Source organism: Sphingobium sp. LB126 (assembly GCF_002795205.1).
GTDB classification, from domain to species: domain Bacteria; phylum Pseudomonadota; class Alphaproteobacteria; order Sphingomonadales; family Sphingomonadaceae; genus Sphingobium; species Sphingobium chungbukense.
Map to the genome: position 1 here is coordinate 1485001 of NZ_NETV01000001.1, position 453842 is coordinate 1938842.

419 protein-coding genes, 6 tRNA genes, 7 pseudogenes and 1 riboswitch (2 of these 433 only partly in view) are annotated in these 453842 nt (G+C 64.3%); of the genes and pseudogenes, 206 read left to right on the top strand and 226 right to left on the bottom strand.

Translation table 11 applies throughout. The features are described from left to right. Positions 1 to 347: the 3' portion of a hotdog domain-containing protein gene (locus CAF53_RS07280; RefSeq protein ID WP_232307421.1), read on the top strand. It extends 34 nt beyond the left edge of the window; only the last 347 of its 381 coding nucleotides appear in the window; the start codon falls outside the window, past its left edge; the stop codon is at positions 345 to 347. An 88-nt stretch (positions 348 to 435) separates the two neighbouring features. Here CAF53_RS07280 and CAF53_RS07285 read toward each other — a convergent pair whose 3' ends face one another. From CAF53_RS07285 to hisS, 4 genes are all read right to left on the bottom strand, one after another. Next, entirely contained in the window at positions 436 to 1242 is an 807-nt protein-coding gene (locus tag CAF53_RS07285; RefSeq protein WP_046762029.1) for a DUF4167 domain-containing protein, read from the bottom strand. 308 nt (positions 1243 to 1550) lie between these two features. Next, positions 1551 to 2381, bottom strand: coding sequence for a peptide chain release factor N(5)-glutamine methyltransferase (gene prmC / locus CAF53_RS07290; protein WP_100238729.1), 831 nt, complete (start codon positions 2379 to 2381; stop codon positions 1551 to 1553). A 79-nt stretch (positions 2382 to 2460) separates the two neighbouring features. After that, the gene (prfA, locus tag CAF53_RS07295; RefSeq protein WP_197707445.1) at positions 2461 to 3555 is read right to left on the bottom strand and encodes a peptide chain release factor 1; all 1095 of its coding nucleotides are present in this window, start codon (positions 3553 to 3555) and stop codon (positions 2461 to 2463) included. Then, complete coding sequence (gene hisS / locus CAF53_RS07300; protein WP_100237704.1) at positions 3552 to 4814, bottom strand: histidine--tRNA ligase; 1263 nt, start codon at positions 4812 to 4814, stop codon at positions 3552 to 3554. Before hisS ends, prfA begins: the two co-directional genes overlap by 4 nt. Positions 4815 to 4968: 154 nt before the next feature. Here hisS and CAF53_RS07305 point away from each other — a divergent pair, with 154 nt between their 5' ends. Next, positions 4969 to 6888: a M61 family metallopeptidase gene (locus tag CAF53_RS07305; RefSeq protein ID WP_100237705.1), complete on the top strand. Its 1920-nt coding sequence runs from the start codon at positions 4969 to 4971 to the stop codon at positions 6886 to 6888. Positions 6889 to 6930: 42 nt separating this feature from the next. Beyond that, complete coding sequence (gene ppa / locus CAF53_RS07310) at positions 6931 to 7464, top strand: inorganic diphosphatase (protein ID WP_046762033.1); 534 nt, start codon at positions 6931 to 6933, stop codon at positions 7462 to 7464. Positions 7465 to 7740: 276 nt separating this feature from the next. On the opposite strand, the gene CAF53_RS07315 is transcribed toward ppa, so the two are convergent. Continuing rightward, complete coding sequence (locus tag CAF53_RS07315; RefSeq protein ID WP_100237706.1) at positions 7741 to 9204, bottom strand: PLP-dependent aminotransferase family protein; 1464 nt, start codon at positions 9202 to 9204, stop codon at positions 7741 to 7743. Positions 9205 to 9293: 89 nt separating this feature from the next. Between CAF53_RS07315 and CAF53_RS07320 the strand changes: the two genes are divergently transcribed. Continuing rightward, complete coding sequence (locus CAF53_RS07320; protein WP_046762035.1) at positions 9294 to 9896, top strand: membrane protein; 603 nt, start codon at positions 9294 to 9296, stop codon at positions 9894 to 9896. Positions 9897 to 10018: 122 nt separating this feature from the next. Then, positions 10019 to 10525 carry a DUF1993 domain-containing protein gene (locus CAF53_RS07325; RefSeq protein ID WP_100237707.1) on the top strand — a complete coding sequence of 169 codons (507 nt, stop codon included), beginning with the start codon at positions 10019 to 10021 and terminating at the stop codon, positions 10523 to 10525. Here CAF53_RS07325 and CAF53_RS07330 read toward each other — a convergent pair. Beyond that, positions 10522 to 11004 (bottom strand): hypothetical protein, encoded by a 483-nt coding sequence (locus CAF53_RS07330; protein WP_046762037.1) that lies wholly within the window; start codon positions 11002 to 11004, stop codon positions 10522 to 10524. The two genes, CAF53_RS07325 and CAF53_RS07330, sit on opposite strands and share 4 nt — an antisense overlap. Before the next feature lie 86 nt (positions 11005 to 11090). On the opposite strand from CAF53_RS07330, the gene gyrB reads away from it, so the two are divergent. From gyrB to CAF53_RS07345, 3 genes are read left to right on the top strand one after another with little or no spacing between them, the layout of a single operon-like run. After that, complete coding sequence (gene gyrB / locus CAF53_RS07335) at positions 11091 to 13598, top strand: DNA topoisomerase (ATP-hydrolyzing) subunit B (protein WP_046762038.1); 2508 nt, start codon at positions 11091 to 11093, stop codon at positions 13596 to 13598. Between the two features lie 4 nt (positions 13599 to 13602). Then, positions 13603 to 14163 carry a DNA-3-methyladenine glycosylase I gene (locus CAF53_RS07340; protein WP_100237708.1) on the top strand — a complete coding sequence of 187 codons (561 nt, stop codon included), beginning with the start codon at positions 13603 to 13605 and terminating at the stop codon, positions 14161 to 14163. Positions 14164 to 14201: 38 nt separating this feature from the next. Beyond that, a complete protein-coding gene (locus CAF53_RS07345; RefSeq protein WP_100238730.1) occupies positions 14202 to 14684 on the top strand; it encodes a membrane-like protein in 483 nt (160 codons plus the stop codon). Between the two features lie 254 nt (positions 14685 to 14938). On the opposite strand, the gene CAF53_RS07350 is transcribed toward CAF53_RS07345, so the two are convergent. Continuing rightward, a complete protein-coding gene (locus tag CAF53_RS07350; RefSeq protein ID WP_100237709.1) occupies positions 14939 to 17365 on the bottom strand; it encodes a ligase-associated DNA damage response DEXH box helicase in 2427 nt (808 codons plus the stop codon). 264 nt (positions 17366 to 17629) lie between these two features. Between CAF53_RS07350 and CAF53_RS07355 the strand changes: the two genes are divergently transcribed. Both CAF53_RS07355 and CAF53_RS07360 read left to right on the top strand, forming a co-directional pair. Beyond that, positions 17630 to 18955, top strand: coding sequence for a cystathionine gamma-synthase family protein (locus CAF53_RS07355; RefSeq protein WP_046762041.1), 1326 nt, complete (start codon positions 17630 to 17632; stop codon positions 18953 to 18955). Next, positions 18952 to 19881, top strand: a complete 930-nt coding sequence (locus CAF53_RS07360) for a 2-hydroxyacid dehydrogenase (RefSeq protein WP_100237710.1) — start codon at positions 18952 to 18954, stop codon at positions 19879 to 19881. The genes CAF53_RS07355 and CAF53_RS07360 overlap by 4 nt, the downstream gene beginning before the upstream one ends. An 88-nt stretch (positions 19882 to 19969) precedes the next feature. Here CAF53_RS07360 and CAF53_RS07365 read toward each other — a convergent pair whose 3' ends face one another. Continuing rightward, positions 19970 to 20644: an HAD-IB family hydrolase gene (locus tag CAF53_RS07365; RefSeq protein WP_100237711.1), complete on the bottom strand. Its 675-nt coding sequence runs from the start codon at positions 20642 to 20644 to the stop codon at positions 19970 to 19972. Positions 20645 to 20743: 99 nt separating this feature from the next. Between CAF53_RS07365 and CAF53_RS07370 the strand changes: the two genes are divergently transcribed. The 4 genes from CAF53_RS07370 to CAF53_RS07385 are packed head-to-tail and all read left to right on the top strand — an operon-like array spanning position 20744 to position 24283. Continuing rightward, a complete protein-coding gene (locus CAF53_RS07370) occupies positions 20744 to 21853 on the top strand; it encodes an MlaE family lipid ABC transporter permease subunit (RefSeq protein ID WP_046762585.1) in 1110 nt (369 codons plus the stop codon). After that, on the top strand, positions 21853 to 22701 hold the full coding sequence (locus tag CAF53_RS07375; protein ID WP_100237712.1) for an ABC transporter ATP-binding protein: 849 nt from the start codon (positions 21853 to 21855) through the stop codon (positions 22699 to 22701). The genes CAF53_RS07370 and CAF53_RS07375 overlap by 1 nt, the downstream gene beginning before the upstream one ends. A 3-nt stretch (positions 22702 to 22704) precedes the next feature. Continuing rightward, positions 22705 to 23667, top strand: coding sequence for an MlaD family protein (locus CAF53_RS07380; RefSeq protein ID WP_100237713.1), 963 nt, complete (start codon positions 22705 to 22707; stop codon positions 23665 to 23667). A gap of 13 nt (positions 23668 to 23680) precedes the next feature. Further along, positions 23681 to 24283 (top strand): ABC-type transport auxiliary lipoprotein family protein, encoded by a 603-nt coding sequence (locus tag CAF53_RS07385; RefSeq protein WP_046762586.1) that lies wholly within the window; start codon positions 23681 to 23683, stop codon positions 24281 to 24283. A gap of 61 nt (positions 24284 to 24344) precedes the next feature. On the opposite strand, the gene pepN is transcribed toward CAF53_RS07385, so the two are convergent. The 7 genes from pepN to CAF53_RS07420 form a co-directional block, all read right to left on the bottom strand. Beyond that, positions 24345 to 26942, bottom strand: coding sequence for an aminopeptidase N (pepN, locus tag CAF53_RS07390; RefSeq protein ID WP_100237714.1), 2598 nt, complete (start codon positions 26940 to 26942; stop codon positions 24345 to 24347). 137 nt (positions 26943 to 27079) lie between these two features. After that, complete coding sequence (locus CAF53_RS07395; protein WP_100237715.1) at positions 27080 to 27982, bottom strand: ParB/RepB/Spo0J family partition protein; 903 nt, start codon at positions 27980 to 27982, stop codon at positions 27080 to 27082. Positions 27983 to 27996: 14 nt separating this feature from the next. Continuing rightward, on the bottom strand, positions 27997 to 28779 hold the full coding sequence (locus CAF53_RS07400) for a ParA family protein (protein WP_046762048.1): 783 nt from the start codon (positions 28777 to 28779) through the stop codon (positions 27997 to 27999). After that, the gene (gene rsmG, locus CAF53_RS07405) at positions 28776 to 29414 is read right to left on the bottom strand and encodes a 16S rRNA (guanine(527)-N(7))-methyltransferase RsmG (RefSeq protein WP_100237716.1); all 639 of its coding nucleotides are present in this window, start codon (positions 29412 to 29414) and stop codon (positions 28776 to 28778) included. Before rsmG ends, CAF53_RS07400 begins: the two co-directional genes overlap by 4 nt. Continuing rightward, a complete protein-coding gene (gene mnmG, locus CAF53_RS07410) occupies positions 29411 to 31261 on the bottom strand; it encodes a tRNA uridine-5-carboxymethylaminomethyl(34) synthesis enzyme MnmG (RefSeq protein ID WP_100237717.1) in 1851 nt (616 codons plus the stop codon). Before mnmG ends, rsmG begins: the two co-directional genes overlap by 4 nt. Positions 31262 to 31323: 62 nt before the next feature. Further along, the gene (mnmE, locus tag CAF53_RS07415) at positions 31324 to 32607 is read right to left on the bottom strand and encodes a tRNA uridine-5-carboxymethylaminomethyl(34) synthesis GTPase MnmE (RefSeq protein ID WP_100237718.1); all 1284 of its coding nucleotides are present in this window, start codon (positions 32605 to 32607) and stop codon (positions 31324 to 31326) included. Positions 32608 to 32638: 31 nt separating this feature from the next. Then, complete coding sequence (locus CAF53_RS07420; RefSeq protein WP_046762052.1) at positions 32639 to 32899, bottom strand: DUF6489 family protein; 261 nt, start codon at positions 32897 to 32899, stop codon at positions 32639 to 32641. 160 nt (positions 32900 to 33059) lie between these two features. Between CAF53_RS07420 and CAF53_RS07425 the strand changes: the two genes are divergently transcribed. Together CAF53_RS07425 and CAF53_RS07430 are read left to right on the top strand one after the other, a co-directional pair. After that, complete coding sequence (locus CAF53_RS07425; protein WP_046762053.1) at positions 33060 to 33758, top strand: dienelactone hydrolase family protein; 699 nt, start codon at positions 33060 to 33062, stop codon at positions 33756 to 33758. 18 nt (positions 33759 to 33776) lie between these two features. Next, positions 33777 to 34748: a quinone oxidoreductase gene (locus CAF53_RS07430; RefSeq protein ID WP_232307422.1), complete on the top strand. Its 972-nt coding sequence runs from the start codon at positions 33777 to 33779 to the stop codon at positions 34746 to 34748. 63 nt (positions 34749 to 34811) lie between these two features. Here CAF53_RS07430 and CAF53_RS07435 read toward each other — a convergent pair whose 3' ends face one another. Together CAF53_RS07435 and rho are read right to left on the bottom strand one after the other, a co-directional pair. Beyond that, on the bottom strand, positions 34812 to 35537 hold the full coding sequence (locus CAF53_RS07435; protein WP_046762054.1) for a YjbE family putative metal transport protein: 726 nt from the start codon (positions 35535 to 35537) through the stop codon (positions 34812 to 34814). A 123-nt stretch (positions 35538 to 35660) separates the two neighbouring features. Continuing rightward, entirely contained in the window at positions 35661 to 36917 is a 1257-nt protein-coding gene (gene rho / locus CAF53_RS07440) for a transcription termination factor Rho (RefSeq protein ID WP_007689303.1), read from the bottom strand. Positions 36918 to 37178: 261 nt separating this feature from the next. On the opposite strand from rho, the gene CAF53_RS07445 reads away from it, so the two are divergent. Continuing rightward, positions 37179 to 38135: a retroviral-like aspartic protease family protein gene (locus CAF53_RS07445; protein ID WP_046762055.1), complete on the top strand. Its 957-nt coding sequence runs from the start codon at positions 37179 to 37181 to the stop codon at positions 38133 to 38135. A 61-nt stretch (positions 38136 to 38196) separates the two neighbouring features. Here CAF53_RS07445 and CAF53_RS07450 read toward each other — a convergent pair whose 3' ends face one another. The 6 genes from CAF53_RS07450 to CAF53_RS07475 form a co-directional block, all read right to left on the bottom strand. Then, positions 38197 to 40275, bottom strand: a complete 2079-nt coding sequence (locus tag CAF53_RS07450; protein WP_046762056.1) for a PBP1A family penicillin-binding protein — start codon at positions 40273 to 40275, stop codon at positions 38197 to 38199. A 110-nt stretch (positions 40276 to 40385) separates the two neighbouring features. After that, positions 40386 to 40790 (bottom strand): peptide-methionine (R)-S-oxide reductase MsrB, encoded by a 405-nt coding sequence (gene msrB, locus CAF53_RS07455; RefSeq protein ID WP_100238731.1) that lies wholly within the window; start codon positions 40788 to 40790, stop codon positions 40386 to 40388. Positions 40791 to 40836: 46 nt separating this feature from the next. Beyond that, a complete protein-coding gene (gene holA, locus CAF53_RS07460; RefSeq protein ID WP_100237719.1) occupies positions 40837 to 41874 on the bottom strand; it encodes a DNA polymerase III subunit delta in 1038 nt (345 codons plus the stop codon). Continuing rightward, the gene (gene lptE / locus CAF53_RS07465; protein ID WP_046762059.1) at positions 41871 to 42380 is read right to left on the bottom strand and encodes an LPS assembly lipoprotein LptE; all 510 of its coding nucleotides are present in this window, start codon (positions 42378 to 42380) and stop codon (positions 41871 to 41873) included. Before lptE ends, holA begins: the two co-directional genes overlap by 4 nt. 59 nt (positions 42381 to 42439) lie before the next feature. Next, entirely contained in the window at positions 42440 to 44956 is a 2517-nt protein-coding gene (gene leuS, locus CAF53_RS07470; RefSeq protein WP_100237720.1) for a leucine--tRNA ligase, read from the bottom strand. A gap of 83 nt (positions 44957 to 45039) precedes the next feature. Then, positions 45040 to 45489 carry a DUF3576 domain-containing protein gene (locus CAF53_RS07475; protein ID WP_100238732.1) on the bottom strand — a complete coding sequence of 150 codons (450 nt, stop codon included), beginning with the start codon at positions 45487 to 45489 and terminating at the stop codon, positions 45040 to 45042. Between the two features lie 239 nt (positions 45490 to 45728). Here CAF53_RS07475 and CAF53_RS07480 point away from each other — a divergent pair, with 239 nt between their 5' ends. Continuing rightward, the gene (locus tag CAF53_RS07480) at positions 45729 to 46460 is read left to right on the top strand and encodes a hypothetical protein (protein ID WP_046762061.1); all 732 of its coding nucleotides are present in this window, start codon (positions 45729 to 45731) and stop codon (positions 46458 to 46460) included. 181 nt (positions 46461 to 46641) lie between these two features. Here the strand turns inward: CAF53_RS07480 and CAF53_RS07485 are convergent, their stop codons facing one another. After that, on the bottom strand, positions 46642 to 47205 hold the full coding sequence (locus CAF53_RS07485; protein ID WP_100237721.1) for a thiamine phosphate synthase: 564 nt from the start codon (positions 47203 to 47205) through the stop codon (positions 46642 to 46644). Positions 47206 to 47227: 22 nt separating this feature from the next. Here CAF53_RS07485 and CAF53_RS07490 point away from each other — a divergent pair, with 22 nt between their 5' ends. Continuing rightward, complete coding sequence (locus CAF53_RS07490) at positions 47228 to 47962, top strand: YggS family pyridoxal phosphate-dependent enzyme (protein WP_046762589.1); 735 nt, start codon at positions 47228 to 47230, stop codon at positions 47960 to 47962. On the opposite strand, the gene CAF53_RS07495 is transcribed toward CAF53_RS07490, so the two are convergent. Together CAF53_RS07495 and pdeM are read right to left on the bottom strand one after the other, a co-directional pair. Continuing rightward, positions 47940 to 50717, bottom strand: coding sequence for a TonB-dependent receptor (locus CAF53_RS07495; RefSeq protein WP_100237722.1), 2778 nt, complete (start codon positions 50715 to 50717; stop codon positions 47940 to 47942). The genes CAF53_RS07490 and CAF53_RS07495 overlap by 23 nt on opposite strands. A gap of 181 nt (positions 50718 to 50898) precedes the next feature. Next, positions 50899 to 51564, bottom strand: coding sequence for a ligase-associated DNA damage response endonuclease PdeM (pdeM, locus tag CAF53_RS07500; RefSeq protein ID WP_100237723.1), 666 nt, complete (start codon positions 51562 to 51564; stop codon positions 50899 to 50901). Between the two features lie 64 nt (positions 51565 to 51628). Between pdeM and CAF53_RS07505 the strand changes: the two genes are divergently transcribed. After that, positions 51629 to 52468 carry a rhodanese-related sulfurtransferase gene (locus tag CAF53_RS07505; RefSeq protein WP_100237724.1) on the top strand — a complete coding sequence of 280 codons (840 nt, stop codon included), beginning with the start codon at positions 51629 to 51631 and terminating at the stop codon, positions 52466 to 52468. Here the strand turns inward: CAF53_RS07505 and CAF53_RS07510 are convergent. Genes CAF53_RS07510 through CAF53_RS07525 form a run of 4 tightly spaced genes read right to left on the bottom strand, consistent with a single transcriptional unit; the run spans position 52465 to position 54505 of the window. Next, a complete protein-coding gene (locus tag CAF53_RS07510; protein WP_046762065.1) occupies positions 52465 to 52725 on the bottom strand; it encodes a hypothetical protein in 261 nt (86 codons plus the stop codon). The two genes, CAF53_RS07505 and CAF53_RS07510, sit on opposite strands and share 4 nt — an antisense overlap. A gap of 3 nt (positions 52726 to 52728) precedes the next feature. Beyond that, entirely contained in the window at positions 52729 to 53439 is a 711-nt protein-coding gene (locus CAF53_RS07515) for a YgjP-like metallopeptidase domain-containing protein (protein ID WP_100237725.1), read from the bottom strand. Continuing rightward, positions 53420 to 53845, bottom strand: a complete 426-nt coding sequence (locus CAF53_RS07520; protein WP_046762067.1) for a YcgN family cysteine cluster protein — start codon at positions 53843 to 53845, stop codon at positions 53420 to 53422. The genes CAF53_RS07515 and CAF53_RS07520 overlap by 20 nt, the downstream gene beginning before the upstream one ends. A 3-nt stretch (positions 53846 to 53848) precedes the next feature. Beyond that, a complete protein-coding gene (locus tag CAF53_RS07525) occupies positions 53849 to 54505 on the bottom strand; it encodes an SCO family protein (protein WP_197707378.1) in 657 nt (218 codons plus the stop codon). Between the two features lie 71 nt (positions 54506 to 54576). On the opposite strand from CAF53_RS07525, the gene CAF53_RS07530 reads away from it, so the two are divergent. Continuing rightward, entirely contained in the window at positions 54577 to 55176 is a 600-nt protein-coding gene (locus CAF53_RS07530; RefSeq protein WP_100237726.1) for an ankyrin repeat domain-containing protein, read from the top strand. 87 nt (positions 55177 to 55263) lie between these two features. On the opposite strand, the gene CAF53_RS07535 is transcribed toward CAF53_RS07530, so the two are convergent. From CAF53_RS07535 to CAF53_RS07585, 11 genes are all read right to left on the bottom strand, one after another. Then, positions 55264 to 55758, bottom strand: a complete 495-nt coding sequence (locus tag CAF53_RS07535; protein WP_046762068.1) for an MmcB family DNA repair protein — start codon at positions 55756 to 55758, stop codon at positions 55264 to 55266. Between the two features lie 102 nt (positions 55759 to 55860). Next, positions 55861 to 56508, bottom strand: a complete 648-nt coding sequence (locus CAF53_RS07540; protein WP_046762069.1) for a cell wall hydrolase — start codon at positions 56506 to 56508, stop codon at positions 55861 to 55863. Positions 56509 to 56686: 178 nt separating this feature from the next. Further along, entirely contained in the window at positions 56687 to 57040 is a 354-nt protein-coding gene (locus CAF53_RS07545; RefSeq protein WP_046762070.1) for a DUF1491 family protein, read from the bottom strand. After that, a complete protein-coding gene (locus CAF53_RS07550; RefSeq protein ID WP_046762071.1) occupies positions 57030 to 57539 on the bottom strand; it encodes a PaaI family thioesterase in 510 nt (169 codons plus the stop codon). The genes CAF53_RS07545 and CAF53_RS07550 overlap by 11 nt, the downstream gene beginning before the upstream one ends. Beyond that, a complete protein-coding gene (locus tag CAF53_RS07555; RefSeq protein WP_046762072.1) occupies positions 57499 to 57966 on the bottom strand; it encodes a PTS sugar transporter subunit IIA in 468 nt (155 codons plus the stop codon). The genes CAF53_RS07550 and CAF53_RS07555 overlap by 41 nt, the downstream gene beginning before the upstream one ends. A 118-nt stretch (positions 57967 to 58084) precedes the next feature. Then, positions 58085 to 58681: a ribosome-associated translation inhibitor RaiA gene (gene raiA, locus CAF53_RS07560; RefSeq protein WP_046762073.1), complete on the bottom strand. Its 597-nt coding sequence runs from the start codon at positions 58679 to 58681 to the stop codon at positions 58085 to 58087. A gap of 94 nt (positions 58682 to 58775) precedes the next feature. Beyond that, positions 58776 to 59468 carry a DNA polymerase III subunit epsilon gene (gene dnaQ / locus CAF53_RS07565; protein WP_100237727.1) on the bottom strand — a complete coding sequence of 231 codons (693 nt, stop codon included), beginning with the start codon at positions 59466 to 59468 and terminating at the stop codon, positions 58776 to 58778. Positions 59469 to 59513: 45 nt separating this feature from the next. Further along, a complete protein-coding gene (coaE, locus tag CAF53_RS07570; RefSeq protein WP_046762075.1) occupies positions 59514 to 60107 on the bottom strand; it encodes a dephospho-CoA kinase in 594 nt (197 codons plus the stop codon). Positions 60108 to 60126: 19 nt separating this feature from the next. Next, entirely contained in the window at positions 60127 to 60948 is an 822-nt protein-coding gene (gene aroE / locus CAF53_RS07575) for a shikimate dehydrogenase (protein WP_100237728.1), read from the bottom strand. Then, positions 60945 to 61538 carry a nucleoside triphosphate pyrophosphatase gene (locus CAF53_RS07580; protein WP_046762077.1) on the bottom strand — a complete coding sequence of 198 codons (594 nt, stop codon included), beginning with the start codon at positions 61536 to 61538 and terminating at the stop codon, positions 60945 to 60947. The genes aroE and CAF53_RS07580 overlap by 4 nt, the downstream gene beginning before the upstream one ends. Positions 61539 to 61542: 4 nt before the next feature. Continuing rightward, positions 61543 to 62364 (bottom strand): pyruvate, water dikinase regulatory protein, encoded by an 822-nt coding sequence (locus CAF53_RS07585; RefSeq protein ID WP_046762078.1) that lies wholly within the window; start codon positions 62362 to 62364, stop codon positions 61543 to 61545. A 288-nt stretch (positions 62365 to 62652) separates the two neighbouring features. Between CAF53_RS07585 and hemE the strand changes: the two genes are divergently transcribed. Next, complete coding sequence (gene hemE / locus CAF53_RS07590) at positions 62653 to 63714, top strand: uroporphyrinogen decarboxylase (protein WP_100237729.1); 1062 nt, start codon at positions 62653 to 62655, stop codon at positions 63712 to 63714. Positions 63715 to 63728: 14 nt separating this feature from the next. Beyond that, on the top strand, positions 63729 to 64169 hold the full coding sequence (locus tag CAF53_RS07595) for a CopD family protein (RefSeq protein WP_046762080.1): 441 nt from the start codon (positions 63729 to 63731) through the stop codon (positions 64167 to 64169). 39 nt (positions 64170 to 64208) lie between these two features. Here CAF53_RS07595 and panC read toward each other — a convergent pair whose 3' ends face one another. Further along, the gene (panC, locus tag CAF53_RS07600) at positions 64209 to 65054 is read right to left on the bottom strand and encodes a pantoate--beta-alanine ligase (protein WP_046762081.1); all 846 of its coding nucleotides are present in this window, start codon (positions 65052 to 65054) and stop codon (positions 64209 to 64211) included. 109 nt (positions 65055 to 65163) lie between these two features. On the opposite strand from panC, the gene CAF53_RS07605 reads away from it, so the two are divergent. The 12 genes from CAF53_RS07605 to CAF53_RS07660 all read left to right on the top strand — a co-directional run bounded on the left by CAF53_RS07605 (position 65164) and on the right by CAF53_RS07660 (position 78746). Then, on the top strand, positions 65164 to 65970 hold the full coding sequence (locus CAF53_RS07605) for a division plane positioning ATPase MipZ (protein WP_046762082.1): 807 nt from the start codon (positions 65164 to 65166) through the stop codon (positions 65968 to 65970). Continuing rightward, positions 65970 to 66407, top strand: coding sequence for a molecular chaperone DnaJ (locus CAF53_RS07610; RefSeq protein ID WP_100237730.1), 438 nt, complete (start codon positions 65970 to 65972; stop codon positions 66405 to 66407). Before CAF53_RS07605 ends, CAF53_RS07610 begins: the two co-directional genes overlap by 1 nt. 21 nt (positions 66408 to 66428) lie before the next feature. Continuing rightward, the gene (locus CAF53_RS07615) at positions 66429 to 67865 is read left to right on the top strand and encodes a phosphomannomutase/phosphoglucomutase (RefSeq protein WP_100237731.1); all 1437 of its coding nucleotides are present in this window, start codon (positions 66429 to 66431) and stop codon (positions 67863 to 67865) included. Between the two features lie 366 nt (positions 67866 to 68231). Then, on the top strand, positions 68232 to 69536 hold the full coding sequence (locus CAF53_RS07620) for an outer membrane protein transport protein (protein ID WP_100237732.1): 1305 nt from the start codon (positions 68232 to 68234) through the stop codon (positions 69534 to 69536). A 111-nt stretch (positions 69537 to 69647) separates the two neighbouring features. Next, the gene (ispG, locus tag CAF53_RS07625; RefSeq protein WP_046762086.1) at positions 69648 to 70808 is read left to right on the top strand and encodes a flavodoxin-dependent (E)-4-hydroxy-3-methylbut-2-enyl-diphosphate synthase; all 1161 of its coding nucleotides are present in this window, start codon (positions 69648 to 69650) and stop codon (positions 70806 to 70808) included. 16 nt (positions 70809 to 70824) lie between these two features. Next, positions 70825 to 71733: a DMT family transporter gene (locus tag CAF53_RS07630; RefSeq protein WP_046762087.1), complete on the top strand. Its 909-nt coding sequence runs from the start codon at positions 70825 to 70827 to the stop codon at positions 71731 to 71733. A gap of 10 nt (positions 71734 to 71743) precedes the next feature. Next, entirely contained in the window at positions 71744 to 72235 is a 492-nt protein-coding gene (locus tag CAF53_RS07635; protein WP_046762088.1) for a GNAT family N-acetyltransferase, read from the top strand. Between the two features lie 231 nt (positions 72236 to 72466). Beyond that, positions 72467 to 74788, top strand: a complete 2322-nt coding sequence (locus CAF53_RS07640) for a DNA translocase FtsK 4TM domain-containing protein (protein WP_100237733.1) — start codon at positions 72467 to 72469, stop codon at positions 74786 to 74788. 520 nt (positions 74789 to 75308) lie between these two features. Next, entirely contained in the window at positions 75309 to 75962 is a 654-nt protein-coding gene (locus tag CAF53_RS07645) for an outer membrane lipoprotein carrier protein LolA (protein ID WP_100237734.1), read from the top strand. Between the two features lie 431 nt (positions 75963 to 76393). After that, positions 76394 to 77191: an exodeoxyribonuclease III gene (gene xth / locus CAF53_RS07650; protein WP_046762091.1), complete on the top strand. Its 798-nt coding sequence runs from the start codon at positions 76394 to 76396 to the stop codon at positions 77189 to 77191. Continuing rightward, positions 77191 to 78249: a GTP cyclohydrolase II gene (gene ribA / locus CAF53_RS07655; protein WP_100237735.1), complete on the top strand. Its 1059-nt coding sequence runs from the start codon at positions 77191 to 77193 to the stop codon at positions 78247 to 78249. Before xth ends, ribA begins: the two co-directional genes overlap by 1 nt. Beyond that, positions 78246 to 78746, top strand: a complete 501-nt coding sequence (locus CAF53_RS07660) for a L,D-transpeptidase family protein (RefSeq protein ID WP_100237736.1) — start codon at positions 78246 to 78248, stop codon at positions 78744 to 78746. Before ribA ends, CAF53_RS07660 begins: the two co-directional genes overlap by 4 nt. Positions 78747 to 78759: 13 nt before the next feature. Here the strand turns inward: CAF53_RS07660 and CAF53_RS07665 are convergent, their stop codons facing one another. Both CAF53_RS07665 and mutS read right to left on the bottom strand, forming a co-directional pair. Next, entirely contained in the window at positions 78760 to 81519 is a 2760-nt protein-coding gene (locus tag CAF53_RS07665) for a [protein-PII] uridylyltransferase (RefSeq protein WP_100237737.1), read from the bottom strand. Between the two features lie 9 nt (positions 81520 to 81528). Then, positions 81529 to 84180, bottom strand: coding sequence for a DNA mismatch repair protein MutS (mutS, locus tag CAF53_RS07670; RefSeq protein ID WP_100237738.1), 2652 nt, complete (start codon positions 84178 to 84180; stop codon positions 81529 to 81531). 137 nt (positions 84181 to 84317) lie between these two features. Here mutS and CAF53_RS07675 point away from each other — a divergent pair, with 137 nt between their 5' ends. Beyond that, positions 84318 to 86579: an NADP-dependent malic enzyme gene (locus CAF53_RS07675; RefSeq protein ID WP_100237739.1), complete on the top strand. Its 2262-nt coding sequence runs from the start codon at positions 84318 to 84320 to the stop codon at positions 86577 to 86579. 165 nt (positions 86580 to 86744) lie between these two features. Further along, a complete protein-coding gene (locus CAF53_RS07680) occupies positions 86745 to 87245 on the top strand; it encodes a flavin reductase family protein (protein ID WP_046762097.1) in 501 nt (166 codons plus the stop codon). A 3-nt stretch (positions 87246 to 87248) separates the two neighbouring features. Here CAF53_RS07680 and CAF53_RS07685 read toward each other — a convergent pair whose 3' ends face one another. The 4 genes from CAF53_RS07685 to CAF53_RS07700 form a co-directional block, all read right to left on the bottom strand. After that, complete coding sequence (locus CAF53_RS07685; RefSeq protein WP_100237740.1) at positions 87249 to 90986, bottom strand: calcium-binding protein; 3738 nt, start codon at positions 90984 to 90986, stop codon at positions 87249 to 87251. Between the two features lie 192 nt (positions 90987 to 91178). Continuing rightward, positions 91179 to 92345, bottom strand: a complete 1167-nt coding sequence (locus tag CAF53_RS07690) for a glycosyltransferase family 4 protein (RefSeq protein ID WP_100237741.1) — start codon at positions 92343 to 92345, stop codon at positions 91179 to 91181. Beyond that, positions 92342 to 93676, bottom strand: coding sequence for a pectate lyase (locus CAF53_RS07695; RefSeq protein ID WP_100237742.1), 1335 nt, complete (start codon positions 93674 to 93676; stop codon positions 92342 to 92344). The genes CAF53_RS07690 and CAF53_RS07695 overlap by 4 nt, the downstream gene beginning before the upstream one ends. Next, the gene (locus CAF53_RS07700; protein ID WP_100238733.1) at positions 93673 to 94677 is read right to left on the bottom strand and encodes a sulfotransferase; all 1005 of its coding nucleotides are present in this window, start codon (positions 94675 to 94677) and stop codon (positions 93673 to 93675) included. Before CAF53_RS07700 ends, CAF53_RS07695 begins: the two co-directional genes overlap by 4 nt. 193 nt (positions 94678 to 94870) lie before the next feature. Between CAF53_RS07700 and CAF53_RS07705 the strand changes: the two genes are divergently transcribed. After that, positions 94871 to 96205 (top strand): O-antigen ligase family protein, encoded by a 1335-nt coding sequence (locus CAF53_RS07705; RefSeq protein WP_242443400.1) that lies wholly within the window; start codon positions 94871 to 94873, stop codon positions 96203 to 96205. A 3-nt stretch (positions 96206 to 96208) separates the two neighbouring features. On the opposite strand, the gene CAF53_RS07710 is transcribed toward CAF53_RS07705, so the two are convergent. Further along, positions 96209 to 97189, bottom strand: coding sequence for a 2OG-Fe(II) oxygenase family protein (locus CAF53_RS07710; RefSeq protein WP_100237744.1), 981 nt, complete (start codon positions 97187 to 97189; stop codon positions 96209 to 96211). Positions 97190 to 97495: 306 nt separating this feature from the next. On the opposite strand from CAF53_RS07710, the gene CAF53_RS07715 reads away from it, so the two are divergent. Both CAF53_RS07715 and CAF53_RS07720 read left to right on the top strand, forming a co-directional pair. Then, positions 97496 to 99769, top strand: coding sequence for a Wzz/FepE/Etk N-terminal domain-containing protein (locus tag CAF53_RS07715; protein ID WP_100238734.1), 2274 nt, complete (start codon positions 97496 to 97498; stop codon positions 99767 to 99769). Between the two features lie 59 nt (positions 99770 to 99828). Next, positions 99829 to 100509, top strand: a complete 681-nt coding sequence (locus tag CAF53_RS07720; RefSeq protein ID WP_100237745.1) for a response regulator transcription factor — start codon at positions 99829 to 99831, stop codon at positions 100507 to 100509. Between the two features lie 47 nt (positions 100510 to 100556). Here the strand turns inward: CAF53_RS07720 and CAF53_RS07725 are convergent, their stop codons facing one another. From CAF53_RS07725 to CAF53_RS07750, 6 genes are all read right to left on the bottom strand, one after another. Continuing rightward, entirely contained in the window at positions 100557 to 101939 is a 1383-nt protein-coding gene (locus CAF53_RS07725) for a lipopolysaccharide biosynthesis protein (RefSeq protein WP_046762104.1), read from the bottom strand. Positions 101940 to 101967: 28 nt separating this feature from the next. After that, positions 101968 to 102528, bottom strand: a complete 561-nt coding sequence (locus tag CAF53_RS07730; RefSeq protein WP_242443401.1) for a response regulator transcription factor — start codon at positions 102526 to 102528, stop codon at positions 101968 to 101970. 536 nt (positions 102529 to 103064) lie between these two features. Further along, positions 103065 to 103748: a PIG-L deacetylase family protein gene (locus CAF53_RS07735; protein WP_100237746.1), complete on the bottom strand. Its 684-nt coding sequence runs from the start codon at positions 103746 to 103748 to the stop codon at positions 103065 to 103067. Between the two features lie 3 nt (positions 103749 to 103751). Next, positions 103752 to 104666 carry a formyltransferase family protein gene (locus tag CAF53_RS07740; protein WP_046762107.1) on the bottom strand — a complete coding sequence of 305 codons (915 nt, stop codon included), beginning with the start codon at positions 104664 to 104666 and terminating at the stop codon, positions 103752 to 103754. Continuing rightward, positions 104629 to 105225 carry a sugar transferase gene (locus CAF53_RS07745; RefSeq protein ID WP_100237747.1) on the bottom strand — a complete coding sequence of 199 codons (597 nt, stop codon included), beginning with the start codon at positions 105223 to 105225 and terminating at the stop codon, positions 104629 to 104631. Before CAF53_RS07745 ends, CAF53_RS07740 begins: the two co-directional genes overlap by 38 nt. Beyond that, positions 105222 to 106406: a glycosyltransferase family 4 protein gene (locus CAF53_RS07750; RefSeq protein WP_100237748.1), complete on the bottom strand. Its 1185-nt coding sequence runs from the start codon at positions 106404 to 106406 to the stop codon at positions 105222 to 105224. The genes CAF53_RS07745 and CAF53_RS07750 overlap by 4 nt, the downstream gene beginning before the upstream one ends. A gap of 318 nt (positions 106407 to 106724) precedes the next feature. Here CAF53_RS07750 and CAF53_RS07755 point away from each other — a divergent pair, with 318 nt between their 5' ends. The 11 genes from CAF53_RS07755 (at position 106725) to CAF53_RS07805 (ending at position 118865) form a co-directional block, all read left to right on the top strand. Beyond that, on the top strand, positions 106725 to 108875 hold the full coding sequence (locus CAF53_RS07755; RefSeq protein WP_100237749.1) for a nucleoside-diphosphate sugar epimerase/dehydratase: 2151 nt from the start codon (positions 106725 to 106727) through the stop codon (positions 108873 to 108875). A 12-nt stretch (positions 108876 to 108887) separates the two neighbouring features. Further along, the gene (locus CAF53_RS07760; RefSeq protein ID WP_100237750.1) at positions 108888 to 110111 is read left to right on the top strand and encodes a DegT/DnrJ/EryC1/StrS family aminotransferase; all 1224 of its coding nucleotides are present in this window, start codon (positions 108888 to 108890) and stop codon (positions 110109 to 110111) included. 19 nt (positions 110112 to 110130) lie between these two features. Further along, positions 110131 to 110970: a sulfotransferase gene (locus CAF53_RS07765; protein ID WP_242443402.1), complete on the top strand. Its 840-nt coding sequence runs from the start codon at positions 110131 to 110133 to the stop codon at positions 110968 to 110970. A gap of 160 nt (positions 110971 to 111130) precedes the next feature. Continuing rightward, positions 111131 to 111706: a polysaccharide biosynthesis/export family protein gene (locus CAF53_RS07770; protein ID WP_046762113.1), complete on the top strand. Its 576-nt coding sequence runs from the start codon at positions 111131 to 111133 to the stop codon at positions 111704 to 111706. After that, a complete protein-coding gene (locus tag CAF53_RS07775) occupies positions 111706 to 112932 on the top strand; it encodes an outer membrane beta-barrel protein (protein ID WP_100237751.1) in 1227 nt (408 codons plus the stop codon). Before CAF53_RS07770 ends, CAF53_RS07775 begins: the two co-directional genes overlap by 1 nt. Before the next feature lie 109 nt (positions 112933 to 113041). Next, entirely contained in the window at positions 113042 to 114202 is a 1161-nt protein-coding gene (locus CAF53_RS07780) for a glycosyltransferase family 4 protein (RefSeq protein WP_242443403.1), read from the top strand. Then, the gene (locus CAF53_RS07785; protein ID WP_100237752.1) at positions 114199 to 115062 is read left to right on the top strand and encodes a sulfotransferase domain-containing protein; all 864 of its coding nucleotides are present in this window, start codon (positions 114199 to 114201) and stop codon (positions 115060 to 115062) included. The genes CAF53_RS07780 and CAF53_RS07785 overlap by 4 nt, the downstream gene beginning before the upstream one ends. Before the next feature lies 1 nt (position 115063). Beyond that, complete coding sequence (locus CAF53_RS07790; protein WP_046762117.1) at positions 115064 to 116197, top strand: glycosyltransferase family 4 protein; 1134 nt, start codon at positions 115064 to 115066, stop codon at positions 116195 to 116197. A gap of 63 nt (positions 116198 to 116260) precedes the next feature. Beyond that, positions 116261 to 116977 carry a metallophosphoesterase gene (locus CAF53_RS07795; RefSeq protein WP_100237753.1) on the top strand — a complete coding sequence of 239 codons (717 nt, stop codon included), beginning with the start codon at positions 116261 to 116263 and terminating at the stop codon, positions 116975 to 116977. Continuing rightward, entirely contained in the window at positions 116959 to 117957 is a 999-nt protein-coding gene (locus CAF53_RS07800) for an ATP-grasp domain-containing protein (protein ID WP_242443404.1), read from the top strand. Before CAF53_RS07795 ends, CAF53_RS07800 begins: the two co-directional genes overlap by 19 nt. Beyond that, positions 117954 to 118865: an NAD(P)-dependent oxidoreductase gene (locus tag CAF53_RS07805; protein ID WP_100237755.1), complete on the top strand. Its 912-nt coding sequence runs from the start codon at positions 117954 to 117956 to the stop codon at positions 118863 to 118865. Before CAF53_RS07800 ends, CAF53_RS07805 begins: the two co-directional genes overlap by 4 nt. Here the strand turns inward: CAF53_RS07805 and bamE are convergent. Continuing rightward, complete coding sequence (bamE, locus tag CAF53_RS07810; protein ID WP_046762120.1) at positions 118852 to 119367, bottom strand: outer membrane protein assembly factor BamE; 516 nt, start codon at positions 119365 to 119367, stop codon at positions 118852 to 118854. The two genes, CAF53_RS07805 and bamE, sit on opposite strands and share 14 nt — an antisense overlap. A gap of 140 nt (positions 119368 to 119507) precedes the next feature. On the opposite strand from bamE, the gene CAF53_RS07815 reads away from it, so the two are divergent. From CAF53_RS07815 to dinB, 3 genes are all read left to right on the top strand, one after another. Next, the gene (locus CAF53_RS07815; RefSeq protein WP_100237756.1) at positions 119508 to 120023 is read left to right on the top strand and encodes a ubiquinol-cytochrome C chaperone family protein; all 516 of its coding nucleotides are present in this window, start codon (positions 119508 to 119510) and stop codon (positions 120021 to 120023) included. Further along, on the top strand, positions 120020 to 120544 hold the full coding sequence (locus CAF53_RS07820) for a DUF177 domain-containing protein (RefSeq protein WP_046762122.1): 525 nt from the start codon (positions 120020 to 120022) through the stop codon (positions 120542 to 120544). Before CAF53_RS07815 ends, CAF53_RS07820 begins: the two co-directional genes overlap by 4 nt. A gap of 65 nt (positions 120545 to 120609) precedes the next feature. Further along, positions 120610 to 121692 carry a DNA polymerase IV gene (dinB, locus tag CAF53_RS07825; RefSeq protein WP_100237757.1) on the top strand — a complete coding sequence of 361 codons (1083 nt, stop codon included), beginning with the start codon at positions 120610 to 120612 and terminating at the stop codon, positions 121690 to 121692. 6 nt (positions 121693 to 121698) lie between these two features. On the opposite strand, the gene CAF53_RS07830 is transcribed toward dinB, so the two are convergent. Next, complete coding sequence (locus CAF53_RS07830; RefSeq protein WP_046762124.1) at positions 121699 to 122511, bottom strand: DUF1134 domain-containing protein; 813 nt, start codon at positions 122509 to 122511, stop codon at positions 121699 to 121701. Positions 122512 to 122740: 229 nt separating this feature from the next. On the opposite strand from CAF53_RS07830, the gene CAF53_RS07835 reads away from it, so the two are divergent. Continuing rightward, positions 122741 to 122832: transfer RNA gene (locus tag CAF53_RS07835), tRNA-Ser, on the top strand. Between the two features lie 140 nt (positions 122833 to 122972). Here CAF53_RS07835 and CAF53_RS07840 read toward each other — a convergent pair. The 5 genes from CAF53_RS07840 to CAF53_RS07865 form a co-directional block, all read right to left on the bottom strand. Beyond that, positions 122973 to 124151: an acyl-CoA dehydrogenase gene (locus tag CAF53_RS07840; protein WP_046762596.1), complete on the bottom strand. Its 1179-nt coding sequence runs from the start codon at positions 124149 to 124151 to the stop codon at positions 122973 to 122975. A 10-nt stretch (positions 124152 to 124161) separates the two neighbouring features. Further along, positions 124162 to 125817 carry a thiamine pyrophosphate-binding protein gene (locus CAF53_RS07845; RefSeq protein ID WP_100237758.1) on the bottom strand — a complete coding sequence of 552 codons (1656 nt, stop codon included), beginning with the start codon at positions 125815 to 125817 and terminating at the stop codon, positions 124162 to 124164. 453 nt (positions 125818 to 126270) lie between these two features. Then, positions 126271 to 126687 (bottom strand): hypothetical protein, encoded by a 417-nt coding sequence (locus tag CAF53_RS07855; RefSeq protein ID WP_100237760.1) that lies wholly within the window; start codon positions 126685 to 126687, stop codon positions 126271 to 126273. 55 nt (positions 126688 to 126742) lie between these two features. Next, on the bottom strand, positions 126743 to 127477 hold the full coding sequence (gloB, locus tag CAF53_RS07860; protein ID WP_100237761.1) for a hydroxyacylglutathione hydrolase: 735 nt from the start codon (positions 127475 to 127477) through the stop codon (positions 126743 to 126745). 4 nt (positions 127478 to 127481) lie between these two features. Continuing rightward, the gene (locus tag CAF53_RS07865) at positions 127482 to 127916 is read right to left on the bottom strand and encodes a VOC family protein (RefSeq protein ID WP_046762129.1); all 435 of its coding nucleotides are present in this window, start codon (positions 127914 to 127916) and stop codon (positions 127482 to 127484) included. Positions 127917 to 128019: 103 nt separating this feature from the next. Here CAF53_RS07865 and CAF53_RS07870 point away from each other — a divergent pair, with 103 nt between their 5' ends. Beyond that, positions 128020 to 128724, top strand: a complete 705-nt coding sequence (locus CAF53_RS07870) for an SIMPL domain-containing protein (protein ID WP_100237762.1) — start codon at positions 128020 to 128022, stop codon at positions 128722 to 128724. 83 nt (positions 128725 to 128807) lie between these two features. On the opposite strand, the gene CAF53_RS07875 is transcribed toward CAF53_RS07870, so the two are convergent. Both CAF53_RS07875 and CAF53_RS07880 read right to left on the bottom strand, forming a co-directional pair. After that, the gene (locus tag CAF53_RS07875) at positions 128808 to 129677 is read right to left on the bottom strand and encodes a tetratricopeptide repeat protein (protein WP_100237763.1); all 870 of its coding nucleotides are present in this window, start codon (positions 129675 to 129677) and stop codon (positions 128808 to 128810) included. Further along, a complete protein-coding gene (locus CAF53_RS07880) occupies positions 129677 to 130432 on the bottom strand; it encodes an alpha/beta hydrolase (RefSeq protein WP_100237764.1) in 756 nt (251 codons plus the stop codon). The genes CAF53_RS07875 and CAF53_RS07880 overlap by 1 nt, the downstream gene beginning before the upstream one ends. 138 nt (positions 130433 to 130570) lie before the next feature. On the opposite strand from CAF53_RS07880, the gene CAF53_RS07885 reads away from it, so the two are divergent. Both CAF53_RS07885 and CAF53_RS07890 read left to right on the top strand, forming a co-directional pair. Next, positions 130571 to 130657: transfer RNA gene (locus CAF53_RS07885), tRNA-Leu, on the top strand. A gap of 179 nt (positions 130658 to 130836) precedes the next feature. After that, a complete protein-coding gene (locus tag CAF53_RS07890; RefSeq protein ID WP_100237765.1) occupies positions 130837 to 132219 on the top strand; it encodes a DUF6538 domain-containing protein in 1383 nt (460 codons plus the stop codon). Between the two features lie 369 nt (positions 132220 to 132588). On the opposite strand, the gene CAF53_RS07895 is transcribed toward CAF53_RS07890, so the two are convergent. Beyond that, on the bottom strand, positions 132589 to 134001 hold the full coding sequence (locus CAF53_RS07895; protein WP_100238666.1) for an IS4 family transposase: 1413 nt from the start codon (positions 133999 to 134001) through the stop codon (positions 132589 to 132591). Positions 134002 to 134548: 547 nt separating this feature from the next. Then, positions 134549 to 134752, bottom strand: a complete 204-nt coding sequence (locus CAF53_RS07900) for a hypothetical protein (protein ID WP_100237766.1) — start codon at positions 134750 to 134752, stop codon at positions 134549 to 134551. Positions 134753 to 134899: 147 nt separating this feature from the next. On the opposite strand from CAF53_RS07900, the gene CAF53_RS07905 reads away from it, so the two are divergent. Both CAF53_RS07905 and CAF53_RS07910 read left to right on the top strand, forming a co-directional pair. Further along, positions 134900 to 135925, top strand: a complete 1026-nt coding sequence (locus CAF53_RS07905) for a DUF4238 domain-containing protein (RefSeq protein ID WP_157801230.1) — start codon at positions 134900 to 134902, stop codon at positions 135923 to 135925. Next, complete coding sequence (locus tag CAF53_RS07910) at positions 135922 to 136626, top strand: DUF4238 domain-containing protein (RefSeq protein WP_100237768.1); 705 nt, start codon at positions 135922 to 135924, stop codon at positions 136624 to 136626. Before CAF53_RS07905 ends, CAF53_RS07910 begins: the two co-directional genes overlap by 4 nt. Before the next feature lie 36 nt (positions 136627 to 136662). Here the strand turns inward: CAF53_RS07910 and CAF53_RS07915 are convergent, their stop codons facing one another. From CAF53_RS07915 to CAF53_RS07925, 3 genes are all read right to left on the bottom strand, one after another. After that, on the bottom strand, positions 136663 to 141297 hold the full coding sequence (locus CAF53_RS07915; RefSeq protein WP_100237769.1) for an NACHT domain-containing protein: 4635 nt from the start codon (positions 141295 to 141297) through the stop codon (positions 136663 to 136665). A 5-nt stretch (positions 141298 to 141302) separates the two neighbouring features. Next, positions 141303 to 141965 (bottom strand): hypothetical protein, encoded by a 663-nt coding sequence (locus CAF53_RS07920; RefSeq protein WP_100237770.1) that lies wholly within the window; start codon positions 141963 to 141965, stop codon positions 141303 to 141305. A 439-nt stretch (positions 141966 to 142404) separates the two neighbouring features. Beyond that, positions 142405 to 143370 (bottom strand): DUF2971 domain-containing protein, encoded by a 966-nt coding sequence (locus tag CAF53_RS07925; protein ID WP_100237771.1) that lies wholly within the window; start codon positions 143368 to 143370, stop codon positions 142405 to 142407. A gap of 138 nt (positions 143371 to 143508) precedes the next feature. Between CAF53_RS07925 and CAF53_RS07930 the strand changes: the two genes are divergently transcribed. Next, positions 143509 to 145668 (top strand): P-loop NTPase fold protein, encoded by a 2160-nt coding sequence (locus tag CAF53_RS07930; protein ID WP_157801232.1) that lies wholly within the window; start codon positions 143509 to 143511, stop codon positions 145666 to 145668. A gap of 503 nt (positions 145669 to 146171) precedes the next feature. Here CAF53_RS07930 and CAF53_RS07935 read toward each other — a convergent pair. The 3 genes and pseudogenes from CAF53_RS07935 to CAF53_RS27500 form a co-directional block, all read right to left on the bottom strand. Next, a complete protein-coding gene (locus CAF53_RS07935; RefSeq protein ID WP_100237773.1) occupies positions 146172 to 146420 on the bottom strand; it encodes a helix-turn-helix domain-containing protein in 249 nt (82 codons plus the stop codon). 251 nt (positions 146421 to 146671) lie between these two features. After that, positions 146672 to 147205, bottom strand: a pseudogene (locus tag CAF53_RS07940) (type IV secretion system DNA-binding domain-containing protein); the annotation flags it as partial. A 439-nt stretch (positions 147206 to 147644) separates the two neighbouring features. Further along, positions 147645 to 148436 carry a hypothetical protein gene (locus CAF53_RS27500; protein ID WP_197707379.1) on the bottom strand — a complete coding sequence of 264 codons (792 nt, stop codon included), beginning with the start codon at positions 148434 to 148436 and terminating at the stop codon, positions 147645 to 147647. A 253-nt stretch (positions 148437 to 148689) separates the two neighbouring features. Between CAF53_RS27500 and CAF53_RS07955 the strand changes: the two genes are divergently transcribed. The 3 genes from CAF53_RS07955 to CAF53_RS07965 are packed head-to-tail and all read left to right on the top strand — an operon-like array spanning position 148690 to position 151325. Continuing rightward, positions 148690 to 149502 (top strand): hypothetical protein, encoded by an 813-nt coding sequence (locus CAF53_RS07955; RefSeq protein ID WP_100237774.1) that lies wholly within the window; start codon positions 148690 to 148692, stop codon positions 149500 to 149502. Beyond that, positions 149492 to 150166, top strand: a complete 675-nt coding sequence (locus tag CAF53_RS07960) for an AraC family transcriptional regulator (RefSeq protein WP_157801233.1) — start codon at positions 149492 to 149494, stop codon at positions 150164 to 150166. Before CAF53_RS07955 ends, CAF53_RS07960 begins: the two co-directional genes overlap by 11 nt. A gap of 40 nt (positions 150167 to 150206) precedes the next feature. Then, the gene (locus tag CAF53_RS07965; RefSeq protein WP_242443405.1) at positions 150207 to 151325 is read left to right on the top strand and encodes a GGDEF domain-containing protein; all 1119 of its coding nucleotides are present in this window, start codon (positions 150207 to 150209) and stop codon (positions 151323 to 151325) included. A 196-nt stretch (positions 151326 to 151521) separates the two neighbouring features. Here the strand turns inward: CAF53_RS07965 and CAF53_RS07970 are convergent, their stop codons facing one another. The 3 genes from CAF53_RS07970 to ruvA form a co-directional block, all read right to left on the bottom strand. Next, positions 151522 to 153264, bottom strand: coding sequence for an AMP-dependent synthetase/ligase (locus CAF53_RS07970; RefSeq protein WP_100238738.1), 1743 nt, complete (start codon positions 153262 to 153264; stop codon positions 151522 to 151524). A gap of 144 nt (positions 153265 to 153408) precedes the next feature. Continuing rightward, positions 153409 to 154428 (bottom strand): Holliday junction branch migration DNA helicase RuvB, encoded by a 1020-nt coding sequence (gene ruvB, locus CAF53_RS07975; protein WP_046762140.1) that lies wholly within the window; start codon positions 154426 to 154428, stop codon positions 153409 to 153411. After that, entirely contained in the window at positions 154425 to 155033 is a 609-nt protein-coding gene (ruvA, locus tag CAF53_RS07980) for a Holliday junction branch migration protein RuvA (RefSeq protein WP_046762141.1), read from the bottom strand. Before ruvA ends, ruvB begins: the two co-directional genes overlap by 4 nt. A gap of 138 nt (positions 155034 to 155171) precedes the next feature. Here ruvA and CAF53_RS07985 point away from each other — a divergent pair, with 138 nt between their 5' ends. Continuing rightward, complete coding sequence (locus CAF53_RS07985) at positions 155172 to 155747, top strand: hypothetical protein (RefSeq protein ID WP_046762142.1); 576 nt, start codon at positions 155172 to 155174, stop codon at positions 155745 to 155747. A 41-nt stretch (positions 155748 to 155788) separates the two neighbouring features. After that, entirely contained in the window at positions 155789 to 156415 is a 627-nt protein-coding gene (locus CAF53_RS07990) for a DUF1345 domain-containing protein (protein WP_100237776.1), read from the top strand. 4 nt (positions 156416 to 156419) lie between these two features. On the opposite strand, the gene pgeF is transcribed toward CAF53_RS07990, so the two are convergent. After that, positions 156420 to 157175 (bottom strand): peptidoglycan editing factor PgeF, encoded by a 756-nt coding sequence (gene pgeF, locus CAF53_RS07995; protein WP_100237777.1) that lies wholly within the window; start codon positions 157173 to 157175, stop codon positions 156420 to 156422. A gap of 164 nt (positions 157176 to 157339) precedes the next feature. On the opposite strand from pgeF, the gene CAF53_RS08000 reads away from it, so the two are divergent. Beyond that, on the top strand, positions 157340 to 158956 hold the full coding sequence (locus CAF53_RS08000; protein WP_100237778.1) for an amino acid permease: 1617 nt from the start codon (positions 157340 to 157342) through the stop codon (positions 158954 to 158956). Between the two features lie 39 nt (positions 158957 to 158995). Here the strand turns inward: CAF53_RS08000 and CAF53_RS08005 are convergent, their stop codons facing one another. Further along, positions 158996 to 160270, bottom strand: coding sequence for a multidrug effflux MFS transporter (locus tag CAF53_RS08005; RefSeq protein ID WP_100237779.1), 1275 nt, complete (start codon positions 160268 to 160270; stop codon positions 158996 to 158998). A gap of 199 nt (positions 160271 to 160469) precedes the next feature. Here CAF53_RS08005 and CAF53_RS08010 point away from each other — a divergent pair, with 199 nt between their 5' ends. Further along, positions 160470 to 160766, top strand: a complete 297-nt coding sequence (locus tag CAF53_RS08010) for an SEL1-like repeat protein (protein ID WP_046762147.1) — start codon at positions 160470 to 160472, stop codon at positions 160764 to 160766. A 6-nt stretch (positions 160767 to 160772) separates the two neighbouring features. Here CAF53_RS08010 and CAF53_RS08015 read toward each other — a convergent pair whose 3' ends face one another. The 5 genes and pseudogenes from CAF53_RS08015 to CAF53_RS08035 all read right to left on the bottom strand — a co-directional run bounded on the left by CAF53_RS08015 (position 160773) and on the right by CAF53_RS08035 (position 164027). Further along, positions 160773 to 161918, bottom strand: coding sequence for a GNAT family N-acetyltransferase (locus CAF53_RS08015; protein WP_100237780.1), 1146 nt, complete (start codon positions 161916 to 161918; stop codon positions 160773 to 160775). Beyond that, positions 161915 to 162637 (bottom strand): glycerophosphodiester phosphodiesterase family protein, encoded by a 723-nt coding sequence (locus CAF53_RS08020; RefSeq protein WP_100237781.1) that lies wholly within the window; start codon positions 162635 to 162637, stop codon positions 161915 to 161917. Before CAF53_RS08020 ends, CAF53_RS08015 begins: the two co-directional genes overlap by 4 nt. Then, on the bottom strand, positions 162621 to 163082 hold the full coding sequence (locus tag CAF53_RS08025) for a RidA family protein (RefSeq protein WP_100237782.1): 462 nt from the start codon (positions 163080 to 163082) through the stop codon (positions 162621 to 162623). Before CAF53_RS08025 ends, CAF53_RS08020 begins: the two co-directional genes overlap by 17 nt. Continuing rightward, positions 163079 to 163734: pseudogene (locus CAF53_RS08030) on the bottom strand (HAD family hydrolase). Before CAF53_RS08030 ends, CAF53_RS08025 begins: the two are co-directional and overlap by 4 nt. Then, positions 163731 to 164027 (bottom strand): DUF3572 domain-containing protein, encoded by a 297-nt coding sequence (locus CAF53_RS08035; RefSeq protein WP_100237783.1) that lies wholly within the window; start codon positions 164025 to 164027, stop codon positions 163731 to 163733. Before CAF53_RS08035 ends, CAF53_RS08030 begins: the two are co-directional and overlap by 4 nt. 78 nt (positions 164028 to 164105) lie before the next feature. Here CAF53_RS08035 and CAF53_RS08040 point away from each other — a divergent pair, with 78 nt between their 5' ends. Together CAF53_RS08040 and CAF53_RS08045 are read left to right on the top strand one after the other, a co-directional pair. Continuing rightward, positions 164106 to 164468, top strand: coding sequence for a response regulator (locus CAF53_RS08040; RefSeq protein WP_197707380.1), 363 nt, complete (start codon positions 164106 to 164108; stop codon positions 164466 to 164468). Positions 164469 to 164712: 244 nt separating this feature from the next. Further along, on the top strand, positions 164713 to 166587 hold the full coding sequence (locus CAF53_RS08045; protein WP_100237784.1) for a PhoX family phosphatase: 1875 nt from the start codon (positions 164713 to 164715) through the stop codon (positions 166585 to 166587). A 136-nt stretch (positions 166588 to 166723) separates the two neighbouring features. Here CAF53_RS08045 and rpmG read toward each other — a convergent pair whose 3' ends face one another. Beyond that, the gene (gene rpmG, locus CAF53_RS08050; protein WP_007687342.1) at positions 166724 to 166891 is read right to left on the bottom strand and encodes a 50S ribosomal protein L33; all 168 of its coding nucleotides are present in this window, start codon (positions 166889 to 166891) and stop codon (positions 166724 to 166726) included. Between the two features lie 218 nt (positions 166892 to 167109). Between rpmG and CAF53_RS08055 the strand changes: the two genes are divergently transcribed. From CAF53_RS08055 to CAF53_RS08065, 3 genes are all read left to right on the top strand, one after another. Then, entirely contained in the window at positions 167110 to 167427 is a 318-nt protein-coding gene (locus tag CAF53_RS08055; protein ID WP_046762155.1) for a hypothetical protein, read from the top strand. A gap of 22 nt (positions 167428 to 167449) precedes the next feature. Beyond that, positions 167450 to 168016 carry a TMEM165/GDT1 family protein gene (locus CAF53_RS08060; RefSeq protein WP_100237785.1) on the top strand — a complete coding sequence of 189 codons (567 nt, stop codon included), beginning with the start codon at positions 167450 to 167452 and terminating at the stop codon, positions 168014 to 168016. A gap of 118 nt (positions 168017 to 168134) precedes the next feature. Continuing rightward, complete coding sequence (locus CAF53_RS08065; RefSeq protein ID WP_046762157.1) at positions 168135 to 168626, top strand: DNA starvation/stationary phase protection protein; 492 nt, start codon at positions 168135 to 168137, stop codon at positions 168624 to 168626. A 55-nt stretch (positions 168627 to 168681) separates the two neighbouring features. Here CAF53_RS08065 and CAF53_RS08070 read toward each other — a convergent pair whose 3' ends face one another. The 6 genes from CAF53_RS08070 to CAF53_RS08095 form a co-directional block, all read right to left on the bottom strand. Then, positions 168682 to 169152, bottom strand: a complete 471-nt coding sequence (locus CAF53_RS08070) for a GreA/GreB family elongation factor (RefSeq protein WP_100237786.1) — start codon at positions 169150 to 169152, stop codon at positions 168682 to 168684. A gap of 114 nt (positions 169153 to 169266) precedes the next feature. After that, on the bottom strand, positions 169267 to 171093 hold the full coding sequence (cobT, locus tag CAF53_RS08075; protein WP_100237787.1) for a cobaltochelatase subunit CobT: 1827 nt from the start codon (positions 171091 to 171093) through the stop codon (positions 169267 to 169269). Between the two features lies 1 nt (position 171094). After that, complete coding sequence (locus tag CAF53_RS08080) at positions 171095 to 171880, bottom strand: tyrosine-protein phosphatase (RefSeq protein ID WP_100237788.1); 786 nt, start codon at positions 171878 to 171880, stop codon at positions 171095 to 171097. Then, positions 171877 to 172299, bottom strand: a complete 423-nt coding sequence (locus CAF53_RS08085) for an OsmC family protein (RefSeq protein ID WP_100237789.1) — start codon at positions 172297 to 172299, stop codon at positions 171877 to 171879. Before CAF53_RS08085 ends, CAF53_RS08080 begins: the two co-directional genes overlap by 4 nt. 22 nt (positions 172300 to 172321) lie before the next feature. Beyond that, positions 172322 to 173329: a cobaltochelatase subunit CobS gene (cobS, locus tag CAF53_RS08090; protein ID WP_046762162.1), complete on the bottom strand. Its 1008-nt coding sequence runs from the start codon at positions 173327 to 173329 to the stop codon at positions 172322 to 172324. Between the two features lie 89 nt (positions 173330 to 173418). Next, complete coding sequence (locus CAF53_RS08095; RefSeq protein WP_100237790.1) at positions 173419 to 174708, bottom strand: Hsp70 family protein; 1290 nt, start codon at positions 174706 to 174708, stop codon at positions 173419 to 173421. A gap of 65 nt (positions 174709 to 174773) precedes the next feature. Between CAF53_RS08095 and CAF53_RS08100 the strand changes: the two genes are divergently transcribed. Continuing rightward, positions 174774 to 175085, top strand: a complete 312-nt coding sequence (locus CAF53_RS08100) for a DUF1294 domain-containing protein (protein ID WP_242443406.1) — start codon at positions 174774 to 174776, stop codon at positions 175083 to 175085. A gap of 4 nt (positions 175086 to 175089) precedes the next feature. Here the strand turns inward: CAF53_RS08100 and CAF53_RS08105 are convergent, their stop codons facing one another. Next, complete coding sequence (locus CAF53_RS08105; protein ID WP_100237791.1) at positions 175090 to 175707, bottom strand: J domain-containing protein; 618 nt, start codon at positions 175705 to 175707, stop codon at positions 175090 to 175092. Positions 175708 to 175751: 44 nt separating this feature from the next. On the opposite strand from CAF53_RS08105, the gene CAF53_RS08110 reads away from it, so the two are divergent. From CAF53_RS08110 to CAF53_RS08120, 3 genes are read left to right on the top strand one after another with little or no spacing between them, the layout of a single operon-like run. After that, entirely contained in the window at positions 175752 to 176039 is a 288-nt protein-coding gene (locus tag CAF53_RS08110; RefSeq protein ID WP_100237792.1) for a BolA family protein, read from the top strand. 50 nt (positions 176040 to 176089) lie between these two features. Beyond that, the gene (locus CAF53_RS08115; RefSeq protein WP_046762166.1) at positions 176090 to 176797 is read left to right on the top strand and encodes a glutathione S-transferase; all 708 of its coding nucleotides are present in this window, start codon (positions 176090 to 176092) and stop codon (positions 176795 to 176797) included. Beyond that, positions 176794 to 177699: a pirin family protein gene (locus CAF53_RS08120; RefSeq protein WP_100237793.1), complete on the top strand. Its 906-nt coding sequence runs from the start codon at positions 176794 to 176796 to the stop codon at positions 177697 to 177699. The genes CAF53_RS08115 and CAF53_RS08120 overlap by 4 nt, the downstream gene beginning before the upstream one ends. 79 nt (positions 177700 to 177778) lie before the next feature. On the opposite strand, the gene CAF53_RS08125 is transcribed toward CAF53_RS08120, so the two are convergent. Continuing rightward, a complete protein-coding gene (locus tag CAF53_RS08125; protein WP_100237794.1) occupies positions 177779 to 178609 on the bottom strand; it encodes an MJ0042-type zinc finger domain-containing protein in 831 nt (276 codons plus the stop codon). A gap of 167 nt (positions 178610 to 178776) precedes the next feature. On the opposite strand from CAF53_RS08125, the gene ftsE reads away from it, so the two are divergent. From ftsE to CAF53_RS08145, 4 genes are read left to right on the top strand one after another with little or no spacing between them, the layout of a single operon-like run. Further along, a complete protein-coding gene (gene ftsE, locus CAF53_RS08130) occupies positions 178777 to 179487 on the top strand; it encodes a cell division ATP-binding protein FtsE (protein ID WP_046762169.1) in 711 nt (236 codons plus the stop codon). Continuing rightward, positions 179487 to 180389: an FtsX-like permease family protein gene (locus CAF53_RS08135; protein ID WP_046762170.1), complete on the top strand. Its 903-nt coding sequence runs from the start codon at positions 179487 to 179489 to the stop codon at positions 180387 to 180389. The genes ftsE and CAF53_RS08135 overlap by 1 nt, the downstream gene beginning before the upstream one ends. Beyond that, positions 180386 to 180916: a YdcF family protein gene (locus CAF53_RS08140; RefSeq protein ID WP_046762171.1), complete on the top strand. Its 531-nt coding sequence runs from the start codon at positions 180386 to 180388 to the stop codon at positions 180914 to 180916. The genes CAF53_RS08135 and CAF53_RS08140 overlap by 4 nt, the downstream gene beginning before the upstream one ends. 12 nt (positions 180917 to 180928) lie before the next feature. Beyond that, the gene (locus CAF53_RS08145; RefSeq protein ID WP_046762172.1) at positions 180929 to 181624 is read left to right on the top strand and encodes a lysophospholipid acyltransferase family protein; all 696 of its coding nucleotides are present in this window, start codon (positions 180929 to 180931) and stop codon (positions 181622 to 181624) included. On the opposite strand, the gene CAF53_RS08150 is transcribed toward CAF53_RS08145, so the two are convergent. Genes CAF53_RS08150 through CAF53_RS08160 form a run of 3 tightly spaced genes read right to left on the bottom strand, consistent with a single transcriptional unit; the run spans position 181616 to position 184619 of the window. Next, positions 181616 to 182521 carry a prephenate/arogenate dehydrogenase family protein gene (locus CAF53_RS08150; RefSeq protein ID WP_046762173.1) on the bottom strand — a complete coding sequence of 302 codons (906 nt, stop codon included), beginning with the start codon at positions 182519 to 182521 and terminating at the stop codon, positions 181616 to 181618. The two genes, CAF53_RS08145 and CAF53_RS08150, sit on opposite strands and share 9 nt — an antisense overlap. Beyond that, positions 182521 to 183618, bottom strand: a complete 1098-nt coding sequence (gene hisC / locus CAF53_RS08155) for a histidinol-phosphate transaminase (RefSeq protein ID WP_100237795.1) — start codon at positions 183616 to 183618, stop codon at positions 182521 to 182523. The genes CAF53_RS08150 and hisC overlap by 1 nt, the downstream gene beginning before the upstream one ends. A gap of 50 nt (positions 183619 to 183668) precedes the next feature. Continuing rightward, a complete protein-coding gene (locus CAF53_RS08160) occupies positions 183669 to 184619 on the bottom strand; it encodes a 2-hydroxyacid dehydrogenase (RefSeq protein WP_100237796.1) in 951 nt (316 codons plus the stop codon). Positions 184620 to 184686: 67 nt separating this feature from the next. On the opposite strand from CAF53_RS08160, the gene CAF53_RS08165 reads away from it, so the two are divergent. After that, on the top strand, positions 184687 to 185823 hold the full coding sequence (locus tag CAF53_RS08165) for a homoserine O-acetyltransferase (RefSeq protein WP_100237797.1): 1137 nt from the start codon (positions 184687 to 184689) through the stop codon (positions 185821 to 185823). Next, positions 185820 to 186407 (top strand): methionine biosynthesis protein MetW, encoded by a 588-nt coding sequence (metW, locus tag CAF53_RS08170; protein WP_100237798.1) that lies wholly within the window; start codon positions 185820 to 185822, stop codon positions 186405 to 186407. The genes CAF53_RS08165 and metW overlap by 4 nt, the downstream gene beginning before the upstream one ends. 12 nt (positions 186408 to 186419) lie before the next feature. On the opposite strand, the pseudogene CAF53_RS08175 reads toward metW, so the two are convergent. The 9 genes and pseudogenes from CAF53_RS08175 to rpmI all read right to left on the bottom strand — a co-directional run. Continuing rightward, positions 186420 to 187028: pseudogene (locus CAF53_RS08175) on the bottom strand (glutathione S-transferase); the annotation flags it as partial. Continuing rightward, complete coding sequence (locus CAF53_RS08180) at positions 187025 to 188602, bottom strand: peptide chain release factor 3 (protein WP_046762177.1); 1578 nt, start codon at positions 188600 to 188602, stop codon at positions 187025 to 187027. The gene CAF53_RS08180 and the pseudogene CAF53_RS08175, both read right to left, overlap by 4 nt. A 44-nt stretch (positions 188603 to 188646) precedes the next feature. After that, the gene (locus CAF53_RS08185) at positions 188647 to 189528 is read right to left on the bottom strand and encodes an aldose 1-epimerase family protein (RefSeq protein WP_100237799.1); all 882 of its coding nucleotides are present in this window, start codon (positions 189526 to 189528) and stop codon (positions 188647 to 188649) included. Between the two features lie 37 nt (positions 189529 to 189565). After that, on the bottom strand, positions 189566 to 190279 hold the full coding sequence (locus tag CAF53_RS08190; protein WP_100237800.1) for a DUF4386 domain-containing protein: 714 nt from the start codon (positions 190277 to 190279) through the stop codon (positions 189566 to 189568). Between the two features lie 21 nt (positions 190280 to 190300). After that, entirely contained in the window at positions 190301 to 192715 is a 2415-nt protein-coding gene (gene pheT / locus CAF53_RS08195) for a phenylalanine--tRNA ligase subunit beta (protein ID WP_100237801.1), read from the bottom strand. After that, positions 192712 to 193803: a phenylalanine--tRNA ligase subunit alpha gene (pheS, locus tag CAF53_RS08200; RefSeq protein ID WP_100237802.1), complete on the bottom strand. Its 1092-nt coding sequence runs from the start codon at positions 193801 to 193803 to the stop codon at positions 192712 to 192714. Before pheS ends, pheT begins: the two co-directional genes overlap by 4 nt. Positions 193804 to 193884: 81 nt before the next feature. After that, positions 193885 to 194505 (bottom strand): LysE family translocator, encoded by a 621-nt coding sequence (locus CAF53_RS08205; RefSeq protein WP_100237803.1) that lies wholly within the window; start codon positions 194503 to 194505, stop codon positions 193885 to 193887. 93 nt (positions 194506 to 194598) lie between these two features. After that, the gene (gene rplT, locus CAF53_RS08210) at positions 194599 to 194961 is read right to left on the bottom strand and encodes a 50S ribosomal protein L20 (RefSeq protein WP_007689504.1); all 363 of its coding nucleotides are present in this window, start codon (positions 194959 to 194961) and stop codon (positions 194599 to 194601) included. 13 nt (positions 194962 to 194974) lie between these two features. Continuing rightward, positions 194975 to 195178: a 50S ribosomal protein L35 gene (gene rpmI, locus CAF53_RS08215; protein WP_007689506.1), complete on the bottom strand. Its 204-nt coding sequence runs from the start codon at positions 195176 to 195178 to the stop codon at positions 194975 to 194977. A 157-nt stretch (positions 195179 to 195335) separates the two neighbouring features. Here rpmI and CAF53_RS08220 point away from each other — a divergent pair, with 157 nt between their 5' ends. Genes CAF53_RS08220 through CAF53_RS08230 form a run of 3 tightly spaced genes read left to right on the top strand, consistent with a single transcriptional unit; the run spans position 195336 to position 198503 of the window. Beyond that, complete coding sequence (locus CAF53_RS08220; RefSeq protein WP_100237804.1) at positions 195336 to 197504, top strand: AsmA family protein; 2169 nt, start codon at positions 195336 to 195338, stop codon at positions 197502 to 197504. Between the two features lie 51 nt (positions 197505 to 197555). Further along, positions 197556 to 197969 (top strand): VOC family protein, encoded by a 414-nt coding sequence (locus tag CAF53_RS08225; RefSeq protein WP_100237805.1) that lies wholly within the window; start codon positions 197556 to 197558, stop codon positions 197967 to 197969. A gap of 3 nt (positions 197970 to 197972) precedes the next feature. Further along, positions 197973 to 198503, top strand: a complete 531-nt coding sequence (locus CAF53_RS08230; protein ID WP_046762185.1) for an O-acetyl-ADP-ribose deacetylase — start codon at positions 197973 to 197975, stop codon at positions 198501 to 198503. 12 nt (positions 198504 to 198515) lie between these two features. On the opposite strand, the gene hisN is transcribed toward CAF53_RS08230, so the two are convergent. Beyond that, positions 198516 to 199322 carry a histidinol-phosphatase gene (hisN, locus tag CAF53_RS08235; protein ID WP_100237806.1) on the bottom strand — a complete coding sequence of 269 codons (807 nt, stop codon included), beginning with the start codon at positions 199320 to 199322 and terminating at the stop codon, positions 198516 to 198518. A gap of 77 nt (positions 199323 to 199399) precedes the next feature. Here hisN and CAF53_RS08240 point away from each other — a divergent pair, with 77 nt between their 5' ends. After that, complete coding sequence (locus tag CAF53_RS08240; RefSeq protein WP_100238740.1) at positions 199400 to 199822, top strand: VOC family protein; 423 nt, start codon at positions 199400 to 199402, stop codon at positions 199820 to 199822. A gap of 51 nt (positions 199823 to 199873) precedes the next feature. Then, positions 199874 to 200110 carry a hypothetical protein gene (locus CAF53_RS08245; RefSeq protein WP_046762187.1) on the top strand — a complete coding sequence of 79 codons (237 nt, stop codon included), beginning with the start codon at positions 199874 to 199876 and terminating at the stop codon, positions 200108 to 200110. Between the two features lie 90 nt (positions 200111 to 200200). Here the strand turns inward: CAF53_RS08245 and CAF53_RS08250 are convergent, their stop codons facing one another. After that, complete coding sequence (locus tag CAF53_RS08250; RefSeq protein WP_046762188.1) at positions 200201 to 201136, bottom strand: ribose-phosphate pyrophosphokinase; 936 nt, start codon at positions 201134 to 201136, stop codon at positions 200201 to 200203. 210 nt (positions 201137 to 201346) lie between these two features. Between CAF53_RS08250 and CAF53_RS08255 the strand changes: the two genes are divergently transcribed. After that, entirely contained in the window at positions 201347 to 203008 is a 1662-nt protein-coding gene (locus CAF53_RS08255) for an NAD+ synthase (protein ID WP_100237807.1), read from the top strand. Then, a complete protein-coding gene (gene gltX / locus CAF53_RS08260) occupies positions 203005 to 204333 on the top strand; it encodes a glutamate--tRNA ligase (RefSeq protein ID WP_100237808.1) in 1329 nt (442 codons plus the stop codon). Before CAF53_RS08255 ends, gltX begins: the two co-directional genes overlap by 4 nt. A gap of 46 nt (positions 204334 to 204379) precedes the next feature. Here gltX and CAF53_RS08265 read toward each other — a convergent pair whose 3' ends face one another. The 4 genes from CAF53_RS08265 to hemC all read right to left on the bottom strand — a co-directional run bounded on the left by CAF53_RS08265 (position 204380) and on the right by hemC (position 207758). Next, a complete protein-coding gene (locus tag CAF53_RS08265; RefSeq protein WP_046762191.1) occupies positions 204380 to 205141 on the bottom strand; it encodes an alpha/beta fold hydrolase in 762 nt (253 codons plus the stop codon). A 127-nt stretch (positions 205142 to 205268) separates the two neighbouring features. Beyond that, on the bottom strand, positions 205269 to 206156 hold the full coding sequence (locus CAF53_RS08270; protein WP_100237809.1) for a hypothetical protein: 888 nt from the start codon (positions 206154 to 206156) through the stop codon (positions 205269 to 205271). A 10-nt stretch (positions 206157 to 206166) separates the two neighbouring features. Then, on the bottom strand, positions 206167 to 206835 hold the full coding sequence (locus tag CAF53_RS08275; RefSeq protein ID WP_100237810.1) for a uroporphyrinogen-III synthase: 669 nt from the start codon (positions 206833 to 206835) through the stop codon (positions 206167 to 206169). Next, positions 206832 to 207758 (bottom strand): hydroxymethylbilane synthase, encoded by a 927-nt coding sequence (gene hemC / locus CAF53_RS08280; RefSeq protein ID WP_100238741.1) that lies wholly within the window; start codon positions 207756 to 207758, stop codon positions 206832 to 206834. Before hemC ends, CAF53_RS08275 begins: the two co-directional genes overlap by 4 nt. Positions 207759 to 207803: 45 nt before the next feature. Between hemC and tsaD the strand changes: the two are divergent. From tsaD to CAF53_RS08295, 3 genes and pseudogenes are all read left to right on the top strand, one after another. Next, positions 207804 to 208837 (top strand): annotated as a pseudogene (gene tsaD, locus CAF53_RS08285) (tRNA (adenosine(37)-N6)-threonylcarbamoyltransferase complex transferase subunit TsaD). Further along, positions 208834 to 209820 (top strand): NAD(P)H-dependent glycerol-3-phosphate dehydrogenase, encoded by a 987-nt coding sequence (locus tag CAF53_RS08290; RefSeq protein ID WP_046762195.1) that lies wholly within the window; start codon positions 208834 to 208836, stop codon positions 209818 to 209820. Before tsaD ends, CAF53_RS08290 begins: the two are co-directional and overlap by 4 nt. A 62-nt stretch (positions 209821 to 209882) precedes the next feature. Further along, the gene (locus CAF53_RS08295) at positions 209883 to 211403 is read left to right on the top strand and encodes a lipopolysaccharide biosynthesis protein (protein ID WP_100237811.1); all 1521 of its coding nucleotides are present in this window, start codon (positions 209883 to 209885) and stop codon (positions 211401 to 211403) included. Positions 211404 to 211440: 37 nt separating this feature from the next. Here the strand turns inward: CAF53_RS08295 and CAF53_RS08300 are convergent, their stop codons facing one another. After that, complete coding sequence (locus CAF53_RS08300; protein WP_100237812.1) at positions 211441 to 212442, bottom strand: adenosine kinase; 1002 nt, start codon at positions 212440 to 212442, stop codon at positions 211441 to 211443. Between the two features lie 112 nt (positions 212443 to 212554). Here CAF53_RS08300 and CAF53_RS08305 point away from each other — a divergent pair, with 112 nt between their 5' ends. Both CAF53_RS08305 and CAF53_RS08310 read left to right on the top strand, forming a co-directional pair. Then, positions 212555 to 213229, top strand: coding sequence for an EI24 domain-containing protein (locus tag CAF53_RS08305; RefSeq protein ID WP_100237813.1), 675 nt, complete (start codon positions 212555 to 212557; stop codon positions 213227 to 213229). Further along, entirely contained in the window at positions 213226 to 213600 is a 375-nt protein-coding gene (locus tag CAF53_RS08310) for a hypothetical protein (protein WP_100237814.1), read from the top strand. The genes CAF53_RS08305 and CAF53_RS08310 overlap by 4 nt, the downstream gene beginning before the upstream one ends. 13 nt (positions 213601 to 213613) lie before the next feature. Here the strand turns inward: CAF53_RS08310 and queG are convergent, their stop codons facing one another. Beyond that, complete coding sequence (gene queG, locus CAF53_RS08315) at positions 213614 to 214657, bottom strand: tRNA epoxyqueuosine(34) reductase QueG (RefSeq protein ID WP_197707381.1); 1044 nt, start codon at positions 214655 to 214657, stop codon at positions 213614 to 213616. A gap of 22 nt (positions 214658 to 214679) precedes the next feature. On the opposite strand from queG, the gene CAF53_RS08320 reads away from it, so the two are divergent. Genes CAF53_RS08320 through msrB (CAF53_RS08330) form a run of 3 tightly spaced genes read left to right on the top strand, consistent with a single transcriptional unit; the run spans position 214680 to position 217322 of the window. Next, the gene (locus CAF53_RS08320; RefSeq protein ID WP_100237815.1) at positions 214680 to 215639 is read left to right on the top strand and encodes an ATP-binding cassette domain-containing protein; all 960 of its coding nucleotides are present in this window, start codon (positions 214680 to 214682) and stop codon (positions 215637 to 215639) included. Continuing rightward, positions 215636 to 216826: an ABC transporter permease gene (locus CAF53_RS08325; RefSeq protein ID WP_100237816.1), complete on the top strand. Its 1191-nt coding sequence runs from the start codon at positions 215636 to 215638 to the stop codon at positions 216824 to 216826. Before CAF53_RS08320 ends, CAF53_RS08325 begins: the two co-directional genes overlap by 4 nt. 19 nt (positions 216827 to 216845) lie before the next feature. Next, positions 216846 to 217322: a peptide-methionine (R)-S-oxide reductase MsrB gene (gene msrB / locus CAF53_RS08330; RefSeq protein ID WP_046762202.1), complete on the top strand. Its 477-nt coding sequence runs from the start codon at positions 216846 to 216848 to the stop codon at positions 217320 to 217322. Here msrB (CAF53_RS08330) and CAF53_RS08335 read toward each other — a convergent pair. The 9 genes from CAF53_RS08335 to CAF53_RS08375 form a co-directional block, all read right to left on the bottom strand. After that, the gene (locus CAF53_RS08335) at positions 217280 to 219127 is read right to left on the bottom strand and encodes a hypothetical protein (protein ID WP_100237817.1); all 1848 of its coding nucleotides are present in this window, start codon (positions 219125 to 219127) and stop codon (positions 217280 to 217282) included. The genes msrB (CAF53_RS08330) and CAF53_RS08335 overlap by 43 nt on opposite strands. After that, positions 219105 to 219524 carry a GtrA family protein gene (locus CAF53_RS08340; RefSeq protein ID WP_100237818.1) on the bottom strand — a complete coding sequence of 140 codons (420 nt, stop codon included), beginning with the start codon at positions 219522 to 219524 and terminating at the stop codon, positions 219105 to 219107. Before CAF53_RS08340 ends, CAF53_RS08335 begins: the two co-directional genes overlap by 23 nt. Positions 219525 to 219529: 5 nt before the next feature. Next, positions 219530 to 221056 carry an NAD(P)/FAD-dependent oxidoreductase gene (locus tag CAF53_RS08345; RefSeq protein WP_100237819.1) on the bottom strand — a complete coding sequence of 509 codons (1527 nt, stop codon included), beginning with the start codon at positions 221054 to 221056 and terminating at the stop codon, positions 219530 to 219532. Between the two features lie 139 nt (positions 221057 to 221195). Beyond that, complete coding sequence (locus tag CAF53_RS08350) at positions 221196 to 221537, bottom strand: UrcA family protein (protein ID WP_046762206.1); 342 nt, start codon at positions 221535 to 221537, stop codon at positions 221196 to 221198. A gap of 180 nt (positions 221538 to 221717) precedes the next feature. Next, complete coding sequence (purH, locus tag CAF53_RS08355) at positions 221718 to 223307, bottom strand: bifunctional phosphoribosylaminoimidazolecarboxamide formyltransferase/IMP cyclohydrolase (protein ID WP_100237820.1); 1590 nt, start codon at positions 223305 to 223307, stop codon at positions 221718 to 221720. Between the two features lie 202 nt (positions 223308 to 223509). Further along, positions 223510 to 224082: a single-stranded DNA-binding protein gene (gene ssb / locus CAF53_RS08360; protein ID WP_046762208.1), complete on the bottom strand. Its 573-nt coding sequence runs from the start codon at positions 224080 to 224082 to the stop codon at positions 223510 to 223512. 26 nt (positions 224083 to 224108) lie between these two features. Further along, positions 224109 to 225983, bottom strand: coding sequence for a ferrous iron transporter B (locus CAF53_RS08365; protein ID WP_100237821.1), 1875 nt, complete (start codon positions 225981 to 225983; stop codon positions 224109 to 224111). Next, complete coding sequence (locus CAF53_RS08370; protein ID WP_046762210.1) at positions 225980 to 226252, bottom strand: FeoA family protein; 273 nt, start codon at positions 226250 to 226252, stop codon at positions 225980 to 225982. Before CAF53_RS08370 ends, CAF53_RS08365 begins: the two co-directional genes overlap by 4 nt. An 88-nt stretch (positions 226253 to 226340) precedes the next feature. Further along, complete coding sequence (locus CAF53_RS08375; protein WP_100237822.1) at positions 226341 to 227006, bottom strand: COQ9 family protein; 666 nt, start codon at positions 227004 to 227006, stop codon at positions 226341 to 226343. Between the two features lie 212 nt (positions 227007 to 227218). Between CAF53_RS08375 and CAF53_RS08380 the strand changes: the two genes are divergently transcribed. Continuing rightward, positions 227219 to 228301, top strand: a complete 1083-nt coding sequence (locus CAF53_RS08380) for an alkene reductase (protein WP_100237823.1) — start codon at positions 227219 to 227221, stop codon at positions 228299 to 228301. A gap of 54 nt (positions 228302 to 228355) precedes the next feature. On the opposite strand, the gene ribH is transcribed toward CAF53_RS08380, so the two are convergent. The 9 genes from ribH to CAF53_RS08425 form a co-directional block, all read right to left on the bottom strand. Continuing rightward, entirely contained in the window at positions 228356 to 228778 is a 423-nt protein-coding gene (gene ribH / locus CAF53_RS08385; protein ID WP_046762213.1) for a 6,7-dimethyl-8-ribityllumazine synthase, read from the bottom strand. Between the two features lie 11 nt (positions 228779 to 228789). Then, positions 228790 to 230073: a 3,4-dihydroxy-2-butanone-4-phosphate synthase gene (ribB, locus tag CAF53_RS08390; protein ID WP_100237824.1), complete on the bottom strand. Its 1284-nt coding sequence runs from the start codon at positions 230071 to 230073 to the stop codon at positions 228790 to 228792. Positions 230074 to 230176: 103 nt separating this feature from the next. Continuing rightward, positions 230177 to 230791: a riboflavin synthase gene (locus tag CAF53_RS08395; protein WP_100237825.1), complete on the bottom strand. Its 615-nt coding sequence runs from the start codon at positions 230789 to 230791 to the stop codon at positions 230177 to 230179. 106 nt (positions 230792 to 230897) lie between these two features. Beyond that, on the bottom strand, positions 230898 to 231911 hold the full coding sequence (ribD, locus tag CAF53_RS08400; protein ID WP_269748615.1) for a bifunctional diaminohydroxyphosphoribosylaminopyrimidine deaminase/5-amino-6-(5-phosphoribosylamino)uracil reductase RibD: 1014 nt from the start codon (positions 231909 to 231911) through the stop codon (positions 230898 to 230900). Next, positions 231908 to 232423: a hypothetical protein gene (locus tag CAF53_RS08405; protein WP_100237826.1), complete on the bottom strand. Its 516-nt coding sequence runs from the start codon at positions 232421 to 232423 to the stop codon at positions 231908 to 231910. The genes ribD and CAF53_RS08405 overlap by 4 nt, the downstream gene beginning before the upstream one ends. A 23-nt stretch (positions 232424 to 232446) precedes the next feature. Continuing rightward, complete coding sequence (locus CAF53_RS08410; protein ID WP_242443407.1) at positions 232447 to 233145, bottom strand: energy transducer TonB; 699 nt, start codon at positions 233143 to 233145, stop codon at positions 232447 to 232449. A 116-nt stretch (positions 233146 to 233261) separates the two neighbouring features. Next, complete coding sequence (locus CAF53_RS08415) at positions 233262 to 234527, bottom strand: DUF445 domain-containing protein (RefSeq protein WP_100237827.1); 1266 nt, start codon at positions 234525 to 234527, stop codon at positions 233262 to 233264. Positions 234528 to 234590: 63 nt separating this feature from the next. Next, the gene (locus CAF53_RS08420; protein WP_046762220.1) at positions 234591 to 237749 is read right to left on the bottom strand and encodes an efflux RND transporter permease subunit; all 3159 of its coding nucleotides are present in this window, start codon (positions 237747 to 237749) and stop codon (positions 234591 to 234593) included. A 109-nt stretch (positions 237750 to 237858) separates the two neighbouring features. Next, complete coding sequence (locus CAF53_RS08425; RefSeq protein ID WP_100237828.1) at positions 237859 to 239031, bottom strand: efflux RND transporter periplasmic adaptor subunit; 1173 nt, start codon at positions 239029 to 239031, stop codon at positions 237859 to 237861. A 294-nt stretch (positions 239032 to 239325) separates the two neighbouring features. Between CAF53_RS08425 and CAF53_RS08430 the strand changes: the two genes are divergently transcribed. Next, the gene (locus CAF53_RS08430; RefSeq protein WP_046762222.1) at positions 239326 to 239574 is read left to right on the top strand and encodes a GlsB/YeaQ/YmgE family stress response membrane protein; all 249 of its coding nucleotides are present in this window, start codon (positions 239326 to 239328) and stop codon (positions 239572 to 239574) included. Positions 239575 to 239633: 59 nt separating this feature from the next. Here CAF53_RS08430 and CAF53_RS08435 read toward each other — a convergent pair whose 3' ends face one another. The 3 genes from CAF53_RS08435 to CAF53_RS08445 form a co-directional block, all read right to left on the bottom strand. Then, entirely contained in the window at positions 239634 to 239888 is a 255-nt protein-coding gene (locus CAF53_RS08435; RefSeq protein WP_046762223.1) for a GlsB/YeaQ/YmgE family stress response membrane protein, read from the bottom strand. 158 nt (positions 239889 to 240046) lie between these two features. Continuing rightward, a complete protein-coding gene (locus tag CAF53_RS08440) occupies positions 240047 to 240346 on the bottom strand; it encodes a DUF1153 domain-containing protein (RefSeq protein WP_007687284.1) in 300 nt (99 codons plus the stop codon). A gap of 109 nt (positions 240347 to 240455) precedes the next feature. Beyond that, positions 240456 to 240752 carry a hypothetical protein gene (locus tag CAF53_RS08445; RefSeq protein ID WP_046762224.1) on the bottom strand — a complete coding sequence of 99 codons (297 nt, stop codon included), beginning with the start codon at positions 240750 to 240752 and terminating at the stop codon, positions 240456 to 240458. 124 nt (positions 240753 to 240876) lie between these two features. Between CAF53_RS08445 and mnmA the strand changes: the two genes are divergently transcribed. From mnmA to CAF53_RS08535, 18 genes are all read left to right on the top strand, one after another. Continuing rightward, positions 240877 to 241983, top strand: coding sequence for a tRNA 2-thiouridine(34) synthase MnmA (gene mnmA, locus CAF53_RS08450; protein WP_100237829.1), 1107 nt, complete (start codon positions 240877 to 240879; stop codon positions 241981 to 241983). A gap of 41 nt (positions 241984 to 242024) precedes the next feature. After that, positions 242025 to 242687 (top strand): ATP phosphoribosyltransferase, encoded by a 663-nt coding sequence (hisG, locus tag CAF53_RS08455; RefSeq protein WP_100237830.1) that lies wholly within the window; start codon positions 242025 to 242027, stop codon positions 242685 to 242687. Continuing rightward, complete coding sequence (hisD, locus tag CAF53_RS08460; RefSeq protein ID WP_100237831.1) at positions 242677 to 243966, top strand: histidinol dehydrogenase; 1290 nt, start codon at positions 242677 to 242679, stop codon at positions 243964 to 243966. Before hisG ends, hisD begins: the two co-directional genes overlap by 11 nt. A 49-nt stretch (positions 243967 to 244015) precedes the next feature. Next, a complete protein-coding gene (gene nusB, locus CAF53_RS08465) occupies positions 244016 to 244462 on the top strand; it encodes a transcription antitermination factor NusB (protein WP_046762228.1) in 447 nt (148 codons plus the stop codon). Positions 244463 to 244489: 27 nt separating this feature from the next. Beyond that, on the top strand, positions 244490 to 245404 hold the full coding sequence (gene thiL, locus CAF53_RS08470; RefSeq protein ID WP_100237832.1) for a thiamine-phosphate kinase: 915 nt from the start codon (positions 244490 to 244492) through the stop codon (positions 245402 to 245404). Between the two features lie 227 nt (positions 245405 to 245631). After that, positions 245632 to 247755, top strand: coding sequence for a sodium-translocating pyrophosphatase (locus tag CAF53_RS08475; RefSeq protein ID WP_100237833.1), 2124 nt, complete (start codon positions 245632 to 245634; stop codon positions 247753 to 247755). Positions 247756 to 247834: 79 nt separating this feature from the next. Continuing rightward, positions 247835 to 249784, top strand: a complete 1950-nt coding sequence (locus CAF53_RS08480; RefSeq protein ID WP_100237834.1) for an alpha/beta fold hydrolase — start codon at positions 247835 to 247837, stop codon at positions 249782 to 249784. A 124-nt stretch (positions 249785 to 249908) separates the two neighbouring features. Then, positions 249909 to 250589, top strand: a complete 681-nt coding sequence (locus tag CAF53_RS08485) for a DUF2490 domain-containing protein (protein WP_100237835.1) — start codon at positions 249909 to 249911, stop codon at positions 250587 to 250589. A 275-nt stretch (positions 250590 to 250864) separates the two neighbouring features. Beyond that, positions 250865 to 251989, top strand: coding sequence for an 8-amino-7-oxononanoate synthase (locus CAF53_RS08490; protein WP_100237836.1), 1125 nt, complete (start codon positions 250865 to 250867; stop codon positions 251987 to 251989). Continuing rightward, entirely contained in the window at positions 251986 to 252600 is a 615-nt protein-coding gene (gene bioD, locus CAF53_RS08495; RefSeq protein ID WP_100237837.1) for a dethiobiotin synthase, read from the top strand. Before CAF53_RS08490 ends, bioD begins: the two co-directional genes overlap by 4 nt. A 140-nt stretch (positions 252601 to 252740) precedes the next feature. Then, positions 252741 to 254786 (top strand): M13-type metalloendopeptidase, encoded by a 2046-nt coding sequence (locus tag CAF53_RS08500; RefSeq protein ID WP_100237838.1) that lies wholly within the window; start codon positions 252741 to 252743, stop codon positions 254784 to 254786. 218 nt (positions 254787 to 255004) lie between these two features. Further along, on the top strand, positions 255005 to 255418 hold the full coding sequence (locus CAF53_RS08505) for a DUF4168 domain-containing protein (RefSeq protein ID WP_100237839.1): 414 nt from the start codon (positions 255005 to 255007) through the stop codon (positions 255416 to 255418). A 262-nt stretch (positions 255419 to 255680) separates the two neighbouring features. After that, a complete protein-coding gene (locus CAF53_RS08510; protein WP_100237840.1) occupies positions 255681 to 256970 on the top strand; it encodes an adenosylmethionine--8-amino-7-oxononanoate transaminase in 1290 nt (429 codons plus the stop codon). Between the two features lie 59 nt (positions 256971 to 257029). Beyond that, a complete protein-coding gene (gene infA / locus CAF53_RS08515; protein ID WP_003049127.1) occupies positions 257030 to 257248 on the top strand; it encodes a translation initiation factor IF-1 in 219 nt (72 codons plus the stop codon). A 12-nt stretch (positions 257249 to 257260) separates the two neighbouring features. Then, on the top strand, positions 257261 to 257833 hold the full coding sequence (locus tag CAF53_RS08520) for a nucleoside triphosphate pyrophosphatase (RefSeq protein ID WP_100237841.1): 573 nt from the start codon (positions 257261 to 257263) through the stop codon (positions 257831 to 257833). A gap of 64 nt (positions 257834 to 257897) precedes the next feature. Beyond that, the gene (locus CAF53_RS08525; RefSeq protein ID WP_100237842.1) at positions 257898 to 258887 is read left to right on the top strand and encodes a ribonuclease; all 990 of its coding nucleotides are present in this window, start codon (positions 257898 to 257900) and stop codon (positions 258885 to 258887) included. Continuing rightward, positions 258877 to 259071 carry a DNA gyrase inhibitor YacG gene (yacG, locus tag CAF53_RS08530; protein ID WP_100237843.1) on the top strand — a complete coding sequence of 65 codons (195 nt, stop codon included), beginning with the start codon at positions 258877 to 258879 and terminating at the stop codon, positions 259069 to 259071. The genes CAF53_RS08525 and yacG overlap by 11 nt, the downstream gene beginning before the upstream one ends. A gap of 51 nt (positions 259072 to 259122) precedes the next feature. Beyond that, positions 259123 to 259198: transfer RNA gene (locus CAF53_RS08535), tRNA-Phe, on the top strand. Between the two features lie 124 nt (positions 259199 to 259322). Here CAF53_RS08535 and CAF53_RS08540 read toward each other — a convergent pair. Further along, positions 259323 to 259781, bottom strand: coding sequence for a low molecular weight protein-tyrosine-phosphatase (locus tag CAF53_RS08540; protein WP_046762249.1), 459 nt, complete (start codon positions 259779 to 259781; stop codon positions 259323 to 259325). Beyond that, positions 259778 to 261231 (bottom strand): annotated as a pseudogene (locus tag CAF53_RS08545) (ATP-binding protein). Before CAF53_RS08545 ends, CAF53_RS08540 begins: the two are co-directional and overlap by 4 nt. Before the next feature lie 114 nt (positions 261232 to 261345). On the opposite strand from CAF53_RS08545, the gene ppc reads away from it, so the two are divergent. Continuing rightward, positions 261346 to 264042, top strand: coding sequence for a phosphoenolpyruvate carboxylase (gene ppc, locus CAF53_RS08550; RefSeq protein ID WP_100237844.1), 2697 nt, complete (start codon positions 261346 to 261348; stop codon positions 264040 to 264042). Positions 264043 to 264225: 183 nt separating this feature from the next. Here the strand turns inward: ppc and CAF53_RS08555 are convergent, their stop codons facing one another. Further along, positions 264226 to 264786 carry an outer membrane beta-barrel protein gene (locus CAF53_RS08555; RefSeq protein WP_100237845.1) on the bottom strand — a complete coding sequence of 187 codons (561 nt, stop codon included), beginning with the start codon at positions 264784 to 264786 and terminating at the stop codon, positions 264226 to 264228. A 310-nt stretch (positions 264787 to 265096) separates the two neighbouring features. On the opposite strand from CAF53_RS08555, the gene CAF53_RS08560 reads away from it, so the two are divergent. Continuing rightward, a complete protein-coding gene (locus CAF53_RS08560; protein ID WP_100237846.1) occupies positions 265097 to 265648 on the top strand; it encodes a hypothetical protein in 552 nt (183 codons plus the stop codon). Further along, the gene (locus CAF53_RS08565; RefSeq protein ID WP_100237847.1) at positions 265648 to 266319 is read left to right on the top strand and encodes a hypothetical protein; all 672 of its coding nucleotides are present in this window, start codon (positions 265648 to 265650) and stop codon (positions 266317 to 266319) included. The genes CAF53_RS08560 and CAF53_RS08565 overlap by 1 nt, the downstream gene beginning before the upstream one ends. On the opposite strand, the gene CAF53_RS08570 is transcribed toward CAF53_RS08565, so the two are convergent. After that, positions 266306 to 266758, bottom strand: coding sequence for a peptidylprolyl isomerase (locus tag CAF53_RS08570; RefSeq protein WP_046762255.1), 453 nt, complete (start codon positions 266756 to 266758; stop codon positions 266306 to 266308). The genes CAF53_RS08565 and CAF53_RS08570 overlap by 14 nt on opposite strands. Positions 266759 to 266914: 156 nt before the next feature. Between CAF53_RS08570 and mgtE the strand changes: the two genes are divergently transcribed. Further along, entirely contained in the window at positions 266915 to 268342 is a 1428-nt protein-coding gene (mgtE, locus tag CAF53_RS08575) for a magnesium transporter (RefSeq protein ID WP_100237848.1), read from the top strand. 42 nt (positions 268343 to 268384) lie between these two features. Then, entirely contained in the window at positions 268385 to 268783 is a 399-nt protein-coding gene (locus CAF53_RS08580) for a DUF1489 domain-containing protein (protein ID WP_046762257.1), read from the top strand. A gap of 6 nt (positions 268784 to 268789) precedes the next feature. Here the strand turns inward: CAF53_RS08580 and CAF53_RS08585 are convergent, their stop codons facing one another. From CAF53_RS08585 to CAF53_RS08610, 6 genes are all read right to left on the bottom strand, one after another. Beyond that, positions 268790 to 270196 carry a UdgX family uracil-DNA binding protein gene (locus tag CAF53_RS08585; RefSeq protein WP_100237849.1) on the bottom strand — a complete coding sequence of 469 codons (1407 nt, stop codon included), beginning with the start codon at positions 270194 to 270196 and terminating at the stop codon, positions 268790 to 268792. Positions 270197 to 270201: 5 nt separating this feature from the next. Then, positions 270202 to 270666, bottom strand: coding sequence for a hemerythrin domain-containing protein (locus CAF53_RS08590; protein WP_100237850.1), 465 nt, complete (start codon positions 270664 to 270666; stop codon positions 270202 to 270204). A 53-nt stretch (positions 270667 to 270719) separates the two neighbouring features. Next, positions 270720 to 271016 carry a hypothetical protein gene (locus CAF53_RS08595; RefSeq protein ID WP_100238744.1) on the bottom strand — a complete coding sequence of 99 codons (297 nt, stop codon included), beginning with the start codon at positions 271014 to 271016 and terminating at the stop codon, positions 270720 to 270722. Positions 271017 to 271145: 129 nt separating this feature from the next. Beyond that, positions 271146 to 272396, bottom strand: coding sequence for a putative DNA modification/repair radical SAM protein (locus tag CAF53_RS08600; RefSeq protein ID WP_046762260.1), 1251 nt, complete (start codon positions 272394 to 272396; stop codon positions 271146 to 271148). 44 nt (positions 272397 to 272440) lie between these two features. Continuing rightward, positions 272441 to 274303: a CHASE3 domain-containing protein gene (locus CAF53_RS08605; protein ID WP_100237851.1), complete on the bottom strand. Its 1863-nt coding sequence runs from the start codon at positions 274301 to 274303 to the stop codon at positions 272441 to 272443. A 72-nt stretch (positions 274304 to 274375) separates the two neighbouring features. Further along, positions 274376 to 275134: a class II aldolase/adducin family protein gene (locus tag CAF53_RS08610; RefSeq protein ID WP_046762262.1), complete on the bottom strand. Its 759-nt coding sequence runs from the start codon at positions 275132 to 275134 to the stop codon at positions 274376 to 274378. Positions 275135 to 275358: 224 nt separating this feature from the next. Here CAF53_RS08610 and rpsU point away from each other — a divergent pair, with 224 nt between their 5' ends. After that, a complete protein-coding gene (rpsU, locus tag CAF53_RS08615) occupies positions 275359 to 275565 on the top strand; it encodes a 30S ribosomal protein S21 (protein WP_004208618.1) in 207 nt (68 codons plus the stop codon). A gap of 84 nt (positions 275566 to 275649) precedes the next feature. Then, complete coding sequence (locus CAF53_RS08620) at positions 275650 to 276207, top strand: FKBP-type peptidyl-prolyl cis-trans isomerase (RefSeq protein ID WP_100237852.1); 558 nt, start codon at positions 275650 to 275652, stop codon at positions 276205 to 276207. Between the two features lie 54 nt (positions 276208 to 276261). Here the strand turns inward: CAF53_RS08620 and CAF53_RS08625 are convergent, their stop codons facing one another. Genes CAF53_RS08625 through pyrE form a run of 5 tightly spaced genes read right to left on the bottom strand, consistent with a single transcriptional unit; the run spans position 276262 to position 280030 of the window. Continuing rightward, positions 276262 to 277344 (bottom strand): AI-2E family transporter, encoded by a 1083-nt coding sequence (locus CAF53_RS08625; RefSeq protein ID WP_197707383.1) that lies wholly within the window; start codon positions 277342 to 277344, stop codon positions 276262 to 276264. A 22-nt stretch (positions 277345 to 277366) separates the two neighbouring features. Next, positions 277367 to 278257 carry a signal peptidase I gene (gene lepB / locus CAF53_RS08630; protein ID WP_046762265.1) on the bottom strand — a complete coding sequence of 297 codons (891 nt, stop codon included), beginning with the start codon at positions 278255 to 278257 and terminating at the stop codon, positions 277367 to 277369. A gap of 31 nt (positions 278258 to 278288) precedes the next feature. After that, positions 278289 to 278690: a holo-ACP synthase gene (gene acpS, locus CAF53_RS08635; RefSeq protein WP_100237853.1), complete on the bottom strand. Its 402-nt coding sequence runs from the start codon at positions 278688 to 278690 to the stop codon at positions 278289 to 278291. Positions 278691 to 278703: 13 nt separating this feature from the next. Beyond that, complete coding sequence (locus tag CAF53_RS08640) at positions 278704 to 279441, bottom strand: pyridoxine 5'-phosphate synthase (protein WP_100237854.1); 738 nt, start codon at positions 279439 to 279441, stop codon at positions 278704 to 278706. A 7-nt stretch (positions 279442 to 279448) separates the two neighbouring features. After that, positions 279449 to 280030 carry an orotate phosphoribosyltransferase gene (gene pyrE, locus CAF53_RS08645; RefSeq protein ID WP_100237855.1) on the bottom strand — a complete coding sequence of 194 codons (582 nt, stop codon included), beginning with the start codon at positions 280028 to 280030 and terminating at the stop codon, positions 279449 to 279451. Positions 280031 to 280308: 278 nt separating this feature from the next. Between pyrE and coxB the strand changes: the two genes are divergently transcribed. The 10 genes from coxB (at position 280309) to CAF53_RS08690 (ending at position 289068) form a co-directional block, all read left to right on the top strand. Continuing rightward, positions 280309 to 281316 (top strand): cytochrome c oxidase subunit II, encoded by a 1008-nt coding sequence (gene coxB, locus CAF53_RS08650; RefSeq protein ID WP_046762269.1) that lies wholly within the window; start codon positions 280309 to 280311, stop codon positions 281314 to 281316. A gap of 18 nt (positions 281317 to 281334) precedes the next feature. After that, positions 281335 to 283002 (top strand): cytochrome c oxidase subunit I, encoded by a 1668-nt coding sequence (ctaD, locus tag CAF53_RS08655; RefSeq protein ID WP_100237856.1) that lies wholly within the window; start codon positions 281335 to 281337, stop codon positions 283000 to 283002. Between the two features lie 120 nt (positions 283003 to 283122). Next, positions 283123 to 284043, top strand: a complete 921-nt coding sequence (locus tag CAF53_RS08660; protein WP_100237857.1) for a heme o synthase — start codon at positions 283123 to 283125, stop codon at positions 284041 to 284043. Beyond that, positions 284040 to 284171 (top strand): hypothetical protein, encoded by a 132-nt coding sequence (locus CAF53_RS29020; protein WP_269748609.1) that lies wholly within the window; start codon positions 284040 to 284042, stop codon positions 284169 to 284171. The genes CAF53_RS08660 and CAF53_RS29020 overlap by 4 nt, the downstream gene beginning before the upstream one ends. Continuing rightward, positions 284171 to 284746, top strand: a complete 576-nt coding sequence (locus tag CAF53_RS08665; RefSeq protein WP_100237858.1) for a cytochrome c oxidase assembly protein — start codon at positions 284171 to 284173, stop codon at positions 284744 to 284746. Before CAF53_RS29020 ends, CAF53_RS08665 begins: the two co-directional genes overlap by 1 nt. 35 nt (positions 284747 to 284781) lie before the next feature. Further along, complete coding sequence (locus tag CAF53_RS08670) at positions 284782 to 285612, top strand: cytochrome c oxidase subunit 3 (RefSeq protein WP_046762273.1); 831 nt, start codon at positions 284782 to 284784, stop codon at positions 285610 to 285612. Positions 285613 to 285683: 71 nt separating this feature from the next. Next, complete coding sequence (locus CAF53_RS08675) at positions 285684 to 286094, top strand: DUF983 domain-containing protein (protein WP_100237859.1); 411 nt, start codon at positions 285684 to 285686, stop codon at positions 286092 to 286094. Continuing rightward, the gene (locus CAF53_RS08680) at positions 286091 to 286726 is read left to right on the top strand and encodes an SURF1 family protein (RefSeq protein ID WP_100237860.1); all 636 of its coding nucleotides are present in this window, start codon (positions 286091 to 286093) and stop codon (positions 286724 to 286726) included. The genes CAF53_RS08675 and CAF53_RS08680 overlap by 4 nt, the downstream gene beginning before the upstream one ends. 56 nt (positions 286727 to 286782) lie before the next feature. Continuing rightward, entirely contained in the window at positions 286783 to 288183 is a 1401-nt protein-coding gene (gene thrC / locus CAF53_RS08685) for a threonine synthase (RefSeq protein WP_046762275.1), read from the top strand. Between the two features lie 3 nt (positions 288184 to 288186). Continuing rightward, positions 288187 to 289068: a class I SAM-dependent methyltransferase gene (locus CAF53_RS08690; RefSeq protein ID WP_100237861.1), complete on the top strand. Its 882-nt coding sequence runs from the start codon at positions 288187 to 288189 to the stop codon at positions 289066 to 289068. Between the two features lie 290 nt (positions 289069 to 289358). Here the strand turns inward: CAF53_RS08690 and CAF53_RS08695 are convergent, their stop codons facing one another. The 6 genes from CAF53_RS08695 to CAF53_RS08720 form a co-directional block, all read right to left on the bottom strand. Beyond that, entirely contained in the window at positions 289359 to 289868 is a 510-nt protein-coding gene (locus CAF53_RS08695; RefSeq protein ID WP_100238746.1) for a beta-carotene hydroxylase, read from the bottom strand. Positions 289869 to 289972: 104 nt separating this feature from the next. Next, positions 289973 to 290743, bottom strand: a complete 771-nt coding sequence (locus tag CAF53_RS08700; protein WP_100237862.1) for a TorF family putative porin — start codon at positions 290741 to 290743, stop codon at positions 289973 to 289975. Between the two features lie 256 nt (positions 290744 to 290999). Continuing rightward, complete coding sequence (locus CAF53_RS08705) at positions 291000 to 292256, bottom strand: mechanosensitive ion channel domain-containing protein (protein WP_046762278.1); 1257 nt, start codon at positions 292254 to 292256, stop codon at positions 291000 to 291002. Continuing rightward, positions 292253 to 293476, bottom strand: coding sequence for a cystathionine beta-lyase (gene metC / locus CAF53_RS08710; protein ID WP_100237863.1), 1224 nt, complete (start codon positions 293474 to 293476; stop codon positions 292253 to 292255). Before metC ends, CAF53_RS08705 begins: the two co-directional genes overlap by 4 nt. Then, positions 293473 to 294333, bottom strand: coding sequence for a sulfurtransferase (locus CAF53_RS08715; RefSeq protein ID WP_046762280.1), 861 nt, complete (start codon positions 294331 to 294333; stop codon positions 293473 to 293475). The genes metC and CAF53_RS08715 overlap by 4 nt, the downstream gene beginning before the upstream one ends. A 63-nt stretch (positions 294334 to 294396) precedes the next feature. After that, on the bottom strand, positions 294397 to 295665 hold the full coding sequence (locus CAF53_RS08720) for a hypothetical protein (protein WP_100238747.1): 1269 nt from the start codon (positions 295663 to 295665) through the stop codon (positions 294397 to 294399). Between the two features lie 102 nt (positions 295666 to 295767). Between CAF53_RS08720 and queF the strand changes: the two genes are divergently transcribed. The 3 genes from queF to CAF53_RS08735 all read left to right on the top strand — a co-directional run bounded on the left by queF (position 295768) and on the right by CAF53_RS08735 (position 299433). Beyond that, positions 295768 to 296226, top strand: a complete 459-nt coding sequence (queF, locus tag CAF53_RS08725) for a preQ(1) synthase (RefSeq protein WP_046762613.1) — start codon at positions 295768 to 295770, stop codon at positions 296224 to 296226. 57 nt (positions 296227 to 296283) lie between these two features. Then, a complete protein-coding gene (locus tag CAF53_RS08730; RefSeq protein ID WP_277949197.1) occupies positions 296284 to 296577 on the top strand; it encodes a GIY-YIG nuclease family protein in 294 nt (97 codons plus the stop codon). 192 nt (positions 296578 to 296769) lie between these two features. After that, on the top strand, positions 296770 to 299433 hold the full coding sequence (locus CAF53_RS08735; protein WP_100237864.1) for a M1 family metallopeptidase: 2664 nt from the start codon (positions 296770 to 296772) through the stop codon (positions 299431 to 299433). Between the two features lie 323 nt (positions 299434 to 299756). On the opposite strand, the gene CAF53_RS08740 is transcribed toward CAF53_RS08735, so the two are convergent. Both CAF53_RS08740 and CAF53_RS08745 read right to left on the bottom strand, forming a co-directional pair. Beyond that, positions 299757 to 301073, bottom strand: a complete 1317-nt coding sequence (locus CAF53_RS08740) for an acetyl-CoA hydrolase/transferase C-terminal domain-containing protein (protein ID WP_100237865.1) — start codon at positions 301071 to 301073, stop codon at positions 299757 to 299759. Between the two features lie 80 nt (positions 301074 to 301153). Continuing rightward, complete coding sequence (locus tag CAF53_RS08745) at positions 301154 to 302227, bottom strand: phytase (RefSeq protein WP_100237866.1); 1074 nt, start codon at positions 302225 to 302227, stop codon at positions 301154 to 301156. 181 nt (positions 302228 to 302408) lie between these two features. Between CAF53_RS08745 and CAF53_RS08750 the strand changes: the two genes are divergently transcribed. Then, entirely contained in the window at positions 302409 to 305189 is a 2781-nt protein-coding gene (locus CAF53_RS08750) for a TonB-dependent receptor (RefSeq protein WP_100237867.1), read from the top strand. Between the two features lie 226 nt (positions 305190 to 305415). Here the strand turns inward: CAF53_RS08750 and CAF53_RS08755 are convergent, their stop codons facing one another. From CAF53_RS08755 to hspQ, 3 genes are all read right to left on the bottom strand, one after another. Beyond that, positions 305416 to 307383 (bottom strand): oligopeptide transporter, OPT family, encoded by a 1968-nt coding sequence (locus CAF53_RS08755; RefSeq protein WP_100237868.1) that lies wholly within the window; start codon positions 307381 to 307383, stop codon positions 305416 to 305418. Between the two features lie 90 nt (positions 307384 to 307473). Continuing rightward, on the bottom strand, positions 307474 to 308238 hold the full coding sequence (locus tag CAF53_RS08760) for a GDSL-type esterase/lipase family protein (protein ID WP_100237869.1): 765 nt from the start codon (positions 308236 to 308238) through the stop codon (positions 307474 to 307476). Beyond that, on the bottom strand, positions 308195 to 308566 hold the full coding sequence (gene hspQ / locus CAF53_RS08765) for a heat shock protein HspQ (RefSeq protein WP_046762287.1): 372 nt from the start codon (positions 308564 to 308566) through the stop codon (positions 308195 to 308197). Before hspQ ends, CAF53_RS08760 begins: the two co-directional genes overlap by 44 nt. Positions 308567 to 308687: 121 nt before the next feature. Here hspQ and CAF53_RS08770 point away from each other — a divergent pair. Continuing rightward, positions 308688 to 308777, top strand: a tRNA-Ser gene (locus tag CAF53_RS08770). Positions 308778 to 309023: 246 nt separating this feature from the next. Further along, positions 309024 to 310163 (top strand): hypothetical protein, encoded by a 1140-nt coding sequence (locus tag CAF53_RS08775; RefSeq protein WP_100237870.1) that lies wholly within the window; start codon positions 309024 to 309026, stop codon positions 310161 to 310163. Between the two features lie 238 nt (positions 310164 to 310401). Here CAF53_RS08775 and CAF53_RS08780 read toward each other — a convergent pair whose 3' ends face one another. Beyond that, positions 310402 to 311073 carry a hypothetical protein gene (locus tag CAF53_RS08780; protein WP_157801234.1) on the bottom strand — a complete coding sequence of 224 codons (672 nt, stop codon included), beginning with the start codon at positions 311071 to 311073 and terminating at the stop codon, positions 310402 to 310404. 203 nt (positions 311074 to 311276) lie between these two features. Between CAF53_RS08780 and CAF53_RS27030 the strand changes: the two genes are divergently transcribed. After that, positions 311277 to 311831 carry a thermonuclease family protein gene (locus tag CAF53_RS27030; protein WP_242443408.1) on the top strand — a complete coding sequence of 185 codons (555 nt, stop codon included), beginning with the start codon at positions 311277 to 311279 and terminating at the stop codon, positions 311829 to 311831. Positions 311832 to 311873: 42 nt separating this feature from the next. Here CAF53_RS27030 and CAF53_RS08790 read toward each other — a convergent pair whose 3' ends face one another. Beyond that, positions 311874 to 312476 carry a hypothetical protein gene (locus CAF53_RS08790; RefSeq protein ID WP_157801235.1) on the bottom strand — a complete coding sequence of 201 codons (603 nt, stop codon included), beginning with the start codon at positions 312474 to 312476 and terminating at the stop codon, positions 311874 to 311876. Between the two features lie 133 nt (positions 312477 to 312609). Here CAF53_RS08790 and CAF53_RS27035 point away from each other — a divergent pair, with 133 nt between their 5' ends. Next, a complete protein-coding gene (locus CAF53_RS27035) occupies positions 312610 to 312888 on the top strand; it encodes a hypothetical protein (RefSeq protein ID WP_157801236.1) in 279 nt (92 codons plus the stop codon). A gap of 412 nt (positions 312889 to 313300) precedes the next feature. On the opposite strand, the gene CAF53_RS08795 is transcribed toward CAF53_RS27035, so the two are convergent. The 11 genes from CAF53_RS08795 to CAF53_RS08845 form a co-directional block, all read right to left on the bottom strand. Next, positions 313301 to 314047 (bottom strand): hypothetical protein, encoded by a 747-nt coding sequence (locus CAF53_RS08795; RefSeq protein ID WP_100237873.1) that lies wholly within the window; start codon positions 314045 to 314047, stop codon positions 313301 to 313303. Positions 314048 to 314057: 10 nt separating this feature from the next. Beyond that, positions 314058 to 314921: a hypothetical protein gene (locus tag CAF53_RS27040; RefSeq protein ID WP_157801237.1), complete on the bottom strand. Its 864-nt coding sequence runs from the start codon at positions 314919 to 314921 to the stop codon at positions 314058 to 314060. Next, on the bottom strand, positions 314909 to 316045 hold the full coding sequence (locus tag CAF53_RS08805; protein ID WP_100237875.1) for an AAA family ATPase: 1137 nt from the start codon (positions 316043 to 316045) through the stop codon (positions 314909 to 314911). The genes CAF53_RS27040 and CAF53_RS08805 overlap by 13 nt, the downstream gene beginning before the upstream one ends. Next, complete coding sequence (locus tag CAF53_RS08810) at positions 316035 to 316589, bottom strand: hypothetical protein (protein WP_100237876.1); 555 nt, start codon at positions 316587 to 316589, stop codon at positions 316035 to 316037. The genes CAF53_RS08805 and CAF53_RS08810 overlap by 11 nt, the downstream gene beginning before the upstream one ends. Then, complete coding sequence (locus CAF53_RS08815; RefSeq protein WP_100237877.1) at positions 316579 to 316854, bottom strand: hypothetical protein; 276 nt, start codon at positions 316852 to 316854, stop codon at positions 316579 to 316581. Before CAF53_RS08815 ends, CAF53_RS08810 begins: the two co-directional genes overlap by 11 nt. 1 nt (position 316855) lies before the next feature. After that, complete coding sequence (locus CAF53_RS08820; protein ID WP_100237878.1) at positions 316856 to 317074, bottom strand: helix-turn-helix domain-containing protein; 219 nt, start codon at positions 317072 to 317074, stop codon at positions 316856 to 316858. Positions 317075 to 317145: 71 nt separating this feature from the next. Further along, positions 317146 to 317907, bottom strand: a complete 762-nt coding sequence (locus CAF53_RS08825) for a hypothetical protein (protein WP_157801238.1) — start codon at positions 317905 to 317907, stop codon at positions 317146 to 317148. A gap of 232 nt (positions 317908 to 318139) precedes the next feature. Next, the gene (locus CAF53_RS08830; protein ID WP_100237880.1) at positions 318140 to 318364 is read right to left on the bottom strand and encodes a hypothetical protein; all 225 of its coding nucleotides are present in this window, start codon (positions 318362 to 318364) and stop codon (positions 318140 to 318142) included. A 2-nt stretch (positions 318365 to 318366) separates the two neighbouring features. Beyond that, entirely contained in the window at positions 318367 to 318783 is a 417-nt protein-coding gene (locus CAF53_RS27045) for a hypothetical protein (RefSeq protein WP_157801239.1), read from the bottom strand. A 79-nt stretch (positions 318784 to 318862) separates the two neighbouring features. Beyond that, positions 318863 to 320092 carry a site-specific integrase gene (locus CAF53_RS08840; RefSeq protein ID WP_100237882.1) on the bottom strand — a complete coding sequence of 410 codons (1230 nt, stop codon included), beginning with the start codon at positions 320090 to 320092 and terminating at the stop codon, positions 318863 to 318865. Between the two features lie 466 nt (positions 320093 to 320558). Beyond that, positions 320559 to 321215 (bottom strand): NAD(P)H-dependent oxidoreductase, encoded by a 657-nt coding sequence (locus tag CAF53_RS08845; protein WP_100237883.1) that lies wholly within the window; start codon positions 321213 to 321215, stop codon positions 320559 to 320561. A gap of 106 nt (positions 321216 to 321321) precedes the next feature. On the opposite strand from CAF53_RS08845, the gene CAF53_RS08850 reads away from it, so the two are divergent. The 5 genes from CAF53_RS08850 (at position 321322) to CAF53_RS08870 (ending at position 325243) form a co-directional block, all read left to right on the top strand. Beyond that, entirely contained in the window at positions 321322 to 322023 is a 702-nt protein-coding gene (locus CAF53_RS08850; RefSeq protein ID WP_100237884.1) for a VIT family protein, read from the top strand. 73 nt (positions 322024 to 322096) lie between these two features. After that, a complete protein-coding gene (locus CAF53_RS08855) occupies positions 322097 to 322645 on the top strand; it encodes a cytochrome b (RefSeq protein ID WP_100237885.1) in 549 nt (182 codons plus the stop codon). A gap of 74 nt (positions 322646 to 322719) precedes the next feature. Next, positions 322720 to 323298, top strand: coding sequence for a hypothetical protein (locus CAF53_RS08860; protein WP_100237886.1), 579 nt, complete (start codon positions 322720 to 322722; stop codon positions 323296 to 323298). Beyond that, positions 323295 to 324014 carry a cytochrome c3 family protein gene (locus tag CAF53_RS08865; RefSeq protein ID WP_100238750.1) on the top strand — a complete coding sequence of 240 codons (720 nt, stop codon included), beginning with the start codon at positions 323295 to 323297 and terminating at the stop codon, positions 324012 to 324014. Before CAF53_RS08860 ends, CAF53_RS08865 begins: the two co-directional genes overlap by 4 nt. Before the next feature lie 122 nt (positions 324015 to 324136). Next, positions 324137 to 325243, top strand: coding sequence for a cytochrome-c peroxidase (locus CAF53_RS08870; RefSeq protein ID WP_197707384.1), 1107 nt, complete (start codon positions 324137 to 324139; stop codon positions 325241 to 325243). Between the two features lie 104 nt (positions 325244 to 325347). Here the strand turns inward: CAF53_RS08870 and CAF53_RS08875 are convergent, their stop codons facing one another. From CAF53_RS08875 to CAF53_RS08885, 3 genes are read right to left on the bottom strand one after another with little or no spacing between them, the layout of a single operon-like run. Further along, positions 325348 to 325725, bottom strand: coding sequence for a hypothetical protein (locus tag CAF53_RS08875; protein WP_100237888.1), 378 nt, complete (start codon positions 325723 to 325725; stop codon positions 325348 to 325350). After that, positions 325722 to 327041: a recombinase family protein gene (locus CAF53_RS08880; protein WP_100237889.1), complete on the bottom strand. Its 1320-nt coding sequence runs from the start codon at positions 327039 to 327041 to the stop codon at positions 325722 to 325724. The genes CAF53_RS08875 and CAF53_RS08880 overlap by 4 nt, the downstream gene beginning before the upstream one ends. After that, positions 327038 to 327421, bottom strand: a complete 384-nt coding sequence (locus CAF53_RS08885) for a DUF2924 domain-containing protein (RefSeq protein WP_242443409.1) — start codon at positions 327419 to 327421, stop codon at positions 327038 to 327040. The genes CAF53_RS08880 and CAF53_RS08885 overlap by 4 nt, the downstream gene beginning before the upstream one ends. A gap of 30 nt (positions 327422 to 327451) precedes the next feature. Here CAF53_RS08885 and istA point away from each other — a divergent pair, with 30 nt between their 5' ends. Both istA and istB read left to right on the top strand, forming a co-directional pair. Beyond that, a complete protein-coding gene (gene istA / locus CAF53_RS08890; RefSeq protein ID WP_100236964.1) occupies positions 327452 to 328975 on the top strand; it encodes an IS21 family transposase in 1524 nt (507 codons plus the stop codon). Next, complete coding sequence (gene istB, locus CAF53_RS08895) at positions 328965 to 329747, top strand: IS21-like element helper ATPase IstB (protein WP_100236963.1); 783 nt, start codon at positions 328965 to 328967, stop codon at positions 329745 to 329747. The genes istA and istB overlap by 11 nt, the downstream gene beginning before the upstream one ends. Positions 329748 to 329824: 77 nt before the next feature. Here istB and CAF53_RS08900 read toward each other — a convergent pair whose 3' ends face one another. The 3 genes from CAF53_RS08900 to CAF53_RS08910 are packed head-to-tail and all read right to left on the bottom strand — an operon-like array spanning position 329825 to position 332899. Then, a complete protein-coding gene (locus CAF53_RS08900) occupies positions 329825 to 330490 on the bottom strand; it encodes a plasmid partitioning protein RepB C-terminal domain-containing protein (protein ID WP_100237891.1) in 666 nt (221 codons plus the stop codon). After that, on the bottom strand, positions 330483 to 331382 hold the full coding sequence (locus CAF53_RS08905; RefSeq protein WP_100237892.1) for a plasmid partitioning protein RepB C-terminal domain-containing protein: 900 nt from the start codon (positions 331380 to 331382) through the stop codon (positions 330483 to 330485). The genes CAF53_RS08900 and CAF53_RS08905 overlap by 8 nt, the downstream gene beginning before the upstream one ends. Continuing rightward, on the bottom strand, positions 331382 to 332899 hold the full coding sequence (locus CAF53_RS08910) for a recombinase family protein (RefSeq protein ID WP_347337864.1): 1518 nt from the start codon (positions 332897 to 332899) through the stop codon (positions 331382 to 331384). The genes CAF53_RS08905 and CAF53_RS08910 overlap by 1 nt, the downstream gene beginning before the upstream one ends. Positions 332900 to 333076: 177 nt before the next feature. Here CAF53_RS08910 and CAF53_RS08915 point away from each other — a divergent pair, with 177 nt between their 5' ends. The 3 genes from CAF53_RS08915 to CAF53_RS08925 all read left to right on the top strand — a co-directional run bounded on the left by CAF53_RS08915 (position 333077) and on the right by CAF53_RS08925 (position 334518). Beyond that, positions 333077 to 333712 (top strand): DeoR family transcriptional regulator, encoded by a 636-nt coding sequence (locus tag CAF53_RS08915; RefSeq protein WP_100237893.1) that lies wholly within the window; start codon positions 333077 to 333079, stop codon positions 333710 to 333712. Between the two features lie 73 nt (positions 333713 to 333785). Continuing rightward, entirely contained in the window at positions 333786 to 334103 is a 318-nt protein-coding gene (locus CAF53_RS08920) for a type II toxin-antitoxin system MqsR family toxin (RefSeq protein WP_100237894.1), read from the top strand. Continuing rightward, positions 334096 to 334518, top strand: a complete 423-nt coding sequence (locus CAF53_RS08925; RefSeq protein WP_100237895.1) for a type II toxin-antitoxin system MqsA family antitoxin — start codon at positions 334096 to 334098, stop codon at positions 334516 to 334518. Before CAF53_RS08920 ends, CAF53_RS08925 begins: the two co-directional genes overlap by 8 nt. Positions 334519 to 334827: 309 nt before the next feature. Here CAF53_RS08925 and CAF53_RS08930 read toward each other — a convergent pair whose 3' ends face one another. From CAF53_RS08930 to araD1, 7 genes are all read right to left on the bottom strand, one after another. Beyond that, complete coding sequence (locus CAF53_RS08930; RefSeq protein WP_100237896.1) at positions 334828 to 336858, bottom strand: glycosyl hydrolase family 65 protein; 2031 nt, start codon at positions 336856 to 336858, stop codon at positions 334828 to 334830. A 115-nt stretch (positions 336859 to 336973) separates the two neighbouring features. Continuing rightward, a complete protein-coding gene (locus tag CAF53_RS08935; RefSeq protein ID WP_100237897.1) occupies positions 336974 to 339811 on the bottom strand; it encodes a TonB-dependent receptor in 2838 nt (945 codons plus the stop codon). A gap of 251 nt (positions 339812 to 340062) precedes the next feature. Then, on the bottom strand, positions 340063 to 341484 hold the full coding sequence (locus CAF53_RS08940) for a glycoside hydrolase family 43 protein (protein ID WP_100237898.1): 1422 nt from the start codon (positions 341482 to 341484) through the stop codon (positions 340063 to 340065). A gap of 93 nt (positions 341485 to 341577) precedes the next feature. Next, positions 341578 to 342576: an arabinan endo-1,5-alpha-L-arabinosidase gene (locus tag CAF53_RS08945; RefSeq protein WP_197707448.1), complete on the bottom strand. Its 999-nt coding sequence runs from the start codon at positions 342574 to 342576 to the stop codon at positions 341578 to 341580. 181 nt (positions 342577 to 342757) lie between these two features. Beyond that, complete coding sequence (locus CAF53_RS08950; RefSeq protein ID WP_046762344.1) at positions 342758 to 344332, bottom strand: alpha-L-arabinofuranosidase C-terminal domain-containing protein; 1575 nt, start codon at positions 344330 to 344332, stop codon at positions 342758 to 342760. A 19-nt stretch (positions 344333 to 344351) separates the two neighbouring features. Beyond that, positions 344352 to 345278, bottom strand: coding sequence for a Gfo/Idh/MocA family oxidoreductase (locus tag CAF53_RS08955; protein WP_100237900.1), 927 nt, complete (start codon positions 345276 to 345278; stop codon positions 344352 to 344354). 4 nt (positions 345279 to 345282) lie between these two features. Further along, positions 345283 to 346275 carry an AraD1 family protein gene (gene araD1, locus CAF53_RS08960; protein WP_100237901.1) on the bottom strand — a complete coding sequence of 331 codons (993 nt, stop codon included), beginning with the start codon at positions 346273 to 346275 and terminating at the stop codon, positions 345283 to 345285. Between the two features lie 246 nt (positions 346276 to 346521). Between araD1 and CAF53_RS08965 the strand changes: the two genes are divergently transcribed. Further along, entirely contained in the window at positions 346522 to 347286 is a 765-nt protein-coding gene (locus CAF53_RS08965; RefSeq protein ID WP_197707449.1) for a FadR/GntR family transcriptional regulator, read from the top strand. 69 nt (positions 347287 to 347355) lie between these two features. On the opposite strand, the gene CAF53_RS08970 is transcribed toward CAF53_RS08965, so the two are convergent. Then, positions 347356 to 348660, bottom strand: a complete 1305-nt coding sequence (locus CAF53_RS08970; protein WP_046762347.1) for a sugar MFS transporter — start codon at positions 348658 to 348660, stop codon at positions 347356 to 347358. A gap of 190 nt (positions 348661 to 348850) precedes the next feature. On the opposite strand from CAF53_RS08970, the gene CAF53_RS08980 reads away from it, so the two are divergent. Both CAF53_RS08980 and CAF53_RS08985 read left to right on the top strand, forming a co-directional pair. After that, positions 348851 to 349948 (top strand): aldose epimerase family protein, encoded by a 1098-nt coding sequence (locus tag CAF53_RS08980; protein WP_100237902.1) that lies wholly within the window; start codon positions 348851 to 348853, stop codon positions 349946 to 349948. Positions 349949 to 349957: 9 nt separating this feature from the next. Beyond that, positions 349958 to 350815, top strand: coding sequence for an SMP-30/gluconolactonase/LRE family protein (locus CAF53_RS08985; RefSeq protein ID WP_100237903.1), 858 nt, complete (start codon positions 349958 to 349960; stop codon positions 350813 to 350815). A gap of 107 nt (positions 350816 to 350922) precedes the next feature. On the opposite strand, the gene CAF53_RS08990 is transcribed toward CAF53_RS08985, so the two are convergent. From CAF53_RS08990 to CAF53_RS09015, 6 genes are all read right to left on the bottom strand, one after another. Next, complete coding sequence (locus CAF53_RS08990; protein WP_046762351.1) at positions 350923 to 351912, bottom strand: LacI family DNA-binding transcriptional regulator; 990 nt, start codon at positions 351910 to 351912, stop codon at positions 350923 to 350925. A gap of 417 nt (positions 351913 to 352329) precedes the next feature. Beyond that, on the bottom strand, positions 352330 to 353622 hold the full coding sequence (locus CAF53_RS08995; protein ID WP_046762632.1) for a HAMP domain-containing sensor histidine kinase: 1293 nt from the start codon (positions 353620 to 353622) through the stop codon (positions 352330 to 352332). A 79-nt stretch (positions 353623 to 353701) separates the two neighbouring features. Further along, a complete protein-coding gene (locus CAF53_RS09000; RefSeq protein ID WP_046762352.1) occupies positions 353702 to 354400 on the bottom strand; it encodes a response regulator transcription factor in 699 nt (232 codons plus the stop codon). Beyond that, positions 354397 to 354813 carry a PDZ domain-containing protein gene (locus tag CAF53_RS09005; protein WP_046762353.1) on the bottom strand — a complete coding sequence of 139 codons (417 nt, stop codon included), beginning with the start codon at positions 354811 to 354813 and terminating at the stop codon, positions 354397 to 354399. Before CAF53_RS09005 ends, CAF53_RS09000 begins: the two co-directional genes overlap by 4 nt. Positions 354814 to 354885: 72 nt before the next feature. Beyond that, positions 354886 to 355164, bottom strand: a complete 279-nt coding sequence (locus tag CAF53_RS09010) for a hypothetical protein (protein WP_100237904.1) — start codon at positions 355162 to 355164, stop codon at positions 354886 to 354888. A 106-nt stretch (positions 355165 to 355270) separates the two neighbouring features. Continuing rightward, entirely contained in the window at positions 355271 to 358615 is a 3345-nt protein-coding gene (locus CAF53_RS09015; protein WP_100237905.1) for a glycosyltransferase, read from the bottom strand. Positions 358616 to 359096: 481 nt separating this feature from the next. Between CAF53_RS09015 and CAF53_RS09020 the strand changes: the two genes are divergently transcribed. Beyond that, positions 359097 to 359690: a nitroreductase family protein gene (locus CAF53_RS09020; protein WP_100237906.1), complete on the top strand. Its 594-nt coding sequence runs from the start codon at positions 359097 to 359099 to the stop codon at positions 359688 to 359690. Between the two features lie 35 nt (positions 359691 to 359725). Here the strand turns inward: CAF53_RS09020 and CAF53_RS09025 are convergent, their stop codons facing one another. Genes CAF53_RS09025 through CAF53_RS09035 form a run of 3 tightly spaced genes read right to left on the bottom strand, consistent with a single transcriptional unit; the run spans position 359726 to position 362226 of the window. Then, positions 359726 to 360445, bottom strand: coding sequence for an anti-sigma factor (locus CAF53_RS09025; protein ID WP_100237907.1), 720 nt, complete (start codon positions 360443 to 360445; stop codon positions 359726 to 359728). After that, a complete protein-coding gene (locus CAF53_RS09030) occupies positions 360438 to 360962 on the bottom strand; it encodes a sigma-70 family RNA polymerase sigma factor (protein WP_052757293.1) in 525 nt (174 codons plus the stop codon). The genes CAF53_RS09025 and CAF53_RS09030 overlap by 8 nt, the downstream gene beginning before the upstream one ends. A gap of 7 nt (positions 360963 to 360969) precedes the next feature. Further along, positions 360970 to 362226 (bottom strand): glycosyltransferase family 1 protein, encoded by a 1257-nt coding sequence (locus CAF53_RS09035; RefSeq protein WP_046762358.1) that lies wholly within the window; start codon positions 362224 to 362226, stop codon positions 360970 to 360972. A 103-nt stretch (positions 362227 to 362329) separates the two neighbouring features. On the opposite strand from CAF53_RS09035, the gene CAF53_RS09040 reads away from it, so the two are divergent. The 4 genes from CAF53_RS09040 to mprF are packed head-to-tail and all read left to right on the top strand — an operon-like array spanning position 362330 to position 367652. Beyond that, complete coding sequence (locus tag CAF53_RS09040; protein ID WP_046762359.1) at positions 362330 to 363079, top strand: AcvB/VirJ family lysyl-phosphatidylglycerol hydrolase; 750 nt, start codon at positions 362330 to 362332, stop codon at positions 363077 to 363079. A 60-nt stretch (positions 363080 to 363139) separates the two neighbouring features. After that, positions 363140 to 363550, top strand: coding sequence for a DUF2147 domain-containing protein (locus CAF53_RS09045; protein WP_232307442.1), 411 nt, complete (start codon positions 363140 to 363142; stop codon positions 363548 to 363550). Between the two features lie 11 nt (positions 363551 to 363561). Further along, positions 363562 to 365007 (top strand): AcvB/VirJ family lysyl-phosphatidylglycerol hydrolase, encoded by a 1446-nt coding sequence (locus CAF53_RS09050; protein WP_242443410.1) that lies wholly within the window; start codon positions 363562 to 363564, stop codon positions 365005 to 365007. Further along, on the top strand, positions 365004 to 367652 hold the full coding sequence (gene mprF, locus CAF53_RS09055) for a bifunctional lysylphosphatidylglycerol flippase/synthetase MprF (protein WP_242443411.1): 2649 nt from the start codon (positions 365004 to 365006) through the stop codon (positions 367650 to 367652). Before CAF53_RS09050 ends, mprF begins: the two co-directional genes overlap by 4 nt. A gap of 141 nt (positions 367653 to 367793) precedes the next feature. Here mprF and rpoZ read toward each other — a convergent pair whose 3' ends face one another. Beyond that, positions 367794 to 368138 (bottom strand): DNA-directed RNA polymerase subunit omega, encoded by a 345-nt coding sequence (rpoZ, locus tag CAF53_RS09060; protein ID WP_007688625.1) that lies wholly within the window; start codon positions 368136 to 368138, stop codon positions 367794 to 367796. A gap of 120 nt (positions 368139 to 368258) precedes the next feature. Between rpoZ and CAF53_RS09065 the strand changes: the two genes are divergently transcribed. Beyond that, on the top strand, positions 368259 to 369461 hold the full coding sequence (locus CAF53_RS09065; protein ID WP_100237908.1) for a phosphatidylserine/phosphatidylglycerophosphate/cardiolipin synthase family protein: 1203 nt from the start codon (positions 368259 to 368261) through the stop codon (positions 369459 to 369461). Positions 369462 to 369714: 253 nt separating this feature from the next. Here CAF53_RS09065 and CAF53_RS09070 read toward each other — a convergent pair whose 3' ends face one another. Further along, positions 369715 to 370806 (bottom strand): FAD-dependent oxidoreductase, encoded by a 1092-nt coding sequence (locus CAF53_RS09070; protein WP_157801241.1) that lies wholly within the window; start codon positions 370804 to 370806, stop codon positions 369715 to 369717. Positions 370807 to 371202: 396 nt separating this feature from the next. Between CAF53_RS09070 and CAF53_RS09075 the strand changes: the two genes are divergently transcribed. From CAF53_RS09075 to CAF53_RS09100, 6 genes are all read left to right on the top strand, one after another. Then, entirely contained in the window at positions 371203 to 371817 is a 615-nt protein-coding gene (locus tag CAF53_RS09075) for an NAD(P)H-dependent oxidoreductase (RefSeq protein WP_197707385.1), read from the top strand. 273 nt (positions 371818 to 372090) lie between these two features. Beyond that, on the top strand, positions 372091 to 372705 hold the full coding sequence (locus CAF53_RS09080) for a VOC family protein (protein ID WP_157801243.1): 615 nt from the start codon (positions 372091 to 372093) through the stop codon (positions 372703 to 372705). A 3-nt stretch (positions 372706 to 372708) separates the two neighbouring features. Further along, a complete protein-coding gene (locus tag CAF53_RS09085; protein WP_100237911.1) occupies positions 372709 to 374619 on the top strand; it encodes an alpha/beta hydrolase domain-containing protein in 1911 nt (636 codons plus the stop codon). A gap of 25 nt (positions 374620 to 374644) precedes the next feature. Beyond that, positions 374645 to 375634 (top strand): fumarylacetoacetate hydrolase family protein, encoded by a 990-nt coding sequence (locus CAF53_RS09090; RefSeq protein ID WP_100237912.1) that lies wholly within the window; start codon positions 374645 to 374647, stop codon positions 375632 to 375634. Between the two features lie 52 nt (positions 375635 to 375686). Beyond that, positions 375687 to 376817 carry an NADH oxidase gene (locus CAF53_RS09095; protein WP_100237913.1) on the top strand — a complete coding sequence of 377 codons (1131 nt, stop codon included), beginning with the start codon at positions 375687 to 375689 and terminating at the stop codon, positions 376815 to 376817. Between the two features lie 82 nt (positions 376818 to 376899). Next, complete coding sequence (locus CAF53_RS09100) at positions 376900 to 377808, top strand: SDR family NAD(P)-dependent oxidoreductase (protein WP_100237914.1); 909 nt, start codon at positions 376900 to 376902, stop codon at positions 377806 to 377808. Between the two features lie 383 nt (positions 377809 to 378191). Here CAF53_RS09100 and CAF53_RS09105 read toward each other — a convergent pair whose 3' ends face one another. Then, positions 378192 to 378596 carry a helix-turn-helix domain-containing protein gene (locus tag CAF53_RS09105; RefSeq protein WP_100237915.1) on the bottom strand — a complete coding sequence of 135 codons (405 nt, stop codon included), beginning with the start codon at positions 378594 to 378596 and terminating at the stop codon, positions 378192 to 378194. Positions 378597 to 379022: 426 nt separating this feature from the next. On the opposite strand from CAF53_RS09105, the gene CAF53_RS09110 reads away from it, so the two are divergent. The 8 genes from CAF53_RS09110 to CAF53_RS09145 all read left to right on the top strand — a co-directional run bounded on the left by CAF53_RS09110 (position 379023) and on the right by CAF53_RS09145 (position 388991). Then, positions 379023 to 379412, top strand: coding sequence for a nuclear transport factor 2 family protein (locus tag CAF53_RS09110; RefSeq protein WP_100237916.1), 390 nt, complete (start codon positions 379023 to 379025; stop codon positions 379410 to 379412). 313 nt (positions 379413 to 379725) lie between these two features. Continuing rightward, positions 379726 to 380877 carry an amidohydrolase family protein gene (locus CAF53_RS09115; RefSeq protein ID WP_157801244.1) on the top strand — a complete coding sequence of 384 codons (1152 nt, stop codon included), beginning with the start codon at positions 379726 to 379728 and terminating at the stop codon, positions 380875 to 380877. Positions 380878 to 381013: 136 nt separating this feature from the next. Then, positions 381014 to 381544 carry a nuclear transport factor 2 family protein gene (locus CAF53_RS09120; RefSeq protein ID WP_100237918.1) on the top strand — a complete coding sequence of 177 codons (531 nt, stop codon included), beginning with the start codon at positions 381014 to 381016 and terminating at the stop codon, positions 381542 to 381544. Between the two features lie 207 nt (positions 381545 to 381751). After that, entirely contained in the window at positions 381752 to 382546 is a 795-nt protein-coding gene (locus tag CAF53_RS09125; protein ID WP_100237919.1) for an SDR family NAD(P)-dependent oxidoreductase, read from the top strand. Between the two features lie 208 nt (positions 382547 to 382754). Next, a complete protein-coding gene (locus CAF53_RS09130) occupies positions 382755 to 385115 on the top strand; it encodes a TonB-dependent receptor (RefSeq protein ID WP_100237920.1) in 2361 nt (786 codons plus the stop codon). A gap of 38 nt (positions 385116 to 385153) precedes the next feature. Beyond that, complete coding sequence (locus CAF53_RS09135; protein ID WP_100237921.1) at positions 385154 to 385567, top strand: nuclear transport factor 2 family protein; 414 nt, start codon at positions 385154 to 385156, stop codon at positions 385565 to 385567. A 72-nt stretch (positions 385568 to 385639) separates the two neighbouring features. Continuing rightward, entirely contained in the window at positions 385640 to 387253 is a 1614-nt protein-coding gene (locus CAF53_RS09140; RefSeq protein ID WP_100237922.1) for a thiamine pyrophosphate-binding protein, read from the top strand. 127 nt (positions 387254 to 387380) lie between these two features. Next, on the top strand, positions 387381 to 388991 hold the full coding sequence (locus CAF53_RS09145) for a GMC family oxidoreductase N-terminal domain-containing protein (protein WP_100237923.1): 1611 nt from the start codon (positions 387381 to 387383) through the stop codon (positions 388989 to 388991). 17 nt (positions 388992 to 389008) lie between these two features. On the opposite strand, the gene CAF53_RS09150 is transcribed toward CAF53_RS09145, so the two are convergent. The 3 genes from CAF53_RS09150 to CAF53_RS09160 all read right to left on the bottom strand — a co-directional run bounded on the left by CAF53_RS09150 (position 389009) and on the right by CAF53_RS09160 (position 392696). Continuing rightward, positions 389009 to 389776 (bottom strand): FCD domain-containing protein, encoded by a 768-nt coding sequence (locus CAF53_RS09150; RefSeq protein WP_046762367.1) that lies wholly within the window; start codon positions 389774 to 389776, stop codon positions 389009 to 389011. A gap of 411 nt (positions 389777 to 390187) precedes the next feature. After that, a complete protein-coding gene (locus CAF53_RS09155; RefSeq protein ID WP_100237924.1) occupies positions 390188 to 390958 on the bottom strand; it encodes an SDR family oxidoreductase in 771 nt (256 codons plus the stop codon). Positions 390959 to 391169: 211 nt separating this feature from the next. Further along, the gene (locus CAF53_RS09160; protein WP_206780920.1) at positions 391170 to 392696 is read right to left on the bottom strand and encodes a fatty acid--CoA ligase family protein; all 1527 of its coding nucleotides are present in this window, start codon (positions 392694 to 392696) and stop codon (positions 391170 to 391172) included. A gap of 260 nt (positions 392697 to 392956) precedes the next feature. Here CAF53_RS09160 and CAF53_RS09165 point away from each other — a divergent pair, with 260 nt between their 5' ends. Further along, positions 392957 to 393424, top strand: a complete 468-nt coding sequence (locus tag CAF53_RS09165; RefSeq protein WP_100237925.1) for a thioesterase family protein — start codon at positions 392957 to 392959, stop codon at positions 393422 to 393424. A 21-nt stretch (positions 393425 to 393445) separates the two neighbouring features. Continuing rightward, positions 393446 to 394189, top strand: coding sequence for a 2-oxo acid dehydrogenase subunit E2 (locus tag CAF53_RS09170; RefSeq protein WP_242443413.1), 744 nt, complete (start codon positions 393446 to 393448; stop codon positions 394187 to 394189). Between the two features lie 26 nt (positions 394190 to 394215). Here CAF53_RS09170 and CAF53_RS09175 read toward each other — a convergent pair whose 3' ends face one another. From CAF53_RS09175 to CAF53_RS09185, 3 genes are read right to left on the bottom strand one after another with little or no spacing between them, the layout of a single operon-like run. Beyond that, on the bottom strand, positions 394216 to 395025 hold the full coding sequence (locus CAF53_RS09175; RefSeq protein ID WP_100237927.1) for an enoyl-CoA hydratase/isomerase family protein: 810 nt from the start codon (positions 395023 to 395025) through the stop codon (positions 394216 to 394218). Positions 395026 to 395028: 3 nt separating this feature from the next. After that, positions 395029 to 396270: a CaiB/BaiF CoA-transferase family protein gene (locus CAF53_RS09180; protein ID WP_242443414.1), complete on the bottom strand. Its 1242-nt coding sequence runs from the start codon at positions 396268 to 396270 to the stop codon at positions 395029 to 395031. 24 nt (positions 396271 to 396294) lie between these two features. After that, positions 396295 to 397656 (bottom strand): aromatic ring-hydroxylating dioxygenase subunit alpha, encoded by a 1362-nt coding sequence (locus tag CAF53_RS09185; RefSeq protein ID WP_197707386.1) that lies wholly within the window; start codon positions 397654 to 397656, stop codon positions 396295 to 396297. Between the two features lie 153 nt (positions 397657 to 397809). On the opposite strand from CAF53_RS09185, the gene CAF53_RS09190 reads away from it, so the two are divergent. Continuing rightward, positions 397810 to 398622 carry an enoyl-CoA hydratase/isomerase family protein gene (locus CAF53_RS09190; RefSeq protein WP_100237929.1) on the top strand — a complete coding sequence of 271 codons (813 nt, stop codon included), beginning with the start codon at positions 397810 to 397812 and terminating at the stop codon, positions 398620 to 398622. A gap of 54 nt (positions 398623 to 398676) precedes the next feature. On the opposite strand, the gene CAF53_RS09195 is transcribed toward CAF53_RS09190, so the two are convergent. Both CAF53_RS09195 and CAF53_RS09200 read right to left on the bottom strand, forming a co-directional pair. Continuing rightward, a complete protein-coding gene (locus CAF53_RS09195) occupies positions 398677 to 399852 on the bottom strand; it encodes an acyl-CoA dehydrogenase family protein (protein ID WP_100237930.1) in 1176 nt (391 codons plus the stop codon). A gap of 9 nt (positions 399853 to 399861) precedes the next feature. Then, a complete protein-coding gene (locus CAF53_RS09200; RefSeq protein ID WP_100237931.1) occupies positions 399862 to 400848 on the bottom strand; it encodes an acyl-CoA dehydrogenase in 987 nt (328 codons plus the stop codon). Positions 400849 to 401054: 206 nt separating this feature from the next. Between CAF53_RS09200 and CAF53_RS27050 the strand changes: the two genes are divergently transcribed. The 6 genes and pseudogenes from CAF53_RS27050 (at position 401055) to CAF53_RS09225 (ending at position 404388) form a co-directional block, all read left to right on the top strand. Beyond that, entirely contained in the window at positions 401055 to 401303 is a 249-nt protein-coding gene (locus CAF53_RS27050; protein WP_157801246.1) for a hypothetical protein, read from the top strand. Between the two features lie 102 nt (positions 401304 to 401405). After that, positions 401406 to 401990 (top strand): NAD(P)H-dependent oxidoreductase, encoded by a 585-nt coding sequence (locus tag CAF53_RS09205; protein ID WP_100237932.1) that lies wholly within the window; start codon positions 401406 to 401408, stop codon positions 401988 to 401990. 84 nt (positions 401991 to 402074) lie between these two features. Beyond that, complete coding sequence (locus CAF53_RS09210) at positions 402075 to 402359, top strand: DUF1330 domain-containing protein (protein ID WP_100237933.1); 285 nt, start codon at positions 402075 to 402077, stop codon at positions 402357 to 402359. Between the two features lie 54 nt (positions 402360 to 402413). Then, the gene (locus CAF53_RS09215) at positions 402414 to 403193 is read left to right on the top strand and encodes an SDR family oxidoreductase (RefSeq protein ID WP_100237934.1); all 780 of its coding nucleotides are present in this window, start codon (positions 402414 to 402416) and stop codon (positions 403191 to 403193) included. A gap of 413 nt (positions 403194 to 403606) precedes the next feature. After that, positions 403607 to 403852: pseudogene (locus CAF53_RS09220) on the top strand (phosphoadenosine phosphosulfate reductase family protein); the annotation flags it as partial. Between the two features lie 14 nt (positions 403853 to 403866). After that, positions 403867 to 404388: an RNA polymerase sigma factor gene (locus CAF53_RS09225; protein ID WP_046762638.1), complete on the top strand. Its 522-nt coding sequence runs from the start codon at positions 403867 to 403869 to the stop codon at positions 404386 to 404388. A 143-nt stretch (positions 404389 to 404531) separates the two neighbouring features. On the opposite strand, the gene CAF53_RS09230 is transcribed toward CAF53_RS09225, so the two are convergent. After that, positions 404532 to 404622, bottom strand: a tRNA-Ser gene (locus tag CAF53_RS09230). 91 nt (positions 404623 to 404713) lie between these two features. Between CAF53_RS09230 and CAF53_RS09235 the strand changes: the two genes are divergently transcribed. From CAF53_RS09235 to CAF53_RS09255, 5 genes are all read left to right on the top strand, one after another. Continuing rightward, entirely contained in the window at positions 404714 to 405616 is a 903-nt protein-coding gene (locus CAF53_RS09235) for a peptidylprolyl isomerase (protein WP_197707387.1), read from the top strand. Between the two features lie 90 nt (positions 405617 to 405706). Next, positions 405707 to 406822, top strand: a complete 1116-nt coding sequence (gene ald, locus CAF53_RS09240; RefSeq protein WP_046762651.1) for an alanine dehydrogenase — start codon at positions 405707 to 405709, stop codon at positions 406820 to 406822. Between the two features lie 287 nt (positions 406823 to 407109). Continuing rightward, positions 407110 to 407940, top strand: a complete 831-nt coding sequence (locus tag CAF53_RS09245) for a sulfite exporter TauE/SafE family protein (RefSeq protein ID WP_046762412.1) — start codon at positions 407110 to 407112, stop codon at positions 407938 to 407940. Between the two features lie 142 nt (positions 407941 to 408082). Then, positions 408083 to 409840: a sulfotransferase gene (locus CAF53_RS09250; protein ID WP_100237936.1), complete on the top strand. Its 1758-nt coding sequence runs from the start codon at positions 408083 to 408085 to the stop codon at positions 409838 to 409840. Positions 409841 to 409992: 152 nt separating this feature from the next. Beyond that, positions 409993 to 412374 (top strand): TonB-dependent receptor, encoded by a 2382-nt coding sequence (locus tag CAF53_RS09255; RefSeq protein ID WP_242443415.1) that lies wholly within the window; start codon positions 409993 to 409995, stop codon positions 412372 to 412374. 89 nt (positions 412375 to 412463) lie between these two features. On the opposite strand, the gene CAF53_RS09260 is transcribed toward CAF53_RS09255, so the two are convergent. The 8 genes from CAF53_RS09260 to CAF53_RS09295 form a co-directional block, all read right to left on the bottom strand. Next, a complete protein-coding gene (locus CAF53_RS09260; protein ID WP_100237938.1) occupies positions 412464 to 413354 on the bottom strand; it encodes a transglutaminase family protein in 891 nt (296 codons plus the stop codon). Continuing rightward, positions 413351 to 415828 carry a circularly permuted type 2 ATP-grasp protein gene (locus CAF53_RS09265; protein WP_100237939.1) on the bottom strand — a complete coding sequence of 826 codons (2478 nt, stop codon included), beginning with the start codon at positions 415826 to 415828 and terminating at the stop codon, positions 413351 to 413353. The genes CAF53_RS09260 and CAF53_RS09265 overlap by 4 nt, the downstream gene beginning before the upstream one ends. Continuing rightward, positions 415825 to 419154 carry a transglutaminase family protein gene (locus CAF53_RS09270; RefSeq protein ID WP_100237940.1) on the bottom strand — a complete coding sequence of 1110 codons (3330 nt, stop codon included), beginning with the start codon at positions 419152 to 419154 and terminating at the stop codon, positions 415825 to 415827. The genes CAF53_RS09265 and CAF53_RS09270 overlap by 4 nt, the downstream gene beginning before the upstream one ends. Positions 419155 to 419200: 46 nt before the next feature. Then, complete coding sequence (locus CAF53_RS09275) at positions 419201 to 419650, bottom strand: DUF488 domain-containing protein (RefSeq protein ID WP_046762417.1); 450 nt, start codon at positions 419648 to 419650, stop codon at positions 419201 to 419203. Then, positions 419647 to 421020: an efflux transporter outer membrane subunit gene (locus tag CAF53_RS09280; protein WP_100237941.1), complete on the bottom strand. Its 1374-nt coding sequence runs from the start codon at positions 421018 to 421020 to the stop codon at positions 419647 to 419649. The genes CAF53_RS09275 and CAF53_RS09280 overlap by 4 nt, the downstream gene beginning before the upstream one ends. Next, positions 421017 to 422162, bottom strand: a complete 1146-nt coding sequence (locus CAF53_RS09285; RefSeq protein WP_100237942.1) for an HlyD family secretion protein — start codon at positions 422160 to 422162, stop codon at positions 421017 to 421019. The genes CAF53_RS09280 and CAF53_RS09285 overlap by 4 nt, the downstream gene beginning before the upstream one ends. Further along, on the bottom strand, positions 422159 to 423832 hold the full coding sequence (locus CAF53_RS09290; protein ID WP_046762419.1) for an MFS transporter: 1674 nt from the start codon (positions 423830 to 423832) through the stop codon (positions 422159 to 422161). Before CAF53_RS09290 ends, CAF53_RS09285 begins: the two co-directional genes overlap by 4 nt. 67 nt (positions 423833 to 423899) lie before the next feature. Then, positions 423900 to 424166, bottom strand: a complete 267-nt coding sequence (locus tag CAF53_RS09295; protein WP_100237943.1) for a hypothetical protein — start codon at positions 424164 to 424166, stop codon at positions 423900 to 423902. A gap of 46 nt (positions 424167 to 424212) precedes the next feature. Continuing rightward, a riboswitch (cobalamin riboswitch) is annotated at positions 424213 to 424439 on the top strand. Between the two features lie 238 nt (positions 424440 to 424677). Between CAF53_RS09295 and CAF53_RS09300 the strand changes: the two genes are divergently transcribed. Then, complete coding sequence (locus CAF53_RS09300) at positions 424678 to 426621, top strand: TonB-dependent receptor (RefSeq protein WP_242443477.1); 1944 nt, start codon at positions 424678 to 424680, stop codon at positions 426619 to 426621. A gap of 51 nt (positions 426622 to 426672) precedes the next feature. On the opposite strand, the gene ung is transcribed toward CAF53_RS09300, so the two are convergent. Continuing rightward, the gene (ung, locus tag CAF53_RS09305) at positions 426673 to 427365 is read right to left on the bottom strand and encodes a uracil-DNA glycosylase (RefSeq protein ID WP_100237944.1); all 693 of its coding nucleotides are present in this window, start codon (positions 427363 to 427365) and stop codon (positions 426673 to 426675) included. A gap of 78 nt (positions 427366 to 427443) precedes the next feature. On the opposite strand from ung, the gene CAF53_RS09310 reads away from it, so the two are divergent. From CAF53_RS09310 to CAF53_RS09320, 3 genes are all read left to right on the top strand, one after another. Further along, positions 427444 to 428421 carry a serine hydrolase gene (locus CAF53_RS09310; RefSeq protein WP_046762422.1) on the top strand — a complete coding sequence of 326 codons (978 nt, stop codon included), beginning with the start codon at positions 427444 to 427446 and terminating at the stop codon, positions 428419 to 428421. 63 nt (positions 428422 to 428484) lie between these two features. Further along, positions 428485 to 428850, top strand: a complete 366-nt coding sequence (locus CAF53_RS09315) for a DUF962 domain-containing protein (protein WP_046762423.1) — start codon at positions 428485 to 428487, stop codon at positions 428848 to 428850. A gap of 57 nt (positions 428851 to 428907) precedes the next feature. Next, on the top strand, positions 428908 to 429966 hold the full coding sequence (locus CAF53_RS09320) for a GNAT family N-acetyltransferase (RefSeq protein ID WP_100237945.1): 1059 nt from the start codon (positions 428908 to 428910) through the stop codon (positions 429964 to 429966). Here CAF53_RS09320 and CAF53_RS09325 read toward each other — a convergent pair. Further along, positions 429944 to 430804 (bottom strand): cupin-like domain-containing protein, encoded by an 861-nt coding sequence (locus CAF53_RS09325; protein ID WP_100237946.1) that lies wholly within the window; start codon positions 430802 to 430804, stop codon positions 429944 to 429946. The two genes, CAF53_RS09320 and CAF53_RS09325, sit on opposite strands and share 23 nt — an antisense overlap. Positions 430805 to 430814: 10 nt before the next feature. Then, a complete protein-coding gene (locus CAF53_RS09330) occupies positions 430815 to 431930 on the bottom strand; it encodes a GNAT family N-acetyltransferase (protein WP_046762654.1) in 1116 nt (371 codons plus the stop codon). A 226-nt stretch (positions 431931 to 432156) separates the two neighbouring features. Between CAF53_RS09330 and CAF53_RS09335 the strand changes: the two genes are divergently transcribed. From CAF53_RS09335 to CAF53_RS09350, 4 genes are all read left to right on the top strand, one after another. Further along, positions 432157 to 433152 (top strand): NAD-dependent epimerase/dehydratase family protein, encoded by a 996-nt coding sequence (locus tag CAF53_RS09335; protein ID WP_100237947.1) that lies wholly within the window; start codon positions 432157 to 432159, stop codon positions 433150 to 433152. A gap of 300 nt (positions 433153 to 433452) precedes the next feature. After that, a complete protein-coding gene (locus tag CAF53_RS09340; protein ID WP_046762427.1) occupies positions 433453 to 434460 on the top strand; it encodes a KpsF/GutQ family sugar-phosphate isomerase in 1008 nt (335 codons plus the stop codon). Continuing rightward, the gene (locus CAF53_RS09345; RefSeq protein WP_197707451.1) at positions 434457 to 435275 is read left to right on the top strand and encodes a manno-octulosonate cytidylyltransferase; all 819 of its coding nucleotides are present in this window, start codon (positions 434457 to 434459) and stop codon (positions 435273 to 435275) included. Before CAF53_RS09340 ends, CAF53_RS09345 begins: the two co-directional genes overlap by 4 nt. Positions 435276 to 435277: 2 nt before the next feature. Then, on the top strand, positions 435278 to 435871 hold the full coding sequence (locus CAF53_RS09350) for a histidine phosphatase family protein (RefSeq protein WP_100237949.1): 594 nt from the start codon (positions 435278 to 435280) through the stop codon (positions 435869 to 435871). Positions 435872 to 435912: 41 nt separating this feature from the next. On the opposite strand, the gene CAF53_RS09355 is transcribed toward CAF53_RS09350, so the two are convergent. The 7 genes and pseudogenes from CAF53_RS09355 to CAF53_RS09385 form a co-directional block, all read right to left on the bottom strand. Beyond that, a complete protein-coding gene (locus tag CAF53_RS09355) occupies positions 435913 to 437265 on the bottom strand; it encodes an ATP-binding protein (protein ID WP_100238758.1) in 1353 nt (450 codons plus the stop codon). 11 nt (positions 437266 to 437276) lie between these two features. Further along, positions 437277 to 437995 (bottom strand): annotated as a pseudogene (locus CAF53_RS09360) (response regulator). 124 nt (positions 437996 to 438119) lie between these two features. Next, positions 438120 to 438749: an EF-hand domain-containing protein gene (locus CAF53_RS09365; RefSeq protein ID WP_100237950.1), complete on the bottom strand. Its 630-nt coding sequence runs from the start codon at positions 438747 to 438749 to the stop codon at positions 438120 to 438122. Between the two features lie 140 nt (positions 438750 to 438889). Next, on the bottom strand, positions 438890 to 440107 hold the full coding sequence (locus tag CAF53_RS09370) for an argininosuccinate synthase (RefSeq protein WP_100237951.1): 1218 nt from the start codon (positions 440105 to 440107) through the stop codon (positions 438890 to 438892). Positions 440108 to 440293: 186 nt separating this feature from the next. After that, complete coding sequence (locus CAF53_RS28040; protein WP_242443416.1) at positions 440294 to 440761, bottom strand: hypothetical protein; 468 nt, start codon at positions 440759 to 440761, stop codon at positions 440294 to 440296. Between the two features lie 672 nt (positions 440762 to 441433). Then, complete coding sequence (locus CAF53_RS09380; protein WP_100237953.1) at positions 441434 to 441628, bottom strand: DUF4169 family protein; 195 nt, start codon at positions 441626 to 441628, stop codon at positions 441434 to 441436. A gap of 27 nt (positions 441629 to 441655) precedes the next feature. After that, positions 441656 to 441729: transfer RNA gene (locus tag CAF53_RS09385), tRNA-Gly, on the bottom strand. Positions 441730 to 441839: 110 nt separating this feature from the next. Here CAF53_RS09385 and CAF53_RS09390 point away from each other — a divergent pair. The 4 genes from CAF53_RS09390 to CAF53_RS09405 all read left to right on the top strand — a co-directional run bounded on the left by CAF53_RS09390 (position 441840) and on the right by CAF53_RS09405 (position 447311). Then, positions 441840 to 442760: a LysR family transcriptional regulator gene (locus CAF53_RS09390; RefSeq protein ID WP_100237954.1), complete on the top strand. Its 921-nt coding sequence runs from the start codon at positions 441840 to 441842 to the stop codon at positions 442758 to 442760. 194 nt (positions 442761 to 442954) lie between these two features. Continuing rightward, the gene (locus CAF53_RS09395) at positions 442955 to 445072 is read left to right on the top strand and encodes a TonB-dependent receptor (RefSeq protein WP_100237955.1); all 2118 of its coding nucleotides are present in this window, start codon (positions 442955 to 442957) and stop codon (positions 445070 to 445072) included. Between the two features lie 103 nt (positions 445073 to 445175). Further along, the gene (locus tag CAF53_RS09400) at positions 445176 to 446291 is read left to right on the top strand and encodes a DUF47 family protein (RefSeq protein WP_100237956.1); all 1116 of its coding nucleotides are present in this window, start codon (positions 445176 to 445178) and stop codon (positions 446289 to 446291) included. 18 nt (positions 446292 to 446309) lie between these two features. Then, on the top strand, positions 446310 to 447311 hold the full coding sequence (locus CAF53_RS09405) for an inorganic phosphate transporter (protein ID WP_100237957.1): 1002 nt from the start codon (positions 446310 to 446312) through the stop codon (positions 447309 to 447311). A gap of 163 nt (positions 447312 to 447474) precedes the next feature. On the opposite strand, the gene CAF53_RS27505 is transcribed toward CAF53_RS09405, so the two are convergent. Then, positions 447475 to 447642, bottom strand: a complete 168-nt coding sequence (locus tag CAF53_RS27505; protein ID WP_197707461.1) for a hypothetical protein — start codon at positions 447640 to 447642, stop codon at positions 447475 to 447477. A 144-nt stretch (positions 447643 to 447786) separates the two neighbouring features. Here CAF53_RS27505 and CAF53_RS09410 point away from each other — a divergent pair, with 144 nt between their 5' ends. After that, entirely contained in the window at positions 447787 to 449190 is a 1404-nt protein-coding gene (locus CAF53_RS09410) for an XRE family transcriptional regulator (RefSeq protein ID WP_100237958.1), read from the top strand. Positions 449191 to 449464: 274 nt separating this feature from the next. Here the strand turns inward: CAF53_RS09410 and CAF53_RS09415 are convergent, their stop codons facing one another. Continuing rightward, positions 449465 to 450517 carry an aldo/keto reductase gene (locus tag CAF53_RS09415; protein ID WP_046762440.1) on the bottom strand — a complete coding sequence of 351 codons (1053 nt, stop codon included), beginning with the start codon at positions 450515 to 450517 and terminating at the stop codon, positions 449465 to 449467. A gap of 452 nt (positions 450518 to 450969) precedes the next feature. On the opposite strand from CAF53_RS09415, the gene CAF53_RS09420 reads away from it, so the two are divergent. From CAF53_RS09420 to CAF53_RS09430, 3 genes are all read left to right on the top strand, one after another. Further along, positions 450970 to 452238: an integrase family protein gene (locus CAF53_RS09420; protein ID WP_012049936.1), complete on the top strand. Its 1269-nt coding sequence runs from the start codon at positions 450970 to 450972 to the stop codon at positions 452236 to 452238. 145 nt (positions 452239 to 452383) lie between these two features. Next, positions 452384 to 452782 (top strand): hypothetical protein, encoded by a 399-nt coding sequence (locus CAF53_RS09425; protein WP_226948734.1) that lies wholly within the window; start codon positions 452384 to 452386, stop codon positions 452780 to 452782. A gap of 65 nt (positions 452783 to 452847) precedes the next feature. Continuing rightward, on the top strand, positions 452848 to 453842 hold the 5' end (the start) of the coding sequence (locus CAF53_RS09430) for a TonB-dependent receptor (protein ID WP_012049934.1). It continues 1231 nt past the right edge of the window; 995 of the gene's 2226 nt are visible here — the first part of the coding sequence; the start codon lies at positions 452848 to 452850; its stop codon lies off the right edge, out of view.

A 453842-nucleotide genomic window follows, 5' to 3' on the forward strand; every position in this document is an offset into this window, starting at 1 on the left:
GCGTCGTGCCGCACCTGACCGACATCAACGCCAACGGGCATATTTTCGGCGGCTGGGTGCTGAGCCAGATGGATATTGCCGGCGGTATCATCGCCGCACGGGTCGCGCGGGGCGCCGTCGCGACCGTGGCAATCGAGAGCATGACGTTCATCGCCCCGATCCTGCTGGGCGACATCGTGTCGGTCTATGCCCATGAGGAACGGCGCGGCCGTACTTCGGTCGCGATCCGGATCAACGTGATCGCGACGCGGGGAGTGAAGGAAGAACGGATCGAACTGACGAGCGGACTGTTCACCTTCGTCGCGCTGGATGAAAATCACCGGCCGCGTCCGTTGCCGGACGCCTGATCGGCAAAAGGGGCAAGATAGCAAAAGGGGGACGGCGCCATCGGCACCGTCCCCCTTTTTTGTTGTCCTCACCCTGGGTAGGGGAACGTCACTCGGCCGCTTCGGCCGCGGGGCGCGCCCGGCGTGTACGCTTGCGCGGAGCGGGTTCCTCGGCCGGTTCGGCGTCATTGTCGGCGCGAGCGATCGACGGCGGCAGCACGGTCAGGTCCAGCCCTTCCTGCGCATCGTCCTTGGCAGCGGCGGCCTTGCGCGGGCGACCACGGCGCGCACGGGGCGCATCGGCCGTGGGCTGCGGTTCAGGCGCCGCTTCGACGACGGGCGCCGGCTCGGCAACGACTTCAGCCTGGGGCCGTTCGGCCTCTTCCTTCGCCGCCGGGCGTTCGCGGCGACGGTCGTCACGATCATTCCGGTCTCCGCGATCGTTCCGCTCATTGCGATCACGGCGATTGCGGTCCCCGCGTTCACCACGGCCTTCGCGATAATCGCGCTGGTCGTCGCGGCGGCGCTCATTGCCATAGGGACGTTCGAAAGCCTGTTCGGCACCGGATTCCTCGCCGCCGTCCTCGCCAGCGTCGAAATCGTCGAAACCGTCGTCGAAGCTCTCATCGCGGGGACGGAAGCGCTGTTGCTGCTCCTCCTGCCGGGCGCGGTTGTCGGCCAGCACGCGGAAATAATGGTCGGCGAATTGCAGATAATATTCCGCATTCACCCGATCGCCGGCCATCTGCGCGTCGCGGGCCATATTCTTGTATTTTTCAAGAAGCTGGGCCGCGTTGCCGCGTGCGCGGCTGTCGATCCGGTTGCCATTGTCACCACCGCCCCGATTGCCACCATTGGGACGACCATTATTGTTCCGGCCGCGATTGCGACGACCGGCCTGCCTGTTGTTGATCAAGAGCTGATCCTTGCGTTCACTTTGCCATCATTCACTGAAAACACCGTTCAGTCCTCAAACTCAGCCCACACATCAGGCCGGGTAAGGCTCCGCCGGACAGGAGCCGATAGGCCCATGCCCTTGACCTGCCAGAGGGCGCCTGCGCAGCAGCGCCGTCATGACGTTGAAGGAGCGGGAAGACGGCCTTTTCTCGGCTAAGCCCCATGGGGCAGATCCTCAGGATAATGCCGTCCCTGAGCCCCATGTAGTGGCTTCGATGCCATAAACCAAGCAATTTTCGCTTGTGTGTACGCAAATCCTGTCCACGGTCAGGCAGCGGCATCCGGAGTCGCGATCAGGCAGCGGTCATGCCCGGCGAGGTCCTGGCGCACCCGGACGCTAAGCCCTTGATCCGCAAGCAGGGCGGAGACGCTGGCGCGCTGATCATAGCCGATCTCGATCGCCGCCATGCCGTCCGGCGCGAGCAGGGCTGGAAGCACCGGGGCGATCCGGCGATAGTCGTCCAGCCCCTCTGCACCTGCAAAGAGCGCGCCTTGCGGTTCGTGCAGGACATCCCCCGACAGCGTGACGTTCCGTGCGATATAGGGCGGGTTGATGAGGATGAGATCAAACGGGCCTGCCAGCCCGTCCGCCCAGTTTCCGAGCCGGAAGTCGGCACGCAGGGCCAGCCCGAGGCGATCGGCATTGCCCCGCGCGACCGCGAGCGCGGCGGGGGAAATGTCGACTCCGGCCCCCCTCGCCTTCGGCCATTGGCTGAGCGCGGCGAGCAGCAGCGCGCCGGAACCGGTGCCGAGGTCGAGGATGCGGGCGGGCGCTCTTGTGCCGAAATGGTCGAGGGCGGCTTCGATCAGGGTTTCCGTGTCCGGGCGGGGGATGAGGACGTCGGGCGTGACATGCAGGCTGATCGTCCAGAAATCGCGGGTGCCGGTGATATAGGCGATGGGTTCGCCGGTCAGGCGGCGTTCGATGAGGGATGCAAAACCGGGCGGGACGGCAAGGTCGCGCTGGCGCATCAGCAGGGCGTTGCGGTCGATCCGCAGCGCGTGGGCGAGGAGCAGTTCGGCGTCGAGGCGCGGGGTGGCGCTGATGGCGGCGAGGCGTTCGGTGGCGGCGCGGAGGGTTTCGGGGATTGTTTTCATATTGCGCTGTCCCGAAGGCTCGCTGCGCTCGCGGCCCACCCCCGGCCCCTCCCGCCCGCGGGAGGGAAGAAAGGAGGGTTCACGCCACGCCGTCCAACTGGGCGAGGCGGGCGGCTTCATCCTCCGCCACCAGCGCATCGATGACTTCGGACAGGCCCGGCCCTTCCAGGATTTCGGGCAGGCGGTGGAGGGTCAGGTTGATGCGGTGATCCGTCACCCGGCCCTGCGGGAAATTATAGGTGCGGATGCGTTCGGACCGGTCGCCCGAACCCACCATCGCCTTGCGCGCGCCGGCCTGTTCGTTCTGGGCGCGCTCGCGTTCCACTTCATAGATGCGGGCGCGCAGCACCTGCATCGCCTTCGCCTTGTTCTTGTGCTGGGATCGTTCGTCCTGCTGCGTCACGACGATGCCGGAAGGGAGGTGCGTGATGCGCACGGCGGAATCCGTGGTGTTGACGTGCTGACCGCCCGCGCCCGAAGCGCGATAGATGTCGATCTTGAGGTCGCTGTCGGCGATCTGGACGTCGACCTCCTCCGGTTCCGGCAGCACCGCAACAGTCGCCGCCGAAGTGTGGATTCGCCCACCGCTTTCGGTGGCGGGAACGCGCTGGACACGATGGACGCCGCTTTCGAACTTCAGCTTGGCGAACACGCCGATGCCGGTGACGCTGGCGACCACTTCCTTATAGCCCCCGACTTCAGAGGCGTTGGCGGAGATGAGTTCCATCTTCCAGCCCTGCGCGTCGGCATAGCGCTGATACATGCGGAACAGGTCGCCCGCGAACAAGGCGGCCTCGTCACCGCCCGTACCTGCGCGGATTTCCAGCATGGCCGGGCGGGCGTCGGCGGCATCCTTGGGCAGAAGCTGGAGCGCGAGGGCGCGTTCGGCGTCGGGAAGCTTGCCCTTGATGAGCTGCATCTCCTCCTGCGCCATTTCGCGCATCAACGGATCGGAATCCGCATCCTCGCCGCCCGCCATATATTCGAGTGCGCCCAGTTCCTGACGGAGACGGCGGACTTCATGGGCGGCCTTGGCTACCGGCTCGATCTCCGCATATTCCTTGGACAGCCGCACAAATTCTTCCGGCGCAAGGTCGGCGCGCGTCATCGACGCCTGCACCTCGTCCCGGCGCGCCTCGATCTGCGCGATGCGTTCGGCGGAGATGTGCATCAGAGAGCCGTCAGCTTCCCGATCAAAGCGTCCAGGGAGACGGCTTCCTGCTCGCCTGTGCCGAGATTGCGGATGGCCGCTTCGCCCCGTGCCAGTTCGTCATCGCCCAGGATCACGGCCCAGGCCGCGCCCGATGCGTTGGCCCGCTGCATCCGCTTCTTCATATTGCCGCGATAGCCCATATCGCAGGCGACACCAGCGCGGCGAAGATCGGCGATGATGCCCGTTGCCCTGGTTTCGGCTGCTTCGCCCATGGGAATGACGGCCACGGTTGGACGCTCGATTACGGGCATATCGATCAGCATCGCCAGCCGCTCTATCCCCGCCGCCCAGCCGACCGCCGGGGTCGAGGGGCCGCCGAGATTCTCGATCAGCCCGTCATAGCGCCCGCCGCCCACGACCGTGCCCTGCGCGCCAAGGCGGTCGGTGATGAATTCGAATGCGGTGTGGCGATAATAATCGAGGCCGCGCACCAGACGGGCGTTGCGTTCCCAGGCCACGCCCGCCGCGTCGAGGCCCGCCGTCACCTTTTCGAAGAAGGTCCGCGCCTCGTCGGTCAGATAGGCGTCGATGTCCGGCGCGCTGTCCGCCACCGGGCGATCGCGCGGATCCTTGCTGTCGAGGATACGCAGCGGATTGCGTTGCAGGCGATCCAGGCTCTCTTCCGAAAGCTGATCGCGATGCGCCTCGAAATGCGCGATCAGCGCGGCGCGCCAGGCGTCGCGGCTCGGCCCGTCGCCCAGCGTGTTGAGGTTGAGCGTCACGCCTTCCGACACGCCCAATTCGCGCAGCAACTGGTCGGCCAGCACCAGCAGTTCCACGTCCGCGCCCGGCTCGCCCGCGCCGATGATCTCTGCGTCGAGCTGGTGGAACTGGCGGAAGCGGCCCTTTTGCGGGCGCTCGTAACGGAAGAGCGGGCCGTGGGTCGCGACCTTGAGCGGCGCATATTGCTGCCAGCCCTCGGTGATATAGGCGCGGGAAATGCCGGCGGTGAATTCCGGTCGCAGGGTGATGCTGTCGCCGCCGCGATCCTCGAACGTGTACATCTCCTTCGAGACGACGTCCGTGCTTTCGCCCAGCGAGCGGGCGAACACCGCCGTCGATTCGAAGACGGGCACCTCCACGCGTTGGAATCCGTAAAGTTTCCGAACCCGGTCGAAGGTCGCGACGACATGCGCGAAACGTTCCTGGAACGCTTCGCTCGTACCGCCCAGCATGTCCTGCGTGCCGCGTACCGGGCGCGGCGTTTCGATCTTGGCCATGGGGGAGCGCCTTTAACGATAAAGACGGCGCATGGAAACGCGGTTTTTTTGGTTCATATTGACGCCCATATCTTCGGGGGTGGACGCGAGGGTCATGGGTCGCCATGCTGTTGTTATACGGTCGTCCGGCCGCACATCATTTTCGGAGATGTTCATGATCCGCAGCCTTGCTGCCGCCCTTCTGCTTTCCACGGCCGTTGCCGGGCCACTGATCGCGCAGGATGCGATCCGCTCCAGGCCGACGGCGCTGCCGGTCGACAATGCCGCGCCCGGCCCCAAGGATATTCCCTATCCCGGCGGCACCATCAGGCTGGAGGTCGATGCCACCGACACGGTGCAGCGCATCTTCCGCGTCAGGGAAACCATCCCGGTCGCCGCCGGCGGCCCAATGACGCTGCTGATGCCGCAATGGCTGCCGGGCAATCATGCGCCGCGGGGACAGATCGAGAAGTTGACCGGCCTCACCTTCACCGCCGACGGCAAGCCGCTGGCGTGGAAGCGCGATCCGCTCAACGTCTATGGCTTTGTGATCGACGTGCCGCAGGGGACGAAACAGGTGGTCGCGACCTTCCAGTTCCTGTCCGCCACCCAGCCCAATCAGGGCCGCGTCGTGGTGACGCCCAAGATGCTGAACATCCAGTGGGAGTCGGTGTCGCTCTATCCGGCGGGCTATTATACGCGGCAGATTCCGATCCAGGCGACCGTCACCTATCCGGACGGCTGGCAGGCCGCGACCGCGTTGCGGGGCAAGAAGACCGGATCGACCGTCGCCTATGAGACGATCGATTATGAAGCCTTGCAGGATTCGCCGGTTTTCGCGGGGCTTCATTTCAAGCCGGTCGACTTGGGGCATAATGTGACGCTCAACATCGTCGCGGACGATGCCGACGAACTGGACGCCAAGCCCGAGCAGATCGCCAAGCACAAGAAGCTGGTCGATGAGGCGGGCGCTCTGTTCGGCACCTATCATTTCAACCATTATGACTTCCTGTTCGCCATCACCGACGAGATGGGCGGCATCGGGCTGGAGCATCACCGCAGTTCCGAAAATCAGGTCGAGCCGGGCTATTTCAAGAAATGGGGCGATGGCGACGCGCTGCTGGACCGCAACCTGCTGCCGCATGAGTTCACCCATAGCTGGGACGGCAAGTTCCGCCGTCCGGACCTGCTGTGGACGCCCGATTTCAACGTGCCGATGCAGGATAATCTGCTGTGGGTCTATGAGGGGCAGACGCAATTCTGGGGCTATGTGCTGGGTGCCCGCTCGGGCCTGTTCACCAAGCAGGAGACGCTGGACGCCTATGCCCATATCGCCGCCAAGCTCGACACCACGCGCGGCCGCGAATGGCGGCCGATGGAGGACACCACCCACGACCCGATCATCTCCGCCCGCCGCCCCAAGGGCTGGTCGAGCTGGCAGCGGTCCGAGGATTATTACAATGAAGGCCTGATGATCTGGCTGGAGGCGGACGCGATCATCCGCCAGCAGACCAAAGGCGCCAAGGGGCTGGATGATTTCGCCCAGGCTTTCTTCGGCATCAATCCGGGCGATTGGGGTCAGGTCGTCTATAATCGCGGCGACGTGATCAAGACGCTGAACGCCGTCGCGCCCTATGACTGGGCGGGCTTCTTCCAGAAATATGTCGACAGCACGACGAAGGAGACGCCCAAGGGCGGCTTCGCGCTGGGCGGCTACAAGCTGGTCTATGGCGACACGCCCGGCGCCATCACCAAGGCGGCCGAGGGGTCAGGCAAGTTCACCGACCAGAGCTTCGGCATCGGCATGATCGTCAAGAATGACGGCGAGATCAGCAACGTCGTCTGGGACAGCCCGGCCTTCAAGGCGGGTCTCGCCACGGGTTCCAAGATCGTCGCGATCAATGGCGACGAATATTCGGGCGATGTGTTCAAGGCCGCGATCAAGTCCGGCAAACCGCTCCAGATCATACTCAAGCAGGACAAATATTATCGCACTTTGAGCCTCGCTTATTCCGGCGGCCTGCGCTATCCGCGCCTCGAAAAAATGGGAGAGGGTGAAGGCAGTCTCGATCGGCTGCTGAAACCGAAAACATAACCGCCCGCAAAGACCAACGCGTTTACAAAGGCTTGTAGTCTCATGAATATCGAACTGATCCCCGTTGGCGACGATCCGCCCAACAGCCTGAATGTCATCATCGAGGTTCCGGTCGGCGGCGAGCCGGTCAAATATGAGTTCGACAAGGCTTCGGGCGCGCTGTTCGTGGACCGCATCCTGCACACGCCGATGCGCTATCCGGCGAATTACGGCTTCGTGCCGCACACGCTGTCGCCCGATGGCGATCCGCTGGACGCGCTGGTCATCGCCCGATCGCCCTTCGTGCCCGGTTCGGTGGTGCGCGCCCGTCCGATCGCCGTGCTGAATCTGGAAGACGAAGCCGGCGGCGACGAGAAGCTGGTCTGCGTGCCCGACAACAAGACCTTCCCTTATTATAGCGAGGTCGATGAAAAGGATGATCTGCCCGGCATCGTGATGGAGCAGATCGAACATTTCTTCACCCACTATAAGGATCTGGAAAAGACCAAGTGGGTGCGCATCGGCACCTGGGGCGGCGCGGAAGATGCCCGCCGCATCACGCTGGAAGCGATCGAGCGTTACAAGGCGGCGAAATAAGCCGCCTGAGCTGCCAGGCTTGAGAAAAAAAGGCCGCGTGGATTTTTCACGCGGCCTTTTTTTTGCATATATCCCATAGCGCCGCTGTTTCGGGTGGGAAGCGGACCGCCTGCTTTCCTTGAAATACACCGTGCTCCTGCGAAGGCAGGAGCCCAGTCCCGCCGTCTGTGGATCATCGCACCGTTTGAACTGGGCTCCTGCCTTCGCAGGAGCACGATGCGCTTAACGGCTGAGAATGACCGCAACTGGCCAAAACCGGCCGGAAAAGCGTTCGCATCAGATCAACCGGTCCGCCTCCAGCGCCGCGGCGAGCGAATCGCGGCCTCGCGGCATGCGGGCGTGCAGCCGCGCATCGGCTTCGGCCAAGCGCTCGACCCCCGCCGTCAACTGCTCCTCGGATAAAGTGAAGGGCAGCCGCAGGAAGCGTTCGAATGCGCCGCTGACGCCGAAACGCGGCCCCGGCGCGACGCGCACGCCATGGCTTTCGGCGATGGCGGCCAACGCCGTCGCTTCGCCCCGCGGCAGTTCCGCCCAGAGCGACAGGCCGCCAGCGGGGGACTCCACGCGCCAGTGCGGCAAATGCCGTTCGATCAGCCCCAGAAGATGATCGCGACGCCCGCGCAGCATCTCCGCCCGCGCGCCCAGCCCTTCGTCGCCGTCGATCAGATGTGCCACGGCAAGCTGCTCCACCACGGGGCTCGCCATGTCCATCGTCGTGCGCAGGCGTCCCAGCGCAGCAACGGTCTGCGGATCGGCACGAATCCAGCCGACGCGCAGGCCGCCCCAGAAGATCTTGCTGGCCGAACCCAAGGTGATCACCTGCCGTCCCGAGGGATCGTGTACCGCGACCGGCGGCGGTGGCATATTGTCCAGCCCCATCGCCGCCATCGTCTCGTCGATGATCAGCGGCGTGTGCGATCGGGCGGCGGCGGCCACCAATGCGCGGCGGGTGGCCGGGTCCATGCTGCGCCCGGTGGGATTGTGGAAATCGGCGATGATATAGGCGAAGCGCGGGCTGGTCTGGCGGAAAGCCGCCTCCATCGCGTCGATGTCCCATCCCTGCGTCGGCAGACCGACCGGCACCGGCACGACATGGGCACGTTGCAACGCCTGGATCGCATTATGATAGGTCGGATGGTCGATCACCGCCCGGTCCCCCGGCCCCGCCAGCCATTGCAGCAGCAGGGAAAATCCCTGCTGCGCGCCGTTGGTGACGATGATCTGGTCCGGGCTCGTCGGACATCCGCGCCGTTCGTAATGGGCCGCGATCGCCCGGCGCAGCGGCGGCAGGCCGAGCGGGTCGTAACCGAGTTCGCCCAGAAAGGCGGGCAACGCCTCCATCGCCGCCTGATAGGCCCGACCGACACCCGGGGCGGCCGGCAGCGCGGCATGGGTCCAGTTGAGGATATTGCCTCCGTTCGCCGTATCGATCTCCGGCAAGCTCTGGTCCATCCGGCCGGGCGGGAGGCGCGTGACACTGCCCGAACCCTGACGGCTTTCGAGAAAACCTTCGTCGCGCAGCCGGTCGAAGGCCGCGGCGATGGTCGTGCGGCTGAGACCCAGCGCGGCGGCCAGTTCCCGTTCCCCCGGCAGGCGCACATTAAGGCCGATGCGCCCGTCCAGCACCAGCATCCGCAGCGCCTGCGCCAGTTGGCGATAGGCAGGCTCGGCGCTGTCCTCGGCGCGCCAGGCACCCAGCAGGCGAAGCAAGGAAGGAGGCCGCAAGAGGGAAGTGGACATGATCACCTATTCCAATTCAGAGAATGGGAAGGCCACTTATGCAATAATGGCCGTTTTGTAAAAGGCCATTTTGGGTGATTTCAGCCGCCATGATGATGCACCGCCGCCTGTTTCAGCTTTTCTGGGGCCTTGGCCTCTATGGTTTTTCCATGGCGTTGATGCTGCGCGCCAATCTCGGGCTCGACCCATGGGATGTGCTGCATCAGGGATTGGCGCCGCGCCTGGGGCTGAGCTTCGGCATGACGGTCAATCTGATCGGTGCGATCGTGCTGCTGCTTTGGTGGCCGCTGCGCCAGCGGCCCGGCATCGGTACGGTCTTCAACATAGTGGTGATCGGGACCGCGGTGGACCTGAGCCTGATGATCCTGCCGACGCCGGAAGGCCTGTGGGTGCGCTTTGCCTGGCTGGCGGCGGGGGTCATCCTCAACGGCATTGCGGGCGGCGCCTATATCGGCGCGGGCCTGGGGCCAGGGCCGCGCGATGGGTTGATGACGGGATTCTGCCGCCGCACCGGATGGCCGGTCAAATGGGTGCGAACCGGAATCGAGATCGGCGTGCTGACGATCGGCTGGCTGCTGGGCGGTTCGGTCGGGCTCGGCACCGTCCTTTATGCGGCGACGATCGGCTGGATCGTCCACCATGCCCTGCCCTTCTTCACCATCGCCCCGCGCGAACGTCCCGCCCTCACCTGAACCGGTTGCCCCCTGACCGGCCGACATGGAGTCCGTCGGCCGGTCCTTTTATTTCGCCTGGGTATCGACAAGCGCCTATGGCGTCATATCTTCGGCCCCTCACGATCATGAGGAGAGCCCTGGTGGCGACCGACCTGTACGACCTGACCGTTCCCGCCTTCATTCGGGGCCTGCGCAGCCTGTCCGCGATCCTGGACAAGGGCGCCGCCTATGCCGCCGAAAAGGGCATCAATCCGCTGACCCTGACGCAGGCACGGCTGATCGAGGACATGGCGCCCCTTACCGCACAGGTACAATATGCCAGCAACAGCGCCAAGGGTGCGATGATCCGTATCGGCGCGCTCGATCCGGCGCCGATGCCCGATACCGAGCAGAGCTTCGCCGAATTGCAGGAACGCATCGCCAGGACCATCGCCTTCCTCCAGTCCGTGCCCCGCGCGCGGATCGACGGGCGGGAGGATGCGGAGGTGATCCTCAAGACCCCAGGTGGCGATTTTCCCTTTACCGGACGCAGCCATGCGTTGGGCTTTGCCCTGCCCAATTTCTATTTCCATGTGGCGACCGCCTATGCGCTGCTGCGGCAGGCGGGCGTGCCGTTGGGCAAGCTGGATTATCTGGGCGGCATCTAACCGGCGATCAGGCGGATCGCGGCGCTCGAAACCCAGCCGCTGAGGCAGGGGCCGGGATAGGCTTGCTTGCGATCCACCGGTTCGGCCACGCCGCAATCGGCCGGCTCGGTTGCGTTGCCCTCGACCGGGGGCGGCGCGATCACCACACCCAGCCATTTCTGGTCGAGGCTGCGGGTACAGACCCAGGCGCGATCCCCCTCCCCCATGCGGGCGGTTTCCTTCGCATCGGCAAAGGGCGCGGCACGGACGGCCAGCCCCTTGGCACCGACGCGGACAGCCTGCCCCATGGCGCCGCAGGCGTCGAGACGGGGACCATCCTCGCCGATGATCACCGGGCGGATGAGGCTCGATTCCAGCCGGGTTTCCGGCACATCCTCCCGCGGGGCGCCCGCCAGCGAACTGTTGGGCAAATCCTCCAGCACATCACTGCTTTTCGAGCAGGCGGCGAGCATCAGGGCAAGGGCGAGAATGGCGCGCATGACAGCCTGATAGACCGTGCCGTGAGCGCGTGGAAGCCGCCATGTTTCGCTTTAGTTTCGGGCAGCCATTCCCTATATGCTCGTGTATGAGCGAGGAAAATCAGAACAACCCCAACAGCAACAGCTATGGCGCCGACAGCATCAAGGTCCTGAAAGGTCTGGATGCCGTGCGCAAGCGGCCCGGCATGTATATCGGCGACACCGACGATGGTTCGGGCCTGCATCATATGGTGTTCGAGGTCAGCGACAACGCCATCGACGAGGCGCTGGCCGGTCATTGCGACCGTATCCTGATCACGCTCAATCCCGACGGATCGGTCAGTGTCGAGGATAATGGCCGCGGCATTCCCACCGGCATCCACAAGGAAGAAGGCGTGTCGGCGGCCGAGGTCATCATGACCCAGCTTCATGCCGGGGGTAAGTTCGAGAACACCAGCGACGACAATGCCTATAAGGTGTCGGGCGGCCTGCACGGCGTGGGCGTGTCGGTGGTGAACGCGCTCAGCGAGTTTCTCGACCTCCACATCTGGCGGGACGGCAAGGAGCATTATATGCGCTTTGCCTATGGCGACGCCGTGGCCCCGCTCCAAGTCACGGGCGATGCGCCTGCGGGCAAGAAGGGCACCCGCGTCACCTTCCTCCCCTCCACCGAGAAGGTGCCCGGCGACGGCGGCACCTTCAAGAATCACACCGAGTTCGATTTCGAGAAACTGGAGCATCGCTATCGCGAGCTGGCGTTCCTGAACTCCGGCGTGCGGCTGTTCCTGGCGGATGCGCGGCATGAGGAAAGGAAGGAAGTCGAGCTATTCTATGAGGGCGGCATCGCGGCCTTCGTGAAATATCTCGACCGCAACAAGACGCCGCTGATGCCCGATCCGATCGCGATTTCGGGCAGCCGCGACGATGTGACCATCGACGTCGCACTGGAGTGGAACGACAGCTATTATGAAAATGTGCTGTGTTTCACGAACAACATCCCGCAGCGGGACGGCGGCACGCACCTCGCCGCCTTCCGCGCGGCGCTGACCCGGACGCTCAACAACTATGCCGACAAGTCCGGCATGTTGAAGAAGGAGAAGGTGTCGCTGACCGGCGAGGATATGCGCGAGGGGCTGACCGCGATCGTGTCGGTGAAACTGCCCGATCCCAAATTCTCCTCGCAGACCAAGGACAAGCTGGTTTCGTCCGAAGTGCGTCAGCCGCTGGAAAGCCTGATGGCCGACAAGATGGCGGAGTGGCTCGAGGAAAACCCCCAGCACGGCAAGATGATCGTTCAGAAGGTGATCGACGCCGCCGCTGCCCGCGAGGCCGCGAAGAAGGCGCGCGAACTGACCCGGCGCAAGGGCGTGATGGACATCGCCTCCCTTCCGGGCAAGCTGGCCGATTGCCAGGAGCGCGACCCCGCCAAGTCCGAACTCTTCCTGGTCGAGGGTGACTCGGCCGGCGGTTCGGCCAAGCAGGGGCGCAACCGGCACAATCAGGCGATCCTGCCGCTCAAGGGCAAGATCCTGAACGTCGAGCGCGCGCGGTTCGACCGGATGCTCTCGTCCAAGGAAGTCGGCACGCTCATTCAGGCGATGGGCACCGGCATCCGCGACGATTTCAACCTCGACAAGCTGCGCTACCACAAGATCGTCATCATGACCGACGCCGACGTCGACGGCGCGCATATCCGCACGCTGCTGCTGACCTTCTTCTACCGTCAGATGCCACGGATCATCGAGGCGGGGCACCTCTACATCGCCCAGCCGCCGCTCTACAAGGCGACGCGGGGCCGGTCCGAAGTGTATCTCAAGAACGAAGCGGCGCTGGAGCAATATCTGGTCGACAATGGCGTCGAATCGATGGCGCTGGAAACGACCGGCGGCATGCGTTCGGGCGAGGATTTGCGCCATCTGATCGAACATGGACGCCGGATGCGGGCGGTGATGCGCTATGTGCCGCGCCGCTATAATCCCGCGATCATCGAAGCGCTGGCGATCAACGGCGCGCTCGATCCCGAGCTTGGCCATGAGGCGCAGGCAACGCGGCTGGCCGCTACCGTCCAGTGGATGGATGCGCAGGATGGGGAAGGCCGCTGGAGCGGCCGGATCGCCGAAGAAGGCGGCTTCCATTTCGAGCGGCTGTGGCGCGGCGTCACCGACCATCACATGATCGAGGCGGGCTTCATCGGATCGGCCGAGGCGCGTAAGCTGCACGCCATCGCCGCCGAGGAGGCTGACAGCTATCGCACCGCCAGCCGGCTGGTGACCGCCAAGGCGGCGGCAGCGGCCGAGGAAGCGGGCGACGACGATCTGCCGGTCGTGTCCAAGGGCACGGTCACGGTCACGCGTCCCAGCGAATTGCTGGAAGCGATCCTGGCGGCAGGGCGCAAGGGGCTGGCGATCCAGCGCTACAAGGGCCTTGGCGAGATGAACGCGGAACAGCTTTGGGAAACCACGCTGGACCCGGACAATCGCTCGATGCTGCGGGTCGAGGTCGAGCAGGCGGACGTCGCCGACGAGATCTTCACCAAGTTGATGGGCGATGTCGTCGAACCGCGGCGCGAATTCATCCAGGACAATGCGCTGAACGTCGCCAATCTGGATGTCTGAGGACATGGAGCGGATCCGTTGCGGCTGGGCCGGGACCGACCCGCTCTATTGCGCCTATCATGATGAGGAATGGGGCGTGCCGGAGCGCGATTCGCGCATGCTCTGGGAAACGCTGATGCTGGAGGGGTTCCAGGCGGGGCTCAGCTGGATCACGATTTTGCGCAAGCGCGAAGCCTTCCGTGCCGCCTTCGCGGGGTTCGATCCGGACAAGGTGGCGGGTTTTGGCGGGGCCGATGTCGAGCGGCTGATGGGCGATCCCGGCATCGTCCGGGCGCGGGCCAAGATCGAAGCGACGATCCGGGGCGCGCAGATTTTTTGCGACATGCGCGACCGGGGCGAGGATTTTTCCGCCACTGTCTGGCGCTTCGTCGAGGACAAGCCGATCCGGAATGACGGCCTGACCTTTCCGGCGAAGACGATATTGTCGGAAGCGATTTCCAGCGACCTGAAAAAGCGCGGCTTCAAATTTGTGGGGCCGACCATCGTCTATGCCTGGATGCAGGCGGTCGGAATGGTGAACGATCATGCCGCGACCTGCTTTCGCCGGGACGAGATCGTGGCGTGAGACATGGCGTGAGCGTGGGGCCGCTCGGCTTGGCCCTGATGATAACGGCCTGTGGCGGCGAGAAGGAAGTCCCTGTCGCCAATATCGCCGCCAATATCGCGCAGGCCCGGGCCTCGGCCCCGATCATCGTCCAGAACCCGGTCGCGAACCAAGATAGCGAAAATGTTTCGGAGGCGGTTTCACGTGGAACAGGGGTGAACGCCGCCGCACCCTCCCCTGATCATGGTTCCGACTCTCGCTATCGGGCGATCGGGACGGAACCCTTCTGGGCCGTGACGGTGAAAGGATCGACCGCCACCTTGGAGCGGCCGGACAGGATGCCGATCCGCTATGCGGTGTCGCGGAATGATGATGAGCGGGCGATCCGTTATCTGGGCGACGGCTTTGCCATGACCGTGACCGAAGGGCCGTGCAGCGACGGGATGAGCGATGCCGTCTGGTCGGATCGGGTCGCGGTGGCCTTCGGGGAAGGAACGCTGAACGGGTGCGGTGGGATGCGCGACGATCAGGAAACGCCTTGACGGTGGGCAAATGGTCATGGGTGGACGCCAACAACATCCGTCATCCCATAGAAAGCGGGGTCCGGTGAGGCTAGAGCGCGCTGCGTTAAATCGTACGCAAGTCGCGTGCTCTAAGCTTTTGTTGTCGCATCGCTTTAAGCGCAAAACCGGTTCCCACTTTTGCGCACGATGCTCTAAGGTTGCGCTCTCTCGCCTGAGATCCCCGCTTCGTTCGGAGATGACAGGCTGAAGGCAACAATAGACCCATAGCGGCTTCAATCCGTGCGCATGGCCTCCGCGACCAGCGCCTCGGCTTCGATCAGCAGCGCATCCTCCACCTCATGCTGGGCGACCTGCTCGCGGCCGATGAGGATCAACACGGGAACCGCGAGCGGGCTGACCCGGTCGAGGTCGATATGCAGCATGGTTTCGCTGGCGCGGTCGATCAGGTCGCCGAGACGGCCGACATCGGTCATCCTTGCGCGGGCGTCCGCCCAGGCGGCCTTCAGCAGCAGATGATCGGGCTGATATTTGCGCAGCACGTCGTAGATGAGGTCGGTCGAGAAAGTGACCTGCCGTCCGGTCTTGCGCTTGCCGGGATGCTGCCGCTCGATCAGGCCGGAGATCACCGCGACATCGCGGAAGGCGCGTTTGAGCAGGCTCGACTGTTCGACCCATTCGATGAATTCATGGTCGAGAATGTCGGCGGAGAAGAGGCTTTTCGGATCGCCGATCGGCTTCAACCCATAAACGGCCAGTGCATAGTCGTTGGAAACGAAGCCCATCGGCATCAGCCCCTGGGCGTCCATACGCCGGGTGAGCAGCATGCCCAGCGACTGGTGCGCATTCCAGCCCTCGAAACTGTAGCAGACCAGATAATGGCGTCCCTCATGCGGGAAGGTCTCGATCAGGAGCTGCCCCGGTTCGGGCAGGGCGGATCGATATTTCTGCACCTCCAGCCAGTCGCGAACATCCTCCGGGAAGCGGCTCCATTGGTCGGGTTCGGCCAGGAAATGGCGCACGCGTTCGGCCAGGCGGGTGGACATGGCCATGCGGGTGCCGCCCCAGGTGGGAATGCGCGCCGGTTTCGACGTGGCGCGAACGACGAGGTCGGTCGTGTCCATCCGTACCACCTCCAGCGCGGTGCCGGAGAAGAAGAAGCAGTCGCCGGGGCTGAGGGTGGCGGCGAACCCCTCCTCCACCGTGCCGAGCTTGCGGCCGTTGGCGAAGCGGACGGCCAGCGCGGGCTGGTCGACGATGATGCCGGCGTTAAGGCGATGCTGCGCGATGAATTTGGGATGGGAGACGCGCCAAAGCCCTTTTGAGTCGGGGCCATCCGGATCATGGGTCAGCCGCTTGAAGCGATCATAGGCGCGCAGGGCATAGCCGCCGCCTTCGATGAAATGGAGGACGTTGGCAAAGGCCTCATCCGTCAGCGCGCTGTAGGGGGTGGCGGAGCGGATTTCGGCCAGCAGTTCTTCTTGGCGAAAGGGTGCGGCGCAGGCGAGCCCCATGACATGCTGAGCCAGCACGTCGAGGCTGCCGGGGCGGAAATCGTCGGCGTCGCGCTCGCCCGCCTCCACCGCGTCGAGCGCGGCGCGGGCTTCGAGATATTCGAAGCGGTTGCCGGGGATGAGGATGGCTTCGCTGGGCATGTCCAGCCGATGATTGGCGCGGCCGATGCGCTGGAGCAGGCGGGACGACCCCTTGGGTGCGCCCATCTGGATCACGCAGTCGACATTGCCCCAGTCGACGCCCAGATCGAGCGACGCAGTGGCGACCAGGGCGCGGAGTTTTCCGGCAGCCATGGCGGCCTCGACCTTCCGGCGGGCCTCGATCGACAGGCTGCCATGGTGGATGGCGATGGGCAGGTTGGCGTCGTTGACCGACCAGAGCGACTGGAAGATGAGTTCGGCCAGGCCCCGCGTGTTGCAGAAGACCAGTGTGGTGGCGCGGCGTTCGATCTCGGCCATCACCTGGGCAGCGGCATATTTGCCGGAGTGGCCCGACCAGGGGACCCGGCCTTCGGGGATCAGGATGGCGACGTTCGGGTCGGCGCCCGATTCGCCGATCACCGGAATGACCGCGTTGATGTCGCCATCCGGGGCAAGCCAGGCACGATAGGCATCGACATCGGCCACGGTCGCGGACAGCGCGACGCGGCGCAACGCAGGATTGATGGTCTGGAGACGGGACAGCGAAAGGTTGAGCAGGTCGCCGCGTTTCTGGGACGCGAAGGCGTGGACTTCATCGACTATCACTGTCCGGAGATGGGCGAACATCAGGAAGCTGTCGGGATAGCTCAGCAGCAGGGACAGGGATTCCGGGGTGGTCAGCAGGATTTGCGGCGGGCGCGCGCGCTGACGGGCCTTGCGGTCGGAGGGCGTGTCGCCGGTGCGGGTTTCGACCCGGATCGGCAGGTCCATTTCCTCGATCGGGGTGAGGAGGTTGCGGCGGACGTCGACGGCCAGCGCCTTCAGGGGCGAGACATAGAGGGTGTGCAGCCCCTCGGTCGGGCTTTCGATCAGATCGGTCAGCGTCGGCAGGAAGCCCGCCAGCGTCTTGCCCGCGCCCGTCGGGGCGACGAGCAGCGCATGATTGCCGGAACGGGCGGCGGTCAGCATGTCGCGCTGGTGGCAGCGCGGTGTCCAGCCGCGCGAGGTGAACCATTGCTCCAGTGGTTCGGGTAGGCGTTGGTTCATGAGGATGATGTAAGATAGCTGGCAGGAAAGGTCATCCTGTTCAACGCTTCGATAGGTTGAAACGCCTCGTGCTCCTGCACAGGTGGGAGAGGAGCCTGATTCCGCTCGCTGAACCGGCTCATGCTTCCGTAGAAGGACGGTAATAATGATCCACCGGTTCGGAATAAAATTACGCGACCCTCTGGCTCCTTCCCCCCGAAAGGCGTTACACTCCTCCCCATCCGAGCGGCGCAACAGATGCCGCAGACATGTAGGAGATACGCGATGACCGGCGAAACCGAAGCCGACCTCACGGGCGCGGAACCCACGCGCAACCGCCGCCGCCCCAAGCAATCGATCATGGAGATCGAAGGCCGCAAGCTGAAACCCGCGACTTTGATGATGGGTCATGGCTATGACCCGACCCTGTCCGAAGGATCGCTGAAGCCGCCGATCTTCCTGACTTCCACCTTTGCCTTCGAAAGCGCGGCGGCGGGCAAGCGGCATTTCGAGGGTGTGACCGGCATCCGGCCCGGCGGCGCGGAGGGGCTGGTCTATTCCCGCTTCAACGGCCCCAATCAGGAGATTGCCGAGGACCGGCTGTCGATCTGGGAGGAGGCGGAGGACGCGCTGCTCTTTTCCAGCGGCATGTCGGCCATTGCCACCACCCTGCTCGCCCTGGTGCAACCGGGCGATGTGATCGTGCATTCGGCGCCCCTCTATGCCGCGACCGAATCGCTCATCGGCCGCATCCTGGGCAAGTTCGGGGTGCAATGGCTCGATTTCCCGGCAGGGGCGACCGAGGAGGAGATCGGCGCGGTGATCGAGAAGGCCAGGGGGCTGGGCCGCGTGGCGCTGATCTATCTGGAGAGCCCGGCCAATCCCACCAATGTGCTGGTCGATCTGGAGGCGGTAGTCGCGCGGCGCGACTTTTTGTTCGGCAACGAAGAATATCGGCCGCCGATCGCGATCGACAATACGTTCCTGGGCCCGCTCTGGCATCATCCGCTCAGCCATGGGGCCGACCTCGTCATCTACAGCCTCACCAAATATGCGGGCGGGCACAGCGATCTGGTCGCGGGCGGCGTGCTAGGCTCCAATATGCTGATCAACACGATCCGGCTGATGCGCAACACCATCGGCACGATCCTCGATCCGCATTCGGCCTGGATGCTGCTGCGGTCGCTGGAAACGCTGGAACTGCGGATGAGCCGGGCGGGCGAGAATGCGGCCAGGGTCTGCGCCTGGCTGAAGGACCAGCCCCAGGTGGAGAAGGTCGTCTATCTGGGCTTTCCGGAAACGGAGCGGCAGGCGGACATCTACCGCCGCCATTGCACCGGCGCGGGATCGACCTTCTCGCTCTACCTCAAGGGCGGTGAGGCGGAGGCCTTTGCCTTTCTGGATGCGCTGAAGATCGCCAAGCTGGCGGTGAGCCTGGGCGGAACCGAGACATTGGCGAGCCATCCGGCAGCAATGACCCATCTGTCGGTCCCGGCGGAGCGGAAGAAGGCGCTGGCGATCAGCGACAATATGGTGCGCATCTCCATCGGCTGCGAGGATGCGGACGATCTGATCGCGGACTTCGCCCAGGCGTTGCGGGCGGCCGGATGAGCGACCGCCCGCTGATCCTCGTGGCGCAGCCGCATCTGGCGCCGCTGCTGGGCCTGCTCTCTCCCGAATATGACGTCATGGCCTTGTGGGAGGAGAATGGGCGCGCGCGGATGGCGGAGGCCGAAGCGCTGGTGACGGCGGGCGAGTTCCGGCTCGACCCGGCTATGCTGGAGAAGATGGAGAAGCTTCGGCTGATCGCCTGCTTCACGGTGGGCTATGATGGTGTCGACCTCGACTGGGCACGCTCGCGAGGCGTGGCCGTGACGCATGCAGGGGATGCCAATGCGGAGGATGTGGCCGACCATGCGCTGGGCCTCATCCTCGCGCATCGGCGGCGGATCGTCGTGGGCGACCGGCAGGTGCGCGAGGGCCAATGGACGGCGGGCGCGAAGATGCTGACGCGATCGATGGCGGGTGCGCGGATTGGGATCGTCGGCATGGGGAGCATCGGCGCGGCGCTGGCCGAGCGGGCCGAGATCATGCGCATGCACGTAGGATGGTGGGGACCGCGGGAGAAGCCGGAGCTGCGCTGGCCAAGGGCCGAAAGCCTGGAAGCACTGGCCAGGGACAGTGACGTCATGGTGGTCGCGGCCAAGGCCACCGAAGAGAATCGCGGGATGATCGATGCCTCGATGATGGACGCTCTGGGCGTAGCGGGCCTGCTGGTGAATGTCGCGCGGGGACAGTTGGTGGATGAGGATGCGCTGATCGCCGCGTTGCGCGAAGGGCGTCTCGGCGGAGCGGCGCTGGATGTGTTCGAGAGCGAGCCTACGCCCGTGGCACGCTGGGCCGATGTGCCCAATGTGGTGCTGACGCCGCATACGGGCGGCGCGACCTATGAAGCGGTGGGACGGATGCGGGATATGCTGGTGGCGAACCTAGGGGCCTTTTTCGCGGGAGGAGCGCTGGTTTCACCCATTATCTGACCCCCCCCTCCCCATGCATTGACATCGACTGGGATGGTCCGGCCGACGGCCTGGATCGGGGCCACCCCGCTCCAGAAAGGGCCGTGCCTCAGTTCCAATCCACCCGCGTCCACCCGCGTTCCGTCGCCAGCTTCGCCAGCGGCTTGTGCGGGTTGGAAGCGAAGGGAATGTCCGCGAACTCCAGCATGGGCGCGTCGGACACATGGTCCGAATAAGCACGGATATGCGCCTGGCTGCGGTCGATCGCCTCGGCCGCCATCCACGCCTTGATCATCCGCAGCTTGCCGGTGTCGTAGCAGTTCTCGCCCGCGATCTTCGCGCGGACATAGCGCAGGTCCTGCGAAAGATGGTCGGTCGCGATCACGGCATCGAAGCCCAGCCGCCGGGCGATCGGCTCGACATAGAGGCGGTAGGAGGCGGTGGCGAGCACCAGCCTGTAGCCGTCCGCCTTGTCCCGCGCGATCTGCGCCAGCGCGCCGGCGCGGACATTGCGCTCCACCACCTTCGCCGCATAGCTTTCCACATGCGGCATCAGCTTCGCGCGTTCGACATTGGAACCGATCATCAGCGCCTGGTTCAGTTCCTTGAGCCGCTGGCGACTGATCAGCTTCAGCACATAGGCCAGCATCAGCAGGATCACACCCGGAAACAGCGCCAGCCGCCACGGCGCCATGCGTTTCGCGACGTGAATGAGAAAGCCGGTATAGGTGCCGCTGAACGTCACCGTGCGGTCCATGTCGTAGATTGCGAGTCTGTGCGTCATGCCATGTCCGAAACTTTTTGGGGCGCCCCTTCGTTTGACCGTGCGGATGGGCCGTTTCGGCTTGCCGTGCAACCGATAATGGACCACACCACCGCCTTGATGAACAAAGCCGCTGATCTTGCTCAGGAAGTCCGCGAAGGCAGGACGGTCATTCGGCTTTCGGGTAATCTTTCCATTGCTTGCCTCAACGACCTGCCCGATCGGCTGGATGCCGTGGAAGGGCCGGTCGACACGATCGACCTGTCGGACGTGGACTATATGGACACGATCGGCGCCTGGGTGCTGCATCGTACGATCAAGCGGCTGGGCGCCCGCATCGAAAGCGACAAATGCGATGCCGAACGGCTGATCGCGGCGGTCGGCCGCGTCGATGAGCCGGTCAACATCCGCCCGGACTATATCCCCCCCTGGCAGCGCGTCGTCGGCCAGATCGGCGAGGCGGTGGTCAATTCGGGTACGACGCTGCTGGGCCTGCTGGGTTTCTTCGGCGGTACGCTGGTGGCGACGTGGAACGTCATCCGCCACCCCGGTCGCTTCCGCATCAATGCGGTGGTGCAGCGGTTCGAGGTGGTCGGCGTATCGGCGCTGGGCATTATCGGCCTGATGAGCTTCCTGATCGGCATCGTCATCGCGCAGCAGGGTTCGGTGCAGCTCCGCCAGTTCGGCATGGAGATGCTGACGATCAACCTGGTCGGCCGCCTCACCTTTCGCGAACTCGGCGTGCTGATGACCGCGATCATGGTCGCGGGCCGGTCCGGCTCCGCCTTCGCCGCGCAACTGGGGACGATGAAGCTGACCGAGGAGGTCGACGCCATGCGCACCATCGGCGTGTCGCCGATGGAGGCGCTGGTGCTGCCGCGCACGCTGGCGGTGGTGGTGATGATGCCGCTGCTCAGCTTCTATGCCTCGATCGTCGCGATCATCGGCGGCGGGTTCCTTTGCGCGGTGTCGCTCGACATTCCGCCCATCACCTTCGTCCAGCGGTTGCGCGAGGTGGTGCCGATCCATGACCTGTGGGTGGGGCTGATCAAGGCGCCGGTCTTCGGCGTCATCATCGCGCTGGCCGGCTGCTTCCAGGGCATGCAGGTCAAGGCCAATGCGGAGGAAGTCGGGCTGCGCACCACGTCCGCGGTGGTGCAGGCGATCTTCCTCGTCATCGTGCTCGACGCCTTTTTCGCGGTCTTCTTCACCTGGGTGGGCTGGAACTGATGGCGCCCGAAGAGGAAATCGCCGAGGAGGAAGCGCGGGTCGAAAAGGCGGTCGAGCGTGACGGCATCGCTATATCGGTCCGCAACCTCAAGAACAGCTTCGGCGAGCAGGTGGTGCATGAGGGGCTGAACCTCGACGTGCGCAAGGGCGAGATTTTGGGCGTGGTCGGCGGATCGGGCACCGGCAAGTCGGTCCTGATGCGGTCGATCATCGGCCTCCAGACCCCGGATGAGGGCGAGATCCACGTCTTCGGGGAATCGATGATCGGCCGTCTGGATGACGAAGCGCTGGCGATCCGCAAGCGCTGGGGCGTGCTGTTCCAGGGAGGCGCGCTGTTTTCGACGCTGACGGTGGCCGAGAATGTCGAGGTGCCGATCCGCGAATATTATCCCAATATCGGCCCCAAGCTGCGCGACGAGATCGCCGCCTACAAGATCCGCATGACCGGCCTGCCCGCCGAGGCCGGTCCCAAATATCCCGCCGAACTGTCCGGCGGCATGAAGAAGCGGGCGGGACTGGCGCGGGCGCTGGCGCTCGATCCCGACCTGCTGTTCCTGGACGAACCCACGGCCGGGCTGGACCCGATCGGCGCGGCGGCCTTCGACGACCAGACGCGCAAATTGCAACAGACCCTGGGGCTGACCGTCTTCCTCATCACCCATGACCTCGACACGCTCTATTCCATCTGCGACCGGGTGGCGGTGCTGGCGGACAGGAAGGTGACGGCGGTCGGCACCATCGATGAGCTGCTGGCGACCGATCATCCGTGGATTCAGGAATATTTCAACGGCCCGCGCGGGCGCGCCGCGACGGCGGCGGTCGCTCGCGAGAAGGACAAGAGGCGATAGACTATGGAAACCCGCTCCAACCATGTGCTGGTGGGCACGGTCACGCTGCTGTTGCTGGCGGCGATCATGATCGCGGCTTTCTGGTTCTCGCGCCTCTCCCAGGGCGACAATATGGAATATGACATCTTCTTCAAACAGTCGGTCAACGGCCTCGCCAAGGGATCGAGCGTCAATTATTCGGGCGTCCCCTCTGGCCAGGTGGAGAAGATCGAACTGTGGAAGCGCGACCCGGGCTTCGTGAAGGTGCGCATTTCAGTGAAGGAAGGCACGCCGGTCCTGCAAGGGACGACCGCGACCATCGCGGGAGTGGGCTTTACCGGCGTGTCGGAAATCGTGCTGGACGGCGCGGTCAAGGGTGCGCCGCCGATCACCTGCCCGGCGGAAAACCCCCTCGCCTCCTGCCCCGACGGCGTGCCGGTGATCCCGACCAAGCCGGGTGCGCTCGGCGAACTGCTCAACAACGCCCCGCAATTGCTGGAACGGCTGTCGACGCTGACCGAGCGGTTGACCGAGTTGCTCAACGACAAGAATCAGCAATCGATCGCCGGCATCCTCGCCAATGTGGAGCGGATTTCCGGCTCGCTGGCCGACCGCAGCCCGGAAATCGCCGCAACCTTGGCTGAGGCCCGCATCGCCGTGCAACGGACCGGCATCGCGGCCGAGCAGATCGGCAAGCTGGCCGCCTCCACCGACGCCATGGTCAATGATGAGGGCCGGCCGCTGCTGGCCGACCTGCGCAAGAGCATCCAGTCGGCCACCCGCAGCATCGACACGCTCGACAAGACCATCGCGGAAGCACAGCCGGGCGTCCACGCCTTCAGCAACCAGACCATGCCGGAGGTCAACCAGTTGGTCCGCGACCTGCGCGAAATGTCGCGCTCCTTCCGCGGTGTCGCCGAAAAACTCGATCAGCAGGGCGCGGGGTCGATCGTCGGATCGCCCAAATTGCCCGATTACAAGCGATAAGAGGACAGCGATGATGTTCCACAAGAAACTTGGCTCCGCGCTTGCCATCACCTTCCTGCTGGCGGGTTGCGTGTCCTTCGGGGGCAAGCCGCCCGAGCGGCTGCTGTCGCTGAACGCCGCGCAGAAGGTCGCGCCGGGCACGCTGCGCAGTGCCTCCTCCGGCACGGCCATCACCGTGGCCGATCCCGAGGCGCCCAAGATGCTCGATACCGTGCGGGTGCCGGTGATCACGTCGCCCACTTCGGTCGCCTATGTGACCAAGGTGCAGTGGGCCGACACGCCGCGTCACCTGTTCCAGAAGCTGCTCGCGGAGACCGTCGCCGCCACCAGCAACCGCATCGTGCTCGATCCGGGCCAATATTCGGCCGATGCGGGGCAGCGGCTGATGGGCGAACTGGTCGATTTCGGTTTGGACGAGGCGAGCAACAGCGCGGTCGTGACCTATGACGCCATGCTTGCCGGGCCGGGCGGTACGGCGATCGCCAAGCAGCGCTTCACCGCCAGCGTACCGGTCGGCGGCAAGATCGACGCGAACAGCGTGGGTGCGCCGCTCAATGCCGCGGCGAACAAGGTGGCGGCGGATGTCGCCGCCTGGCTGGCGACGCCGGGGCGGTAAATGCTCTCCCTCTTCCCGCCGTCACTCCAGCGGAAGCCGGGGTGACGGTCTTCAGGGATGTCTACTCCAGGCTCTTGCTCACCTGTTCCGTGACATCCTTCGACAGCCCCGGCACGGCGAGGATACGCTGCAATTCCGCCTTCATCAGCGCCGCTCGCCCCTCATCGAAGCGTTTCCAGCGGCCGAGCGGCGGCACAAGCCGGGCGGCGGTCTGCGGATTGAGCTTGTCGAGCGCGATGATGCAGTCGGCCACCAGCCGATAGCCCTTGCCCGACCTGTGGTGGAACGCCCATTGGTTGCCCGCGAACGCGCCATAAAGCGACCGTACCCGGTTGGGATTGGCCAGGGTGAAGTCCTTGTGCCTGCCCAGGTCCTCGACCAGATCGACCGTGTCCGGGTGGAAGGCGAATGCCTGGGTCTGGAACCATTTGTCCAGCGTCAGCGCATCGTCCCGATAACGGTTGTAGAAGATGTCGAGCGCCGCCTCCCGTTCGGCGCTGGTGCCGTTCGCGAGGGTCGCGAGCGCCGCCTGCCGTTCGGTCATATTGTCGGCCTCGCTGAACTGGCCGAAGGCGACCGCCGGACCATCGCCCGCGCCCGACGCCGCCAGATAATGCAGGGCCGTGTTGCGCAATTTCCGCGCGCCCTTGGCCGCGGACGACAGGGCAAAGGCATTGGATCTGGTTTTCGCATGAATATCGCGCCAGAGCGGCTCGAGTTCGGAACCAATCCGGCGTTGCAGCGCATCTCGAGCGGCGTGGATCGCATCGGGATCGACCACCGCCATCTGATCGCCCAGATACGCCTCACTCGGCAAGCGGATCGCTTCAGCGACGAAGGCGGGATCGAGCAGCGGATCGGTGGCGGTGTTGCGGATCGCGGCGATCACCGCTTCCTCATCGACCACCTGGCCGCCGATGCGGCCCACCAGCACATTGACCATGAGCTGCTGCATCGCCTCATAACGGGCAAAGGGATCGTCGTCATGCGCCGACAGGAAAGCGAGATCGGCCTGGCTACGGTTGGTTTCGACGATGACGGGAGCGGAAAAGCCCCGATTGATCGACAGCACCGGCGCTTCGGACAGATTGTCGAAGGTGAAGCGCTGCTTCGCTTCGGTCAGCATCAGCAGTTCGTCTCCCCGCCCCTGGCCGGATGCGCGATCGAACAAGGCCATGCGCAGCGGGATCGCCATGGGCTGCTTTTCGGGCTGGCCGGGTGTCGGCGGAACGGCCTGTTCCAGATGGAGCGTGGCGGTCCGGCTCACCGGATCATGGGTCAGCAGCGCGCGGACATGGGGCGTGCCGGCCTGCTCATACCAGCGGCGGAACTGGCCGAGGTCGATTTCTCCTCCCTCCTCCATCGCACGGACGAAATCCTCGCAGGTGGCCGCTTCCCCGTCGTGCCGGTCGAAATAGAGGTCCGTCCCGGCGCGGAAGCGCTCCGGCCCCAGCATCAGCGCCATCATGCGGATGACCTCCGCGCCCTTATTGTAGATGGTCGCGGTGTAGAAGTTACTGATTTCCATGTAGGATTCAGGGCGGATCGGATGAGCGAGCGGGCCGCTATCCTCCTGGAACTGGGCCGCGCGCAGGATGCGGACATCCTCGATCCGCTTCACCGCATGCGACCCCATGTCGGCGGAAAAATTCTGGTCGCGGAAGACGGTGAAGCCTTCCTTGAGGCTGAGCTGGAACCAGTCGCGACAGGTGACACGATTGCCCGACCAGTTGTGGAAATATTCATGCGCCACCACGCCTTCGACGCCGTCATAATCAATGTCGGTGGCGGTTTCGGGATCGGCCAATATGTAACGCGAATTGAAGATGTTGAGGCCCTTATTCTCCATCGCGCCAAAGTTGAAATCGGCCACGGCGACGATGTTGAACACGTTCAGGTCATATTCGCGGCCATAGACGCGCTCATCCCAGGCCATGCTGTTCTTGAGCGCCTGCATCGCGTGGGCGGTGCGGGGAAGGTCCGTTTCCTTGACCCAGATGCCGAGCCGGACTTCGCGACCGCTCATCGTCTCGAAACGGTCGGCGTTACAGGCCAGATCGCCCGCGACCAGCGCGAACAGATAGCAGGGCTTGGGGAAAGGATCATTCCAGCGCGCCCAGTGACGCCCGTTCGGCAGATCGCCCTGCTCGACGGGGTCGCCATTGGCGAGAAGCACGGGATAACGCGCCTTGTCCGCCGCCATGCGTACCGAATAGCGCGACAGCACGTCCGGACGATCGGGGAAAAAGGTGATGCGGCGGAATCCCTCCGCCTCACACTGGGTACAGAGCAGGTCGCCGCTGGCATAGAGACCCATCAGCTTGCTGTTCGTCTGCGGCGCGATCTGCACCAGCGTCTCGACGCTATGTGCTGCGCCGGAGAGCGGGATCACCAAAGTCCCCGCGTCCACCGTCCATTGCTCCGGACCAACCCGCTCGCCGTCAACCTTGATCTCCAGCGGCAGCAGGCCGTCGCCATCGAGTTTCAGGGGCCGATCATGCTCACCATTGCGGACCACGGAGAGGATGGCCCGAACCTGCGTTGCCGCCGCATCGAGGTCGAAATCAAGTGTGATGTCGGGCACCAGCCAATCGGGCGGACGATAATCCTGGCGGCGGATCACGGTAGGGGCGGCGGGGGAGGATTGCATGTCGGCCATCCCCGCAGCCTAGAGCGATTTCGAGTGAAATGGAACATTTCACGACTGGGAAATCACGGAAATAAAGACGCTTTCGGCCGGAAAAGACCAGCGGCAGCGCGCGGAAAGACGCGCTGCCCGATGGGCGTATCAGCTATTCAAATGCGCTCCCCCGAGAGCCGCTGGCATAGCATGTCGAGCTGATCCAGCGTCGAATAGTGGAGCGAAAGGACGCCATGGCCGCCCGCGCCATAGCTGATGTCGACCTTCACGCCCAATATATCGGCCAGATGCTGCTCCAGCGCGACAATGTCGGGGTCATTTTCCTTGGGTGTGGCGCCACGCTGGCGATTGGGAGTGGCCGCCCCGGTCTTGGTGCGACGGACGAGCTGCTCGGTATCACGGACCGACAGGCCCTTACTCTCCACGGTGCGTGCCAGCGCTTCGCAATCGGGCGCACCGATCAGCGCGCGGGCATGGCCCATGCTGAGTTTCTGTTCGATCACCTGCTGCTGCACCACCGCAGGCAAATCGAGCAGACGCATCAGATTGGCCACATGACTGCGCGACTTGCCGACCAAGCGCCCGAGCGCCTCCTGGCTGTGATGGAATTCCGCGATCAGCTTACGATAGGCTTCCGCTTCTTCGATCGGGTTCAGATCCTCGCGCTGGATATTTTCAATCAGCGCGATTTCCAGCGTTTCGGCTTCGTCGAAATCACGAACGATGGCCGGGATGCGATGCAGTTGCGCCCTCTGGGCGGCACGCCAGCGGCGTTCGCCCGCAACGATCTGGAAGCCGCCGCCGTGGGGGCGCACGATGATCGGCTGGATAACGCCCCGCTTGGCGATGCTGTCGGCCAATTCCTGCAACGCGCCATCGTCGAAATGACGGCGGGGCTGCTCCGGATGCGGTTGAATCAGAGCGACTTCGATGCTCTGGATCGCCTTGGTCGAAGGAGAGGTCGGCGCATTCGGCGTGAGCGGTTCTTCGCGGGCAACGTCACCCAACAGTGCGGACAGGCCACGACCCAAGCCTTGCGGACGCTTCGCAGACTTCATCACATTCTCTTCACTCAAGCAGCGACCTCCTGACGGGGCAGGCGCGCGATCAGTTCACGCGCCAGACGCATATAGGCTTCCGACCCCGAGCAACGGAAATCGTAGATGAGGGCGGGAACACCGTGACTCGGCGCTTCCGACAGCCGCACATTGCGGGGAATGACCGTGGAAAAGACGAGGTCGCCCAGACAGGCGCGCACATCGTCGGCCACCTGATCGGTAAGCCGGTTGCGACGGTCGTACATGGTGAGCGCTACGCCCATGATCGACAAGCCAGGATTGAATCGGCCGCGAATGCGTTCGACCGTCTGGAGCAGTTGCGACAATCCCTCCAACGCGAAAAATTCGCACTGTAGCGGCACCAGCAGCGATTGGGCCGCAACCAGTGCATTGATCGTCAGCAGACCGAGCGAAGGAGGACAGTCGATCAGGCAAATGTCCCACCGGCCCGAAGGCGCTTCGGCCAGCACGCGTTCGAGGCGATGGGTCCGCTCCTCATATTCGATCAGCTCGATCTCCGCGCCGGAGAGATCCTGCGTGGCGGGCACGATATCCAACTTGGGAACACGTGTGGTAATGATGGCGTCTTCCAGCGCGCAATTGCCGACCAGCAGGTCATAGCTGGATTGAGCGCGATCGGACTGATTGACACCGAGACCGGTCGACGCATTGCCCTGCGGATCAAGATCGACCAGCAGCACCCGCAGACCCGTGGCCGCAAGCCCAGTAGCCAGGTTGATCGCGGTGGTGGTCTTTCCGACGCCGCCTTTCTGGTTGGCAATGGCGATCTGGATCATCCTCGAACTTTCCTCCTGGATCGAACGGCTTGCGCGACGATGATGGCACTATCGGCATCGGTCACACTGTGTTCCACGTGGAACGTACCTTGCCATGTCCGAGTCGCCACCTCCAGTTCATTCTGCGCATTTCGTCCTTTTGGCAGCACCCAGATGGTCTTTTCCGTGGATAAATGGATGGCGGAGTCGAGCAAGCGCGGCAGTGGCGCATAAGCCCGTGCGCTGATAATCGCCGCTTTTGCGGCTGGAACGGTCTCTACACGTCCGCCGAAGACGCTTGCCCCTGCCAGTCCCAGTTCGTCAATGACGCCGTTCAGGAAGTCGATCCTCTTACGCCGCGATTCTACCATCTGAATTGGGCGGTCAGTGAGGATGGCGACAACAATTCCGGGCAGGCCCGCGCCGGAACCCAAGTCGATCCACTGCCCCTCTCCGGCCGCGCTTGCCAAGGCGATGAGTTGGGCAGAATCGACAATATGTCGCGCCCAGATATGCGGACGGGTCGATTCAGCAATCAGATTTTGCCGCTCCATTTCGGCCAGGAGAATGGCCACATAGCCCTCAAGCCGATCCCATGTTCCACGTGAAACATCGAACCGCTCTTGCAGCCATTGCCGTGCCTCGTCCTCGGTCACGCAGCGCGGCGCCGAATGTGGACCAGCAATGCGGCGAGTGCGGCCGGGGTAATTCCACGTATGCGGCTGGCAGCCGCCAATGTGTCGGGCCTCGCCCTGTCGAGCCGCTCGATCATTTCGGTGGACAGTCCCCCGATGGTGGCAAAATCAAAGTCAGCCGGAATGATCACCCGCTCATTTCTACGGAGTTCGGCAATCTCTGCCTCCTGCCGTTCGAGATAGGGTGCATAATGGGCGTCCTCCAATATCTCGGCACGCAGATCCTCTCCGATCCGAGCGAGCGATGGAGCGAGGTCGCACAGCAACGCCCGGTCCACCTCCGGGAAGCGCGCCCAATCGAACAGCGACCGGCGAGCGCCGTCCTGACGAACTGACGCGCCGGCCCTGGCCATTTCGGTAGCCGAAAGAGACCGCCCCAACTCCGCTTCGACGGTCCGTCGTTCGGCATCGCGCGCTTCATAATGAGCGGCACGCTCCGCCCCGAGCAAACCATGTCGACGGGCGATGGGGCCAAGGCGTGTTCCGGTATTATCGGCCCGCAGCCGCAGCCGATATTCGGCGCGCGCGGTCAGCATCCGATACGGTTCCGTGACGCCCTGCAACACCAGATCATCGATCATCACGCCAATATAGCTGCTGGCGCGATCGAGGATCAGCGACTCCTCTCCCCGCGCGCGAGCAGCCGCATTGGCACCAGCCACGAGCCCCTGGGCAGCAGCCTCTTCATACCCCGTGGTGCCGTTGATCTGCCCGGCGCAGAACAGGCCGGGAATGACGCGAACTTCCAATGTGGAGTCCAGCGCTCGCGGATCGATATGGTCATATTCGACCGCATAGCCGGGAACGATAATTTCCGCCTTTTCCAACCCCGTCATGGAGCGGACCATCCGCAACTGGACATCCGCGGGGAGAGAAGTGCTGATACCGTTAGGATAGACCAGATGATCGTCCAGGCCCTCCGGCTCCAGGAATATCTGATGGCCGTCGCGATCGCCGAAACGAAGAACCTTGTCCTCGATCGACGGGCAATAACGTGGCCCCCGCCCCTCGATCGCGCCGCTGAACAGAGGCGAACGGCCCAGCCCATCCCGGATGATCGCGTGGGTCCGGTCATTGGTGCGGGTGATCGCGCAATGCAATTGCGGTAGGGCGCGGCCGGGTGAAAGCGCCGACATGGTCCAAGCCGACGCGTCGGACGGCTGTGCCTCCAGACGTGCCCAATCGATGGTTCGGCCATCGATGCGCGGCGGCGTCCCGGTCTTGAGACGCGCGATCGGCAAATCCAATGCCCGGAGCTGAACACCGAGGGCCGTCGCGGCGCGTTCGCCGGTGCGGCCACCCGCCATCATTTCCTCCCCGCGGAAGAGCTTGCCGCCGAGGAAGGTTCCCGTCGCCAGCACGATGGCGGGTGCCGTGAGGCATCGGCCATCCGCCAGACGCAACCCGTTTGCCGCTCCATCAACGAGTAGCAGTTCGACCGCCTCGCCTTCGACGATCGTCAATCCCCGCTGCGCATCAAGCAGCCGGTGGATTTCAGCACGATAGCGCTTTCGGTCGGCTTGCACGCGGGGCCCCTGTACCGCTGCACCCTTGCTGCTGTTGAGCATCCGATAGTGTATCGCTGCGGCGTCGGCGGCACGGGCGATCAGCCCGTCCATGGCATCGACTTCGCGTACCAGATGCCCCTTGCCCAACCCCCCAATAGCGGGGTTGCAGGACATGGCGCCGACCGTCTCCTTTTCAAAGGTCAACAGCGCCACCGCAGCGCCCTTACGCGCCGCCGCCGAGGCCGCCTCGCAGCCCGCATGGCCGCCACCGACCACGATCACATCATAGCGTGTTTGCATGGGATGGCCCCTTATCAGATTTGGGCCATGCGGGTCAAAACCGTTCCACGTGGAACAATGCGCTATTTGCCGATGCAGAAACCGGCGAACAGACGGTCGAGCATGTCCTCCGTCCCCGCCCGCCCGGTGAGGGCATCGATGGCGTTGCGCGCCTGCCGCAACTCCTCCGCCCCGATCAATAAATCGCGCGCATTCGCCGCCGCCTGTACGTGGGCGTGCAACTTCGCAACACCTTCTTGCTGACGGCGATGCAGGGCATAATCCCCGTCCCCCGGCAGCAGCACCGCAGCGCGCTCCAGCAGAGCCTCGACCAAGGCCTCGACCCCCTCGCCCGTTCGAGCGGAAAGATGCAGGCCGGGTCGCACATCATCGGGCCAACGGTCGCATTGAGCGGCAATCAGCAGCGCATCCTCGCGCGGTATCTCTCCCGCGTCCCCGAGCCAAATGATGATATCCGCCGCTTCCAGTGCCAACCGCGCACGGTCCATGCCAATCGCCTCGATCGCATCCCCTGCGTCGGCGCGCAGGCCCGCCGTATCGGTGAAGAGAAAGGCCACCCCGCCCAGCGCGGCCGGGACCTCGATCCGATCCCGCGTGGTCCCCGCGATGTCGGATACGATGGCGGCATCCCGACCGACCAGGCGATTGAGCAAGGTGGATTTGCCTGCATTGGGCGGCCCTGCCAACACCACCCTGATGCCGTCGCGCAATCGCTCGGCAGACGGTGCTGACAATATAGCGCCGACATCCTGGCCCAAGGAGCTTATATCGCCCCTGATCCGTGCCTCGATGTCGGAATCAGGTACGTCATCTTCATCGGAAAAGTCCAGCGCGGCTTCGGTCAGCGCCGACAGCTGGAGCACCGCATGGCGCCACCCTTCGATGCGGCGGGAAAAGTGGCCCTCCGCCATCAGAAGAGCGCTTCGGCGCTGCTGCTGCGTTTCCGCCGCAAGCAGGTCGGACAATCCTTCCACCGCATTCAGGTCCATGCGTCCGTTGGCGAAGGCGCGGCGGGTGAATTCCCCTGGTTCGGCGCGGCGCAATCCAGGCAGGGCAGCCAATACCCCCTCAATGGCCGCGATCACGGCCCGTCCGCCATGGCAATGCAGTTCGGCCAGATCTTCCCCCGTTGCGGTGCCAGGTCCGGGGAACCAGAGGATGAGTGCGCGATCCAGGGCCATTCCATCGCGGGGGTCGGCAAGCAATGCCAGCCGCGCCCGGCGTGCCACCGGCAGCTTTCCCGCCAGCGCCTGCAAAGCCATGCCCGCCTGGGGGCCACTAACCCGGATAACGCCGATCCCCGCCGGCGGCGCACCGCTGGACAGCGCAAAAATAGTGTCTGTCACAAGCGTCGATCAATCCGAAGAGGCGACGGGATCACCCCTGCCCCTTGTCATCATTCTTGCCCTGCATACCGGACAGGCCGATATCCATCATCTGCCTGAACAGACGCATACCTGCATCGCCCAAGGGAGAGAAACTCTTGAACAGCGTTTCCATCTGCTCGACATTGGCAACACCATCGAAGCTGTCGAGCATCGTCTTCACATATTTGTCGTGAATCGGCGTCACATCCGGCAAGCCGAGGAACGCCCGCGCTTCGGCAGGTGTGCAATCCACATCCACGCTGACCTTCATATCATGCTACCTTTTAATAGGGGCGTCCATCGAGCCCTCCTCATGCCGCAACATGGGCGGCCAAGGCAAATTTTTTGACGGTGGACCGGCTTGCACTTGGCCCATCAAGCGCCATTATGCGGCCCATCACGGCTTTGTCGGAAAAGGAAAGGATCTCTCCATGGCAGCATTTGCACCCGTCTCCACTCTGGAAGGCGACGCCCGGTTCGACGTCTATATCGCCCGGCCAGAAGGGACGCCCAAGGCGGCCATCATCGTGATCCAGGAAATTTTCGGCGTGAATGAGGGCATCCGCCGCAAATGCGACAATTGGGCCAAGGCGGGCTATCTGGCGCTGGCACCCGATCTGTTCTGGCGGATCGAACCCCATATCGAGCTGGACGCGGACGTGCCCGAGCAACTGCAGCAGGCCTTCGGCCTTTTCGGCCAGTTCGATCAGGATCTGGGAATCCAGGATATCGAAGCGACGATCAAGGCTGCGCGCGCCGAACTGGGCGATGGCGGCAAGGTTGGTCTTACGGGCTATTGCCTGGGCGGACGGCTCGCCTTCATGTCGGCCTGCCGTACCGATGGCGATGCCTTTGTCGGCTATTATGGTGTCGGCATTGACGGGCTGCTGGGTGAACAGCATGCGATCGGCAAGCCGGTGATGCTGCACATCCCGACCGCCGACGGCTTCGTCTCGGCCGAGGTGCAACAGAAGATGCATGAGGGGCTGAAGGATAATCGCCACGTCACCCTGCATGACTATGAGGGGCTGGACCATGGTTTCGCCGCAGAAATGGGCAATCGCCGCAACGAGGAAGCTGCGCAACTGGCCGACCGGCGCACCGCTGATTTCTTCGCGGCCCATCTTTAGAACAAGGAAAATATCGCGATGACAGAGGCCTGGCGGATGGTGGCCCGGTCCCATGGCGGACCGGGGGTGATCACATGCGAGAATTTCGATCCGGGTGATCCGGGCGAAGGCGAGGTGCTGATCGAACAGCATGCCGTCGGCCTGAACTTCATCGACACCTATTATCGCAGCGGCCTCTATCACGCACCCTTGCCGATCCTGCTGGGGTCCGAGGGTGCAGGCCATGTCGTCGCCGTGGGACCGGGTGTGAGCCGCTTTGCCGTGGGTGACAAGGTCGGCTGTGTCAGCGGACTCGGCGCCTATGCCACGCATCGCATCGTGCCAGCTGACAAGGCCGTGAAGATTCCCGACGCCGTCAGCCTGGACGATGCCGCGGCCATCATGCTGAAGGGCATGACCGCCTGCTATCTTGCCGAGGACAGCATCGCATTGCAGGCGGGGCAGGTCGCGCTGGTGCATGCTGCGGCTGGCGGCGTCGGATCTGTGCTGGTCCCCTGGCTACGCGACAAGGGCGTTGTGGTGATCGCCCATTGTGGATCGGCGGAAAAGGCGGCCCTGGTCGAAGCAGATCATAGTCTGCATGGGCCGTTCGACAATTTGGCCGCAACCGTCCGGGAACTGACCGGCGGCAAGGGTGTGGATGTCGTCTATGACGGTGTGGGAAAGGATAGCTGGAGCGCATCGCTCGACTCGCTCAAGCGGCGCGGGCTGATGGTAAGCTATGGCAATGCGTCGGGTGCGGTGCCGCCGGTCAGCCTGCTCGACCTCAGCCGGGGCGGTTCGCTTTACGTCACGCGCCCCACCCTGTTCGACTATATCGCTACGCCAAGCGAACTCGATCATACGGCGGGACGATTGTTCGATCGCATGGCGCAGGGCGTGGTGAAGGCGGTGATCGGTCAGCGCTTTCCCCTGGCCGACGCAGGCCAAGCGCATCGGGCGCTGGAAGACCGGCAAACGGTGGGGACGACCCTGCTCATTCCGTCATGAAGCTGCCGTCCGCCTAACATGGAAAAGCGCGGCGGATGGCCGATCCGCCGCGCATCCGACGATTCAGACGAACAAGGTCAATATGCCGACCTGGTGATCGACAATGCCATCGTAGATCATCTTCACCGCCACATAGATGATGACCGCAAGGCCGAGATAGGCGATCCAGCGGAAGCGCTCGATATATTTGGCGATGATGTTCGCAGCGATGCCCATAAGGGCCACCGATAGAATAAGCCCGATGATGAGGATGCCCGGATGGTCCCGCGCCGCGCCGGCCACCGCCAGCACATTGTCGAGGCTCATCGACACGTCCGCCACCGCCACGGCCCAGGCCGCGCCCGCAAAGCTCTTGGCCGGGCGCAGGCCGGATATGTCGTCGTCGCTGGCATCGTCGGGCGTGTCCCCACCCCGCTTCGGATGCAATTCGCGCCACATCTTGAAGGCGACCCAGAGGAGCAGCAATCCGCCCGCCAGGATCAGGCCGACAATCTGCATCAATTGTGTCACCACCAGCGCGAAGGCGATACGCAGCACCAGCGCGGCGATGATGCCGATCATGATGACCTTCTTGCGCTGCTCCGCCGGCAATCCCGCTGCCAGCGCACCGACGACGATGGCATTGTCGCCGGCCAGCAGCACGTCGATCATCAAGACCTGACCGAAGGCGGCCAGCGCCGCAGGCGTCCCGATATTGCTGAAATCATTGACGATATGCGCCCAGATATCGCTGAGCGATCCGGGTCCCTGAATGGCCGCTGCGGCGGCGGTTGCGATGAGGTCGAGCATCACGGCCTGTTATTCCCCTGAACAATAATGGCCGCCAGACCGAAGTCTGACGGCCCGAAAAATCGTGGCGCTTGATGGTGCAGACCGGCTTGCGCCCTTTCAAGGCACAAACCGCTGCGCCGCTTACTGGTTCATCGAGTCGAAGAAATCCTCGTTGGTCTTGGAATCCTTCATCTTGTCGAGCAGGAATTCCATCGCGTCGACCGTGCCCATCTGCATCAGGATACGACGCAGCACCCACATCTTGGAAAGCTTGGCCTTGTCGACCAGCAATTCTTCCTTGCGGGTCCCGGACTTGCCGACGTCCAGCGCCGGGAAGATGCGCTTGTCCGCCACCTTGCGGTCCAGCACGATTTCCGAGTTGCCGGTGCCCTTGAACTCTTCGAAGATGACTTCATCCATGCGGCTGCCGGTGTCGATGAGCGCGGTCGCGATGATGGAGAGCGAACCGCCCTCCTCGATGTTGCGCGCCGCGCCGAAGAAGCGCTTCGGCCGCTGGAGCGCGTTGGCGTCGACACCGCCGGTCAGCACCTTGCCCGACGACGGAACAACGGTGTTGTAGGCACGGCCGAGGCGCGTGATCGAATCGAGCAGGATCACCACATCCTTCTTGTGTTCCACGAGGCGCTTGGCCTTCTCGATCACCATTTCGGCAACCTGGACGTGGCGCTGCGCCGGTTCGTCGAAGGTCGAGGAAACGACCTCACCCTTCACGCTGCGCTGCATGTCGGTGACCTCTTCCGGGCGCTCGTCGATCAGCAGGACGATCAGGAAGACTTCGGGATGATTGTCCGTGATCGCCTTGGCGATATTCTGGAGCAGCACGGTCTTGCCGGTACGCGGCGGCGCGACGATCAGCGCGCGCTGGCCCTTGCCCTGCGGCGAGACGATGTCGATGACGCGGGCCGACTTGTCCTTGACCGTGGGGTCGGTCGCATCGAGCGTCAGCTTCTGCGTCGGATAGAGCGGCGTCAGATTGTCGAAATTGACGCGGTGACGGACGACTTCCGGGTCATCGAAATTGACCGAGATGAGCTTGGTGAGCGCGAAATAGCGCTCGCCGTCCTTGGGCGCGCGGATTTCGCCTTCCACCGTGTCGCCGGTGCGCAGGCCGAATTTGCGGACCTGGTTGGGCGAGACGTAGATGTCGTCGGGACCGGCCAGGAAATTCGCTTCCGGGCTGCGCAGGAAGCCGAAGCCATCGGGCAGCACCTCGATCGTGCCCTCGCCCATGATCTGCTCGCCATTGTCGGCCTCGACCTTGAGGATCGCGAACATCAGATCCTGCTTGCGCAGGGTCGATGCGCCTTCGACGCCCAGTTCTTCCGCCATGGTCACGAGTTCGGCGGGCGCTTTTTTCTTGAGATCCTTAAGGTGCATTCGTGTGGATTCCGATGGAATGAGAGACGAGAGAAGGGAGAGGTGGGAAGGCTGACCCGGCAAAAGACTCGGGAAGAACCCGCGCCGGACGGGCGGGATAGAATGTCTGGCGTTTAGCGATCTGCCCTAGCCCAAGTCAAGGTGGCTAAGCCATTTGGACCGACAGAAAATTGCCGATATGCGCCCTGTCGCGAATGAAATGGGATGGGCGGAAAGCGGAGGCCCATGCTATAGTGGGGCAGAATAAGGAAGGAAGAGGAGATGGGACGCTTACGCGCCGCTCTGGGCATCGCCGTCGCGATCGCCAGCCCTCCGCTCGCTGCGCAGGATCGCCCGGCGCCCGATTCCGATGAGCCGCCCGCAGTCGTCCGTACCGTCCCCAGTTCCGATACGCGCATCACCATTCCGATCCGGATCGACGGCAAGGGGCCGTGGAACTTCGTGGTCGACACCGGGTCGCAGCGGACCGTCATCGCCCGCGACCTCGCCGAACGGCTCGCGCTGCCGGTACGCGCGCGGGTGACCGTCATCAGCATGACCGGTCAGGCGGAGGTGAATACGGTCGCGGTGCCGCGTCTCGGCTTCGGCAAGACCGTGGTGGACGATATCGAGGCCCCCGTGCTGGAGGGCGAGAATATCGGTGCGCCGGGGCTGTTGGGACTGGACGGGTTGCACGCCAAGCGGCTGCTGCTCAATTTTCGGACGGGGCGAATGGAGATCAGCAACAGCAAACAGAGCTGGCGCGATCCCAACGCCATCATCGTCGAAGCACGGCGGCGCAAGGGTCAGTTGATCCTGCTCGATTCCGACGTGAACGGGACGAAGGTCAGCATCATACTCGATACCGGCACGTCGATCAGCGTCGGCAACATGGCGCTGATGAACAAGCTGGTGCGCAAGAGGAAGGCTCCGGCGCTGAACCTCGTGGCGCTGACCAGCGTGACGGGCGAGACGCTGGCCGGCCAACTCGGCCTGATCGACCGGGTGCGCATGGGCGGGGTGACGCTGAAGAACACGCCGGTGATGTTCGCCGATGCGCGGCCCTTCGCGGAACTGGACCTTCAGGACAAGCCAGCGCTGCTGCTCGGCATCGACGCGCTCAAGATCTTCGACCGGGTGGCCATCGATTTCGGGCGGGGGAAGGTCGACTTCCTGTTGCCCGATACCGGCCTACTCGACCGCACACGCTTTGCCGCGACGCGGCGGCAGGCAGGTTAGCACCGGACATTCTGCTTCATGATATTGCATGCTCCTGCGGAGGCAGAAGCATGTTCCATTCCTAACGTTGCGGCGCCGGCTGCTGCCGGTTCCGGCCCAGCACATTGTCGATCCACTGCTGGTCCAGGCGCGGCGGTTGCGGCCGTTCGGCGGAACCGGGCGCCGTTTGTGCGCTGTCGTCCGGCTGCTGCTGATCGTCGCCGCTCTGCTGCGGCTGGCCACGCTCGATCGGCAGGCCGTTCTCATCGACCATCATGCCGCCATCGGCGCCACTGTCGGGCTGGCCGTAATAGGCCTCCTCATCCGGTTCCAATTGCCATTCGGGCAACGTGACCTGGGTCTCGAACTGCTCGACCGGCCGGCTGGCGACGGCCACCTTCATATAGTCGGCAAAGGCATGAGCGGGCGCCCGCCCCCCCTGCAATACGCCCACCGCACGGGCATCGTCACGTCCCATCCAGACGCCGGTGGTGATGCCGCTGGAGAAACCCAGGAACCAGCCGTCCTTGTTGCTGCTGGTGGTGCCGGTCTTGCCCGCAACGGGGCGGCCGATCTGCGCCGCCCTGCCGGTGCCGGTGCTGACGGCGGTCTGCATCAGGTCGGTCATGCCCGCCGCGACCCAGGGCGCGACCAGCACGCGGCTGGTGTCATCCTGATGTTCGTAAAGGACGCGGCCGTCCGCGGTCGTGACCTTGGTGATGCCATAGGGCGTCACCGCCACGCCCTTGCGCGCGATTGAAGCGAAGGCACGGGTCATGTCGAGCAGCCGCACGTCGGACGTGCCGAGCACCATCGAGGGGTGGGTGTTGATCGGCGTGGTGATGCCGAAGCGCCGCGCCATGTCCGCCACAGTCGGGAAACCGACCTCCACCCCCAGTTTCGCCGCCACGGTGTTGACCGAATAGGCGAAGGCGGTGCGGATATCGATGTCGCCGGAAAAGCGCCCATTGCTGTTGCGCGGTTTCCAGCCGTTGATGTCGACCGCACTGTCGGTGACGCCGGTATCGGGGGTATAGCCCGCCTCCAGCGCCGCCATATAGACGAAGATCTTCCACGAAGACCCCGGCTGGCGCGTCGCCGTGGTGGCGCGATTGTAGTTGGAGGTCACATAGTCCAGCCCGCCGACCATCGCCCGCACCGCGCCGTCGCGGTCGAGCGACACCAGCGCGCCCTGCGTGCCCTTGGGCACATTGGCCTGGATCGCCGCGGTCGCCGCCTTCTGCATGGCGAGGTCGATGGTGGTGTAGACGTCCAGCGGCTCATTGGGTTCGTCGACCAGCGTATCGAGCTGCGGCAGCGCCCAGTCGGTGAAATAGCGCACGCTGTTCTGCGGCGGCTCGGGCGCCATCTTCACGTCCTGAAGATTCGTGCCGGCACGCTCCGCCGCGCTGATCGCGCCATTTTCCTGCATCAATTCCAGCACCACGCCCGCACGGCCAATGGCCGCTTCCTTGTCGGCGGTGGGTGAATAGCTGGACGGCGCCTTCACCAGCCCCGCGATGATCGCGGCTTCGGGAAGATTGAGGCTGGTCGCGGGGTGGCCGAAGAATTTGCGGCTGGCGGCATCGATGCCATAGGCGCCACCGCCGAAATAAACCTTGTTCAAATAGAGTTCGAGGATCTGCCGCTTGGAGAATTTGCGTTCCAGCGCCAGCGCCAGCACCATTTCCCGAACCTTGCGGCCCCAGCTATAGCTGTTGTTGAGGAAGATGTTGCGCGTCACCTGCTGGGTGATGGTGGAGGCGCCCTGCCACCGACGGCCGGTGCCGCGCCGTTCCAGCGCCACCCAGGCGGCACGCGCCATGCCGACCGGATCGACGCCGGGATGCAGATAATAGCGCTTGTCCTCGGTCGAGACCATGGCGTCGACCATGACGGTCGGAATCTGCTCATAGCGCATCCACAGGCCATAACTCGGCCCCAGCGTGACGATGACGCTTCCGTCCGCCGCATGGACCCGGATCATCTGCCCATTGGGCGAGGATTTCAGCGATTCATAGTCAGGCAGCGACTGATAAGCGATGACCACCGCCACCACGAGCGCGATGACGGCGCTGACGATGCCGACCAGACCGATCTTGAGGCCCCGTATCAGCCACTTCTTCACCCTGCCTCGCGGTTCGCTGCCTGATCGTGCCATGGTTCGCCCGGATATGCGCTATGTTGAATGGCGGCCAGTGGAAAAGCAGTGCAGGCCGCACAAAAAGGAAGGCCTCTCAAGAGAAGCCACGCTTTACAGGCGATGAACGATTATTCAACGTCGTCGCGCGATTTGAAATCGAGCGACGCACTGTTCATGCAATAGCGCAGGCCGTTGACCCCCGGCCCATCGGGAAAGACATGCCCCAGATGCCCGCCGCAATTCGAACAGCGCACTTCGGTACGGATCATGCCATGGCTGGTGTCGCGGATTTCGTCGACCGCATCGATGTCGACCGGTGCGGTGAAGCTGGGCCAGCCCGATCCGCTGTCATATTTCTCTTCCGCGTCGAACAGCTCCGTGCCGCAACCCGCGCAGAAATACAGGCCGTCCGCCTTGTTGCTGTTATATTTGCCGGTGAACGCCCGCTCCGTGCCGCCCTCCCGCAGGACATGATATTGTTCGGGGGAAAGGCGATCGCGCCATTCGGCATCGGTCAGGGTGAGCTTGTCCATGGGCAGCAATATGGCGACGGCTTGTCGTGCGATCAAGCGATTAGGCTTATCGCTCCCGCGCCGCCTGCCGGGCAATGGCCAGCAATTCGTGGCGGACCATCAGGTCGCCCAGCCCCCGGCCCGATCGGCTGGCGCGCTCCGCCTGGGCGAGCCGCTGGATGACGCGGGCGATGCCGATGGCGTCCCATATGCGGACCTGACGGGTGACGACGCCCTTCTCCTTCCAGAAGACCGCCTTGCCCGCTGCCTCGACCGCGCCCTCCAGCCGTCCACTGTCATCGAAATCGGCGCGGATATTGGCGAGCAGCATAGCGCGGGTCAGCAATGGACGCAGGACCGCCGCCATCGCCGTCCCCGCCTCCGCCAGGCGGCCCAGTTCCCGGTGCATGCCGCGCAGATCGCCGCCCAGCACCGCGTTTACCAGCGGCGCGGCATCGGAATCGGGATTGTCGGCGGACAGGGCGTCCAGCGCTTCCTCGGTCGCCTCGCGCGGCCGGTCGGGGGCGGCGTCGAGATAGAGGATCAGCTTCTCCACCTCCCCCGCCATCAGCGTGCGGTCGCCATTGGTGAGGTCGGCGATGCGCCGCCCAAGGTCGGACGACAGGCGCAGGCCCCCTTCCCGCGCGATCGCGACGGCGATCTGCTCTGCCTCCCGCGCATCGGGCTGGTAGGAGGCGAAGGCCATCGCCTGCTTGTGGTCGAGCGCAAGTTTCAGCAGCTTGGACGTGCCCTTGAGCGCCCCGGCGATGGCGATGACGGGATTACCCGCCACCTCCGCCTCCAGCAGCGCGGTCACGGCGGGGAGAGATTCCTCGCCCATGCCGTTGATGCGAATCCACCGCTTGTCCCCGAACATGGAAAAGGATGCGGCCTCGTCCGCCAGCCGCGCCGGATCGTCGCGCAGCGTCGGCGGGTCAAGGTCGATCCGCTCCGCCTCCGGCCCCATGGCACGCTCCAGGCGCTTGGCAAGTGTGGCGCTGCCCGCTTCGTCGGGGCCGTAAAGCAGGAAGAAACGGCAATCGGCGGCCGATCCCTGGCCCGCTGCGTCGAGCGCCTTTTCGATCTGGCCGCGATTGGCCTTCAACGCGCCTTTTCCCGCGTCTGTTGCCCTTGGGCGAACAGCGCCAGCCGGTTGACGATCTGATCCGCGACCGTTTGCGACAGACGTTCGAGCGCCGTATCTTCCGCGGCGATGGTCGCATATTCGCTGGAGACGACGTCGATGCCGACATCCGATCCGGCGGTGTCGTCCAATATCTGTGCGCCGGTGGTGGAATCGATCAATTGATAACGGGCGCGCAAAGTCCGCCGCTCGCGGGTGACGGCGGCGTCGGAACGCAGACCGAAGCCGCTGATATTGTCGTCCAGCTTCACCACCAGCTTATAGCCCGGCCCATTGCCGCTCATCGCCGACAGCCGGTCATTCAACGCATTGCGCACCAGCCAGCCGCCCTTGCCCTCGATCGGTTGCACCTCGACAGCGCCCAGTGCGCGCGCGACGGCGCCATGGCTGCCCCCGCCATAGACGGGGCGGAGGCCGCAGGCGGAGAGGGACAGGGCGACGAGGAACAGGGGGACAGCGCGTTTCATCGACCAACCTCTAGCCGTTCGGGCCGCCCTTCGACAAGCTCAGGGCGAACGGTTCCTCGCTAGATGACAAGATTCACCAGACGATCCGGCACCACAATGATCTTTTTCGGCGTGGCCCCGTCCAGCGTCCGCACCACATTGGGCGCGGCGAGGGCAAGGCGTTCCAGTTCGTCCTTGGCCGTGCCCTTGGGAACGGTGATGGTGTCGCGCAGCTTGCCCATGACCTGGCAGGCGATGGTCACTTCATCCTCCACCAGCAAGGCCGGGTCGACGTCAGGCCAGGCGGCTTCCGCGACCAGGCCCTGCTCACCCATGTCCGCCCAGGCCTCTTCGGCCAGATGCGGGGTCATCGGCGCGACCAGCAGCGCCAGCGCCCGGACCGCCGCACTGCGGCTGGCCGATGGCTTGGCCTTTTCGACCGCGTTGGTGAGTTCGTAGATCTTCGCCACCGCCTTGTTGAAGGACAGCGCCTCTATGTCCCTGGCGACGCCGTCGATGGTCTGGTGCAGCTTGCGGTCGAGGCTTTTGTCCTGCCCTTCCGCGGCCTTGTCGGCCTCGCCGAACAGCCTCCACAGGCGGTTGACGAAACGCCAGGAGCCTTCGATGCCAGCTTCGGTCCAGGGCAGGTCGCGTTCCGGCGGGCTATCCGACAGCATGAACCAGCGTACCGCGTCCGCGCCATATTGGGCGATGATGTCATCGGGATCGACGACATTCTTCTTGGACTTGGACATTTTCTCGACCCGGCCGACCGTCACCGGCGCGCCGGTTCCGATCATCACCACCTTGTCACCCTGGCGCTCCACATCCTGCGGGGCGAGCCAGGCGTCCTCGGGCGACTTATAGGTTTCGTGCGTCACCATGCCCTGGGTGAACAGGCCGGTGAAGGGTTCTGCAAAGCCGATCTGACCCATATGCTGGAGCGCGCGGGTCCAGAAACGGGCATAGAGGAGATGCAGGATCGCATGTTCCACGCCGCCGATATACTGGCCGACAGGCAGCCATTTCTCGACCGTCTCGCGGTCGAAAGGCTTGTCCTTGGGCTGGCTGGCGAAGCGGATGAAATACCAGCTTGAATCCGCGAAGGTGTCCAAAGTGTCGGTTTCGCGCTGCGCCGCCTTGCCGCATTTCGGACAATCGACCTGCTTCCACGTCGGATGGCGGTCCAGCGGATTGCCGGGAATGTCGAAACTGACATCTTCCGGCAGCACGACGGGAAGCTGCTCCTTGGGCACGCCCACGGCGCCGCAATCGTCGCAGTGGATGACCGGGATCGGCGTGCCCCAATAGCGTTGGCGCGACACGCCCCAGTCGCGCAGGCGGAAGACGGTGCTGCCGGTGCCCCAACCGCCGGTTTCGGCACGACGGATGACTTCGGCCTTGGCCTCTTCCACGCCAAGCCCGTCGAGAAAGTCCGAATTCACCAGCTTGCCGGGGCCGGTATAGGCCTCCTCGCCGATACCCTTGTCCTCGTCGCCCTCGGCAGCGACGACCCGCTCCACGGCAAGCATATATTTGCGCGCGAAGTCGAGGTCGCGCTGGTCATGGCCCGGAACCGCCATGACGGCGCCGGTGCCATAGTCCATCAGCACGAAATTGGCGACGAACAGCGGCAGCTTGCGTCCGGTGAAAGGATGGATCACCGACAGGCCGGTGTCGTAGCCCTTCTTCTCCTGCGTCTCGATCTCGGCCGCGGCGGTGCCGGTCTGGCGGCACTCGTCGGAGAAGGCGTGCAGTGCAGCATCCTTTTCGGCCAGCGCCAGCGCGATCGGATGATCCGCCGCGATCGCCGCGAAGCTCGCACCGAAAATCGTATCGGGACGGGTGGAGAAAACTTCCAGTTCGCCGATCTCGCCGACCGGCGTGTCCAGCGTGAAACGGAATTGCAGGCCGACCGACTTGCCGATCCAGTTTTCCTGCATCAGCTTCACCTTGTCGGGCCACTGGTCGAGCGTCTTGAGGCCGCCCAGCAGGTCGTCGGCGAACTGGGTGATCTTGAGGAACCACTGGCTGAGCTTGCGCTTCTCGACCAGCGCTCCGGACCGCCAGCCCCGGCCGTCAATCACCTGCTCGTTCGCCAGCACGGTCATGTCGACCGGGTCCCAGTTGACCGCCGATTCCTTGCGGTAGACGAGGCCCGCTTCCAGCATGTCAAGGAACAGCGCCTGCTCATGGCCGTAATAATCCGGCTCGCAGGTTGCCAGCTCACGGCTCCAGTCGAGCGCGAACCCCAGTTTCTTGAGCTGCGCCCGCATGGTCGCGATATTGGAACGGGTCCAGCCGCCCGGATGCACATTCTTTTCCATCGCGGCATTTTCCGCCGGCATGCCGAATGCGTCCCAGCCCATCGGGTGAAGCACTTCATGTCCCGTCATCCGGCGGAAACGCGCCAGCACGTCGCCCATCGAATAGTTGCGCACATGGCCGATATGGATGCGTCCGGACGGATAGGGGAACATCTCCAGCACATAGCTGCGTGGGCGGTCGCTGCTATCGGACGCCTTGAACGTCTGCTTCTCGTCCCAGACGGCCTGCCAGCGGGCATCGGCCTCAAGTGGGTTGAAGCGCCTTTGCATGGATTGGTCCTCAAAAATGCATTCGGGCCGAGCTTTTGTGAAGCCCAGCCCCGTTGTTTCAACAAAATCGACGGAAAGGGGCTTTAGCCTGCAATCGCCATGCGGCGCAGATCGCGGGCCTTGGTCAGGATGATCTCTTCCAGCTTCTGCACGGTCGCGGCCTGCACCGGGGCGTCGACCCACTGGCCACCCTGGCTGACCTGACGGCTGGCGGCGACACGCAACGCATCGGCGCGCAGGTCCTGATCGAGGATCGAGACGGTCAGCTTCATCCGTTCGTTCGGGCTGTTCGGATTGGCGTACCAGTCGGTGACGATCACGCCGCCGTTCGAATCCGTCTGCACCATCGGCATGAAGGACAGGGTGTCGAGGCTCGCCCGCCACAGATAGGCGTTGACGCCGATGGTCGTGACCTTGGACGCGGCGAGATCCGCCTTGGGACGTTCCTTGGCCCCGCCACCGCAGGCGGCGAGCGGCAAAACAGCAGCCAGCAGCAGACCGGCGGAAAGGGGCGTGGAAAGGCGGCGGACCATCATGACTGTCCCATCAAACAAGAAAAACGCCTCGCTTCTATAGAGCAGCCGCGCCAATCGGCAAGGGGGAGTCGGGCGCACGCCAAGGAAGGCCCGTCACGGTTCGTCGCGGCGGCGAACGGGTCCTGTGTGTTCCGTGCAACAGCTCAGACAAAATAGTGGCGGCACTCTACCAATTTCAGAGTCTTGGATGTAGAAGAAACCACAGAAAACTAGTCGGTGGGGAAGAGACTCGTAACATGCGCCTGAAAAGGGGACATATAGCATTGGTGGGCTCGGCCGTCGCCGTCGCCGGCTTCGTGCTGTCTCCTGCCATCGGCGCGGCGACCGATCTCGTCCGGATGCGCGCTGACATTCCCGTTTCGCTCGGCGCGCTGGGCAGCATCTCCTCCTTCACGCCCACGACCAAGGATCCCCGCCTGGCTGCTGCCTATGCGAAGATCGTAGCGTCGGCGGGGCGCCAGAATTTCCGGTTCACCCCAACCAGCGGTTCGCTGAGCGGCCAGCGCTCCGTCACCGTGATGGTCCGCGCGGCCGATCTCAATGATCGCGTCGCTGTCACCCGGACGCTGGACCCGCTGAATATCGCGCCGGTCGCCTTCAGCCTGAACAGCGCGCATAACTGGCGCAAATTCGCATTGCCCGAGGCCGTCGGCCGCAAGGAACTGGACCCGGTTCCGGTCGAAATGGCGGGCGCCAGGAATTTCTCGCTGGATCAGGACAGCAAGAAGGACCGCTTCAGCACCAAGGTGCTGATCGAAAGCCGTCGCGAACCGGCTGCTACCCTTCGCAATCCCAATGCGGACAAGGATTATTCGCTGGATCTGGCCAGTTCCTATTCGCTGACGCGTAACCTGAACGTCACCGCCGGCATCCGCTATAATAACAGCTTCGCTGGCCGACTGACGCCAATGACCGACGACCGCCAGGATGCGCAGGCCGTCTATCTCGGCACGATCTTCAAATTCTAGGGAATTGAGGACCGTCAGGGTTCCGTTCGCTGGCCGGATTTAGTCTGGCCAGGAAACTGCGCTGTTCCCGTCACCCCGGTCCCGCTTTCTTCCGAAGCAGCGCCAGACCAAGGCAGCGGGACGCCGGATCAAGTCCGGGGCGACGAAAGGAAAGGGTCCGCTTCCCACCTAGACCCTACTATCATCGCGATTCGATCGACAGGCCATCGATTGCGGCCCAGCCGAAGGCGCCAATGCCCTTCAGCATCTGCCGATGCGTCGCGCGAACACCGCCCAACGCCATGACCGGCACAGGCGACAGCCGCGCCAGCGCCGCGAATCCCGCCTGCCCCAGCCATTTCTTCCCCGGATGCGAGCGCGTCGGAAATAACGGCGAGACAAAGATGAAATCCGCGCCGCCCTGCAAAGCTGCCTGCAATTCCCGCCTGTCATGCACCGGCATGCTGCGGAGGAGCGGGCGCGGACTCCTGCGCCTGTCGCGTCCATGCCAGCCGTCCGCCCGCAAGGCAGCCGCTTCCGCTGCGGTTCCGCCCAGCATCAATGTCAGACGGCGGCGGCGGGCGATGGAAGCCAGGCGATCGAACAAGGCCCTCCGTCCGACCCCGTCCGTGCCATAGTGGCGCAGCACTATTCCCGCCCGGCCCTTCGGCAAGCGCCGCGCCGCGGCCAACAGCGCCTCCTCCCCCACACGCTCATCGGTCATCAACCAGATGGTCGGCAATTTTTTGCGGTGGCGGGCCTTCATGAGCCTGCCTATAGCAGCCGCCATGACGACCGACACCATCGAAGCTGCCGAACGGCTGGCCGTTGTGCGCGAGACCATGAACCGCGCCGCGCGCCTGACCGGCCGCACCGCCGACGACATCATCCTGATCGCCGTGTCCAAGACGCAGGACGTCGACGCCATCCGGCCGCTGATCGCGGCGGGTCAGCGCGTCTTCGGGGAAAACCGCGTGCAGGAAGCGCAAGGCAAATGGCCCGCCATGCGCGAAGAATCCGCCGATCTGTCGCTGCATCTGGTCGGCCAGCTCCAGTCCAACAAGGCGGCCGACGCCGTCGCCCTGTTCGACGTCATCCATTCGCTCGACCGACCGTCGCTGCTGACCGCGCTCGCTCGGGCGATGGATGCGGCCGGACGCCGTATCCCCTGCTATATCCAGGTCAATATCGGCGCGGAGGAGCAGAAAGGCGGTTGCGCCATTGCCGACACGCCCGCCCTTATCCAGGCGGCCCGCGACGCCGATATCCCGCTGCTCGGCCTGATGTGCGTGCCGCCGGCCGGGATCGAGCCCGCGCCCTTCTTCGCGCTGCTTGCGAAAATGGCGCGTGAGGAAGGGCTTGCGCGCCTCTCCATGGGCATGTCGGGCGATTATGAAACCGCCATCATGCTCGGCGCGACCGACATTCGCGTCGGCACCGCCCTGTTCGGCGAACGCCCGGCCGCCGCTCGCCCGGTTCCGGCGAGCGGCAGGGGCATGATCAGAAACTCCCGCGCAACGTGATGCCGTAGGTGCGGGGATCACCCAGATAGGCGGAGATCAACTGGTTCGCCATGACATTGCCCGGCCGCCCGAACTGACCGATGGAGGATTGGTCGGGGCTGCTCGACTGAAGCGGGCTGCTGAAGGCGACCTGGGTATAATCCTGGTTGAAGATATTCTGGCCCCAGAATTCGACTGCCCAGCGCTGCTGCGGCCCACGGATGCCGACGCGGGCGTTGAACACCGCATAGCCGTCCTGCCGCTTTTCCGGGAACAGGTCGGAGCCGGTGTTGAAGTCGCTGCTCATGCGCCCGTCGACATAGAAGAGCGCCGACAGGCCGTTGCTGCCCAATGACGGCGTCCAGGATGCGCTGACCGTCGTCACGACCTCCGGCGCCTGGGAGTTGATCGATCCCGGCAGCAGGAACAGCGCCGGATCGAGCGGCACCGCCCCATTGCCGCTGCCGACCAGCCGGTTGGCGAATTTGGCGCGGGCATAGGTGAAGCCCCCGGCGAAACGGACGTTGCGCACCGGGGTTGCCGACAGTTCCAGCTCCACGCCCTGGCTGATCAGGCCCGGCCCCACGTCGCCGCTGGCGCAGGTCCGCGCCGTCGTCAGCGCGCTGTCGCAGCCGTTGATGTTCTGGACGACGAAGCTTGTGCCGTTGAAGGTGTTCAACTGGAAATCCTTGAACTCCTGCCGGAAGACGGCGATGTTCGCGCTCCATTTGGGCTGCGCATATTTCAAGCCCACTTCGAACGCGTCGACCTTCTCCGCGGCGAAGCGCAGGCTGGTCACGTCGGCATCGCTGCGCGGCGCGAACACGGCGGGCACCGGATTGAGGCCGGTCGATCCCAGTTGGAAGCGGTCCAGATTATAGCCGCCCGCCTTATAGCCCTTCGAATAGCTGCCATAGACCATCAGTTCGTCGACCGGCTTCCACGACAGGACGGCGGTGCCGGAGAATTGGCCGTCGCTCATCTTGTCGTTCAGATTGAGCGCACTGAGCCCCGTCGAGCCGTTGCCAAGGCAACCCAGAGTCAGAATGCCCCCTGCCAGCGCCGCCGCCCGTCCGAACAAGGGCTGGCCCGTCGCGGGATTGATGGTCGTCGCGATCTCGTACAGGTCGTTCGTCGCGCCGGGGGTTCTGGCCTGAAGCAGCGGGCAGATGCTGTTGTCGTTGTTGAGGTCCGCGCTGAACCGCTTGGTCTCATGCGTGTAGCGCAGGCCCAGCGTCAGATCGAGCCTGCTGGTCAGATGGACGATATTATGGGTGAACAGCGCCCAGTTCTCGCTCTTCTGGAAATAGCGGCTGTCGACATCGCCCACCGTGCCGGCGCTGCCAATGCTCGCCAACCGGGTGAGATTTCCCGTCAGGATCGGCACGAGCGGCGCGGGAAGGCCGCCATTGACAAGCGCCTGGCCAAGGCCGGCCAATCCCAGCGGCGAGGCGCAATTGGGCGCCAGCGCCAACAGCGCCGAGGGTTGGGCGTCCGCGCCCGCCATCAAGCGGCACGCCGCGAACCGGCCATAATCGGCGCCGAAGCGGATATTATCCTCCAGCGTCAGCTTCTCATGCGCATAATAGCCACCGACCAGCCAGTCGAGCACGCCGTTGAAGGCCGAACCCTGCGCCCTCAATTCCTGAGTGAAGGTCCTGAACTGGCGATAGGTATTGGGATCGCGATAGAGCAGGTCTGCGCCGCTATAGTCGTAATCGCCGTAATCCTGGCTCTTATAATCACGATAGGCGGTGATGCTGGTCAGCTTGGCGCCGCCCAGATCATAGTTGATCTCGCCCGAAACGCCCCAATCCTTGAGCTTGCTCACATAATCGCGGCCGGGCGTGATGGTGAGGTCGCGGTCATAGGGATCGGCGGCGAAGACGCTGCCCTGCCGGGACAGGATGGTGACGATGCGGTTGGACGGCGCGGTCCTGTAGCCCCCGCCCGCCAGCGGCAGCCGTTCGCGCGTCTCGATATAGGCGGCACCGCAGCAGCTTTCGTCGCGATGGGTATAATCCCCGATCAGGCGGATGGAGAGCGCGTCATTCGGCTCGAACAGCGCCTGGCCGCGCAGGAAATAACGGTCGCGGTCATTGGTGTCCCCAACCTTCTTTCCGGTCGTATCGATCAGGTCATAGAAGCCGTCCCGCTTCGACCAGACGCCGTCCAGGCTGAGCGCCAACTGGTCGCTGACCGGCCCGGTGATGCGGCCCGCCAGACGCCAATAATCATAATTGCCATAGGTGATCTCGGCCTTGCCCGCGAGCTTGAACTCCGGCGCCTTGCTGATGATGTTGATGAGGCCGGCCGAAGCGTTGCGGCCGAACAGCGTGCCCTGCGGCCCGCGCAGTACCTCGACCCGCTCGATCTCGCCCAGTTCGTTGAGGCCTGCGCCGGTGCGTGAGCGGTAAACCCCGTCGATGAACACCGCGACCGAGCTTTCCAGCCCCGGATTGTCGCCCACCGTGCCGATGCCGCGAATACGCGCCGATGCGTTGGCTTCCGTGCCCGTCGAGGACAGCAGAAGCGATGGCGCCAGTTGGTTCAGCGACCGGATGTCGGTGGCGCCGCTATTCTGCATCGCCTGCGCGGTGACCGCGGACACGGCGATCGGCACGTCCGACAAGGGACTGGCTCGCCGGGTGGCGGTGACGATGATCGTGGCGTTGTCCGGTTCAACAGCGGCGCCGCTGTCCTGCGCCCATGCAGCCGGAATGTTGCCCAATGCGACCATGCCGGCGGATATCAGCCAAAAGCTCTTCCCCTTCATATTATGCTCCTCTCCTCATCCGCACGATTTTCTCCACGCGTCGGACATGGGCGAATAATGCGGATATGGCATCACGAAGGCAAGATAGTCCTGTATTTTCGGATGTTTAACCGCCAATCGTGCCACGATTCTCATGACCTGTTACCTAGCAGCAACAGCTTAAATTAGCGTTTCCGTAGGGTCATTTCGGATTCAGTGGAAAACGCAGCAGCCGGTCCGCAACCGGCACCATCGCCATGGCGTCAGGACCCATGACCCGCCTGATTTCCCCATGCCCAGCATCAAGCCCGCCCGTCAGTGCGCCGAGTGCCGGCAGGATAAGCTTGGTTCGCGATCCCACGAAGCAACGCCGCGACACATGCCGCCCCCGCAGAGACAGGCGGAATTTGGGATGGAAATGGCCCGAAATCTCTGGGCGGGGATCGGTCGGATCAGCCTCATGCCGCAACCGGATGCCCTCCACCTGCATGTCCGTGCAGCGCCTGCCGCCCGGGGTTTCCGCCAGGGCCACGTCATGATTGCCGGTGATCCACACCCAGTCCAGCCGGCCGGTCAATATCCCAAGGCGCGCGCGCGCCTCCGCATCGAGCCGAGCCGCGCCATCGGCGTCATGGAAACTGTCCCCGAGCGACCAGACCGCCCGCGCGCCGGTCCGGTCGACCAATGCCTCGATCATGTCCATCGTTGCGTGGCTGTCGAGCGGTGGCAGGAACTGGCCGAAACGCGCGAACCAGCTCGCCTTTTCGAAATGCAGGTCCGCCACCAGCAACGCGCCTTGCGCCGGCCAGAACAGCGCGGCTTCGGGCAAAGCCAGAAACTCATGACCGGCGAACGAAAGGGGAACCATCGCCCGGCTATGCCCCCTTGGCTCCCCGCTTTCAAGAGGGCAGGCAAAGCGCTATGGGGCAGGCATGGCCGTTCCCTTCACCATTGCTGCGCTTTACCGCTTTGCTTCCTTTCCTGATCCGGACGCGATCGCGCGCGATCTGCGCCTGCTCTGTGCGGAGCTGCAAACCCGCGGCACGCTGATCGTCGCGGGCGAAGGAATCAACGGCACTGTCGCCGGAAGCGAAGCGGGCATCGCGGCGCTGGTGACGCATATCCGCGCCTTGCCGGGCTGCGCAGATCTCGACGTCAAATATGCCGTTAGCGAAGAGGCGCCCTTCGCCCGGATGAAGGTGAAGGTGAAGGCGGAGATCGTGACCCTGGGCGCGGGCGATCTCGATCCCGCCAACCGGGCGGGCACCTATCTCGATCCGGCGGACTGGAACGACCTGATAGCGGACCCCGACACGGTGATCATCGACACCCGCAACGCCTATGAAGTGTCGGTCGGCAGTTTCGAAGGCGCGATCGATCCAGAAACGCGGTCGTTCCGCGATTTCCCTGCCTGGTTCGACGATTTTGCCGAAAAACTGCGCGAGGAGGGCCGCGAACCTCGCATCGCCATGTTCTGCACCGGCGGCATACGCTGCGAAAAATCGACCGCGCTGGTGCGTGCCCGCGGCTTTGACGAGGTCTATCATCTGCGCGGCGGCATATTGCGCTATCTGGAGGAAATGCCCGAAACAGACAGCCGATGGCAGGGCGATTGCTATGTCTTCGACGAGCGGGTGGCGGTGGGCCATGGGTTGAAACCGGGCGATTACCTCACTTGCCGCGCCTGTGGCCTGCCCCATGCCCGCACGGTCGCGCATGATTGTCCCGCAGGAGCGACGGGCGCCTGGCCGCACAGGGGCCGGGAAGATTAGAGCGGGGTCTCGACCAGTTCCGCTATCTCGAACGCATAGCTTTTCCATCCGCGCATCCGGGCGCCCTCCGCCGCCGCGCCTCGTTTCCTTTTCGCCTCGGCCAGCGAACGGGTATGGCCCCAGAAGACCTCCGTCCTGCCATTTTCCAGTTCGGCAACGATCCGCCAATAATGGGTGAAGGGGTCGGCCGTCGGTCCGATGGTCTTCACATAACCGTCCGACATGGTGGCCGTCAGATAGCGCCTCTTCCTGCCCATGGCTCAGCCCGCAAAACGATGCAACGCCGTTCCATGGGCGCGCAGCCAGGCCCGCGCCGGACGCGGGTCCGCGCCCAAAATCCGCTTGTGCGCCGCATGAAAGGCGGGGCTGTGATCCATATGCAGCAGATGCGCCAGTTCATGCGCGACGGTCGCCCGGCGGACCTCCGGCGGGCAGAGGATCAGCCGCCAGCTATAACGGATCACGCCGCTGGAAGCGCAGCTAGCCCAGCGGCTGCGCGGATCACCGATACCGACCGATGCCACGGTCAGCCCATTGTCGCGTGCCATGGCATGGCTTTCTGTTTCCAGCACCGCCTTCGCCCGCATCCGGAGCCAGCGCAGCACGCGCGGTGCCACTGATTCCACCGCCCCGCCCAGCAGCAGCCGATCTTCCTCCAACCGGATCGTGCGGGACGCTCCTTCGATCCAACCGATGCGCACTTCCCTTCCCTCCAGCGGGAAGACGGCGCCGTCGCCCAGCATCACGCGCGCCGGTTGCCGCGCCAATTGCGATCGGACCCAGCCTTCATGCTCCTGCGCCCAGCCGAGCGCCCGCTGCAAATTCGCCCGTGTCGGCAACGACAGCCTGAGTTCCCCGCGCGCATGGTCGAGCGACAGCCGATAGGCCTTCGCCCGCGCCGACCGGCAGACCCGCACCGGGACGGCAACGCCGTCGATCAGGATCTCCGGGTCAAAGTTCTCGATCGACAAGGTGATTTTCCCAATCCCCCGCATCCGCCTCGGCAATGGTCCAGCCGCGCACGGACTCCCTGGCTCGATGCACCGCTTCCCGGTCGCCGCAGATCAGATAATGCCATTCCGGCAGCGGCTTGCCCTCACCCCGCAGCCGATAGGCGCAGGTACGCGGCAACCAGCTTATCGTCCTCACCTTGGCTGGCGTCAGGCGCACGCAGTCAGGCACGAAGCGGCGCCGTTCCTTGTAATTGGTGCATTGCCCGCTGTGCCGGTCAAGCAGCCGACAGGCGACATTGGTGGGATAGATGCGCCCCGTATCCTCATCTTCGGCCTTGTGCAGGCAACATTTGCCGCAGCCGTCGCACAGCGCTTCCCATTCGGCGCGGTCAAGCTTGTCGAGGGGCTTTTCCCAGAAGTCCAACCGTCACTTCACCCATTTTTCGAGGAAGGCCGTCACCTTGGCGGGATCGCCCTCATCGGCATCCGGCGTCCCCGGATCATCCACCGGCACCAGCGCGACCGGCGCGCCGTCGGCATCGAACAGATAAGGCGTACGGCTGTGACTGACCAGATAGCCGCTCGCCCCTTCCGCCTTTTCCTTGTTGTAGAGCACGACGAAATCCTTCGCCACCTTGGCGATCTCGTCAGGCGTGCCGGTCAGGCCGATCAGGCGAGGGTGGAACGCCGCGACATAGGTCTTGAGGACGGCGGGCGTGTCGCGCTCCGGATCGACGCTGATGAAGATCGGCTGGACCTTGGCGGCCAGGGCCGGCTTATCCTTCTCGAACTTCGCAAAACCCTGCGCGATGCGTTGCAGATCGACGGGGCAGACATCCGGGCAATAGGTATAGCCGAAATAGACGAGCCGGTATTTGCCCTTGAAATCCTCCCATCGGACCTTCTTTCCGTCCTGATCGGTCAGGGTGAAGGGCGCGCCGATGCTTGCCCCGTGCAGATCGCCCTGAACGCTCCCTTCCCCGCTTGATGCATTGCCGCCCGGCCCCATATTACAGGCGGCCAGCAGGGCGATCAGCGGCAGGACGAGCGAAATCAGAGCTTTGTTCATGGCGCCGCCAGCCATGCCCTGCTATGGCCCGATTTGCAAATCCCAACGGGGCTATGGACAAAATGACAGGATGTTTTCCGGCTTGGATGGGCGTTGGCCGCGCCGCCGCTCTGGCCCTGGCGCTGCTGTCGCCGGTCGCGGCCCAGGCGCAGTTTTCGGACAATTACAATTTTCTGAAGTCGGTCAAGGATGCCGACGGGCAGAAGGTGACCGACCTCATCCAGAAGCCCGGCTCCACCGTCATCAACAGCCGCGACGTCACCACGGGCGACACCGCGCTGCACCTGGTCGTCGCCCGGCGCGACAATACATGGCTGACCTTTTTGCTGGCCAAGGGCGCCAATCCGAACCTGACCGACAATAATGGCAATACCCCACTGATGGATGCGGTGCAGGCCCGTTTCGAGGAAGGAGCGCGCAGCCTGCTCACCTATAATGCCCAGGTCGACAAGGCCAATGGCAGCGGTGAAACCCCGCTGATCCGCGCGGTGCAGCTCCGCGATGTCGGGCTCGTCCGGCTGCTGGTGGCGCAGGGCGCCAATCCCGACAAACGCGATTCGATCGCCGGTATGTCGGCACGGGACTATGCAGAGCGCGATTCCCGCACGCCGGGGCTGGTGGAGGCGCTGAGCGCGGCCAAGACCGTGACTGCGCCCAAGGGCCCGGTACAGGGGCCAATATTCTGATTTCGGCCCGTTTCTGACCTTGCCAATCGCGTCACTCCGGATCAAGTCGGGGGTGACGTGCAATGGAAATGCCCGCCCTCACCCGCGCTACCAGCCCAGTTCCGCCGCATGATCCGGGTCTGTTATCGCCGTCAGCCGCCGCGCCGCGCGCCTGGCGAAGCGCAGCGTTTCCGCCTTGCGCCGCGCGGCGGCCAACGGTTCCATGGGCGCCGGCCGTACCAGTTCGGCGTCATATTGATCCGCGACGATCAACCCCGTCCGTCCCGGCCATAGCGCTTCGCTTTCAAACAGCGACAGGTCGAAACCCGACGGCACTGCCCAGAAATAGCGGTCGCAATAGTCGAAATAATCCGGCCATTTCATATCGCCGAGCAGGTCGGCGCGGCTGCACTTGATTTCCACGATGGTGATCCGCCCCGCCCCATCCAGCGCCATGATGTCGGCACGCCGGCCATTGGGCAGAGGCACTTCCAAAATCCCGCTCATGTCGTGCCGGAAGAACAGGCGCAGCGTGCCTCGCGCCACGGCCAGCGCCGTGCCGTCGGTCAAGGGTGAGCAACTGTCGGAAAGATCGGATTCCATTCCCGGTTCTTAGAACAGGAAGGGAACAAAAGAAAAGGGCCGATTCGGCAGACAACCGAACCGGCCCTTCTTCACCCCCTTCGCGCCTGGCGCGAAAGCGCGTCAGCGATAGAAGATATGATTGTCGATCGCGGCGAGCTGGCGCTTGCCCCAGCCCGGCGAAACGCGCCGCGCGTGGAAATAGAGCGCGCCCTCAGCCTTGCTGTCCCAGCTATCGTCCATCGCGATCTGGGCGATGGCGACGGCTTCGCGCCAGCTTTCGCTACCCAGCCGGATCGACGGCATACCATTGCCGCGCACGAAGCTGAACTGACCCGGCTGGTAGACGACGCCGCACAGGCTGTCGGCGAAGCGGCCGGATTTGGCACGATTGATGATGACGCGGGCAACGGCCAACTGGCCTTCAAGGCTTTCGCCCTTGGATTCGAAATAAACGGCGCCGGCCAGGCACTTCATGTCGCCTGCGACATCCTCAGGGGCGCCTTGCGCATCCACGAGGGCGGCGAGATTGTCGGCCTTCACATCGTCGCTGTTGGAAAGAGGGGCCAGCGGCTGCGCGATCTCGCGCGGCGCGGCAAAAGTGACGGCAGGCTTGACGCCGGCCGGAGCTGCATTGAGCTCAGTGATCCCCGGAAGGGACGTGACCGATGGAGCAGCTTCTGAAGCGCTCGACATGTCGGCCGCAGTGACCGCCGCGGTGGCGGAAAGGGCAAATGCCGCGATGATCGCAGCCTTGAGACGGAAACTCATTATAACTCAAAATCGTGCGGTTCTTGGCCGGGGACGTCAAAAAACCCCAAAATACACCGACGCCCGGCCGCCCCCCGTCTGCGTGTTTACCCGCATCCGCCCCCCATGGACGAAATCGGCAACCTGCGCGTTGAAAGCGTCGGAGGCCTGTGCCCGCGCGCGGAAAGTGAGTCAACGGTTAACAGATCGTTTCAGCGGCGAACCGTTCCGCATCCGCGATATCAAGCTCTATGACCCACAGATCGGGGTCCGAACGTCGCCGGCGCGCAAGATATTGCGCCATGGCCTCAGCGCCCTTTTCCGGCTCCGGACCGCAACGGGTGAGGCTATAGCCGCCCGCAAAGTCAGAAACGCGCTCGAAGAGGCCGAGTTCCCGTCCTTTTTCAAGCGCTTGAATCAGGATCGAACCGCTGATTTCATCGCCCTTGACGAGTATCGTGATAAAGCCGCCCTCCGCAGCGCTGCGCCGCAGCAGAATGCCGACCAGCATCGCGCTGGTCAGCCGAGCGCCGGTCGGTCGGTCAGGCGGCATAGCCCGGCAGCGAAGAGAGCGGGAATTGCGACCGCATGAAAGTACCAGTGCCGCGCCCGACCTCCTCGCCATCCGCAGCGATCAGGCTGGCTTCGGCCACATAGACCCGCCGCTTGCCGCTGATCCATCGCCCTTCGGCCCGGATGCGACCGGGTCCGATCGGCCGGGTGAACAGCAGGTTGAAGCTGGTCGTCAATAGGAACCGGTCGCTGACCAGACTGTTGGCGGCATAGAAGGCCGCATCGTCCAGCATCTTGAAATAAACGGTGCCATGTACCGCGCCGGCAGCATGAAATTGCGTTTCATCCACGTCGAAATGGATGACCGATCGACCTTCTTCCGGAATGGTCAGTTCCGACCGGAACAGCAGGTTGATCGGCGCCGATCGATAGAGTTTCTCCAACGCCCGGAAATGCGCCGCCTCACCGCTGGGCGAGGAGCCACCGTCAGGCCCGGGATCAAGCTGCGTCACGCGCCTCGCCACCCGCCAGCAAGGCATGGAGCGCCGCGGTCGACTTGGCACCGCGCAGACGCGCCACCTGGCCTTCGTCGCGCAGATAGCGGGACACGCGAGCCAGGGTCTTCAAATGCTCCGCCCCGGAGTCGATCGGCGAAAGCAGGGCGAAGACGATATCCACCGGCGTTTCGTCGACTGCGTCGAAGGCCACTGCCGGATCAAGCAGTACGACCACGCCGCACATCTTCTGGAGATCGGGAATCTTGGCATGGGGAATCGCGACACCGCCGCCGAATCCCGTCGAACCCAGCTTTTCGCGATCGGTCAGCGCCTCTGCGACCAGATCGGCGTCAAGGCCGTAGGCTTTCGCCGCAAGCGCCGCAACCTTCTGAAACAATTGCTTCTTGCCGTTCACGGAAAGGGCCGTGCCCAATGCATCCGGTGCGACGATATCGTTGAAATGAACCATGCCGTATCCCAGCCGAGCCGCGCCCAGCTTCGGAAAATGACGCAATGCCCGGATCTTTAAAGTCCGGCCCCATAGGCCGCCAGCCGATCAAGGTCAACCAGCGGCCAAGGGAACGCTATCAGCCCAGGCGGGGTTCCACCCAGCCAATGGTGCCGTCATGCCGGCGATAGACCATGTTGTAGGCGGCTGTCCCGGCGTTGACGAACAGCAGCGCGTTCGTGTTGCGCAGGTCCAGCATCATGACCGCGTCCGACACGCTGGCTTCGGGAATGTCGACACGGGTTTCCGCCACGATCAGGGGCGCATCGGCCGGTTCCTCTTCATCGGCCAGGGAAGCGAAAATCGTATAGCCCGCGCCATCCAGCTCTTCGGGGCCAAAACCGTTGGAACGACCGGATTCGGCAGCGGCGGCCTGCACGCTGCGATCCTTCAGGCGGCGCAGATAGCGGCGCAACTGCTTCTCGATGCGCTCGGCGGCCTGTTCGAAGGCGGGATGGGCTTCCTGCGCCTCGCCCGCCCCTTTCAGGATCAGGCCGGTCATGACATGGCAGACGATGTCGCAATGGAAGGCGCCGTGCGGGGCCGGCCGGAATGTCACCTGGGCGGAAAGCGCGCGGGAAAAATATTTCTCGGCCATGGCCTCCAGACGGGTCCAGACATGCTCCTTGAGCGCGTCACCCGTATCGACCTGATGCCCGGAAACACGAATATCCATATGCCTTCTCCTTATTCTTGCCGGACCGCCCGGGATGGCGCCCCGGTCGGCATGGAGGCTTGAAGGCAGTGCATCCCCGAAAGGATGGCTGTAATCAGGCCTCCTCCAGCCAGAGCGGCTTGTCCAGCGTCGCGACGAACGCAGCGTGCCTCTCCAGCTCCTCCGCGCTGGCCGTAAAGACGCGCACGGGACGAACAGGGCGAACCGCGGCTTCCGCCGCAAGTTCCATATTACCAACGAGTTTCTCTTCCTCCTGTGCAAGACCAAGGCCGATCTGACGGCCGCCGGTCAGTTCGATGTAAAGCTGGGCCAGCAATTCGGCGTCGAGCAGCGCGCCATGCTTGATGCGATGGCTGCGGTCGATGCCATAGCGGGTGCAGAGCGCGTCCAGGCTGTGCTTGGCGCCGGGGTGAAGCTGCCGGGCGATGGCGACGGTGTCGATCATCCGGTCCATCGACACTTCGGGCAGGTTGCACAGCTTCAACTCATGATTGAGGAAGCCGAAGTCGAAACGCGCATTATGTGCGACCAGATGGCTGTCCTCCAGAAAGTCCAGCAATTCCTGGACGCCATGTGAAAACAGCGGCTTGTCCCTCAGGAACCCGTCGGACAGCCCATGCACGGCCTCTGCCGCCGCGGGCATCGCCCTTTGCGGATTATAATAAGCGTGGAAGGTACGGCCCGTTAGCACCCGGTTGAGGAGTTCAATGCACCCTATTTCGACCAGGCGATCGCCTGAGGCAGGGTCGAAACCAGTCGTTTCGGTGTCGAAAATAATCTCGCGCATCGCCCTCTTCAACGACTCTTTCCGGCCAACCTCACCGGACCTCCCTTATCGGACTCTCTTTGCGCCAAGGCAAGCGACCAAGCGGCGTACCTGGAAACGCGTCTCGGCGAAGGTCGTCCCCGTGTGGATGATATAGTCCGCCCGCCGCCGCTTTTCAGCATCGGGTATTTGCAGATGGACAATCCGCCTGAATTTTGCCGCGGTCATGCCCGGCCGGGCCAGGACTCGCTTGCGCTGCTTCCAGGCGGGCGCCGTCACCACGATGACGCCCGCCAGCTTGCGATAGCCATGGGTCTCGAACAGCAGCGGAATGTCCAGCACGACGAATTTTCGCGACCGATGACGGCGCAGAAATGCCTTGCGGCTCTGTTGCACGGCGGGATGAACGATGGCTTCGAGAGCCTTCAGTTCCTGCGGATGACCGAAGACCGCCGCGCCCAGCTTCCCACGGTCGACACCCTTGGGGCCGGTGGTGCCGGGAAAGCGGGCCTCTATGGCGGGCAGCAGCGCCCCGCCCGGCCCCTGCAACCGGTGCACTTCGGCATCGGCGTCGAACAAAGGCACGCCCTCGCGCCGCAACATGGCGGCCACGGCCGATTTGCCCATGCCGATGGAGCCGGTGAGGCCGTAGATCTTCATGCCATAATCTTCATGGATATCAGGCGGCGAGCAGCAAGGCGCGCAATTCTTCGTCCCGTTCGCGCGGCGCCTCGGCATCGAAGAAGATGTCGAAGGCCAGGGCAGCCTGCCCGATCAGCATTTCCAGCCCATCGAGGGTCCTGAGACCCCTTGTCCGCGCCGTCTTGAGCAATTGCGTCTCCAGCGGCGCATAGACGATGTCATAGACGGTCGCGTCATCAGCCAGCGGTTTGAGGTCCAGGTCCAGCAGCGGTTGCCCCACCATGCCGAGCGAACTCGTGTTGACCAGCAGGTCGGCTTTGGGCAGCGCATCCGTCATGCCGATCACCCGGCCCTTGACCCCTGCGCGGTCGAGCAACGCCTGCCCTCGCCCCGCGTCGCGGGCCATGACGGTGATGTCGGGCACGCCCAGACTGGTCAACGCGAACAGGATCGCCCGCGCCGCACCGCCCGCGCCGACCAGCACCGCGCTCTGCCCCTTCCACTTGTCGCGCAGCAGCGGCTGGAGGAATCCGCCCGCATCGGTGTTGGTGCCGATCAGCGGTCCGCCCGTTTCGCTCGCGATGGTGTTCATCGCCCCGATCCGCTCGCGCACGCCGCCAGGATCGTCGGTATAGTCCATCACCGCAATCTTATGCGGAATGGTGACATTGCAACCCAGCCAGTCGGGATCGGCCCGCCGGGCGAGGAAATAGACGGGCAGGCCTTCGCTGGTCACATGGGTCTTCTTATATTCCGCCTCTATCCCCAGCGCATCGAGCCAGAAATTGTGGATCATCGGCGATTTGCTGTGTTCGATCGGATCACCGATCACTTCGGCATAAGGGAGCTTGTCGGTCATGACGCCAGAACGCCCCGGACGCGCAGAAAGTCAAGCAAAGGCAGCAGCGGAAGGCCCTGAATCGCGAACTGACTGCCTTCCACCTTCGCGAAGAGCTGCGCGCCTACCCCCTCGATCCGGTAACAGCCGACGCACCAGCGGCATTCTTCCCAATCCGCGTCGAGATAGGAGGCGATGAAAGCGTCCGACAAAGGCCGCACCGTCATGCGAACGCGCTCGATATGCCGCCAGATCGGCTCGCCATTCAATGCGATCACTGCCGCGCTGTGCAGATGATGCACCCCGCCCGAGAGCAGTTTCAATATCCGCTCGGCATCGGCGCGGTCGAGCGCCTTGTCGATCATCGTCCCGTCCTCCAGGCTCAGAGTCTGGTCGCAACCCAGCACCAGCCCGCCCGGCACCCGTCGCGACACGCGCAACGCCTTCAGCTCGGCCAGCGCATCGGCCAGTTGCCGGGCATTCAATCCATCGGCACGCAGCGCTTCCTTGGCCGCTTCCTCGTCGACGCCGGGCGACAGCGCCTCGAACGGCACCTGCGCCGCCTCCAGCAGCGCCCGGCGGCTCGCGCTTTGCGATGCCAGCACGATCATGATTTCAGGCTCCTTCCGCCAGCACGCGGTCGTTGAACAGGTTGATGATGGCCGCCGCCGCTTCCTCGATCGAGCGGCGGGTCATGTCGATCACCGGCCAGCCATTGTCCGCGAACATGCGCCGGGCGAAGGCCAGTTCCTCCTGCACCTTCTCCAGATCGACATAGCTGGTCTCCGGCGCCTGATTCAAGGACAGCAGCCGGTTGCGGCGGATCTGCACCAGCCGTTCCGGGCTGACGGTCAGGCCCACCACCATCGGATGCTTCAGCGAATAGAGGGCGCGCGGCGGCGGCGACTGGATCACCAGCGGGATATTGGCGGTCTTGTACCCGCGATTGGCGAGGTAGATGGAGGTCGGCGTCTTGGACGCGCGCGACACGCCCGCCAGGACGATATCGGCCTCCTCCCAATTTTCATGGCCCACGCCATCGTCATGGGCGATGGTGAACTGGATCGCCTCGATCCGGGCGAAATAGGCTTCGTCGAGTATGTGCTTGCGGCCGGGACGGTTGCGGGTTTCCTGCCCTAATATGTTGGACAGCGCATCGGTCACGCTGTCGAGCGCCGCGACATGGGGCAGGCCCAGCGCCCGGCAGCGCGTTTCCAGCCGCCGGCGAAGCTGATGGTTGGAGAGGGTGAACAGCACCAGACCCGGATTGGCGGCAATCTCCTCCATGATCCGGTCGAGATGGAGGTCCGACCGCACCATCGGCCAGAAATGGCGCACCGCCTCGACATTCTCGAAGGCGCCGATCGCCGCCTTGGCGATATTCTCCAGCGTTTCGCCGGTGGAGTCGGAAAGCAGGTGGAGATGGATACGGGACATGAAGCATATCTCTGTGGGGAGGCTGTGGATAAATCAAGGCATAGCTTGCGGGCAGAATCAGGCACTTATCGCCATCCTCGATTCCAGAAATCTTCTCCACAGCCGGCCAACAGACGGAAATTCCTATCCACAGACTGTGGATAATGGGGATAAGCGGACTGACTCGGACCGGAATCGGCCACCGCAGGGAGTCAAGTTGTTGGCAAATCCGGGCACAGCGCATAAACCCCGCTGCCAACCGCCCCACTATCTCCATCATCCTTTTTGAATCTAAATATAAGAGAGTTTATGACGGGACCTGATGCCGGCCTTTCGAACGGCCCGACGCCCAAGCCCTTGCTTTCCGTCCTCAAAGGCGCGTGTCCTGCGGTGCCGCCGATGTGGTTGATGCGCCAGGCGGGCCGTTATCTGCCCGAATATCGCGCGTTGCGAGCCGAAAAGGGCGGATTCCTCGAACTGGTCTATGACAGTGCGGCGGCGGCGGAAGTGACTCTCCAACCCCTGCGCCGGTTCGGGTTCGACGGCGCGATCCTGTTTTCCGACATATTGATCGTGCCTTATGCCATGGGCCAGCATCTCTGGTTCGAGGCCGGGGAAGGCCCGCGCCTGGCGCCGATCCTGGCCGAGACGGACCTGTCGGCCCTGAAACCCGATTTCAGCCGCTATGAGGCGATCTATGAGACGGTCAGGCAGGTCAAGGCCGCGCTGGACCCACAGGTGACCTTCCTGGGCTTCGCAGGCAGCCCCTGGACCATCGCCACCTATATGGTCGCGGGTCAGGGCAGCAAGGATCAGGGCGCGGCCCGCCGCCTCGCCTATCAGAATCCCGAAAAATTCGATGCGATCATCAATGCGATCATCGACGCCACCGTCGTCTATCTTTCCGGACAGATCGAGGCCGGCGTGGAGGCCGTCCAGCTTTTCGACAGCTGGGCGGGCAGCCTCGCGCCGCTGGAGTTCGAGCGCTGGGTGATCCAGCCCAACCGGCGGATCGTGGATAAGCTGAAGGCGATCCATCCGGAGATTCCGGTGATCGGCTTTCCCAAGGGCGCGGGGGCGAAGCTGGCCGATTATGCGACCGGGACGGGCGTGGATGCGATCGGCGTCGACGAAACGGTTGACCCGCACTGGGCCGATCGCGCGTTGCCGAAGGGACTCCCGGTGCAGGGGAATCTCGATCCGCTGGCCCTGATCGCGGGCGGCAGGGCGGTCGAAGAGGCCGTCGACAATATCCGTTCGGCCTTCGCCGGACGGCCACATATCTTCAACCTGGGGCACGGCATATTGCCCGACACCCCCATTGATCATGTCGAAGCGCTGCTTAGCTATGTGCGCCGGGATCGGCCATAGCGGGAGACTGAACGATGCCTTATCTGGGAGCAGCCTATTTGTGGGTCAAGGCCGCGCATGTCATCTTCGTCATCTTCCTGATGGCGGGCCTGTTCATGATGCCCCGTTTCTTCGTCTATCATCAGCAATGCCCGGTCGGGTCGGATGAGGACCGGAAGTGGATCGACCGTGAACGGCGGCTGCTCAAGATCATCCTCAATCCGTCGATCATCCTCGTCTGGGTGTTCGGCCTTATGCTGATGGTGGAGATCGGCGCCTGGCATTTCGGATGGTTCCACCTGAAGCTGCTCTTCGTGCTGGGCCTTTCGGGCTATCATGGCTGGATTGCGGGCTATGCGAAGAAGCTGGCCAAGGGGTTGCGGCCGCTGAGCGAGAAGCAGTTGCGGCTGCTCAACGAGATTCCCGGAATCGCCGCCGCGGTGATCGTGATCGCGGTGATCGTGAAGCCGTTTTGACAGGGTCGTCATTCCGGCTTCCGCCGGGATAACGGGCCGTCAGACCGGATCGACCGGAATATTGTCGATCAGCCGCGTCTTGCCGATCTTCGCCGCGCCCAGCAGCCTCGCCGGGCGGTCCAGCACCGTCATCGGTTCCAGAGTCACCGCGTCGCACAGCGTCACATAATCGATTGGGTCGAAGCCATGCGCGGCCAGCAGCGCGATCGCCTTGGCGATGGCAGCTTCGACGGTGGCGCCCCTTTCCATCTGCCGCGCCGCTTCGCCCAGGGCGCGGGGCAGAGCCAGCGCATCCTTGCGTTCTTCCTCGGTCAGATAGGCATTGCGGGAGGAAAGCGCCAAGCCATCCTCCGCCCGCTGGGTTGGCACGCCGACGATCTCGATCGGAACGTCCAGATCGCGGACCATCTGCCGGATCACGGCGAGCTGCTGATAATCCTTTTCGCCGAACAGCGCGACGTCCGGACGGACCTGGTTGAACAATTTCGTCACCACGGTCGCCACGCCGTCGAAATGCCCTGGCCGTGCTGCGCCGTCCAACCCTTCGGTCACGCCGGACACGGAGATGTTGGTGGCATAGCCGGCCGGATACATGACTTCGACCGTGGGCGCCCAGAGAATGTCGACTCCGGCTGCCTGCAGCATCTGCGCGTCCTTGGCCTCGCGCCGAGGATAGGCATCCAGATCCTCGTTCACGCCGAACTGGCGCGGATTGACGAAGATCGACACGACCACATGCCGGGCATGGCGCCGCGCTTCCTCGACCAGCGCCATATGCCCGTCATGCAGCGCCCCCATGGTGGGCACCAGCGCCAGCGGCTTTCCGTCATTTTTCAGCGCGTCGACGGCGGCACGGAGAGAGGGCAGGTCACGGAGAGTTTGCACGACGGGAGTGGCTCCGATAAGGGCATCAACAGGGGTACATCCTGCTAAGGCACGGCCGGCTGGAACGGTCAACTGACATTGCGACAATCAACGGGGTTATCAAGGTCCGATGGCGAACGCCCAAACGCATCATATCGTCTTCGCCAATGAGAAAGGCGGAACCGGCAAGTCCACGACCGCCGTCCATACAGCCATCGCATTGACGGTGCTGGGTCACCGCGTCGGCATGATCGACCTCGACCCGCGTCAGCGCACCATCACCCGCTATATGGAAAACCGCGCCGAAACCGCGCGTCGGCGCGGCATCGACCTGCCGACTCCGGACTTCGCGGTGTTCCAGGGCGACAGTGTCGAGGCGCTGGAGGAACAGGCCGCCGCCGTGGCGCAGGGCAAGGATTTCCTGGTGGTCGATACGCCCGGCCGCGATGATGATTATGCCCGTCACATGGCCGCCCGCGCCAATACGCTGGTGACTCCGATGAACGACAGTTTCGTCGATTTCGACCTGATCGGGCAGGTGGATGCGGAAAGCTTCAAGGTGAAGCGCCTCTCCTTCTATTCCGAGCTGATCTTCGAGGCCCGCAAGACCCGCGCCAAGGCGGACGGCGTGACCATCGACTGGGTGGTGCTGCGCAATCGCGTCCAGCATCATGACGCCCGCAACAAGAAGCGGGTTGGCGACGCGCTGATGGAACTGTCCCGCCGCGTCGGATTCCGCGTGATTCCGGGCCTGTCGGAGCGCGTGATCTTCCGCGAACTCTTCCCCTCGGGGCTCACCCTGCTCGACAAGGGGCATCTGGGTGAACTGGGTGTCAGCCATATTGCGGCACGGCAGGAACTGCGGGAAATGGTATCGGGCCTTGCCCTCCCCGCCCGTGATGAAGTGGCGCCGCTGGATCTGCTCGGCGCGGCCTGATGGGTCTGCTTGCCTTGGCTTTGGTCGGGCTTGCGGCCTGGCTTATCTGGACGGGACGACTGCAACGCATGAGTGCACGGGATGGCATGGCACTGGGCACGGCCCTGGTCGGCGCGATTATGGCGGCCAAGGGCAAGCCGCTGATCGGCGCGCCGCTGCTGGTGGGCGCTACGCTGTTCTTCTTCGCCAAAAGCCAGCCCGGCCGGAAAAGGTCCGGACCGGGCAAGCCGGCTCCGCAACCCCTTTCCCCCCAGGCGGTGATCGACGCGCGCGAGCTGCTGGGCGTCGGGCCGGATGCGGACGCCCATGCGGTGCGCGCCGCGCATCGCCGCCTGATCGCCTCGGTTCATCCGGACAAGGGTGGTACGGAGGCGCTGGCCGCCCAGATCAATGCGGCCCGCGACCTGCTGATCAAGGACATGTCGCAACGCCACTGATCGTGTAAGGGAGAGGATGTCATGGCCCACCGCTTCCATCCCACGCTCCTGCGCGAATATGACATGCGCGGGGTGGTCGGGCGGACCCTGACCGAAGCCGATGCCTATGCCGTCGGCCGCAGCTTCGGCACGATCGTCAGGCGGAGGGGCATCAGCCCGGCGCGCGGATCACGGATTGCGATCGGCTATGACGGGCGGCTGAGTTCGCCGGCGCTGGAAGAGGCGGTCGTGAAGGGGCTTCAGGACTCCGGCACGAACGTCGTCCGTATAGGTCTCGGCCCAACGCCCATGCTCTATTATGCCGAAGCGGTCCTGGATGTGGACGGCGGCATTCAGATAACCGGCAGCCATAATCCCGCCGATCACAACGGCTTCAAGCTGGTGCTTCAGCACAATGCTTTTTTTGGGCCGGACATCCTGGAAATGGACGCCATGGCCGCGGCGGGCGACTGGAGCGAAGGCGCCGGCACCGTCGAAACCGTCACGATCATGGACCGCTATGCCGCGCGGCTCGTGGAGGGGTTCGACGGCGCCGCCTGGCGCATCGGGTGGGATGCGGGCAATGGCGCCGCGGGTCCTGTTGTCGACAAGCTCGTCAAGCTCCTTCCAGGTGAGCATCATGTGCTGTTCACCCATGTAGACGGACATTTTCCCCATCATCACCCCGATCCCACTGTCGAGGCCAATCTGGCTGACCTCAAGGCGCTTGTCCGCTCGAAGAAACTCGATTTCGGAGTAGCCTTCGACGGCGACGGCGACCGGATCGGCGTGATCGACGGCAAGGGCCGGGTGATCTGGGGCGATCAGTTGCTGGGCATCTTCGCCGAACTGGTGCTGAAGGACCGTCCGAACGCCCCGATCGTCGCGGATGTGAAGAGCAGCCAGGCGTTGTTCGACCGCATTGCCGAACTGGGAGGACGGCCGCTGATGTGGAAGACGGGCCACAGCCTCATCAAGTCCAGAATGAAGCAAGTTGCCGCTCCCCTGGGTGGCGAAATGACCGGCCATGTCTTCTTCGCGGACGATTATTACGGCTATGACGACGGGCTCTACGCCGCAGTGCGCCTCATCCGGGGCCTCACGCGGCTCGGGCGGAGCCTTGCGGCGCTGCACGATGCCATGCCTGCGCTCATCAACACGCCTGAAATCCGTTTCCCGGTGGATGAAAGCCGCAAGTTCGCGGTGGTGGAGGAAGTGCGCGATCGTTTGCACAGGGTCGGCGCAGAGGTCGATGAAACCGATGGGCTTCGGGTAAGCACTGTCGATGGCTGGTGGCTGCTGCGCGCATCCAATACGCAGGATGTGCTGGTGGCGAGGGCTGAGTCAGCAACGGAAGCGGGCCTGACGCGCTTGATTGCCGAAATCGATTCGCAATTGGCCGATTCGGGTGTGATTCGCGCGTTTCAGGGCCCCGATCGACATTCCATGGGCAAAAATGACGCCATCGCACATGAATGAAGGCAGGAATTCCGTTACGAAAAGCGGGCAAAGGGATGACGATTGCATGAAATGCAACCAGCTCTTCGTTTTTCGCATTTGCGGTAATTCCCGCTGCACCGCAAAAGGGACGGGCCTTTCAGGCATCCTCTCCTAAAACTTTCAAGCCGTCCTCTGGGCGGCTTTTTTTTGCCCTGCCAGGATCGGCCAATTGCGCTTCCTGCCGTAGCGTCCTTCCCGCAACAGGAGGAAGGTAAAGCGCGAAGGCGCGAAAATTAGGGCTTTTCGAACGTTAATTTAATCATATTGCTTATACAGGCAGGGCTTTCAGGGGCCGTTTCACGGTAGGAGTTCATGCCACAGGTCGCACTCAGGAGAGGAATTGTCATGCCATTGCGCCGTCCGATCATTGCCAGTCTTTTGCTAACCGGCGTGTTGGCGCTGCCCGCTCCCGCCCTGGCGGGTGGCTTCTACCTTCAGGAACAATCCGCGATAGAAACCGGCCGTGCGCTGGCGGGCGCGGGTGCCGCGGCGGACGATCCGTCGGCCATCTTCTTCAATCCCGCCGCGATGACCAACCTGTCAGGCATCCAGACCTCGATCGGTGGCAGCGCCCTCATGGCTTCCGCGCATCAGACCAATCGCGGCACCAATCGCACCGTGCCGACGCTGCCGGGGGTGAAGGTGCCCGTAACGGGCAATGACGGCGGCAATCCGTTCGAAAAGGTCATTCCCATTCCCAGCTTCTATGTGACGGGCCAGGTCACCGACCGCCTGTGGCTGGGCGTGGGGGTCAACGCCCCCTTCGGTCTGAAGCTGAAATATGACGACGGCTTCTTCGGCCGCTATGACTCGCTCTACACCAATCTCAAAACCTATAATATCCAGTCCAGCGCCGCGTATAAGCTCAACGACAATTTCTCGATCGGCGGCGGCGTCGACGTGCAATATGTGAAGGCGACGCTGACCAACGCCCTGCCCCAGCTTTCGCCCCTGGCCCCGGCCGACGGTTTCGCGCGGCTGAAGGGCGATGACTGGTCGGTCGGCTGGAACGCAGGCCTGTTCTATACCAACGGCGCCACCAATGTCGGCGTCTCCTACCGTTCGGGCATCAAGCACAAGCTGACCGGCACGCAAACCATATCGGGGCTTCTGGGTCCGATCGCCGCGGCCAACAGCGCGCTGGATGCCTCGGCGCCGCTCGACCTCCCCGATATCGTCACCGTGGGGTTCATGCACCGCCTGACCCCGAACCTGCGCGCGATGATCAGCGGCCGCTGGTATAATTGGTCGAAGTTCAAGGGCATCGCCATCACCTCCGCCGCCGGCACCTCCAACAAGGAACTGGATTACAAGGACAGCTACAGCGTCAGCCTGGGCGGCGAATATGATGTCAGCCCCGCTCTGACCCTGCGCGCGGGCACGATGTTCGACCGCACGCCGACCAATGCGCAGCATCTGACGACCCGCGTGCCCGATGGCGACCGTGCCTGGCTGACGGGCGGGGCGACTTTCAACATCTCGCCTGCCTTCGCGCTCAACGTCAGCTACGCGCATACCTTCGTGGAAAAGGCGAACATCATCCGTCCGGACAGCTATTATCCCACGCCCGCGACCGTGACGGCGACCACTTTGGCGCAGACCAGCGGCAATGCGGATCAGGTCGCGGCATCGCTGACGGCCCGTTTTTGATGAAGGAGCCGTGCCGCTCGTTTCGGCTTTGCTGAAACGCAAAACAGCTCGCGCTTCTAACTTTCATCATTAATCCCTATAGGGGCTCCATCATCATGGAGCCCCTTTTTCATGTCCGATCATAATCCCGGCCTGCGTCCCTGGCGCGACATCGCCCGCCGCCAATGCCGCCAGATCATGGTCGGCGATGTGCCCGTGGGCGGTGGCGCCCCGGTCACGGTGCAGACGATGACCAACACGCCGACCCACGATGTCAAGGCGACGATCGACCAGATCCGTCGCTGCGAGGAAGTGGGCGTGGACATTATCCGCGTCTCCTGTCCCGACGAGGCATCCACGGCAGCCCTCAAGCAGATCGTCCGCGCCGCCCGCGTGCCGATCGTTGCCGACATCCATTTCCATTATAAGCGCGCGCTGGAAGCCGCCGATGCGGGCGCCGCCTGCCTGCGCATCAACCCCGGCAATATCGGCAGCGAGGCGCGGGTGAAGGAAGTGGTCGACGCGGCCAAGGCCAATGGCTGTTCGATCCGTATCGGCGTCAATGCAGGCTCCCTCGAAAAGGACCTGCTCGAAAAATATGGTGAGCCTTGTCCGGAGGCGCTGGTGGAAAGCGCGCTCGACCATATCAAGCTGCTCCAGGACCAGGATTTCCATGAATATAAGGTCGCGGTGAAGGCGAGCGACGTCTTCCTGGCCGTCGCCGCCTATATGCAGTTGGCAGAAGCGGTCGATTGTCCGCTTCACCTGGGCATCACCGAGGCGGGCGGGCTGATCGGCGGCACGGTGAAGAGCGCGATCGGCATCGGCAACCTGCTCTGGGCCGGGATCGGCGATACCATCCGCGTCTCCCTTTCCGCCGAACCGGAAGAGGAAGTGCGGGTCGGCTATGAAATCCTGAAATCGCTCGGCATTCGGACACGTGGGGTCAAGGTCATCTCCTGCCCCAGTTGCGCGCGTCAAGGTTTCGACGTGATCCGAACTGTGCAGGCGCTGGAGGAACGGCTCCAGCATATCCACACGCCCTTATCGCTGTCCGTGCTGGGCTGCGTGGTGAACGGCCCCGGTGAGGCGCGGGAAACCGATATCGGCCTGACGGGCGGCGGCGCGGGCAAGCATATGGTCTATTTGTCCGGCCTCACCGATCATACGATTCAGGACGAAGGCATGATCGACCATATCGTCAGCCTCGTGGAAGCCAAGGCGGCGGAGATCGAAGCGGCAAAGCTGGAGGCTGAAACCACCGACGCGGGAAAGGCGGAAGCGGCGGAATAAGCCGCTTTCCTCCACCATGATGGCGACCCGCTCCGTCCTTCTTCCCTTCGCGGTCTGTTGCCTGGGGGTTACGCTGTTTTCCGTGATGGATGCGGCGATGAAGGGACTGAGCCTTTCCATCGGCCTTTTCAACGCCCTGTTCTGGCGCGCCGTGGCGGGTAGCGTGCTGGGGCTGGCATTGATGCTGCTGACCCGGCAGCGTTGGCCGGACCGAACGGTGCTGCGGCTGCATCTGTTGCGTGGCCTGGTCGTGGCGGCAATGGCGAGCCTGTTCTTCTGGGCGATCATGCGCTTGCCTTTGGCCGAAGCCATAGCGCTGTCCTTCATCGCGCCGCTCATCGCGCTCTACCTCGCGGGGCTGTTGCTCAAGGAGCGGATCGGACGGCGGGCGATCGGCGCGTCGATGCTCGGACTGGTCGGCGTCGGCGTGATCCTGTCCGGACGGATGCGGGGCGATTATGATCTGAACGCCCTGATGGGGGCGGGTGCGGTGCTGCTTTCGGCAATGCTGTTCGCCTGGAATCTCATTCTTCAACGGCAACAGGCGCAGTTGGCTTCACCCATAGAGGTCGCCTTCTTCCAGCATATCGTCATGCTTGCCGTATTCGCTCTCTTCGCCGTGATCGCCCGATGGACGCCGGTCGTATCGGGCGGCGGGTCATGGGCACTGATCATTCTGGCGGCGATCCTTGCCTTCACGTCGCTGGCGGCGCTTGCCTGGGCCTATGCGCGGGCAGAGGCGCAGGTCCTGATCCCGGTGGAATATACCGCCTTCGTCTGGGCCGCGATCATCGGCTGGCTGGCCTTTGGCGATCGGTTGACGCCGACGACCATGATCGGTGCGCTGCTGATCGTGATCGGATGCCTGATCGCGTCCCGCACAGGACCGGCCGGGCCGCCGCATGTCGAACCGTCGATGGCCTGAAAGGAAAAGCATGACCGTCACCATCCGCGAGGCCGTTCGTTCCGACATCGGAGCGATCCACGGTTTCATCCTTGCCTTGGCCGACTATGAAAAATTGTCCCACGAGGTGAAGGCGGAGCGTGCCAGCCTGGACAAATATCTCTTCGGTCCGCGTCCCATGGCCGAAGTGCTGATCGCGGAAAATGACGGCCAGGCCATCGGCTTTGCGCTTTTTTTCCACAATTTCTCGACCTTCGAGGGGCGGCCGGGAATTTATCTGGAGGATTTGTTCGTCATCCCCGAAGCGCGGGGCCTGGGCGCGGGCAAGGCGCTGCTTTCCCGCCTTGCGCAGTTGGCGCTGGAGCGCGATTGCGCGCGGCTCGAATGGTGGGTGCTGGACTGGAACGAACCGTCCATCGCCTTCTACCGTTCGCTGGGCGCCCGGCCGATGGATGAATGGACGGTACAGCGCGTCGACGGCGAGGCGCTCAGCGCCTTGGCTTCAGCGCATCCTGCACGCTAACGCCCAGCAACACGGCGGTAAAGCCGCCAAGCGCGACGATGACGAGGAGGGGATAAACGGTGGCGATCATGGCGAAATCTCCTTGTTCCACCGCTTTTGCGCGGTCCTGCGCCACATCGACATAAGGAATGTTACGGAGCCGGTGGGACGAGCCGAGGGGGCGGACTCTTGACGGGGACTCCCTCCCCGGCGCATTGTGCCGGACCGGAACATTTGGGGGACAAGAAAGGCATGGCTGTCGGCCGTGGAGCCAAACGCACGCCGGAATGGCGCGAAATGCTGAAACGCAGCCTGATCCGCAGCGGCGCGCTGATCGGATCGATCGCGCTGATCCTCGCGACCCTGTTCCTGGCCCTGGCGCTGCTCAGCTATCAGCCGAGCGATCCGTCGATGAACACGGTGGCGGGCGAGCAGGTGCAGAATATCATGCAGGCCCCTGGCGCCTGGGTGGCCGATTTCCTGCTCTGGCTGCTGGGCGTGCCGGTGGCGCTGGTGCTGCCGCTGATGGCCATCACGGCGCGGCGGCTGTGGGGCGATCAGGACATGAGCGGGTGGAAGGCGCAGTTCGGCAAATGTTTTGCCGGCATCGTGTTCGTCGGCATAGCCCTGGCGCTGTTCCAGATCAATCCGCTGGTCGGTCTGCCCGCCGGATGGGGCGGCATCATCGCACTGGTGACGGCAAGGGGAGTCATGAGCCTGACCACACAGGCTCCCGCCGCGCAGGGATGGATCACGGGCATATTGGTCGTGCTGACGCTGATTGCGGGCGCGGTCTGCTGGTATCGCAGCCTCGCCCTGGAAAAGCCGATCATCGCGTTGCGCAGGCCTTCGCTGCCCCGTCTGTCTCTGCCCCGACCGGCTTTCGCACTGGCGGTTCCCGCGCCGGTGGTCGATGCGGATGAAGAGGATGAGCTGTTCGAGCGTGTCGCCGCGCCGCGCAAGACCGTCTCCAACGAGCCCAAGCCACCGATCAATATCCAGACGCCCAAGCCCGCTCCGGTGCAGCGGAGCATGGCGCCGGTCAGCCAGGACGATCTGTTCGGCAACAGTTCCCTGCCTTCCCCCGACCTGCTCAATCCGATTCCGGCGAGCCAGGGCGCGAAGATCGACAAGGCCGCTCTGGAGCGCAATGCGCGCCTGCTGGAGAGCGTGCTCGACGACTTCCATGTGAAGGGCAATATCGTCGAGGTCCGCCCCGGCCCGGTCGTCACCATGTACGAACTGGAACCCGCGCCGGGCATCAAGGCGAGCCGCGTGATCGCGCTGGCCGACGATATCGCCCGCAACATGTCGGCGCTGTCCGCCCGCGTGGCGACGATTCCGGGCCGCACGGTGATCGGCATCGAACTGCCCAACGCGAACCGGGAAGGCGTGTCTTTCCGCGAACTCATCACCAGCGAGCAGTTCGGGCAGGAAGCGACCCTGCCGATCATCCTGGGCAAGAATATCTCGGGCGAACCGATCATCGCCGACCTGGCGCCTATGCCGCATCTGCTGATCGCCGGTACGACGGGTTCGGGCAAGTCGGTGGGTCTCAACGCCATGATCCTGTCGTTGCTTTATCGCATGACGCCGGACCAGCTGCGCCTGATCATGATCGACCCGAAGATGCTGGAACTGTCGACCTATGACGACATTCCGCACCTGCTCTCGCCGGTCGTCACCGAACCGGCCAAGGCGATCCGCGCATTGAAATGGGCGGTGGAGCAGATGGAGGACCGTTATCGCATGATGGCGTCGATTTCCGTCCGCAACCTCGCCAATTATAACGAGAAGGTCCGCGCCGCGAAGGCGAAGGGCAAGCCCTTGGGGCGCCGCGTGCAGACCGGCTATGATCCCGAAACCGGCAAGCCGATCTATGAGGAGGAGCAGCTCGATTTCCAGCCGCTGCCGCAGATCGTTGTGGTGGTGGACGAGCTGGCCGACCTGATGATGACGGCGGGCAAGGAAGTCGAATTCCTGATCCAGCGGCTTGCCCAGAAGGCGCGCGCTGCGGGGATCCACCTGATCCTGGCGACGCAGCGGCCCTCGGTCGACGTCATCACTGGCGTGATCAAGGCGAACCTGCCGACCCGCATCAGTTTCTTCGTCACGTCGAAGATCGACAGCCGCACGATTCTGGGTGAGCAGGGCGCCGAACAGCTGCTGGGCAAGGGCGACATGCTCTACATGCATGGCGGCAAGGGCCTGATGCGCATCCATGGGCCCTTCGTGTCGGACGACGAGGTGCGTGTGGTGGCCGATCACTGGCGCGCCCAGGGCCAGCCCGACTATATCGCTGCCGTCACCGAGGAACCGGAGGAGGGCAGCTTCGCGCTCGACGGCGTCGACCTGGGCGACGACAGCCCCGATGCGCAGCTCTTCCGCAAGGCCTGCCAGCTCGTTTTCGAGAATCAGAAGGCCTCGACAAGCTGGCTCCAGCGCCAGTTGCGCATCGGTTACAACAGCGCCGCCCGCCTGATCGAGCAGATGGAGGAACAGGGCCTGGTGGGTCCGCCCAACCATGTCGGCCGCCGCGAAGTGCTGCGCGATGAAGGCGGCAACCCGCTCTGATCCTGTCGGCGTGAAAAATTTTCATTTGGGCTGATGCGAAAAAGTCACTGCCCATTTCGCTCTGAAACGGGATTTTGCGTGGCTCTTGGGCCTTTTGTGGGCCCGCAAGGCAGGTGGGGAGCCGCAGAAATCCCTGATTTTCAAGGCTGATTGCATTTCATGCAATCGCTCTTGATTTCTTCGCATTTGCAGCGAAGCGCGATTTGCCCGATGAGGGACCTGCCTTTCAGGCATCCTCTCCTAAAAACTTTCAGGCTGGTCTTCGGATCAGCCTTTTTTTTGTCATCGCTCCCCGCTAAGCAGAAGCCGCTACCGCAGCGCCTAAAAAATAAATCGGGAGAGGGGCCGCCGGAAAGACCGGCACGGGCGAAGCGGGAGCAGAGGGGGATTGAGCGGCCGTGCCGCTCTCCCCCTTGCCGTTCGAGCCAACCGGTTGTTACTTTTATGGAACGAGTGGGTTCACAGCGGGTTCAACCCCTGCCACCTACGCTCTTCATCCCGAACAACCGGAGATAATTGCATGAAGCGCATCCTTGCGCCCTCCACCCTGACCCTGGCTTCCCTGATGATTGCCGTCGTGCCTTTCGCGCTGCCGACGACATCGGCCATGGCGCAGGCGGATCAGTCCGACCTCTCGAAGGTCAACGCCTATATCCGCGCCGTCACCACCATGACCGCCGATTTCGCGCAGACGGATCGCAACGGGCAGACGCTGACCGGCCAGCTCACCATCAAGCAGCCGGGCAAGATCCGCTTCCAATATCAGAAGGGCGTGCCCCTCCTGATCGTGGGTGACGGCAAGGCGCTGACCATGATCGATTATGAAGTGCGCCAGGTGCAGCGCTGGCCGATCGGCAATTCGCCTCTGGGCGCGCTCATCGATCCCAACAAGGACCTGTCGAAATTCGGCAAGGTGATCCCGACCAGCGATCCCACCATATTGAGCGTCCAGGCGCGCGATCCCAAGCGGCCCGAATATGGCACTATCACCATGATCTTCAAACGCGACGCGGCGAGCCCGGCGGGCTTGCAGCTGTACGGCTGGGTGGCGCTGGACTCGCAGAACAATCGGACAGCGGTCAAGCTTTCCAACCAGCGTTATGGCGTGCCGGTGGCCGATTCCGCCTTCCGCTGGACCGATCCTCGACCCAAGGGGCGCGCAGCGGGCGGTTAAGCGGGTCACAGCTGCGACGGGCCGAGAAGTTTTCAGAACCGTTCATCTGAGGCTCATATCCCCAGTCCTAAAAAGAACTCCACGGCGCGAGACGAAACCGGGATTTCCCCCCTGTTACCCGGAACCCCGCTCCCGCCGCAAAGCGCTTCAAGGGCGCGATCGAGGCCCCCGTTCCATGCCCCCGGAGCGGGGGCCTTTTTGTTATGTGTCGTCATTTGGCCCAAGGAGGGCTGCAAATAGCGGCTTTCTGCGCTTCCGGTGCTCACGACCTGTAAGGTCGCTGCGTTTAAACGAGGCGCGTGACTCGTTTAAAGGTTCTCGAAATCCACTATTTTCGCTCCACTCTGGGCCAAATGACGACACATAGCGCCTCGCGTGATTGCAGGCCCACCACCCTTGCGCGGGAGGGCGGAGGGTCTTAGTGGATCACCATGTCTCAAACGCTCAGCATCGCATCCTGGAATATCAACAGCGTTCGTGCCCGGCTCGATATCGTCGAGCGTTTTCTGAAGGAGGAGGCGCCTGACATCCTCTGTCTTCAGGAAACCAAGGTGGTGAACGAGATTTTCCCCACCGCGATGTTCCGGCAGCTTGGCTATGTCCATCAGGTGCTGAACGGCCAGCGGATGCACCATGGCGTGGCGATCATGTCCAAGGTGCCGATCCATGAGGATGATCGCCTCGACTGGCAGGCCAATGGCGAGGCGCGCCATGTCGGCGTGCGCCTCGACAATGGCGTCAGGATCGAGAATGTCTATGTGCCTGCCGGCGGCGACGTCGCGGACCGGGAGGTAAATCCGAAATTCGGGCAGAAGCTCGATTTTCTGGAGCGGATGATCCAATGGTCCTCGGGACTGGAGGACAAGCCGACGATATTGACCGGCGATTTCAACATCGCGCCGATGGAATGCGATGTCTGGAGCCACAAGCAATTGCTGAATGTGGTCAGCCATACGCCAGTCGAGTGCGCAATATTGGCGCGGTTGCAGGCGTCGAACGACTGGGTCGACATCGGCCGCCATTTCTATCCCGCGCCGCAGCGGCTCTACACCTGGTGGAGCTATCGCGCGAAGGACTGGGCGGAATCGGATCGGGGACGGCGGCTCGACCATATGTGGATGACCCAGGATGTGGCGGGCAAGGCGATCAGCCACCGCGTGGTCGAACCGGCGCGCAACTGGGGCAAGCCGTCCGACCATATTCCGATCATCACGGAATTCGCCTTCTGATGAGCGCGCGCGCTGCCGCTCGCGCCATCGACGCGCTGCGCCGGGGCTGGCCGGTGCGGGTGCAGGCCGCAGACGGCGCCTTGCGGCTGATGGCGGTGGAAGGGGCGGACGCGGTGACGCTTGCCGGATTCGATCCGGGCGCTGAAGCCGACATATTGATCTCCGCCGCGCGCGCGCAGACGCTGAAGCTCGCCAACCAGATCGCGGCGGCCGACCCTGATATGCCGGTGCTGGTGGCGCGGGCGCCGTGGATCGATGTCGACGTGGCGACGGCGATTTCCGACCCGGTTCTGGACCTTGCTTCGCCGCTCAAGGGCCCGTTCATGGCGAAGCCGCTGGCCGCGCCGCTGGCGGCCAAGGCGGCCCTGCGCCTGGCGCGGCTGGCGGGCATACTGCCTGCCTATTTCGCGACCTCGGAGGGAGAGGCGGAGGCAGAGGTGAGCGCCGCCGACGTCGACGCCTATGACGATGCCGTGCATCTGGCTATCGCGACGCGCGCGCGCCTGCCCGTATCGGCCGCCGAAACCGCCGAGATCGTCGCTTTCCGTAGCCCGGACGAACCACGCGAACATGTGGCGTTGATCGTCGGCCGGCGTGATTCCTCGCCGCCGGTGATCCGGTTGCACAGCGAATGCCTGACCGGCGACGTGCTGGGATCGCTGAAATGCGATTGCGGCCCGCAATTGCATGAGGCGCTGCACCGGATCGCGGACTCGACATGGGGTATCCTGCTCTATCTGCGGCAGGAAGGGCGTGGCATCGGCCTCGTTAACAAGCTGCGCGCCTATGCCTTGCAGGACCAGGGATTCGACACGGTCGACGCCAATGTGCGGCTGGGTTTCGCCATCGATGCCCGTGATTTTTCGGTGGCGGCGCGGATGCTGGACCTGCTCGGCGTGGGGGAAGTGCGGCTGCTCACCAACAATCCCAACAAGGTGACGGGACTGGAAGCGGCGGGAATCAAAGTGGCCGAACGGCTGCCGATCATTTTGCCGGCCAATCCGCATAATGAGCGCTATCTGGCCACCAAGCGCGACCGGACGGGGCATCAGTTATGAGCGTTGTCCGCGTCGATACGGGCGCGGGGCGGCTCTCTTTCGGTGCGATCGATATGCCCTGCACCATCGGGCGCGGCGGCGCCTGCGCGGCGGCGGACAAGCGGGAAGGGGATGGTTGCACGCCGTTGGGCGTCTGGCCGATCCGGGGCGTTTTGCTGCGGCCGGGAAAGGTGGATGCGACGGGCGTCCGCCTGCCGTGGCGCTGGGTGCGGCAGGGGGATGGCTGGTCCGATGATGTGGACGATCCGGGCTATAATCGGCCCGTGCATCTGCCGCATGCCTTTTCGGCGGAAAATCTGCTGCGCGACGACGATGCCTATGACGTGATCGTGGTGCTTGGCCATAATGACGCACCGCCGGTGCCGGGGGAGGGCAGCGCGATCTTCTTCCACCTGTCCGAAGGTCGTCCGACCGCCGGCTGCGTGGCGGTGGAACGGGAGGACATGTTGCGCCTTCTGCCGTTGCTGGTGCCGGGCGACGTGATGGAGATCGTTTAGCGCGCGTACGGTGCTAGGCCTGCTCCATCTCCGCCACTTCGCCGCTCGCCGCTTCGAGCAGCCGCCGTTCCAGCGTTTGCAGCCGCGCTTTGCTCTCGATCTTTCCGGCCAGCAGGTCGGTCACGTAGAAGGTGTCGACCGCCCGCTCGCCATAGGTGGCGACATGGGCGCTGTGCACCGTCACCTTCGACTGGAACAGCGCGTTGGCCAGGCTGAACAGAAGCGCCGGGCGATCACGCGCATTCACCTCGATCACGGTGAAGCGGTTCGACGCCTTGTTGTCGATCAGCACATTGGGCTCGATGCGGAACGCTTCGGCGCGGGTGCGGGGCAGGGGGCGAGCCTCCAGCTTGGTGATCATGCGGTGGCGGTTGGCGAGCGAATCCTCGATCGCCTTGCGGATGCGCGTCAACTGCTCCGGACTGTGGAAGGCGCCGCCCAGCGGGTCCTGCACCAGGAAATTGTCGATCGCGACCCCGTCGCGCGTGGTGTGGATGCGCGCGTCGATGATGTTGCCGCCGGCCAGATGGATGGCGCCCGCGATGCGGTAGAACAGCCCCGGATGATCGGCGGCATAGACCGTCACCAGCGTCGCGCCGCGTTGCGGATAATATTGCGCGGCGATGGAAAGCGGGGAGTCGCCCGCCTCCAGGATATGCTCCGCATTGTGGAAGAGGATGTCGTCGGGTTCCGCGATCCAGTAGCTTTCGGGGAGGCGCTTGCGCAGTTTCTCGAAATCCTCTTCGGAAAGGCCCAGCGCCTGACGCAGCGCCTGCTGCTTGGCCGTGACCCTTTCACTGCGGCCCTTCTGCTTATGGCCGAGGCGCAGCACCTCTTCGGCAGCCTCATAGAGATCGCCCAGCAACTGGCGCTTCCAACTGTTCCATACCCCGGGGCCCACGGCACGGATATCGACCACGGTCAGGCACAGCAGCAGCCGCAGCCGCTCCGGGCTCTGCACCACGTCGACGAAATCGAGGATGGTCTTGTAGTCGGCGAGGTCTCGCTTGAACGCGGTGGCCGACATCAGCAGGTGATGCAGCACCAGCCAGGCCACGGTTTCGGTTTCCGCCGGGGTAAGACCCAGACGCGGGCAGAGATGCTCCGCCACCTCCGCGCCCAATATGCTGTGGTCGCCGCCGCGCCCCTTGGCGATGTCGTGCAGCAGCACCGCGACATAGAGGACGCGGCGCGACACCAGCTTGCCCATCAGGTCCGCTGCCAGCGGATGATCCTGGTTCAATTCGCCCTTTTCGATCCGCGCCAGCAGGCCGACGGCGCGGATGGTGTGCTCGTCCACCGTATAATGGTGGTACATGTCGAACTGCATCTGCGCCACGACGCGGCGGAAATCGGGGATGAAGCGGCCGAAAACGGTCGACTCGTTCATCCAGCGCAGTACGGTCTCCGGGTCACGGGGAGAGGTCAGCACCTCCATGAAAAAGGCATTGGCGCGTGGGTCGCGTCGCACCTTGGCGGTGATCAGGCTGGCGTCGCGGCTGGCGGCGCGCATGGCGCTGGGATGGATGGCCAGTCCATGTTTGTCGGCCAACGCGAAGATTTCCAGCAGCCGGACCGGATCGTCCTGAAAAAACTGGTCGTTGGGCAGCGCCAGCCGCCCGCGGTCCAGCACGAAACCGTCCAGCCTCTTGGGCCGGCGGAAGAAGCTGGGGATATAGCGCCGGCCGCGCTCCGCCATCTGGTCGTCCAGATGCGCGAGGAACACGGCGGTCAGGTCGCCCACCGTCTTCGCGTTCAGGAAATAATAGCGCATGAAGCGCTCGACCCCCGAACGCCCGGCGCGCCCGGTGAAGTGCATGCGGGTGGCGGTTTCGAGTTGCAGGTCGAAGGTCAGCCGGTCCTCCGCCCGCCCGGTGATCATGTGCAAGTGGCAGCGCACCGCCCAGAGGAAATCCTCCGCCTTCTGGAACTGGCGCAACTCGCTTTCCGTCAGCAGTCCGACATCGACCAGTTCCGTGATCGATTTGACCCGGTTCACATATTTGCCGATCCAGAACAGCGTGTGCAGATCGCGCAACCCGCCCTTGCCTTCCTTCACATTGGGTTCGACGACATAGCGGCTGTCGCCCATGCGGCGATGCCGTTCGTCGCGCTCCTCCAGCTTCTCCGTGACGAAGGCACGGGCGGTGCCCTGCATGATTTCGGCGTCGAACCGGGCAGCCGTCTCTTCGTACAGCGCCCGGTCGCCCCAGATATAGCGCGCTTCCAGCAGGGCAGTGCGCACCGTCAGGTCCGCCTTGGCCATGCGCATCGTTTCATCGATCGACCGGCTGCTATGGCCGACCTTCAATCCCAGGTCCCACAGCGAATAGAGCATGGATTCGATGACCTGCTCGGTCCAGCCGGTCGGCTTCCAGGGGGTGATGAAGCCGATATCGACATCGCTGTGCGGCGCCATCTCGCCCCGCCCATAGCCGCCGACCGCGATCAGCACGATCCGTTCGCCGGTGCTGCGATTGCCCGCCGGGTAGAGATGATGCGTCGTCGCGTCGTAGAGCAGCCGCAAGATCTGGTCGACCAGGAAGGCGAAGGCGGTCACCGCCTCCCGCCCGCGGGTCGGCTTCTGGCTGAGGCGGCGGGCGACATCCTCGCGCCCGGCGTCGAGCGCGTCCTTCAATTCCCTCACGATCAGGCCGCGCAGCTTCATCTGGTCACCATGATGCTCCTGCGCCAGGGCGTTGATGCGGTCGGAAATGGCGCGCCGGTCGATGATCGCGCGCCTGGACCCCAATTTCGGAAACTGCATGACCATATGGCTTATCTAGTCTTCCTGACCGGCCGCGGCCAGTTGCTTGAGCCGATAGAGTTGATCGAGCGCCTCGCGGGGTGACAGGGCATCGGCGTCGATGCCCTCCAGCGCGGCACGCAGCGGATCGACCTTCGGTTCCATCTGCGCCGTCGCGGCGGCGAAGAGGGGCAGGTCGTCCAGCCCCGCCGCGATGCCGCCGGTCTTCGCCTTGCCCGCTTCAAGGCGGGCGAGCACATCCTTCGCCCGTTTGAGGACGGCGGGAGGAAGCCCGGCCAGCCGCGCCACCGCCAAACCATAGCTGCGGTCCGCCGGGCCCTCCGCAACCTCGTGCAGCAGCACCAGATCGCCCTTCCACTCCCGTGCCCGGACATGGTGGAGCGAGAGCGAGGAGAGCGTTTCCGCAAGCCGGGTCAACTCATGATAATGGGTCGCGAACAGGCAGCGGCAACGGTTGACCTCATGCACCGCCTCCACCACCGCCCAGGCCAGCGCCAGCCCGTCATAGGTCGATGTGCCGCGCCCGACTTCATCGAGGATCACGAAGCTGCGCTCGGTCGCCTGCGCCAGAATCGCGGCGGTCTCCACCATCTCGACCATGAAGGTGGAGCGGCCCTTGGCCAGATTGTCCGACGCGCCGACGCGGCTGAACAGCCGGTCGACCAGAGTCAGGGTCGTGGATTGCGCGGGGACATAGGCCCCGGCCTGCGCAAGGATCACGATGATCGCATTCTGCCGCAGGAAGGTGGACTTGCCGCCCATGTTCGGGCCTGTGACGAGCCAGAGCCGGTCTCCGGCCACCAAACGGCAGTCATTGGCGACGAAGGGCTGGCCGTCGCGGCGCAGCGCATCCTCGACCACCGGATGACGGCCGCCGGTGATTTCCAGACAAGGCTCTTCGCCGTCTTCGGGCAGGAAATGGGGCCGCTGCCAGCCGCCTTCGGCTGCGCGTTCCGCTAGCGCTGCCGCCACGTCGAGCCGGGCAAGCGCGTCGGCGGCGCGAGCGATCTCCGCCTTGCGGGCGAGGGTGGCTTCGATCAACTCCTCCAGATGCGCGGATTCGGCCACCAGCGCATGGGCACCCGCCTGCGCGACGCGGCTCGCCTGTTCGTGCAGGTCGACCGAATTGAAGCGCACCACCCCGGCCAATGTCTGGCGATGGGTGAAGCCGCTGTCGGGCTGCATCAACTGGTCGGCGGTGCGTGCAGGGACCTCGACATGATAGCCGAGCACGCCGTTGTGGCGAATCTTGAGCGAGGCGATGCCGGTCTGATCGCGATACTTCGCCTCCAGCGCGGCGATGGCGCGGCGGCCGTCACCGGCGAGGCGGCGCAGTTCATCCAGTGCCGGGTCATAGCCGTCCGCGATATAGCCGCCATTGGCGGTTTCGGTCGGCGGGCTGGGGACGAGCGCGCGGGACAGGCTGTCGACCAGCGCGCCATGCCCGTCCAGCGCTGGCAGCAATTGCATTAGCAGCAAGGGCTGGTCGGGCAGGCGCCCCATCCGTTCGCGCAGCAGCCGCGCTTCACCCAGCCCGTCGCGGAGCTGGCCCAGATCGCGGGGGCTTCCCCGGCCCATCGCGAGACGTCCCAATGCGCGCCCGATGTCCGGCAAGGCGCGCAGCGCCACGCGCAACTGGTCGCGCAACATGCCGTCCTCATGGAAGAGTTGCACCAGCCCCAAGCGCGCTTCGATGGCTGCCTGATCCATCAAGGGTGCCGACAGATCCTGTGCCAGCAATCGCGCCCCGGCGCCTGTTACCGTCCGGTCGACCGCGCCCAGCAGGCTGCCCGCCCGCGTGCCGTTCATGGTCGCCGTGATTTCCAGACTCTCCCGTGTCGCGGCGTCGATGGCGACATGGGCGCTGCTGGTCTTACGCATCGGCGGGGCGAGGAAGGGCAGGGTGCCCTTGCCCGCATGGTCGAGATAGTTGAGCAGCCCGCCCATGGCCGACAGTTCGGCGCGGCCGAACTGGCCGAATCCGTCCAACGTCGCAACGCCGAAGACGCGTTTCAGCGCCGCTTCGGCCCGGCTGCTGGAAAAGGCGGCGCGGTCGAACGGATGGGAATCGGGCAGCGCAAGTTCCAACCCGTCCGGCAACACGATCTCGCTCGGCCGCAGCCGCGCCAGTTCGGCGGCCAGGTCAGCCGCCCGCAAGGTCAGCGTCTCGAACCGCCCCGTCGAAATATCGGCGGCGGCCAGGCCATATTCGCCCGCTTCCTCGCCGCCCATTTGTGCCAGCGCGACCAGCATGTTGTCGCGCCGGCTGTCGAGCAGCGTTTCCTCGGTCAGTGTGCCCGCGGTCACGTAGCGGACGATGGCGCGCGCCACCAGGGACTTCGACCCGCGCGCCTTGGCCTCGGCCGGCGTCTCGGTCTGCTCGGCGATGGCGACGCGGTGGCCCGCCTTGATCAGGCGCGCCAGATAGGATTCCGCACTGTGCACAGGCACCCCGCACATCGGAATCGGTACGCCTGCATGCTCGCCCCGGCTGGTGAGCGCGATGTCGAGCGTCGCCGCCGCCGCCTTCGCATCCTCGAAGAACAGTTCGAAGAAGTCGCCCATGCGGTAGAAGAGAAGGCAATCCTGTGCCTCCGCCTTGAGCGCAAGATATTGCGCCATCATGGGCGTCGCCTGTTGCGTGGATGTGTCGATCGTTCGCGCCATGGCACAGCGGATAGCGTGAAGCCCGGCGTCATGCCAGTACTGCAAGAAAGAGCAGGAAAATTGCGCTTCTCGCACTTGCCCACAAGATATTCTTGCCGCTACGGCCACCCTCATCGTTTCATAATGTGGGTGCAGCCATGACCGATAAGTCGAATGTGGAATTTTCCGAACGCGAGGCGCTGTTCTTCCACTCGACCGGACGCCCCGGCAAGATCGAGATCATCGCGTCCAAGCCGATGGCGACGCAGCGCGACCTCAGCCTTGCCTATTCGCCCGGCGTCGCGGTGCCGGTGCGCGCCATCGCGGAAGACCCGGCGACCGCCTATGACTATACGGCCAAGGGCAATCTGGTCGCGGTGATCTCCAACGGCACGGCGATCCTGGGCCTGGGCAATCTGGGCGCGCTGGCGTCCAAGCCGGTGATGGAGGGCAAGTCCGTCCTCTTCAAGCGCTTCGCCGACGTCGATTCCATCGACATCGAACTCAAGACCGAGGATGTCGACAGGTTCATCGACGCCGTCGAATTGATGGAGCCGACCTTCGGCGGCATCAATCTTGAGGATATCAAGGCGCCCGAATGCTTCATCATCGAACAGACGCTGAAGGAACGGATGAACATCCCGGTCTTCCATGACGACCAGCACGGCACCGCGATCATCGCGGCGGCGGGCGTCATCAACGCGGCGATGCTGACCGGCCGGGACATGAAGGACATGAAGGTGGTGGTGAACGGCGCGGGCGCCGCGTCCATCTCCTGCACTGAACTCATCAAGGCGCTGGGCGTGCAGCACGACAATGTCATCATGTGCGACAGCAAGGGCGTGATCTACCAGGGCCGCACCGAGGGCATGAACCAGTGGAAATCGGCCCATGCGGTGAAGACCGACGCCCGCACCCTGGCCGAAGCGGTCAAGGGCGCGGACGTGTTCCTGGGCCTTTCCGTCGCGGGCGCGATGACGCAGGACATGGTGAAGGCCATGGCGGAAAAGCCGATCATCTTCGCTATGGCGAACCCCGACCCGGAAATCGCGCCGCCCGACGCCAAGGCGGTGCGCCCCGACGCCATCGTCGCCACCGGCCGGTCCGACTATCCCAACCAGGTCAACAATGTGCTGGGCTTTCCCTTCATCTTCCGCGGCGCGCTCGACGTGCGGGCGACCGGGATCAACGAGCCGATGAAGCTGGCCGCCGCCAAGGCGATCGCGGAACTGGCGCGCGAGCAGGTGCCGGAGGAAGTCGCCAAGGCCTATGGCCGCTCGCACAGCTTCGGGCCGGATTACATCATCCCCGCGCCCTTCGACCCGCGCCTGATGGAAGTGGTGCCGTCGGCCGTCGCGCAGGCGGCGATGGAAACCGGCGTCGCGCAGCGTCCGATCGCGGACATGGCCGCCTATCGCCAGTCGCTCAAGGGCCGGCTCAACCCCACCACGTCGGTCCTCACCACCGCCTATGAGGTGGCGAAGGCGAACCCGAAGCGCGTCGTCTTCGCCGAGGCGGAAGAAGAAGTCGTACTGCGCGCCGCGATCCAGTTCCGGACGCTGGGTTACGGCATCCCCGTTCTGGTCGGCCGCGGCCATGTCTATGACAAGCTCAAGGAACTGGGCGTGCAGGACCCGGAAAGCTTCGAACTGCACAACAGCGTCAACTCGCCGTTGGTGCCGGATATGGTCGACACGCTCTACAAGCGTTTGCAGCGCCGCGGCTATCTGCGCCGCGATTGCGAGCGGATGGTCAATCGCGACCGCAACATCTTCGGATCGCTGCTGGTGAAGATGGGCCATGCCGACGCGATGATCACCGGCATGACCCGGCCGTTCGCCCAGACGCTGCGCGAGGTGAAGCGGGTGATGGACCCGGCGGCGGGCCGGACCCCCTTTGGCATCCATGTGCTGGTGACCAAGGACAAGACGGTGTTCCTGGCCGACACCACGGTCAATGAGCGCCCCTCGGCACAGGAACTGGCCGACATTGCGGAGGGCACGGTGGCGGTCGCCCGCCGCATGGGCCATGACCCGCGCGTGGCCTTCCTGTCCTATTCCAATTTCGGCAACCCGCCGGGCAGTTTCCTTGAAAATATGCGCGATGCGATCAAGTTGCTGGACGAGCGCGACGTCGATTTCGAATATGAAGGCGAAATGACCGTCGACGCGGCGCTCAACCCGATGGTGATGAAGAATTATCCCTTCAGCCGCCTGTCGGGTCCGGCGAATATCCTGGTGATGCCGGGGCTTCAGTCGGCCAATATCTCGGCGAAGCTGCTGCGCGAAGTGGGCGGCGCGACGATGATCGGGCCGATGCTGGTCGGCATGGAAAAGTCGGTGCAGATCGCCACCATGGCATCCAATGCTTCGGAACTGCTGACGCTCGCGGTGCTGGCTTCGGCTGGCGTCGCGGTCTGATGCCGGGCGTTTTACGCGGATGATCCGCTCCGCCACGCGCAGCGATGTCGCCCAAAGGGAACTCATGAGCTTATCAGCGGGATTTGCTTGCCATGGCGCGCCAAGTCGCGAAAAAGGGGGCATGATGAAGAACACCGATCCCTTTCCCATTTCCGGTGCGCGCGCATGAGTGAAGCGGTCGCCTTCGACAGCGGCACCTTCCGCCGGGTGCTGGGGCACTATCCCACCGGCGTTTGCGTGGTGACGGCGGTAGAGGATGGGCAGGTGCCGACCGGCATGGTGGTCGGGTCCTTCACGTCCGTCTCGCTCGATCCGCCGCTGGTCGCCTTCTTCCCCGCAAAGGATTCGCAAAGCTGGCCCCGAATCGAGAAAGTGGGGAAATTCTGCGTCAACATCCTGGCCAGCGATCAGAAGCCACTGTGCCAGCAATTCGCGGTGAAGGGTGGGGACGACAAATTCGCCGGCGTGACGCATCGCGTCTCAGCCAACGGATCGCCGATCCTGGACGGTGTAGTGGCCTGGATCGACTGCCAATTGGAAGCCGTGCACGAGGCTGGCGACCATTATATCGTACTCGGCCGGGTCATCGCACTGGAGGTGGAAACGCCGGGCAAGCCGTTGCTGTTCTTCCAGGGCGGCTATGGCGAGTTCGCCCATCTGGCCTGACCTTCAGAAGAAGCTGCTCGAATCCACGCCCGCCAATGTGTTGACGCCCAGCAGCAGCACGCTCTGGTCGAATGCGCCGTCGCCATTGGAGTCGTAGAAGACCCAGCCGTCGGTCGTCCCCGCGACGAAGGTCACATGATTGACCCCTGCGGTCGTGTTGGCGGCGGCCAGCGCATCGGAGAAATTATTGGTGGCGATCGCTCGTTCGGCATAGTCGGCGGCAGGCAGGCTGCCGTTCAGGAAGTCGAGATCGATGCGATCGCCTTCGCTGGCCTTGAAGTCGGTGATCCGGTCGTAACTCGCCGTGTTGAGCGTCGTGTCGCCCCGGTTGAAAACGAATATGTCCGCCTCCGTCCCGCCGGTCAGCGTATCCTTGCCCGCACCGCCGATCAGCGTGTCGTTGCCCGCGCCGCCCTTCAGCGTGTCACCGGCGAGACCGCCGTCGAGCAGGTCGTTGCCCGCGCCGCCGTCCAGGCTGTCCTGTCCATCCTCGCCATAGAGCCGGTCATCGCCCGCGTTGCCCAATATGGTGTCGTTGCCCAGGCCGCCCCAGATGCCGTTGTTGCCGCTATTGCCGGTGATGGTGTTGGCAAGGTCATTGCCGGTGCCGTCGATATTGTCGGTGCCGGTCAGCACCAGTTTCTCGATCTCGGGAGCCAGCCGGTAGCTGACCGATGCGTTGACCTGATCCGTCCCGCCGCCCGCCAGTTCGAAGATCATATCGTCATTGGCGCTATTGCCGTCGTCGGACCAGCTATCGACGATATAGGTGTCGTTGCCGTCGCCCCCGGTCATGCTGTCGGCGCCGGTACCGCCGTCCAGATAATCGTCGCCCAGACCGCCGATCAGCACATCATTGCCGTCGCCACCGAACAGATTGTCGTTGTCGTCGCCGCCATCGATCGTATCCGCGCCGCCCATGCCGTACAGAATGTCGGCGCCCAGCCCACCCGACAGCATGTTCGCGGCGTCGTTGCCCGTGATGGTGTTGGCCAGTTCATTGCCCAAGCCGTTGATCGCCGTCGCGCCGGTCAGCGTCAGCTTTTCGACATTGGCGGCCAACCGATAGCTGACCGAGGCATAGACAAGATCGCTGCCGCCGCCCGCCAGCTCGATCACCTGGTCGTCATTTCCGGCAAAGCCGTCATCCGACCAGGTGTCCACATAGAAAATATCGTTGCCCGCGCCGCCGTCCATATAATCGGCGCCCGCGCCGCCATCGATGACATCGTTGCCGGCAAGGGCATAGATGGTGTCGTTGAGCGCGGTGCTCTGATAGGCCGCAACCGTGGTCGTCGGGCTGATCATGTTGTTGCCGGAGGAGCCGGTAATCGTCCTGCCGCCTTCCGCGACATCGGTGATGGTGATGGAGAGCAGCTGGTCGTCGACATTGCTGCCGTCGGTCGCGCGCACCATCACCTGATAGATGCCATCGCCATCGGCATCGATGCGATTCTCATAGTCCGGCGCATTGATGAAGGACAGCGCGCCCGTCACGGCATCGATGGTGAAGAGCGCCGCGTCGGCGCCCCCTGAAATGGCGTAGCCCGGCGTCGTGCCGTCCGCATCGGTGGCAGACACGATGGTGACCGCGCTGCCATTTTCCGACATGCTGATCGCCGCCGATGTGCCGCCGCCATTGGAGGTGATGATCGGCGCATTGTCGTTCGCGTTGGTGACGCTGATGGCGAACGTCTGTGCGACGCTGTTGGTGCCGTCGCTGGCGCTGACGATCACATTGTAGATGCGGTCGCCATTGCTGTCGGAGGGTGCCTCATAATCCGGCGCGGTCTTGAAGGTCAGCGTGCCGGTGTTCGCATCGATGGTGAAGAGCGCCGCGTCCGCACCGCCGCTGATCGCATAGTTCAGCGGCGTGCCATCGGCATCGCTGGCCACTACCGTCGCAGCGAGCAGACCGTTTTCCGCCACCGACAAGGCCACCGAAGCCGTCCCGCCATAGGAGGTCAGCACCGGTGCATTGTCGTTGAGATTGACGACGGTGACGGCCAGTGTCTGCTGGTCGGTGTTGGTGCCGTCGCTGGCCTGCACGATCACGTCATAAACATTGTCGCGGTTGGCATCGGTTGGCGTCTCGTAATCGGGTGCGGTCTTGAAGGTCAGCGCGCCTGTGGCCGCATCGATGGTGAACAGCGCCGCGTCGGCGCCCCCGACAATGGCATAGCCGATCGACGGACCATCCGCATCCGTCGCCGTTACCGTGGTCACGGCGGGCGCGTTTTCATTGACGCTGATCGCCGCGCTCGCTCCGCCGCCATTGGAGGTGATGACCGGCGCTGCGCCATCGGGCACATCGCGCACGGTTATAGACAGCGTCTGTGTGTCCACCCCGCCATTGCCGTCATTGGCGGCGACGATCAGATGATAGACATTGTCGCCATCGGCATCGGCCGGGCTTTCGAAATTGGGCGCGGTGATGAAGCGCAACTCGCCCGTTACGGCGTCGATGGTGAAGAACGCTGCATCCGCCCCACCGACGATGGAGAAGCCGACGGTCTGTCCCGCATCCGGATCGGTCGCGGTGACGGTGGTGACGGCCATGCTGTTCTCGTCGATCGCCAGCGCCGCCGCCGCGCCGCCGCCATTGGAGGTGATGACCGGCGGCGCGTTCAGCGCCGTGGCGGGCGTCGTCATGTCCGCGAACTGGAAATATTCGACATTGCGGATCGTCTTGCTGCCCTCGGGCGATCCGGCGCGCTGGTCGACAGCGATGAAGCTGCCGTCGGTCTGAAGGGTGAAGAGATAATCCGCGCGGTTGCCGGAAAAGACCAGCGTGTCGATATCGGCGCTGCCGTCGATCACGTCGTTGCCGGCACCTGCGATGATCGTGTCGTTGCCGCCGCCGCCATGCATATAATCGTTGCCGGCACCGCCATCGAGCCAGTCGTCGCCCGAATCCCCGTATAATTCATCCCCGGCCAGCCCGCCATAGAGCCGGTCGTTGCCTGAATCCCCGTGCAGGACATCGCTGCCCGACACATTGTCGTCGTCGCCATAGAGGATGTCGTCGCCCGCGCCGCCCGACAGGCTGTCGTCGCCTGCGCCGCCGTAGAGGATGTCGTTGCCGTCCCCGCCGGTCAGCTTGTCCTTGCCGCGTCCACCATAGAGGATGTCGTTGCCCGACCCGCCGTCCAGCGTATCGTCGCCGGAAATGCCGTTATTGCCGAGATCGTCGCCATAGAGGATGTCGTCGCCCGCGCCGCCGGATATGGTGTCGCTGCCCCGCCAGCCGAAGATGATGTCGTTGCCGCCATCGCCCTGGAGATTGTCCTTGCCCGCGCCGCCGATGATGATGTCATTGCCTTCGCCGCCCTGGACCAGCACATCCTTCAGATAATCGATGCCGCCTGGACCGTGCGCCGACAGGTCGATGATGTCATCGCCATCGGCCAGCCAGAATTGCTCGATATTGTCGAAGCTGCCGAAGCCGCCTGAAATCACTCCATTATTGTAGAGGATGGCATCGTTGAGGTTGGACCCGTACATGATGTCGGTGCCCTGGCCGCCCAGATAGAGGTCGGTGGAAATCTGGATATTGGTGCCGACCAGCTGGTAGGCGGTGCCGCTGCCGGTAAGGATCGCGGAGTTCCAGACGAGCTGCGCCAGCACCGCATCGGGGCGCACATAATCGAGGTTGGCGAGTCGGGTAAAAGCGAAGAACTGATCCTTTTCACTACCCGCCGTGATGGTCTGACTGCCTACCACATTGAAATAGTTCGCCATGCACGCCCCCTGTCCTGCGTCCTTACGAAAGGTCGGAAAGCTGTACCCTCAAACGTTCCCGGAACGGTGGGGGCATAGGGATATGAGACCCGCCATTGGGGGTGCGCCGATGGGCTTAGGGAGAGGGATTCGGGATATCCTTCCGAAACCAATGGAGCGCCGTCCGAAGGACAAGCCCTCTGACGACACCGATCATGGCCGCAACGCTTCGTAGATCGCGCTGACCTTGGCGCAATGCGCCGCTTCGCTGAACCGGTCGCGGGCATCCGCCTGCGCTGCCAGCGCCATGGCGCGTGCGTCGCCCGGATCCTGGCAGGCGCGGGCCAGCGCGTCCGCATCGTCGGGTTCGACGAGAATGCCGTTCCCGCCTTCCAGCGCCTCGATATTGCCGCCGGACCGCGCCGCGACGATCGGCGTGCCGACCAGCATCGCCTCCACCAGCGTCCGCCCGAAAGGTTCGCCCACGGCGGGCACGACAAGCTGGTCGCAGGCCGCGATCCAGAACGGGCCGGGCGTGCGATAGCCCATCAACTTCACGCGATCCGCGACGCCCTTGTCGGCGATCCGTTTGCGCAGGGCGATATCCATGGCAGGCAGGCGTGCTTCGCCGAACATCAGGCCCATGACGGGACGGTCGACCGTCGCCTGCAAGCGCGCGATCATGTCGACGAACAGCAAGGGGCGCTTTCTCGGCACGAAGGCGCCGAAATAGCCCAGCAGCAGCGTGCCGGGCGTCACGCCCAATTCGCGGATCAGCGCGTCGCGCGCCTTGGCCCGGTCCATCTCCAGACTGGTGTCGAACGGGCTGTGAATCACCGATGCCCGGTTCCGCGCCGACCAGAGGCCGGGGCGCGGCAGGGCGAAGGACGACACCGCCAGCACCCGATGCGCCAGCGCCGGCGCCAGCAAGCGCAGGCCCAGCGCGCCGGGATCGCCCCGATGATGCCAGATCAGCTTGGCTCCAGCGATGCGTGCGGCCAGCGCCCAATTGGCGCTGCTCCGTCCATCATTGACATGGACGATGTCGATCCGGTTGCGCCGCAGGAAGCGCGCGCGGGGCAGAACGCTTCCCAGCGTTCGCCGGAACTTCCGCAGGGTGAAGGCCTCGCCCGGCACGAACAGCCCACGGGCGGCGGGATCGGCCATCTGCTCGTGACCGGCGAAGAAGCGGGCGATCATGCCGTCGGGCACTTCGGTGACGACGAGTGGCCGGTAAAGCGCCGGGTCGAGATGCGCCATCAACCCACGCACCGAAATATGGCTGCCGCCGATACTGTCCCCGGAAAAGGGGAAACAAATGCGCAAGCGGTTGTCCGCCGCTACATCGTCGGCGGTCATCCGGGAAAGGGGGGCGTTCATCCCTCCTGCCCGTCCATCAGATCGCGCGAGCGCTGGTCGAGAAACTGGTCGAGATTGGCGACACCGTCGCCATCGGCATCGCCCCAGGGGTCGGCCTTGCGCGGATCGGTGCCATGTTGCGCTTCCCAGCGGTCGTCCATGCCGTCGCCGTCCGCATCGGGATAGGGGGTGCCGGGTACGGGTTCGTCGATGAGACCGGGTTGCTTGACGATATGTCCCTTCCGCTCGCGGACCTGACGGGCGATCCGCTGGTCGAACGGGTCGCGCGGGAAGGCGCCGGCATCGCTCAGTACCGTTTCATAGGCGGCGTCCGCCGGTTCCGCCGCGATGGTGGCGGGGCAGGGGGGCTTATCAACCTTCGCCTCCTGCATCAGCGGCGAGACATGCACGAAATCGCCGTCGAACCGGTTGTCGGCGAGATAGACCTTGGCGATCCCCTTCGACCCCATGACATTGCGTGCCACGCCGATCGTGTCGGGCCGCGTGTTCTTCCCTGCGATGAAGCTGTTGCCGATCAAGGATACCGGCACGCCGCCGAAGCTTTCCCAGATTTCGGCAAATTCCGACTGGCCGTTGTAAAGGATGTTGTTGATCACCTCCGCGCAGGAGCCGGGCGGGAAATTCAGGTCCGGATTGCGGTCGCCATTATGGGCGCAGATATTGCCGATGAAGCTCAGATGCTGTGGCCCCTTCGGGTCGCTCGCCAGCAACGCGCATTTGTCGTGGCGCGGAATGCCTTCCGCGAAGATGCTGTTGCTGATCGTGACCCAGTCATTGTCGCCATAGCCGTTGATCAGCTCGTCCCGCGCCCAGCTTGCGCTCACATGGTCGACGATGACCTGGCGGCTGTTCTCGATGGTGAAGCTGTCCTCCGACCCGCGATGCGTGCCCACCCGGTCGTTGCGCACGCGGATATGGCGGATGACGATGTCATGCGTGTTCTTGATCAGGATCGGCGTGCGTCCCTCTTCGCCCCCGGCATGGGTGACAACTATGCCGCCGCCCGGCGCCGTCTGTCCGGCTATGGTGAGATAGGGATTGGCGATCACGGGCGGCCGGGCGGTGAAGCGGATCACTCCGCTCACCCGGAACACGCACACCCGCGGTCCGGAGGCGTCGATACAGGCGCGCAGGGACCCCTGCCCGCCGTCGGCCAGCGTATCGACGGCGATGATGCGCCCGCCGCGCCCGCCCTTGGCCGCGGCGCCGTAGCCCACCGCACCGGGAAAGGCAGCTTCGCCCTTCACCGGCTGTGCCCGCGTTTCGCTGCCCGCGCCCGAACAGCCCGCCATGATGACGGGCAGGATGATCCCGATCAGCCGCCGCCTCATGCTGCGTCTCCGCTGCGCAGCGAATAGCCGTAGCGGCGCAGGAAGGGGGCGCAGATCAGGGTGAACAACCGCTGTTTCCATCCCGGCATTTCCCGCTTCCACTTGTCGTCGCCCCGGATGATGAGCGATTTCTGCATCCGATGGCGGCTGCCCGCGACCTGATGCTGCGGTTCGAAGGGGGCAAGGCCGGTGGCGGGCAGATGCGGCCTTTCCCCCACCAGCGCCACGATCCGCCCGATCTCCCCGCGCGGATCTTCGACGAAATCCTCGTAACGCACGCGTATGCTGCGCCCAGGCCCGACCCGGAGGCACAGCCATTCCGCCGCGAGATTCACCATCGACCATCGCAGTGCCGTGTAGAGCAGGGGCTTGGGCCGCAATTCGCGTTGCACGCCCTTTTCGACGCTGCGCCGATGCCCTTTCATCAGCGACCACGCGACGCCGCGCCCGTCGCGCACCACATGCACGACATGCAGATCGATTCCCGGCATCGCGGCCAGCGCGAGGGCACGTCCCGGCAGCTTCGATGAATCGACCAGCACCGGCCGCCTCGACACCATCGCCATGCCGCGCAGCAATTTGAGCGTCCGCCGCCTGTGGTCGCGCCATCCGGGCAGCCTGAACAACCGTCCCGGCGCCACCAGCCCCTCGGTTCGCTGCTGCGCCCGCCTGTAACCCGCCAGAAATCCCTCCGGCTCTCCCTGTGTCCAGCGCGCCATGATCGCCTTCCATTCCGGGCAATCCCGCACCCGCTCCCCGCAGGCGCAATATTCGCCATTGTCCCACACATGCCGTGCCAGCGTCGTGACCTCGCCGCCGCCCATGATCGCTGGATGTTCGCCCAGTGCGATGTCGAGCAAGGTCGTTCCGCTGCGACCATAGCCCGCCACATAAATCAGCCTGACGGCCGCTTCGTTCCCTTCCAGGTGCCGGGTTTCAGCGCGTTTGTCCGCGATCATCGGCCTGTCGGCATTGTGCAGGGGCAGGATCGCATCCGTCACCAAGATCATCCTTGTCGCACGTGCCGGTCCGGCGACGCTCCGGGGCATTTATCCTTTGCGGCCGGGGGCCATTCAACGGGTCACAAGGCTGATGTCCCGGCAAATTCGGATAGGTCGGTCTGGCTGGAATCGTCCCTTGCCTCGCTCCGAAGGGCGTTTGCGTCGCGCCCGCGCGCGCGGCAGCCTCCCGTGCGTGACGACTCTGACCGGCCCTGGCACCCTTGGCTCTCCGACGGCCCCCGCGCGGCCGGACATCTTTGCGGCCCATGAACAGGTCTGGGACAGGATCGCACGCTACAGCCTGCTCACGGCGATTTTTCTCAGCGGCTGGGGCCTGCTGCGCGTCGGGCAGATCAACCTCACTTTCTCCGACCTCGCCTTTCTGGTCAGTTTCACCATTTCCGGCCTGCGCGGGCGCCTCAGCGCCACGCCCTTCCGCTCGCTCACGCCCTTCTGGCTCACCGGGCTGGTGATGATGCTGGGCGGCCTGTTCATCGGATCGGTGGTCAACGGCGATCCGCTGCGCTGGGTGAATATCGCCCTGCAATATACCGTCGCCTTCCTCTTCATTCCTGTCCTGCTGATGCAGCAGGAGGAAAGGATCATCCGGACAGCGCCGCTCATCTTCATGCTGGGCATCACCTGTTCGGAAGTCATCGGCATCGCCGCCAGCTTCTTCCTGACTTTCCATGACACGCTGCACTGGCTGGGCGACGGCTTCATCACCGGCAATGGCCGCCTGGGTTCGATGGCCGGACAGCCCAATCCCAATGGCGCGGTCGTCGCCTTTTCCATGCCGATGCTGCTCTATGCGATGCGCCAGCGGCTGATCGGGGCGGTCGGCGGCTTCGCCTGCCTGATCCTGTTGCTCTGGGGCTTGATGCTGAGCGCGTCCTTCACGGGTTTCGCCGCCTCGCTGATGGCGATTTTCGTGACGTTGCTGCTGATGGGCGTGCGCTACATCTTCCGGTTGGGATTGGGCGCGATGGTGGCGGCCGGCCTTTTCCTCGCCAGCGGCGCGCCCTTGCCCAAGGCTTTCCAGGAGCGCGTCGGCAATGCGGTGGAAAGCGGCGATATCGATCAGGCCGGCACCTTCATCAACCGGTCCCAGTTGATTCAGGAAGCCTGGGGCTTTGCCGAGGACAATGTGATCGTCGGCATGGGCGTCGACCAATATCGCGAACTGTCCGCCTATGACAATCCGGTCCACAATCTCTTCCTGTTGATCTGGAACGAGGGCGGCGCCATCGCCTTTTGCGGCCTCATCCTTCTTCTGGGCCTGCTTTGCCTGCTGGCGGCGAACGGATTGCGCATCGGCCGCGACAGGGGAGCGATGGCGGTGGCCGTGGTGCTGGTGTTCCTCGTCTACACCCTGTCCTATCCGCACATGTATTCCCGCATGTGGGTGATGCCGGTGATGGTGGCGCTGGCGGTCGTCTATACGCCCCGCCGTGCGGCCCGCCCCCAGGGAAGCGTCCGGCTGATCTATGCCAGGCCGGTCGGACCGCAGCCTCTGCCGGAACTGTGACGGTCAGGCGGACCCGATCAGCAACGTGACATTGTCGGTCCGCGGATTGCCGGGTGCCGAAGCATCAGCCCTTTCCACATGCAGCACGCGATGCAGCACTTGGGGCACACCATAGGCGTGGCTTGCCATGCTGCCGGGAAAGACCGCCAATGTGCGCCGGTCGATGGGCAGGTCGACCCATTGCCCGTTCATGAAAATCTGGGTCAGCATATGATGACGTTGACCACATAGGGCCGAAAAATAGCGATAGTCGACATGCGCGCCCTCGATCAGGCGCTGCCCCGGCGCAAGGTCGTGCCTGCGATCGCCACGCAGCAGCCAGCGGTTGATCGCCGCGACAATGCGTCCGACGCCCGGCACATACGCGATTATTCCGTAAAGGTCGGACGCGCCTCGCCCGCTCAGCATGCCCGCAGCCTCCCCGCGTCGTTCGTCGAGCGCGCAGCCTGCCCGTCCCCAGCGCCCCAGCGAATTGCGCGCCAGCGCCCCCAGCCGGTCGAAATCGCCCATGCTTTCCTGATATTTCAGCCGTTGCACCACGATCCGGAAATCCAAAGGCGGCGTCCCCGGCGGCGCCAGCGCGGCCATCAGCCGGGAACCGACCGCCCAGCACTGATCGAGCACCGCCTGTTGCGTCGCGTAACGCCGGTTTCCCTGCACGAAATAGGCCGGGCGAGCGGTGACATGATCCGTGCCTCCATCGCGTGACAGCGCCATTTTCCGGGCGATATAGCCGTGCCGACCGGGCTGAAAGTAGAACAGGTCGCCCAGGCTCGCGGTGATGTCGCCGCTGCCATGATAGTTGCGCGCTATATCGACCAGCGACGCTTCCCAGGGCATTTGTTCGGCCGACTGTTCGAGCAGCCCGTGCCACAGTTCGGCTATCACCTCCGGACAACGCACCAGCACCGCCGCATGGCCTGCGCCGAACAGGCGAGCCAGCGAGCCAGGCTCCAGATCCTGCAATGCCAGCTCCGCGATCATCCCGTTTTCCCCTGCGCGGAGCGTTCTTATCCTCGATCAAGCTCGGCGCAATGGCCCGAAATGGGCGATCCGGAATAGTCAGCAATGCACCAGAAATGCTTAGGAAAGCGACCGGCCTCTTCAGGCGCGGGCTATCGAAAAAAGCGGCATGGCCTGATCCGAAGGGTTAGCACCTATGCGCATCCATCCGCCCCGATGCGCTTTTGCTCTGACACGCGACAAGCCGCAATATCGGCATGATAGAGGGAACCGCCCTTCGCATGGGCCGTGCCCATGTGCCTTCGCGATGCGACAGGGGAGATTATCATGGCGTCTGCACAGCTGACACTGATCGACGGTGCTTCGTCCGGTGGCGGCGCGGAAAAGCCGGGCGACCTGTCCTTCGAATTGCAGCAAATGTCCGCGCGACAGATCTGGTTCCTGCTGCGTCGTCACATGAAGCTGGTGGCGGCCATCGTGATCAGCTGCGTGGTGGTGGTTCTGCTCGTCCAGCTGCAACTGCCCAACCGCTATGAGGCGACCGCCACGGTCCAGGTGGAGCTGAACGACTCTACCGGCTCCAACCAGGCCGACGCCACCCGCAACCAGCAGCGCGTCGCCAATGAGGCGCGCATGTATCGGTCGCAGGCGCTGGCCGAACAGGTGGTGCGCGACCTCAATCTGACGCGCAATCCCGCCTTCACCCATGGCGTGCCGATGACGGTGCAGCAGGGCGCCGTCCAGCTGACCAAGAATGTGCGGGTGGTGAGTTCGACCGATTCGGATTTCATCGACATCATCGTCCAGTCGCAAAAGGCGGAACTGGCCGCGCGCATCGCCAACCGCTTCGTCGACAGCCTCCAGAAGGTGCGCTCGCAGCGTCGCCAGACCTGGCGCGATGGTCTAAGCACCGCGCTGGACAAGGAAACCGCGCGCCTCGCGCACGAGGTTGAGGTGGCCGAACGCAATGTCGCCGATTTCCGCCGCGCGCATCTGATGCCGATGGGAGCGGGCAGTGCGGAGGATTATCAGCAGATGAACCGCATCGCGGTGGAGGCCGCCTCCACCGCCGCGATGAGCAGCGCGATGCAGGCGCAGGCGGCGGGCGTCAGCCGCGCCGCCGCGATGCGGACGGTGGCGGGCGCGACCTCTCCCGCGCTCGACAACCTCCAGAAGCAATATGACGACCTCGTCCGTCAGCGTTCCGAAATCTCGGTACAGATGGGCGCTGCCCATCCGCAAATGCGGGCGCTTTCGGCGCAGATCGCGCAGGTCGGCGATGCCCTGCAAAAGGAGCGGGCTGCCGTCGTCGTCACCCAGCAGACGAAGAACGATACCGACGCCGGGCGCGAACGGGCGATGGCGGTGGCGGAGGCCAGCGCGGCTTCGGCCCGCGCAGGGCAGCTTCAATCGAAACTCAATGCGATCACCGGTGCGGCCTTCCGCAACAACGCGAACCTCGTCGACCTGTCGATCCTCGACCGGCGGGCGGAGGTCGCGCGCCAGGCCTATCTCACCACGGCGCAGCGGGCCCAGACGGTGCAGTCGGAACTGGAAACCACAGGTGTCAACTCGACCATGGTGTCGGCCGCCCCCGTGCCGCTCTATCCGGTGGCGCCCGCACCCAAGAAGATGGCGCTGGCCGCTTTCGTCGGCTCGTCCGTCCTGGCCTTTCTGATCGTGCTGGGGATCGAGATGTTCGACAACCGGCTGCGCAGCGGCGACCAGCTCCGTCGGCTCTTCGGCCTGCGTACGCTGGCGATGCTGCCCCGGCTGGAGGGGGCGATCGGCACCACGATCGAGGAAAATCCGGTCATCACGGAACCGCAGTCGCTGTTCACCGAAGTGGCCCGCAACCTGGCCAGCGAGATAGAGGATATTCCCCATGACGGCGCCAGCCAGCGCGTGCTGGTGACCTCGCCTTTGCCGGGCGACGGCAAGTCCAGCGTTGCCCTGACGCTGGCCGCCGCCGCCGCCTCCATGGGACGCCGCGCCATCGTGGTCGATCTGGACCTGCGCCGGCCCGGTCCCAGCATCTTGCGGTCGATCCAGCATGAATCGGACACTCCAGACCTGATCGAAGTGCTGACCCATGCCGGCGAGAGCCGCCGGCTCATACCCCAGGCCGAACCCCATGTGGACCATGACGTGGCCGAGGGTGCGGCGCCCCGTGCGCTGATGCCGGTGGTGCTCAGCACCCGCGAACAGATCCGCAATCCCGCCGCCGTCGTGCAGGGATGGCAGGTCGGCCGTCTGCTCGATGACCTGCGCGACCGGTTCGATCTCGTCGTCATCAACGCGCCCGCCATCCTGGCCGTGCGGGATGCCCGGACGCTCTCCACCCTGGCGGACTCGACGGTGATGGTCGTGCGCTGGGGCCATACCACGGTCGAACAACTGCGCGCCTCGCTCCAGATGGTGAACAACCAGGTGGTTGGCGCCGTCTTCAACCAGGTCGATTATGAGGAACATGCAAGGCGCGGCTATGGCGACGCCGTGCAGTTCTACATGGGTTCGGCGGCTTATTATTCCGACAGCTTCCCGGTCCGGCAGAGCTGGGTGAGCCGGGTGCGCCATGCCTTCGCGCGTCAGGCCGCGTGAGCGCGCTGCCGCCCTCGCCTCCGGCTTCGCCGCAGATTATTTGTTTCGAAAGCGTAATAGTGGAAGAGGATGCCTCGAAAATCAAACTCCTGATCATCGACGGCAGCCCGCTGCGCCGCGCCTGCATCGTTGTGGCGCTGGGCACGGCGGGGACCCGGGTGCTGCCGCAATTCGGACTGGAAACCGCAGGGGCGGTGGAAATGCCCGACGTCATCCTGTTCCAGACGGGCGATTCCGATGCGGAGACCGCAGCCCTTCCCATCCAGATTGGCGAAGCCAGGCGGCGCTGGTCCGCGGCCGCGATCCTGGTGGTCGCCGACCATCATAATGAAGCGCTGATGCAGGCGGCCGCCGCCGCGGGCGCGCAGGGATTGCTGCACTCCAGCGTCGACATAGCTACCATGCAGAAGACGCTGTCCCTGCTGAAGGAAGGGCTGGCGGTCTATCCCGCGGCCCTTGCGAGGGGCGTGTACGCGCGGCTGGCGTCTGCGGCAGGAACCAACGGGGTCAATGAACGGATCGCGGTGGCGGTGGACAAGTTCAAGCTGCTGACCAAGCGGCAACGTGACGTGCTCCGCCTCCTCGCCCAGGGGGCCTCCAACAAGGACATCGCCCAACGGCTCAACATCAGCGAGAGTACGGTGAAGGTTCATGTGCGGGCGATCATGGCCGTGAACGGCGCTTCGAACCGCACCCAGATCGTCGCTCATCTGCTCAAGGGCGGTGACGACGAGGTTTAGGACCGGCATGGGTGCCCAGCCTGTCGCAGCGAAAGCGCCGGTTTAATTCATCCTGCCGTTGCCGCCACCGGCCGCACCCGTGCCCGGCGCAGCCAGATCACGTCCAGCAGCACCGCTGTCACAACGCCCAGAATGACATGGGCGATGTTGCCGCCGATCGGCCCGTAGCGCGGCACGGCATAGGCCGCGACCGCGACGAACAGAGCCGTGCCGAAACCGGATATCGCCAGCACCTTCCAGCTCTGGTTCATCGCCAGCATCGCCGACCGCGATGGCGCGGCATGCAGCATCAGCATCACGGCGATCAATTGGGTCAGCAGCAATATATAGGTTTGGGAATAGGCCTCACCCGGTCCCAGCCGGATCAGGAGAGGTCCAAAGAGCCAGGCGCCCGCCAGCATGGCAAAGCCCACCGCAGCCAGTGCCGCCTGCACTTGCAGGGTCGCCCCGCGGAAGTTGCGGATATTGCCGTTCGCCCACATGCGGGCGACGTCGGGATAGACCACCGCCTGTACCTGTGCGCCGACCTGGGTCGCGACCTTGGCGATCCGCTTGGCAAGATAATAGACCGCCGCCGCCGAACTGCCCGCCACCGCGCCGACGAACAGCGAGTCCGCTTCCGTGGTGATGACGCGCAATGTCAGTGACAGGTTGGTCGAACAGGCGAAACCGAAGAAACCGGGGAAATCCCTTACCAGTCCCTTCAGCCGGGCGCGCAGGGGGTTGGGGATGCCCATCTGCCGCAGGGCGCGGAAGCCGACCCAGAAGACCAGCACCGATCCCAACGCCTGCGATACGGTCCATGCCACCATGAAGCCGACGACGCCCGCATGCATCATCATGCAGATGAAAGCGAGCAGGATGCGCAGCACATTGCCGGCAACCTGCGCATAGGCCAGCATCTTGAACTGGCCGGACAGGCGCAGGGCGGCGGTCGGCACGCCCGCGATGTTGAACAGGGTCGCGACCGAATAGATCGCCACCAGTTCCACATGCAGCGGTTTCAACCCGAACAGCGGTCCGAACAGCAGGGCCAGGCCGATCGCGCTGAAGGCGGCCAGCGCGGCCGCGCCCATGTCGAGCATCAGGCCGTAGCAATAGAGCCGCTGCATCCGTCGAGGCGAACCTTGCGCCTCCTCCTGCACGGCGAAGCGGATCAGCGGCTGCCAGGATTCAAAGCGCAGGATGCGCTCGACCACGCGGTTATAGGAGAGGACCAGGACCATGACGCCGTAGGTCGCAGGTCCCAGCGAACGGGCCGCCATCGCGACGCTCACCAGCATGATCAGCGCGTTGAGGAAATTGCCCGACAGCAAATGCCCCACCGCGACCAGCCGGCCCCGGGTTCCCTTGACCAGGAATCCCCCGAACCGACCGCGCAGCATGGGCAAGGCGCGTGCGGTCAGCACGCCCTTGATGGTATCATTCATGACGATCCCCCCATTGGGGTCGTGGAGATCAGAGTCGGTTTGCGACCCCGGCCAGTTCCAGAACCGGCAATTGCGCCGGATGAGGAATGCTGACGGGCAGTTCGGGTTCAACCTCGGTCACGCGTCCGCGCATCCCGTGATTGGCGGCCCAGATCGCTGCCTGGGTGCGGTTCTTGACGCGCAGCTTGCGCAGCACCGCCTTTACATGGACCTTCACCGTCGCTTCGCTGATGTCCATCCGCTTGGAAATGACCTTGTTCGGGCATCCCATGATCAGCCAGCGCAGGATTTCCAGCTCCCGGTCGGACAGGCAGGCGGCATCCACCGGCCGTTCGACCTCCAGCGCATCGGTCAGGCTGGGCCGCGATTGCAGCTCATCGGCCAGTTGCGGCGGCAACACCCGCTCACCCATGGCCACCAGACGCAGCGTCGCCACCAGCCGGTCGCAGGAGATTTCCTTGACGATATAGCCCAATGCCCCCAACCGGAAAGCCTTGAGCATGATCTGGAAATCGAACCTGTCGGACAGCAGGACAAGATAGGAACAGGGGAAACGCTTGCGCAGAACGGACAGCGTTTCGACGTCCATCGATTCGGTTCCATCGTCGATCAACAACAACGATGGTCCGGTATCTTCTTCCGGCACTTCAATCTGTTGAAGTGCCGTTGTTATGCTTGGAAATTGAGTGACACGGAAGTCCCGCTCCATCAGGATACGGCTCAAACCCTCCCGAACTATCGCATTACCGCACAACAGACGCACATTGACTGGGTAAGACATTGGGTGGTCCCCTCATGATCTCTCCTACCCCCGTAAGCAGGCCCCAAACGGGATGTAGAAGACCAGTAAGTAAATGCCTGTAGTGCGACCCTTTCTTTTTCTTTCAACCACTTATCGGTAACCTCTTTGTGCGCGCTTAGGCCCCCGATGTACAATAGAAATTTGGGGGTAGTGCAATATCCCGTTAACATATTGTTAAGCTGTAAAATTTTTTGGCCGATTTGGCGGGTATATTGCAGGCGCAGCAGCAAGCCTTACTACTTTGGTGGTATCGCGAACGGTGTAAATCGAGATTCGTTTCGCGAATCCATTTTTGCATGATTCGCAGCGATTTATGATCCATGTTAATTAATTTGGCGTATGAGAACAAAGGCTTCGGCAGCATGCCGGTAGACCGTCGCCCCCCTCGTCGTCGCCAGTGCGCGAATGGCTTCGACGGATCGTTCGTCCGGGGCGGGCTTGACCTGGGTTTCGAACGAGCAGAAGGCGGCGATCTTCCGTTCCAGCGTCGAACTGATGTCGACGAACAGATTGGGGATGAAGGCCGGCGTGACGCCTGGTGCCAGCCAGTTGGTCTCCGACAGCGTTTCGTAAGCCGCGACGCAGCTCGGCCCCGTGCTGCTGCGCGGGCGCGCATGAACCAGTGCTGCGTTGAAGACAATCTGATGATCGAGGTGGATGTCGCCGATGAAGGGGATCAGCAGCAGATCAGGGTCGATCCGCGCCAATGCCGATGAGAGGGCATGGTTCAGATCGCTCCTTCTGAGTTGATCGAGATTGGCTGCCGGGAAATCCAGGAATATCGTGCTTTTCACACCGATGATTTCATGCGCGCGCAGCGTTTCACTTCTGATACGCTGCACCAATTCTTCGTCGAACAGTGGCGGCTGGCCCCGGGTGACGACGATGACATGGACCTCCGCGCCCTCCGCCACTGCCCGCGCCATGGTGCCGCCGCAGCCCAAAATCTCGTCGTCCGCATGGGGGGCGACGATCGCGATACGGCGCGCATGGGAAAGCAGGGACATGGGCTATTCCCCCAGAAGGATATGGAGCCGGGGCGGCTTGTCGGGGCCGCTCCATCGCGTCGCGGTAAGGGCGGTGTTCTCCCCGCACAGCACCGTGAAACAGTCGGCGGTGCGCAGGACGATCTGGCCCGGCCGCGCGGCGTGGCGCGCCCCGATGTCGGACAGGACGGCCGACCAGATGCGAAGGTCGGCGCCGCCGGCCTTGGTGAAGGCGCCGGGATAGGGACGGCCCGTGGCCCGGATCAAGCGCAGCACATCCTCCGCCCGCTGGGCCCAATCGATCCGTCCATCCCCCGGTGTCCGTCGCGCGGCCCAGGTCGCGCAGCTTTCATCCTGGTTCTTGCGCGGCATGTCGCCCGCCGCCAGCCGGTCCAGCGATCGGTCGAGCATGGCGGCAAGCGCCTCCATATGCTTGGCGTAAAGCGAAGCCGCCGTTTCCATCGGCGCGACATGGAAGAAGTGCTGATCCAGGATCGCGCCGGTATCCGTCCCCGCATCGATCCAGAACAACGTCCCGGCGGTGATCGGTTCCTGTTGCAAGATGGTCCAGGGAATGGCGGCGCGCCCCCTCAGCCGGGGCAGGGCGGCGGGATGGTAGCCGATCACCCGATCGGGAAACAGCTCGCGAAAGGCGGTCCCGCAGATTTGCGACCAGCCCATGACGAATGCCATGTCGGCTCGGGTATCGCGCAAGGCGGACAGCGTTTCTTCGCGGTTGATATTGTCGACATGGATGACCGGGCAGCCCCGGTCCCGTGCCACTGGGCCCAGATCGACGAAATCCGAATGGCGCTCCGCCAGCGCCGGATCGAGCGTGACGACGGCCGCCACGTCCCAGCCGGAATGCCGTGTGATCGCGTCGAAGGCGATGCGGGTGGTTTCAACCGCCCCAATGAGGAGGGCGCGCTTCGTCGACATGCCAGTTGATCCTCTTTTCGCCGGCAACCACGACCAGCAGCGTGCGCAGGATGATCCACGCGTCCAGCCATGCGCTGCGGTTGCGCACATACCAGAGGTCGAAGCGCAGCTTCTCCTCGACGGTCAGCAGCGTATTGCCGCTGACCTGTGCCATTCCGGTGAGGCCCGGCCGCACCGCTCCGCGCAGCCGGCCATCCTGCCGCATCGCACGGATGGTTTCGGTCAGCAGCGGGCGCGGTCCGACGAAATCCATGTCGCCCCGCGCTATGTTGATGAGTTCGGGGAGTTCATCCAGCCGCGATCTGCGCAGGAACCGGCCCAGTGCCGTCACCCGATCGGCATCGGGCAGTGGTAAGCCCCGCCCGTCGCGCGCATCGCGCATGGTCCGGAACTTCACCATCTCGAAAGCTTGCCCGTTCTGGCCGCTGCGCCGCTGGCGGAACAGCACCGGCCGCCCCATGTCGAGCAGCACCAGCGCGCCGAGCAGCAGCAGCAGGGGCGAAAGCAGCGAGAACAGAGCAAGAGCCAGCAGTCCTGCCGGTCGGAGCCAGGCGCTCATAGGCTCTCCGGCACCAGCAAGGCAGGCCTGGGCGTTGCGGCTGTCACGATGGCGACCGTGGGGCCGTGCAGCTGCATGGCTTCCAGCAGAACCGCGTTCACCTTGTCGACGTCATAGACCTCCGCTGCCGTCTGCCGTGCCGCACCGGCCATGGCCGCGACCAGCGCCGGATCGGCGATCAGCTTTTCCATGGCCGCCGCCAGCGTCGCCGCGTCGCGCGGCGGCACCAGCAGGCCGTTGACGCCTTCGTTGATCGGATCGCGGCAGCCCGGCATGTCGGTGGTGATGACCGGCCGCCCGGTCGCCAGAGCCTCCAGGATCGTGCGCGGCAATCCCTCGCGATAGAAGGAGGGCAGCACGAAGACATGGGCGGAGGCGAGGAAGGGCCGAACATCGCGCGTTTCGGGCAGGAACTCGATCAGCCCGGCGTCGCGCCAGCTTTGCAGGTCGGCGGCGGTATATCCGGTCGGATTTTCGGTTTCCGGCCGGGTCAGCAGCAGGAAGCGGACATCCTTGCGCCGCCGCCGCGTGATCCGCGCCGCCTCCACATATTCGCCCACCCCCTTGTCGCGCATCAGTCGTCCCATCATCAGGAAGGTGAAGGGGCCGTCGGGCAGGGGCCGCCGGGAGAAATGGCGAACGTCGACGCCTGAACCGGCGACCTGCATCACCCGTTGGCCGGGCGAGACGATGCCGCTTTCCAGCATCACGCGATGATCGTCGCTGTTGAAGACGAAGATGCAGCGGGCTCGGGCCACGCCCGCCCGGTACAGCCGCGATACGATGGTCCGCAACCATCGCCGCTCGGCCGCCTCCTCGCTGAAGACATAGCCAAGGCCGCTCATGATCGCGAAATAGCGTGCGCCGACCAACCGCGCGGCCATGCCGCCATAGATGATCGGCTTTTGCGTATAGGCGACCACGACATCGGGCCGTTCGGCGCGCATCAGCCGGACATAATGGGCAAGGGTCCGGATATCGTGCAGCGGATTGGTGCCGGCCCGTGCCATCGGAGTCCGGCGGAAACGCACGCCCATGGCGGCGAGTTTCGCCACGACCTCCGGCTCCTCGTCGGGCGCGCAGGCGACGACATCATGTCCTTCGTCCACCATCCGCGCGATCAGGGCGCCCCGGAAATTGATCAGCGACCAGGACAGGCTGGACAGGATCACGATGTTCATGGGTTCCTCAATCTCCCTCGAAGGAAGGAGGTATCACAGGGCGCGCCGCGACCCGGCGGTGCATCGGTAGATTACCCGTTTGAGGCAGGAATACGCGCGCCCGCGCCACCAGGTGCCCGGGTCCAGGCACCAATGAGAAAGGGACATAGCCATAAGGGGGACCGGTCCGCCCGCCGGGGCCGTTGGTGGGATAAAGGATAGTGACCGGTCGACCGATTACCGGAAACCGCCTGTTTCGATAGCTTTATGGCCACCGGCGGTTGGCGAGGGGCTGATGGTCCCCCGTTTTCCGCCGGACCATGGATCGGAGATATCGGGATGCGGGACATCGCGCCAGCCAGTCAGGACGGAACGCCGATCGCGCCGGATGCGCCCCGCGTGCCCCTGCTGCTGCGGCTGGAGGCCATGGGGCGGACATTCGCGATGCAGAGCCCCACACGTTTCTGGGCGATGCGGCTCGCCATCGTGCTGATGCTGGACGGGCTGATCATGCTGGGCAGCTTTGCGCTGTCGCGGCTCATCCTGTCCGACCTTGCCATGCCGCAGACCTTGTATGACCCCTGGTTCATGGCGCTGTTCGTCGGGGGCAATATGGCCGTGCTGTTCGCCATCGGCACCTATCGGCAAAGTTGGCGCTTCGTATCGATCGGCGATGCACTCTCGCTGGCGATCAGCCTGCTCGTCAGCGGCTGGCTGATCTGGATGATCACGGCGGGCCTGATCGCGCCGCAAAAGATGATGCGTGGGGTGATGACGATCTTCCTGACCGTCGACGTGCCGCTGACCGTCGCCCTGTTGCTCGCGGCCCGGTCGGTCAGGCGGGAATTGTTCAAGCATGTCCGATCGGCGCGCATGCGCCGGACCGTGCAGGCACGGCGGCGCATCCTGCTGCTGGGCGAACTCGACTGGGCGCGGGTGATGGCGGACCTGGTGCCGACAGATGCATCGGGCCTGGAGATTGTCGGCGTCATCTCCTTCGACGGGCATGACCGGCGGCTGAATCTCGGCGGCCTACCGATATTGGGGTCGCCCGACATGCTGCCGCAGATCGTCGCCGATCTCGACCGGGCGGGGAAACGCCCGGTCAGCCTTGTGGTGCAGGAGAGCAGCGAACGGCTCGACCGGCAGCAGATCCTGCGCATCGCCAGCCTGGCCGAGCAGGAAAATCTGGTCGTCTCGCGTTTCCGCAATCCCTGGACCAGCGCCCAGCCCCTGAACGGAGCGATGCATGGCGATCGCATGGCGATCGAGAAGATGCCGTTGGCGGAACTGCTCGGCCGGCCGGAAATCACCGTGCAGCATAGCTATCTCGAACGCGTCGTCACCGGTGCGCGGATTCTGGTGACGGGGGCGGGGGGAACGATCGGCGGCGAACTGGTGCGTCAGCTCGCTTATTATGCGCCGGTCGAGATCGTGCTGCTCGATCACAGCGAATATAATCTCTACGCCATAGAGATGGAGGCGCGGGAGAAATTCCCCCACGTCCGCTTCCATGCCGAACTCTGCTCGATCCGCCAGCGTCCTGCGCTCTGGCAGGTGTTCGAGCGGCGTCGGCCGGAGATCGTCTTCCACGCCGCTGCCTTGAAGCATGTGCCGATGGTGGAGGCCAATCCCTGTGCGGGCGTCCATACGAACGTCCTGGGCACCCGCAACGTGGCCGACGCCGTCTGCGAGTTCGAAGCCCGCGCGATGATCCAGGTGTCGACCGACAAGGCGGTCAATCCCGTCGGCCTGATGGGCGCGACCAAGCGGCTGGGCGAGCTTTACTGTCAGGCGCTCGACCTGATCGGCAGTTGCGATCCCGACAGTCCGCGCTTCCTGACGGTGCGCTTCGGCAACGTGCTGGGGTCCAGCGGATCGTTGATCCCGCTGTTCCAGGAGCAACTGGCGAACGGCAAGCCGCTGACCGTCACCCATCCGGATATGGAGCGCTTCTTCATGACGGTGCAGGAGGCGGTGTTGCTGATCCTGCAAAGCAGCGCCCGCGCGCTGGAGACCGATTCGGAACGCGGCACCATCTTCGTCCTCGACATGGGCGAGCCCGTGAAGATCGTCGAGATCGCCCGCCGCGTCATCCGCATGGCCGGGCTGCGACCGGAGATCGACGTGCCGATCAAGTTCATCGGTCTTCGTCCCGGCGAAAAGCTGTTCGAGGAACTGTTCGACACGTCGGAGGACAAGATCGAAAGCGCCATTCCCGGCATCTTCGAGGCCATGCCCTCGCCGATCCCGCTGGAATTGCTGGTGGAAGGCTTCGGCCAGCTCGCCCGGCTGATCGCCGCGGGAGATGCGGATGAGCTGGTGCGGCTGACCCATGAGATGGTCGCGGCCTCGGCCAGTTCGCGCTGGGCCGAGATATTGCGGCGGCTGGCGGCGGAAAGTTCCGACACGCTGTTGATGATGCCGCGGCCGGTGGAAAGCCAGGCCGTGCTGCCTTCGGCCCCGCCTCTGCCGCGCGACGTCGCCTGATTCTGGGAGACCATGATGCAAGCCGCACCCGTCCAAGCCGCCATCCCGCTTCACCTCAGCCCACTCGACAATCCGCAGTTGCGCTGGCCGCAGCACGAGGCGGACGAGGTGGCGGCGGTGGTGCGCATTCTCGAAACCGGCCGGGTCAATTCTATGATCCATGGCGAGCAGACCCGGATGTTCGAGGCGGAGTTCGCGGCCTTTTGCGGGGTTCCCCATGCCATCGCCGTCAGCAATGGCACGGTCGCGCTGGAACTGGCTCTCAGGGCTCTGGAAATCGGGCCGGGGGATGAAGTCATCCTGCCGTCGCGCAGCTTCTTCGCCAGCGCCGCCTGCATCGTCGCGGTGGGTGCGACGCCGGTCTTTGCCGACATCGACCCGGTCAGCAACGCGATCGATCCGCAGTCCGCGCGCCGAATGCTGACGGCGCGAAGCCGTGCGATCCTGTGCGTGCATCTGGCGGGGTGGCCCTGCGACATGAAGGCGCTGCGGGCCTTGGCCGACGAGAGGGGGCTGTGGTTGATCGAGGATTGCGCCCAGGCTCATGGAGCGACCCTGCATGGCCGCCCGGTCGGTGGCTTCGGCGATGCCGCAGCTTTCTCTTTCTGCACCGACAAGATCATGTCGACCGGCGGGGAGGGGGGCATGGTCCTGCTGCGCGACGAAGCCCGTTGGAAACGCGCCTGGGCCTATAAGGACCATGGCAAGAATCCGGACAAATATTTCAGCCCCCCGACCGCCAGCGGCTTCCGCTATCTGCACGACAGTTTCGGCAGCAATTGGCGCATGACCGAGATGCAGGCCGCCATCGGCCGGGCGCAGTTGGTCAAGCTGCCCACATGGCTCGCCCGCCGCCGCCGCAATGCGGAGGTGCTGATGGCCCTGTTGAACAACGATCCGGCAGTCGAGGTGCCGCCAATTCCGGATCATATCGGCCATGCCTTCTATCGGCTCTACGTCACCGTCACGGCCGACAGGCTGGACGAGGCGGGGACGGCGCCGATCATCGATCGCATGGCGCGTATGGGCATGCCGGTCGGCAGCGGTTCCTGCGCCGACATGACGCGGGAGGCCGCCTTCGCGGCGGTCGACGTGCGCCGCGACGGCACGCTGCCGGTGGCGCAGGATATGGGCCGTCGCAGCATCGCCTTTCCGGTCGACCATCTGCTGGACGAAAACGACATGCACCGTCTTGCCAACTGCCTGGAAATCGCGATGGCCGAGCTGGGATCCTGACGAAAGAGGACAGAAGATAATGAACGACCGCCTCCCGCATTTCGTCATCATCGGTGCAGTGAAGGGCGCGACGACCTGGATCCACAACCAACTTCAGGACAATCCGGCGATCTACCTGCCTGCGCCCGAGCCGCATTTCTTCAGCCAGGATCATGCGCGTGGCCTCGACCATTATCGCCGCTTTTTCGATGGGGCGCGGCCGGATCAGATATTGGGGGAAAAGTCCGCCGACTATCTCGCCCATCCCGATGCCGCCGCGCGCCTCGCCGCCGCCCTGCCGGATGCGCGTCTGGTGGTGCAACTGCGCAACCCGGTCGACCGTGCCTATTCCGATTACAAGATGCTGTTCCGCCGCGGCACCGTGACCAAGGGGCCGGAACATTATCTGGATGGCCGTCCGAATGACCAGCCGCGTTTCCTGGAGGACGGCCTCTACGCCCGGCACCTGCGCCGCTGGCTCGGCCATTTCGACGCGGAGCAGATCAAGGTCCTCCTGTTCGAGGATGTGAAGGCCGCGCCGGAAGCCGCCGTCGCCATCGTCAGCGATCATATCGGCGCGCCTTGCCATTATTCGACCCAGGTGGGGGCCGACCCGCGCAACGACAGTAGTGAGCGTTTCCTGCCGCTGCCCGTCCGCACCGCGCTCGCGCCGTTGAAGGAAGCGGTTCGCCCCTTGCGCGGTCACCCGATGTTCGAACGGGTGCGGGGGGTGTTCGCACGCCAGATCGCCTACCCGCCGCTGCCCGCCGCGCTCCGCCAGCGCATGGTCGACTATTATGCCAGCGACATCGCGGATCTGGAGGTCCTGATCGGCCGTGACCTCGACCATTGGAAGCGGGACCGGCGGCTGGCGGCCTGAATCGCGGGCCGTGTGTGGCCATCCGCCCACCCCCCCTTTGAGTCACCCCGAAAGCGGTGTCCGCCTCGCTCCTTTTTGCTGGGTCGTGATCCGTTATTGCCTGCGCCTGAATCAGCCGAAGGGCTTAAACTTCCGCTCATCCAATCGAGAGGGGACGCAGATGCGCAACCGGCTTTATCATGGTCTTTTCCTTGGCCTTTTTGCCGTGACGGCGGCCTGCTCCGGCGGGCCTTCGGGCCTTGCCAGCCTGCCGCCGGCCCCGACCGTCGCCTATCGGCTGGGGGCGGGCGATGAGGTGCGCGTGGCTATTCCCGGCCTTACCGCCGAGGATCCGGGCAGCAGCAGCTATACGATCAACGATCGGGGCCAGATTTCCCTGCCGATCCTGGGCGACGTCGATGCCAGCGGCAAGACGGTGCCCGAATTGCAGCTCAGTATCGCCCAGCAACTCACCCAGCGCCAGTTGCTCAACGCCCCCACGGTCAGCGTCCAGCCGGTCAGGTTGCGTCCCTTCTATGTGCTGGGTGAGGTGAAGAGTCCCGGCGAATATCAGTATCGCGCCGGCATGTCGGTGCTGGCGGCGGTCTCGGTCGCGGGCGGTTACACCTTCCGGGCGGAGCAGGGCAACGTCGCCATCACCCGCATGGTCGACGGCCGTCAGGTCGTGGGCCGGGCCAGCGAGCGCGACATGATCCAACCAGGCGACACGGTCCGTATCTATGAGAAGTGGTTCTGATGCGCGGCATGGCTTCGGGCGCCGCTGCGGCGTTCCTGTTGACCCTCGGCGTCCGTCCGGCATTGGCGCAGGACCTCCAGTCGCCCACATCCGCGCTGGATGCGCCCGAAGCGCTGTTCGTGCCCACGCCGTTGACGCTGGGCGGTGCGACGGTGGAGATCGGCGGCATCGCGCGGATCGAATATGACAGCAATATCTACGCCCAGGCCTTTGGCGAGAAGGATGATTTCCGTGCCGTCCTGCGCCCTTATGTCGAATTGAACCGGAAGGGCGGCGCAATCGACCTCACCGCCCGCGCGGAGGGCGATTTCCGTCGCTATTTCCAATATGGCAGCGAAAATGCGGAAGGCGGCAAGGTCGCCGCCGGTGTCAACTGGGCGCCCTCCACTTCGGACAAGCTGTCGGCGGATGCCAGTTGGCAGCATATCATAGAGGATCGCGGCGAACCGGAAGGCAACACCCAACCGTCGATCGGCCCGCGCGAACTCAACGCGCTGGAGGGGGAGCTGGGCTATACGCATCAGGGCGCCCGGATCGGCTTCATGCTGCGGGGCACGGCTTCGCGTTTCCGCTACACCAAGGCGATCGATGACAATCGTGATCTCGACAATCTGGGCGCGCTGGCACGCGTGATGCTGCGCGTGTCGCCACTCATGAACGGTTTTGTCGAAGGCTTTGTGTCGAAGCGCGATTTCCGCCAGGTGCCGCAAACAGGTGAATTGAACCGGGATTCACGCACCTATGGCGGGCGCGCGGGCATTGCGATCGATCCCGGTGGCACGATCAGGGGGGAGGCGGCCGTCGGCGTCTATCGCTTCGATCCCAGGGACAGCCGGATCGATGCGCGGACCCGCCTGTCGGCGCAGGTCGGCCTCGTCTATTCGCCCCAGCCGCGCACGGCGTTGACGCTGGACGGCTTCATCGGCAATGTCGCCACCTATCGGACCGGCGTGCAGTCGCGCGAGGATATGCGCTTCCGGCTGGGCGTGTCGCAGGAAATCCGCCACAATCTGCGCGGCGAACTGGGTCTGGTCTATCGCCGCAGCAAATATTTCGGCACTGGGCTTACCGAGAAAATCTATGGCGTGACGGGCGAACTGGAATATGCGCTCAACCGCCGCATCGCCCTGGCGGCGACGGCCCGCTGGTCGAAGCGCAATAGCACGGACCCGCTGGACGATTATGACCGCACCCGTGCCGGGGTAGAGCTGCGGGTCCATTATTGACCTTGCCCTCGTCCCAAGCGGGGACGGCGGCACCCAAAGAGGCAGGCCCTAACCCCTTCGCGCAATGGACTTGGGGTGGCGCGGCGCGGACACTGACCGGCGTAACAGCGTGATTATACAGGACTCCGCCGCCATGCTGGTAAGGGCATCCAGGCCACCCAATGTCGCGTTCGTCCTTCCCGGGCTGGGTGCGGGCGGGTCGGAACATATTGTCAGCCTGCTCTGCAACCATTGCGCGGCCCAGGGCTGGGCCGTCACCCTGATCGCCTTCGAGGACCCGTCGACCGCTCCCTATTACCCCCATCATTCCGATGTGCGGATCATCCGTCTGGGGATGAAGTCGCGCCGGCGCGCGGCGGCGTCGGGCATGCTGGCGATGGTGCGCCGGCTGCAACTGCTCAAGCAGGCGTTGAAGCGGGTCCGGCCCGAACTGGTGGTGAGCTTCCTCACCCGCACCAATATCCTGTCGGTCCTTGCCGCCCGCCCGCTTGGCATTCCGGTGATCGTGTCGGAACGCAACAATCCCGCACTCCAGCGCGTCGGGCCGATCTGGGACCGGTTGCGGCGGATGACCTATCCACGGGCCGTCGGTCTCGTCACCATGACGCAGGGAGCGATGGACTGGTTCACCGCTGCCATGGACGTGAAGGGCTGGGTCATCCCCAACCCGGTGCCCCCCGCGATCGGTTTGGCAGAGCGCCGCCCAGAAGGACGGATCATCGGCGCCGTCGGCCGGTTGGTGCCGCAAAAGGGCTTCGACCTGCTGCTTGCCGCCTTTGCCCGCGCGGCCCCGCGCATTCCCGACTGGAAGCTGGTGATCTGGGGCGAGGGGCCGGAACGCGCCGCGCTGGAGCGACAACGCGATCGCCTTGGTCTTGCAGAGCGTGTCAGCTTGCCCGGCGTTACCCGGCATCCGGGCGAGTGGATCGGCGAGACCGACCTGTTCGTTCTCTCTTCCCGCTACGAGGGGTGGGGCATCGTCGTGGGCGAAGCCATGGGCGCGGGCCTGCCGGTGATCGCCTTCGACTGCCAGTGGGGACCGGCCGAAATGATCGAGCATGGGGTGAGCGGCCTGCTGGTGGCCAATGGCGACAGCGCCGCGCTGGGCGATGCCGTCGCTTCGCTCTGCAACGACGCGCCGCGCCGCATGGCGCTGGGTGACGGAGCCCGGCGGCGCATGGCGACGTTCGGGCATGACCAGGTGCTCGCCCGCTGGCAGTCGATCATCGCCGCCGTTCTGGATCATCATCGCGTGAGGGCAGGATCATGAACATGCTGTCGCTGAAGGGCTTTGCGCGGGCGATGCGGCGGCGCCTGCGGGACGAACCCCATCTGCGTCTGGCCGCTGCGCGGGCCGATGCCTTTCTGGTGTCCTATCCCAAGAGCGGGCGGACATGGCTGCGTTACCTGCTCTCCTGCTATTTCGCGGAAAGCGCAGGGTTGGGGTTCGAGCCGGACCTCACCACCACCTTCCGGGTGCTGCCCAATTTCGATCGCGATCCAGTGCGCGGCATCGATGCCTTTGTCGGGCGGCGCAGCGATGTGGCGCTTCCTTCGGTCCTCGTGAGCCATCTGCCCTATCGAGAACGGCTGTTCCTCGACCGGCCCGTCCTGTTCCTGGTCCGCGATCCGCGGGACGTCATCGTGTCCGCCTATTTTCACGCGACCCGCCACAAGAAGAGCTTTGCGGGCGATATCGCGGATTTTCTGGATGAACCCAAATATGGGCTGGCGGCGCTGACCGGCCATCTGAACGGCTGGGCGGACGGACTGGCGGGACGGCCGCACCATCTCATCAGCTATGAGCATATGCTGGTCGAACCTGTGCCGACGGTGACGGCCATTCTCTCGTTCCTGGGCGTGGAGCCCAAGGGCGATCTCGTCGCCCGCGCCGTCGCCGCCGCGCAGTTCGACCGGATGCGCGACAAGGAACGCGACGGCGGCATTCCCGGCCATGATTATGACCGCAATGACGATCAGAGCCTGCGCATGCGCAGCGGCAAGGCGGGGACCTTCGGCCAATGGTTGAGCGCCGATCAGGCCGATCTGGTGCTTGAACGGTGCCGCGCCGAATTGTCGCCTCGCGCGCTCGACCTGCTTGCCGCCACGGGCGTCGATCTGGTTTGCTGACATGCGCATCTGTTCGATCATCACCAGCTTCACCTCGGGCGGCGCCGAAATGCTGGTCTGCAATCTGGCGGAGGCTTTTGCCGGAACGGGTCATGACGCGGCCGTGCTGGCGCTCAGCGACGCGGCGCAGGTCGGCAATGCCGCGCAGACCGAAGCCATGATGATGCAGCGCATCCGGCAAGCCGGAGCCAGGGCATTTTCGCTGGGGCAGGCGAACCGGAACAACTGGATCGGGGGAACGCTGGCGCTGCGTCGGGCGCTGCGATCGTTTCGGCCCGACGTGATCCATGCCCATACCGCCCGCGCCCTGCCGTTGGTCGCGCTCGCTATGCCGGGCGTGCCGGTGGTGCTGACCCACCATAACAGCCGTCTGTCCTTCCCACCTGCGGCTTTCCGCTTCTTCGACCCGATCGTGGACGCCTATGTCGCGATCAGCGACCAGTGCGCGGCTCTGCTGAAAGGGCATGTGCGAAAGCCGGTTCACCGGATCGAGAATGCCGCCAATACCCGCTTCCGGGCGGCGGCGGCGCGCCGGAAATCCGCGCAGGACCCCACCATCCTGGCTGTCGGGACCGTGTCGGAGCAGAAGGATTATCCGACGCTCGCTCAGGCGGCGCATCTGGCTGTCCGCGCGCTCGCTGCCCAAGGCCGTACCGCCCGCTTCAGCATCGCCGGCGGCGGGCCGATGCTCGACCAGCTCAAGGCCGGGATCGCCGACGCACCCGTCGCGCTCCTGGGCGTGCGCGACGACGTCGACACATTGATGCGCCAGGCCGACCTGTTCGTGAACTGCTCGCTCTGGGAAGGGTTCCCCATCGCGCTGATCGAGGCGGCGATGAGCGGCCTGCCCATCGTCGCGACGCAGGTGGCGGGCAATCGCGAAATGGTCGTGCCGGGGGTCAACGGCGAACTGGTCCCGCCTTCCGATCCTGCCACCCTGGCACAGGCGATCGTGGGAATAGTGAGCGACGATGATCGCTATGCGGCCTTGTCCCAGGGTGCGCTGCGGACCGCCCGCCGCTTTTCGATCGAAAATTGCGCCGCCGCGCATCTCGCCCTTTATGATCAACTGCGGCCCAGGGGGCGAAGGCACCGCCGGATGAGCGGTGCGGCGATTAGGGATATACCCGCCTGACACGGCCTGTCGCCTTTCCATTCATGCTACCCCTATGATCCGAACCGCTCTGGAAGCTGGACCATGCGCATCGCGGCCCTGACGGATATTCACGCGGCGAGCCACCCGCTGCAACTCGCATTGACCGCCGCGCGCAGGGAGGGCTTCGACGCGATGCTGATCATGGGCGACCTGTTGACCTACGGCGTGCAGCCGCTGGAAACGCTGGAACTGGTGCACGGTGCGGTGGCGCGCGACCATGCCATCCTGATCAGCGGCAACCATGATCTGCTGTATCGGTCTTCACCCACGGGGGAAGCCTATCGGGCGGATCTGGCCGACTGGCTGCGCGAAAGCGTCGACTGGACGGCCGCCCATATACCGGCGGGCAGCATGAACGGCTTCGACTGGCGGGAAAGCTGGTCGACCGGACCATTATTCGCTGCCCATGCCAACCCGTTCGCTTATGGCGACTGGCGCTATATCCGTTCGGCCCAGGATGCGGAGGAGGCGGCGGAGATGGTCGCGGTGCGGGGGTTTCTCTATGGCTTGTTCGGCCATGTCCACCGGCAGCGCCGCTATGATTGCACCGCCGCCACCATCTTCACCCTGGGTTCGCTGGGTCAGCCCCGGGATGAGCGCGACCGGACCCCGAAATGGGCGATGATCGAAATCAGGGGAGATTGTGTGACCGTGGAATCGCGCGACATTGACTTTGACCCGGAGGATCAGATGCACGCCATCCGCGCCACCACACTGTCCGCCGCCACGCAGGAGCGGCTTTGCCGGTTTTTCGCATGAAGATATTGGTCACGGGCGCAGGCGCCGTCCTGGGGCAGGGCATCATCAAATCGCTGCGGCAATCGACGCTGGATTGCAGCGTGATCGCGGCGGACCCCAATCCGTTATCCGCGGGCCTCTTTTGGGCGGATACCGCCTATCGCCTGCCCTTCGCGAACGATCCGGCCTTTGGCGACCATATCCACGAACTGCTCGACCGTGAACGGCCGGATGCCGTGCTGGTCGGGACCGATGTCGAACTTTCCTATTTCGCTGCCGAGCGCCATCGGCTCGAGGCGCTGTTCCGCACCCATGTGCTGGTCAGCGATCCGCGCGTGGTCGCGATTGCCGACGACAAGCTGGAAACCGCGCGCTTCTTCGAAAGCGTCGGTCTGCCGCACCCCGCCTCGGCAGGCGGCGATGAGGAGGAAATGGTGCGGGCGCTGGTCGAGAGCGTCGGTTTTCCGCTTGTCGTGAAGCCTCGCGTCGGCGCGCGCTCGGTCGGCGTGTCGCTGGTTCGTGACCGGGATGAACTGACGCAGGCGTTGGAAGGACGCTGCGGCCTCGTCGTGCAGGAGTGCGTGGGTGATCCGGAGTGTGAATATACCGCCAGCACGCTGGTCTTCGACGGCGAGGTCCAGGCGTCGATCGTGATGCGTCGCGACCTGCGCGACGGAAACACCTACCGCGCCTATACCGGCGATTATCCCGAACTGAACGCCCAGGTCCGTGTGCTGGGCCGGGCGCTGCAACCCCATGGCCCGGCCAATTTCCAGTTCCGGTTGGACGACTGGGGCATTCCTCGCGTGTTTGAAATCAACGCGCGTTTTTCCGGCACCACGCCACTGCGCGCGCTGGCGGGCTTCAATGAGGTCGAAATGTGCGTGCGCAAGCTGCTCCATGGCACGCCGATCGTCCAGCCGCCGGTCCGCTCCGGCACTATCCTGCGTTATCTGGACGAAATCTTCGTGCCGCAGGAACGGATCGACGCGGTGCGGTGAAGCCGTTGCTGGCCCTGACCGGCGGCTCGGGGTTCATCGGCCGCCATTTTGCCGAGGCTGCGCGGCTGTGCGGCTATCGTATCCGCCATCTCTCCCGGCAACGTCCGGCGGGGGAGGGGGATGAATGGCGTTACCTCGATCTGGCGGAGCCCGACATCGGATCGCCCGATCTGAAGGGTTGTTCCGCGCTTATCCATCTGGCGGCGCATATTCCGACCGACCATCGCGATCCGGTGGAAGCGGTGCGGTGCTGGCGGGTCAATGCGCTTGGCACGCTGCATCTGGTGGAGGCGGCTGTCCGGGACGGGGTGGGCCGGGTGATGCATGCCGGCAGCGCCAATGCCTATGCCCCTACGGCCGTTCCGCCGGACGAGAATGCCCCGCTCTTCCCAGGCAGTCGCGGCTATTATCTGGGGTCGAAGATCCTTCAGGAAATCTACGCGGCGGAATGCTGCCGGACGAGCGGGATGATGCTCCAGACCCTGCGGCTCGGTTCGGTCTATGGACCGGGCCAGCATGGCGGCGCGCTGGCTGCCATGGTGCGGGCGGCGGCAGGCGGGACCATCGGCGTGCATGGTGAAGGCCAGTTCGGATCGGACCTGGTTGCGGTCGATGACGTGGTGCAGGCGCTGCTGCTGCTGTTGGAGAGCGGCGCAAGCGGTCCGTTCAACGTCGGCAGCGGTGTGCGCACGACCGTAGCGGAGCTGGCTGACCTGCTGGCCCGGCAAAGCGGCGCCGTGATCCGTCGTGAAACGACGGGCGAGGAGGATTGGGGCTTCCCCGCGCTCAATATCGATCGCCTGCGCCGGCATGGCTATCGGCCCATGCCTCTCGCGAAAGGCCTGAGCGCCATGCTTGACGGATTGGACCTTCCCGGTCGAGCAGGGCGCCCGATCAGCTCCCGTTAGGGCCGCCGCCGGTGTTGCTGCCGCCTCCGCCGCCGCCCATTCCGCCAGCACCGACCGCGCCGATATTGCCGAAAATCTCGTCGAACAGGCTGCGATGGCGGCCCAGCGTCGGGGTCTTGTCGCCTGAGGGAGAAATTTTCGCGACCTGCTCCAACCCCATGCGATCGACCGCAACGACATTGCCCGCCGCGTCGAAGCGGACATGCAGCACCGTCTGGGACACAGGCTTGGGGTTGGAAAAGGCGAGTGCGCGCATGTCGCGCGACACATAATACCAGTCCTGGTCGCCGAACTGCGCGGTGAAGCTGGGGCGGCCCAGCGTGCCTTCGACCGAGGCGCGGTTATCGATGCCCGGCTGGACCGAATCAACCAGCAGCTTGTCGACCTGATAGCCCTGATGGGTTCGGATGCGCGTGCAGCCCGACGCACCGAGCAGTAGCGCACAAAGGCTTGCGCCAAGCAAAATCCGCCCGCTGCGGGATTGGCGGCTGAACTGGCGCATCAACTTCTCCTGCGGGGGAAACCCCGGACCGTGCCGAAAAACAAAGCCGCCATTGCATCGGGCGGCTGGCCGATCAATATGGAAATGCAGGGGCCTCGGCAAGGGGCCGCCTTTCGGTTCAGCCAGGAAACTCTCTCGTCATGCCCAGCATCTTCCAGCGTCTGTTCGCCCAAAGCGACCCCAAGGACGCGATGCGCCCCCTCTACAACGCCATCGTGGTGGAGGGTCGCCAGCCCCATTGGTATGTCGAGGGGCAGGTTCCCGACACGATGGACGGCCGGTTCGACATGATCGTCGCGATCCTGGCGCAGGTGTTGATGCGGCTGGAGGCGCTGGACGGGCAGCAGGAAAGTGTGTGGCTGACCGAATTGTTCGTCGACGACATGGACGGCCAGCTCCGGCAGGAGGGGATTGGCGATGTCGTCGTCGGCAAGCATATCGGCCGGATGGTGAGCGCGTTGGGTGGGCGCCTGTCGGCCTATCGCGGGGCACTGGTGGGCGAGGGAGATTTTGCGGAAGCATTGACGCGTAACCTCTATCGCGGCCAGACGCCGCCGGCCGACGCGATCGCCCATGTCGAATCGCATCTGCGTGCGCGCTGGGTGCGGCTGGGTTGCCTCAGCCGCGACGCGCTGATCGCCGGAGACCTTGGATGACCAACAGTAGCGAATTTTCCCGGCCCGTGCGGGTCGACCAGCTCGCCCGTCATGCCCAGCCGGTGACGATCACCGCCGATGCCGCCGAGCGCGAGGCGCTGGCCAAGCGCTTCCATCTGCTCGCCCTTGACCGGCTGGAGGCGGATTATGCGTTGAGCGAGGAGAATGGCGCGATCTTCGCCCGCGGTCGCGTGCGCGCGGCGCTGGCGCAGCCCTGCGTCGCGACCGGCGTGCCGGTGCCGGAGACGGTCGATACCGATTTCCTGCTCCGCTTCGTCAAGGAAGGCACGGAAGCGCCCGAAGGCGACGAACTGGAACTGGATGCCGAGGATTGCGACACCATCGGCTATGACGGCCTGGTCATCGACATGGGGGAGGCCGTGGCGGAGACGGTGGCGCTGGCCATGACCCCCTATCCCCGCTCGCCCGAGGCCGACAGCCTGTTGCGCGAGGCCGGAGTGCTGACCGAGGAACAGGCCAGCCCCTTCGCCGCCCTGCTGTCGCTCAAGGACAGGAAATGAGCCCGCGCGCTTAGCCGATCCGGGGTGTTTCCCTTCCGTTCTGCCCTGTGGCATAAGCGGGAACCATGGAAGGACCGCCGCGCAAGATCATCCATATCGACATGGATGCTTTTTATGCGTCGGTCGAGCAGCGCGACGATCCCTCGTTGCGGGGCAAGGCGTTGGCCGTGGGCGGCGGCGGTCCGCGGGGCGTCGTCGCCACCGCCAGTTATGAAGCGCGTAAATTCGGCGTCCGCTCCGCCATGCCGGGAGCGCGCGCACGGCGGCTTTGCCCCCACCTGCTGTTCGTCCGGCCGCGTTTCGAAGTCTATCGCGCGGTGTCGGCGCAGGTAAGGGAGATTTTCTCGCGCTTCACCGACATCATCCAGCCATTGTCGCTTGACGAAGCCTATCTCGATGTCACGGCGAACAAGCCGGGCATCGCGTCCGCGACCTGCATTGCCGAGGAAATCCGCCGGATGATCCGGGAGGAAACAGGCCTTACCGCCTCGGCAGGCGTGTCGTACAACAAGCTGATCGCCAAGCTCGCCTCCGATCAGAACAAGCCCGACGGCATCTGCGTCGTCCGGCCGCAGGACGGGGCGGCCTTCATCGCGAAGATGCCGGTGCGCCGTATCCATGGCGTGGGGCCGGTGACGGCAAAGCGGATGCTGGCGCTGGGCATAGAGACGGGCGCGGACCTCAGGGCACGGGAGCTTGCCTTTCTCCAGCAGCATTTCGGCAGCGCAGCGCTGTTCTACTATCGCGCCTCGCGCGGTGAGGACGACCGCCCGGTCCATGAGCGGCAGGAGCGCAAATCGGTGAGCGTCGAGGATACCTTCTCCGACGATCTCCTCACCGAGGATGCGCTGATTGCCGAAATCGACCGGATCGCCGAGAATCTCTGGGGCCGGATCGAAAAGAGCGGCGCCTATGGACGAACGGTGGTGCTCAAGGTCAAGTTCGCGGATTTCCGGATCATCACCCGGTCGAAAAGTTTCGCGGGGCCGGTGCGCTCACCCGATGTGCTGGGGGAGACCGGGCGGGCGCTGCTGCGGGCGCAACTGCCGCTGCGCATGGGCGCCCGGCTGCTGGGGCTGGGCGTGCACAATCTCGATCATGAGGAACCGGAGGGAGAGACCGGCGAACAGCTCAGCCTCTCCCTCTGACACCGATCAGAAGGGCAGCCAGTTCCGCTTTTCGGTGAACTTCATATAGCCCGCATTGACCCCCAGCCGATATCCCACGCCCAGCCGGATCGGGATCAGCACGACGCTGCCCCAGCGCAGATAGCTGGCGGTGAAGCCGCCCACCAGATAGGCGGTGCCTTCCGCCGCCGGGAAGCGGTGGTAGAGGTCCTGGGTATCGTAGAGATTATAGACCAGCACGAAGGTATTGGCCGCATTGCCGCCGACGTCGAAGCCGATGGACGGCCCGGTCCAGTAAACCTCGCGCTTGCCCTCGATCTTGTGGTTGAGCGTCCCCGAACCGTAGCGCAGCCCGACGACGAACGCGCCGGAGGCTTCACGCCCGGCGATATAGGCATTGGGACGCCCCTGGTCCTTGAGGATCTTCTCGATGATTCCGGCCAGGCCTTCCGCCCCCTTGCCGAACACGCCCTCGGCCGCGCCGATCAGGTCGTCCTGCTGATAGGAATCGCCCGGCGAGATGGCGGCTGGCGGCGAATTGGCCGTGACCGGCGCACCGGTTGCCGTCGCTCCCGTTCCGGCGGGTGCAGCCGTGGAGGCCGCGCCATTGTCCGCCGGATAGCTGGTGCCCGGCTGAACGCTGTTGTCGACGCCTGGCTCGGTCGGTGTGCTGCCCTGTTGCGGCGGCGGCGCCAGGTCTGAATCGATCGCCGCATTGGGATCGACCGTACGCACCTGCGCCTGCGCCGCGACCGGCGCCAGCGTCATTCCGGCCAGCGCAGCCGCCAGCGCTCCGGCTCGCGCCACGCGGCTGGATACCCGCCCCACTATCCCGATCATGCCCGATACTCCCGAAAAGGCCCGCCACTTGATGATCGCCCAGATTATCGGGGAACAAGCTGAAACGACAATGAACGAACGGCGACCCGAGTCGATTCCGCGCCAGTCCGAATCCCTTTTCGCCAAAACCCGCAAATTTTCGTGGCGAAGGACCGTTGCCATGGACGAAAGCCACCGCTATAGGCCGACACCTAGCCACTGCTCATCTTCCCGATGGGCAAATTCGTGCGGAGACGTGGGTGAGTGGCTGAAACCAGCGGTTTGCTAAACCGTCGTAGCCTTAAGGGGCTACCGAGGGTTCGAATCCCTCCGTCTCCGCCACCTTTCTATCCATTCCCGTTCACGCCTCTCGCTGAAAGGCCCGCATGTACCCCGTGCGCCAGGCGTTGCGTCGCCCGGAGGCTGGCGAGTACCCGGATCAGATCAGGATGCGGATACCAGCGGACGGGCGGACGCCTTCATTACATGAAGGCCTGGAGGCCGGTCTGGCCGCGGCCAAGGATCAGCGTGTGAATGTCGTAAGTGCCCTCATAGGTGTTGACCGCCTCAAGATTGCACATGTGGCGCATGACGTGGAACTCGTCGGAAACGCCATTGCCGCCATGCATATCGCGCGCGTCGCGGGCAATGGCGAGCGCCTTGCCGCAATTGTTGCGCTTTAGCAGCGAGATATTCTCGATCGGACAGAGGCCCTCATCGAGTAGCCGGCCAACGCGCAATGCGAGCTGAAGGCCAAGGGCGATCTCCGTCATCATGTCCGCGAGCTTGCGTTGATAGAGCTGGTTCTGCGCGAGCGGCCGCTGAAACTGCTGCCGGTCCAGGCCATATTGCCGGGCGGCATGCCAGCAGGCCTCCGCCGCGCCCATCGCGCCCCAGCCAATGCCGTATCGTGCCTTGTTGAGGCAGCCGAACGGACCGGCGAGACCAGAGACGTTCGGCAGCAGCGCGTCCTCGCCGACGATCGCGTCGTCCAGCACGATCTCGCCGGTGATGGACGCACGCAGCGACAGCTTGCCTTCGATCTTCGGGGTGGAGAAGCCCTTGGTATCGCGCTCCACGATGAAGCCGCGGATCACACCGTCCAGCTTCGCCCACACCACCGCAAGGTCGGCGATCGGCGAATTGGTGATCCACATCTTCTGGCCGTTGAGGCGATAGCCGCCATCCACCTTCTGCGCCCGCGTCGCCATGCCGCCGGGGTCGGAGCCGTGGTTGGGTTCGGTCAGTCCGAAGCAGCCGACGAGCTCGCCGCTGGCCAGGCCGGGCAGATATTTGCGGCGCTGTTCCTCCGTGCCATAGGCGTGGATCGGATGCATGACGAGCGACGATTGCACGCTCATCGCTGAACGGTATCCGGAGTCCACCCGCTCTACCTCGCGGGCGATCAGGCCGTAGGCGACATGGCTCGCGCCCGCGCCGCCATATTCCTCCGGGATCGTCGCCCCGAGCATGCCGAGCGAACCCATTTCGCGCAGGATCTCCCGGTCGAACACTTCATGCCGGTTTGCCTGTATGATGCGCGGCAGCAGTTTCGACTGGCAATAATCGTGCGCGCTGTCCCGGACCAACCGCTCTTCGTCGCTCAGCTGCTCGGAGAAACGCAGGGGGTCGTCCCAGATCAAGCTCGGTGCCTTGGCCATCATGATTCCTTCACTGTGATTCGGCGGCCGGGAGTGTGCGCCCAGGCGCGATGTCCTGCACGGACGTTTTGACGTGGATGAGGGCGACGGTGCCACATGCCCTGGCCTGGGCAAGCGCGGGTTCGAAGGCTTCGGTCGATTCCACCGCTATTGCCCAGGCCCCGAAGGCACGGGCGTAGGCCGCGAAATCGGGGTTGCGCAAATTGGTCGCGATCACGCGGCCCGGATATTCCTTCTCCTGATGCATCCGGATCGTCCCGTAGGAGCCGTTGTCCACCACGATGAAGATCACCCTGGCATCATGCTGCACCGCTGTCGCGATCTCCTGGCCGGTCATGAGGAAGCAGCCGTCGCCCGATACGCAGATCACCTCGCGGTCGGGATGCACCAGTTTGGCGGCGACCGCGGCGGGTACGCCATAGCCCATCGCCCCGCTGGTCGGCGCCAATTGGGTGTGCGGCCGCCGATGGCGATGGAAGCGGTGCAGCCAGGCGGCATAGTTGCCGGCCCCGTTGCAGATGATCGTGTCGGCCGGCATGTGGGCGCCCAACCCGGCGAATATCTGCGAAAGATTGACTTGGCCCGTCACAGCAACCGGGCTGGAGAAGGCCTCATAGTCGGCGCGGCCGGCGCTCCGCCATTGCGGCCAGCGGCCCCGGAGCGGTGTCTCCGCCAATTTGAGCGCCGCCGCCGCGACGTCGGTGGCGGAAGCGATCAGCGGTGGCCAGACACGCCCGAGTTCCGCCGGATCGGCAAGGATGTGGATCAACTTCCTGGCCATATCCTCCCGCCGGAACAGGGTGTAGCCTTGGGTGACATTCTCCCCCAGCCGTGCGCCGATCGCGAGGATCAGGTCTGCTTCGCGCACGCGTTCGAGCAGTTTGGGATTCGTCCCCAATCCGATGTCGCCGATGTAGCAGCGATGCTCATTGTCCCAAAGATCCTTGCGGCGGAAGGACAGGAGAACGGGAAGCTCCGCCGCATCCGCCCATTTCTCCAGCCGTTTGAGCGCCTCATCCGACCAGCCGCTGCCGCCGAGCAGGAGCAGCGGCTTGGTTGCCTGGTCGAGGGCGGCATGAATCGAAGCGGCGGTGGCGGGGTCCAGCCCGGTGGAGCAAGGCGGGGTGGGGTGAAAGCCCTGCGGCCGGGCGACTTCGGTCAGCATGTCCTCCGGCAGCGCAATGATCACCGGGCCGCGGCGGCCCTGCAGGGCGGTTGCGAAGGCGCGGCCGAGAATTTCGTCGGTGCGGCTGGCGTCGTCCAGTTCGACAGACCATTTTGCAAGGTCGCCCAGGGCGGCCCGATAATCGACCTCCTGAAATGCGCCGCGCCCGCGATCGCCTCGCCCGATCTGGCCGACGAACAGGATCATCGGCGTCGAATCCTGCTGCGCGGTATGGACGCCGATCGCTGCGTTGGTGGCGCCCGGTCCGCGCGTGACCATGCAGATGCCGGGCTTGCCGGTCAGCTTGCCATAGGCCTCCGCCATGTTCGCCGCGCCGGATTCATGCCGGCATGTCACCACCCGGATGCCGGGTTCGTCCACCAGCGCATCCAGCACCGCCAGATAGCTTTCGCCAGGCACGCAAAACACATGGTCGACGCCGCGCGCGACCAAAGCCTCGACCAGCAGGCGCCCGCCGGTCTTTCCTTCAATATCGGACATGGGCGGTCTTCATCTCCATGAAAATTGCCGGGCTCGGGCGCCCCGTTCGCACGCGTCGATGCTGGAGGCATCGCCAGATGGGATATCCCGCCCGATCCCGGCGGCCGGGGGCTTCATCGCCATGCTCCCGGCGCTGTCGGAAGGAAATCGCATCCATCTCTTCATGCCTGTCAATATCGATCCGATGATGCTGCCATTGCCCATGGTAAGGTTGAACATGCCCGGCGGGAAGCCCGTGTGTGATGGATGATCCGGGCACTTGTCAGGTCAGACTAATCGGCGGCCCTTCCGATGGGGCAACATATACCGGATGGTACCCTGCCACCGCAGCGAGGAAGGCCGTGCCGCGGCCGTTCGCTTATGGCATCGGGAAGGCGACAGAGTCCGGAAAATGGCTCCCAGCCCGGCCGATCCTGCTCCTGCCGCAGCAGGAAGGATCGGTGGATGGCAATGTTATTTTGCTGGGGAACGATAAGGCGTGAAGTCGCCCAGCGCGCAATTGCCCGTCACCATGCCGGTCATCAGGTCCGCGCTGGTCGCCAGGTCGCCACGGCAATATTGCGAGCCCCAGGTCTTGATGATCAACGTATCCCCACGCGCCAGACCCGCGCAGCTACCGATCAGGTCATTGCGGTAGACCAGCCGCCCGCTCACCCGATAGAGCAGCACGCTATTGCTGATCGCGGTCAGATTGGCCTGGGGCACGCGATTGACGCAGCTCGTCTTCTCGCCCGCCACCTTGCCGGCCAGGGCGCGCTCCAGTTCGCTGGTCTGCTTTTCGGTCAGCTTGGGCTGCTCCTGGCTACCGGAACATCCAGCCAGCAACAGCGGCGCGAGAAATATCCCAGAGGGCAATATCCATGAGCGCACGGCACCTCTCCTCATTCATCCCCGTTTGAAAGACGGCCAAACGACACGAAAACCGTCACGCCGCATCCTTGGCCGCGCGCCGATCCGCCAGTTGCACGACATCGCGCGCGCGCATGAAGACATTGGTTGCGCGTTCCCGCCCGATGCTGGTCGGTACCGTCGCCTCACCTCGCGCCCGCGCCGCATCGACCTCCGCCATGCGGGTTTGGAGGGCGGCATTGTCCGGTTCCACCGTCAGCGCGAAACGGCCGTTCGATTGCGTATATTCATGGGCGCAATAGACCGCCGTGTCGTCCGGCAAGGCGGCGAAGCGCTGCATATTGGCGAACATCTGCGCCGCCGTCCCCTCGAACAGCCGGCCGCAGCCCATGGCGAACAGCGTGTCCCCCACGAACAACACATGGTCCTGCGCCAGATGATAGGCGACATGACCGGCGGTGTGGGCGGGCACTTCCATCACGACCGCCTGGTGATCACCGATCCGGACGCTGTCCCCCTCCCGCACCAGACGGTCCAGCGTGCCGATCTTCTCGGCCTCTGCCGCCGGGCCGGTGATGATGCAGCCACCCCAGGCTTCCGCTGCCGCCTTGATCGCCGCATTGCCGCCGACATGGTCGCCATGCCAATGCGTGTTCCAGATCTGGCCGATCGTCCACCCCCTCAGCCGCGCCGCCTCCAGCACCGGCTCCGCGACGGCGGGATCGACCGCCACCGTCTGCCCGCTGGCATCGTCGTGGAGCAACCAGACATAATTGTCGTTGAGAACGGGGATGCGGACGACCTCCAGCATGATCTTACCAGACTCCTGTATTGGGCATGGATGCCCAGGGCTCGGCGGGTTCCAGATGCCCGTCCTGCAACAGCTCGATCGAGATATTGTCCGGCGTGCGCACGAAGGCCATGTGCCCATCGCGCGGCGGGCGGTTGATGGTGACGCCCGCATCCATCAATCGCTGGCAGGTTTCGTAGATATTCTCGACCCTATAGGCGAGGTGGCCGAAATTACGGCCGCCGCCATATGCCTCCGGTGGCGTGCCGTCCTCGGCCGGCCAGTTGTAGGTCAGTTCGACCTGCGCATCTTCGTCGCCCGGCGCAGCTAGGAAGACCAGGGTGAACCGGCCCTGCGCATTGTCGAAGCGCTTCTGTTCCTCCAGGCCGAGCAATCGGAAGAAGGCGACCGTGCGGTCGATGTCGGTCACGCGGACCATCGTGTGCAGATATTTGGGCAATATTCACTCCATTCGTCGCGATAAAGCAACGGTTCATCTCTGAAGTCCTAGGAACGTCCTCAAGATAAGATGCGTTGGGCATGGAAGGAAGAGGGAGGCGCGTATGGATTTGGCCCATCATGGCAAGCTGTTGCTCGGCTGCGCGGGATTGATCGCCTTGGGTATCGTCAGCGGCGGGTATCTGTTGGGCGACGGGCTGAAACGGGCCAAGGCGGCGGACCGTTCCGTCACCGTTCGCGGTCTGGCTGAAAAGGACGTGACCGCCGACCTCGCCACCTGGTCGATCAGCTATTCCGCCACGGGTTTCGACCTGCCCACCGTCCGTGCCGAAATCGACAATAATACGAAGGAACTGCGCGCCTATTTCGCCAGCCTCGGGTTCAAGCCCGACGCGCTGACCGCGACCGGCGCGGGGGTCAATCAATATATCAACAATGGCGTCAACACGATCACCATCACCCAGCGCATGTTGTTGCGCACGACCGACATTGCCCGCGCTCAGCGCGCGGCGGCGCAGCAGTTCGATCTGGTCCGGCGTGGCGTCACGCTTCAGGAAGGATCGGGCATGCGTTACAGTTTCACAAGGCTCAATGACGTGAAGCCGTCAATGGTCGCTGCAGCAACCAAGGATGCCCGCGCCGCTGCCGAACAGTTCGCCCGTGACAGTGGCGCCAGCGTCGGCGGGATCAAAAGCGCGACCCAGGGCTATTTTTCGATCGAGGCGCGCGATGGCGAGGCCGACGGGGCGAGCGACACGCCCCATAAGAAGGTGCGCGTCGTCACGACCGTCGATTTCTATCTCGATTGACGCGCATCAACGACGCCGATCTTGTCGTCGACAAGGATTGCGCCCGCTTCCCGAAGGAACGGGGCGAGGTCCGCATCGGGTGATCAGTTGGCGGATTTCGGCGCGGGCAAACGGGAAAGATTGTCGGCGGCTGCCTTGCCCGCGGGCGATTGCGCCGCCAGCTTCACCGCGCGCTGCCAAGCGGAACGGGCCACATCCTCCTGATCGGTAAGGATGGCGATATTGCCTTCCTCCAGCGCGACGGAGGCATCGTCGGGCGACAGTTGCACTGCCCGCGCGATATGCGCCTGTGCCAGCTTCATCTCCCCGGCGCGGCGGGCCAGGGTGGCCGAGAGCAGCCAGGCCAGCGGGTCCTGAGGCACCTGCTCCAGCGCGATGTCCAGCGAATCGCGTGCACCCCCGACATCGTTCAGCGCCACCAGCGCGCGCGCGCGGTCGAGATGGACCTCCCCCTTCTCGACCCCGTCGGGCAGGCCACGCACCAGCGCTGCATCGAAATCGTTGCTTGCCTTGGCGGCATCACCACCCGCCAGCGCGGCATTACCCGCCTGCGCCCAGAGCCGTCCGCTCTGCACCATTTCGCCGCCGCGCTCGGCCTCCTCGGCGCCTTGTTCGAACGCGACGATGGCGGGCGCCCAGCGTTCCGCGCGGGCATAGGCAAAACCCATGCAGTTGCGCGCGTAGAAGCTGCCGCCGTCGATCCGCCATTGTTGCGCGAAGGCGACGCCCTTGTCCGGCGCCTCGACCGCCTGATCCAGGCAGGCCTGGAATTTGGCGGCATATTTGTCGGGCACTGGAATGCGCCCGTCGTTCGTCCGGGCGGCGGGTGGGGGCGTGGCAACGGCAGAGGCCGCTGCCTCCGCCCTTTCCTTGCGCTTGCGGTTCATCACCGCCTCGATCTCCGGGTCATAGGCCTGCGGCGCGAGCAGCAACAATGGGAGTAAAAGGGGCATCAGAGGCTGTCCAACAGGCTGGCGACGGTCCGGATCAGCAGGGCAATGTCCGGGTCGCGGGAAAGGCGATGGTCGCCGTCCTTAATCAGCAGCGTCTGCACATCGGATGAACGCAGCCGCTCCGCAAGGCGCAGCGCGATTTGCCAGGGTACATCGGCGTCTTCCTGCCCGTGCAGCAACCGGACCGGACAGTCGATGGGAATCTCCCCCTCCAGCAGCCGGTTCGCCTGCCCGGACTGCCAGAAGGCCAGGGTCGTGACATAGGGATCGTCGCCATAGGCCGTCGGCTCGACGATCCGCCCTTCGGTCGCCAGCAGTGCCTTGTCCGCATCGGTAAAGCCCCATTGGGTGAAATCGGGTGCCGCCGCGATGCCGACCAGCCCCGCCACCCGTTCCGGCCGCGCGAGGGCGATCAGCAGTGCCAGCCATCCGCCCATGGAGGAGCCGACCAGCACGACGGGACCTTCGGTCAGGGAATCGATCAGCAGCAGCGCATCGTCGCGCCAGTTCGCCAGCGTGCCGTCCTCGAACCGCCCCTCGCTCGCGCCGTTGCCGGCATAGTCCAGGCGCAGCATCGCCCGGCCCTGCTCCCTTGCCCAGGCATCCAGCGCGAGTGCCTTGCCGCCCTCCATGTCGGACATGTAGCCGGGCAGGAAGACGATCGTGGGTCCTTCACCGCGCTTATGACGGTATGCAAGCCTCACCCCGTCGGAGCGCGGAAAGAAAGAGGGTGGGACAAAGGCGGGGCTGTTCATCGCGTTTCTCCGCAGGCTGTTGACGTCCTGACAGGTGCCGTAAGAAGCTCTTTGCCGGGAAACCAGAAAAATAAAAATAATGCATAGGGCGCGTTGACAGCCTTGGGACCAACGGCTAGTTGCGCGCTCCTACCCCGTGCCCAGATGGCGGAATTGGTAGACGCACCAGCTTCAGGTGCTGGCGATCGCAAGGTCGTGGAGGTTCGAGTCCTCTTCTGGGCACCAGCTACTCTCAAAGCGTTGAAAATGCTGGGGGATCGTCGAAAAGACGGTCCCCAGAGAGCATTTGCTACGACAAACTGCTACGGGAAAATGCCCCATCGTCGGGCAGAAAATCCCCGAAAACCGTCAGTGTTGAAGGCCGTTTTTGCTACGGTAAGCTGCTACGGGATTTGCCCCGAGGTGTGCTTCGACGGGGCCACAAACTCTACTATCGTCATACCGTCCCGGTCGATGCCCAGCGCCTGCTGAATCGGCTCGAAATCTGGCGGTCGCTGCGCACCGACAGTCTCGCTATTGCCCTGCGTCGTTTGCCGGGTGTCGTCGCTCGGATCGAAATGGAAATCGAACACGCTCGCGCGATGGCGGGCTTTCCGGTCGATCTAACGCTCATCCGACCGTTGAGCGACGATCCCCCCGAACATCTGGTTCCCGTCCCCCTCGTGTCGCAGCCTGCTGATCGCGTCGAGCCAGATAGGCCACTTACGCTGGGCGAGGCGTATCGCAGTTATATCGACGACCCGACGCGGGCATGGACCGCCAACACGCGAGAGGCGTATGAGACAAGCCGGAAGCTCGCCATCGCGGTGATCGGCGAGGCGGTGCCTGTCGCGTCGATTTCCCGCGCGAATTGCCGCGATATGCTCGATGTCCTGCGCTTTCTTCCCGCCAACGCGGGCAAGCTCTTCCCGAAACTTTCGCCTCGCGAAGCGGCAGAGCGCGCGCGCCTGCGTGGCGACATCAGGGTCATCAGTGCGGCAAATGCCAATTCGCTGATGTCGAACATGAGCAGCTTCCTCAACTGGGCGGTCAATGAAGAACTGCTCTCGCGCAACCCGGCACGAGGCCTGCGCCTGCCCGATCCGATCAACAAGCGGGACAAGCGCCTCCCCTTCGACCGCGACCAGCTTCGCGCCATCTTCAACGCGCCGCTCTATCGCGGCTGCCTCGATGGTGAGCGCGGCTATAACAAGGTCGGAAACCAACGACCGCGCAATGCGCGGTTCTGGGTGCCGTTGATTGCGCTGTTCACGGGCGCGCGGCTGGGCGAAATCTGCCAGCTTGATACCACCGACATCCGCGCCGTCGATGGCGTTGATTGTATCGTGGTGAGTCTGCGTTCGCTGGTGGGGAGCACCGACAAGCAGTTGAAGACCACTGCCAGCGACCGGCTCATCCCGGTCCACCCAAGCCTCATTGACTGCGGTCTCCTCCACTTCGCCGAGGCGAAGCGGAAAGCGGGCGAGAAGAAGCTGTTCGACGATATCGAGACGGGATCAACCGGCTCGCGCCCCGTCGCTTTCAGCAAATGGTTCACCCAGTTCCTGCGCGCCTGCGGTGCGCAGCGGAGCCGCACTTCGTTTCACTCGTTCCGCCACAATTTCAGGGACGAACTACGCGCCGCGCGGATCGACCATGACATCGCCCTGCTGCTCGGTGGCTGGACAACAGGTTCGTCCCGAACCGCCGTCCACGAGAACTACGGCAGCGGCTATCGTGTCGATGCGCTCAATGACGCGGTGCGGAGGCTTTCATTCGAGCAGGTGGATGTCCGCCATCTGGCGTGATCGCCAGATGCCAAAAACGGCCTTCAACACTGACGGTTTTCGCGGATTTTCTGCCCGACGATGGGGCATTTTCCCGTAGCAGTTTGTCGTAGCAAATGCTCTCTGGGGACCGTCTTTTCGACGATCCCCCAGCATTTTCAACGCTTTGAGAGTAGCTGGTGCCCAGAAGAGGAGCGTAGCAAGGCTGGCTGTCGGGGTCGGTGAGGACGCCCGGATTTTGTCCTGCCTTTTCAGTAGTAGGTGGCATCGGCGGTTCGAGTTCCAGAAGAGGACTCGAAATCAGCTTTTATGCAATTGTTTTAAAATCTTAGTCGCGAAAATTGAGTTGGACGGATACCCCTATTTGTACCCGCAGTCTCAAACTTTCAATTACCCACAAGTGTTGCGGCTGACGTTGGCACCGATTTTGATGTCCATCAGGCGAGACCATCCTCTCCAGATGACGATGTTGCCAGGCGGCGGGTCATGGGCTCGCGCAAGATAGCCTCCGAGCCGGGCGATTTGGGTTAGATAGTCGGAAAGGGTTCTGCCTGGCGGTTCATTCTTTCGGGAAGCTGCGAGGCGGTCGATCAGGGTAATTTCGACATCGGTCAGGACCAGCCGAGGCGAGGCGTCAGGAGCGGCGCGATTGATCATGGTCATCCAAAACAGGCGCCATGACAGAATGCAGAATATGGCGATCAGATTGGCGAGGCGTTCGGCGGTCCGCAGCCGTGCATCTTCGGCTCGGCAGCCAGATTTGAGTATCTTGTGGAAGAGTTCGATCTTCCAACGCTGGGCATACCAGTCAAGCTTTTCGATGGCTTCGTCAGGCGTTGTTACCGGCAGATCGGTGATGAGCCGCCAGTCGATTGGGGGGCGCCCTTCAGGCGTTCCACATTCACGGGCATGCAAGATGGTCAGGCTGAGGGAAGGATAGCGCTTTTGCTTTCCGATCGGCGGCAAAACTTGGATTCGCCTATAGCGTAGTTCGATGTCGGCATGATCGTCTTTGCCAATGGTGATCCGATGCATGCCTTGCACGGTGGTTTCGCTCATTTCGTCGGCGATCGTATGGCCACCGTCGCCAGCCAGACGATCGACACAGGTGCGGACCAGGAAATGCGTGCCGAGCGCCTGTGTTTCGCAGAAGAACTCGTAAATGTCGTTTTCCCGATCGCCAATGTGAACCAGTCGCTCCGGATCGCCCAGCAGGGTGGTCGATTGGCGCATATTCTCGAGCCAGCGGTAGCTCTCCTTCTCCTCGATCGGCACGCGCGTGGGATTGATCCGCCGCTTCAACGCGTTGGCGCCCTTGAACCTGGTACGGGTCCAGAATTTCGCCGCTGTCAGACCCAGTGGCAATCCCTCGGTTGTGATCGCAAGGCTGGAGTGCATGAGCAGGCCGCAGACCGTATGAAGCCGAAGCCGACCATTCTCATCACGCCGGCTCGGCGCAAGACCGATGGCGCCAATCGTTTCAGGATTGCGCCTTTGATAGGAGAATTCGGTGGTGTCCTGTAAAACCAGGATGAACCCCTCAAGCGCCGCCGCGCGTGCCCGTGTCGCCTGGAAATGCCCGGCAAGTATGTCTCCCTCGTTCACCGAGCCATTAGACAAAAAACGGTAGGCCGCCTTGGTATTGGCCCAGTCCTGGCACGCCATCGGTATCGGTGCGCCAATCGCTCCTGCCATCTGCTTAAGCATCGTTCGAAGCCGTTCGGCCAGTCGCTTATCACGAAAGGCGGCGGGATCGACTTCCCCGTCAGCCCATCCTGCCGCATCGAAAACGGACGTCTCCACGTTGCACCCCGCCAACCGCTTTAGGTGCCAGGGAATGAATCATGCCTGATTCCAGGCGAGCAATGCTCATGCGGCCAACGGAATCACGTTCGCGACCACTTGTGGGTAATTGAAAGAGTCTCAAATGGCGGAGAGGTTCGATGCCCAAAAACCACTTCTCTGACGATTTTTTTCGATCTATTCGTCTACCATAATCCACCGTAGTCTGCACGGACTGCAATCATATTTTTGTCTAATGGCCATTGCTCGCGTGCAGCGATCGGGCAGATCCGACCCTTTGTTGCCCTTCAGCCATCGATTTTCCGTTCCCAGCTGCGGTCGGTCTGCTTTCTCATTCTGGATGCCCAAAACGGGGCCGCAGGCCGAATGGCGGCTTCGATCGACAACGTAAGGATACAGGTCCCACTGTGACCGCAACGCGAGGCACGGCGATGTCACTTCCCGGCGATCTCAAACGAAGTCCACCCAACTTTTTTCTGACCGTTGCCGCCGATGCCGAGCTTGTTATCAGTGTCTGTCGTTTTGAAGACTTCCCAGTTGCGCTCGTCTAGCCACAGCCGATAATCTGCGGTGCCCGTTCTTCGGATTCTGGCATGTCTTCCTCCGTGACATCTTTCTCGACCAGACCGCGCAAAGCCCGGCCGCGATCGAGCCAAGCCAAGGCAACCTGCGCGCGCAGCAGTACGATGTAGTGCGGCGGATCGGCCGCCAGCCACGCCTTATAGTCGGCCTGAAATGAGGTCACCGGCATCGAGCCGGATCGCCCAGCGTGCCGCGCCGTTATAGATGCGCACGCCGCCTTTTCCGCAGCGCCTAAGCCGTTCAATTTGATCCGAAATGATTGACGCGGCCAGAATCAGCCTCGCAGCGCGCCGATGTTTTGATTATGTTCTTCTCGATGCCGAAACGTCACCATTATGTCCCGGTCACTTATCTGAAGAATTTCTGCGATGGCTCGGGGCAGCTGCAGGTCTTCCGCAAGGACGATTCTGCCCGGCCCTTCCGGCAGCGCCCGGAGTCGACCGGCTTCGAGCGCTATTATTATTCGCAGTTCGACGATGAGGGTACGCGCGACGACGATCGGCTCGAGGCGATCTTCAGCGAGATCGAGACGAAGTGGCCGACAATCGTCACAGCCCTCGCCAACCGCGAAGCGATGTTTGAAGCCGCGCCGCATATCATCACCTTCCTCGGCCTCATGCGCGTGCGGGTGCCGGCGTTCCGCGATCCCGCCGAGCTGCACCTCGGCCACTCGGTGCACACACAGGCGCTGCTCATGCACGCCGCCGGGAAGCTGCCGCCGCTCCCCGAGGGCTTCCCGGACCTGATGGAGAAGATCCAGGTCACCATCGACCCGCAAAAATCGCTCGAGATGATGGCGCACGCGCTCAACGACATGGGCAAGCTGTTCGCCACGCTCAGCTTCGATGTGCTGCACAACGCGTCCGATCACGCGTTCCTCACCAGCGACAATCCGGTGATCTATTATGACCCGCGCGTCCCGACGCCGGCGATGCGACCCTATAATATTGCGCAGGACGCCGGCCGGATCGAGCTGCTGTTTCCGGTGACGACCCGGATGGTACTGCGCGGTCGCAGCCGTCCGCGCCGGCCGGACATCGGCCACCGCACGATCACCGACCGCAAGGCGGTTGCCAGGATCAACCGGCTGATCTGCCGCTTCGGCTACCACACGATCTTCGCGTCCGATACGCGCGAAGCGTCGCTGATCGCGGGCACCGCTGCGCTGTCGCCGGTGGCAGAGCTCGACCGCGTGCCGGCGCCCGAAGGCGGCTATTATGCGTTCGGTCAGTTCATTTTCGGCCCGCGTCCCGACAAGCCGAAGTGGGACGGACCACGCGAGCGCGAACGGAAGTCGGCGGCGCCGGAAGCCCCTGCCGATGAACCGGAGGCGATGCCATGACGGTCTCGAAGCGGCACCATTATACGCCGCGCTATTATCTCAAGCGGTTCGAGACCGAGGCCGGCGCGCTGTGGCGGCTCGACAGCGAGACGGGGAAGATCACCAAGGGCAATAATGAGCGCTTCGGGTTCAAGAAGCGCTGGAACAGCTTGCGCAATCCACCGCCCGGCTATGCGCCGGACTGGGCGGAGAAGCAGATCGCGGTGATCGATGGTATGGCGTCGAAGGTCATCACGGAGATTCTCGAGGGTCAGTTCCCGGCCGATATCCGCAAGCTCGCCATGGCGATTTCGTTCATGCACCATAACCAGCCTCGATTGCGGCGCGAGCTGGAGACGGTCCATCCCGACAAGGTCGGCCATTGGAGCGAGGATTATTGGCTTGTGGTCCGGCTGAAGACCGCACTCGACAATTGGGAGAGCTATGTTCCGCTCTATTATGCGCTCAACGTGATCCCGCCGGGCAGCGACCAACGGTTCCTGACCTCCAGCAATCCGTTGATCGACTTCACCAACAAGCCGACGATGCTGCTGCCGCTGTCGAGCCGCCATTGCCTGTTTCTGTCGAACGACCCCGCGCACCGGAATTTCGGACCGGTGACTCGCAAGCCGGACGCGGGCGAGATCGCCGGCATCAATCGCATGACGATCAAGAACGCCTGGCAGTATCTCTATTCATCCACCGAAAGCTTCGCCGAATAGCGACGCCCAGCTCCAACCATTTTGCAGGACCGCACATCATTCCTCGCTCAGATCGAAGCCGTCGGGCGCGGGTTCGAGATAGACATCTCGTGGCTGGTCCTGGCCGAACAATTTGCCGTCGCGCTTTTTCTTCCACGCCTCGATGCGGCGTTCGATCGGCCGGTTGAGCGAATAGCCGAACCGGTCGAGCAGCGGGCCTTCCACATAGTCTCCGGTCCACAACACCATGCGGGCATCGGCGATCTTGGCGAGCAAGGTGCCATAACGCCAGAAGTCGACGCGGTCGCCGGTCTCGGCGAGGCGCTGATACCAGATGCGTGACCAGCGGTTGCGATCATAGGCGAACCGCGCTGCCTCGGCGGCCCGCCCGACCATTCCGCCATGATTGTCGAACCGCGCGATCGTCGCGCCGGCGGTCTCGCTCGCATCGGCGAAGCCAAGGATCGTCAGCGCCCGAGAGGTGGCGACGGGATGGCCGGTCGCGATCTCGCGCGTTGCATAATCTTCCAGCCAGGATTGCCGTCCGGCATGGCAGGCGGCGAGCACTTCACTTGCCAGCGCGTGGTCACTCGAACAGTGCGCGAGCCGGTCGCGACGCAACGCCTCCATCGCGCCGGAATCCTCGCTGTGCCAGATATCCCAGGTCATCAGCGGGATCGAACCCGCCGAACGCGTGATGCGGACAAAGGCCTCGTGGCCAGCGCAACGGCGGAACAGCGCGACGGCGAGATCCGGGTCTGCGGTGGACAGCGCCCGGGCGATGCGAGAGGCGAGATTGGCGATGCGCGGCAACCGGCTGGTCGGGACATCGAGCAACTGCCTGGCAATGGCCTGAAGCGCGGCGAGGTCGGTTTCGGCGATCGCGCGCATCGCATTCGAGCCGATATCGCGCAGGATCAGCTCGGCACCGCTTTTGGTGAGCGTAGCTTCGAACGCCTGGAAGCGATCCCACCCGGCCTTCTGGCGCGCGGCGAACGCCTCGTCGCTTTCGTTGATCCGGGCGAAGCGCTGGTCATCCGGCAAATCGGCGTCGTCATCCTCGAGCGAGAAGCGGGCGACGGCGTCGGCATCGGCAGTGTCACTCAACGAAACGCGCGGTGGCCGGAACGGCATCACCGCTTCGAGCACGCGCGCGGTGGCCTGACCGATCAGGCTGGCGAGCGGCGCACCGACGGCGGCGGCACCAAGCTTTTCCGCTGCCGCGCCATAGCGATCGGGGCTGATACGCGCGACGGCTTCGGCTCCGCTCAACAGGCCCCGCTTCGCCGCGGCGATGATCATCGACGAGCCATGCCAGCGTTCGTAGAAATGCTCGCGCGGGTGATGGGTCGCGGCACTCCAGCCGCTCGCCACGAAGGCGGTGAGCTGTGCGTCGTCGGGATGCTCCGCCGATATCTGGAGCGCGAGACCGCGCACCGACCCTTTGGGATGATCGGTCAACAACCGGATTTTCGCGAGTGTCTCCGGGCTGATCGGTGAGTCCGACCCGCGCACGAACGCCAGCGCCATCAGCAGCCGATGCTCCTCGCTCGAGGCAGTCGCGTGGTCGACCAGCCGATCGACCATGTCGGCGCTCGCCGGATGAAACACGCTGTCGAGCTGGACCAGCGGCGGTCCGTGTTCGGGCAGATCGATGAGCGCCTGGACCTGGGCGTCGCCGTCTAGATGGGCGAAGGCGGTGACCAGAAGATATTGCGAAACGACCCAGTCCTTGGTGTCGGCATCCCCTACCGGCTCCTTGGGATGGGACAGCGCGGCGGCACGCGCGGCCATTGCCTCGACTGTATCCGGCTCGATCAGCACGGTGGCACTGCCGAGCAACGGAACGCCGAGCGTCGCGATATTGCTCGGGCGCTCGAGCATGTCGCTGACCACGGCCCGGTTGATCGCGACGACGTTATCGGGTGCGAAGCGTGCGAGACCTGGTGCGGCGTCGCTCAGGAAGTGCTCATGCTCGCCGGTCCAGCGGTTCCTGACCAGGGCCTTGGGATCGAGCGCCCCCATGCGCTCGGCGGTGTCATCGATCGTGTCGGGTCGTTCGGAGGCTGGATCGCACGGATCGGTCGCACAATAGCGCTCGACCAGCCGCCAGCCCTGAAAATGCTCCCATTCGGGCATCAGCGCATTGGCGATGATCTCCGCACGGCTGCCATCGTCGGCATCGCCGGTGGCGCGCAGGATCGAGACCAGCGCCCATTGGCCGGTACGCGAGGCATCGGCGGCGGTGAAGCAGGCGGCGGCCGAGAGCAGCGCCTCGCGCGTTTCGAACCAGTCGATCCGGTTATGCTGGACGACGAAGGCGAAGTCCTTCCACGGCACATGATAGCCACCGTTGATCGAGCGGGCGAACGCCCAGCACATCAGCCCGTCGGCGAAATCGAGCAGCGGCATGCCGGCCAGGATCGCGAAGATATCCTCGCTGAGCACGGTGCCATCGACGCTGTCGTCGCGGGTCATCCGCGCGAGGATCGCGCGCTCGCACGGCGTCATGTCGCCAAGCCGGATCGCGATCTTGGTTTCGGTCTCCGCCTTTGCTTCGGCGCGCTTCGTGGCATCGCGTTCGCCCGGCATGAGGCCATGCGCAGCGTTGAGCGAATAGATGCGCAGCCATGCATCAAGCCGCGCCGCGATGATCTCCCAGGCTGCCCGGTCGGCGCGCGCACGGCGCAGCGCATCGACCAGCCATTCCTTGTGCTGGACATGGGGCTCGCCGATGGCCAGCGCGAACAGCGCATCGAGCGCCGCCGCCGGAATATTGCGGACAATGCCACAATAAGCGGGATAGCTGTCCTCATCGGCATTTTGTTGCATCGCGTGACGCGCCAGCAAGGCGGCACCGATTGCCGGACTGACCTCGGCGTCGACGCTGGCGATGAGCGCTGCGGCGAACAGGACATGGGTCACGAGGTCGAGCGCGGCGACCGGCTCGATGATTTCGGCGAGGCGCTCGGTGACTGACCGGGCATTGCGCTCGGCCTTCTGAAGCTCGCGGATCGTCGCGATGGCGAGCGCATAGACGAGGCCGTCCTCGGTCAGCTGGTAGAGAGCGGTATCGCCCTCGACCCCGACAAAGAAACGCTCCTCGACCACTGGCAAGAGGTCGCGCGGCAGATCGAAGCGCGGCGCGTCTGCGAAGTCATAATGGGCGAAGATCAGCCGGTCGTCGGTGACCTGACCCTCGATCCGTTCGCGGATCAGCCGGGCGTGATCGGCGAGCAGGGTCTTGAATTGCCAGGGCGTCTCGCCGTCGGCGGGGTCGCTGGCATGAGTGCGGACATGCTCGAACAACAGCCGTTCGATGCTGAGTTCCTCGGCGGTGCCGATCTGCTCCGTGCCGAGGAGCTCGAGCGCGATCCCCAGGATACGCGGATTGCGCAGCGATGACCGGACCCGCCTGGCGATTTGTGTAGGCGCGACCCCATGCGCGGCGAGTGCAGCATTGAGTTCGGCATCGGTGAAGTCACCAAGCGTGATTGTGCGCCGCGGTACGGTGAAACGGTCGTCGATCCGCTTGAAATAGCGCGCCCGGCTGGTGACGATCACGCATCCGCCGATCGTTGCGAGGTAGCCAGTCAGGCGCGACAGCCAAGGTGCCCAGTCGGTCCGCGCGCGCTCGTTCAGCCCGTCGATCACCAGCAGCAGCCGTGGCGCGGTCGCGGGCCGTGCGCGCCATCGTGCAAGGCGCTTTGCCCAGCGATCGAGGCTCGCGCTTGTTGGCACCCCGTCCGAATGCTCGATCAACTGGCGTGCGACAAGTTCCTGGGGCGCGCAGGTCATTGCGGCGACCGCTTCGGCCGCCGTTAGAAAGATCAGGAACGGGGCATCCGCCAGAGCGAGCCAGGCTTGCGCAACGAGCCAGGATTTGCCGCAGCCCTGGTCGCCGGTCACAGCGATGATCCCCGGGACCGGCGGCGCTGTCAGAATTGTATCGAGCTCGACGCGTCGCGCTCGATCTATCGGTGCAAGAGCGTGGCTGGCCGCAGGCGCCAGTGGTTGTCCGAAACGATGCCGGGCCTCGTCTGTCCTCGCGAAGAGCCGCCCATAGGTAGCATGATTGGCGGCGCGGGCCGTTGCGAGACCGAGCAACGGATCGGCCAGCGCATTGCGGAGGTCGGTGGCGCGCGCGGCAAAACCCGGCGCGGCTGCCAGCGCCTTGAGCGCAGCCAGCAATGCGGCCCGGTCGATGCCAGTCTGACTATGGCGGTCGATAAAATCGGCGCAGGTGTCCGGTGCCATGGCGCACAGCAAGGCCAGCGGCGGCAGCGATGTGTTGGCCGGCCAGTCGAGCACCAGCAGACTGGTCTCGACCTTGGCGAAGGCGGCGCGCAGGGTCGTGACAATCTGAGCGGACGCGCCTACGGTCGCGCCGAGGATCCAGAGATCGGGCGGATCGGCGCTGGCAAGCACCTCGGTCGCCTTGTTGTTGACCACTGATTTGGTGAGCTTCGACGTGTAGAGTTTGGCCTCGAACGCAATCGATCCGTCAACCCCGTCACCGCGACCATCCTGGCCGTCCTGGCTTCCCGAAACGGCCAGCCGGAACGGCAAGTGGGTCACGGCGCCGAGCAGCGCCGCCATCAGGCCTTCGAACCCATTGTCGCCACTGTCCTTGAGCGTGAGAAGCGCTGCCTTGATCTGCCCCGCGGGCGTCAGAACCTTCGATACCGCCATAATGGTCAGGCCTTGGCTGCAGCTTTGGGACGACGGCGCAGGACTTTGGGAGATGTCAGTGCCGCCGGCACGGCAGGTGCGGCCGCTGATACCGGTGCTGGCGGCGGTGGATTGAGCAGCAGCTTCACATCCTTGCAGCCGAGATCGAGCGCGCGCGCCACGAACGCGTTCCAACTGGCCGGCAAGATATGGGTGCTGAGGCCCTTGGGTGCCGGGTCGGGCAAGGGTGTACCCTGGCCCGCCTGATGCCTGAACAGCACGGCGTGCGGGTTTGGGAGAAAGATGAAGCCAAACGTCTCGTTGCCGTTGGGCTGGGTCTCGATGAAACCGAGCAGCTGGAGCCGGCGCATGCGCTCCAGCAGGGTCCGCCGACCGCGTTGGCCGCTGAAGCCGGCGGCGAAGGTGACGTCATCGGGCTTGTTGAACCGCAAGAAGGCGTTGTTCGCCCAGGTGTAGGACCAGAGCGCTTCATAGGTGGAGGCGAGCGGATGGTCCTTCGACATCTCGTCAAGTATGCGGCAGACATAGGGCATGGTCTTGGGAGTGGTAACGAACCCGCCACTTGTCTTGTGCGCCCAGAGCCGGTCGGCGGCGTCAGTCCAGAGCGTGTCGCGAAGCGCATTCTCGCTGTCGGCGATTGCTTTGCGGGTCTGGGGTGAGGTTGCCATAAAATATCTCCTGCTTGGGCGGCCGGGGCCGGGCTTTGGACACCCGGCCTGCAGTCTCCGCCATCATGGTCCCTGGTGGAGGGGGACCGACATCGACTATCCTGGCCATCATAGACAAAAGCGCGGCGAAGTCGCCGACCGAGTCCAGGAAACAGCCCCTCTCATTGCATGATTTACGGCAAACTCATATAGTGAGTTCGACCGTTTCCAGCCAATCTATGACCCTGAATCGCATGTTCATGCGTCCCCCTCCCTCCATCTGCACCGGGAATCCGTGCGTTATGGCGAAGCGCACTGTCCTCACATGGCTTCCCCTGTGCTCGATGTCCTCAACTGGTCCTCACGTTCTCACGGGGGAATTCCAAAAGGGGGTTTGTCAGTCCGGTAAACCAATCGCTCGAAAAGGATGTTATGGTGGCCCACCAGTGACGAAGGGACATTACCCCCATTGGCGCAGCGGAATATCGCTGACAACGACGCGGTTCTCTGGTTGCTGGACCCCGTTCATGCGTAAAGCTTCCACAAGCGCGCAACGGCATGTCTCGGCGTGCAGCGCGGGGCCGATGATGATTGTGTGTATCAGACGGTCCAAGGTCAATTTGGGCATGTTCATCCCCGGCTGGTTGACCAGCGGCAGCTCGTAGATGAGCTGCGGGGTGCCACGGATGGTGACCAGTCTTTCGGTGACCGAGGCCGAGGCGTAATCGAACGGAAGGTGGATCACGCGCCATTCGCGTTCCTCGCCGAAGCCAACATGCTTGGTCGACAGGATCGCAAAATCGAGTGCCGAAGCGACGGCGTTGAACGCGACGTCGGCCGAGACGCCGTTCAGAAGATGCGGTCCCGCCTCCAGCTTTGCGATCACCGCTTCGAATTGCGGCGCGAACACCTGAGTGCCGCCATAGAGGACGGGGCTTGCGAACGACATCAGGTTGATCTGGGCATCATCGAAAATTTCGGTGTTGAAGATGATCGCCGCTCCCGCCGTCGGCCCACCATATGCCCGCCACATCGATAGGCGACCGAGCCGATCGGTTTCGTCATGCTCGCTGAGCGACACCATGAAGATGCGATCCCGCGGCCGTTGCCGCGACGCAGCCACGCGGTCGCGGACGCGCTTCGCCAAGCCAACGTGCCCTCTGTCCAGCACGGTCCAGAAGCGCTGGCCTAGGTCGGTGTCGAGGCACGCTGCCAGGATAGCGCGGCCATGCTCGATTTCGGAATGATCGTTCATGACCGCGGCGCTGCGCAGCCAAATCTTCTTGCCGGTCAGGATGTTCAGCGCGTTTTCGGCGCTCGTGTAGTGGGCGAGCTTCTTTCCCGGACTGCCAAGTTCGGCGGTGCGCGAGAGCGCATAGCCGAACAGGGCGTCGGAGAGTGCCATATAGTTTGGATCGATTTGCATCTTTGTGACATAGCATCGCGACCTCGTACAAACAGCCCGCGCGGAGAGCGCGCTATTAGATTGTCGCTCTTGTGGGGAGCTCGTCCGAAACTATCTCGGCAATGATCATCACCAATATTCGGGGGACACTTGCAGATCATGACCGGAGCCGCTTCCGACGATCATAAGCCTGCGGTTTCGATGACGGCCGATCGGCCGCGAACGCGGCTGGTCGAAGATGAACTCGGTTATTGCAACTTTGCCGAGGCCATTGCCGCGGGGCTTATGTCGCGGGCCGGCGATGACGGGCTTGTGATTGCAATCCATGGCAAATGGGGCAGCGGCAAGACGTCGGCAGTCAACATGGTGGTCGACGCGCTCGAGAAGGGCGAAGGCGCGCTCGATCAGGACGCGAAAACGATTATCGTGCGGTTCAACCCTTGGTGGTTTTCCGAACAGAAGGACCTGACGCGGGCATTTTTCGGTGAGCTGAACGCATCGATCGGCCAAAAGCTCTCGAGGGGCGTGCGCGATGGGCTTCGCCTGATCGCCAGGAAAGTGACGGGCGCGACAGATTTGGTCTCGGCGGCCCTTGCCTTCACGCCGGTCGGCGGCCTCGCCAAGCCGGTGGCTGATGCGATTAAGGCTGCGGGTGAGGAAATTCCCGAGGAGCGCAGCCTCGAGGATGTCCGTGACACGCTTGCCGACGCGCTGCGGGCAGAGAAGCGCAATATCGTGGTCATCATCGACGACGTTGATCGTCTGGTCGCTGATGAGGTCCGTCAGATCTTCAGGCTGGTGAAGTCGGTCGCCGACCTGCCGCGAGTCACCTATCTGCTGGTGTTCGATCGCGACATTGCGGTGCGGGCGCTCGAGCGGCCGTCGGACCCGGATGGGCCGGAATGGCTTGAGAAGATCGTCCAAGCCTCGTTCGACCTGCCGCCGGTAGCGCAGACCGATCTCAATCGCCTTTTCCTGCAGCGTCTCAGTGCCATCGTGGGCGACGAGCCGGTGCCGGATGTCGTGCGATGGGGCAATATTCTCCACGGTGCGGTGGCACCCTGGCTGCGCACGGCGCGCGATGTCGGGCGCTTGGCTAATGCGATCGCTATGGCGTGGCCGGCCGTCAAAGGGGAAGTCGATGTGTCGGACTTCGTCGCGATCGAGACGATGCGGCTGTTCGAGCCGGCGCTGTATCATTTCATCCGGAACCATCCCGATGAGTTGACCGGTGCCGAGCCTCAGCAAGGGCGGCAGGAAGACCGGCAGGCATTCGGCGACCAGTTGCTGGCGACGGTCGACGGAAGCCGCCGGGCGCGCGTCAAGCGCGCGCTGCCCTATGTGTTCCCCAGACTCGACGCCATTTTCGCAAATACGTGGCACGGCGGTGACTGGCGCAAGATCGAGCGGGATCGCCGAGCCTCGTCCAAGCGGCGGTTCCCGGTCTATTTCAACCTCGGCCTGGGTGACGGCATCATCGCGAGTGCGGAACTCGACGCCCTGCGCGCGACATATGACGATCCTGGGAAGACGCGGGACATGATCAAGACCTATGTCGCCGCCGAGCGCCGGACCGGCGGCACTCGTGCGAGTGTTCTGCTCAACACCCTGATGGCGCAGGCAGGGGATGTGCCTGAATCACAAGCCAAGCGGACGGCGCGCGCGCTGCTGGCGGCGGCCGACCTGTTCTTCAATCCCGTTGATGGTTGGCGCACGCCCGAGGATCTGCCGGTGCGCTGGGCAATCTCTTTCGCGATCGAGCCGGTGCTTGAGAAGCTCAGCCCCGATCAGCGGGCGGCTTTGCTGGGGGAGGCGATCGATGGCCCTTCGCTCAACTTCGCGACCTATATGGTCACTTCGATGAGTGTTGAACATGGCCGGGCCGGAGACAAGGAGGCGAAGCTGGAGGATGAGCGCGGCCTGTCGCTCGAGGCGGTCGTCGATCTCGAACAGCGACTTGCCGCAAGGCTCGCGCGCGATGCGCAATCGGGCGCCTTGCAGGAGTTCGACGACGCGGCCGGTATGTTGTGGGCATGGGCGCGGCTGACGAGCGTCGAGACCGTGCACGACTGGATCTCGGAGCATTTCGACGAACCGGGCTTCGCACCCTGGCTGATGCGCACCTTCACGGGCGAAGGAACATCCTTCTCCTTTGGCGACATGGTGAGCCAGCGGACCTATACCGTGAATCGGGCGAGCCTCTCTGAACTGCTCGATGTCGATCGCCTTCAGGTCATTGCCGAAGCGATGGTTGCGGATGGCGTGGATGCGGACAGCGCTGCCGAGCATTTCCTGATCGGATTGAAGGGACGCGACTAACAGCGCCACGGCATCAAGTTTGCCGCGCCTGCGGAAATCCTTCTCCCGCGCATCTAGCTCCAAAAGATCCGGCAGCTACTGACCAGGGTTCAGGGCGATCAATGGTAACCGACGATGACCTTGCGCAGTCTTCTGTCGAGTTGCGGGAACCGATGACTGCGGCTCGAGCGACTGACTAGAGCATCATCATCCACGTTTCAGGGGCCCCCGCTCATTGCTCATTGCGCAGGGCGCCCGTGACCCTCTTGAAGCGACATCCGTGGCTAAGCGGCTCCGTCAGCTTTCGGGATCGGATCGCAGTGGCTCGAATGACCGAAAATGGGGCGCATTGCAGCCAAAGCACTGACGGCAATCTGTATATCGGGAGCGTCAGCTTTCTTGGGCTATGTGCTCTGAAGCGGACCGAGCGCAAAGTCCCAGCCTTTGCCGAAAGGCGGCCCCGCCGCTTTTTGTCCCACGCCAAAAAGCAGAATGGGGACGCCTTCATCACTGGCAAGGGCCAATCATCTCCTGTTCCGGTCAATCAACTGACGCAGGCTGTCGACCGGAATGAGCGTCGCCGCTCCAATCTTCACGATCTCGATGTCGCCGGACTGGATCAGTTCGTAAAGCTTCGACCGCCCGATGCCGGTCATTCTGATCGCAGCCGGAATACGCACTGTGAGCGGATCGGGCTGCATAGCGTCAACACCCTGCTCCTCCTCACCCAGCCTTGACGCCACACCGCGCCGCGTCTTGATCACATGAACCATGTTGCTGTTCCTCGATGCTGGAAATGTCAGGCGGGATTGGCCAACCGGCTCGGGCCATTGGGTCTGCTGACAGATTGGATGCTGTATCCCATCAGGGGTAACGTGCTCCGCTGCAGGTCACCCCGGCCGGACTCGGGATTGGTTGCGGGATTTGTGGCGGCGCTGTCGGCATCGCGATCGACCGCGCCCATGGTCGGAGCGTCGCTGGGCACCTCTTCGCTGTCTGCGTTGACCGCTATCTGTTCACCAAACCTGACCGGCGGCGCCCGACGCTCGACAAAGGCGACCTCGACCGCCTCCTCCTTGAGATATCGATCCCTGAACCGGATGACGGGCAGATCACGCCCGAACCGCAGATAGCCGGTAAGGTTGGGAAGGTTCATGACCTCGGTCGGCATGACCAGCGGCCGGGTCACCTGCACCCGTGAGAGATTGACCCCGTCGCGCATGTCATTGACCCCATAGGACATGCCCTCATTGGCCTCGATCTGCTCTACCTGGCCCAGATTCTCGGAGACGAGCCGCGCCGTACCCCGGTCATTGGCCCGCAGCGCCACCCAGGTGGAGCAATAGCCGGTGATGGCGGCGGCCTCCTGGGCGCCATAGGTGGCCTCCAGCTGGGGATAGCTCTGGAACCCCAATATGCCGCAGCCACCATATTTGCGGGCACGGGCGAGGAAATCACCAAGGGAAGGCAGCTTCTGGAGCGAGGGCAGTTCGTCGATGACGCAATAGAGCCGCCGTTTGCGATCCGGCGCCATGCTCATGATCGCGGAGATGGCGAGCGGGGCGCTGTCCCCAAGGAACTCGAGGCCTTGGGAATTCGGGAATTCAGGCAGATCCTGCTGCGGCAGTACCGACTAATCTACCGCGCTGCCGGAACGAAGGTCTTCATCCTGATCATCGCTGACGGTCGACGGGATATGCAGACCTTGCTCGAGCGCCGCCTGCTTGGTTCATGATCAAGGGTACAGGTCTCGCTTTTGTCCACGGGCCTAGAGGGAAGCGACGCCCGCACCGCTTGGCCGGGACCGGCCGACGCCATCGCTTGCCAAGCGATGTCCATCACGATCCATCAGGATCGCGCGTGAGCGATCAGCACCCGTCAGGGCCGAGACAAGCGAAGCGCAGGCTCGGTGGAGCGAAGCGGAATAGAGCGCGGCTGTCCGCAGGCCAGCACGCCCAACGACCTGTTCCTCTCAACCCGATATTCGGCAATAGGGCCTATGCCGCTCTACTGAATTGAACCCCGAGGCTGCCGTAGCAAGAACGATGGACGAAATCCCGCAGAAGACCGAACGGAAGAAAAAGCCTACCCGTCTTGCCTACCAATTCTGGGCTATTGGTCCGGTTGTAAAGCAAATCAAGTTTCTTGACGTACAGCTCAGGTAGTTCTGGGCTTTGGCTGGGAATGCGCTTTTCATTGGCAGAAACAACTGCGCCGCTTTGGATATTACCCATGGTCAACACGGGAACGCCGGCAGTGGTTTGCTCGGCCTTCAAGGATGTCCCATACTGCGTGAAAAGAGCGATATCTCCCAATCGAACCCACGCCCAGGAGGCTGGAGCCAGAAATGGGAGCTCTTCCGAACAGATGTCCGCCAGCGGTTTTTCGCGACGCAACACTTTGCCCCTAACTAGAGCCTCTCGCGCCTCGGCGATGGCTTCCAACGCTTTGGCTGGCGGAGTGTCTTGGGATTCCTCAAGGGAGAGCTTTCCACGAGCTGCGAGTTCGAGGATCGTCGCTTTCCATTGAGCAACCTGTCGGTGTTGCGGACTCAGTTTGGTCAGGTTGTTGAGCGCGAAGCGGGCGTGGATAGAGAAGGTCGCCTGATCGGGATTGGGCACGTTCAGGCGGGCGAGGCTGGCCGCTGTCAGACGGTCGCGGGCAGCTTCTCGCTCCTTGCGGGCCTCTTCCAGCCGATCGCACAGTGCCATGAGTTCGTCGATCTTGGCGACGATGCGGTGCTGCTCTGGGAGCGGAGGGAGTGGAACAAGGAGCGACTGAATGCCCAATCTGTCTTGGTGTAATCCATGTGGCCGTCACGGACATTTTTTGCCGTAACTAGGCACACCGCCTCTGGAGGTGTACCGCGCGGTCATCACCGCGCGCGGCACCTCTGCTCGATCAGGCCGCCCGCATGCCCGCGACCATCGCATAGATGCGCTTGACTCTCGCTTGACCTTCATGAGAACAAATATTGAACAATAATCTGCCGATGGATCGGCAAGTGAAGGATGTAATCATCAGCTAGACGGATGTGGCCCGATGCAGCGTACGGTGGAAATTGCCGAGTTCGAACTGCCGCGCGGCCGCATCACGGTCGGCGAGCTGATGGCGATGGAGCCGGCGGGCTGGGAGCATCTGCGCAGCGAGATCAACCTGCGCCGTACCGCCGATCCCGATCGGCCTCTGGCGCGATGCCATTATTGCCAGTCGAGCATCTATATTCGGGCGCAAGCGACACGGGATGGCAATGTCCCGATGTTCGTCCACTTCCAGGGCGCCGACCCGGAATGCCCGTGGTTCGCTGGTAAGAACGTCGTTCCTGACGACGCCCGCGCAGCGCAATATCGCGGCCATCAGGAATGCGCGCTGCATCGCTGGATGTGCGACATGATCGCGCGCTTTCTCGAGATGGACCCGCGCCTGACGAAGCTGAGCGTCGATCGCTACCTCAAACCCCAGATCGAGGAGCGCGGCCGGTATCCCGATGTCTACGCCGAGCTCGACGGGCTCGGCAAATTCGCCTTCGAAGTGCAGCTTTCCAAGCCCTTCGCTTTCGAAATCGCCGCCCGCCACCGGCACTATCAGGCCGAAGGCGTCTCACTGATCTGGGTGTTCCGCGCGCTCGACGGCGAACTGCCCCAAGGTTTTCGTGACGTAATCACCATGCAGCGCGGCAATGCCTTTCTGTTCGACGATGCGGCGTTCAATGCATCGGTCGCAGCGAATGGATTGAGGCTGTCCGCCTATGTCGAGGCGGATAGTAGCGGCTGGCGCAAGCCGAGGTTCGTCCGCCTAGACGATCTACCTCGCGCTTCACGATCTGACGTTGCAGGATGGCGAGTTGTTGATTGATGGTCTGCCGCGTCTCCATCAGACCGATTTGCGCGACACCCTCACCTTTGCGCCGCGCGGCTGCACTATCCATGGCTGGTCAAAGCCGACCGCGCGCAAGAACTCCTTTACCGCCCTGTACTTCGACCCGCTCCAGCTACGCGACGATCTCGGAGATCGCTATGCAACGCACGATCTCGGCCCCTTTGCCTATGCCCGCGATCCGGCGCTTGCGGCGACCATGCGGAAGCTGCGCGATGTAGCCATCACCTCCATTGTTGACGGCCTCTATGCGGAAATATTGTGCCTGTCGGCGGCGCTTGAAATTTTTGGGGTGTCAGTCCAGGGCGAGGGCAAGCTTTCACGGCGACAGCTTCAAGCCGTCTATGATTTCGTGGAAGCCAATCTGGCCGAACGGATCAGCCTCGACGACCTGGCGAAACTAGCCGGTCTTAGCCGTTCGCATTTTTCGCGGACGTTCACGGCGACAACCGGCGTGGGGCCGCATCAGTTTGTGCGCCAGCGCCAACTGGCACGGGCACGCTCGCTGCTCGCAGAACAACGAGACCTGCCCATCGACACGATAGCGAAGGCGGTGGGTTTCGGGAGCGCCAACGTCTTTCGGCGCGCCTTTCAGCAAGCGTACGGCGCGTCTCCGCAGGTATATCGCCGCGACAAGCTCTAGCCGCTTTTCCACCGTCACGCAGCAAAAGAGGTGCTGAACCGTGAGTGCATCGAACAATTCTGGCAGTTCATTCTTAGGTCGCCTCGGACTTGGCGGCTCGCGCAAAAGCCTGGGCGGCGAAGCGGCGGCGGATGGTGGCAAAAAGCCGAGCAACATATTCACCGAAGCGCGCAGGCATTTGCTCGAAGAGATTTCGACCTTCCTGCTCGCGCATGACCTCGAAGTGACGCCCGCCAATCTCGTGATTGCTCATGGCGCTTTCTCCGGTGCCAACCCCGGCCTCGCCCGACAGTTTGCGACGAGGGCTCACGCCGGTATCACCATCACGCAGGAATGGCTCGACGAAGCCACGGCAAACGATGAAGAAGAATATGATGCCGATGGCGTCCAGCTTTTGATGGCGAAGCTCGAATCCACGCTGGTAGCATTCTCGAAGAGCACCAATGTCGCCCGCAGCGCCACTGCCCACTACAACGATGAACTGGCCCAGCATGTCGCCGATCTGGAACAGGTTGAGGAAACCGGGACGATCATTTCCAACCTTGCCGATCTGGCGAAGGCGATGCTGGAGCGCACCCGCAAGGTCGAACAGGAAATGCGGCGGAGCGAAGACGAGGCAAAGTCCCTCCGTCAAAGTTTGGATAAGGCCAAGCGGGACGCCGAAATTGACCATCTGACGGGTCTTCCCAATCGACGGGCGTTTGAGGCGCTCCTTGATACACACTATCGTGATGCGCGGTTAGCCATCGAGCCGCTGTGCATCGCTTTTTGCGACATCGACCATTTCAAGCGGATCAACGACACCCACGGGCATGATGCCGGGGATCGGGTGATCAAAACCATCGCGGATTCTTTGGCGACCATCACGAACGACAACTGTCACGTTGCCAGACATGGCGGTGAGGAATTTGTCATGCTGTTTCGCGGCGTTTCGCTCACCGAAGCGCACGAACGTCTCGATGCCCTGCGTGAGCAATTTGCCTCTCGTAAGCTGGTGAATCGCAAGACCGACGCACCATTCGGTCAAGTTACCTTCTCCGGTGGCATAGCAGACGTGTTTGCTTTCCCTAATCCACGCGATGCGCTCAAAGCCGCTGACGAAGCGCTGTATGGAGCCAAAGAGGGTGGCCGGAATAAGATTCTGGTTGCCCATGCCTAGCGGGCAAAGCTCGCGCATATTCGGGCAAGCCGATATGAGGATCAGTAGCCAAGGCGGAAACGGCCAGTGCGGACGGTAGCTTGACGCCGTGCTAAGCCGTACAAACTCGCTGACGGGCAAGGATGGGATAGCATTGCCGGCCCGTCGAGCGGTGACTCCCGCTCCGGCCGCTTCATCGGAGTTGAGCGGCCGGACGTCAGCCCTTGTATAGGGCGTCCAGCCGTTCCTGATAGCGGGCGCGGATGACGTGGCGGCGGATCTTCATGGAAGGCGTCATCTCGCCATTGTCGATGGTGAAGGGCTCGTCCGCGAGAATGAAGCGCCGCACCCGTTCGATCACAGACAGATCGTCATTCACCCGGTCGACCGCCGCGCGCAATGCCGCCTGATAGCCCGAATCGGCATCGACTCCTTCGACCGCCAGTCCCTGCGCCGTGGCCCATTCGCGGGTCCATTCGGCATCAGGCACCAGCAACCCGACCAGATGCGGACGGCGATCGCCATGGACCATTGCCTGTCCGATCTCGGGCTGAAGCGTCAGCATGCCTTCGACCTTCTGCGGCGAGACATTGTCGCCCTTGTCGTTGACGATCAGGTCCTTCTTGCGGTCCGTGATGCGGACGCGGCCTTTGGCATCGATCTCGCCGATGTCGCCGGTGTGCAGCCAGCCATTTTGCAGCGCTCTCTCCGTTTCCGCCGGATTGCGCCAATAGCCGTGCATCACCAGTTCGCCGCGCACGAGGATCTCGCCATCCTCCGCGATCCGCACTTCCACGCCATCGAGCGGCGGGCCGACCGTGTCCATCGCGATGCCGGCGCGGGGGCGGTTGCAACTGATCACCGGTCCAGCTTCGGTCTGGCCATAGCCCTGGAGCAGCGTCAGCCCCATCGCGTCGAAGAACAGGCCGACGTCGGGATTGAGCGGCGCCCCCCCCGACACCAGCGCCTTCATCCGTCCGCCGAAACGCGCCGCGATCTTGGGCTTGAGCGTATGGGACAGCAGCGCCTTCATCGGCAGGTCGAGCAGCGATTTCTGCCCGCGCTGTTCCTTGGCGGCGATGCGCAGCGCCTGTCCCAGCAGATAGGCGGGGAATTTGCCCTGCTTCTCGATCGATTTGATGATGCGGGCGCGCAGCACTTCGAACAGGCGGGGGACGACGACCATGATCGTCGGCCGCGTCTCTTCGATATTGCTGGCCAGCTTTTCCAGCCCCTCCGCATAATAGATCTGCCCCGCCAGCATGATCGGCATGAACTGGCCGCCGCTATGCTCATAGGCGTGGGAGAGGGGGAGGAAGGAGAGGAACACCTCCTCATCCCATCCGAAATCCTCCTCCAGCAGCCGGCCGGCGCCCTCGATATTGCACAGGATGGAGCCATGATGCTGCATCACCCCACGCGGCGCGCCGCCGGTGCCGCTGGTGTAGATGATGCAGGCCAGATCGTCGCGCTTCGCCGTCTGGCTGGCGGCGCAGGCATCGATATCGGTCGGATGATGGGCGATCAGGTCGCTCCACAGATGGCAGGCGACGCTCCCCTGCGCACCCCGAAGCGGCTCCATGCCGATGACGAAGCTCGCCTGCGATCGCAACACGGCGGGCATCAGATTCTGCGCCAGCTTGGCGGTGGACACGATGACCGCGCGGGCGCCGCTGTCGGTCAGGATATGCTGGTGATCGCGCGTGGTGTTGGTGGTGTAGGTCGGCACCGTGACGCAGCCCGCCGCCATGATGGCAAGGTCCGCGATACAGAATTCCGGCCGGTTCTCACTGACCAGCATCACGGGATCGCCGGGCTTCAGCCCCTGCGCCTGCAAGGCGCTGGCGAGCGAAGCCACCTGATGGGCGACCTCGGTCCAGCTCAGCGATTGCCACTGGCCCGCCTCCTTACGCCAGAGGAACGGGGCGTCGCCCATGGCCCCGGCGCGGGTGAAGAACATGGTCACCAGATTGGGAAAACGCTCGATCGCCCTCAAAACGGCATCTCCTCACTCGTGGCGCGTCGCTTGCACGCCTCTTCGCTGCCTGGCGAGGCTATAACCCTGCCGGATCGTGACGGCCATGATTTTTCCGGGATTTCAAGTCTAGTCGAACAGGCCGTCCTGAACATTGGAGGGCGGGTTCAGCCCCAGATGCTTCCAACCCGGACCGTTGAGGCAACGACCGCGCGCGGTACGGGCGATCAGGCCAAGCTGGATGAGATAGGGCTCGATCACTTCCTCGATCGTGTCGCGGGCTTCGGAAAGGCCCGCCGCCAGGGTTTCGACCCCGACCGGCCCGCCGCGATAGATGTCCGCGATCATGGTCAGATAGCGGCGATCCATGAGGTCGAGGCCGAGATGGTCGACCTCCAGCCGGGTCAGCGCAGCATCGGCCACCTTGGCGTCCACCGCCGGCGCGCCCGCGACATTGGCGAAGTCGCGCACCCGCCGCAGCAGCCGCCCGGAAATGCGGGGCGTGCCCCGCGACCGGCGGGCGATTTCGATCGCGCCGTCGGAGGTGATGGCCAGGTCGAGCAGCCGCGCCGCGCGCCGCACGACCAGTTCCAATTCGTCGACGGTGTAGAATTGCAGCCGCACCGGAATACCGAAGCGATCGCGCAGCGGCGTCGTCAGCAGCCCCTGCCGCGTGGTCGCGCCGACCAGCGTGAAGGGCGGCAGGTCGATCCGCACCGAACGGGCCGAGGGGCCTTCGCCGATCATCAGGTCCAGCGCCCGGTCCTCCATGGCGGGATAGAGGACTTCCTCGACAGCCGGATTGAGCCGGTGAATCTCATCGACGAAGAGGACGTCACCCTCGTCCAGATTGGTGAGCAGCGCGGCAAGGTCGCCCGATTTGGCGATCACCGGACCGGAGGTCGCGCGGAACCCCACGCCCATCTCGCGGGCGACGATCTGCGCCAGCGTCGTCTTGCCAAGGCCGGGCGGGCCGAAGAAGAGCACATGGTCCAGCGCCTCGCCGCGCCCCTTTGCGGCTTCGATGAAGATACGCAGATTTTCGCGCGCCGCCTGCTGGCCGATGAACTCGGTCAGCGACTTGGGACGCAGCGCCGCATCGGCATCCTCGATGCGGCGGGTGGAGGAGATCAGGCGGTCCTCGCTCACTTGGCGGCTTTCCTGAGAGCCAGGCGGACGAGCGCGTCAAGCGAAGCGCCTTCGCCCAGTTCCTCTTCGGCGGCGGCGACGGCCGTGCCGGCTTCGGCAGGCTTGAAGCCGAGATTCTGCAATGCGGAGATCGCGTCGGCGCTGTGACCGCCGACCGGGACCGCCGCGAATCCGCCACCGGCCGCACCGGCGGAGGTGGGCACGGCGCCGATCTTGTCCTTCAGCTCATTGGCGATGCGCTGGGCGAGTTTGGGGCCGACGCCGTTGGCGCGGGCGATCATCGCCTTGTCCCCGGTCGCCACGGCGCGGTGCAGCTCTCCAGGCTCCAGCGCGGAGAGGATGGCGAGCGCCACCCGAGACCCCACGCCCTGTACGCTGGTCAGCAGGCGGAACCAGTCGCGCTCCTCCGCCCGTGCGAAGCCGACGAGGCGGATCGAATCCTCCGACACCAGCATTTCGGTGTGCACCGTCACCGCTTCGCCCACCGGCCCCAGTGCCGCGAGCGTGCGCGACGAGGCGCCGACCAGATAGCCGACCCCGCCCACATCGATGATGGCGTGGTCCAGTCCTGTGCTGTCCAGCCGCCCTTTCAGTTTCGCGATCATGCCCCACGCCCTTTGGTCATGATCTGTTCTTTAGGGGGCTCTCCCGCGGGGCGCCAGTCAAAAACCGAGACGCTCCGGCACCATTTGCATCGCTGCGCGTAGAGCAGCCGACAGCGCAACGGGAAAGGAACGGAAAATATGCCGATGCAGGCACCCCTGCTGGGTCCAAGGGACTTTGAATTTCCCGCGATCATGCTCTCGGGGCTGGTCGATCACGGCATGTATCTGCATTTCCGCCAATGCCTGTCGACTGCCGCGCAGCAGGGGCTGGTGGTGGTGGAGATTTCCACGCTTGGCGGCGATCCGGAAATCGCGCGGATGATGGGGGAAGATATCCGCTTCCAGTCGGACCTTTATCCCGAGCGGCGGCTGGTGTTCCTCGGCAAGACGGCGGTCTATTCGGCAGGCGCGACCTTCATGGGCTTCTTTGCGGCTGAAAACCGCTATCTGACGCGGGGCACGCGGCTGATGATCCATGAACGGATCATCACGCGGGACATCCATCTTCAGGGGCCGCTCTCCACCTGCATCGCCTCGCTCAAGGCCACCCTCCATGAAATCGAGGCGTCGATCGCCATCCAGAATGAGGGCTTCGCCAATCTGATCCTGGGTTCCCAGATCTCGATGGAGGATCTGTTGCGGCGCGCGCCGGAAAACTGGTATCTGGAGGCCAATGAGGCGGTATCGCTCGGCCTGGCTGCGGCGGTGATATGACGGCTTGCCGAAAGGCGGTTTTTACCTTTTCTATGTGCAGGATGAGCCGCCCGCAAATCTTCCCCTGGCGCTACGGCATGTTCCTGGCGCTGCTTGCCAGCATGGTGCCTTTCGCACTGCTGCTGCCCTGGCATGAGGCGGTGATGGCGGGGTTCGATCTGGCCGCGCTGGCCTTTTTGCTGTCGGTCTGGCCATTGCTGGATTCCGATCCGGATTCGATGCGGCGGAAGGCGGCCGAAAATGACGCCAACCGGCAGTTGATGCTGCTGCTGACCGGGATCGTTTCGATAGTGGTTCTGGTCGCGGTGGGCGTGGCGGTCAGCCAGCATGGCGGGCCAAGCGCGGCGTCGATTGCCCTGCTGCTGGCGACGCTGGCCTTGGCGTGGCTGTTCTCCAACCTCGTCTACGCCATGCATTATGCGCATATCTTCTATCTGGAGGGCGATCGCGGCGGGGATAGTGGGGGTCTGGATTTCCCCGACACGAAGGAGCCGGGCTATTGGGATTTCGTCTATTTCGCCTTCACCCTGGGCATGACCTTCCAGACGTCCGATACTGCGGTGACGGCCACGGCCATGCGCCAGACGGTGGTGTTCCACTGCCTGGCGGCCTTCGTCTTCAATCTCGGCATCCTCGCCTTCACCATCAATGTGCTGGGCGGGAGTTGACCCTTCAGAGCGCGATCATGGAGATTTGCCGGCCATAATCCGGTTCGCCGCGATGGCAGGAGCGGCGGTAGCTGTAGAATCGTTCGGGCTGGCTATAGGTATCTTCGTCCAGCATTTCGATCCGTCCGATCCCGGCTCCGGCCAGACGGGCGGCGACATAGGCGGCGATGTCGAACTGGCAATGCCCCTCGCGCCCGGCGCTGAAGAAACGGTCATTCTCCGCATCCTCCGCCGCGAACCGCGCCGCAAAATCCAGCGTCACCTCATAGGAGGCGCGGCCGATGCACGGGCCGATCGCGGTGACGATCCGGCCGCGAACCGCGCCCAGCGCCTCCATGGCGGCGATGGTGCGATCGGTGACGCCTCCGATCGCCCCTTTCCACCCCGCATGGGCCGCGCCCACCACGCCCGCCTGAATGTCTGCGAACAGCACCGGCACGCAATCGGCCGTCAATATGCCCAATATCAGCCCCGGACGGTCCGTCACCATGGCGTCGGCGGAAGGGCGGTCGTCTTCCGGAATCGGCGCGGTGACGGTCACGACATCGGGCGAATGCACCTGATGCACCGTCACCAGCGTCGCGCCGGGCAGCAACGCGTCGCGGGCGAGGTCGCGGTTGCGCAGTACCGCTTCCCGCTCGTCGGCGGACCCCAGGCCGACATTCAGCCCGGCATGAACCCCGGTCGAAACGCCGCCGCGCCGCCCGGCAAAGCCATGCTTCACATCGCCCAAGGCCGGCGCCCGCAGCAATTCGATCATCCGTCACTCCCTTGGGTCCGCATGGAAAGCAGTTTTGATCCATGTCCTGAATGCGCAACATACTTGCGCGCGCCAGATTAGGCGATAGTCTCCGCTTCATCACAAAAGGGGAGCGGCCGCAACGGCCGCCCGGGCAAAAAACATCAGATATAAAGGGCTCCATCATGATTTTCGGGCGCATAAAGCCTCTGGATGCCATATTGGCCACGGCCGAGAAGAAATCGCTCGTCCGCACATTGGGGCCGATCCAGCTGACGCTGTTGGGTGTCGGTGCCATCATCGGCACCGGCATTTTCGTTTTGACCGCCGCCGCCGCGCAAAAGGCCGGGCCGGGCATGATGTGGAGCTTCATGATCGCGGGCGCGGTCTGCGCCTTCGCCGCGCTCTGCTATTCGGAAATCGCATCGATGGTGCCGGTTTCGGGATCGGCCTACACCTATACCTATGCCGTGGTCGGCGAATTGCTGGCCTGGATGGTCGGCTGGGCGCTGATTCTGGAATATGCGGTGGCCGCCAGCGCCGTGTCGGTCGGCTGGTCAGGCTATTTCATGGGGCTTTTGAAAAGTATAACCGGGCTTGAGCTGCCACAGGCCCTATCCGCCGGGCCGGTCTGGACGATGAACGGCCTCCTTCCCCATGCCGATTTCAGCCATGGCTTCATCAACATTCCTGCCATCTTCGTCGCGCTGGCGGTCACCGCGCTGCTGGTGATCGGCACCACCGAAAGCGCCCGCGTCAACGCCGTGCTGGTCGCGATCAAGGTGACGGCGCTCACCGCCTTCATCATCCTCACCCTTCCGGCGCTCAAGACCGGCAATTTCTCGCCCTTCGCGCCCAATGGCTGGTTTGGTCCGGAGGGCACGAGCGGCATGGGCATTGTCGGCGCCGCCGCCTCGATCTTCTTCGCCTATGTCGGCTTCGACGCTGTGTCGACCGCGGCGGAGGAAACCAAAAATCCCCAGCGCAACGTGCCGATCGGCCTGATCGGCTCGCTCGCGCTCTGCACCATCTTCTACCTGCTGGTCGCCGCCGGCGCGATCGGCGCGATCGGCGCGCAGCCCGTCCTCGGCCCCGACGGTTCGATCGTGGCGCCGGGTTCGCAGGGCTTTGCCGCCGCCTGCGCCACTGCCGCCCATGCCAAGGATCTGGTCTGCTCCAACGAAGCGCTGGCCCACGTGCTGCGCGAAATCAACTGGACGGTCGTGGGCAATGCGCTCGGCCTTGCCGCCAATCTGGCGCTGCCCTCGGTCATCCTGATGATGATGTTCGGCCAGACCCGCATCTTCTTCGTCATGGCGCGTGACGGCCTGCTCCCGGAAAAGCTGGCCAGCATCCATCCGAAGTTCAAGACGCCCCATGTCGTCACCATGGTCACCGGCGTCTTCGTCGCCATCGGGGCGGCGCTGCTGCCCGTCGGGCAGTTGGCGGATATCTCCAACTCCGGCACGCTCTTCGCCTTCTTCATGGTGTCGATCGCGGTGCTGGTGCTGCGCGTCAAGGAACCGGGCCGGGCGCGGCCGTTCCGGACCCCGCTGGTCTGGGGGGTCGCGCCAACCGCGGCGTTCGGTTGCGTGTTCCTCTTCTTCAACCTGCCCGTCGATGCGCAGTTGGTGCTGCCGATCTGGGGTGGCCTCGGCCTCGTCCTCTATTTCATCTATGGTTATCGCAAGAGCCATGTCGGACGCGGCATCGTCGAAACGCATGAGCAGGATGTCGGTATTCCGCCGCTGCCGGTGCCGCCCATGCCGGGCGCGCACACGCCCGGCGGCCAGGACGCCTGAGCATATGGAAACGGGGCGGGAAACCGCCCCGTTTCTTTTTTAGCGTATCAGCTCGAATTCCGGATCGCGCAGCACCCCATGATGGGGCCGGGTGAACAATTTTCCCCTCTCGGCCCATGCGACGATCAGGAAGGAAACCGAGCCGAATATGACCAGCCCCAGTGTCAGCGGCATCGTCGTCGCGTCGAAGGCGCGACCTACCATGCTACCCAGGGCGCTCGATACGGCGGTGGTCAGGAACGCCTGAAAGGAAGAAGCGACGCCCGCCCCCCTGGCGAAAGGCTCCATCGAGATCGCGCTGAAATTGGACGCGGTGAAGGCCACCGTCATCATGGTCAGGGACTGTAGGATCATGAAGCTCACGATCGTCTCATATCCCGAGAGGACAACCGCCAGATGGGCCAGATTGATGAGCACCAGAACCAGCAGCGCCGTCTGGCTGAGGCGCCGCGCACCGAAGCGGGAGACGAGGCGGCTGTTGAGCAGGCTGCCGATCCCCATGCTGCCCGCGATCGCAGCAAAGGCGAAGGGAAAGATCTTCTGCGCGTCGAAAATGTCGAAGAAGATCTGCTGCACCGACAGGATGAAGCCGATCAGCCCACTCATCACCACGCCGCTCGCCAGCATATATCCGATCGAACTGCGCGTACGCACGATCGTGCCGACGGTCCGCCAGATCGCGCCCGCGTTCATGCGCAGCCGATTGTCGGGATGGAGCGTTTCGGGCAAGCGGGTGATCATCCACAGCAGGATCAATGTCGCCAGGATCGCGAGCGCCCAGAAAATCCAGCGCCACGGTGCGATCCACAATATTGCCTGGCCGAAGGTCGGCGCCATCACCGGAATCAGCATGAACACGGCGAAGATCAACGACATCACCCGTGCCATGGCGTCGCCCTTGAAGCGGTCGCGGACGATGCTCACGGTGATGACCCGGCTCGCTCCCGCGAAGAAACCGGCGCAGGCGCGCCCGGCCAGCATCATGGCGAAGCTCTGCGCTCCGGCGCAGGCGATAGCGGACAGAATGAACAGCGCCATCGCGCTGCCCAGCACCCGCTTGCGCCCGAATCGGTCCGACAGCACGCCGAACAGCAGCGATCCGCAACCCAGCCCCAGAAAATAGACGCTGATGATCAACTGCCGGTCATTGGCATGGGGGATCGCCAGATCGCGCCCGATCTCCGGCAGGGCAGGCAGCATCGGATCGATGGACAGCGCGTTCATCGCCATCAGGCAGGCGCAAAGCATCACGAATTCGCGGAAAGCTATGTCCTTTTTTGGGAGCGCCGTAGCGTTTTCGGGCCGATCGGTCATGGCAGGCGCTATGGGGACATTCGCCGGTTGGCGCCACCCCTTTAGTGGGTGGGGGATGACGTTAACCCTTTCGGGCACACTATTTCCGTCATTCGCCCGACAATTCCCGAAATTGTCGTTAACCATTTTTTAGCCGCAGCCGGTGCAGCCTGTCGCCTGTCGAAAACCATCGTGACGATTCCACAGGGGGAATTGGGTTATGGCGAATAGTCTGAAAAACGCGCAATTTCTGATGGAAAGCCGCCTTTCCAATGCGGCGGGCGCAACGGCGGAAGCCTGTTTCGAGCTGGGTGTGGCCTATAGCTGCGGCACGGGCGATCTGTCGGTCGATCTGATCGAGGCGCATAAATGGTTCAACCTTGCGGCTCTCAAAGGCAGCGAGGAGGGCCAAGCCATGCGCGCGGAAATCGCCGGAGAAATGTCGGCGCGCGAAATCGCCGAGGCTCAGCGCCAGGCGCGCGCGGTGATCGCGATGACGCAGTTGCGCGCAGCCTGAACGGGCTCAGTCCGGCCGCGCATCCTCCTTGCGGAAGGGGGTCCGTTCGGTCAGCCAGTCCCGGTCGCGCTGCACGCCCAGCCGCTCGGCTTCCAGAAAGTCGGCGACAGCCTGGCGGAAGCTTTCATTGGGGATGAAATGCGCGGAGAAGGTCGGTTCGGGCGCATAGCCCCGCGCCAGCTTGTGCCCGCCCTGCGCCCCGGCCTCCACACGTCGAAGGCCCCGTGCGATGGCGATGTCGATCGCCTGATAATAGCAAAGCTCGAAATGCAGATGGGGCACCTCCTCGGTGCAGCCCCAATAGCGCCCATAAAGCGCATCCGCGCCGATCAGGTTGAGCGCGCCCGCGATCGGCCTGCCATTCCGCAAAGCCAGCACCAGCAGCACCCGGTCCGCCATGCTTTCGCTCAGCATCGAGAAAAAGGCGCGGGTCAGATAGGGCCGTCCCCATTTGCGTGCGCCGGTATCCTGATAGAAGGTCCAGAAGGCGTCCCAATGCGCTTCGGTCAGCGCGTCGCCCGTCAGGTGGACGATCTCCAGCCCCTCCACGGCGCGCTCGCGTTCCTTGCGGATATTCTTGCGCTTGGCGCTGGACAGCTCGGCCAGGAAATCGCTGAAATCGCCATAGCCGCGATTGGTCCAGTGGAACTGGCTGTCCTCCCGGATCAGCCAGCCCGCCGCTTCGAACAGCGGCACCTGTTCCGGGGCGATGAACGTCGCATGGGCGGAGGACAGCGCATTCTGCTCCACCACCGCCTCGATCCCCGCGATCAGCGCCGGGGCGAAACCGTCGTCGCGCAGCAGCAGGCGCGGCCCCGGTACGGGCGTGAAGGGCGCGGCGATCTGGATCTTGGGATAATAGCGCCCGCCTGCCCGTTCCCAGGCGTCGGCCCAACCATGGTCGAACACATATTCGCCCTGGCTATGGGTCTTGCCGTAAAGCGGCGCGGCGGCAACGATCCGTCCATCCGGCCCGTCTATCGCCAGTGGCAGGGGCTGCCAGCCGCTATTGCCGCCGACGCTGCCCGACCGCTCCAACGCGGTCAGGAAATCCCAGCAGATGAACGGATTGCCCGTGCCGGCGCAGGCATCCCATTCTTCGCGCGGCAACTGCGCCACGCCCCTGGCCACACGCGCCACGCATTCGGTCATGCGGCGCCCTCGAAAATGATCTGATCGGCGTGCAGCGCGGCTTGCGCGCGCTCCTCCTCGCTGCGCACGGTCCATGTCAGCACGGGCGTCCCCCGCTGGCGCAGGCGCGTGGACAGGGGCGAGGGCAGGTCGCGAATATCACAGGCGATAAAATCGGGTTTCGCTGCCCAAAGTGCAAGGGCACGGCCGATCCCCGCGCGCCAGCCGCGCCTGTTCCGCTCCGTGACGACCAGCCCGCGCACGACATCGGACCGGTGGCGTGTGAACCATCGGACCGCCATGGGATTGAAGGACATGACCGCTGCCAGGGCCTTGGGACGTCGTTCCAGCTCTTCGGCCACCGCCGCGCAGATGGGGGCGACATGCCGCCCCTCGACCTTGATCTCGATGAGCAGGGGGACATCCGTCCCGCATATATGGAGCAGGTCGCGAAGGCGGGCGACGGTGCCGCCATCGGGCAACGTCAGCCGGTCGATCGTCGTGGCATCATGGTCGCATACCGCGCCCGCCGCGCCCGCCATGCGCTGGAGCGTGGCATCGTGGAAGACGATCGCCACGCCGTCGCGGCTGAGGCGCACATCGCATTCGATGCCGAAATGGCCGGCAATGGCGGCCGAGAAGGCCGCCATGCCGTTTTCGCTGACCCTCGCCCCATGCAGCCCGCGATGGGCGAAGGGGCGGGCGGTCAGGAAGGAAGGGGCATCAGGCCGGGCGGACAAGGATGATCGCGTCGATTTCGACCGCCGCGCCCAACGGAAGCACCGGTACGCCCACGGCGCTACGCGCATGTTTTCCGGCATCGCCGAAAATCTCGACCATCAGTTCGGAGGCGCCATTGGCGACCTTGGGCTGGTCGGTGAATTCGGGCGTGCTGCTGATGAATGCGCCGAGCTTCACGATCCGCTCGACCCGGTCGAGGCTGCCGAGCGCCGCCTTCATCTGGGCGATGAGGTTCAGGCCACACGCCCGCGCGGCCTTGACCCCATAGTCGAGGTCGCGGTCCTCGCCCAGCCGTCCGGTCATCAACTGGCCGTCGGACAGGGAAATCTGCCCGGAAATATGCAGCAGGCCGTTGGCCTCGACCGCTGCGACATAGGCGGCGACCGGCGCGGCGGCGGGGGGCAGGGTGATGCCCAGTTCGGTCAGGCGGGTTTCGATGCTCATGCGGAGACTCCTTGAATGGTCGGGAAGGTTTCAGGCGCCGGTCCGTCGGCCAGGCGGGCGGCGATCCAGGCTTCGGCGGCGGCCCAGCCGTCGATCCGGGCATGGGCGAGCGGCGCGGCGGCGACATCGGCGGCGATTTCCGGTTCACCCACCATATGCAGCCGCCAGACGCCGGGCGCATGATCCGCCACGGAGGCATGATGCTCCGCCAGATCGTCGATGAACAGGGCAACGCCAGGTTGGCGCTCAGCGATGATGGCGGCCAGCGGCCGGCCTTTGCCGCCCTGGTTCCAGTGGACCGGGAAGGGCAGGCCATGGGACGCAAGCTGCACCTCCCTCTGCCGGTGATGCCGTTCGGTAATGTTGGTCAGGACGACGATATCGGCGATTTCTCCCAAGCGGCCGAGCGCCTCCACGGCCCCCCGATCGGCGTCTGGCGATGCATCTGGGTATCGAAGAAGCCGATCAACAACTCCCACACCAGAGCCCGTTCCAGCGGGAGGCCGCTGTCCTTGTGCCGCAAAGCCTCAGCAAAGCCGCGCTCGCGCATGTCGAAATGGACATTGTGCGTCTCGTCCAGCCACTCCCGGAACGGTACCACCATGTGCAGCAGCACCTCATCGCAGTCGGTGATGATCAGCGGGCGGTTCATGCTATGAGGGCCCCCTTCGCGGCGATCAGCGCTTCGGGCGTGCTGTCGATGCTTTCGGCGCAGGCGACCAGGTCGGGCTCATGATCGGCCAGGAAACCCAGCACCTCTCCCAAAATCGCCGGATCGCCCACGCCCGCGCGCAACGCGTCGGCATCCAGCCCGGTCAGTGCCAGCAGCCGGTCGGCCCGGCGATCGTCCGCCAATATCCAGGCCAGCGCCATCAGCGCGAGGATGGATGGCTCTCGCGTCTCGCCTGGGCTATGCCGCTTGCCATGGTTAATGTCGGGGCGCATGATTGTTCTCAACGAAGGGCGGGCTTAAGGGGGCACGCTTCCATTATTTTTGCGTATTTCTTCAAACTCGGGTGACTGGTGGCAAAGCGCGTGCTCGTTGTCGAGGACAACGAACTCAATCTCAAACTTTTTTGTGACCTGCTGCGCGCGCACGGGCGAGAGGTGCTGCCGCTGCGGGACGGGCGCGACCTGCTGGCACAGGCGCGGGAATTCCATCCCGACCTGGTGATCACCGACATCCACCTGCCGCATATCAGCGGGTTGGAACTCATCATCTCCCTGAAGCGCGACCCCCAATTGTCATCGGTGCCGATCATGGCCGTCACCGCCTATGCCGGGCAAGGCGATGAGGAACGGATTCGCGGAGCAGGCGCCCAGGCCTATGTGTCCAAGCCGATTTCCGTGCTGCGCTTCGTCGAACAGGTGAACGCGCTGCTCTAGCAGGCGAGTCAAGCCTGCTATGGGCTATATAGTCCTTGAGCGCATCGTACTCCTGCCTGCCAGACACTCAAATACTGCCGCTCCGCTTTCCATCTCCTCCGGTCGCCTGTCGCCGGACAGTCACGCGGCTTTCATCAATCCGTCTCGCCGTTGCAGCCTTGGCGTCATGTCGCTCTGCCATGCCCCCGAACCGCAAGGGCGCGGCGTTCCGCCGACACCCGAAATGCACACAGGGGTATCATCCATGTCTCATCTGACCGACGAGGCGCGCGCGGCCTTTCGCGATGCGCAGCCCAAGATCGCTTCCGGCGACGATTGTCTGGAGGCGATCGTCGCCGCCAATCCGGCACGCCGGACCGTGTTGAAGAACGGCCTGCTGGGCCTGTCCATGCTGCCGATGCTGGGTGCGCTCGCCGCCTGCGACGATGACGGCAATGCCGCGTCGCCCACCCCCACTCCGACCCCCACGCCTACCCCCGCCGCCAGCTATGCGATCAGCTTCGCATCGGTCGCGATCAACACCAACGACACCGTCACGGTCCCTGCGGGCTATACGGTCGACGTGCTGCTTAAGGCGGGCGATTCGGTCGAAACCGGCACCGCTTATGCGTCCGGCAGCTTTCCGACCAGCGCGACCCAGACCAATCTCTGGGCCGGCGGCAATCATGACGGCATGGAATTTTTCGACCTGTCGGGCGTCGATCCCAATAGCGGCGGCCTTCTGGCGATCAACCATGAACTGCCCGACTATAACATCCTCTTTTCCAGCGGCAGCTACAATGCCGGCACCGCCACCGCGGCCGATAAGGCCATCGCCCTGTCCGCCGTCGGCGTCTCGGTCGTGGAAATCGCCAAGGGCACGGACGGGAAGTTCGCGGTCAAGGCGGGTTCGCGCTTCAACAAGCGCTATACCGGCAATACCGACTATCGCGCGGGCGGCCCCGCTGCTGGCTTGCTGTCCTCGACGATCAGGGGCACACTGAACAACTGCTCCTCGGGACGCACCCCCTGGGGCACCTATCTCACCTGCGAGGAAACGACAAACAACTATATCGACACGACCCAGCCCAACAATCATTATGGCTGGGTGGTCGAGATCGACCCCTACCAGGAACTGGCCGCTCCGACCAAGCGCACCGCCATGGGCCGCTTTTCCCATGAAAATGTCGCCTATATGACCGACGCCAACAACCGTGTCGCCTTCTATATGGGCGACGATTCGACGCCGGGCTGCATCTACAAGTTCGTGCCGGACCGTGCCTTCAGCACCAGCAACCGCGCGTCGAACATCGACATGCTCGATTATGGCACGCTCTATGTCGCGCGCTTCAATGCCGATGGCACGGGCGAATGGCGCGCGCTGGTGCAGGGTCAGAACGGCCTCGTCGCCAATGCCGTCGATCCCGGCAATGTCAGCCAGTCGACCACGCCGCCCACCCCGACCACGGTCAGCTTCAACAGTACCGCCGACATCCTCATCAACACCCAGTCGGCCGCGCGCGTCGCGGGCGGCACGCTGATGGATCGTCCGGAATGGATCACGGTCGCGCCGAACAAACAGGCGATCTTCGTGACGCTCACCAATAATGGCGGCCGCCGCGTAACCGACAACGCCAACCCGCGCACGACCAACCTGCACGGCCATATCCTGAAATTCCGCGAAAACGGCGATTCGCCGCTCGCCACCCGCTTCACCTGGGAAGTCTTCCTGCTGGCGGGCAATCCCAATCTGGCCGAAGCGAACCTCAAGGGGAACATCAGCGGCGATTATTTCTCCAGTCCCGATGGCCTCCGCATCGATCCGCAGGGCCGTCTGTGGGTCGAGACCGACCATAATCTCACCGGCAATGCGGGCACGCTGAACGGCGCGGCGGTCACCATGACCCAGGCCTTCGGCAACAATTCGATGTATCATGTCGACCAGATCAGCAAGGCGTCCAAGCGCTTCCTGGTCGGTCCGGAAGGCTGCGAGATCACCGGGATCGCCTATACGCCGGACCTCAAGAACTTCTTCATCAACATCCAGCATCCGACCAAGAACTGGCCGGTGTCGGGTCAGCAGCCGCGGTCGTCCACGATCGTGGTCCGCCGCACCGACGGTCAGCCGGTCGGCAATTGATCGGCAGTCCTCCCGGCCTTCGGGTCGGAAGGACAAGCGACAAGGAAAGGCCCGTTCCCTTAAGGGGACGGGCCTCTTCGTTCGGGCGTCATGCCACGAACCCAGATGTCGTCAGGCGGCGCAAGCCGCCGTCAGATCACTTGATCTTGGCTTCCTTGAACTCGACATGCTTGCGCACGACGGGATCATACTTGCGGAAGCTCAGCTTCTCGGTCTTGGTGCGCGGATTCTTCTTGGTGACGTAGAAGAAGCCGGTGTCAGCCGAGCTGACGAGGCGAATCTTGACGGTTGCTGGCTTGGCCATGGCCTTAGTCCCTGGTCGTGAATATCGTGAAAAAGAAGAGCGGCCCCCCAAACCTCTTTCAAGGAAGGGACCGCCCCGTTTCAGCGGCGGCTCATGAGGGAGATTCGGGATGTTGTCAAGGCTCGTGGCCGAAATCCCGCTGCCATGCTACACTTTACGCGGCCTTAACCGGCTTCGGCCTATAGCGGAGTCGGAGCTAAGGGACGGGGAGTCACGCCATGCGCCATGATCCGATGTTGGCCATTCTTGCTGATCTGCTGCGGCGCGTCGATGGACTTGCGGGGGAACGGGGGCATGTGTCCGTGCCGCGGTTGCGCGATGAAATCGACCAGATACGTCATGTCGCACGCGCCTTCCACATCGATTCGGTCGAGGGACTGGCCGGGACGCTGCAATCCGCGCTGCTCTTGCAGGGCGCCGGGCCGGTGATCATGTCCTATCTCGACCTGATGCGCGAAGCGATCGCGGCGGAACTGCCCGACGCCCAGGTCATTCCGATGCCGGTCACGGCCAGCGTCACGCACCTGCCCGCCTGAACCCGAACCGGACGGCTGCTGAATGGACGCATTGCTGATCGCGTTGCTCGGCAGCCTGGTGGGTGAGATCGGGGACAAGGGCCAGTTGCTGGCCCTGGCGCTGGCCGCGCGGTTCCAGCGGAACGGCGCGGTGATCGCGGGCGTCGCCGCCGCCGCCATCGCCAACGCCGCCATCGGCGCGGCGGCGGGTGCCTTTCTGGCGCCGATGCTGGGGTCCGACGCGCGTCTGCTGTTCCTGGCGCTGGCACTCATCTTCCTGGGGGGCGGCATGTTGTGGCCGGTCGGACAGCCCGATGTCCTGGCCAACTGGCGACTGGGGCCGTTCCTCACCACCGCGCTCGGCCTGTTCATCCTGGGCTTTGGCGACGGCGCGCAATTTCTGATCCTGGGCATCGCCGTCCGCACGGCCGATCCCTCACTGGCCGCAACCGGCGGCGCTATCGGTATCATCGCCGCGACCGTACCCGTCGTGCTGTTTCGTGATCGGTTGTTCAAGGCGCTCCCGCTGCGGGTCATCCGGCGCGGTGGTGGCGTGCTGATGCTGGTCATCGGCCTTGCCGTAACAGTGTCTGCGCTGCATCTCGCCTGATCGAATCCGTCCATCAGACTGACCGAAACTTCCGCGCAAAATTCATTGTTTGGGATGGCACCTTATCGGTAACAGATCATTATATCTCCGAAACCAAGTCCCCTAGCAGGAGCCAAGCATGACCTCCCCCGACCTCAAGACCCCGACGGATCTTCGCAGCAACGCGACCAAGTCGGTCGCGCAGGCGCTGAACGGCGTGCTCGCGGACAGCTACGCGCTGTATTTCAAGACCAAGAATTTCCACTGGCACGTCTCCGGCCCGCATTTCCGCGACTATCACCTGATGTTCGATGAACAGGCCACGCAGATCCTCGCCACCACCGACCTGATCGCGGAACGGGTGCGCAAGACCGGCAACACCACGTTGCGCTCGATCGGCGACATTGCGCGGCATCAGACGGTCGTCGACAATGACGCCGACTATGTGGCCCCCGCCGATATGCTGAAGGAACTGCGCGAGGACAATCTGAAGCTGGTCGAGGCCCTGCGCGCTGCCAAGGCCGCCGCGACCGAAGCGGGCGACAATGCGACAGAGGGCATCATCGACGATTGGACCGACCAGGCCGAGGAACGCGCCTGGTTCCTCTTCGAGGCCGGCCGGAACGCCTGATCGAAAGAAAGCCCTCCAGTGCAATCTGGAGGGCTTTTTCTTCTGTAAGGTGGAATTACTCCTCCACAATGGCCTCTATCGCGACGATCGCGATGGCACCCGGCTTGCCACCGAAATCGACACTTTCGCCTTCCTCGGCATCCATCATCGCGCGGGCGAGCGGCGCGGAGAAGGCGATGCGCCCCGCCGCCGGTTCGGCCTCGTCGTCCCCGACGATGTCGATCCGCTTCTCCCTGCCGTTCAGCCGGTAGGTGACACGGCTCCCGAACGCCACGGTCTCAACATCCGGCACCGGCCGCACTTCCGCCGTCGCCAGGCGCGTCCGCCAGTAACGCAATTCGCGTTTCAGCTTCTTGGCATCCTGCTCGGCCATGGCTCCGGTATCGACCGCCTCCAGCGCTTCGACCTTCTCCCGCGTCAGCCGCAGGCCGCGCGCCGTCACCCAATTGGGACCGGGTGGCAAAGGAATCTCGAACGTGGGTTCCAGATGCTCCTCGTCGCTCTCGCGACGAAAGGCGACACTCATTGCACTCTCCTACTCAAAACGCTTGTTGACGCCTGGACGAGGTCGAGATTGCCGATCTTCTTTTCAAGGGAAGGGCCGGGCTTCGACATCGTCCAGCCCGAACAAGGCTGGCTTCTAATCTTCGTCGAATAGTCCGGCGAGCTGTTCCACCATGGTCCCGCCCAGTTGTTCGGCATCCATGATGGTCACCGCGCGGCGATAATAGCGCGTGACGTCATGGCCGATGCCGATGGCGACGAGCTGTACGGGCGAGCGGTTCTCGATCCACTCGATCACCTGCCGCAAATGCCGCTCCAGATAGGTGCCGCTGTTCACCGACAAGGTACTGTCATCGACCGGCGCGCCGTCGGAGATCACCATCAATATGCGGCGTTCCTCGTTGCGCGCCAGCAGGCGATTATGCGCCCAGAGCAGCGCCTCGCCGTCGATATTCTCCTTGAGCAGCCCCTCGCGCATCATCAGGCCCAGACTCTTGCGCGCCCGGCGCCAGGGTTCGTCGGCCTTCTTGTAGACGATGTGCCGCAGGTCGTTCAAACGCCCCGGCATCGGCGGGCGCCCGGCGGCCAGCCAATCCTCGCGGCTCTGCCCACCCTTCCAGGCGCGGGTGGTGAAGCCCAAAATCTCGGTCTTCACCCCGCAACGCTCCAGGGTGCGCGCCATGATGTCGGCGCTGATCGCCGCGATGGAGATCGGTCGCCCACGCATCGACCCCGAATTGTCGATCAGCAGCGTCACGACCGTATCGCGGAACTCGGTGTCCCGCTCGATCTTGTAGGAGAGCGAGCGCGTCGGATCGATCACGATCCGCGCCAAGCGCGCCGCGTCGAGCAGCCCCTCTTCCTGATCGAAGTCCCAGCTCCGCGACTGCTGCGCCATCAATCGCCGCTGGAGCCGGTTGGCAAGCTTCGTCACCGCGCCCTGCAAGCTTACCAATTGCTGGTCGAGGAAGCCGCGCAGGCGCAGCAATTCATCCTCGTCGCACAGATCCTCGGCGGTCACGACCTCATCGTGAAGCTGCGTATAGGGCTTGTAGTCGAAGCCCGGCGGCAGGTCGCCCATCGGCCGGTTCGGGCGGACGGGCATCATGCCCTCCTCGCCCATATCCTCCGCGCCTTCTTCGCTGTCGGCGTCGAACTCGTCGCTATATTCGGTTTCGCCGTCCTCGGTGTCGCCGCCCTGGTCCTCGGCGCGCGCTTCGGCAAAGGCGTCGCTGTCGCCCGCCTGATCCTCGCCGCTGTCGCCCTCTTCTTGGCTCTGCTCCTCGTCCTCGCCCTCTTCCTGCGGTTCGGAATCGTCGGTTTCGGGCGGCACGTCGGCGTCGATCAACTGGAGATGCTCCAGCATGGCCGAGGTCAGCTTCTGGAAAGCGCGCTGGTCGTCGATGGCCATGGCCAGCGCGTCGAGATCGGCGCCCGCCTTGTCCTCGATCCACTGGTCGACCATGGCGAGGCCCGCCCGCACATCCTTGGGCGCGGCCTGCCCGGTCAGCCGTTCGCGCACCTTGAGCGCCAGCGCGGTCGACAAGGGCACCTCATCGGCGGAACGAGCCCGGCGGATCGGATCGGACTTCAATTTCAGGTCGAGCGCATGGTTGAGGTTCGCCCTTACCCCCTCCATCGCCCGCGAACCGATCGCCTCGACCCGCGCTTGTTCCACCGCGTCATAGACGGCCCGCGCCGTCGCGTCGGCGGGCGCGGCGGCGTTGTGAATCCGGGCATTATGGTGCCGCAGCCGCAGCGCATTGGCATCGGCGAAGCCGCGCGCCAACGCCACCTGTTCGGCGGGCAGGTTGCGCCCCGGCGTCGGCACCTTGATCGCCTTGCCCGCCATATGCGGCGTGTCGGCGGTGAAGCTCACCTCCACCTCCGCGTCGCGCGCGATCGAGCGCGCCGCGCCGGACAGCACGTCCTTGAAGGCATCGAGGGGCGAACGGTCGGCCATATCAGTCCAGCAACATCCCGCGCATGGCGTCCCGCGCCTTGGCGTCCACGCTCAGCACGTCGTTCAGATAGCCGTCCACGCCGCCATGCTTTTCATCCAGCGTCGCGAACAACGTATCGAGATAGACGGCTTCCGCCCTCAGCAGCGGTTCGAGCATCGCGGTCTTGGCCAAACGCATCCGCGCCACCAGCGTGTCGCGCTGCGCCAGCAGCCAGTCCCAATCGGCATGGGCGTTGGTCGCCAGATAATCCTGAACGATGGTCTGGCGCGGCACGCCCAGCGCCGCCAGGACCAGCGCCGCGCCGACCCCGGTGCGGTCCTTGCCCGCCGAACAGTTGATCAGCAACGGCACGCGTCCATCCGCGATCCGTGCGAACATGGCGCGATAGGATTCGGCATGGTCGACCGGGATGACGCGATAGAGGGCGATCATCGTCTGTCGCATATCGTCCGCCGTCGCGCCGTCGCGCTTCAGCATCTCGCCCAGCAGGCCGCTGCTTTCCGTATAATCGCGGCAGAAATAATCGACCTCCGCCCCGTGCCAGCGCGTAGGTTCGGCGGTTCGCTCATTGCCGCGGCGAAAATCGCAGATCGCCCTGATGCCGAGCGAGCGGAGATGGTCCGCATCCCCGTCCGTGAGCAACGCCATCGTCCCCGACCTGTAGAGCATGCCGCGCTTCACGCAGCGCCCGTCCGCGGTCGCATAGCCGCCGAAGTCGCGCAGGTTGAAAGCGCTCTCCAAAGGCAGTCGGCCATGCTCCGGCGTCAGGGCGAAAGCTTCGCTCACGGCCGCTCGCCTTCCCCGACATAGGGCACGGCGACGGTCTCGATCTGCGTCTCGACCTCGCTCATCAGCTTGTGCACCGGGCATTTCGCGGCGACGGCGATCAGCCTGTCATGCTGCTCATCGGTCAACGGACCGGAGAGCGCGATGCGCGTGGTCAGCTTGTAGATGCCCTTGCGCTCATCGCTCGCGTCGCGAACCACACCGACATGGATGTCCTCGACCGGAATGCCGTTGCGCTGCGCATACCAGAGCATGGTCATCGCCTTGCACGCACCCAGCGCCGAATCATACAGATCATGCGGGTCCGGCCCGGCGTCATGGCCGTCCGGCGCCGACATGTCCGCAATCAGTTCATGGCCGCGAATGCTGATCCGATGGGCGGTTCCGCCCGCCGGATCGATCCGTTCGACGACGATCATGGCTTTTTCCTCCCTGTAGGGTTCAGGCCGCCCGGTGCGCGACGCTTTCGGGCAGGTCCTTGCCGAAGACGCGTTGATAATATTCGGCCACCAGCGGCCGCTCCGCCTCGTCGCATTTGTTGAGGAAGGACAGGCGGAAGGCGAAGCCGATATTCTTGAAGATCAGCGCATTCTGTGCCCAGCTTATCACGGTGCGTGGGCTCATGACGGTCGAGATGTCGCCGTTGATGAATCCCTGGCGGGTCAGTTCCGCCACCTTGATCATATTCTCGACTTCCTTGCGGCCGCCCTCATGGTCGTACTCGCCGGACTTGGCGAGCACCACCTGCGCCTCGGTCGCCGCGGGCAGGTAATTCAGCGCCACCACCAGGTTCCAGCGGTCCATCTGGCCCTGGTTGATCTGCTGCGTGCCGTGATAGAGGCCAGTCGTGTCGCCCAGACCCACGGTGTTGGCGGTCGCGAACAGGCGGAACCAGGGATTGGGCCGGATCACCCGGTTCTGGTCGAGCAGCGTCATCTTGCCGTCGGTTTCCAGCACGCGCTGAATCACGAACATCACGTCCGGGCGGCCCGCGTCATATTCGTCGAACACCAGCGCCACCGGCCGCTGCAACGCCCAGGGGAGCAGGCCTTCGCGGAACTCCGTGACCTGCTGGCCTTCCTTCAGCACGATGGCGTCGCGGCCGACCAGGTCGATGCGGCTGATATGCGCGTCCAGATTGATGCGGATGCACGGCCAGCGCAGGCGCGCCGCGACCTGCTCGATATGGCTCGACTTGCCGGTGCCGTGATAGCCCTGCACCATCACGCGGCGGTTATAGGCAAAGCCCGCCAGGATCGCGAGCGTGGTGTCCGGATCGAACACATAGGCGGGATCGAGGTCGGGCACCCGTTCGTCAGCCTCGGAAAAAGCGGGGATCTTCATGTCGACATCGATGCCGAACACGTCGCGCGCATCCACTTCGCGGTCGGGCGAGGCCAACAGCGTTTCGGCGCGGGTATCGGGCTGGACGTTCGGGATGTCGGTCATTTCTCTTGTCTCTTCGAGCGGTCTGGTCGGCACTGCCCTAACCATCAGGGACGGGCATGTCGATAGAGTGGGGCCTTAAGCCGTCGGGATCAAGCGGCCCATTCGGCCAAATTGGCCTCCTGCCCGATCAGCGCCAGTCCATGGGCGATGGAGGTCAGTTCGCCGCCGGTCGCGATATGCTCCTTGCCGAAACGCCGGTCGAAAATCCGCCTGATCGCGGGGATCAGCGACGTGCCACCGGTCAGGAACACCCGGTCGATGGCATCGGGCGCCACGCCCGCCTTGGCGAGCGCCTTGTCCACCGTCGCCTCGATCCGGGCGATGTCGGGCGCGATCCAGCCTTCGAAATCGGCACGCGTCACTTCCTTTTCGATGGCGAGCCCGCCGCCTTCGAAGCAGAAAGTCGCACTCTCCGCTTCCGACAGCCGCCGCTTCAAAGACCCTACCGCATCGTAGAGCGGATAGCCCAGTTCCTTCTCGATCACCGTGATCATCCGCCCGATGGCGTCGGGATCATGGGCCGCCTTCTGCAAGCGCGCCAGTTCGTCCATCGTCCGCCGGTTGCGCATCAGCGCCAGCCGCGACCAGTCGGCAAAATCCGCGAAATAGCTGCGCGGTATCTCCAGTTCCTTGCCGAAGCTCTGATAGCTGCCGCCCTTGCCCAGCATAGGCAGCACCAGATGATCGACGATCCGATAGTCGAACCGATCGCCTGCAAGGCCAATACCCGCCGATCCCATCGGCACGCAGCGCCGTGCCGCGCCGGGCGCCTCGACCCGCACGATCGAAAAGTCGCTGGTGCCCCCGCCAAAGTCCGCCACCAGGATGGTCGCCGCCTCGGTCAAGCGGCTGGCGTAGCTGAACGCGGCGCCCAGCGGCTCGTAGACATAGTGGATTTCGTCGCCAAAGCCCGCGAACATGGCATCATAGCGCCGCCGGGCCAGTGCCTCGTCGGGCCGCGCCCCGGCATATTCCACCGGCCGACCGACCACGATCCGCTCCGGCCGCCGGTCCAGCCTGCCCCCCGCATGGCCGACCATGCGGGAAAGGAACATCTGTCCCAGTTCCTCGAAGCGGAAGCGCTTCTCGAACACGCTGGCGCTTTCGAAGATCGGGCTGGCCGCCACCGACTTGAAACTTTGCAGGAAACGGCTGTCCTCCGGATATTCGAGATATTCCGCGATCGCCCACGGCCCTGCCTCATGCGCCATGCCGCCCTTCACATCGCCGTCATGCCAGAAGCAGAGCGCCGAGCGGAACACCGCCCCCGCCGCCGCCTTCCCCGAAAATTCCACCAGTTCGGATCCGTCGTCCTCGGCAAGTGCGGCCACGCTGTTGGTCGTGCCGAAATCAAGGCCCAGGGCGCGGGGCGTCATCATGAAATTCTCCGGGAGCTAAGGGGGGGCGCCTATGGCAGCGGTCGCGATCGGGGGCAAGCCCGGACATGACGGTAGGAAATTCGCCGCCTGATCGCTATCGCGACTTCATGGGGCCGATGACATTATTTCTCATATTTCTGCTGCTGAACGGCTGGACCATGCTGCGCTTCCGGCAGGACAAGGCCGCCGCCATCGCGGGACGGCGCCGCATTCCCGAGGCCGATCTGCTGGGCCTGGCGTTGATCGGCGGCTCACCGGGCGCTTTGCTCGCCCGGCATCTTTTCCGTCACAAGACGCGCAAGCAGCCCTTCTCCATGCTGTTGCAACTGATCGTCCTCGTCCAACTGGGCCTGGTCATCGGCTGGTTCCTGCTCTGAGGGATCAGGCGAAAACCTCTGTCTTGCGGAGCAGTTGATACGCCTCGATCACGCCTTGCAGAGAGGCTTCATGGCTTCGATCCCCGCCATTGTGATCGGGGTGATAGCGGCGGAGCAATTCGGTATAGCGCTGGCGCAGGGCCTTGCGATCCGCATCGATCGGCAATCCCATGACCTCCAGCGCCCTGCGATCGTCCCGCGACAGGAACTTCCCATCCTGCCGCACCTGATTGTCGGCCCGCGCCTTCGCCACACGTTCCTTGAACTTGGCGCCGATGGCATCCAGCGGGTCCTGAAAATCCGACCATTTGGGCGGAGGACTGGCGGCGTTGGAGGAAAAGGCCCGCGTCTCCCGCTCCCACCCGGCATAGGGGCGCTGGGCGGCATTGATCTCCTCCGGGCTCATGCCGGTGAAGAAATTATAGCCCTGGTTGAATTCCCGCACATGGTCCAGGCACAGCCAGCGCCAATTTGGTCCCTCCCTGTTCGCCCCGCTCCCTTCCAGCGGCGGCGCGCGGAATTCGCCCGGTTCCTCGCAGCCGGGGACCGCGCACGGACGGTCGCTTTCCACGCGGCCATGGAAACGGTTGAAACGTCGGGTCGAGAAGGGATCGCTGGCCAAGATTGTCCTGATGAAACTGTGGGCAAAGGGTCTATATAGGCGCCATGACCGACCTTGTTAAAGGCCCAGTGGCCACCGAAATCGAAGCCCGGCTGCGCGCCGCCCTCGCTCCCGAACGGCTCGCCGTGATCGACGACAGCGAAAAGCATCGCGGCCATGCGGGCCATGACGGATCGGGCGAAAGCCATTTCACGGTGGAGATCGTCTCCGACCGCTTCACGGGCCAGAATCGTGTCGCCCGCCAGCGCCTGGTCAATGCCGCGCTGGCCGATCTGCTGCGTGAGAAAGTGCACGCCCTCGCGATCAGGGCTCGCGCGCCCGGCGAAGCATGACACCATAGGCGCCCCCATGCGTTGTTCCGCCGCTCAAGGAGGCGCAACCCATGGCCTATGACTTCTGGTATTGGTCCACCATCCCCGGTCGGGGCGAGTTCGTCCGGTTGACCTTGGAGGCGTGCGGCATCGCCTATCGCGACCGTGCCCGCGTCGACGGCGACGGAGCGCTGATGGCGGACATCGAACGCCACGACGCCGGCCCGGCCTTCGCCCCGCCCTATCTGGTAACGGACGGCCGCACCGTGGCGCAGACGGCAAACATCCTCTTCTATCTGGCCGAACGCCATGAATGCGGCCCCGCCGGCCTCAAGTCCCGTTACTGGCTCGCTCAGTTGCAACTCACGATCATGGACATGGTGGCGGAGGTCCATGACGTGCATCATCCGGTCGGTGTCCATCTCTATTATGAGGATCAAAAGGCCGAAGCCCTGCGCACCGCCCATGGCTTCCGCGCAAGTCGCATCCCCAAATTCCTCACTTATTTCGAGCACGCGCTGAGCGCCGATCCGGGCGACTGGCTGGCGGGGCCGCGCTGGAGCTACGCCGACCTCTCGCTCTTCCACCTGATCGCGGGCTTGCGCTATGCCTTCCCGCTGCGCATGGCGACGTTGATGCCTTCCTTCCCCCAGCTTTCCGATCTGCACGACCGGGTTGCGGCGCTCCCCGAATTGCGGGACTATCTGGCGAGCGATCGGCGCCTGCCCTTCACCAACGAAGACATCTTCCGTCACTATCCCGAACTGGACGCAGCATGACTCCCACCGACCCGATCATCCAGACCATTACTCCCACCAGCCATAATCTGGGCGATTTCCGGGTCCATCGGTCGCTCCCGGCCAAGGAACGCACCATGGTCGGCCCGTTCATCTTCTTCGACCAGGCCGGGCCCGCCCGGATCGAGCCGGGGCAGGGGGTCGACGTGCGTCCGCACCCGCACATCAACCTTGCCACCGTCACCTACATGTATGAGGGCAGCTTTCTTCACCGCGATTCCCTGGGCACGGAACAGTTGATCGAGCCGGGCGCGGTCAACCTGATGACCGCAGGCAAGGGCATCGTCCACAGCGAGCGCTCGCCGGACACGGATCGCATGAAACTCTCGAAGCTCTCCGCCATCCAGACTTGGCTGGCGCTGCCCGACCGCTATGAGGAAATGGACCCCGCCTTCGAACATGTCGGCGAAGGCGGCCTGCCGATCATCGATTGCGGTCATGCAAGAGCGCGGGTGATCATGGGCAGCCTCTGGGGCGCGACGTCGCCGGTCACCACCTATGCGAACACCATCTATGCCGATATCCAGCTTTCGCCCGGCGGATCGGTTCCCATCGATGCGGAGGCGGAGGAACGGGCGATCTACGTCTCGGGCGGGGACGCGGCGCTGGATGGGGTGATGCTCCAGCCCCAGACGCTCTACGTCTTGCGCCCCGGCACCCGCGCGACGCTGATCAGCGTGGACGGTGGACGTGTCGTGCTTTGCGGCGGGGAGGCGTTCAAAAGCCCACGCCATGTCTGGTGGAATTTCGTCTCCTCCACCAAGGAACGGTTGATGCAGGCCCGTGACGATTGGGAAGCCATGCGCTTTCCGCTGATCCCCGGCGACGATCAGGAATTCATCCCCATACCGCAAGGCCGCCCGAAGACGGTGAGTTATCCCTGATCGACATCGCCCTTGGAGAATTTGGCATGCTCCTGCCGGCACAGGAGCATGCTGTCCTTCGACGGCTACGCGCTTATGATTACTGCACGAAGGTCAGCGACAGATTTTCGGCATTTTTCGGGATGTCGATCCGGCTCTCATTGATCGACGCTTCCTCGCCCGGCTTCAGGCTGGTCCGGTCCGCCTTGGTCGTCCAGCTGAATACCAGCCGGTTCTGCCGGTCGCGCAACTGCACCAGTACCGGCGGCACGGGCAACTGCTGTTTTCCGCTGTTCACGATCCGCGCGCCGAAGGCGAAATATTCCTCGCCGGTCGGCAGCTTGCGCCGCTCGGCGGGCTTGGAGAGATAGAAGAGCAGGTCGGGATCACCCTCTTCGGGCACCAGCCCCAGATTGACCGCCCAACTCGGCGTGCCGAAATACCAGAGCGCTCCGCCCGCAGCCCCGACCGCCAGGCAGAACAGCAGGGCAGCATAGGTCCAGATTTTCAGCCGGTTGCGGCGCGGCCTGACCGGCGCTGGCGTGGGATCGGCCCGATCCTCCAGCGCCTCGGCCTCGGCGCGGCCGTAAATATCGTCGAAGCGATAATCAGCTTTGGCGGTGACGGGCGCTTCCGCCGGCGCCGTCACGGGCTCGGCTTCTTGCCGTGTCGGTTCGACCCGCGGCTCGGCCACGGGAGCCACGGCTTCCGCAACGGGCGGCGGCGGTGGAGGCGGCGGCGGGGGAGGAGGCGGTGCAGCCGCTTCGGATCCACCTGCCGTCACCAGCGCTTCTTCTCGCGGGGCGAGCGTGGCGCCTTCCTGGAACCAGCTATGTTTGCAGGCGGCGCAGCGAACCTGGCGGCCGTTCGGGCCGACGGCGCTGTCCGGCACGATATAGCGCGTGGCGCAGTTGGGACACACCAGGATCATGACGCTTCATAGGCATGAGTTGGATTCGAGGGCAAGCGGCTTCGACATGCCATCGAATCGAGGCGCGACTCGCGGGAAGAGGCCGCATGGGCTTTACGGCCGCCCGTCCGCTGTGCCATGGCTGTACCCAAGGGGAAGCAGGGAGCGCGCAGGCGCCAAATTCACGCATGTCGGCCATCGTCCAGTTCGAAAATGTCGGCTTGCGCTATGGTCTGGATAGCGAGACGCTGTCCGACGTCAGTTTCTCCCTCGCCAGCGGCGGTTTCTATTTCCTGACCGGCGCCTCGGGCGCGGGCAAGACCTCGCTGCTGAAGCTGCTTTATCTCGCCCAACGCCCCAGCCGTGGCGTCATCCGCCTGTTCGGGGAGGATGTGGTGACGCTGCCCCGCAAGCGCCTGCCGGGTTTCCGCCGTCGCATCGGCGTGGTGTTCCAGGATTTCCGGCTTGTCCCGCACCTGTCGGTCTATGACAATATCGCCTTGCCGCTGCGCGTCGCGGGTATGGAGGAAGGCGAGATCGACGCCCCGGTCAGCGAAATGCTGAACTGGGTGGGCCTGGGCGATCGCGGTCAGGCCCGCCCCGCCACCCTGTCGGGCGGAGAGCAGCAACGTGTCGCCATTGCCCGCGCGGTGATCGGCCGCCCGGAAATATTGGTGGCGGACGAACCGACCGGCAACGTCGACGCCGACATGGCCCGCCGTCTGCTGACCCTGTTCGAGGCGCTCAATCGCCTCGGCACCACCATCGTCGTCGCCACCCACGACCTGCCGCTGATGACGCAGGTGGGCGGCGCCCAGATGATGAAGCTCGACAAGGGGCGCCTGTCCGATCCCACCGGATCGCTGCGCTATCCGCCCAAGCCGCAGGTGGCGGGCTGATGGCGGGACCGGATCGTCGCGCTGCGGCCGCCGCGCGCCACCGGCTGCTGCCGGAGGGCAGGGTGGCCGGTCCCATGCCGTGGATCATCGCGATCATGATGTTCCTGACCGTGCTGTCCGCCGCCGCCGGCCTTGGCCTGGGCGCGGCCGTGAAGGCGATGGGCGCCGACCTGGCCGGACGCGCCACGGTGCAGATCGTCGAGGCCGATGCGCAGCAGCGCGACCGGCTGAGCGCCAGTGTCGCCGCCGTCCTGCGCAAGGTCGCCTATGTCCGTGCCGTCAATCCCGTGGCGGCTGCCGCCCTGGCCGACCAGATCCGGCCCTGGCTGGGTCAGGATGCGGCCAGCGGCGACCTGCCGATCCCGGCGCTGATCGACATCGAACTCACCCCCGGCCAGACCGATGCGAAGGTCGATCGCCTCCGCCGTCAACTCGCTGCCGTCTCTCCGAAAATCCGGCTTGAGCCCCATGCCGCTTTCCTGGCGCCGCTGGCGGGTTTGCTCTCGGCGCTGGGCTGGCTGGCGGGTGGCATCGTGCTGCTGATGGCCCTGGCGACCGGCGCGGTCGTGGTGCTGGCCGCCCGCGCCGCGCATGACAGCCATCGCGGCACCATCGATGTGCTGCACCTGATGGGCGCGACCGACGTGCAGATCGCGCGCCTGTTCCAGCGCCGTATCGGCCTTGATGCGCTCTTCGGCGGTGCGCTGGGCTTTACCGTGGCGCTGCTGGTGATCGTGCTGCTGGGTGCGCGGCTGCTGGCGACCGGTTCGGAATTGTTGAGCGCCATCCACCTCCCCTGGACGAGTTGGGCGGTCCTGGCCGCGTTGCCCATCGGTTGCGTGCTGCTGGCGATGCTGGCCGCGCGCTGGACCGTGCTGCGCTCGTTGGGACGGCTGCTATGATCGTCCGCTTCATCGCCCTCACGCTGCTGGCATGGATGCTGGGCTTCGCCTGGTTCGCGATTTTCCTGCCGCAGCCGCTGGACGGGCGCCAGACCGACGCCATCGTCGTGCTGACCGGCGGGGCGGGGCGGATCGACCGGGGCCTCTCCCTGCTTCAAGACGGCGCGGCCAAGCGGATGCTGATCTCCGGCGTCGACCGCTCGGTCCGTCCGTCCGAACTGGCCGCGCAATATAAGGCGCCCGAACGGCTGTTCACCTGCTGCATCACCCTTGGCCGCGAAGCCATCGACACCCGCTCCAACGCCATAGAGACCGCCCATTGGCTGGAGCGGCGCGACTTCAAGACGGTACGCCTGATCACCACCGACTGGCATATGCGCCGATCCGCGCTGGAGTTGCGGCAGGCCTTGCCGGGCCGGGTCACGCTGGTCTACGACGCCGTGCCCAGCCGCCCCAGCCTGATGATCCTGGTGCGGGAATATAATAAATATCTGCTGCGCCGGGCGGCGGCACTTATTGGTATCTGACGGTTTCCTGCGATGCTCACGGCTCTGCGATCCCTGGCCTTCATGCTGGCTTTCTATATCGGCTCGGCGCTGTTCGTGTTGGCCGCTATGGCGGTCAATCTGGTTGCGCCGCGATCGATCCCCGCCGTCGCCACGGGATGGAGCCGCTTCCACCGTTTCTGCGTCCGCTGGCTGTTGGGACAGCAGATCAGGGTCGAGGGCGAACTGCCCAAGGGCCCCTATCTCTACATCCTCAAGCATGAATCGATGTTCGAGACGATCGACCTGCTCTGCCTGCTGGATCGTCCGGCGATCGCCGCCAAGCGTGAGCTGTTCGACATTCCGTTCTGGGGCGGCATTGCCCGCCGCTACGGCCTGATCCCGATCGAGCGCGAGGCGGGAGCCAAGGCCTTGCGCGCCCTGCGCAGCGCGGCCAAGGAAACCATCGCCCTGGGACGGGCCGTCTGCCTTTTTCCCGAGGGCACGCGCGTTCCCCATGGCGAAAGCCCGCCCCTGCGCGCCGGTTTCGCGGGCCTTTATGCGTTATTGGGCCTGCCGGTGGTGCCGATCGCGGTCGACAGCGGTCGCGTCTCGCCGCGCGGCAAATTCCTGAAGCGCTCCGGCACCATCACCTACAGGGTCGGGGAGATCGTGCCGCCCGGCCTTGATCGCAGCGAGGCGGAAGCCCGCGTCCATGCCGCGATCAACGCGCTCAACGGATCAGTGTGAGCGCCCGAAATCGGGCTTGGGATCATCCTGTCCCTGCTCGATGATCGACCGCCGGATCGCTCGCGTCCGGGTGAACAGGTTGAACAGCGCGTCCCCGTCATTCCAGCGGATCGCCCGCTGAAGCGCCGAAAGATCCTCCGAAAAGCGCTGGAGCATCTCCAGCACCGCATCCTTGTTCGCCAGGAACACGTCGCGCCACATGGTGGGATCGGACGCGGCGATGCGGGTGAAGTCCCGGAAACCGCCGGCGGAATATTTGATCACTTCCGACTGGGTCACATCCTCCAGGTCGCTCGCTGTGCCGACGATGGTATAGGCGATGAGGTGCGGCAGATGGCTCGTCACCGCCAGCACCAGATCGTGATGCGCCGGCTCCATCGTCTCGACATCGGCACCCACGCGCCGCCAAAGCTCGGCGACCCGTTCCACCGCCGCCGGATCGGCCTCGGCGGGCGGCGTCACGATGCACCAGCGTCCCCGGAACAGCGAGGCAAAGCCCGCCTCCGGCCCGCTATTCTCGGTTCCCGCCACCGGATGCGCCGGAACGACCGTCCGCCCCGGCAATGCCGCGCTCAACTGCGCCAGCACATCGGCCTTGCACGATCCCACGTCGCTGATGATCGCGTCGGTGGGCAGATCGTCGGCAATCTCCGCCGCCGCCGCACCCATGGCCCGCACCGGCACGCACAGCACGACCAGATCGGCGTCGGTCACGCTCGCGCCCGCCGTATCGGTGACATCATCGCACAGGTCGATGGCCCGTGCGATCTCGCGCACGCCCGCATCGGCATCATAGCCGGTCACGCGCACCGTCGGCATGGCCTCGCGGATCGCCCGCGCCAGCGACGAGCCGATCAGGCCCAGCCCGATGATCGTGACCCGCGAAAAAGGCAACATCAGGCCGCTTCCACCATGGCGCGCAGCTTGGTCGCGACCTTGCGCATCTGATCCTCTGTGCCGATGGTGATGCGCAGGCCGTTGGGCAGGCCTTGCCCCGGCAGCCAGCGGGTGGCGAAGCCCTCGTCCCATAGGCCTTTCATTGCGGCTTCCGCAGTCAGCTTGCCGTCGAACAGGATCAGCAGGAAGTTCGCCTTGCTCGGCACGACGCGGAGCCCATGGTTGGACAGCGAAGCCACTTCGCCCGCCAGCCATTCGCGCCACTGCCGGTTATGCACCCGGCTCGCCTCGACCCAGGCGGTGTCCTGGACCGCGGCAATCGCCGCAGCCTGTCCGGCCGTCGTCACATTGAACGGCGCGCGGATGCGGTGCAGCACGTCAATGACCTCAGCACTGGCATAGCCCCAGCCGATCCGCTCGGCGGCCAGCCCGTAAATCTTGGAGAAGGTCCGCGTCACGAACATATTCGAAGCGGTCCGCGCCAACTCCAGCCCGCCATCATCCTCGTTGCCGTCCAGATATTCGGCATAGGCCTGATCCAGCACGAACAAGATATCGGGCCGCAGACCCGCATGAAGCCGCGCAATCTCTTCGCGCGAGGTCATGGTGCCGGTCGGATTATTGGGATTGGCGAGGAAGACGACCTTGGTCTTGTCCGTCACCGCCGCCAGCAGCGCATCCACATCGGTCGCATAATCGGCATCCGGCGCAACGACCGGCGTCGCGCCTACCCGCCGCGCGGCGATGTCGTAGACCGAAAATCCGTAACGGACATAGAGAACCTCATCTCCCGGCCCCGCATAGGCGCTGGCGGCGATATGCAGCAATTCGTCCGACCCGGTGCCATAGATCACCCGCGCGGGGTCCAGCCCATGTACCTCGGCAATCGCTTCGCGCAGCTTGGCCGCGCCGGGATCGGGATAGGTCGCGAGGTCCGCCGTCGCCGTCAACAGCGCGGCCCGCGTCGCCTCCCCGGTGCCCAGCGGATTTTCATTGGCCGACAGCTTCACCAGCGGGCGGCCATCATCGGCGGCCGACTTGCCCGGCACATAGGGCGAAATACCGAGAATCCAGTCTTTGGGGGCAGGCTTTGTCATGCGCCGCGCTTTAACGTCATCGACGCAAAACGCAAAGCAGGACTGTCCTGCTACACCACCGGTGTCAGCAAAGGCTCCCCCGCCGCCCAGGCATCCAGATTGGCCAGCACCAGATCGGCCATCGCCTTGCGCGTCTCGACCGTCGCGCTGCCCTGATGGGGTTGCAGCACCACCTGATCCATGGCGATCAGCGCTTCGGGCACATGCGGCTCGTCCACGAACACGTCCAGCCCCGCACCTGCGATCCGCCTTTCCGCCAGCGCGGCCACCAACGCATCCTCATCGATTACGCTGCCCCGGCTGATGTTGACGATGAAGCCCTCCGGCCCGAGTGCGTCCAGCATGGCCGCATCGACGAGCCCGGGCGTTTCCGGCCCGCCAGATGTCGCGACGATGATCACGTCGCTCGCCCGCGCGAAATCCAGCGGATCGGCCACATAGCGATAGGCTGCATCCACGACCGCCCGCCGGCTATGGTAGAGGATCTCGCCCGCCACCGGCTCCAGCCGCCGGGCAATGGCGCGCCCGATCCGGCCCAGTCCCAATATGCCGATCCGCTTGCCTGTCACGCGCCGGCAAAGCGCGGGCCGCACGCCCTGCGCCCACTCTCCCGCCCGTACCATCCGGTCATTGGCGGCGATATTGCGCACTGTCGCATAGAGCAGGCCCACAGCCAGATCGGCCACATCATCGGTCAGCACGTCCGGCGTATTGGTGACGCGGATGCCCCTGGCCTGCGCGTGGTGGACATCGACCTTGTCATAGCCCACCGAAAACAGTCCGATGATCTCCAGCCGGGGCAGGGCGTCCATGATCGCGGCTGGCGCGCCCACCGTCCCAAAGGACACCAGGGCCCGTGCCTCCCGCACCGCATCCGGCAAGGCATCCAGATCGGCATCCGCCGCCACCGCGTGGATGGCAAAGCGCTGCGCCAGCGCCTCATTCAAATAGGGATAGAGCGTACCGAAGGTGACGATGGGGATGGAAGTGCTGTCGGGCATCCCCGCGATGTAGGGCAAAGGCCAGCCGATTGACAGACCCCGGCCCCGGCCCTAGCCCGGAGGGATAATGGCCAGCGCATCCTTTTCCGATGACAGTCGTTTCGGCCTGCGCCGCCAGGCGCGCCTCGTCGGCCCGCTCCGGCTCGACAGCGGCGTCTCCCTGGATCCGGTCGACATCGCCTATGAGACCTATGGGCAAATGCATGCGGACCGATCCAACGTCATCCTCATCTGCCATGCCCTGACCGGCGACCAATATGTCGCCTCGGATCACCCCGTCACGGGCAAGCCTGGCTGGTGGTGGCGCCTGGTGGGCGAAGGGAAGCCGGTCGATCCCACCCGCCATTTCATCGTCTGCGCAAACGTCATCGGCAGCTGCATGGGTTCCAGCGGCCCAGCCAGCCTCGACCCTGCGACCGGTGAACCCCATGCGATGCGCTTCCCGGTCATCACCATAGCCGACATGGTCCGCGCGCAGGCGATGCTGCTCGACCATCTCGGCGTCGACCGCCTCCACGCCGTCATCGGCGGCTCCATGGGCGGCATGCAGGCGCTCAGCTGGCCCACCCTCTACCCCGATCGTGTCGAAAGGTGCATCGTCATCGCTTCGACGGCCCGCCACAGCGCCCAGAACATCGCCTTCCACGAAGTCGGGCGGCAGGCGATCATGGCCGACCCCAATTGGCGGGGCGGCGATTATTATGCCGACGGCGCGATCCCCAGCGCAGGCCTTGCCGTTGCCCGCATGGCCGCGCACATCACCTATCTCTCCGAAGCGGGCCTGACCGAGAAATTCGGGCGGCGCCTGCAGGGCAGGGACGCGAAGACCTTCGGTTTCGACGCCGATTTCCAGGTGGAAAGCTATTTGCGGCATCAGGGCCTCAGCTTCGTTGAGCGGTTCGACGCCAACAGCTATCTCTACATTACCCGCGCCATGGACTATTATGACATAGCGGAGGATCATGGCGGCAGCCTCGCCAGGGCCTTCGCCGCGTCGAAGGCGCGCTTCTGCCTCGTCAGCTTCGATACCGACTGGCTCTATCCGACGGCGGAATCCCGCATGATCGTCCATGCCCTCAACGCCAGCGGCGCGCAGGCGAGCTTCGTCGAACTCTCAAGTCCCTTCGGCCATGATGCCTTCCTGCTGGAATGCCCGGAATTGAATCGCGTGGTCGACGGCTTCCTGAAGGGCGGCCGGGCATGAGCCTGCGCCCCGATCTGGCCCTCATCGCCCGCACCGTCACGGCCGGCGCCCGCATTCTTGACGTCGGCTGCGGCGACGGCGCCCTGATGGCTGCGCTGCGCGATGCGAAACAGGTCGATGCCCGCGGCCTGGAAATCGACCCGCATAATGTCGCCGCCGCCGTAGCCCGTGGGCTTTCCGTGGTCCAGGGCGATGCCGACACCGATCTCGTCTATTATCCCGAGGCCAGCTTCGACTATGCGATCCTCAGCCAGACGCTCCAGACCACCCGCCGCCCGGATCGCGTGGTCGAGGAATTGCTGCGCATCGGCAGGCAGGCATTCGTCTCCTTCCCCAATTTCGCCCATTGGCGCGGGCGCTTATCCCTTTTCTGGGGCGGAAGGATGCCGGTGACGCGCCTGTTGCCCGACACATGGTATGACACGCTCAACATCCACCATGTCACGGTCGACGATTTCCGCGCGCTGGTGAAGGATCGTGGCTGGACCATCGATGGCCAGTGGTTCCTGAAGGGCGACCGGGAAACCACCCAGGCCAATGCCAATCTCTTCGCGGAGCACGCCGTCTTCCTGCTGCGGAAATAATCCGCGCAGCAGCAGCGGCTCGTCGCCTTCGACCCATGGCTTCAGACGGATCATGGCGTGGGCAAACAGTTCTGACCCCAGATACCCGTCCAGCCAGCGCTGGACCCGCGGCAGCGACTGAGCGGCGAACCATTCCGGTTCCGTCGCCGCGAACTGGCGAACAAAGGGAAAGATCGCGATATCGGTCAAGGATTGCCGGTCACCGGTCAGATAGACGCTGCGCTCCAGCCGCATCTCCAGCGTGGCCAGCCATGCCATCGCTTCATCCCGATGCTCCATCGGATCGGACCCGTGCCGGCTGGCATATTTGTAGCGGTCGAGATGGCTTTTGAACGGCCCGTCATTGGCGGCGATCAGCGCGCTGTCCTCGCCCGCCAGCATATGCTCGGGATCGTTCTGGCCCAGCGCCCAGTGCATGATGTCCAGGCTTTCCTCCAATACACGCCCGTCCGGCAACAGCAGGACCGGAACCGTGCCCTTGGGGGAGATCGCCAGCATCGACGCGGGCTTGTCGCGCAACACGACCTCGCGCAATTCCACCACCTGCCCGCTCGCCAGCAGCGCCAAGCGTGCCCGCATCGCATAGGGGCAGCGCCGGAAGCTGTAGCAGACCGGGTTCAACGCTCCTTGGTCGCGCTGAACTTCACCTTGGGGTGCCGCTCCTGCTGGTAGCCGATATCCCAGGCGCTCTTCGCCATGAAGACCAGATTGCCGTCGCGATCCTTGGCCATGTTGGCCCCGTTGAACGCCACCAGATCCTTGATCGCGGCGTCATCCCCGGACACCCAGCGCGCGGTATCGAAGGGCGACTGCTCCAGCCCGGCCGCGACCTTATATTCCGCCTCCAGCCGGGAAATCAGCACTTCCAACTGCAACTGCCCGACGACGCCGACGATCCAGTTCGACCCGATCTCCGGGTAGAAAACCTGGATCACGCCTTCCTCGGACAGATCGTCCAGCGCCTTGCGCAACTGCTTGGTCTTGGTCGGATCCTTCAGCGCCACGCGGCGCAGGATTTCCGGCGCGAAATTGGGCAGGCCGGTGAAACGAAGCCCCGGCTTCTCCGACAGCGTATCGCCCACGCGCAGCGCCCCATGATTGGGGATGCCGATGATGTCGCCGGGAAAAGCCTCATCCGCCAGTTCCCGGTCCTGCGCGAAGAACAGGATCGGCGAATGCACGGCCAGAGCCTTGCCCGATCCGCTCGGCGTCAGCTTCATGCCGCGCCGGAACTTGCCCGACACCAGCCGCATGAAGGCGATGCGGTCGCGGTGCATCGGGTCCATATTGGCCTGCACCTTGAAGATGAAGCCGGTCACTTCGCTCTGCTCCGGTTCGATCGGCGCCGGTTCGGCGGGCTGGGCGCGGGGCGGCGGCGCGTGGGCGGCCAGCGCGTCGATCAGTTCGGTGACGCCGAACAGCTTGAGCGCCGACCCGAAATAGACCGGGGTCAGGTCGCCGTGGCGATAGCGGCCAAGGTCGAACTCGGTATAGCCGCCCTGCGCCAGCTCCGCCTCTTCGCGCAGTTTCGCCAGCGCGCGGGGGGAGAGGTAATCGGCCAGCTTCGGGTCATCGATGCCGCTGAACTGGTGCCGCGTGCCGTCAAATTCCTTCGATGGCCCGGCTGGCTGCATCAGCTGGTTGGTGGCGAAATCGTAAATGCCCTCGAAATCTGCGCCCATGCCGACCGGCCAGCTCATGGGGCAGACGTCGAGCTGCAACTGATCGGCTACCTCGTCCAGCAGGCCGAAGGTTTCGCGCCCCTCGCGGTCCACCTTGTTGACGAAGGTGATGATGGGAACGTTGCGCAGGCGGCAGACCTCGAACAGCTTGCGGGTCTGCGGCTCGATGCCCTTGGCCGCGTCGATCACCATGACGGCGGAATCGACGGCGGTCAGCGTGCGATAGGTGTCCTCGCTGAAATCCTCGTGACCCGGCGTGTCGAGCAGGTTGAAGGTGATCGTCTCGCCATCGCGCGTCCGTTCGAAGGTCATGACCGAGGACGTCACGGAAATGCCGCGCTGCTGCTCGATCTTCATCCAGTCCGACCGCGCGCGCCGGTTCGCCCCGCGCGCCTTGACCTCGCCGGCCAGATGGATCGCGCCACCCTCCAGCAGCAGCTTTTCGGTCAGTGTGGTCTTGCCCGCGTCCGGGTGCGAGATGATGGCGAAGGTACGGCGGGAAGGAATGCTCATGGGCGGCCCATATAGCGATTCGCAGGAAATTCGCCAGCCGGGCCTCAGCCGGTGATGCCGACGTCCATCCGGAACCGCCGTTCCTCCCCGGGCGCCAACCGCATGATCCCCTGCTTTGCCCAGACATCGCCCTCGAATCCCACAGGGTCTGCCATCCCCGCCCAGGGTTCGACGCAGAGATAATGCGCGCCAGGCTTCTGCCACAGCCCCAGCCAGGGCGTGTCGGGAAAGTCTATCTTCAGGCCGGTCCGCCCCGGCACGCCCCAGAACAGGCTGCGGCTTTCCAGCCGGTCCCAGATCAGCGCGTCGCCCTCGTACATCGCATGTGTCGGCGTCAGCCTGTCGCCTTCGACCGGCGAGGCCACCGGTTCCAGGGCAATCAGCCCCGGCTCGGCCCCGACCTTGCGGATCGGCGCGGCCTCGGCCTTTTCGAACAGCACCCTATGCTCCTCTGCTGTGCCGCCATAGGGCAGGGGCCAGGCGAAGGCGGGATGATAGCCGAAGGAAAAGGGCATGTCGTCCACGCCCCGATTGGCCACCGTCGCCGTCATCCGCAGCGTCCGCCCCTCGGCCGCAAAGTGCATGTCCAGCCGGAAATCGAAGGGATAGACGGCGCGCGTCTCCTCGTCCGCCTCCAGCCGGAAGGTCGCGGCGTCGCCGCTCCGCTCCACCAGCGCAAAGCCCTTCCGCCGCGCAAAGCCATGCTGCGCCATCGGATAGTCGCGCCCCTCGAAGCGATAGACATCCCCCCGCGACCGGCCGACGAAGGGAAAGAGCAGCGGCGCATGCCCCGTCCACCAGCGCGGGTCGGCGTCCGTCATCAACTCGCGCCCATCGGCGTCCCTGATCGACCACAGCTCCGCGCCCATGGGATGGATGCTGGCGCTCAGGCCGTCCGAGCCGATGGTGATGAACGCGTCGGTCATGTGGCAAGCCTCCCTTATTGCCGCGCTCGGGGCAAGATCATGAATCCATCGTAGGCGGTCCTGGAAAAGGCCGGGAACGCCAGAAAAGGAGCAGGCCGAGGGCGAAGATGCCCTCGGCCAGAAGCGCCAGAATGTCCGCCTGGATCACCGTTGCATTGGCCAGTTCCGGCGCGATCAGCGCGACCGACCGCACTGTCATTTGAAGGAGGCCGCCCAGCGCCAGCCCGATGCCGACCACCTTGGGCAGCCGCCCTGACCGAAAGGCCAGCAACCCGATCAGCAGCAGATAAAGCCCGATGAAGATGCGCGCCACGCCCTGCATCGCCTGCCCCAGGGCGAGCGAAAGCTGCACCAGCGAATGCACTTCGGTCAGGCTGATGCCCGGATGCGGCGCGCCGTCGAGCAGGACCGGCGGCGTCATGGTCGCAAGGCCGCTCGCCGCCAGCGCTGCGATCCCTGTCAGTGCGGCCATCGCCGCCACCCGCGCCAGATGGCGGGCGACAGGCGCGAACAAGGCATAGAGCAGTGCAGTCGCGACTATCATCGCGCACAGCATCGCCACGTCGCTCGCTTCCCCGGCCCGGTAGAGCCAGGGATAATCGCCGATGTTGCGCGCCGTTTCGCGCCCATTGCCAGGCACCACGAGCGCCGCCCGCACCACCGAATCGCCGAAGATGCGGGCCGCCATCGCGCCGAGGATGAACAGCCCGGCGATCCGCGCTTTCCCTTCAACCCCGGCGAACAGCTTCATGCCTGCCCCCCATGCCTGCCCTTAGGCCCGCAACAGGCCGCCCAGCTTTTCGGCAGCCTTCACCACCGCCGCGCTGATCGCGTCCAGCTCCTCCTGGGAGAAGCTTTTTTCGCCCGGTTGCAGGGTGATCTCGACGGCCAGGCTCTTCTTGCCGTCCTCCACGCCCGGCCCGACGAACAGGTCGAACAGCCGCGCATCGACAATGGCCTTCTTGTCCGCGTTCCTGACCGCGCGGACCAGCGCATCGGCCTCGACGCCCTCATCGATGACGAAGGCAAAGTCGCGCTTCACCGCCTGAAGCGCAGGCGGCGCATAGGGCGCGCGCATGAAGCCGCTCTTGCGCTTGGCTGGGATCGCGTCGAGGAAGATTTCCCCGGCGACCACCGTGCCGGTCAGCCCGAACTGCTTGGCGAGGCTGGGATGCAGCACGCCGAACTCGGCCAGCACGACTTTAGGTCCCAGCCGCAACGTGCCGGACTGGCCCGGATGATAGGCCGCCGACGCCTCGCCGAAGCTCTGCAAATTCGCCACCGGCGCCCCGGCTGCGGTGAGCAGTGCGATCACCTCGGCTTTGGCGTCGAAGGCGGAAAAGGCCTGCGCCTTGCCCGTCTGCCAGCCACGTGGCGTTTTCTCGCCCGCCAGCACGAAGCCAACGGTAGCTCGTTCCTTATCGGCGAAATAGCGCCGTCCCAGCTCGAACAGCCGCACCGCAGCCGCGCCGCGATCCATGTTGCGCCGGGTGGCCGACAGCAGGCCGGGCAGCAGCGAAGGCCGCATGACCTTCAAATCCTCGGAAATCGGATTGGCCAGCGTCCAGTCGCCGCCCCCAACCGAAGCCGCTTCCTTCTCGGAAATGAAGGACCAGTTGATCGCTTCAGCCAGCCCACGCGCCGCCGCCGTCCGGCGCACGCGCCGTTCGATCATCTGCTCCGCCGTCGCCGTCGGCTTGGCGACACCGGGCATGCGGGGCAGGGGCGTGGAGGGCACCTGGTCCAGCCCGACGATGCGCACCACTTCCTCGACGATATCGGGCCAGCCGTCGACGTCACGACGCCAGCTCGGCACGCTGACGGTCCAGTTGGCCGGCGTCGTCACCGGCACGCCGTCCTGATATTCGAAGGTGGAATCATGGCCGGTAACGCCGAAGCCCAGGCTTTCGAGGATGCGTTTCTGCTCGCTCTCGGCCACATCGACGCCCGCCAGCGCCAGGCATTGCGACGGCTCGTAGGTCACGACCTTGTTTGCTACCGGCGGCGTACCCGCCCGCGTCGCTTCGCTTGGGCTGCCGCCGCAAAGTTGCGTCACCAGATAGGTCGCGATCGACAGGCCGTCGTCGAGGAAAGCCGGGTCCACGCCCCGCTCGAACCGTGCGCGTGCGTCGCTGGTCAACGCCAGCTTCTGCCCCGTCACCGCGATCCGTTCAGGTGTGAAATAGGCGCATTCGATCAGCACATCGGTCGTGGCGTCCGTGGCGCCGGAATGCTCGCCGCCCATGATGCCGCCAATGTCGTGCACGGCCTCGTCGTCGGCGATCACCGTCATCGTCTCGTCGACGCCATAGGTCTTGCCGTTGAGCGCCAGCACCTGCTCGCCCTCACGCCCCTTGCGCGCCACCAACCCGCCCTTGAGCGTCGCCATGTCATAGACATGCAGCGGCCGCCCCAGGTCGATCATGATATAGTTGGTGATGTCGACCAGAGTGCTGATCGGCTTCTGTCCGATGGCTTTCAATTGCTTCGCCATCCATGCGGGCGACGAACCGTTTTTCACGCCGCGCACCGTCCGTGCGAAGAAAGCCGGGCAGCCATTGGCATCTTCGACCCGCACGTCCGGCCCCGGGCCCACGCCCTCGATCGTCGGCACGACGATCGCGTTCAGCGTACCCAGCCCCGCCGCCGCCAGATCGCGCGCAATGCCGCGCACGCCCATGCAATCCTGCCGGTTCGGCGTGATCGACACGTCGATCACCGGATCGTCGAGGCCAGCCCATTGCGCATAGACCTGTCCCACCGGGGCATCCGGGTTCAGTTCGATGATCCCGTCATGATCCTCGCCCAGTTCCAGTTCCCGGAACGAGCACATCATGCCGTTGGATTCGACCCCGCGAATGGCTGTCTTCTTCAGCACCATGCCGTTGACCGGCACGACCGCGCCCTCGGTCCCGAACACGCCGACCAGACCGGCCCGCGCATTGGGCGCGCCGCACACGACTTGGCATGCACCGTCGCCTGCATCGACGGTCAGCACCTGCAACTTGTCGGCCTGCGGATGGGGATCGGCGGTCAGCACCCTGGCGATGCGGAAGGCACCCAGCTTCTCCGCCGGATTCTCCACGCCCTCGACCTCAAGCCCGATGTTGGTCAGGCCCTTCAGGATCGTCGGCAGGTCGGCATCGGTCGCAAGATGCGTCTTGAGCCAGCTCAGCGTGAACTTCATGCGCCCACTCCTCCGCTCAGCGTGGGAACATCCAGGCCCATGAAGCCATAATGTTTCAGCCAGCGCAGATCGCCGTCGAAGAAAGCACGCAAGTCGTTCATCCCATATTTCAGCATCGCCAGCCGGTCGACGCCGGTGCCGAAGGCAAAGCCCTGCCATTCATCCGGGTCCAGCCCGCAAGCCTCGATCACGCGGCGGTTGACCATGCCGCTGCCCAGCACTTCCAGCCAGCCGCCGCCGGGCGCATCGCCGTCGCCGCCGATCACCCGCTGGCCGTTGATCAACGTGTAGCCGACATCGACCTCCACCGAAGGCTCGGTAAAGGGGAAATAGCTCGGCCGCAGCCGCAGCACGATATCGTCCCGCTCGAAGAAGGCCTTGAGGAAGGTCTCCAGCGTCCATTTGAGATGCCCAAGGGTGATGCCCTTGTCGATCACCAGTCCCTCGATCTGATGGAACATCGGCGTGTGCGTCGCGTCGCTGTCCGACCGGTAGACCCGCCCCGGCGCGATGATGCGGATCGGCGGCTCCCCGTTCATCATCGTACGGATCTGCACCGGCGAGGTGTGGGTGCGCAGCAGCATCTTCTTGCCCGATTCGGCGTCGGAGAAATAGAACGTGTCGTGCATCGCCCGCGCCGGATGCGTCTCGGGAATGTTGAGCGCGGTGAAATTATGCCAGTCGTCCTCGATCTCCGGCCCCGTAGCGACGGAGAAACCGAGATCCGCGAAAATCTCCGCCAGTTCGTCCATGACCTGGGACACCGGATGCACCGATCCCTGCGGGCCGATGTCGGCGGGCAGGGTCATGTCGATTGTCTCTGCGGCCAGCTTGGCATCGAGCGCGGCCAGCTCCAGCGCCGCCTTCTTCTCCGCCAGCGCGGCGGTCACGCTCTCGCGCAAATCCTGGATCGGCGGGCCTTTCTCCAGCCGCTCCTCCGGGCTCATGGGGCCGAGGGTCTTGAGCAGCCCCGTCACCACGCCATTCTTGCCCATGGCGCCCACACGAAGGGTCTCCAGCGCCTCCAGCGTATCGGCGGCGGCGATGTCGGCGATCAGGCCGGCTTTCAATGCGCTAATCTCGGTCATTCGTCTTCCAGATGGAGATGGCGGAAATATGCCCCGCGCCTTAGCCCGGCGCGGCGCGCAAGAAAAGGGATAGGCGCGAACTCAGGCCCGCGCGCCCAGCAGCGCCCCGCCGAACCCGATGAACATCAGCCCCGTTCCCCGGTTGAACAGCCTCTGGCGGTTCGCGGGCGCCAGCCAGCGGGCGAGCTTCACCCCGCCCAGCGCATAGACGCACTGCCAGCCGAACTCGATGGCGACGAAGCTGACCACCAATATCGCCAACTGCACCGAGAAGGGCCGGTCCGTATCGATGAACTGCGGAAACAGCGCGGCGGCGAAGATGATGAGCTTGGGATTGGAAAGCCCCGTCAACAGTCCGGTGCCGTAGAGCGCCCGCAACGACCGCGTCTGTGTCGCGCCGATTTCGCCTGCATCCCCCACCGGCGCTCGCCACGCCTTGATCCCCAGCCAGATCAGATAGGCGACGCCCGCATAGCGCAGCACATCGAACAGCCGGGGTGAAGCCTTGAGCAATGCGCCCAAGCCCAGCGCGGAGGCGATCAGGCACAGCAGGATCGCGCTCATCAGCCCGGCCATCGTCGCCAGCGCCCGGCGCGGCCCATGATGGATGCTCTGCGTCATCACATGCAGCATATTCGGTCCCGGCGTGGCCGAGATCAGGAAAACCGCCGTGACGTACAACCACCAGACATGCAGCGACATGGGATCAAGCCCCCGAAAAAGGCAGAAACGAAAAAGGGCGCCGAAGGCATCTGCCCCGGCGCCCCTTTCAGACGATCTTGCGACCGATCCGGCTTAAGCCGCGGGCAGCGCAGCCTTCGCCTGGGCGATGATGGCGCTGAACGCCTCGCCTTCGTGCATCGCAATGTCGGCCAGAACCTTGCGGTCCAGCTCCACGCCGGCCAGCTTCAGGCCGTGCATGAACTGCGAATAGGTCAGGCCTTCGGCGCGGACGCCGGCGTTGATGCGCTGGATCCACAGGCCACGGAAGGTCCGCTTCTTGACCTTGCGGTCGCGATAAGCGTACTGGCCGGCCTTTTCGACAGCCTGGCGGGCGATGCGGATCGTGTTCTTGCGACGGCCATAATAGCCCTTCGCCTGATCCAGAATCCTCTTATGCTTCGCCTTGGTGGTCGTACCACGTTTTACGCGTGCCATGTGTCCCTACTCCTTACTTGAGGCCATAGGGCGCCCAGAGGCGCACGTGAGCCACGTCGGCGTCGGACATGACCGAGGTGCCGCGGTTCTGGCGGATATACTTGGCGTTGTGGCTGATCAGGCGGTGACGCTTGCCAGCGACGCCGTGCTTGACCTTGCCGGAAGCGGTGAACTTGAAGCGCTTCTTCACACCGCTCTTGGTCTTGAGCTTGGGCATTTTCGTCTCCTTTTTCAGCGCGACGATTACGGACAGCCACGGCAGCCCTAGTTAGCCGGGCGGTCCTTCCGAATATCGCGAAGGGGCGCGCATAGTCGGATGCTTCCCCAAAAGCAAGCGATTCGGACCTAAAATCGCCGATCGACGTTGAACCGCCATGGCCGACGCCGATCCCCTCCGGCCGGACTGCCCGGCGCAAGCGGTGCCCCACTCCGGCGGCGCACGCCACCATATCGGCCGCGCACGCGAACATTGGCGCAGACTTCCCCTTCCGATCCGCGTCCTGCTCTGGATCGTCGGCATTCTCTTCGCGCTCTGGTTGATCTTGTTCGTCACCAAGGGCCGCTTCCTGAAGCATCCGTTCGAACGCTTCCTCACCCACCGCCTCGAACGCTCCGTCCAGGTCGGTGGCGATTTCCAGCTTTATTTCGATCCCGTCACCATCAAGTTCCGCGCCGAGCGGATAGCGGTCGCCAACACCCGCTGGGCCAGCCGCCCGCACGTCTTCCATGCCGACCTGATCGACACCCGCATCGCGCCCTTGAGCCTCCTTTTCGGTCCGAAATACAAGGTCCGCTCGCTGATCCTGCGCAATGCCGCCGCCGACCTCGAATGGTCGCGCGACGGCAAGAGCAATACATGGACTTTCGGGAATCCCGACAAACGGGGCGAGCCGCTCAACCTGCCCCTGATCCGCCGCGCGCTGCTCGCCGGCACGACCCTGCGCTACCGCGATCCCAGGATGCAACTCGCCACCGACATCGGCTTCGAAACGGTGAAGGCGCAGGATACCCGCTTCGCCAGCGACGTACGCTTCTCCGGCACCGGCACGATGCGCGACCGGCCCTTCACGCTGCGCGGCGGCCTGCTCTCGCCCAATGAAACGATAACGGGCGGCACGAACAACCTCGCCCTCCACGCCGAAGCCGGCGCGACGATCCTCGAAGTCAGCGGCACGCTCCCCGGCGCGACCGAGATCGAGGGGGCCGACCTGCGCCTCACGACGCACGGCCCCAATCTCGCCTTGCTGTTCGACTTCCTGGGCGTCGCCATCCCCGAAACCCGCGCTTACCGCCTTACCTCCGCCCTCACCAGGCAGGACGGCGAATGGCGCTTCACCCATCTCAAGGGCAGGTTCGGCGACAGCGATCTTGCCGGGCGGCTGACCGTCTCCCTCCCCGACAACCGCCTGCTGCTGAAGGCCGCGCTGACCACCCAGATGCTCGATATCCTCGATATAGGCCCCTTCATCGGCTATGATCCGCAAAGGCTGGAGGCGCAGGGCGCGAGTGGCGCGATCACCACCGTCAACGGCACGCCACGCGTCCTTCCCGATGCGCCGCTCCGGGTCGATGCCCTTCGCAATTTCGACGCCCGGCTCCAATATGATGTCCGCCGCGTCCGCGCGCAGCATGTGCCGATTTCCAATATCGGCCTCACCCTGGCGCTCGACCACAGCTTGCTCACCCTGTCGCCGCTGACCTTCGACATGTCGGGCGGTCATCTCAGCTCCGACATTGCCATCGATGCGCGCGGAAAGCCGGTGCGCACCCAATATGACGTCCGCCTGTCGCCGACGCCCATGGGCAAGCTGCTCGCCCGCTGGGGGGTGGAGGAATCGGGCACCACCGGCACGATCAAGGCGCGCGTGCAGATGACGGGCCTGGGCGACACGCTTCATGATTCGCTCGCCACATCGAACGGCCGTATCGCCGTCATCCTGCCCGCCGGTTCGATGTGGGCGCGCAACGTGCAACTGTCCGAACTCGATATCGGCACCTTCATCACCAAGATGTTCGAGAAGAAGCTGAAGGACCCCGTCCAGATCAATTGCGGCCTGATCGCCTTCACCGTCCGCAATGGGGTGGCGGCGGCAGACCCGATCATCATCGACACCAGGAAGAATGTCATGCTGGGCCGGGGCGGCTTTTCCTTCCGCAACGAAAGCCTCGACCTCGCCTTCCGCGCCGATGGCAAGAAATTCAGCCTCTTTTCCGGCCAGTCGCCGATCGGCATCAAGGGCACCTTCGCCAGGCCCGGCGTCGATGTGATCAGTCCCGAACTGATCGCGCGGGGCGGCGCGGCCGCGGCGCTGGGCGTTGCCGCCAGTCCGCTGGCCGCCGTCCTTGCCTTTGTCGATGTGGGGGACGCGAAGAGCGCCGCCTGCGGTCCCGTCCTTGCCGGCGCCACCGCCGCCGCCCAACGCACCAAGGGAGGCAAACCCCGCGACGATGTGGGCAAAGGCACCACCGCCAAGGACGAAAGCGGCAAGGGTAGTCGGAAAGAGGAAAAAAGTCAGGAGAAGAAGTTCCTGGGCATCTTCTGATCGGACTGCAAAACGCCTATTGTCGCCGCCTGTTCAGGAGAGGGTCAGGATATGAACGAAGCACAAAGTCCGAAGGGAGGTGTCGTGCCGCACCTCACCATCGCCAATGACAAGGCGGCCGAAGCCATCGCCTTCTATTCCCGTGCGTTCGGCGCCACCGAACTGATGCGTCATGTGGCGGAGGGCCGCCAGCGGATCATGCACGCCCATCTGCGCATCAACGGCGGTTCCCTCATGCTGAACGACCATTTCCCCGAAATGAGCGGGGGTGCCCCGGCGCAGGCGCCCAAGGGTGTGACCCTGCACCTTGCGGTCGACAACGCCGACGCGTGGTGGAAGCGCGCCACCGATGCGGGCGCCAGCATCCGCGTCCCGATCGAGAACCAGTTCTGGGGCGAACGCTATGGCCAGCTCACCGATCCCTTCGGCCATATCTGGTCGATTGGCGGCCCGATCGAGGAATAGCCGATGATCGCCGGTGCCACCCGATGGGACATATTGACCGGCGACATCACCCGCTGCGCCACCGACGCGATCGTCAACGCCGCGAATAGCAGTCTGCTGGGCGGCGGTGGCGTGGACGGCGCCATCCATCGCGCCGCGGGTCCACAATTGCTGGCGGAATGCCGTACCCTGGGCGGGTGCCCGACGGGCGAGGCGCGCATCACCGCCGGCTATCGCCTGCCGGCACGCCATGTGATCCACACGGTCGGCCCGGTCTGGCGGGGTGGCGACCATGGCGAACCTGAACTGCTCGCCAGTTGCTACCGGATGTCGCTTGCGCTGGCGCGGGACCATCAGTTGCGCAGCATCGCCTTCCCGGCGATTTCGACCGGCGTCTACGCCTTCCCGAAAGAACAGGCCGCTCGCATCGCCGCCGCCACGGTTCAGGCTGAATTGCAGGTGGGCCGGGACAGTTTCGACAGCATCCTCTTCGTCTGTTTCGACGAATCCACCGCCGCTCTTTACGAGGAGGCGGTCGGAAAGCTGCTCGACTGAATAATAAGCGGCCTAATGATCATGGTCATGCGCCGCGTGCAGCGCTTCCAGCACATCCTCCAGCCGCGCCGGATCGCCCAATGCCAGCACATGGCCTTCACTCTGCGCCGTCAGCGGCTCGCCATTCCAGTCGCACATCACTCCGCCCGCGCCCTCTACCACCGGCACAAGCGCGGCGAAGTCATAGCTTTTCAGCCCCGACTCGATCACGATGTCGAGAAAGCCCGAAGCCAGCAGCCCGTAATTATAACAGTCCCCACCATAGACCGGACCCTGTCGTGGCGCGCCGCCCGACACGGCCGCGACCAGCGCCATATAACGGGGCACATCGCCGTCCGCGAACAGATGCGGGCTGGTGGTGGCGATGCCGGCTCCTTCCAGTTCCCGGCAGAGCCGGGTGCGGACCGGCTGGCCGTTGAAGGTCGTTGGCTGCCCTGCCATGCCCGCCCAGCGCTCCTGCGCGATGGGCTGGTCGATGATGCCGATGGTAGGCCATCCGGCCTGCGTCAGCGCAATCAGCGTGCCGAAGATCGGACGTCCGGCGATGAAGCTGCGCGTGCCGTCGATCGGATCGAGGATCCATACCCGCTCCGCATCGGTGCGGACCGAGCCATATTCCTCTCCGATGATGCCGTCCTGCGGCCGTTCCTTTTCCAGAATGGCGCGGATCGCGGCCTCCGCGGCCCGATCGGCCTCGGTCACGGGCGATTTGTCGGATTTCAACTCCATGTCGTAACGGGCGCGGAAAAAGGGACGGATCGCCGCGCCTGCAGCATCGGCAAGGCGGTTGGCAAGGGCCAGGTCATCGCGGGTGGTCATGGTCCTCCGCCTAGCGATAAAGCCTCCGTCGCGCTAGGCTCGCCGGCCCCACACCTTGAAAAATGAAGGAGCGAAAGATGTCCGGTTCACCCGTCATCCCATGCCTGCGCTATGCCGACGCGCCCGCCGCGATCGCTTTCCTGCATGATGCCTTCGGTTTCGATGTCCGTGCCTCGTACGAGGATGCGGACGATCCCCACATCGTCCACCATGCCGAACTGGCATTGGGGAACGGCATGGTCATGTTGGGCAGCGTCCGCGACGGGGAGGGGGAATCACTCTATAGCTGGGGCACGCCGCGCGATCTGGGCGGGGTCACGGCCTGCATCTATGTCGTGGTGCCTGATGTCGATGCCCATTGCCTCCATGCCCGCAACGAAGGGGCGGTGGTGGTGGCCGAACCGCATGACAATATCGGCTATCCCGGCCGCGGCTACGAAGCGCTCGACCCCGAAGGCAATGTCTGGAGCTTCGGCACCTACGATCCCTGGAAGGTTTAAGGTCAGGCAACCCGTGCCGTTTATTCCCATCGAGAAAAGAGGGAGACGCGCGTGGCGCTGGTCGGCTGGATCGTGAGTTTCATTGCCCTGTTCGGCGCGCTGGCGCTGCGGCAGGACATGCCGATCGGCGGATCGGCGACATTGTCCAACATGCTGATCCTGCTCGCGCTGCTCGGTTGCCCGATGATCTGGCGGGAAAGGCCGCTCGGCATCTCGAGAGGCCAGCGAATGATCGTCGGCCTGATCCTGTTCCTGTGCGTGCCGATGGTCCTGTTGCCCACAGCCTGACAAAGTCGCGCCGCGCGACTTTAGTCTCGTCATCTATGGAAAACCGCCGATGATCCCACCGGCGGTCCTTTGGTATGAAATCGAGCGGTCTCAGTCGAACAGGCTGGAAACCGAGCTTTCGTCGGCGATGCGCTTGATCGCCTCGCCCAGCAGCGGAGCGATCGGCAGATGGCGGATGCTCTTCGCGCCGTTCACCGCATCGGTGCCCTGGATCGAGTCGGTGATGACCAGTTCCTTGAGCTCCGAAGCCTCGACCCGCGCCACCGCGCCGCCCGACAGCACGCCATGGCTGACATAGGCGACCACATCCTCGGCGCCCTGCGCCTTCAGCGCGGCGGCGGCGTTGCACAGCGTCCCCGCCGAATCGACGATATCGTCGATCAGCACGCAGAAACGGCCCTTCACGTCGCCGATGATGTTCATGACTTCCGACTCGCCCGCCCGTTCACGCCGCTTGTCGACAATGGCGAGCGGTGCGTTGTCCAGCCGCTTGGCCAGCGCACGGGCGCGCACCACGCCGCCCACGTCGGGCGACACGACCATGATGTTCTTGTCGCCGAAGCGCGCCTGGATATCGGCCGACATCACCGGCGCACCGAACAGATTGTCGGTCGGAATGTCGAAGAAGCCCTGGATCTGACCCGCATGCAGGTCCACCGACAGGACGCGGTTGGCGCCCGCCGTGGTGATCAGGTTGGCGACCAGCTTGGCCGAGATCGGCGTGCGCGGGCCGGGCTTCCGGTCCTGCCGGGCATAGCCGAAATAGGGCACGACCGCCGTGATTCGCTTGGCCGACGCGCGCTTCAGCGCATCGATCATGATCAGCAATTCCATCAGATTGTCGTTGGTGGGATAGCTGGTCGATTGCAGCACGAACACGTCTTCGCCGCGGACATTCTCATGAATTTCCACGAAAACCTCTTCGTCGGCGAAGCGGCGGACGCTCGCATCGGTCAGGGGGATTTCGATATAGTCGGCGATGGCGGCCGCAAGCGGCTTATTGGAATTGCCGGTCATGAGCTTCATGGCCAAACCCCCGTGACGAATTGATGACGCTGGTCGGAACGCGGCCCCTTTAGCGGCCGATCCCGTTGCTGAAAAGGCGCTTTTGCGCCTTGGGGCAAAATGGACCCGAGCATTTTCAGAACGGCCGTGAAACGGGCGTTCGGTTCGAAAATGCGACAACAGACGACAGAGCATTTTCGCTGAGGCGAAAATGCTCTACGGGCGCTCGATATGACCGACAAACTCGTGATAGCCCTCGCCCAGATGACGCAGTCGGTGGGCGACCTCCAGGCCAATGCCGACGCCATGCTGGAATGGCGCGCGCGGGCGATGGACGCGGACCTCATCGTCTATCCCGAACTCCAGTTGATCGGCTATCCCCCCGAGGATCTGGTGCTCAAGCCCGCCCTGGTCGACCGCGCCAATCATGAACTCGACCGGTTGGCCCAGGCGACGGCGGACGGCGGTCCGGCGATGCTGGTCGGCACGGTCGTCGCCTCCCAGGGCGTGCTCTTCAACGTCGTCGCCCTGCTGGAAGACGGCGCCGTCACCGCGATCCGGCAGAAGCGCGAGCTGCCCAATTACGGCACGTTCGACGAAAAGCGCCTGTTCGCGCCCGGCCCGCTGCCTGCGCCGATCGACTTCAAGGGCGTGAAGATCGGCGTCCCCATTTGCGAGGATATCTGGTTTCCCTTCGTCACCGCGCATTTGCGGGCCGAGGGCGCCGAAATCCTGATCAGCCCCAACGGCTCCCCGTTCGAGGTCGACAAGGACGACCGCCGCATCAACGCGGTCGCTGGCACCCGCGTCCGCGAAACCGGCCTGCCGCTTATCTATCTGAATCGCGTGGGCGGCCAGGACGAACTGGTGTTCGACGGCGCCTCCTTCGTCATGAACGGTGACTTGAGCCTCGCCCAGCAACTTCCCGACTGGGAGGAATCGCTGGTGCTCACGACGTGGGAGAAATGGGAGGGCCAGTGGGTCTGCCTGCCCGGTGAGCGCCACGCACTCGATCCCCGCCCGGCCGACATCTACAACGCCATGGTCCTGGGCCTGCGCGACTATGTGAACAAGAACCGTTTCCCCGGCGTGGTCCTCGGCCTGTCGGGCGGCATCGATTCCGCTTTGTCCGCCGCTGTCGCCGTCGACGCGCTGGGCGCCGATCGCGTCTGGTGCGTGATGATGCCCTCGCGCTTCACCAGCCAGGAAAGCCTCGATGACGCGGTGGAGTGTGCTCGCCTGCTCGGTGTCCGCTACGACACCATCCCCATCGAGCCGGCGGTTGAAGCTTTCGATACCATGCTGGCCGGCGTCTTCTCTGGCCATCAGCGCGATCTGACCGAAGAAAATATCCAGTCCCGCATCCGCGGCGTGACGCTGATGGCGCTGTCCAACAAATATGGCCACATGTTGCTCACCACCGGCAACAAGAGCGAGATGTCGGTCGGTTATGCGACCATCTATGGCGACATGGCGGGCGGCTATTCGGTGTTGAAGGACGCCTATAAGACCACGGTGTTCGACCTCTGTCGTTGGCGCAACGAGAATGTGCCCTCGCTGGGCTTGGGTTTAGGCCCCGAAGGCCCGGTCATGCCCGAACGCGTCATCACCAAGCCGCCGAGCGCCGAACTGCGCGACAATCAGAAGGATGAGGACAGCCTGCCTCCCTATGAGGTGCTGGACCCCATTCTCTATGGTCTGGTCGAGGAGGAACTTTCCGTCGAGCAACTGGTCGCGCGCGGCTTCGACAAGGACATAGTCGCCCGCATCGAGCGCCTGCTCTATGTCGCTGAATATAAGCGTCGCCAGTCGCCCCCCGGCGTGAAGCTTGGCATGCGCAATTTCGGCCGCGACCGCCGCTATCCGATCACCAACGCGTTCCGGACCCTATGACCGTCATCACCCGCTTCGCGCCGTCGCCGACCGGCAACCTGCACGTCGGCAACATCCGCGCCGCGCTCCACAACTGGCTGTGGGCAAGGAAGAGTGGCGGGCAATTCCTGCTGCGCCTCGACGACACCGACCTCGAACGCTCGCGGCCCGAATATGCCGAAGCGATCAAGGCCGATCTCCAATGGCTCGGCCTGCATTGGGACGGCGAGGAAAAACAGTCCGACCGCTTTGCCCTCTACGAGGAAAGATTCGAGGGGCTCAAGGCCTCGGGCCATGTCTATCCGGCCTATGAAACGGCGCAGGAACTGGACCTGCGCCGCAAGGTGCTGCTGGGCCGGGGCTTGCCCCCGGTCTATGACCGCGCCGCCCTGTCCCTGACCCCGGACCAGATCGCGTCCTACGAGGTGGAGGGCCGCCGGCCTCATTGGCGCTTCAGGCTGGACCACGACCAGCCGATCGCCTGGACCGACCTCATCCGTGGCGAACAGCGCTTCGATCCGAAACTCCTGTCCGACCCGGTGATCCGCCGCGCCGATGGCAGCTGGCTCTACATGCTCCCGTCTGTGATCGACGATATCGATATGGGTGTGACCCATGTCCTGCGCGGCGAGGATCATGTGTCCAACACCGCCACCCAGATCCAGATGTTCCTCGCGCTGGGTGCATCGCTCCCCCAATTCGCCCATGAAGCCCTGCTGACCGGCAGCGAAGGCAAGCTCTCCAAGCGTCTCGGCTCGCTCGGCGTCGCTCATTTCCGCGAAATCGGTCTTGAACCCATGGCCATCGCCTCCCTGCTCGCCCGCCTTGGCAGTTCGCAACCCATCGAGCCTTTCGCGGACATGCAGCCGTTGATCGACAGCTTCGACTTTGCCCATTTCGGCCGCGCCCCCGCGCGTTTCGACGAGGCGGAACTGGCGACCCTCAACCAGAAGATCGTCCACCTGATGCCCTACGGCGCGGTGTCAGGCCGCCTGCCCCAGGGCATGGACGAAACCGCCTGGGAAGCCATCCGCCCCAATCTCGAGACTGTTTCGGGCGCTTCGGTATGGTGGGGGATCGTCACCGGCCCGATCGATGCCCCCGCCCCGGCGGAGGAAGACCGCGACTTTCTTGCCCTGGCGCACGCCACATTATCTGAGGCCCCTTTCGATGCCGCCATCTGGCGCGCCCTCACCGAAGCGCTGAAGGCACAAACCGGCCGCAAGGGCAAGGCGCTGTTCCTGCCGCTGCGCCGCGCCCTGACGGGATTGGATCATGGTCCGGACATGGGGCAGATGCTGCCGCTGATCGGCAGGGATGAAGCGCTGGCCCGGTTGAAATATTGAGAGGAGCGTTTGGGGCCGGCCTTCCACCCCAAACCGGCGCGTGGCCTCAACCCCGCACAGCCGCCAACGCCTTGCCCACCGCCAATATCCCTTCCGGCGATGCGGCAAAGCCCATATGCGTGCAGTCCACCTCGATCGCCCGGTCGCGCTCCCCGGCGCGGCCCTTGGCGCATTCGGGCAGGATCACCCCGTCCCGCCGCGACCAGAGCGCCACGGTCGGCACCGACGGCTTTTCCTCGCGCCGGCAGGCGAAGGGCGGCCGGTCGACGGCAAAGCCCGATACGAGCTGGTACAGCCGCCAGGCATGGTTGGCGCGCGGATCGCCGGAAAAGGGCGTGCCCATCGTCACCACGCCGCCGACCTTATGCATCGCGAACTTGGCATATTCCCGCGCGAACAGCCCACCGAGGCTCCAGCCCACCAGCGTCACCTGTCCGCCCGTTCCACGCCGAATCTCGTCCACCCGCCGGTCGATCTGCTCCAACGTTTCCGGCCTCGGCCCGAAATTGCGCCCCATGCCCCAGCCATGCGCTTCATAGCCCGCTGCATTCAGCACATGCCGCAACGGCTCCATCCGCTGTTCGGATGCCAGCAATCCAGGAAGCAACAGGATCTTCCGCCCATCGACCCGGCCATGATCCCGGATCGCCTGCGCCAGCAAGGGCGCCTGCACCCGCGTCCGCGTCAGATCGAACGGCACCGACGCATTGCCGAGCAGATGCTGGAGCGATGGCCGCTCGGCCGCCCGCGGACCGCTGGCGAAGCGGCCTTTCCAGAAGCTGGCAATGGCGTCGGCATAGGGCGGCAAGAGAATATGATCCTGTTCCCAAGGGGAAAGATGACATTCTCATGACAGGCAGGCCCGCGTCCACGCCTTTTGTCGATGCAATTCAACCGTTCGTCGTTTGTGACAGCCCTTCAGGGGCGTCGATGGATCAGGGCGCCAGTGGTGACGTCTGCGCCACCGCACCGCCGTCCGCCGCGCGCAGTTGGCGCGGCTCCAGGATCGCCGCCGTCTCGATCAGGTCGAGCGCGCGCCGCGCCTCCAGATAACGCCGCGCATATTGCATCCATCGATCCGCCGCCGCCCGCCCGGGCATCTGTTCCACTTCCGCCAGCGCCGCGCCGACGCGCGCGCCGTCCAGATAGCGGACCGCCCGGTCCAGAGCCGCCTGCGGCCGGGGGGAGGGGGTGGACGCCCTGTGGATGGTGATGATCTCCCGCGCCTCATGTTCCAGCGCTTGCCACCAGCTTGCGTCGGCGGGCGGCACCGTCACATGATCGGCCACGGCGGTCAGCCCGGCGCGCAGGTCGGCCAGTGTCACCGGCTCGCGCGCCGCATTGATGATGGTCGCGACGGCACGCGGCTGCGCCTGGCCGAAGCGTAGCCGCAACTGCCCCTCGATATAACCGAGCGGCGTCCCGCTATCGAGCGCGCGCCGCGCGGCGAACGCGACCAGCAGGCCCTCCGCCCGCGCCGCGTTGCCCGACGCTGCCTGTGCCTCCACGGTAATGCGGTTCAGCCGTTCCTCCAGCTGCACGACCCGCATATCCAGCATCTGCGCGGCATCGGCGGACAACGGACGCATGGGCGTGCCCGGCGGCATGCCGTTCAGCATCGGATCGGCCAGCGCCGATTGCCGCTGTGGCGCATTCCATCGCTGGATTTTCGGCAGGGCCAGAACGGTCAGGACGACGCCCAAGGCAAAAGCGAGCAAGACCAGCAGCACCAGCAGCCAGGGGCCACGCCGACGCACGGGGGGCGACGCTGTCACGCTGTCCTGTGCGCCGTCCGTCTCGCTCATCAAGGGCCTTTCTTCCATAGGAGGCGAATCATTCGCATAATCGGACGGCAAGGGCCAGCATCCTCTCATCATCGGGCTTGTCGGGCGCTTCGGCGCTGGCCCAGCCGGTGCCGCAGGCCGCCAGCGCGGCCGGGCTGATCGCGATCAGGTGCAGGGCGGCGCGCTGCCCCGGTGCCACGAGCTGCGCCAGCACTTCCCCGGCGCGCGGCGAATGGACCAATATCACGCTGCCCGCCTCCAGCCGATCCGCGAGTCCGTCATCGCCCGTCCGCCGCATGGCATATATGGCGATCCGCTCGATCCGAAGCCCGCCCGCGTCGATCGTCGCGACCGTCTGCCCGGCAAGATGCAGCACCCGTTCATGCCCGTCGGCCGCTATTCGCCGCGCAATGGCGCTTCCATCGCCATCCCCGGCGACGACCCCGTCGAAGCCTGCTTCGGTCAGCGCCTTCGCCGTCACCGGTCCCACGGCATAAGCGGGCAAGGCCCGATAGGCGGCCAGCCTCGCTCCCGCCAGCCGCGCTGCGTTGGCGCTGGTCAGCAGCAGCGCATCGAAGCGGTCCGGGGCAGGCCCCTCCCATTCCACAGCCTGCGGCACGAACAAGGGCATGATCCGCGCATCCAGCCCCCATTCGGCCGCCCGCGCGGCCGTCTTCGCGGCGCCCGGCTCGGGTCGCAGGATGATGAGCGGCCTCACGCCTCGAACAGCGCCCGTAGCGCCGGACTGGCCCGCTCCAGCAAGCTGCGCCCCATGGTTTCGGCGGTGGCGACATCGCTCCGTGCGATCCGCAACGCGTCCCCGATCGTTTCCTGCCCATCGGGACTGATGATCTCGGCGCGCAGGTGGATTTGCCCTTCCTCCAGCCGCCCCAGCGCCGCAATCGGCGAATGGCAGGTGCCGCCCAGCCCGACCAGCACCGCCCGCTCCGCCATCACGCAGTCGAACGTGTCCGTGTCGCTGATCGTCGCCAGCAGGTCCAGCATCGCCGCATTGCCGCTCAGCGTCTCGATGCCCACGGCGCCTTGCGACGGCGCGGGCAACATGACGTCAACCGGAATCGCGACGCCGACATCGCTTTGGCCCAGCCGGTCCAGCCCCGCCGCCGCCAGCAGGGTCGCATGCGCCTCGCCCTTCGCCAGCTTGGCGAGCCGCGTCGCCACATTGCCGCGAAACAGCACGACCTTCGCGTCGGGCCGCAATCGTTTCACCTGCGCCGCCCGGCGGGGCGAGCTCGTGCCCACCACCGGCTGCCCGGGAAGCGCCGCGAAACTCGCCGCGCCCACCAGCCGGTCCCGTACATCGGCACGCGGCAGCATCGCGGCGATCCGAATCTCCGCGGGCCGGATCGTCTCCACATCCTTCATCGAGTGGACCGCGAAATCGATCTCGCCCGCCAGCAGCGCCCGGTCCAGTTCCTTGGTCCACAGCGCCTTGCCGCCGATCTCGGCCAGTGCCCGGTCCTGAATCCGGTCCCCGCTGGTCTGCACGGTGACGATCTCTACAGCGTTTTCGTCCCAGCCATGCCGGGCGCGGAGTGCCGTCCTCGTCATATGCGCCTGCGCGAGCGCGAGAGGGGAGCCACGGGTGCCAAGGCGGAGAGGTCGGGACAGCTTTTGCATGATCCCGCTTGCTCTAATGATCGCGGACATTAGATGGAAGCGGCAATGACTATCATCCTCGGCCTGGAATCAAGCTGCGACGAAACCGCGGCGGCGCTGGTGACGGCGGAGGGCAAGATCCTCGCCCACCGCCTCGCCACGCAGGAGGAGGCGCACCGCCCCTATGGCGGCGTCGTCCCCGAAATCGCCGCCCGCGCCCATGTCGAGGCGCTCGCTCCCTTGATCGAGGCGGCGCTGAAGGACGCGGACCTGACCCTCAGCGACGTCGATGTGATCGCCGCTACCGCCGGTCCCGGCCTGATCGGGGGGTGATGGTCGGCCTCGTCACCGGCAAGGCGCTCGCCCATGCCGCGAACAAGCCGCTGATCGCGGTGAATCACCTTGAAGGCCACGCGCTTTCGCCGCGTCTTGCGGACCCGAGCCTCCAATTCCCCTATCTGCTGCTGCTGGTGTCGGGCGGCCATTGCCAATTGCTCCATGTGCGCGGCCCCGGCGACTATGCCCGCCTCGCCACCACCATAGACGACGCCAGCGGCGAAGCCTTTGACAAGACGGCGAAGCTGCTCGGCCTTGGCTATCCCGGCGGCCCGGCGGTGGAGAAAGCCGCCGCCCTCGGCAATGCCAAGGCTGTCCCGCTCCCGCGCCCCCTTGTCGGCACGGCGGAGCCGCATTTCTCCTTCGCGGGCCTCAAAAGTGCCGTTATGCGCGCCGCCCAATCCGGCCAATATTCGGTAGAGGACATTGCCGCGAGCTTCCAGCAGGCGGTGATCGACTGTCTCATCGACCGCACCGGGCGCCAACTGGCCGGCCTTCAGGACATCACCGCCCTCGTCGTCGCGGGCGGCGTCGCCGCCAACCAGTCGATCCGTGCCGCGCTCGAAGCGCTTGCCGCCGAGCATGACCTGCCCTTCGTCGCCCCGCCGCTCTGGCTGTGCACGGACAATGCGGCGATGATCGCCTGGGCGGGCGCGGAGCGCTATGCGGCGGGTCTGATCGATGACCTCACCGTCCCGGCCCGCCCGCGCTGGCCGCTCGACCCCAGCGCGGAAAAAGCGCGTGGAGCAGGAGTGAAAGCATGAATGCCCCTTCCCTCAAAGCCGGTGTGATAGGCGCAGGCGCATGGGGCACTGCGCTCGCTCAGACCCTTGCGGCGGACGGCCAGCATGTCCGTCTCTGGGCGCTGGAATCCGAAGTGGTGGACGCGGTCAACAAGGACCGGCAGAATCCTCTGTACCTGCCCAACATCCCGCTCAGCCCCTCGATCGAAGCCACCGGCGACATCGCCGCCATGGGCGACCGCGACATGCTGCTGATCGTCAGCCCGGCTCAGCATCTCCGCAAGGTCGTGGCCCAGGCGCCCGCAGGCACGGCGCTGATCCTCTGCTCGAAAGGCATAGAGGCAGGCACCGGGCTCCTCATGTCCGAGGTCGCGGCGGAGGTGCAGCCGGCTTCCCCCATCGCCGTCCTCTCCGGCCCCACCTTCGCCCATGAGGTGGCCAGGGGCCTGCCCACCGCGATCACGCTTGCCTGCGCCGACGCCGATCTTGCCGCAAAAATCGCGGCCCGGATCGCCCGCCCGGCCTTCCGCCCCTATCTCTCCGACGATGTCGTCGGCGCGGAGATCGGCGGCGCGGTCAAGAACGTCCTTGCCATTGCTTGCGGGGTAGCGGAGGGGGCGGGCCTTGGCCTCAACGCCCGCGCCTCGCTCATAAGCCGGGGCTTTGCCGAAATGACCCGCTTCGGCCTTGCACGGGGCGCCCGCGCGGAAACCCTCGCCGGGCTGTCGGGTCTTGGCGATCTCGTCCTCACCTGCTCCTCGACCAACAGCCGCAATTTCTCGCTGGGCAAGGGGCTGGGCGAAGGCCAGTCGGCCAGGGACCTGCTCTCCAACCGCCGGACCGTAGCGGAAGGGGCCTTCACCGCCCCCGTCCTGCGCGAAGCGGCCCGCGCGGCCCAGGTCGAAATGCCGGTCGTCGAAGCCGTCTGCGCCCTGCTTGAAGACGCCGCGCCGCTGGCGCAAGTCATGGACGCGCTGCTCGCCCGTCCGCTGCGCGCCGAATAAAAACTCGCGATCTTTCCAGATATTGCTACAGTCCGGCTCCATAAAATGACGCGACAGCATTGATGTCACAGGGGGATCAGAGTTCTTTGGCGGCTGAAGGGGCCACTCCCGCGCAGCAGGATGACATTGCGGCGCTTGCCAAGGGTGGACGGACCAATGTGTTCGGCTTCCTGCTCCGCCTTGCCGCGCGCCTGCCCTTCCTTTTCATTGCCGGCCGCTGGTATGGCGCGGATGCGCTTGGCCGCTTCGCCTATGCCGTTCTGGTGGTGGAATTCGTCGCCCAGCTCGCGACCCTGGGCCTGAAACGCGGCCTTGCAGGCGCTCTCGCCCAGACGGAACGCCCGCACAGCCATGTCGTGACCGACGCCATGTTGGTGACGCTGATCGCCTCGGCTGTAGGCAGCGCGCTCCTCGTCGCCTTCCCGCAGGCGATGTTCCCCAACAGCGGCATCAACGGTCTCGACCGCCTGCTCGCGCTGATCGTCATCGCGGTCGCGGGATCCGATGTGGCGCTCGCCGCCTGTGCCTATCGCTTCGACATCGGCGCCACCGTCCGCGCCCGCTCGATCATAGAGCCCTGGGCGATCAGCATCGGTGCCTTCGCCTTCGCTTTCTACTCGACCCGCGACGGCCTCATCCTCTCCTATGTCGTCTCGATGATCGCGGCGCTGGTTGCCTCGATCATTCCGATGACCCGGCATTACGGCATCCCCTATGGCTGGCGTCCCGATGTCGGCCGCCTCTGGCGCCTTGCCCGCCGCAACTTGCCGTTAGCGGCGGCGGACGGCGTCGAATGGGGCTCCCGCCGCCTCGACATGGCCATCCTCGGCCTGTTCGTCAGCCCGGCGGTGGTCGGCATCTATTATGTCGCGCAGCAGGTCGCTTCGCTGCCCCAGAAGCTGAAAACCAGCTTCGACCCGATCCTGGGCCCGGTCATCACCCGCAATCTGGCGGAGGGCAACCTCGGCGCCATCGCGAAACAGGTCAGCCAGGTCGGCTTCTGGATCATTGCCGCGCAGGCCGGCATCGCTCTGGCGCTGGGCATCCCGGGCGAGGCGGTGATGGGCCTGGTCGGCCCGCATTTCGTCGGCGGCACCGGCGCGCTCGCCTTCCTGCTGCTGGCCGAAGTCGTCGCCGCCACCGCCGTCGTCAGCGAATCCGCGCTGGTCTATATCGCCCGCCACCGCAATCTGATGATCTCGTTGATGATGATCGCGCTCCAGGCTGGGCTCAGCTTCGCGCTGATCTTCCTCGCCAGGCGGCTCGGGCTCCAGGACATGGCGCTCGCCGCCGCACCCGCTCTCGCGCTCAGTATGGCGCTCGGCGTTGGCGCGCTCGTCAAGGCGCGGCTGCTCTCGACCCTGCTCGGGGCCAAGGTCAACGCCTGGCGTTGGCCGCTGCTCAGCGCCTCGGGTGTCGCCTGCATCGTCGGCGCGGCCTTCGTCGCCCTGCCGCCCAGCCTTGAATGGGTGGAGCTGGTCTTCGGCGTCTTCACCATCCTCGGCGTCTACGGCGTCGTCATCTGGCGCTGGGGTTTCGGTCCGGACGACCGCGCGCTGTTCCGGAAGCAGAAACCCGCCTGAACGGAAAAAGGCCGGACTTCCGCCCGGCCTTTCCGTCTCACCCCAGCGTCTTCGCCCGGATCGCCTTCAGATCCTCTTCCGGCCGTGCTCCCCAGTGGGAGATCACCTCGGCCGCCGCCGCGGCGCCCAGTTTCAGGCACCGGTCGATCTCAAGTCCTTCCAGATGGCCGGCAAGGAAACCCGCCGCGAACAGGTCGCCCGCCCCGGTCGTGTCGATCACCTCGGCCACCGGCGCGGCAAAGGCCTCGTACCGCACCCCGTCGACCACGGCGATCGCGCCCTTTTCGCTGCGCGTCGACACCAGCACCGGCACCTTCGCCGCGATGGCGGCCACCGCCTTCTCGAAATCGTCGACCTGCGCCAACGACTGGATTTCCCCTTCATTGGAAAAGAGGATATCGATCAGCCCCTGCTCGATCAGATCGACGAAGTCGGCCCGATGCCGGTCGATCACGAAATTGTCGGACAGGGTGAAAGCGACCTTGCGGCCCGCACCCCGCGCCGCGTCGATTGCCGCCCGCATCGCCGCCCGGGGCTGCTCCGGATCCCAGAGATAGCCCTCCAGATACAGGATCGAGGCGGAGCGGATCAGATCGAGGTCCAGCGCCGCTTCGGGCAGGAACTGCGAGGCGCCCAGGAAGGTGTTCATCGTCCGCTGCGCGTCCGGCGTCACCAGGATCAGGCAGCGGGCCGTCGGCACGTCGCCCTGCATTACCGGCGTATCGTAGCGGATGCCCAGCGCCCGCACGTCATGGGCGAACACCGCGCCCAACTGGTCGTCATTGACCTGTCCGATAAATCCGCATTTCTTGCCCAGCGCCGCCAACCCGGCCAGCGTGTTCGCCGCCGACCCGCCGCTGATCTCCTTGCCCGCGCCCATATCGGCATAAAGGCTCTCGGCCGTTTCCGCGTCGATCAACTGCATGCCGCCCTTGGTCAGCGCATGTTCTGCCAGAAAGGCGTCGTCGCTCCGGGCGAGCACGTCGACAATGGCGTTGCCGATGGCGACAACATCAAGCGTGGGGGCAGCAGCGGTCACGCAAAATCCTTCGTGATTGAGGGGGAAAAATCCCGCCGTCTCTATCGTTCCGTGACGCCACGCGCAACGCCGCTGATTGACGCTTCGCGCGGAGCGGGGAATAGCTTGCATCATGATCCTGACCGCTGCCTTCCGCGCCTTTCCTTCGATCTTCCACGGCGCGGCGCTGCGGCTGCTGTTAAAGACGCTGCTGCTGACGCTGCTCGCCTTCGCCATCCTCGCCGTTGCGCTTTGGAGCGGCATCCACGCCGCCCGCCTGCATTTCGGATGGACCATGAACGGGGGTGGGCTGGCGGAGGCGACGGCCACGGCGCTGGCGATGATCGCCGCCGCCTGGCTGCTGTTCCGCGCCACCGCCATGGCGATCATGAGCCTCTTCGCCGACGACATCATCATCGCGGTCGAGTGTGAAGACTATCCGCAGGCCGCCGCCCGCGCCCGCCCCGTCGGCTGGGGTCGCAGCCTCCATTTCGCGCTGCGCTCCCTATTGCGGACCATCGGCTGGAACCTGCTCGCCTTGCCCGCCTATGCGCTGCTGCTGGTGACGGGCATCGGCACCATCGGGCTGTTCCTGATCGTCAACGCCATCCTGCTGGGCCGCGATCTGGCCGACATGGTCGAGCCGCGCCATCCCGACCTGTCGCCGATCCCGCGCGGCAACCGGTGGCTCATGGGGCTCGTTTCGGCGCTGATCTTTCTGGTGCCGGTCCTCAACCTGCTTGCGCCGATCTGGAGCGCGGCTATGGCAGTCCACATGCTGCACGGTGCCCGAAGGAAAATGTCATGACCCGTCTCCATCTGGTCCTTGCCGCAGCCCTGTCCTCGACCCTCGCCGCTTGCGGCGGCGTCGTGCCGCCCCCCGCGACCCAGATTTCCCGGCCGCCCGCCGGTCCGCCTGCCAGCGCCTTCACCCGGCCCGGCCCGCTGATCGGAACCGACGCCCGGCATCTCATCCAGATGTTCGGTCAGCCCCGGCTCGACATCCGGGAAAGCACCATGCGCAAGCTGCAATTCGCCAATGGGCGCTGCGTGCTGGATGCCTATCTCTATGTCCCGCCGCAGGGGAGGGAGCCGCTCGTCACCCATGTCGACGCGCGCACACCCACCGGCACCGACATCGATGCGGCAAGCTGCGCGGCGGCGCTCCAGGCGAAATGACGGGCCGATAACATCATTGCAGGCGCTTCAGCGCCCAGCGGGCCGCCTCCGCCACCACCAGGTCTTCATCCTGCACCAGCGGACGCAACCGCTCGATCAGCCGTCGGTCGCCGCTGTTCCCCGCCGCGATGGCGGCGTTGCGCACCATCCGGTTCCGCCCGATCCGCTTGATCGGGGAACCGGAGAAAATCTCGCGAAAGCCTGCGTCGTCCAGCGCCAGCAGATCGTCCAGCGCAGGTGCCGCCAGCTCCGCCCGCCCCACAAAGGCCCGGTTTGCCGCCGCCGCATCCGCGAACTTGTTCCACGGGCACACCGCCAGGCAATCGTCGCAGCCGTAAATCCGGTTGCCGATCCCCGCCCGCAATTCCTCCGGAATCGGCCCCTTATACTCGATGGTGAGGTAGGAAATGCACCGCCGCGCGTCGACCACATAGGGCGCGGGGAAGGCGTCGGTCGGGCAGGCCGTCTGGCAGGCGGAACAACTGCCGCAATGGTCCTCCTCTGCCGCGTCGGGCGCCAGCGCGATCTCGCTATAGATCGCACCCAGGAACAGCCAGCTTCCATGCGCCCTGCTGACCAGATTGCTGTGCTTCCCCTGCCAGCCCAGCCCTGCCGCCTGCGCCAGCGGCTTTTCCATCACCGGGGCGGTGTCGACAAAGACCTTGAGCGCGCCCGGATGCTGATCGACCAGCCAGCGGGCGAGGGTCTTCAATCCCTTCTTGACCACATCATGATAGTCCCGTCCCTGCGCATAGACCGAAATCCGTCCCCGATCGCCGACCTCCGCCAAGGCCAGCGGGTCGCGCCCCGGGGCATAGCTCATCCCCAGCATGATGACGCTGCGCACGTCCGGCCAAAGCCCTTGGGGCGATCCGCGCTGCCCGGCGCGCTCCTCCATCCACAGCATGTCGCCATGATGCCCGGCATCCAGCCATGCCTTCAACCGCTCCCCGGCCAGGGGCGCGGCATCGGCCGGCGCGATCGCGCAGGCGGCAAAACCCAGCCGCCGCGCTTCGGCCTTAAGCCGTTCTTCCAATGTTTCGTTTTGCGTTGGCATGCGATGCGACTATCAGAGGCCGATGATCGGGGCTCCTCAACCGACCTATGCCGTTGAAGGCCAGGGTCTTGTCAAGACTTTCGGGCAATTCCGGGCGGTCGACGGCATCGACATCGCAGTGCCCGCCGGATCGATCTACGGCGTTCTGGGTCCCAATGGCGCTGGCAAGACCACATTGCTGCGCACCCTGCTCGGTATCATCGACCCGGACGAGGGCCATCGCAGCCTGCTGGGCGATCCCACCCCGCTGCGCCAGGCGCGCAATGTCGGCTATCTGCCGGAGGAACGCGGCCTCTACCCGTCGATGAAGGCGTTCGAGGCGATCGCTTTCATGGGCGCCCTGCGCGGCCTGCCACTCAAGACCGGGCGGGAACGCGCCCTTGCCATGCTGGCGGATTATGGCATGGGTGCCGCCGCCGAAAAGCCGATCCGCCAATTGTCGAAGGGCATGGCCCAGACCGTCCAGCTTTTCGGCACGATCATCCACGAACCGCAACTGATCGTGCTGGACGAACCCTTTTCCGGCCTGGACGCCTTCAACCAGGGCAAGCTGGAGGCGCTGATCCGCGATCAGGCGCGGCGCGGCGTGACGGTACTCTTCTCCACCCATGTGATCGCCCATGCCGAACGGCTCTGCGAACGCATCGCGATCGTCGCGGGTGGCCGCATCCGCTTCGAAGGCACGGTGGCGAAGGCACGCGACCGCCTGCGCCCGCAGGTACGCCTGCGCACCCGGCTCAGCGACGGCAACTGGCGCCGCGCCTTGCCGGCCGAAACGCTGGCGGAGGACGGCGCCTGGCACTTCGCCTTGCCGGAGGAGGGCATCGAACCGCTGCTGCGGGCGCTGCTCGACGGCAATGCGGGCATCGAAAGCCTGTCGATCGAACGGCCCGGCCTGCACGACGCCTTTGTCGCCATTGCAGGAGAAGCGGCGGCGCGGCAGATGCAGGAAGACGAAGCGCGCATGGAGGAGGATGCATGAAGGAAATGATGCGCGCCGCCTTCGTCATCGCCCGGCGGGATTTCACCGCGGTGGTGCTGTCGCGCACCTTCATCCTGTTCCTGCTTGGCCCGTTGTTCCCGATCATCATCGGCATGGCGTTCGGCGGGCTTGGCAGCCGGATCTCCAGCACCGACCTGCGTCCCGTCGTGGGGCTGGCGATGCCCGCGGCCGATGCGGCTCGGATGGAACAGGCGCAGGCGCGCCTCAGCGAACGGATGGCGACGCAATCGCTGCCTGTGCTGCGCCGCGTTTCCCTGTCGTCCGAGCCCCGTGCCCAACTCGCCAAGGCGAATGCCGATGTCGTGGTGATCGTATCGGGTTCGCTGACCCGGCCGATCATGACCGGCCAGCCCGACGACATCAAGCGGTTGGAAGGGGACATCAGCCTGATCGCCAGCGCGGCCCTTGCCGAAAAATCGCTGCACATGGTCCATGTCGAGCCGCAGCCGGTCTCCACCAGCATCGGCGCGCAGACCCAGGGACGGCTGATCATCGGCCGCATCGCGCAGATCGTGATCTTCTTCCTCACATTGCTGCTCGCGGGCATGATCCTGTCCAATCTGGTCGAGGAGAAGACCAACAAGATCATAGAGATATTGGCAGCGGCCGTGCCAGTCGATGCGATTTTCCTGGGCAAGTTGATGGCCATGCTGGCGATGAGCTTCGTGGGCATATTCTTCTGGGGTGGCACAGCCTTCGCCGCCTTCCTGGCGGTGAAGGACCCGGGCACCAGCCTCGCCGAACCGGCGATGGGCTGGCCGCTTTTCCTGATGCTGGGCCTTATCTATTTCGCCATGGCCTATACGCTGCTCGGCTCGCTCTTCATCGGTATCGGTGCGCAGGCGGCGACCGTGCGGGAGGTGCAGACGCTCAACATGCCCGTCACCATGGCGCAGATGCTGATCTTCTTCTTCGCCAGCTATGCCGTCGACAAGATGGGATCGCCGCCCGAGATCGCCGCCGTCATCCTGCCCTTTTCCTCCCCCTTTGCGATGATCGCCCGGGCGGCGCAGGTGGACGCGCTCTGGCCGCATCTGCTGGCGATCATCTGGCAGATGATCTGGGTCGGCATCATCATCCGGATCGGCGTGCTGTTGTTCCGCCGCCATGTGCTGAAATCAGGCGGCGGCTGGTGGAAACAATTGTTCAGAAGCGCGACAGGCTGATCCTGCTATGAGTGGCCCCATGGATCGGCGGCAATTTCTGGGTGCTGGCGGATTGGCGGCGGCAACAGCTGTTTTTGGGCTTTGGGGTTCGTCAGGGGCCGCGAAGGCCTATGCCTTCACTCTCAGCGATGCGGAATGGCGCAAGCGGCTGAGCCCGCTCGCCTATAATGTGCTGCGCCATCAGGCGACCGAATATCCCTTCACCAGCCCGCTCAACAAGGAACATCGCGCCGGTATCTTCACCTGCGCTGGTTGCGGCCAGCGGCTGTTCAGTTCGAAGACCAAGTTCGACAGCGGCACGGGCTGGCCCAGCTTCTGGTCGCCCTTGCCCGGTGCGGTGGGCACGTCGCGCGATTTCGAACTCGGCTATCCCCGGACCGAAGTGCATTGCGGGCGCTGCGGCGGGCATCTTGGTCATGTCTTCGACGACGGACCGAAGCCCACGGGCAAACGCTATTGCATGAACGGCGTTGCGTTGGCCTTCGTGCCAGGCTGAACGACCACCTTGTAGATGTGGAGCGGCCCCTTCGTGGGCACCTGCTGCAACCAGCGCGGGGGCTTGTTGCGCTCCAGATCGGCGGCCAGGCTCTGCAGGAAGTCGCCGCGATAATGTTTGACCTCGTTCATCGCATGGCAGGTCACGACATAGTCCGCGCCCCGGCCGTGGTTCAGCCCCATGATGATGGTCCGCGCCTTGTCCGGCGGGGCGGTGAAGCCTTCGATGACGGCGGTGATGCCGGCCGCGTTGCGATGATGGGCCGTGCCGATCACGCTATGGCCGGTCCGCACCAATATGTCCGGGCCAAGATCGAGCGGCGCGAAGAGGACGGACTTCGGCAGGCCATGCAAGGGTGCCAATATGGCTGACGCCCGGCAATTGGCGGTTTCCGGCTGCTCCTTCTGGCTCACGCCGCTGGCAGCCAGGACCCAGGCACCGCACAAGCCCGCCGGCGTCAGCAAAATCGCGACGGCCGCCGACACCAGCACGCGCGCCGCCGGTCTCGTCCAGCTCTGGATATGCCGGAATATCGCCAGCAACAGCCAGGCGATGCCGGGCAGTGCCAGGACATGCGCCACCGACATGGCGCGCAACACGAGGATGGAGACGGCCAGAGCCCCGCCGAGCAGCAGCGCGATCATGATCCAGCGTACTCTCGCCTCGCGCTCCTTGGTGCGTTTCGCGGCAATGATGGTGCTGAAGAGGCCCATGATCGTCGGCAGGAGGATGATCCCCGACATCAGCAGCCCCTGTTCCCAGACCGGGCGGCCCTCCTTCACTTGCAGATACCAGAGCCGATAGGCTACCGGACCCAGCGCCTTGAAAGGGTCGCCCGAAAGGCAGGAACCCCCGGTGAACAGGAATATGCCGATCGCTGCGACGCCGCCGGTCGCCGTCGCGAGGAATCGGCGCTGGAGCGAATCCGTGCCGATCAGGCGCAGGGCCAGCGGTGTCGCCAGCGCAAAGGCCATCAAGGGCCAGATATAGGCTGCCGAAAGGGCGTCGCACTGCCGGATCAGTGGCGCCTGAGGGCCACGCAGTAACAGCAACAGCAGAAGTGCGCTGCTCCCCAATGTGACGGCAAAGGCACAGAAACGGCGCACTTCCCGCCGATCGAACCAGCACCACAGGGCAAACACACCGGCAAAGAGCGCGGCATAAGGCAGTGCTTCGCTGGAAATCTGAAGCCAGACGGCCAGCGCCAGCCCCGCAACGGCGCCTCCCCTGCGACGATCCGGATCGAGCGTTCCGCACAGGGCGATGGCGGCCATCCAGATCTGCCACCCGTGATGGTCGATCCGGAACGGCGTGAACTGGACCAATATGGTCGGCGTCGTCAGAAGCAGGGCGACCGCAAACAGCGCGACGATGCGGCCGCCCGCGCGCCGCGCCGCAAGGAACACCGTCCCCGTCAGGCCACCCAGCGTCAACAGGGGCACCAGCGCGCAGGCTGCAAGTTCCGCCGTTGCCGTGCCCAGGAACGGCCGCAGCAGGAGGATCAGAGCGGCGATCGGCATGTCGACTATGCGCGACCAGTGCATGGGGCCGCCCGCTGGCGGATTGACGCGATGCTGGCTGACATCCCAGAACGCCTGCCCATCCAGCCAGTCGCGAACCTGTTGCAGCCGCATGGCGTCATCAGGATCGCGGAAATCCAGCCCCGTCAGGCCATTGCGAAACAGCCAGAGCATGACGGCGCAGCATAAGAGCCAGGCCAGCAAGGCCGCTCCACCGACCTGCCAGCCGGCGATCGACGGTTTTTGCGAAAGGGAAGGGGATTCAGCCGCGGGCGAAGATGCCATATTTCCGGATCGCATAGACCGCCAGGAAACTGACCGGTACCGCCATCAGCTTGGCCATGGCGGGCTGCATGCCCAGGCCGCTCAAACCCCCCACCAATGCCATGGTGATCGCCATGCCGATCAGCGCACTGAGGATGAAGGCGATGCGCTGGGCGTGCGTGGCGGGCTCCTGCATCTCGAAGACGAAATGGACGCTGATCAGCCAATGCAGGACGAGCCCGCCCGAATAGCCGCCAAGGGCAGCGATAGCCGGCGGCAGACCCATATGGTTGAGCAACAGGAACAGGGCGAAGTCGCCCGACAGCGCGCAGATGCTGGCGAGCAGATAGCGCGTGAAGGTGAAACGGCCGATGATGGCGTTCAACGGTCCGGCCATGTAGCGTACCCAAATGGGCATGGGGCTCAGGCCGCCTTCAACCGGTTGGGCACCGGCCGCTCGCTTGCCAATGCGGCGCGCCGACCGGCGGTATCCTGCCCTTCCTCGCCCGCCTCATGATATTCGGCGTCCTCGTTGACCGCCCAGATGTCGTAAAGCTGCTCGCCTGCCTCGATATTGCGGACGGTCAGCATCGCCGTCATCATCGCATGGTCCTGATTATTGTAGCGGTGCATGCCGTTGCGACCGACCAGATGCAGCGTGGGGTAAAGCCGCTGCAATTCGGTCCGCATCGCCAGCACATTGTCGGCATAACTGTCGTCATAGACCGGATAGGCCTTTTCCTGCCGTACCACCGCGCCGCCGACGACATCGCCGGGATCGCACAGGCCCAGGATCGCCATTTCCTTCTTCGCCAGCTCGATCAGGTCAGCGTCGCTCGACGACCAGAGGCCGTCGCCCTCGAAGCAGAAATATTCCAGGCCCACGCAGGCGAGGTCCGGATCGGGCACCATTTCGGGCGACCAGCTCCGGAAATTCTGGATGCGGCCGACCTTCACCTTGCTGTCATGGATGTAGATCCAGTTGTCGGGAAAGATGTCCTCGCCCTTCACCATCAGCGCCACGGTCAGGAAGTCGCGATATTTCAGTTCCATCGCATGGCCCAGCGTGGCGGGCAGCGGATGGATGCGACCGGCCAGCTCGCGCATCGGCGCTGAACTGATGACATGAGCGGCGTTGATGACGACTTCGCCATCCGGTCCCTGCGCCACCATGCGCCAGCGGCCGCTGGCCTGATCCTGCGACAATTGGTCCAGGCTGTGGGCCATCAGCACCTGATTGCCGCCCGCCACCACGAAATCGCGCGCCGCTTCCCACATCATGCCGGGGCCAAGGCGCGGATAGCGGAAGCTTTCCAGCAACGTCTTGGTCGCCATGCCGTCATTGGGCTTCTTGTTGAGGCCAAGCGAACGCTTGAGGCCGTCCATCACCGCGCCCCAGAGCGACAGGCCCTTGATGCGCTGCGCCGCCCAGTCCGCCGACATTTCGTCGCAGGGCATGCCCCAGACCTTCTCCGTATAGGTCTTGAAGAAGATCGAGAACAGCTTGTGGCCGAAGGCGTTGACGGTCCAGTCCTGGAAGGAGCGGACGTTGCGGTTGGGGAACAGCTTCGCCTTGGCGAAACTCGCCATGCAGAGCGTCGAACGCCAGATGCCCAGATTGCCCAGCGCCTCGAAGGCGCGCAACGGATAGCTGTAGAATTTGCCCTCATAATAGATGCGGCTCATCCGCGGACGCTGGATGAAGTCGTCGGGCAGGATTTCATTCCAGAGGTCGACGACCTCCTGGGACTTGGAAAAGAAGCGATGCCCCCCGATGTCGAAGCGGAAACCATTTAGTTCCACCGTCCGGCTGATACCGCCGACATAGACAGGGTCCTTTTCGATGACCTGGACCGAATAGCCTTTCTTGGTCAGCAGATAAGCGGCGGTAAGGCCGGCCGGACCCGCGCCAATGATGGCGACATCCACATTGTCGTCGTTCAGCGGCATCTAAGGCCCCCCGATGAAATCCTTCGCCGGTTTAGGTGAAGGAAATCTTCTAAGGAGTAGTTAATAGCCGGTAACAATGCAAGATGAGGCGACGCCGACGGATATATGTCCACCGGCGTCGATCATTCAGGAAAAGGGATCAACCTTGGCGCTGGGACTTGATCAGCGTATCGAGATCGGCGCGCGCGCCATCCAGCGCGTCGCCGAAACAGGCGCGATAGTCGGGCGTGGCGGGCACGATCGAGCCGTTCATCCAGCCGCACACCTTCTTGGCGGCCTTGGTGATCCGGCTGTCCGCCACACGGACGCCATGCGTGCTGGCGAGGTTGAGATCGCCCATCGGCACGGCAATGCTGCGGGTTTCCGTTCCCGCACGGCCGTCGACGACCACATCCATGTCGTTGATGCCGGCAAAGGCGTTGGCGGCGGGCAAGGCAAGCGTCATCGTGGCGGCCAGCGCCACCAGCGTCTTTCTGGTCATCCTGTTTCTCCTGTCGAACATTATCGGTCTGCCCAACGCCTGACGTGGGAGTGGGGTCACCCCTTCAAATAAGCTTCATGCAGGCAGTTGGAAAGGGCCAGTTCGCAAAAATTGGCTGAAAACCGCTATTTTTGCGGATGCGAAAGGATCGATCGCCCCTTCGCATCCGCGTCATTTTCATCAATGGCGGAAGTGGCGCATGCCGGTGAAGACCATCGCCAGACCCGCTTCGTCGGCCGCCGCGATCACTTCCTCGTCCCGGATCGAACCGCCCGGCTGGATCACCGCCGTCGCGCCCGCCTCGACCGCTGCCAGCAGGCCGTCGGCAAAGGGGAAGAAGGCATCGGATGCCACCGCCGAACCGATGGTGCGTGGCTGTGCCCAGCCCGCCTTTTCGGCGGCATCCTTCGCCTTCCAGGCGGCGATGCGGGCGGATTCGAGGCGGTTCATCTGGCCTGCGCCGATGCCGGCCGTGCTGTTGCCCTGGGCATAGACGATGGCGTTCGACTTCACATGCTTGGCGACGGTCCAGGCGAACAGGCAGTCGTCGAGTTCCTGCTGTGTCGGCGCGCGCTTGGTCACGACCTTGAGCTGATCGCGGCTGATGCGGCCATTGTCGCGGCCCTGCACCAAAAGGCCGCCGGCAATGCTCTTGATCTGGAGGCCGTTACGCGCCGGATCGGGCAGTTCGCCCGTCAGCAGCAGGCGGAGATTCTTCTTCTTCGCGAAGATCGCCCTGGCATCATCATCGGCGCCAGGCGCGGCGACGACTTCGGTGAAGATGCCGCTGATCGCTTCGGCGGTGGGACCATCGAGCGGGCGGTTGACGGCGATGATGCCGCCGAAGGCGGATACGCTGTCGCAGGCGAGCGCGGCTTCATAGGCCTCGATCAGCGTGGCGCCTGTGGCGACGCCGCACGGGTTGGCGTGCTTGACGATCACCACGGTCGGCGGGCCGTCGCGGAACTCGCTGACCAGTTCCAGCGCGGCGTCGGCATCGTTGTAATTATTGTAGCTCAGTTCCTTGCCCTGGATTTGCTGCGCCTGCGCGATGCCGTTCGCGCCAGGACCGACCGGCAGGTACAGCGCAGCCGACTGGTGCGGGTTTTCACCATAGCGCAGCGTCGACCCCAGCTTGCTGGAGACCGAAAGGCTTTCGGGGAACTGCACGCCCTGATCGACGAAGGCGCACCAGCTTGCGATCATCGAATCATAGGCGGCGGTGGCGGCATAGGCCTTGGCCGCGAGCATGCGGCGGAAATCATAGCTGGTCGCGCCGCCCTTCTCCTCCATTTCCGCGATCAGACGGGCATAGTCGGCGGGATCGGTGACGATCGCCACGCTTTCATGATTCTTCGCCGCCGAACGGACCATGGAGGGGCCGCCAATGTCGATATTCTCGATGATCTCCTCGCGCCCCGCCCCCTTGGCGACAGTGGCGGCGAAGGGATAGAGGTTGACGACCACCAGATCGATCGCGCCGATCTCATGCTCGTTCATCGATGCGACGTGATCGGGATTGTCGCGCACGGCGAGCAGGCCGCCATGGACCTTGGGGTGGAGCGTCTTGACGCGGCCGTCCATCATCTCGGGAAAGCCGGTGAGGTCGGAAATATCCTTCACCTCCAACCCCGCCTCGCGCAGCGCCTTGGCCGTGCCGCCGGTCGATACCAGTTCGACGCCATGCTTGCCCAGTGCCTGGCCCAGTTCGATGAGGCCGGACTTGTCCGATACGGAAAGGAGGGCGCGTTTGATGGTGACGTCTGACATGAAGGTGCTTCCTGCTGCTGTTCGGGTGCCGCTCAGGCTTGCCGCAGCCCTCTAGAGCCATTTGGAGCGAAAGGGAACATTGCACCGCTCCGCATGGAACGACCATGTGCGATGCGTCGCCATCCCCCATCCACCGCCAAAGAAAAAAGCGCCTCAGCCTGGCGGTTGGAGGCGCTTTCTCTGCTTTACGGGGTCAATGCCGTCAGAACGGCACTTCATCGTCCAGGTCGTTGTCGAAATTCGGGCCGCCCGTGCTGCCGCGACCGCTTCCCGACGAACGGCCGGAGGCGCCGCCGAAGCCACCGCCGCTGAAATCGTCATAATCGCCGCCGCCAAAGCCGCTCGATCCGCCGCTCCAGTCGCCGCCGCCCTGGGAGCGGCCGCCACCGCCAAAGCCGCCGCCCTGGCCGCCGCCACCGCCCGGCGCGCCGTCCAGCATGGTCAGCACCGCGCTCGGCCCCTGCAACACGACTTCGGTGGTGTAGCGGTCATTGCCCGACTGGTCCTGCCACTTGCGGGTTTGCAGCTTGCCCTCGACATAGACCTTGCTGCCCTTGCGCAGATAGCGTTCGGCGACACCGGCCAGACCTTCGGAGAAGATCGCGACGCTGTGCCATTCGGTGCGCTCCTTGCGCTCCCCCGAATTGCGGTCCTTCCATGTTTCGGAGGTCGCAATGCGAATATTGCACACCTTGCCGCCATTCTGGAAGCTGCGGACTTCCGGGTCCGCGCCCAGATTGCCCACCAGAATGACCTTGTTGACCGAACCCGCCATGTTTCCTCCGATACTTTAGCTGGCCCTTATAGCCCCGCCACGGTGGCGGTCCAGTAGGTGAGGCCCGCGGCGGCATAGGCCAGCACAAAAAGATAGCCGATCATGAACAGCGGCCATTTCCAGCCATTGGTCTCGCGCCGGGTGACGGCGATGGTGGAAATGCACTGCGGCGCGAAGACGAACCAGGCGAGGAAGGCGAGTGCTGTCGGCAGCGGCCATTTGTCCTTGAGTCGATCGCCCAGGCTCCGCTCCAGCTTCGCCTCATCCTCATCCGCGTCGAGCGAATAGACCGTCGCCAGGGCCGATACCGCCACTTCGCGGGCGGCCATGGCGGGGATCAGCGCCAGCGAGATGTCGCGGTTGAAGCCGATCGGCTCCAGCACGACGTTGAGCCCATTGGCGATGCGCCCGGCGACCGAATAATTGACCTGGCTGACGCCGCTATGCTCCGGCGCCTTGGGGAAACTGAGCAGCATCCAGAGGATCACGGTCGAGGTGAAGATGATCGTGCCTGCACGCTTGAGGAAGATCACCGCGCGCTGCCACAGGCCCAGGATGATGTCCTGCGGGCGGGGCCACTGATATTTGGGCATTTCCATCAGGAAACCGCCGCTCGCTCCCTTGGTCACGGTACGGCGCAGCACCAGCGCCGCCAGCATCGCGCCGACGATCCCCGAAATATAGAGGCAGAAGAGGACCAGCCCCTGCAAACCGATGCCCAAAGGCCCAAATCCCAGTGCTACTGTGCGCGCCGGGATGAAGGCGCCGATGATCACCGCATAGACCGGCAGGCGCGCCGAACAGGTCATCAGCGGCGCGATCAGGATCGTGGTCAGCCGGTCCTTGGGATCGGATATGGTGCGGGTCGCCATGATCCCCGGCACCGCGCAGGCGAAGGAGGAGAGGAGAGGAATGAAGGCGCGGCCCGACAGCCCCACCCTCGCCATCAACCCGTCCATCAGGAAGGCGGCGCGGACCATATAGCCGGTCGCCTCCAGCATCAGGATGAAGAAGAAGAGGATCAGGATCTGCGGCAGGAAGGTGATGACCGATCCCACGCCGTTGATCACGCCATCGACCAGGAAGGAGCGCAGCAGACCGTCCGGCAGCGTTGCCGCCACCGCGTCGCCGGCGGAGGTGACGAGGCCCTCGATCATCGCGATCGGCGCTTCCGACCAGGCATAGACCGCCTGGAACATCACGAACAGCAGCGCGAGCAGCAGGATCAGCCCGGCCGTGGGATGCAGCGCCACCCGGTCGACGGCGGCGGTCAGGCGGCGCGACGGGGTTTCGCGGACGATGGCGGAGCGCGCTATGCGACGCGCTTCCTGGCGCAGACCTTCGAAATCACGATGTTCGCCCGAAGGCCGGACCCTGCCCGCATTCGCGTCGAGCATGGATTCCAGTTCGGTCCGCAGATGATCGAGGCCGCGCTTGCGCACGGCGACGGTGGAGATCACCGGCACACCCAACTCGCGCGAGAGGATGTGGGCGTCTAGTTCCAGCCCGTCGCGGGTGGCTAGATCGACCATGTTGAGCGCGACGATGGTCGGCAGGCCCAGTGCGATCAGTTCCAGCGCGAAGCGCAGATGATTGTCGAGGTTGGAGGCGTCGACCACCACCACCAGCGCATCGGGCAGGCGCTCGCCCGCCTGCTTGCCCAGGATGACGTCGCGCGTCACCTGCTCGTCGGGGCTGGTGGGGTTGAGGCTGTAGGTGCCGGGCAGGTCGACCAGTTCGATCGGACGGCCGTCCGACAGGGAGAAACGGCCCGCTTTGCGTTCCACCGTGACGCCGGGATAATTGCCCAGCTTCTGCCGCGCGCCGGTCAGGGCGTTGAACAGGGCGCTCTTGCCGGCATTGGGATTGCCGACCAGCGCGATCAACGGCAGGCCGGTCATGCCTCGTCGTCCGCCCGAAGCCCGTCCTGCGGCCCCGTCCGGACCGTTATGGCGGCGGCATGGTTACGGCGCATGGCAATCGTCATGCGACCGACCTTGCACGCGATGGGACCGCGGCCCAGCAGCCCCCCATGGTGCAATGCCTCCACGCTGGCTCCTTCACACAGGCCGAATTCGCGGAGTCGTTGTCCGTCGGACGCGGACAGGGCGTTCCAGTCGATCAGGTCCACATAAGCGGGTTGGCGCAGCGGCAGGTCGGTCAGGCGCAAGGGTAAGGCACTCGTCATTTACTTCTGCGAGTGACTATCAATACCGATTGGAAAAGGCCAGCGTGAATCCGTACCGGGCCGTGGCGGATTATATGGCGGGGTAACGCAGCCGGCCGATGAAGCGCGACAGGCTGAGGCGTTCGCCGCCGCCTATCCCCTTCCACTGCGCCTTGGCGCGTTCGAACCGCATCACGCCCTCGATCCGGCGGGCCAGGAAAGCACGGGTTTCGGTCCAATCCTCGCTCTCGTCATCGACGAAAACCAGCAGGGTCGCGGCATAAACGCCGGCCAGCGTCAGGCGCTTGGAATAATGGTTGAGATCGGTCGTCTCGTCGCCCGCCGCGCGCCACATGCCGTCCGCCGCGCGCCAGCCGAGCTTGGCGGCACGGGCGGCATGGCGAGGCATGGCGAGGATCGCCTGCGCCCGGCGCAACGCTTCGCGGTCGCGCGCCAGAAGGGTGAGGCGGGTTTCGATGAGCGAGATGATGCGTCGGCGAATCGAGAGCGTGGCGAGTTTTTCCGGCGCCAGCGCATCCAGCATCCGCATGTCGATGCTGGCGAACCAGGCGTCGATCATGTCCATTGCCCCACCCGGAAAGGCCAGCGCCGCGATGTCGGAGTCGATGCCGCACTGCTCCGCTGCCATGGTCACCGCCTCCGCGCGCCAGCCATCGAAGGCGGCGTGGCGGGGCAATATGGGGGCAAGCGCGGCACGCACTTCGTCCAGCGTCATATCTTGGTGCGTCGGTGTCATGGCCGGGTTCTACGCGCCGCCGGGCGGGCGCACAAGCGTCAGCGCCGCTGGGGCCTGGTTCCGGTGCGGGATGATATTAGCCAGACTCGGCACAGGGAAAGCAAATCTTGGCGGGGTCACCAAAGGAAAGAGGGTTGAAGCGGCCACGATGGTCGCTTAGCTGGCATCAGTGAATCCCGTTGCAATATGCAACTTCAAAGAGGGAATATGTCATGGCCAATCTGTTCGAACCGGTGCGACTTGGCGCCATCCAGGCCTCCAATCGCGTGCTGATGGCGCCGTTGACCCGCGCCCGCGCGACCCGCGACCATGTGCCGACGCCGATCATGGCGGATTATTATCGCCAGCGCGCCTCGGCGGGCCTGATCATCAGCGAGGGCGTCGGCGTCTCGCAGCAGGGCCTGGGCTGGCCGCATGCGGCGGGCCTGTGGTCGGCCGAGCAGGTCGAGGGCTGGAAGCCGGTGACGGCGGCCGTGCATGAAGCGGGCGGGCGCATCTTCGCCCAGCTCTGGCATATGGGGCGGCTGGTGCATAGCAGCGTGACGGGCGAGCAGCCGGTATCCCCCAGCCCGATCACGGCGCCCGGCCGTGCGCACACCTATGAGGGCAACAAATCCTATGAGCAGCCGCGGGCGCTGGACGTCGAGGAAATTCCCGATGTCATCCAGACCTATGTGACCGCCGCGCGCAACGCGATCGAGGCCGGATTCGACGGGGTTCAGATCCACGGTGCCAACGGCTATCTGATCGATGAATTCCTGCGCGACGGCGTCAACAGGCGGGAGGACGCCTATGGCGGTCCGCCGGAAAATCGTGTGCGTCTGCTGCGGGAGATCACGCAGGCGGTGGCCGATGCCATCGGTGCGGACCGGACAGCGGTGCGCCTGTCGCTGAACGGTGACACGCAGGGCACCGACGACAGCGATCCCGCCAGCCTGTCGCTCGCGGTGGCGAAGGCGCTGGACCCGATCGGGCTTGCCTTCCTCGAACTGCGCGAATTGCGGCCCGACGGCACGCGCGGCGCCACCAATGTGCCGCGCCAGTCGCCGCTCATCCGCCAGCATTATGCGGGGCCGCTGGTCCTCAACAGCGACTATGACACGGCCCGGGCCGAGGCCGATCTGGACAGCGGGCTGGCGCAGGCGATCAGCTTCGGCCGGCCCTTCATTGCCAATCCGGACCTGCCGGAACGGCTGTCGTCCGGCGCATCGCTTAACCCGTTGCAGGAGGAGACATTATATACGCAGGGCGCCGAAGGCTATGTCGATTACCCGGCGCTGGAAAAGGTGGCCTGAACGAAAAAGGGCCGCTCCATCGGGCGGCCCTTTTCTCCGTCGGCGATCGCGGGTTCAGACGGCGAATTTCTCGCGCAGGGCGAGCATGGCCATGGCCGCCTTGGCGGCTTCGCCACCCTTGTCCTTTTCCTGCTTTTTCGCGCGGGTCAGCGCCTGGGCTTCATTCTCGACCGTCAATATGCCGTTGCCGATCGGAATGCCGTCCATGCTGAGCGCCATCAGCCCGCGCGCGCTCTCGTTCGACACCACTTCGAAATGATAGGTTTCGCCGCGGATCACCACGCCGATCGCGATAAAGCCGTCATAGCGGCCGGTTTCCGCCGCCAGCGCCACCGCGCCGGGAATTTCCAGCGCGCCCGGAACTGTCACCACCTCATATTTATGCCCTTCATCGTCCAGCGCAGCGACGGCGCCTTCGATCAGCAGGTCGTTGAGATGGTCGTAGAAGCGTGCCTCGACGATCAGGAACTTGGCCACGATATATCCCCTTAAAGCTCGATTGCCCGCTGCCCAACCACGGCCAGGTCATAGCCGTCAAGCGCGATCAGGCTGTGGTGGCTGTTGGTGAGCAGGATCATGTCGTGCACGCCAAGGTCCGCCAGTATCTGCGCACCCACGCCATAGTCGCGCAATTCGTCCATGCCGGAGCCGGGCTGTCCGGCATGATGGCGCAGGATGCGGCTGATGAATTCGCCCGGCGCCTGGCTCGTCAGGGCGACGATGATGCCCGATCCATGGTCGGCGATCAGTTCCATCGACTTGGCGAGCAGGCCGTTGCGCGGCCCGTTGGCGCCGTAGACATCGTCCAGCAGCGAAAGCTGGTGCATGCGGACCAGCGTCGGTTCGTCGGGGCTGACATTGCCCTTCTGCAGCACGAGCTGCTCGGTCTGGGTCGCCTTGTTGTAGAAGCTGATCGCTTTCCAGTCGCCGCCCCACTGGCTGCGGAAGACGGTTTCGGCACGGCGTTCGACCATATGATCATGCCGGCGGCGATAGGCGATCAGGTCGCGGATCGTGCCGATCTTCATCTTGTGCTTCTGGGCGAAGGGGATGAGGTCGTCCAGGCGCGCCATGGTGCCGTCATCCTTCATCACCTCGCAGATGACGCCGGACGGGTTGAGGCCGGCCAGCCGCGCCACGTCCACCGCCGCCTCGGTATGGCCGGTGCGCACCAGCACGCCGCCGTCCTTGGCCACCAGGGGGAAGACATGGCCCGGGGTGACGATATCCTCGCGGCTCTTCGATCCGTCGATCGCGACGGAGATGGTGCGGGCGCGGTCGGCGGCGCTGATGCCGGTGGTGACGCCTTCGCGCGCCTCGATCGACACGGTGAAGGCGGTTTCATGCCGGGTGCCGTTGTTGCGGCTCATCAGGCCCAGGCCCAGATGATCGACCCGGTCCTTGGTCAGCGCCAGGCAGATAAGGCCGCGGCCATGCGTCGCCATGAAATTGATCGCATCGGGTGTCGCCATCTGCGCCGGGATCACCAGATCGCCCTCATTTTCCCGATCCTCGTCATCGACCAGAATGAACATGCGGCCGTTGCGGGCTTCGTTGATGATCTCCTCGGGTGAGGCGAGCGCGGTGCCGCCCTCCCGCTTGGCGAGATAGGCTTCCAGCTTCCCCAGCGTTTCGGCGGTCGGGTTCCAGTCGCTCTCGCCCAGCTTGCGCAGCGAATTGGCATGCAGCCCGGCGGCGCGGGCCAGACCGGAACGGGACAGGCCACCATCGGTGACGAGCGAACGGACGGTATCGATGAGGGCTGATGACACGGAACGACTCCTTTCCCGATCTGGGATGTGGAGCACATATCACACTGCGATGTGATTTGTTCAAGCGCAAATCACATCGAGCACTGCATTTTGTTCGGCCCGGTCAGGCTGCCCGGTTGCGCAACGCCTGCATGCGGTCGAGATAGCGGGCCAGTACATCGATCTCCAGATTGAAGGCGCGTCCTTTGGGCAGGCCATCCAGCGTCGTCGCGGCTGCGGTGTGGGGAATGATGTTCAGGCCGAAATGCACGCTGCCGTCGGGCTGATCCTCCACCATGTTGACCGTCAGCGAGATGCCGTCGACCGTGATCGATCCCTTGGCGGCCAAGGCTGGTGCCAGTGCGGCGGGCGCGGCGATGACGAGGCGGGTCGAATCGCCCTCTGCCGTGGCTGACACCAAGATGCCGATACCGTCGACATGGCCGGTGACGATATGGCCGCCCAGCTCATCCCCGACCTTCAGCGCGCGTTCGAGGTTGAGGCGGCCGCCCACCTTCCACAGGTCCGGTGCGGTGCGGGCGACGGTTTCGGCGGACAGGTCGACCGCGAACCAGTCGGGCCCCTTTTCCACCACGGTCAGGCAGGCACCCGAACAGGCGATCGATGCGCCGATGGCGACGCCTTCCATGTCATAGGCGCAGCCGATGACGAGGCGCAGGTCGCCGCGCTGGTCCGCCGCGCGGATGGTGCCGATGTCGGTGATGATGCCGGTGAACATGAAGCGGGGCCTGTCAATTCCGTGGGACGTGCGCCGTGATCTAGAGCGATTTCACATAAGATGGAACATCTGAAGGCGCGGAAATCGCGGAAAACAAGGACGCGCTCTATGCCTTCCGGCTTCTCCCGTACACTTCCAGCCGGTCATGGCCCAATCGTCGTTCGTCGCTGAGGCGCCACCTGCCATGCGCCTCGGCAAGGTCGGTCAGGCCGATATCGCCGATGCCCGCCAGCCCTTTGCCGATCACGATCGGCGCGCGGTAGAGCAGCAGGCGGTCGACCAGATCGGCGCGCAGGAAGGCGGCGGCGGTGCGGGCGCCGCCTTCGACCAGAAGGTGGTCGACATGGGCCAAGGCGGCAATATCCTCCGGCGTGGCGATCCGTTCCCATCCCTCCGGCGCATCGCCATGGCTAAGCAGCAGGCGACGGGGCGAGCGGTCTTCCAGACCGGCCAAGCGCACGTCGAGGCGCGGCGCATCGGCGCGCAGCGTGCCGCCGCCCACCAATATGGCGTCATGGCGCGCCCGTTCCAGATGGGCATGGGCACGGGCGTCTGGGCCGGTGATCCAGCGGCTGGATCCGTCGCTGAGCGCGATCCGCCCGTCCAGCGACAGGCCGAGCTTGAGCGTGACCGCCGGGCGGCCGAGCGTCTGGCGCAGCACGAAGCCGCACATCGCGGCGGCGGCTTCCTCCGCCATCAGCCCCATTTCGACGGCGATGCCGCGCTTGCGCAGCCAGGCGGCGCCCTGCCCGTCGGTGCGCGGATCGGGATCGCGCAGCGCGATGACGACGCGGCGCACCCCGGCACGGACCATCAGATCGGCGCAGCGCGGGCCACGCGGGGAAAGGTGGAAACATGGTTCCAGCGTCACATAGGCGGTGGCGCCCCGCGCGCGGTCCATCGCTTCGTCCAGTGCCTGCGCCTCGGCATGGGGGCGGCCGCCCTTCTGCGTCCAGCCGCGTCCGACGACCCGGCCGTCCTTGACGATCAGGCAGCCGACATTGGGATTGGGCGTCGAAAGGCCGCGCCCGCGTTCCGACAGGGCGATGGCGACAGCCATGAAGCGCCGGTCCGTTGCGGGATCGGCGGGCGGAACGACGGCTTTGGAACGGGTGCTCAGGGCTGGCTCGCTCCCGCCCCGCGCTTTTCGTCCGCCTCCGCCTTGGCAAGCCGGGCGTCGAGCTGGGCGTTGACATATTTCAACGCCTCCTTGCGACGCGCGCCGTTGCGGGCGGCTTCTTCCTTCCACTCGATGCCGAAGGCGTCCGCGAATCCCTGCATCCGCTTCTGCTCCTTGGCCAGCGCAGCCTCGCTTTTGGCGAGGTCGATCTTCTGCTGGAGGATGATCGCGGCGTCGGACCGGTTGGCGTTCCAGCTCTCGACATAGATGATCTTGTTGCGGGTCGGCATGGTGTTGGTGTTGGCGTCGACGATGAAGGCCCAGATGATGACCCAGGTGAGCGCGACGGACAGGCCCAGCAACGGCCATTTATGGGGTTGGTCCTTGCCAAAATAGCTCCACAGGTCGCTGAGCGCGCTCTTGGGGGACACCGGACGGGGGAAGATCGCCATGGCGCCGATATAGGGCAAGGCGGGGCCGGATGCAAAAGCGCTGTTGTCCCACGCGGTCATGACCGGCCCCCTTTGCTTTGATTTCAGACGTCTGCGAGGCGGAAATAGACCGTCAGCACCTTGGTCGAACTGACCGCCAACCCATCCCGAGTCGCCGGGCGGAAACGCCATTTGCGCAAGGCGTGGCGCTGGGTGGTGAGCCAGAAGGATTCATCGGTGGCCGACAATCGTTCGATGTCGATGACATGGCCGTCCGCGGCGATGGTCACGCGGACGGTGACCTTGCCCTCCATTCCCTGTCGGACCATCGTGCCGGGATAGTCGGGTTGAAACGCGGCGAGGGCGCGCGGATCGATCGAGGCGTCGACCAGCACCGGATCGGGCATGGGCGGCGTGACCGGTGACGTGATCTCGATTCCCTTGCCATTGTCCATGCCGGCAAAGGGCTTGGCTTCGACCTTGTAGCCCGCCTCGGACGGGGGAGGGGTGACGACCGGTTTTTCCACCACGGTCGGATGGGATTGCGGCTCGACCTTGCTTTCGGTTTCCGGCGGCGTCTGTTCCGGAGGCGGCGGATCGTCCGGCACGGCATAGGTCCTCAATATGTCCGGCTTGAAGGTGTCGATCATTTCCTTGGGCATCAGCAGGAATATCCCGGCCGCCAGCGCATGGATGGCCACCGCGCCGCCTATGCCGATCGGGGACCGGCCGCCGCTGCGGTAGCCGGAAGATCCTTCGCCGCCTGTCGCCCCGCCTGCTGTCCGCAACATCATCAGTCGCATATCGCACCCTCCAGTTGCGCGATTCTCCATGGGATCGCAATGTGATGATACAACATTTTTCTATGATATGTTGCAACATTAATTTTGAGGAGGCGATGACCTTTGCGGAAAGCGGTTTACAGCAGGGTGTCGATCGCGTGGAGGGCAAGGCCGACCAGCCCGCCGACCAGCGTACCGTTGATGCGGATATATTGCAGGTCGCGGCCGACCGCATGTTCCAGCCGGCTGGTGACGGTGCCCGCGTCCCAGCCGCGCACGGTTTCGCTGACCAGCTTGACGATCGAGTCGCCATAGCTGGCCGTGGCCCCCACGGCGACACGGCGCATGAAGCGGTTGATCAGCAGGCGCAGCCGGGCATCGTCCTGAAGCGTGCCGCCCAGTTGGCGCAGCGCTTCGCCCAGCCGCCCGGCCATCGCCTTGCCCGGATCGCGCACCGCCCGCAGCAGGCCTGTGCGCGCCTGCTCCCACAGGCCGTCGATCCAGCGCTGCATTGCCGGATTGTCGACGATCTCGTCGCGGACGCGGGCGACGCGGGCCTGCATCTCCGGATCGAATTGCAAGTCGGCGGCGAGCTTTGCCATGCCTTCCTCCGCCTTCAGCCGCAGGCTGTGGCCGGGATCGTCGGCCATGTCGGCGAGCAGCCTGCGCAGACCGTCGATGATCGCATTGGCAAGATTCTCGTCGAGGCCGGTCCAGCGCAATATCTTGCCCGATCGGTCATGCACCATCTGGCGGATCAGATGGTCGTTCGCCTCCAGCGTACGGTCGGCCCAGTGGATGATGCCGTCCATCACCGGGGCATGGCGGCCATCGCGCATGGCCGCTTCCAACGCCTGCCCGATCAGGGGGGCGAGGTTCATGGCGCGCAGCCGATGGGCGATGGTGCCCTTCACCATGCCGCCGAGGCGTTCCTGGTCCAGTGCCTCCAATATGTCGGCGGCGAGGCGGGAGGCGCCCTCGCGCAGCCTGCCGTCGCCGCCGGACGGGCTGGACAGGAATCGCCCCGCCGCACCGGCCATGTCCAGCCGCTGCATTCGCCGGGCGACCACGGCGGGTGTCAGGAAATTGTCGCGCAGGAAAAGAGCGAGCGTGTCCCCGATCCGGTCCTTGTTGCGGGGGATGATCGCGGTGTGCGGGATCGGCAGGCCGAGCGGATGACGAAACAGCGCCGTCACGGCGAACCAGTCGGCCAGGCCGCCGACCATCGCCGCCTCGGCAAAGGCCTGGACGAAGCCGATTGCGGGATGAAGATGTGCGGTGGCCCGGGCGGCGAGGAAGAGCGCCGCCATCGCCATCAGCATGCCCGTGGCCACCAGCCGCATGCGCCGCGCCGGATGGATGGGGCTGTCGGCATCGGGCCGGGGCAGGGCGAGCAACTTCATCACTCTCCCAACGGTTACGCCGCCGTTTCGTTCAGGCAAGCGCTTCTTTTCCCGGCCGCGCCTTTATTCCGCCGGCTGGACGCCTGCCGCCTTGTTGTCGCCGGGCTTGTAGGTCAGCAGGCGACGGCCAAGGCGCGGTCCGACCCACTCCTCGATCCCCAGCGCCAGGCTGAAGGTAGCAGGCACGATCACCAGCGTCAGCAGCGTGGACAGCAGAAGGCCGCCGATCACGGTGATGCCCATCGGCGCGCGCCAGGCGCCGTCGCCACCCAGCGACAGGGCGGTCGGCACCATGCCGGCCACCATCGCCACGGTGGTCATGACGATCGGCTGGGCGCGCTTGTGCCCGGCGTCGATGATCGCCTCCAGCTTGGGGACGCCCTTGCCCATCTCCTCCAGCGCGAAGTCGATGACCAGGATCGAGTTCTTGGCGACGATGCCCAGCAGCATCAGCAGGCCGATCAGCACCGGCATCGACACCGGATTGCCGGTCAGATGCAGCGCGATCGCTCCGCCCAGCGGTGCCAGCAGCAGCGATCCCAGATTGACGAAGGGCGGCATCAGGCGCTTGTAGAGGAGGGTCAGCACCGCCAGCACCAGCAAGATGCCGGAGATGACCGCGATGGCGAAATTCTGGATCATCTCGGCCTGCCACTTGCTGTCGCCGGTATTCAGCTTCTGCACGCCCAATATCTTGCCGGCGGCGATGGCCTGCATCGTCGGCAGCGCGTTGATCTTGGCCATGGCCTGGCTGGTGACGACGCCCGGCGCCAGGTCCGCGCCTACGACGATGCGGCGGATCTGGTTGTAACGGCGGATCTGCGTCGGCCCGGCGCCGAATTCGATGTCGGCCACGACCTTCAGCGGGACGGAACCCCCGTTGACCGTCGGCACCGGCATATTTTCGATCGTCGCAATGTCGCGGCGGCTGTGTTCCGCGACGGCCACGCGGATCGGAATCTGCCGGTCCGACAGCGAGAATTTGGCGCTGTTCTGGTCGATGTCGCCGATCGTCGCGACGCGGATCGTCTGGCTGAGCGCGGCGGTCGTGACGCCCAGGCTGGCGGCCAGGTCGAAACGCGGCTTGATGACGATTTCGGGACGGTTCATGTCGCCCGCCACCCGCGGTGCGCGGATTTCATGGATGCCCGCCATTTCCGACACCAGCTTGTTGGCGGTCTGCTCCAGCTTCACCGGATCGTCGCTGCCGAACATGATGATGATGTCGCGGCCGAAGCCGCCACCGGACTGGGACTGGAAATTGACCCGTGCATCCGCGACCTGCTGGAACTGGGGCGCGACCTTGCGCTCCCATTCGACCGAGGACATCGGCCGGTTCTTCCGGAGCGTCAGGTAGATGTCGGCGCCGGTCGTCTGGATATCGGCAAAGGCGGCCTCGACCATGTCCTTGTCCGACGCCAGCATGTCCGCCACCTTGCGGGTAATAGCCGTGGTCTGCTGCAAGGTGCTGCCGGGCACGGTTTCGACCTTCACCTGGCTGAAATCCGTGTCGATGGAGGGCTGGAACGACATGGGCAATGTCCCGAAGGCCAGGATCGTCGCGGCGAACGCCAGGAAGCCCATGCCCATCGTCCAGATGCGATGGTCGCGAATCCAGGCCGTGAAGCGCGCCGCACCGCCGCGCGCGCGATGGGCGACGGCCCGGCGCTCGTCCAGCGACCAGCGCAGCACCGCCATATAGGCATCCATCAGCCAGCCCTCGCCATGGCTTTCCTGCCCATGCGCCTTCAGGAAATAGGCGGCGATCATCGGCGTGATCAGGCGCGCCACGGCCAGGCTGAGGAGCACCGCGACGACCACGGTCATGCCGAACTGGATGAAGAACTGGCCCGAAATGCCCGGCATCAGCGCCACCGGCAGGAACACCGCGACGATCGCCATGGTGGTGGCCAATACCGCAAGGCCGATTTCGTCGGCGGCGTCGATGGAGGCCTGATAGGCGCTTTTGCCCATGCGCATGTGGCGCACGATATTCTCGATCTCCACGATGGCGTCATCGACCAGCACGCCCGCGACCAGGCTCAACGCCAGCAGCGAGACGCCGTTCAGGGTGAAGCCCATCATTTCCATGAACCAGAAGGCCGGAATCGCGGACAGCGGAATGGCGAGCGCCGAGATCATGGTGGCGCGCCAGTCGCGCAGGAACAGGAAGACGATGACCACGGCCAGCACCGCGCCTTCGATCATCGCCTGCATGGCGCTGTGATATTGACCCTTGGTATATTCGACGCTGGTGTAAAGCTGCTTGTACTGGACCTTGGGATTTTCCTTCCTGAGCTGGTCCAGCACCTTCATCGCTTCGTCGAACACGGTGACGTCGGACGATCCCTTGGCCTTTTCCATGCTGAAGCTGGTCACCTGCCGACCATTCATCAGGGAAAGGGAGCGTTGCTCGGCATACATGTCGCGCACATCGGCCAGGTCCGCCAGCTTGACGGTCCGCCCGCCGCCAATGGCGATCTGGGTCTGGCCCAGCGCATAGGCGTCGCGGGCGTTGCCCAGCACGCGGATCGCCTGTTCGGCGCCGGCGATCTCGGTACGGCCGCCCGCTGCATTCAGATTGACCTGCTGGAGCTGCTGATTGACCTGGCTGGCGGTGATGCCGTGCGACTGAAGCTTGGCGGGGTTCAGGATGACGCGGATTTCGCGGGACACGCCGCCGCCGCGCTTGACCGCCGCCATGCCCGGCACGGCCAGCAGACGCTTGGCGACGGTGTTGTCGACATACCAGGACAGTTCCTCCAGCGTCATGTCGGTCGCTTCGGCGCTGAAATAGGCGATCGGCCCGCCCTCAATGTCGACGCGGCTGACCTGCGGTTCCAAAATCCCCTCGGGAAGGTCGCTGCGAATCTGGTCGACGGCGTTCTTCACATCGTTGACGGCGCGGTCGACCGGCGTGCCGATCTGGAACTGCACATTGGTGTTCGACTGGCCCTCCGACACCCAGGAGGTGATTTCGTCCACGCCGCTGATGCCGCGCACGGCGGCTTCGATGCGCTGCGTAACCTGCGTCTCCAGTTCGGTCGGTGCGGCGCCGGGTTGCCGCACGACGACGCTCGCCATGGGGAAGCTGACGTCGGGATTCTGGTTGACGTCCATCCGGCTGAAGCTGACCAGCCCGGCCAGCAGCAGCGCGACGAACAGCACGATCGGCGACACCGGGTTGCGGATGGCCCAGGCGGAAATATTACGAAAACTCATGACGGCTTCCTCGCCTGCCGGTGGCCACGCAAGTTTTTGTTGTTGCATCGTTTCAAGCGGAAAACCGGTTCCCACTTTTCCGCACGATGCTTTGGCGCGCCCCGCCGCTTCATCTGGACTTGCTGACTTCCGGCTTCACCTTCTGCCCCGGCGTCAGGAAGGCGCCGGCCGAAGCCACGATGCGTTCATTGCCGTTGAGGCCGTTCAGGATCGACACGCCCGCGTCGGTCACCTGGCCGATCTGGACGTCACGCCGCTGCACTTCGTCGCGGCCGTTGACGACATAGACATAATTGCCCTTCTCGTCGCTCTGCACAGCCGATTCCGGCAGCATCGGCGCGGAACCCGTCCCGCTGACGATCGCGGCTGAGGCGAAGCCGCCCGGACGGATCGCCGGATTGTAGGGAATGGCGATGCGGGCGATGCCCTGACGGCTCTGATTGTCGACCACCGGGGATACCTGCCAGACGCGGCCCGCGAATTGGGCCGTTCCGCCGACCGGAGTCACGGTGGCGGCATTGCCGGGGCGCAGCGCGGCCAGGTCGCCTTCGCTTACCTGGGCCAGCATTTCCATTTCCCCGTCCTTGGCCATGCGGAACAGAACGGCGCTGCCCGATCCGACGATCTGACCCGGTTCCACCGTGCGGGTCAGTACCAGACCTGCCGCGGGCGCGCGGATGTCGAGACGGCCGGTGCGGGCACGCTGCTCGGCCAATTGGGCAATGGCGACGTTGACGCGCGCATTGGCGGCATCGCGTGTCGCGGTGCGTTGGTCGATGTCGGCCTGGCTGATGAAACCGCGCGAGACCAGCGCCTTGGCACGGTCGAGCTGAGCCTGCGCCAGTTTCGCATCGGCGCGGTTGACCTCCACCTGCGCGGCGAGCGAGCGGATCTGCTCGGTCTGGACGGAGCGTTCGACGGTCGCCAGCACCTGGCCGGCGCGCACCCAGTCGCCCGGCTGGACCAGCACCCGTGTCACGGCGCCCCCTTCTCCAACCACGCCGACCGGCATGTCGACCCGCGCGGCGAGCGATCCGGTGGCGTTGATCATGTGCGACACCGTCGACTGGCCGGGACTGATGACGGTCACGACAGGCCTTTGAACTTGTGCCGTGCCGGTTTCCGCGCCCTTCCCGCGCATGCTGACCCAGGTGGCGATCGCGATCAGGACGATGGCGATCACCGCGCCGATCATGAGCCGGCGGCGCCAGATCGGACGTTCCTCCGGCTCATCAAGCATGTTCGCCGGGACATCGCCGACCAGTTGGGTTTCGTAATTCATCCTGAATCCATCTTTCGGCCAAAGAGCGCCGCGTGGAGTGCTGTATTATATGAATACATCACCCGGCTCAAGCCCCCATATGAAGGATCGGCGCCCTTCCCCAAAATCGTCCGGCACGATGTCGAAACGATGGGCCGCGCCCTTGCCAAAACCGGACGATTGTGGCGCTATAGCCGGGTCCGGAGCATGCTGCGTCCAATGCCCGATGGGGTGGCCAGCAGTTCCTTGTTATTGCATCGTTTCAGGCGCGAAGCCGGGTTCCGCCTTGCGTGATCTGGCAACCAGGGGAGTGGGATGGAATTTCTGGGTTGGATCATCGTCGGGCTTTTTGCAGGTGCCCTGGCCCGGTTGGTCATGCCAGGCCGCAACCCCGGCGGCTGCATCCTTACCGTGTTGCTGGGCATAGCGGGTGCCCTGTTGGCCGGCTATGTCGGGCGGATGCTGGGCGTTTACCAACCGGGCGAGCAGGCCAGCTTCATCGCCGCGGTGCTGGGATCGATCGCCGTGCTGGTGATGTACCGCTTCTTCGCTGGCCGGAGCTGAAAAAAAAGGCCGCGTCATCCCGATCGACGACACGGCCTTTTCCGTTTGGACAAAATGCCTTAGCGGACGGAACCCCGGCGCACCAGGTTGACGATCGCCAGCAGGATGATCGCGCCGACCAGCGACACCAGGAAGCTGTACAGCGTCAGCCCTTCGTTGATCGAACCGCCGCTGAAGATCAGGCCGCCGACGAACGCGCCGACGATGCCGACCACGATGTTCAGCAAAATGCCCTGTTGCGCGTCGGTCCGCATTACCATGCTGGCAAGCCAGCCAATGATGCCGCCGACAACAAGCCATAAAATGATGCCCATTTCTCACTCTCCTTGGACCATAGCCCCTTTCGGGTGGGCTGATCGGTTCAACGTAGGAAGTCGGCATTACGTTCCATTTCACCTTCGCAAAGAAGAAGGCCGCCGGATGCCAGATCCGACGGCCTTCTCGTGCGACCCTTTATTCCAGAAACGGATGATCAGTATTTCTGCTGCCGTTCGTAGAGGGACTTGTAATATTGGATGCGCGTCACGCGCAGGCCATGCATGCCCGAACGGTCGACGGCGCGCTGCCAGCTCGCAAATTCCTCCAGCGTCAGCGAATAGCGGGCGCAGGCTTCATCCACGGTCAGCAGGCCGCCGTTCACGGCCGCCACGACCTCAGCCTTGCGGCGCACGACCCAGCGAGTCGTGTCCACGGGCGGCAGGCTCTCCAGAGTCAGGGGTTCTCCCAGCGGCCCGACGACCTGTGCAGGTCTGATTTTCTGGTTTTCGATCATTATCACCCTCAATAAGCGGCACTGGCGTTGCCGATTTCCAGCAGTGCGAAACTGTTTGCGCTCAAAGCCCTGAACAGGGCCTAAAGCGCCACGGTAAACGCCCCCTTCATCATCCTTGCCCCACCCTTAATCGGTTCGCGATCAACGGGTTAAAGCTGCCCGCGAGCCCTACGGCCTCGATATTGCCGCCGGAACGTGGCGCGAGGATATCGGCCAGTTCCTGGACCCAGTCGCCTTCGATCTCCTGCCCCCGCAGGACGCCCGCGACCGCCTGCGCGGTCGGGCTGGCCGCCTGCGCCGCCGCCGAAGCGGCCCGCAAGGACGGCCAGACCGGCACGCGCCGCCGGCCCGAAGGCTTGACGAAGCTGGGCTTGAGCCCGCCTGTCCGAAGGAATCCCAGATCCATGGCCAGGGGGTGTAGGGGCTAAAGGATAAGGTCCGGTAAACTTGTCCTCAAAATTGGTGATATTGATGCCGGCGCTGCCGAATCCCGCTGGAATGCGGGGGGCGGTGCGACTATATGCGCGCCCATGCAGCCCCAGTTTCAGCTCAGCGAGCCGCTCGACGCGCGGCGGATCGTCGTTGCCATGTCCGGCGGCGTGGACTCGAGTGTGGTCGCCGCGCTCGCCGCCCGCACCGGCGCGGAAACCATCGGTGTGACGCTCCAGCTCTATGACCATGGCGCGGCGGTGGGGCGTACCGGTAGCTGCTGCGCGGGGCAGGACATCCGCGACGCCCGCGCCGTCGCCGACCGCATCGGCATCGCCCATTATGTCTTCGATTATGAGAGCCGTTTCCGGGATTCGGTGATCGCCGACTTTGCCGACGAATATATGGCCGGGCGCACCCCCATCCCCTGCGTGAAGTGCAATATGGGGGTGAAATTCACCGACCTGTTCCAGATCGCGCGCGACCTGGGCGCCGACTGCCTCGCCACCGGCCATTATGTGCGCCGGGTGGAAGGGCCGCGGGGCGCCGAACTGCACCGCGCCACCGATCCGGCACGCGACCAGAGCTATTTCCTCTTCGCCACGACCCAGGCGCAACTCGATTATCTGCGCTTTCCCCTGGGTGGCCTGCCCAAGCCGCAGGTGCGGGAAATCGCGGCGGACCTCGGCCTGTCCGTCGCGATGAAGCCCGACAGCCAGGACATCTGCTTCGTGCCCGACGGCGATTATGCGAAAATCGTGCGCAAGCTGCGTCCCGACGCCGATGAAGGCGGCGATATCGTCCATATCGACGGCCGCGTCATGGGTACGCACAAGGGGATGATCCACTATACGGTCGGCCAGCGTAAGGGGTTGGAGATCGGCGGGCAGGCCGAACCGCTCTATGTCGTGCGGCTGGATGCCGAGGGGCGGCGCGTGATCGTCGGGCCCAAGGCGGCGCTGGCGGTGTCGGCGGCGCGGCTATCGGACATCAATTGGCTGGGCGGGGATTTCTCCGGGCCTTTGACGGCCAAGGTGCGGTCGATGGCCAGGCCTGTCCCGGCGCGGCTGGAGGGCGAGCGGCTGTTGTTCGACGCGCCCGAATATGGCGTCGCGCCAGGCCAGGCGGCGGTGCTCTATGCGGGCGACCGGGTGCTGGGCGGTGGCTGGATTTCGGCGACCGAGGCGGCGCTGGCGGAAGCGGCCTGAACCTTGCCCTTTTTCGCCTTCGCCAGTAAGGCGCGCGGGTCATGACTCGTCCGCTCACCTTTGCCATCCCCAAGGGGCGCATCCTCGATGAAGCGCTACCCCTGCTCGCCAAAGCCGGTATCGAACCGGAGGCGGAGTTCCATGACAAGAAAAGCCGCGCACTCCGCTTCGCCACCAATCGGCCCGATGTGTCGATCATCCGGGTGCGGGCGTTCGATGTCGCGACCTTCGTGGCGCATGGCGCGGCGCAGATCGGCATCGTCGGATCGGACGTTCTGGAGGAGTTTGATTATTCGGAGATTTACGCGCCGGTCGACCTCGACATGGGGCATTGCCGCCTGTCTGTCGCGGAACCTGTCGGCTTGTCGCAAGAGGATGAAGCGGCGCTGAGCCATGTCCGGGTCGCGACCAAATATCCTTACCTGACGCGCAAATATTATGAGGCTCGGGGCATTCAGGCTGAGTGCGTGAAGCTCAACGGCGCGATGGAACTGGCGCCCTCGCTGGGGTTGTCGCGGCGGATCGTGGACCTTGTGTCGTCGGGCGCGACGCTGAAGGCCAACGGCCTCGTCGAAACCAATGTCATCATGCAGGTGTCGGCGCGACTGATCGTCAACCGCGCCGCCTTCAAGATGCGCTCGGCGGAACTGACGCCGCTGGTCGAGGCCTTCCGCAAGGCCGTGGGGGTGAAGGATGCCGCTTAGGCTCGACAGCGCCAGCGCGGATTTCGCCGCTGCCTTCACCGTGCTGGTCGATGCCCGGCGCGAGGCGGATGAGGATGTCTCCCGCGACGTCACCGCGATCCTCAAGCGTGTGCGTGCCGAGGGCGATGCGGCGCTGGCCGATTATACCAGCCGTTTCGACCGGCACGACCTGAATGTCAGCGGCTGGGCGGTGGAGCCGGCCGAATGCCGCAAGGCGCTCGACAGCCTTTCGACCGAACTGCGCGACGCGCTGGAACTCGCGGCGGCGCGGATCACGGCCTATCATGAGAAGCAGAAGCCGCAGGACAGCGACAGCGTGGATGCTGCGGGCGTGCGTCTGGGCGCGCGCTGGAGCGCGGTGGATGCGGCCGGGCTCTATGTGCCGGGTGGCCGGGCGGCCTATCCCAGTTCGCTGCTGATGAACGTGATCCCGGCCAAGGTCGCGGGCGTCGAGCGTATCGCCATGGTGACGCCGACCCCCCATGGCGAGATCAACCCGCTGGTCCTGGCGGCGGCCAGCATCGCCGGGATCGAGGAAGTCTGGCGCGTCGGGGGTGCGCAGGCGGTGGCGGCGCTCGCCTATGGCACGGAACGGATCAGGCCGGTCGACGTCATCACCGGTCCCGGCAACGCCTGGGTCGCGGAGGCCAAGCGCCAGCTCTATGGCGTGGTCGGCATCGACATGGTGGCCGGGCCGTCCGAGATCGTCGTGGTGGCCGATGGGAAGAATGATCCCGACTGGATCGCCGCCGATCTGCTGAGTCAGTCGGAGCATGATCCGACCAGCCAGTCGATTCTCTTCACCGACGATATGGCCTTCGCCGATGCCGTGGCGGCGGCGGTGGAAAGGCGCCTGCCGCTGCTCTCGACGCAGGCGGTGGCGACGACGAGCTGGAACGCCAATGGCGCGATCATTGTGGTGCGCGATCTCGATGAAGCCATGCCGCTGGTCGATCGTCTTGCCGCCGAGCATCTGGAACTGGCGGTCGACGATCCCGATGCGCTCTTCAGGCAGGTGCGCCATGCCGGGTCGGTCTTCCTCGGCCGCATGACGCCCGAGGCGGTGGGCGATTATGTCGCCGGGCCGAACCATGTGCTGCCGACCGGGCGGCGGGCGCGCTTCTCCTCGGGGCTTTCGGTGCTCGACTTCATGAAGCGCACCAGTTTTCTCAGCCTCACGCCTGAAAGCATCGATGCCATCGGCCCTGCCGCCGTCGCTCTGGCGGAGGCGGAAGGGCTGCCGGCGCATGCGGCTTCGGTGGCGCTGCGTTTGAAATGAACATAGATGCCTTCGACAAGCCGAAGGCGAACGGTTACATGGAATCCTGATGAACGATCGCTCGAAATCCCGCTCCGCCGCGCGCCTTGCCGCGGTTCAGGCGCTCTACCAGCTTGAGATGGAGGGCACGCCGCTCCACCTGCTGCTGCATGAGTTCCACCAGCATCGCCTGGGCGCGACCATCGAGGATGTGACCTATGCCCAGGCGGAGGAGAGCTTCTTCGACGATGTGGTACAGGGCGTGGACCGCCGCCGCGAGGAGATCGACGCCCTGATCGTGGCGCGCCTTTCCAAGGGCTGGAGCCTCGAACGGCTCGACAAGCCGATGCGGCAGATCCTGCGCGCGGGCGCCTATGAACTGCTGGCCCGCAAGGATGTCGCGACCGGCACCGTCATCAGCGAATATGTCGATGTCGCCCATGCCTTTTACGACAAGCGCGAGGCAGGCTTTGTGAACGGCCTGCTCGATGCGGTGGCGAAGGACGTACGGAAATAACCGCCTTGGGGAAAACGGGAGAAAGCCATGTCCGCTGAATCCCGTTTCCTGACCCTGCTGCGCCTGCTGGCGAACGATCCCGCAGCGCAGGGCTTGCAGGATGATGTGGCGGTGCTGGAGATCGGCGGCGCGCGCCTCGTCCTCACCAGCGATACGATGGTGGAGGGGGTGCATTATCTTCCCGCCGATCCGCCCGCCGATATCGGCTGGAAGCTGGCGGCGGTGAACCTCTCCGATCTGGCGGCCAAGGGCGCGAAGCCGGTCGGCTGCCTGCTCAACTATGCGCTGTCGGGCGATGATGCCTGGGATGCCGCCTTTCTGGAAGGACTGGGCGAGGCGCTGGCCCGCCATGCCATGCCGCTGCTGGGCGGCGATACGGTCAAGATGCCGAAGGGCAGTCCGCGCAGCTACAGCCTGACCGCTTTGGGCGAAGCGACCGGCCCGGTGCCGGTGCGCGGGGGAGCCAGGGCAGGCGACCGGCTCTACCTGACCGGCCCGGTGGGCGACGCGGCAGTCGGGCTTGACCTGTTGCAATCCATGCCTGGCGCGTCCGGACCATTGGTGGAGGCCTATCGCCGGCCGCGTCCCCGCCTGGCCGAAGGCGCGCTGCTCGCCCGTCACGCTCATGCGATGATGGACGTGTCGGACGGGCTGCTGATCGACGCGGCGCGCATGGCGGCGGCGAGCGGGCTGGCCGTCACCATCGACCATATACCGCTTTCTCCAGCGCTGGAGGCGACGCGCGGCGCCAGCAATGCGGTGCAGATCGCGGCGGCGCGGGCAGGGGACGATTATGAACTGCTTTTTGCCCTGCCGGCCGTGATCAAGCCACCGGTGCGCGCGATTCCGGTGGGACGCTTTTCGCACGGGACCGGCCTTACCCTGATGATCGACGGGGTGGCCATTCCGCTGCCCGATCGGCTTGGCTGGGAACATGGCTGAAACGCGCTGATTCGTAACGGGTTGACGCGAGCCGTCCGCCCTGTAGCTTCACCCCCGACCTTTCTCAGCCCGGTAGGACCGCATGATGTGCGTGAGCCTGTTGCTGATTGACGCGGTGCCCGATGCCGGAAGCGCATGTTCCGGCCGCCCGCCCTTACGCCCTTCGCCCGTCCGTCATTCCCTGCGGAGCGGCCGATGACAGGCATAACAGGGGGAGAGGAACATTCATGCAGATTGTCACGATTGCCATAGGGTGCGGCCTGCTGGCCGTGCTCTACGGCCTGTTCACCAGTCGACAGGTGCTGGCGGCGTCCGCCGGCAATGAAACCATGCAACAGATTGCGGGCGCGATTCAGGAGGGGGCAAAGGCCTATCTCGGCCGCCAATATACGACCATCGGCATGGTCGGCGTCGTCGTCGCGGCGCTGGTCTTCTTCTTCCTCGGCGGGACGTCCGCGATAGGATTTTTGATCGGCGCGATCCTGTCGGGCGCGGCGGGCTTCATCGGCATGAACATCTCGGTGCGCGCCAATGTCCGCACCGCCGAAGCCGCGCGCGGCACGCTGCAAAGCGGGCTGACCGTCGCCTTCAGGGCGGGCGCCATCACCGGCATGCTGGTGGCGGGGCTGGCCTTGCTCGCGATTTCCGTCTTCTTCTGGTATCTGACCGGCCCCGCAGGCCATGCGCCCGACGACCGGATCGTGATCGACTCCCTCGTCGCGCTGGCCTTCGGCGCCAGCCTCATCTCCATCTTCGCGCGTCTGGGCGGCGGCATCTTCACCAAGGCGGCCGACGTCGGCGCGGACCTGGTCGGCAAGGTAGAGGCCGGCATTCCGGAGGATGACCCGCGCAACCCCGCCGTGATCGCGGACAATGTCGGCGACAATGTCGGTGACTGCGCGGGCATGGCGGCCGACTTGTTCGAAACCTATGTGGTGACGGTCGGCGCGACGATGGTGCTGACGGCATTGCTGGTGAAGGGCGTCGACAACGCCTTCCTGATGCAACTCATGTCGCTGCCGCTGATCGTCGGCGGCGTGTGCATCATCACCTCGATCATCGGCACCTATATGGTGCGGCTGGGCGCGAGCCAGTCGATCATGGGCGCGCTCTACAAGGGCTTCTGGACGACGGCGGTCCTGTCGATCCCGGCGCTTTATGCAGTGGCGCATTTCACCTTGGGCGATCTCAATGCCCGCTTCGGCACGGACCTTGACGGCAGCGGCGGCTATACCGGCATGGCGCTGTTCTGGTCGATGATGGTCGGTCTGGCGGTCACGGGCCTGATCGTCTGGATCACCGAATATTATACCGGCACCAACTATCGCCCGGTGCGCAGCATCGCTCGCGCTTCGGAGACCGGCCACGGCACCAACGTTATTCAGGGCCTGGCGGTCAGCCTGGAAGCGACCGCCCTGCCGACGCTGGTGATCGTGGCGGGCATCATCGTCGCCCATCAACTGGCGGGCCTGATCGGCATCGCCTTCGCCGCGACGGCCATGCTGGCGCTGGCGGGCATGGTGGTGGCCCTGGATGCTTACGGTCCCGTCACCGACAATGCCGGCGGCATCGCGGAAATGTCGCATCTCGACGATAGCGTGCGGGTGAAGACCGACGCGCTCGACGCCGTGGGCAACACCACCAAGGCCGTGACCAAGGGCTATGCCATCGGCTCGGCGGGCCTGGCCGCGCTGGTGCTGTTCGGCGCCTATACGGAGGATCTGAAATTCTACAACAGCGCGCTCGGCCTGACCGAGCCGGTCGATTTCAGCCTCTCCAACCCCTATGTCATCGTCGGCCTGCTGCTCGGCGCGCTGCTGCCCTATCTGTTCGGCGCGATGGGCATGACCGCCGTGGGCCGCGCCGCGGGCGACGTGGTCAAGGACGTGCGCGACCAGTTCGCCACCAACAAGGGCATCATGGAGGGCACCTCGCGCCCCGACTATGCCCGCACGGTGGACCTCGTCACCCGCGCCGCGATCAAGGAGATGATCATCCCCAGCCTGTTGCCGGTGCTGGCCCCGATCTTCGTCTATTTCGCGATTTCGGCGGTGGCGGGCACGCCCAATGGCTTTGCGGCTCTGGGCGCGCTGTTGCTGGGCGTGATCGTGTCGGGCCTGTTCGTGGCGCTCTCCATGACTTCGGGCGGCGGCGCCTGGGACAATGCCAAAAAATATATCGAGGACGGCAATCATGGCGGCAAGGGATCGGAAGCCCATAAGGCCGCAGTGACGGGCGACACGGTGGGCGATCCCTATAAGGACACGGCTGGCCCTGCGGTCAATCCGATGATCAAGATCACCAACATCGTCGCCCTGCTGCTGCTGGCCGCCTTGGCGCACGGCGCGTAACACCCCGTTAAAAAAGGGAAAGACAGGGAAATGGCCCCGCCTTATAAAGAGGCGGGGCCATTATGTTATGGGGGAAAGATTGAGGGGGTTTTCTGTCGTCGCGGGCGTCCTGCTCGCGCAGCTTTGCGTGTCCGCCCGCGCCGAGACCGCGCCCGCGCCGCGCAAGCAATGGCCGATCGAGGCCTTTGCCGAACTGCCGATGATGGAGCGGCCGGAACTTTCCCCGGACGGCATGCGCCTGGCCGCCAGGGTGTCGCGCGATGGCGAGCTGCTGCTGATGATCGCCGCCATTGCCGATGAGCCCAACCGCATCCGTACCCTGCAACTGGGGGAAAACGACCTCAACTGGTGGCGCTGGGTCAATGACGACTGGCTGATCGCGGGCATAGGCAGCGAAGCCAACGTCCAGGGCATGCCCTGGTCGATCAGCCGCGTCGCCAGCATCAAGCGCGACGGGACGAAGATCAACCTGCTGGCCAAGAATGTGGCGGCGCAGAATGGCGACGACGTCATCTGGGTCGCCCGCGACGGCACGCCGCGCATCCTGCTCGCCTATCAGTCGTCCATCTACGGCAATGATCTCGGCTTCTGGCCGCAGGTGGACGAGGTGGACGTCGCCACTGGCAAGATGCGTCCGGTCGTGACCTCGCGCCAGAATGTCATGTCCTGGTATGCCGATGCGACCGGGGCGGTGCGCATGGGCGTGGGCTATGACGACTCGACGCGCACGTCGAAGCTGCTCTACCGCGCCGACGGCCGGTCCAGCTTCCGCACGATCGACCGGGCCGATCGCCGCCGCGACGAATCCATGGTCGTGCCGATGCTGTTCACCGCCGATCCGGGCAGGGCGATCGCCAGCGACGATCATGAGGGCACCGACGCCCTGTACGAATATGACCTGACCCGGCTGGAACTGGGCAAGAAGGTCTTCGCCGCGCCAGGCTTCGACATTGACGGGATTGAGCGCGATACCGCCGGCACCGGCCTGGCCGGGGTGCGCTTTACCGCCGACGGGCCGGGCGTGCACTGGTTCGACGAGGGGCTGGCGAAGATCCAGGCCGACATCGACAAGGCGGTGGGCGCGCATCGCCGCGCCCGGATCGTGTCCACCAGCCGCGATCACCAGCGCATGATCGTGCATGTCGGCAGCGCCGACCAGCCGGGCACCTATTATTATTACGACACGTCGGCCGGCGCGATGAGCATCCTGTCGAAGATCAGCCAGAATTTCGGCCCCGGCGTCCATCTCTCGCCGGTCAGGACGATCCGCTACAAGGCGCGCGACGGGCTGGAGATCGCCGCCGTGCTGACCCTGCCTGCGGACAGGGAGCCGAAGAATCTGCCGCTGATCCTGATGCCGCATGGCGGCCCCTTCGCCCGCGACAGCGAGGAATGGGACTGGTGGGTGCAGTTCCTGGCCTATCGCGGCTATGCGGTGCTGCAACCCAATTATCGCGGTTCCTCCGGTTATGGCACTGCCTTTGCGGAGAAGGGCGAGGGGCAATGGGGCCTTGCGATGCAGGACGACCTCAACGACGCGGTCGACTGGGCGGTGAAGGAAGGGATGGTCGATGCGAAGCGGGTCTGCATCGTCGGCGCCTCCTATGGCGGCTATGCGGCGATGCGCGGGGCGCAGCGCGATGGCGGCCGTTATCGCTGCGCCATCTCCTATGCCGGGGTGTCGGATCTTTCGGCCATGATGCGCTACGACAGCCGCTTCCTGAATCACGGTACGCGCAAGGATTGGATGAAGGAGCAGGCGCCCGATTTCGCTTCCGTCTCTCCCGTCAACTTCGCCGCGCAATTTTCCACGCCCATTCTGCTGATGCACGGCAAGAAGGACCGGCGTGTGCAGATGAACCAGTCGCGCGAGATGGCGGAGAAGCTGAAGGCGGCGGGCAAGGTCGCCGGGCGCGACTATATCTATGTCGAACAGCCGCTGGCCGATCATTTCTTTTCCCGCCAGGCGGACCGGCTGGATTTTCTCCAGCGCATGGACGCCTTTCTGAAGGAGCATAATCCGGCCTGACCGGGCAGGCGGTTCCCACATGGGCCATCAATGTCACAAATCAGAAATGATATGGTCACAAGTTTGTAACGTAAAAGTCATAATGCGCGCCCGTTCGCCAGCATGGCGGAGGGGAGAATTGATCATGCGACTGACCTGCAAGCTGCTGCCCGCGCTCGCCCTGCTGGCCGCTCCGGCCGTGGCGCATGCCAGCGAGGACGAACAGCTCTGGACCACCGCCAGCGCGACGGTGAAGCTGAGCGATCATTGGCGCTTCTCGCAAGAGGTCGTCGCCCGGTTCAGCGACGATCGCGACGGGCTGTACGAGGTCGAGATGAATTCGCTGATCGGCTACAAGGTCAGCAAGAAGGTCACGGTCTGGGCCGGCTACACCCATGACCCCAATTATAATGGCGGCGACTTCGCGGTGATGGAGCATCGCGGCCGCCAGCAGGTGACGTTCGACAATATCGTCAAGATCGGCCCCGGCCAGCTCAGCGCCCGCCTGCGGCTGGAGGAACGCTGGCGCGAGGGCGTGGACGGCACCGCCTGGCGGCTGCGTCCCTATGTCAAATATGTGTTGCCGTTCCGGGAAGGCGGCAAGACCGCGCTGCTGCTGAGCCATGAGAGCTTCATCGACCTCAACACCACCAATTTCCAGCGGGTCGAGGGCGAAGAGCGGATGCGCAACCTGATCGCCATCACCACCCCGATCGCGAAGAATGTGAATGCGGAGATCGGCTATCTCCACCAGCACGGCTTCCGCCCCCATGCCGACGATCCCAACGACAATGTGGCGTCCTTCTCGCTGAGCTTTTCCTTCTGACCGGCCGCATGGGGATGTGGCCAGTTGCTGCCGTTAAGCGCACCGTGCTCCTGCGCAGGCACTCGAACGAGACGAGTGGCTCGCGAGAGCCCAGTTCAGACGGTGCGGTGATCCACTAAGGGCGGGACTGGGCTCCTGCCTGCGCAGGAGCACGGTTTACTCCGGGGAAAGCGGGGGGTCAGCCAACCCATCCCCCCTCCGCCCGAACCCGATCCGGACGCCGCCCCAGCGGTCGGGCTTGCCCGCGCCGCCCCAGCGGGCCTATAGGCCGCGCCATGACCAGCGAACCCTTCCGCTCGCAACTGGCGGCGCTTGAGAAGCGCGGCCGCCTGCGTCACCTGATCCCGCGGGCTGGACGGGACTTCGCCTCCAACGACTATCTCGGCCTCGCCTCCGACCCGATCATCGCGCAGGCGGTGGCCGACGCTGTGGCGCGGGGCGTGCCGGTCGGATCGGGCGGATCGCGGCTGCTGCGCGGCAATGCGCCCGAACATGAGGGGCTGGAGGTCAAGGCCGCCGATTTCTTCAAGACGCAAGGCGCGCTGTTCCTGGCGAACGGCTTCGCCGCCAATCTCGCGCTGTTTTCCACCTTGCCGCAACGGGGCGACCTGATCGTCGCGGACGAGCTGATCCACGCCAGCGTCCATGACGGCATCCGCATGTCGAAGGCGGCGGCCGTCTTCGCCCGTCACAATGATGTGCAAAGCTTTGCCGACCTGATCGCCGCCTGGCGGCAGGAGGGCGGCAAGGGGCGAGTATGGATCGCCGTCGAAACGCTCTATTCGATGGATGGCGACATGGCCCCGCTCGGCGACCTGGCGACGCTGGCGGCCCGGCACGAGGCGATGCTGATCCTGGACGAAGCGCATGGCACGGGTGTCTTCGGACCGTCCGGGCGCGGCCTGTCGGCGGGTCTGGACGGGCTGCACAATGTCGTGACGCTGCACACATGCGGCAAGGCGATGGGGGTGGAGGGCGCTCTGATCTGCGGGCCGCGCCTGCTGATCGACTATCTCGTCAACCGGGCGAGGGCCTTCATCTTCTCCACCGCGCCCTCGCCGCTGATGGCGGTCGCGGCATCCGCCGCGCTCGACCGGATCGAGCAGGCCAGCGACCTGCGCGACCGGTTGAAGACCCTGCGGGTCGACGCCGCCGAAGCGATCTGTGCACCGCTCGGCCTGTCCGCGCCGCGCAGCCAGATCATCCCCGTGATCCTGGGCGAGGACCGCCGCGCCATGGCCGCCGCCGCCGCCTTGCAAGAGGCGGGGTTCGACGTGCGCGGCATCCGCCCGCCGACCGTGCCGCCGGGCACCAGCCGCCTGCGCATCTCGCTGACCCTGAACGTCGGCCGCGCCGACATCGCCGCGTTGGGCGAAGCACTGCGCCGGGTGGTGGCGTGAGCGTCTTCATCGTCACCGGCACCGACACCGACATCGGCAAGACCGTGTTCGCCGCAGGCCTCACCGGGGCGTTGCGCGCTCGTTACTGGAAGCCGGTCCAGGCGGGCGTCGACCCCGAAGGCGACAAGGAGCGGGTGGCCGCGCTTTCCGGCCTTCCCGCCTCGCATATCCTGCCCGAAGCCTATCGCCTGACCACGCCCGCCTCGCCCCATCTGGCGGCGCGGATCGACGGGGTGGAGATCGGGCTCGACCGGCTCGCCTTGCCAAAGGTCGACGGCCCGCTGGTGGTGGAGGGCGCGGGCGGACTGATGGTCCCGGTCAGCGAGACGCTACTGATGATCGACCTGTTCGCGCATTGGCGCGCGCCGGTCATCCTCTGCGCGCGGACGGGGCTGGGCACCATCAACCACAGCCTGCTCAGCATAGAGGCACTGCGGGCGCGGGATATTCCCATCGCCGGGATCGCCTTCATCGGTGATCCGCATGCGGAGAATGAGCGGATCATTCCGCTGCTGGGCAAGGTTCCTAGTCTCGGACGGCTGCCGTATCTTGATCCGTTGGATGCAGAGGCGCTGAAGGCCGCTTTCAAGGCATCGATTCGCTTGCCCTAAACCGCATCGTGTCCCAGACCAAAGCCGCAAGCGTCGAAGATTTTTCGACCAACGACATGGACATCCCTGCCTTGGGACGCTCAACTCCCGCCATCATGGGCGCCCCAGGTGCCCTGACCAGAAAGCAAGGGAAAGCTTTGATGAAATATCTCCTCCTCGGCGCAGCGGCAGTTGCGCTGGTTGCCGGCGCGTCCGTCGCGCAAGCAGATCAGGCACAGGCTGATCGAACGCAGGCCGATCCGGCGGCCAAGCCCACCTACGGCAGCTACGGCTTCGACAGCGCCGGCATGGACAAGTCGGTCAAACCCGGCGACGATTTCTACGATTACGCCAACGGCACATGGGCGAAGAACACGCCGATCCCTGCCGACAAGTCCAATTATGGCGCCTTCAACACGCTGGACGACCTGTCGCGCGAGCGGACCAAGGCCATTCTCGACGCCGCGCAGGCTGACCCGGACAGCAAGATCGGCAATGCCTATGCCAGCTATCTCGACGCCGCCACGGTTGAGAAAAAGGGCCTCGCCCCCGCCAAACCCTGGCTCGCGAAGATCAAGGCGGTGAAGGACAAGGCATCCTACGCCAAGCTCGCCGCCGAAGCCGCCCGCGCCGGCATCGACGGTCCCTTCGGCTTCTACGTCAATCAGGACGACAAGGACCCGGAAACCTACATCCTCGTCCTGCACCAGTCGGGCCTCGGCCTGCCCGATCGCGATTTCTACCTCGAACCCGACGCCAAGATGGCGGCGATCCGCACCGCCTATGTCGGGCATCTGGAAAAGATGCTGACCCTGGCCGGTGAAGCCGACGCCAAGGCCCGCGCCGCCGCGCTGATGGCCTTCGAGACGGAGGTCGCCAGGGTCCACTGGACCCAGGTCGACAGCCGCGACGCCGACAAGACCTATAACAAGATGACCCTGGCCGATTTGCAGAAGGCCGCGCCGGGCTTCGACTTCGCATCCTATTTCGCCGCCAACAAGCTTGCCCCCAAGGATCTGCTGGTGTCGCAGCCCAGCGCCGTCGCCGGAGAAGCCGCGCTGATCGCCAAGGCGCCGGTCGGCGTCCTCAAGGACGCGCTGTTGCTGCGCACGCTGCACGGCTTTGCCGACGACCTGCCCGACAGCATCGCCAATGAGAATTTCGCCTTCTACGGCACCACCCTGTCCGGCACGCCGGAGCGCGAGGCACGTTGGAAACGCGCCGTGGACTTCCTCAAATCCTCGATGGGCGAGGAAGTCGGCAAAGCCTATGTCGCCCAATATTTCCCGCCCGAAACCAAGGCGGCGATGGACCAGCTCGTCAAGAATGTGATCGCCGCCATGGGCCGCCGCATCGACGGCCTCACCTGGATGAGCGACGCCGCCAAGGCCCGCGCCCACAAGAAGCTGGCCGCCTTCACGCCCAAGATCGGCTATCCCGACAAATGGCGCGATTATACGGGCCTGACGGTGCAGCGCGACGATCTCTTCGGCAATGCGCTGCGTTCCAACCAGTTCGAGTTCGACTATCAGATGGGCAAGCTCGGCAAGCCCATCTATCGCTGGGAATGGGGCATGACCCCGATGGAGATCAACGCCTATGCCAATTTCGGCATGGTGGAGATCGTCTTCCCCGCCGCGATCCTGCAACCGCCCTTCTTCGATCCCCATGCCGATCCGGCGGTCAATTATGGTGGCATCGGCGCGGTGATCGGCCATGAACTCAGCCATCATTTCGACGATCAGGGCGCGAAATATGACGAGACCGGCAAGCTCAACCAATGGTGGAGCGATCAGGACGTCGCCAATTTCAAGGCGCTGACCGACAAGCTGGTCAAGCAATATGACGCCTATGAACCCTTCCCCGGCGCGCATGTGAAGGGCGCCTTCACCCTGGGCGAGAATATCGGGGACCTGGCCGGTGTTGCGGTGGCGCTGGACGCCTATCACGCTTCGCTGGGCGGCAAGCCCGCGCCGATCATCGACGGAACGACCGGCGACCAGCGCTTTTTCCTGGGCTGGGCGCAAGTATGGCGGCGCAATTATCGCGAACCCAATCTGCGCCAGCGGCTCGTCACCGATCCGCATTCGCCGTCGCAATATCGCACCGACACAGTGCGCAATTTCGATCAATGGTATGCGGCCTTCAAGCCGGAGGCGGGCGGAAAGATCGCGCTCCCACCGCAGGATCGGGTGAAGATCTGGTGAGAATCGAAGGGGCTGGATCGGCGCGGATCCGGCCCCTTATTCATTTCGAAAAGGCAATGGGTTTTCGCGACGGCGAACCGTTTGAGTCATGGGATCAACCGCATTTTATTGGTTGACCGTCTCTTAAATACAACATTTTGTCGGATCGCTCTTCCAACCGGACAACCTCTTCCACAGCTTGGCGTTCAAACCCATGCGTAAAGTTGAGGAGAAGCAATTTGTCGGGTCTGAACACCATCTTTCTGAAGGCCGGTATCGCATCCATCGCGCTGGCCGCCGCCGCTCCGGCACTGGCCCAGGGCGCTGCCGCCCCCGCCGCTCCGGCCCAGGCTGCGCCTGCCGCTCCCGCTGCTGGCGCCAGCAATTTCTCGGACGCGGACATCAAGCAGTTCGCCGCCGCCGCCGTCGAGGTGACGAAAATTCAGCAGGACAGCTCGATCGCCGCCGCCGACAAGCAGCCCAAGATGCTCGCGGCGCTCCAGGCGTCCGGCATCCCGCCGGAAAAGTTCAATCAGATCGGTCAGGCGGCGGCCGCTGATCCAACGCTCCAGCAGAAGATACAGGCTGCCGCTCCGACGTCCTCGGCAGCCCCTGCGGCTCCCGACGCTCCGGCGACCCCGCCCGCGCAATAAGCGCGGCATTGTAGAGAGGTCATCTGGCTAGTCGCTTGGGGATGGCTGAATATGGCCATTCCTAGCCATTAAGCGCTCCGTGCTCCTGCGCAGGCAGGAGCCCAGTTCAGACGGTGGACCTGGGCTCCTGCCTGCGCAGGAGCACGGAGTATGTTTCGGCTCAGCATGTCCACCTTCATCCAATTTGCATCCCCAAGCCAAAACTACGTCCCGGCCGGTTTCCGCGATTCCATCTGACGGGAAATCGCTCTAGGCAGCGGCCATGACCTCCCCTGTCTGGCACCCTTTTTTCCAGCACGGCCTGAACGAGCCGATTCCCCACGTCGAGCGGGCGGAGGGGGCTTTGCTGCATCTGGCCGATGGCGGCACGCTCATAGACTGCATCGCCAGTTGGTGGGTCACGACCCACGGCCATTGCCACCCCCGGATCGCTGCCGCTATCGCCTCACAGGCAAGCAAGCTCGATCAACTCATCTTCGCGGGCTACACCCACGGCCCGGCGGAAGAGGTGGCGCAAGGGCTGGTCGACCTAACCCCTCGCGCGGCGGATCGCGACGCGCTCGCCCATGTCTTCTTCTCCGACAGCGGTTCCACGGCGGTCGAGGTGGCGCTCAAAATGGCGCTCGGCTATTGGCATAATCGGGCGCTCGACGGCCTCTCCGCACCGCGCCATCGCATCCTCGTCCTCCAGCACAGCTATCATGGCGACACTATCGGCACCATGTCGGTGGGCGAGCGCGGCGTCTACAACGCCGCCTGGTCGCCCTTGCTGTTCGACGTGGACACGATTCCCTTTCCCCATGAGGGGCAGGAACAGGCCACGCTCGACGCGCTGGAGGCGGCCTGCGCGCAAAAGCCCGCCGCCTTCATCGTCGAGCCGCTGATCCTGGGGGCAGGGGGGATGCTGATCTATCCCGCTTCCGTCCTGCGGGAGATGGCGGCGATCTGCGCCCGCCACGACGTCCTCTTCATCGCGGACGAGGTGATGACCGGCTGGGGCCGCACCGGCACGCTCTTCGCCTGCGAACAGGCGGGCGTGGTGCCGGACATCATGGCCGTGGCGAAGGGCATCACCGGCGGCGCGATCCCGCTCGCCGCGACGCTGGCCACGCCGCGCATCTTTGAGGCGCATAAATCCACCGACCGCGCCCGCCTCTTCTACCATTCGAGCAGCTACACCGCGAACGCCATCGCCTGCGCCGCCGCCGCCGCCAATCTTGCCATCTGGCGCGAGGAGGATGTGCTGGGCCGCATCGCGATCCTCAGCGACGGCATGGCGCAGCGACTCGCAAAGCTTGCCCAGCATCCCGCCTACGCCAACCCGCGCCAGTTGGGCGTCATCGCCGCCATTGACCTGACCACGCCCGATGCCGGCTATCTTTCCGACCTTGCCCCGCGCCTGCGCGCCTTCGCCCAGGAAAAGGGCCTCTTGCTGCGGCCGCTCGGCAATACCATCTATCTGATGCCGCCTTACTGCCTTGATGCAGATCAGCTCGATCACGTCTTCGCGGTGCTCCAAAAAGCCGGTGATGCATTCGGCGTTTCAGCCTGACTTTCTTTTTCGGCATTTTGGCGCTATGGCGGCGCGATTTTTCGGTTTCCCAGGATATTATGGCAAAAGAAGAACTGCTTGAAATGCGCGGACAGGTTGTGGAGCTTCTCCCCAACGCCATGTTCCGCGTGCGGCTTGAAAATGATCACGAGATCCTCGGCCACACCGCCGGCAAGATGCGCAAGAACCGCATCCGCGTGCTGGTGGGCGACGAAGTGCTGGTCGAACTCACCCCCTACGACCTGACCAAGGGTCGGATCACCTACCGCTTCAAATAAGCCGCTCCACGCATGCGGCTCATCCTTGCTTCTGCTTCCCCTAGACGGTGTGAACTTCTGGGTCAGATCGGCGCGTCTCCCGACGCGGTGGACCCGGCTGACCTCGACGAAACGCCCCGGAAGGGCGAACTTCCCGCCGTCTACGCCGCCCGCGTCGCCGCCGAAAAGGGGGCGCTGGTGGCGCAACGCCACCCCGGCGCGCTGGTCCTCTCCGGCGACACGGTGGTCGCCGCGGGCCGCCGCATCCTGCCCAAGACGGAAACGGAAGCCGAAGCGCGCGAGTGCCTCAAGCTCCTCTCCGGCCGCCGCCACCGCGTCCTGAGCGCGATCACCCTGATTGACGGGGAGGGTAAGGCCCGCCACCGCCTCTCGACCAATATCGTGATCTTCAAACGGCTCGATCGCGCCGAAATCGACGCTTACATCGCGTCGGAGGAATGGCACGGCAAGGCGGGCGGCTATGCGATCCAGGGCCGCGCCGCCGGCCTCATCCGCGCCATCCAGGGCAGCCACAGCGCGATCATGGGCCTGCCCCTCTACGAAACCCGCGCGCTGCTGAAGGCAGCGGGCTATCCACTGGACTGACGAGTGATTTCGAGGGAAATGGTACATTTCCCGGCTCGGCAATCACGACCAACAGGAATATTCCATGGCCGAATGGCTCTATGAAGAAGGCATTGGCGAAGCCCGCGCCGCGCTGATCGAAAAGGGCCGGCTGGTCGAAGCGCAGATCGAGCGGGAAAGCGACGCCGCCCGCGCCGGTTCGGTCATGCAGGGCAAGCTGGTCCGCACCGTCATCCCGAAGAAGCGCGGCATCGCCCGCCTGATCTCGGGCGAGGAAGTGCTGGTCGAACCCATCCCCCCGAAGATCGCAGAGGGCGCCACCGTCCTCCTCGAAATCCTGCGCGAAGCCATCCCGGAGGAAGGCCGCGCCAAGCTCGCCAAGGCCCGCATCGCCCAGCCCGGCTCCAAGGCGCATCCCGCCCCCAGCCTGCTCCAGCGCCTGCGCGCCACCGGCCTGCCCATCGTCCCATGCCCCGCGCATGAGGAAGACCGCTTCGAAGCCCATGGCTGGAGCGAATTGATGGAAGAGGCGATCTCCGGCGACATCGGCACGGAGGAAGCGGCGCTGCGCATCTTCCCTACCCCGGCGATGATCCTGATCGACGTCGACGGCTCGATGCCGCCCGCCAAGCTCGGCCCCAAGGGCGCGAAACTGGCGGCGCAGGCGATCCGCCGCATGGGCCTGACCGGCTCGATCGGCATCGACCTGCCGACGATGAACAACAAGGACGAACGCGCCGTCGCCTCCGCCCAGATCGACAAATATCTGCCGCTCCCCTTCGAGCGCACGGCGGTCAACGGCTTCGGTTTCGTCCAGATCATCCGCCGCCGCGAGCGCATGAACCTCATGGAACTGCTCCGCGCCGACCCGGTCGAGACGGCGGCCCTGGCGCTGCTGCGCCGCGCCGAACGCCACGGCAATGGCGGCCCGGCGACAATCACGGCAGCCCCCGCGATCATCGACCGCCTGCACAAGGCGACCGACTGGATCGAACAACTTGCCAAACGCCGCGGCGGCGCGATCAGCTTGAAGGCGGACGCGACCCTTGCCATATCGGCGGGCCATGTCGCCTAAAGCCGCCTCCTGCCCGATCTGCGGGCAGCCCGCACATCCCGAAACCCGCCCTTTCTGCGGAAAGGCCTGTCGCGACCGCGACCTTCTGCAATGGCTGGGCGAGGGCTATCGCGTTCCCGGTCGCCACGCTGAGGACGAGATGAAAAAAAGTGACGAAGATGGGGTAGACAGCACCCCGGACTGATGCCTATAGGCACGCCTCACCAAACGACAGGTGGTCCTCACCGTCGCCCGTGCCCGGGTAGCTCAGTTGGTAGAGCATGCGACTGAAAATCGCAGTGTCGGCGGTTCGACTCCGTCCCCGGGCACCATTAACTTATTGAAAAATAACAGTTTTTCTTGCTTTGCCTTGGTGGCCATTCAATCCCGTGTATGGTTTTGGTGTAATTGGATCAGATGGCGAGGGCGACGCGCTGATTGTCAGTGGTGGCATTTCTAGAGCCAATATTCCACGATCGCCTTTGCAGCGCGTGTCACATCGTCCCAGGTGATGTCGAACCCTGCATCATCGCCAAAATAGGGATCGGTTACGCCACTACCCTCGCGCCCCGGCACCATATCCATCAGCAGCCGCAATTCCGCCTTCCCGTCTGCAGGTCGTAACTTTCGCAAATTCCGCAGATTTTCGCTGTCTAGCGCAAGGACATGATCGAACTGGCGGAAATCGTCCGCTGTCACCTGTCGCCCGCGATAGCCCGAAATATCGATCCCGTGCCGCAATGCCACGGCCTGTGCCCGTTTGTCGGGCGGCGATCCCACATGCCAGTCGCCGGTTCCGGCCGAATCCACCTCTATGACCACACCGGCCCGCTCTGCCTCGGCCCGAAGCGCCGCCTCTGCCAGCGGCGATCGGCAGATATTGCCCAGACACACGAACAGGACAGAAATGCTCATCCCTCTGCCGCCGCGGTGGAAAGCCCGAGGTGCGGCACTCCGATGGACCGCCGCCCGCCGAAATCGGTACGCGCCACGATCACGCCCAGCTTCTCCATATAATCGATCAGCCGCCGCACCCGCCCCGGCGAACTCGTGCCATAGGCCCGCGCCAGCGCTCCATCGTCAGGGCAAGGCAGACCCTCCATCGCCGCCCGCGCGATCAGCAGGAAGGGCGCCAGCATATCTTCCGGCACCGGTTCGGCCGCCTTCATCGCGTCCGCCCATCGCGGATCGGCGGCGTCGAACATCCCCGCCTGCGCCATCGCAAAGCGCTTGCGGAAGGCAGGCAGGTCAAGCGGTGGCGTACGCAACCCCTTCATCCGGCAACGCACCCCGAAATCCTGGTAGACCGTCGACACGCTGGGCTGCGCCTCGCCCAGATCGGCGACGATCTCCTCCAGCACGGCAATGATCACCGGCTCATTCTGCCCGAAGTCGAGTTCCGGCGCGGCAGGCTTGGCCGACGGTGTGGCGGCAAGCGCCCGCATCAATTCCTCGGCAGGCAGCGGCGGCGGCTCCGCGCGCGGTGGGGGAGGGGGAGGGCCTCGTCCTCACCTGCGCTTGCGAACAGCAATTCCTGCAAATCCTCGGTCGCGGCGACCGGCGGCGGCATAAGCTTGTGCGTCCCGCCGCGCGTGCCGGTCTTGACCGAGCCGATCTTCACCGCCACCGGCCGCCGCGCGATCGCCGGGCCAAGCCCCAGGAACCGTCCGCGCTCCAGATCGCGGATCTGCTCCGCCTGCCGCCGTTCCATGCCCAGCAGGTCGGCGGCGCGGGCCATATCGATGTCGAGGAAGGTTCGCCCCATCAGGAAGTTCGATGCCTCCGCCGCGACATTCTTGGCCAGCTTCGCCAGCCGCTGCGTCGCGATCACCCCGGCCAGGCCACGTTTGCGCCCGCGACACATGAGGTTCGTCATCGCCGCCAGCGAAAGCCGCCGCGCCTCGTCCGACACATCGCCCGCCGCCACCGGCGCGAACATCTGCGCCTCATCGACCACCACCAGGGCGGGATACCAATGATCGCGGGGCGCGTCGAACAGGGTCGACAGGAAAGTCGCGGCGCATTTCATCTGCGCCTCCAGTTCCAGCGATTCGAGGCTCAGCACGACCGATGCGCGATGCTCGCGAATCCGCGTTGCCATCTTGACGATCTCACGCTCATTATAGTCGCCCGCGTCGATCACCACATGGCCATATTCATCGGCCAGCGTGACGAAATCGCCCTCGGGATCGATCACCACCTGCTGGACGAGTGTGGCGCTTTCCTCCAGCAGACGGCGCAGAAGATGCGACTTGCCCGAACCCGAATTGCCCTGGACGAGCAGACGGGTGGCGAGCAATTCCTCGACATCGACCAGAACGGCATTGCCGTTGCTGTCGTTTCCTATGCTGATGCTGGCGGTCACACCATGTCCTTTGGCCCAGCCTGTGGTCTTTGCGCAACCCGCTTTGGTCGATCCGCCGTGCTTGGCAGCGGATTAACTTGACCGTCCGATTGTTGCGATGCAGCATCGACCCTCATGGCGACTCCCGCATCTTCATCCGCCCCTGCGATCACGCAGAACCCCGACATCCGTTACCTTGGCCGTCTGCTGGGCGACGTCATTCGCGCCTATGGCGGGGAGAAGATCTACAAGCAGACCGAATATATCCGCTCCGCCTCGGTCGACCGGGCGCGGGGCCTGCATGGCGCGGACGTGGTCGACACCGGCCTGGATGCGCTCAGCCTGGACGACACGCTCGCTTTCGTGCGCGGCTTCATGCTGTTTTCCATGCTTGCCAATCTGGCTGAAGACCGCCAGGGCGTCGCGGCGGAGCCCGGCGCCGACGTCGCCTCTGCCGTGGAAAAGCTCGAATCCCACGGCATCGATCGCAAGGCCATACTCGACCTGCTCTCTCATGCGCTGATCGTGCCTGTCCTCACCGCCCATCCGACCGAGGTGCGGCGTAAGAGCATGATCGATCACAAGAACCGCATCGCCGACCTGATGCTGCTGAAGGACAACGGCCGCAGCGAAACCGACGAAGGCGAAAATCTCGACGAGGCGATCTTCCGCCAGATCGCCCTCCTCTGGCAGACCCGCCCGCTACGCCGCGAAAAGCTGTTCGTCGCGGACGAGATCGAAAATGTCCTTGCCTATTTCCGCGACGTGTTCCTGCCCGTCCTGCCGGCCCTTTATGCGCGCTGGGAACGCGTGCTGGACGCCCGCCCGCCAAGCTTCCTGCGCGTCGGCAACTGGATCGGCGGCGATCGGGACGGCAATCCCTTCGTCCAGGCCCCGCAACTTCGCCTTGCCCTCGCCAAGGGGTGCGAGGCGGCGCTGAGCTTTTACATGGACGCGCTCCACGCCCTGGGCGCGGAACTGTCGCTCTCGACCGAGCTAGCCCATGTGCCGCAGGCGGTGCTGGACCTCGCCGATGCCAGCGGGGACGTCTCCCCCAGCCGTCAGGACGAACCCTATCGCCGCGCCATTTCCGGCATCTACGCTCGCCTCGCCGCCACCTATCAGGCCCTTGTCGGCAAAAACCCATCGCGCCCCTCGGCGCTGAAGGGTGACGCCTATGCCAGCCCGGCCGATCTGCGCCGCGATCTGGTGACGGTCGCGCAGGGGCTGGCAAGCGAGGGGAATGGCGCGTTGGCGACGGGCGGCGCGCTGGGTCGCCTGATCCGCGCGGTGGAGACTTTCGGCTTCCATCTCGCTACGCTGGACATGCGGCAGAACAGCGACGTGCACCAGAGCGTCGTCGCCGAACTGCTGAAGGTCGCCGGGGTGGAGGCGGACTATGCGTCGCTCGACGAATATGCCCGCATCGCCCTGCTGCGCCGCGAACTGGCGAACAACCGGCCGCTCGGCACGCGTTTTTCGGAATATTCCGAACAGACGGCGTCGGAACTCGCCATCGTCCTTGCCGCAGCCGAGGCGCATCGCGTCTACGGCCCGCAATGCATCACCCACTATATCATCTCCAAGGCGGAGAGCGTCTCCGACCTGCTGGAAGTCAACATCATCCTCAAGGAAGCGGGTCTTTGGCGGCTCGGCGCGGATGGCACGCCGCAGGCCGAAATCATGGCGGTGCCGCTCTTCGAAACCATCGCCGACCTTGAGGCTGCGCCCAAGATCATGGGCGCTTATTTCGGCCTGCCCGAAATCGCCGGCGTGGTGCAGGGACGGGGCCATCAGGAAGTGATGATCGGCTATTCCGACAGCAACAAGGACGGCGGCTACATCACCTCCACCTGGGGTTTGTTCCAGGCGAGCAAGGCGCTTGCGCCCGTATTTGCCGAGGCCGGAACCGCGATGCAGCTCTTCCACGGACGTGGCGGCGCGGTCGGACGCGGTGGCGGCTCCTCCTTCGCGGCCATCCAGGCGCAGCCCAAGGGCACGGTGCAGGGACGTATCCGCATCACCGAACAGGGTGAGGTGATCGCGGCCAAATTCGGCACCCGCGATGTTGCCATGACCAATTTGGAGGCGACGACCAGTGCGACCCTGCTGGCGTCGCTGGAACCGGAGACGATTTCGGACCGTGACGCCGTGCGCTTCGCCGGCGCGATGGACGAATTGTCGAAGACCGCCTTCACCGCCTATCGCGACCTCGTCTACGGGACGGAAGGATTCAAGGAATTCTTCCGTCAGTTGACGCCGATCCAGGAAATCTCCGGCCTCAAGATCGGCTCGCGTCCCGCCAGTCGTACGAAAAGCACGCGGATCGAGGATCTGCGCGCCATTCCGTGGGTGTTCAGCTGGGCGCAGGCGCGGGTGATGCTGCCGGGATGGTATGGCGTTGGCCACGCGCTTTCCGCTTTCGAGGACAAGGCGTTGCTGGCCGACATGGCGCAGCACTGGTCCTTCCTGCAATCGGCGATGGCCAATTTGGAGATGGTGCTGGCCAAGTCCGACCTCGGCATCGCCGCCCATTACCTCCCGCTGGTCGAGGACCAGACCAAGGGGCAAGTGATTTTCGAGCGCATTCGCGAAGGGTGGGAAATGACCCATGACGGGCTGCTCGCGGCGACCGCCCAATCGCGCCTGCTGGAGAAAAACCCGAAGCTGGACAGTTCGATCCGCCTGCGCCTGCCCTATATCGAGCCGCTCAATCTGCTCCAGGTCGAACTGATGAAGCGCCACCGCGGCGGCGAAGACGACCCGCGTATCAAGGAAGGCATCGAACTGTCGATCAACGCCATCGCCACGGCCCTGCGCAACAGCGGCTGATAGGGGTGACGCGGCTGGCTAAGTCGCCGAACTCTTCCATCGTGTCGCTTGCATCGTCCTGATTGTGTCGGGGGGAATCTGGGACGGCCGCAGTCCGATGGCCGCCCCAAACCCCAATCCTCCCTGGGGGAGGGCTGGAAAATATGGACGGATCGCAAGAGACGATCCGTCCAAGCCGTCAGATCAGAATTTCGCGACGACACCCGCCATGGGGCGGATGGACCTGAAATTGCCCATGGTGTCGGCCTGTACGCGCAAGCGGATGTTGCTGCTCTGCGCCGACCCACCCATGTCGGCAGGCGACAGTTCGACGCCAGCGCCATAGGTCATGCCGTGATAATCGCGGCTGTCGGGGCCGAGCGCGTCGAAATTGACCCATTTATAACCGACCTTGCCGAAGATCAGGCTGTCCTTGCCCGCCTTCACCCCGGCGCGACCCGCCACGCCATATTCCCAGTCGATATCGCCGCTGACGCCCTTGGATGCCGTGCCTTCGACGCCGACGACCACCGGACCCGCGACGCGGGCGTTCACGCCTGCCACGCCTTCAACGAGACGGCCCCTGTAGCCGACCGGCGGAATGCCTTCCTTGCCGGTTTCGCTGTCGAAATTATGGATGCCGCCCATCACGCCGACATAAGGTTCGATGCGGCGCGATCCTGCGTCGTCCTGAGGTGCCTGGGCATTGGCGGCAACCGGCATCAGCAACGCGGCAGCGGCTGCTGTGAACAGCAGAGTCTTCATGGGGTTTCCCCTTCACTTGTTGGAAAATCAGTGGCCGCAGGTGTGGACCCTCCGGCAATCGCGTCAGGCTGCTTCAAGCGGCGCCGCGATATCCAACCAATCCCCTTCGGACCATGAAGGTTGCATGAACCGGACCGGAAAACCCGCCCCATCCCCCGTTTGTGTCATGAATACAACGGTTTCTGTCAGGGGGATGAACGGAAACCCTCTTGTCTGAACCCTGGATAAACAAGGGTGAACGGCTCATTCACGACCAATTCAAGCGTGGCGCGTTATCCCGGCACAGGATGAAGGAATAAGGAGAAAGGCGATGACCTGGACCGGACAAAGGCTCCTGGCCGCGGTCGGCCTTGTCGGCACGCTTGCCCTTGGCGGCTGCGGCTATGACGATGGCTATTATGGCGGTGTGAGCGTCGGCACCGGCTATTATGGCGGCGGCTATTATGATGATTATTGGGGGTCGGGCTATTACCGGCCCGGCTATTATAGCGGCTGGTATGACGGCTTTTACTATCCGGGCAGCGGCTATTATGTCTATGACCGGGGCGGAAGCCGTCATCGCTGGAATGAAGGGCAGCGCCGCTATTGGGAAGGCCGCCGGGAAGCGCGGCGGGACGATGGCCGGCGCGACACCTGGAATGGCGGCGGCTCGCGTCCGTCCTGGCGGGATCGTCGGGATGGCGATGGCAACCGCTGGAACCGCGATTGGGGCGCGACGCGACCCAATGCCCAGTCCCAGTCAGGAAGGGGACGACAGGATATGACGACACCAAGGACTTGGAATCGGGACACGTCGCCCCGTGCCCGTTCGGATGGCGGCGGGCGGTCCCGGCGCGACGGCTGGCGGAGCCGGCGCGACTGATGCGGGTTCGTTATGGTGCAGCCCTCTGCTTGGCTCTGCTGTCGGCCTGCGACGGCCGGGAGGAGAGTGCGATCGACAATCTCGCCAATGGCGCCAACGCGGCCCAGGTGGAGAATAACGTCCGGGCGGAGGCGCAGGCGGTGATGGAACCGCTGACGCCGCCCGCTCCGGGCACAGCGGGAGGCCTTCCGGTCGGGCCACAACCCGTGGTGGAAGAGGATTCGGTCGATCCCAAGGGGCCGCAGGGCGCCGCGCAAGTGGTGCAGGGCTATTACGGCCTGTTGGAGGAAAAGCGCTACGACGACGCGCAGGATTTGTGGAACGCCAACAGCGCCATCGGCGCCGAGGACGATGCCCGTTTCGCCGCGCGCTTCCGCAATTTCAGCGAGGTGCATGCCAATGTCGGCGCGCCGGGCGACGTGGAGGGCGCGGCGGGATCGCTGTTCGTCACCGTGCCGGTGCAGGTCTATGGCCGGCTCGCCGCCAATGGCAAGCCCTGGTATCGCCTGCGGCAAGTGACGTTGCGGCGGGTCAATGACGTGCCGGGGGCCCGTGAGGCGGATCGCCGCTGGCATATCGAGAGCATCGGGCCCTATGAACCGCCCGCGTCGCAAGCGGCGGAGACGGGTAATGCCATCTCCGCCACCGATGGGCTTCTTAAGAAACAGTAGCCTTCAGGATCTTGCCCGGGGTTTTGGGCGGTTCACCCTTGGGCAGGGCGTCGACATGCTCCATGCCGGACGTGACTTCGCCCCAGACGGTGTACTGGCCATCAAGGAAGGTGGCATCGTCGAAGCAGATGAAGAACTGGCTGTTGGCGCTGTTCGGGTTCATCGCCCGGGCCATGGAGCAGACGCCGCGGACATGGGGTTCGCGGCTGAATTCGGCCTTCAGGTCGGGCAGCTTCGAACCGCCCATGCCGGTGCCGGTCGGGTCGCCGCCCTGGGCCATGAAACCGGGGATGACGCGATGGAAGACGACGCCGTCATAGAAGCCGTCCTTGACGAGCTCGGTGATGCGCTCGACATGGCCGGGGGCAAGGTCCGGGCGCAGCTTGATGACGACGTCGCCGCCGCTGTCGAGGGTAAGGGTCAGGGTTTCGTCGGCCATGAAAGATCCTCTCTTGGGGGAAAAACGCGGATGTCCGTTCATATAGAGCGTAAAGGCGTGGATGGAAGCGCTTCATCGGCGGTTGGGGCATTGCAATTGTGACGAGCATCGGCAAAAGCAGCGACATGTTACAGGAACCGGACAGTAGGGGACGCGATGAGCGAACGAGCCGATACGGCCGAACCCCGGCCGGACGAATTGGGCGATATTGCCGCTGAACAAACCGAATCCCGTCATGACGAGGATGACCGGCTGAAGGGCGAATTCGTCTCCGCCGTGCTGGACGCGGTGGAGGAGGATGACCGGGAGCGCGCGCGCGAACTGGTTTCGCCGCTGCACCCCGCCGACATTGCCGACCTTCTCGAACTGACCCCGTCCGAACGGCGCGGCGAGGTTGCGGCCGCGCTGGGCGATCTGGTCGGCGCGGAGGTTCTGTCCGAACTCAACGATTATGTCCGCGAGGATATTCTCGACGCACTCGCGCCCGAGCAGGTGGCGGAGTTCGCCGCCGAACTGGACACCGACGACGCAGTCGCCATCATCGAGGATATGGAGGAGGCCGACCAGCAGGCCGTCCTCGAAGCGATGGAGCCGGAGGACCGCGCCGCCATCGAAAGCGCGCTCTCCTATCCCGAGGAATCCGCCGGGCGCCTGATGCAGCGCGATCTGGTCGCGGTGCCGGAGCATATGACGGTCGGGCAGGTGATCGACTATCTGCGCGATAATCGCGACCTGACGTCGGATTTCTGGGAAATCTTCGTCGTCGACGAAGCCCACAGGCCGATCGGCACCTGCCAGTTGAGCTGGGTGCTGACCTGCCCACGCAGCGTCGCCATGGCGGACCTGATGAAGCGCGAACAGACGCTGATCCCGGTCGACATGGACCAGGAAGAGGTCGCGCTGCGGTTCCAGAAATATGCGCTCATTTCCGCCGCCGTGGTGGACGGCAGCGGGCGGCTGGTCGGCATGATCACCGTGGACGACATCGTCCACATCATCTCCGAGGAGGCGGGTGAGGATATCCTCCGCCTGTCCGGCGCGGGTGAGGGCGACATCAACCAGCCGATCTGGGAAACGGTGCGCACGCGCCTGTCCTGGCTGGTGGTCAACCTCGGCACTGCTATCCTGGCGGCTTCGGTGGTCGGGTTGTTCCAGGGGACCATATCCAAATATGTCGTGCTGGCGGTGCTGATGCCGATCGTGTCGGGCATGGGCGGCAATGCCGGAACGCAGACCATGGCGGTGGCGGTGCGCGCGCTCGCCACCAACCAGCTCACCAGTTCCAACACCGTCCGCCAGATTCTCCGCGAATTCCGCATCGCCTGCGCCAACGGCACGGCGCTGGGCATATTGATCGGGGTGGCGGTGGGACTGATCTATGGCAATCACGATCTGGGGATCGTCATCGCGCTCGCCATGCTGATCAACAATCTGGTGGCCGGGCTGTCGGGCATATTGATCCCGGTCGTGCTGGACCGGATGAATGTCGATCCCGCCGTTTCGTCCGCCGTTTTCGTGACGACGATGACCGACGTGATGGGCTTTTTCTCTTTCCTTGGGCTGGCGACGGTCTGGGGGCTGTAGCCCGCCCTTGACCGGCCTGTTCGGGCACCCGATCTTTTCGCCATGCCGCTGCACCTCACCAAGATCGCTTTCCAGAGCGAAAGCCCCGCCACGCTCAGGACCTGGTTGGAGAATCATGCGGAGGAGGCGCGGCTGACCACGCGCTATCTGCCCAAGCGGGTGGAGGAACTGGCCGGCGGTTCTCTTTACTGGATACACGGGCATCAGCTTGTCGGCCGCAGCCCGATCCTCGGCTTTCAGGAAACCGGGCAGGGGCGTTACTGGATTCGGCTGGAGCCGCGTCTGATCGCTGTGCGGGCGCAGCCGAAGCGCGCCCATCAGGGTTGGCGCTATCTGGAAGGCAAGGATGCGCCGCCCGATTTGGGCGCGGGCGAGGTCAGCGACCTTGATGCCATGCCTCCGTCCATGTTGGGGGAGTTGTCGCGGCTGGGCCTGCTCTGAAACGGTTCAGGCAAGAGCCTTCAACTGCTCGCCTATATCCCGCAATTCCTTGACGAAGCGGGTCCGTTCCTCCACCTTGCGCGCTTCGTCAGGCACCCGCAGCAAATAGCTGGGATGCACGGTGATCCAGCCCTGAACCTTGTTTTCCAGCGCGATCGGCGCACCCCGTAGGCGGTTGATCGTCACGGCCTTGCCCAGCAGTGCGCGTCCCGCCGTGGCGCCCAGGGCAACGATGATGCGGGGTTGGATCAACTCCAATTCCTGTGTCAGCCACCAGCGGCAGGCCTGGATATCGGGGGTTTCCGGTGTCTGGTGGATGCGCCTCTTGCCGCGCCGCTCATGCTTGAAATGCTTGACGGCATTGGTGACATAGGTTCGCCCCCGGTCGATCCCGGCTTCCTCCAGGGCCTGGTCGAACAGGCGGCCAGCCGGACCGACGAACGGGCGGCCCGCCAAATCCTCCTGATCGCCCGGCTGTTCGCCGATGAACATCAGTCGCGCATCCACCGGTCCTTCCCCGAATACCGTCTGTGTGGTGTCGCGATGGAGCGGGCAACGCGTGCAGCCCATCGCCTCCTCGCGCAATGCATGCCATGCGGTGGCGGCATTCCCGTGGTGGGTGATTTTCGGGCGGGCGGGCTTGGGCGGCGTGGCGATCATGGCAGCCTCCCGTGCCTGGGCGCCGGCCACCAATTCCGGAATAAGCGCGGCTTCAGGCAGGTTGCGCCAATATTTGCGGGGCATTTCGGAAAGCATCGCACCGATTTTGAGCCGTGCCGGATTGAAGATCGCCGCATAATAACCCCTCCAGATCTGCTCGACCGGATCGTTTCCCGACGCATCCTGACAGGTGGCGCCCGGCCCCTCGGACAACGTTTCACCATCCCAATGGATACTGATCTCGGGCGTCAGTATCGACCATCGCATCGATGCGAAGCGCCGCACGAAGAAGCCGGCATTGGCACGTACGATATGATGCTCCGGCTCGAACCAGGCGACGAAGCGCGGCCCGTCCGGGGTTGCCAGTTCCCGGAAGCGGACGAAGGCGCGCATCTTGTGCAGATCGCGTCGGACGGCCTTGGCCAACCCCTCCACCCTGCGGACCAGCGGATCGGCCCGGTCTTCCAGACTGGCCGGGCGATCGCGCGATTGGATGAGCAAGGCATAAAGCAGCGCAAAACGTTCCGGATCGCGGTGCAGGATAGCCGTCTCGGCCAGCTCGACGAAGGTGCGTGGGACGGAAAAGGCAGCCGCTTCGGGAGGAGGCGGCGGTTCGTCCGTGGCGAACAGATCGTCCGCATCTCCGCATTGCCAGACAATGTCGGCCGGTGCCGTTCCGGCTAGGGCAAAGGTGCGCGCGGCCTGGCGCCAACCGTCGAAATCATCCGGCCCGTTCAGCCGCGCACGATACATGGCGCTTAATCGTCCCCTTCCGCGCGCTGCAATTCCGCCGGTTTGCGCCGGGCGAACTGGGTTGCCAGCTCCTGCTCCTCTTCCGCCGTCAATTCCCTGGCGGCATCCGGGAACATCTCCTCCTCTTCCTCGTCGATATGGTGGAGGTAACGCTTCTTCAGTCGGGCGAAAATACGGTTCCATTCCTCGCCGTTGAAGGCAACGCCTTCCAATTCTTCGAGATAATCGTCGATTTCCTTATGTTCCGACACGCTTTGCTGGGCATCTTCGCGCAGGTCGGGCCGCGCCAGCATGGTGGCGTAGAGCGTTTCCTCCTCCGCTGCGGCATGGGCGGTCGCTTCCACCTTGAATTGCTCGAACAGCTTTTCCAGCCGGTCGGGATCGTCCTTTGCATCCGACATCTTGTCGAATAGCTGGCGATGGGCGTCGTGATCCTGCTTCAATCGATCGAAAATGCTGGCGTCGGCCATGGGGCATGCTCCTTCTTATCCGGAAGGAACAACGAGGGATCGCGGCTTTGGGTTCAGCCGAACAGGGCGCGAAAGATGATCGCGACGGGAATCCAGAGCAACCCGCCCATGATGCTGGCGGACCAGAGTTGCAGGAGGTCGCGGCGGAAGCGGATGGCCAGCCCGTGGGCAGACAGGCCGCTTTGATCGAGCATCTCCCAGCGCCGTTCCAATCCGCGTGCCGCGATGGCAAAGCCGCCGATTGCGATGATGATGCCCAGATGCAGCAGCAGCGAACCGCCCATCTTCGCGACGATGAAGATCTGAAGCAGGCAGAAAACGACCAGCGCGGCGGCAAGATGGCTGCTCATCCGCCGAGCATACCCCGTGCGGTGCGGTGCGCCATCGTTCCACTTCGTCGCCAAAAATCCGACCCTTTCCTTGCGTTGGACAAGAAAAACATGAACCGCCGCACCGATCAACGGCAAAATGCCTGCGACTCATCGAAAAAGCTCATATTGCGCGTCAGGCGACGCAGGCCGCCTTTGCAGGTCGAGCCGATCGGCCAACTGGACCGGCCGCCAGTCGCTGGCGATCAGGAAAGGACGCAGTTTGGCGATGCTCCGGGTCAGCCGCGCGATATCGTCCAGCCGCAAGCGTCGATGGCGGCGGCTCGATATAATGCGCTCCACCGCCTTGACGCCCAGGCCGGGCACCCGCAGCAGCGCCTCGCGTGGGGCGCGGTTGATATCGACCGGAAAGACGTCGCGGTGCCGCAGCGCCCAGGCGAGTTTTGGGTCGATATCCAGCGGAAGGCAGCCGGTCTCGGGGTCGGTGGCACTCTCCAGTTCCTGCGCCGAATAGCCGTAAAAGCGCATCATCCAGTCCGACTGATACAGCCGATGTTCCCGCATCAGTGGCGGGCGCTTGAGTGGCAGCACGCTGCTGGGCGAGGCTATGGGTGAAAAGGCGCTGTAATAGACCCGGCGCAGCTTGTGGCGGCCGTAGAGCGAACTGGCCTGCCGGATGATCGCGCGGTCGTCCGCCTGGTCCGCGCCGACGATCATCTGCGTCGACTGGCCCGCCGGTGCGAAGCGCGGCGCATGGGCGTAACGGCGGCTGGCATCCGCCCCGTCCTCGATCGCGTCGCGCATCCCGGCCATGGCCGCCTCGATCCGTCGCTTGTCCTTTTCCGGCGCCAGTTTCCGCAAGCCCTGCTCGGTCGGCAGTTCGATGTTGATCGACAAGCGGTCGGCATAGAGGCCTGCCTGGTGCGCCAGTTCGGGGTCTGCATCGGGAATGGTCTTGAGGTGGATATAGCCCCGAAAATCATGCTCCTCGCGCAGGCTGCGTGCGACCGCGACGAGTTGTTCCATCGTATAGTCGGATGAACGGATGATGCCGGAAGAGAGGAACAGGCCTTCGATATAGTTGCGGCGGTAGAAATTCAGCGTCAGGTCGACCACTTCCCGCACCGTGAAGCGGGCCCGGCGCACATCGCTCGACCGGCGGTTGATGCAATAATGGCAGTCGAAAATGCAGCTGTTGGTCAGCAATATCTTGAGCAGCGATATGCACCGGCCGTCAGGCGCATAGGCATGGCAGATACCCATTCCCTCGGTGGAGCCGATGCCGCCTTTCCGTCCCGATGCACTGTCGCGTTTCGCGGTGCCGGACGATGCGCAGGACGCGTCGTATTTTGCCGCGTCGGCGAGGATTTCCAGCTTTTGCCGGGTACAAAGGGCGGTCATGATTGTTCGCTATATGTTCTTTTTATCGCTGTCCATAATCCGGATCAGTTTTCCACGGCGTCCAGCACCTGCCGCACTTTCACTGCCAGTTGATCCAGCGTGAACGGCTTGGCAAGGAAGGATACGCCGGGGTCGAGCATGCCGTTATGGACGATCGCATTGCGGGTGTAGCCGGTGGTGTAGAGGATTTTCAGGCCGGGATGGCTTTCCCGCGCCCGGTCGGCCAGCACACGGCCGTTGATGCCGGGCATGACGATGTCGGTGAACAGCATGTCGATCCGCGGCTGGATGGTCAGCATTTCCAGCGCCTGCTCCCCATCGGAGGCCTGAACGATGATGTAGCCCAGCTCCCGCAGCGAATCGACCGACATATGGCGGACCCGTTCCTCATCCTCGACCACCAGGATGATCTCCTCCGCCCTTGCACGGGGTAGTTCCGTCGGCATGACCGTCACGCTGCCGATCGCGACATCCGGTCCATAATGGCGTGGCAGATATATCTTGATGATCGTGCCTTGGCCGGGCTCGGAATAGATTTTCACATGGCCCCGCGATTGCTTGATGAAGCCGAACACCTGGCTCAACCCCAATCCGGTGCCCTTGCCGACGCCCTTGGTAGTGAAGAAGGGGTCGAATGCGCGTTCGACCACCTCGGAGGGCATGCCGGTTCCGCTGTCGGTCACCGATACCATGACATATTGACCCGCCTCGACGTCGCCATGGGCCGCGACATAGGCATCGTCGAGATGCGCGTTGGCTGTTTCGATCGTCAACCGGCCACCTGTCGGCATGGCGTCGCGCGAATTGACGCACAGGTTGATGATCGCGGATTCAAGCTGGCCGGCATCGATGCTGGCGCGCCACAGCCCGCCCGCGAGCACGGTTTCGACGCGGATGCTCTCGCCGATCGTCCGGCGCAGCAATTCGGACATGCCGCCGACCAGCTTGTTGACGTCGGTGGGCTGCGGGTCGAGCGGTTGCTGGCGGGAAAAGGCAAGCAATCGCGCGGTCAGCTGCGCGGCACGCTGAGCGCCTTCAGCGGCGTTGTCGATGCCCCTGGCGATGCGCGGATCGATGTCCCGTGTCAGGCGGCGGCGCGCAATGTCGAGCGAGCCGATGACAATGGCCAGCATATTGTTGAAATCATGGGCGATGCCGCCGGTCAGTTGGCCGATGGATTCCATCTTCTGCATCTGGCGCAATTGTGCTTCGGCGGATTCGCGCTCCTGCCCCTCTGCGATCAGGCGTTTGTTGGCGTCGCTCAGCGCCAGCTGGCTTTCGGTCGCTTCGGCCACCCGGCGATGGGCAGTGCGCAGCGCGAGGGCGCCCAGCAGCGTGACCAACACGGCGGAAACCGCCATGCCGACCGATACCAGCATGCCCAGATGATTGTCATTGGCGGTACGGCGTTTGAGCAACAGCGCCTCACGCGCCCGCATCGCCGCCACCTGGGCGCGGATCTTCGCCATCGTGACCATGCCGGCGTGGAAATCTTCCGGGGCGATCGCTTCGTCCCTGCGGCGACGCTCGATCCCGGTGCGCATCAGGAAAAGCCGGTCGTCGAGCAGATTTTCCAGCGCTTCGACAGCTTGCGCCTGGGGTGGATTGTCAAGGATCTCGGCCCTCAGAGCAGCCAGTTCCCCGCGCCATTGGCGGCGGAAGCTGTCATAGGGGCCGAGGAAGGAATCCTCGCGTGTCAGCATGAAGCCGCGCTGGCTGCTTTCAGCCTCCTGCACATGGAGCAGCAGGGTCGAGAGCTGATTTTCGACGCGCAGCGTATGCTGGACCCAGATATTGACGCGCTGCTGCACGGCGTAGAGCCAATAGGTACTGCCGACCGCGACGACGACGATCAGTAGCGCCAGCAGCAGCAGGATGATCGAGCGTTCCGGGCGGATTGCGGGCATGGGGCCGCAAGATGCTGAAATAAGAGGCCGGGGGCAAGCAGGATGCGCCGCGCCCCTTGAAATCGCCGCGGTTCAGCCGCGCCAGCCCGGATCGATCCGGTCGATCCTGCGGACCATCGCCTCGAAATCGGGTACGCCGGGTCCCGCGGGCAATTGCACGCCGGAAAGGTCGCGCTGGTGGACGGCGATGACATCCGGGGGAATCTCGACGGGCGTCCCGGCCGCTCCGGTGGCGACCTGGATCTCGCAGGCGCGTTGCAGCATCCATTGGGTCAGAAAGGCTTGCGGCAGGCTCTTCGCCATGACCAGCGTGCCGTGGTTGCGCAGCATCATGATCCGGCGGGCGCCGAGATGCGCGATCAGCCTTTCGCCTTCCTCCGGCCGAATCGTGACCCCTTCGAAATCATGGTAGGCGATTCTGTCGATGAAGGCGGCGGCATAGAAATTGGTAGCGGTGAGCCCCTCCTGCGTCGCGCTCACCGCCATGCCGGCTGTCGTGTGGGTATGGATGATGCAATGCGCATCGGGCAGATGGCGGTGGAAGATGCTGTGCTGGGTGAAGCCGGCGCGGTTGACCGGATAGGGGCTGCCGTCCAGTACATGGCCATCGATGTCGATCTTGACCAGGTTCGATGCCGTCACCTCGCTGTAGAGCAAGCCGAAGGGATTGATCAGAAAGGCATTTTCCTCTTCAGGTACGCGCAGGGTGATGTGGTTGTAGATGAGTTCCGACCAGCCCAGATGGTCGAAGACGCGGTAACAGGCCGCCAGTTGCTGGCGTGCCTCCCATTCGCTGGCGGAGATGGTGGGTTTGGGGACGGCGGTTGCCATGGCGATCCTCCTCCTTGGTTTATGCGGGGACTATCCGCTTTGCGGTGTCCCGTGTCGAGAGGCGCGGCTTTTGGGTTGAATTTGCGCGACTCTGCTGGTAGGGCGCGCCCCACACGGCGCAGGGTGACCTGCGGCGACTCACCGCTATTTCATTCGGGCGGCCCGTCGGGAAGGGTTATGTTTCCTGGCGATCCGTCCGTTTTCGACTGGAGTTTGACTGGCTTATGCAAATCATCGTTCGCGACAACAATGTCGACCAGGCCCTGCGCGCGCTCAAGAAGAAGCTGCAGCGTGAGGGCGTGTATCGCGAGATGAAGCTGCGCCGTCACTATGAGAAGCCCTCGGAAAAGCGCGCCCGCGAAAAGGCGGCGGCCGTTCGCCGCGCCCGCAAGCTGGAGCGCAAGCGCGCTGAGCGCGACGGCGTCCGTTAAGGATCGTCGTTACCGGGGCGGTCGCCTGATCGTCCCGTTCTTCTGCTGAAAAATACACCCGCACCAACTGCGAGGCCCAGGTTCATGTCCACGACAGCCGTTCCCCTTCGTCCTATCGCCAAGGGGTCGCTGACGCGCCTCTGGGTCGGTGTTGCCGCGGTTGCGCTGGCAGCTGGCGGTCTGGCCTGGGCCGGGCAGCGTGGCGTGGAGCCGTCGCCGGCCACCTTCCTCACGCGTAACGCGCATGAGGCGGGCGTGGTGACGACCGAATCGGGCTTGCAGTACAAGGTGCTGGAAGAAGGCGCCGGCCCCAGCCCGACGGCCGCCGACGTGGCGCTGGTGGGCTATAAGGGCGCGCTGCTCGACGGCACCGTGTTCGACGAGAACCCGCAGACCGCCATGCCGGTCGATGGTGTCGTCCCGGGCTTCTCCGAAGGCCTGCAGAAGATGAAGAAGGGCGGCAAGTACCGCCTGTGGATTCCGCCGCAGCTTGGCTATGGCGAGCAGGCGGCGGGGCCGATCCCCGCCAATTCGGTGCTGGTGTTCGATGTCCAGTTGCACGATTTCAAGTCCAAGGCGGACATCATGCGCATGCAGCAGATGATGCAGCAGCAGGGCGCAATGCCGCCGTCCGGGCATTGATCCGCGTGTGACAGTCGAAAAGGAGAGAGGGTCGGGATTTCCCGGCCCTTTTTCTTATGCCGTGACGGGGACGGCAGCGGCGCTTTCTGCCCTCGCCTCCAGCGTCTTGGCGCGTTCCTCCAGCCAGACCTTGACCATGGCGACGATGGGATCGGCCAGGAACAGACCCATGATACCGAACAATGCGCCGAACAGGATTTGTGCCGCCAACACCAAAGCGGGGGCAAGGTCGGTGGCGCGCTTGGCCACCATCGGCACGATCAGATAGCCATCGACGATCTGCACCACCAGATAGACGCCAAAGGCATAAAGTCCCGCATGGGGACCCGCCGAAAAGCCGACCAGCACGATCAGCACGCCTGAAATGATCGAACCGATATTGGGCAGGAAGGCGAACAATCCGGTCAATATGCCCAGCAAGCCCGCCATCGGCACGCCCCCCGCCCAGAGCAGCAGCCAGGTGCCGACACCCTCCACCGCCATGCCGATCAGCCGTCCGAACATCAGCCGGCGCAGCGTCCAGCCCATCCGGTCGGCAACGGCATAGAAATGGTTGCGCTTGTCCATCGGCAGCATCCAGGCGACGCCGCGTTCATATAGTTTGGGTTCGATGGCGATGAAGATCGCAAGCACCAGCATCATCACGCCGCTGGTGATGGCGCCCACTGCCGTCCCGACCGCGGCCGTCACCCGGCCCAGCGAGTTCATGGCCTGGCTGGCGAGGCTCTTGAAATCCTCCGGCGTGGTGGTGACGCCCATTTGCTGCAACCAGCCGCCGATGCGGTTGACCTGGGTTTCGACGATGGTGCGCATCGCCTGCGCCTGCGTCGCCAGGCTCGATCCGGTGAGATAGAAGGTATAGACGAGGAAGGCGAGGGCGGCGACCAACACGATCGCCAGTCGCCAGCCCCGCCCGATCGGCAGTATCCGCCCCAGCAGCCGGGTGCCGCCGTCCATCATCGTCGTCAGCACCAGTGCGCCCATGATCAGCAACAGCGGCTGGGCCAGCAGCACGACCAGCGCGACGGCGATGCCCAGGGCGAACCACACCCCCGCCCGTCTGACCTCATGCTGGATCAGCGGACTGTGCAGTTCGCTGGGGCCGGGTTGTTCGATATGAACCTGTTTGCCGCTCAACCCGCACCTCTTTTGCAAAAGCTTATTTCGGAACGGCAACGCTCGCCGGGCGCAGGCTGTTCCCCGCCCTTCCGCTGCGGAAGGCGTGGAGCCAGCTCAGCGGGTTCCAGCTTGAATCGCCATCGAGCGAGAAGGTGATGAATTCTGCGCGACCGCCGATCGCTTCCCACGGCACTGGTCCACCGAGGCCGTTTTCCTCCAGCGGCGCGCGGCTGTCGGCGCTGTTGTCGCGATTGTCGCCCATCAGGAAGACATGTCCTTCGGGTATCCGCACCGGCCCGTACCAGTCGAGCGTGCTGGGCCCCATGTCGATGACCACATAGCTTTTGCCATTGGGCAGCACCTCCTGCCGTACCGGCAACTCGCACCAGCTTTTGCCATTGGCGTCGGTCATGAGCGCGCCAGGGAACTGCATCGCCGGACAGGGGGCGTTGCCGTCCACGGGAATGCGGATGGGCTTGAGCACCTTTTGGGGAACCGGCACGCCGTTCAGCACGACCTGGCCGCCGCGCACTTCCAATATGTCGCCGGGCAGGCCGATGACGCGCTTGATATAATCCTCGCGCTTGTTCTGCGGCGAGACGATGACGATGTCTCCGCGCTGGGGCATGTGACCGAAGATCCGTCCCTTCAGGAAGGGCAGGGGATGGAAACTCGGCGAGACATAGGACCAGCCATAGGGAAATTTGCTCACCACCAGCCGGTCGCCCTTCAGCAGCACCGGCATCATCGATTCGCTGGGGATGTAGAAGGGCTTGGCGACAAAACTGTGGAAGGCCAGCACCGCCAGGATCAGCAGGCTGATGCTCTTCGCCTCCTGCCACCAGTTGACCGGGATTTTTTCCGGCTCGGAGGATGGAGTGGTCGACGGCTCTTGCGTGGAATGGTTCTCGGTCATGTCGGCTGCCGTCATGGAAGGATTTCCGGCTCGTGGCGCCCCGCCATCATAACGGCAGGGCTTCGATGATCACAAATGCCTGTGCCCATGGATGATCGTCGGTGAGCGTCAGGTGAACGACCGGGCGATGGCCCGCAGGCACCAGCGATTCGAGCCGGGCGAGCGCGCCGCCGGTCAGTGCCAGCGTCGGCGCGCCGCTGGGGGCGTTGACGACGCCGATATCCTTCATGAACACGCCCTTCTTGAAGCCCGTTCCCACGGCCTTCGAAAAGGCCTCCTTGGCGGCGAAACGCTTGGCAAGCGTTCCCGCCTTGGTGAAGGGGCGGCGATTGGCCTTGGTGCGTTCCATTTCGGTGAAGACGCGATTCTCGAATCGCTCGCCGAAGCGGTCGAGGGAATGCTGGATCCGCTCGATATTGCAGAGGTCGGAGCCCAGGCCGATGATCACGCCTTTGCCGCTTTCATCGGACCAGCTCCATCTGTCGCCGCATCTCGCGGATACTGCCCTCCAGGCCGCTGAAAATCGCCTCGCCGATCAGGAAATGGCCGATATTCAACTCGGCCACTTGCGGAATCGCGGCGATCGGGCCGACATTGTCGAAGGTCAGGCCATGCCCCGCATGCGCTTCGATGCCGTTCTTGGCGGCAAGCGCGGCAGCGTCGGCGATGCGACGCAACTCTTCCGCTCGCTCGGCACCCGTCACATGGGCGTAACGGCCCGTGTGGAACTCTACCACCGGGGCGCCCAGGCGGATCGCGGCCTCGATCTGCGCCGGATCGGCCTCGATGAACAGGCTGACGCGCACCCCCGCCTCGCCCAGCGCCTCGACAATGGGGCGAAGCGCCTCGATCTGCCTGGCGGCGTCAAGGCCGCCCTCGGTAGTCCGTTCCTCGCGCTTTTCCGGCACGATGCAGGCCGCGTGGGGCCGGTGCCGAAGCGCGATGCCCAGCATCTCCCGCGTCGCCGCCATTTCGAGATTGAGCGGCACGGTGAGCGCCGCCATCAGCGTGGCGATGTCCTCATCCCTTATATGACGGCGATCCTCGCGCAGATGGGCGGTGATGCCGTCCGCCCCGGCCTTGACCGCCAGCAGCGCGGCCTTGACCGGATCGGGATGCTCGCCCCCGCGGGCATTGCGGATGGTCGCCACATGGTCGATGTTGACGCCCAGGCGCAGCGGAGCGGGGGAGTGGGGCATGGCCGTCCTACTGCTTTCGGCTGCCGGGCTTGATCGCCGGGATCGCGGCCAGTTCGGCCGGGACCTGATCGGCGTCATAGACCGGGAAATTGATGCTGACGAGCGGATAGAAGGGTATGCCCAGCTCGACCTCGCCGGCCGAACGGTCGACCAGCGCGACCTCCGCGACGACGATGCCGCCTTCGGCCTCGACCGCCTCGATCGCCTGGCGTGAGGAAAGGCCGGTGGTCACGACATCTTCGACCATCAGCACTTTCTGGCCGGGCGTGATGGCAAAGCCGCGACGCAGTTCGAACGTGCCCTCCGGGCGCTCCAGGAACACCGCATCCTTGTCGAGCGCGCGCCCGACCTCATGGCCGATGATGAGGCCGCCCATGGCCGGCGACACCACCAGATCGATCTCCTGCCGCAATTCGCGCGGCAGTTGCTGCACCGTCGCGCGGGCCAGCCGGCCGGCGCGCTCGGCATTCATCAGCACGCGGGCGCACTGAAGATAGTTGGCGCTGCGGCGGCCCGAAGACAGGATGAAATGCCCCTCCAGCAACGCGCCGGCAGCCCTGAATTCCGCTAATACTTCCTCGTCGGTCATCTAAATCTTCGATCCATTCGTCCATGCCGTCCGCTCAGCGCGAACGCCATGTCTTTCCCTGCCACGGGTCACCCCATGATCGCGCCCCTGTGCGCGGGGAGCGAGATAGGCTCACCAACTAGGCGTTGCAACAGCGAAGAAAATCTGGTTGGGGAAGGTTGAGGCTGAAAAAAACGATGCTTATAAGCCGTGGCGGACCGAAACGAGCGGGGGGAGGCATATTCATGCGTGGATCTTCGTTGCAGCGGCGCCAAGGGGTTACGGGGTAAGAAGACGCTATGGAAAAGGTGAAATCGCTCGTCCTCGCCGGGTTGTTGGCCTTTGCGCCGGCACTCGCGATGAACGGTCCGGCACTGGCTCAGCAAAATGCTGCGGTCGCGGCACCCGCCGCCGGGAATGAAACAACGGCGGCCGCCGATTCGGCCAGCAACGCGGCGGCACCCGCCGCCGAAGCCGCTCCGGCGGAAAAGGTCGCCGCGCCGCCGCGCATGAAGCCGACTTTGGGCATCGGCATGCCGATGCCGGGTGAAATCACCCTTCAGAAGCAGTTTTCGCCGACGGGCCACACGGCACGCTGGCTGCATGACGTGATGCTGCTGCCGATCATCACCATCATCTCGATCTTCGTCCTGGTCCTGATGCTCTATGTGATGGTGCGCTTCCGCCGCAGCGCCAATCCGACGCCGTCCAAGACTTCGCACAACACGGTGATCGAGGTGATCTGGACGGTGGTGCCGGTGGTCATCCTGCTGGTGATCGCCGTGCCATCGATCGGTTTGCTGGCCGACCAGTACAAGCCTGCGCCAAAGGATGCGCTGACCGTCAAGGTCACGGGCTATCAATGGTATTGGGGCTATGAATATCCGGACAACGGCGTTCCGGAATTCGTTTCCAACATGCTGCCGAAGGAAAAGGCGGAAGCCAATGGCGAACCCTATCTGCTGGCGCCCGACAATCGTCTGGTCCTTCCGGTCGGCCGTCCGATCAAGCTGATCATTACCGGCGCGGACGTGATCCACAGCTTCGCGGTTCCTTCACTGTGGGTGAAGATGGACGCGGTGCCGGGCCGCCTCAATGAGAAGAGCTTCACCATTGAGAAGCCGGGCGTCTATTATGGCCAGTGTTCCGAGCTTTGCGGCGCGCGCCACGGCTTCATGCCGATCGCGATCGAGGCGCTGGAACCCGCGCAGTTCGACCAGTGGGTGCTGTCGCAGGGCGGCAAGCTCAAGGGCGCCGGCACGGCCACGACGGCGCAGCCTGCTGCGCCCGCCCCCGCCAAGATTTGATGTAAGGGCATAGACGCCATGACCACCATTACCGCAGATCATCACGGCGATCATGCTCATGAGCATCATGACACTGATCACAAGCCGGCTTTCTTCCAGCGTTGGTTCATGTCGACCAACCACAAGGACATCGGCACCCTCTATCTGATCTTCGCGATCATCGCCGGCATCATCGGCGGCGCGATCTCGGGCCTGATGCGCGCGGAACTCGCCGCACCGGGCATCCAGTATCTTCAGACCTGGGCGCAGTTCAGCGACGGTCCCGAAGCGACGCTGGACCAGGCCTATCATCTCTGGAACGTGCTGATCACGGCCCACGGCCTTATCATGGTGTTCTTCATGGTGATGCCCGCGATGATCGGCGGCTTCGGCAACTGGTTCGTCCCGATCATGATCGGCGCGCCGGACATGGCATTCCCGCGGATGAACAACATCAGCTTCTGGCTGCTCATCCCGGCCTTTGCCCTGCTGCTCGGCTCGACCTTCTTCCCCGGCGGCACCGGTAACGGCGCGGGCACGGGCTGGACGGTCTATGCCCCGCTCTCCACCAGCGGGTCGGCGGGTCCGGCGGTCGACATGGCGATCCTGTCGCTGCACATCGCGGGCGCCAGCTCGATCCTGGGCGCGATCAACTTCATCACCACCATCCTCAACATGCGCGCGCCGGGCATGACCCTGCACAAGATGCCGCTGTTCGTCTGGTCGGTGCTGGTCACTGCCTTCCTGCTGCTGCTCGCGCTGCCGGTTCTGGCCGCCGCGATCACCATGCTGCTCACGGACCGCAATTTCGGCACCACCTTCTACGATGCCGCCGGCGGCGGCGATCCGGAACTGTACCAGCATCTCTTCTGGTTCTTCGGTCACCCCGAAGTGTACATCATGATCCTGCCGGGCTTCGGCATCATCAGCCAGATCGTCTCGACCTTCAGCCGCAAGCCGGTCTTCGGCTATCTCGGCATGGCATACGCCATGGTCGCGATCGGCGTGGTCGGCTTCGTCGTCTGGGCGCACCACATGTTCACCACCGGCATGTCGGTGAACGTGAAGATGTACTTCACCGCCGCGACCATGGTGATCGCGGTGCCGACCGGCATCAAGATCTTCTCCTGGATCGCGACGATCTGGGGCGGGTCGATCACCTACAAGACCCCGATGGTCTGGGCGCTGGGCTTCATCTTCCTCTTCACCGTGGGCGGCGTGACCGGCGTGGTGCTCGCCAATGGCGGCGTCGACGACGTGCTGCACGACACCTATTATGTGGTGGCGCACTTCCACTATGTGCTGTCGCTGGGCGCGGTGTTCGGCCTGTTCGCGGGCTTCTATTACTGGTTCCCGAAAATGTCGGGCCGGATGTACAATGAATTCCTCGGCCATCTGCACTTCTGGGTGTTCTTCGTCGGCGTGAACATGCTGTTCTTCCCGATGCACTTCCTAGGCCTGTCGGGCATGCCGCGTCGTTACCCCGACTATCCGGAGGCCTTCGCCTATTGGAACAAGGTCGCCAGCCACGGCTATGAGATCATGGCTGCGGGCATGCTGATCTTCTTCGTCAACCTTGTCTGGTCGCTGGTCGCCGGCAAGAAGGCGGAAGGCAATCCCTGGGGCGAAGGTGCCACGACGCTGGAATGGACGCTGTCCAGCCCGCCGCCGTTCCACCAGTTCGAAACATTGCCGGTCATCGACTGATGGCAATATCCCGGTGTTCCGGTTTGCCGGAATGCCGGGATTGGCGTATGGGGCGGCCCAAACCCTAACCTGGAACAGTCCGGCGCAGATATCGACGCCGGGCTGTCGCATGAGGAGAATATGGCAAGTTCGCCGATCAGGGCCGGGCAATCGGCTCCCACGATCCCCGCTCATTGGCGCGATTTCGTCGCGCTGACCAAGCCGCGCGTGATGACTCTGGTGGTCTTCACCGGGCTATGCGGTTTGCTCGCGGCGCCGGGCCATATTCATCCGATCCTGGGTTTCACGGCGATTCTATGCATCGCGCTGGGCGCTGGCGCGGCCGCGACACTCAATCAATGGTATGAGGCCGATATCGATGGGAAGATGAAGCGCACGGCCAATCGTCCGATCCCTGCGGGCCGGATGGATCGACAGTCGGCGCTGCACTTTGGTGTGGGTCTGTCTTTCTTCTCGGTTCTGCTGATGGGGGTCGCGACCAACTGGCTTGCGGCTGCCGTGCTTACAGTATCGATTCTTTTCTATGTCTTTGTCTACACCATCTGGCTGAAGCCGCGGACCGCGCAGAATATCGTGATAGGCGGCGCCGCGGGGGCTTTCCCCCCGGTCATTGGATGGGCAGCGGTGACGGGGGATATCAGCGCATTGCCGATAGCGCTGTTCATGCTGATCTTCTTTTGGACACCGCCGCATTTCTGGTCGCTCGCCTTGTTCGTGAAGACCGACTATGCCGCCGCGGGGATCCCCATGCTTCCGGTCGTTTCGGGCGAGGTCGCTACCCGACGTCAGATCTGGTTCTACACTGCGATCATGGGGGTTTCAGCCATGGCGCCGGTGGTGCTGCAACTGACTGGCCCGATTTATGGTGCGGTGGCTCTGGTTGGCACGGCGTTTTTCGTTGTCTTCGCCTTTCAGGTCCTGCGCCATCGCGAAAGTGATCCAGCACGGATGGGGCCGGAAAAGCGGCTGTTCAAATATTCGGTTTTCTATCTCTTCCTACTGTTCGGGGCGGTCGTGGTCGACCGGTGGATGTTCACATGACCCCCGATGAAAACCGGCAGATCCGGAGCCGTCAGAAATCCCGCGCCATCGTGACGGGGCTTTTGCTCGGCGCGCTCGTCATTCTCTTCTACGCCATCACCATCGCCAAGATCGGCGGAGGGCATTGATGGCGAGCCTGCCTCCTTCTCCCTTCGACCGGGACCGGCGCAACCGGCGGACCATGATCGGGATGGCTATCGTCGGTCTGGCCATGCTGGGCCTGGGCTTCGCTTCGGTTCCGCTCTACCGGATTTTCTGCGAGCGTACCGGCTTTGGTGGTACCACCCAGCGGGCCTCCGCCGATGTGCTGGTGCGCGAGGCCGTCGGACATCGCATGTCGATTCGCTTCGATTCCAATGTGGCGCCCGGCATGCCCTGGCAATTTCGTCCGGAACATCCCACGCAAACAGTGACGGTCGGCGCGCGCAACATGGCGATCTTTCTGGCCAGGAACATGTCGGATAAGCCGGTCACCGGTACGGCGAGCTTCAATGTCACCCCCTTGCAGGCGGGAGCCTATTTCACCAAGATCCAGTGTTTTTGTTTCACCCAGCAGACCTTGCAGCCGGGAGAAGCGGTCCGCATGCCGGTGATCTATTATGTCGATCCGAAGATATTGACGGACTCTGACAATAAGGACACCCAGGAAATCACGCTGAGCTACACCTTCTATCCTGTTGAGCAGGATAAAAAGCCAAGCTAAGCAAATATCATAACGCGAACGGGGATGAGAACGTCATGGCAGGCGCCAAGAACCACGATTATCATATTCTTCCGCCCAGCATCTGGCCCTTTTTCGGCTCCATGTCGGCTCTGGTCATGGCTTTCGGCGCGATCATGTGGATGCATCCCGATGCGATGCCCGCCGGTGGTGGCTGGGTTTTCCTGATCGGCGTCGCGGGTGTGCTGTTCACCATGTACAGCTGGTGGGCCAATGTGATCAGCGAGGCTCATGCGGGTGATCATACGCCGGTGGTTCAGCTCCACCTGCGCTACGGCATGATCCTGTTCATCGCTTCCGAAGTCATGTTCTTCGTGGGCTGGTTCTGGTCCTTCTTCGACTTCTCGCTCTTCCCGAGCCAGTTGGCGCCGATCGAGGGGATGTTCCCTTCGAAGGGCATCGAGGTGATGAACGCCTTCGAGCTGCCGCTGCTCAACACACTGATCCTGCTTTGCTCGGGCACGACCGTCACCTGGGCGCACCATGCTCTGATCCATGGCGACCGCGAGGGGCTGAAGAAGGGATTGACGATCACCGTTATCCTGGGCGTGCTCTTCTCCTCCATCCAGGCCTATGAATATGCCCACGCGCCGTTCCCGTTCGGCGGCAGCCCCTATAGTTCGGCTTTCTACATGGCGACCGGCTTCCACGGTTTCCACGTCCTGATCGGCACCATTTTCCTGCTGGTGAACCTGATCCGCGCGCATAAGGGCGACTTCACTCCCCGCCAGCATTTCGGTTTCGAAGCGGCAGCCTGGTACTGGCATTTCGTCGACGTGGTATGGCTGTTCCTCTTCGTCGCCATCTATGTCTGGGGCGGCTGGGGCGCGCCGGTACACGGCGGCTGAGGCGCCGTTAATGATCTGGATGAAAACGGCCGGTTGTGATCCGGCCGTTTTCTTTTTGGAAAGGCGGTCCTATGCCTGATCCGATGCCATCGACCGATCCCGATCCCGGCCTGTCGCAGCCCCTGCTGGCCGCGGCCGTGCGCGGCGCATGTCCCCAATGCGGCAGCGCCACCCTCTTTGTCGGTCCAGTCCGCTTTGCCGTATCCTGCCGCGCCTGCGGACTTGATTATGGCCAGTTCAATGTGGGGGACGGCCCGGCGGCGTTCCTCACCCTGATCATTGGTGCGGCGATGGTGGCGATGGCCCTGGTGCTGGAGTTGAAGGTCCATCCGCCTCTCTGGCTGCACATTCTGCTCTGGACGCCGCTGACGGTTTTCGCCGTCGTCGGCAGCCTGCGGGTGGCGAAAGGCATGTTGCTGATCCTGGAATGTCGCAACAAGGCGCGCGAGGGACGGCTGCAAGCCTGGAAGCGGGACCAGTGATCCGCCGTTTGCCCCTTCTGCCGACGCTCATCGTTGCGGCTGCGGTGGTCGTGATGATCGGCCTGGGCGTCTGGCAGTTGCAACGGCGGGCGGAGAAAGAAGCGATGCTTGCGCTGGTCGCGTCCAACCCGGCTCGGCCCCCTGTCGCCTTTCCGACCTTTTCGCCCGTGCCGTCCGAACAACTGTTCCGCCGCTCCTCTGCCTACTGCCTGCACGTGATCCGATGGCACAGCGAGGCGGGGCGGGCCGCCGATGGAACGACCGGCTATCGTTACATCGCCGACTGCGCGACCGGGGCGGAAGGTCCGGGCGTACTCGTCGCCGCGGGGGTTTCGGCAAGGCCCGATGCCAAGCCTCAGTGGCAGGGCGGGCAGATGCGCGGATGGATCGGCGAGGAACCGGATCATCGATCGCTGCTGTCCCGGATCAGCGGCAAGGCCATGCCGTTGCGGCCGATGTTGATCGCTGGGGAGCCGGTGCCGGGACTCAAGCCGCTGGCGCCGCCGACCGCGGCGGATGTGCCGAACAACCATCTTGCCTATGCCGGGCAATGGTTCTTCTTCGCTGCCATTGCCGTGATCATCTACCTGCTGGCGCTTGCCAAGCGAACACCGCCGGTCGATCCTCGATAGCGCGCTACGGAAAAGCTTGCCCGAAGCCGCGTCCAGCGCTACCGGGCTACCCCATCATGCACTATGTGAGCACCAGGGGGAGCGCGCCTGCGCTCGGGTTCGAGGATGTGACGCTGGCCGGGCTGGCGTCCGATGGCGGACTCTATCTTCCGGAAAGTTGGCCGTGCTTTTCGGCGGAGGATATTCGCGCGCTGGCGGGCCTGTCCTATGTCGAAACGGCGGTGCGCGTCATGGCGCCCTTCGTCGCGGGGTCGCTCGGCGAGGAGGAACTGCGCGAGCTGTGCACGGCCGCCTATGGCCGGTTCAGCCATGATGCGGTGACGCCGCTGGTGCAACTCGACCATCGGCACTGGTTGCTCGAACTGTTCCACGGACCGACGCTGGCGTTCAAGGACGTCGCGCTGCAACTGCTGGGCCAGTTGTTCGAACGCTTCCTCTCGCGCCGGGACGATCATCTGACCATCGTCGGCGCGACGTCGGGCGATACCGGTTCGGCGGCGATCGATGCCGTCGCGGGTCGGGAGAAGATCGACATCTTCATGCTGCACCCGGAAGGCCGTGTGTCCGACGTCCAGCGCCGCCAGATGACCACAGTGCTGGCGCCCAATGTCTACAATATCGCCATCGATGGCAGCTTCGACGACGCGCAGGCGCTGGTGAAGGCGATGTTCAACGATGCGGCCTTCGCGCGCCGCTTCAACCTGTCGGCGGTGAACAGCATCAACTGGGCACGGCTGATGGCGCAGGTCGTCTATTATTTCTACGCCGCCGTGCGCCTGGGCGCGCCGGAGCGGGCGATCGCCTTTTCCGTGCCGACCGGCAATTTCGGCGATGTCTTCGCGGGTTATGTCGCCGCGCAGATGGGGCTGCCGGTCGCCAGGCTGATGGTCGCCACCAATGTCAACGACATCCTCCACCGCGCCCTTTCCGAGGGCGATTACAGCCAGGGGCAGGTGGTGGCGACGGCGACGCCCAGCATGGACATCCAGGTCAGTTCCAATTTCGAGCGGCTGCTGTTCGACGCGGGCGGACGCGATGGCAAGGCGCTTGCCGAACAGATGAAGGGATTCGAGGCGAGCAAGGCGATGCGCCTCACCAATGCGCAGCGGGAGGGGGCGTCGGCGCTCTTCACCTCGGCGCGGGTCGACGCCGACGGCATGACCATGGCGATGCGCTGGGCCTATGACGCGGCAGGGCAGGTGATCGATCCGCACAGCGCCATCGGTCTGGCGGCGGCACGCTCGATCGATCTCGACCCGTCGGTGCCGGTGGTCACGCTGGCGACCGCGCATGCGGCGAAGTTCCCCACGGCGGTCGAGCGGGCCACGGGCATTCGTCCGTCGCTGCCGTCGCGCGTGGGCGATCTGTTCGCGCGGGAAGAGGCCTATGCGAAGCTGCCCGGCACTTTCGACGCGGTCACCGCCTATGTCGCGGAGCGGGCGACGCCGAGGGCTTGAGGGGTGAACCTTCAAACCCTCCTTGGTGAACCCTGGTCCGATTACGGTCTGATCGATTCGGGCCATGGCCGCAAGTTGGAGCGCTATGGCCGTTTCCGCTTCATCCGGCCGGAGCCGCAGGCGATGTGGGCGCCAGCGCAGGAAGACTGGCGCGCAGACGGCGAATTCGTGCCCGGTTCCGATGAGGAAGGCGGGGGACGCTGGTTCTATGAACGGCCCGTGCCGGACGAGGGCTGGCCGCTGCACTGGAACGAGGTGACGTTCCAGGCGAGTTGCACACCCTTTCGCCATCTGGGTTTCTTCCCCGACATGGCGCCGGTGTGGGGCTGGATGCGGGGCAAGATCGCGGACAAGATCAGCGCCGGGGATCAGCCCCAGATCATGAACCTGTTCGGCTATACCGGCGTCGGCACGTTGGCGATGGCGGCGGCGGGCGCGCAGATGGTGCATGTCGACGCTTCCAAGAAATCGGTGGCACAGGCGCGCGCCAATGCGGCGCTGTCGGGGCTGGAGGACCGGCCGGTACGCTGGATCGTCGATGACGCGGCCAAGTTCGTGTCGCGTGAGGTGCGGCGCGAGCGGCGCTATGACGGCATCTTGCTCGATCCGCCCAAATATGGACGCGGGCCGGATGGCGAGGTCTGGCGGCTGGAAGAGGATCTGCCGGGGCTGATCGCCCATTGCCGGCAGTTGTTGGATGCCGACAGCCGGTTCCTGTTCCTGACGGTCTATGCGGTGCGCATGTCGGCGCTGGCGATCGGCGAGTTGCTGAGGCAGGCCTTTGCCGATCTGCCGGGGACCGTGGAAGCGGGCGAACTGGCGGTGCGCGAAGAGGCGCGGGGGCTGGAACTGCCGACCGCGATCTGGGCGCGGTGGAGCCGTTGAGCTGAAATAAGCGGCGGATTTTGGCCATTTCTGCACCGAAGTTCACACTGTATGCGCGCGCGTGCCTGGGCGCGCGTGTGCGAGGGCGGGTCATTATCGGACGTTCAAAGAGGGATGCGGGGTAGAGCGGTGGGGCCGGAATAGGACAGGGTGAATCGAGGCCTGTTGGAGAAATAGGATGTTTTTCGGGGAAGCTGTTGCCCTTGGGCCACCTTCATTTCGTATGACGGTCTGAAGATGGCCAGAAGCGGACGTCAACAACGAGTTTGAGTGGCAGCTAACCACCCCTTTCACCCTTGCCGATCACCCTTGGCGGCGCGCAGGACAGGCTTGCCTTTCTCTCCCAGCCGGCGTTTCAAATCTTCCGGGCGGGGCGCGACGAGGAAGCCGAAGCTGACGCAGTGCTCCTTGCTTTCCACCGCATGGTGCAGGCGGTGGGCCTGAACGATCCGCTTCATATAGGTTGATCGAGGCACATAGCGGTGGCCGACGCGGCGGTGGACGATGATGTCGTGGAAGCCGAGATAGATGGCCCCATAGGCCGCGATGCCTGCCCCCATCGCTGTCGCCCAGTCGCCCCAATGCCATTGCACGCCGCCCAGCAGCAGCAGGATGGAGGGCATGGCGAAGATCACGAAATAGAGGTCGTTCGCCTCCCAGATGCCATGACGGGGGCGATGGTGGCTGGCATGAAGGAACCAGCCCGGCCCATGCATCACCCAGCGGTGCATGACATAGGCGAAACCCTCCATCGCGGCGACCGTGGCGAGGAAGATCAGGGCGAGCAACAGGGCGGTCATCATGCCACTATAGGGCGGGGCGTCTGCTCGCGCGACCCTGAAAAGGGCATGGAAAAGGCCGCGATCCCTGTGGATCGCGACCCTCTTCGTGACTTGTCAGGAGATCAGAACGACGCGGTGACCGAACCGACAACGCCGCCCCTCGCCGCATCCCGGAAGTTGCCGGCGGCGGCATTGGGCCTGAAATGAGTGTCGGTATCCACATAGCTGACACCAAAAGTCAGGTGGCTCCAGGTGTAGGTCGCGCCGACGCTCCAGTCGGTATAACCCTTGCCGACGGGAACCAGATAGCTCGGCCCGAAGCTGTGGCCGAGATGCGCCGACACGCCCAGCGGGGTGTTCGGGATGCTGGCTGACAGGTCGCCGGCGAGGTACAGATTGTCTTCCTTGTGCACGCCGTCGACAGTGAGCGCCTTCGCCTTGGGCGCGTAATTGGCGGTCAGTTTCGCCGTAGCGGGGCCAAAGGTGCCCTTGATCGAGGCATAGGGCTCGACGAAGTCGGTGTTACCGCCGCCCGAACCCGGATAATAATAATAGAGCACGCCGACGTCGAAGGTAGCCGCGCCGACGGTCTTGGAATAACCGGCGATCAGGTCGAGTTCCTGGTCGCTGCCAGCGGCGACATAGTCGTCGATCGAGCTGCCCCAGGTCGAAACGTAGAAACCCGAGCTGTGTGTCACGGTGAGGCCGCCTTGCAGCGCGAAGCGCTTGTCGGTCTGCGAGATGCCGCGGAAGCGATAGTCGGTGACGACGGCGGCATTGCCGGTGACGGTCAGTTCCGGAGTGGGCTCGTCCTGAGCGAAGGCCGGTGCCGACACGGCGGCGAGGGCGCATGCCAGAATAGAGGCCGAGAGGCCGAGAATGGACTTACGCATATGCTTTCCCCTTGATGGTTATCTGCGATCGTCCCGCCTGCGTCATGGTCCCAAGTCTCTTGTCGCCCTGCACGGGGTGGACCGGGTTGCCTCAACGAGTGAGGGATGCCTTTCCCCGCTGCGGCGCACAAGATTTTATTGCCGTTGCGTGTCGTTTGCTTCCCTAATGTTGCTGGCGTGCAACAAAATCAGGCATGATTGTGGCGCGCCCGGACCGGGCGCTCGGTTTTGGCCGCAATTACGGTAGGGACAGAGCCTATTGCGGCCGCGAGCCTTCGCGGGCCGCGTGGATGATGCGCTGCGGATAGGGGATGGTGATCCCATGCTCCCGGAACAGCAGCCAGAGGCGGTTGAGGACGTCCGACTTCACATTGCCGACGCCGCCCTCCGGATCGCTGATCCACACCAATATGTCATGTTCGACGCGATTTTCACCGAAGGCGGTGAGCCAGACATTGGGCTTGGGATTGCGCAGCACGCGCGGGCTTTCCTGCGCGGCGCGGAGCATGAGGTCCTGCGCGAGCCTGAGGTCGCTGTCATAGCCGACGCCGACGGGAATGCGGACGCGAACGTTGCGGTCGGAATAGGACCAGTTCTCCACCTCCTGCGTCATGAGATTCTCGTTGGGGATCAGATGTTCCTTGCCGTCGCGGGTGATGACGGACACGGCGCGCACGCCGATCTTGTTCACCCAGCCGAAGCTGTCGCCCACGACGATCACGTCGCCCGGCTTGATCGATCGGTCCATCAGCAGGATGATCCCGGCGATCAGATTGCCGAAGGTCTTTTGCAGGCCGAAGCCGACCGCCAGGCCCAGCGCGCCGGAAAAGACGGCGAAGGCGGTAAGGTCGATGCCCAGCAGGTCGACGCCGATGAAGAAGGCGGCGACGACCACGGCGATGGCGGCCAGTTTCTGGGCCAGCAGCTTTTGCGTGGCGTCCAGGCCATGGGCGCGGGTGATGCTGCGCCCGACGATGCGGTTGGTCAGGCGCACCAGGGCGAACAGCGCGACGCAGATGGCGGCCATGCTGACCAGGCCGAGCAGGGTGACACGCCGCTTGCCAAGGTCGAGGCCGACGCCGTCGAGCATGCCGGCCACCGGGGCGAAGCCGCCGCTGCTGCCCGAAAGGACCATGACGAACAGCAGCAGGGCGATGGGCAGGACGGCGAGGCGCGGGATGGCGAGGCTGCGCAGGATATGCACGGCGAGCAGCGAAAGCGACAGGGCCAGCGCCGCGCCCAGGATCAGATGCGCGAAATCCCCGATCGGCCAGAAGGCGATGGCGACGACCATCATGGCGGCGGCGATGACATGGTGCAGGATGGGACGCAAATGGCCCGCCAGCGCTTCGCCCAGGCCACGAAAGCGGCGGCGCAGGCGCGGCGAGGCGAAGCGGGAGACGGCGCCCGCGACCAGATAGAGTATGACGGCCAGCGCCAGCGCGATCAGGGGATGGACGATGGCGGGATCGCCGGGCAGCCGGGACAGCAGATCGGGCAGGCCCGGCGTCATCCGCGCGCGGCCCGGAAGCGAGCGAGGCCGGCATCCAGGTCCGCGATCAGGTCATCGGGGTCTTCGAGACCGATTTGCAAGCGGACGGCGGGGCCTTCGGCTTGCCAGGCGGTGGCCGTGCGATAGCGGGCGGGATCGACCGGGAGCGCCAGGCTTTCGAAGCCGCCCCAGCTATAGCCGATGCCGAAATGGGCAAGGCCGTCGATCAGCGCGGCGCGGGATGCTTCGTCGCCGCCCTTGAGGATGAAGCTGAACAGGCCGCTGGAGCCGGTGAAGTCGCGTTGCCACAGGTCGTGGCCGGGGCAGGAGGGCAGGGCGGGGTGCAGCACGCGGGCGACGTCGGGCTGCTGCGACAGCCATTGCGCGATCTGGAGCGCGCTCGCCTGATGCTGGTTCAGGCGCACGCCCAATGTGCGCAGGCCGCGCGCGGCGAGCCAGGCATCGTCGGGGCTGGTCATCTGGCCGAACAGATAGGCGGCCTGGCGGATTTTCGGGAAGAAGGCCGGGGTGGCCGTCGCCGATCCCATCATCACGTCGCTATGGCCGACGATATATTTGGTGCAGGCGAGGATGGAAATGTCGACGCCATGGGTCAGGGCAGGGAAAAAATAGGGTGTGGCCCAGGTATTGTCGATCAATGTGGCGATGCCCCTTTCCCGTGCCACGGCGGTGATGGCGGGGACGTCCTGCACCTCGAAGGTCAGGCTGCCGGGGCTTTCCAGGAAGATGGCGCGAGTCGCGTCGGTGATGAGGTCCGCGATTCCCGCTCCGACGGTCGGGTCGTAATAGACCGTTTCTATGCCGAGCGGGCGCAGCATCTGTTCGCAGAAATTGCGCGTGGGGTCATAGGCGCTGTCGACCATCAGCAACTGGTCGCCGGGTTTCAGCACCGCCATCAGCGCGCAGGCGATGGCCGCGACGCCGGAGGGGTAGAGCATGGTGCCCTCCGCGCCCGGCTCCATTTCGGTGAGGGCGTCGGCCAGGCTCCAGCTCGTGGGCGTGCCCTTGCGGCCGTAGAACAGGCGTTCATGCGTGCTGCGGCCCGCCGCGGCGCGCAGATGCGCGACATCGTCATAGAGGATGGTCGAGGCGCGCCAGACGGGTGGGCTGACGATGCCGCCGGGCTGGCCGGGCATGCCGGTCCATTCGGGCTTGCGGCCCGCCTGCGCGAGTTGGGTGAGGGGCTTGCGGTTCCCCCGCTTGTCGGAATCGTCGCTCATGCTGCGGGGCCGGTCTCCTTCGGCGTGGCGGGGTCCAGGCCCCATTCCGACCAGCTTCCGTCATAGAGGGTGACGTCGGTCTTGCCGAGCAGTTCGAGACCGGCGAGGAGGATCGCCGCCGTGACCCCGCTGCCGCAGCTTGTGATGATCGGCCGCGAGAAGTCGGTGCCCGCGTCGAGGAAGAGGTGACGCAGTTCCTCGCCCTGCTTCATGCTGTTATCGGCATGGTAGAAGGCTGAGGAGGGGATGTTGCGGCTGCCCGGAATATGACCCGAAGCCATGCTGGGGCGGGGTTCCTTTTCCTCTCCGGTGAAGCGGGCGGCGCCGCGTGCGTCCAGCACCTGTTCGGTCCGGGTTTCGAGATTGGCGAGCAGATCTTCCCTGGTGCGGACTTGTCCTGCTGCGCGTTTCGCGATGGCGTTGCCGCGTCGGGGGGAGGGGATGCCGCTTTGCGTGGCGCGTCCTTCGGCCAGCCATTTGGGCAGGCCGCCATCGAGGATCGCCGCGCCCTTGCCCACGCCGTAGAGGCGCATCATCCACCAGCCGCGGGCAGCGCTATGGGTGGGGCTGTTGTCGTAGACGATGATGCGGCTGTCGGCGTCGATGCCGAGTTGCTGGCAGCGCTCGGTCATGAAGGCGTCGGTCGGCAGCATGCCGGGGCGCGGATCGTCCGGATCGGACAGGGTGGGAAGATCGAGGAAGGTCGCGCCGGGGATATGGGCGGCCTCGAACTCGGCCTTCGGGTCACGGGGCGTGCCGGGGAGGAAGAGGCTGGCGTCGACGATCCTGAGGTCGGGCCTAAGATTGGGCGCGCCCAGCTCCGCCGCGAGCCAGTCGGTGGAAACCAATATGTCCATGCGTCTCTTTTCCCTTTGTGACGGTGTCCTTTTTAGGAGCGGTGGACGCGGGTGGGAAGAGACTTAACTGGCGAGGCTGAGCGCCGTCGCGCGGCTGCCGGGGGTGGGATATTGGCGCGGGCCGAGGTCGAGGCGGAAAGGGGAGAGCCGCTCGACCGGCGGTGTCTGTTCCTCCCCCACGATGAAGGCGCGGCCGGTGCGGCCGGCGCCCTGGGTCTCGCCCGCCTCATTGGCCCAGCGATATTGCGCGTCGAAGGCGATCACCGGGATCAGCAGGGCGCGCTGGCCCATCCGGATCGCCGCAATCTCCTGCGCATCGAGGCGCATCTCGCCGCTCAGCTTCTGCGTCTCGCCCGGTGCGATCGAGACGATGGAATGGACCGGAAGGCCGGTTTCGCCCGCGAAAAATTGCTGGAACAGCGACTGTTGCTGCGCATCGGCATTGGCGATCAGGCTGCGGACGAGGATGTCCTGCGCAGCATGGGTGCCGCGATTGTGGAGGGTCAGCGTGTAGCCGATCGTCGCGCCCATCAGCGTCAGGCGCGCGGCCTGTATTTCCATGGCAAGATCGAGCCAGGGACGGTCGGCGGTGTCGGGCTCCGCTTGAGGCTTGGTCGGCGCCGGGGGAGGGGGCGGAACCGCCTTCGGCTGGACGGGGCGGGGCGCAGACGGCGGGGGCACTGGCTGCGGAGGCACTGGCGGCGGAGGCGCAGGCTCGGGTTGGTGAAAGGATTCCTCCCTTTCCTCCGGCTTGCGGCGGCGTAGCCAGAGGAAGGCGCCGATCAGCGCGATGACGGCGGCTGCGGCAGCGACCCATGGCCAAGGGAAGGCTGGCTCTGCCACGGGGACTGGTGCCTCCAGGGGAGCGGGGGTCGCGCTGTTCCCGGCAGGCGGAAGGGATTGGTTCCCGCCCGGGGAGGGGAGCGGTGCCGTTTCGCCGGACGCCGGCATGGTGCTTGCGGGGGCGGTTTGGTTCGCGGGCGGTCGCGCCGGAGTCGGCTGCGTCGTTGGCTGCGCTGCCGGCTGTGGCGTGGGCCGGGTTTCGGCTTGAGGCGGCGTTGCGGGGCGTTGCGGTTGCGATCGGGGGGCGGGCTGAGGGGCGGTGTTGACCGGCGGCGGCAACTGGATGGTGGGGGTGACGACCGGCGGCGGTGTCACCGTTGCCGGGGCGCCGCGGAAAACGTCGAGTTCGGGGCCTTGCTTGTCCGGGGACGTCTGGGGCTTCTCACGGGGCAGGTTGAAGACCGGCTCCGTGCCGTTTTCCTGCTGGGCGAAAGCGGGCGTGGCCAGCAGCAGCGGCAGGGCGGACAGAAGAAAGCAACGGGACCCCATGGGATGCAGCCAAGGCATCCGCCCAAGTGAACCCGCCGTGAACGAAAGGCAAGAGAGGGGTGACGATGACATATGCCGTGCAATCGCGTAGATGGCCTGCCCATGACTGATACGCCGATTCCCCTCCATCTGGGTCAGACCAGCGCCCTGCCGTCGCGCCCTGAAGACGCGGTGCTCGATTATGTGCCCAATCCCCGGCCGGGCAAGCCCTATCTGGTGCGCTTCACCGCACCGGAATTCACCTCGCTCTGCCCGGTGACTGGGCAGCCGGATTTCGCGCATCTGGTGATCGATTATGCGCCCGCCGCGACCATCGTGGAATCGAAGTCGCTGAAGCTGTTCCTGGGCTCGTTCCGCAACCATGCGGCGTTCCATGAGGATTGCACCGTGGGGATCGGGGAGCGGCTGTTCGCGGAGATGAATCCGGTCTGGCTGCGGATCGGGGGCTACTGGTATCCGCGCGGCGGGATTCCCATCGATGTGTTCTGGCAATCGGGCGAGCCGCCCGCAGGCTTGTGGCTGCCGGCGCAGGACGTGCCGGGATATCGCGGGCGGGGTTAGCTGTCCGTCGTCATGCGACGTCATGCCAGCGAAGGCTGGCATCTCAGGAGGCAATGCGTGACGGAGCGGCGAAGCTGGACCTACATCATGACCAACAAGCCATGTGGCGTGCTGTATGTAGGGATCACCAGCAATCTCGCCGCGCGGGTTGATCAGCATCGGCGCGGTGTCGGTTCGGATTTCTGCCGGAAATATAATCTGCACCGGCTGGTGCTGGCCGAGGAGCATGGCCGCGTCGAGGATGCCATTGCGCGGGAGAAAGCGTTGACAGCCTGGAAGCGGGATTGGAAGATTCGGTTGATCGAGGAGAGCAATCCTGAATGGCGGGATTTGTTCGCGTTCATCGTATAGGACCTGAGATCCCAGCTTTCGCTGGGATGACGATGATCGACTTTGTTTGACAAACGAACAACAAGCTTCGACCAACGACATCGGCGACAGGGCGCCCGGCTTGACCGGTGGGCCGAAAGGGTCGATCCCCCTGTCATCCAGGCGCGCCATGTTTCAGCCGCGCCGTTCCAACCTGTCGGAGTTGCGAACCTCATGCCCTTCTCGAAAATTCTTCCGCTGATGCTGGCGGCTGCGCCCCTGGCCATGGCGGTGCCCGCGCTGGCGCAGACGGCTGCGCCAGCCGGGCCTGCCGCCGGCGTCACCACCCAGTTGCCGCGGGGCGCCGCGCCCAGCCATTATGCGATCCAGGTCACGCCCGATGCGGCGAACCTCAAATTCAGCGGCAAGGCGACGATCGATATCATCGTCACACAGGCCATGCCCGCTCTGGTGCTGAATGCGGCCGACCTGACGGTGAACAGCGTCGCGCTGACCCCGGCGAAAGGCAGCGCAAAGAGGGGGGGAGCGGTCAAGGGAACCGCCAAGATCGACGCCGAGGCGCAGACCGTGGCCTTCGATTTCGGCAAGCCGGTCCAGCCGGGCAGCTACACGCTCGCGATCGACTATGCGGGCATCATCAACACCCAGGCGAACGGGCTGTTCGCGCTCGATTATACCGATAATGCAGGCAAAGCGAAGCGCGCGTTGTTCACCCAGTTCGAGGCGCCCGATGCCCGCCGCTTCGTGCCGAGCTTCGACGAGCCGAGCTACAAGGCGACCTTCGACCTTTCCGCCGTCATCCCGGCCGACCAGCTTGCGGTCAGCAACATGCCGGTCGAGAGCAGCGCCGACGCCGCCGCCGGCAAGAAGCTGGTGACGTTCGGCACCAGTCCGAAAATGTCATCCTATCTGCTGTTCTTCGGTCTGGGCGAACTGGAGCGCGCCACCAAAATGGCGGGCGCGACCGAGGTCGGCGTGATCACCGGCAGGGGCAATACGGGCAAGGCGCAGTTGGCGCTGGACGCTTCCGCGGCCATCCTGCCTTATTATAACGATTATTTCGGCGTGCCCTTCCCGCTGCCCAAGCTCGACAATGTCGCCGGGCCGGGGCAGAGCCAGTTCTTCTCCGCCATGGAGAATTGGGGCGCGATCTTCACCTTCGAACGTGCCTTGCTGGTCGATCCGCGCTTCACGTCGGAAAGCACGCGACGGACCATATATTCCATCGTCGCGCACGAAATGGCGCATCAATGGTTCGGCGACCTCGTCACCATGGCCTGGTGGGACGACCTCTGGCTGAACGAGGGTTTCGCGAGCTGGATGGCGACCAAGGTCACCGACAAGCTGAACCCCGAATGGGAAATGCTGCTCTCCCGCGTCAACGGCCGCGAGCGCGCGATGAGCCTGGATTCGCTGGTGACGACCCACCCGATCCTCCAGAAGATCCACACCGTGGATGAGGTGAATCAGGCGTTCGACGACATCACCTATGAAAAGGGTGAGGCCGTCATCACCATGCTGGAGGGCTTTGCCGGCGAGGATGCGTGGCGCTCGGGCATCCGTGCCTATATGAAGGGCCACGCCTATGGGAACACCGTGACCGACGATCTGTGGAAGGCGGTCGAGGGCGCGGGCGCCAAGGGTGTGGTCGGCATCGCGCATGATTTCACCAGCCAGCCGGGCATCCCGCTGGTGAAGGTGGAGAGCGCGCAATGTCAGGGCGGTTCGACTGTGCTGTCATTGTCCCAAGGCGAGTTCAGCCGCGACCGCAAGGACAAGACCCCCCTCAGATGGAATGTGCCCGTCATGGCGCAGACCGTCGGCGCGGCGCAGCAGCGGCTGATCCTGAACGGATCGGCGCAGGTGACGCTGCCGGGCTGCGGCGCCTATGTCATCAATGCGGGGCAGACGGGTTATTATCGCTCGCTCTATCCGGAGGCGAACGTCAAGGCCTTGGCAAAGGACTTCACCAAGCTGGCGTCCATGGACCAGATCGGCCTGCTGGCGGATAATTTCCAGCTCGGGCTGGGTGGCTATCAGCCGATGGGCCTTGCGCTCGACCTGGTGGATGCGGTGCCGTCGAACGCCAGCCCCGCCGTGCTGGCGGAAGTGCCGGGCTATCTCGACAGCGCGCATACCATGTTGGAAAGCGACAAGGCGGCGCAGGCGCGGGTCGCGGCTTATGCGACGAAGAAGCTGAGCCCGGTGCTGGCGAGCGTTGGTTTCGATGCCAAGCCCGGTGAAAATCCGCAGGTGCCGGTATTGCGTTCGGCGCTGGTGTCGACGCTGGGCGGCATGGGGGACAAGGCCGTGGTGGCCGAAGCGAACAAGCGTTTTGCCGCGCTGGCGGGCAATCCGGCGGCGCTCGATGGACCGCTGCGCAATGTGTGGCTGCGGATCATTGCCGAAAATGCCGATGCGGCGACCTGGGACAAGCTGCGGGGCCTGGCCAATGGGGCGAAGTCGGATCTGGAGAAGAGCACGACCTTCGCGCTGCTGGGCGTCGCCAAGGATGAGAAGCTGGCGGCCAAGGCGCTGGACCTCGCCATGACCGACGAACCGGGCAAGACGACGAGCGCGGCGATCATCTCCGCCGTGGGGTCTGAGCATTCGATGCTGGCGGTCGACTATGTGCTGGCGCATCGGGCGCAATATGAGGCGATGATCGACGTGTCGGCGCGAAGCCAGGCGATTGCGCGGCTGGGCGGGAATTCGGCCGATCCGGCGATGGTGACGAAGCTGGATGGCTATGCGACCCAGTATCTGACGCCGGAATCGCGCAAGGTGGTGGATCGTTCCATCGCCGCGATCAAGACGAGGATCGAGACGCGGGCGCGGTTGAAGCCGGCGCTGACGGCCTGGTTCGCGAAGAAGTGAGATGAGGGGGCGGTGGAGTGATCCACCGCCCTATTTTTTACAGTCATTCCTGCCTTCACGGAAAGGATGATGATAGATGAGCCAGAGCGATTTCGCGTGAAAAGGAACATTTCCCGGCTCGGAAATCGCGGCAAACAAAGAAAATCAGGGGATGTTCCGCTTCAATCCAATCGGAACATGTTCTAGAGCATCGTGCGCAAAAGTGGGAACCGGTTTTGTGCTTAAAGCGATGCGACAACAAAAGCTTAGAGCGTGCGGCTCGCGTACGATTTAGCGCAGCGCGCTCTAGTGATCCGAATGAGGCATATTTCAAATCCACCACATTAGAGCAGCCGCCGCTCGAACGCGCCGCGTTCCAGTTCCTCCCGGAAATCGGGATGCGCGATCCCGATCAGCGCGCGGGCCCGTTCGGAGAGCGTCTTGCCCTTCATGTCGGCCCAGCCATATTCGGTGACCACGATGTGCGTGTCGGTGCGGGGCGTCGTGACGGGGCCGTCGAGCCAGGGCACGATCCGCGACACTTTCCCCTTCGCCGCGGTCGAGTGGCAGGCAATGATCGATCGGCCGCCCTTCGCCGCATAGGCGCCCCGCACGAAGTCGAGCTGGCCCCCGGTGCCGCTATATTGGCGCCCGTTCATATGTTCGGAGTTGCAGGCACCGCTGAGGTCGACCTGAATCGTGGCGTTGACCGAGATCATGCGGTCGTTCCGGGCGATGACGTGCGGGGCGTTCACATATTCGACCGGATGCGCCTCAAACGCCGGATTGTCGTGCAGGAAGTCGTAGAGGCTCTGGTCGCCCATGGCGAAGGTGAAGACCGATCGGCCCGTGTGGATGGGCTTGCGGCTGTTGTCGACCACCCCCGCCTGGATGAGCCTGACGAGGCCGGGGGAGAGCAGTTCGGTGTGGATGCCGAGGTTCCGGTGATGCATCAGCGCGGCGCAGACGGCGTCCGGCACCGCGCCGATGCCCATTTGCAGGCAGGCGCCGTCCTCCACCATGTCCGCGATGATGGCGCCTATGGCTTCGTCATTGGGCGTGCGGGGCAAAGCGGGAATCTGCACGAGCGGGACATGGTTCTCGACGATCGCGGTGATGGCCGAGAGCGGGATTTTGCAGTCGCCATGGACAGTGGGCATGGCGGGGTTGACCTCCACGACCAGCCGGACGCCGCTGCGCGCGACGGCAAGGGCATAGTCGGTGTTGGTGCCCAGGCTGAAATAGCCGTCGGCGTCCATTGGCGAGACAGTGACGAAGAGCGTGTCGGCATGCAGATGCTCGGTCAGGATGCGGGGTATCTGGTGGAATTGGACCGGGAGCGTTTCGACCAGGCTTTGCATCGTGTCATTGCGCAGGGCGTCGGTGCTGCGTTCGACGCCGCCGTGGAACAGGCTGACATGGCGGATGCGGTCGTGGAGGTCGGGGGCGAGGATCGATTTGCTGGCGATGGCGCAGGCGAGCATGCAGTAGAGCGTGCCGCCCGTGAGGGTTCCGGAGCGGACGCGATCGGCCAGCGCGTCCATCAGGGCGGGCGGGTAGCTGACGCCGAGGCCGACGACCATCTTCGCGTCGTCGGGGATCAGGGCGGCGGCCTGGGCGGCGGTCATCGTCTTGGCGCGGTAATTTTCTGTAGTGGACATGATGCTCTCCCGGCTTTCGGGGATATTCGCGCCGTTGGGACCGAAGCGCAATCGCGACGAAAGTCGAATCCGGGCAGGCGTCAGCGGTCTATACCCAACGCCTGCACAATATCATCCCATGCGACCAGCTTGAAATTCTGGGCGGCCGTGGCGTTGTGGCCATCCTGCGCGACGAAGAGGCCGCCCGGATAACCGGGACCGAAATCGCCCAGCATCAGGTCGATGCCGTCGGTTTCCTCCGACCCGCCGATGGCGCCGTCGACCACGCGGAAGCGACCGGCATAGCTGTCGTCGTTCAGGCGATAGGCGACATAGGCGTTGTCGCCCTGGCTGGAAACGAGGACATAGCCGTCCTTCTCGCCCATGGGTGCTATGGCGACGCCTTCGGCGTCCATGACAAGGTTCTTGCCGTCGGCGGCGGCGATCTTCGTGGGGGCGATCGAGCCGGTCGGTCGGGCGTCGAAGCGCCAGAGGCCGACATCCTCCTCCGCCACATAGAGGATGCCGGTACGGTCATCGACCGCGCAGCCTTCGGATTGGGTGCCGAGTTTCATGGTGCGGACGATCTTGCCCGAAGGGGCCGCGCCGGAGGTATCGAGCGCGATCTGGTTCACCGTGCCGTCCTTGAGCACGACGAAGGCGTAGGTCGCTTCCGGTGCGCCATAGAGGCAGATCCCATAGGCCTCGCCCGCACCCGCATCGACTTTGCCCAGCGCAGAGAGTTTGGCGGTGGCGGGATCGAGGCGGAAGAGGGCGAGTTTGGCATGGGCGACATCGTTGCGGTCGCTGGCGACGACGAGGATGCCGTTCCGCCCGTCGATCGTCACGCCGTCGCGCAGGTCGACATTGTTGACCCGGCCGGCATCGAGAAAGTCGCGGGTCTTGCCGTCCAGGCCGTAGACATAGAGCCCGGCCTTCTTGTCCGTGCCGACGATCAGGCTTTGCGCGGGGTTGGCGGCGTTGCGCCAGATTGCCGGATCGTCCGCCGCGTCGGCATTGGGTGTGCCGACCGGCGCGGTTTCCCCCCGTGCCGTGACGGTCGTGGCCGGGGCGGCGTTGGCGATGCGCTGGGCCAGGGGCGGTTCGGTCGCCGTGGCGGCGCAGGCACCGAGCAGAAGGGTGGCACAAAGGGCAGCAGATGGGCGGTTGGTCATGGATGTTCCCCCGTTTCGGGGCGCCTCTTGGACGCGCTCCATGACGGCAATGTGACAGGCTGGGCGCAAATATCGGTCTCCATGTCACTGATCTGTCACCATAGTTTCATGCGCTTGTATTCCGCCCGCCCTAGGAGCCCCGCCAAGCCATTTCGACAGGCTGGTCCAACAGGGGGATATCATGCAGCATAAATCCGTCCGGCCGCGCGCCGGCGCCAAATTCGTTCGCTTGGGTCTGGTATGCGGTATCGCGGGCTGGGCGCTGGCATCGTCGAACGCCATGGCCCAATCCGCAACGTCTCCCGCCGCCGTTGAAGAGGATATGGGCCAGATCGTCGTGACCGGCACCCGTCCGATTGCCGAATCCGAAGCCGCCGCGCTGGAGGTCCAGAAGAATTCGGATTCGCTGGTCACGGTCGCCGCGTCGGATTCCGTGGGCCGCCTGCCCGACCAGAATATCGCCCAGGCGGCGAGCCGCCTGCCCGGCATCAGCGTCGAGCGCGACCAGGGCCAGGCCCGCTACATCAACCTGCGCGGCGCGCCCAAGACCTGGACCACCTTGTCGTTCGACGGCATCAATGTGGTGAGCCCGGAAGGCCGCGACGCCCGCTTCGATTCCATCCCGTCCGCCATCGCGGGCAAGATCATCGTGTCGAAGGCGGTGACGCCCGACATGCCGGGTGAAACGGTCGCGGGCAATGTCAACGTCATCACCCGGTCGGCCTTCGATTATGACGGCTTCCATCTGGCGGGCAAGGGCGGCCTTGGCTTTGCCGAACTGGGCGACAAGCGGGAATATGAAGGCGCGCTGGTCGTTTCCGACCGCTTCCAGACCGGAATCGGTGAAATCGGCGTGCTGCTGTCGGGCAGCTATTATGAACGCAACATGGTCACGGACAATTTCGAGACAGATTATGAACGGGTGGGGGCGCAGGACAGCCGGCCCGGCAACGAGACCCGCTTCTGGGCGCATGAGGCCGAGAACAAGCTGTACCGCCTGACCCGCAAGAACTGGTCCGTCTCGGGCCGGGTCGACTGGAAGCCGGACGCGCAGAATACGGTCTCGCTGCGTTCGATCTACACCATCTTCACCGACGACGAGGCGCGGGACAATTACCGCTTCGATCTGGACGACCGCCAGAGCGATGGTTCGACCTCCTCGGCGGCCTGCACGATCACGCCGAACGCGACGCCGACCAACAGCGGCTATGCCGACATCTGCATCGGCAACACGCCGCAGCAGGGCACGGTCTACGGCATCGACATCCGCCAGCGCTCGACCCTGCGTGCCTTCCGCCAGTCGGTCTTCACCAACACGCTGGCGGGCGACCATGAATTTGCCGACGGCTGGAAGCTGAGCTGGGTCGGCAACTACACCGAATCGAAGGACGACCGTTCGGTCGTCGGTGAGGCAACCTGGGACAGCCCCAGCACGCGTAACCTGCGGCCGACCGTCGCATACGACTTTTCCGACCCGAACCTGTCGCGCCTGACGCTTTACCGCACGCTGCAGCTTGCCAGCCCGACGCGTTACACCGCCGGGGCGCAGGTCACGGACGTGGACAGCTTCACCAAGCCGCTTTCCGGCTTCACCGTGCTGGATGCGGTCGACACGACCAAGGCCTATACCGGCCGCCTGGTCCTGGCGCGCGAGCTGGAGCATGCCACGCTGAAGGCGGGCATCCAATATGACCGCCGCACCAAGGTCGCCGACGAACAGCAGATCACGCTGAGCGCCGCGCAGGCCGGGACGATCATGCCCACGGACTATAACCAGTTCTCGCTCGACCAGAAGTTCCTGGGTGAGATTCCGATGGGCTACACCTTCCACTATTTCGACACCGACAAGATGCGCGCCGCGTCGAAGGCGGCGCAGGCGGCCTTCGCCTTCGCGCCGAACAGCGGCAATAATTATGACGTGCGCGAGGAAATCATCGCCGGCTATCTGATGGGCACCTTCCGCTACGACTGGGGTTCGGTCATTGGCGGCGTGCGCGTCGAGCATATCAAGAACCGCGGCTCTGCGGTCGGCACCGTTGCGGGCGTCAGCGGCCTCGTCACGGCGGAAGCCACGCAGACGCTGGCCTTTCCCAGCCTGCACATCAATTACAATATCGACGACACGAAGAAGCTGCGCCTGTCCTTCAACAGCGGCGCCGCCCGCGCAGACTATGACCAGTTACGTCCCAATGTCGTCGTCAACGACAGCAATGAGACGATTTCCGGCGGCAATCCGGCGATCAAGCCCGAGCGCGCCTATGGCGTCGACGCCTATTTCGAATGGTATCTGCGTCCGCAGGGCTATCTGATGATCGGCACCTTCTACAAGAAGATCGAGGATTTCCTCTACACCTCCTCGCGCACCTTCAACTCGGCCGCGCTGAACAGCAACGGCATCGACCGGTCGGGCTATACGTTCAGCGGCCTCGTCAACGGCGGTTCGGGCCGCATCTACGGCCTGGAAGCGGCCGCTCAGTTGCAGCTTGAGCCATGGACGGACAGTCTGGGCCTGCCCGAATTCCTCGGCGGCTTCGGCGTCTCGGCCAATATCACGCTTAATAATAGCAAGGTGAATCTGCCCGGCCGCACGCTCCGCCTGCCCGGCACGTCGGACTTCGTCTACAATATCGGCGGCTATTACGAGAAATACGGCCTGTCGCTGCGCCTGCAATATCAGAACCGCAGCAAATGGCTGGATACGGTCGGTTCGCTGGCCGATGGCGGCGACACCTATTGGGACTCGGACGACGAACTGGATTTCTCGGCGCGCTATGCGGTCACGAAGAATTTCGAGATCTATTTCGACGCATCGAACCTGCTCAACCATCCGGGCCGCCGCTTCTCCGATCCGGGCAGCCTGCTGCGCGCGAGCGGCGTGCAGGCGCCCAACAGCAGCAACCAGACGATCGAGTGGGAACGCTTCGGTCGCCGTTATACGGGCGGCATACGGTTCAACTTCTGATCCGGCGGAATGGGATTGAGAAGGGGGCTGCCTGGGGGCGGCCCCCTTTTTATTGGATTCCAGGATGCATAGGATTTGGCCGAAAATCGTCAGTTGCGGATGCGTGGATCCTCCCCTCCCCTTCAGGGGAGGGGATTGAGGGGTGGGGGCGTGCCCCACCCGCAAACTCGGCCTATGGGGCGCTCCCCCACCCCAACCCCTGAAAGGGAGGGGCTTAATGACAGCTTCACCCCAGCGGGGCGCTAGCCCAATGCCTTAGCCTCCCGTAAAGCGCCGCGATCACGCCGAAGAAGGCGATCACCGAAAGCACCACGCTCCAAGGATTTTCCGCCACCAGCGCCAGCGGCGCGTCACTGTCTGTGGCGGCGACGATCCCGGCGAACGCGACGCCGAACAGGCTTTCGCCCACGATGAAGCCGGTCGCCATCAGCACGCCCATGCGCTCGGCAAATTCGGGGTTGGACTGGCGCAGCGCCCAGCGGTTGTAGAAATGCCCAATCAGCGCGCCGACCGGGATCAGCAGGGTCAGCGCCATGGGCAGGTAGATGCCCATGCCGACGGCGAGCGGCGGCAGGCGCAGCTTGCCCGCCTTGCCCAGCAGCTCATCGATGGCCACCACGACCACGCCGATGCCCGCGCCGAAGCCGATCAGCTTCCAGTCGAGATCGCCGCCCAGCACGCCCTTGGCCAACGCGGAGATGAGTGCGGCCTGCGGGGCGGGGAGGGCGGTCGCCTTGGCGCCCGGCGCGCCTGCGAAGCCGAAGGCGCTGTTGAGCAGGTCCAGCACCGGCGGGATCACCAGGGCGCCGAAGATCACGCCCAGTACCAGCGCGACCTGCTGCTTCCAGGGGGTCGCGCCGACGAGCTGGCCGGTCTTCAGGTCCTGCAAATTGTCGTTGGAGATGGTCGCCACGCCGAAGACGATGGCGGTCGTGAACAGGGCATAGGCGATGAGGGCCTGGCTTTGCTTCGGGTCGCCGCCCGATCCGTAGATCGCCGCGAGGATCAGCGAGGCGCCCAGCACCGCGAGGATGCCGACGCCTGAGATCGGGCTGTTCGACGCGCCGATCAGGCCCGCCATATAGCCGCAGACCGAGGCGATGACGATGCCCGCGACCAGGATATAGACCAGGGTCAGCGCGATGATCGGTACCGGATTGGCGGCGATCGGCCCACCCTGCGCGAAGACCCACAGCAGGATGGCGATGGGGATGAGCGAGGCGAGGATGGTGCCGCCGACGATGCCGATGGGCAGGTCGCGTTCGGTAAGGTCGAGCAGGCCTGCATTGCCTGCCTTGCGGACCTTGGCGGCGGTGAGGGCGGAGCGGATGCCGCTGATGATGGGACCCAGTATCTTGAGCAGGGTCCAGATCGCCGCCACGCCGATCGTGCCCGCGCCGATGAAGCGCGCCTTCATGCGGAAGGTGGTGCCGACGATCTCTGAAAGGTCCGCGCCCGAAGGGAGCGGGGCGGTGAGGTACGGCACCAATCCGACCCAGCTTATCAGCAGGCCGAAGAACATGGCGACGCCCACCGACAGGCCGACCAGATGGCCGACGCCGATCAGCGCCATGGAGAAGCTGGTGGAGACGCTGGAGGCGCCCGCGCCGAATTTGAAGAAGGTGGCGGCTTCCTCCGCGATCAGCTTTGTCTTGGCGAGGATCGCGAAGGCGGCGGCAGCGACCGAGCTGGCGATGATGGCAGCGAGGCCGCGCTTATTCTCTTCCAGCCCTTCGCGGGAGCCCGCGCCCACCTTCAGCACTTCTGCGGCGGCGACGCCCTCCGGATAAGGCAGGTCCGATCCCGTCACCAGCGCGCGGCGCAGCGGCACGGAATACATGACGCCCAATATGCCGCCCAAGGCGATGGTGAAGGCGGACAGCCAATAAGGGAAACCCTGCCACCAGCCGATGATGACGAGGCCGGGCAGCACGAAGATGATTGCCGACAGCGTGCCGGCAGCGGAGGCGATGGTCTGGACGATGTTGTTTTCGAGGATCGTGCCGGTTGCGAACAGGCGCAGCACCGCCATGGAGATGACCGCCGCCGGGATCGAGGTGGCGAAGGTCAGGCCGATCTTCAGCCCCAGATAGACGTTCGCCGCGGTGAACAGCAAGGTGATCAGCGCACCCAATATGACGCCGCGAAGCGTCAGCTCCGCCATGGGGGCCGCTCTGGCCGAATCACTTGTCACTTGTCTGTCCCCTTGCCTGCGGCTGTTTTATAAACGTCCGGTAATAATGTTGCTTGGGTTTGGATCAATCGGAAAGTGCGCCCGCATGCCTCAGGAGGAGGAAGCGGGTTTGAGGTCGCCGGCGATGGCTGCATCCAGCCAGGCATCGACCAACCGGGTCCAGAGCGTGTAGCCGCGCGGGTTCATGTGCAGGCCGTCGGGACGGAACAGGGATGCATCGGGCAGGCCGTCGGGGGCGAGCAGCACGCGGCCGACATCCAGATAGTCGAAGCGCGCCATCCGCGACCGTGCCGCCACCGTCATGTTGACCGCCGCCATTTTCGGCCAGAGCGTCCAGCGGATCGGGCTGGGTTTCAGGGACAGATAGGCGATATGCGCCTTGGGATAATCGTTTCGGAGCTGCCTCAACAGGATGAGCACATTGTTCGCGACCGCGGCCGGGGTGGCGCCGGCGGCCAGATCATTTTCGCCGACATAGACGAGGATGGAGCGCGGCTTCGCCTTGGGCAGCAGGCGCTTGTAATAATGCAGCACGTCGGGGGTGGTCGCGCCGCCGAAGCCCCGATTGACTGTGCCGATGTCCGGGAAACTGCCGGGAATGTCCCACAGGCGGATGCTGGAGCTGCCCAGGAACAGCGTGGCGTCGGCGATGGCGGGGCCCGTCTCGTTGGCTTTGGCGAAGGCCTCTATCTCCCGCGAGAAGGGGAAGGCGGGATCGGGATTGACCTTGACCGCCGGGGTTGGCGTGGCGGCCTGCAACAGGCCGCTGGACGCAAGCGGCAGGGCAAGGCCGAGCAGCGCCCGCCCGAGCTTAATGCCGATGCAGCGGGCGGAGCTGATATTTGCCGTTCGCATAGGTGCCGAACATGTCGGGAATGGCGGGATGGTCGACGGGCTCCTCGCTGTCGTCCACGATCAGATTCTGCTGGCTGACATAGGCGACATAGCTGCTTTCGCCATTTTCGGCGAGCAGATGGTAGAAGGGCTGGTCCTTGTCCGGTCGCGCCGCTTCGGGAATGGCCTGATACCATTCTTCCGTATTGGCGAAGACCGGATCGATATCGAACACCACACCGCGAAAACCGAAGAGCCGGTGCTGCACCACGTCGCCGATGCTGAAGCGGGCGTGGACGATGGGCGGGGCGGTGATATCGGGTCCGAAAATCTGAATCGCGTCGTTCATGGGTGCAATTTAGGATGCTTGCGGTGCGAAACAAGAAAAATGCTCGCCGCCGCTTGGCAAGGTGGAAATCATTCGCTAATGGCCGCCGCTCGACCGGGACGGCGCGCGCCGGACCTTCTGCGGAGAGGTGGCAGAGTGGTCGAATGCACCGCACTCGAAATGCGGCGTGCCCGCGAGGGTACCGAGGGTTCGAATCCCTCCCTCTCCGCCAGTTCATCCCGCCGTAGCCGCAGAAAAGCGTGGGTTTTAAGTTTGAGCCGATTTTTCGTCCCTCAATTGGTCCCTCAAAGCTGAGGCATCGTGACGTCTGGAATGCTGCTGTCAGTCTCTCCTTTAGCAGCCGGCCCGCCCCGATGGCCTAGGACAATCTTCATCTCTTCCCTCAATATGGATCGATTGCTGACTGGACTAACGCGGTCTTCGTGGGCAGACCTTTTCAGCAAATTGGGGGTGACTGATGGCAGAAGAGATGTTCGAAGAGAATGTGGGCGCTCAAGCTGATGAGCAGACAACCGCTCGCCAGGCTGCCGAGAGCATTCTAGCCTGGGCTAAGCAGAACCATCTTTTCGCAAAGGGGCCTGTAGAGGACTCCGTCGAAGATGAACCAGCCGACATTGAGTTGCTGCCGCAAAACCTTTTTGAATCCCAAGCTGTAAAGGCAGTCCTGAAAAAGCGCGCCATCACCTTGGTCGCCTACAGCGATGCCGAACGGAAAGTGACAATTTTCACCCACGCCAAGCTGACCAAGGCCGAGCGGGAAAAAATGCCATTTCAGGTGGTGGGCGGCATTAAGCTCGAATACGCTTTGGGCGGAACTGCGAGCGTTAAAGGTGGCGCGCCGTCGCCGGATGCGAACTATCCCTACTTCCTACATAATGGCTCGATTGCCTGTGGCTCATCAATTCACCCCGTAAACTGCTTCGGGGCCGGCACCCTTGGTGCCCTAGTGAAAGGGCCAACTGGAACTTTGTTCGGCCTCACGAACAATCATGTCACTGGAGCCTGCAACTGCGCTGTGCCCGGTATTCCAATTCTATGCCCCGGCCCACTGGATGCGACGGAAGAGCATATCAGCCCGTTCACCATTGGGCGCCACTCGAAACTGCTGCCAATCAATGAAGGCATCCCGGAGAACATCGACGTCAGCCTGAATTGCGACGCCGCAATATTCGAGATCGAAGATCCCGCACAGGTGTCTTCGATGCAGGGCGACAAATATGACACCCCTTCAATCATCGATGCTCCCTATGGTGGCCTAACCGTCGAGAAGTGCGGCCGAACTACCGGATTTACGACGGGTGTAATCGTTGGGGTTTCCGCATCCCCGATCCCGGTGGGCTACAGCATCAAAGAGTATGGCATCAATAAAACCGTCTATTTTGACGAAGCCTGGATCGTGGCGGGACATAATGGCGCGCCCTTCTCGCGTGCGGGAGATTCGGGTTCTTTGGTTGTCGGAGTGTGGCCTGACGGCTCAAAGCGAGCGGTCGGGTTGGTTTTCGCAGGCAACGAAGCTAGGGGCCAATCGTTTATTCTGCCCCTACAGCCGATTGTTAACCAACTCGGAGTTGAATTGGTGTATGGACACAATGTGTGATCCAAGATTTGGCGCCTCGATCAGCCGCTCGGCGTTTAGCTGCTGAGCTGAAGCTACCTAGCTGGAAAGGCACGGTGGTTTGTGCGTTTCGCGATGGCCAATATGTGCTTGTCGTCGCCGCTGACAGTCGCTGGCGCGAGCGCCATCCGCTGCCGGCGACCTATTGTGGATTGCCAGTGATTGGCGAAGATCCGTTATGTGCGACCGCTCATTGAGCGTAGGCAAATGTGGCAGCTGATTAGTCTGATGCACGCTTGACCTTGGCCCACGCCCCATCACGTCGCCGTCGATAGAGGGAGGCGGGCACTTTAGCGACCAGCCCTTCGCCGCCCTGCTCCCATACGGCCTCCGCCTCTCCCTGCACCGCGCCCGGCGTCACATAGCAGCGCCATTTCAGCACTGAGACAGCATCATCCGCCAGAGCAGACCCAGCCGCGTCCAGCGCCTTCAGGCGGGCACCGAGAGGCATAGGGCACTTATCGGCCCTCCAGTCATCCAACGGCACCGCATCGAACAGGAACAGGCGTCCAGCGTCACCATAGCGCCCACCGTTGGCGAAATGCTGGAGCGTCGGCCGTAGCGCACCATCGACTTGGAACTCTCCGTCGAGCATCATGGGCCGCCCGAAAGATCGTTCGAGCAGGGCAAGGGCTGCGGCGATATGGCTGGTGCCGCCGATCGCATTGCCGCCGCGCGTCACCAACTGCCCGTCGATCCAGAGCGCCCGGATACCGTCTATCTTTTCCTGGACGATGAGGCCGCCAGCCGGAACGGTGCCGTCCCATTTCATAGCGAGGGTGCAGAGTTCCGCAGGCCCATGCACGAAACGAGGATCACGCTCGGGCAATGCCGGCGGCGCGAACAGGCGCACGGTCGCCATGGCGTCGGGCATGTTTCGGACAGTGAGCATGGAGGGGATGACGCGCCGAAACCCGCAGAAACGCAAGGATATTTTTGCGGGTCCTACCCAGCGATTGCGACACCCATAGCGGCCAGTGACCGCATTTTTGACCCGAGTGGCCTATTCAAACTTTTGCGTAAGTCATCGGTTGCCTATCCGCCCCGGATCTATCGCCAGATGACACGGCGGCTGAAAGGGTGGAATATGGCCACATGGGGGATGATTTCGACTTCCGCACAATGCTTAGCCCGCGCCCAAAGCGGCGACGTCGCGGCAACGTCGTCCCGTTCCGGCGTCCTGCACAGCGTCAGAAGCGCAGCAAGGGCGTAAACCTCGGCTCGCTCGTGGCGGCTGGCATCATCATCGGCAGTGGCATTGGATGGGCGGCGCTTCAATATGGCGACAAGCTGCCGGGCTGGCCCGTTGCTGCCTCCAGCACTTCCTTGGGCATCGGCTGCACCAGCCCGAAAGTTCTGGACGGCGACACTCTACGGTGCGGCTTCACGCGTATTCGGCTTTCATCGATCGACGCACCGGAGCTGCCGGGGCATTGTCGGCCCGGCCGTGAATGCACACCCGGCGACCCCTACGCCAGCACCGACAATCTCCGCTCCCTCGTGAAAGGCCAACCGGTCGAATGTCGGCAGGTCGACACCGACCACTATGGCCGTGCGGTCGCGCAATGCTCCGTCCATGGGCGTGACCTGTCATGCGCCCAATATCAGGGCGGCTTTGCCGTTATGCGCTACGGATTTCTCAGCTGTTAAGGGAGGCCCGCCATTGACAGGCCTTTCACCGCTCGGCCGCTGTCAGCAGGTAATGCATCTTATCGCCGAGTTGGGATTGATGCCCGCTGGCTGAGCAGGTGATGCGGGCTGTTGGACAACGGGAGCGCCATAGGTCGCAGCGCGCCCTTGTTGGAACGGAATTTCTTCAGCCGTGAACACGTTGATCAGTTGACCCGGCGTGATAACCGCCGACCGGCCGGTGATGATTGCTGCGCCGAGAAGGGCGCCAGTGGTGTTGCCGCGACCTTCTTGACGGACAGAGCCCCGCAGCCGCCAATCCCGCCCGCCAGCGCGAACGGAGTCGAAAGTCAGCTCGAACTTGGCGGACTTCCCGACGATGCCCTTGCCCGTGCGCCATGAGACGGTCGCCTTGACGGGCGCCCCTCGGCGGATGACGACGGCGCCATCTTCCACCACGTCGTTGACCACTATGAAGTTGCGGACCTGGCCGACCTTCATTTCCTTGGAGGTGATTTCTTCGATGGGTGTCACGACAACGAGCGTGTTTATCGGCAGGATTATTGATGGAGCCATGCCCACCGGTACGGATGCGGCAGGCTCAGCGGCAAGTGGCGTGGTGAAAGCAAGAAGTGCTGCGCAAAGCGCAATACGTGTCATAGTCATGGTTTTCCCCCTACAAACCCGCAAGGATAGGATGAAGTCAGGGCCGTTTCGTTTGCAATACGATTCTTGGCCTTGCTCGTTGCGGGTTAGCTATGCTGTTGATGAGGCTCCGAATCTTTTTCATGGGGGATCTATGGATGATGGCCGCCGGCACCCAGCGCAAAGCACTGGCGAACCACATGCGGGCTGGCCGGCAGGCGTCCGGCCCATATCGCTAGACGGGCTGGAGCATCTTGGCGTTGGTGATGACGGCTCCCTTTACTGGGAAGGCAAGCCTGTGGAGGTGCGGAAATCCCTGACGTTGACGACAGCGCAGAAGGTCGGCGCGATTGCCGTGGCTGCCTCCGCCATCGTGGGCGCTCTTGCGGCGGCCGTGTCTGCCTATGCTGATTTCTTGTCCATCGGGCGATAACGCAAAAGGAAAAGTGGCAACCTTACGCAATTTTTGCGTAACCGTTTCGTCACCCCCTCATGGCCCGAAAACCGCGCTTTTCTGCGACTTTCCGGCGATGTCACGCTTACATAATGGGGATCATTGGCGCCTTTTTCGGTCACTTGCTCTGCGTAAGTCGATAGAAAATAACGGGATTTCTCAGGATTTCGTCACCGTTTGCGTAACCAGAATGTTCGCCGGCCGGTCCCGAAGCATCTGAAAGGACCGACCGGCGGCGCCGCGACTAGCGCGCGCAGCGGGGCCACTATTCCCCGCCAACCTCGCAATTCACGGTAATGTTCGCCGCCGCTGGGTAAACAGAAGGAAACCCCAGCGGCGGCGGCGCGGCGACCAGCGCACGCGCAGCGGAGACCCCTCTCCGCCAACCCCGTTAAGCCGCCTGCAGGCTGGCGATCTTATCTCGCAGCAGGCGGTTTTCCTCGCCCATAGCGACGAGTGCAGGATTAATGGCAGGGCCAGGGACCGAGACGGCAACGGGCCAGCGGCGGCCTAACTGCTCGATCGGACGGCGCCCGGCCTCCAACACGGCCAGCGTGGCATCAGGGACCGCAAGCTGTGAGTGCCTGATCAGGCCGCTCGTGCTGCACTTGGCGACCACCTCCCGAAGCTTATCGGCTACGCCCCTTGCTGCCGGGCTGGCCGCACCTTCAGCCAGTGCCACCGCCGCGGCGAAAACTGCGGCCAACTGCCCAGCGGCGGCCTCTGCCTCCTGCATCAACACCGGCGGCAGATCCGCGACACAGGCAGCGACGGCGCTGCAGGCGGCATTTTTGGCTGCTGCTTCCTCCTGTCCAGCCACCGCTTCCCGTTCGCGCAGGCGTTTCATACCTGCGGTATTGGCCGCCCGTTCCAGCTCCAACCGCTCGATAGTGTCGACTTCAACGGTGACATCACCGCCGCTCAAGAGGGCATCGGCCGCCTTGTCTGCGTCGACATGAGGTCCGAATCTCGCTTCGTTAATCCTCCTACCGAGCTCGCCAATGTCGGCCATGCCGCGTTCGATAGCAGCGTCGATCTTGCCGCGCTCCGTTGCGGTTTCGTCGATGCACGCGAGATGATCGCTCATGTCGATGCGGGACAGCCGTTCGCCGGCAGCGCTGTAGACTTTCGTGCTCATGTTGATCCTTTCATCTTTTACCGAAAGCGGCGGTGTAGGCCCGGTCCCAGGCATCGCCGGATGGGCTGGAGGGAGAGGCAGCAGGCTTGTGGCCGGGGTTGTTAAGAGCGATGGCCCGGTCCCAGACGTTGCCAATGTCTGCGGATGAGAACGGGGTCGGGGTGGGCTGGCCGAAGGCGCGGGCGATAGCGCGATCCCACATGCTGCTGATCTCAGCCTGGCGCATCTTCGCGCGCTGCTCATCGTCGGTCGCTTCCTGTGGCAGCCGCGCGATGATCTTGGCATCATCCAGGTCTTGTGCGATCAATTGACCAAGCGAGATGCCCCGGCCGCGCGCAGCCGGATGCGACAGCAGCCGCAATGAGCGGGCATTCGCTTCGCGGAAGCTGCGCCGGTAAGCGTCGGCACACGCGGGACCCATGGCTTCAATGTTGGCCGGCACGGGCATGGGCTTCGGCGCTGCGGCATGAGCAAGTCCCTGGCGCGCTTCCGTTGCAGGCGCCGGGCGGGATGCGCCGACAGGTGCGGATGGTCGCGGTGCATTCCGGGGGACATCTCCAGCGTTAGCGGCGGGCGCCGGTGTGTCGTTGATCAGGCTGGAAATTTGGCCGCGCAACACTTCCGACAAATTGGCGAATCGGCTGCTGGGGTTGTCCTTCAAGTGGGGGTAGAATCGACTTGCGATTGTCATCGTCAGTCCTTTCTGCCGGGTGCCCGGCGCTGGTCGGTTGGTGATGGTGGGAGGGGTCGGGACGGGACCGGACAGGTGGACACTCTCTAAAGAGAGATGTCCGTGTCCGTCCGGTTTCCTGCCCATGTCCGATTTCGTGTCCGGGCGATGTCCGCACATGTCCGGGAAGGTCACAGCATCCATACGTGCCCCTCCCAAATTCCAATGATTTTTGAGGCTTGCAGCTTATTGCGTGCCCGGTTGAAGGCTGTCCGCGCGCTGTCCGGTTCTGTGTCCGGTGAGTGTAGCGCGGACATGGCCGCCGAACGCCAGGCGGACATGCTGACAACCTTGGTGATCCATTTACGGTCCAACGTGGTTTCGGGAATGACCGAAGGTGGCAATTGGCCCTCAGCGACCAGCAGTTTTTCGAGATGGTTGAGGGCAATGCGCTCTTTATCGCTAAGGCGCTTGCCGGGCTTCGACGGGGCCAGCGCATCGTTGTCAGCAGGCTCTATGACACAAGATGTCACCTGCTCGCCGTCTTCATCGGTGCCAACATCAATGGGCTTCAATTTGAACAGGACGTCGCGCCCTGGGTCCATGTCCTTTTGCTTCATGACCGAAATGCGCCGGGCTGGCGCTTCGCTATCGCCGGTCACATGAATGACCGTATCGGCCGCCCCCCAGAGACTCCCGTGCCCGCGGGGGCGCTTGGCGTCGGCATTGAGGGGCTGGTGATGCACCATGAGGCGGGCGCACCCCCAAGGGGCACAAAGGCGGGCCACGTTTGTCACATACGCCGCCATGTCTCCGCTGTTCTCGTCACCCCCGCCGAATGTCGCGGCAAGTGTGTCGATCACGACTAGGACGATTCCGCCCCAAAGGCCGGCAAGGTGAGAAAGAACGCTGGCCAGCTTCTCCATATCGGCGCGCGGGTCCAACAGATCCACGCTGGCCGGGATGAGGGCAAAAGGAATGTCCGTTTCCGCATAGCCGTGCGCGCGCTTCCACGCTTCGATACGCAGCCGGAGCCCCGTCTGTCCCTCAGCTGCGATATAGACGACGCCGCCGGGCTGGACCTTTCGCCCGAACCAGTCTTCTCCCGCAGCGATGCGGAGGGACCAGTCGATCACCGTAAACGTCTTGCCGGAACCGGGATGACCGAAGACGACGATGGCGGTTCCGGCGAGCAAAAGACCCTTGATTATATGACGCTGGGTAATCGCCGGTCGGATGGCGCCAAACAGTTCGACGGGCAGAGGCAATGACGAAGGTTCGGCCTGGCGCGGGTCCAGGCGCTCGACGCTATGGAGATCACGCGGCATGGCGCACCGCCTTCCGCACTATCAGCTTGGGCAGGCGGGTCGGCCGTGCGAGAATGTCCAAGAGGCGGTTGCCGACGTCATTGTCTGCGGCGATGCTCTCGACCATGAGCAGGTCGCGCAGTTCGGGCGCGTCCCAATCCAACACCGTGATCCCGACGCCATCATTGCGGAGCCAGTCCAACGGCGACCGCCACAGCTGCAAAGGTTCGTTATCCCAGGACGGCACATAGATCTGATCCGCGCCCAAGGCCCAGCCGAGCCCCGTCCGCAAGCGCCATCTCGTCGGCTGGTCAGTGCGGAAGGCCACAAGGTCGATCAGCGTACCCTCGGCATGGACTGGGATGACGACGCATTCGGGACCATCGCCGGGCTCGTAAAGGCCAGCGCCAACATCGACGCCGCGAACCATGCCGAAGGGCGGTCCCCGCAAGCCCATTTCAGCAATGGTGCCGCCAGATATGCCAAGCGCGATGAGCCGGTCCAGATGGCGCTGCTCAACGCGGGCGGCGGCAGACTGAAGCTCGGAAGACAGGTCAGTCCGCATATTCGGTCCTGTCCGAAATCGGCCAGCCATGCACGCGCTGCAGCTCTTCGGCGAAAGCCAAGGCTTCGCGGTGCGTCGGAAAGGGCCAGGAGGGATATTCAGCGGCGCGCGGCTCGATCGTCACATGAACACAGGTGCCGAACGGGTCATTGCGCAGGACGGTTTTGAACAGGACTTGGCGAGGATTCTCCGAAAGGGTATGGTCCAGCTTGGAAACGGGCTCGGCTGCGAAAGCGGCCGGGCTTTTTTGCGAACCGCCCGGCACGTTAGGCCGCCACTTCGCCAGTTTCGCCGCAGAGTTCCCTTAATGCGGAGGCCGGAATAATGCGACGGCCGCCTACCTTGACGTAGCGCAACTGGCCGCTGCGCATCATGCTGTAAAGCGCGGTTTTGCAGAAGGGCACAACCTGGGTTGCTTCATCGGGACTATAGCCGATGCGAGCCAACACAGGATTGCGGTCGAGGATTTTGGTCTGCTCAGTCATGCACGTCACCGTTCACATTTGAATGATGACGGAAAAAATGACAGTTAGGCGGGTAGCTCAGACAGCGGGATTCAATCGCCGCGTGCGGATTTGGATTTTCTCATTTCTTTCAATGCGGTGTCGATCATGCTCGGGCCGGGGACGAGCTTTTTTCGACCAACCTTCACCTCAGCAAGAGCAAAGGCCGACTGGACAAATTTGGTGAAGTTACTTTGCCCATCTGGCACAGCGTTGGAACCATCGCTCGCTGCGGCCTCCCTTCTCGTGGCAGCCTTGTAGATCTGGGCCAATACCCGCATGTACCGCTGAAATTCAGGCAGTGATTGGTATTTGCTACGCCCACGATCTGCCGGGAGTATGGTCCGTGGAGCCTTGGCCAAGGTAAGGTCGCAGGCCGCAACCAACCCGCCGATGGCTTCAAACAAACCTGTGCCGCCAAATGAACTTACAGCTGGATTGTCAAAAAACTCCGCAACGGCTGTCAGCAAATCTTTCTGCTCGGCTGTGAGCTGGTCGGCGGCCTCCCTGTCCACTATGAGCGTGACCGGCACCATAGTCGCGATCTTCCATGCAGCACTGCGCGCATTGTGCAGGTGGCTTTTTAAGCTGGATACGGCGTCGTAGAACTTATTCTCGCTCATATCGCTGGACATGAGGCCTATAACACGAAAGCGCTCCGCCGCTATGAGTAGCCGCCGAGCCAGATCCTTTTCGCGCTTCTCTGACAGGCTATTGCGAGCCCGCTTTGCGGCGTGTGCCACACTGTTGCGAGCAACGGAAAATTTCGCCTCAATTTGGCGTCGCCGTTCCTCCGATGGATCGCTATCGCTCACTTGGCCCCGCCTCTTGGGCGCCTCGGAAACGATGGGGGCAGGCGCGGGAGGCGGCGCGCTGTTCACCTGGCCGGGCTAAGCCCCCGGATATTTCTATCAGCACTGCCGCCGGCGGGTAGTGTCGTTTTCTAGCGCGGCGCATCAGCTTGCTACGACGGCCGGTCGAACTTAGCCAATATCGGTTCCAAGTCGATTGCGTGCGGGATTTGCATGATGGTCATGTCGTCCCCCATCATGCGCGCACCCTTCGGACCAGATCCTGGTGTCCTTCCTGTTCGAGCTGTTGACGAAGTTCCGCAATATCCTGGCGAATGATTAGGTTGAGCTCGAACGCGTGATAGGCGGGGCCGTCCGCAGTCACGCCGCCCTCATCAATGGCACATTGAAGCTGGTCGAGGCCGCCCTCGACCAGAGCGGCTAAACGGCTGAGTTTCAGCGAAAGATCAATGCGGTTCATCCTCACTGCACCTTCCCTTCGGTCGCGGCTTCGACAGCGATGCGGCCAAGGTCCGTCATGATGCTGGTCCACCAGGAAAGCGGCCATTCGAATCCTTCCCAGCGCTCACGACAATATTGGATCTTTGCAATGACATCGTGCAAACTAGGTGCGGGCGTCAGTATCCACTGTCCCTCCACCGCATAGCGGGCGGCTGCAAGAGCCTCCATTTTGGCTTCGACATGATCTGGTATATTGGGGCCACCATCCTTGGATGCGCGAAGCGCAGGCATCCATACGGCCTTATCGTAAGCTTCTTCCGCAGCGCGGGCGGCTTGAAAGCGAGATGCAGCACCAGCCCAATTAGTTTCTGAATCATCTAGAGAGGCGGGGGAACATGGCATCGAGCTCGGTTTGGGGATATTGAAGTTGCAGGTCATCGATCGCCTCCACAGTAGGCGGTTGCTGATTAGGTCGACCGTGGAGTGGCACCTCCACGGCCGGCCGCTTCCTCGCCGCTTAGGCGGCAGAGCTTGTGCGACCGGCGGGGAGCGAAACGACGTTCGCAGCCCTCCCGGCCAGATAATTCTCCCATGCCAGCATCATTTCCCGGCGCTTTTCGAGAAGCTTGCCGCGACGATAGGCGGCTTCAACGCGGTTGCTGATGGTGTGGGCTAGCGCCATTTCCGCGACCTCGCTGGGGAAATTGGTGCATTCTGAAATCCAGTCCCGAAACGTCGACCGCCAGCCGTGCACCGTGGCGTCGTCGCGCACGGCGCGCATGTGCTTCGCCATCGTCATGTCAGACATGGCCGAAATCCCGCGGCCGGGGAAAACCATCTCGTCGGGCTTGTTCGTTTTCCGCAATTTGGCGGCGGCACCAAGAATTTCGACCGCGCGCGGCGTGAGGGGGACGATGTGTGGCTTCCCTGCCTTCATGCGCGCGCCGGGGATTGTCCAAAGCGCCTTTTCCAAGTCGACCTCTGCCCATGTCGCGCCCCGTGTCTCACCGGAGCGGGCTGCCGTTAGAATCGTGAACTCCAGTGCCAGCCGACCGGCGCTTTCCGCCTTCGCGCGTAGATCCTTCATCACTGCGGCGGCCTCATCATAGGGAACGGCTGCATGGTGTTGCTTGCCTCCCTTCTGCAAAGGCAGAGACTTCCCGGCCACGATGGAACGCATGGGCGCTTCGGTCGGGCGCCAGCCGTGCACATGGGCAAAATCCAGCACCGCCCCGATGCGTTGCCGAACGCGCCGCGCTGTCTCAGGCTTTTTCAGCCATATCGGGGTCAGGACCGCGATTATCATGGGGGCGTCGATCGCGGCGACAGGCTCTTTGCCGATCTTCGGGAAGGCGTATTCCTTGAGGGTATTTATCCACTGGTCTTTGTGCTTCGGATTGCGCCAAGCGGGCGAGAGGGCTTCATGCGCCTGCTCGGCTACCCATTTGAAGGTCCGGGCACCCTCGGCTTCTAGCGCGGCTTTGGCGCGATCCTCTTCGCGCTGGACGAAAACCGGATTGCGGCCCTCCTTCGCCCATGCGCGCCATGTCGCGGCTCTCGTGCGGGCTTCAGCAAGGGATAGGTCCGATAGAGAACCCATGCCGAAGTCGCTTCGCTTGCCCTCGACCATGACGCGCAAAACCCAAGCCTTGGAGCCGCTGTCCCGCACATGCAGATACAGACCGTCGCCATCAGCGTGCCGGCCCGGCTTGGCATTCGTGACTGAGATATTGGTGAGCTTGCCCATGTCCCGTCCCTCATTTCGTCCCACAATAATTCTGCTCGTGGGCGCTCGTCAACGGAAAGATACGGAAAAACTCATTCCAAAATGACGGAAAACCGTGGGTAAATGTTGGGATGCGGAAAGAGGCGCAAATTAGTTTGGCGGACTCCCTCTCCGCCAACATCTCAATGCGAATCAATGAGATGGGCCTCAAGGGGCCAGAAAATCCCCAGCTTCCGCGCCGTTTTGCCGATGGCACCTAAACCCCAGAGACTGGCGATGCGGCCAAATCTGGTCTCTGATCGGCATTCGTCTCTTTTCACCTAAACCTTGGCGCGGAAGGTATAGGCCTCGGAAATGACGCATTTCTGGGCTTTTCTGCCTTGCCGTCATCTATACCGTTTCCGTGCAAACCCGGCAGCGGATGCGGTGTGAGAATCCAGGGTATATGCGTTAATCACTGTGATAACCGGTTCCATTGGTTGCCTGTTCAAGGGGCGTTCCGCTGTGAAGGATCGCGGCTGAAGGTGGGCGCTGCGGCTGGTATGCCCTCAACGGCCCGCTGCGCCCGGGCGGCTGCAGCCCACCAATCCAACTGGGCAAGTGTGCGTCCAAAATAGCCCTGCCAGGCCTCAGCATCGATGCCCTCGGCAAAATCGCCAGTTTCGGTCAGGATATCCTGTGCTTGCGGCAGGTGGATCATTGCCGAAACCGGCAGACAACCCAGCTCCGACAGGAAGGTGCGCATGTTCACCGCTGCACGGGCGCCGCCCCACTGTCCGGCAGAATAGGTCACGATGGCGCTGGGCTTGTAGGAAAAGAGCGAGCTGCCAAAGTGGTTCAGCAGATGCGCCAATGCCGGGCTCATGGAGTGGTTGTACTCGGGGCTGACCATCACAAAGCCATCCGCCGCTTCGATCTTCGCGGCCAAAGCGTCCAGAGCCTCCGGAACTGCGCTTTTCGCATAGGCGAAGTGGGGTTTGAACGCGGCCGGAAGCTCGATCGACAATGGATCGATTAATTCAACGGCATGACCCATTTCCTGCAGATGCTTCTCGCATTGCCAGGCAACTCGCAGGCCAAGCCTGGCTGGGCGCGGAGGCGTGCTGTCACGAACTGACCCGAGGAACACCAGAAATTTCTGCACGGATAGTAGTCCCCTTGATTTAATGTCTCGGTGATCAGCCTGTGAATCGTCGCTGACAGACCATCGGCGCGGGCCTATTGTTACACTATTATCAGGAGAAACGTCGGTGTCCCGTCTTCACCTACATCCGGAAAGCCATCTGGTCGCCCGCATTGGCTGGCTTCGTGCGGCCGTTCTCGGGGCCAATGACGGCATCGTCTCGACCGCCAGCCTCATCGTCGGCGTGGCTGCGGCATCGGCCGCTACTTCTGAAGTGCTTGTTGCCGGGGTCGCCGGCCTTGTCGCTGGCGCCATGTCGATGGCGGCTGGGGAATATGTCTCGGTCAGTTCGCAGTCCGATACGGAACAGGCGGACCTCGCGCGTGAGCGGGCGGAGCTTGCCAGCCAGCCGGAATTCGAACGAGAGGAACTGACGCGCATCTACATGGATCGCGGCGTCGATTCAGATCTTGCCCGTCAGGTTGCTGACCAGTTGATGGCAAAAGATGCGCTCACTGCCCATGCGCGCGATGAACTCGGGATTTCGGAAGTCACTGCGGCAAGGCCGATACAGGCGGCCCTGACTTCGGCCGCGACCTTCGCCGTCGGTGCTGCGCTGCCTCTCTCCATGGTCGTGCTTCTGCCGGACTCCCTGCTGGTCGCCGGTGTTTCGATCGCCTCGCTGATTTTCCTGGCTCTGCTGGGAGCGATTGGCGCGCGGGCGGGCGGCGCGAACATAGTTCGGGCGACTGTCCGTGTGACGTTCTGGGGGGCGCTCGCCATGGCGCTGACTGCGGGCATCGGATCGATATTCGGGACGGTCGTATGATCAGTAGCCTTGACGAAGGACAATGCCTTTCCTCCCCCTGTATCTAGAGTGAAAGCCAAATGTGAGGCTCGCAATGAATTCAACCGACATCCGCCAGCGTTTTACCTCCCTGTCGATCGCTCTTCACTGGGCCATGGTTCTGCTGATTTCCGCCGTGTATGCGACGATCCTTCTGCGGGAGAACTACCCCAAGGGAACCGACATCCGCGAAGGTCTTAAGACGTGGCATTTCATGCTGGGGCTGACTGTCCTCGCCTTGGTTGTCATCCGCCTGATAGTGCGCCTCAGCAGTCGTAGGCCGCCTATCTCGCCGGAACCGCCAGCCTGGCAGTCGCTGCTCGCCAGCGCGACGCATTTTTCGCTCTACGCATTCATGTTGGCGATGCCTGTCGCCGGCTGGGTGATTCTTAGCGCCTCAGGCAAGACGATCCCCTTCTTTGGCTTGGAGCTTCCCGCTCTGGTCGGCCAGAGTAAGTCGCTGGCGGAGCAGGTAAAGGAGTTGCACGAGACGGTCGGGACGATCGGATACTTCCTGATTGGCCTCCATGCTCTGGCGGCGCTCTTCCATCATTATGTCGTCAAGGACGATACCTTGCGACGGATGCTGCCGGGCCGGCGCTGATGGCCACCAGCAAATCACGAGTGTGAGAAAGGCCAGAGGCAGAATGACAAAGCTTCACGTCAGGTCCTTGTAAAATGAGAATTCGCCTGATTTTTAGGGAAATTCTGCCTTTTTACTTCAGGCTGGTGGCGCTTGCGGCTGTCACCCTGTTCATCGACCTCATTCTCCATCTCACGGACCTGGTCTGGATTGGCCGCTACCTGGGGATCCCCGGCGTGATCCTGATCCTGCTCTCGTTCGGCCATTCCCTGCGCAAGCGCGGCATGATCAAGAGCGATAACCCGATCCGCCTGCTGCGATTGCACGAATGGCTGGCCTGGATCGGCTCCACGCTTGTCCTCGTCCATGCCGGCATTCACTTCAATGCCGTCCTCGCCTGGCTCGCTGTCGCCGCGATGGCCGTGAACATCACCAGTGGCCTGACCGGCAAGTATCTCATGTCGCGCTCCCAGCGCTGGATGAAGCAGGCCAAGGCCGATCTACGAGAGGCAGGTCTCGCTGACGCTGAAATCGAGCAGCGATTGTTTTGGGACAGCCTAGCCGCCGGCCTCGTGCGCAAATGGCGGACCATTCACCTGCCGATCGCGCTCGCCTTCGCCGTGCTTGCAACCGCCCACATCCTCTCAACCTTCCTGTTCTGGGGGTGGAAGTGAAACGCTCCGTCTGGATCGGGATTTCGCTGGTGCTGGCGGTAATCATCTACCTCAGCTTCACCCGGCCACATGAAATGGTCAGCCCCGGCAACCTGATCCCGGCGCATGCGGCACTGGAGAGCAATTGCTTTGCTTGCCATGCGCCGTTTCAGGGGGCGTCAGCCGATCGCTGCACCAGTTGCCATGTCGTGGCTGATATTGGCCTGCGCACTACCAAGGGAGTGGCAATTCCCCAATCGCAAAGGCACCCGGCATTTCATCAGGCGCTCACCGAGCCCAACTGCATGGCCTGCCACAGCGATCACCCGCGGCCGAAATTGACGAAGGCCAGTGCGGTGAAATTCGACCATGCCCTGCTCAAAGCGAATGCGCGCAGCAGTTGCCAGTCGTGTCACACGGCTCCGCAAGATGACCTGCATCGCGGCCAGACGGCATGTGCGACATGCCACCAACCAGCGCACTGGAAACCGGCAACATTCGACCACAGTCGCTATTTTCTGCTCGATCGCGATCACAATACCGCCTGCACGACCTGCCACTTGGCCGGCAATTACAAGCAGTACACCTGCTACGGATGCCATGAGCATCAGCAGGACAGGATAATCGCCAAGCACCGCGAGGAAGGTATTCGCAACATCGACAATTGCGTTCGCTGCCATCGCAGCGGTGACGCCGAAGGTGGCGAAGGACAGGAGCGCGAAGGCGGCGACGATTAATTACATCTCGTCAAAAAATCTCGGCTCCTGCGTCGCATCAGCGCAGAAAGTATTCTTGCCTGGCTGCACGGTGGGTTACATTCGCATTCGCGAGACTCGCAGATTGCGTCAAGGAGCCAGCAATGCGTAAAATGGCCATGCTCACTGCTACAGCTATTCTGGCTTTGGCCCTCAGCGGCTGCAACAAGCAGTCTGGTGAAAGCGGTGCGCCAGCTTCAGGGGGGGCTATTGAAGAGCCATCGATGGCTGCCGCGGCTGACAAGCTGATGGAAGACGCGCGCGCCGTCTTCCAGCCGATCCCGCTTAACCCGCCCAAGCTTGATGGCAATGAAGCAACGCCTGAAAAGCTCGCGTTGGGCCGAATGCTCTATTTTGATCCGCGCCTGTCTGCCAGCCATGCGATCAGCTGTGCCTCATGCCATTCAATCGGACTGGGCGGAGCGGACAATGAATCGACCTCGATTGGGCACCGCTGGCAGCACGGCGGTCGGAATTCCCCGACGGTGTTCAATGCCGCTTATAATGTAGCGCAATTCTGGGATGGCCGAGCCAAAGACCTGTTCGAGCAGGCTGGTGGCCCGATGGTCAATCCGGTGGAAATGGCATCCCCACAGGAACATATCGTCGAGCAGCTCAAGAGCCTGCCTGCCTACAACGCCTATTTCGCTAGAGCATTTCCCGGTAGTGGCGACCCGCTGACCCGGGAAAACGTGCAGAAGGCGATCGCCGTCTTCGAAGCGACGCTGATCACGCCCAACGCACCGTTCGACAAATATCTGCGCGGTGACAACAATGCTCTCAATGGTCAGCAGAAGGCCGGCCTGCAGCTGTTCATGGATAAGGGCTGCGCCTCATGCCACAGCGGCGTGAACATGGGTGGCGGGATGTATGCCAAGTTCGGCGTCCAGTCTGCTCCTGGCGACAAGCTGCTACCACCCGGTGACTTGGGCCGTTTCACCGTCACCAAGGATGAGGCCGATCGCTATTCCTTCAAGGTGCCAACGCTGCGCAACATCGCGCTGACTGCGCCTTATTTCCACACTGGTTCGGTGTGGGACCTCAACGAGGCGATTGCCATCATGGGTAAGACGCAACTGGGCGTCGACCTAAAGCCGGACGAGACTTCGAAGATCGGGGCTTTCCTTGGCAGCCTGACCGGCGACACGCCACAGGTGACGATCCCGGCGCTCCCCGCGAGCGACGGTAAGACAACGCGACCGCAAAATTGACACGCGGCAGTTCGCGAGGGGAGAAGACCAATTAGCTGCGGGTCTAACAATTTGCATTAGCGGGCTTTTATGGCTGGGTTTGGGCGCAAAAGGGACCATGCTTGCTACCCAAACACGACTGCCACCTGCTTCACCCAAGGCATCTCCGCAGCCTGCGCCAACTCCTTCACTGATACCGTCGGCGGAACGCGCGCGATCACTAGCTTCTCCAGCACGGCGGGCGCCAGATAGGCCAGCTTCAGCATCCGACCGGCATAGGCGGGCGTTACATCCTCGGCTTTGGCAATGTCGGCCAGCGTCGCCGCTTCCCCGCTCTCCAGCTTCCGCCGCCAACTCCATGCCTTGGCGATCGCCTTCAGCACATGCGGATCGACCCCGCCGGTGTCGGGCGCCACGTCCGCAGGCGGCACGATCTTCGGCCGTCCGTTGCGTTTGCGGATGGTGAGCGGGATGAACACCCGCATGGTGGTCGGCACGCTCATGCTGCCAGCTCCTGTTTCGGGGTGACCAACTCGCGGATGACCGATCCAAGGCCTTCGGTGCGCAGGTCGACCGCAATGCCCTCTGCGCTGACCGTGACCCGCTCGATCAGCAGCCGCGCGATGCGGGCCTGCTCGGCCGGGAACAGTGATTCCCACAGCCCGTCAAAGCCCGCCAGCGCGGTGACCACATCGTTCTCGGTCATGTCGGGATCAGTCCTGCGCGCAGCCTCCATCGCCCGCGCCGCGATTTCCGGCGTGCGCAGCAGCGACCGGATGTGCTGGACGACAGCGCCCTCGACCATGCCGGCATTGAGCCGGACGAAGCTGTCACGGCCCTCGCAGGCGCGGTTCCGGATCGCGTCCATCGAGGTGTAGTACCGGTAATGGCGGCTGCCCTTTTTCGTGACGGTCGGCGTCATGGCGATGCCGCGATCGGTGAAGATGAGCCCCTTGAGCAGTGCCGGGGTCTGGGTGCGGGTGTTGGCCGCTCGCTGGCGCGGACTTTCCTGCAGAATGGTATGCACCTGATCCCACAGTTCAGGCTTGATGATGGCCTGATGCTCGCCGGGATAGCTGGTGCCCTTGTGCACCGCCTCGCCCAGATAGAGCCGGTTGCGCAGGAGCTTGTACAGGAACCCCTTGTCGATCGGCTTGCCGCGCTTGTTGAGGGTGCCGTTCGCTACCAACTCCCGGGTCAGCAGGGTTGCCGACCCCAATTCGATAAATCGCTGGAACATGTGGCGCACCGTGGCGGCTTCGGCCTCGTTGATGACCAGCTTCCGGTCGACCACATCGTAGCCCATCGGCACGAATCCGCCCATCCACATGCCCTTGGCGCGGGAAGCGGCAAACTTGTCGCGGATCCGCTCGCCAGTGACCTCACGCTCGAACTGGGCGAACGACAGCAGGATATTCAACGTCAACCGGCCCATCGAGGTGGTGGTGTTGAACGCCTGCGTTACCGACACGAAGGTGACGTTGTTGCGGTCGAAGGCCTCGACCAGCTTGGCGAAGTCCATCAGGGAGCGTGACAGGCGGTCAATCTTGTAGACGACGATCACATCAACCAGACCGGCCTCGATATCCTCGAGCAGGGCCTTCAGCCCCGGCCGGTCGAGCGTGCCGCCTGAATACCCGCCATCGTCATAACGTTCGCGCATGCAGACCCAGCCCTCGGCGCGCTGACTGGCGACAAAGGCTTCGCAGGACTCGCGCTGGGCGTCGAGGCTGTTGAACTCCATGTCCAACCCTTCCTCGCTGGATTTGCGGGTGTAGATGGCGCAGCGCTGGCGGCGCCGTGGCGCGGTGTCGGTCATCGGGCGTCTGCCTTTGCTTCCCGCAGGCCGAAGAAGCGGTAGCCGTTCCACTGGGTGCCAGTGATCGTGCGTGCGACCGCCGATAGGGATTTGTATTTTCGGCCCTGCCAGTCGAACCCGTCTCTGAGCACAGTGATGACGTGCTCGGCGCCGTCCCATTCGCGCACGAGACGGGTGCCGACCACCGGGTTGCGCGGATCCGCGATTACGGTCTTGCGTACTTTCCTGCCCTCGACCTCATCGGCAAGCGCATCAAGCAACCGGGTGACCGGCTTTGTCAGGCCGCCGAACGTCAGTTTGTTGATTACCGTTGAGAAGTGACCCGGGAAGGGCCGATATTTCCACTGAGAAGTGACCCATGTTGAACTCACCCCTGGCATTGACGAGCGAGGGGTCATGGAGTGTTGGACATGGCGTTATTGAGCGTTATCCGGCGCTGGCATTTCCGCGATCATCTTTCGATCCGCGAGATTGCGCGGCGTACCGGGCTGTCACGTAATACGATCCGTAAATATCTACGTTCGGACACGATCGAGCCGCGGTTCAAGGTGCCCGATCGGCCGAGCAAACTGGACCCGTTCGCGGAGCGGCTGTCAGCCTGGCTGAGACGGGAGATGGGTCGGACCCGCAAGCAGAAGCGGACGATGAAGCAGCTGCATGCTGATCTGGTCAGCCTGGGCTATGACGGCTCCTACAATCGGGTGGCGGCCTTTGCCCGGGACTGGCGCGATGATTATCGTCGTGAGCAACAGATGAGCGGGCGCGGGACATTCGTGCCGCTGTCCTTCGCACCGGGGGAAGCATTCCAGTTCGATTGGAGCGAGGACTGGGCGATCATCGGCGGCGTGCGCACCAAGCTGCAGGTGGCGCACTTCAAGCTCAGCTACAGCCGGGCCTTCCTCGTGCGGGCCTATTTGCTCCAGACCCACGAGATGCTGTTCGATGCCCATAATCACGCATTCCGCGTGCTGGGCGGCGTTCCGCGCCGTGGGATTTACGACAATATGCGCACCGCCATCGACAAGGTCGGGCGCGGCAAGGAGCGCAACGTCAACAACCGCTTCCTCACCATGGTCAGTCACTATCTGTTCGAGGCCGAGTTCTGTAATCCGGCAGCGGGCTGGGAAAAGGGCCAGGTCGAGAAGAATGTCCAGGATGCCCGTCATCGGCTATGGCAACCCACGCCGCAGGCGGAAAGCCTGGATGCCCTGAACCTGTGGCTGGAGGAGCGCTGCAAGGCGCTGTGGCAGGATATCCCGCACGGGATCGAACCGGGTTCGGTCGCCGATGCCTGGGGCGATGAAGTGGAAAGCCTGATGCCGGTGGGCAGACCGTTCGATGGCTTTGTCGAATATGGCAAACGGGTCTCGCCAACCTGCCTGATCCACCTGGAACGCAACCGTTACAGCGTTCCGGCGTCCTTCGCCAATCGGCCCGTCAGCCTTCGGGTTTATCCCGATCGCTTCCTGGTCGTCGCAGAGGGACAGGTCATATGCGAGCATCAGCGCATCATCGACCGATCCCATGATGGTCCCGGCCACACCGTCTATGACTGGCGTCATTATCTCGCCGTCGTTCAACGCAAGCCCGGCGCCCTGCGCAACGGCGCGCCGTTCCTCGAACTGCCCGATGCCTTCCAGCGGTTGCAACGGCATCTGCTGCGCAACCCCGGCGGCGACAGGGAGATGGTCGAGATCCTGGCGCTGGTCCTCCATCATGACGAGCAGGCGGTGCTGACCGCCGTCGCCATGGCGCTGGATGCAGGCGTTCCGACCAAGACGCACATCCTCAACCTGCTGCACCGGCTGCTTGATGGAAAGCCGCTCTCGACGCCGCCGGTGACGGCGCCACAGGCGTTGAGGCTGGTCAGTGAGCCGATGGCCAATGTCGAACGCTACGATGCCCTGCGCCGGGAGAACCGTCATGCGTCATGATCCCGCCACCGGCGCCCTCGTCGTGATGCTGCGCGGCCTGAAAATGCCCGGCATGGCCCAGGCTGTGACCGACCTCATGCAGCAGGGATCGCCCGCCTTCGAGGCGGCGGTGCCGATCCTCTCCCAGTTGCTGAAAGCCGAAACAGCCGAACGCGAGGTGCGGTCTGTGGCCTATCAGCTCAAGGTCGCGCGGTTCCCCGCCTATCGCGACCTCGCCGGCTTCGACTTTGCCAGCAGCGAGGTGAATGAGGCGCTGGTGCGCCAGTTGCACCGCTGCGACTTCATCGACGTTGCCGACAATATCGTGCTGGTCGGCGGACCGGGCACCGGCAAAACCCATGTCGCCACGGCGCTGGGTGTTCAGGCTATCGAGCATCATCGAAAGCGCGTCCGCTTCTTCTCCACGGTCGAGCTGGTCAATGCCCTGGAACAGGAAAAGGCCCAGGGGCGCGCCGGGCAGATCGCCAACCGGCTCGTCCACTCCGACCTCGTCGTCCTCGACGAGCTAGGCTATCTGCCGTTCAGCGCATCAGGCGGCGCACTGCTCTTCCACCTGCTGAGCAAATTATACGAACGCACCAGCGTCATCATCACCACCAACCTGAGCTTCAGCGAATGGGCCACCGTGTTCGGTGACGCCAAGATGACCACCGCGCTCCTCGATCGGCTCACCCATCACTGCCATATCCTGGAAACCGGCAACGACAGCTTCCGGTTCAAAAACAGCTCGGCCCACCAGGCCAAACCCAGAAAGGAGAAACCTGCACCTTGACCCATCAATGACATCCGAAACATAATATCAGGCGGGTCACTTCTCGGTGGAAATCCCGGGTCACTTCTCAACGGTAATCAACATAGCTGATCATCTGGCGTTGCTGCCAGGAGGGCCTTGGCAAACATCAGAGAAAAATTGTTTTGCCCAGCCATGAGGTCGGCGGCCTCAATCTGGCGCATCGTCGACATGCGACGCAGCACCTCGAACACGTTCATCGGGCAGGTGGTGTCTTTGAGAATGTCCACCGCTTCCGGGCAGATCCCGTCCAGCAGACGAAACTTGCGGTGCACAGAACCGACCTCCAGCCCCAAGGCCTCGGCGATGACGGCCGGAGCCACTCCTCGCTCTACGGCCCTCGCAATCATGCGATGCTCCTGCACAGGCGGCAGGCGGTTGACCCGCTTGTTGTAGGTGTAGGTCTCGTCGTCCGTTGCAACCAGGCAATCGACGGTCTCGGTCCCGAGCTGTTTCAGTGCCTCGATGCGCAGATGGCCATCGAGCAGGAAATACTGCCCAAGATGTTGGGTGTCGGCGATGACGACCGGCGCCTCGACCAGTCCGATCGCCTCGATAGAACTGACAATCTGGGCGTATTTCTTGCTCTCGCGCACGCCCTCGCGAAGCGATTTCAGAGGGACGAGAGCCGATATCGCAATCGTGATGGTCTGGCGCTCGAAGGCCAGATGAACGTGCGGATCGCCTCCCGGCTCGATTGCGTGTTCGGGTTGCCAGTCAGCCATCCAGGCCTCCGGCGATCTTGATCGCGAGGGCACGCGGCATGGTTTCCAACCCCTCGGCCCGCAGCAGGGTGACGAACCCTTCGTCGCCAAGGAGGTCCTTGATCGCCTCGACAACGAACAGCAGGCGTGTCTGGGTAAAGTCGGATTTCTTGACGAGGAGGCGCTGCTTTTCGGCTTCGCGTTGATAGACCTGCAGCAGGTCGTTTGCTGTGATGCGACGATTTCCTGCGCGCGGCCCCATGCGGCTGGAGCCGATGCCCTTACTTCGGCTGCGAAGGCGATGATCGAGCAGGCGGCGGACGGAGGCGAGCTTCTTTCCCTTCAGCTTACCGGTCTCGTAAGCCTCCAGCAGCAGGTTCTGGGCTTCCTCGGTTTCGGCGCGAGCGACCTCGATCGCCATGGTGACGGGGATCAGGCCGGTTTCGACCGCGGCCAACAGCCGTTCCTCGCCGCGTTCGAGCAACGACACCACCATGCTGACCCACGAGTTATGGACACCGATCTTCCGGGCGATGTCCGCCTCACTGTACCCGCGCTTCCGGAGCTCACCTATCTCGCGCATGACGTCGATGGGGCGCTGCACCCGGCGGGCGATGTTCTCGACCAGGCTCATGACCAGGCATTCGTCCTCGGCCGCCTCGATGACGACGGCCGGGATCTCCGTCTGCCCGAGCATCTGAAAGGCCTCGAGGCGACCTTGCCCGCATACCAGGTCGTACCGGGGGCCGCCGGGCCCCTGGCGCCGGCTTACGGTAATGGGGCGCTTGAGGCCGATCGCCTCGATGTTGTTCACGATCTCCCGGTGCTGTCGCTTGTTGCGCGAACGCGGGTTGAGCACGGTGATCCGGGATATCGGGATCATTTCGATCTGCTGGGGGCGTGATTCCGTCATCAGGCGGCCTCCCCGATGCGCACTGGGGCGGCGATGTCATAGAGGTAGTCGAGGGTATCGAAGCGGTAGGCGTCGAGACTGAGGCCATTGTCTTCGGCCAATCGCACCCGGTCGGACGCGACATCAAGGCGGGGGAACAGGTAGAAATCGAGCGGTGCCCGGTTGTCAGTGTCCATGCGCACGACGATGGTGATGTCGGGCATGACCGAGGTATCGAACCGCAGCTTCCAGCGCAGCAGCCCAGTCGACGTGGTCTGGCACCTGGCGATGACGACCGACAGGCTGAATTCGCCGTTGACGATCACCCGGTCGGTCTCGAGATCCTGCCAAGCTTCGCTGCCCTGTTCGCGCAAACCGTCGAGCACGTGCCGCAGGACATCGGGATGTAGCTTGCGCAGGTCCCGGTTGATCGCAACGTAGCGGTAGTCCCTGTCCGGGGTGAACCCGACCAGGCTGTAGGCGCGCAGGAGGCTGCCGAACCGGGAACTGTACGCGCTGCTCGACGGCAGGCCATCGCATTCGTCTATGATGATGCCGGACAACAGGCCCTTGCTAGCGTAGAGACCCCGAAGCGCTTCCAACATTTCCTCGTCGGACAGGCGGAACGAGCGCGCCGTGATGATTGAATGGGCCGCCTCAAACAGGTCCCGTTCGACGATCCCCTCGAATGCGCCCTGTGACCTGATCCACATGTCCGGGGCGTTGCGAACCCGCTTCTTCTTCAGCTTGAACGAGCGGCGGTTCCAGACATTGTCGCCGACATACTTCTCGTTGATCAGGAGCTGGTGGACGGTGCCGCGCGTCCATGGGCGTTCAAGGTCGGTGAGAATGCCGCGGGCGTTGAGTGCCTCGGCGATCTCGCGCTCGGTCTGCCCATCATGGACGAAGGCTCGGTAGACCTCCTGCACGACGGCAATTTCCTCGTCCGGCCCGGGTGTCAGGATCACGCGGTCGGTCTGCAGGCTCTTTTGCTCACCGCGGCCGAGCACCGCCTTGGTCGCGCCGTGTTCATCGATCAGCGTCCTGCGCAGGCCGAAGCCAGCGGGGCCGCCCTGGCGGTAGCCTTTCTCGATGAGCCGCCCCTGGCCGGCAAAAACCTTGACCGAGAGCTCTCGGCTGTATTCGCCAGCCATGGCCCGCTTGAAGCCCTTGAACATGGTGCTCATCGGTGAGCCGTCATTCTCGAACTGTTCGGCGCAATAGGCGATCTGGATCCCGGCACGGCGGCAGATGTATTCGTAATAGGCGCTTTCGTCGGCGTCCTGGAAGCGGCCCCACCGGCTGACGTCATAGACCAGGATCATCTCGAAATCGGCAGCGCCGGATTCGACGTCGGCAATCAGGCGCTGCAGCGAAGCACGTCCGTCGATCGACAGGCCGCTTTTGCCGTCGTCAGCATAGGTGCTGACGATCTCAATGCCCCGCGAGGATGCATAATGGCGGATCGCATCGGCCTGGTTCTCGGTCGAGTATTTCTGGTGATCGGTGGACATGCGGACGTATTCGGCGGCCCGCACGACGCGGGCTGTCGGGTCATGGTGGGGTTGGTCCTTTTCGTTCTGCCAATCCTTCAAGCGTCGCCCTTTCCGGTTCAGCCGCTGCAGCAGTCCAGGGCATCCACCAACTGCAGCCCGAAGAGCACCTCTGCCTACCGTTCCGCTCGCACGTGAATGTAGCGGCGGAAGGAGCGGAGGATGTTGCCGAAAAAGGGCAGAATGTTGCACCCATGGAACGGGCTGGCGAAGTCGGCCAAGGACTATGCGGAACTGATCGCGGACGCTTTGCGCCGCGAGCATGATGAGACCCACCGAACGGTCAAGACCGTCATGCGCTGGACTGGCGCCAGCGAGCGGAGCGTGAAGAACTGGGTGGGCGGGGTTTCCGGTCCAAGCGGTTATTTTCTAATGAGACTTTGTGTGAAGTCTCCGGCTGTTCGCGAGCTGGTTCGGCAGATCCTGGCCGATATGGATCCGTCAACGGCACCGGCAGAAGCACTCCCGAATGGCACGGCTGCGTCTTTCGCGCATGGACCGGCCGGGTCAGGATCGGGAGCGCAATTGGGCCTCTTCAACGGCGTTAATGGTGACACGAATGGTGACATTAATGGTGACATCCATGTCACCATTAATTTGCCGCTGAACGAGCGCCAGGAGTGGCTGCTGGCGCGAGTCGCGCAGGGCGACCGATGTACGTTTGAAGACATTGTTGTGCACTGGCAGGTCAGCAGCCGTACCGCTAAACGCGACATTGCCAGCCTGAAGGACAGAGGGCTGATACGATATCTAGGCCGCCATCGGCGCGGATTCTATGTGGCAAGCCGGCCAACTTAGACGTGCGCGACCTCCGGCAGGCTGGCGGAATCGGCCCTCTTGAAAAAACACCACAGTGGTGTTATCAAGGGCAATGACCGAGAAGCGAAAGCCGACCTATGACATTGAAGCGGTCAAAGCCGTTTTCTCGACGGTCGAGAAGCTCAATGTCACAGGTTCCGCTCTGAGAGGAGCGGCTTCGCTTGGTTTTGGCCGAAGCGAGATCGTCGCCACCATACAGACGATCGAGCGACGCCATTTTTATAAGTCCATGACATCCTTTGCTGATCATCGGGTCTGGCAGGATGTCTACCACGTTCCCTCCGAGCAGGGGGCTTTGTACGTCAAGTTCACGGCCGATGCCGTGACCGAGTTTTTGCTTCTGTCGTTCAAGGAGAAGGGCGATGACTAACCCCACCTGCCCGGAGACGGGCCAGCCGATGTTCCGCGACGTTCGGCCGATGACCATCACCTACAAGGGGCACGAAGCCACCTTCGACATGCCCGGCTGGTATTGTGATGCAAGCGACGAGAGCATTCACACCGGTGACGACATGAAGGTTTCCGATCGGGCTCTGAACCGGCTCAAGGCCCAGGTCGAGGGCCTGCTCGAACCCGAAGCGGTGCGTCGGATCAGGAAGCGCCTGCACCTCACCCAGAAGGATGCTGGCCGTCTGATCGGTGGCGGGCCCAACGCCTTCCAGAAATACGAGAGCGGCGACGTTGTTGTCAGCCATGCGGTGATGAGTGCCTTGCTGCTGCTCGACAGGGATCCGTCCGGCCTATCAGTTCTGAAGCAGAGGGTGCATCGGAAGGAGGCCGCATAGGCCTCTTGCGATTGCCTTTCCGCAATTGCCGACCGCAACTTTTCGCAGGCTCACTGCCTGTTTAGATGCCCTTCGATGAGAGAGTTCGTCCGCAAGCTCTCTCCCACCGCCAGGATCTTCCAAATCGCCATTTTCTCATAACAATGATCGCCCATGTGGGGCATGTTGCCAATCGGGTCACAACGACCGATGACATTATCGGCTGGAAGGACGCGTGACCGCACAGGCGTCGCTGGCCGCCTTGCGCGTTGACTTGGCTTGTGGCGAAATCTCGGGCAGCGCTGGTTTGCTCGCCACCTTTCACCCTATCTAGTCCTGAAACAGCTTGAATTCGACGAGCCGTATGGCCTTGCCGCCCTTTGGGGTCATGAGCAGGCGCACCTTGTCGGTGCGGATGGCAGGCCAGCGCAGGAAGGTGATGCCGTCGGCGACGGGTGAACCCCTGGGTGTCGCGATCGTCTTCCAGCCTCCCCCGACCATGGCTTGCAGGCGATAGCCGCGCGGAACGGCGAAGCCCTTGCCGTCCGCGAAGAAGGCCAGCTCGGCGCGGCCGAGGAGGACCGGCTTGCCGAAATCGATCGCGTACCATTGTCCGGCGGGCGAGGGTGCGGAAGACCAGCCATTGGGCAGTTCGGGGAAGAACCAGAGCCTTCCATCGATGGCGTCATGGACATTTTCCGGGTCGGTGTTGCTGGAGGCAGAGCCCTTCGGAAACTGGCCGCGCACGAGTTGGACTGCGCGGTTGATGGGGCGATCGATGGTGGCGTTGCGCGCGCTTTCCACGGCTGTGGTCAGGCGGCCGAGCGTAGGGCGGCGGGCGACTTCCCGGCCATCGACCTCTATGGACAGGCCCTTGCCCCGGCCATAATGGCTGCCGTCCGCGTCCCAGGTCACGGCGATACGGCGGCCGTGATAGGGCACGTCCTGCGCCCGGAACCAGGCCAGCGCTTGCGGATCGCCCGCTTCGGGAAGCAGCGGGTTCACCTCCAGCACATCGTCGGCGCGGGGACGGATGCCGACCAGCCCGGTCAGGATCAGGTCGTTATAGCCCGAATGGAAATAGTGGTGGCTGCGGTCGAGCCCCACGATCGGCTGGCCGGTTTCAGGGTGATAGTCTTCCTCCAGGTCGAGGCGTTTGGCCTTTCCGGCGCCCTGATAGTGGAGCGCCGTATATTGGCGCAGCAGGCGCATATAGTCGCTGCGGGTGACGGGGCCGAGGCTCTGATAATGGTCGAGCAGGTTCGCCAGCCCGATCAGCACCTGGGTCGTCTGATAAGGCCAGACAGGGCCGTTCCACTGGCATTCGGGGTCTGGGCCGAGATAGCGATACTGCCGCATATAATATTCGTAATTCACCTCGACCGTGCGCATGCCTGCCTTGCCGGCGAGCGAGGCGGGGTCGAGCAGATGGCGCCAAGCCTGCGCATAGTGCGCCTCGTCGGGGACGAGGTCGAACATCCAGGGCAGATAGCCGACAAGCTCGCGATTGCGGATCGGTTCCCAATAGGTGACGTGCGGGTTCTTCCGGCTCTGGTGCCGGTCGATGAAGTGGGTGAGCTTCTCGCTCCAGAGGTCGGCCAGCACATGGCCCCGGATGGCTTCGGCGCGGGCGGCATAGTCCCGCGCCATGGCCTCGTCGCCCGCCATCGCTGCCAGCCGGGAAAGGGCACGGGCATTGGCGAACATATAGCTGTTGATCGAGGGGCGGAACGCATCGCCGCCGCGAAAGCCGTCCTTGCCGCCCGACGCGTCAATGGAGGAGACGGTATATTCGGTGGCGTCGAGCAGCGGCTCGACGAAATAGAGGCGCTTGTCGAAGTCGAACTTCTCGTCCCACAGGCGGTAGATGTGGCGCATGACCGGCAGGTGGCGGAGCGCCGCTTCGCGGTCGCCGTCGACCAGATAGCGGCCCCAGACGCTGTCGGCCATATAGTCGGTGAAATGGCGGTCATTGCCGCCGCCGGCATACATGAAATCGATATAATCGTCGGCATAGCGGCGGTCGTTCAGCCAGCGTCCCTCGGCCAGATGGAAGCCGGTGGCGTCGTTCAGGCTGGCATAGGGATGCCGCTGCCAGTCGACATCATCGAGGAATTCGGTGGAGATGAACCCTTCTTCCCCCAGATCGCGCTGGTGGGCGCGGAAGAGGGACCAGCGATAATAATAGACCGCGTCGATCCTGGGGTCGGCGGATTCGAAGAAGGGGATACGCCGTTCATACCAGGGCGCGTCTTTGCCGAAGCGCTGGACCGCGATGCGATGATTGTCCATTGCGGGAGGCGGCGGAGCCGCCCCGATCAGTGCCGCACCTGCCAGCAAAGCGTTGATCCACGCGCGCATCGCTCAATCCCCTGTCCCCGGAAACGAATATGGCGGCCGGCCGGGATTGGAGAGGGTCCCGGACCGGCCGCCATGGAAATGGGATGCGGAGGAGGTGCCGCATCCCATCGGGCACTCACTTGAACGTATAGCGGACACCCAACGCGAAGGTGCGCGCCAGCAGGGTGGTGCCGAGGTTGAACTGATCGGGCCCGCCGACATCCTCGAACTTGTAATAGGTCTGCTGCTTCGACTTGGTGAGGTTCACCGCGTCGAAGGTCACGCCCAGACGGTCGTTGACGTTCCAGGTGAGTTGGAGGTCCAGGCTCTTTTCCGGGTTGCGCCACACGCCGATCGGGTTGGCGAACAGGCGGGCTTCGTTGTTCGCCAGGAATTCCTTGCGCCAGATATAGGACAGGCGCGCGCCGATCGGGCCATTATCATAGGCGAGCGTCGCGTTGTAGCTGAGGTCCGACACGCCGAAGAAGGAGGAGGTGGATTCGCCGGTGACGACGCCCGCCGAATTGGTTTCCGGGATGTTCTGCTTGGAATCCAGCACGGTGACGCTGCCCACGAAGCCCAGGCCGTTGAGCGGGCCCGGCAGGTAGCTGGGGAAATAGGTCAGGCCCAGTTCCAGCCCCTTGAGCACGCCGTTCGATGCGTTGACCGGGCGGGTGATCGCGAAATTATCCGTCGCGCCTGCCACGATGCCGTTGTTCGGGATATATTCCTGAATCGTCAGCGGCACGACCAGCCCGCTGATCTCGCGGCGGAAACCGGTCAGCGTGATCGCGCTGTTGCGTTCGAAATACCATTCGATCGCGGCGTCGAAATTCTTCGAATGGGTGGGCTTCAGCGTCGCCGTGCCCGCCGTGCCGCTGCCATAGCCGACATTGGTGAGGTCGCCGGTCAGATTGTAATTGGGGTTGATGTCGCTGAAGTTCGGGCGGCGCAGCGTTTCACCATAGTTGAAGCGCAGGCGCAGATTGTCGAAAATCTCGTAGCGCGCGGTGAAGCTGGGCAGGAAGCGGTCCGACCCGGACGACACGCGGGTCTGCGCGCCGCCATTGTAGCGGTCGAAGAAATTATAGTCGGTATCGACCGTGACATAGCGCACGCCGGCCTGCAATTTCAGCGGACGGCCGAAGATCGACAGTTCGCCATCGGCCTGCACATAGGCGGCGATGGTGCTTTCGTCGATGTCGAACACCTTCTGGAGCGCAAGCTGATCGGAGGTTTTGATGCCGTAGAGGCCGCGGACGGTGTCGGCATTGTCATGCAGCCAATAGCCGTTCGCCAGGGTCCAGCTCGACGGCACGTCGGCGCGGCCCTGATAGAAGTCGGAATTGGTGAAGGCGGCGCCTTCGCCCAGCCCGGCCAGCGTGGTCCGGACCAGCGGCGCGCCCGCATCCTGGGTGCGCACGGCGGTCGACGCCTTGCGTTGGTCGATGCGGATGCCCGCCTTGATCTGGCGCAGGAAGCCTTCGTCCCAGTTGTAGTAGCCGTCGAGCGTGCCGGTGATGGCGCTGCCCTTGTCGCGATTGGCATTGTCGTAAAGCTGGGCGACGTTCCAGACGCCGGGATCGGCCAGCAGGCTGTCATCGTCGAAATGATAGGAGGGGATGCCGCCGCCCGCGTTGAAATCGACGTCGATCGAGTTCGCGACCCGATCCGTCCGCATGGCGAGGAAGGAGGTCTTCACCTTGCTGGTCTGATAGGCGATGTCACCGATGATCTTGCCGCGATCGCCCAGGTCCCATTTGCCGTTCAGCGCATAGACGAAGCTGTCGGTGCTGGTCTTGGTGAAGTCGCCGCTGTTGAAGCCGTAAACGCTGTTGGCGGTGCGCGCCTTGACGATGTTGGTGCCGTCATAGAGCGTCGGCGCTTGCGGGTTCGCCCAATAGTCGACGAAGCTGAATTGCAGGCTGTTGAACGTTTCGCCCCGGAAGCCCGCATAGAAGACTTCGGCGGTGTAGACCGAGCTGCTGTTGGGCGCCCATTGCAGCGCGACGTTGAAGGACGGACGCTCGCGCTTGCCGTAGAGGTCGGAGCTGAACGCGGCGTCGCGGGACAGATAATAGGGCGTCTCGACGCCGTTGACGTCCATAGTCGCGCCCGCGGCCGTCGACAGGCCGGCGTTGAGGCCGGGATCCCATGCGCCAAGTGCCGGTGCCCGGCCGAACTCTCCGGTGATCGGGTCGCGGCCGACCGGGAAGATGCGCTGGAAAGCCGTCAGGCCCGTTCCGGCGGGCGGGGTCATGGTGGCGAACGGGACGAAGGCGCCCGCCGTCACCGTCTGGTCGCGATATTTGGTGCGGCTGTAGCTGCCGTTCACCAACAGGCCGATGTCGCCGATGCCGGTTTCCCAGCGGTCGCTGACCAGCAGCGCGACGTTCGGATTATAGCTGTCCGCCTGCTCATTATAGATGCCGCGCGCGAGGCCGGAAATGGCGAAGCCGTTAAAGTCGAACGGGCGGCGGGTCTCCACATTGACCTGTCCCGCCAGGCCCGTTTCGATCTGGTCGGCGGAGCGCGTCTTGAACACGTCGACGCGCTTGACGAGGTTGGCCGACACGTCCTGCAACTGGAAGGACTGTCCGGCGGCGGTGAAGATGTTACGGCCGTTGAGGGTGGTCAGCGCGTCGGGCAGGCCACGGATCGAGATCGCCGCCGCCTCGCCGCCGGTGCGGTTGGTGACCTGGATGCCGGTGACGCGCTGGAGCGCCTCGACCACATTATTGTCTGGCAGTTTGCCGACATCTTCCGCGACGATCGAATCGACGATCTGGGTCGATTCCTTGCGCACGTTGAGCGCGCCGACGATCGAGGCGCGGACGCCGGTGACGATGATGTCGTTGGCTTCGTCCTGCTGCGGCGCGGTTTCGGGCGCGCTTTGGGTTTGGGCGTGGGCAGTGCCCGCCAGCATGAGGGCGAGCAGGGACGCAGACGTGAAAACGATTGGCTTCAGAGCCATTTTTGATCCTCCCCATGGAGATATGAGCGCGTTTGCGCCACGAATTACTCTGACTAATTATTTCTCGGAGTAATAGAAGGCAAGAGGGAAATTGCTCTGTCCGTACATGAAAGATTTTTGCTTGTGACAAATATACCGCATCCCGGCATATCGGCATTTTAAAGCTTTATGGGCATGGGAAAAAAGGCCGCTTTCCCGAGGGAAGGGGGAAGCGGCTTTTTCCTTCTATTTGTCAGACTTGGGAGCTAAGGTCAGTCCGCGATCCAACGCGCCGTAGCGTCGCGGCTGCCCGCGAGACGGATTGCATTCTTCACCACGGCAAGCGCCTTGCCGGCGGCCGCGATCGACACGAAGCGGACCGTGCCCGAGCGGTCGTCGGTGAAGCGGACGAACTGGCTGCGCATCGCAAAGTCGGTGCTGCGATCGTCGCGGGCGAGGATGACCGATCCATCCCTGGCCGCGACCAGATAATGGTCGGGCAGCAATATGGGGGAGAGCATCACGCTCTGCGGTCCGGCTCGGCCTGCGGTCTGGCGGAACTGGGTGGCGGGCAGCGAGGGGTTGCCCGCGATCAGGCGCAGGCCGTCATGGGCCAGCATGGCCTTGGGATCGGCGGCGGAAGCGAAGCGCTCGGGCAGCGGGCCGTTGCCGACGGGCACGCCGAAATCGGGTGTGCCGTCGGCCTTGTAATAGAGGCGCTGCACCCGGGTGTGGCGGTCGGGGTTGAACAGCGGGTCGCCCTGGATCGCCTCATAGTCGCGGCCGTGATAGACGAGGACATCGCGGCCCTTTTCATCGACGGTAAAGCTGTTGTGGCCGGGGCCGTAGACGCTGGTTTCCCGGCAGGTGGTGAACACCGGCTGCGGCGACTTCACCCAGGCATTGGGGTCCATGATGTCGGCATTCTCGTCCGCCGTGAGCAGGCCGAGGCAATAGCGCGCGTCGGTCGCGCTGGCCGAATAGGTCATGAACAGGCGGCCGTTGCGGTGGAGGACGGCGGGCGCCTCCGCGACCTTGTAACCGCGTATTTCCCAGTCGAGCGTCGGGACGGTCAGGCGGGTGGCTTTGCTTGCCAGTTTCAGCGGCGAGGCCAGCGGGGCGATGTAGAGGTTGCTGTTGGTCTCGATCCCCGGCTCGCGCTGCGCCCAGGCGAAATAGCGCTTGCCGCGATGGACGAAGCTGGTGGAATCGAGGTTGAAGCTGTCCCAGGGCGCCTGGAACTGGCCAAGGACGGTCCATTTGCCGGTCATCGGGTCGGGGCCGTCGCAGACCACGGCATAGGTGCGGATGCGGAACACATCCTCGCCACCGCCGCTTGGACCGGCGGCGAAGTACATGATCCACTTGCCGTCGATCTGGTGCAGTTCGGGCGCCCAGAGGAAACCGGACATCGGACCGGTCTTTTCGTGGCGCCAGAGGACGCGTTCCTCCGCGGTTGACAGGCCCGCGAGCGTCTTCGATCGGCGCAGCACCAGCCGGTCATATTCTGGGACCGAGCCGGTCATGTAGTAAAAGCCGTCCTCATGGCGGAAGACCTGCGCGTCGGCGCGCTGCTTCACCAGCGGGTTGACCGGGACCGGGGCGGCGACTTCGGTTTTGGCGCGCGCGATGAGTGGTGTTGCGGATAGCGCGGCTGTTCCGGCGAGGAAGTGGCGGCGGTTCATGGGGTTCATTCAAAGCTCTCCTCTTGGGTCGCCCTCACCCTTCCGGCGCTTCGCGCCTCCCTCCCTCTCCCGCTGGAAGAGGGAAAGGGTGAGGGCGAGTTCTCAATAATCTGCAACAGGCCAGCCATCCGCGCCCCAGCGGACCGGCGCGATCCGCAGGGTCGGCGCGCCGTTCACCTGCTTGTCATAGGCGTGATAGACGACATAATCTCTTCCATCGCGGTCATGCAGCCAGCCCGCGTGGCCGGGGCCGCGCCAGCGCTGTTGTTCCTGAAGGTCGGCCCGCAGGAAGATCGTGCCGCCGCCCTCCATCATCTTGCTGCCGTCCTTGCCCAGATAGGGGCCGGTGATCGCCTTCGACCGGCCGATGACGGTGTAGTAGGTGCTGTTCACGCCCTTGCAGCAATAGTCGTAGGACGCCATCAGCCAATAATAGCCGCCATGGTCGACGATGAAGGGCGCCTCGACCGGAGCCGGGCCGCCTGCGGGGGCGGGGCGGCGGGCGATGGAAATCGGCCGCTCACCGGTCTTCAGCGGTTTTCCGGTCTTTTTGTCCAGTTCGAACAGCTTGATGCCGGTCCAGAAGCTGCCCAGCGTCAGCCAGTGGCGCCCTTCGCGATCGATGACGAAATTGGGGTCGATCGCATTATAGTCGTCCGCCTTGGTCGACATGATCACCAGCCCCTCGTCGCGCCAGCCGTAATTCTTCGCCTTGAGATCGAGCGTGGGACTGGTGGCGAGGCCGATGGCCGACCGGTTCGAACCGAAGGTCGAGACCGAATAATAGAGCCGGTAGCGGCCATTTACGAAGCTGATGTCGGGCGCCCACATGCCGTCGCTGCCGGGAATGGCCTTGGTCGCCCATGCGGGAAGCGCGGTGAAGACCGGATCGCCGGCGGTCCAGTGGATCAGATCCTTTGACGTGCGGGTCTCGATCAGGCGCTGGCCATGGCCGGTGCTGAAGACGTGATAGGTGTCGCCCTCGCGGATGATGACGGGGTCGTGGGTCGGCGTGAGGTCGCCGGTCAGACGGCTGTTCAGCGTCTCAGCCCCGGCGACGCTCGCGCAGGCGAGGAGGGCGAGGCTCGCCATTTTCAGCATATTTGACAGCGCCATGCAGACTCTCTTCGACAGCGGTTCTGGGCGTCATGTGCTCCTGCGAAGGCAGGAGCCCAGTTCCGCCGTTTCAACGGGGTTCCTGCCTTCGCAGGAACACGGAACCCCTTAAAAGGGAAGGGAATGGAGCGGACGGCGATTCCACCCTCCGCCCGCTCCAAGGGCTTTACTGGACGTCGAGCACCACCACCGATTTGGGCGGCAGGGCGACGGTCAACACGCCGTTTGCAATCTGCGCGCCGGTGAAGGGGGCGGGCTTCACGACTTGCGGATCGTCGAAGCTGTTGTGCGCATTGATCGCCGAGGCCGTCAGGATGCGGCCCGACACGCTCGCCGCGTTCAACCCATCCAGCTTCACCGTGACCATGTTGCTCTGGTTGGGATCGAGGTTGGACAGGCCGACATGGACCTTGCCGTCCTTCGCCCGGACCGCCGATCCGCTGATGGCGGGCATCACGAACCTGTCCTTGTTGTACCAGGGCGTGTCGATGTCGATCGGCAGCACCGTCGCGTCCTGCCAGGGCTTGTACATCTCGAAGACATGGTAGGTGGGGGTCAGCACCATCTTCCTGCCTTCGGTCAGGATCATCGCCTGGAGCACGTTCACCATCTGCGCGATGGCGGTCATGCGGACGCGGTCGGCATGTTTGGCGAAAATGTCGAGATGGATCGAGGCGATCAGCGCATCGCGCAGCGTGTTCTGCTGCCGCAGGAAGCCGGGATGCGTGCCGGGGTCCTGCGCATACCAGGCGCCCCATTCGTCGACGGCGAGGAACACGCGCTTGGCCGGATCATATTTGTCCATGATCGCGCTATGTCTGGTGATCAGTTCGTCCATGCGCATCGCGCCCGCGAGCGCATCGGCCCAGCCGGTTTCGTCGAAATCGACGGCGGGGGCACGCGGCGGCCAGCCGCCTGCGGGATGGACATAATAATGGAGCGAGAGCCCGTCGAGCCGGTCGCCCGCCACCCGCATCATCGTCTCGGTCCAATTATAGTCGTCGACATTGGCACCGGCCGCGATCTTCAGGATTTTCGTGCCGGCAGGGGCCTTGATGAAGGTGGCGTAGCGGCGCGTCTCGTCCGCCGCGAATTCCGGCCGCATATTGCCGCCGCACCCCCAAAGTTCGTTGCCGACGCCGAAATAGGGGACGGCCCACGGTTCCTTATGCCCATTCTTCGCGCGCAGGTCCGCAAGGCTGCCCGCTGGGGCGGTCATATATTCCACCCACTCCGCCATTTCCTGTGGCGTGCCATTGCCGACATTGCCCGCAATATAGGCCTGCGCACCGACCTGGCGCAGCAGTTCGAAAAATTCGTGGGTGCCCACGCTATTGGGCTCGGTCACGCCGCCCCAATGGGTGTTGACCTTGGTCGGGCGGTCCTTCTTCGGGCCGATGCCCTCGCGCCAGTGATATTCGTCGGCAAAGCAGCCGCCCGGCCAGCGGATGATCGGCACGGACAGGTTGCGCAGCGCCGCCACGACGTCATTGCGGAAGCCGTTGGTGTTGGGAATCGACCGGTCATTGCCGACCCACAGGCCGCCATAGATGCCATTCCCCAGATGCTCGGCGAACTGGGTGAAGATCGCCTTGTCATAGGTCGCGCCGGGCTTGTCGGCATGGAGGGTCGCCGTCGTCGGCTTACCGCCGGTCTGAGCGTTCACGCCGGGCATCCCGCCAGTCATGGCGGTGGCGCAGAGCAGAAGCGCGGCAGTCGTGCGGCGCAGGGCCTTCATCATTCTTCTCTCCCTGGGGATTTCAGTCGTGAAAAGCGTCGGTGATTTCCCGCCTACCGCGCAGGAAGGCGTCGGCAACCAGGCGTAAAGGGGCGGTGTCCACATCGCTGCGCCCGCCCCGGATCAGCGTGGCGAAGTGGCCGTAGAGGCCGGCATATTCGATATCCTCGCCTTGTTCGGTGCCGCTGGGCAATTGCAGCACGGCGCCGCCCTGGCTGAGCTTCAGCGTTCCGGCATCGGTTTCGACCAGGATGTCCCAGCTTTGCGGACCGTTCTGCCGCCAGTCCAGGTCCATATGGATGTCCGCGCCGCCCGCGTCGCGGAAGGCGATGTCGGCGGCGATCGGCGCGGCCCGGTTTTTCGGCAGCACCAGGGTCGCTTGCCTGAGGAAGAAGGGCCGCGGCAGGATATGGGTGGCTATGGAGAGGGCATTGATCCCCGGATCGAACACGCCAAGGCCGCCCGGTTCCCAGATCCATGCCTGCCCGGGATGCCAGACGCGCACATCCTCCCGCCAGATGATGGAGACCTTTTCGATTCGCCGTTCGGCGAGCCAGGCCCGAGCCGGAGCTACGCCCGCGGCGAAGCGCGAATGCCAGGCCGCGAACAGGCTGGCGCCGACCTTGTCCGCCTGCGCCTCCAGCGCCGCGACCTCGGCCAGAGTCGCGCCGGGCGGCTTTTCGAGGAACAGGTGGATGCCGCGCGCCAAGGCCCGAGAAGCCAGTTCGTAGCGCACCTGCGGCGGGGTGCAGAGCGCGATGGCGTCGGCCGCCGGCCCTTCGGCCAGCAGCGCGTCGAGGCTGGCGAGATGGGGCACGCCCTCCAGCCCCGCATCCAGCGGGCTGACGGTCGCGACGAGGCTGAAGGCGCCATTGCCCCGGATCGCGGGGACATGCTGGTCGCGCGCGATCTTGCCGATGCCGACGATGGCGATGCGGATCGGGTCCATTTTTCTACAGGACTTTGACGGCCACTTCGACCGGTGCGGCGCGCTTCAGCGGATTGCGCGCCGGCAGGGTGAAGGGGGCGGCGATGATCTCGAACACATCGCCTTCCCGGGTCTGCACGCCGTCGGTGAACGACAGGGTCGCCGTGCCGAAAAAGTGGACATGCACGTCGCCGGGGCGGCGGAACAGGTCATATTTGAAATGATGCTGTTCGAGATTGGCGAGGCTGTGCGACATATTGCCCTCGCCCGAGAGAAACGGCCTTTCCCACAGCGTTTCGCCGTTGCGCAGGATGCGGCTCGTGCCCTCGATATGGTCGGGTGCGGGACCGACCAGCAGTTCGGGGCCGAGCGACGCCTGACGCAGCTTGGAATGGGCGAGCCAGAGATAATTATGGCGTTCGGTCACATGGTCGCTGAACTCGTTGGCGAGCGCGAGGCCGAGGCGATAGGGCTGGCCGTCGGGACCGATGATGTAGATGCCCGCAATCTCCGGCTCCTCGCCGCCATCTTGTGCGAAGGCGGGCATGGTCAAAGGATCGGTCGGGGCGACGAGTTGCGAGCCGTCGCCCTTGTAGAACCATTCGGGCTGCTGGCCGACGGTGCCGGGCGCTGGCTTGCCCCCTTCCAACCCTTCCAGGAACATGCGCATGCTGTCGGTCTTCACCTCAGCGGCCGTGGCTTCGCGGTGCATCTTGTCGCGCCCCTCGGCAGACCCAAGGTGGGTGAGGCCGGTGCCGGTCAGTTGGACATGGGCGCTGTCCTCATGGTCGATGGGAGCGAGCAGGCGGCCGGCCTCGAACTCGGCGGCAATGTCGATGGCGTCGCCCTTGGCGATGGCGGCGACCGCGTCGCCCAGCGAAATGCCCCTGGCGATCGCATCCAGCGCCAGCGCACGGATGGTCTCTACACCGACAAGGAAATGCGCGGCATCGCCCTGGGCGGCGATGACGGAACGGGCACCGCTGTCGGCACGGTGCTGCAACAGGCGCAAAGTCATGAAAAAATCTCCTCCCGTGCGCCTCTGCCGGCGCTGGCCAAACTTCGCAAAAAGCTGAATTGTCAGTCATTTGAAGGGTGCTGGACTGACGCGCGGCGTTTATTCGCCCTGTCGTTAGAAAGTCGGGGCTTTATCCGCCATCTGAATCTCCTTATTACTCCGACATATTACAGGAAAGCGGTGAAGGCAATGATTGTGTTTCACCTTGCCGGATCGACTGCTAAGGAGGAGGTGGGAGGCATGGAAATGGCTGAAGAAAAGGGGATTTTGAAAGAGGCTGGCGGCAGCGATGGAGGGGGCGCCAAGGAAGCGCGAGGCCCCGGCCGGCGTCTGCACGGCGCCATTGCGCACAAGTTGGGGACGGCAATCTTGTCCGGCCAATATGCGCCCGGCGACGTGCTGTCGGGCGAAGTCGCCTTTGCCGAGGAACTGGAGGTGTCACGCAGTGCCTATCGCGAGGCGATCCAGGTGCTGACCGCCAAGGGGCTGGTGGAAAGCCGGCCGAAGGCGGGAACGCGCGTGCTGCCCCGCAACCGCTGGAACCTGCTCGATCCCGAAGTGCTGGCCTGGGCCTTTGCCGGGGAACCGGATGTGCAGTTCGTGCGTGACCTGTTCGAATTGCGCGCGATCGTCGAGCCGGCGGCGGCCCGGCTCGCTGCCAAGCGGCGGACCAGAGACGATATCAAGCTGATGAAGGATGCGCTGGCGGCAATGCGCCGCCACACGCTGGCGACCGAGGCCGGGCGGGCCGCGGACCGCGATTTCCACAATGCGATCCTGAATGCGACGCGTAACGATGCCTTGCAGACGCTGTCGGCCAGCATCGGCGCTGCCGTCAACTGGACGACCCAGTTCAAGCAGCGTGCCCGTGCCCTGCCGCGCAATCCGATCCCGGACCATGCGCGTGTGTTCGATGCGATCGCGGCCGGGGATGCGGAGGGAGCGGCCGAGGCAATGGGCGTGCTGGTCGATCTGGCGCTGGAGGATACGGCCAGCGCGATGACGCGGTAAACGAAAAAGGCCGGAGCGGACATGCCGCTCCGGCCTTTTTCGTTTTCGGGCAATGCGACCCTCGGTTCTTCAGCCGATCTGCTGATCCGGCAGCGCGTGGGTCGGTTTCGACCCCCATAGCGCGTAGAAGAGGATGTAGAGTTCGCAGATGGCGGTCAGCAGGAAGCTGGTCTGCAAGCCGAAATGGTCCGCCAGCCAGCCCTGCACCACGACCAGGGCGCCGCCCGCGATCGCCATGATCAGCAGGCCGGAGCCTTCCTCGGTCAACGGTCCCAGCCCCTTGATGCCCAGCGTGAAGATGGTCGGGAACATGATCGAATGGAACAGGCCGACCAGGATCAGCGACCACATGGCGACCGGGCCATGGGCGAAGACGGTGATCATCATCACCAAGAACGCGCCGACCGAAAAGGCGGCCAGCACCTTGCCCGCATCGAACCGCTGCATGATCGCGGAGCCGGCGAAGCGGCCGACCATCATGCCGCCCCAGAGGAAGGTCAGATAGCGTCCGGCTTGCTCATGGGTCAGGTTGGCGATGTCCGGCTGGCTGACGAAGTTCACGAACAGGTTGGCGACGCCGATTTCCGCGATCAGATAGATGAAGATCGCGGGAATGCCGAACACGAGATTGCGGTGCGACCAGAGCGAGAGATGCTTGCGGTCCTCCTTGGCGAGGCGGGAGGTTGAGGCGCCCATGTCGGGAAGCGGGAAGCGGGCGATCACCACCGCCAGCACGACCAGCACCACGGCCACCAGTGCATAGGGCAGCACCACCGACTGGGCGTCGGCCAACCGCTCGGCCTGCGTGAGCACCACCTCGCCCTGTGCGGTGCCCCCCTTCGACCGGCCGAGGATCAGGTAAGCGCCGAACATCGGGGCCAGCATGGTGCCCGCCGAGTTCATCGCCTGCACCAGGTTGAGGCGCGAAGAGGCGGTTTCGGGCTTTCCGACCACCGCGACATAGGGGTTGGCGGCGACCTGAAGCAGCGTGATGCCGCTGGCGATGACGAACAGCATGACCAGCGTCACGCCATAGGAGGGGATGCTGGCGGCCAGGGTCATGCCCAGCGCGCCCGCCGCCATGATCAACAGGCCCGTGACCATGGATTTCTTGTAGCCGATCCGCTCGATCAGCTTGGCGGAAGGAATGGAGGCGAAGAAATAAGCGATGAACCACACGGATTCGATCAGCGTGGTCTGGGTGTAGCTCAATTCGAACACGCTGCGCAGATGCGGCAGCAGGGTGTTGTTGATGACGGTGATGAAGCCCCACATGAAGAAGAGGCTGGCGAGCAGCGTCAGGGCAGGGCCGTAACGCGTGCCGGGATTATAGGTCGCGGCGGGTGCCGCGGCAGAGGAAACGGGTCCTGCCATTCATCCTTCTCCGGAAGTGTCGAAACGGAGCGCGGCCGGAACAGGGTTGCGCCCGATTATTATGTAGGAGTATATCCCCGCCCACGGCGCGTCAATGGCGTCGGGGAGGAACTGCATGCGAAAGGCCTTTATGAACAGATCAGTCCTGGCAGCGTTGTCATATGGCGCCTTGTCATACGGTGCCGTCCTCATGATGGCAAGCAGCGCCGCATCCGCCGCGGAGGCCAGCCGCTCTCCCGCAGGGACGCTCGCCGACGGCGCGGCGATCGAGGCGATCACGCTCAAAAACGGGGCGGGGGTGTCGGCCACGATCCTGACTTATGGCGCGACATTGCAGAAGCTGATCGGGCCGGACCGCAACGGAAAAGCGGCCGATGTGCTGCTGGGCTATGACGATCTGGCCGGCTATGTCGATCACCCCAATTATTTCGGCGTGACCGTGGGCCGCTATGCCAACCGTATTGCCGGGGGCAAATTCACGCTGGACGGCAAAAACTATCGGCTGCCGCTCAACGACAAGGTCAACTCGCTGCATGGCGGCGGCAAGGGCTTCGACAAGCAGGTCTGGAAGGTCGTTTCGTTGAAAAGCGGGCCGACCGCCACTCTGGTCCTGTCCCATAGCAGCCCCGATGGCGATTCGGGCTATCCCGGCCAGCTCGACACCACCGTCACCTACACGCTGGACGAAGCAGGCAATCTGGGCATCGCCTTCGACGCGAAGACCAGCAAGCCGACCATCGTCAACATGACCAACCATGCCATCTTCGATTTGGCGGGCGAAGGGTCGGCGGGCGGCGCATTGGGGCATATGCTGACGATCCCGGCCAGGGCCTTCACGCCGGTCGACGTCAATCTGATCCCGACCGGCGAATTGAAGCCGGTGGAGGGAAGCGTGTTCGATTTCCGCGCGCCCCGCCGCGTGGCGGACGGCATTCGCGACGGCCGCGACGCGCAGATCGTCGCGGGGCGCGGCTACGACCATAATTTCGGGCTCGACAAGGGGGCGACAAAGGCTCCCGAATTGGCGGCGCGCCTTGAAGATCCCGATTCCGGCCGCGTGCTGGAAGTGCTGACCACGGAGCCCGGTGTGCAATTCTATACCGGCAATTTCCTCGACGGCACGCTGACGGGCAAACAGGGGCATCTCTATCGCATGGGTGACGGCATTGCGCTGGAGCCGCAGAAATTCCCCGATTCGCCCAACCAGCCCAAATTCCTCTCGGCGCGGGTCGACCCCGGCAAGCCCTATCACCACCAGATGATCTACCGTCTGTCGGTCAGGCGCTGAGGCATTTCGATGGCCGAATGGCGCAAGATCGAGCGCGAGTGGCGCGATATGCTGGGCGAAGGGACGCTATGGTCGGCGCGCGAGAATGCGGTCTACTGGACCGACATTCTGGCGCCGGCGCTCAACCGCTTGTCGCTCGATGATGGTGCCATGCAGCGTTGGACCATGCCCGCACCGCTCGGCTGGGTGGCGGAGCGGGCGGAGGGGGGCTTCATCGGGGGTTTCCAGGACGGGTTTGCCCGGATCGCGCTCGATCCGCTGGTGATCACGCCCTTGGGCGATCCCGAACCGCACCTGCCGGGCAGCCGGATGAACGACGGCAAGGCCGATGCCAGCGGCGCCATCTGGTGCGGCACCATGGACATGGCCGAAGAGCAGGATGTGGGCGCGCTCTACCGGTTCGATCCCGACGGGCGCTGGGAACTGATGGACAGCGGTTATCGCGTGCCCAATGGACCGGCCTTTTCGCCTTGCGGCCGCTGGCTCTACCATAGCGATACGGCCAGGCGGGTCATGTACCGGTTCGCCCGGAAGGCTGACGGCGGCCTTTCGGATCGCCAGCCCTTCATTCGCTTCGCCGAAGAGGATGGCTATCCCGACGGCATGACCGTGGATGCGGAGGGGCATTTGTGGGTCGCGCATTGGGGCGGCGGTCGGATCAGCCGCTTCACGCCGGACGGGACGCTCGACCGGTCGATCACCCTGCCCGCAAGGCAGGTGACGAACATCTGTTTTGCCGGAGAGACGCTGGACCGGATGTTCGTCAGTTCGGCGGCGGTCGGCCTGCCGGAAAGCGAATATGACGGGGCGTTGTTCGAGCTCTTCCCTGGGGTGCAGGGTCTGCCGACCTGCCAGTTTGCCGGTTAGGCTTCTGGGCAAGGACCAGCGCAGCCCCTTCGACACAGGTCTTCGACCTGGCCCGGTCCCTGCTCATGGCGAATGGAAATCGTAAAGTAGACGGTCCGCTCTCTTCCTTAAACGGCGGCTGGCCCCGAACTGCCGCGCTGGATCAGCCGGAAGGTGAATTGCGGCGAGTCGGCGGAACTGCCCGCCAGTGCGTCGATGACCGCGCTGCCCATCGCCTCCAGCGGCTGGCTGACGGTAGTAAGCGGCGGCCAGGCGGTAAGGCCGGCGGGGGTGTCGTCGAAGCCGACCACCGACAGATCCTCGGGCACGGATAATTTCAGGCGATGCGCGACGGTCAGCGCGCCCAAGGCCATGTCGTCATTCGTAGCGAAGATCGCGGTCGGTCGCCGAACCTCAGCCAATAATCGCTCGCCCGCTCGAATGCCCGATTCGAAATCGAACGCGCCTTCCATGAACAAGGCGTCGTCGATCGGCAGTCCCGCAGCGAGGAGGCCGTCGCGAAAGCCCTCGACACGCTGCATGGCCGCCTTGTGGCTGGCGGGTGGCGTGATGACGCCGATCCGGCAATGGCCAAGGCCGATCAGATGATCCGCGACCATCCGTCCGGCTGCGCGCTCGGGTGTGGGTATGTTGAAACTTTCCGCCATCACCGAACCGGCGATGCGGGCGCAGGGCAGTTTCAGTTCGGACAGACGTTGAAGCAATCGGGCATCGTCCGACAGGGGCGGTACCAGGAAAACGCCGTCGGGCCGCAATGCCGCGACCAGACGATCGAGAATGGCGAACCGATCTTCGCCCGCCAGCGGCATGGGTTCGACCACCAGATGATAGCCCAGATCCCGGCACCGGTTCGCTGCGCCGGACTGGATGCCGCCATTATAGGATGGGGCCGGATTGTTGTAGAGGAAGGCGATCATGAAGGACCGGCCGCCCGCCAGCCGCCGCGCCGATTGGTTGGGTCGGTATCCGAGCTGACGGATCGCCGCTGTCACCCGTTCGCGCAATTCCGCGCTGACATTGGGCGCCTTGTTGACCACGCGCGATACGGTCTTGATCGACACGCCTGCCATGGCGGCGACGTCATGGATGCTGGGCATCAGCGGAGGCAAGGGGGAATGGCGGCACTCATCCGCGGGTCTTGCCATGGACGGCGGCCCGAGGAAACAAGGTTTACCCGTTTCCTGTCCCGGCCAACGCCGCTCGGTCATGTCGGCTTCGTAAGCATTGTTGGTTGTCATGAAAAATCCGTGGTCGGCAGCATGGAAAGGGCCTTGATCCGGCGGCGGCAAAGAGCTAGTCCGAAAAGACAACGTTGTCATACTCTCCAGACAAGGCAACGATTGTCTTCCCGGGCGGCGGTCGGATGAACTGCACGCTTCAGGCCGTCGTCCGGGATGCGCTTTTCCGCCTGCGCCCTCATTTCATGGCCCGGTCAACCGCGCCGGAAGCTGCCGTGCCGATCGCGTCGCCAGGGCCAAGTCCAGGCGGTCATGAAAGCAACCGCGGTTCCGCTATCAGGGGCGCCGCAAGATCAGCAGGACCCGCAGGCCGGGGCCGTTGTCCGCGAGTGTCACGGTGCCATGGTGCAGCCGCGCCACCGCCTCCACCAGAGACAGGCCCAGTCCCGATCCGGGCTTGCCGCGCGCCGGATCGAGCCGGCCGAAGCGCTTGAGCGCGGCATGATGGCTCTCCTCCGCAATGCCGGGGCCGTTGTCCGCGACACAGATCAGCAGATGGCCGTCCTCCAGCGCGGCGCTGAGATCGATGCTGTCGCCGCCTTCCGCATAATAAAGTGCATTCTCGATGAGATTGGCGAGCGACTGGCTCACCAGTTCGCGGTGCAAGGGGAAGATCAGCGATTCCGGCGCGGAAATGCTGAGGGCGAAACCGCTATCCTCGATCAGCGGGCCATAGACCTCTCCCACGTCGCGCAGCAGGTCGCCGACATTGGTGTCGCGTCGCTGATCGCCGCCGAACCCCGCCTCGGTCCGGCTGATGAGCAGCGCCGTGGTCAACATGGAGCGCAGTGTCTGCGCCTCGTGATGCACCTTTTCCAGCGCATCGAGCGCGGTGTCATCGCGCGTCTGGGCGCTGGCCTGTTCGACGACGGAGATCAGTCGCGTCACCGGCGATTTAAGGTCGTGCGCCAGCCCGTCGGTCATCATCCGGAGCTGCGTCACCAGCGCATCGATCCGCTCCAGCATGGCGTTGATCGATGTCCCTAACCGGTCGAACGCATCCCCGCTGCCATCGGTCGGCACCCGCCGGTCGAGCGCGCCCACCGCGACCTCATTGGCGGTCCGTGCAATATCCGACACCTGCCGTGCCAGGATGCGGCCCAGCATGATGGCGATGCCCAGCGCCAGCACTAGGCTGATGACGAAGGCGACGCTCAACGCCTCTTCATAGATGCGCGCAAGTTGCAGGCTGTTCGAAATGACCATGCCGGTCAGCAACAATTCGCCCCCTTTGAGCCGAAGGGCGATCACCCCGATCGGCTCCGGCTCCTCCCGGCCGATGCGGTAGAGCGACATGATCCGCCAGTGTCCATCGGCGGGCAGGCTGGCCGGCCAGGCGCCCAGATTGCCGCTGATCGGGCGTCCTTGCGCATCGGTGAGGAGCAGGACCGCGCGCTCCCCCTCGATACTGCGGAAACGGCGGGCGATCTCCGTCCGCAGCGCCGCCTTGCCGCCGCTGCGATAAAGAGCGAGCAGGTCGTCGCGCGCATCCTCCACCGCCTGCTGGTCGGCGGCGACGACGGTGCGCTGACTTGCCTGTTGGACGAAGAGTAATACGCCGCCTGTCACCAGGAATTGGCAGAGAAAGGCGAGGCCGACGAAACGCCCGATGGTCGAGCGGGCAAAGCCGAACCAGCGGCGCAATCCCTCAATTGTCCGGGCCAAGCCGATATCCCATGCCCCGCACGGTATGCAGCAGGGGCTTGGAGCCGCCCGCTTCGCCGCCTTCGTCCAGCTTGCGGCGCAGGCGGCTGACATGGACGTCGATGACGTTCGTGCCGGGATCGAAATGATAATCCCACACGCCTTCGAGCAGCATGGTGCGCGTCACCACCTGGTCGGGATGGCGCAGGAAGAATTCGAGCAGGCGGAATTCGCGCGGTTGCAGGTCGATGGTCCGGTTGCCCCGCTTCACCCGGCGGGAGAGCAGGTCCATCTCCAGATCCTCATGGCGCAGATGGGTGACGACCGCGCTGCCTCCGCCGCTCCGGCGCAGCAGCAACTGCACGCGGGCCAGCAGTTCGGCAAAGGCGAACGGCTTCACCAGATAATCGTCGGCGCCGTTGGTCAGCCCCTCCACCCGGTCCTCCGGCGTGCCGAGGGCGGACAGGATGATGACCGGCGTCTCTATCCCCGCCGCGCGCAGGGCCTTCAGCATCGCCATGCCGTCCATGGCGGGCATCATCCGGTCGAGGATGATCGCGCCATAGCTGCCGTCGCTCGCCAGGAACAGGCCGTCGCGGCCGTTATCCGCCTGATCGACGGTGAAGCCTGCCTCGCCCATGCCCTTGGCGACATAGGCGGCGGTGGCCGCATCATCCTCCACCACCAATATCTTGTGGCTCATCGTCCCCCTTCCGGCCGGTCCAGCATCACCACGCGCATCCGATCCGCATGTCTCAGCCCCAGCGCAATTTTCGGCTGGGGATGGTGTAACAGATAGGCGCTGGCCTGATCCAGTGAACTGATCGGTGTGCCGTTGAGGCTGACCACCCCGTCACCGACGCTGATGCCCAGCCGCGCGGCCTGGCCGTCGGATTCCATGCTGGTGACGATGACGCCGGGACGCCCGCCCGCCGCCATCCCGTCCATCAGGGTCACGCCGGGGAGCGAGCGGGCCTTGGCCGCGGCCGCCTCCAGATGGCCGTCGGTGGCGCGACGCAGATGCAGGAAGAAGGCAAGGCTCATCAACAGTGCGCACAGGGCGAGGCCGGCCAGCAGCAGGCCGGTCGCATGATTGTCGATCGAGCGCTTCGCCATCGGTCTCACTCCCCGCGCATCACGTACCGGGAAAGGATGTCGGGAGCCCATCCTTTCCCGGCCGGGTCGGTTTCAGGAGGGTTTCGGTTCGGGCCTGGCCTTCATCCCGTGATGGGCGGCATGGCCCATGTGATGGGGCCGGTGGCGCGCCGCCATCCGGTGGTGATGCGCGGCCATCTTGTGATGGGGCCGCATGGCGTCGTGATGGCCCGTGCCGTGCGACGAGCCCATGCATTCGTCCGTCACGCTCTTGGAACAGGGCGGGTAGGATTTGGGCGCGCTGGGTGCGGGCTGCGCCATGGCGGCGGTGCCCCAACCCAGGGCGACGAGAGGGAAGATCAGATATTTCATGGATCATCTCCTTCACTTTCCGGTGGCGGAAAGCCGGGATTGCCGGTCTTTCCGTCGCCGCAGAAAGGATGATGCGCATCGGGGGCCAAGTCATGTTAAGCTTTGTTCATGCCCCGGACGGAATAAGCGGCTTGTCCTGGGCCGCCACGGCGACCCGGCCGCTGCGTTCCAGCTTGCCCCAACCCACGACCCAGCCGCCAATGGCAGAGGCGATGGCGCGCACCACCACCCAATACATGATCTGGCGATAGACGAAGCGCTGCGCCACCAGCAGGTGCGGCGGATAGCCTATGTCGCGATCGTCAAGCCTGTAGGCGACCCAGCCGCAGGCAATGTCGATGCCGGTGAAGGCCAGCCAGTAGAGGCCCATCATCCACACATCGTTGCTGGTCTGTGCCCAGCCATGCTGGTGTACGCGCACGATGGTGCCGACGATCGAGGTGATCAGCGCGAAGTCGATCAGTGGGGAGATCGCCGCGAACAGGATCTGGAACAGCCAGGCCTGCGGCATGCCGACCAGGGCAAGGCCGGTGGGACGCCGCTCACGCAGGATACGGCGATGCTTCCACAGGCATTGCAATGTGCCGAAGGCCCAGCGATAGCGCTGCTTGGCGAGTGCCTTGAAGCTTTCGGGCGCTTCGGTCCAGGCGACGGCTTCGGGATCGTAGGTGACGCGCCAACCCGCGCGCTGGATCGCGATGGTGAGGTCCTGATCCTCCGCCAGCGTATTTTCGGGATAGCCGCCCACCGCGTCCAGCGCCGCCCGCCGCCAGGCGCCGACCGCACCCGGCACGACCGTCATGGCGTCGAACCCGGCCAGCGCGCGGCGTTCCAGATTCTGCGCCGTGATATATTCGACCGCCTGCCAGCGGGTGACGAGATTGACCCGGTTGCCCACGCGCGCATCGCCCGCGACCGCGCCAATGGCAGGGTCCGCGAACCAGCGGGCGAGGCGGCGGATCGTCTGCGGTTCGAACTGGGTGTCGGCATCCAGCGCGATCACGATCTCGCCATGGGCCTGCGCCAGTGCGCGGTTGAGCGCGGCCGCCTTGCCGCCGTTCTGGAGCGTCAGCAGCGTGACGCGTGGGTCGTCGGCAAAGGCGTGCTGGACGATGGCGCTGGTTTCGTCCTTCGACCCGTCATCCGCGACGATCAGTTGCAGCGCGGGATAGTCGCTCGCCAGCACGCGGCGTACCGATGCCTCGATCACCCGCGCTTCATTATAGGCGGGGATGATGACGGAGACGGTCGGCTGATGCTCCGGCGGCACGATCCGTTCGCGCCGTTCCTGGAACCAGGCGAGCAAGGTCATCAGCACCGCGCGGGCGAGGCCCAGCGAAATGGCGAGGTAGAAGATCCATCCAAGCAGCGCGGAAAGCACGGCCAGCACCACGAATACGCCGACATCGACCCGCACCGCCAGCAGGTCGCTGGACTTGACCGGCGGCATGGCGGCCTGTCGGGGCAGCCCGGCAAGTTGCGATACCGGCACGAAGCTGTAGCCTTCGGCCCGCAACTGCGTGATGATGCGCGGCAGGGCCTCCACCGTCTGCGCCCGGTCGCCGCCGCCATCGTGCAGCAGGATGATGTTCTCCGACCGATCGTCGGACACGTCATGCACCTGGTCCATCACCTGGGAGACGATGGCGTCGGTGCCGGGGCGTTGCCAGTCATTGGGGTCGACGTGCAGGCCGACGACGGTATAGCCCAATCTCTGTGCCGCCAGCGCCGGCCCGAGTTCGTCCGCCGTGGTCGGCTCCGCATCCCCGAAATAGGGCGCACGGAACAGGCGCATGCCATGGCCGGTATAGGCCTGTACCAGCCGTTGCGTCGCATTGAGTTGCAAGCGCGTCGCGTCGTCCGACCAGGTGGCGAGATTGGGATGGTCGTAGGTATGGTTGCCGATCTCATCCCCGTCCGCGACGATCCGTTGGAGCAGGCCGGGATGTTCCAGCGCATTTTCCCCGATCACGAAGAAGGTCGCAGGGGCGTGCATCCGTTCCAGCACCTTGAGGATTTTCGGCGTCCATGTCGGGTCCGGCCCATCGTCGAAGGTCAGGGCAAGCATCTTGGGATGCTGGCCGCCGGTGCGTTGCACCTGATAGGGGGTCGGCAGGGTGCCGTAGCTTTCCCGCTCTATGCTGTTCTGCGGGCCGAAGACGATGGTGCGCCTGCCCTCGGTCGGGGTGGCGGTGATCCGCAATATTTCACCCGACCCCTCGACGTCGGTGTTGAGCGTGCTCGCCATGCGGCTGAGATTGGGGCGACCGCCATTGCGCCAGGCGGTGAGATCGGCCCATACACCGGGGTCCTCGCTGCCGAGCCGCCACAGGGCCATGCTCTGGATGCCAAGGCGCTTGAGCACCAGCAACTCGTTCCAGGTGGCGGCGGCGTCCAGCATCCAGATCTGGTGGCGCTGCCCCGCCTCGTCATAGGCGAAGCCGGCATTGCCGCTGGCCATGTCGTAGATGGGGGGCGCATCGCTGTCATGCGCGGCGAGCCAGGCTTCGTCCAGCGACAGCGCGTCGGCGGTCCCACCGTCGCCGGTTCCATGCCAGTCATAGGCATAGCTGCCGAGGGCGACGACGATATGGTCGGCGCCGATCTCGCGCAGCGCGGTCTTCACTTGCCGCGTGAACCAGTCCTGCGCGGCGATCGGACCGGGTTGGCCGCTCTGCCAATGCTGGTCATAGGCCATCAGGATCACCCGGTCGGTGACATCCGCGAACCGGGCGAGCGGCCATCCTTCCTCGTCCACCGGCACGGTGACGGCCAGCTTGGCGCCCGCGGGCAGTTGCGCGCGCAGCAGGTGGAGGAAGTGCAGATAGGTGGGCATGGCGCTGCCGGGCAGGGATTCGAAGTCCATGACCAGTCCCGCCTCATGACGGCGGGCGACATAGGCAGCAAGTTGCTGGGCGAGCGCGCGGGATGCGACAGGGTCGCGGAGTACCCGTGCCGCGCCCGCGCCGTTCCAGCTTTCCGTTCCCAGATTCTGGACCATGGGCAGCACCTTGGGCGGGCGCGGCATGGCGGCGATCATCCGGTCGAACACCGGATCGCTGGCATAATGGATGGGCTGGCCGGGACCGGCCACATTGACGAGCGCCGGAACCACCCAGTCGAGCTGGCCGACATGGCGCCGCAGCGAGGCGATGCTGTTTTCGGTCCCCGGTACATAGAAGCCGATGTTGAGCGGCTTGGCCTGTCCATGGGTCTTTCCCCAGTGCGGTAGCCATTTGGCGATGTCGCGGCGCAGGGTCGAAATACCCGACAGGCGCGCGGCATGGGGCTGGGGCAGCGGAAGCGCGAGATCGCGTTCCGTCGGCACTGCGACCAACGTCGTGGCGAAGGCGATGGCGGCCAGCAATATGGCGAGCAAACCGCCCGCCAATATGCGCCGCGCCCAAAGCCCCCGGCGGCCGGTGGGATCGAAGAAAATCGGTCTGCTCATGACGTGCGGCTTGCCTGCTACCCCTGTAATCGGCTTGCCTTTACGCCGTGGCGGGTGCCGGGCCGATGATCCGTTCATGAATTATTGGTCATGATCGGAAACGGCGCTGCGTGCCCTTTTTGGGACAAGCTTTTCTCACCCGCCCTTCAGCAAAGCTTGAGCGAAAATTCTCTACCGCCATAATAGATAAGAGCCGTCTCGATTCGGCAGGGGAGAAAAGAGGATGTGGCGCGCGGCGATCGGTCGGCATTGGGGACGGTTAAGCGACGCCATGAAGCGTGAGCTGCTGCGCGAACCGGATCGTATCCTCCTGGACCGCGGACCCGATGCGGTGGCGCCGCCCAGGGACAAGGCGCCGACGAAGGCCTCCTACGAATTGAGCTGAAATAGCCGGGCGGCCTTGCGGTCGCCCTTGCGTCCTCCAATATCGCAACCGCCTTGCAGGGGGCGTGCCGCCCTTCACCAGTCTTTGGGAGATTCTATGTCAGTTGCTGCCCGTGCGGTTACGCGCGCCGTCGATCCGCTCTTTCTGGAACGCTGGTCGCCGCGCGCCTTCGATTTCTCGTCGATCCCGCAGGAGGATCTGGACACGATCTTCGACGCCGCGCGCTGGGCGCCCTCGGCGTTCAATTATCAGCCCTGGCGGTTCCTTTACGCTCATCGCGACGGCGCGGACTGGAACCGCTTCCTGGAGGTGCTGCTGCCCTTCAACCAGAGCTGGGCGCAGAATGCTTCGGTGTTGCTCTTCGTGCTGTCCGACACGCTGATGGCCGCCCCTGGATCGGACGATTTCAAACCCTCGCACAGCCACAGTTTCGATGCGGGCGCCGCCTGGGCCCTGATGGCGTTGCAGGCGACGCGGCTCGGCTATCACAGCCATGGCATGAGCGGCGTGGATTTCGACAAGGCACGGGTGGAACTGGCCGTGCCGGATCGTTACCGTATCGAGGCGGCCGTCGCGATCGGCCGCATCGCCGACAAGTCGATCTTGCCCGAAACGCTTCAGGCGCGTGAAATGCCCAGCGGTCGCAAGGATATTGCCGATTTTGCCTTCGCGGGCAATTTCAACGGCTGAAAGTCCGCCGGGCGGGCGCCCTATGGTCCCGCCCGTCAGATCCGCGCCAGTTCCTCCGCGGTGGCGTCCATCGTCCGCGGTTCCTGATCGCCGGTCAGCGCATAGGACATGTCGCCGCGCCGCCAATAGGCGACCGACTGCGCACCCTCACGCACGGCATCCGGCTCCTCGGGCGCATGGGTCTTCTCATGCACGGCGAAGATCGTCATCCTGCGCCCCTCGTCCGTGCGGACCGCCATCAGCAGCGCGGGCTCCTTGTCGGTCGGAAACAACTGCACGTCGGTGACATGCCAATCGTCCGGCAGCGTCGGCATGGCGATGCGGGTGTTGAGCGCGATTTCCCGGGCGTCGAACTTGGGGGTTTCGATCTGCGAGTTCATGTCGGCGCGCATCATCGCGATCCGGTGCGATGCCACCGCATAGCTGACATAAGCGGGCGGGCGGTCGATGCCGACGGCCCAGGCCGCAATGCCCGCGGCCAGGCCGCCGGTCACAAGCCCGGCGGGCATCAGCCGGCGCCAGCGGCTTCTTTGCGCGGGCACCAGCCGCTCCGCCTTTGCCATCATGTCGCCCGGAATCCGCCGCCGGTCATGGGTCAGCAGGCGGAGCGCGCTGCGCGTGCTGAGATCGCCCATGACCCGTGCCGCGAGCGCCGGCCGCCGCGAAAGATGGGTTTCGACCACGAAGCGGCGTTCCACATCCAGTTCGCCGTCGATATAGGCGTCGATTTCCACATCGGTCGGACGGTCAGTCATCACTTCCTCCTATCAGCCGGAGGCTGGCCGCCCCCTGCTGCCCCTGTTCCCTCTCCCGCAACGCTGCCCTGGCCCGCGACAGGCGCGACATCACCGTGCCGATCGGCACGGCCAGGGTTTCGGCCGCCTGCTGGTAGCTCAATCCTTCGATCGCGGTCAGATGCAGCACGGCGCGATGATGTTCGGGCAGGGCGGCGAATTGCCGCGCAATCTCGGCCAGGCGGGCATGTTCCTCCTGCCCCGGCTCCAACTGGTCGATCAGGGTTTCGGCAAAGCGGCTGTTGCGCCGGGATTCCGATGCTTCGCGCCGCTTTGCGGAAAAGAAGACATTGTGGACGATCGCCAGCAGCCAGCGGCGGCGGTTGCGGCCCTGTTGATAGGTTTCCTGCCGCTCTATGGCGCGCAGCAGTGCATCCTGCACGACATCGTCGGCGTCCGGGTCGTCACGGGTCAGCGAGCGGGCGTAGCGCCGCATCGCGGCCAGATCGTCCCTGATGTCCGGGCCTTCGTCCATCATGGGTGTCTCATGCGGCCTGTGCCTGGGCCGTGACAAGGGAAATTGCGGGAAAGGGGATGCGCAGGACGTGGGCGTAGCTGCGCACCACGTCCTCCAGCACGTCGTCCCATCGATGGCGCGCCGCCGTCTCTGCCGCGGCCGCCCCCAGGATCGCACGGCGGTGGGGCTGGCGGATCAGCGCGGCCGCCGCCGCCGCATAGGCCGCGGCATTCCTGGCCGGCACCAGCAGGCCGGTGCGGCCATCCTCGATCAGGGCGGATGCGCTGGGCACATCGGCGGAAATGACGGCAAGGCCAGATGCCATCGCCTCCAGATTGACATTGCCGAAGGCCTCCGTGACCGACGGGTTGATCAGCATGTCGGCACTGGCGACCGCGCGGCCCAGTGCCGCGCCCGTCAGATGGCCCATGAAGGTGGCGTTGGGCAGCCGCTGTGCCAGCCAGTTGCGTGCCGGCCCTTCGCCGATGATCAGCGGGCGCACCGCCAGTCCCTGCGCGCGTACCGCTTCGACGGCTTCGGCAAAGACGCCCAGCCCCTTTTCCAGCACCAGACGTCCGAAGAAGAGCGGCACCATGTCCTCTGCCGTATAGCCCAGCTGGGTGCGCAAGGCCGGATCGCGCAAGCCCGGCCGGAAACATGCGGGATCGATGCCGCGCCCCCATATGGCAGTGCGATCCGTCCCGAACCGTTCGCCCATCTCCCGCGCGATCGGCAGGGTAGGGCAGAGGATGGAGGCACAATCGCCGTAGAAGCGGTCGAGATAGCGGTCGACCGGTCCGCGCAGGAAGGAGAGGCGATAATAATCGAGATAGGTTTCGAAGCGCGTATGCAGGCTCGCGACTATGGGAATGCCCCGTGCCAGCGCATATTTCTGGGCCTGCCGCCCGAGCAGGTCGGGGGCGGAGAGATGAACGATGTCGGGTGCGAAGCCGTCGAAATCCTGCTGGGTGGCGCGCGGGAAGCCCAGCGCCACGCGATATTCCGGGCGTCCCGGAATGCTGATCGAGCGGACGGAGCGGATATCGCCTACCGACTCGAACGCCTTGCGCGGCGCGGTGGGGGAATAAATGCGCACCTCTGCCCGCACCTTGTCCAGCAGATAGGCCACGAGCCGGTTCAGCGCCTGGTTGGCACCGTCGCGCACGCAATCATAATTGCCCGAAAACAGCGCGACCCGCAGCGGACGGCGCAGGGCCGCATGCAGGGTGGCACGAGAGAGGGGCAGGCGCTGGGCTGAGTCAGGAAGGTCGGCTTCGTCGTTCATGACGTCTGTACGTGGCCCGGCCGTTCCTTATTCCCTCCTTAGCTTGGCGTTCAGGAAAAAGCCGGTAACGTCGGGCCGTGATCAAGCAACCGAGGCGGTGCGCATGCCGATTTCCCGACGCCGCAAATGGGGCCTGACGCTGGCGGCGATCGTCGCGCTGCTGGCGGGCGCGGCCGTCTATTGCCGGCATCTGGGCTATCCGGACGGTCCGCTGTTCACGCTCGTCCCGACACCTGCCGCGAATCGCGACGGCATGGTCGCGATCTTCCTGTCCGGCGACATGGGATTCAACGCAGGCATGGGACCGGTCATAGCGGGACATATGGCCCAGGGCGGCCTGCCGGTGGTGGGGGTCAATTCCCTGAGCGCCTTCGCCCGGCGCCGCACATCGGCCGAAACCGGCGCGCTGGTGGAGCGGGCGGTCCAGCGCGCGCTGGCCGAGCCGGGTGCACGGCGGCTGGTGCTGGTCGGCCAGTCCTTCGGCGCGAACATGCTGCTGGCGGGGGTGGAGGGATTGCCGCCGGAATTGCGGTCCCGGGTCGCGATGGTCGCGCTGATCGTACCTGCCGATACCATGTTGTTCCGTGCGACGCCGGGCGGCGTGTTCGACTTCACCGATGACGGCCCGGCCCGGCCCGCCGCGCGGCGGCTCGACTGGGCGCCGGTGCTGTGTATCCATGGGGTGGAGGAAAGCGGCAGCCTGTGCCGGGGCTGGCGCCAGCGCAATGTTCAGGTGGTGGGCCTGCCGGGCGGTCATTTCCTGCATGACGATTCGGCGCTGGTCGCCGCCACCGTGTTGCGCGCGGCGAACATTGCCAAAAGTTCAGGATATGCAGAGCGGCCCGCAATGTAGACGGGACTAGAAGGGGATGATCGTTTCCGGAGGGATTGTCCTATGGGGTTGGGGAGGCTTTTGGTCGTCAGCGTATGTCTGGCCTGCGCGACGCCCGCACTGGCGGCGAAGGTCCCGGCCGGACAGCCCGAGGGGCTGTGGCTTGGTCCCCACAACAATGTCGCGGTGCGCACCGGCCCCTGCGGCGACCGGCTGTGCGGCTGGGTCGTCTGGGCCGATCGCGAGGCGCAGTCGGATGCGCGCGACGGCGGCACGATGCGGCTGGTCGGCACCGAATTGCTGGAGGATTATCGCGCCGACGGCAAGGGGCAGTGGCGCGGCACCGTCTTCGTCCCCGACATGGGGCGCCGCTTCAGTTCGCAGATCAGCCAGCTTTCGCCCGAACAGATGCGGGTCAAGGGCTGCATATTGGGCGGCCTGATCTGCAAGTCGCAATTATGGACCCGGATCGACCGGGTGCCGGCGGGCTGACGGAGGCAATCATGAAACGGCTTCGTCGCGCGCGTTTGTGGCTGATCCCGGGCCTGCTGGCCGGGGCGGGCGTGTTGCTGTCGGCGTTGAACGCCATGAACCCGGCGCGGGCGGAACCCGATGCGGTGCCCGCCGCAATCGGCGGCATGGTGGGCGAGAGCGGCTACGACTTGCCGCCCATGGGGCATATCGCGGTCTATCGTCCCGCGGGCCTGCCGATCGGTGTGGTGCTGGCGCTGTCCGACAGCCGCGGCTGGGATCGGGGGAGTGGTGACTTCGCCCGCCGCCTCGCCGCGCGCGGGGCCATGGTGGCGGGCATTTCCACCCCGATATTCCTGAGGGCGCTGCAAGCCTCCAGGCGGTGCGTCAATCCCAATTACGGGATCATCGACCTGGCCCGCGACCTCCAGCATCGCTGGAAGCTGCCGATGTACAGCAAGCCGGTCCTGATCGGCCGGGGCGAGGGAGCGGCGCTGGCCTATGCCGCGCTCGCCACCGGCCCGAACGGCGCCTACAAGGCGGTGTTGTCGCAGGGTTTCGCCCCGGTGCTGAACGGCGCGCGGCCGTGGTGCAAGTCGGGCAGCCTGAAGCTCACGGGCTATGGCCGCCCCTATCGGGGCTTCGCCTTCGCACCCAGCCGCCAGCTTCCCTCGCCCTGGATCGTGCTCACCGACAGCGGGCGGCACCCGATGCGCCCGGCGGCCTTGCGGCGCTTCGTCGGCCGCACGGGCAGCGGGCGGCTGGTCACGGCGGCGGCCGGGCAGCGGGATGCGGCGCTGCTGGGACAGATCCAACCCTTCCTCGCGCCGCCGCCGGTCAGCGCCGATGCCGCGCTGCCGGTCGGCCTGCCGGTCACGGTCGTCACCGATCCGGCCGCCCCGCATAGCGACATGATGGCGGTCATCTATTCGGGCGACGGTGGCTGGGTGGGGCTGGACAAGGATGTGGCGGGGCAACTCGCCCATGCCGGGATTCCGGTCGTCGGCATGGACAGCCTCTCCTATTTCTGGAGCCGGCGCACGCCGCAGGGCGCCGCCGTCGACCTGTCCGCCATCATCCGTGGCTATTCGCAGCACTGGCGCCGGCCACGGGTGTTGCTCATCGGATATAGTTTCGGCGCGGACGTGCTGCCCTATATCGTCGGCAGCCTGCCCCCGCCGCTGCGCGCGAAGGTGGAGCGGTTGTCATTGCTCGGCCTCAGTTCGTCGGCCGATTTCCAGTTCCATCTGTCGAGCTGGTTCAACATGGACGGCAGCCCGCAATATCCGACCGTTCCCGCGATCGCGCGGCTGCGCGGGGTGCCGATCCTGTGCGTCAGGGGAACGCTGGAGAATGACAGCGCCTGTCCGTCCATTCCCCAGGGCCTGGCGGAGACTGTGGTGGTGCCGGGCGGCCATCATTTCGACCGCAATGCCCCCTTGCTGGTGAACCATATGCTCAAGGGGTTGAGGATATGATCCTGATGGATCGCATCCGGGCGTACCGGGCGCCGCTGACCCTTGGTATCATGCTGGTCGTGGCGGCATTGGGGCTGGTCGCCTTGCACGGCTTGCTGGCGGAGGTGCGGCTGAAGGATATCCGCCATGCGGTGCACATGATCGCGGGCTGGCGGTTGGGTGCGGCGCTGGCGCTGACGACGGCGAGCTATGTCGCGCTGACATTCTACGATTATGTCGCCTTGCGCATCGTCGGGCGGCCCTTGCCCTGGCGGACGGCGGCGCTGGCCTCCTTTTGCAGTTACACGCTCAGCCATAATCTGGGGCTTTCGCTGCTCACCGGCGGGTCGGCGCGCTACCGCATCTATACCGCCGCCGGGCTGGAGGGCGGGGACATCGCGCGCATCATCGCCTCGGCCGGATTGTCCTTCTGGGGCGGGGTGTTCATGCTGGCCGGGTTGTTGATGGCGGTCCATCCGGCGGACATCGCGCTGATGGGGATGACGCTGGACCCGGCGTTGCAGCGGTTGGCAGGCGTCGCGATCCTGCTGGCGGCGATCGCAGGGCTGGTTGCGGCGGGAAAGCAGGGTGGCACGCCGCGCCTGTTCGGCTGGACGCTGGCGCTGCCGACGCGGGGGCAGGCGCTGGCCCAGATCGGCGTCGCCTGCATCGATCTGGCCGCTGCCAGCGCCGCGTTGTTCGTCCTGGTGCCCGGTATTGCACCCGCCCTCTATCCCACCCTGTTCCTGGCCTATGCGCTGGCGATCATCGTCACGCTGGTCAGTCATGTCCCCGGTGGCCTTGGCATATTCGAGGCGGTGATCGTCGCCGCCCTGCCCGATGTCGATCGTCCCGCTTTGCTGGCCGCGCTGATCGCCTACCGGCTGATCTATTATCTCATTCCGCTGCTGCTGGGCGTGATCGCCATTGCCCTGCATGAGGGGAATAGCTGGCGCCATCCGGTCAGCCGCGTGCTGGACGGGGCGCAAGCCGCCGCGTCGGGCATGGCGCCGGTCATGCTGTCGCTGCTGGTGGCGGTGGGCGGGGTGATCCTACTGATTTCGGGCGCCCTGCCCGCGATCCAGCATCGCATGTTCATCGTCACCGGCTGGCTGCCGCTGACCTTTATCGAGGCGTCGCATTTCGCCGCGAGCATCATCGGCACGCTGCTGATCCTGCTGGCATCCGGCCTTTACCGCCGGCTGGACGCAGCCTTCTGGATGACGCGCAGCCTGTTGCTGGCGGGTGCGCTCTTCTCGCTCATCAAGGGCCTCGACTATGAGGAGGCGAGCGCGCTGCTCATCATCGCCGCGCTGCTGCAATGGACGCGTGGGGCCTTCTACCGCCGCACCAGCTTCACCGCCGAGGCGCTGACCCCGGCCTGGATAGCCACGTTGGCGGTCGCGGTCGGGCTGTCGATCTGGATCGGCTTCTTCGCCTATAAGCATGTCGATTATCAGAATGACATGTGGTGGCATTTCGGCCCGCATGCCAATGCCGCCCGCTTCCTGCGCGCGGGATTGGCGAGCGCGGTGCTGGCGGTCGGTGCCGCCTTCTGGCGCATGTTCCGTCCGGCCACGGCGCCGCGTCCGGCCGACCGGCCATCCGTCACCGCCAGCGGTGATGCCCTGGCATTGGCCGAACGGACCGACGCCTTCCTGGCGACCACCGGGGACAAGCTGTTCCTCACCTCCGACACCGGGCGGGCCTTCGTCATGTATCAGGTGCAGGGCCATAGTTGGATCGTGATGGGCGATCCCGTCGGGGATCGGGCGGAATGGCCCGACCTGCTGTGGCAATTGCGCGAAATGGCGGACGCCGAGCAAGGGCGGCTGCTGCTGTATCAACTCAGTCTCGATGCGTTGCCGCTGGCGATCGACCTGGGTTTCGCCATCGTCAAATATGGCGAAGAGGCGCGCGTCGACCTGCATCATTTCACGCTGGATGGGCCGGATGCCAAGCCGCTGCGCTATGCGGAGCGCCGCGCGATGCGGGAAGGCGCCACGTTCGAGATCGTGCCGGCGGGCAGGGTGCCGTTGCTGATGGAGGAGCTGAAATGCATCTCCGACGAATGGCTCGCCGCCAAGGGGCATGGCGAAAAGGCCTTCAGCGTCGGTCGTTTCGACCCGGCCTATATGGCGACCTGCGATTGCGCCATCGTGCGACAGGAAGGGCGGATCGTCGCCTTCGCCAATATCTGGGCGACGGCCAACCGCCGCGAACTGTCGGTCGACCTGATGCGCCATATGGCGGAAATGCCCTATGGCACGATGGATTTCCTGTTCATCCGCCTGATGCAATGGGGCCGCGAACAAGGTTATGACTGGTTCACCCTGGGCCTCGCGCCATTGTCGGGGATTGAGGCCCGGCGGCTCTCACCGCTCTGGGCCAAGGCAGGGGCCTTTTTCTTCCGCCATGGCGAGAGTTTCTACGGATTTGAAGGGCTGCGCGCCTATAAGGACAAATATGCGCCGCGCTGGGAACCGCGCTTCATTGCCGGGCCGCGAGGGATTTCGATGTCGCGCGCGATGATCGACCTGCAAAAGCTGGTGGGTGGCGGACCGGGAAGCGCGGCTGCGAAGACGCGGCGGCGCAGAGTGGCGTCGCTACCCGTGTCGGTTTCGGTCCTGGATGAGGTTGCGTTTGCCCCGGCTTCGGTATGTTGATGGGGGCGTGACGGCAATGGCCATGTCAGCCCATGGCCAAACCCAGCCACAGGTCATCCACCGAGAGACCCGGACATGTCGAGGCCCGGTCCTGCTTGCGCAGGCCGGGCCTCATTCCCTCTCCAAACTGGGCAGGACGGATCAGCCGTCGTAATCGCCGCCGATATTCTGGTTGCGCGGCGGGGCGGCGGCGGTCAGGCGCAGGGCCTCCGCCGACTGGGCGATCGAACCGATTTCGTCGGGTGTGTCGTCGTCGTCGATCTGCACCTTCTGTAGCGAGGCGACGAGCGAATCGTGCAAATCCACGGGCAGGACGGTTTCTTCCGCGATCTCGCGCAGGGCAACGACCGGATTCTTGTCGCGGTCGCGGTCCAGGGTCAGCTCGGCACCGCCCGAAATTTCACGGGCGCGCTGTGCGGCAAGCAGAACGAGGTCAAAACGGTTGGTAACCTTGTCGACGCAATCTTCGACGGTAACGCGGGCCAAACGGGCGCTCCTGAACCAAGAGAAATCGTGAAATGCGCGCCTAACAGTGCCGGCCTCAAGAGTCAATGAAAAGCCCATAAAGTCGTGGCCAGCCGCCCAGAATGCGGGCATGAACGGAATATGGCGAGCATCCAGCAGGCAGAGCCGGGTCATGGCGAGGGGCAGATCAGCCTCTCGCTGCACGCCAACCGCCTCCGCGTGATCGAGGCGGGCCCCGGGCTGCGCCAGGCGTTGGTCGACCTGATCGACGGCGCGCAGGAGAGCCTCAGGCTCTATTATTATATCTTCGCCGCGGACGGCAGCGGGCAACTCATCCTCGACCGGCTGATCGCGGCGCGGGCGCGGGGGGTGTCGGTCACGCTGATGATCGACGCTTTCGGATCGGGAACGACGCCGCTTGCCTTCTTCGATCCGCTGGTGGCGGCGGGGGGGCATTTCGGTCGCTTTGGCGCACGGCGCTCTATGCGCTATCTGATCCGCAACCATCAGAAACTGGCGATTGCCGATGACCGGCGGCTGTTGATGGGCGGCTTCAATGTCGAGGACGGCTATTTCGGGATTCCGGCGGAAGATTGCTGGCACGATCTGGGCCTGCTGGTCGAAGGGCCGCAGGTGCAGGCGATGACGAGCTGGTATGGCCAGCTCTGGCGCTGGGTGTCGACCCGAAAGCAGCGCTTCCGCACGCTGCGACGCATGGTCCGCAACTGGCACAATCCTCTTCATGTCGTACCGGACGAACCGATGCGCTGGGTCATCGGTGGACCGACGCGGCGGCTCAGCCCGTGGGCGCAACTGGTCAAACATGATCTGGAACGGGCGCGGCGGCTGGACATGGTGGCGGCCTATTTCTCGCCGGGCCGGGGGATGTTGAAACGCCTGGCTATTGCCGCACGGCAAAAGGGATCGCGGCTGGTCCTGCCGTCCAGGTCCGATAACGGCGCGACCGTCGCAGCCGCCCGGCTGCTTTATGGTCCGCTGCTCAAGCGGGGCGTGGAAATATGGGAATATCAACCCTGCAAGCTGCACATGAAGCTGATCGTGGTCGATGACGCGGTCTATATCGGATCGGCCAATTTCGACATGCGCAGCCTGTTCCTCAATCTGGAGGTCATGCTGCGGGTGGAGGATGCGGGCTTCGCCGAGGCGATGCGTGCCTTCATCGACCGGCGGGTCACGGAAAGCCGGCAGGTCACGCTGGGGACGCATCATGCCCAGCGCAGTCTGCCCGCCTTGATCAAACAGTGGATCAGCTATTTTCTGGTCGGCGTGCTGGATTACACGGTGACGCGCCGCCTCAACTTCCGCGACCCGGACGCCGACTGACGATTTCCGAAGGTCGTTGCCCAGCCACGCGCGCCCTGTCGTTATTCGGATCGCCGCCGACGTTGATGCCGACGGCGGGGGCGAACAGGCGGTTGGCGTCGGCGATCTTGTACGCTTTCGGCCGCGGCTTGCCGGTGCCGGACAGGAAGGCGATGAGCGCCGTGCTTAGGCCCTGCTGTGCAGGACCGAAGCCGGCAAAGATGCTCGGTCGGGCGCGCGTGGCCCTCGCGATCGGTCCTGGCGTGGTAGGCTGTTATGCTTTGCCGTCACGGTCGGCAAGCCCGAGCGATCGAACGGCTCTTTCGGCAAAAAGATGCCGTCCTTTGATGAGTGAAGTGATCCGGGGACCGGCGACGATGCCAAGGGGGAGAAGGGATGCGCCCTTGTCGCGGCCGAGCGGCACGATGATCGGCGGCTGTTTCCACCCCTTATAGGCTGATCTTGGCGGCGCCGTTTCCTTGGCTATCGCCCGCAACCGCTTCAGGAGATACGGCACCTGTCGTTCAAGCGCCGCGACAGTCATCGCTTCGCCCGTACCGGCGGCATCGCCGAGCGACCAGACGCCGGGAAGTCCCGCGACGGAAAGGTTGCTGTCCACGACGATGCGGTGACGGTCCAGATGGACTTTGGACTCGGCGAGAAAGTGGGTGGCCGGTGAAGCGCCCATGACGGGGAAAACCAGGTCGGCGTCCAGGTCCGATTGATCGTCCAGTTTCACGGATGCAGGTCCGAACGGCGCCGCATGAGCGATAAGGTCGAGCGCACGCTTTCCGAGCAGGACATGAATGCCCATTTGCGTCATCTGCCGTTCCAGCGAGCGGCCGAGACGATCGCCATAGTCGGGCAGGAGCCGGTCGGAGCCTGCGATCAGCGTAACCGATTTGTCGGGAAAAGCGGTGATGATTTCCCCGGCAAGTTCGATGCCGACGGGACCGCCGCCGATGATCGCGACGGATCGTGCCGTGCGCAGCCTGGCGTGTGCGTCGTGGACGCCGGCGACGAGCGCCGCCGCGGAATCGCCTCCTTTGAACGGGGTTGGATAGGTCGAGCCGATCGCCAGAACGATCTGGTCCGCGACAAGCTCGCCGCCGTCGCGGAGCGACACGGCGCCCGAACGCACGCCTACCGCGGTATCGCGCACCACCTGACCACGGCGAAGCAGTCGATCATAAGGCAGCAATATCCGACCAAGCCAGGACGGGTCGACGACCGCCCGCATCAGCGCGATATTATGGACAAATTGGTCGCGTTGTTCGACGAGCGTGACGTCCATGACTTCGTCAAGCTCGCGCGCAAGGCGGATTCCGCCATAACCGCCGCCCACGATGACCAGTTTCTTCGACATTGACTCTCCGACTTTCCGTTTCGGTTGGAAACCGGATGTGTATCTGAGGCGAGAGGACGCGCAAGACGGCACTTCCAGGTGACTCACTTCCCTCCAGGTACCTTGCCTGGCCGACCGCCTTCGCCCGTTGGCACCTATTCCGATTTTCATGCCCCATGCCTCGCCCCGTGCCGGAGAGTGGCGCGACGCTCTGGCGCGGCAATCTGTTCACGCGCCCGCAGTATCTATTTTAATTCTACGCTAGAAATACACCTCGGATTACCGGAACAGCGACGCGCTTATCTGTTTCCGTATTAAAAACGCGGGTGCACCAAAGGTATCATCGGTGTGCCTCCTTCAAGAAATACCGAATAATGCCTACAGGATCGGTGTTGAGGACTTTGGATGTTTCGGGGCATGATAATTCTACACATGGACAGTAGCATGGCGGGCGAGGCTTCCATTTCTCGGCAGCTTTCGTCGCAGGTCGTCGACCGGCTCACCACGCTTCAGCCGCAGGCACAGGTCATTTATCGGGATTTGGTCGCCAACCCCCTGGCGCACCTCACTCGCGCCATATTGCCCAGTTCTCATCCGATCGCGCCGCCCGTCGACAGTTTGCAGGGTGAGGATCTGGCGGCACGCGCCGCCAGCGACGAGGTCTTGCAGGAGTTTCTGCGCGCGGACGCCATCGTTATAGGCGTGCCGATGTATAATTTGACGATCCCGTCCCAGCTAAGGGCCTGGATCGACCGCGTCATCGTTCCGGGTACCACCCTGGGATACTCTGCCGAAGGGCCGGTGGGGATGATCAAGGACAAGCGCGCGATCCTCGCCATTTCTCAGGGCGGCGCGTATAGCCACCCTCAGGCGTCCCACCGGGAGTTCGTTCAGAGCTATATGACAAGCGTGCTGAACCTCATCGGCCTCGACGAGGTGGAAGTCGTTCTTGCGGAGGGCCTCTCCATCAGTCCGGACATCCGAAGCGAAGCCATTGACGCCGCCCGCGCCAAGGTCGAGGCGCTCGCTTGATCCGCTTCGGTTCGACCGAGAGAAATGCCTTTTCGCCGCGGCCCGCCGCATGCGCGTCCGTGCGACATCGGCGGTGTCACCACCAAGTCCAACGCCGATCGATTAGTTACATCCATGTGCCTATGTATAGATATTGTGCGGTCTTGTGGGATGGATGACCTGGCATATATCGTCGCTGCAACAAGTATAGCCAAATACAGCTTCGGCATAAGATTTGCGTTACCGGCGCGTGTCGTTGTCTTTCACGATATTCGGCATTCTTAGGAGGAAATGATGTCTGTAGAAGTCCAGCCGCGAGCGGTCAGTCCTCACAAGCTCGCCCATGTCGTGCTGAACACTCGCGACAATTTCACGGCGATGATGGATTGGTATCAGACCGTCCTCAATGCCCGCCGGATCGGCGAATATGCCGTCGGTCCAGGCAATATGGGGCTGCTCACATATGATGAGGAGCATCACCGCATCGCCATCGTTTCCGGGCCGCACTATCAGCCCGCGGGCGAAGGACCACGCGTGGGGCTGGAGCATATCGCCTTCACCTACAGCGACGCCGCCGATCTGCTGCACACCTATGCGCGGCTGAAGCAGCAGGACGCGATCGAGCCGACCATTTCGGTGAACCACGGCCCGACCACGTCGCTCTACTATCGCGATCCCGAAGGCAATCGGGTCGAGCTGCTGGTCGACAACCTCGGCATGGAAGAGGCGATCCAGTTCGCGCATGACGTGTTCGACGTCAACGCGATCGGCACGCTCTACGACCCGCAGGCGGCCTATGACGCGCTGATCGCGGGCGCCGATCCCGCGACGCTGAGCGTCTGCCCCGATGTGTCCGAGGTGCGGCCGCCGGACCCGGCATTCCTGGCGATTCTGGCGACGGCGGGCTGATCCATGACCGTGGAAAAGCTGGAGTTCGCTACCGAGCCGTTTCGCGATGGCCATGTCTTCGGCGACACGGGTGCGTTCGAACGGATCTTCGGCGAGGCGCTGTTCGCGGTGGATCCGAAAGCCGCGAATCTTGCGGAGATCACCGACCTTGGCCTCGTGCCGCCCGACGCGGACGGGAAGGTCCGCTTCTCGGCGAATTTCGAGGTGGTGCGCCCGGCCGACCCCGCCAAGCGGAACGGCCGCGCCTGGCTCGACCTGCCGAACCGGGGCGGCGCGCGGGTGCTGCGCAACACCAACCGCGAGGTGCCGTCCGGCGTCGCGCTGGGGCAGGACGCCACGCTCGACGGCTGGATCCTGCAACAGGGCTATGCGCTGATCGCCTGCGGCTGGCAGCATGACGTGCCCCAGCGGCCCGGACTGTTCGGCGCGAGCCTGCCCGAAGCGCTGGAGGATGGCGAGCGGATCACGGGCCTCGTCATTTCCCATCTTCAGGCGTTCAGGCCGGCGGCGGTCCTGCCGCTCGGCCATATGGGGCACAAGCCCTATGAGGTCGTCCCCGGCGCGCCCGCCACCCTCTACCGGATCGACCATATGGGGGCCCCCAAGGTGAAGATCCCGCCCGAGCAATGGCATTTCGCCAATGCGGCGGGCGAGGCGGTCGAGCGCGGCGCGGACCATGTCGCGCTGGCAGGCGGATTTCCGCCGGGGCCGCAATATGAACTGGCCTATCGCGGGGTCGGGGCGGTGCCGACCGCGCTGGGCCTTGTGGGCGTGCGCGATTTCCTGTCCTTCCTGCGCTTTGCCGGATCGACGGACAATAATCCGTGCGCCGGGGACTTTGCGCAGGTCTATGCGTTCGGCGGATCGCAGCCGGCAGGCGTGCTGCGGCTGATGGCCGAACTGGACCTGTTCCGCGACGATGCGGGCCGCCCGGTGCTGGAGGGCTATATCGCGCATGGCGGCTCGACCTGGAAGAGCGACGCCAACTGGCGTTTCGGCCAGCCGTCCGCCGTTGGGCTGACGACGCCGGCCTTCGTGCCGCCGTTCGACACGCGGGCCGTGCCCGGCCGCTACCTGCCCAAGGCGATCTACACGCAGGGCGGGCCGGATTACTGGGATGGCGCGGCGGCGCTGTGCCATGTCGATGTGGAGGGGAAGCGCGACCTGCCCGAAGTCGAGCAGGTGCGGCATTTCTATCTGGCCGGGATGCCGCATGTGCGCGGCGCGATCGGCGACCTGCTGGGGCCGGGATTCCTGGTCAACAAGGAGAATGACCTCGATTTCGGTCCCTTCCTGCGGGCGGCGGTGGTCAATCTCGACCGCTGGGTGCGCGAGGGCGAGCCGTTCCCGGCGAGCCGGGTGCCGCGCCTGTCGGACGGAACGCTGGTCCCGAGGGACAGGGTGCTGGAGAAGGTGGCTGCGGCGACCGGCGCGCCGATGCCGCCGGACCTTTCGACCATCGCGCCGCTCGACTTTGGGCCGCGCATGGGCCAGCGGATCGTCGATCGGGAGCCGGTCGTGGGCACGCCCTACCCCTCGCTGGTGTCGGACGTGGATGCGGACGGCAACGACATCGCCGGGGTGCTGCATCCCGAAATGTCCGTGCCGCTCGGCACCTATCTGCCGTGGAACCTGCGGGGCGACACGAGCGGCGCGGCGGGGCGGAGCGCCTTCCTGATGGCGTCGATCCTGCCCTTCGCGGTGACGGAGCCGAAGCCGGGCGACCGGCGGCGGCCGGTCGAGGCGCGCTATGCGTCGCGGGCGGCGTATCTGGACGCGGTGCGCAAGGCTGCCGCCGCGTTGGTACGCGACCGGCTGCTGCTGCCCGACGACGAAGACCTCGTCGTCGATGCGGCGGCGGAACGGTGGGATGCGTTCTGCGCGGCTGCGCTCGAACCCGCCGCCATCGCCTGACGACCATGGGAAAGGATATGTTGCGATGAAGCTCGCCACGGTTGCGGGCCACCCGGCTCCGCGCGTCTGCGCCGTCTTCCCGGAGACGGGCGAGATTCTCGATCTTCAGGCGGCGCACCGCGCGGCGACGGGAGAGGCGGCGCCCGCGTTCGCGTCGATGCAGGATTTGATCGCCGCAGGTGCGCCCGGCCTGAACCTTGCGCGGGAGATGGCGGAGCGCGGCGCCGCGAGGGAGGCGCTGGCGTCGGTCAGGCTGCTTGCCCCGGTGCCCGAGCCGATCCAGATGCGCGACGGGCTGCTGTTCGAAAAACATTGCCTCCAGGCCTTCGCCAAGGCGCGCGAACTGCGGGCTTCGCGCGCGGCGGATCCGGCGGCGGAGATGGCGGACATGGAAGCGCGCGGCATCCTGCGCGTGCCCGACGAGTTCTACAGCTTCCCGCTCTATTACAAGCAGAACCGCTTTTCGGTGTCGGGGCCGGAGGAGGACGTGATCTGGCCGGCCTATTCGCAGGTCATGGATTATGAACTGGAATTCGCCGTGTTCATCGGCACGACCGGGATCGACATTCCGCGCGAGGCCGCGCGCAGCCACATCTTCGGCTATACCATCTTCAACGACTTCAGCGCCCGCGACGCGCAGGTCGCCGAAGCGGGAGGGGGCCTCGGCCCCGCCAAGGGCAAGGATTTCAAGGGCGCCAACGCCATCGGCCCGTGGATCGTCACGGCGGACGAGATTGGCGACCCCTATGATCTGAACATGGTCGTGCGCGTCAACGGCGAGGAGCGCGGACGCGGCCATACCGGCGCGATGCACTGGCGGTTCGAGGATCTGATCGCGTGGGTGAGCGACGGCGAGGAACTGCGCGCCGGGGAGTTCCTCGGATCGGGGACGGTCGGCAATGGCTGCGGCCTCGAATTTCTGCGCTTCCTTGAGCATGGCGACGTGGTCGAACTGGAAGTCGAGAAGATCGGCGTGCTGCGCAACCGGGTGCTGCGGCCCGAACGAATGGCCTGAGGACGGCTGGGCGCGCGCCGCGCCAAGCCGAACGACGCATGGAGACGATGAAATGACGAATGAGATTCCCGCCGAGGGCCTGCAACTTCGCACGCTCATCTCCAGCGACGGGCAGTTGCGCGTGCGGCTGGCGCGGGTGCCGGTCGAGGCGCCGGGGCCTGACGAAGTGCTGATCCGGGTCGAGGCCACGCCCATCAACCCGTCGGACCAGGGCGGTCTGGTCGGCGCGGCGGACCATTCGACGCTGAAGGTCGAGGACGGCTTCCTGACCGGCCGGGTTCCGCCGATGATGCTCCAACTCTTCAAGAACCGGCTCGACGAGGAGTTTCTGAGCGGGAATGAGGGCGCGGGCGTGGTGATCGCCGCCGGGGATAATGCCAGGGCGCTGCTGGGCCGCACCGTCGCCCTGCTCGGCGGGTCCATGTATGCGCAATATCGGCTGGCCAAGGCGTCGGAGGTGCTCCTGTTGCCGGAAGGCACCACCCCCGCGCAGGGCGCTTCCGCCTTCATCAACCCGCTGACTGTGCTCGGCATGGTGGAGACCATGAAGCGCGAGGGGCACAAGGCGCTGGTGCATACCGCCGCGGCATCCAATGTCGGCCAGATGCTCCAGCGGCTCTGCCTTGCCGAAGGGATTCCGCTGGTCAATATCGTGCGCAACCAGAAGCAGGCGCAGATCCTCAGGGACATCGGCGCGACCCATGTGCTCGATTCGACGGACGCCGCCTTCACCGCCGACCTGCATGCCGCACTGGCCGAAACCGGAGCGACGCTGGCCTTCGATGCGGTCGCGGGCGGGCCGCTGGCCTACCAGATCCTTCTCGGCATGGAAGCGGCGCTGCGGCAGAAGGATGCGGGCTCCGGCGTCTACGGCTCGGCGGTGCACAAGCAGGTCTATGTCTACGGCATTCTGAACCCCGGCCCCATCGACATCATGGCCCATGGCGCGGGCATGGCCTGGGGCGTGGGAGGGTGGCTGCTGTTCAACTTCCTCGCGCGGATCGGGCCGGACGCGACGCAGGCCCTGCGCGAGCGGGTGGCGCGGGACATCAGGACGATCTTCGCCAGCCACTATACCGAGGAGATCAGCCTGGCGGATGCGCTGAAGCCGGAAATCCTGCTGCGCTCCATCGCGCACAACACCGGGTCGAAATTCCTCATCGCGCCGCAGAAGGGCCTGTGATCCGGGCGGGCATGGCGCGACATGCCGCTTTCCAAATGGGCGCGGATGGTCATTATCGGGATGAATATGGGAGCAGAATGGCATGAGTGAACGTCGCTTCGACGGCCGGGTGGCGGTCATCACCGGGGCTGGCCGGGGGCTGGGCCGCGCCTATGCCGAACTGCTGGCGAGCAAGGGTGCCAAGGTCGTCGTCAACGACAATGGCGCGGCGCTGGGCGGCGAGGGCGGCGATGCCGGCCCGGCGGCGGACGTCGTCGCGGCGATCAAGGCTGCGGGCGGGGAGGCGGTCGCCTGCACCGACAGCGTCGCCACGCCAGAGGGCGGCAAGGCGATCGTCGAGGCGGCGATGGACAGTTTCGGTCGGATCGACATACTGATCCACAATGCGGGCAATCTGCTGTTCGCGCCGATCGCCGAGATGAATTATGAGGATTTCCGCAGGAGCCTCGACATCCATCTGATCGGCGGCTTCCATGTCGCCCAGCCCGCCTTCGCGCGGATGCAGGCCGCCGGCTATGGCCGCATCGTGCTGACCGGGTCGATCGGCGGCATCTATTCGGTGCCGAACAGCGTGCAATATGCGGTGTCCAAATCGGGCATCATCGGCCTCAGCAACGCGCTGGCGGTCGAGGGGGCCGCGCATAATATCCGGTCGAACATCATCCTGCCCGGCGCGGCGACGCGCATGGCGGGCGCCGTGGAAGCGACCGGGCTGCCGCCGATGGGACCGGAGATGGTGGCGCCGGTGGTCGGCTTCCTCGCGCATGAAGATTGCGAGGTGACGGGCGAGCTTTACATCTCGATCGCCGGGCGCGTGGCGCGGGGCTTCTTCGCCGAGAGTCAGGGCATCTACCGGCCGAGCTGGACCATCGACGAGGTCGCGGACAATCTCGACGCCATCCGCGATCCAAGCGAACAGTGGAGCTTCCCCCTGATCGGCGGGTTCGAGGGGCATATGGGCCATAGCTTCGCCATGGTGCAGAAGGGCTGAGGCCGGACGTGGAAAAGCCCTTCGACTTCGGCGAAGGGCTTTTTCGTTTGGGTTCCGGCATGAGTGGGCGGAGGGCGGATCGGTGCATCGCCGCCGGCTTGCGTCTTTGGCCAATGGCCGCCCTGCCGCGCCGCCAAGCTTCCTGCGCGCCAGGGCTCGGATGGCATCCCCTGAGTGCTGTAATGATGCGCTGCCATTAGAAGCTGAAGGCGGATGAATTCAGAGGGATCGCCCCGCCTCGCCTGCGATGACGAAGGGGGTTAACCGGATGTCTCGTTGGTCTGGATTGCGGATTCTGATTCGCCCGTGTCGTCTAAACAGCTTCAGATTCTTGCTGTTCGCATTTTCCGGCTCACGGGACGATTTGATTTGCTTGGAAAAGTCTAGGCCTCCTGCAGCGCGTCATAATGCTGCTGCGCCTGATCTATGTTGGACAGGTTCGCATAGGCCCACCGTTCCAGGGGGTTGAGGGCCTGGGCCAGTTCGAAACCCATGGAGGTCAGTTCATAGTCGACGCGAGGCGGGATCACCGGGGTAACGAGACGTCGCACCAGTCCATCGCGCTCCAGGTTGCGCAACGTCAACGTCAGCATCCGGGGAGAGACATTTCCCAGGTCGCGCTTCAGTTCGCTAAAGCGCCTGGATCGATGTTCGAGCAGGACGATCACGCCCACCACCCACTTGTCGCCGACACGGCTGAGCGCTTGGGTGATCTGTCTGCAAATAGGCAGAGAGTGGTCCGGCGACGCTTCGGGAATATGGGCACGTGCTAAAGAGGTTACATTCATTGTGATTAGCCAGTCAGGGTTTAAGAGTTAACCTAATTCGATATCGGGTGGGTCGTCAATCTTTTTGGATGGCGCAGTCGGCCGGACCCGGAACGACCGCTGCCCGGCGCGCCGATCCTGGCGATTCGAGCGTCAGCGGGTTGACGACTGTCGCTCCGCCCAAGCGGTGGCGGAGCGGCTTTGCGGCCGCTCGGCGCCTGGTCCGCGAACGACTCGATATTTGTAAAGCATGAGGGGAATCGCAATGCGAACGCCTTGAGATCATCCGTATATCGCGCATTGTCATCGTAAAAAACTTGTGTAGTTATGATGTGAAATGCCTTCCCAAGGCGGTCGGGAAGCAATCAGTGTCCATCCTTGTCGATGCATGAAAGTCTCTTCAAGGAGAGATGATCTTAATCAACATATAGTAATCGAGGTGTAAGCATGACGCCGCAGGAACTTAATAAAGATTTGGTTCGACGGTTCTTCAATATGCTTGAAAAGGGACAAGTGGATGATGCCATTGCGCTCTTCGCGGCGACTGCGACCTTCTGGTCGCCGAGCACCCGAACCGAAATTCCTATCGCGCAATTTGGCGCGGCACTTCAATGGGTGAACGGAAAGTTGATGGAGCCGATGCGTTACCAATTGGGTGAAATGACGGCGGAAGAAGATCGTGTATGCGTTTTAGCCGAGAGCATGGCAACGATGGTCGATGGCACTCCATATAACAATCTGTATCATTTTTATTTTGAAATATCGGACGGATATATTACACGAGGCCGAGAATATTCGGATACGGCGCTGATATGGCGGACGCTGCGAGCGAGTTGATCTTAAAATCCGAAGATCAAGACCGCGAAGGCAGCGGTTGCACGATACGGCCGGCAGAATGTCGGAATTCCGTATGCCATGGATCATGCCCGATAGGGCGGTGACGCTGTCGTTGGAAAGCCACGCGCGTGCAGGCGAATGCCGCCGGAACATCGCTGATGCGCCAAATTTAGGGTCTGTCGCATTTGGCCGCCCGGCAAAGATGCTATTTGTCCTGTCGCCTATTGAATACCCTCTATTGCCATGTTAAACAAAATATGCAACGTCCAGGGCAGGAGCCAATCGCCCGACGACCATGTCCCAGGAGAGGGTTATGACCACTACCTACGCAACCAAGCCGCACATATTTGCAGGGATCGACACGCCTTTCCGACGTGTCGCGGAATCGCGCACGAACCTTCGGCTGCCGGCTGGATTGAGTGTCGTTTCCGCCGATGGCCACTGGTCCATCACGGACGATATTTTCTACGAGCGCTTTCCCAGTAGGCTGAAGGACCGAGCGCCCCGCCTGATGAAGGACGAAACGGGCTTCTTCGACTGGAGGATCGGCGGGCAGTCGATCTTCCCGGACTTCCTCCGCGACACGTTCAGTGCGTTCGAGAAGGTGGACGGCTGCACGCAGATGGACGCGCGCATACGCGATCTGGACGCCGAGGGCATCGACAAGGAAATCGCGTTCGGCAATGCGATCGCCTTCTTCTACGGGTCTCCGGACCTGGAAGTGCGCGAATGGGTCTTCCGCATCTATAACGAGCATCTATCGGAGATGCAGGCGCGGGCGCCGGGTCGCTTCTATGGCGTGGGCCTCATCAACTATTGGGATCCCACGCAGGCCAAGGCTTCCATCGACGAGCTGAAGTCGCTGGGCCTCAAGACCTTCCTGCTGCCGATCTCGCCCAAGGGCGCCGACATGGAATCGCTCAATTATTGCGTGCCCGAGATGGACAGGTTGTGGAGTGCGATCGAGGAATCTGGGCTGCCCGTATGCTACCATGTCGGCGAGCATTTCCAGCCGGGGCCGGGCGCTGCCGGCACCGCTGCGATGGTGAATTTCGCCCCGTTCCGCAAGACGATGGGCGAACTGATCTTCGGCGGCATCCTGGATCGCCATCCGGGGCTTCAGGTGATGTTTGCCGAAGGCGACATCAACTGGGTGCCCGGCGCGCTCCAGACCGCGGCGATGACTTATGAATGCTACAGCGATCTCATCGAGCCCAAGATCAAGCATCATCCGCTGCACTATTGGCAGAAAAACCTCTATGCGTCGTTCATGACCGATCCTGTGGGTCTGGAAATGATGCACCACATCGGCGTCGACCGGGTCATGTGGAGTTCCGACTATCCGCATCCCGAAAGCGTCTTCGGCCGCGCCTGGACGGCGATGGAGGAAGTGCTGGAAGCGGTGCCCGAAGCCGCCGCCCGCAAGATACTGGGCGATACCGCATCGAGGGTCTTCAATATCTGAGCTTCGTGACTTTTCGATTGCGTGGCGGCGAAGATCAGGGGCCGCGCCGCCACGCAAGCCGCAGCGATCGCGGATTTCATGATCCATAGTCGAGATAAAAGCGGACGCGCGTCCGGCGCGCCCGAGGGAGAATGGGATGCTTGATGAACAGGCAGTGCAGCGTTTGATCGATAAGGACGCGATCGCCGAAGTGGTCGGCCTGCGCTATGCGCGTGGGTTGGACTGGGGGGATGTGGAGTTGCTGCAAAGCTGTTTCCATCCCGATGCGGTGGTCGACTATGGCGTGTTCAAGGGCAATGCCCATGAATTCTTCGCGACGCAAAATTCCTATGATCCCCAGCAGCCCACTTATGATCCGGGCCTGCTCAATCAGTTCCACTATTGTTTTCCGCCGCAAATAGAGATCGACGGCGATACGGCCCATTCGGAAGTCTATTCCTGGGCGGGGCGCCGGTTCAACAGGGACGGCAAGAATGGCCAGGCGGTCGCCGGTTCGCGTTACATCGACACGCTGGAGCGGCGCGATACGGGCTGGAAGATTTCGAGCCGGCATGTCTTCGTCGAATTCGTGCATATTTTCGACAGCATGGACACCATGCCCGGCTTCAACTTCATGAGCGGGCAAGGCCCCTCGCATCCATTCTATCGCCGGATGAGCCAGATCTGAAAAGCGCTTCGGCAACTTGCTGCGAGATAGCAGCCTGCCGCGCATGCGCATGCGGGCAGGGAGAATTGAAATATAGACCATGCCGGGAAAGGGGCTCTGGCAATATTCCGGCTGGTATCGAAAGTATAGAAGACCAGACTTATCGTATTGCGACATCCTGTCGTCATCTGCGGTAATGCTGGTTCGGCAATGTAGGGGACCGATCCAATGGACCTTTTCGGCAAGGTAGCCGTGATAACTGGGGGCAGCAGCGGTCTGGGCTACGCCTTGGCGGAAATCGCCATAGAGGAAGGCATGTCGATCGCGATCAGCGGCAGCAACGCGGAAAAGCTCGACCGGGCCGCGCAAGCGCTGCGCGCCAAGGGGGGAGATGTGCTCCACCGGGTAGCGGACGTCGCCAGCGAGGCGGAAATGGACGCGTTCGCCGATGCGATCTTTACCGCGAAGGGGCAGGTCAACCTTTTATGCTGCAACGCCGGCGTGAACACGCTGCGCCCCGTCGAGGCGATGAACATGGAGGATTGGGACTTCGTCGTGGGGACCAATCTGGGCGGCACGTTCAACACGATCCGCGCCTTCCTGCCGCGGATGCTGGCGCAGCAGGGGGGGCGGCATATCCTCTACACCGGATCCATGGCAACGGTGTCCCAGCAAGCCTATCAGGGACTGGCGCCCTATACGGCGTCGAAGATGGGCATTCTCGGCCTCAGCCTGGGCCTCGAAACCGAAAACCCGCCCGAGATACTGGGGCAGACCATGGCGTTTGTCGGATCGGCGGAATCGGAGATGTCCAGCAGCGCGCTCGTCCGTCGTCCGGGCCGCAGCATGCCGCGTCCCAGCGACAAGGCGGTTGGCGTGCGCCGCATCCCGGCGGAGCAGGCTGCGCGCATGATGCTGGACGGCGTGAAGCAAGGCAAACGCTACCTTGCGACCCATCCTGAACTCGCACCTGACGTGGCTGCCGCCCACAATCCGATCCTGGCGGCTTTCACGGACGTGTAAGTTAAAAAGAACGCAAGAACATAATATTTATTAAGAAAAAATAAGAGTTTCCGACATTTTATATAGTTGAAAATTATAGAATGTTTTATGAATAATAATTATCATCCGAAATGATGGTGGGCGGTAAAGACGAGTTGTTGCGTTTCAAGATAGGCGCGATGGTTTTGGTTTAGAAGGCCGCACCGACATAATATTAGGGAGAGGGAGGATGCGTAATTTTAGGGTTCATGGTTTTGTTTCCGTGAGTGCGGTGGCGATTGTAGCGGCGGCGGCCTTCAGTGCGACGCCGGCATATAGCCAGCAGATCGAAGATATCGTGGTGACGGCGCGAAAGACCGCCGAAAACCTCCAGCGCGTGCCGGTGGCCGTGACGGCGGTGTCGGGGGAGCAGTTGAGGGCCGCCAACATCGTCAATGCCGCGGATCTTCGATTGGTCGCGCCCGGCCTCCAGGCAGCTCCGCCCCCGTCGGACAATACGGCCGTGACCTTCAAGATCCGCGGCATTTCAGCCGGCGGACCGTTCGGGGAATCTGCCGTCGCGACCTATGTCGATGGCGTCTACCGGCAGCTTCAATATGGCCTTGCCGGCGCCTTGCACGACATGGAACGGGTCGAGGTGCTGAAGGGGCCGCAAGGCACGCTCTATGGCAAGAACGCCGCCGCGGGTCTTGTCAGCCTCATCACGCGCAAGCCCAATCTGGAAGAGGCCGGGGGATATGTCACGCTCCGGGGTGGCGTCTATTCTGGCGGCGGCAGCGGCGACCGGGCGGCCTCCGACTTCCGGGGAGCGATCAACCTCCCCATCGTCACCGGAAAAGCGGCGCTCCGCGTGGCGGGCGATGTGGACAGCAGCGACGGCTATGGTCGCGATGGCGCGGGCCGCAAACTGAACACGCGCGACAACTGGTCGGTTCGCGCCCACTTCCTCTATGCGCCCAGCAACGACTGGCAATTCCTGCTGAGCGGAGATTACGCGTCATTCAAGTCCAATGGCCCGACGCAAAGATTGGCGGAGGTCAACCCGTTCAGCCCCATCGCCATCTCAGTGGGCGTAGCGGCGGGCTATATCCAGCCGGCCGATTATTTTCAGTTCGTCACGACCGGCGTCCCCGGCCCGACTTTCTTTCCCGGCCTGGGCCAGGCTGTGGCGCTGATGAGCCGGGATCTGGATCCCGCGACCAAATTCTACGACATGAACGGGTCGCACGGCTATGTGGCCCGAGTGAAGGACAAGGGGCTTTCGCTGACCATCGACGGCAAGATCGGCGGCGATATCGGCATAAAGTCCATCACCGCCTATCGTACGTTGAAACGCCAGACTCCCCTGGATGACGATGGAACGGCCGCCTATCACGAAGCGGAATTTTCGAGCCAGAATGACCTGAAGTTCTTCAGTGAAGAGCTGAATATCTTCGGAAATCTTGGGCCGGTCGAGTGGAGGACCGGTGGATATTATAACCACTTCACCGACAATCAGGGTGGTGTACCGGGCCTTTATTCGCGGTTGCTGCCCTCGCTGCTGGGCACGTTGACCGCCTATGATTCCCCGCAGGTCAACGAAACCCTCGGCTTCTTCGTGCACGGCAATGTCCGCCTAACCGACGCGCTGAGCTTTTCGGCCGGCGCGCGCTGGTCGGAAGACAAGCGCACCATCACGCCTCGTGACGCCAACCGGGATCCGGTGACGCTCGCGATCGTCTCCTGCGCCGCTCCGGGCTATGGCGGCACGGTGGCGAACAATTGCGTCGGGCCGAAGATCCATCACAAGGACCACGGCATATCCTATGATGCTTCGCTCAGTTATCAGGTCAATCCCGATGTCCTGATCTATGGCAGGACCGCGCGCGGATATAGGGCGGGCAATGTCGGCAACAGCGGGCAATATGAGACTTACGAGCCGGAATATGTTCAGGATTTCGAACTGGGTCTGAAGTCTGAATGGTTCAACAGAACCATGTTGCTGAACGTCGCGGGATATTATTCCAAATATACCGACATGCAGCGCGCCGTCGTCGCGGTGCTGCCGGGCGGCGGGACGGGCTTCAAGGTCGACAACGCCGCCAGGGCCCATATCTGGGGTGCGGAAATCGAGGCGCTGGTGAGGCCGACGAAGGGTGTCGAGCTGGCGGTCAATTACGCTTACTCGGCGCCGAAGTTCGACACTTATATCGATGGAGGCGTGGACGTTTCGGACTCGGTGTTCGAGGTCGCCAAGCACACGTTCAATGCACATGGCCAATATAGTTTCGATCTCAAAAACGAGGACCGGCTGACGGCGCGGGTGGATTATGTGTGGCAGAGCAAAATCATCTTCGCCTCTTTTGCACCGCTCTTCCCGAGCGAGCAGATATTGCGCAACCCGGCCTATGGTCTGGTCAACGGACGCATTGCCTATGAAAGCAAAGGGCTGGACGCGACGGTGTCGCTCTTCGTCCGCAACCTGACCAACAAGAAATATTATGTCGGGGCCACCGACTTCCGGCCGCTCGGCATATCGATCCTGAACCCCGGCGAACCGCGCTTCATCGGTATCGAGATCAGCAAGAAGTTCGGTGGTGACAGGAAGTAAGAGAAGATCGCAAGTTTCCGAAGCTGCCTGGAGTTGACATGGCTATTGATCCGACTGCCTATTTCCAGTGCCAGACCCTGATCCACAGGCTCTGGAATGCGCTGGACCATCGGAAGGTCGATGAGGTCATGGCCTGCCTGACGGACGACGCCAGGTGGCAACGGGAAATGTGGTTCGAGGGACAAAGCGCCATCCGCGCGGCGCTGCTCGCCCGACCGAAGGAAGTGGTGATCCGCCACGCGTTCACGAACCTCATCGTCGATCGGGACGATATGGGGTTCGCGGCGCGTTGCCTGATGCTGGCGCAGATGACGAAGGTGAGCGGGGACAGCGCCCCTCCGTTCAAGGCGCCCCCGCTCGCCGTCGTCGCGGACCTGCATGTCCGCATCCGGCAGGTGGATGGCGAATGGAAAGCGCATGAGATCAGTTTCGATCCGGTCTTTCAGAACTGAAATCGCCGGGAGCGATCCGGTACGGGACGGCGCGATAGGCATTTCGCGCGAGTGATGGGGAGACGAGAATAGATGCGCTTGTATCAGGCATTGTCAAAGTCCCTGATGGATCATGGCGTGACGACCATGTTCGGCCTGATCGGCGACGCGAACCTGTTCATGGTCGACGCCTATGTGAAGGAATTCGGCGGCACCTATATCGCGGCGGCGAACGAGATCGGCGCTGCGGTGATGGCGCTGGGCTATGCGTCCGGCACCGGGCAACTCGGTGTCGCGACGGTCACGCACGGCCCGGCGACGACCAACACGCTCACCCCGCTGATCGAGGGGGTGAAGGGCAGGATCCCGCTGCTGCTGCTGTGCGGAGACACCGACATCGCGGATCGCGACAATGTTCAGGACGTGTCCCAGCGCGACCTGATCGTGGCGACGGGCGCGGGGTTCGAGCCCCTGCGCTCGCCGAAAACCGCGCTGCGCGACCTGTCCATCGCCATGCACCGCGCCATCGTGGAGCGCCGCCCGATCGCGTTCAACATGCCGGTGAATTTCCAGTGGGCCGAAGTCGATTACGAGCCGGAGCGGCTGACCCTGCCCAATGTGAAGGGGCTGGTCGCGAGAGGCGATGAACTGGACAATGCCGCGGGCATCATCGCCGGTGCGAGGAAGCCGGTCATCCTGGCGGGGCGCGGCGCGATGGACGCGAAGGCGGCGCTCGTCGCGCTGGGCGAGCGGATCGGCGCGCCGCTGGCCACGACGCTAAAGGGGCATGATCTCTTCAAGGGAGAGCGCTTCAATCTGGGCATTTTCGGAACGTTGAGTACGCCACAGGCCATCGACGAGATCGTTGCCAGTGACTGTGTCGTCGCTTTCGGCGCGAGCCTCAACAAGTTCACCTCCGCGCAGGGGTCGCTGCTTCAGGGCAAGCGCGTCGTCCAGATCGATGCCGATGCGGCGGCGATCGGGCGGAACTGGAATCCCGACGCAGCGGTGATCGGCGATGCGGCGGCGGTGGCGGAGGAAATCCGCCAGTTGCTCGACATGGCGGAAATCCCGCCGCCGGGCGTACGGAACCCGGCGGTGGAGAGCGGGGCTGACAAGCACCCCACCGATTTCAAGGACATCAGCAACGACCGGACCATCGATCCCCGCAAGGTGCTGCTGCGTCTGGAAGAGGCGCTGCCGGCGGATCGGGTGGTCGTGACCGATGCGGGGCGGTTCGTCCTCGATAGCTGGAAACGGGTGTCATGCCCGGATCCCGCCTCCTATCATCTCACCACCAATTTCGGGTCCATCGGCCTCGGCGTACCCTGGGCGGTCGGGGCGTCCTATGCGGCTCCGGGGCGTCCTGTGCTGCTCCTTACCGGGGACGGCGGGTTCATGCATGGCGGCCTCAACGAGTTCAACAGCGCCGTGCGGCATCAACGCGACCTGATCGTCGTGGTCATCAACGATGGCGGTTATGGCGCGGAGGAAGTGCAGTTCCGCGCGCGGGATCTGGATCCGTCGAGCGCCTTCTTCGAATGGCCCGAACTGGCGGATGTCGCGGTGGCGCTGGGCGGCGAAGGGGTGACGGTGCGGACGGCGGAAGATCTGGAGCAGGCCATTGCGGCCATAGCGCGGCGCGCGCGCCCGCTGCTGATCGACGTGAAGGTCGATCCCATGTGGCTGACGGATCTCTCTCACTAGAGCGTCCGATCTGATTGAATCAGATCGGACACTCTATTTCTTTGTTTTACCGCGATTTCTTAACCGTGAGATGATGCCATCTGACTGGAAATCGCTCTAAGGGCATCGTGACAAGGAAGCGTGCCGCATGTCGAATGTCGCAAGAGCGGATTATATCATCGTGGGTGCGGGATCGGCGGGATCGGTGTTGGCCGCCCGGCTGAGCGAGGATCCTGCGGTCAAGGTCAGGCTGATCGAAGCGGGGCCGCCCGATGATGACCGGATGATCCGCATTCCCAAGGGGTTCGGCAAGCTGATGTTCGATCCGGCGGTGTGCTGGTATCTGCCGATCGAGCCGGAACCGGGATCGAACAAGACCGAGACCTGGGTGCGCGGCAAGACGCTTGGCGGGTCCAGTTCGATCAATGGCGAACTGTATCATCGCGGCCAACCGGAGGATTTCGAGGACTGGAAAGCATTGGGGAACAGCGCGTTCGGGTGGGACGACATCAGGCGCTGCTTCATCGAGATGGAAGGGCATGAGCTGGGCGCGACCGGCTATCGCGGCGGTGACGGCCCGCTCAAGATTTCCAGCCCGTCCGAAAAGGGGCAGGCGGCGATCCGCGCCTTCATCGAGGCTGGGCGCGGGATGGGGCTGCCCTACAAGGAGGATTACAACGCCCCTGGCGACGAGGTAGTCGGCTATTTCACCCAGACGATCGGCGGGGGAAAGCGGTCGAGCGCGGCGAGCGCCTTCCTGGCCCCGGCGCGCAGCCGTCCCAACCTGGATGTCCGCACGGGGGCGATGGTGGAGAAGATCCTGTTCGAAGGACGCCGCGCGGTGGGCGTCCGGGTGCGCTCTGCCGAGGGCACGGAAGATATGTTCGCGCGCGAGGTCATCCTATGCGCGGGCGGGGTGCTGTCGCCCAAGCTGCTCCAGATTTCGGGCGTGGGGGCAGGGGAGCATTTGCGGCGGATCGGCGTCGATGTGGTCCTCGATTCGCCGCAGGTCGGGCGCAATCTGCTCGAACACCGCTATATGCGGTTGCAATATCGGCTGAAGCACTGGGCCAGCTATAATCGCGAATTTACAGGCGCGCGGCTCTACTGGAACGCGCTCCGCTACTTCCTGCTGAACGCCGGGCCGCTGAAGTCGGGCGCGTTCGACGCGGGGGTTTCCGCGCGATCCGCGCCCGATGTCGACCGCGCGGATATTCAGATCAACATGCTGCCCGCGACGATCGACAACCGCAACACCGGCTTCGCCTTCGAAAAGCAACCCGGCTTGCAGATGATTACCTATGTCATGCGGCCGCGCAGCCAGGGCTATGTCCTTGCCCGCTCCGCCGATCCGGCAGCCGCGCCTGAAATCCGCGCCAATTACCTTACCGATCCCTATGATCGGGAAATCAGTGTTCGCGCCGCCCGCTATGCCAGGCGGCTGGCGGCGCAACCGGCCCTTGCCGGATTGATCGCAGACGAGACCGAGCCGGGCGAGGCGGCCCAATCGGATGAGGACATCGTCGCGGCCTTCGCGCGGGGCGGTGGGCCGTGCCAGCATGCCTCCTCCACCTGCCGCATGGGCATCGACGACAAGGCGGTGGTCGATCCCGCGACGCTTCGGGTCAAGGGCATCGACGGATTGCGCGTGATCGATGGATCGATCATGCCGACGATGGTATCGGGGAACACCAACGGGCCGATCATGGCGATGGCATGGCGCGCCAGCGAACTGGTTCGGCGGGCGGACCGCTCATAAAGGGGCGGGGGCGGTAATCAGCCGGCGAAGTGATAATCCGCGGCCTGCGCCGCGTCGGGCTCGCCAGCCTTCGACTTGCGCTTCTCAATGTCGGCGAGCAGCCATTCGCTCGATATCTTGGCGCAGCGCCGCGCAATGAGCACCGACATCTCCTCGTCGCGCTCCAGGATCGCGCGGGCAAGGCGATTGCGCTCCTGCCGCAATGCCGCAACCCGTTCGGGATGCGCGCGATACATATCCTCTTCCCGATCCACCATCGCGGCAAGATCCAGCAGGATCTCAAGGAAGAGGGACAAGGCGCGGTTGCCCGCCATGTCGCCAAGCAAGTGGTGGAACCGCCGCTCGCCACTCAGGAAGTCGCGGAAATGCGGATCTGCGTCGATCTCCTGTTCCCGCTCCAGAAAGGCGAGCAGCTTTTCGCGCAGGGCGGGATCGTCGCAATGACTGGCCAGTCGCGCCATTTCCACCCGCAGCGGCAGGAACGCCGATATGATATCCGTCAATGGCGCCTGATGGACTTTGAGATAAAGCGCCGCCATTCGGCTGACCGCCCTTGAATCGGGCCGACGCGCGAAATAGCCACCGCCAACGCCGCGCCTTATGGTCATCAATTGCTCTTGCGCCACCAGGCTGGCCGCCTGACGAAGCGTTGGGCGGCTGACCTTGTAACGGGCCAGCAGCGTATCTTCCGAGCCGAGCAGTTCGCCATCTTCAAGATGCATCACTTCGCTGCGAAACTGCTCAGCGACCCTCGACACAGCCGAGCGACGGCTCACCTTCACCATCAAACATCCTTCATAGCTATCTGAATTGGGTTTGTGTCGCTTCTGTGGCGCGGTGGCAAGGATATTCAGAACCTTTCTTCAGCGCGGCCACGGCGTGCTGGATATTCTCCTGCCATCATCGCTCGTTCGAAGAGGCGTCGGTCACGGCCAGATCAATCAGCAAGAAGAATAGGGATGGTTTTTCGATCGTGCGTCTTGCCCTCTTGTGCGGTGAGTTCGCTTGCAAGAGCCCGCGTATCCACCCTCGTCCAGCCTCCTCGTTACCGCCCGCCGACGCGGGGATTTGGGTGGGAGCATATCGATGCGCGCCACGCGCCGGTGACGGCGGAGAGCGGATAGGATCTCGGATCCCTGGGTCGTAGACCGAATGTCGCCGGTTCCGCGAGGGCCCGACGGCCTTCCCCGTCCGGTTCAGCGCCCCAATGTGAACCCGGCATCGATACGGATGAGTTCACCCGTCATTGCGCGGGCATGCAGCAGCCAGACGACAGCAGCGGCGATATCGTCGGCCGACGATACGCCACCGAGCGTCGCGACTTTCGCGACACGGTCCTTGGTACGCTGAAAGGCCTGCTCGCCTGCCGAGCGGACCATCCACTCGGTATCGATCACGCCCGGCGTGATGGCATTGACCCGCACGGGCGCAAGGACGCGCGCCAGCGACAAGGTCATGGTGTTGAGCGCTCCTTTGGAGGCGGCATAGGCGATCGAACTTCCCGACCCATTGATTCCGCTGAGCGACGATATGTTGACGATCGCACCCGGTCCCTGCGCGAGATACGGCGCGGCCGCGCGGGTCATCTGAAACGCACCCACGACGTTGATCGCGGTGAGCCGCTGAAAATGATCGGCGGACAGCGCCTCAAGATCGGCCATCGCCACGACTTCGGTCGCACCGGCGTTATTGACCAGCGCATCGAGCCGACCGAAGCGCGCGATCACCGCATCGACGGTCGCGCGGCAGTCCGGGTCTCGCGCCACATCCGCTTGCAGTTCGATCGTCTCGGCTCCTTCGGCGCGGCACGCGACCGCTGTCTGCGCCGCCCCGACCGCGCTGCCGCGATAGCCTATCGCGACATCATAGCCCTGCTTGGCCAGCAACATGGCCGTCGCGGCGCCCACGCCCGTTCCTGCCCCGGTGATCAACGCCACGGGGCGAACCGGATATGGCGGGTCGATCATTTCTCATCCCTTCGTGGCAAGCGCCGGGTCGATGCGCGGGCGCGGAACATCTCTCCCGCCATGACAAGCGACGTTGGACGAACACGTTGCTTCGCCTCGCGGCACGGGGGAATGCAGGTGCCGCACGCTGTTGATACCGGGCCGGCCGACCCGTTGGAATGGTCGCGTGGCGGGGGCGTCCCCCGCCCATCAACTCTGATTGGGCCGATGATCATGCCGCCGTCTCGTACAGGGGCTGGAGCAATGCCTTCATGGCCTGAAGATCAACCTTCATCGACGTGGTGCGCGGCAATTCGGCCATCGGCTTGAACAGCACTGGCACCTGATAGCTGGTCAGCGTTCTCTTCAGGAAAGCGGACAGTTCCGCGGCGGATGGCGTGCTCGCGCCCTTCGCGGTGATGAAGGCGGCGACCGGCACCTGCCCCAGCCGGGCGTCCTTCAGCCCCACGACCGCCGCCTCGATCACGGCCGGGTGCGCCTCCAGCGCCCTGACCACCTCATCGGGCTGCACCTTGAAACCGCCGCGGATGATCGCATTGTCGGCACGGCCCATGATCCAGAGGAAGTTTTCCGCGTCGATCCGGGCAAGGTCCGTCGTCCGCGTCCAGCTTTTCCCGTCGCCGATCTGGGTGGACTTCAGCTCAAGGATGCCCGTTACGCCGTAGGGAAGCCCAGCGCCCGTATCGGGATCGATGATCCGACCTTGCACGCCGGGATTCAACCGGCCGACCGAACCCCGGCGGTCGACCCGATGGTCCCTGAAATCGTCAAGCGTCCAGCCAGCGACACCGCCGAATTCGGTCGCCCCATAATTTTGCAGAATGGCGATCCCGTAGCGGTCATAGACCGCGTCGGCGAGATCGGGATCGAGCGGCGCGGTGCCGACGCGGAAAGCCGACAGCGAAGCCAGCTCCTCTTTCGGCACCTGCGCGTCGTAGATCATCTTGAGCGCGGCCGGCGGTGTGCTGGCGACCTTGATCTTGTGCTGAGACACCACATAGCGGAAATCGTCGACGGTGAAACGTTCGAGGAGCGTCAGTGCGCGTCCCGCCGAAATGGCGTTCATCAGAGCAAGAATGCCGCTGCTATGGGCTAATGGGGCCATCAACACTTGCACCCCCCGGCGCAACTGGGGTGCATCACCCTTTTCGCGTCCCTTTTCAAACCGCGCCGCGCCGAACACCGCCGCCTCGAAAGCGTCGCGGCGCATCGGAACGCGCTTGGGCGTGCCCGTCGTTCCGCTGGTCAGCATTTCCAGCGCAATGCCGGGCGCGGCGACCCGGGCAGCGGCGATATTGGCGTCGCTACGCTCCTGTCGCACGACCACCGGGCTTGCGGGATCGCCGGTCATCTCGATGACCAGGGGGCCAAAGGTCTCAAGCGCGTGACGCACGGGTGGTGCATCCAGATCCCGCGCCACGCCGATGACGGCGGGAGCGAGCGTGGCGGGAATATCGGCTGCGAATTTCTCGATATGGAGCATGGGATTGAGCGTCACCAGGCTGCGCCGCGCGATGACTGCATAGATTGCCGGCACGATCGCGACATGGTTGCGCATCATGATGGCTATGCGGGAATCATCGTTCAGCCGGCGTGCCGCCAACACCGCCTCGACCGCTTGGCGGGCGGCATCGATCTCGCCCCAGCTGTGCCACCGGCGTTCGAATTCGACGGCATTGGCCGTGTGATCGATCGACAGAATCTCATCGAGGCGCCGTGCCAATGCATTCATCTTCATCCATCCCCATCACATTGATCCCCGTTTAGCATGCATGGCGGGATTATTGAAATTACTCAATTGGCCATTCGGGAAGATTTTCGTGGGCCTCGGACTTGCGCCGACGGAAGCCAAGCTGAAGAAGGAAGGGCTTCGCCATTGGAGATATTAGAGATAACTGTTATCCGCATGGGGCGGCGGCCGGCTGGCTACGTCGATGAATCTGGCCGGATGAGCCCGATGCCAAGGACAGCAGGAAAGGCGGTCTTCGCACAACCGAGATGAATATGATCCTTCGGCAGAAAGCCAAGACATTAGCGCCGGCGCAATTCCCCCGCGCGATCACCATCCAGACGCGGTACGCCGACCTTGATCCGTTGCGCCACATCAACAATGCGAAGCTCGCCGAGATTCTCGGGGAGGCGCGCACCCTGTTCATTCAACAGCTGTTCCAGGGGCATGAAAGGCCGGCCGGACTGGCGTTCATGGTCGGCCAGGTCGCCATTTCCTATGTACGCCAGGCTCATTATCCGCAGGATTGCGTCATCGGATGTGGCGTGATGGAAATGTTGCCCAAGGCGTTGAGGCTGGGGCAGGCATTATGTCAGGCGGACGCCTGCTGCGCGATCGCCGAATCAGTACTGATCGCCACGCGCGACGGTCGGCCGGCGGTGATACCCGATCCGGTGCGTGAGCTTTTCGCCGATGATATCTTGTCGCCCGACACTTTGCCGCGCCAGCTTTACTGACGTCCGCAATCGAGTAAAGAGGTGTCTCTAATCAATGGCGCTACGGCGCGGGGAGAGATGATGGAGTTCGACCAATATCTTGCGTCGTTCGGCGAGGTGGAGACGACGCCGCTCACCAAGTTCCAGCAGATTGTGGGCAAGCGTCTCACGCAAAGCTGGACCGGCGTTCCGCATGTCACGCATAATGACAGCGCGGATGTGACCGCGCTCGATGCCTATCGCACGACAATGGCGGCGAAGGTGTCGCCGCTTCTCTTTCTGGTCAAGGCGGTCGCCGGTGCGCTCAGGGCCTTTCCGACGTTCAATGCTTCCTTGTCGCCGGACGGCAAGACGCTGGTCCTGAAGCATTATTTTCATGTCGGCATCGCGGTGGACGGACCATTGGGCCTGCTGGTGCCCGTGTTGCGGGACGTGGATCGGAAAAATCTGGCGACGCTCGCCGCCGAACTGGCCGATTTTACCGCCACGGCGCGCGACAAGGGGCTGCCGATGGATGTGATGTCGGGGGGGTGTATCACCATTTCCTCGCTCGGCGGGATTGGCGGCACCAGCTTCACGCCGATCATCAACCAGCCCGAGGTGGCGATACTGGGCGTCACGCCGATGCGGACGGTGGCGGCATGGGACGGCATGTCCTTCGTGCCGCGCAGAGAGATGACTCTGTCGCTAAGCTATGACCACCGCGTCATCAACGGTGCCGACGCAGCGCGATTCCTGCGGCATATTGATGCCGCGTTGCAGGATCCGGCCGGGCTGGCGGGGTAGCGGCGAAGAGATGGCCGGGCACCCGATCACCGCCCCCTGAAGGCGGGCTTGCGCTTTTCGAGGAGCGCCGACAGCCCTTCGCGGTGATCCTCCGATCCGATCAGCATCGCCTGATTGGTGACGCCCATGTTCCAGCAATCCTCGAAGCTGGATTGCAGCCCCTGCCAGAGACCTTCCTTCATGGCGCGGTAGGCGAGGGGGGGAAGGTCGGCCAATTCCCGCGCGAGCGCGATGGCGCGATCCTCCCTGTCCTCCTCGGCCACGAGTTCGGTGGCGAGGCCGATCTTCACCGCTTCGTCCCCGCCGATGGCCCGCATGCGCAGCATGATGTCCTTTGCCATCTGCCAGCCCACCATCGCGGGCAACAGCTTCAAGGATCCCAGCGGACCGATGAGACCCAGACGGATCCAGCTTTGCTGGAACATCGCCCGGTCGGTGACGATGCGGAAATCGGCGGCAATGGCCAGTTCGAAGCCGACCGTCACCGCCGCCCCGCCGATGGCGGCGACGACAGGCTTGGGGCAGCCGTGGATGCGCTTCGCGGCGCCCTGGAACCAAGCGTAGATGTCCTGCCGTATGTTCGCGATGCTGGCATCCTCCAACGTCCGGAGCCAATTGAAATCAGCCCCGGCGATGAAGTGGCGGCCGGTGTGCGACAGGACGATCGCGCCCACCTGCGGATCGCCGATCACCTCGTCCAGCGCCTCGCACAGGCGCTTCATCAGCGGCGGGAAGGCGGCATTGCCCTGCGCGGGCCGGTTGATGCGGACGATGGCGACGCCGTCGCGGCGCTCGATCAGCACGAGGGTGGCATCGTCGGAGGCTGTCGTCATCATTCGTCAGATCACCTTCCGGGCGGCGAGTTCGCCGATCATTTCTTCGCTGTAACCCAGCATGTCGCGCAGGATTTCCTTGTTGTGCTGGCCCATGGTGGGCGGCGGGGTGCGGATGGTGGCAGGGGTCGCGGCCATGCCGGCGAGCGGGCTGGCGATCAGGTCCACCGAAGCGCCAAGCGGATGATCGACCGCGACCTTCAGCCCGCGGTGGCGGACCTGCTGCTCCTCCCACACCTGGGGAAGCTCATTATATCTGGCGACAGGGCAGCCGATCGAGCGGATCATCTCCACCAGCTCGCCGGCGCTGTGGTGCATGCTCCACATTTCGATTTCGGCGATGGCGGCGAGCCGGTTGTCCTTGCCGCGCAGGAAGCTGGTGGCGAAGCGCGGGTCGTCGATCAGATGCGGCTTGCCCATCAGCCCGCACAGATTGCGCCAGTGCCGGTCGGACCCTGCCGAAATATAGACCAGCCCGTCGCTGGCCCGGATGAGATCGGCTGGACCGCCGCCATTCCCGCCATTGCCCACGCGCGGAGGCGGAATGTGGCCGACCAGATAATCCTGCATGATGTGCGAGGTCATCGCGACCGAACAGTCGAGCAGGGCCATGTCGATATATTGGCCCTCCCCGGTGCGCTGGCGGTGGAAGAGCGCAGCGAGGATCGCCGCGGCGGCATTGTGCCCGGTGAAGATGTCGACCAGGCTTGGTCCGGCCTTCAGCGGACCCGCACCCGGCTCTCCGTCGGCAATGCCCGTCACCGCCATCATGCCGCCCATCGCCTGGAACAGCCCGTCGAAGCCGGGCAGGGGGGCATCAGGCCCGGTCTGTCCATAGCCGGTGATCGAACAGAAGATCATGCCGGGATTGAGCGGGCGCAACGCGTCATAATCGAGCCCGTAGCGCTTCAGGTCGCCGACCTTGTAGTTCTCGATCACGACGTCGGCCTGGGCGGCGAGGCGGCGGATGATCTCCTGCCCTTCGCCGGTCGCGATGTCGCAGGTGATCGCCCGTTTGTTGCGATTGCCGCAGAGATAGAAGCTCGATTCAGGCGACCGCCCGCCCCCGGCGTCCGGCAGGCCGAAAAAGCCGTAGCGGCGGGCATCGTCACCCGTGCCGGGGCGCTCCACCTTGATGACATCCGCGCCGAGGTCCGCCAGCATCTGCGCGGCGAAGGGGGCCGCCAGCACGCGGCCAAGATCGAGCACGCGAATGCCGTCCAGTGCGCCTTTTCCAGTCGTCATCATCGTGCAACCCTGTTCCGGCGGACCTTAGCGGGCGGCGTCCGCGCCGATATAGTCATCGAGCATCCGTTCGAAATGGATGACCTCCACTTCCTGCACCGGATTATAGGCGGAGCCTTTGAAGCCGCGCGAATGGATACCCTTCTGCACCGCCTTCAAATTGCTGAAATCCTGTTCGAGGAAGCGGTTGACGCCCCGTGCCTCCTCCAGCGAATGGAAGGTTTCATGTTTCCAGTCGGGCTGGTTGTCAGGCCCGAACCGCGACAGCCACCAGACGTCATACCAGCAATGCTCTGGATCGTTCGCATCGGGCCGGGCGCGGTAGACGAGCGCGCCGTCGATGCTGGGCAGGAAGATGAAATTGGGGAACAGGTGCCAGTCTATCCCCGCAGCGGCGACCACGTCGCCATTGATGGTTTCCGGCCATTTCGCGCCCGCCTTCTCCATCTCCTCGCGATGGAGCTGGCGGAATTTTCCGACGATCGCCGCCGGATCGGCATCGGGCGATATTTCCGAGCGCAGGCGCTGGGCCGCCGTCACCGAATAGGGCGTGCTGAGCGCGAGCAGCCAGTCATAGCGCTCCGTCTCGCGGATTTCGATGCTCTCGATCAGATCCTTGAAGTTGCGGGCGCTGCCCAGATTCTGGCCGCTGGTGCTGCCCGCCGCCACCTCCACGCGGAAATGCGCATGCTTGCCCCGCACGAAGGCGGGCGACTTGGACAAGCCGAACTTGTTGAGCTGGCTGTGCGTCGTTTCGACATGGTAATTTTCGTTGAAGGCGTTGATGACGGTCTTCCAGTTACAGGGAAAACGGATCGTCTTATACCAGTGGATGCGGCATTCATCGAGCCGGTAGGGGTCGATGAAGCCGGGCACGGGACCGAGAAAATCGAGCAGCGGCTCGACATCGGGATTCATCGAGATGAACACCCAGCCGGCCCAGCTATCGACCTTCACCTCCGCGAGATTCTTGTCGTCGAAATAGCCGGGATGATCGTCCCAATCCTCGCGGTTGATAACGCGGTCGAGCTTGCCGTCGATGGTCCAGCGCCAGCCGTGGAAGGGGCAGAAGATGAACTTGCCGGTGTTGCCGCACGACTGGTCCTTCAGGCGGCGGCCGCGATGCTGGCAGACATTATAATAGGCCTTGACCGTGTCGGGGGCGGTGCGGACGACGATGATCGATTCATGCGCGATGTCGAACACCACGAAGTCGCCGACCTTTTCCACCTCCTCCAGCCGGCAGGCCATCAGCCACACCTTCGGCCACAGCCTTTCTTCCTCCGCGGCGGCATAGGCGCGGCTGTGATAGCGGCGCGCGTCCGCGACCGGATGCCCCGGCGCCAGAAAATCGTCCGGGCGGTCATCGACGCGGGTCGTCGTCGCCATCATCATCCCCTCATTCCTGAATTGAGATAACTTTAAGCAGGCTATGGCGCAAAGGCAAGCGACGCTATTGAGATAATTGATTTGCAAGCGCGCATCCGTTTATGTCATTCGGTGATCTTCGGGGCAGAGGATGCCGGAGGAGAGGGCGCGACGATGGTCGAAGCGGTTGATCGCGGTTGGTTCGCGCGGGAAGGGGAAGTGTGCTCTGAACTGGATGAGGCGGGTATTCTGACCGTTCGCCTCAACCGGCCCGACAGGCTGAACGCGCTCACCCGGCCGATGCTGAACGAACTGGGCGAGATATTCACGCGGGCGGGCGCGTCCCCGGATGTGCGCGTGATCCTGTTCACGGGCGAAGGGCGCGGCTTTTGCGCTGGCGCCGATGCGCAGAGTCTCGCCAACTCCGCCGAACAGACGGTTCAACAAAGGCTGGCGCAGCGGCCCCGTTTCACCCCGCGCATGGCCGGGATATGGAAGCCGTCGATCTGCGCGGTCAACGGCGTCTGCGCGGGGGCGGGGCTGCATTTCGTGTCGGACCTCGACATCGTGATCGCCAGTGAACAGGCCAGTTTCACCGACACCCATGTCAATGTCGGGCAGGTGACGGCGCTGGAACCGATCGGCCTCGCCCGGCGAATCCCGCTGGGCGCCGTGCTGCGCCTCGTCACCATGGGCAAGGCGGAGCGGCTGACGGCGCAGGACGCGCGGGAACTGCATCTGGTGTCCGAAGTCGTGCCGCACGATCGGCTGATGGCGCGGGCGCGCGAGATCGCGGCGATCGTCGCCGCCGTTTCGCCGCAGGCCGTTCAGAAATCGCTCCAGTCGGTGTGGGAATCGTTCGAGATGCCGCTCAGCGAAGCCTATGACCGGGGCTATGAGACGCTGATGCGGCACCGCGACCATCCCGATGCGAAGGAAGGCCCCGCCGCTTTCCTTGCGAAGCGCGCGCCCGTCTGGAGCGCCTAAGAAGGGCCGTCCTTCGCGATGAGCGGGGGCGCTTCCGGCCCCGCCAACCGGCCGTCAGCGTGCGCGCGGCAGCCCCAGCACGCGGTCGGCGATGATCTCCCGCTGGATCTCGCTCGATCCGCCCGAAATGGTCAGCACCCACGCCCACATATATTCATAGGTCCAGCGGTTGCTGGTGCGATCGTCGTCATAGTCGAGAAAGTCGATGCCGATGATGTCGGCCGCGAGCTGGGCCAGTTCCTTGTAGACGGTCGTCACGTAGAGCTTGACCATCGAGCCTTCGGGGCCGGGCTGCCGCGCCGTCCGGCTCGATCCCACGGTGGAGATGCAGAGCGCGCGCAGCGCCAGCGTCTTCGCCTTCATCGCCGCCAGCCGCGCCGCGATCGACCCATCCTCTATCGCGAGCGCGCCGGTTTCGGTGCGCGTTCGGCCCGCCAGATCGGTAAGTTGCTGCACCTTCTCGATCATCGAGAGCATTTCGGGCACATAATAGATGCCCCGTTCGAAGGCGAGGGTCGACATCGCGACCGACCAGCCGTCGCCAACCTCCCCCACGACGTTCGACAGGGGGATGCGGACATTGTCGTAGAAGATCATGTTGACATGATGTTCGCCCATCATGTTCTTGATCGGCCTGATCTCTATCCCCGGCGTCCGCATGTCGCAGATGAGCCAGGTCAGCCCCTTGTGACGTTTCGCCGCGGGATCGGTGCGGACCAGCAATTCCTGATAGGTGGCGTGGTGCGCGTTCGAGGTCCACATCTTCTGGCCGTTGACGATCATCTCGTCACCCTCGATCACGCCCTTGGTCGAGAGCGCCGCGAGGTCCGATCCTGCCCCCGGTTCGGAAAAGCCCTGGCACCAGATGACCTCGCCGCTCAGTATCCGGGGCAGGTGAAACGCCTTCTGCGCCTCCGTGCCGCGCATGATGAGCGTGGGACCGGCATGGTTCATGGCGATGCCCATGGCGCCTTGATGCGGGCCGTGGGCGCGGCCCAGTTCCTCGAACCAGATGACCTGCTTGACGCCGTCCAGTCCCGCGCCGCCATAGTCTTTCGGCCAGCTCAAGCCGGCGAATCCGCCCGCCGCGAGCTTTGCCTGCCATGCCCTGTCCCATTGGGCGGCCTCATGCCCCTCCGGCGGGCGAGGCGTTTCCGGGATATTGTCCGCCAGCCATGCGCGGGCGCGGGCGCGGAAAGCCTTGTCGTCTTCGCTGTAATCGAGATCCATCGCACATCCTCAGGCGGCGAACGCCATGCTGTTGAGTTCGCGTGCCAGCACCCTGTCGCCGAACAGGCGCGCCAGCACATTCGCCCGCTTCATGAAATAATGAGCATCATGCTCGTCGGTCGTGGCGATGCCGCCGTGGAGCTGGATATTGGCATCGGCATTGAGCAGTGCGGCTTCGTTCGCGAGCAGCTTGGCCGTCGCCGCCTGCATGTCGGCATCGGTGCTTCCGTCGCGGCAGGAGACGGCGGCGAGGAACAGTTGCTGCCGCGTCGCGAAGGTGCGCGTCGCCATGTCGGCGATGGGGTGGCGGACGGCCTGATAGCTGCCGATCGGGCGGCCGAACGTATGCCGGATCTTCGCATAGTCGTTGATCATGTCAGTCGTCGCCTCGCAGATGCCGACCAGCATGGCGGCGGTGAACAGGCGGGCCGCGCGCAGCGTCGCGGCGACCGGTGCGCGCGCCGCGATCGCGCAGGCGGACAGGTCCGCGTCGGCGATCGTGATCGAACGGTCGAGGCAGGCGCGGCCTTGGGTCGGGATGCCGTCGAGCGACAGCAGCCGCGCTTCCGCGCCCGACAGGTCGATGGCGAAATCCGCGTCGTCAGCGTCGTAGAGCCGCATCGTAGGCCGGTTGGGATCGGCCTGCGCGAGAGCGACGCCATGGCCCCCGGCGACCAGAGACTGCGCCAGATCGGTCTGGCCCGCCTCCGCCGCCAGCCGCGCAGCGAGGCAGATGCCCAGCACGGCGTTGGGGCCGAGGTGCCGGCCGATCTCCCGAAAGCTCAGCGTTTCCTCGACGATGGAAAAGCCGAAGCCGCCAGCCTCTTCGGAAAGGCCCATGCCGAACCAGCCCAGTTCGGCGATGTCCGACCGGAGCCGGGCCGTGAAGCGACCTTCGCCATCGCGGCGGAACCGTTCGAGCGGCAGTGCGCCGCGCAGATAGTCGGCGGCGGCATCGATCACCTGCTGCTCGTCGCCGTTCGGTTCCAGATCCATATCCTCTCCCTTCCGCCTTTATTAAGATACCTCTTTTTCATTGCACCGTAGGACAGCCTTGGCAAGATGGGTTGCCCATATCCGCCGCCTTCCCCGGGTGGAGGAGGAGGGAGGAGCAGGCGCTTTGACAGGTTTTTGGCGGAAACCGAGCGGTTGACCAGCCGCATGATGTCGCCTCATCCTGTCGCGAGATGTCCAGATCGTCCATGACGAGCGGCGTCGAAAAATTCGGTCGTGCACGAACTGCCGTCGGAATTTCGCCACCTATTTTCTTCAAGTTACAAATCTGTGCCTGCTTGCGCATCCTCGCGGCGGTAACATATCAAGCCCAGGAGCAAATTCCGATCGAGAGCGTCGGCATGTTCGACGGTCAGTGCAGAGCGATTATTCCACTTTGTTTTGAAATTGCCGTTTCGATGTCTGATTCGGTCCGGAAAAATCATGCGAAATACTGACGTCGTATATCCATAATTAAATTATAATATTGATGGTCGGTAATGGAATTCATTTGAACTGGCCAAGTCGAAATTACATTTTCGTATCAATAGGAGTATTACATGCCCGTCATTTCCGTCATCGTCGGAAGCACCCGTGAAGGCCGCTTTTCGGAAAAGCCGGCAAAATGGATTTTCGATCATCTGGGCAAGCGCGAAGATATTGACGCCCGGTTGCTCGATCTGCGCGAGTTTCCGATGCCCTTTTTCGATCAGGCAATGCCGCCAGCAACGCCCGGTCGACCGCCATTCCAGAATGAGGTCGTGCAACGGTGGACGGCCGCGATCGCTGCTTCCGACGGCTTCGTTGTCGCCACGCCGGAGTATAATTACGGGCCCCCGGCCGTGCTGAAGAACGCGATCGACTGGGTTTTCCCCGAATGGCACCGCAAGCCTATGGCGTTCGTGAGCTGGGGTTCGGCGGCCGGGGTCCGCAGTGTGCAACAGTTGCGCGAGATGGCGGCGGAACTGCAACTCGCCCCGGTCAAGTCCGCGGTCCACATCCCCGTCTCGACGCTGACCGCGCATTTCATGGGAGGCGATGTCGAGGCCGGACTTGCGGAGCTTGATCCGCTTGCAGGCGCGCTCATCGATGACCTGCTCTGGTGGACGAACGCGCTGTCATCCGCGCGCGCCGCTACAGCGTGATGCCTGTTTAGAGCCGCATATACGCCGACGGTGTCAGGCCGGATTTGTGTAGTATGAGGGATGCCAAGGCTAGGGGAGTTCACCATGGCAGCTTATGTCGTCTATATTCGCGACGAGACCATCGATCAGGCCGAGATGGACGTATATATGGCCAAGGTCGTGGCGGATGTGAGCGGCCACCCCATGACGCCGCTGGCCTATGGCGACTGCGAGGTGCTCGAAGGGGCGCCGATCGAGAATGTGGTGATCGTGTCCTTCCCCACAGTCGAGGACGCCAAGACATGGTATAATAGCCCCGAATATCAGGCGGCCGTACAGCATCGCTTCAAGGGTGCTAAGGGGCGCGCGTTCATCGTGCCGGGCATGTAGGCGGGCGCCGCGACTAGCGCGCCATGGGTGGGCAGGGGGAGCCAGGCATTTTCTATGACCGATCATGTTCTTTTCATTTCGGGTGGCACCAGCGGCATCAATCTGGGCATCGCGACGGGCTTCGCGGCGAAGGGGGGTAAGGTTCTGGTCTTCGGCCGCGATCCGGTGAAGGCGGCGGCGGCGGCTTCGCAGATCTGCGCCGAAACAGGCGGCGTCGCCATGCCCGGCAGCGCGGACGTCCGCGATCCCGCCAGCGTGAAGGCGCTGTTCGAGCGGGGCGTTGCGGAACTGGGCGCGCCGAGCGTCGTGATCGCGGGCGCAGCGGGCAATTTCATGGCCCCTGCGGTCGGCATTTCGCCAAACGGGTTCAAGACGGTGATCGATATCGACCTATTAGGCACCTACAATGTGTTCAAGGCTGGTTTCGACGTGATTCGCCGGCCGGGTTCCATGATCGCAATCACGGCGCCGCAGGCGGAGCAGCCGTTGCCGCAGCAGGTGCATGTCTGTGCCGCGAAAGCGGGGGTCAACATGGTCGTAAAGGTTCTGGCGATGGAATGGGGCCAGGCGGGCATCCGCGTCAACGCGATTTCCCCCGGCCCCATTCGCGGTACCGAAGGCGTCGAGCGGATGGCGCCGACCGAAGCGGACAAGGCGCACTGGTCCAGGGCGGTCGCGCTGCGCCGCTTCGGCACGGTGGACGATATCGCCGACGCGGCATGGTTCCTGAGTTCGAACGAAGCGGCCTATATCACCGGCACGATCCTGGATTGCGACGGCGGCATGGGGCTGGGCGACAGCACGGGCGACTGGTTGTCTCTGCCGACGCGATGACGGCCATCGTCGGATTCTAGCCGATGAGAGCGATTTCCAGTCAGATGGCATCATCTGACGGTTAAGAAATCGCGGCAAATAAAAGACTTAGAGCGGCTGATCTGATTCAATCAGATCGGAATCCGCTCTAGGCTCTGCGGTCAAACAGGGCGGCGCATGGAACAGCTCCGTATCGCTTTGCCGGTCGGGCGTCGCGATCGCGCTGACCAGCTTTCCAAATCCGAAAACTGTTCGCCCGCGCCGTCCGTCTGACGCCCGGCGAGTATCGGCTACGCAGCCGGCGGCGATGACCGTGATTTGCCGGGTGGAAGGGCAACCGGTCATACAGGAATGACCGTCGGCCGAGGTCGTCCGGGCGATGATCAAAGCACAGGCGCGCGATCTGCCTGATGGCCGCCTCGTTCACATCCGCGTTCCCGATCAGCAACTGGACCGAGCTGGACATCTGGCAATATATCCACCTCAACGACGTGCCGATCGTGCCGCTCTATTTCGCGGACCAGCGCCCCACGGTCGAGCGCGACGGCATGCTGCTGATGGTCGACGACGAACGCTTCCCGCTGAAGCCCGGCGAGGAGCCGGTGATGCGCTCGATCCGCTTCCGCACTTTGGGCTGCTATCCCTTGACCGGGGCGGTCGAGAGCGAGGCCAAGACCCTAGGATGGGGCGGGCCATGAGACGTACCCAGCGCCGTCTCTCGGTTGACGTGATCGAGGCAGCACAGCAAGGCGACCGGGAAGCTCTCCTGTCGCTCCTTGTAATCACCCAGCCCGATATTCGGCGCTATGCCCAGCGCTCCTGCCAGGCTGCTGATATCGACGATGCCGTCCAGGAATCGCTTTGGATCCTGAACCGCCGGATCGGCGGACTTCGGGCGATAAGCGCTTTCACTTCTTGGCTCTTTCAGATCGTGGTGCGCGAATGCCAACGGCTCACCCGAAAGAGAATGACAGCGGTCTCGATCGAGCACGTCGCGGACAACCTGGATTTCTCCTCTCGGAGCGAACCAGAGCTTCGCCTCGATCTCGCTGCGGGGCTTGAGTCCCTACCACCCCATTATCGAGAGATCGTACTGCTACGCGACATGCAGAGCTTCACGATCGACGAAATCGCAGCGACGCTGGGCCTTACACGTGAGGCTGTGAAAGCTCGCCTCCACCGGGCTCGTCACCTCCTACGCGAATATCTCAAATAGCCGTCCTACTCGGCTTCAGCCACCTATCTCAAAAATGGCTCGGTTGGCCGTAGAAGTTCGCCCCAGTCCGCCTTCAAAACCCGGACGGCAATCCGGACGCAAAGCGTGGAATTTAAAAATTTCTCAATAAAATCAAACTGAAATGGCGGAGCGGGAGGGATTCGAACCCTCGATACGCTTTTGACGTATACTCACTTTCCAGGCGAGCGCCTTCGACCACTCGGCCACCGCTCCGCATTGCACTGGAGGCGGCTCCCTATCGTGCGTCGGCACGCTAGGCAAGGGGGTGCTTTACTTCCCTTCCATTTCGAGGCTTGATCGTCCCATGCCGATCCGTTTCCTCGCTATCCTGACCGTCTTTTTTCTGTCTGTCCCCGCCTTGGCCGCCGATGCGTCGGTCAAGCCGCCTGCGACGCCGTCCGCCATCGTCGCGCAGGCGCCGGCCGGCGCATGGCGATCCGTCGCGCCCGACACATTGCTGATCTTGACGGTGGAAGGGGGCAGGCGCGTGGTGATTCAGCTCGCCCCGGATTTCGCGCCTGCGCATGTCGCCAATATCCGCGCGTTGGCACGGGCGGGCTGGTGGGATGGGGAAAGCGTCTATCGTGTACAGGACAATTATGTCGCCCAATGGGGCGATGTGACCGAGAAGAAAGCCCTTCCCGCCGGCATCGCGACGGACATCAAGCCGGATTATGTCCGTCCGCTCGCGGCGCTCAAGGCGGCGCCCGTGTTTCTGCCCTATCCGGATGCTTATGCGCCGCGCACCGGGTTTGTGGATGGCTGGCCCGTCGCGATGGACGGGACGTCGGTCTGGCTGCCCCATTGCTATGGCATGGTGGGCGTGGCGCGGAACCTGTCGCCCGATGCGGGGACGGGCGCCGAACTTTATGCCGTGATCGGCCAGGCCCCGCGCCAGCTCGACCGCAATATCGCCCTCGTCGGCCGGGTGATCGAGGGCATGAGCCTGCTCGCCAGCCTGCCGCGCGGGTCTGGCGACCTGGGTTTCTACGCTGCGGGGGAGAAGCGCCTGCCCATCGTCTCCGTCCGCTTGGCCAGCGATCTGCCTGAGGAGGGGCGGCCGCATTATCAGGTCATGGATGTCGGTTCGCAGAGCTTTGCCGACTATATCCGCCTGCGGGCGAACCGGAAGGATGATTTCTATGACCGGCCGGCGGGCGGGGTCGACCTTTGCAACGCGCCGGTGCCGGTGCGGCAGGCGTCTTGAGCCTCTCTTTGCCCAAGACGGGTAAAATGCCGGAACGATGCCTATCTAACGGACATTACAGCCCCGTCCGCAATGATGGAGAGGATGGCCATGATCGTAGGCACCGTCAGAGAGATCAAGAATCACGAATATCGCGTCGGCCTGACCCCGGAGAGCGTGCATGAACTGACCGCCCACGGCCATCGCGTGCTGGTGGAAAGCGGCGCGGGGGAGGGGATCGGTGCGCATGACGGTCTCTATGTCGGTGCCGGGGCGGAGATCATGGATGATCCGGCGGCCATTTTCGCGGCGGCCGAGATGATCGTGAAGGTCAAGGAACCCCAGCCTGAGGAGCGCGCACTCTTGCGTCCTGGCCAGATCCTCTACACCTATCTGCATCTGGCGCCCGATCCTGATCAGGCGCGCGATCTGATGGCATCTGGCGCGATCTGCATAGCCTATGAAACGGTGACGGATGCCCAGGGTGGGCTGCCGCTGCTGAAACCCATGAGTCAGGTCGCCGGACGCATGGCGATCCAGGCCGGAGCGACGGCGCTGGAAAAGGCGCATGGCGGGCGGGGCGTATTGCTGGGCGGGGTGCCGGGAGTCCTGCCGGCGAAGGTCGCGGTGATCGGTGGAGGCGTGGTCGGTTTCCATGCGGCGCAGATGGCTTCCGGCCTGGGTGCGGACGTCACCATCCTCGACCGCAGCCCGGAGGCGCTCGAACGGCTGGGCATCCACTTCGAAGCGCGGGCGAAGACGCGCTTTTCCAACCGCGCGAACCTGGCGGAATGCGTGGCGGAGGCCGATCTGGTGATCGGCGCGGTGCTGATCCCGGGCGCCGCCGCGCCCAAGCTGGTTTCGGCGGATATGCTCAAGACCATGAAGAAGGGCGCGGTGCTGGTGGACGTGGCGATCGACCAGGGCGGCTGCTTCGAAACCAGCCATCCCACCACCCATGACGATCCCACCTATATCGTCGAGGGCATCGTTCATTATTGCGTCGCCAACATGCCGGGCGCGGTGGCGCGGACGAGCACCTATGCGCTCAACAATGTGACCTTGCCCCACGCGTTGAGGATCGCCGATCTGGGATGGCGGGAGGCGCTGCGCACAGACCCGCACCTGCTCGACGGGCTGAATGTGTGGAACGGCCGGATCACCTACCGGGCGGTGGCGCAGGAACTGGAATTGCCCCATATGCCGGCGCAGGAGGCGATCGGATAGGTCCGGGACGGCACATTTTCGGCCCGCCGCGTGCCGGCACGCCGCGGCCTGTCCGGGCGAATATGACCGCGTCCACCCCACAATATTGTTTCCCCCTTTGCGGGTTCCCCCGCGTCGTTCGTCTTGCCGGTATGTAGGAGCTGTCGATTGCCCCTACCGCTTGCTAATTCGCCGAAGAGAGGCATGGGTTTCCGACATGGTCGACCGCACAGTTTCCGCCGCCCTGATTGATCAAGGCACCGTCCCCAACAGCGCCGCCTGTGGCACTCCGGCGGGGAGCAGCGCTCATGCAGGGTGACATGATGACCTGGTTCGTCCCGCTCGCCGCCATGTTGGGTGCGGGCCTGTTCGCCGGTTTCGCGGCGGGCATTTTCGGCATCGGCGGCGGCTTCGTGGTGGTGCCGGCGCTGTTCGTGGTGCTGCCGTTGCTGGGCGGCACGCATGACGCCATCGCCCATGTCGCCATCGGCACGTCTGCGGCGACGATCATCGTGACGTCGATCCGCTCCCTGCTCGCCCATGCCAAGCGCGGCGCGGTGGAGTTCGAGGTGCTCAAGACATGGGCGCCCTGGATCATCCTGGGCGACGGCGCAGGGGTTATGCTGGCCGGTCATGTCGACGGGCATATCCTAACCATGATCTTCGCGGTCGGCGTGTTCCTGATGTCGCTCAATTTCCTGCTGCCCAAGGTCGGCGGCAAGGTGATCAGCGACACCATGCCGTCGGGCATCGCGCGTGTCGGGATCGCCGGGGGGTTGGGCACCTTCTCCGCGCTGCTCGGCATCGGTGGCGGCACCATCGCCATCATGGTGATGACGCTATGCGGCCGGTCGATCCACCGCGCCATCGCCACTGCATCGGGCATCGGCACGCTGATCGCCATCCCCAGCGCGATCGGTTTCGCGTTGATCGGCCTCAAGGAAAGCGGCCTCCCCTGGGGATCGCTGGGCTATGTCAACATTCCCGCGACGCTGGCCATCGCCTCCATGTCGATCCTGACCGCGCCGCTGGGCGTAGCCGCAGCGCACAGCTTGCCTGCCGCGCCGCTCAAGAAGTTCTTCGGCGTCTATCTCGTCGTCATCGCCTTCGTGATGTTCCGCAACGCCATGAAGATGTAGTAGCTTTCGCCTGTCGCCCGTGGCTGCTCCCCAGGTCACGGGCGGATTTTTCCGTGTTCCTCTTGCTCTCGTCGGTCGTTCCGAGGCGGAATTCCGAACAGCCCGCTTGCTAAGCCCGGCCGGGCTTGACATCTAAGGACGGATGAGGGGCGAAAGCTATTCATCCATCCGGCAAGCGCTTGCCCAAGATCCCGCGCAAGCACTCGCGCTGTGCCTCGAACGGCTCGAGCATTCCGCCATCGATGGCGAAGCGCATCGCCTCGCCGCCAGGGCCCTTCGTGCGCTGAACCGCGGCGCAGAAGCGGAGCGACACGAATCCGCCGCCATCGACGCCGCCGCCGCCGATCCGCAACTGCAGCAGGCCGCCGTCGCCTTGCTCGACAACCGCCTGCATCTGGCCGAACCGATCCTGCGTGGGCGGCTCAAGGACAATCCCTTCGACGTCGCGGCGATCCGCATGCTGGCCGAACTGGCGGGGCGGATCGGGCGCAACGCCGATGCGGAAAAGCTGCTGCGCCGCGCATTGGAACTGGCGCCCGGCTTCACCGCCGCCCGCGCCAATCTGGCGACCGCGCTGCATCGTCAGAACAAGACCGCGCAGGCGCTGGAGGAACTGGACCGGTTGCAGGACCGGTCCAACCCCGCCCACGCCAATCTGCGCGCCGCCGTGCTGGGCCGACTGGGCGATTTCGACGAAGCCATTGCGCTATATGAGCAGATTTTGGACAAGGCGGCAGGCCAGCCGAAAATCTGGATGAGCTATGGCCATGCGCTCAAGACCGTGGGCCGAACAGCCGACAGCATCGCCGCCTATCGCCGCGCCACCGCGCTGCGCCCCGCCTTCGGCGAGGCGTGGTGGAGCATCGCCAATCTCAAGACCGCCGCCTTCGGCGCACCCGACATCGCTGCCATGGAAGGCGCCTTGCACGACGCGCAGGCCAGCGTGGAGGACCGCTTTCACCTCCATTTCGCGCTGGGCAAGGCGCTGAGCGACCAGGGCGAAGCCAGCGCCGCCTTCGCTCATTATGCCGAAGCGAACCGCCTGCGCCGCCTCAGCCAACCCTATGAAGCGGCGCGCACCACCCGCGCGGTCGATGCAGCGATCGCCCTGTTCACCCCCGATTTCTTCGTGGAGCGGCAGGGCATGGGCAGCGCCGCGCCCGACCCGATCTTCATTGTCGGCCTGCCCCGCGCCGGCTCCACGCTGGTCGAGCAGATCCTCTCCAGCCACAGCCAGGTCGAAGGGACGATGGAACTGCCCGATCTGCCCGCGCTGGTCGCAGAGCTGCGGCAGGAGGGCGACTGGCCATCCATGCTCCGCAGCCTCGACCCCGCCCGCCTGCGGGCCCTGGGGGAAGCCTATATCGACCGCACCCGCATCCAGCGGCGCGAAGGGCGGCCCTATTTCATCGACAAGCTGCCCAATAACTGGCTGCATCTGGGCCTGATCCACCTGATCCTGCCCCATGCGCGGATCGTCGATGCGCGTCGCCATCCGCTGGATTGCGGCTATTCCAATTTCCGCCAGCATTTCGCGCGGGGGCAGGCGTTCAGCTATGACCTCAGCGACATTGGCCATTATTATCGGGACTATGTCCGGCTGATGGCGCATGTCGACGCCGTGCTGCCGGGGCGCGTCCACCGCGTCGTCCACGAACGGCTGCTCGACGATCCGGAAACGGAGGTCCGCCTCCTGCTCGATGCGCTCGACCTGCCGTTCGAGGAAGCCTGCCTGCACTTCCACGAAAACCGTCGCGCCGTCCGCACCGCCAGCAGCGAACAGGTCCGCCGCCCGATCAACCGCGACGGCGAAGGCCAATGGCGCGCCGTCGAAACTCGGCTCCAGCCCCTGGTCGCCTCCCTCGGCCCGGCGCTGGACCGCTATCCCGACGCACCCTGAGCGTGGCTTTCTGGTAACAATCGCCTGAAAAAGCGCATGATTGTCCCAACGCAACGATTTTCCGTTGCGCCCGCCGGCGTGTTGATGACAATTCCCCACAGAAACTCGTGCACCTGAGGGGAGGGTAGCCGATGTCAGGTCGCTTACGCTTGATGGAGTTTTCTTCCGCATTGCTGGCCACCACGGCCATGGCCTTTCCCGCTATGGCGCAGCAGGCCGCTCCGCCCGCCGACAGCGACGTGATCGTCGTCACCGCCCAGCGCCGCGAGGAACGGTTGCAGGACGTGCCGATCAGCATCAACGCGCTCGGCCAGGCCAAGCTGGAACAGGCCAATGCCAAGGCGCTGGACGATTATGCCAAGCTGCTGCCCAGCGTCTCCATCCAGTCCTTCGGTCCCAGCCAGGCGCAGGTCTTCTTCCGCGGCGTCGCCACCGGATCGGGCGGACCGCCGCTGCATATCGGGCCGCTGCCGACCAGCAGCACCTATGTCGACGAAATCCCGGTCACGACGATCGGCGGCATGGTCGACGTCCATCTCTATGACGTGGCGCGGATCGAGGCGCTGGCCGGACCGCAGGGCACGCTGTTCGGCGCCAGTTCGCTGTCGGGCACGCTGCGCATCATCACCAACCGCCCGGAACTGGGCAAGACGACCGGCAGCATCGATTTGCAGGTCAACAAGTTCAGCAAGGGCGATTTCGGCGGATCGGCGGAAGGCTATATCAACCTGCCGATCAGCGACAATGCCGCGCTGCGCGTCGTGGGCTTTTACGATCGGGCCGGCGGTTATATCGACAATATTCCCGGCACCCGAACCTTCACGCTGGACGACAATGATCCCAGCACCAACCTGACCGTCAATAACAGTAAGCTGGTCGAAAACGACTATAACGACGTCGAAACCTGGGGCGGCCGCGCCGCCTTGCGCGTCGATCTGGACGACAACTGGACGGTCACGCCGCAATTCCTCTACCAGAGCCAGATCGCCCATGGCGGCTTCTTCTACGATCCGACCAAGGGCTATCTGAATGTCACCGACTATCTGCCCAGCCGCAACAAGGACCGCTGGTGGCAGGCGGCGCTGACCATCCAGGGCAAGCTCAGCGATTGGGACATCACCTATTCGGGCGGCTATTTCGAGCGCAAGGTCGATAATATCGCCGATTATTCCTATTATTCCGTCGCCTATGACAGCTACACCTATGTCGATGACAATGGCGTGACGCAGTTCGGCCTGGCCACCTATTTTCCCGATGGCAAGGGCGGTTTCCTCGACCCTACCCAGACCTCGCATCAGTTCGACAAATATACCAAGCACACCCAGGAACTCCGGGTGAACTCGCCCACGGACAAGCCGTTTCGGCTGGCGGCGGGCCTGTTCCTTCAGGTTCAGACCGACAAGATCGGCGCCGATTACCAGACCGTGGGTATCAGCCAAATCCCGACGCCCGACTGGATCGCCCCGTTTGGCAATACGGACACGGTGTTCCTGACCCGCGTCAAGCGCAAGGACCGCGACTATGCGATGTTCACGCAGGCCGAATATGACATCGTGCCCAGCGTCACGCTGATCGCGGGCGTTCGCGGCTATACGGCGCATAACACCATCTATGGCTTTTCCGGGACCAACAGCGCCGGCAACCTCGACCCTGCCAATTGCTTTCCTACCAGCATGCCGGACGTCCCCTGCGCCAATGTGCACAAGAAGCAGGTCGAAACCGGCGTCATCTGGCGGGGCGGCATGAAATGGCAGGTGAGCCCGGACGTCATGCTCTATGGCACTGTCTCCCGCGGCTACCGGCCGGGCGGCAACAACCGGCGGCCGGGGGTCAATCCGTTCAAGTCGGACAAGCTGGACAATTTCGAACTGGGCTGGAAAACCCATTTCGGCCGGGTCTTCTTCAACGGCGCGGCCTTCTACCAGAAATGGCGCGACCTTCAGTTCGGGCTGGTGCCGGTCGGCCAGAATGGCGTCACCAACACCTATAATGCGGGTAATGCGCGTATCTATGGTGTGGAGGGCGACCTGTCGGCGCGCTTCGGCGGCCTCAGCCTTTCGGCCAGCGCCACCTATGTTGACGCGCAACTGACCAGCGACTTCTGCGAGGTCGATCCGGTGACGAAGAATATCGTCTGCACCCCCGGCGTCCCGCCCGCCGCGGCCAAGGGAACGCGTCTGCCGATCATGCCGCGCTTCAAGGGATCGGCAACGGCGCGTTATGAATGGCCGATGGGCGCGATGACGGCCTTCGTGCAGGGATCGGTGTCGCACCAGGGTGGCACGCGCACCTTCCTGACCGACGCGGATTATGCGGCGGTCGGGCCGACCAAACCCTTCACCACCGCCGATTTCTCGATCGGCACCCATTGGGATAGCTGGCGCATAGAGGCCTTCATCCAGAACGCCTTCAACAGCCATGGGGCGCTCGGCAAGAACACCATATGCGCCACCGAAATCTGCGGCGCCTACGCGCGAACCTATCCGACCAAGCCGCAATTCTTCGGGCTGAAACTGGGGTATGATTTCGATTAGGGTGTGTGGGGATTCCATTCAGGGCTATTGCAGCCCGCCATGGGCTGAATCCCCACACATCCCAGCGGGTCAGGGGGAGGGGGCGTGTCCTACGTCTCTTCCTCTTCCGGCATCACGTCCACCATCACCTTCACATTCTGACCGGAGCCGCCCACGAACAGCCCGTCCATTGGCGCGACGTCGGCATAATCCCGTCCCATGGCGACGAATACATGCCCGTCCCCGGCAATCACGCCGTTGGTCGGGTCAAAGCCGATCCATCCCCGCGTCGGCCCACACCACAGCATCACCCAGGCATGCATGGCATCAGCGCCCACCAGCCGTGGCATGCCCGGCGGCGGATCGGTGCGCAGATAGCCGCTCACATAGGCGGCGGGCAGCCCGAACCAGCGCAGCGCGGCCACCATCACATGGGCAAAGTCCTGGCACACGCCATGGCGCGCGGCAAAGGCGTCCTTCACCGGCGTCATCGCGTCGGTCGCCCCGCTCACATAGGCGAACGCGCCCTTGATCCGACGCGCCAGCGCCAGCGCAGCGCCGACGATCGGCCGGTCGGACGCCAGCAGGTCGCCCGCCCACGCTCCGATCTGCGGCAATAACGGCACGCGCGGCGAGGCATGGAGAAATTGCGCCGGTCCGGCCGATCCCATGTCCCGCGCTTCCAGCGCCGCCTGCGCAACGGCGGCAATGATGGGGTCGTCGTCCTGCGGCTCGATCGGCGCGCTGTCCTGGATTCCGGCGCGGAAACTGCTCTCGATGACGATCTGATGCAGCAGGCTGTCGATCTCCAGCCGGGCGACATGGACCGGCCAGGCGCTGGGGCGCGATTCGATGGAGGAGGGCGCGGGATCGACCGCCAGATGATAGTCCGATGTCCATTGCCCCGGCCAGGGCGCGGGCCGCAGCCGGAGATTGAACCGCGCAAGCTGCACCAGCGCGTCATAGTGCACGATCGTCTGATGCCGGATGTGATAGATCATGACAGCAGGCTGACGCCCTCGCTCTTTTCCTTGCGTCGTTGCAGGAAATAGCGCTGCCCAATCGCATCGGAAAGGCCGAGCAGGCGGATTTCCGTGTCGCGGAGATCGTCCATCGTCAGCATGTCGCCGGTCAGAGGGGCCAGCCCCGCCGCCAGCACCGCGGCCAGCCGCTGCGGCTCCTCCGGCATGCCGTCAGTGTGCAGCGTCGGCAGCGCCGCGACATGTTCCGCCAGCCTTTGCGCCTGATAGACGATGGAGCGCGGGTTTTGCGGTTCCAGAGCCACCAGATCGCGTACCGGCGCCAGCGCCGGCCCAGACAGATAGCGGTTGCGATAGCTGATCTGGCTGTCGTTGAGATCGAGCAGCACGGTCAGGTCATCCGCCGACGCTCCTTCCGCACCGAACAGCATGGCGAGCCGGCAACCGTTGATCGCCCGCTCCATCCGCCGCCCCATATCGTGGAAGCGCCACCCCTCTGTCCGCCCCATATTCTCGGCGGCAAGGCCCGACAGCGCGGAAATCCGTTCGATCATCCGTGAGGAGGCCTCGAGCAAAGTCTCCGTCGCCCCGCCGTCGAAATCGGGCAGAGGCAATCGCACCAGCCGCCAATAATCGACCGCCAGCCGGTCGCGCAGTCCTTCGCCGATCCCTGCGACAGTCGTCATCAGCGAACGCACGCTGCCCGGTTGCGATCCATCACCCAAAGCCTGTGCGCAAAGCGGTCCGACCGTGCCCGCCGTACCGGAAGTCGCGCCCCACAGTGCGAGCTGTCCCGTCAGCCGCGCCATGGTGGATGATTCGACCGCAGGGCCCAGATCGGCCTCGATCGACCCGCCGACAATGGCGCGTATCACCCGCGCGGTCATTTCGGTGCGCTCGATATAGCGGCCGAGCCAATAGAGATTGTCCGCCGCTTTTGCAGGCAGCATTCCGCCCACCCGCCGGATCGTGGGGGCGGCGGCCACGGCCGACAGCCCGTCCTGCGGCACCGGCTTGCCGTCCAGCACGCACATGTCCGCCGACAGGTCGCCCTCGCCCATCAGCGCCGCGCGAATATCGCCGTGCGCCGCCAGCCGGGCAAAGGCGCCGGGCATGATCCGCCATTGCCCCAATTCGTCGCGCGCCACGAAGACGCGCAGCGTGAAGGGCAGGGGGATCATCTGCCCGTTGACGATGGCGGGCGTGGTCGACAGGCGCACCACCTCCTGGCCGACATAATCCATCGGCCGCCGCGCCATGGCATCCAGCAGGGCGGTGCGCTGTGCCTCGTCCATGGCCGATCCGGGGAGGAAGCGCGTTCCCGTCAGCCCGGCGACATCGCGGTCGAAGGCCGATCCCACAACCAGTTCACCCATGGCGTCCGCGACATGCGCGCGTTCCGCGCTCTGCCCGCACCACCATGTCGCGATATTGGGCAGGATGAGATCTGCGCCCAGCATCTCCTGCGCCAATTGGGGGAGGAAGGCCGCCATGGCACGCGATTCGATCACGCCGACGCCCGGCCAGTTGGCCAGCATCAGCCCGCCCTTCACGCAAGCGTCGAACAGGTCCGGCACGCCGATGCGCGACTCCCCGTCAAATGCCAGCGGATCGAGAAAGCGGCTATCCATCCAGCGCCACAGGCCGTCGATCCGTTTCAGTCCCTGGATGGTGCGCACGAACAATTGCCCGTCCGACACGATCAGATCCTCGCCCTCGACGAGCAGCAGGCCAAGATAGCGCGCCAGATGCGCCTGTTCGGCATAGCTCTGGTTGAAGCGGCCGGGCGAGAGCAGGCCAATGCGCGGATCGCTGCGCTCGCAATCCGCCGCCAGCCCCCGCCGCAAGGCGTTGAGGAACGGTGCCAGCCGCCGAACATTGAGCGCGCCCAGCAGATCGCCGGTCGCGCGCGACAGCGCCAGCCGGTTCTCCAGCGCATAACCCACGCCCACCGGCGTGCGCACCCGATCCGCCAGCACCCGCCATTCGCCCTCCGGCCCGCGCGCCAGGTCGGCGGCGTAGAAATGCACGAAATGCCCGTGGGGCGGCGGCGATCCGGTCATGACCCGCCAATAATGCGGACTGCCGGTGATGACGCTGGCAGGAAGCTTGCCCGTCCGGACAAGCGATTGCGTACTGTAGATGTCGCTGATCACGCGTTCCAGCAACTGCGCTCGCTGGGTGAGGCCGCGCTCGATCTGCGTCCATTCCCTCGACCCGATCAGCAGCGGGAGGGGGCTTAGCGGCCAGGGCCGCTCCTGCTGGTCCCCGGTCAGGCGGAAGGCGAGGCCCAGATCGACCGCCTGCCGCTCGACATTGCCGGCCAGCACCGCCGGATCGCCCTGTGCCTGTACCGACAGCCGATCCAGCATGGTGCGCCAATGGCCGGCCATCTCCTGCCCGGCTCCGGCGAACAGGTCTCCCTTCGGCGCACGCGCCAGATAGGCCTCGGCCCAGCCGGTTACGTCCGGGGGAAGGGTGTCGGCCATGCTCATCGATGACGGAAACGCAGGTCCAGCGTCATCGGGAATTCACCCGGGCTTTCGGCGGCCGGCATGTCGACCGGGCCGGGCGTATGGCCATGGTCCTGGAACCGCGCCTTGCGCCGCGCCTCGGCCTCATAGGCGTTGATCGGCAGCGTGTCGTAATTGCGCCCGCCCGGATGCGCGACATGATAGACACAGCCGCCCAGCGACCGCCCGCTCCAGCTATCCAGCACGTCGAAGGTCAGCGGCGCATTGACCGGCAGGGCGGGGTGCAGGCAGGCGGCCGGCGCCCAGGCCTTGTACCGCACGCCGCCCACCGCCTCGCCCGGCACGGCGGTCGGCGTCATCGGCACGCGGCGGCCATTGCAGGCGACGACATGCCGTCCGGCGACCAGCCCCGTCGCGCGCACCTGCAACCGCTCGGTCGAACTGTCGACATAGCGCACGGTCCCGCCAATGGCGCCCGTCTCGCCGAGCACGTTCCACGGCTCCAGCGCATGGCTGATCTCCAGCCCCACGCCGCCCGCATCCACCGCGCCATGCACCGGGAAACGGAACTGCCGCTGCGCCTCGAACCAGTGGGGATCGAACTCGTAACCCGCCCCGCGCAGGTCGCCCAGCACCTCCAGGAAATCCGCCCAGACGAAATGCGGCAGCATGAAGCGGTCGTGCAGCGCCGTCCCCCAGCGCACCAGATTGCCCTGCTGCGGCTGCCGCCAGAACCACGCCGTCAGCGCCCGCAGCAGCAATTGCTGTGCCAGGCTCATCTTCGGCTCCGGCGGCATCTCGAAGCCCCGGAACTCCAGCAACCCCAGCCGCCCGGTCGGCCCGTCGGGCGAGAACATCTTGTCGATGCAGATTTCGGTGCGATGGGTGTTGCCCGTCACATCGACCAGCAGATTGCGGAACAGCCGGTCCACCAGCCAGGACGGCGGCGCGTCTCCCTCACCCGGAGCGGGCACCTGCGCCAGCGCAATCTCCAGCTCATACAGCCCATCATGCCGCGCCTCGTCGATGCGCGGCGCCTGGCTGGTCGGCCCGATGCACAGCCCGGAAAACAGATAGGAGAGGGAGGGATGCCGCTGCCAGTAGAGCACGAAACTCTTCAGCAGATCCGGCCGCCGGATGAAGGGGGAGTCGTTCAAACTCGGCCCGCCCAGCACGATATGATTGCCGCCCCCGGTCCCCACCGAACGCCCGTCCACCATGAACTTGTCGGCGGTGAGGTCGCAGGTCCGCGCGAGCGCATAGAGCCGCTCGGTAATCTCCACCGTCTCGTCCCAGCTTGATGAAGGCTGGATATTGACCTCGATCACGCCGGGATCGGGCGTGGCCTTGAGCACCTGCAATCGCGGATCGGGCGGCGGCGCATAGCCTTCGATCCGCACCGGAATCCGCATCGCCTCCGCCGCGCCCTCGACCTGCGCGACCAGCTCCAGATAATCCTCCAGCGCCTCGACGGGCGGCAGGAAGACGGAGAGGAAATGCCCGCGCGGCTCCACTGTCACGGCGGTGCGCACCGCGCCCTCGATATGAAACTGCTCGACCCGCTCCTGCGCGGACGCCCCGCCCGGCGCGTCGGGCACGCGCTGCACCGGCTGAGCATGGACCTCATCCAACGTCGCCCGGAAATCCGGCAACGGTCCTCGCGGCTCGCTGGGATCGCGAGGGTGGATATAGGGAAAAGCCGCCTCCGGCACATGCGGCAGCGACCCCAGCGGCAAGCGATAGCCCAGTGCCGAATCCCCCGGCACCGCGAACAGCCTGCCACGCCGCAACTGCCAGATCTCGCTCTGCCAACGCGGTGTCGGCACCTGGCTCTGCCAGCGCTGCACCGGCAGCACGAAACCCACCGGTTGGTCCAGCCCCCGTTCGAACGCCCGCACCATTCTTGCGCGGGCTTCGGGATCGGCAATCTTGGGATCGTCGGGCGATGTGTTGACCGGCAGGTCCGCTTCCTTGACCGCCCACACCGCCGGGTCTTCATAGACCGGCTGGATATGCTCGGACGTAAAGCCCATCGCGCCTGCCATATGCGCGATAAAGGCCTCGGCATCCTCTGCCGTCACCGCCCGCGCACCCTCGGCCGCCACCTCATCCGCGATCAGCCCGGCATCCCGCCAGATCGGCACCCCATCCTGCCGCCAGTACACCGCATAGGCCCAGCGCGGCAGGCTCTCGCCCGGATACCATTTGCCCTGCCCATGATGCAGCAGCCCGCCCGGTGCGAACGTCTCGCGCAGCCCCCGGATCAGCCGGTCGGCATAGCCCGCCTTGGTCGGCCCCACGGCATCGCCATTCCACTCGCCTTCGTCGCCGCCATTTTCCGCCACGAAAGTCGGCTCGCCCCCGGTGGTCAGCCGCACATCCTGCGTGAGCAGATCGGCGTCCACCTGCGCGCCCAAAGCCATCACCGCGTCCCAGCGGGCATCGGTAAAGGGCTTGGTGATCCGCACCGCCTCGGCAATGCGGCTGACTCCCATGGAGAAGTGGAAATCCACCTCCGCCGGTTCGGCCATGCCGCTGATCGGCGCGGCGGATCGATAATGCGGCGTCGCGCAGAGCGGAATATGCCCCTCTCCGGCGAACATGCCTGACGTCGCGTCCAGCGCCACCCAACCCGCGCCCGGCACATAGGCCTCCGCCCAGGCATGCAGGTCGACGACGTCCTGCGAAACCCCCTTCGGCCCTTCCAAAGGCTCGACATCCGCCACCAACTGGATCGAATAGCCCGACACGAAGCGAGCCGCGAAGCCCAGCCGCCGCAGTAACTGCACCAGCAGCCAGGCCGAATCCCGGCACGACCCCGTGCCGATCTCCAGCGTCTCCTCCGGCCCCTGCACGCCGGTTTCCATGCGGATCACATAGCCGACCCGTTGCTGGAGCTGCCGGTTCACCTCGACCAGAAAGTCGATCGTCCGCCCTTCGAAACCCTTGTGGTTCTCGACCAAAGCTTCGAACAGCGGCCCTTGATCCTCCAGCTCGAAATAGGCGGCAAGGTCGGTCTTGAGCTGCTCGTCATAGGCGAAGGGATAGTCCTCCGCATAAGGCTCCACGAAGAAATCGAACGGATTGATGATGTCGAGATCGGCCAGCAGATCGACCTCGACCGAGAAATGATCGACCGGATCGGGAAAGACGATCCGCGCCAGCCAATTGCCGTGCGGGTCCTGCTGCCAGTTGAGGAAGTGCCCCGGCGGATCGATCTTCAACGCATAATTGGGGATTTTCGTCCGGCTGTGCGGCGCGGGCCGCAACCGGATCACTTGCGGCCCGAGCGTGATCGGGCGACTGTAGCGATAGGACGTCAGGTGGTGGAGCGCGGCCTTCAGCATGGGTCAGATGAAACGCCACCCCCTGCTGCAATGCAATATGAATTCGTTACGAGACCGAAGAATCTAGGGGGATGAGGTCGATCCGTTCCGCATCCGGCATCACCGCGTCCAGCAACAGCGAGCGGTGGCAGGCGGCCGCGTCGCGCTCGAAGCACAATAGCGCCGTCGGCTGCTCCTGCGCCATCTCCACCAGTTGGGCCGCCTGGACCATCGCTTCGGGCAGTTCCAACTGTCCGGCGTAAATCTCCGCCAGCCGCTTGTGGTCGCCCTTGCGCGCTGCCTCGCGTCCTGCGGCGGGCGTGCCCAGCGCCTTCAACCCGACATAGCCGATGCCCGCCTCGCGCAGTCCGGCGGCGAGGATGTTCTTCGAAAAGCCCGGCCGCCGCGACAGCGGGACCGCCCGCACATCGGCCAGCATCGTGACGCCCGCCACCCGCAAGGCGGCGATCACTTCGTCCTGCGTCGCGCCTTCATAGCCGATGGTGAAGATCTTCATGATCCCTCCTGCCAGCCGCCGCCCAGCACCTGATACAAGGTGACGAGCGCGTTCAACTGGTCCGCGCGCAACTGCACCAGCCCAAGATCGGCGGACAACAGCGCCCGTTGCGCGTCCAGTTGCTCCAGATAACCGCTATAACCCGCCTGATAGCGATTGGTCGCATGGCGCAGCGTATCCGCGATCGCCACACGCTGCGCCTCCGCCACCGCCCGCTGCCGCGACAGGCTGGCGACATTGGCCAGCGCATCCTCCACCTCGCGGAAGGCGGTCAGCACGGTCTTGCGATAGGCGAAGGCAGCCTGATCGCGCCGTGCCGTCGCCGCATCGGCATTGGCGCGCAGCCGTCCGCCTTCGAACAAGGGCGCCAATATGCTGCCGCCGATCGACCAGATGGAGAGGGTGTCGGGCAGCTCGCTGTTATAGACCGCCCCCAGTGAGGCGGACAGGCGCAGCGTCGGCAGGAACTGCTTGCGCGCCACCGCCAGCGAACTGTCCGACGCCGCCAGCGCATATTCCGCCTGGGCGATGTCGGGACGATGCCGCAGCAAATCTGACGGCAGTCCAGCATCCGGCACGCCCGGAGCGGCCAATTGAGACAGCGTGCGCCCCCGTTCCACCGGGCCCGGCACCTCCCCGATCAGCAGCCGCAAGCCGTTTTCCGCCCGTGCTATGGCCAGGTCGGCCTGCGGCAGGATCAGCGCTGCCGCCTGATATTCGGATTCCGCCTGCCGCAGTTCCAGCTGGGACGTATAACCGGCCTCCGCCCGCGATCGCGCCAGCCTCAACGCCTCGGACCGCGACTGGATCGTCTGCCGCACGACCTCCCGCCGCGCATCGAGCCCCAGCAGCGTCACATAGGCCGAAGCCGTTGCCGCCGCGACGCTCAGTCGCGCCGCATCCCGCGCCGTGCCGCTCGCCAGCCAGGAACTGCGCGCCGCCGAAAGCTGATCGTCGATCCGCCCGAACAGATCGACCTCATAGGCCGCCTGCACCAGCGGCTGGGCCGCGCTGCTCTCGGCCGCGGTGCCGAAGGCGTTCACCGAGCGGCTGTGCGACGCGGCGCCGCTCGCATCGAGGCTGGGGAAAAGGGCGGCGCGGGCCAGTTGCACCTGCGCCCGCGCCTCGCGAACCCGGGCGACGGCAATGGCGATGTCGACATTATGCGCCAGCGCGGTTTCGACGACCTGCGACAGCGCGGGGTCCCCGAAGCGCCGCCACCAGGCCGCATCGACCGGTTCCGCTCCCGGCAATGCGCCGCGCCAGCCGCCGGGCGCCGTCACCGCAGCCTCCGGCGGCGCGGGCTGGTGCGCCGGCACGCAGCCGCCCAGCAGCGCCGGTCCCAGTAAAAATGCGCCCCGGCGCTTCATCGCGACCGCGGCTCCGGCCCGCCGCTGGTGTCGATCCGGGCTTCCACCGACATGCCGGGCCGCAGCCGCGCATAGAGCGGATCGCCGCGATCCACCGCGATCCGCACCGTGATGCGCTGCGGCACCTTGACGAAATTGCCGGTGGCATTGTCCGACTTGATCACCTGAAACTCATTGCCCGCCGCCGGGGCCAGCCTTTCGACCCGACCCCTGATTTCCTCATTGCCCAGCGCATCGACGCTCATACGCGCCGGCTGGCCGGGTGCCATGCGGGCGGTCTGCGCCTCCTTGTAATTGGCCGCCACCCAGATGACCGGCGGCACCAGGAAGGTGAGCTGCGTCCCCGCCGTCACATATTGGCCCAGCCGCACCCCGACCTCACCCAACCGCCCGTCCTGCGGCGCGCGGATGATGGTGTTGGCAAGGTCGATCTCCGCCAGCTCGAGCGCCGCCTTCGCCGCCTCGACCCCGGCGCGCAGCCCGCCGCGCCCGACCGTCACGGTCCGCACCTGCTCCCGCGCCACGCTGCGCTGCGCCTGCGCCTGCAACACCGCCGCCTCGGCCTGTTTGAGCGCCGCCAATGTCTGGTCCCGCTCGCGGAACGACACCGATCCTTCGCCGACCAGATCGTTCACCCGCCGCATGTCCGCCTGCGCCCGCGCCAGTTGCGCCCTGGCATTGACCAGGCTTGCATCCTGGCCGCCAAGCTGGGCCTCGCTCGACCGTTGGCTCTGTTCGCTATTGTCCAGATTGGCGATCTGCGCGGCGACCTGTGCCTTTGCCTGTTCCACCCGCTGGCGATAGATACGGTCGTCGATCTGCGCGAGTATCTGTCCTTTCCGCACCTGCTCATAATCCTGCACGGCGACCTCGACCACATAGCCGCTGACCTGCGGCGCGATCACCGTGGTCTGGCCGCGCACATAGGCGTTGTCGGTGGTCTGCACGATGGAGGAGAAGGGCGGCAGGCCCCAGGCATAGAGGATCAGCAACAGGCCGACGACGATGAAGACCACCGTCAGAATCGTCACCCTGCGCCCTGCTTTGGGCGGCGCCCATCCCCTTTTCGGCGGCTCGGCGGCGGGTGCTTCGTCCGGCACCTCGACCGGGTCCTGCAGCCGGTCCTGTCGCGTATCTGTCATGATGCGGCCCTGTTCCTCATCGCGGCCAAGGCCGCCAGTTCCTTGCCCAGCGGCGTGATCCCTTTCCATTTGAAATAGCTCCACCGCGCCAGCAGATAGAGGAAGGCCAGCGTGGCCAGCACCCCCACCAACAGGAACACGTCGTTGAACGCCAGGATATTCGCCTCCCGCGCGACCTGCTGCCCCAGCAGCACGCCGCCCTCCGCCTGCCGCAGCGCCGGGTCGCCCAGCGTCCGCGCATAGGCGCCCCCCAGTTGTTGCAGCCGCAGCGCCGCTTGCGGATCGGTCGGCAGGATCGACTGCGCCAGCACTTCCGAATGAAAACGTTCGCGGATGATCTGGAAACTGCCCAGCAAGGCCGCCCCGCCGATCCCGCCCAATTGCTGCGATATGCCGAACAGCGCGGAAAAGCTCACGATATGGCTCGGCCCCTTGGCCAGCGCCTGCAATATGCCGCCCATCAACGCCGGGCCCAGGAAATAGATGGCGGCAAAGGCGATCATCGCCTGCGTCCCGTAAAGTTGCGCCGGGCGGGTGAGATTGCTGGCATCGACGTCCAGAAAGGCGGCCGCCGCGATCAGGCCGCAACTGATCATGACCGGCCGCAACAAGTCCGTGGGGTTCAGCGTCACCAGGCTTGCCACCAGTCCGCCGACCGTCGCCAGCGTCACCACGACATAGAAGGAGACCAATTGATCCTGCCCCATGCCGACCACGGCCAACAGCCCGCTGGCGCCGTAATTCTGCTCCGACAGCAGGACGCGCATGCTGGCCGCGATGATGGCGAAGCGGATGATCGCTCCGCTGCCCAGCCAGCGGGTGTTGAGCAACGGATTGGCGCGGTTGTGTTCGACCATCAGCGCCGCGCCCACGAGCAGCAGCGACCCCGCCAGACCATAGCCCAGCCAGGGCGTCGTCCACCATTGAATGCGCCCCTGCACCAGCACCGCGCAAAGCAGCGCCATGCCCGGCGCGAACAGGGCGAAGGTCAGGAAATCGAGTGGTTCGAACGCCTCGATCCGCTCGCTCGGCGGCAGGCGCAGCAGCCACACGCCCGCCAGGCACAGCAGCGTCAGCCCCAGTTCGAACAGGAACAGATTCTGCACGTCGCCATGGATCAGCAGGGCAGGGGATATCACCCGCGCCAGCGGTAGCGCGATCTGCGACATGCCCACGCCCAGCACCATCCCGCCCAACCGCTGGGCCGCCGGCATCGACTGCATGATGTAGAACAGGCAGAGCGTCGACAACCCGCTCGCCACGATCCCGCTCGCCCCGCGCACGATCAGTTCGAACCCGTAACTATGTACGAAGATCTGCGACAGGTTGAGCGCCAGGAATCCGGCCAGCACCATGCGGGCGAAGCGCTGTATGCCGAATTGCTGGCGGAATTTGATGAGCAGCAGGCTCATGCAGATATTGGTCATCGAATAGGCGGCGGTCAGCCAGCCGCCCTCGACGGTGGTGAGGCCCAGCGCGCCCTGTATCTGGGGCAGGTTAGCGGTCAGCAACCCGTTGATGAAGCCGCCCGTCAGCCCCAGCAGCGTACCGATCAGGAAATAACCGATGCGCCGACGGGTGGGGTGATCGGGCGTCGCAGGCGATCCCGGCATCATCGGCCGTTCATGCGGCGCGAACTGATAGTCCGGTGTTGCTCCCGCTGCGCTCAAGCCGCCTCCTCAAGCTGTGCACGAAGCCAGCCGCCAGGCGATTGTTTCCACTTCTTGTCCGGACTGTCTAGTCCCCGCCGTCTTCGGCCCGTTCCATCATCTCCATGAAGTCGCGCGCCGCGTCACGGTCCGCAGGGTCCTCGAACGCATCCTCCAGATCGGGCGCCGCGCCCAGCAGGAACATCAGCGACCACAGCGCGAAGCGCCGCGCCTTGTCCGTTTCCAGCCCGAAATCGACGCGCATATGCTCCAGCCCTGCCGCCAGCGCATCGGGGGTGAGCGCGTCCAGGTCGCGGATGCCGAAATAGCGGTGGAGTTGATCGTCGAAATGCATGGGCCGCCTCTATCCCATCTTCCCATCGCCGCAAAGCTTACCTATGAACGCCCTCGATCGCGCCGGTGTCCCGAAAGGGGCTTAATAGGGAATGGGGTGTAAATCCCCGGCTGTCCCTGCAACTGTAAGCGGTGAGCGAGAGACATATCGATCCTTTCCGGGTGGAAAGGATCAGCCACTGGGCCGGACGCTAAATCCTGCGAGGCCTGGGAAGGCCATGTTTCAAGCGATGACCCGCGAGCCAGGAGACCTGCCGGCGTCTGGTCGCTCTTGCCCTGGTCCAGGGGATGGCCGCGGCACGGTATCTTTCCGTCTGAGCGACGAACGAGCGGTGGAGGCTGCTTCGGTTCGCGTGAGCGGCGCTGATGGCGTCGGCCCGTTCGCGCGCGCCGGTCGTCCTGGACGGCAGGCCTCCCCCGGGCAGTCGCTGACGCCGGAGGATAGTGTTTTGAAAATTGGATTGATGGCCCTGTTGATGGCCGCGGGCGTCACCCAGCCGGTGCTGGCCCAGATGCCCGCTGCCGGGGAAGCGGCGGAAACGAATATCGTCGTCTTCGGCCGGGGCGAGGAAAAGATCGGCGTCGCCCATGCCGCGAGCGAGGGGAGCGTCGGCGGCGCCGACCTGCTCGTGCGTCCGCTGCTGCGCGTCGCCGAACTGCTCGAGGCGGTGCCCGGCCTGGTCGCTGCCCAACATTCGGGCAGCGGCAAGGCCAATCAATATTTCCTGCGCGGCTTCAACCTCGATCATGGATCGGACTTCACGACTTATATCGACGGTGTGCAGATGAATTTCCGCTCGCACGGTCACGGCCAGGGCTATCTCGACCTCAACGGCTTGATCCCGGAGATCGTCGCGCGCGAGGATTTCCGTAAAGGCCCCTATCGCGCCGATGGCGGCGATTTCGCGCTGGCAGGCGCGGCCGCCATGACCACCATCGACGGCTTTGCACGGCCGTGGATCGCCACGGAAGCCGGCTCCTACGGCTCACGCCGTCTGGCGGCGGGCGGCACGATCGAGGGCGTCGGCCCCGGCGCCCTGACGCTGGTGGCGCAGGCCAAGCGCTATGACGGTCCGTGGGAAGAGGCGGAGCATCTGCGCCACTATAGCGGCTTTGCCAAATATCGCCTGCCGCTTGGCGCGGGCGAACTGGACGCGACCCTTCACGCCTATCGCGGCACCTGGCGCCCGACCGAGCAGATTCCCGAACGGATCATCGGCTCTTGGGTCTGCAAGGATATATTCTGCTCGCCCGATGCCTCGGCGCGGGGCGAAACCACGCGGATCGTCGGCAATATCGCCGTCACCCAGCCGGACTGGCGCGCCAATGCCTATGTCCAGTTCTACGACTGGTCGATGTTCAGCAATCCCACCTATGCCGATTCCGATGGCACGAGCGCGCAGATCCGCCAATATGACCGCCGCTGGATCACTGGCTTCACGGCAGCGAAGAACTGGACCGTCGCCCCGACGTTCACTCTCAGCATCGGCACCGAAAACCGCCTCGACCATATCGGCAATGTCGGCGTCGACCGCAGCGCCGACCGGCAATTCCTCTTCTCGCTCGGCCGCTATCATGTCGAGGAACTGTCGGTCGCCCTCTATGGTGAGGCGAACTGGCAACCCTTGCCCGGCCTTCGCCTGATCGGCGGGCTGCGCGGCGATTATTATCATTACAGCGTCCGCGCCGGCGATGCGTCCGCGCAGGCGCTGGGCACGGGCAGCGGCCATGACGGCATCCTTTCGCCCAAGGCGTCAGTCGCCTACCGGGTCACGCCGCATCTGGAATTCTACGCCAATTGGGGCCGGGGCTTCCATTCCAACGACGTGCGCGGCGCGGTCAATGTGGAAACGCCCGTCCCGGTGCTGGTGCGCGGCACCGGCAAGGAACTGGGCGGGCGCATCCAACTTGGCAGCCTCTCGTTCACCGCGACCTATTGGTGGCTGGATGTCGGCAGCGAACTGCGTTTCGTGGGCGACAGCAACGCGGTCGAGCCGACCGGCGCGAGCAGGCGGCGCGGCTATGAACTGGTCGCCTTCTGGCGCCCGTTCCCCTGGCTCGCGCTGGACGGCAACTATACCGCCAGCCATTCGCGCTACGACAATGGCGACCGCATTCCCAACGCCTTCGAAAACGCAGCGTCGGCGGGCGCGGCGATCATCCTGGACCCGTGGGAAGCGAGTATCCGCTTGCGCCATCTCGGCCCCTATCCGCTGATCGAGGACAACAGCATGCGGGACAAGGGAAGCACGGTCGTCAACGCCCGCGCTGCCTGGAAGGGGAAGCGGATCGAGCTTTACGGCGAGTTGCTCAACATCTTCGACAGCCGGGACAAGGACATCGCCTATCATTACGAATCCTATGTTCCCGCTTTCGACAGCGCGCCGGTCGAAGGGCGTCTCAGCCGGGTGATGGAACCGCGCACGCTAAGATTGGGCGCGAAGCTCTATTTCTAGACATGATGGGCTCCTGCCTGCGCAGGAGCCCATCACCTTGACCTTACCGCTTCAGGCCACGGCCTCGGGCAATCCCCAATCGATCGACCCGCGCCCCTTCTCCTCAAGGAAGGCATTGGCTTGCGAGAAATGCCGGCACCCCAGAAAGCCGTTATGCGCGGAGAGCGGCGAGGGGTGCGCCGCCTTCAGCACCAGATGGCGCTTGCCGTCGACGAAATCCGCCTTCCGCTGCGCATAGGCGCCCCACAGCAGGAACACGACCGGCTCGCTCTTCTGGTTGACCAGCCGGATGATCGCGTCGGTGAACTGCTCCCACCCACGCTTCTGGTGCGAGGCGGCCTTGCCCATCTCCACCGTCAGCACGCTGTTCAGCAACAGCACACCCTGCTCCGCCCAATGCTCCAGAAAGCCATGGCGGCGCGGCGTCAGGCCCAGATCGCTCTGCAATTCCTTGTAGATATTGACCAGCGACGGCGGCGTGCGCACCCCCGGCTTCACCGAGAAGCACAGGCCGTGCGCCTGCCCTTCGCCATGATAGGGGTCCTGCCCCAGCACCACCACCTTCACCTTGTCGAGTGGCGTCAGGTCCAGCGCCCGGAAATATTCGCCGCCCTTGGGAAAGATGCGCTTGCCCGCAGCCTTTTCCGCCTCCAGGAATCGTTTCAGCCCCTGCATGTAAGGACTTGCAAATTCCCCGAGCAGCGGCGCGCGCCAGCTCTCGTCCAGCTTGATGGTGTCGCTCATGCCAGGCGTGATGAACTGTCCGCCGAACCGCTGTCAACAGCGCTTGCCCTGAGGCCGCGAATCGGGAAAAGGGAAGGGATGCCACGTTTCCGCACCGCCAGCCGTTATTGCGCCTTTCTGGGGCTGTTCCTTGCCCCGCTGCCGACCGCCGACGCCTTCGGGCCGACCCCCAACCCGGTGCAGCAAAGCGCTGAGTCCCGCCTGATGGCGGAATTCGCCCGCTTCGCCACGTTGACCGACGGCACTGTGGGCATAGCGGTGCGTGATCTCGGCACGGGTGAGACGCTGGCCTATAATGGCGACACGCTGTTCCCGATGGCCAGTACCTACAAGGTCGCAGTGGCGGGCAAGATATTCTCTCTGCTCGACGCGGGCAGCCTCAGCCTCGACGAAACGCTCGTCCGTCTTGGCCGTCCGCTGCCGGTGCGCACCCTGCTGGACATGAGCCTGACCCTTAGCGACAATGAAGCGACTGATGCGCTGGTCGCCCGCGCGGGCGGTCCGCAGGCGGTCAATGACTGGGTTCGCGCGATCGGAGTCAGGAACCTGCGCGTCGACAGCAACACGCGCGACCTGCTCGCTCGCGCGAAGCTCCCCGGCGCCGTCCTGGGCGATGAAGCCGCGATGGAATCGGGCCTCTCCGCTGCCCAGCGGGATGCGCGGGACATGCCCAATCTCGGCTTCGCCACGGACCCGCGCGACACCGCGACGCCGCGCGCCATGGATGACCTTCTGGTCGCGATCCGTACCGGCAAGGCGCTGAAACCGCAGAGCACGGCGATGCTGCTGTCGATCATGGAGCGATGCAGGACCGGCAAGGACCGGCTGCGCGCCATGTTGCCGCCCGGCACCCGGATCGCGCACAAGACAGGGACGCTGAACGGCCTCGGCAATGATGCGGGCATCGTCACGCTGCCCGACGGGCGCCTGTTCGCCATTACGGTTTTCGTGATGAAGGATTATAAGGGGCATCAGATGCGCGACCGCATCATGGCCGAAGCGGCGCGGGCCGCTTATGACTATTTCCTGTTTGCCCCCGATCGGCACACGGCCTGACGCATCGGGCTTAACATCGATCAGCTTTCCCGATAGCCTCCGGGTAAAGGGAGAGGGAGTGCCATGGACGATAAGGCGGCATTTCAGGACTTCTGGCCCTATTATCTTCAGGAACATGCCCATGCCGGTACGCGGGCGATGCACTATGCGGGCACCAGTATCGTCATAGTGCTGATCGCGTCCCTGCCGGTCGCCGGGCAATGGTGGATGGTCCCCGCTCTGCCGCTCGCCGGTTACGGCTTCGCATGGCTCGGCCACAGCCTGATCGAGCATAACCGTCCGGCGACCTTCCGCTATCCGCTCTGGTCGCTGCGCGCCGATTTCGTGATGTGGTTCCGCTTCCTGACCGGACGCATGAAGAAGGACCTGGCCGGCGCGGGCGTCCGCCCCGACGGTTCGGTCGACCCACGCCTTCGCCGGGAACTGTAAGCGCCGCTTGATGCTGGCCGCTTGACCCAGGGCGCCGCTCTGCCACAAGGGCGGGCCATGGCTCTCACCGCTGAGTTCACCCGCCTGCCCGATCTTGCGGCTCTCGGTTCCCGCTGGCAGGCGCTGGAGGCCCGTGCCGAGTCCAGTTTCTTCCTTGGCTGGACATGGACGGGCGCTTGGCTGGAAAGCTATGATATCCGACCCGAATTGCTGGCCGTCACCGACGGGCTGGGGCGAGATGTCGCGCTTGCCTTGTTCGGTCATGCCATGCAGCCCCGGCTGCTGGGGCCAAGCGCTACCCTGTCGTTGAACCAGTCGGGTAACGCGGTCGCCGACCGCCCATTCGTCGAATATAATGGTCTGCTGACGGCCAGGGGCAAGGAAGGTCAGGCCATCGAGGCGGCTCTCCGGGCGCTTCAGAGGCGCAATGACTGGCGCACCTTGCGCTTCAGCGGCCTTTCCCCCGGTTCGCCATTGTTGGAGATTGCCGCCCGCCGCAAGACCCGCCTCGATCTGTCACCGGTCTATCAGATCGATCTCGAAGCGGTTCGTGCTTCCGATTATCTGTCGTTGCTCAGTTCCAACAGCCGCGGCCAGATCCGCCGCGCGATCCGGGAGCATGGCGGCGCGCTTCCCGCCATCGCAGTTGCGACGCCAGCCGACATCGATCCCTGGCTTGCGGAGATGCGATCCCTCAACGCGGGCCGTCATGCCGATAATGCGTGGGACGACGAAGCCTTCTGTCGTTTCGTCGCCATGCTCGCGGCCCGAGGGGACGATGCCGTGGAACTGCTCCGCCTGACCGATGGCGAGGGTTCGGTCGGCTTCCTCCTGAACTTCATCCATGGCGGCGCTGCGATGAATTACCAGTCCGCCTTTGCGGCGCCGCGCAGCGCCAAGGACAAGCCGGGCCTGCTGTGCCACGCCGCCGCCGTCGACCATTATGCCGGGCGCGGCCTGATGCTCTATTCCCTGCTGGCCGGGAAGGATCGCTACAAACAAAGCCTCGCCACCCGGCAGGAGGCGCTGGAATGGTGGCAGATCGATCGCTTCAGTCCCCGGTTGGAGGCGGAAGCCATTCTCCGGAAAATCCTTAAACGCCCAGCTTCCGCATGATGCGATAGGCAAGCCGCCGCACGCCTTGCGTTTCGGGCGTAGGGCCGATCTGTCCGGTCGGCAGCCGCCGACGCCGCAGCAAGGCGTTCAAACTGTGCAACTCGCCTTCGGCCACGCTGCGTTCCGACCGCCAGGTGACGGACAGGCTGACGGATACCGACGACCCGTTTTCCACGAAATGCGGCGCCTTCACCGGCACATGGATCGCGTCGCCCGGCAGCAGCGTCACCGCCGTCCCGCGATCCCGGAAAGCATCCCGCCAGTCGAGATTGCGGTGCCCACCCGCATGGAAGCTTTCGCTCTGGATCGCGGGCACCAGTTCCTCGTCGCCCGCCGGGAAGACCGTCATGGTCTTCTGTCCCCTGATCTGGAGCAGGATATTATGTTCCGGGTCCATGTGGAAAGGCGTCACGCTTCCCGGCGAAGACAGGAAGATGAACGCCTCCCGGTGCAGCATCGGGCCGGTCCGGCGATCGACCAGCGGCGCCAGCTCGCCCAGCGCCCGGTCAAGCAGCGCGCCATAGGCGGCGTCGCTTTCCACATTCTTCAGCACCGCCCAACTGCCGTTGGCTTCTATGGTGCGGATCGTCTCGCCCAGTGTCAGCCCGTTGCCGGGCGTATCCTCCGGCCGGACGCCCAAAGGCAATGCCCCCAGATTATATTCGACCGAGGCCGCCGGCATTCTCTCCGCCAGTTCGGCCAGGGCTTCCAACGTCAGCAGTTCATGTCCCACCAGCCCGTGGCCGAGCTTTGCCGCCTGATCCGGATAAGCCGCTGCAAAGGCGGCTCGTGCCTCGTCGGGAAAGACCGCAGCCGCAACATGACCGTGCGCGTTCATCCTTGTCCTTTCAGCCCTGTCCCTTGAGGCGCCGCCCCAGCGTCTCCAAGCCGTTCGCCAATGCAAAGGCGGCGTTCCGGCCCGCCCCGCGCAAGGCGATGCGATATTGGGTTATGGTCCGCCGTTCCGCCCACAGGCTGTCGATCATCGGATGATCCGCCGCCGCGCAGCTATCCATCCATTCGATGCGGGGATCGCCCTGCACCGCATGGAGATTGGCGATTTCGATCAGCACGCCCGGCGAAAAACGCGCCAGTTGCTCGTCAAAGGCGATCTTGAACGAAAAGGCGCCTGCGCCATGGCGGAAATTGACCAGCATGGCGATCGCGCGGCCGTCGAGGTCCATCCGCAGGAAATGCAGGCGTCCACCCTCGAATGCCGCCGCGCAGGCTGCCCGGAAGAACGCGGCATCATCAGCCTTGCAGGCCAGGGCCGTTCCTTCCGATCCCTTCCAGCCTGACGCTTCCAGCGCCAGAAATTCGCCGCACCAACCGGCCAGCTCCGCCTCGTCGCTCAGCAACCGGCTCTCGACCGTTCCCATATCGGCCAGCCGCTTCTGCAAGCGACGCAATTCCTTGCGTTTCTTGGATCGGACATTCGTTTCCCAATAGCTGTCGGCATCCAGATCCGATCGCAGCATCGCCCGGTCATGGCGATGGATCTCATGCCGCCCGCGCCGCTGCTCGACACAGAGCGCCTCCAGCGCCGCTGCGTTCGCCCCCGCCGCGTCCAGTCCGCGCAGATGGAGGAACCCCGGCGCCCAGGGCGCGCTGTCAAGCTGCTCCAACAAACCCCGCCAGGCCGCTACCTCGTCGCCCCGCCGGATCAACGGTGCGCCGAAGAAGCAATGGTCATGCATCCAATTGGTGACGCAGCCGATCGGCAATCGCCCATGCCGCGGCGTGACCACGACCGGCATCAGTCCGATCAACACCCCGTCCTGCTGCGCTTCCAGCACCCGCACACCGATGTCGTCGGCCAGATGATCCAGTGCCGCGCATAGCATGTCCGGCATATAGAAGGCGTTGGGTTCCGCCGCTTCCTCCGCCAGCGCGGCCCAGCGCGTGCGCTGGGCCGGCATATAGGCGCGCGCGGCCGAAAAGGCGGGATGGGAAGCCATGTCCATGGTGCCTGCCATAGGTGGCAATGATTAGGGAAAGGCTAATCTGCCTGCATTTTCAGAAGGATTGCCGGCCGAAGCACCAGAAAATGCGGCTGAGGGAATGATCAATTTTTGGAACCGATGCGGGGCTTATGGGGAAAGCCCTTTACATCGCGCGTGCTATTGGTTGTGAAGCATGCAGTGGAAGGGGACCTGCGAATCCCCACGCGCAAGACAGGAACAAGGCCGCATGACAATCCTCGTGACCGGTGCTGCCGGTTTCATCGGCATGGCCGTGGCGGACCGGCTGCTGTCCGACGGGCGGGCCGTGTTCGGCATCGACAATATGAACGATTATTACCCGGTTTCGCTCAAGCGCGACCGGATCGCCGCGTTGCAGGAGCGTCATGGCGGCCTGTTCACCTTTGCCGAGCTCGACTTCGCGGACATGGATGCCTTGCAGGGCGCGCTGCACGATCATCCCATCGATGCGATCATCCATCTGGGTGCGCAGGCGGGCGTGCGCTATTCGCTCATCAATCCCCACGCCTATGTCCGCTCCAATCTGGCGGGTCATGTCAACATGTTGGAAGTCGCGCGCGAGCGGCGGGTGCGGCATCTGGTCTACGCCTCTTCCTCCTCGGTCTACGGCGGCAACGACACGCTGCCCTTCCGGGTCGAGGACCGGGCGGACCATCCCGTCTCGCTCTATGCAGCGACCAAGCGGGCGGACGAGTTGATGAGCGAGACCTATGCCCATCTCTTCCGCATTCCGATGACGGGCCTCCGCTTCTTCACCGTCTATGGTCCCTGGGGGCGGCCGGACATGGCGATGTGGATCTTCACCTCCAAGATCCTCTCCGGCCAGCCGATCCCGGTCTTCAACCACGGCCGGATGCAGCGCGACTTCACCTATATTGACGATATCGTGAGCGGCGTGGTCGGCTGCCTCGACCGTGCGCCGGAGGATGACGGCGCGCCCAAGGCCGGTGGCAGTCGATCGCCCCATCGGCTCTACAATATCGGGAACAACCGGCCAGAGGAACTGATGCACCTCATCGCCATTCTGGAGGAAGCCTGCGGCCGGAAGGCTGAGATCGACTTCCAGCCGATGCAGCCGGGCGACGTGCCCGCAACCTATGCCGATATCAGCGCGATCGCCCAGGACATCGGTTTCGCACCGACCACGGGGATCGAGATCGGAGTGCCGCGTTTCGTGGATTGGTATCGCGCCTATCACGGCTGAAGGACGAGCGCCAAGAACCGGATTGGAGCCAAAAGGTTCCGCAGTTCACCGTCGATTTCCGTGATTGGTCGCTTTTTTGTCCATTGTGGTATGAAATACCCGTAAAAGTTGGTTCGCACCTGCGAAAGCGTTTGCCAGAACTGGGGGAAGATGCCTATCCATCATGCCCGGGTTCCGGCTCATTCAGGCCGGTCGGGTCGCGGAACGAAAATAGGGCGGTGCACCGTGGGGCGGTGGTCCGTCGCCATGATCGTCAGCAGCGCAAAGCGGCGGCGATATATGGAATAAAAGGGCTTACGCGTGTCGACAGTATCGAAAATCGTGCCATTCGGTTCGGGCGGGCGCATCGCAGAAAGTGCACGCCGTACCTTATCCATTGCGGCGGAGGGGCTGAACGCCCTCGAAGATAAGTTCACCGATCGCGAATTTGCCGCGACCTTCCTGCGTCTGGTCGGCCTTGTCATGAACGTCCGTGGCCGCGTGATCGTCACCGGCATGGGCAAGAGCGGTATCGTCGCGCGGAAGATGACGGCGACGCTGACTTCCACCGGCACACCGGCCATCTTCCTCCACCCGGCCGACGCGGGTCATGGCGATCTGGGCATGGTGACGCCGGACGACGTCGTGCTGATGCTCTCCCATTCCGGCGAGTCCCACGAATTGGGACCCATCATCCAATATTGCAAGCGCTTCGCCATACCGCTGCTGGCGATGACCGCGCGGGCGGAGAGCACGGTTGCCGCGGCGTCGGACATTTGCGTCCTGATGCCCAACGTGAAGGAAGCCTGCCCCAATTCGCTGGCGCCGACGACCTCGACCACGATCCAGATGGCCTTTGGCGACGCGCTGGCCATCGCCCTGATGGAGATGCGGGGCTTTTCAGCGGACGATTTCCACACATTCCATCCCAATGGCCGGCTGGGCGCGCAATTGATCAAGGTACGCGAACTCATGGCCTCGGGAGGTGAGGTGCCTCGTGTCCAGGAGGATGCCTCGCTGCTGGACGCCACCATCGAAATGACCCGTGCCCGGCTCGGCGGCACCGCGGTCGTCAATGGCCGGGGCGAACTGATCGGCGCCTTCACCGACGGCGATCTGCGCCGCACCGTCACCGGGACGCGGCACATGAACGAGCCGGTCGGGCGTTACATGACTGAATCCCCGCTCTCGGTCGGGCCGGAGGAACTGGCGTCCGAAGCGCTTCGACTGATGCACGACCATAATATCACCCTGCTTTTCGTGTGCGAAAAGGAACGGCTGGTCGGGGCTATCCATATGCATGATCTGCTGCACGCAGGCGTCGCCTGAGCATAGCGGTCGTCATTCCCGCGCGAGCAGGGTCGTCCCGCCTGCCGCGCAAGCCGCTGCGCCTGATTGCGGGGCGGACGCTGCTGCATCGGACCATAGCCATGGCGCGCGCCGCCACGGCCGGTTTGTCCCACGCGCAACTGGTGGTGGCGACGGACGATGAGGCCATCGCGGCCCATGCGCGGGAGGCCGGTTGCGAGGCGGCAATGACCGACAGTGATATTGCCACCGGCTCCGGCCGGGCGCTGGCGGCGGCACGCCAATGCGCGACGCCGCCCCGATATGTCGTCAATCTGCAAGGAGACTCGCCTTTTCAGCCGGAGGGCGCACTGCGCGCCGTCATCGCGTCGCTGGAGGAGGGGGCAGAGGTGGCGACGCCGGTGATTGCGCTTGACTGGCCGGCGCTCGATGCCTTGCGCACGCACAAGATCCGCTCGCCCTTCAGCGGCACGACCTGCGCCCGCGCGCCCGATGGACGTGCTCTGTGGTTTTCGAAAAATATCATCCCCGCCATCCGCAACGAGGAGGCCTTGCGCGAGAGCCAGCCGCTTTCGCCTGTCTGGCGGCATGTCGGCCTTTATGGCTACACGCTTGATGCGCTGGCGCGTTTCGAAGCCACGCCGCCTTCCACCCTCGAAAATCTGGAGGGGTTGGAACAACTGCGTCTGCTGGAACTCGGTATCCCCGTCACGACGGTTCCCGTAGAGCCGCCACGTTTCGACAGTTCCGGCATCGACACGGAAGCCGACATCACCCGTGTGGAGGCATTGATCGCGGTCCATGGCGATCCGACTCCGCCCCTCCAGCCATGCTAGACATGCGCCGCGTCTTCATCATTCGCCATGGCAACACATTCGAAAGCCGCGCCCAGGCTTGTCGTATCGGCGCTGGGACGGATATCCCCCTGGTGGAGAGCGGCAGGGTCCAGGCCGATCGCCTCGGCCAGCATTTCGCTGCTCGCGAGCTTCCCATCCGTCGTCTCCACATCGGCCCCCTTCTTCGGGCAAGGGAAACCGCCGATCGCATTGCCGCTGCCACCGGCAAGTCCATCGATGGCGCGCTTCCCTGGCTCAACGAGATCGATCACGGCCCTGATGAAGGACGGCCGGAGGCGGAAGTGCTTGCCCGCCTGGGGTCCGGAGCCCTGGCCGATTGGGATGAGAAGGCGATGGCGCCACATGGCTGGACAGTGGACGCCGAAGCCCGGATTGCCGCCTGGAAAGACTGGTTCGCGCAAGCGGGAGAGGGAACCGAACTGCTCGTCACCAGCAACGGCGCTGCCCGTTTCGCACTGCTTGCGCTGGGCCTGCCGCTTGCTTCGCTCAAACTGCGCACGGGGGCTTTTGGCGAGGTGGCGATTGACGAAGCAGGCAGGCCTCAGCTTGTCGGTTGGGATCAACGCCCTGAATAGCCGTCCGGGTGAACGCCACTTCTGACCAAAAAACGGATGGCTCAGGCCGGCAGAACCAGACTGGCCTCCAAACCGCCTTGCGGCCGATTGGCGAGCCGCAAGGCGCCGCCATGTTCGGTCATGATCGCCCGGACCAGTGCAAGTCCCAGGCCCGCGCCCCCCGTTTCCCGGTTGCGTGAGCCCTCCAGCCGGGTGAAGGGTTCCATCATCTCCTCCATCCGATCCTCGGATATGCCGGGCCCTTCATCGGCGACGATCAACCGGATCATGCTGTCGCCCTGTTCGACCGAAACATGCGCCCGTTCGCCATAGACGATGGCATTCTCGATCAGATTGCGCAGCGCCCGGCGAATCTGCTGCGGGCGTACAGTGGCGACCGCGCGTTCATTGTCGGCCAGTTCGACCGGCGACCCCAGTTCCAGAAAATCCTCCACGACGGCATCGGCCAGCGCCGACAGGTCCACCTTCTGCCGCGCCTCGCTGCTGCGGCCCGCCCGGGCCAGCGACAATATATCCTCCAGCATCCGATTCATTTCGTCGATGGTTTCGGACATGCGGGCGCGTTCGCCTTCATCCTCGACCGATTCGGTGCGTACTCTGAGCGACGCCAGCGGTGTTCGCAGATCATGGCCGATCGCGCCCAGCATCCGGTCCTTCTCATTCAACATCGCGAAGATGCGGCTGCGCATCGCATTGAACGCCGTGGTAAGCTGGCGTACATCGCCCGGCCCGCGTTCCTCCACCGGATCGGCGGAGCCGGTGCGGGCGAATTGTTCTGCGGAGCGGGTCAGTTGTCGCAGCGGCCGCGCCAGCCTGCGCCCCACCCAGAGCAGAGGGACGAGTACGATGGCGTAGAGGATCAACGTCTGACCCACCAGCCAGCCGCCAAAGCGTGGCTGCCGTGCGCCGATTCGGCTTTGCGTCATGGCCCATTTGCCCGGTTCATATTCCGCGACCATCACCAGTCGCGCCATGCGCATATCATGCGGTCTTTCGCCCGCCGCGCGCAGACGGAAATTGTCCCAACGGCGCATGGGCAGGGGCTGGCTTTCCTCCACCACGCGAACGGAGCGAATCGTCAGGCCGATATCAGCGAACATCGCTGTCGCGCGCCGCTCCACGTCCGGCCGCGGCATACCCTGCAAGGCGGGCGCCTGCGTCAGAAACTGCACGCGGCGGCGGTCGCCATCCTCCCCGCTGCGCCTGTTCGGGCGATTGTCCAGCGCATCGACGATCCGATAGACGCCCGGCGCCGTCTGCGCCGTCAACTCTATCCGCGTCCGTTCGCGCAGCAACAGGGCGAAGTTGATCGCCTGCGCCACGAACAGCGCAATCGCCACCAGGATGATGATCTGCGCGACGAGCCCCTGTGGCCAGAGGCGAAGGCGCTTCAAAGCCTTCGCCATCATAATTTGCGGACATCGGCGGACAGGGTGTAGCCGCCGCCCCATACGGTCTTGATCAGCGTCGGGGCCTTGGGATCGGGTTCGATCTTCTTGCGCAGCCTGCTTATCTGGTTGTCGATCGCGCGGTCGAAGGCATTGGCCTCTCGCCCTTGGGTGATGTCGAGCAGCTGGTCGCGGCTCAGCACCTGATTGGGGCGCGTGGCAAAGGCCAGCATCAGATTATATTCGGCGGTCGACAGCGGTAGCGACACACCTTCGCTATCGACCAGCGTGCGTTCCTGCGTCTTGAGAAGCCATCCGGCAAAGGCATAGGTTGCGCCGTCCGGTGCCGTGACGCGTTGACCCCCGGTGGCGACGCGGCGGAAGATCACCTTGATCCGCGCCACCAGCTCGCGGGGGAGAAGGGCTTCAGCACATAATCGTCGGCGCCCATTTCCAACCCGACGATGCGGTCCGTCTCTTCCGATTTCGCGGTGAGCAGGATGACCGGAATCTCGCTGGTTTCGCGGATATGCCGGCACAGCGACAGCCCATCCTCGCCGGGCATCATGATGTCCAGCACAACCAGATCGATCGCGTTGGCGTTCAATCGTATCCGCGCCTCGGCCGCATTTTCGACTGCCGTGACACGAAAGCCGTTGCGCACGAGATATTGTGCCAGCGGCTCGCGGATCGAGCGCTCGTCGTCGACGAGCAGCAGATGGGGACGTTCGCTCATGTTCGGCTTCTTGTCATGGCTTTGGGTGGGTTGGAAGGGCGAAGGTCCGGCCTTCGCCCTTCACGTCACTGCGGGCGCGCTGTGGGAAGGGGGAGGGATTGTCGCGCGCCGGCAGAGGTTCGCTTCAGTTGGCGGGCGGCGGGGTCGGCGCCTTGCGGTCCTTCCAGCCGTCGCGGAACGCTTCACGCGCCGCCTTCATTTCGTCCGCCGTCACCTTGCCGTCATGGTTGGTGTCGGCCTTGTCGAACATGGCGAGCGGGCGGGCCCTATATTCGGCCTTGGTGATGGCGCCGTCCTTCTTCATGTCGCCGTCAGGACCGCCGGGCGTCATGCCCCGGCCCGGACCACGATGGCCCCAACCCCGGCCTTCGGATCCGCCGGGCTTGTCCATGCGGCCCTGATGCCCGGCGACGAATTCCGCCTTGCTGATCTGGCCGTTCTTGTCCGTGTCCATCGCGGCAAAGCGCGCATCGAGGCGCTGCTGGCGAAGGATGTCGCGATCGGCCTGGTCGATCTTGCCGTCCCTGTTGGCGTCGAGCTTGGCGAAGCGGGCTTCCAGTGCAGCGGTCAGTTCGGCCTTGGTGACGCTGCCGTCCTTGTTGGCGTCGGCCATCATCAACATGCCGCCGCGCGGGCCGCCATGGCCGAAATGGCGACCGGGGCCATCATCCTGTGCGAAAGCCAGATGAGAAGCAGCGAGCCCGCCGACGAACAGCGAGCCCAGTGCCACCGTGGTCATGAATTTGCGGATCATGGGTCTTCCTTCAAAGCGTGTGTCACGAACGGCGCCCTGCCGTCCTTGAAGACGCTTATGGGGGAGTTTTGTCCCGCAAATTTGTCACGTCACCCGATAAAATGTCGCAATTTGTATCGGGGGGGGGACGGAGATCGTCGTCAGCGGTCGCGGCGGCCGAGCAGGCGCAAACGCAGCGCATTGAGCTTGATGAAGCCCGCTGCGTCGCGCTGGTCATAGGCGCCTGCATCATCCTCGAAGGTCACGACCTTCTCGCTGTAGAGGCTGTTGGGTGACTTGCGGCCGACGACCTGGACGCCACCCTTGTAGAGCTTCAGCCGGACAGTGCCGGTCACCTTCTCCTGGCTGTAGTCGATCGCGGCCTGAAGCATCTCGCGTTCGGGCGAGAACCAGAAGCCGTTATAGATCAGCTCGGCATATTTGGGCGCCAGTTCGTCCTTGAGGTGCGCGGCGCCACGGTCGAGCGTCAACTGCTCGATACCCCGATGGGCGAGGTGATAGATGGTGCCGCCCGGCGTTTCATACATGCCGCGCGACTTCATGCCGACGAAACGGTTCTCGACCAGATCGAGGCGACCGATGCCATGTTTGCGGCCATATTCGTTGAGGGTTTCGAGCAGCGTTGCGGGCGACATGCCCACGCCGTTGATCGCGACGCCATCGCCGCGCTCGAAGTCGATGGTGATATATTCGGGCGCGTCGGGCGCATCCTCCGGGTTCACCGTGCGCGAATAGACATAGTCCGGGGTTTCTTCCCACGGGTCCTCCAGCACCTTGCCCTCGGACGAGGTGTGCAGCATGTTCGCATCGGTCGAGAAGGGGCTTTCGCCACGCTTGTCGCGCGGGATCGGAATCTGGTGCTGTTCCGCGAACTCGATCAGCTTGGTACGGCTGGTCAGGTCCCATTCGCGCCACGGCGCAATCACCTTGATGTCTGGGGCCAGGCCGTAATAGCCCAGTTCGAAACGGACCTGATCATTACCCTTGCCGGTCGCGCCATGCGACACGGCGTCGGCGCCGACTTGCCTGGCGATCTCGATCTGGCGCTTGGCGATCAGCGGCCGCGCGATCGAGGTGCCGAGCAGATAGAGGCCTTCATAGAGCGCATTGGAGCGCATCATCGGGAAGACATAATCCTTCACGAATTCCTCGCGCAGGTCGTCGATGAAGATATGCTCTTCCTTGACACCCATCAGCCGGGCCTTCGCGCGGGCGGGTTCCAGTTCCTCGCCCTGGCCAAGGTCGGCGGTGAAGGTCACGACCTCGCACTGGTAGGTCTGTTGCAGCCATTTCAGGATCACGCTGGTATCCAGCCCCCCCGAGAAGGCAAGAACGATGCGGTTGATCTTGTCGGACATGGCTTGGGCGACTTTCCTCAAAAGCTGGCCGGCAAAGGCCAGGAAATTACCGGCGGGCCGGTATCAGGCCGGGCGCGCAAGTGCAACCGAGTCCGCACAAGAAAGGGGACGCCGCTGATGATGCGGCGTCCCCTTGCGCTGTAAATCCAGCGATTTTTGACCGGGCTCTGTTTAACTGGGCCTAGTTCAACTGGGCCGTGGGTTGAACAGGGTCTTTCGTCCCGTGCGATCCGATCCGAAACGATAGACCGTCTGATTATGCTCCTGAACGGCGGGGTAGGCGACGGGCGCCGGGTTTTCCGGCTTGGTGGGTGCGGCCTGAGCCTTCTCCTCCTGGGCGAGCAGGAATTTTGCCCGAGTCATCCGCTTGGCATGGGTCTGGAACGGGTTCTCCGGGCTGGGCGGGGCGGCGACCATCGCCTCCAGACGGCTGTCGGTGCTGACCGGCTTTGCCGGAACGGGGCGGTTCACGGAGGGGGACGTCAGCGGCGGAGAGGCGGGCCGGGTCACTGCCGCCTCGACCGGCATGGCAGGTTCGAGTTCCAGTGCATCCTCTTCATCGCCATTGCTGCGACGCATCAACGCAACGCCAGCAAGGCCGAGGAGGATCAGCACCCCACCACCCAAGGCCCATATCAATGCGGGATCGATCATGGGGCGTTGCGCTTCGCTTGTTTTTGCTGGTCCGACCATAGCGGTCGGGGCTTGGGCTTGGGCGAGCGGTGCATCAGCGGGCGCCGCCGTTTCGATGGGGGCTTGGGTGCGCACGGGTTCGCTCGCGACGGGCGGCGGCGGTGGGGCCGCTTTCGCGGGGGCTGCGGCCCTGTCGGCGACAGACCGGTCAGTCGCAGCCTTTTTCGCGGTCACAGCCCTTTCCGGTACGGTCATCAACGCGGGGGCGGGCCTAGCAGCGGCTTCGGCTTTCGAAGCGGTAATGGCAGCGTTCAACCGCTCGTCCACGGACAGTGTCGGCTGGATCACCGGTTGCGTCGGCGCAAAGACCGGGCCGGAAGCAGGCGGCGGCGCAGGGGAAGCGACTCCCTCCGGCGTAACGGGCGGTACGACCGTTTGCGCCAGAAGCGGCGGAGAATTGAAGGCCAGAACAGCGGCAATCGCGGCCCCGGCCGGGCGAATGATGCGAATATTTCCAGTCATAGCGGAAGATCAACCCGCCGACTGGCCGTTTCAGCGCAGGAGAAGTGCCTCATTCCGGATAAAAGGAGGTGTTTGTTCGATGAATGGAAAACCAACTCTAGAATATGAACAGATATTCATCAGTCTTATTGGTTTCCGACCTCGCATCGAGAGCGTCACACAAAGGCAGATTTAATCCGTCTTTATATTCTGACCGTCTCTGTGCGCGCCATCTATCATTCTTGCCTTGCGTTCTTCTTCCAGCGCTTCCGCTTTACGCTCTGCCTTCGTGCGGCCGAATTTCACGCGATTGATCTCAGCCTGGCGCGTCTGGTCCGCCCGCGCTTTCGCTTTGCGTGCCTGCCTGAGGTTGATGATATCGGCCATAGGGTGTCGACGGGACCGCGAAGGAAATGGAGCGGGTAGCGGGGATCGAACCCGCATCACAAGCTTGGAAGGCTAGTGCTCTACCATTGAGCTATACCCGCCCGTCAGGAGCAGCGCCCTGCCATCTTTGGACCGCGTTCGTCAATATGGCAAAGCGCTATTCACCCAATATCTGCCTTAACCCCGCACGATATTTGCACTATCAGGGGCCATGGCCACGCCTTCCCTGCGCCAGTTGGATATATTCGCGCAGATGGTGGCGTCGGGCAGCCTGTCGCGTTGCGCGCGCGATCTGGGCTTGACCGCCGATGCCGTGGCCCGCGATCTGGCGTCGCTGGAACTGCGACTTGGTTATCGGCTGTTCGATGATCTGGCGGGGGCGGCGCGGTTGACGGCCGCGGGGCGGAAAACCGCGCAGGCCATGACCCTGCTGTCACAGGATCAGCCCGAAAACTGGCAGGTGGACGAAGCCGAGGCGGGGCTGCCGGAATCGTCGCCTCCATCCGTTTCGGCGGTGCCCTCGCGCGAATCCATCGTCCTGGCCGCGCCAGCCCCGGTGTTCGGTCATTTCCAGGACGCTTTGGCGGCCTTTGAGGCGGCGAATGAGGATGTCGCCATCACGCTCGACCTGACGGTGCATCTGGCTGATGAAGCCGGTCTCGCACTGCGCCGGGGCAAGGCGGACATCGCCTATTTCTACGCGCTGGGGGAGGTCGAGGGCTTGCCGTCGCGCTATGGCTGGTCGGAACAGATCAATCTTTATGTCGGCGCCGACCACCCATTATCGGGCCGGGACAGCGTCGCGCCGAAGGAACTGGCGATCATGCCGACGCTGAGGATGGAACCGCGCAACGGCCTGCGGCGGATCATCGACGAAGCCCTTATCACGGGCGGCGTCCAGTTGGGCGATCCGGTCCTGGAAACCGACAATCTGTTCGACATCATGACGATCCTGCGCGAGGGGGCGGGGTGTTTCGCGGCTTTCGGTCCGCTTGCCCGCGATCTGGGACGCATGGCGGGCATCGGGCGGGTGGCGTTGGAACGGCCCTTGCCGGCAATCGAAATTCGGCAGGCTGTCAACCCGCATAGCCCGGACGCGGCCGCGGCGCTGGCGGAATTTCTTTTTCTGTAGAGGGATTTCCAGTCGGATGACATCATCTGACGTGGGAGGGAAACGTAGGAAAAGCGGAAAATTGAGCGGCCTTGCGACGGGATGGCATGATTTTGCGGCCGACGTCTCCATTTGCCGCAAAGAGGTATTGATATATTATATCATACTAGCTAAGGCCACCCCATCTCTTCCCTGAATCAAGGATGACGAACCGCATGTCCTCTTCCACGCTTTTGCGTGCCGGTTGCGCCATGTCCGCACTTTGCTACGCCTTTCCTGCTTTCTCCCAAGACGTCACGGCAGATACGGCACCGCAGGCCTATCATGACCAACAACGAGCGGACATCGTCGTAACCGCCATCATCCCGCGCAGGCAGGGCGACATCCTGTCCGGCACTTCGGTGGTGTCGGGCGAGGAATTGACGCGCGACCTGCGCCCGACCATTGGCGATACGCTGGCGCACCAGCCGGGCGTGTCCGCCACGTCCTTCGGCCCCAATGCGTCGCGCCCGGTGCTGCGTGGCTTCCAGGGTGAGCGGGTGCGCATCCTGACCGACGGCATCGGCAGCTTCGACGTGTCCAATACTTCGGTCGACCATGCCGTGGCGATCAACCCGCTGACCGCCGACCGGATCGAGGTGCTGCGCGGGCCGGCTGCGCTGCTCTACGGCTCCTCGGCGATCGGCGGCGTGGTCAATGTGATCGACAGCCGCATTCCGCGCCGCGTCCCGGACGAGCCGATTCATGTCGACGGCATCGCCACCTATGGCAGCGCGGCCAATGAACGCACCGGATCGGGCGAAATCGAGGCGCCGATCGGCGACAAGTTCGTGGTGCATTTCGATGGCAGCTATTCGAAGAGCGGCGACCTCGACACCGGCAATTATATCCTGACGCCCGCCCTGCGCGCGCAGGCTGCGGCGAGCAGCGATCCCGCCATTGCGGCCCTTGCCAATCTGCGCGGGAAACTGCCCAACAGCGCGGCGCGGACCTGGGAAGTGGCGGGGGGTGCCGCGTTGATCACCGATGGCGGCAATCTGGGCTTTTCGGTTGCGCATACCGATAATTTCTACGGTGTGCCCGTGCGCTATTCGCTCGATCCCGATAGCGAGGCTGAAAAGGTACGGTTGCACATGAAGCAGGATCGTGCCGACCTGCGCGCGGAACTGCCGGTCAATGGCGGACTTTTGGAGTCCATCCGCCTGCGCGCGGGCTTTGCCGATTATCGGCATCAGGAGATTGAGGCGAGTGGTGCCGTCGGCACGACCTTCTACAACCAGTCGATGGAATCCCGACTGGAACTGGTGCAGGCGAAGCGTGGCGGTTGGGACGGGGCGATCGGTGCGCAATATTTCGTCCGCAATTTCCACGTCGATGGCGAGGAAAAATTCCTGCCGCGCAACGAGACCGAGCAACTGGGCGTCTTCACCCTGCAATCCCTCGATCTGGGATCGACCCGTATCGAACTGGGCGGCCGTTTCGAACATACGAAGGTTGGAGCGGATGCGGATGAAACGCTGCTCAATCCGGCTTATCACCGTAGCTTCGATGCCCTGTCGGGATCGCTGGGTTTCAGTCATGAGATCGTACCGGGCTGGCGTGTCGGGCTGAACCTGTCGCGTACGGAGCGCGCGCCATCGGCGGAGGAGCTCTTCGCTCGCGGCAACCATGCCGGGACGCAGGCCTTTGAACTGGGCAACCCCGCTTTCGGACTCGAAAAGAGCTGGGGCATCGAAGGCACGCTGCGCGGGCAGGGCAGTGGCTATACGATTTCGCTGTCCGCCTATCACAACTGGTTCGACGGCTATATCTATGATTCATTGACCAATGACGCGGTCTGCATGGCGGTCAATGGCGGCAAGCCGCTGGATTTCCCTTGCTATCAGAATCTCCAGGCCAACGCCCGCTATCTGGGCTTTGAGGCGGAAGGCACGCTCAAGCTCGGCCAGATCGGCGGTTATGCGATCACTATGGACGGCGTGGCCGATTATGTCCGCGCCACCATCGTCGGCACCGGCCCCGCCCCGCGCATTCCGCCGCTGCGCCTGCTTGGCGGAGTGGAATTGCAGGGTGACCGGATGAGCCTGCGCGGCGAGGTCGAGCATAGCTTTGCCCAGAACCGCATTTCCGACACGGAAACGCCGACCGACGGGTTCACGCTGGTCAACGCGTCGCTGTCGGTAAAGCCCTTCAAGGGCAATGACCGTACCACCATCAGCCTGTCGGCGAACAATATCTTCGATGTGGAGGCGCGGCGCGCCGCCAGTTTCCTCAAAGATTATGCGCCTTTGGCGGGGCGTGACATTCGTGTCACGATGCGCCTGTCGATCTGATCCGCGCCGATTGCGCTATGTGACAATTTCGTTACAAGGCGCCGATGATTCAGGGATGGTCACAATTCGATCATAAGCGCCATGAGGCGTATAAGGGCGGTTGATGCGTCAGATCGCCGCCCTTCCCTATGCGACCGATCCCGACGGGTCGATGCGCATCCTGCTGATCACGTCGCGGGAAACGAAGCGCTGGGTGATTCCCAAGGGCAACCGGATCAAGGGCATGGCCGGCCATCGCGCTGCCGAACTCGAGGCGTTCGAGGAAGCTGGCATTCACGGCATCGCCTGTCCGGCGCCGATCGGTCGCTATCGTTATGACAAGAAAAAGCGCAAGGGCGACGTGCGCGAAGCGACGGTCGAGGTGTTCCCGCTGGCGGTGACGGGCCAGTTGCCGCAATGGCCCGAACAGGGGCAGCGGGAGTTGCGCTGGTTTCCCGTGGCCGAGGCGGCGAAAGCTGTCGACGAACCCGATCTACAATTCATTATCGCAGCCTTCCGCGAACCCCCGAAAGATCCGGGCCTGTTCGTGCGGATGTTGCTGCGTGTCAGGGAATGGCAAAGCGAAAGGACGGGAATGCTGCGCTGGTTTCATGCGCTGATGCCCAAGCAGGGGCGCTTTTTCGAGCAGTTTGAGGATCATGCGGCGACCCTGGTTGCCGGTGCCGATGCGCTCGCCAGGCTGCTCAAGGGCGGGCCGGATATGGATAGTCATATCAAGGAGATATCGGATCGCGAGCATGAGGCGGATGATATCATCCGCGAGGTGTTGCAGGATGTCCGTCGCATCTTCGTGACGCCGTTCGATCGCAGCGCCATCACCGGGTTGATCGGCGTGATGGACGACGCCATCGATCAGATGAATCAGACCGCGAAGGCCATTGCGCTGTTCGAGGTGAGGCAATTCCCCTCCCAGATGCAGGACATGAGTGCCCTGATCGTCGAATGCGCGCGGATCACGGCGGAGGCGATGCCGCTGCTGCGCTCGCTCAACCTCAATTCGGCGCGGTTGCATGATCTGACCGAACGGCTGGTGAAGCTGGAAGGGCATGCGGACATTCTGCACGAAGCAGGGTTGAAGGCGCTCTATGTCCAGGCGCGGCAGGGCAATCCGATGGATTTCGTCGTCGGCAACGAAATCTACAGCCATCTGGAAAAGGTGACCGACCGTTTCGAGGACGTCGCCAACGAGATTTCCGGCCTGGTCATCGACCACGCCTGACCCGGCCAGAGCAAGATCATGGAAGCCCATATCGCCTTTCCGCTGCTGGTCGGCCTGATCGGTATCGCGTTGCTGTTCGACTTTCTGAACGGGTTGCACGACGCCGCCAATTCGATCGCGACCATCGTGTCGACGCGGGTCTTGAAGCCGCAATATGCGGTTGCCTGGGCGGCATTCTTCAACTTCATCGCCTTCCTGTTCTTTGGCTTGCATGTGGCCGAGACGGTGGGGAAGGGCATTGTCGATGCCAACATCATCGACCCGCAGGTGATCTTCGGCGCGCTGATGGGGGCGATAAGCTGGAACCTCATCACCTGGGGGCTGGGCATTCCTTCCTCCAGCAGCCATGCGCTGATCGGCGGCCTGCTGGGCGCGGGGACGGCCAAGGCGGGTTTGTCCGCCGTGGTATGGAGCGGGGTGTTCACGACCAGTGCCGCCATCGTGATGTCGCCGGCCATCGGCCTGATGCTGGCGCTGTTGCTGGTGTTGATCATGAGCTGGATCTTCCGCCGCTTCACGCCGCAGGGCGCGGACCGGGTGTTCCGCAAGTTGCAGCTATTGTCCGCCTCGCTCTATTCCCTTGGTCATGGCGGCAATGACGCGCAGAAGACCATGGGGATCATCGCCGTCCTGCTCTATTCCCAGGGCATGCTGACGGGCGGTTTTCATGTGCCCTTCTGGGTGGTGCTGAGCTGTCAGGCGGCGATGGGCATCGGCACGATGCTGGGCGGGTGGAAGATCGTCCATACCATGGGGTCGAAGATCACGCGGCTGAGCCCGGCGCAGGGCTTCTGCGCGGAGACGGGCGGCGCCATCACGCTGTTCATGGCGAACCATCTGGGCGTGCCGGTGTCGACCACCCATACCATTACCGGCGCGATCGTGGGCGTGGGGGCATCGCGGCGGCTGTCGGCGGTGCGATGGAATGTGGCGTCCAGCATCATCGTGGCGTGGGTCGTGACCCTGCCTGCCGCAGCCGGGATCGGCGCTGCCTTCTATGCCTTGGTGCGCCTGTTCTGACATGAAGAGGGCGCGGCCGGTTTCCCCGCCGCGCCCTTCCTCTCCTGAACCTTTGAAATGCTTAGAGCGCGCTGCGTCAAATCTGACGCAGGTAGCGCACTCCAAGCTTGTGTTGTCGCATCGTTTTGAGCGGAAAACCGGTTCCCACTTTTCCGCACGATGCTTAGCTCACCCGGCCGAGGCGGTGGTAGAGATTGGCATATTTGACCGATTCCGGCTTGTCCTGAACCTCGCGCAGATAATGGGCGATGGCGGTGCGGATCAGGCCGAAATCCTCTTGGCTGAACACCGCGCGAGAGCGAGCGGGCTGGGGGCTTTCAGTCGTTTCCATGGGCATTCCCTTCTTGTGTTCGTGGCGGCCGTTCCGACCGGATGCCGCTTAAGACCATGAATGTCGTGGCGAGGTAAGGGCGATTAGTGGGGGCGTGTCATGAGCCGACTTGTTCATACTGTCATTATTTGACATAGTGACAGTATGGCGGATGATCGGAAGCTTTATCTCGGGCCGAAACTACGCGTCTTGCGGCGGGAACTGGGGCTGAACCAAACGCGGATGGCGGAGGAACTGGGGGTATCACCCAGTTACCTCAACCATCTGGAGCGTAATCAACGCCCCTTGACCGCGCAGATGCTGCTGCGGCTGGCTAACGTCTATGACATCGACATTCGCGATTTCGTCGCCAGTACGCAGGAGGGGGCGGCCAGCGCCCTGGGGGAGATATTGTCCGATGCGCTGGTGCGCGACATCGGCATCGCCCGCGACGAAGTGCTGGAGGTCGCGGAGAATTATCCGGGGGTCAGCGAGGCGATCGCCCGTTTCTACCGGGCGCTCAGCGACCTGCGGCGCCTGCCCGAGCAGGTGGCCGCGGGGCCGGGCGGGGCGGCGCCGTTGCATGCGCCGATCGACTGGTTGCGCGAAACCATATCGCGGGCGGGCAATCATTTTGCCGAACTGGATGCGGCGGCGGAAGGGCTGGCGGGCGAACTGGGGGACGATCCCTCGGTCATGCAGGCGGGCATCAGGGCGCGGTTGAAGGAACGGCATGGCATGGCCGTGCAGATCGTGCGGGAGGATGTGCTGGCGGGCACGCTGCGCCATTATGACATGCACCGACGGCGGCTGTTGCTGAGCGAGCGGTTGGCCTCTTCGGGACGGCTGTTCGCGATCGCATACCAGCTTTGCGCGCAGGAACTGGCGGACGCGATCGGCAGCCAGGTGGCGAAGGCGGGGCCGCCGGACGAGGACAGCCGCCGCCTGGCCGGGATCGCGCTCACCAACTATGCGGCGGCGGCGCTGATCATGCCCTATGACCGTTTCGCCAGGGCGGCCGAGCAGAGCCGGCACGACCTGCCGCTGCTGCGGGCGCGCTTCGGCGTGTCGATGGAGCAATTGGCGCATCGCCTCACCAGCCTGGGGCGGACGGGGGCGCGGGGCGTGCCCTTCTTCATGGCGAAGCTGGACCGGGCGGGGTTGCTGTCGAAGCGCTTCGACGGCGAGGCCTGGCCCTTTGCGCGGCTGGGCGGCACCTGCCCGCGCTGGGACGCGCATGAAGCGCAGGAGCCGGACGCGGTGCGCCCGCAACTGATCGAGACGATGGACGGGCGGCGCTTCATCAGCCTGACCATCGGCCTGCCGAGGGAGGGTGGGGCGCGGGGACGCTCCGTGATCGCGCTCGGCTGCGAGGCGAAGCATGCGGGTAGGATCGTGCATGCCGACGGGATCGAGGTGGAAAAGGGGGCGGCGACGGAGGTGGGGCCGACCTGCCATCTGTGCGAGCGGCGGGGCTGCCCGGATCGCGCCCTGCCGCCGGTGACGCGGGCGCTGGATCTGCATGGCTATGAGCGGACGGTGGCGCCGTTTCCGTTTCGGCGGGTTTGAAAGGCCGTTAACGTCGGCTTCCAGCCCCTGGCGCCTGATCCAAGCAGCCAGGCCACTGTTACCCCCGCGCTACCCGGCTCAGGGGCCTTCGCTCATCTAAAAAAGAAAGACGTCGATATGGCCGATGTAAGGCGCCCTCTCGGTCGTCCTCGACGCTTCGCCAAGTTCCAGGCGTTGCCGGCAGCGCGCGAGCCTTGAAGATCGCGCGCCGGTTGGCCGATCATGGCGCGCTTCAAGGCCTCCTCTTGTGCGGAAGGGCGTGGCGGCCGCCGCGTCAGGCGCCGTTTCCCCGCGGCTCGAGCGCCTGCCGAACCAGCATGTCGTCCCCCGTCTCGTGGAACCAGTTGGGATAGAGTTTGGGCGTCGACGCCATGGCGTCGAGTTCGGCCAGGCTTTCGGGCGTGAGCGCCAGATCGATCGCCGCGACATTGTCGCGAAGCTGTTGCGCCTTGGTGGTGCCAAGCAGGATGCTGCTCACCGCCGATCGGGATAACAGCCAGGCCAGCGCCACCTGCGGCACGGTGGCGTCATGCTCCCTGGCGATGCGCCGCACGGTCTCGATCAAGGCAAAGCCGGCTTCGTAATCGATCGGAAGGAAACTCGCGAAGAGGCCGTCGCTGAAGCGCGATTCCGGCCCGCGGATCGTGTCCATGTCAAACTTGCCGGTGAGAAAACCGAAGGCGAGGGGACTCCAGATGGTCAGGCCCAGGCCATAATTTTGCGCCATGGGAACGATGTCGGCCTCGACGTCGCGGCCGATGAGAGAATAATAGACCTGTCCATGCGTGAACTGCGCCCACCCATTGGCCTTTTGCATTTCGATGGCGGCGGCGACCTTCCAGGCCGACCAGTTGGAATAGCCCAGATAACGCGCCTTGCCGGAGCGCACCACGTCGTTGAGCGCTTCGAGCGTTTCTTCCAAGGGTGTGTAGCGATCTTCCCGATGGGCGATATAGATGTCGGTCCAGTCGGTGTTCAGGCGGCGCAGGCTGTCGTCGATGGACGCCATGATGTGCCGCCGGGAAAGGCCGGATTGCGTCAGCGGCGCGCCCGAACGAACGCCCACTTTCGTCGAGATGACCACATCCTGCCGCCGATCTTTCAGGGCCTTGCCCAGAACGATTTCGGCTTCCCCGCCGGTATACATGTCGGCGGTGTCGAAATAGTTGATGCCAAGGTCGATGGCTTCGCCAATCAGGCGCGCGGCATGGTCGAGATCCACCTTCTGCAGGATCGACCCTGACTTGGCTTCGATCCCCAACGTCATGGTGCCAAAGGCCATCCGCGACACCAAAAGACCGGAATTGCCGAGCAAGCGATATTGCATAATCCCCATTCCTCTATCTTTTTTGGGGATATTAGTCCTTTTTGATGCCATATCAATCATGATGCGCAATTTTCCTGCCAATTGAGATAGCGCAATGGTATGCCGGTTGCGTCGGTCGGGCATGATTGGTCGAGATGCCTCGGCGAGAGGATGGCGCAGCGGCCCGCATCGAAACCATGTCGGTCAGGCTGAGGCCTATCGGCAACATATGATTTTATTGGAAAATCTGGAGCGGGCGAAGGGATTCGAACCCTCGACCCCAACCTTGGCAACTTCGATAAGCGGCTTTTCCATGCTTTCCAAGGCTACGCCATACTACGATTTCTTCAACAGTTCTTGATACTTAACCTCTCCTATCGTATCCTGCTGCTGGACGCAATTGGGCGCCGCATGGAGACAATTTGGAGACAATACCCCTTCCGTCGGGCTTTGTCTCCAACTGGAGGATCACGATGCCAACCAGCAAGCTGACCAAGCGCGCGGTCGATGCGCTCGTGCCGCCGTCGAAAAAGCAGACCGTGCTTTGGGATACCGAGCTGAAAGGCTTCGGCGTGCGCGTGCTGCCGTCCGGCCTCAAGACGTTCATCGTCCAGTATCGCAACGCCGAGGGCATCAAGCGCCGCATCAATATCGCGCGCTATGGCGTGCTGACGGTCGATCAGGCACGCGACCAGGCCAAGCTCAAGCTGGCGGCCGTGATCGGCGGCGAAGACCCCGCCGATGAGGTTCGCCAGGCGCGCAAGGGAATGACGGTCGAGGAGATGTGCGACTGGTATCTGACCGAGGCTCGGGCGGGCAATATCCTCGGCCGCAAGAACCTGCCGATCAAGAAATCGTCGCTCGACATGGATGAGAGCCGCATCAAGACGCATATCAAGCCGCTCCTGGGCAAGCGGATCGTCAAGCATCTGACGATCGCTGATGTCGAACAGATGCAGACCGATGTGAAGGACGGGAAGACGGCGAAGCCGCGCAGCGGCGGCCGGGGCGGCATGGCGACCGGCGGCGCCGGTGTGGCGGCGCGCTGCGTCGGCACGCTCCAGGCCATCATCGGGCATGCGAAGCATAAGGGCCTGCTGGACGCTCACCCGACGCAGGGAGCGAAGAAGCTGGCCGGTAAGAAGAAGACCCGGCGCCTGAACGTCGCCGAGATAGTGTTGATGGGCAAGGCGATGGCCTATGCGGAGCGCAATGGCGAGAACCCTGTCGCCCTCGGCGTGCTGCGCACGCTCTTGCTGACCGGATACCGCCGTGAGGAAGGCCAAGCGATGCACCGAGCCTGGGTCAATGGAGCCGGCGGCTATGTGGCATTCCCCGACACCAAGGGCGGCGCGCAGATTCGTGCGATCGGCCCTGCGGCCGTCAAGGCCGTCGAGAGCCAGCCGGTGATCGTGGGCAATCCGCACGCTTTCCCCTCGGAAGTCGGGCGGGGGCCATTCACCGCAGTCAGCGCCTGCCTCCAGCGCGTTGCCAAGCTGGCGGGGATAGAGGGCATTACGCCGCACACGCTGCGCCACACCTTCGGCAGCGTGGCGGGCGATCTCGGTTTCTCGGAGCTGACGATCCGCGCCATGCTTGGCCATGCCTCGCAGAACGTCACCCAAGACTACATCCACATCGACGAGGCGCTCAAGCTCGCCGTGCGGCGAACGTCCGACGAGATCGAACGGCTGCTTGCGGAGGGCGCGGCTAAATCGACACAACTCCAGCTTGCGGCATGAACTTCGGTGAGCCGCTCGACCCGGGCAAAGGGCATGTGTCGATGCCATCAAATGACAGCCGCTGCAATCCGACGAACATGGCCGTTAAACTTTTCAGCGTGTCGTATTCTCGACATAGTGGCAATATCAGCATAGACGACGCGACGTGACTGAGACCCGCAAATTCCTTGGCCGGCATCATTGGCTGTGCGCGTTGCTTCTGGGCGCCACGCTGATCGTAAAAGCCCTGGTGCCCGCGGGTTTCATGCCGGTCGCCTCGAATGGTGTGATCCTCGTCCAGCTCTGCTCGGGTCAAGGGCCGCAGACGATCGTCTTGGAGCTGCCGGGCAAGACCGGCGAACATGACCATGGGGAGCACAAAAAGGCGGAAGCGCCCTGCGCCTTCTCCGGACTGTCCTCGCCCACACTCGCGGCGACCGACGCGCTTCTGCTGGCGATCGCGATCGCTTTCATCATCGCGACGGGTTTCCGCCTTCCGCCGCGTATAGTCCTCTGGCGCGGTATCTATCTTCGCCCGCCCGCGATTGGGCCACCCTCCGCCTGATTCACTCAACATTTCCGCGTTGAACGGCGCCCAATCGGGCGTCCCATGTGAATCAGGATTCCGACATGACGAATTTGCATTTTGCCGCGCGGCGCGCGGCACCTGTGGCGCGTGCTTCTGCCGGCGCTACCGCTTTCAAGACCCGCCTGGCACGCGATATTGCTGCCCCCGCCTTCGTCGCAGCGCTGGCCTGCTGCCCGCTCTCGCCGGCCTTTGCACAGGATGGCATTGTGCTGCCGGAGGTCGATGTGGACTCGGCCAGCGAAGCGCCGTCGACGGGATCGGGCGAAAGGATCTCCTCATCTCGCCTCCGCAACCTTCAGGCCGGCTCGAGTGATACTGCCGCCATTCTTCAAAGCGTGCCAGGTGTCAGCGGCTTCGGCGCCGGGGGCTTTTCGACCCTGCCGGTGATCCGCGGCTTGGAGGCGCAGCGCCTGACCGTGCTCGTCGACGGCGTGGCGATCGCCTCGGCCTGCCCGAACGATATGAATCCGCCCCTGTCCTATACCGATCCGCAGACCGTGGGTGCGATCGACGTCATTACGGGCGTCTCGCCGGTCAGCTATGGCGGCGACAGCATCGGCGGGATCATCCGCGTCGAGAGCGCTCCGCCCCGCTTCGCGAAACAGGGCGATACGCTGCTGACAGGTGAAATCTCGGCCTTCTATCGCAGCAATGGCGATGGCTTCGGCGGTTCGCTTTCAATGACGGCCGCGAGCGACAAGATCAGCCTGACCTATAACGGCTCCTATACCCAGGCCGACAATTTCAAGGGCGGTGGATCGCTGGGCATCGTGCGATCGAGCGAATATGCAAAGACCGATCACAGCCTGAGCCTGGCCGCGCAGGTCGGCAGCGGCTTGGTCGAGCTGAAGGGCGGCTATCATTTCGCGCCCTACGAGGGGTTTCCCAACCAATATATGGACATGACGTCCAACAAGTCCTGGTTCCTGAACGGGCACTATGCAGGCGTCTTCGATTGGGGCAATCTCGATGTGCGGGCGAGTTGGCGCGACACCGACCATGCCATGAACTTTCTCGCCGATAAGGGTGGGACGGC

Excerpts from the sequence above, each read along its gene's own strand:
- prmC (WP_100238729.1), bottom strand. The coding sequence starts at position 2,381 with ATGAAAACAATCCCCGAAACCCTCCGCGCCGCCACCGAACGCCTCGCC.
- hisS (WP_100237704.1), bottom strand. The coding sequence starts at position 4,814 with ATGGCCAAGATCGAAACGCCGCGCCCGGTACGCGGCACGCAGGACATG.
- CAF53_RS07305 (WP_100237705.1), top strand. The coding sequence starts at position 4,969 with ATGATCCGCAGCCTTGCTGCCGCCCTTCTGCTTTCCACGGCCGTTGCC.
- ppa (WP_046762033.1), top strand. The coding sequence starts at position 6,931 with ATGAATATCGAACTGATCCCCGTTGGCGACGATCCGCCCAACAGCCTG.
- CAF53_RS07315 (WP_100237706.1), bottom strand. The coding sequence starts at position 9,204 with ATGTCCACTTCCCTCTTGCGGCCTCCTTCCTTGCTTCGCCTGCTGGGT.
- CAF53_RS07320 (WP_046762035.1), top strand. The coding sequence starts at position 9,294 with ATGATGATGCACCGCCGCCTGTTTCAGCTTTTCTGGGGCCTTGGCCTC.
- CAF53_RS07330 (WP_046762037.1), bottom strand. The coding sequence starts at position 11,004 with ATGCGCGCCATTCTCGCCCTTGCCCTGATGCTCGCCGCCTGCTCGAAA.
- gyrB (WP_046762038.1), top strand. The coding sequence starts at position 11,091 with ATGAGCGAGGAAAATCAGAACAACCCCAACAGCAACAGCTATGGCGCC.
- CAF53_RS07340 (WP_100237708.1), top strand. The coding sequence starts at position 13,603 with ATGGAGCGGATCCGTTGCGGCTGGGCCGGGACCGACCCGCTCTATTGC.
- CAF53_RS07345 (WP_100238730.1), top strand. The coding sequence starts at position 14,202 with ATGATAACGGCCTGTGGCGGCGAGAAGGAAGTCCCTGTCGCCAATATC.
- CAF53_RS07350 (WP_100237709.1), bottom strand. The coding sequence starts at position 17,365 with ATGAACCAACGCCTACCCGAACCACTGGAGCAATGGTTCACCTCGCGC.
- CAF53_RS07355 (WP_046762041.1), top strand. The coding sequence starts at position 17,630 with ATGACCGGCGAAACCGAAGCCGACCTCACGGGCGCGGAACCCACGCGC.
- CAF53_RS07360 (WP_100237710.1), top strand. The coding sequence starts at position 18,952 with ATGAGCGACCGCCCGCTGATCCTCGTGGCGCAGCCGCATCTGGCGCCG.
- CAF53_RS07365 (WP_100237711.1), bottom strand. The coding sequence starts at position 20,644 with ATGACGCACAGACTCGCAATCTACGACATGGACCGCACGGTGACGTTC.
- CAF53_RS07370 (WP_046762585.1), top strand. The coding sequence starts at position 20,744 with ATGAACAAAGCCGCTGATCTTGCTCAGGAAGTCCGCGAAGGCAGGACG.
- CAF53_RS07375 (WP_100237712.1), top strand. The coding sequence starts at position 21,853 with ATGGCGCCCGAAGAGGAAATCGCCGAGGAGGAAGCGCGGGTCGAAAAG.
- CAF53_RS07380 (WP_100237713.1), top strand. The coding sequence starts at position 22,705 with ATGGAAACCCGCTCCAACCATGTGCTGGTGGGCACGGTCACGCTGCTG.
- CAF53_RS07385 (WP_046762586.1), top strand. The coding sequence starts at position 23,681 with ATGTTCCACAAGAAACTTGGCTCCGCGCTTGCCATCACCTTCCTGCTG.
- pepN (WP_100237714.1), bottom strand. The coding sequence starts at position 26,942 with ATGGCCGACATGCAATCCTCCCCCGCCGCCCCTACCGTGATCCGCCGC.
- CAF53_RS07395 (WP_100237715.1), bottom strand. The coding sequence starts at position 27,982 with ATGAAGTCTGCGAAGCGTCCGCAAGGCTTGGGTCGTGGCCTGTCCGCA.
- CAF53_RS07400 (WP_046762048.1), bottom strand. The coding sequence starts at position 28,779 with ATGATCCAGATCGCCATTGCCAACCAGAAAGGCGGCGTCGGAAAGACC.
- mnmG (WP_100237717.1), bottom strand. The coding sequence starts at position 31,261 with ATGCAAACACGCTATGATGTGATCGTGGTCGGTGGCGGCCATGCGGGC.
- CAF53_RS07420 (WP_046762052.1), bottom strand. The coding sequence starts at position 32,899 with ATGAAGGTCAGCGTGGATGTGGATTGCACACCTGCCGAAGCGCGGGCG.
- CAF53_RS07425 (WP_046762053.1), top strand. The coding sequence starts at position 33,060 with ATGGCAGCATTTGCACCCGTCTCCACTCTGGAAGGCGACGCCCGGTTC.
- CAF53_RS07430 (WP_232307422.1), top strand. The coding sequence starts at position 33,777 with ATGACAGAGGCCTGGCGGATGGTGGCCCGGTCCCATGGCGGACCGGGG.
- CAF53_RS07435 (WP_046762054.1), bottom strand. The coding sequence starts at position 35,537 with ATGCTCGACCTCATCGCAACCGCCGCCGCAGCGGCCATTCAGGGACCC.
- rho (WP_007689303.1), bottom strand. The coding sequence starts at position 36,917 with ATGCACCTTAAGGATCTCAAGAAAAAAGCGCCCGCCGAACTCGTGACC.
- CAF53_RS07445 (WP_046762055.1), top strand. The coding sequence starts at position 37,179 with ATGGGACGCTTACGCGCCGCTCTGGGCATCGCCGTCGCGATCGCCAGC.
- CAF53_RS07450 (WP_046762056.1), bottom strand. The coding sequence starts at position 40,275 with ATGGCACGATCAGGCAGCGAACCGCGAGGCAGGGTGAAGAAGTGGCTG.
- msrB (WP_100238731.1), bottom strand. The coding sequence starts at position 40,790 with ATGGACAAGCTCACCCTGACCGATGCCGAATGGCGCGATCGCCTTTCC.
- lptE (WP_046762059.1), bottom strand. The coding sequence starts at position 42,380 with ATGAAACGCGCTGTCCCCCTGTTCCTCGTCGCCCTGTCCCTCTCCGCC.
- leuS (WP_100237720.1), bottom strand. The coding sequence starts at position 44,956 with ATGCAAAGGCGCTTCAACCCACTTGAGGCCGATGCCCGCTGGCAGGCC.
- CAF53_RS07475 (WP_100238732.1), bottom strand. The coding sequence starts at position 45,489 with ATGGTCCGCCGCCTTTCCACGCCCCTTTCCGCCGGTCTGCTGCTGGCT.
- CAF53_RS07480 (WP_046762061.1), top strand. The coding sequence starts at position 45,729 with ATGCGCCTGAAAAGGGGACATATAGCATTGGTGGGCTCGGCCGTCGCC.
- CAF53_RS07485 (WP_100237721.1), bottom strand. The coding sequence starts at position 47,205 with ATGAAGGCCCGCCACCGCAAAAAATTGCCGACCATCTGGTTGATGACC.
- CAF53_RS07490 (WP_046762589.1), top strand. The coding sequence starts at position 47,228 with ATGACGACCGACACCATCGAAGCTGCCGAACGGCTGGCCGTTGTGCGC.
- CAF53_RS07495 (WP_100237722.1), bottom strand. The coding sequence starts at position 50,717 with ATGAAGGGGAAGAGCTTTTGGCTGATATCCGCCGGCATGGTCGCATTG.
- pdeM (WP_100237723.1), bottom strand. The coding sequence starts at position 51,564 with ATGGTTCCCCTTTCGTTCGCCGGTCATGAGTTTCTGGCTTTGCCCGAA.
- CAF53_RS07505 (WP_100237724.1), top strand. The coding sequence starts at position 51,629 with ATGGCCGTTCCCTTCACCATTGCTGCGCTTTACCGCTTTGCTTCCTTT.
- CAF53_RS07510 (WP_046762065.1), bottom strand. The coding sequence starts at position 52,725 with ATGGGCAGGAAGAGGCGCTATCTGACGGCCACCATGTCGGACGGTTAT.
- CAF53_RS07525 (WP_197707378.1), bottom strand. The coding sequence starts at position 54,505 with ATGGCTGGCGGCGCCATGAACAAAGCTCTGATTTCGCTCGTCCTGCCG.
- CAF53_RS07530 (WP_100237726.1), top strand. The coding sequence starts at position 54,577 with ATGGGCGTTGGCCGCGCCGCCGCTCTGGCCCTGGCGCTGCTGTCGCCG.
- CAF53_RS07535 (WP_046762068.1), bottom strand. The coding sequence starts at position 55,758 with ATGGAATCCGATCTTTCCGACAGTTGCTCACCCTTGACCGACGGCACG.
- CAF53_RS07540 (WP_046762069.1), bottom strand. The coding sequence starts at position 56,508 with ATGAGTTTCCGTCTCAAGGCTGCGATCATCGCGGCATTTGCCCTTTCC.
- CAF53_RS07545 (WP_046762070.1), bottom strand. The coding sequence starts at position 57,040 with ATGCCGCCTGACCGACCGACCGGCGCTCGGCTGACCAGCGCGATGCTG.
- CAF53_RS07550 (WP_046762071.1), bottom strand. The coding sequence starts at position 57,539 with ATGCCTTGCTGGCGGGTGGCGAGGCGCGTGACGCAGCTTGATCCCGGG.
- CAF53_RS07555 (WP_046762072.1), bottom strand. The coding sequence starts at position 57,966 with ATGGTTCATTTCAACGATATCGTCGCACCGGATGCATTGGGCACGGCC.
- raiA (WP_046762073.1), bottom strand. The coding sequence starts at position 58,681 with ATGGATATTCGTGTTTCCGGGCATCAGGTCGATACGGGTGACGCGCTC.
- dnaQ (WP_100237727.1), bottom strand. The coding sequence starts at position 59,468 with ATGCGCGAGATTATTTTCGACACCGAAACGACTGGTTTCGACCCTGCC.
- coaE (WP_046762075.1), bottom strand. The coding sequence starts at position 60,107 with ATGAAGATCTACGGCCTCACCGGCTCCATCGGCATGGGCAAATCGGCC.
- aroE (WP_100237728.1), bottom strand. The coding sequence starts at position 60,948 with ATGACCGACAAGCTCCCTTATGCCGAAGTGATCGGTGATCCGATCGAA.
- CAF53_RS07580 (WP_046762077.1), bottom strand. The coding sequence starts at position 61,538 with ATGATCGTGCTGGCATCGCAAAGCGCGAGCCGCCGGGCGCTGCTGGAG.
- CAF53_RS07585 (WP_046762078.1), bottom strand. The coding sequence starts at position 62,364 with ATGTCCCGTATCCATCTCCACCTGCTTTCCGACTCCACCGGCGAAACG.
- hemE (WP_100237729.1), top strand. The coding sequence starts at position 62,653 with ATGACGGGACCTGATGCCGGCCTTTCGAACGGCCCGACGCCCAAGCCC.
- CAF53_RS07595 (WP_046762080.1), top strand. The coding sequence starts at position 63,729 with ATGCCTTATCTGGGAGCAGCCTATTTGTGGGTCAAGGCCGCGCATGTC.
- CAF53_RS07605 (WP_046762082.1), top strand. The coding sequence starts at position 65,164 with ATGGCGAACGCCCAAACGCATCATATCGTCTTCGCCAATGAGAAAGGC.
- CAF53_RS07610 (WP_100237730.1), top strand. The coding sequence starts at position 65,970 with ATGGGTCTGCTTGCCTTGGCTTTGGTCGGGCTTGCGGCCTGGCTTATC.
- CAF53_RS07615 (WP_100237731.1), top strand. The coding sequence starts at position 66,429 with ATGGCCCACCGCTTCCATCCCACGCTCCTGCGCGAATATGACATGCGC.
- CAF53_RS07620 (WP_100237732.1), top strand. The coding sequence starts at position 68,232 with ATGCCATTGCGCCGTCCGATCATTGCCAGTCTTTTGCTAACCGGCGTG.
- ispG (WP_046762086.1), top strand. The coding sequence starts at position 69,648 with ATGTCCGATCATAATCCCGGCCTGCGTCCCTGGCGCGACATCGCCCGC.
- CAF53_RS07630 (WP_046762087.1), top strand. The coding sequence starts at position 70,825 with ATGATGGCGACCCGCTCCGTCCTTCTTCCCTTCGCGGTCTGTTGCCTG.
- CAF53_RS07635 (WP_046762088.1), top strand. The coding sequence starts at position 71,744 with ATGACCGTCACCATCCGCGAGGCCGTTCGTTCCGACATCGGAGCGATC.
- CAF53_RS07640 (WP_100237733.1), top strand. The coding sequence starts at position 72,467 with ATGGCTGTCGGCCGTGGAGCCAAACGCACGCCGGAATGGCGCGAAATG.
- CAF53_RS07645 (WP_100237734.1), top strand. The coding sequence starts at position 75,309 with ATGAAGCGCATCCTTGCGCCCTCCACCCTGACCCTGGCTTCCCTGATG.
- xth (WP_046762091.1), top strand. The coding sequence starts at position 76,394 with ATGTCTCAAACGCTCAGCATCGCATCCTGGAATATCAACAGCGTTCGT.
- ribA (WP_100237735.1), top strand. The coding sequence starts at position 77,191 with ATGAGCGCGCGCGCTGCCGCTCGCGCCATCGACGCGCTGCGCCGGGGC.
- CAF53_RS07660 (WP_100237736.1), top strand. The coding sequence starts at position 78,246 with ATGAGCGTTGTCCGCGTCGATACGGGCGCGGGGCGGCTCTCTTTCGGT.
- CAF53_RS07665 (WP_100237737.1), bottom strand. The coding sequence starts at position 81,519 with ATGGTCATGCAGTTTCCGAAATTGGGGTCCAGGCGCGCGATCATCGAC.
- mutS (WP_100237738.1), bottom strand. The coding sequence starts at position 84,180 with ATGGCGCGAACGATCGACACATCCACGCAACAGGCGACGCCCATGATG.
- CAF53_RS07675 (WP_100237739.1), top strand. The coding sequence starts at position 84,318 with ATGACCGATAAGTCGAATGTGGAATTTTCCGAACGCGAGGCGCTGTTC.
- CAF53_RS07680 (WP_046762097.1), top strand. The coding sequence starts at position 86,745 with ATGAGTGAAGCGGTCGCCTTCGACAGCGGCACCTTCCGCCGGGTGCTG.
- CAF53_RS07685 (WP_100237740.1), bottom strand. The coding sequence starts at position 90,986 with ATGGCGAACTATTTCAATGTGGTAGGCAGTCAGACCATCACGGCGGGT.
- CAF53_RS07690 (WP_100237741.1), bottom strand. The coding sequence starts at position 92,345 with ATGAACGCCCCCCTTTCCCGGATGACCGCCGACGATGTAGCGGCGGAC.
- CAF53_RS07695 (WP_100237742.1), bottom strand. The coding sequence starts at position 93,676 with ATGAGGCGGCGGCTGATCGGGATCATCCTGCCCGTCATCATGGCGGGC.
- CAF53_RS07710 (WP_100237744.1), bottom strand. The coding sequence starts at position 97,189 with ATGATCGCGGAGCTGGCATTGCAGGATCTGGAGCCTGGCTCGCTGGCT.
- CAF53_RS07715 (WP_100238734.1), top strand. The coding sequence starts at position 97,496 with ATGGCGTCTGCACAGCTGACACTGATCGACGGTGCTTCGTCCGGTGGC.
- CAF53_RS07725 (WP_046762104.1), bottom strand. The coding sequence starts at position 101,939 with ATGAATGATACCATCAAGGGCGTGCTGACCGCACGCGCCTTGCCCATG.
- CAF53_RS07730 (WP_242443401.1), bottom strand. The coding sequence starts at position 102,528 with ATGGACGTCGAAACGCTGTCCGTTCTGCGCAAGCGTTTCCCCTGTTCC.
- CAF53_RS07735 (WP_100237746.1), bottom strand. The coding sequence starts at position 103,748 with ATGTCCCTGCTTTCCCATGCGCGCCGTATCGCGATCGTCGCCCCCCAT.
- CAF53_RS07740 (WP_046762107.1), bottom strand. The coding sequence starts at position 104,666 with ATGTCGACGAAGCGCGCCCTCCTCATTGGGGCGGTTGAAACCACCCGC.
- CAF53_RS07745 (WP_100237747.1), bottom strand. The coding sequence starts at position 105,225 with ATGAGCGCCTGGCTCCGACCGGCAGGACTGCTGGCTCTTGCTCTGTTC.
- CAF53_RS07750 (WP_100237748.1), bottom strand. The coding sequence starts at position 106,406 with ATGAACATCGTGATCCTGTCCAGCCTGTCCTGGTCGCTGATCAATTTC.
- CAF53_RS07755 (WP_100237749.1), top strand. The coding sequence starts at position 106,725 with ATGCGGGACATCGCGCCAGCCAGTCAGGACGGAACGCCGATCGCGCCG.
- CAF53_RS07760 (WP_100237750.1), top strand. The coding sequence starts at position 108,888 with ATGATGCAAGCCGCACCCGTCCAAGCCGCCATCCCGCTTCACCTCAGC.
- CAF53_RS07765 (WP_242443402.1), top strand. The coding sequence starts at position 110,131 with ATGAACGACCGCCTCCCGCATTTCGTCATCATCGGTGCAGTGAAGGGC.
- CAF53_RS07770 (WP_046762113.1), top strand. The coding sequence starts at position 111,131 with ATGCGCAACCGGCTTTATCATGGTCTTTTCCTTGGCCTTTTTGCCGTG.
- CAF53_RS07775 (WP_100237751.1), top strand. The coding sequence starts at position 111,706 with ATGCGCGGCATGGCTTCGGGCGCCGCTGCGGCGTTCCTGTTGACCCTC.
- CAF53_RS07785 (WP_100237752.1), top strand. The coding sequence starts at position 114,199 with ATGAACATGCTGTCGCTGAAGGGCTTTGCGCGGGCGATGCGGCGGCGC.
- CAF53_RS07790 (WP_046762117.1), top strand. The coding sequence starts at position 115,064 with ATGCGCATCTGTTCGATCATCACCAGCTTCACCTCGGGCGGCGCCGAA.
- CAF53_RS07795 (WP_100237753.1), top strand. The coding sequence starts at position 116,261 with ATGCGCATCGCGGCCCTGACGGATATTCACGCGGCGAGCCACCCGCTG.
- bamE (WP_046762120.1), bottom strand. The coding sequence starts at position 119,367 with ATGCGCCAGTTCAGCCGCCAATCCCGCAGCGGGCGGATTTTGCTTGGC.
- CAF53_RS07815 (WP_100237756.1), top strand. The coding sequence starts at position 119,508 with ATGCCCAGCATCTTCCAGCGTCTGTTCGCCCAAAGCGACCCCAAGGAC.
- CAF53_RS07820 (WP_046762122.1), top strand. The coding sequence starts at position 120,020 with ATGACCAACAGTAGCGAATTTTCCCGGCCCGTGCGGGTCGACCAGCTC.
- dinB (WP_100237757.1), top strand. The coding sequence starts at position 120,610 with ATGGAAGGACCGCCGCGCAAGATCATCCATATCGACATGGATGCTTTT.
- CAF53_RS07830 (WP_046762124.1), bottom strand. The coding sequence starts at position 122,511 with ATGATCGGGATAGTGGGGCGGGTATCCAGCCGCGTGGCGCGAGCCGGA.
- CAF53_RS07840 (WP_046762596.1), bottom strand. The coding sequence starts at position 124,151 with ATGGCCAAGGCACCGAGCTTGATCTGGGACGACCCCCTGCGTTTCTCC.
- CAF53_RS07845 (WP_100237758.1), bottom strand. The coding sequence starts at position 125,817 with ATGTCCGATATTGAAGGAAAGACCGGCGGGCGCCTGCTGGTCGAGGCT.
- gloB (WP_100237761.1), bottom strand. The coding sequence starts at position 127,477 with ATGCTGGAGGTCGTCCGCATCCCCGTTCTCAACGACAATTATGTCTGG.
- CAF53_RS07870 (WP_100237762.1), top strand. The coding sequence starts at position 128,020 with ATGGATTTGGCCCATCATGGCAAGCTGTTGCTCGGCTGCGCGGGATTG.
- CAF53_RS07875 (WP_100237763.1), bottom strand. The coding sequence starts at position 129,677 with ATGCCCCTTTTACTCCCATTGTTGCTGCTCGCGCCGCAGGCCTATGAC.
- CAF53_RS07880 (WP_100237764.1), bottom strand. The coding sequence starts at position 130,432 with ATGAACAGCCCCGCCTTTGTCCCACCCTCTTTCTTTCCGCGCTCCGAC.
- CAF53_RS07900 (WP_100237766.1), bottom strand. The coding sequence starts at position 134,752 with ATGCCGGTGACCTCATTTCAGGCCGACTATAAGGCGTGGCTGGCGGCC.
- CAF53_RS07905 (WP_157801230.1), top strand. The coding sequence starts at position 134,900 with ATGCCGAAACGTCACCATTATGTCCCGGTCACTTATCTGAAGAATTTC.
- CAF53_RS07910 (WP_100237768.1), top strand. The coding sequence starts at position 135,922 with ATGACGGTCTCGAAGCGGCACCATTATACGCCGCGCTATTATCTCAAG.
- CAF53_RS07915 (WP_100237769.1), bottom strand. The coding sequence starts at position 141,297 with ATGGCGGTATCGAAGGTTCTGACGCCCGCGGGGCAGATCAAGGCAGCG.
- CAF53_RS07920 (WP_100237770.1), bottom strand. The coding sequence starts at position 141,965 with ATGGCAACCTCACCCCAGACCCGCAAAGCAATCGCCGACAGCGAGAAT.
- CAF53_RS07925 (WP_100237771.1), bottom strand. The coding sequence starts at position 143,370 with ATGCAAATCGATCCAAACTATATGGCACTCTCCGACGCCCTGTTCGGC.
- CAF53_RS07930 (WP_157801232.1), top strand. The coding sequence starts at position 143,509 with ATGACCGGAGCCGCTTCCGACGATCATAAGCCTGCGGTTTCGATGACG.
- CAF53_RS07935 (WP_100237773.1), bottom strand. The coding sequence starts at position 146,420 with ATGGTTCATGTGATCAAGACGCGGCGCGGTGTGGCGTCAAGGCTGGGT.
- CAF53_RS07955 (WP_100237774.1), top strand. The coding sequence starts at position 148,690 with ATGCAGCGTACGGTGGAAATTGCCGAGTTCGAACTGCCGCGCGGCCGC.
- CAF53_RS07970 (WP_100238738.1), bottom strand. The coding sequence starts at position 153,264 with ATGTTCTTCACCCGCGCCGGGGCCATGGGCGACGCCCCGTTCCTCTGG.
- ruvA (WP_046762141.1), bottom strand. The coding sequence starts at position 155,033 with ATGATCGCGAAACTGAAAGGGCGGCTGGACAGCACAGGACTGGACCAC.
- CAF53_RS07985 (WP_046762142.1), top strand. The coding sequence starts at position 155,172 with ATGCCGATGCAGGCACCCCTGCTGGGTCCAAGGGACTTTGAATTTCCC.
- CAF53_RS07990 (WP_100237776.1), top strand. The coding sequence starts at position 155,789 with ATGAGCCGCCCGCAAATCTTCCCCTGGCGCTACGGCATGTTCCTGGCG.
- pgeF (WP_100237777.1), bottom strand. The coding sequence starts at position 157,175 with ATGATCGAATTGCTGCGGGCGCCGGCCTTGGGCGATGTGAAGCATGGC.
- CAF53_RS08000 (WP_100237778.1), top strand. The coding sequence starts at position 157,340 with ATGATTTTCGGGCGCATAAAGCCTCTGGATGCCATATTGGCCACGGCC.
- CAF53_RS08005 (WP_100237779.1), bottom strand. The coding sequence starts at position 160,270 with ATGACCGATCGGCCCGAAAACGCTACGGCGCTCCCAAAAAAGGACATA.
- CAF53_RS08010 (WP_046762147.1), top strand. The coding sequence starts at position 160,470 with ATGGCGAATAGTCTGAAAAACGCGCAATTTCTGATGGAAAGCCGCCTT.
- CAF53_RS08015 (WP_100237780.1), bottom strand. The coding sequence starts at position 161,918 with ATGACCGAATGCGTGGCGCGTGTGGCCAGGGGCGTGGCGCAGTTGCCG.
- CAF53_RS08025 (WP_100237782.1), bottom strand. The coding sequence starts at position 163,082 with ATGAGCATCGAAACCCGCCTGACCGAACTGGGCATCACCCTGCCCCCC.
- CAF53_RS08035 (WP_100237783.1), bottom strand. The coding sequence starts at position 164,027 with ATGCGCCCCGACATTAACCATGGCAAGCGGCATAGCCCAGGCGAGACG.
- CAF53_RS08045 (WP_100237784.1), top strand. The coding sequence starts at position 164,713 with ATGTCTCATCTGACCGACGAGGCGCGCGCGGCCTTTCGCGATGCGCAG.
- rpmG (WP_007687342.1), bottom strand. The coding sequence starts at position 166,891 with ATGGCCAAGCCAGCAACCGTCAAGATTCGCCTCGTCAGCTCGGCTGAC.
- CAF53_RS08055 (WP_046762155.1), top strand. The coding sequence starts at position 167,110 with ATGCGCCATGATCCGATGTTGGCCATTCTTGCTGATCTGCTGCGGCGC.
- CAF53_RS08060 (WP_100237785.1), top strand. The coding sequence starts at position 167,450 with ATGGACGCATTGCTGATCGCGTTGCTCGGCAGCCTGGTGGGTGAGATC.
- CAF53_RS08065 (WP_046762157.1), top strand. The coding sequence starts at position 168,135 with ATGACCTCCCCCGACCTCAAGACCCCGACGGATCTTCGCAGCAACGCG.
- CAF53_RS08070 (WP_100237786.1), bottom strand. The coding sequence starts at position 169,152 with ATGAGTGTCGCCTTTCGTCGCGAGAGCGACGAGGAGCATCTGGAACCC.
- cobT (WP_100237787.1), bottom strand. The coding sequence starts at position 171,093 with ATGGCCGACCGTTCGCCCCTCGATGCCTTCAAGGACGTGCTGTCCGGC.
- CAF53_RS08085 (WP_100237789.1), bottom strand. The coding sequence starts at position 172,299 with ATGATCGTCGTCGAACGGATCGATCCGGCGGGCGGAACCGCCCATCGG.
- cobS (WP_046762162.1), bottom strand. The coding sequence starts at position 173,329 with ATGACCGACATCCCGAACGTCCAGCCCGATACCCGCGCCGAAACGCTG.
- CAF53_RS08095 (WP_100237790.1), bottom strand. The coding sequence starts at position 174,708 with ATGATGACGCCCCGCGCCCTGGGCCTTGATTTCGGCACGACCAACAGC.
- CAF53_RS08100 (WP_242443406.1), top strand. The coding sequence starts at position 174,774 with ATGACGGTAGGAAATTCGCCGCCTGATCGCTATCGCGACTTCATGGGG.
- CAF53_RS08110 (WP_100237792.1), top strand. The coding sequence starts at position 175,752 with ATGACCGACCTTGTTAAAGGCCCAGTGGCCACCGAAATCGAAGCCCGG.
- CAF53_RS08115 (WP_046762166.1), top strand. The coding sequence starts at position 176,090 with ATGGCCTATGACTTCTGGTATTGGTCCACCATCCCCGGTCGGGGCGAG.
- CAF53_RS08120 (WP_100237793.1), top strand. The coding sequence starts at position 176,794 with ATGACTCCCACCGACCCGATCATCCAGACCATTACTCCCACCAGCCAT.
- CAF53_RS08125 (WP_100237794.1), bottom strand. The coding sequence starts at position 178,609 with ATGATCCTGGTGTGTCCCAACTGCGCCACGCGCTATATCGTGCCGGAC.
- ftsE (WP_046762169.1), top strand. The coding sequence starts at position 178,777 with ATGTCGGCCATCGTCCAGTTCGAAAATGTCGGCTTGCGCTATGGTCTG.
- CAF53_RS08135 (WP_046762170.1), top strand. The coding sequence starts at position 179,487 with ATGGCGGGACCGGATCGTCGCGCTGCGGCCGCCGCGCGCCACCGGCTG.
- CAF53_RS08140 (WP_046762171.1), top strand. The coding sequence starts at position 180,386 with ATGATCGTCCGCTTCATCGCCCTCACGCTGCTGGCATGGATGCTGGGC.
- CAF53_RS08145 (WP_046762172.1), top strand. The coding sequence starts at position 180,929 with ATGCTCACGGCTCTGCGATCCCTGGCCTTCATGCTGGCTTTCTATATC.
- CAF53_RS08150 (WP_046762173.1), bottom strand. The coding sequence starts at position 182,521 with ATGTTGCCTTTTTCGCGGGTCACGATCATCGGGCTGGGCCTGATCGGC.
- hisC (WP_100237795.1), bottom strand. The coding sequence starts at position 183,618 with ATGACAAAGCCTGCCCCCAAAGACTGGATTCTCGGTATTTCGCCCTAT.
- CAF53_RS08160 (WP_100237796.1), bottom strand. The coding sequence starts at position 184,619 with ATGCCCGACAGCACTTCCATCCCCATCGTCACCTTCGGTACGCTCTAT.
- CAF53_RS08165 (WP_100237797.1), top strand. The coding sequence starts at position 184,687 with ATGGCCAGCGCATCCTTTTCCGATGACAGTCGTTTCGGCCTGCGCCGC.
- metW (WP_100237798.1), top strand. The coding sequence starts at position 185,820 with ATGAGCCTGCGCCCCGATCTGGCCCTCATCGCCCGCACCGTCACGGCC.
- CAF53_RS08180 (WP_046762177.1), bottom strand. The coding sequence starts at position 188,602 with ATGAGCATTCCTTCCCGCCGTACCTTCGCCATCATCTCGCACCCGGAC.
- CAF53_RS08185 (WP_100237799.1), bottom strand. The coding sequence starts at position 189,528 with ATGACCGACGCGTTCATCACCATCGGCTCGGACGGCCTGAGCGCCAGC.
- CAF53_RS08190 (WP_100237800.1), bottom strand. The coding sequence starts at position 190,279 with ATGAAGCTGTTCGCCGGGGTTGAAGGGAAAGCGCGGATCGCCGGGCTG.
- pheT (WP_100237801.1), bottom strand. The coding sequence starts at position 192,715 with ATGAAGTTCACGCTGAGCTGGCTCAAGACGCATCTTGCGACCGATGCC.
- pheS (WP_100237802.1), bottom strand. The coding sequence starts at position 193,803 with ATGACCGAGATTAGCGCATTGAAAGCCGGCCTGATCGCCGACATCGCC.
- CAF53_RS08205 (WP_100237803.1), bottom strand. The coding sequence starts at position 194,505 with ATGTCGCTGCATGTCTGGTGGTTGTACGTCACGGCGGTTTTCCTGATC.
- rplT (WP_007689504.1), bottom strand. The coding sequence starts at position 194,961 with ATGGCACGCGTAAAACGTGGTACGACCACCAAGGCGAAGCATAAGAGG.
- rpmI (WP_007689506.1), bottom strand. The coding sequence starts at position 195,178 with ATGCCCAAGCTCAAGACCAAGAGCGGTGTGAAGAAGCGCTTCAAGTTC.
- CAF53_RS08220 (WP_100237804.1), top strand. The coding sequence starts at position 195,336 with ATGGCCGACGCCGATCCCCTCCGGCCGGACTGCCCGGCGCAAGCGGTG.
- CAF53_RS08225 (WP_100237805.1), top strand. The coding sequence starts at position 197,556 with ATGAACGAAGCACAAAGTCCGAAGGGAGGTGTCGTGCCGCACCTCACC.
- CAF53_RS08230 (WP_046762185.1), top strand. The coding sequence starts at position 197,973 with ATGATCGCCGGTGCCACCCGATGGGACATATTGACCGGCGACATCACC.
- hisN (WP_100237806.1), bottom strand. The coding sequence starts at position 199,322 with ATGACCACCCGCGATGACCTGGCCCTTGCCAACCGCCTTGCCGATGCT.
- CAF53_RS08240 (WP_100238740.1), top strand. The coding sequence starts at position 199,400 with ATGTCCGGTTCACCCGTCATCCCATGCCTGCGCTATGCCGACGCGCCC.
- CAF53_RS08250 (WP_046762188.1), bottom strand. The coding sequence starts at position 201,136 with ATGAAGCTCATGACCGGCAATTCCAATAAGCCGCTTGCGGCCGCCATC.
- CAF53_RS08255 (WP_100237807.1), top strand. The coding sequence starts at position 201,347 with ATGACCGACAAACTCGTGATAGCCCTCGCCCAGATGACGCAGTCGGTG.
- gltX (WP_100237808.1), top strand. The coding sequence starts at position 203,005 with ATGACCGTCATCACCCGCTTCGCGCCGTCGCCGACCGGCAACCTGCAC.
- CAF53_RS08270 (WP_100237809.1), bottom strand. The coding sequence starts at position 206,156 with ATGGAAGAAAGGCCCTTGATGAGCGAGACGGACGGCGCACAGGACAGC.
- hemC (WP_100238741.1), bottom strand. The coding sequence starts at position 207,758 with ATGCAAAAGCTGTCCCGACCTCTCCGCCTTGGCACCCGTGGCTCCCCT.
- CAF53_RS08290 (WP_046762195.1), top strand. The coding sequence starts at position 208,834 with ATGAATGCCCCTTCCCTCAAAGCCGGTGTGATAGGCGCAGGCGCATGG.
- CAF53_RS08295 (WP_100237811.1), top strand. The coding sequence starts at position 209,883 with ATGTCACAGGGGGATCAGAGTTCTTTGGCGGCTGAAGGGGCCACTCCC.
- CAF53_RS08305 (WP_100237813.1), top strand. The coding sequence starts at position 212,555 with ATGATCCTGACCGCTGCCTTCCGCGCCTTTCCTTCGATCTTCCACGGC.
- CAF53_RS08310 (WP_100237814.1), top strand. The coding sequence starts at position 213,226 with ATGACCCGTCTCCATCTGGTCCTTGCCGCAGCCCTGTCCTCGACCCTC.
- queG (WP_197707381.1), bottom strand. The coding sequence starts at position 214,657 with ATGCCAACGCAAAACGAAACATTGGAAGAACGGCTTAAGGCCGAAGCG.
- CAF53_RS08320 (WP_100237815.1), top strand. The coding sequence starts at position 214,680 with ATGATCGGGGCTCCTCAACCGACCTATGCCGTTGAAGGCCAGGGTCTT.
- CAF53_RS08325 (WP_100237816.1), top strand. The coding sequence starts at position 215,636 with ATGAAGGAAATGATGCGCGCCGCCTTCGTCATCGCCCGGCGGGATTTC.
- msrB (WP_046762202.1), top strand. The coding sequence starts at position 216,846 with ATGGATCGGCGGCAATTTCTGGGTGCTGGCGGATTGGCGGCGGCAACA.
- CAF53_RS08335 (WP_100237817.1), bottom strand. The coding sequence starts at position 219,127 with ATGGCATCTTCGCCCGCGGCTGAATCCCCTTCCCTTTCGCAAAAACCG.
- CAF53_RS08340 (WP_100237818.1), bottom strand. The coding sequence starts at position 219,524 with ATGCCCATTTGGGTACGCTACATGGCCGGACCGTTGAACGCCATCATC.
- CAF53_RS08345 (WP_100237819.1), bottom strand. The coding sequence starts at position 221,056 with ATGCCGCTGAACGACGACAATGTGGATGTCGCCATCATTGGCGCGGGT.
- CAF53_RS08350 (WP_046762206.1), bottom strand. The coding sequence starts at position 221,537 with ATGACCAGAAAGACGCTGGTGGCGCTGGCCGCCACGATGACGCTTGCC.
- purH (WP_100237820.1), bottom strand. The coding sequence starts at position 223,307 with ATGTCAGACGTCACCATCAAACGCGCCCTCCTTTCCGTATCGGACAAG.
- ssb (WP_046762208.1), bottom strand. The coding sequence starts at position 224,082 with ATGGCGGGTTCGGTCAACAAGGTCATTCTGGTGGGCAATCTGGGCGCG.
- CAF53_RS08365 (WP_100237821.1), bottom strand. The coding sequence starts at position 225,983 with ATGACCGGCCTGCCGTTGATCGCGCTGGTCGGCAATCCCAATGCCGGC.
- CAF53_RS08375 (WP_100237822.1), bottom strand. The coding sequence starts at position 227,006 with ATGACACCGACGCACCAAGATATGACGCTGGACGAAGTGCGTGCCGCG.
- CAF53_RS08380 (WP_100237823.1), top strand. The coding sequence starts at position 227,219 with ATGGCCAATCTGTTCGAACCGGTGCGACTTGGCGCCATCCAGGCCTCC.
- CAF53_RS08395 (WP_100237825.1), bottom strand. The coding sequence starts at position 230,791 with ATGTTCACCGGCATCATCACCGACATCGGCACCATCCGCGCGGCGGAC.
- CAF53_RS08405 (WP_100237826.1), bottom strand. The coding sequence starts at position 232,423 with ATGACCGCGTGGGACAACAGCGCTTTTGCATCCGGCCCCGCCTTGCCC.
- CAF53_RS08410 (WP_242443407.1), bottom strand. The coding sequence starts at position 233,145 with ATGCGACTGATGATGTTGCGGACAGCAGGCGGGGCGACAGGCGGCGAA.
- CAF53_RS08415 (WP_100237827.1), bottom strand. The coding sequence starts at position 234,527 with ATGAAGTTGCTCGCCCTGCCCCGGCCCGATGCCGACAGCCCCATCCAT.
- CAF53_RS08420 (WP_046762220.1), bottom strand. The coding sequence starts at position 237,749 with ATGAGTTTTCGTAATATTTCCGCCTGGGCCATCCGCAACCCGGTGTCG.
- CAF53_RS08425 (WP_100237828.1), bottom strand. The coding sequence starts at position 239,031 with ATGAATTACGAAACCCAACTGGTCGGCGATGTCCCGGCGAACATGCTT.
- CAF53_RS08430 (WP_046762222.1), top strand. The coding sequence starts at position 239,326 with ATGGAATTTCTGGGTTGGATCATCGTCGGGCTTTTTGCAGGTGCCCTG.
- CAF53_RS08435 (WP_046762223.1), bottom strand. The coding sequence starts at position 239,888 with ATGGGCATCATTTTATGGCTTGTTGTCGGCGGCATCATTGGCTGGCTT.
- CAF53_RS08440 (WP_007687284.1), bottom strand. The coding sequence starts at position 240,346 with ATGATCGAAAACCAGAAAATCAGACCTGCACAGGTCGTCGGGCCGCTG.
- CAF53_RS08445 (WP_046762224.1), bottom strand. The coding sequence starts at position 240,752 with ATGGATCTGGGATTCCTTCGGACAGGCGGGCTCAAGCCCAGCTTCGTC.
- mnmA (WP_100237829.1), top strand. The coding sequence starts at position 240,877 with ATGCAGCCCCAGTTTCAGCTCAGCGAGCCGCTCGACGCGCGGCGGATC.
- hisG (WP_100237830.1), top strand. The coding sequence starts at position 242,025 with ATGACTCGTCCGCTCACCTTTGCCATCCCCAAGGGGCGCATCCTCGAT.
- hisD (WP_100237831.1), top strand. The coding sequence starts at position 242,677 with ATGCCGCTTAGGCTCGACAGCGCCAGCGCGGATTTCGCCGCTGCCTTC.
- nusB (WP_046762228.1), top strand. The coding sequence starts at position 244,016 with ATGAACGATCGCTCGAAATCCCGCTCCGCCGCGCGCCTTGCCGCGGTT.
- thiL (WP_100237832.1), top strand. The coding sequence starts at position 244,490 with ATGTCCGCTGAATCCCGTTTCCTGACCCTGCTGCGCCTGCTGGCGAAC.
- CAF53_RS08475 (WP_100237833.1), top strand. The coding sequence starts at position 245,632 with ATGCAGATTGTCACGATTGCCATAGGGTGCGGCCTGCTGGCCGTGCTC.
- CAF53_RS08485 (WP_100237835.1), top strand. The coding sequence starts at position 249,909 with ATGCGACTGACCTGCAAGCTGCTGCCCGCGCTCGCCCTGCTGGCCGCT.
- CAF53_RS08490 (WP_100237836.1), top strand. The coding sequence starts at position 250,865 with ATGACCAGCGAACCCTTCCGCTCGCAACTGGCGGCGCTTGAGAAGCGC.
- CAF53_RS08500 (WP_100237838.1), top strand. The coding sequence starts at position 252,741 with ATGAAATATCTCCTCCTCGGCGCAGCGGCAGTTGCGCTGGTTGCCGGC.
- CAF53_RS08510 (WP_100237840.1), top strand. The coding sequence starts at position 255,681 with ATGACCTCCCCTGTCTGGCACCCTTTTTTCCAGCACGGCCTGAACGAG.
- infA (WP_003049127.1), top strand. The coding sequence starts at position 257,030 with ATGGCAAAAGAAGAACTGCTTGAAATGCGCGGACAGGTTGTGGAGCTT.
- CAF53_RS08520 (WP_100237841.1), top strand. The coding sequence starts at position 257,261 with ATGCGGCTCATCCTTGCTTCTGCTTCCCCTAGACGGTGTGAACTTCTG.
- CAF53_RS08525 (WP_100237842.1), top strand. The coding sequence starts at position 257,898 with ATGGCCGAATGGCTCTATGAAGAAGGCATTGGCGAAGCCCGCGCCGCG.
- yacG (WP_100237843.1), top strand. The coding sequence starts at position 258,877 with ATGTCGCCTAAAGCCGCCTCCTGCCCGATCTGCGGGCAGCCCGCACAT.
- CAF53_RS08540 (WP_046762249.1), bottom strand. The coding sequence starts at position 259,781 with ATGAGCATTTCTGTCCTGTTCGTGTGTCTGGGCAATATCTGCCGATCG.
- ppc (WP_100237844.1), top strand. The coding sequence starts at position 261,346 with ATGGCGACTCCCGCATCTTCATCCGCCCCTGCGATCACGCAGAACCCC.
- CAF53_RS08555 (WP_100237845.1), bottom strand. The coding sequence starts at position 264,786 with ATGAAGACTCTGCTGTTCACAGCAGCCGCTGCCGCGTTGCTGATGCCG.
- CAF53_RS08560 (WP_100237846.1), top strand. The coding sequence starts at position 265,097 with ATGACCTGGACCGGACAAAGGCTCCTGGCCGCGGTCGGCCTTGTCGGC.
- CAF53_RS08565 (WP_100237847.1), top strand. The coding sequence starts at position 265,648 with ATGCGGGTTCGTTATGGTGCAGCCCTCTGCTTGGCTCTGCTGTCGGCC.
- CAF53_RS08570 (WP_046762255.1), bottom strand. The coding sequence starts at position 266,758 with ATGGCCGACGAAACCCTGACCCTTACCCTCGACAGCGGCGGCGACGTC.
- mgtE (WP_100237848.1), top strand. The coding sequence starts at position 266,915 with ATGAGCGAACGAGCCGATACGGCCGAACCCCGGCCGGACGAATTGGGC.
- CAF53_RS08580 (WP_046762257.1), top strand. The coding sequence starts at position 268,385 with ATGCCGCTGCACCTCACCAAGATCGCTTTCCAGAGCGAAAGCCCCGCC.
- CAF53_RS08585 (WP_100237849.1), bottom strand. The coding sequence starts at position 270,196 with ATGTATCGTGCGCGGCTGAACGGGCCGGATGATTTCGACGGTTGGCGC.
- CAF53_RS08590 (WP_100237850.1), bottom strand. The coding sequence starts at position 270,666 with ATGGCCGACGCCAGCATTTTCGATCGATTGAAGCAGGATCACGACGCC.
- CAF53_RS08595 (WP_100238744.1), bottom strand. The coding sequence starts at position 271,016 with ATGAGCAGCCATCTTGCCGCCGCGCTGGTCGTTTTCTGCCTGCTTCAG.
- CAF53_RS08600 (WP_046762260.1), bottom strand. The coding sequence starts at position 272,396 with ATGACCGCCCTTTGTACCCGGCAAAAGCTGGAAATCCTCGCCGACGCG.
- CAF53_RS08605 (WP_100237851.1), bottom strand. The coding sequence starts at position 274,303 with ATGCCCGCAATCCGCCCGGAACGCTCGATCATCCTGCTGCTGCTGGCG.
- CAF53_RS08610 (WP_046762262.1), bottom strand. The coding sequence starts at position 275,134 with ATGGCAACCGCCGTCCCCAAACCCACCATCTCCGCCAGCGAATGGGAG.
- rpsU (WP_004208618.1), top strand. The coding sequence starts at position 275,359 with ATGCAAATCATCGTTCGCGACAACAATGTCGACCAGGCCCTGCGCGCG.
- CAF53_RS08620 (WP_100237852.1), top strand. The coding sequence starts at position 275,650 with ATGTCCACGACAGCCGTTCCCCTTCGTCCTATCGCCAAGGGGTCGCTG.
- lepB (WP_046762265.1), bottom strand. The coding sequence starts at position 278,257 with ATGACGGCAGCCGACATGACCGAGAACCATTCCACGCAAGAGCCGTCG.
- CAF53_RS08640 (WP_100237854.1), bottom strand. The coding sequence starts at position 279,441 with ATGCCCCACTCCCCCGCTCCGCTGCGCCTGGGCGTCAACATCGACCAT.
- pyrE (WP_100237855.1), bottom strand. The coding sequence starts at position 280,030 with ATGACCGACGAGGAAGTATTAGCGGAATTCAGGGCTGCCGGCGCGTTG.
- coxB (WP_046762269.1), top strand. The coding sequence starts at position 280,309 with ATGGAAAAGGTGAAATCGCTCGTCCTCGCCGGGTTGTTGGCCTTTGCG.
- ctaD (WP_100237856.1), top strand. The coding sequence starts at position 281,335 with ATGACCACCATTACCGCAGATCATCACGGCGATCATGCTCATGAGCAT.
- CAF53_RS08660 (WP_100237857.1), top strand. The coding sequence starts at position 283,123 with ATGGCAAGTTCGCCGATCAGGGCCGGGCAATCGGCTCCCACGATCCCC.
- CAF53_RS29020 (WP_269748609.1), top strand. The coding sequence starts at position 284,040 with ATGACCCCCGATGAAAACCGGCAGATCCGGAGCCGTCAGAAATCCCGC.
- CAF53_RS08665 (WP_100237858.1), top strand. The coding sequence starts at position 284,171 with ATGGCGAGCCTGCCTCCTTCTCCCTTCGACCGGGACCGGCGCAACCGG.
- CAF53_RS08670 (WP_046762273.1), top strand. The coding sequence starts at position 284,782 with ATGGCAGGCGCCAAGAACCACGATTATCATATTCTTCCGCCCAGCATC.
- CAF53_RS08675 (WP_100237859.1), top strand. The coding sequence starts at position 285,684 with ATGCCTGATCCGATGCCATCGACCGATCCCGATCCCGGCCTGTCGCAG.
- thrC (WP_046762275.1), top strand. The coding sequence starts at position 286,783 with ATGCACTATGTGAGCACCAGGGGGAGCGCGCCTGCGCTCGGGTTCGAG.
- CAF53_RS08695 (WP_100238746.1), bottom strand. The coding sequence starts at position 289,868 with ATGACCGCCCTGTTGCTCGCCCTGATCTTCCTCGCCACGGTCGCCGCG.
- CAF53_RS08700 (WP_100237862.1), bottom strand. The coding sequence starts at position 290,743 with ATGCGTAAGTCCATTCTCGGCCTCTCGGCCTCTATTCTGGCATGCGCC.
- CAF53_RS08705 (WP_046762278.1), bottom strand. The coding sequence starts at position 292,256 with ATGACGCCGGGCCTGCCCGATCTGCTGTCCCGGCTGCCCGGCGATCCC.
- metC (WP_100237863.1), bottom strand. The coding sequence starts at position 293,476 with ATGAGCGACGATTCCGACAAGCGGGGGAACCGCAAGCCCCTCACCCAA.
- CAF53_RS08715 (WP_046762280.1), bottom strand. The coding sequence starts at position 294,333 with ATGGACATATTGGTTTCCACCGACTGGCTCGCGGCGGAGCTGGGCGCG.
- CAF53_RS08720 (WP_100238747.1), bottom strand. The coding sequence starts at position 295,665 with ATGGGGTCCCGTTGCTTTCTTCTGTCCGCCCTGCCGCTGCTGCTGGCC.
- queF (WP_046762613.1), top strand. The coding sequence starts at position 295,768 with ATGACTGATACGCCGATTCCCCTCCATCTGGGTCAGACCAGCGCCCTG.
- CAF53_RS08735 (WP_100237864.1), top strand. The coding sequence starts at position 296,770 with ATGCCCTTCTCGAAAATTCTTCCGCTGATGCTGGCGGCTGCGCCCCTG.
- CAF53_RS08740 (WP_100237865.1), bottom strand. The coding sequence starts at position 301,073 with ATGTCCACTACAGAAAATTACCGCGCCAAGACGATGACCGCCGCCCAG.
- CAF53_RS08745 (WP_100237866.1), bottom strand. The coding sequence starts at position 302,227 with ATGACCAACCGCCCATCTGCTGCCCTTTGTGCCACCCTTCTGCTCGGT.
- CAF53_RS08750 (WP_100237867.1), top strand. The coding sequence starts at position 302,409 with ATGCAGCATAAATCCGTCCGGCCGCGCGCCGGCGCCAAATTCGTTCGC.
- CAF53_RS08760 (WP_100237869.1), bottom strand. The coding sequence starts at position 308,238 with ATGCGAACGGCAAATATCAGCTCCGCCCGCTGCATCGGCATTAAGCTC.
- hspQ (WP_046762287.1), bottom strand. The coding sequence starts at position 308,566 with ATGAACGACGCGATTCAGATTTTCGGACCCGATATCACCGCCCCGCCC.
- CAF53_RS08775 (WP_100237870.1), top strand. The coding sequence starts at position 309,024 with ATGGCAGAAGAGATGTTCGAAGAGAATGTGGGCGCTCAAGCTGATGAG.
- CAF53_RS08780 (WP_157801234.1), bottom strand. The coding sequence starts at position 311,073 with ATGCTCACTGTCCGAAACATGCCCGACGCCATGGCGACCGTGCGCCTG.
- CAF53_RS27030 (WP_242443408.1), top strand. The coding sequence starts at position 311,277 with ATGGGGGATGATTTCGACTTCCGCACAATGCTTAGCCCGCGCCCAAAG.
- CAF53_RS08790 (WP_157801235.1), bottom strand. The coding sequence starts at position 312,476 with ATGACTATGACACGTATTGCGCTTTGCGCAGCACTTCTTGCTTTCACC.
- CAF53_RS27035 (WP_157801236.1), top strand. The coding sequence starts at position 312,610 with ATGGATGATGGCCGCCGGCACCCAGCGCAAAGCACTGGCGAACCACAT.
- CAF53_RS08795 (WP_100237873.1), bottom strand. The coding sequence starts at position 314,047 with ATGAGCACGAAAGTCTACAGCGCTGCCGGCGAACGGCTGTCCCGCATC.
- CAF53_RS27040 (WP_157801237.1), bottom strand. The coding sequence starts at position 314,921 with ATGGATGCTGTGACCTTCCCGGACATGTGCGGACATCGCCCGGACACG.
- CAF53_RS08805 (WP_100237875.1), bottom strand. The coding sequence starts at position 316,045 with ATGCCGCGTGATCTCCATAGCGTCGAGCGCCTGGACCCGCGCCAGGCC.
- CAF53_RS08810 (WP_100237876.1), bottom strand. The coding sequence starts at position 316,589 with ATGCGGACTGACCTGTCTTCCGAGCTTCAGTCTGCCGCCGCCCGCGTT.
- CAF53_RS08820 (WP_100237878.1), bottom strand. The coding sequence starts at position 317,074 with ATGACTGAGCAGACCAAAATCCTCGACCGCAATCCTGTGTTGGCTCGC.
- CAF53_RS08830 (WP_100237880.1), bottom strand. The coding sequence starts at position 318,364 with ATGAACCGCATTGATCTTTCGCTGAAACTCAGCCGTTTAGCCGCTCTG.
- CAF53_RS27045 (WP_157801239.1), bottom strand. The coding sequence starts at position 318,783 with ATGACCTGCAACTTCAATATCCCCAAACCGAGCTCGATGCCATGTTCC.
- CAF53_RS08840 (WP_100237882.1), bottom strand. The coding sequence starts at position 320,092 with ATGGGCAAGCTCACCAATATCTCAGTCACGAATGCCAAGCCGGGCCGG.
- CAF53_RS08855 (WP_100237885.1), top strand. The coding sequence starts at position 322,097 with ATGAATTCAACCGACATCCGCCAGCGTTTTACCTCCCTGTCGATCGCT.
- CAF53_RS08860 (WP_100237886.1), top strand. The coding sequence starts at position 322,720 with ATGAGAATTCGCCTGATTTTTAGGGAAATTCTGCCTTTTTACTTCAGG.
- CAF53_RS08870 (WP_197707384.1), top strand. The coding sequence starts at position 324,137 with ATGCGTAAAATGGCCATGCTCACTGCTACAGCTATTCTGGCTTTGGCC.
- CAF53_RS08875 (WP_100237888.1), bottom strand. The coding sequence starts at position 325,725 with ATGAGCGTGCCGACCACCATGCGGGTGTTCATCCCGCTCACCATCCGC.
- CAF53_RS08880 (WP_100237889.1), bottom strand. The coding sequence starts at position 327,041 with ATGACCGACACCGCGCCACGGCGCCGCCAGCGCTGCGCCATCTACACC.
- CAF53_RS08885 (WP_242443409.1), bottom strand. The coding sequence starts at position 327,421 with ATGCCAGGGGTGAGTTCAACATGGGTCACTTCTCAGTGGAAATATCGG.
- istA (WP_100236964.1), top strand. The coding sequence starts at position 327,452 with ATGGCGTTATTGAGCGTTATCCGGCGCTGGCATTTCCGCGATCATCTT.
- istB (WP_100236963.1), top strand. The coding sequence starts at position 328,965 with ATGCGTCATGATCCCGCCACCGGCGCCCTCGTCGTGATGCTGCGCGGC.
- CAF53_RS08900 (WP_100237891.1), bottom strand. The coding sequence starts at position 330,490 with ATGGCTGACTGGCAACCCGAACACGCAATCGAGCCGGGAGGCGATCCG.
- CAF53_RS08905 (WP_100237892.1), bottom strand. The coding sequence starts at position 331,382 with ATGACGGAATCACGCCCCCAGCAGATCGAAATGATCCCGATATCCCGG.
- CAF53_RS08915 (WP_100237893.1), top strand. The coding sequence starts at position 333,077 with ATGTTGCCGAAAAAGGGCAGAATGTTGCACCCATGGAACGGGCTGGCG.
- CAF53_RS08920 (WP_100237894.1), top strand. The coding sequence starts at position 333,786 with ATGACCGAGAAGCGAAAGCCGACCTATGACATTGAAGCGGTCAAAGCC.
- CAF53_RS08925 (WP_100237895.1), top strand. The coding sequence starts at position 334,096 with ATGACTAACCCCACCTGCCCGGAGACGGGCCAGCCGATGTTCCGCGAC.
- CAF53_RS08930 (WP_100237896.1), bottom strand. The coding sequence starts at position 336,858 with ATGCGCGCGTGGATCAACGCTTTGCTGGCAGGTGCGGCACTGATCGGG.
- CAF53_RS08935 (WP_100237897.1), bottom strand. The coding sequence starts at position 339,811 with ATGGCTCTGAAGCCAATCGTTTTCACGTCTGCGTCCCTGCTCGCCCTC.
- CAF53_RS08940 (WP_100237898.1), bottom strand. The coding sequence starts at position 341,484 with ATGAACCCCATGAACCGCCGCCACTTCCTCGCCGGAACAGCCGCGCTA.
- CAF53_RS08945 (WP_197707448.1), bottom strand. The coding sequence starts at position 342,576 with ATGCTGAAAATGGCGAGCCTCGCCCTCCTCGCCTGCGCGAGCGTCGCC.
- CAF53_RS08950 (WP_046762344.1), bottom strand. The coding sequence starts at position 344,332 with ATGATGAAGGCCCTGCGCCGCACGACTGCCGCGCTTCTGCTCTGCGCC.
- CAF53_RS08955 (WP_100237900.1), bottom strand. The coding sequence starts at position 345,278 with ATGGACCCGATCCGCATCGCCATCGTCGGCATCGGCAAGATCGCGCGC.
- araD1 (WP_100237901.1), bottom strand. The coding sequence starts at position 346,275 with ATGACTTTGCGCCTGTTGCAGCACCGTGCCGACAGCGGTGCCCGTTCC.
- CAF53_RS08965 (WP_197707449.1), top strand. The coding sequence starts at position 346,522 with ATGGCTGAAGAAAAGGGGATTTTGAAAGAGGCTGGCGGCAGCGATGGA.
- CAF53_RS08970 (WP_046762347.1), bottom strand. The coding sequence starts at position 348,660 with ATGGCAGGACCCGTTTCCTCTGCCGCGGCACCCGCCGCGACCTATAAT.
- CAF53_RS08980 (WP_100237902.1), top strand. The coding sequence starts at position 348,851 with ATGATGGCAAGCAGCGCCGCATCCGCCGCGGAGGCCAGCCGCTCTCCC.
- CAF53_RS08985 (WP_100237903.1), top strand. The coding sequence starts at position 349,958 with ATGGCCGAATGGCGCAAGATCGAGCGCGAGTGGCGCGATATGCTGGGC.
- CAF53_RS08990 (WP_046762351.1), bottom strand. The coding sequence starts at position 351,912 with ATGCCCAGCATCCATGACGTCGCCGCCATGGCAGGCGTGTCGATCAAG.
- CAF53_RS09000 (WP_046762352.1), bottom strand. The coding sequence starts at position 354,400 with ATGAGCCACAAGATATTGGTGGTGGAGGATGATGCGGCCACCGCCGCC.
- CAF53_RS09005 (WP_046762353.1), bottom strand. The coding sequence starts at position 354,813 with ATGGCGAAGCGCTCGATCGACAATCATGCGACCGGCCTGCTGCTGGCC.
- CAF53_RS09010 (WP_100237904.1), bottom strand. The coding sequence starts at position 355,164 with ATGAAATATCTGATCTTCCCTCTCGTCGCCCTGGGTTGGGGCACCGCC.
- CAF53_RS09015 (WP_100237905.1), bottom strand. The coding sequence starts at position 358,615 with ATGAGCAGACCGATTTTCTTCGATCCCACCGGCCGCCGGGGGCTTTGG.
- CAF53_RS09020 (WP_100237906.1), top strand. The coding sequence starts at position 359,097 with ATGTCAGTTGCTGCCCGTGCGGTTACGCGCGCCGTCGATCCGCTCTTT.
- CAF53_RS09025 (WP_100237907.1), bottom strand. The coding sequence starts at position 360,445 with ATGACTGACCGTCCGACCGATGTGGAAATCGACGCCTATATCGACGGC.
- CAF53_RS09030 (WP_052757293.1), bottom strand. The coding sequence starts at position 360,962 with ATGATGGACGAAGGCCCGGACATCAGGGACGATCTGGCCGCGATGCGG.
- CAF53_RS09035 (WP_046762358.1), bottom strand. The coding sequence starts at position 362,226 with ATGAACGACGAAGCCGACCTTCCTGACTCAGCCCAGCGCCTGCCCCTC.
- CAF53_RS09040 (WP_046762359.1), top strand. The coding sequence starts at position 362,330 with ATGCCGATTTCCCGACGCCGCAAATGGGGCCTGACGCTGGCGGCGATC.
- CAF53_RS09050 (WP_242443410.1), top strand. The coding sequence starts at position 363,562 with ATGAAACGGCTTCGTCGCGCGCGTTTGTGGCTGATCCCGGGCCTGCTG.
- mprF (WP_242443411.1), top strand. The coding sequence starts at position 365,004 with ATGATCCTGATGGATCGCATCCGGGCGTACCGGGCGCCGCTGACCCTT.
- CAF53_RS09065 (WP_100237908.1), top strand. The coding sequence starts at position 368,259 with ATGGCGAGCATCCAGCAGGCAGAGCCGGGTCATGGCGAGGGGCAGATC.
- CAF53_RS09070 (WP_157801241.1), bottom strand. The coding sequence starts at position 370,806 with ATGTCGAAGAAACTGGTCATCGTGGGCGGCGGTTATGGCGGAATCCGC.
- CAF53_RS09075 (WP_197707385.1), top strand. The coding sequence starts at position 371,203 with ATGATAATTCTACACATGGACAGTAGCATGGCGGGCGAGGCTTCCATT.
- CAF53_RS09080 (WP_157801243.1), top strand. The coding sequence starts at position 372,091 with ATGTCTGTAGAAGTCCAGCCGCGAGCGGTCAGTCCTCACAAGCTCGCC.
- CAF53_RS09085 (WP_100237911.1), top strand. The coding sequence starts at position 372,709 with ATGACCGTGGAAAAGCTGGAGTTCGCTACCGAGCCGTTTCGCGATGGC.
- CAF53_RS09090 (WP_100237912.1), top strand. The coding sequence starts at position 374,645 with ATGAAGCTCGCCACGGTTGCGGGCCACCCGGCTCCGCGCGTCTGCGCC.
- CAF53_RS09095 (WP_100237913.1), top strand. The coding sequence starts at position 375,687 with ATGACGAATGAGATTCCCGCCGAGGGCCTGCAACTTCGCACGCTCATC.
- CAF53_RS09100 (WP_100237914.1), top strand. The coding sequence starts at position 376,900 with ATGAGTGAACGTCGCTTCGACGGCCGGGTGGCGGTCATCACCGGGGCT.
- CAF53_RS09105 (WP_100237915.1), bottom strand. The coding sequence starts at position 378,596 with ATGAATGTAACCTCTTTAGCACGTGCCCATATTCCCGAAGCGTCGCCG.
- CAF53_RS09110 (WP_100237916.1), top strand. The coding sequence starts at position 379,023 with ATGACGCCGCAGGAACTTAATAAAGATTTGGTTCGACGGTTCTTCAAT.
- CAF53_RS09115 (WP_157801244.1), top strand. The coding sequence starts at position 379,726 with ATGACCACTACCTACGCAACCAAGCCGCACATATTTGCAGGGATCGAC.
- CAF53_RS09120 (WP_100237918.1), top strand. The coding sequence starts at position 381,014 with ATGCTTGATGAACAGGCAGTGCAGCGTTTGATCGATAAGGACGCGATC.
- CAF53_RS09125 (WP_100237919.1), top strand. The coding sequence starts at position 381,752 with ATGGACCTTTTCGGCAAGGTAGCCGTGATAACTGGGGGCAGCAGCGGT.
- CAF53_RS09130 (WP_100237920.1), top strand. The coding sequence starts at position 382,755 with ATGCGTAATTTTAGGGTTCATGGTTTTGTTTCCGTGAGTGCGGTGGCG.
- CAF53_RS09135 (WP_100237921.1), top strand. The coding sequence starts at position 385,154 with ATGGCTATTGATCCGACTGCCTATTTCCAGTGCCAGACCCTGATCCAC.
- CAF53_RS09140 (WP_100237922.1), top strand. The coding sequence starts at position 385,640 with ATGCGCTTGTATCAGGCATTGTCAAAGTCCCTGATGGATCATGGCGTG.
- CAF53_RS09145 (WP_100237923.1), top strand. The coding sequence starts at position 387,381 with ATGTCGAATGTCGCAAGAGCGGATTATATCATCGTGGGTGCGGGATCG.
- CAF53_RS09150 (WP_046762367.1), bottom strand. The coding sequence starts at position 389,776 with ATGGTGAAGGTGAGCCGTCGCTCGGCTGTGTCGAGGGTCGCTGAGCAG.
- CAF53_RS09155 (WP_100237924.1), bottom strand. The coding sequence starts at position 390,958 with ATGATCGACCCGCCATATCCGGTTCGCCCCGTGGCGTTGATCACCGGG.
- CAF53_RS09160 (WP_206780920.1), bottom strand. The coding sequence starts at position 392,696 with ATGAAGATGAATGCATTGGCACGGCGCCTCGATGAGATTCTGTCGATC.
- CAF53_RS09165 (WP_100237925.1), top strand. The coding sequence starts at position 392,957 with ATGAATATGATCCTTCGGCAGAAAGCCAAGACATTAGCGCCGGCGCAA.
- CAF53_RS09175 (WP_100237927.1), bottom strand. The coding sequence starts at position 395,025 with ATGATGACGACAGCCTCCGACGATGCCACCCTCGTGCTGATCGAGCGC.
- CAF53_RS09180 (WP_242443414.1), bottom strand. The coding sequence starts at position 396,270 with ATGATGACGACTGGAAAAGGCGCACTGGACGGCATTCGCGTGCTCGAT.
- CAF53_RS09185 (WP_197707386.1), bottom strand. The coding sequence starts at position 397,656 with ATGGCGACGACGACCCGCGTCGATGACCGCCCGGACGATTTTCTGGCG.
- CAF53_RS09190 (WP_100237929.1), top strand. The coding sequence starts at position 397,810 with ATGGTCGAAGCGGTTGATCGCGGTTGGTTCGCGCGGGAAGGGGAAGTG.
- CAF53_RS09195 (WP_100237930.1), bottom strand. The coding sequence starts at position 399,852 with ATGGATCTCGATTACAGCGAAGACGACAAGGCTTTCCGCGCCCGCGCC.
- CAF53_RS09200 (WP_100237931.1), bottom strand. The coding sequence starts at position 400,848 with ATGGATCTGGAACCGAACGGCGACGAGCAGCAGGTGATCGATGCCGCC.
- CAF53_RS27050 (WP_157801246.1), top strand. The coding sequence starts at position 401,055 with ATGACGAGCGGCGTCGAAAAATTCGGTCGTGCACGAACTGCCGTCGGA.
- CAF53_RS09205 (WP_100237932.1), top strand. The coding sequence starts at position 401,406 with ATGCCCGTCATTTCCGTCATCGTCGGAAGCACCCGTGAAGGCCGCTTT.
- CAF53_RS09210 (WP_100237933.1), top strand. The coding sequence starts at position 402,075 with ATGGCAGCTTATGTCGTCTATATTCGCGACGAGACCATCGATCAGGCC.
- CAF53_RS09215 (WP_100237934.1), top strand. The coding sequence starts at position 402,414 with ATGACCGATCATGTTCTTTTCATTTCGGGTGGCACCAGCGGCATCAAT.
- CAF53_RS09225 (WP_046762638.1), top strand. The coding sequence starts at position 403,867 with ATGAGACGTACCCAGCGCCGTCTCTCGGTTGACGTGATCGAGGCAGCA.
- CAF53_RS09235 (WP_197707387.1), top strand. The coding sequence starts at position 404,714 with ATGCCGATCCGTTTCCTCGCTATCCTGACCGTCTTTTTTCTGTCTGTC.
- ald (WP_046762651.1), top strand. The coding sequence starts at position 405,707 with ATGATCGTAGGCACCGTCAGAGAGATCAAGAATCACGAATATCGCGTC.
- CAF53_RS09245 (WP_046762412.1), top strand. The coding sequence starts at position 407,110 with ATGCAGGGTGACATGATGACCTGGTTCGTCCCGCTCGCCGCCATGTTG.
- CAF53_RS09250 (WP_100237936.1), top strand. The coding sequence starts at position 408,083 with ATGAGGGGCGAAAGCTATTCATCCATCCGGCAAGCGCTTGCCCAAGAT.
- CAF53_RS09255 (WP_242443415.1), top strand. The coding sequence starts at position 409,993 with ATGGAGTTTTCTTCCGCATTGCTGGCCACCACGGCCATGGCCTTTCCC.
- CAF53_RS09260 (WP_100237938.1), bottom strand. The coding sequence starts at position 413,354 with ATGATCTATCACATCCGGCATCAGACGATCGTGCACTATGACGCGCTG.
- CAF53_RS09265 (WP_100237939.1), bottom strand. The coding sequence starts at position 415,828 with ATGAGCATGGCCGACACCCTTCCCCCGGACGTAACCGGCTGGGCCGAG.
- CAF53_RS09270 (WP_100237940.1), bottom strand. The coding sequence starts at position 419,154 with ATGCTGAAGGCCGCGCTCCACCACCTGACGTCCTATCGCTACAGTCGC.
- CAF53_RS09275 (WP_046762417.1), bottom strand. The coding sequence starts at position 419,650 with ATGAAGATCTTCACCATCGGCTATGAAGGCGCGACGCAGGACGAAGTG.
- CAF53_RS09280 (WP_100237941.1), bottom strand. The coding sequence starts at position 421,020 with ATGAAGCGCCGGGGCGCATTTTTACTGGGACCGGCGCTGCTGGGCGGC.
- CAF53_RS09285 (WP_100237942.1), bottom strand. The coding sequence starts at position 422,162 with ATGACAGATACGCGACAGGACCGGCTGCAGGACCCGGTCGAGGTGCCG.
- CAF53_RS09295 (WP_100237943.1), bottom strand. The coding sequence starts at position 424,166 with ATGCATTTCGACGATCAACTCCACCGCTATTTCGGCATCCGCGACCTG.
- CAF53_RS09300 (WP_242443477.1), top strand. The coding sequence starts at position 424,678 with ATGCCCGCTGCCGGGGAAGCGGCGGAAACGAATATCGTCGTCTTCGGC.
- ung (WP_100237944.1), bottom strand. The coding sequence starts at position 427,365 with ATGAGCGACACCATCAAGCTGGACGAGAGCTGGCGCGCGCCGCTGCTC.
- CAF53_RS09310 (WP_046762422.1), top strand. The coding sequence starts at position 427,444 with ATGCCACGTTTCCGCACCGCCAGCCGTTATTGCGCCTTTCTGGGGCTG.
- CAF53_RS09315 (WP_046762423.1), top strand. The coding sequence starts at position 428,485 with ATGGACGATAAGGCGGCATTTCAGGACTTCTGGCCCTATTATCTTCAG.
- CAF53_RS09320 (WP_100237945.1), top strand. The coding sequence starts at position 428,908 with ATGGCTCTCACCGCTGAGTTCACCCGCCTGCCCGATCTTGCGGCTCTC.
- CAF53_RS09325 (WP_100237946.1), bottom strand. The coding sequence starts at position 430,804 with ATGAACGCGCACGGTCATGTTGCGGCTGCGGTCTTTCCCGACGAGGCA.
- CAF53_RS09330 (WP_046762654.1), bottom strand. The coding sequence starts at position 431,930 with ATGGACATGGCTTCCCATCCCGCCTTTTCGGCCGCGCGCGCCTATATG.
- CAF53_RS09335 (WP_100237947.1), top strand. The coding sequence starts at position 432,157 with ATGACAATCCTCGTGACCGGTGCTGCCGGTTTCATCGGCATGGCCGTG.
- CAF53_RS09350 (WP_100237949.1), top strand. The coding sequence starts at position 435,278 with ATGCGCCGCGTCTTCATCATTCGCCATGGCAACACATTCGAAAGCCGC.
- CAF53_RS09365 (WP_100237950.1), bottom strand. The coding sequence starts at position 438,749 with ATGATCCGCAAATTCATGACCACGGTGGCACTGGGCTCGCTGTTCGTC.
- CAF53_RS09370 (WP_100237951.1), bottom strand. The coding sequence starts at position 440,107 with ATGTCCGACAAGATCAACCGCATCGTTCTTGCCTTCTCGGGGGGGCTG.
- CAF53_RS28040 (WP_242443416.1), bottom strand. The coding sequence starts at position 440,761 with ATGATCGATCCCGCATTGATATGGGCCTTGGGTGGTGGGGTGCTGATC.
- CAF53_RS09380 (WP_100237953.1), bottom strand. The coding sequence starts at position 441,628 with ATGGCCGATATCATCAACCTCAGGCAGGCACGCAAAGCGAAAGCGCGG.
- CAF53_RS09390 (WP_100237954.1), top strand. The coding sequence starts at position 441,840 with ATGGCCACGCCTTCCCTGCGCCAGTTGGATATATTCGCGCAGATGGTG.
- CAF53_RS09395 (WP_100237955.1), top strand. The coding sequence starts at position 442,955 with ATGTCCTCTTCCACGCTTTTGCGTGCCGGTTGCGCCATGTCCGCACTT.
- CAF53_RS09400 (WP_100237956.1), top strand. The coding sequence starts at position 445,176 with ATGCGTCAGATCGCCGCCCTTCCCTATGCGACCGATCCCGACGGGTCG.
- CAF53_RS09405 (WP_100237957.1), top strand. The coding sequence starts at position 446,310 with ATGGAAGCCCATATCGCCTTTCCGCTGCTGGTCGGCCTGATCGGTATC.
- CAF53_RS27505 (WP_197707461.1), bottom strand. The coding sequence starts at position 447,642 with ATGGAAACGACTGAAAGCCCCCAGCCCGCTCGCTCTCGCGCGGTGTTC.
- CAF53_RS09410 (WP_100237958.1), top strand. The coding sequence starts at position 447,787 with ATGGCGGATGATCGGAAGCTTTATCTCGGGCCGAAACTACGCGTCTTG.
- CAF53_RS09415 (WP_046762440.1), bottom strand. The coding sequence starts at position 450,517 with ATGCAATATCGCTTGCTCGGCAATTCCGGTCTTTTGGTGTCGCGGATG.
- CAF53_RS09420 (WP_012049936.1), top strand. The coding sequence starts at position 450,970 with ATGCCAACCAGCAAGCTGACCAAGCGCGCGGTCGATGCGCTCGTGCCG.